Annotated in this window: 440 protein-coding genes, 8 tRNA genes, 1 other RNA gene and 2 pseudogenes (2 of these 451 running past the window's edge); 224 read left to right on the top strand and 227 right to left on the bottom strand. The window is 60.8% G+C overall.

Translation table 11 applies throughout. From position 1 onward, the window contains the following. Positions 1-514, top strand: the 3' portion of a protein-coding gene (locus ACR0NB_RS06980; RefSeq protein WP_480775272.1) for an SDR family oxidoreductase. Its footprint begins 257 nt before the window's first position; only the last 514 of its 771 coding nucleotides appear in the window; its start codon lies off the left edge, out of view; it ends in the stop codon at positions 512-514. 30 nt (positions 515-544) lie between these two features. On the opposite strand, the gene ACR0NB_RS06975 is transcribed toward ACR0NB_RS06980, so the two are convergent. From ACR0NB_RS06975 to ACR0NB_RS06945, 7 genes are all read right to left on the bottom strand, one after another. Beyond that, positions 545-964 carry a secondary thiamine-phosphate synthase enzyme YjbQ gene (locus ACR0NB_RS06975; RefSeq protein ID WP_480775271.1) on the bottom strand — a complete coding sequence of 140 codons (420 nt, stop codon included), beginning with the start codon at positions 962-964 and terminating at the stop codon, positions 545-547. 111 nt (positions 965-1,075) lie between these two features. Continuing rightward, entirely contained in the window at positions 1,076-1,939 is an 864-nt protein-coding gene (locus tag ACR0NB_RS06970) for a sugar phosphate isomerase/epimerase family protein (RefSeq protein WP_480775270.1), read from the bottom strand. Between the two features lie 11 nt (positions 1,940-1,950). Further along, the gene (locus tag ACR0NB_RS06965; RefSeq protein ID WP_480775269.1) at positions 1,951-2,841 is read right to left on the bottom strand and encodes an NAD(P)-dependent oxidoreductase; all 891 of its coding nucleotides are present in this window, start codon (positions 2,839-2,841) and stop codon (positions 1,951-1,953) included. A 224-nt stretch (positions 2,842-3,065) separates the two neighbouring features. Then, positions 3,066-4,247: a mannonate dehydratase gene (uxuA, locus tag ACR0NB_RS06960; protein ID WP_480775268.1), complete on the bottom strand. Its 1,182-nt coding sequence runs from the start codon at positions 4,245-4,247 to the stop codon at positions 3,066-3,068. Beyond that, complete coding sequence (locus ACR0NB_RS06955; RefSeq protein ID WP_480775267.1) at positions 4,244-5,296, bottom strand: Gfo/Idh/MocA family protein; 1,053 nt, start codon at positions 5,294-5,296, stop codon at positions 4,244-4,246. The genes uxuA and ACR0NB_RS06955 overlap by 4 nt, the downstream gene beginning before the upstream one ends. Next, entirely contained in the window at positions 5,293-6,294 is a 1,002-nt protein-coding gene (locus ACR0NB_RS06950; RefSeq protein ID WP_480775266.1) for a Gfo/Idh/MocA family protein, read from the bottom strand. The genes ACR0NB_RS06955 and ACR0NB_RS06950 overlap by 4 nt, the downstream gene beginning before the upstream one ends. Then, on the bottom strand, positions 6,291-7,307 hold the full coding sequence (locus tag ACR0NB_RS06945; protein WP_480775265.1) for a Gfo/Idh/MocA family protein: 1,017 nt from the start codon (positions 7,305-7,307) through the stop codon (positions 6,291-6,293). Before ACR0NB_RS06945 ends, ACR0NB_RS06950 begins: the two co-directional genes overlap by 4 nt. A gap of 123 nt (positions 7,308-7,430) precedes the next feature. Here ACR0NB_RS06945 and uxaC point away from each other — a divergent pair, with 123 nt between their 5' ends. Together uxaC and ACR0NB_RS06935 are read left to right on the top strand one after the other, a co-directional pair. Then, positions 7,431-8,774 carry a glucuronate isomerase gene (uxaC, locus tag ACR0NB_RS06940; RefSeq protein ID WP_480775629.1) on the top strand — a complete coding sequence of 448 codons (1,344 nt, stop codon included), beginning with the start codon at positions 7,431-7,433 and terminating at the stop codon, positions 8,772-8,774. Continuing rightward, positions 8,775-9,971, top strand: coding sequence for a mannitol dehydrogenase family protein (locus ACR0NB_RS06935; protein WP_480775264.1), 1,197 nt, complete (start codon positions 8,775-8,777; stop codon positions 9,969-9,971). On the opposite strand, the gene ACR0NB_RS06930 is transcribed toward ACR0NB_RS06935, so the two are convergent. The 10 genes and pseudogenes from ACR0NB_RS06930 to ACR0NB_RS06885 form a co-directional block, all read right to left on the bottom strand. Further along, positions 9,958-10,821, bottom strand: a complete 864-nt coding sequence (locus tag ACR0NB_RS06930) for a sugar kinase (RefSeq protein WP_170598201.1) — start codon at positions 10,819-10,821, stop codon at positions 9,958-9,960. The two genes, ACR0NB_RS06935 and ACR0NB_RS06930, sit on opposite strands and share 14 nt — an antisense overlap. After that, positions 10,818-11,699: a DMT family transporter gene (locus ACR0NB_RS06925; protein ID WP_480775263.1), complete on the bottom strand. Its 882-nt coding sequence runs from the start codon at positions 11,697-11,699 to the stop codon at positions 10,818-10,820. The genes ACR0NB_RS06930 and ACR0NB_RS06925 overlap by 4 nt, the downstream gene beginning before the upstream one ends. A gap of 3 nt (positions 11,700-11,702) precedes the next feature. Next, positions 11,703-12,611: pseudogene (locus ACR0NB_RS06920) on the bottom strand (NAD(P)-dependent oxidoreductase); the annotation flags it as partial. Between the two features lie 119 nt (positions 12,612-12,730). Further along, positions 12,731-13,735, bottom strand: a complete 1,005-nt coding sequence (locus ACR0NB_RS06915) for a Gfo/Idh/MocA family protein (protein WP_170363746.1) — start codon at positions 13,733-13,735, stop codon at positions 12,731-12,733. Then, positions 13,732-15,234 (bottom strand): UxaA family hydrolase, encoded by a 1,503-nt coding sequence (locus tag ACR0NB_RS06910; protein WP_480775262.1) that lies wholly within the window; start codon positions 15,232-15,234, stop codon positions 13,732-13,734. The genes ACR0NB_RS06915 and ACR0NB_RS06910 overlap by 4 nt, the downstream gene beginning before the upstream one ends. Positions 15,235-15,258: 24 nt before the next feature. Beyond that, entirely contained in the window at positions 15,259-16,209 is a 951-nt protein-coding gene (locus ACR0NB_RS06905; protein ID WP_170363744.1) for a phytanoyl-CoA dioxygenase family protein, read from the bottom strand. A gap of 10 nt (positions 16,210-16,219) precedes the next feature. Then, positions 16,220-17,842, bottom strand: a complete 1,623-nt coding sequence (locus tag ACR0NB_RS06900) for a TRAP transporter large permease (protein ID WP_480693817.1) — start codon at positions 17,840-17,842, stop codon at positions 16,220-16,222. Then, positions 17,842-18,684 (bottom strand): TRAP transporter small permease subunit, encoded by an 843-nt coding sequence (locus ACR0NB_RS06895; RefSeq protein ID WP_174819626.1) that lies wholly within the window; start codon positions 18,682-18,684, stop codon positions 17,842-17,844. Before ACR0NB_RS06895 ends, ACR0NB_RS06900 begins: the two co-directional genes overlap by 1 nt. Before the next feature lie 16 nt (positions 18,685-18,700). Beyond that, complete coding sequence (locus ACR0NB_RS06890) at positions 18,701-19,870, bottom strand: mandelate racemase/muconate lactonizing enzyme family protein (RefSeq protein ID WP_480775261.1); 1,170 nt, start codon at positions 19,868-19,870, stop codon at positions 18,701-18,703. A gap of 78 nt (positions 19,871-19,948) precedes the next feature. Further along, positions 19,949-20,962: a TRAP transporter substrate-binding protein gene (locus tag ACR0NB_RS06885; protein WP_093961716.1), complete on the bottom strand. Its 1,014-nt coding sequence runs from the start codon at positions 20,960-20,962 to the stop codon at positions 19,949-19,951. Between the two features lie 198 nt (positions 20,963-21,160). Here ACR0NB_RS06885 and ACR0NB_RS06880 point away from each other — a divergent pair, with 198 nt between their 5' ends. Beyond that, positions 21,161-21,811, top strand: coding sequence for a GntR family transcriptional regulator (locus ACR0NB_RS06880; protein ID WP_170357473.1), 651 nt, complete (start codon positions 21,161-21,163; stop codon positions 21,809-21,811). Here the strand turns inward: ACR0NB_RS06880 and denD are convergent. Both denD and ACR0NB_RS06870 read right to left on the bottom strand, forming a co-directional pair. Continuing rightward, positions 21,808-22,776: a D-erythronate dehydrogenase gene (gene denD / locus ACR0NB_RS06875; RefSeq protein WP_480775260.1), complete on the bottom strand. Its 969-nt coding sequence runs from the start codon at positions 22,774-22,776 to the stop codon at positions 21,808-21,810. The two genes, ACR0NB_RS06880 and denD, sit on opposite strands and share 4 nt — an antisense overlap. Further along, on the bottom strand, positions 22,773-23,657 hold the full coding sequence (locus ACR0NB_RS06870) for an NAD(P)-dependent oxidoreductase (protein WP_480775259.1): 885 nt from the start codon (positions 23,655-23,657) through the stop codon (positions 22,773-22,775). Before ACR0NB_RS06870 ends, denD begins: the two co-directional genes overlap by 4 nt. A gap of 194 nt (positions 23,658-23,851) precedes the next feature. Here ACR0NB_RS06870 and ACR0NB_RS06865 point away from each other — a divergent pair, with 194 nt between their 5' ends. Genes ACR0NB_RS06865 through ACR0NB_RS06850 form a run of 4 tightly spaced genes read left to right on the top strand, consistent with a single transcriptional unit; the run spans position 23,852 to position 28,179 of the window. Beyond that, entirely contained in the window at positions 23,852-24,610 is a 759-nt protein-coding gene (locus tag ACR0NB_RS06865) for an SDR family oxidoreductase (protein WP_480775258.1), read from the top strand. Beyond that, a complete protein-coding gene (locus tag ACR0NB_RS06860; protein ID WP_480775257.1) occupies positions 24,607-26,403 on the top strand; it encodes an IlvD/Edd family dehydratase in 1,797 nt (598 codons plus the stop codon). The genes ACR0NB_RS06865 and ACR0NB_RS06860 overlap by 4 nt, the downstream gene beginning before the upstream one ends. An 11-nt stretch (positions 26,404-26,414) precedes the next feature. After that, on the top strand, positions 26,415-27,263 hold the full coding sequence (locus ACR0NB_RS06855; RefSeq protein ID WP_480775256.1) for a fumarylacetoacetate hydrolase family protein: 849 nt from the start codon (positions 26,415-26,417) through the stop codon (positions 27,261-27,263). Beyond that, positions 27,256-28,179, top strand: coding sequence for a 2-hydroxyacid dehydrogenase (locus ACR0NB_RS06850; protein ID WP_480775255.1), 924 nt, complete (start codon positions 27,256-27,258; stop codon positions 28,177-28,179). The genes ACR0NB_RS06855 and ACR0NB_RS06850 overlap by 8 nt, the downstream gene beginning before the upstream one ends. 17 nt (positions 28,180-28,196) lie before the next feature. On the opposite strand, the gene ACR0NB_RS06845 is transcribed toward ACR0NB_RS06850, so the two are convergent. From ACR0NB_RS06845 to ACR0NB_RS06830, 4 genes are all read right to left on the bottom strand, one after another. Continuing rightward, entirely contained in the window at positions 28,197-29,198 is a 1,002-nt protein-coding gene (locus tag ACR0NB_RS06845) for a HupE/UreJ family protein (RefSeq protein ID WP_480775254.1), read from the bottom strand. Beyond that, positions 29,195-30,025, bottom strand: a complete 831-nt coding sequence (locus ACR0NB_RS06840) for a peptidyl-prolyl cis-trans isomerase (protein WP_480775253.1) — start codon at positions 30,023-30,025, stop codon at positions 29,195-29,197. Before ACR0NB_RS06840 ends, ACR0NB_RS06845 begins: the two co-directional genes overlap by 4 nt. Before the next feature lie 149 nt (positions 30,026-30,174). Beyond that, positions 30,175-32,100 (bottom strand): DUF3604 domain-containing protein, encoded by a 1,926-nt coding sequence (locus tag ACR0NB_RS06835; RefSeq protein ID WP_244952398.1) that lies wholly within the window; start codon positions 32,098-32,100, stop codon positions 30,175-30,177. 193 nt (positions 32,101-32,293) lie between these two features. Further along, on the bottom strand, positions 32,294-33,955 hold the full coding sequence (locus tag ACR0NB_RS06830) for a Na/Pi cotransporter family protein (protein ID WP_170598176.1): 1,662 nt from the start codon (positions 33,953-33,955) through the stop codon (positions 32,294-32,296). Between the two features lie 169 nt (positions 33,956-34,124). On the opposite strand from ACR0NB_RS06830, the gene ACR0NB_RS06825 reads away from it, so the two are divergent. Beyond that, on the top strand, positions 34,125-34,958 hold the full coding sequence (locus ACR0NB_RS06825) for a DeoR/GlpR family DNA-binding transcription regulator (RefSeq protein WP_480775252.1): 834 nt from the start codon (positions 34,125-34,127) through the stop codon (positions 34,956-34,958). Between the two features lie 137 nt (positions 34,959-35,095). Here the strand turns inward: ACR0NB_RS06825 and ACR0NB_RS06820 are convergent, their stop codons facing one another. The 3 genes from ACR0NB_RS06820 to ACR0NB_RS06810 form a co-directional block, all read right to left on the bottom strand. Next, positions 35,096-36,073, bottom strand: a complete 978-nt coding sequence (locus ACR0NB_RS06820) for an oxidoreductase (protein WP_480775251.1) — start codon at positions 36,071-36,073, stop codon at positions 35,096-35,098. A 139-nt stretch (positions 36,074-36,212) separates the two neighbouring features. Then, positions 36,213-37,094: an AraC family transcriptional regulator gene (locus tag ACR0NB_RS06815; protein WP_480775250.1), complete on the bottom strand. Its 882-nt coding sequence runs from the start codon at positions 37,092-37,094 to the stop codon at positions 36,213-36,215. Between the two features lie 260 nt (positions 37,095-37,354). Continuing rightward, positions 37,355-37,783 carry an RrF2 family transcriptional regulator gene (locus tag ACR0NB_RS06810; protein WP_480753004.1) on the bottom strand — a complete coding sequence of 143 codons (429 nt, stop codon included), beginning with the start codon at positions 37,781-37,783 and terminating at the stop codon, positions 37,355-37,357. A 106-nt stretch (positions 37,784-37,889) separates the two neighbouring features. Between ACR0NB_RS06810 and ACR0NB_RS06805 the strand changes: the two genes are divergently transcribed. From ACR0NB_RS06805 to ACR0NB_RS06780, 6 genes are read left to right on the top strand one after another with little or no spacing between them, the layout of a single operon-like run. Beyond that, positions 37,890-38,369, top strand: coding sequence for a hemerythrin domain-containing protein (locus tag ACR0NB_RS06805; protein WP_480775249.1), 480 nt, complete (start codon positions 37,890-37,892; stop codon positions 38,367-38,369). A gap of 12 nt (positions 38,370-38,381) precedes the next feature. Continuing rightward, positions 38,382-38,915, top strand: a complete 534-nt coding sequence (locus ACR0NB_RS06800; protein WP_480775248.1) for a DUF2478 domain-containing protein — start codon at positions 38,382-38,384, stop codon at positions 38,913-38,915. Positions 38,916-38,954: 39 nt separating this feature from the next. Next, positions 38,955-39,491, top strand: coding sequence for a ubiquinone anaerobic biosynthesis accessory factor UbiT (ubiT, locus tag ACR0NB_RS06795; RefSeq protein ID WP_254435634.1), 537 nt, complete (start codon positions 38,955-38,957; stop codon positions 39,489-39,491). After that, a complete protein-coding gene (ubiU, locus tag ACR0NB_RS06790) occupies positions 39,488-40,486 on the top strand; it encodes a ubiquinone anaerobic biosynthesis protein UbiU (protein WP_170339771.1) in 999 nt (332 codons plus the stop codon). The genes ubiT and ubiU overlap by 4 nt, the downstream gene beginning before the upstream one ends. A gap of 4 nt (positions 40,487-40,490) precedes the next feature. Beyond that, entirely contained in the window at positions 40,491-41,402 is a 912-nt protein-coding gene (gene ubiV, locus ACR0NB_RS06785) for a ubiquinone anaerobic biosynthesis protein UbiV (RefSeq protein ID WP_170339185.1), read from the top strand. Between the two features lie 9 nt (positions 41,403-41,411). Continuing rightward, positions 41,412-42,572 (top strand): NnrS family protein, encoded by a 1,161-nt coding sequence (locus tag ACR0NB_RS06780; protein WP_480775247.1) that lies wholly within the window; start codon positions 41,412-41,414, stop codon positions 42,570-42,572. Here the strand turns inward: ACR0NB_RS06780 and ACR0NB_RS06775 are convergent. The 14 genes from ACR0NB_RS06775 to ACR0NB_RS06710 form a co-directional block, all read right to left on the bottom strand. After that, positions 42,560-43,657 carry a M56 family metallopeptidase gene (locus tag ACR0NB_RS06775; RefSeq protein WP_480775246.1) on the bottom strand — a complete coding sequence of 366 codons (1,098 nt, stop codon included), beginning with the start codon at positions 43,655-43,657 and terminating at the stop codon, positions 42,560-42,562. The two genes, ACR0NB_RS06780 and ACR0NB_RS06775, sit on opposite strands and share 13 nt — an antisense overlap. After that, the gene (locus ACR0NB_RS06770) at positions 43,644-44,039 is read right to left on the bottom strand and encodes a BlaI/MecI/CopY family transcriptional regulator (RefSeq protein WP_170339764.1); all 396 of its coding nucleotides are present in this window, start codon (positions 44,037-44,039) and stop codon (positions 43,644-43,646) included. The genes ACR0NB_RS06775 and ACR0NB_RS06770 overlap by 14 nt, the downstream gene beginning before the upstream one ends. A 68-nt stretch (positions 44,040-44,107) precedes the next feature. Then, positions 44,108-44,377 carry a DUF2160 domain-containing protein gene (locus ACR0NB_RS06765; protein WP_480775628.1) on the bottom strand — a complete coding sequence of 90 codons (270 nt, stop codon included), beginning with the start codon at positions 44,375-44,377 and terminating at the stop codon, positions 44,108-44,110. Positions 44,378-44,523: 146 nt separating this feature from the next. Then, positions 44,524-45,321, bottom strand: a complete 798-nt coding sequence (locus ACR0NB_RS06760; protein WP_170339760.1) for a carbohydrate ABC transporter permease — start codon at positions 45,319-45,321, stop codon at positions 44,524-44,526. Continuing rightward, positions 45,318-46,181 (bottom strand): carbohydrate ABC transporter permease, encoded by an 864-nt coding sequence (locus ACR0NB_RS06755; RefSeq protein WP_480775245.1) that lies wholly within the window; start codon positions 46,179-46,181, stop codon positions 45,318-45,320. Before ACR0NB_RS06755 ends, ACR0NB_RS06760 begins: the two co-directional genes overlap by 4 nt. Continuing rightward, on the bottom strand, positions 46,178-47,254 hold the full coding sequence (locus ACR0NB_RS06750) for an ABC transporter ATP-binding protein (protein ID WP_480775244.1): 1,077 nt from the start codon (positions 47,252-47,254) through the stop codon (positions 46,178-46,180). The genes ACR0NB_RS06755 and ACR0NB_RS06750 overlap by 4 nt, the downstream gene beginning before the upstream one ends. A 1-nt stretch (position 47,255) precedes the next feature. Beyond that, positions 47,256-48,305 (bottom strand): ABC transporter ATP-binding protein, encoded by a 1,050-nt coding sequence (locus ACR0NB_RS06745; protein WP_170528218.1) that lies wholly within the window; start codon positions 48,303-48,305, stop codon positions 47,256-47,258. A gap of 93 nt (positions 48,306-48,398) precedes the next feature. Next, the gene (locus ACR0NB_RS06740; RefSeq protein ID WP_170357493.1) at positions 48,399-50,138 is read right to left on the bottom strand and encodes an ABC transporter substrate-binding protein; all 1,740 of its coding nucleotides are present in this window, start codon (positions 50,136-50,138) and stop codon (positions 48,399-48,401) included. Between the two features lie 319 nt (positions 50,139-50,457). After that, positions 50,458-50,532: transfer RNA gene (locus ACR0NB_RS06735), tRNA-Glu, on the bottom strand. A gap of 24 nt (positions 50,533-50,556) precedes the next feature. Next, a tRNA-Glu gene (locus ACR0NB_RS06730) sits at positions 50,557-50,631 on the bottom strand. 109 nt (positions 50,632-50,740) lie between these two features. Further along, positions 50,741-52,483, bottom strand: a complete 1,743-nt coding sequence (gene recJ, locus ACR0NB_RS06725) for a single-stranded-DNA-specific exonuclease RecJ (RefSeq protein WP_170433258.1) — start codon at positions 52,481-52,483, stop codon at positions 50,741-50,743. Positions 52,484-52,552: 69 nt separating this feature from the next. Then, entirely contained in the window at positions 52,553-53,536 is a 984-nt protein-coding gene (gene glpX / locus ACR0NB_RS06720; protein WP_480775243.1) for a class II fructose-bisphosphatase, read from the bottom strand. A gap of 72 nt (positions 53,537-53,608) precedes the next feature. After that, complete coding sequence (locus tag ACR0NB_RS06715) at positions 53,609-54,895, bottom strand: homoserine dehydrogenase (protein ID WP_480775242.1); 1,287 nt, start codon at positions 54,893-54,895, stop codon at positions 53,609-53,611. A gap of 132 nt (positions 54,896-55,027) precedes the next feature. Beyond that, positions 55,028-55,276, bottom strand: a complete 249-nt coding sequence (locus tag ACR0NB_RS06710) for a hypothetical protein (RefSeq protein ID WP_170339166.1) — start codon at positions 55,274-55,276, stop codon at positions 55,028-55,030. Positions 55,277-55,376: 100 nt separating this feature from the next. On the opposite strand from ACR0NB_RS06710, the gene ACR0NB_RS06705 reads away from it, so the two are divergent. Continuing rightward, complete coding sequence (locus ACR0NB_RS06705) at positions 55,377-55,964, top strand: TetR/AcrR family transcriptional regulator (protein WP_093961742.1); 588 nt, start codon at positions 55,377-55,379, stop codon at positions 55,962-55,964. Between the two features lie 31 nt (positions 55,965-55,995). On the opposite strand, the gene ACR0NB_RS06700 is transcribed toward ACR0NB_RS06705, so the two are convergent. Beyond that, entirely contained in the window at positions 55,996-56,907 is a 912-nt protein-coding gene (locus tag ACR0NB_RS06700) for a pirin family protein (RefSeq protein ID WP_170368282.1), read from the bottom strand. A 158-nt stretch (positions 56,908-57,065) separates the two neighbouring features. On the opposite strand from ACR0NB_RS06700, the gene ACR0NB_RS06695 reads away from it, so the two are divergent. Beyond that, positions 57,066-57,536: a hypothetical protein gene (locus ACR0NB_RS06695; protein ID WP_480775241.1), complete on the top strand. Its 471-nt coding sequence runs from the start codon at positions 57,066-57,068 to the stop codon at positions 57,534-57,536. A 3-nt stretch (positions 57,537-57,539) separates the two neighbouring features. On the opposite strand, the gene ACR0NB_RS06690 is transcribed toward ACR0NB_RS06695, so the two are convergent. From ACR0NB_RS06690 to ACR0NB_RS06680, 3 genes are read right to left on the bottom strand one after another with little or no spacing between them, the layout of a single operon-like run. Then, a complete protein-coding gene (locus ACR0NB_RS06690) occupies positions 57,540-58,124 on the bottom strand; it encodes a TadE/TadG family type IV pilus assembly protein (RefSeq protein ID WP_093961744.1) in 585 nt (194 codons plus the stop codon). After that, positions 58,111-58,617 (bottom strand): TadE/TadG family type IV pilus assembly protein, encoded by a 507-nt coding sequence (locus ACR0NB_RS06685; protein ID WP_254429306.1) that lies wholly within the window; start codon positions 58,615-58,617, stop codon positions 58,111-58,113. The genes ACR0NB_RS06690 and ACR0NB_RS06685 overlap by 14 nt, the downstream gene beginning before the upstream one ends. A 50-nt stretch (positions 58,618-58,667) precedes the next feature. Further along, positions 58,668-60,335: a Tad domain-containing protein gene (locus ACR0NB_RS06680; protein ID WP_480775240.1), complete on the bottom strand. Its 1,668-nt coding sequence runs from the start codon at positions 60,333-60,335 to the stop codon at positions 58,668-58,670. Positions 60,336-60,765: 430 nt separating this feature from the next. Here ACR0NB_RS06680 and ACR0NB_RS06675 point away from each other — a divergent pair, with 430 nt between their 5' ends. The 9 genes from ACR0NB_RS06675 to rpoD all read left to right on the top strand — a co-directional run bounded on the left by ACR0NB_RS06675 (position 60,766) and on the right by rpoD (position 72,833). After that, positions 60,766-62,196: a Glu/Leu/Phe/Val family dehydrogenase gene (locus ACR0NB_RS06675; RefSeq protein ID WP_480775239.1), complete on the top strand. Its 1,431-nt coding sequence runs from the start codon at positions 60,766-60,768 to the stop codon at positions 62,194-62,196. A gap of 198 nt (positions 62,197-62,394) precedes the next feature. Further along, entirely contained in the window at positions 62,395-63,195 is an 801-nt protein-coding gene (locus ACR0NB_RS06670) for a hypothetical protein (protein WP_480753016.1), read from the top strand. A gap of 134 nt (positions 63,196-63,329) precedes the next feature. Next, positions 63,330-64,583, top strand: coding sequence for a sarcosine oxidase subunit beta family protein (locus ACR0NB_RS06665; RefSeq protein WP_480775238.1), 1,254 nt, complete (start codon positions 63,330-63,332; stop codon positions 64,581-64,583). Positions 64,584-64,635: 52 nt separating this feature from the next. Further along, entirely contained in the window at positions 64,636-64,899 is a 264-nt protein-coding gene (locus ACR0NB_RS06660; protein ID WP_170437154.1) for a sarcosine oxidase subunit delta, read from the top strand. Then, a complete protein-coding gene (locus ACR0NB_RS06655) occupies positions 64,896-67,829 on the top strand; it encodes a sarcosine oxidase subunit alpha family protein (protein WP_480775237.1) in 2,934 nt (977 codons plus the stop codon). The genes ACR0NB_RS06660 and ACR0NB_RS06655 overlap by 4 nt, the downstream gene beginning before the upstream one ends. Then, positions 67,822-68,367, top strand: a complete 546-nt coding sequence (locus tag ACR0NB_RS06650) for a sarcosine oxidase subunit gamma (RefSeq protein WP_480775236.1) — start codon at positions 67,822-67,824, stop codon at positions 68,365-68,367. The genes ACR0NB_RS06655 and ACR0NB_RS06650 overlap by 8 nt, the downstream gene beginning before the upstream one ends. 33 nt (positions 68,368-68,400) lie before the next feature. Further along, positions 68,401-68,697: a hypothetical protein gene (locus tag ACR0NB_RS06645; protein WP_170357503.1), complete on the top strand. Its 297-nt coding sequence runs from the start codon at positions 68,401-68,403 to the stop codon at positions 68,695-68,697. Positions 68,698-68,777: 80 nt separating this feature from the next. Further along, complete coding sequence (dnaG, locus tag ACR0NB_RS06640) at positions 68,778-70,730, top strand: DNA primase (RefSeq protein ID WP_480775235.1); 1,953 nt, start codon at positions 68,778-68,780, stop codon at positions 70,728-70,730. 114 nt (positions 70,731-70,844) lie between these two features. Beyond that, on the top strand, positions 70,845-72,833 hold the full coding sequence (rpoD, locus tag ACR0NB_RS06635) for an RNA polymerase sigma factor RpoD (protein WP_170357505.1): 1,989 nt from the start codon (positions 70,845-70,847) through the stop codon (positions 72,831-72,833). A gap of 187 nt (positions 72,834-73,020) precedes the next feature. On the opposite strand, the gene ACR0NB_RS06630 is transcribed toward rpoD, so the two are convergent. Then, a complete protein-coding gene (locus ACR0NB_RS06630) occupies positions 73,021-74,127 on the bottom strand; it encodes a helix-turn-helix domain-containing protein (RefSeq protein WP_480775234.1) in 1,107 nt (368 codons plus the stop codon). A 325-nt stretch (positions 74,128-74,452) separates the two neighbouring features. On the opposite strand from ACR0NB_RS06630, the gene ACR0NB_RS06625 reads away from it, so the two are divergent. The 4 genes from ACR0NB_RS06625 (at position 74,453) to ribD (ending at position 76,978) form a co-directional block, all read left to right on the top strand. Next, the gene (locus ACR0NB_RS06625) at positions 74,453-74,854 is read left to right on the top strand and encodes a hypothetical protein (RefSeq protein WP_480775233.1); all 402 of its coding nucleotides are present in this window, start codon (positions 74,453-74,455) and stop codon (positions 74,852-74,854) included. A 22-nt stretch (positions 74,855-74,876) separates the two neighbouring features. Continuing rightward, positions 74,877-75,290: a secondary thiamine-phosphate synthase enzyme YjbQ gene (locus ACR0NB_RS06620; RefSeq protein ID WP_170357508.1), complete on the top strand. Its 414-nt coding sequence runs from the start codon at positions 74,877-74,879 to the stop codon at positions 75,288-75,290. 120 nt (positions 75,291-75,410) lie between these two features. Continuing rightward, entirely contained in the window at positions 75,411-75,881 is a 471-nt protein-coding gene (gene nrdR / locus ACR0NB_RS06615) for a transcriptional regulator NrdR (protein ID WP_039534475.1), read from the top strand. After that, the gene (gene ribD, locus ACR0NB_RS06610) at positions 75,878-76,978 is read left to right on the top strand and encodes a bifunctional diaminohydroxyphosphoribosylaminopyrimidine deaminase/5-amino-6-(5-phosphoribosylamino)uracil reductase RibD (RefSeq protein WP_170403780.1); all 1,101 of its coding nucleotides are present in this window, start codon (positions 75,878-75,880) and stop codon (positions 76,976-76,978) included. The genes nrdR and ribD overlap by 4 nt, the downstream gene beginning before the upstream one ends. A gap of 9 nt (positions 76,979-76,987) precedes the next feature. Here ribD and ACR0NB_RS06605 read toward each other — a convergent pair whose 3' ends face one another. The 3 genes from ACR0NB_RS06605 to ACR0NB_RS06595 all read right to left on the bottom strand — a co-directional run bounded on the left by ACR0NB_RS06605 (position 76,988) and on the right by ACR0NB_RS06595 (position 81,516). After that, entirely contained in the window at positions 76,988-78,988 is a 2,001-nt protein-coding gene (locus tag ACR0NB_RS06605; RefSeq protein WP_480775232.1) for a capsular polysaccharide biosynthesis protein, read from the bottom strand. A gap of 3 nt (positions 78,989-78,991) precedes the next feature. After that, complete coding sequence (locus ACR0NB_RS06600) at positions 78,992-80,125, bottom strand: polysaccharide biosynthesis/export family protein (protein ID WP_480775231.1); 1,134 nt, start codon at positions 80,123-80,125, stop codon at positions 78,992-78,994. A 92-nt stretch (positions 80,126-80,217) separates the two neighbouring features. Continuing rightward, positions 80,218-81,516 (bottom strand): capsule biosynthesis protein, encoded by a 1,299-nt coding sequence (locus tag ACR0NB_RS06595; RefSeq protein ID WP_480775230.1) that lies wholly within the window; start codon positions 81,514-81,516, stop codon positions 80,218-80,220. Between the two features lie 152 nt (positions 81,517-81,668). On the opposite strand from ACR0NB_RS06595, the gene ACR0NB_RS06590 reads away from it, so the two are divergent. The 6 genes from ACR0NB_RS06590 (at position 81,669) to ACR0NB_RS06565 (ending at position 85,860) form a co-directional block, all read left to right on the top strand. Beyond that, positions 81,669-82,256 (top strand): riboflavin synthase, encoded by a 588-nt coding sequence (locus ACR0NB_RS06590; protein WP_170366908.1) that lies wholly within the window; start codon positions 81,669-81,671, stop codon positions 82,254-82,256. Between the two features lie 116 nt (positions 82,257-82,372). Continuing rightward, a complete protein-coding gene (gene ribB / locus ACR0NB_RS06585) occupies positions 82,373-83,494 on the top strand; it encodes a 3,4-dihydroxy-2-butanone-4-phosphate synthase (protein WP_005983875.1) in 1,122 nt (373 codons plus the stop codon). Positions 83,495-83,496: 2 nt separating this feature from the next. Beyond that, a complete protein-coding gene (locus ACR0NB_RS06580; RefSeq protein ID WP_480726770.1) occupies positions 83,497-84,048 on the top strand; it encodes a 6,7-dimethyl-8-ribityllumazine synthase in 552 nt (183 codons plus the stop codon). After that, positions 84,045-84,527, top strand: a complete 483-nt coding sequence (nusB, locus tag ACR0NB_RS06575) for a transcription antitermination factor NusB (RefSeq protein WP_149776798.1) — start codon at positions 84,045-84,047, stop codon at positions 84,525-84,527. The genes ACR0NB_RS06580 and nusB overlap by 4 nt, the downstream gene beginning before the upstream one ends. A 67-nt stretch (positions 84,528-84,594) precedes the next feature. Continuing rightward, positions 84,595-84,891, top strand: coding sequence for a hypothetical protein (locus ACR0NB_RS06570; RefSeq protein ID WP_170339706.1), 297 nt, complete (start codon positions 84,595-84,597; stop codon positions 84,889-84,891). A gap of 537 nt (positions 84,892-85,428) precedes the next feature. Then, on the top strand, positions 85,429-85,860 hold the full coding sequence (locus ACR0NB_RS06565) for an MmcB family DNA repair protein (protein ID WP_170357518.1): 432 nt from the start codon (positions 85,429-85,431) through the stop codon (positions 85,858-85,860). Between the two features lie 2 nt (positions 85,861-85,862). Here ACR0NB_RS06565 and ACR0NB_RS06560 read toward each other — a convergent pair whose 3' ends face one another. Further along, positions 85,863-86,051 carry a DUF6324 family protein gene (locus ACR0NB_RS06560; RefSeq protein ID WP_093961768.1) on the bottom strand — a complete coding sequence of 63 codons (189 nt, stop codon included), beginning with the start codon at positions 86,049-86,051 and terminating at the stop codon, positions 85,863-85,865. A gap of 70 nt (positions 86,052-86,121) precedes the next feature. On the opposite strand from ACR0NB_RS06560, the gene ACR0NB_RS06555 reads away from it, so the two are divergent. The 7 genes from ACR0NB_RS06555 to ACR0NB_RS06525 all read left to right on the top strand — a co-directional run bounded on the left by ACR0NB_RS06555 (position 86,122) and on the right by ACR0NB_RS06525 (position 93,169). Further along, on the top strand, positions 86,122-86,613 hold the full coding sequence (locus tag ACR0NB_RS06555) for a GNAT family N-acetyltransferase (RefSeq protein ID WP_170445388.1): 492 nt from the start codon (positions 86,122-86,124) through the stop codon (positions 86,611-86,613). A gap of 47 nt (positions 86,614-86,660) precedes the next feature. After that, a tRNA-His gene (locus ACR0NB_RS06550) sits at positions 86,661-86,737 on the top strand. A gap of 364 nt (positions 86,738-87,101) precedes the next feature. Continuing rightward, complete coding sequence (locus tag ACR0NB_RS06545; RefSeq protein WP_480775229.1) at positions 87,102-88,085, top strand: glycosyltransferase family 2 protein; 984 nt, start codon at positions 87,102-87,104, stop codon at positions 88,083-88,085. 5 nt (positions 88,086-88,090) lie between these two features. Beyond that, on the top strand, positions 88,091-89,026 hold the full coding sequence (locus tag ACR0NB_RS06540; protein ID WP_480775228.1) for a hypothetical protein: 936 nt from the start codon (positions 88,091-88,093) through the stop codon (positions 89,024-89,026). After that, positions 89,023-91,017 (top strand): tetratricopeptide repeat protein, encoded by a 1,995-nt coding sequence (locus ACR0NB_RS06535; protein ID WP_480775227.1) that lies wholly within the window; start codon positions 89,023-89,025, stop codon positions 91,015-91,017. The genes ACR0NB_RS06540 and ACR0NB_RS06535 overlap by 4 nt, the downstream gene beginning before the upstream one ends. A 164-nt stretch (positions 91,018-91,181) precedes the next feature. Continuing rightward, the gene (locus ACR0NB_RS06530; protein WP_480775226.1) at positions 91,182-92,186 is read left to right on the top strand and encodes a glycosyltransferase family 2 protein; all 1,005 of its coding nucleotides are present in this window, start codon (positions 91,182-91,184) and stop codon (positions 92,184-92,186) included. After that, positions 92,186-93,169, top strand: coding sequence for a hypothetical protein (locus tag ACR0NB_RS06525; RefSeq protein ID WP_480775225.1), 984 nt, complete (start codon positions 92,186-92,188; stop codon positions 93,167-93,169). Before ACR0NB_RS06530 ends, ACR0NB_RS06525 begins: the two co-directional genes overlap by 1 nt. Before the next feature lie 18 nt (positions 93,170-93,187). On the opposite strand, the gene ACR0NB_RS06520 is transcribed toward ACR0NB_RS06525, so the two are convergent. Further along, positions 93,188-93,490: a DUF6476 family protein gene (locus tag ACR0NB_RS06520; protein ID WP_093961773.1), complete on the bottom strand. Its 303-nt coding sequence runs from the start codon at positions 93,488-93,490 to the stop codon at positions 93,188-93,190. On the opposite strand from ACR0NB_RS06520, the gene ACR0NB_RS06515 reads away from it, so the two are divergent. Together ACR0NB_RS06515 and rpoH are read left to right on the top strand one after the other, a co-directional pair. Beyond that, the gene (locus ACR0NB_RS06515; protein WP_480775224.1) at positions 93,489-94,532 is read left to right on the top strand and encodes an RluA family pseudouridine synthase; all 1,044 of its coding nucleotides are present in this window, start codon (positions 93,489-93,491) and stop codon (positions 94,530-94,532) included. The genes ACR0NB_RS06520 and ACR0NB_RS06515 overlap by 2 nt on opposite strands. Positions 94,533-94,656: 124 nt before the next feature. Beyond that, a complete protein-coding gene (rpoH, locus tag ACR0NB_RS06510; protein WP_170339682.1) occupies positions 94,657-95,553 on the top strand; it encodes an RNA polymerase sigma factor RpoH in 897 nt (298 codons plus the stop codon). A 60-nt stretch (positions 95,554-95,613) separates the two neighbouring features. Here the strand turns inward: rpoH and ACR0NB_RS06505 are convergent, their stop codons facing one another. Then, complete coding sequence (locus ACR0NB_RS06505) at positions 95,614-96,792, bottom strand: dipeptidase (protein ID WP_480775223.1); 1,179 nt, start codon at positions 96,790-96,792, stop codon at positions 95,614-95,616. Positions 96,793-96,939: 147 nt separating this feature from the next. On the opposite strand from ACR0NB_RS06505, the gene ACR0NB_RS06500 reads away from it, so the two are divergent. The 3 genes from ACR0NB_RS06500 to ACR0NB_RS06490 are packed head-to-tail and all read left to right on the top strand — an operon-like array spanning position 96,940 to position 99,125. Next, on the top strand, positions 96,940-97,914 hold the full coding sequence (locus tag ACR0NB_RS06500) for a Gfo/Idh/MocA family protein (protein WP_480775222.1): 975 nt from the start codon (positions 96,940-96,942) through the stop codon (positions 97,912-97,914). Positions 97,915-97,971: 57 nt separating this feature from the next. Further along, positions 97,972-98,241, top strand: coding sequence for a DksA/TraR family C4-type zinc finger protein (locus tag ACR0NB_RS06495; RefSeq protein WP_093961778.1), 270 nt, complete (start codon positions 97,972-97,974; stop codon positions 98,239-98,241). Next, the gene (locus tag ACR0NB_RS06490; protein WP_342355375.1) at positions 98,238-99,125 is read left to right on the top strand and encodes a DMT family transporter; all 888 of its coding nucleotides are present in this window, start codon (positions 98,238-98,240) and stop codon (positions 99,123-99,125) included. The genes ACR0NB_RS06495 and ACR0NB_RS06490 overlap by 4 nt, the downstream gene beginning before the upstream one ends. 18 nt (positions 99,126-99,143) lie before the next feature. On the opposite strand, the gene ACR0NB_RS06485 is transcribed toward ACR0NB_RS06490, so the two are convergent. From ACR0NB_RS06485 to ACR0NB_RS06470, 4 genes are all read right to left on the bottom strand, one after another. After that, positions 99,144-99,380 carry a hypothetical protein gene (locus ACR0NB_RS06485; RefSeq protein WP_170339106.1) on the bottom strand — a complete coding sequence of 79 codons (237 nt, stop codon included), beginning with the start codon at positions 99,378-99,380 and terminating at the stop codon, positions 99,144-99,146. Next, on the bottom strand, positions 99,377-101,197 hold the full coding sequence (locus ACR0NB_RS06480) for a M3 family oligoendopeptidase (RefSeq protein ID WP_480775221.1): 1,821 nt from the start codon (positions 101,195-101,197) through the stop codon (positions 99,377-99,379). Before ACR0NB_RS06480 ends, ACR0NB_RS06485 begins: the two co-directional genes overlap by 4 nt. Before the next feature lie 70 nt (positions 101,198-101,267). Beyond that, positions 101,268-102,245, bottom strand: coding sequence for an alpha/beta hydrolase (locus ACR0NB_RS06475; RefSeq protein WP_170371250.1), 978 nt, complete (start codon positions 102,243-102,245; stop codon positions 101,268-101,270). Next, positions 102,245-102,535: an SCP2 sterol-binding domain-containing protein gene (locus tag ACR0NB_RS06470; RefSeq protein ID WP_093961784.1), complete on the bottom strand. Its 291-nt coding sequence runs from the start codon at positions 102,533-102,535 to the stop codon at positions 102,245-102,247. The genes ACR0NB_RS06475 and ACR0NB_RS06470 overlap by 1 nt, the downstream gene beginning before the upstream one ends. Before the next feature lie 68 nt (positions 102,536-102,603). Between ACR0NB_RS06470 and ACR0NB_RS06465 the strand changes: the two genes are divergently transcribed. The 6 genes from ACR0NB_RS06465 (at position 102,604) to ACR0NB_RS06440 (ending at position 108,458) form a co-directional block, all read left to right on the top strand. Continuing rightward, positions 102,604-103,173, top strand: a complete 570-nt coding sequence (locus ACR0NB_RS06465; RefSeq protein WP_480775220.1) for a tetratricopeptide repeat protein — start codon at positions 102,604-102,606, stop codon at positions 103,171-103,173. A 20-nt stretch (positions 103,174-103,193) separates the two neighbouring features. Continuing rightward, a complete protein-coding gene (locus ACR0NB_RS06460; protein WP_480775219.1) occupies positions 103,194-105,995 on the top strand; it encodes a helicase-related protein in 2,802 nt (933 codons plus the stop codon). Between the two features lie 6 nt (positions 105,996-106,001). After that, positions 106,002-106,373 (top strand): RNA-binding S4 domain-containing protein, encoded by a 372-nt coding sequence (locus tag ACR0NB_RS06455; RefSeq protein WP_170357533.1) that lies wholly within the window; start codon positions 106,002-106,004, stop codon positions 106,371-106,373. 66 nt (positions 106,374-106,439) lie between these two features. Further along, complete coding sequence (fdxA, locus tag ACR0NB_RS06450) at positions 106,440-106,778, top strand: ferredoxin FdxA (RefSeq protein WP_093961788.1); 339 nt, start codon at positions 106,440-106,442, stop codon at positions 106,776-106,778. 282 nt (positions 106,779-107,060) lie between these two features. Further along, entirely contained in the window at positions 107,061-107,570 is a 510-nt protein-coding gene (locus tag ACR0NB_RS06445) for a CarD family transcriptional regulator (RefSeq protein ID WP_093961789.1), read from the top strand. A gap of 126 nt (positions 107,571-107,696) precedes the next feature. After that, the gene (locus ACR0NB_RS06440) at positions 107,697-108,458 is read left to right on the top strand and encodes an ion channel (protein ID WP_170357534.1); all 762 of its coding nucleotides are present in this window, start codon (positions 107,697-107,699) and stop codon (positions 108,456-108,458) included. On the opposite strand, the gene cobS is transcribed toward ACR0NB_RS06440, so the two are convergent. Next, positions 108,455-109,219 carry an adenosylcobinamide-GDP ribazoletransferase gene (cobS, locus tag ACR0NB_RS06435; RefSeq protein ID WP_480775218.1) on the bottom strand — a complete coding sequence of 255 codons (765 nt, stop codon included), beginning with the start codon at positions 109,217-109,219 and terminating at the stop codon, positions 108,455-108,457. The two genes, ACR0NB_RS06440 and cobS, sit on opposite strands and share 4 nt — an antisense overlap. Before the next feature lie 79 nt (positions 109,220-109,298). Here cobS and cobT point away from each other — a divergent pair, with 79 nt between their 5' ends. Beyond that, positions 109,299-110,312, top strand: coding sequence for a nicotinate-nucleotide--dimethylbenzimidazole phosphoribosyltransferase (gene cobT / locus ACR0NB_RS06430; RefSeq protein ID WP_480775217.1), 1,014 nt, complete (start codon positions 109,299-109,301; stop codon positions 110,310-110,312). A gap of 27 nt (positions 110,313-110,339) precedes the next feature. On the opposite strand, the gene ACR0NB_RS06425 is transcribed toward cobT, so the two are convergent. Together ACR0NB_RS06425 and ACR0NB_RS06420 are read right to left on the bottom strand one after the other, a co-directional pair. Next, entirely contained in the window at positions 110,340-112,217 is a 1,878-nt protein-coding gene (locus tag ACR0NB_RS06425; RefSeq protein ID WP_480775216.1) for a monovalent cation:proton antiporter-2 (CPA2) family protein, read from the bottom strand. Positions 112,218-112,236: 19 nt separating this feature from the next. Then, positions 112,237-112,692: an Lrp/AsnC family transcriptional regulator gene (locus tag ACR0NB_RS06420; protein WP_093961793.1), complete on the bottom strand. Its 456-nt coding sequence runs from the start codon at positions 112,690-112,692 to the stop codon at positions 112,237-112,239. Between the two features lie 145 nt (positions 112,693-112,837). On the opposite strand from ACR0NB_RS06420, the gene hppD reads away from it, so the two are divergent. After that, entirely contained in the window at positions 112,838-113,935 is a 1,098-nt protein-coding gene (gene hppD / locus ACR0NB_RS06415) for a 4-hydroxyphenylpyruvate dioxygenase (RefSeq protein WP_480775215.1), read from the top strand. A gap of 61 nt (positions 113,936-113,996) precedes the next feature. On the opposite strand, the gene ACR0NB_RS06410 is transcribed toward hppD, so the two are convergent. Further along, positions 113,997-116,021, bottom strand: coding sequence for a hypothetical protein (locus tag ACR0NB_RS06410; RefSeq protein ID WP_480775214.1), 2,025 nt, complete (start codon positions 116,019-116,021; stop codon positions 113,997-113,999). Between the two features lie 164 nt (positions 116,022-116,185). On the opposite strand from ACR0NB_RS06410, the gene ACR0NB_RS06405 reads away from it, so the two are divergent. Continuing rightward, entirely contained in the window at positions 116,186-116,881 is a 696-nt protein-coding gene (locus ACR0NB_RS06405; protein ID WP_170357540.1) for an SIMPL domain-containing protein, read from the top strand. A 2-nt stretch (positions 116,882-116,883) separates the two neighbouring features. Here the strand turns inward: ACR0NB_RS06405 and ACR0NB_RS06400 are convergent, their stop codons facing one another. The 3 genes from ACR0NB_RS06400 to ACR0NB_RS06390 form a co-directional block, all read right to left on the bottom strand. Beyond that, a complete protein-coding gene (locus tag ACR0NB_RS06400) occupies positions 116,884-117,594 on the bottom strand; it encodes a GNAT family N-acetyltransferase (RefSeq protein ID WP_170419262.1) in 711 nt (236 codons plus the stop codon). A gap of 6 nt (positions 117,595-117,600) precedes the next feature. Beyond that, positions 117,601-118,893, bottom strand: a complete 1,293-nt coding sequence (locus tag ACR0NB_RS06395; protein ID WP_170371240.1) for an O-acetylhomoserine aminocarboxypropyltransferase/cysteine synthase family protein — start codon at positions 118,891-118,893, stop codon at positions 117,601-117,603. 72 nt (positions 118,894-118,965) lie between these two features. Next, on the bottom strand, positions 118,966-119,961 hold the full coding sequence (locus ACR0NB_RS06390; RefSeq protein ID WP_170433140.1) for a hypothetical protein: 996 nt from the start codon (positions 119,959-119,961) through the stop codon (positions 118,966-118,968). A 151-nt stretch (positions 119,962-120,112) separates the two neighbouring features. Between ACR0NB_RS06390 and ACR0NB_RS06385 the strand changes: the two genes are divergently transcribed. The 3 genes from ACR0NB_RS06385 (at position 120,113) to preA (ending at position 123,614) form a co-directional block, all read left to right on the top strand. Further along, entirely contained in the window at positions 120,113-120,745 is a 633-nt protein-coding gene (locus ACR0NB_RS06385; protein WP_480775213.1) for a cupin domain-containing protein, read from the top strand. A gap of 160 nt (positions 120,746-120,905) precedes the next feature. Further along, positions 120,906-122,240: an NAD(P)-dependent oxidoreductase gene (locus ACR0NB_RS06380; RefSeq protein WP_170357545.1), complete on the top strand. Its 1,335-nt coding sequence runs from the start codon at positions 120,906-120,908 to the stop codon at positions 122,238-122,240. 69 nt (positions 122,241-122,309) lie between these two features. After that, the gene (preA, locus tag ACR0NB_RS06375) at positions 122,310-123,614 is read left to right on the top strand and encodes an NAD-dependent dihydropyrimidine dehydrogenase subunit PreA (protein ID WP_480775212.1); all 1,305 of its coding nucleotides are present in this window, start codon (positions 122,310-122,312) and stop codon (positions 123,612-123,614) included. A 43-nt stretch (positions 123,615-123,657) separates the two neighbouring features. On the opposite strand, the gene ACR0NB_RS06370 is transcribed toward preA, so the two are convergent. Then, positions 123,658-124,266 (bottom strand): TetR family transcriptional regulator C-terminal domain-containing protein, encoded by a 609-nt coding sequence (locus tag ACR0NB_RS06370; protein ID WP_093961802.1) that lies wholly within the window; start codon positions 124,264-124,266, stop codon positions 123,658-123,660. Between the two features lie 171 nt (positions 124,267-124,437). Between ACR0NB_RS06370 and ACR0NB_RS06365 the strand changes: the two genes are divergently transcribed. The 10 genes from ACR0NB_RS06365 to ACR0NB_RS06320 all read left to right on the top strand — a co-directional run bounded on the left by ACR0NB_RS06365 (position 124,438) and on the right by ACR0NB_RS06320 (position 133,726). Further along, the gene (locus ACR0NB_RS06365; protein ID WP_170450300.1) at positions 124,438-125,688 is read left to right on the top strand and encodes a Zn-dependent hydrolase; all 1,251 of its coding nucleotides are present in this window, start codon (positions 124,438-124,440) and stop codon (positions 125,686-125,688) included. Positions 125,689-125,760: 72 nt separating this feature from the next. Further along, positions 125,761-127,215: a dihydropyrimidinase gene (gene hydA / locus ACR0NB_RS06360; RefSeq protein WP_480775211.1), complete on the top strand. Its 1,455-nt coding sequence runs from the start codon at positions 125,761-125,763 to the stop codon at positions 127,213-127,215. Positions 127,216-127,266: 51 nt separating this feature from the next. Further along, positions 127,267-128,064 (top strand): ABC transporter ATP-binding protein, encoded by a 798-nt coding sequence (locus tag ACR0NB_RS06355; protein ID WP_480775210.1) that lies wholly within the window; start codon positions 127,267-127,269, stop codon positions 128,062-128,064. Then, entirely contained in the window at positions 128,064-128,495 is a 432-nt protein-coding gene (locus tag ACR0NB_RS06350) for an N-acetyltransferase family protein (protein WP_480775209.1), read from the top strand. The genes ACR0NB_RS06355 and ACR0NB_RS06350 overlap by 1 nt, the downstream gene beginning before the upstream one ends. Next, positions 128,492-129,409, top strand: a complete 918-nt coding sequence (locus ACR0NB_RS06345) for an ABC transporter permease (protein ID WP_480775208.1) — start codon at positions 128,492-128,494, stop codon at positions 129,407-129,409. Before ACR0NB_RS06350 ends, ACR0NB_RS06345 begins: the two co-directional genes overlap by 4 nt. Next, positions 129,406-130,251, top strand: a complete 846-nt coding sequence (locus ACR0NB_RS06340) for an ABC transporter permease (RefSeq protein ID WP_480775207.1) — start codon at positions 129,406-129,408, stop codon at positions 130,249-130,251. Before ACR0NB_RS06345 ends, ACR0NB_RS06340 begins: the two co-directional genes overlap by 4 nt. Before the next feature lie 53 nt (positions 130,252-130,304). Beyond that, entirely contained in the window at positions 130,305-131,294 is a 990-nt protein-coding gene (locus ACR0NB_RS06335; RefSeq protein WP_170371230.1) for an ABC transporter substrate-binding protein, read from the top strand. Positions 131,295-131,447: 153 nt separating this feature from the next. After that, a complete protein-coding gene (locus ACR0NB_RS06330; protein ID WP_170339062.1) occupies positions 131,448-132,161 on the top strand; it encodes an ABC transporter permease in 714 nt (237 codons plus the stop codon). Then, complete coding sequence (locus ACR0NB_RS06325) at positions 132,154-132,888, top strand: ATP-binding cassette domain-containing protein (RefSeq protein ID WP_480775206.1); 735 nt, start codon at positions 132,154-132,156, stop codon at positions 132,886-132,888. Before ACR0NB_RS06330 ends, ACR0NB_RS06325 begins: the two co-directional genes overlap by 8 nt. A gap of 19 nt (positions 132,889-132,907) precedes the next feature. Further along, positions 132,908-133,726 carry an ABC transporter substrate-binding protein gene (locus ACR0NB_RS06320; protein ID WP_170368320.1) on the top strand — a complete coding sequence of 273 codons (819 nt, stop codon included), beginning with the start codon at positions 132,908-132,910 and terminating at the stop codon, positions 133,724-133,726. Between the two features lie 6 nt (positions 133,727-133,732). Here the strand turns inward: ACR0NB_RS06320 and ACR0NB_RS06315 are convergent, their stop codons facing one another. The 9 genes from ACR0NB_RS06315 to ACR0NB_RS06275 form a co-directional block, all read right to left on the bottom strand. Then, positions 133,733-134,605: a substrate-binding domain-containing protein gene (locus ACR0NB_RS06315; protein WP_480775205.1), complete on the bottom strand. Its 873-nt coding sequence runs from the start codon at positions 134,603-134,605 to the stop codon at positions 133,733-133,735. A gap of 139 nt (positions 134,606-134,744) precedes the next feature. After that, a complete protein-coding gene (locus ACR0NB_RS06310; RefSeq protein ID WP_480775204.1) occupies positions 134,745-136,007 on the bottom strand; it encodes a c-type cytochrome in 1,263 nt (420 codons plus the stop codon). After that, complete coding sequence (locus ACR0NB_RS06305) at positions 136,008-137,216, bottom strand: formate dehydrogenase subunit gamma (RefSeq protein WP_480775203.1); 1,209 nt, start codon at positions 137,214-137,216, stop codon at positions 136,008-136,010. It lies immediately after the preceding gene. A gap of 71 nt (positions 137,217-137,287) precedes the next feature. After that, positions 137,288-137,881, bottom strand: a complete 594-nt coding sequence (gene fdh3B, locus ACR0NB_RS06300; protein ID WP_005983764.1) for a formate dehydrogenase FDH3 subunit beta — start codon at positions 137,879-137,881, stop codon at positions 137,288-137,290. A gap of 11 nt (positions 137,882-137,892) precedes the next feature. Next, entirely contained in the window at positions 137,893-140,787 is a 2,895-nt protein-coding gene (locus ACR0NB_RS06295; protein WP_170371225.1) for a formate dehydrogenase subunit alpha, read from the bottom strand. A 129-nt stretch (positions 140,788-140,916) separates the two neighbouring features. Beyond that, positions 140,917-141,105, bottom strand: coding sequence for a twin-arginine translocation signal domain-containing protein (locus tag ACR0NB_RS06290; RefSeq protein WP_005983760.1), 189 nt, complete (start codon positions 141,103-141,105; stop codon positions 140,917-140,919). Positions 141,106-141,166: 61 nt separating this feature from the next. Continuing rightward, a complete protein-coding gene (locus ACR0NB_RS06285) occupies positions 141,167-141,778 on the bottom strand; it encodes a TorD/DmsD family molecular chaperone (RefSeq protein WP_005983758.1) in 612 nt (203 codons plus the stop codon). Between the two features lie 4 nt (positions 141,779-141,782). Next, positions 141,783-142,352, bottom strand: a complete 570-nt coding sequence (locus ACR0NB_RS06280; RefSeq protein WP_170524142.1) for a DUF3306 domain-containing protein — start codon at positions 142,350-142,352, stop codon at positions 141,783-141,785. Then, entirely contained in the window at positions 142,349-142,903 is a 555-nt protein-coding gene (locus ACR0NB_RS06275; RefSeq protein WP_170366945.1) for a DUF3305 domain-containing protein, read from the bottom strand. The genes ACR0NB_RS06280 and ACR0NB_RS06275 overlap by 4 nt, the downstream gene beginning before the upstream one ends. 252 nt (positions 142,904-143,155) lie before the next feature. On the opposite strand from ACR0NB_RS06275, the gene ACR0NB_RS06270 reads away from it, so the two are divergent. Continuing rightward, positions 143,156-145,111 carry a 4Fe-4S binding protein gene (locus ACR0NB_RS06270; protein ID WP_480775202.1) on the top strand — a complete coding sequence of 652 codons (1,956 nt, stop codon included), beginning with the start codon at positions 143,156-143,158 and terminating at the stop codon, positions 145,109-145,111. Here ACR0NB_RS06270 and ACR0NB_RS06265 read toward each other — a convergent pair. Then, positions 145,105-145,833, bottom strand: a complete 729-nt coding sequence (locus tag ACR0NB_RS06265) for a c-type cytochrome (RefSeq protein WP_480775201.1) — start codon at positions 145,831-145,833, stop codon at positions 145,105-145,107. The two genes, ACR0NB_RS06270 and ACR0NB_RS06265, sit on opposite strands and share 7 nt — an antisense overlap. A 64-nt stretch (positions 145,834-145,897) precedes the next feature. On the opposite strand from ACR0NB_RS06265, the gene ACR0NB_RS06260 reads away from it, so the two are divergent. The 4 genes from ACR0NB_RS06260 to ACR0NB_RS06245 are packed head-to-tail and all read left to right on the top strand — an operon-like array spanning position 145,898 to position 148,324. Further along, complete coding sequence (locus ACR0NB_RS06260) at positions 145,898-146,095, top strand: DUF6494 family protein (RefSeq protein WP_170339600.1); 198 nt, start codon at positions 145,898-145,900, stop codon at positions 146,093-146,095. Beyond that, positions 146,092-147,153 carry an Mrp/NBP35 family ATP-binding protein gene (locus ACR0NB_RS06255; protein ID WP_170371220.1) on the top strand — a complete coding sequence of 354 codons (1,062 nt, stop codon included), beginning with the start codon at positions 146,092-146,094 and terminating at the stop codon, positions 147,151-147,153. The genes ACR0NB_RS06260 and ACR0NB_RS06255 overlap by 4 nt, the downstream gene beginning before the upstream one ends. Further along, entirely contained in the window at positions 147,150-147,848 is a 699-nt protein-coding gene (locus tag ACR0NB_RS06250) for a biotin/lipoate--protein ligase family protein (protein ID WP_480775200.1), read from the top strand. The genes ACR0NB_RS06255 and ACR0NB_RS06250 overlap by 4 nt, the downstream gene beginning before the upstream one ends. Further along, positions 147,845-148,324: a DUF6505 family protein gene (locus tag ACR0NB_RS06245; protein WP_170437244.1), complete on the top strand. Its 480-nt coding sequence runs from the start codon at positions 147,845-147,847 to the stop codon at positions 148,322-148,324. The genes ACR0NB_RS06250 and ACR0NB_RS06245 overlap by 4 nt, the downstream gene beginning before the upstream one ends. Here the strand turns inward: ACR0NB_RS06245 and ACR0NB_RS06240 are convergent, their stop codons facing one another. From ACR0NB_RS06240 to acs, 8 genes are all read right to left on the bottom strand, one after another. After that, positions 148,325-148,825, bottom strand: a complete 501-nt coding sequence (locus ACR0NB_RS06240) for a flavin reductase family protein (RefSeq protein ID WP_170371219.1) — start codon at positions 148,823-148,825, stop codon at positions 148,325-148,327. 86 nt (positions 148,826-148,911) lie between these two features. Next, positions 148,912-150,324, bottom strand: a complete 1,413-nt coding sequence (locus ACR0NB_RS06235) for a 3'-5' exonuclease (protein WP_480775199.1) — start codon at positions 150,322-150,324, stop codon at positions 148,912-148,914. Between the two features lie 2 nt (positions 150,325-150,326). After that, entirely contained in the window at positions 150,327-150,845 is a 519-nt protein-coding gene (locus tag ACR0NB_RS06230) for a hypothetical protein (RefSeq protein WP_170445500.1), read from the bottom strand. Between the two features lie 30 nt (positions 150,846-150,875). Then, positions 150,876-152,699 (bottom strand): DUF294 nucleotidyltransferase-like domain-containing protein, encoded by a 1,824-nt coding sequence (locus tag ACR0NB_RS06225; protein ID WP_480775198.1) that lies wholly within the window; start codon positions 152,697-152,699, stop codon positions 150,876-150,878. Between the two features lie 108 nt (positions 152,700-152,807). Continuing rightward, positions 152,808-154,592, bottom strand: coding sequence for a sodium:solute symporter family protein (locus ACR0NB_RS06220; RefSeq protein ID WP_170357571.1), 1,785 nt, complete (start codon positions 154,590-154,592; stop codon positions 152,808-152,810). A 15-nt stretch (positions 154,593-154,607) separates the two neighbouring features. Beyond that, positions 154,608-154,892, bottom strand: a complete 285-nt coding sequence (locus ACR0NB_RS06215; protein ID WP_093962930.1) for a DUF4212 domain-containing protein — start codon at positions 154,890-154,892, stop codon at positions 154,608-154,610. A 182-nt stretch (positions 154,893-155,074) separates the two neighbouring features. Beyond that, positions 155,075-155,758 (bottom strand): adenylate kinase, encoded by a 684-nt coding sequence (locus ACR0NB_RS06210; RefSeq protein WP_170339585.1) that lies wholly within the window; start codon positions 155,756-155,758, stop codon positions 155,075-155,077. Positions 155,759-155,765: 7 nt separating this feature from the next. Then, the gene (acs, locus tag ACR0NB_RS06205; RefSeq protein ID WP_480775197.1) at positions 155,766-157,730 is read right to left on the bottom strand and encodes an acetate--CoA ligase; all 1,965 of its coding nucleotides are present in this window, start codon (positions 157,728-157,730) and stop codon (positions 155,766-155,768) included. A gap of 429 nt (positions 157,731-158,159) precedes the next feature. Here acs and ACR0NB_RS06200 point away from each other — a divergent pair, with 429 nt between their 5' ends. The 3 genes from ACR0NB_RS06200 to ACR0NB_RS06190 are packed head-to-tail and all read left to right on the top strand — an operon-like array spanning position 158,160 to position 161,271. Continuing rightward, complete coding sequence (locus ACR0NB_RS06200; RefSeq protein ID WP_170340073.1) at positions 158,160-159,176, top strand: C4-dicarboxylate TRAP transporter substrate-binding protein; 1,017 nt, start codon at positions 158,160-158,162, stop codon at positions 159,174-159,176. A 58-nt stretch (positions 159,177-159,234) separates the two neighbouring features. Beyond that, complete coding sequence (locus ACR0NB_RS06195) at positions 159,235-159,864, top strand: TRAP transporter small permease subunit (protein ID WP_480775196.1); 630 nt, start codon at positions 159,235-159,237, stop codon at positions 159,862-159,864. A gap of 3 nt (positions 159,865-159,867) precedes the next feature. Further along, complete coding sequence (locus tag ACR0NB_RS06190) at positions 159,868-161,271, top strand: TRAP transporter large permease (protein WP_170437255.1); 1,404 nt, start codon at positions 159,868-159,870, stop codon at positions 161,269-161,271. A gap of 170 nt (positions 161,272-161,441) precedes the next feature. Here ACR0NB_RS06190 and ACR0NB_RS06185 read toward each other — a convergent pair whose 3' ends face one another. The 3 genes from ACR0NB_RS06185 to rocF are packed head-to-tail and all read right to left on the bottom strand — an operon-like array spanning position 161,442 to position 164,333. Further along, complete coding sequence (locus ACR0NB_RS06185; protein ID WP_480775195.1) at positions 161,442-162,482, bottom strand: ornithine cyclodeaminase; 1,041 nt, start codon at positions 162,480-162,482, stop codon at positions 161,442-161,444. Between the two features lie 10 nt (positions 162,483-162,492). Further along, positions 162,493-163,413, bottom strand: coding sequence for a citrulline utilization hydrolase CtlX (gene ctlX, locus ACR0NB_RS06180; RefSeq protein WP_480775194.1), 921 nt, complete (start codon positions 163,411-163,413; stop codon positions 162,493-162,495). Continuing rightward, positions 163,413-164,333: an arginase gene (gene rocF / locus ACR0NB_RS06175; RefSeq protein ID WP_480775193.1), complete on the bottom strand. Its 921-nt coding sequence runs from the start codon at positions 164,331-164,333 to the stop codon at positions 163,413-163,415. The genes ctlX and rocF overlap by 1 nt, the downstream gene beginning before the upstream one ends. Before the next feature lie 86 nt (positions 164,334-164,419). Here rocF and ACR0NB_RS06170 point away from each other — a divergent pair, with 86 nt between their 5' ends. Beyond that, positions 164,420-164,848 (top strand): Lrp/AsnC family transcriptional regulator, encoded by a 429-nt coding sequence (locus ACR0NB_RS06170; RefSeq protein WP_093961837.1) that lies wholly within the window; start codon positions 164,420-164,422, stop codon positions 164,846-164,848. Between the two features lie 101 nt (positions 164,849-164,949). Further along, positions 164,950-167,559 carry a bifunctional lysylphosphatidylglycerol flippase/synthetase MprF gene (gene mprF / locus ACR0NB_RS06165; protein WP_480775192.1) on the top strand — a complete coding sequence of 870 codons (2,610 nt, stop codon included), beginning with the start codon at positions 164,950-164,952 and terminating at the stop codon, positions 167,557-167,559. 3 nt (positions 167,560-167,562) lie between these two features. Here mprF and ACR0NB_RS06160 read toward each other — a convergent pair whose 3' ends face one another. From ACR0NB_RS06160 to ACR0NB_RS06135, 6 genes are all read right to left on the bottom strand, one after another. Next, positions 167,563-169,155 (bottom strand): efflux transporter outer membrane subunit, encoded by a 1,593-nt coding sequence (locus ACR0NB_RS06160; RefSeq protein WP_480775191.1) that lies wholly within the window; start codon positions 169,153-169,155, stop codon positions 167,563-167,565. A 2-nt stretch (positions 169,156-169,157) separates the two neighbouring features. After that, positions 169,158-170,303, bottom strand: coding sequence for an HlyD family secretion protein (locus ACR0NB_RS06155; protein WP_480775190.1), 1,146 nt, complete (start codon positions 170,301-170,303; stop codon positions 169,158-169,160). A gap of 21 nt (positions 170,304-170,324) precedes the next feature. Then, positions 170,325-170,684: a DUF3302 domain-containing protein gene (locus ACR0NB_RS06150; protein WP_093961840.1), complete on the bottom strand. Its 360-nt coding sequence runs from the start codon at positions 170,682-170,684 to the stop codon at positions 170,325-170,327. Positions 170,685-170,718: 34 nt separating this feature from the next. Further along, on the bottom strand, positions 170,719-171,288 hold the full coding sequence (locus tag ACR0NB_RS06145) for a disulfide bond formation protein B (RefSeq protein WP_170339003.1): 570 nt from the start codon (positions 171,286-171,288) through the stop codon (positions 170,719-170,721). Positions 171,289-171,300: 12 nt separating this feature from the next. After that, positions 171,301-171,456: a DUF5993 family protein gene (locus tag ACR0NB_RS06140; RefSeq protein WP_170339565.1), complete on the bottom strand. Its 156-nt coding sequence runs from the start codon at positions 171,454-171,456 to the stop codon at positions 171,301-171,303. A 110-nt stretch (positions 171,457-171,566) separates the two neighbouring features. Further along, on the bottom strand, positions 171,567-172,328 hold the full coding sequence (locus ACR0NB_RS06135) for a DeoR/GlpR family DNA-binding transcription regulator (RefSeq protein ID WP_170419204.1): 762 nt from the start codon (positions 172,326-172,328) through the stop codon (positions 171,567-171,569). A 218-nt stretch (positions 172,329-172,546) separates the two neighbouring features. Here ACR0NB_RS06135 and glpD point away from each other — a divergent pair, with 218 nt between their 5' ends. Next, positions 172,547-174,139: a glycerol-3-phosphate dehydrogenase gene (gene glpD, locus ACR0NB_RS06130; protein ID WP_480775189.1), complete on the top strand. Its 1,593-nt coding sequence runs from the start codon at positions 172,547-172,549 to the stop codon at positions 174,137-174,139. A gap of 58 nt (positions 174,140-174,197) precedes the next feature. Here glpD and ACR0NB_RS06125 read toward each other — a convergent pair whose 3' ends face one another. The 10 genes from ACR0NB_RS06125 to ACR0NB_RS06080 form a co-directional block, all read right to left on the bottom strand. Continuing rightward, on the bottom strand, positions 174,198-177,335 hold the full coding sequence (locus tag ACR0NB_RS06125; protein WP_480775188.1) for an efflux RND transporter permease subunit: 3,138 nt from the start codon (positions 177,333-177,335) through the stop codon (positions 174,198-174,200). Between the two features lie 3 nt (positions 177,336-177,338). Further along, entirely contained in the window at positions 177,339-178,517 is a 1,179-nt protein-coding gene (locus tag ACR0NB_RS06120) for an efflux RND transporter periplasmic adaptor subunit (RefSeq protein ID WP_480775187.1), read from the bottom strand. A 239-nt stretch (positions 178,518-178,756) separates the two neighbouring features. Further along, entirely contained in the window at positions 178,757-180,475 is a 1,719-nt protein-coding gene (gene metG / locus ACR0NB_RS06115; protein WP_480775186.1) for a methionine--tRNA ligase, read from the bottom strand. A gap of 69 nt (positions 180,476-180,544) precedes the next feature. Continuing rightward, complete coding sequence (locus ACR0NB_RS06110) at positions 180,545-181,768, bottom strand: MFS transporter (protein WP_480775185.1); 1,224 nt, start codon at positions 181,766-181,768, stop codon at positions 180,545-180,547. Positions 181,769-181,844: 76 nt separating this feature from the next. Beyond that, positions 181,845-182,444, bottom strand: a complete 600-nt coding sequence (locus tag ACR0NB_RS06105; RefSeq protein ID WP_480775184.1) for a YceI family protein — start codon at positions 182,442-182,444, stop codon at positions 181,845-181,847. After that, the gene (locus ACR0NB_RS06100) at positions 182,441-183,655 is read right to left on the bottom strand and encodes an MFS transporter (RefSeq protein ID WP_480775183.1); all 1,215 of its coding nucleotides are present in this window, start codon (positions 183,653-183,655) and stop codon (positions 182,441-182,443) included. The genes ACR0NB_RS06105 and ACR0NB_RS06100 overlap by 4 nt, the downstream gene beginning before the upstream one ends. Before the next feature lie 66 nt (positions 183,656-183,721). Then, positions 183,722-184,342 carry an ImuA family protein gene (locus tag ACR0NB_RS06095; RefSeq protein WP_170366968.1) on the bottom strand — a complete coding sequence of 207 codons (621 nt, stop codon included), beginning with the start codon at positions 184,340-184,342 and terminating at the stop codon, positions 183,722-183,724. Between the two features lie 51 nt (positions 184,343-184,393). Beyond that, complete coding sequence (locus ACR0NB_RS06090; RefSeq protein ID WP_093961849.1) at positions 184,394-184,975, bottom strand: retropepsin-like aspartic protease family protein; 582 nt, start codon at positions 184,973-184,975, stop codon at positions 184,394-184,396. A gap of 42 nt (positions 184,976-185,017) precedes the next feature. Next, entirely contained in the window at positions 185,018-185,638 is a 621-nt protein-coding gene (locus ACR0NB_RS06085; protein WP_093961850.1) for a MarC family protein, read from the bottom strand. Then, positions 185,635-187,488 carry an ABC-F family ATP-binding cassette domain-containing protein gene (locus ACR0NB_RS06080; protein ID WP_480775182.1) on the bottom strand — a complete coding sequence of 618 codons (1,854 nt, stop codon included), beginning with the start codon at positions 187,486-187,488 and terminating at the stop codon, positions 185,635-185,637. Before ACR0NB_RS06080 ends, ACR0NB_RS06085 begins: the two co-directional genes overlap by 4 nt. Before the next feature lie 106 nt (positions 187,489-187,594). Here ACR0NB_RS06080 and ACR0NB_RS06075 point away from each other — a divergent pair, with 106 nt between their 5' ends. Further along, positions 187,595-188,797 carry a multidrug effflux MFS transporter gene (locus ACR0NB_RS06075; protein WP_480775181.1) on the top strand — a complete coding sequence of 401 codons (1,203 nt, stop codon included), beginning with the start codon at positions 187,595-187,597 and terminating at the stop codon, positions 188,795-188,797. A gap of 119 nt (positions 188,798-188,916) precedes the next feature. Next, complete coding sequence (ndk, locus tag ACR0NB_RS06070; RefSeq protein WP_027237357.1) at positions 188,917-189,339, top strand: nucleoside-diphosphate kinase; 423 nt, start codon at positions 188,917-188,919, stop codon at positions 189,337-189,339. 60 nt (positions 189,340-189,399) lie between these two features. Here ndk and ACR0NB_RS06065 read toward each other — a convergent pair whose 3' ends face one another. After that, the gene (locus ACR0NB_RS06065; RefSeq protein WP_093961853.1) at positions 189,400-189,747 is read right to left on the bottom strand and encodes a TfoX/Sxy family protein; all 348 of its coding nucleotides are present in this window, start codon (positions 189,745-189,747) and stop codon (positions 189,400-189,402) included. A gap of 142 nt (positions 189,748-189,889) precedes the next feature. Here ACR0NB_RS06065 and ACR0NB_RS06060 point away from each other — a divergent pair, with 142 nt between their 5' ends. Beyond that, complete coding sequence (locus tag ACR0NB_RS06060) at positions 189,890-191,068, top strand: cytochrome P450 (RefSeq protein WP_480775627.1); 1,179 nt, start codon at positions 189,890-189,892, stop codon at positions 191,066-191,068. Positions 191,069-191,092: 24 nt separating this feature from the next. Here ACR0NB_RS06060 and ACR0NB_RS06055 read toward each other — a convergent pair whose 3' ends face one another. The 9 genes from ACR0NB_RS06055 to ACR0NB_RS06015 all read right to left on the bottom strand — a co-directional run bounded on the left by ACR0NB_RS06055 (position 191,093) and on the right by ACR0NB_RS06015 (position 202,639). Then, entirely contained in the window at positions 191,093-192,418 is a 1,326-nt protein-coding gene (locus tag ACR0NB_RS06055; RefSeq protein WP_480775180.1) for a sensor histidine kinase, read from the bottom strand. A gap of 37 nt (positions 192,419-192,455) precedes the next feature. Continuing rightward, positions 192,456-193,136 (bottom strand): response regulator transcription factor, encoded by a 681-nt coding sequence (locus ACR0NB_RS06050; RefSeq protein ID WP_480775179.1) that lies wholly within the window; start codon positions 193,134-193,136, stop codon positions 192,456-192,458. Positions 193,137-193,301: 165 nt separating this feature from the next. After that, positions 193,302-194,738, bottom strand: a complete 1,437-nt coding sequence (locus tag ACR0NB_RS06045; protein ID WP_480775178.1) for a DegQ family serine endoprotease — start codon at positions 194,736-194,738, stop codon at positions 193,302-193,304. Between the two features lie 744 nt (positions 194,739-195,482). Continuing rightward, positions 195,483-196,088, bottom strand: a complete 606-nt coding sequence (locus tag ACR0NB_RS06040; protein WP_480775177.1) for a nucleotidyltransferase family protein — start codon at positions 196,086-196,088, stop codon at positions 195,483-195,485. A gap of 32 nt (positions 196,089-196,120) precedes the next feature. Then, positions 196,121-198,538 carry a GcvT family protein gene (locus tag ACR0NB_RS06035; RefSeq protein WP_480775176.1) on the bottom strand — a complete coding sequence of 806 codons (2,418 nt, stop codon included), beginning with the start codon at positions 198,536-198,538 and terminating at the stop codon, positions 196,121-196,123. Between the two features lie 105 nt (positions 198,539-198,643). Continuing rightward, a complete protein-coding gene (locus ACR0NB_RS06030; protein ID WP_480775175.1) occupies positions 198,644-199,951 on the bottom strand; it encodes an HlyC/CorC family transporter in 1,308 nt (435 codons plus the stop codon). A gap of 69 nt (positions 199,952-200,020) precedes the next feature. Further along, positions 200,021-200,971: a tyrosine recombinase gene (locus ACR0NB_RS06025; RefSeq protein WP_480775174.1), complete on the bottom strand. Its 951-nt coding sequence runs from the start codon at positions 200,969-200,971 to the stop codon at positions 200,021-200,023. Positions 200,972-200,973: 2 nt separating this feature from the next. Next, the gene (locus tag ACR0NB_RS06020; RefSeq protein ID WP_480775173.1) at positions 200,974-202,500 is read right to left on the bottom strand and encodes a hypothetical protein; all 1,527 of its coding nucleotides are present in this window, start codon (positions 202,498-202,500) and stop codon (positions 200,974-200,976) included. After that, the gene (locus tag ACR0NB_RS06015) at positions 202,490-202,639 is read right to left on the bottom strand and encodes a hypothetical protein (protein WP_170338962.1); all 150 of its coding nucleotides are present in this window, start codon (positions 202,637-202,639) and stop codon (positions 202,490-202,492) included. The genes ACR0NB_RS06020 and ACR0NB_RS06015 overlap by 11 nt, the downstream gene beginning before the upstream one ends. Positions 202,640-202,718: 79 nt before the next feature. Here ACR0NB_RS06015 and ACR0NB_RS06010 point away from each other — a divergent pair, with 79 nt between their 5' ends. Further along, positions 202,719-203,306, top strand: coding sequence for a shikimate kinase (locus ACR0NB_RS06010; protein WP_170403557.1), 588 nt, complete (start codon positions 202,719-202,721; stop codon positions 203,304-203,306). Further along, complete coding sequence (gene aroB, locus ACR0NB_RS06005; RefSeq protein WP_260065821.1) at positions 203,307-204,419, top strand: 3-dehydroquinate synthase; 1,113 nt, start codon at positions 203,307-203,309, stop codon at positions 204,417-204,419. A gap of 9 nt (positions 204,420-204,428) precedes the next feature. Here aroB and ACR0NB_RS06000 read toward each other — a convergent pair whose 3' ends face one another. Both ACR0NB_RS06000 and ssb read right to left on the bottom strand, forming a co-directional pair. After that, a complete protein-coding gene (locus ACR0NB_RS06000) occupies positions 204,429-205,499 on the bottom strand; it encodes a site-2 protease family protein (protein WP_170363622.1) in 1,071 nt (356 codons plus the stop codon). 18 nt (positions 205,500-205,517) lie between these two features. Then, positions 205,518-206,012, bottom strand: a complete 495-nt coding sequence (ssb, locus tag ACR0NB_RS05995; protein WP_480775172.1) for a single-stranded DNA-binding protein — start codon at positions 206,010-206,012, stop codon at positions 205,518-205,520. A gap of 204 nt (positions 206,013-206,216) precedes the next feature. Here ssb and ACR0NB_RS05990 point away from each other — a divergent pair, with 204 nt between their 5' ends. Continuing rightward, positions 206,217-206,795, top strand: coding sequence for a lytic transglycosylase domain-containing protein (locus ACR0NB_RS05990; protein WP_093961864.1), 579 nt, complete (start codon positions 206,217-206,219; stop codon positions 206,793-206,795). Positions 206,796-206,847: 52 nt separating this feature from the next. Here the strand turns inward: ACR0NB_RS05990 and ACR0NB_RS05985 are convergent, their stop codons facing one another. From ACR0NB_RS05985 to miaA, 5 genes are all read right to left on the bottom strand, one after another. Continuing rightward, positions 206,848-208,935 (bottom strand): dipeptide ABC transporter ATP-binding protein, encoded by a 2,088-nt coding sequence (locus ACR0NB_RS05985; protein WP_170366978.1) that lies wholly within the window; start codon positions 208,933-208,935, stop codon positions 206,848-206,850. A 94-nt stretch (positions 208,936-209,029) separates the two neighbouring features. Continuing rightward, entirely contained in the window at positions 209,030-210,493 is a 1,464-nt protein-coding gene (locus ACR0NB_RS05980; RefSeq protein ID WP_480775171.1) for an ABC transporter permease, read from the bottom strand. A 13-nt stretch (positions 210,494-210,506) separates the two neighbouring features. Further along, entirely contained in the window at positions 210,507-211,553 is a 1,047-nt protein-coding gene (locus tag ACR0NB_RS05975) for an ABC transporter permease (RefSeq protein ID WP_170339518.1), read from the bottom strand. Positions 211,554-211,690: 137 nt separating this feature from the next. Next, complete coding sequence (locus tag ACR0NB_RS05970; protein WP_170338949.1) at positions 211,691-213,361, bottom strand: ABC transporter substrate-binding protein; 1,671 nt, start codon at positions 213,359-213,361, stop codon at positions 211,691-211,693. A 340-nt stretch (positions 213,362-213,701) separates the two neighbouring features. Continuing rightward, positions 213,702-214,598, bottom strand: coding sequence for a tRNA (adenosine(37)-N6)-dimethylallyltransferase MiaA (gene miaA / locus ACR0NB_RS05965; protein ID WP_480775170.1), 897 nt, complete (start codon positions 214,596-214,598; stop codon positions 213,702-213,704). 98 nt (positions 214,599-214,696) lie between these two features. On the opposite strand from miaA, the gene pyrH reads away from it, so the two are divergent. Further along, positions 214,697-215,449: a UMP kinase gene (gene pyrH, locus ACR0NB_RS05960; protein WP_170338945.1), complete on the top strand. Its 753-nt coding sequence runs from the start codon at positions 214,697-214,699 to the stop codon at positions 215,447-215,449. A gap of 206 nt (positions 215,450-215,655) precedes the next feature. Then, positions 215,656-217,242, top strand: coding sequence for a BCCT family transporter (locus tag ACR0NB_RS05955; RefSeq protein WP_170419163.1), 1,587 nt, complete (start codon positions 215,656-215,658; stop codon positions 217,240-217,242). A gap of 50 nt (positions 217,243-217,292) precedes the next feature. On the opposite strand, the gene ACR0NB_RS05950 is transcribed toward ACR0NB_RS05955, so the two are convergent. Then, on the bottom strand, positions 217,293-217,676 hold the full coding sequence (locus tag ACR0NB_RS05950) for a VOC family protein (protein WP_170363618.1): 384 nt from the start codon (positions 217,674-217,676) through the stop codon (positions 217,293-217,295). A 257-nt stretch (positions 217,677-217,933) separates the two neighbouring features. Between ACR0NB_RS05950 and ACR0NB_RS05945 the strand changes: the two genes are divergently transcribed. The 8 genes from ACR0NB_RS05945 to ACR0NB_RS05910 all read left to right on the top strand — a co-directional run bounded on the left by ACR0NB_RS05945 (position 217,934) and on the right by ACR0NB_RS05910 (position 227,300). Beyond that, positions 217,934-219,160, top strand: a complete 1,227-nt coding sequence (locus tag ACR0NB_RS05945) for an aminotransferase class V-fold PLP-dependent enzyme (RefSeq protein ID WP_480775169.1) — start codon at positions 217,934-217,936, stop codon at positions 219,158-219,160. A gap of 45 nt (positions 219,161-219,205) precedes the next feature. Beyond that, complete coding sequence (locus tag ACR0NB_RS05940; protein WP_480775168.1) at positions 219,206-220,630, top strand: cryptochrome/photolyase family protein; 1,425 nt, start codon at positions 219,206-219,208, stop codon at positions 220,628-220,630. Between the two features lie 69 nt (positions 220,631-220,699). Next, positions 220,700-221,908, top strand: a complete 1,209-nt coding sequence (locus ACR0NB_RS05935; protein WP_480775167.1) for a class I SAM-dependent methyltransferase — start codon at positions 220,700-220,702, stop codon at positions 221,906-221,908. Between the two features lie 17 nt (positions 221,909-221,925). Next, a complete protein-coding gene (locus tag ACR0NB_RS05930; protein WP_093961876.1) occupies positions 221,926-222,366 on the top strand; it encodes a TrgA family protein in 441 nt (146 codons plus the stop codon). 21 nt (positions 222,367-222,387) lie between these two features. Further along, positions 222,388-223,503 (top strand): NUDIX domain-containing protein, encoded by a 1,116-nt coding sequence (locus ACR0NB_RS05925; RefSeq protein ID WP_480775166.1) that lies wholly within the window; start codon positions 222,388-222,390, stop codon positions 223,501-223,503. 69 nt (positions 223,504-223,572) lie between these two features. Next, complete coding sequence (locus tag ACR0NB_RS05920) at positions 223,573-224,607, top strand: cysteine synthase A (protein WP_480775165.1); 1,035 nt, start codon at positions 223,573-223,575, stop codon at positions 224,605-224,607. Further along, on the top strand, positions 224,607-227,051 hold the full coding sequence (locus tag ACR0NB_RS05915; protein WP_480775164.1) for a DUF3772 domain-containing protein: 2,445 nt from the start codon (positions 224,607-224,609) through the stop codon (positions 227,049-227,051). The genes ACR0NB_RS05920 and ACR0NB_RS05915 overlap by 1 nt, the downstream gene beginning before the upstream one ends. 159 nt (positions 227,052-227,210) lie before the next feature. Then, positions 227,211-227,300: transfer RNA gene (locus ACR0NB_RS05910), tRNA-Ser, on the top strand. 131 nt (positions 227,301-227,431) lie between these two features. Here the strand turns inward: ACR0NB_RS05910 and ACR0NB_RS05905 are convergent. The 13 genes from ACR0NB_RS05905 to ACR0NB_RS05845 form a co-directional block, all read right to left on the bottom strand. Beyond that, the gene (locus ACR0NB_RS05905) at positions 227,432-228,493 is read right to left on the bottom strand and encodes a 2Fe-2S iron-sulfur cluster-binding protein (RefSeq protein ID WP_480775163.1); all 1,062 of its coding nucleotides are present in this window, start codon (positions 228,491-228,493) and stop codon (positions 227,432-227,434) included. A gap of 38 nt (positions 228,494-228,531) precedes the next feature. Beyond that, positions 228,532-229,008, bottom strand: coding sequence for a hypothetical protein (locus ACR0NB_RS05900; RefSeq protein ID WP_480775162.1), 477 nt, complete (start codon positions 229,006-229,008; stop codon positions 228,532-228,534). Between the two features lie 88 nt (positions 229,009-229,096). Further along, entirely contained in the window at positions 229,097-230,260 is a 1,164-nt protein-coding gene (locus ACR0NB_RS05895) for an aromatic ring-hydroxylating oxygenase subunit alpha (RefSeq protein ID WP_480775161.1), read from the bottom strand. A 9-nt stretch (positions 230,261-230,269) separates the two neighbouring features. Then, complete coding sequence (locus ACR0NB_RS05890) at positions 230,270-230,539, bottom strand: hypothetical protein (protein WP_480775160.1); 270 nt, start codon at positions 230,537-230,539, stop codon at positions 230,270-230,272. After that, positions 230,536-231,126: a TetR/AcrR family transcriptional regulator gene (locus ACR0NB_RS05885; protein ID WP_480775159.1), complete on the bottom strand. Its 591-nt coding sequence runs from the start codon at positions 231,124-231,126 to the stop codon at positions 230,536-230,538. The genes ACR0NB_RS05890 and ACR0NB_RS05885 overlap by 4 nt, the downstream gene beginning before the upstream one ends. A gap of 152 nt (positions 231,127-231,278) precedes the next feature. Next, complete coding sequence (locus ACR0NB_RS05880) at positions 231,279-232,463, bottom strand: glycosyltransferase family 4 protein (protein ID WP_480775158.1); 1,185 nt, start codon at positions 232,461-232,463, stop codon at positions 231,279-231,281. Between the two features lie 63 nt (positions 232,464-232,526). After that, positions 232,527-233,171 (bottom strand): 3-oxo-tetronate 4-phosphate decarboxylase, encoded by a 645-nt coding sequence (gene otnC / locus ACR0NB_RS05875; protein ID WP_170338922.1) that lies wholly within the window; start codon positions 233,169-233,171, stop codon positions 232,527-232,529. Continuing rightward, positions 233,168-234,397, bottom strand: a complete 1,230-nt coding sequence (otnK, locus tag ACR0NB_RS05870) for a 3-oxo-tetronate kinase (protein ID WP_480775157.1) — start codon at positions 234,395-234,397, stop codon at positions 233,168-233,170. Before otnK ends, otnC begins: the two co-directional genes overlap by 4 nt. Then, positions 234,394-235,191: an N-acyl homoserine lactonase family protein gene (locus ACR0NB_RS05865; RefSeq protein ID WP_480775156.1), complete on the bottom strand. Its 798-nt coding sequence runs from the start codon at positions 235,189-235,191 to the stop codon at positions 234,394-234,396. The genes otnK and ACR0NB_RS05865 overlap by 4 nt, the downstream gene beginning before the upstream one ends. Then, positions 235,188-235,475 carry a putative quinol monooxygenase gene (locus ACR0NB_RS05860; protein WP_480775155.1) on the bottom strand — a complete coding sequence of 96 codons (288 nt, stop codon included), beginning with the start codon at positions 235,473-235,475 and terminating at the stop codon, positions 235,188-235,190. Before ACR0NB_RS05860 ends, ACR0NB_RS05865 begins: the two co-directional genes overlap by 4 nt. After that, a complete protein-coding gene (locus tag ACR0NB_RS05855; protein WP_170357619.1) occupies positions 235,475-236,986 on the bottom strand; it encodes a tripartite tricarboxylate transporter permease in 1,512 nt (503 codons plus the stop codon). The genes ACR0NB_RS05860 and ACR0NB_RS05855 overlap by 1 nt, the downstream gene beginning before the upstream one ends. Before the next feature lie 4 nt (positions 236,987-236,990). Beyond that, positions 236,991-237,740 carry a hypothetical protein gene (locus tag ACR0NB_RS05850; protein WP_480775154.1) on the bottom strand — a complete coding sequence of 250 codons (750 nt, stop codon included), beginning with the start codon at positions 237,738-237,740 and terminating at the stop codon, positions 236,991-236,993. 60 nt (positions 237,741-237,800) lie between these two features. Next, positions 237,801-238,808, bottom strand: a complete 1,008-nt coding sequence (locus tag ACR0NB_RS05845) for a tripartite tricarboxylate transporter substrate binding protein (protein WP_170597962.1) — start codon at positions 238,806-238,808, stop codon at positions 237,801-237,803. A 131-nt stretch (positions 238,809-238,939) separates the two neighbouring features. On the opposite strand from ACR0NB_RS05845, the gene ACR0NB_RS05840 reads away from it, so the two are divergent. From ACR0NB_RS05840 to ACR0NB_RS05815, 6 genes are all read left to right on the top strand, one after another. After that, the gene (locus ACR0NB_RS05840) at positions 238,940-240,031 is read left to right on the top strand and encodes an isocitrate/isopropylmalate dehydrogenase family protein (RefSeq protein WP_480775153.1); all 1,092 of its coding nucleotides are present in this window, start codon (positions 238,940-238,942) and stop codon (positions 240,029-240,031) included. Beyond that, the gene (locus tag ACR0NB_RS05835) at positions 240,028-241,059 is read left to right on the top strand and encodes a Gfo/Idh/MocA family protein (protein WP_480775152.1); all 1,032 of its coding nucleotides are present in this window, start codon (positions 240,028-240,030) and stop codon (positions 241,057-241,059) included. The genes ACR0NB_RS05840 and ACR0NB_RS05835 overlap by 4 nt, the downstream gene beginning before the upstream one ends. Beyond that, the gene (locus tag ACR0NB_RS05830; protein WP_480775151.1) at positions 241,056-241,733 is read left to right on the top strand and encodes a GntR family transcriptional regulator; all 678 of its coding nucleotides are present in this window, start codon (positions 241,056-241,058) and stop codon (positions 241,731-241,733) included. The genes ACR0NB_RS05835 and ACR0NB_RS05830 overlap by 4 nt, the downstream gene beginning before the upstream one ends. 114 nt (positions 241,734-241,847) lie before the next feature. Beyond that, complete coding sequence (locus ACR0NB_RS05825) at positions 241,848-242,702, top strand: glycosyltransferase family 25 protein (protein WP_480775150.1); 855 nt, start codon at positions 241,848-241,850, stop codon at positions 242,700-242,702. A gap of 133 nt (positions 242,703-242,835) precedes the next feature. Beyond that, entirely contained in the window at positions 242,836-243,204 is a 369-nt protein-coding gene (locus tag ACR0NB_RS05820) for a group I truncated hemoglobin (protein ID WP_170338900.1), read from the top strand. Further along, the gene (locus ACR0NB_RS05815) at positions 243,201-244,259 is read left to right on the top strand and encodes an adenylate/guanylate cyclase domain-containing protein (RefSeq protein WP_093961896.1); all 1,059 of its coding nucleotides are present in this window, start codon (positions 243,201-243,203) and stop codon (positions 244,257-244,259) included. The genes ACR0NB_RS05820 and ACR0NB_RS05815 overlap by 4 nt, the downstream gene beginning before the upstream one ends. A 3-nt stretch (positions 244,260-244,262) precedes the next feature. Here ACR0NB_RS05815 and ACR0NB_RS05810 read toward each other — a convergent pair whose 3' ends face one another. The 9 genes from ACR0NB_RS05810 to guaA all read right to left on the bottom strand — a co-directional run bounded on the left by ACR0NB_RS05810 (position 244,263) and on the right by guaA (position 253,613). Next, positions 244,263-244,877, bottom strand: coding sequence for a TetR/AcrR family transcriptional regulator (locus ACR0NB_RS05810; RefSeq protein WP_093961897.1), 615 nt, complete (start codon positions 244,875-244,877; stop codon positions 244,263-244,265). A 123-nt stretch (positions 244,878-245,000) separates the two neighbouring features. Further along, positions 245,001-245,870: a polyphosphate kinase 2 gene (gene ppk2 / locus ACR0NB_RS05805; RefSeq protein WP_480775149.1), complete on the bottom strand. Its 870-nt coding sequence runs from the start codon at positions 245,868-245,870 to the stop codon at positions 245,001-245,003. Between the two features lie 49 nt (positions 245,871-245,919). After that, on the bottom strand, positions 245,920-246,873 hold the full coding sequence (locus ACR0NB_RS05800) for an alpha/beta fold hydrolase (protein WP_480775148.1): 954 nt from the start codon (positions 246,871-246,873) through the stop codon (positions 245,920-245,922). Next, on the bottom strand, positions 246,863-247,780 hold the full coding sequence (gene metA / locus ACR0NB_RS05795; RefSeq protein ID WP_480775147.1) for a homoserine O-acetyltransferase MetA: 918 nt from the start codon (positions 247,778-247,780) through the stop codon (positions 246,863-246,865). Before metA ends, ACR0NB_RS05800 begins: the two co-directional genes overlap by 11 nt. 37 nt (positions 247,781-247,817) lie before the next feature. After that, entirely contained in the window at positions 247,818-248,690 is an 873-nt protein-coding gene (locus ACR0NB_RS05790; protein WP_480775146.1) for an ATPase, read from the bottom strand. A 49-nt stretch (positions 248,691-248,739) separates the two neighbouring features. Beyond that, positions 248,740-249,636, bottom strand: a complete 897-nt coding sequence (locus ACR0NB_RS05785; protein ID WP_480721300.1) for a DMT family transporter — start codon at positions 249,634-249,636, stop codon at positions 248,740-248,742. Between the two features lie 134 nt (positions 249,637-249,770). Next, on the bottom strand, positions 249,771-250,907 hold the full coding sequence (locus ACR0NB_RS05780; protein WP_170339445.1) for an OmpP1/FadL family transporter: 1,137 nt from the start codon (positions 250,905-250,907) through the stop codon (positions 249,771-249,773). A gap of 142 nt (positions 250,908-251,049) precedes the next feature. After that, a complete protein-coding gene (locus tag ACR0NB_RS05775) occupies positions 251,050-251,955 on the bottom strand; it encodes a DMT family transporter (RefSeq protein WP_170439411.1) in 906 nt (301 codons plus the stop codon). A gap of 98 nt (positions 251,956-252,053) precedes the next feature. Beyond that, positions 252,054-253,613: a glutamine-hydrolyzing GMP synthase gene (gene guaA / locus ACR0NB_RS05770; protein ID WP_170437349.1), complete on the bottom strand. Its 1,560-nt coding sequence runs from the start codon at positions 253,611-253,613 to the stop codon at positions 252,054-252,056. A gap of 82 nt (positions 253,614-253,695) precedes the next feature. Here guaA and ACR0NB_RS05765 point away from each other — a divergent pair, with 82 nt between their 5' ends. Together ACR0NB_RS05765 and ACR0NB_RS05760 are read left to right on the top strand one after the other, a co-directional pair. Next, positions 253,696-254,133, top strand: coding sequence for an N-acetyltransferase family protein (locus ACR0NB_RS05765; RefSeq protein ID WP_480775145.1), 438 nt, complete (start codon positions 253,696-253,698; stop codon positions 254,131-254,133). A 140-nt stretch (positions 254,134-254,273) separates the two neighbouring features. Next, positions 254,274-255,818: a trimethylamine methyltransferase family protein gene (locus ACR0NB_RS05760; protein ID WP_170357634.1), complete on the top strand. Its 1,545-nt coding sequence runs from the start codon at positions 254,274-254,276 to the stop codon at positions 255,816-255,818. Here ACR0NB_RS05760 and ACR0NB_RS05755 read toward each other — a convergent pair. Continuing rightward, entirely contained in the window at positions 255,811-256,119 is a 309-nt protein-coding gene (locus ACR0NB_RS05755; protein ID WP_093961906.1) for a DUF6477 family protein, read from the bottom strand. The genes ACR0NB_RS05760 and ACR0NB_RS05755 overlap by 8 nt on opposite strands. A gap of 238 nt (positions 256,120-256,357) precedes the next feature. Between ACR0NB_RS05755 and ACR0NB_RS05750 the strand changes: the two genes are divergently transcribed. Both ACR0NB_RS05750 and ACR0NB_RS05745 read left to right on the top strand, forming a co-directional pair. Further along, the gene (locus ACR0NB_RS05750; protein ID WP_480775144.1) at positions 256,358-257,461 is read left to right on the top strand and encodes a DUF6456 domain-containing protein; all 1,104 of its coding nucleotides are present in this window, start codon (positions 256,358-256,360) and stop codon (positions 257,459-257,461) included. A 60-nt stretch (positions 257,462-257,521) separates the two neighbouring features. Further along, entirely contained in the window at positions 257,522-258,445 is a 924-nt protein-coding gene (locus tag ACR0NB_RS05745) for a LysR substrate-binding domain-containing protein (RefSeq protein WP_480775143.1), read from the top strand. A 48-nt stretch (positions 258,446-258,493) separates the two neighbouring features. Here the strand turns inward: ACR0NB_RS05745 and ACR0NB_RS05740 are convergent, their stop codons facing one another. Next, entirely contained in the window at positions 258,494-259,042 is a 549-nt protein-coding gene (locus ACR0NB_RS05740; RefSeq protein ID WP_480775142.1) for a redoxin family protein, read from the bottom strand. Positions 259,043-259,306: 264 nt separating this feature from the next. Here ACR0NB_RS05740 and lipA point away from each other — a divergent pair, with 264 nt between their 5' ends. Both lipA and ACR0NB_RS05730 read left to right on the top strand, forming a co-directional pair. After that, positions 259,307-260,257 carry a lipoyl synthase gene (gene lipA / locus ACR0NB_RS05735; protein ID WP_005983549.1) on the top strand — a complete coding sequence of 317 codons (951 nt, stop codon included), beginning with the start codon at positions 259,307-259,309 and terminating at the stop codon, positions 260,255-260,257. Beyond that, positions 260,254-261,408 (top strand): amidohydrolase, encoded by a 1,155-nt coding sequence (locus ACR0NB_RS05730; protein ID WP_480775141.1) that lies wholly within the window; start codon positions 260,254-260,256, stop codon positions 261,406-261,408. The genes lipA and ACR0NB_RS05730 overlap by 4 nt, the downstream gene beginning before the upstream one ends. Here ACR0NB_RS05730 and ACR0NB_RS05725 read toward each other — a convergent pair. Further along, the gene (locus ACR0NB_RS05725) at positions 261,398-261,571 is read right to left on the bottom strand and encodes a hypothetical protein (RefSeq protein WP_005983545.1); all 174 of its coding nucleotides are present in this window, start codon (positions 261,569-261,571) and stop codon (positions 261,398-261,400) included. The two genes, ACR0NB_RS05730 and ACR0NB_RS05725, sit on opposite strands and share 11 nt — an antisense overlap. 23 nt (positions 261,572-261,594) lie before the next feature. Then, a complete protein-coding gene (gene hpt / locus ACR0NB_RS05720) occupies positions 261,595-262,137 on the bottom strand; it encodes a hypoxanthine phosphoribosyltransferase (RefSeq protein WP_005983543.1) in 543 nt (180 codons plus the stop codon). A gap of 75 nt (positions 262,138-262,212) precedes the next feature. Between hpt and ACR0NB_RS05715 the strand changes: the two genes are divergently transcribed. Beyond that, entirely contained in the window at positions 262,213-262,659 is a 447-nt protein-coding gene (locus ACR0NB_RS05715; protein ID WP_170357640.1) for a type II toxin-antitoxin system RatA family toxin, read from the top strand. A gap of 38 nt (positions 262,660-262,697) precedes the next feature. Next, entirely contained in the window at positions 262,698-263,993 is a 1,296-nt protein-coding gene (locus tag ACR0NB_RS05710; RefSeq protein WP_480775140.1) for an MmgE/PrpD family protein, read from the top strand. On the opposite strand, the gene pyrC is transcribed toward ACR0NB_RS05710, so the two are convergent. After that, positions 263,990-265,027, bottom strand: a complete 1,038-nt coding sequence (gene pyrC, locus ACR0NB_RS05705) for a dihydroorotase (protein WP_222456583.1) — start codon at positions 265,025-265,027, stop codon at positions 263,990-263,992. The genes ACR0NB_RS05710 and pyrC overlap by 4 nt on opposite strands. 144 nt (positions 265,028-265,171) lie before the next feature. Between pyrC and ACR0NB_RS05700 the strand changes: the two genes are divergently transcribed. Both ACR0NB_RS05700 and ACR0NB_RS05695 read left to right on the top strand, forming a co-directional pair. Next, positions 265,172-266,080 (top strand): AAA family ATPase, encoded by a 909-nt coding sequence (locus tag ACR0NB_RS05700; RefSeq protein ID WP_222456584.1) that lies wholly within the window; start codon positions 265,172-265,174, stop codon positions 266,078-266,080. A gap of 37 nt (positions 266,081-266,117) precedes the next feature. Next, a complete protein-coding gene (locus ACR0NB_RS05695) occupies positions 266,118-267,374 on the top strand; it encodes a vWA domain-containing protein (RefSeq protein WP_480775139.1) in 1,257 nt (418 codons plus the stop codon). A gap of 2 nt (positions 267,375-267,376) precedes the next feature. On the opposite strand, the gene ACR0NB_RS05690 is transcribed toward ACR0NB_RS05695, so the two are convergent. Further along, a complete protein-coding gene (locus ACR0NB_RS05690) occupies positions 267,377-267,877 on the bottom strand; it encodes a hypothetical protein (protein ID WP_170403401.1) in 501 nt (166 codons plus the stop codon). 256 nt (positions 267,878-268,133) lie between these two features. Here ACR0NB_RS05690 and ACR0NB_RS05685 point away from each other — a divergent pair, with 256 nt between their 5' ends. From ACR0NB_RS05685 to ACR0NB_RS05665, 5 genes are all read left to right on the top strand, one after another. Beyond that, the gene (locus ACR0NB_RS05685; protein ID WP_480775138.1) at positions 268,134-269,102 is read left to right on the top strand and encodes an XdhC family protein; all 969 of its coding nucleotides are present in this window, start codon (positions 268,134-268,136) and stop codon (positions 269,100-269,102) included. Next, on the top strand, positions 269,099-270,103 hold the full coding sequence (locus ACR0NB_RS05680) for a molybdopterin-binding protein (protein ID WP_480775137.1): 1,005 nt from the start codon (positions 269,099-269,101) through the stop codon (positions 270,101-270,103). Before ACR0NB_RS05685 ends, ACR0NB_RS05680 begins: the two co-directional genes overlap by 4 nt. 148 nt (positions 270,104-270,251) lie before the next feature. Beyond that, positions 270,252-270,737: a (2Fe-2S)-binding protein gene (locus tag ACR0NB_RS05675; protein WP_480775136.1), complete on the top strand. Its 486-nt coding sequence runs from the start codon at positions 270,252-270,254 to the stop codon at positions 270,735-270,737. Positions 270,738-270,818: 81 nt separating this feature from the next. Further along, a complete protein-coding gene (locus ACR0NB_RS05670; RefSeq protein WP_480775135.1) occupies positions 270,819-273,179 on the top strand; it encodes a xanthine dehydrogenase family protein molybdopterin-binding subunit in 2,361 nt (786 codons plus the stop codon). A 100-nt stretch (positions 273,180-273,279) separates the two neighbouring features. Then, complete coding sequence (locus tag ACR0NB_RS05665; RefSeq protein ID WP_480726584.1) at positions 273,280-274,071, top strand: FAD binding domain-containing protein; 792 nt, start codon at positions 273,280-273,282, stop codon at positions 274,069-274,071. Positions 274,072-274,115: 44 nt separating this feature from the next. Here the strand turns inward: ACR0NB_RS05665 and ACR0NB_RS05660 are convergent, their stop codons facing one another. Next, a complete protein-coding gene (locus tag ACR0NB_RS05660; RefSeq protein ID WP_170371152.1) occupies positions 274,116-275,018 on the bottom strand; it encodes a MurR/RpiR family transcriptional regulator in 903 nt (300 codons plus the stop codon). An 88-nt stretch (positions 275,019-275,106) separates the two neighbouring features. Here ACR0NB_RS05660 and ACR0NB_RS05655 point away from each other — a divergent pair, with 88 nt between their 5' ends. Both ACR0NB_RS05655 and ACR0NB_RS05650 read left to right on the top strand, forming a co-directional pair. After that, positions 275,107-275,868, top strand: coding sequence for a beta-keto acid cleavage family enzyme (locus ACR0NB_RS05655; protein WP_170368376.1), 762 nt, complete (start codon positions 275,107-275,109; stop codon positions 275,866-275,868). 1 nt (position 275,869) lies between these two features. Further along, positions 275,870-277,186 (top strand): aspartate aminotransferase family protein, encoded by a 1,317-nt coding sequence (locus tag ACR0NB_RS05650; protein WP_480775134.1) that lies wholly within the window; start codon positions 275,870-275,872, stop codon positions 277,184-277,186. Positions 277,187-277,265: 79 nt separating this feature from the next. On the opposite strand, the gene infC is transcribed toward ACR0NB_RS05650, so the two are convergent. From infC to cobA, 7 genes and pseudogenes are all read right to left on the bottom strand, one after another. Next, a complete protein-coding gene (infC, locus tag ACR0NB_RS05645; protein WP_260066269.1) occupies positions 277,266-277,727 on the bottom strand; it encodes a translation initiation factor IF-3 in 462 nt (153 codons plus the stop codon). A gap of 245 nt (positions 277,728-277,972) precedes the next feature. Beyond that, positions 277,973-278,806 carry a ferredoxin--NADP reductase gene (locus ACR0NB_RS05640; protein ID WP_170339407.1) on the bottom strand — a complete coding sequence of 278 codons (834 nt, stop codon included), beginning with the start codon at positions 278,804-278,806 and terminating at the stop codon, positions 277,973-277,975. A gap of 88 nt (positions 278,807-278,894) precedes the next feature. After that, positions 278,895-279,302, bottom strand: coding sequence for a DUF934 domain-containing protein (locus ACR0NB_RS05635; protein ID WP_170437379.1), 408 nt, complete (start codon positions 279,300-279,302; stop codon positions 278,895-278,897). Beyond that, positions 279,299-280,060: a phosphoadenylyl-sulfate reductase gene (locus ACR0NB_RS05630; RefSeq protein ID WP_480775133.1), complete on the bottom strand. Its 762-nt coding sequence runs from the start codon at positions 280,058-280,060 to the stop codon at positions 279,299-279,301. The genes ACR0NB_RS05635 and ACR0NB_RS05630 overlap by 4 nt, the downstream gene beginning before the upstream one ends. Continuing rightward, positions 280,050-281,714: a nitrite/sulfite reductase gene (locus tag ACR0NB_RS05625; protein WP_480775132.1), complete on the bottom strand. Its 1,665-nt coding sequence runs from the start codon at positions 281,712-281,714 to the stop codon at positions 280,050-280,052. The genes ACR0NB_RS05630 and ACR0NB_RS05625 overlap by 11 nt, the downstream gene beginning before the upstream one ends. A 65-nt stretch (positions 281,715-281,779) precedes the next feature. Continuing rightward, positions 281,780-282,094 (bottom strand): DUF2849 domain-containing protein, encoded by a 315-nt coding sequence (locus tag ACR0NB_RS05620; RefSeq protein WP_093961929.1) that lies wholly within the window; start codon positions 282,092-282,094, stop codon positions 281,780-281,782. Continuing rightward, positions 282,094-282,840 (bottom strand): annotated as a pseudogene (gene cobA, locus ACR0NB_RS05615) (uroporphyrinogen-III C-methyltransferase); the annotation flags it as partial. The pseudogene cobA and the gene ACR0NB_RS05620, both read right to left, overlap by 1 nt. A 174-nt stretch (positions 282,841-283,014) precedes the next feature. Here cobA and ACR0NB_RS05610 point away from each other — a divergent pair. Beyond that, positions 283,015-283,494, top strand: coding sequence for an Lrp/AsnC family transcriptional regulator (locus ACR0NB_RS05610; RefSeq protein ID WP_093961931.1), 480 nt, complete (start codon positions 283,015-283,017; stop codon positions 283,492-283,494). A 7-nt stretch (positions 283,495-283,501) separates the two neighbouring features. Here the strand turns inward: ACR0NB_RS05610 and ACR0NB_RS05605 are convergent, their stop codons facing one another. Further along, on the bottom strand, positions 283,502-284,683 hold the full coding sequence (locus ACR0NB_RS05605) for a cytochrome P450 (protein WP_480775626.1): 1,182 nt from the start codon (positions 284,681-284,683) through the stop codon (positions 283,502-283,504). Positions 284,684-284,730: 47 nt separating this feature from the next. Here ACR0NB_RS05605 and ACR0NB_RS05600 point away from each other — a divergent pair, with 47 nt between their 5' ends. The 7 genes from ACR0NB_RS05600 (at position 284,731) to ACR0NB_RS05570 (ending at position 292,157) form a co-directional block, all read left to right on the top strand. Beyond that, positions 284,731-286,464: a sensor histidine kinase gene (locus ACR0NB_RS05600; protein WP_170389943.1), complete on the top strand. Its 1,734-nt coding sequence runs from the start codon at positions 284,731-284,733 to the stop codon at positions 286,462-286,464. Continuing rightward, complete coding sequence (locus ACR0NB_RS05595) at positions 286,461-287,690, top strand: sigma-54-dependent transcriptional regulator (RefSeq protein WP_170338830.1); 1,230 nt, start codon at positions 286,461-286,463, stop codon at positions 287,688-287,690. The genes ACR0NB_RS05600 and ACR0NB_RS05595 overlap by 4 nt, the downstream gene beginning before the upstream one ends. Before the next feature lie 273 nt (positions 287,691-287,963). Then, positions 287,964-288,965 (top strand): DctP family TRAP transporter solute-binding subunit, encoded by a 1,002-nt coding sequence (locus tag ACR0NB_RS05590; RefSeq protein ID WP_480775131.1) that lies wholly within the window; start codon positions 287,964-287,966, stop codon positions 288,963-288,965. Between the two features lie 108 nt (positions 288,966-289,073). Next, positions 289,074-289,751, top strand: a complete 678-nt coding sequence (locus ACR0NB_RS05585) for a TRAP transporter small permease (RefSeq protein WP_093961935.1) — start codon at positions 289,074-289,076, stop codon at positions 289,749-289,751. Then, positions 289,751-291,127: a TRAP transporter large permease gene (locus ACR0NB_RS05580; protein ID WP_170339394.1), complete on the top strand. Its 1,377-nt coding sequence runs from the start codon at positions 289,751-289,753 to the stop codon at positions 291,125-291,127. Before ACR0NB_RS05585 ends, ACR0NB_RS05580 begins: the two co-directional genes overlap by 1 nt. 192 nt (positions 291,128-291,319) lie before the next feature. Then, positions 291,320-291,631, top strand: coding sequence for a DMT family transporter (locus ACR0NB_RS05575; RefSeq protein ID WP_480775130.1), 312 nt, complete (start codon positions 291,320-291,322; stop codon positions 291,629-291,631). After that, positions 291,624-292,157, top strand: a complete 534-nt coding sequence (locus ACR0NB_RS05570; protein ID WP_480775129.1) for a nucleoside deaminase — start codon at positions 291,624-291,626, stop codon at positions 292,155-292,157. Before ACR0NB_RS05575 ends, ACR0NB_RS05570 begins: the two co-directional genes overlap by 8 nt. A 15-nt stretch (positions 292,158-292,172) precedes the next feature. Here ACR0NB_RS05570 and tpiA read toward each other — a convergent pair whose 3' ends face one another. Together tpiA and ACR0NB_RS05560 are read right to left on the bottom strand one after the other, a co-directional pair. After that, positions 292,173-292,922, bottom strand: a complete 750-nt coding sequence (gene tpiA, locus ACR0NB_RS05565) for a triose-phosphate isomerase (RefSeq protein ID WP_480775128.1) — start codon at positions 292,920-292,922, stop codon at positions 292,173-292,175. Between the two features lie 180 nt (positions 292,923-293,102). Beyond that, entirely contained in the window at positions 293,103-293,468 is a 366-nt protein-coding gene (locus ACR0NB_RS05560) for a HesB/IscA family protein (protein ID WP_170338817.1), read from the bottom strand. A gap of 218 nt (positions 293,469-293,686) precedes the next feature. On the opposite strand from ACR0NB_RS05560, the gene ACR0NB_RS05555 reads away from it, so the two are divergent. Next, a complete protein-coding gene (locus ACR0NB_RS05555) occupies positions 293,687-293,971 on the top strand; it encodes a hypothetical protein (protein WP_254443195.1) in 285 nt (94 codons plus the stop codon). A 263-nt stretch (positions 293,972-294,234) separates the two neighbouring features. Here ACR0NB_RS05555 and ACR0NB_RS05550 read toward each other — a convergent pair whose 3' ends face one another. From ACR0NB_RS05550 to ACR0NB_RS05540, 3 genes are all read right to left on the bottom strand, one after another. Next, positions 294,235-294,597, bottom strand: coding sequence for an SUF system Fe-S cluster assembly protein (locus tag ACR0NB_RS05550; RefSeq protein ID WP_170339389.1), 363 nt, complete (start codon positions 294,595-294,597; stop codon positions 294,235-294,237). A gap of 95 nt (positions 294,598-294,692) precedes the next feature. Then, positions 294,693-294,971 (bottom strand): NfeD family protein, encoded by a 279-nt coding sequence (locus ACR0NB_RS05545; RefSeq protein WP_093962948.1) that lies wholly within the window; start codon positions 294,969-294,971, stop codon positions 294,693-294,695. Further along, positions 294,971-295,861 (bottom strand): SPFH domain-containing protein, encoded by an 891-nt coding sequence (locus ACR0NB_RS05540; RefSeq protein ID WP_480775127.1) that lies wholly within the window; start codon positions 295,859-295,861, stop codon positions 294,971-294,973. Before ACR0NB_RS05540 ends, ACR0NB_RS05545 begins: the two co-directional genes overlap by 1 nt. Positions 295,862-296,036: 175 nt before the next feature. Between ACR0NB_RS05540 and ACR0NB_RS05535 the strand changes: the two genes are divergently transcribed. From ACR0NB_RS05535 to lon, 3 genes are all read left to right on the top strand, one after another. Beyond that, complete coding sequence (locus ACR0NB_RS05535; RefSeq protein WP_480775126.1) at positions 296,037-296,948, top strand: nucleoside hydrolase; 912 nt, start codon at positions 296,037-296,039, stop codon at positions 296,946-296,948. A gap of 63 nt (positions 296,949-297,011) precedes the next feature. Continuing rightward, positions 297,012-298,142: a tRNA guanosine(34) transglycosylase Tgt gene (gene tgt / locus ACR0NB_RS05530; RefSeq protein ID WP_170363557.1), complete on the top strand. Its 1,131-nt coding sequence runs from the start codon at positions 297,012-297,014 to the stop codon at positions 298,140-298,142. Between the two features lie 214 nt (positions 298,143-298,356). Beyond that, positions 298,357-300,765 (top strand): endopeptidase La, encoded by a 2,409-nt coding sequence (gene lon, locus ACR0NB_RS05525; RefSeq protein ID WP_170368385.1) that lies wholly within the window; start codon positions 298,357-298,359, stop codon positions 300,763-300,765. Between the two features lie 47 nt (positions 300,766-300,812). On the opposite strand, the gene ACR0NB_RS05520 is transcribed toward lon, so the two are convergent. Together ACR0NB_RS05520 and ACR0NB_RS05515 are read right to left on the bottom strand one after the other, a co-directional pair. Continuing rightward, positions 300,813-302,396 (bottom strand): APC family permease, encoded by a 1,584-nt coding sequence (locus tag ACR0NB_RS05520; RefSeq protein ID WP_480775125.1) that lies wholly within the window; start codon positions 302,394-302,396, stop codon positions 300,813-300,815. A 95-nt stretch (positions 302,397-302,491) separates the two neighbouring features. After that, a tRNA-Val gene (locus ACR0NB_RS05515) sits at positions 302,492-302,566 on the bottom strand. A gap of 556 nt (positions 302,567-303,122) precedes the next feature. On the opposite strand from ACR0NB_RS05515, the gene ACR0NB_RS05510 reads away from it, so the two are divergent. The 4 genes from ACR0NB_RS05510 (at position 303,123) to uvrA (ending at position 306,951) form a co-directional block, all read left to right on the top strand. Next, positions 303,123-303,199, top strand: a tRNA-Asp gene (locus ACR0NB_RS05510). A gap of 50 nt (positions 303,200-303,249) precedes the next feature. Continuing rightward, a tRNA-Asp gene (locus ACR0NB_RS05505) sits at positions 303,250-303,326 on the top strand. A gap of 92 nt (positions 303,327-303,418) precedes the next feature. Continuing rightward, positions 303,419-303,988, top strand: a complete 570-nt coding sequence (locus ACR0NB_RS05500; RefSeq protein WP_480775124.1) for a methyltransferase domain-containing protein — start codon at positions 303,419-303,421, stop codon at positions 303,986-303,988. Between the two features lie 104 nt (positions 303,989-304,092). Continuing rightward, a complete protein-coding gene (gene uvrA / locus ACR0NB_RS05495; RefSeq protein ID WP_170419039.1) occupies positions 304,093-306,951 on the top strand; it encodes an excinuclease ABC subunit UvrA in 2,859 nt (952 codons plus the stop codon). Positions 306,952-306,963: 12 nt separating this feature from the next. Here uvrA and ACR0NB_RS05490 read toward each other — a convergent pair whose 3' ends face one another. From ACR0NB_RS05490 to ACR0NB_RS05475, 4 genes are all read right to left on the bottom strand, one after another. Further along, on the bottom strand, positions 306,964-307,353 hold the full coding sequence (locus ACR0NB_RS05490) for a hypothetical protein (RefSeq protein ID WP_480775123.1): 390 nt from the start codon (positions 307,351-307,353) through the stop codon (positions 306,964-306,966). 102 nt (positions 307,354-307,455) lie between these two features. Further along, positions 307,456-308,328 carry a 3-hydroxyisobutyrate dehydrogenase gene (mmsB, locus tag ACR0NB_RS05485; RefSeq protein WP_480775122.1) on the bottom strand — a complete coding sequence of 291 codons (873 nt, stop codon included), beginning with the start codon at positions 308,326-308,328 and terminating at the stop codon, positions 307,456-307,458. 3 nt (positions 308,329-308,331) lie between these two features. Further along, the gene (locus tag ACR0NB_RS05480; protein WP_480775121.1) at positions 308,332-309,366 is read right to left on the bottom strand and encodes an enoyl-CoA hydratase/isomerase family protein; all 1,035 of its coding nucleotides are present in this window, start codon (positions 309,364-309,366) and stop codon (positions 308,332-308,334) included. Positions 309,367-309,373: 7 nt separating this feature from the next. Next, the gene (locus ACR0NB_RS05475) at positions 309,374-310,516 is read right to left on the bottom strand and encodes an acyl-CoA dehydrogenase family protein (protein WP_480775120.1); all 1,143 of its coding nucleotides are present in this window, start codon (positions 310,514-310,516) and stop codon (positions 309,374-309,376) included. A 174-nt stretch (positions 310,517-310,690) separates the two neighbouring features. On the opposite strand from ACR0NB_RS05475, the gene ACR0NB_RS05470 reads away from it, so the two are divergent. Beyond that, entirely contained in the window at positions 310,691-311,548 is an 858-nt protein-coding gene (locus ACR0NB_RS05470; RefSeq protein WP_480775119.1) for a hypothetical protein, read from the top strand. Between the two features lie 3 nt (positions 311,549-311,551). Here ACR0NB_RS05470 and ACR0NB_RS05465 read toward each other — a convergent pair whose 3' ends face one another. Beyond that, positions 311,552-312,667: a carboxylate-amine ligase gene (locus ACR0NB_RS05465; RefSeq protein WP_170339368.1), complete on the bottom strand. Its 1,116-nt coding sequence runs from the start codon at positions 312,665-312,667 to the stop codon at positions 311,552-311,554. 143 nt (positions 312,668-312,810) lie between these two features. On the opposite strand from ACR0NB_RS05465, the gene ACR0NB_RS05460 reads away from it, so the two are divergent. Both ACR0NB_RS05460 and ACR0NB_RS05455 read left to right on the top strand, forming a co-directional pair. Then, positions 312,811-313,656 carry a class I SAM-dependent methyltransferase gene (locus ACR0NB_RS05460; protein WP_480775118.1) on the top strand — a complete coding sequence of 282 codons (846 nt, stop codon included), beginning with the start codon at positions 312,811-312,813 and terminating at the stop codon, positions 313,654-313,656. A 75-nt stretch (positions 313,657-313,731) separates the two neighbouring features. Continuing rightward, the gene (locus tag ACR0NB_RS05455) at positions 313,732-314,208 is read left to right on the top strand and encodes a fasciclin domain-containing protein (protein WP_170338788.1); all 477 of its coding nucleotides are present in this window, start codon (positions 313,732-313,734) and stop codon (positions 314,206-314,208) included. Between the two features lie 56 nt (positions 314,209-314,264). Here ACR0NB_RS05455 and ACR0NB_RS05450 read toward each other — a convergent pair whose 3' ends face one another. Beyond that, entirely contained in the window at positions 314,265-314,861 is a 597-nt protein-coding gene (locus tag ACR0NB_RS05450) for a L,D-transpeptidase (RefSeq protein ID WP_437342558.1), read from the bottom strand. Position 314,862: 1 nt separating this feature from the next. Between ACR0NB_RS05450 and ACR0NB_RS05445 the strand changes: the two genes are divergently transcribed. Then, a complete protein-coding gene (locus ACR0NB_RS05445) occupies positions 314,863-315,066 on the top strand; it encodes a hypothetical protein (RefSeq protein WP_170356934.1) in 204 nt (67 codons plus the stop codon). A gap of 16 nt (positions 315,067-315,082) precedes the next feature. Here ACR0NB_RS05445 and ACR0NB_RS05440 read toward each other — a convergent pair whose 3' ends face one another. Then, the gene (locus ACR0NB_RS05440; RefSeq protein WP_480775117.1) at positions 315,083-316,582 is read right to left on the bottom strand and encodes a CoA-acylating methylmalonate-semialdehyde dehydrogenase; all 1,500 of its coding nucleotides are present in this window, start codon (positions 316,580-316,582) and stop codon (positions 315,083-315,085) included. A 101-nt stretch (positions 316,583-316,683) separates the two neighbouring features. Between ACR0NB_RS05440 and ACR0NB_RS05435 the strand changes: the two genes are divergently transcribed. From ACR0NB_RS05435 to coaD, 3 genes are all read left to right on the top strand, one after another. Continuing rightward, on the top strand, positions 316,684-317,586 hold the full coding sequence (locus ACR0NB_RS05435) for a LysR family transcriptional regulator (protein ID WP_170419025.1): 903 nt from the start codon (positions 316,684-316,686) through the stop codon (positions 317,584-317,586). Between the two features lie 61 nt (positions 317,587-317,647). Further along, the gene (locus ACR0NB_RS05430) at positions 317,648-318,085 is read left to right on the top strand and encodes a CBS domain-containing protein (RefSeq protein ID WP_093961953.1); all 438 of its coding nucleotides are present in this window, start codon (positions 317,648-317,650) and stop codon (positions 318,083-318,085) included. An 85-nt stretch (positions 318,086-318,170) separates the two neighbouring features. Beyond that, positions 318,171-318,662, top strand: a complete 492-nt coding sequence (gene coaD, locus ACR0NB_RS05425) for a pantetheine-phosphate adenylyltransferase (protein WP_093961954.1) — start codon at positions 318,171-318,173, stop codon at positions 318,660-318,662. On the opposite strand, the gene gap (ACR0NB_RS05420) is transcribed toward coaD, so the two are convergent. The 3 genes from gap (ACR0NB_RS05420) to gap (ACR0NB_RS05410) all read right to left on the bottom strand — a co-directional run bounded on the left by gap (ACR0NB_RS05420) (position 318,654) and on the right by gap (ACR0NB_RS05410) (position 320,967). Then, positions 318,654-319,658, bottom strand: a complete 1,005-nt coding sequence (gap, locus tag ACR0NB_RS05420; protein WP_170357677.1) for a type I glyceraldehyde-3-phosphate dehydrogenase — start codon at positions 319,656-319,658, stop codon at positions 318,654-318,656. The genes coaD and gap (ACR0NB_RS05420) overlap by 9 nt on opposite strands. A 92-nt stretch (positions 319,659-319,750) precedes the next feature. Next, the gene (locus ACR0NB_RS05415; RefSeq protein ID WP_170338780.1) at positions 319,751-319,894 is read right to left on the bottom strand and encodes a hypothetical protein; all 144 of its coding nucleotides are present in this window, start codon (positions 319,892-319,894) and stop codon (positions 319,751-319,753) included. 71 nt (positions 319,895-319,965) lie between these two features. Further along, positions 319,966-320,967, bottom strand: a complete 1,002-nt coding sequence (gene gap / locus ACR0NB_RS05410; protein WP_170595089.1) for a type I glyceraldehyde-3-phosphate dehydrogenase — start codon at positions 320,965-320,967, stop codon at positions 319,966-319,968. A gap of 182 nt (positions 320,968-321,149) precedes the next feature. Between gap (ACR0NB_RS05410) and ACR0NB_RS05405 the strand changes: the two genes are divergently transcribed. Beyond that, complete coding sequence (locus ACR0NB_RS05405) at positions 321,150-322,121, top strand: DUF808 domain-containing protein (protein WP_170357679.1); 972 nt, start codon at positions 321,150-321,152, stop codon at positions 322,119-322,121. Between the two features lie 57 nt (positions 322,122-322,178). Here the strand turns inward: ACR0NB_RS05405 and tkt are convergent, their stop codons facing one another. After that, complete coding sequence (tkt, locus tag ACR0NB_RS05400) at positions 322,179-324,200, bottom strand: transketolase (RefSeq protein ID WP_170371292.1); 2,022 nt, start codon at positions 324,198-324,200, stop codon at positions 322,179-322,181. Between the two features lie 235 nt (positions 324,201-324,435). Here tkt and ACR0NB_RS05395 point away from each other — a divergent pair, with 235 nt between their 5' ends. Genes ACR0NB_RS05395 through ACR0NB_RS05385 form a run of 3 tightly spaced genes read left to right on the top strand, consistent with a single transcriptional unit; the run spans position 324,436 to position 325,861 of the window. Further along, positions 324,436-325,122, top strand: a complete 687-nt coding sequence (locus ACR0NB_RS05395; protein ID WP_480775116.1) for a hypothetical protein — start codon at positions 324,436-324,438, stop codon at positions 325,120-325,122. After that, positions 325,122-325,517 carry a cell division protein ZapA gene (locus ACR0NB_RS05390; RefSeq protein ID WP_170339348.1) on the top strand — a complete coding sequence of 132 codons (396 nt, stop codon included), beginning with the start codon at positions 325,122-325,124 and terminating at the stop codon, positions 325,515-325,517. The genes ACR0NB_RS05395 and ACR0NB_RS05390 overlap by 1 nt, the downstream gene beginning before the upstream one ends. After that, positions 325,514-325,861 (top strand): MliC family protein, encoded by a 348-nt coding sequence (locus ACR0NB_RS05385; protein ID WP_170586547.1) that lies wholly within the window; start codon positions 325,514-325,516, stop codon positions 325,859-325,861. The genes ACR0NB_RS05390 and ACR0NB_RS05385 overlap by 4 nt, the downstream gene beginning before the upstream one ends. An 8-nt stretch (positions 325,862-325,869) precedes the next feature. Here ACR0NB_RS05385 and grxD read toward each other — a convergent pair whose 3' ends face one another. The 5 genes from grxD to ACR0NB_RS05360 all read right to left on the bottom strand — a co-directional run bounded on the left by grxD (position 325,870) and on the right by ACR0NB_RS05360 (position 332,776). Then, on the bottom strand, positions 325,870-326,232 hold the full coding sequence (gene grxD / locus ACR0NB_RS05380; RefSeq protein WP_170338767.1) for a Grx4 family monothiol glutaredoxin: 363 nt from the start codon (positions 326,230-326,232) through the stop codon (positions 325,870-325,872). A 382-nt stretch (positions 326,233-326,614) separates the two neighbouring features. Then, the gene (locus ACR0NB_RS05375) at positions 326,615-326,851 is read right to left on the bottom strand and encodes a BolA/IbaG family iron-sulfur metabolism protein (RefSeq protein WP_170432828.1); all 237 of its coding nucleotides are present in this window, start codon (positions 326,849-326,851) and stop codon (positions 326,615-326,617) included. A 139-nt stretch (positions 326,852-326,990) separates the two neighbouring features. Further along, a complete protein-coding gene (gene purL / locus ACR0NB_RS05370; RefSeq protein WP_480775115.1) occupies positions 326,991-329,150 on the bottom strand; it encodes a phosphoribosylformylglycinamidine synthase subunit PurL in 2,160 nt (719 codons plus the stop codon). Positions 329,151-329,345: 195 nt separating this feature from the next. Then, entirely contained in the window at positions 329,346-331,598 is a 2,253-nt protein-coding gene (locus ACR0NB_RS05365) for a mechanosensitive ion channel domain-containing protein (RefSeq protein ID WP_480775114.1), read from the bottom strand. A 269-nt stretch (positions 331,599-331,867) separates the two neighbouring features. Beyond that, positions 331,868-332,776, bottom strand: coding sequence for a LysR family transcriptional regulator (locus tag ACR0NB_RS05360; RefSeq protein ID WP_093961966.1), 909 nt, complete (start codon positions 332,774-332,776; stop codon positions 331,868-331,870). 169 nt (positions 332,777-332,945) lie between these two features. Here ACR0NB_RS05360 and ACR0NB_RS05355 point away from each other — a divergent pair, with 169 nt between their 5' ends. From ACR0NB_RS05355 to ACR0NB_RS05310, 10 genes are all read left to right on the top strand, one after another. Next, positions 332,946-336,365, top strand: coding sequence for an indolepyruvate ferredoxin oxidoreductase family protein (locus ACR0NB_RS05355; protein WP_480775113.1), 3,420 nt, complete (start codon positions 332,946-332,948; stop codon positions 336,363-336,365). Between the two features lie 76 nt (positions 336,366-336,441). Further along, positions 336,442-337,320, top strand: a complete 879-nt coding sequence (locus ACR0NB_RS05350) for a lysophospholipid acyltransferase family protein (RefSeq protein WP_480775112.1) — start codon at positions 336,442-336,444, stop codon at positions 337,318-337,320. 8 nt (positions 337,321-337,328) lie between these two features. Further along, complete coding sequence (locus tag ACR0NB_RS05345) at positions 337,329-338,138, top strand: glutamate racemase (protein WP_170600616.1); 810 nt, start codon at positions 337,329-337,331, stop codon at positions 338,136-338,138. Positions 338,139-338,231: 93 nt separating this feature from the next. Then, positions 338,232-339,260 carry an N-acetyl-gamma-glutamyl-phosphate reductase gene (gene argC, locus ACR0NB_RS05340; RefSeq protein ID WP_480775111.1) on the top strand — a complete coding sequence of 343 codons (1,029 nt, stop codon included), beginning with the start codon at positions 338,232-338,234 and terminating at the stop codon, positions 339,258-339,260. Between the two features lie 7 nt (positions 339,261-339,267). Beyond that, a complete protein-coding gene (gene ccmE, locus ACR0NB_RS05335; RefSeq protein WP_170338751.1) occupies positions 339,268-339,714 on the top strand; it encodes a cytochrome c maturation protein CcmE in 447 nt (148 codons plus the stop codon). 138 nt (positions 339,715-339,852) lie between these two features. Then, positions 339,853-340,464, top strand: coding sequence for a holin-associated N-acetylmuramidase (locus tag ACR0NB_RS05330; RefSeq protein WP_170357699.1), 612 nt, complete (start codon positions 339,853-339,855; stop codon positions 340,462-340,464). After that, on the top strand, positions 340,455-341,033 hold the full coding sequence (locus ACR0NB_RS05325) for a holin family protein (RefSeq protein ID WP_170357701.1): 579 nt from the start codon (positions 340,455-340,457) through the stop codon (positions 341,031-341,033). The genes ACR0NB_RS05330 and ACR0NB_RS05325 overlap by 10 nt, the downstream gene beginning before the upstream one ends. Before the next feature lie 75 nt (positions 341,034-341,108). Then, positions 341,109-343,073: a heme lyase CcmF/NrfE family subunit gene (locus ACR0NB_RS05320; protein WP_480775110.1), complete on the top strand. Its 1,965-nt coding sequence runs from the start codon at positions 341,109-341,111 to the stop codon at positions 343,071-343,073. Continuing rightward, entirely contained in the window at positions 343,070-343,525 is a 456-nt protein-coding gene (locus tag ACR0NB_RS05315) for a cytochrome c-type biogenesis protein (RefSeq protein WP_093961975.1), read from the top strand. The genes ACR0NB_RS05320 and ACR0NB_RS05315 overlap by 4 nt, the downstream gene beginning before the upstream one ends. A 71-nt stretch (positions 343,526-343,596) precedes the next feature. Beyond that, positions 343,597-344,373: an enoyl-CoA hydratase-related protein gene (locus ACR0NB_RS05310; RefSeq protein ID WP_093961976.1), complete on the top strand. Its 777-nt coding sequence runs from the start codon at positions 343,597-343,599 to the stop codon at positions 344,371-344,373. 3 nt (positions 344,374-344,376) lie between these two features. On the opposite strand, the gene bmt is transcribed toward ACR0NB_RS05310, so the two are convergent. Both bmt and ACR0NB_RS05300 read right to left on the bottom strand, forming a co-directional pair. Beyond that, positions 344,377-345,390 carry a betaine--homocysteine S-methyltransferase gene (gene bmt / locus ACR0NB_RS05305; protein ID WP_480775109.1) on the bottom strand — a complete coding sequence of 338 codons (1,014 nt, stop codon included), beginning with the start codon at positions 345,388-345,390 and terminating at the stop codon, positions 344,377-344,379. Positions 345,391-345,508: 118 nt separating this feature from the next. Continuing rightward, on the bottom strand, positions 345,509-345,826 hold the full coding sequence (locus tag ACR0NB_RS05300; protein WP_170357709.1) for a DUF1476 domain-containing protein: 318 nt from the start codon (positions 345,824-345,826) through the stop codon (positions 345,509-345,511). A gap of 188 nt (positions 345,827-346,014) precedes the next feature. On the opposite strand from ACR0NB_RS05300, the gene purC reads away from it, so the two are divergent. The 7 genes from purC (at position 346,015) to ACR0NB_RS05265 (ending at position 355,010) form a co-directional block, all read left to right on the top strand. Beyond that, positions 346,015-346,770: a phosphoribosylaminoimidazolesuccinocarboxamide synthase gene (gene purC / locus ACR0NB_RS05295; RefSeq protein ID WP_170357710.1), complete on the top strand. Its 756-nt coding sequence runs from the start codon at positions 346,015-346,017 to the stop codon at positions 346,768-346,770. Positions 346,771-346,918: 148 nt separating this feature from the next. Then, positions 346,919-347,587, top strand: a complete 669-nt coding sequence (locus ACR0NB_RS05290) for a MarC family protein (RefSeq protein ID WP_170371121.1) — start codon at positions 346,919-346,921, stop codon at positions 347,585-347,587. 129 nt (positions 347,588-347,716) lie between these two features. Next, complete coding sequence (gene purS, locus ACR0NB_RS05285; protein ID WP_170339320.1) at positions 347,717-347,947, top strand: phosphoribosylformylglycinamidine synthase subunit PurS; 231 nt, start codon at positions 347,717-347,719, stop codon at positions 347,945-347,947. A gap of 34 nt (positions 347,948-347,981) precedes the next feature. After that, positions 347,982-348,650 (top strand): phosphoribosylformylglycinamidine synthase subunit PurQ, encoded by a 669-nt coding sequence (purQ, locus tag ACR0NB_RS05280; RefSeq protein WP_170339318.1) that lies wholly within the window; start codon positions 347,982-347,984, stop codon positions 348,648-348,650. Between the two features lie 36 nt (positions 348,651-348,686). Continuing rightward, positions 348,687-350,459 (top strand): sensor histidine kinase, encoded by a 1,773-nt coding sequence (locus ACR0NB_RS05275; protein WP_480633039.1) that lies wholly within the window; start codon positions 348,687-348,689, stop codon positions 350,457-350,459. Positions 350,460-350,472: 13 nt separating this feature from the next. Then, a complete protein-coding gene (locus ACR0NB_RS05270) occupies positions 350,473-351,807 on the top strand; it encodes a sigma-54-dependent transcriptional regulator (RefSeq protein WP_093961984.1) in 1,335 nt (444 codons plus the stop codon). Positions 351,808-352,310: 503 nt separating this feature from the next. Next, positions 352,311-355,010 (top strand): Rne/Rng family ribonuclease, encoded by a 2,700-nt coding sequence (locus ACR0NB_RS05265; protein WP_480775108.1) that lies wholly within the window; start codon positions 352,311-352,313, stop codon positions 355,008-355,010. A gap of 39 nt (positions 355,011-355,049) precedes the next feature. Here ACR0NB_RS05265 and ACR0NB_RS05260 read toward each other — a convergent pair whose 3' ends face one another. Continuing rightward, positions 355,050-355,289 (bottom strand): sulfurtransferase TusA family protein, encoded by a 240-nt coding sequence (locus ACR0NB_RS05260; RefSeq protein WP_093961985.1) that lies wholly within the window; start codon positions 355,287-355,289, stop codon positions 355,050-355,052. A 105-nt stretch (positions 355,290-355,394) separates the two neighbouring features. On the opposite strand from ACR0NB_RS05260, the gene ACR0NB_RS05255 reads away from it, so the two are divergent. The 4 genes from ACR0NB_RS05255 to ACR0NB_RS05240 all read left to right on the top strand — a co-directional run bounded on the left by ACR0NB_RS05255 (position 355,395) and on the right by ACR0NB_RS05240 (position 359,800). Continuing rightward, complete coding sequence (locus ACR0NB_RS05255) at positions 355,395-356,147, top strand: cytochrome c biogenesis CcdA family protein (RefSeq protein WP_170338729.1); 753 nt, start codon at positions 355,395-355,397, stop codon at positions 356,145-356,147. A gap of 78 nt (positions 356,148-356,225) precedes the next feature. After that, positions 356,226-357,500, top strand: coding sequence for a hypothetical protein (locus ACR0NB_RS05250; RefSeq protein WP_480775107.1), 1,275 nt, complete (start codon positions 356,226-356,228; stop codon positions 357,498-357,500). Beyond that, complete coding sequence (locus ACR0NB_RS05245; RefSeq protein WP_480775106.1) at positions 357,497-358,846, top strand: cytochrome P450; 1,350 nt, start codon at positions 357,497-357,499, stop codon at positions 358,844-358,846. The genes ACR0NB_RS05250 and ACR0NB_RS05245 overlap by 4 nt, the downstream gene beginning before the upstream one ends. A 72-nt stretch (positions 358,847-358,918) precedes the next feature. Beyond that, the gene (locus ACR0NB_RS05240; protein WP_480775105.1) at positions 358,919-359,800 is read left to right on the top strand and encodes a fructose bisphosphate aldolase; all 882 of its coding nucleotides are present in this window, start codon (positions 358,919-358,921) and stop codon (positions 359,798-359,800) included. A 2-nt stretch (positions 359,801-359,802) separates the two neighbouring features. Here the strand turns inward: ACR0NB_RS05240 and ACR0NB_RS05235 are convergent, their stop codons facing one another. The 4 genes from ACR0NB_RS05235 to fumC are packed head-to-tail and all read right to left on the bottom strand — an operon-like array spanning position 359,803 to position 362,254. Continuing rightward, a complete protein-coding gene (locus tag ACR0NB_RS05235) occupies positions 359,803-360,405 on the bottom strand; it encodes a DNA-3-methyladenine glycosylase I (RefSeq protein WP_480775104.1) in 603 nt (200 codons plus the stop codon). Between the two features lie 51 nt (positions 360,406-360,456). Then, positions 360,457-360,687, bottom strand: a complete 231-nt coding sequence (locus tag ACR0NB_RS05230) for a ribbon-helix-helix domain-containing protein (protein WP_480775103.1) — start codon at positions 360,685-360,687, stop codon at positions 360,457-360,459. After that, positions 360,684-360,860 carry a DUF4169 family protein gene (locus ACR0NB_RS05225; protein WP_170442645.1) on the bottom strand — a complete coding sequence of 59 codons (177 nt, stop codon included), beginning with the start codon at positions 360,858-360,860 and terminating at the stop codon, positions 360,684-360,686. Before ACR0NB_RS05225 ends, ACR0NB_RS05230 begins: the two co-directional genes overlap by 4 nt. Further along, entirely contained in the window at positions 360,860-362,254 is a 1,395-nt protein-coding gene (gene fumC / locus ACR0NB_RS05220) for a class II fumarate hydratase (protein ID WP_170508535.1), read from the bottom strand. Before fumC ends, ACR0NB_RS05225 begins: the two co-directional genes overlap by 1 nt. Before the next feature lie 208 nt (positions 362,255-362,462). Here fumC and ACR0NB_RS05215 point away from each other — a divergent pair, with 208 nt between their 5' ends. Further along, on the top strand, positions 362,463-363,026 hold the full coding sequence (locus ACR0NB_RS05215) for a hypothetical protein (protein WP_170508533.1): 564 nt from the start codon (positions 362,463-362,465) through the stop codon (positions 363,024-363,026). A 40-nt stretch (positions 363,027-363,066) separates the two neighbouring features. Here the strand turns inward: ACR0NB_RS05215 and ACR0NB_RS05210 are convergent, their stop codons facing one another. From ACR0NB_RS05210 to ACR0NB_RS05175, 8 genes are all read right to left on the bottom strand, one after another. Then, positions 363,067-363,531, bottom strand: coding sequence for an SspB family protein (locus ACR0NB_RS05210; protein ID WP_170403236.1), 465 nt, complete (start codon positions 363,529-363,531; stop codon positions 363,067-363,069). Between the two features lie 76 nt (positions 363,532-363,607). Then, positions 363,608-364,882 (bottom strand): chromate efflux transporter, encoded by a 1,275-nt coding sequence (chrA, locus tag ACR0NB_RS05205; protein WP_480775625.1) that lies wholly within the window; start codon positions 364,880-364,882, stop codon positions 363,608-363,610. A gap of 215 nt (positions 364,883-365,097) precedes the next feature. Beyond that, positions 365,098-365,529: an ester cyclase gene (locus ACR0NB_RS05200; protein WP_093961996.1), complete on the bottom strand. Its 432-nt coding sequence runs from the start codon at positions 365,527-365,529 to the stop codon at positions 365,098-365,100. A gap of 101 nt (positions 365,530-365,630) precedes the next feature. Then, positions 365,631-365,978: a transfer-messenger RNA gene (ssrA, locus tag ACR0NB_RS05195) on the bottom strand. A 35-nt stretch (positions 365,979-366,013) separates the two neighbouring features. Further along, positions 366,014-366,376, bottom strand: coding sequence for a DUF4345 family protein (locus ACR0NB_RS05190; protein ID WP_093961997.1), 363 nt, complete (start codon positions 366,374-366,376; stop codon positions 366,014-366,016). A gap of 64 nt (positions 366,377-366,440) precedes the next feature. After that, positions 366,441-367,091 carry a hypothetical protein gene (locus ACR0NB_RS05185; RefSeq protein ID WP_170339290.1) on the bottom strand — a complete coding sequence of 217 codons (651 nt, stop codon included), beginning with the start codon at positions 367,089-367,091 and terminating at the stop codon, positions 366,441-366,443. Between the two features lie 13 nt (positions 367,092-367,104). Then, positions 367,105-368,505 (bottom strand): selenium-binding protein SBP56-related protein, encoded by a 1,401-nt coding sequence (locus tag ACR0NB_RS05180; protein ID WP_170363508.1) that lies wholly within the window; start codon positions 368,503-368,505, stop codon positions 367,105-367,107. Between the two features lie 127 nt (positions 368,506-368,632). After that, the gene (locus ACR0NB_RS05175; protein ID WP_170339285.1) at positions 368,633-369,364 is read right to left on the bottom strand and encodes a FadR/GntR family transcriptional regulator; all 732 of its coding nucleotides are present in this window, start codon (positions 369,362-369,364) and stop codon (positions 368,633-368,635) included. A gap of 85 nt (positions 369,365-369,449) precedes the next feature. Here ACR0NB_RS05175 and ACR0NB_RS05170 point away from each other — a divergent pair, with 85 nt between their 5' ends. The 18 genes from ACR0NB_RS05170 to ACR0NB_RS05085 all read left to right on the top strand — a co-directional run bounded on the left by ACR0NB_RS05170 (position 369,450) and on the right by ACR0NB_RS05085 (position 385,639). Further along, positions 369,450-370,241, top strand: a complete 792-nt coding sequence (locus ACR0NB_RS05170) for a DUF2182 domain-containing protein (RefSeq protein ID WP_170371111.1) — start codon at positions 369,450-369,452, stop codon at positions 370,239-370,241. A gap of 4 nt (positions 370,242-370,245) precedes the next feature. Then, complete coding sequence (locus ACR0NB_RS05165; RefSeq protein WP_093962001.1) at positions 370,246-370,950, top strand: DUF1326 domain-containing protein; 705 nt, start codon at positions 370,246-370,248, stop codon at positions 370,948-370,950. Continuing rightward, on the top strand, positions 370,950-371,477 hold the full coding sequence (locus ACR0NB_RS05160) for a DinB family protein (RefSeq protein ID WP_480775102.1): 528 nt from the start codon (positions 370,950-370,952) through the stop codon (positions 371,475-371,477). The genes ACR0NB_RS05165 and ACR0NB_RS05160 overlap by 1 nt, the downstream gene beginning before the upstream one ends. Further along, entirely contained in the window at positions 371,478-372,581 is a 1,104-nt protein-coding gene (locus ACR0NB_RS05155) for a dimethylsulfoniopropionate demethylase (protein ID WP_170442650.1), read from the top strand. Positions 372,582-372,669: 88 nt separating this feature from the next. Continuing rightward, positions 372,670-373,665, top strand: a complete 996-nt coding sequence (gene acuI, locus ACR0NB_RS05150) for an acryloyl-CoA reductase (protein ID WP_480775101.1) — start codon at positions 372,670-372,672, stop codon at positions 373,663-373,665. Positions 373,666-373,848: 183 nt separating this feature from the next. Continuing rightward, positions 373,849-374,412, top strand: a complete 564-nt coding sequence (gene frr / locus ACR0NB_RS05145; RefSeq protein WP_170338696.1) for a ribosome recycling factor — start codon at positions 373,849-373,851, stop codon at positions 374,410-374,412. Between the two features lie 9 nt (positions 374,413-374,421). Continuing rightward, positions 374,422-375,153 (top strand): polyprenyl diphosphate synthase, encoded by a 732-nt coding sequence (gene uppS / locus ACR0NB_RS05140; protein WP_170450047.1) that lies wholly within the window; start codon positions 374,422-374,424, stop codon positions 375,151-375,153. Then, positions 375,150-375,932 (top strand): phosphatidate cytidylyltransferase, encoded by a 783-nt coding sequence (locus ACR0NB_RS05135; protein ID WP_170338692.1) that lies wholly within the window; start codon positions 375,150-375,152, stop codon positions 375,930-375,932. The genes uppS and ACR0NB_RS05135 overlap by 4 nt, the downstream gene beginning before the upstream one ends. Continuing rightward, entirely contained in the window at positions 375,932-377,104 is a 1,173-nt protein-coding gene (gene dxr / locus ACR0NB_RS05130; protein WP_480775100.1) for a 1-deoxy-D-xylulose-5-phosphate reductoisomerase, read from the top strand. Before ACR0NB_RS05135 ends, dxr begins: the two co-directional genes overlap by 1 nt. Before the next feature lie 4 nt (positions 377,105-377,108). Then, positions 377,109-378,461 carry an RIP metalloprotease RseP gene (rseP, locus tag ACR0NB_RS05125; protein WP_170390040.1) on the top strand — a complete coding sequence of 451 codons (1,353 nt, stop codon included), beginning with the start codon at positions 377,109-377,111 and terminating at the stop codon, positions 378,459-378,461. Positions 378,462-378,564: 103 nt separating this feature from the next. Continuing rightward, complete coding sequence (locus ACR0NB_RS05120; protein ID WP_254920122.1) at positions 378,565-378,693, top strand: hypothetical protein; 129 nt, start codon at positions 378,565-378,567, stop codon at positions 378,691-378,693. 127 nt (positions 378,694-378,820) lie between these two features. Further along, entirely contained in the window at positions 378,821-381,181 is a 2,361-nt protein-coding gene (bamA, locus tag ACR0NB_RS05115; RefSeq protein WP_170371099.1) for an outer membrane protein assembly factor BamA, read from the top strand. Positions 381,182-381,186: 5 nt separating this feature from the next. After that, positions 381,187-381,771, top strand: coding sequence for an OmpH/Skp family outer membrane protein (locus ACR0NB_RS05110; RefSeq protein ID WP_480775099.1), 585 nt, complete (start codon positions 381,187-381,189; stop codon positions 381,769-381,771). Between the two features lie 72 nt (positions 381,772-381,843). Next, entirely contained in the window at positions 381,844-382,317 is a 474-nt protein-coding gene (gene fabZ / locus ACR0NB_RS05105) for a 3-hydroxyacyl-ACP dehydratase FabZ (RefSeq protein WP_170339263.1), read from the top strand. Beyond that, a complete protein-coding gene (lpxA, locus tag ACR0NB_RS05100; RefSeq protein WP_170363500.1) occupies positions 382,314-383,099 on the top strand; it encodes an acyl-ACP--UDP-N-acetylglucosamine O-acyltransferase in 786 nt (261 codons plus the stop codon). The genes fabZ and lpxA overlap by 4 nt, the downstream gene beginning before the upstream one ends. 4 nt (positions 383,100-383,103) lie before the next feature. Further along, positions 383,104-383,898 (top strand): LpxI family protein, encoded by a 795-nt coding sequence (locus tag ACR0NB_RS05095; protein ID WP_170368419.1) that lies wholly within the window; start codon positions 383,104-383,106, stop codon positions 383,896-383,898. Beyond that, positions 383,898-385,055, top strand: a complete 1,158-nt coding sequence (gene lpxB / locus ACR0NB_RS05090; RefSeq protein ID WP_480775098.1) for a lipid-A-disaccharide synthase — start codon at positions 383,898-383,900, stop codon at positions 385,053-385,055. Before ACR0NB_RS05095 ends, lpxB begins: the two co-directional genes overlap by 1 nt. Continuing rightward, entirely contained in the window at positions 385,055-385,639 is a 585-nt protein-coding gene (locus ACR0NB_RS05085) for a hypothetical protein (RefSeq protein WP_480775624.1), read from the top strand. Before lpxB ends, ACR0NB_RS05085 begins: the two co-directional genes overlap by 1 nt. On the opposite strand, the gene mnmA is transcribed toward ACR0NB_RS05085, so the two are convergent. Then, positions 385,633-386,778: a tRNA 2-thiouridine(34) synthase MnmA gene (gene mnmA / locus ACR0NB_RS05080; protein ID WP_170390053.1), complete on the bottom strand. Its 1,146-nt coding sequence runs from the start codon at positions 386,776-386,778 to the stop codon at positions 385,633-385,635. The two genes, ACR0NB_RS05085 and mnmA, sit on opposite strands and share 7 nt — an antisense overlap. A 130-nt stretch (positions 386,779-386,908) precedes the next feature. Between mnmA and sciP the strand changes: the two genes are divergently transcribed. The 5 genes from sciP (at position 386,909) to ACR0NB_RS05055 (ending at position 392,572) form a co-directional block, all read left to right on the top strand. Continuing rightward, entirely contained in the window at positions 386,909-387,202 is a 294-nt protein-coding gene (gene sciP / locus ACR0NB_RS05075) for a CtrA inhibitor SciP (RefSeq protein ID WP_480775097.1), read from the top strand. 84 nt (positions 387,203-387,286) lie between these two features. Continuing rightward, positions 387,287-388,003 carry a response regulator transcription factor CtrA gene (gene ctrA, locus ACR0NB_RS05070; protein WP_480775096.1) on the top strand — a complete coding sequence of 239 codons (717 nt, stop codon included), beginning with the start codon at positions 387,287-387,289 and terminating at the stop codon, positions 388,001-388,003. Between the two features lie 122 nt (positions 388,004-388,125). After that, positions 388,126-390,252 carry an NAD-dependent DNA ligase LigA gene (gene ligA / locus ACR0NB_RS05065; RefSeq protein ID WP_480775095.1) on the top strand — a complete coding sequence of 709 codons (2,127 nt, stop codon included), beginning with the start codon at positions 388,126-388,128 and terminating at the stop codon, positions 390,250-390,252. After that, on the top strand, positions 390,249-392,339 hold the full coding sequence (gene recG / locus ACR0NB_RS05060; RefSeq protein WP_480775094.1) for an ATP-dependent DNA helicase RecG: 2,091 nt from the start codon (positions 390,249-390,251) through the stop codon (positions 392,337-392,339). Before ligA ends, recG begins: the two co-directional genes overlap by 4 nt. A gap of 110 nt (positions 392,340-392,449) precedes the next feature. Further along, entirely contained in the window at positions 392,450-392,572 is a 123-nt protein-coding gene (locus ACR0NB_RS05055; protein ID WP_254920125.1) for a hypothetical protein, read from the top strand. Between the two features lie 187 nt (positions 392,573-392,759). Here the strand turns inward: ACR0NB_RS05055 and ACR0NB_RS05050 are convergent, their stop codons facing one another. Together ACR0NB_RS05050 and ACR0NB_RS05045 are read right to left on the bottom strand one after the other, a co-directional pair. Beyond that, positions 392,760-393,398 (bottom strand): MarC family protein, encoded by a 639-nt coding sequence (locus tag ACR0NB_RS05050; RefSeq protein ID WP_093962021.1) that lies wholly within the window; start codon positions 393,396-393,398, stop codon positions 392,760-392,762. Positions 393,399-393,456: 58 nt separating this feature from the next. Continuing rightward, positions 393,457-393,909, bottom strand: a complete 453-nt coding sequence (locus ACR0NB_RS05045; RefSeq protein WP_480775093.1) for an iron-sulfur cluster assembly scaffold protein — start codon at positions 393,907-393,909, stop codon at positions 393,457-393,459. Positions 393,910-393,957: 48 nt separating this feature from the next. On the opposite strand from ACR0NB_RS05045, the gene hisI reads away from it, so the two are divergent. After that, the gene (hisI, locus tag ACR0NB_RS05040; protein WP_480775092.1) at positions 393,958-394,347 is read left to right on the top strand and encodes a phosphoribosyl-AMP cyclohydrolase; all 390 of its coding nucleotides are present in this window, start codon (positions 393,958-393,960) and stop codon (positions 394,345-394,347) included. A 15-nt stretch (positions 394,348-394,362) separates the two neighbouring features. On the opposite strand, the gene gluQRS is transcribed toward hisI, so the two are convergent. The 4 genes from gluQRS to ACR0NB_RS05020 form a co-directional block, all read right to left on the bottom strand. After that, a complete protein-coding gene (gene gluQRS, locus ACR0NB_RS05035; RefSeq protein ID WP_480775091.1) occupies positions 394,363-395,241 on the bottom strand; it encodes a tRNA glutamyl-Q(34) synthetase GluQRS in 879 nt (292 codons plus the stop codon). Then, complete coding sequence (locus ACR0NB_RS05030; protein ID WP_480775090.1) at positions 395,238-395,852, bottom strand: class I SAM-dependent DNA methyltransferase; 615 nt, start codon at positions 395,850-395,852, stop codon at positions 395,238-395,240. Before ACR0NB_RS05030 ends, gluQRS begins: the two co-directional genes overlap by 4 nt. 37 nt (positions 395,853-395,889) lie before the next feature. After that, on the bottom strand, positions 395,890-397,230 hold the full coding sequence (gene trmFO / locus ACR0NB_RS05025) for a methylenetetrahydrofolate--tRNA-(uracil(54)-C(5))-methyltransferase (FADH(2)-oxidizing) TrmFO (protein ID WP_480775089.1): 1,341 nt from the start codon (positions 397,228-397,230) through the stop codon (positions 395,890-395,892). 274 nt (positions 397,231-397,504) lie between these two features. Further along, positions 397,505-398,290: an enoyl-CoA hydratase gene (locus ACR0NB_RS05020; RefSeq protein ID WP_480775088.1), complete on the bottom strand. Its 786-nt coding sequence runs from the start codon at positions 398,288-398,290 to the stop codon at positions 397,505-397,507. 58 nt (positions 398,291-398,348) lie between these two features. Between ACR0NB_RS05020 and ACR0NB_RS05015 the strand changes: the two genes are divergently transcribed. Next, positions 398,349-398,792 carry a PaaI family thioesterase gene (locus ACR0NB_RS05015; protein WP_480775087.1) on the top strand — a complete coding sequence of 148 codons (444 nt, stop codon included), beginning with the start codon at positions 398,349-398,351 and terminating at the stop codon, positions 398,790-398,792. Positions 398,793-398,852: 60 nt separating this feature from the next. Here the strand turns inward: ACR0NB_RS05015 and ACR0NB_RS05010 are convergent, their stop codons facing one another. Next, positions 398,853-399,080 carry a DUF1127 domain-containing protein gene (locus ACR0NB_RS05010; RefSeq protein WP_480775086.1) on the bottom strand — a complete coding sequence of 76 codons (228 nt, stop codon included), beginning with the start codon at positions 399,078-399,080 and terminating at the stop codon, positions 398,853-398,855. Positions 399,081-399,179: 99 nt separating this feature from the next. Between ACR0NB_RS05010 and ACR0NB_RS05005 the strand changes: the two genes are divergently transcribed. From ACR0NB_RS05005 to rpsI, 3 genes are all read left to right on the top strand, one after another. Continuing rightward, positions 399,180-400,583, top strand: coding sequence for an aminotransferase-like domain-containing protein (locus ACR0NB_RS05005; protein ID WP_260066073.1), 1,404 nt, complete (start codon positions 399,180-399,182; stop codon positions 400,581-400,583). A gap of 164 nt (positions 400,584-400,747) precedes the next feature. Further along, a complete protein-coding gene (gene rplM / locus ACR0NB_RS05000; protein ID WP_170339225.1) occupies positions 400,748-401,206 on the top strand; it encodes a 50S ribosomal protein L13 in 459 nt (152 codons plus the stop codon). Between the two features lie 6 nt (positions 401,207-401,212). Continuing rightward, positions 401,213-401,698: a 30S ribosomal protein S9 gene (gene rpsI, locus ACR0NB_RS04995; RefSeq protein ID WP_005983014.1), complete on the top strand. Its 486-nt coding sequence runs from the start codon at positions 401,213-401,215 to the stop codon at positions 401,696-401,698. Positions 401,699-401,768: 70 nt separating this feature from the next. On the opposite strand, the gene ACR0NB_RS04990 is transcribed toward rpsI, so the two are convergent. The 9 genes from ACR0NB_RS04990 to ACR0NB_RS04950 all read right to left on the bottom strand — a co-directional run bounded on the left by ACR0NB_RS04990 (position 401,769) and on the right by ACR0NB_RS04950 (position 410,514). After that, positions 401,769-402,929, bottom strand: a complete 1,161-nt coding sequence (locus ACR0NB_RS04990; protein ID WP_480775085.1) for an ABC transporter substrate-binding protein — start codon at positions 402,927-402,929, stop codon at positions 401,769-401,771. A 31-nt stretch (positions 402,930-402,960) separates the two neighbouring features. After that, a complete protein-coding gene (locus tag ACR0NB_RS04985) occupies positions 402,961-404,847 on the bottom strand; it encodes an AMP-dependent synthetase/ligase (protein WP_480775084.1) in 1,887 nt (628 codons plus the stop codon). Positions 404,848-404,852: 5 nt separating this feature from the next. Then, entirely contained in the window at positions 404,853-405,626 is a 774-nt protein-coding gene (locus ACR0NB_RS04980; protein ID WP_170339217.1) for an ABC transporter ATP-binding protein, read from the bottom strand. Further along, complete coding sequence (locus ACR0NB_RS04975; protein WP_149775121.1) at positions 405,623-406,387, bottom strand: ABC transporter ATP-binding protein; 765 nt, start codon at positions 406,385-406,387, stop codon at positions 405,623-405,625. Before ACR0NB_RS04975 ends, ACR0NB_RS04980 begins: the two co-directional genes overlap by 4 nt. Continuing rightward, entirely contained in the window at positions 406,384-407,481 is a 1,098-nt protein-coding gene (locus ACR0NB_RS04970; protein ID WP_480775083.1) for a branched-chain amino acid ABC transporter permease, read from the bottom strand. Before ACR0NB_RS04970 ends, ACR0NB_RS04975 begins: the two co-directional genes overlap by 4 nt. Before the next feature lie 4 nt (positions 407,482-407,485). Then, complete coding sequence (locus tag ACR0NB_RS04965) at positions 407,486-408,361, bottom strand: branched-chain amino acid ABC transporter permease (protein WP_005983028.1); 876 nt, start codon at positions 408,359-408,361, stop codon at positions 407,486-407,488. A 75-nt stretch (positions 408,362-408,436) separates the two neighbouring features. Next, positions 408,437-409,465 (bottom strand): zinc-binding dehydrogenase, encoded by a 1,029-nt coding sequence (locus ACR0NB_RS04960; protein ID WP_480775082.1) that lies wholly within the window; start codon positions 409,463-409,465, stop codon positions 408,437-408,439. Positions 409,466-409,697: 232 nt separating this feature from the next. Further along, positions 409,698-410,216: a hypothetical protein gene (locus ACR0NB_RS04955; protein WP_170403158.1), complete on the bottom strand. Its 519-nt coding sequence runs from the start codon at positions 410,214-410,216 to the stop codon at positions 409,698-409,700. A gap of 208 nt (positions 410,217-410,424) precedes the next feature. Further along, positions 410,425-410,514: transfer RNA gene (locus tag ACR0NB_RS04950), tRNA-Ser, on the bottom strand. 123 nt (positions 410,515-410,637) lie between these two features. Here ACR0NB_RS04950 and ACR0NB_RS04945 point away from each other — a divergent pair. The 9 genes from ACR0NB_RS04945 (at position 410,638) to ACR0NB_RS04905 (ending at position 418,108) form a co-directional block, all read left to right on the top strand. Next, on the top strand, positions 410,638-411,480 hold the full coding sequence (locus ACR0NB_RS04945) for a DUF2059 domain-containing protein (RefSeq protein WP_170357817.1): 843 nt from the start codon (positions 410,638-410,640) through the stop codon (positions 411,478-411,480). Beyond that, entirely contained in the window at positions 411,480-412,286 is an 807-nt protein-coding gene (locus ACR0NB_RS04940; RefSeq protein WP_480775081.1) for a DUF2059 domain-containing protein, read from the top strand. The genes ACR0NB_RS04945 and ACR0NB_RS04940 overlap by 1 nt, the downstream gene beginning before the upstream one ends. Positions 412,287-412,494: 208 nt before the next feature. Beyond that, positions 412,495-413,109 (top strand): 50S ribosomal protein L21, encoded by a 615-nt coding sequence (locus ACR0NB_RS04935; protein ID WP_480775080.1) that lies wholly within the window; start codon positions 412,495-412,497, stop codon positions 413,107-413,109. Positions 413,110-413,120: 11 nt separating this feature from the next. Further along, the gene (gene rpmA / locus ACR0NB_RS04930; protein WP_005983052.1) at positions 413,121-413,390 is read left to right on the top strand and encodes a 50S ribosomal protein L27; all 270 of its coding nucleotides are present in this window, start codon (positions 413,121-413,123) and stop codon (positions 413,388-413,390) included. A 96-nt stretch (positions 413,391-413,486) separates the two neighbouring features. Further along, on the top strand, positions 413,487-414,095 hold the full coding sequence (locus tag ACR0NB_RS04925; RefSeq protein WP_480775079.1) for a LysE family translocator: 609 nt from the start codon (positions 413,487-413,489) through the stop codon (positions 414,093-414,095). Continuing rightward, the gene (locus tag ACR0NB_RS04920) at positions 414,092-414,628 is read left to right on the top strand and encodes a GNAT family N-acetyltransferase (RefSeq protein WP_170339204.1); all 537 of its coding nucleotides are present in this window, start codon (positions 414,092-414,094) and stop codon (positions 414,626-414,628) included. The genes ACR0NB_RS04925 and ACR0NB_RS04920 overlap by 4 nt, the downstream gene beginning before the upstream one ends. 37 nt (positions 414,629-414,665) lie before the next feature. Further along, the gene (gene obgE / locus ACR0NB_RS04915; protein ID WP_480775078.1) at positions 414,666-415,700 is read left to right on the top strand and encodes a GTPase ObgE; all 1,035 of its coding nucleotides are present in this window, start codon (positions 414,666-414,668) and stop codon (positions 415,698-415,700) included. After that, positions 415,688-416,794 carry a glutamate 5-kinase gene (proB, locus tag ACR0NB_RS04910; protein ID WP_480775077.1) on the top strand — a complete coding sequence of 369 codons (1,107 nt, stop codon included), beginning with the start codon at positions 415,688-415,690 and terminating at the stop codon, positions 416,792-416,794. Before obgE ends, proB begins: the two co-directional genes overlap by 13 nt. A 51-nt stretch (positions 416,795-416,845) precedes the next feature. Beyond that, positions 416,846-418,108 carry a glutamate-5-semialdehyde dehydrogenase gene (locus ACR0NB_RS04905; protein WP_480775076.1) on the top strand — a complete coding sequence of 421 codons (1,263 nt, stop codon included), beginning with the start codon at positions 416,846-416,848 and terminating at the stop codon, positions 418,106-418,108. 9 nt (positions 418,109-418,117) lie between these two features. Here ACR0NB_RS04905 and ACR0NB_RS04900 read toward each other — a convergent pair whose 3' ends face one another. Further along, positions 418,118-418,714 (bottom strand): histidine phosphotransferase family protein, encoded by a 597-nt coding sequence (locus tag ACR0NB_RS04900; protein WP_170442688.1) that lies wholly within the window; start codon positions 418,712-418,714, stop codon positions 418,118-418,120. Between the two features lie 45 nt (positions 418,715-418,759). On the opposite strand from ACR0NB_RS04900, the gene ACR0NB_RS04895 reads away from it, so the two are divergent. The 5 genes from ACR0NB_RS04895 (at position 418,760) to tsf (ending at position 422,547) form a co-directional block, all read left to right on the top strand. Then, the gene (locus ACR0NB_RS04895; RefSeq protein ID WP_170339192.1) at positions 418,760-418,942 is read left to right on the top strand and encodes a DUF3553 domain-containing protein; all 183 of its coding nucleotides are present in this window, start codon (positions 418,760-418,762) and stop codon (positions 418,940-418,942) included. 108 nt (positions 418,943-419,050) lie between these two features. Then, complete coding sequence (olsB, locus tag ACR0NB_RS04890) at positions 419,051-419,806, top strand: L-ornithine N(alpha)-acyltransferase (RefSeq protein WP_170418905.1); 756 nt, start codon at positions 419,051-419,053, stop codon at positions 419,804-419,806. After that, positions 419,793-420,647: a lyso-ornithine lipid O-acyltransferase gene (gene olsA, locus ACR0NB_RS04885; protein ID WP_170528560.1), complete on the top strand. Its 855-nt coding sequence runs from the start codon at positions 419,793-419,795 to the stop codon at positions 420,645-420,647. Before olsB ends, olsA begins: the two co-directional genes overlap by 14 nt. Before the next feature lie 168 nt (positions 420,648-420,815). After that, on the top strand, positions 420,816-421,595 hold the full coding sequence (gene rpsB, locus ACR0NB_RS04880; protein ID WP_093962056.1) for a 30S ribosomal protein S2: 780 nt from the start codon (positions 420,816-420,818) through the stop codon (positions 421,593-421,595). Between the two features lie 76 nt (positions 421,596-421,671). Then, positions 421,672-422,547, top strand: a complete 876-nt coding sequence (tsf, locus tag ACR0NB_RS04875) for a translation elongation factor Ts (protein ID WP_093962057.1) — start codon at positions 421,672-421,674, stop codon at positions 422,545-422,547. 345 nt (positions 422,548-422,892) lie between these two features. Here tsf and ACR0NB_RS04870 read toward each other — a convergent pair whose 3' ends face one another. The 3 genes from ACR0NB_RS04870 to ACR0NB_RS04860 all read right to left on the bottom strand — a co-directional run bounded on the left by ACR0NB_RS04870 (position 422,893) and on the right by ACR0NB_RS04860 (position 425,220). Then, positions 422,893-423,645 carry a LuxR family transcriptional regulator gene (locus ACR0NB_RS04870; RefSeq protein WP_093962957.1) on the bottom strand — a complete coding sequence of 251 codons (753 nt, stop codon included), beginning with the start codon at positions 423,643-423,645 and terminating at the stop codon, positions 422,893-422,895. Next, on the bottom strand, positions 423,645-424,094 hold the full coding sequence (gene aroQ, locus ACR0NB_RS04865) for a type II 3-dehydroquinate dehydratase (RefSeq protein ID WP_480775075.1): 450 nt from the start codon (positions 424,092-424,094) through the stop codon (positions 423,645-423,647). Before aroQ ends, ACR0NB_RS04870 begins: the two co-directional genes overlap by 1 nt. Positions 424,095-424,224: 130 nt before the next feature. Then, positions 424,225-425,220 carry an NADPH:quinone oxidoreductase family protein gene (locus tag ACR0NB_RS04860; RefSeq protein WP_480775074.1) on the bottom strand — a complete coding sequence of 332 codons (996 nt, stop codon included), beginning with the start codon at positions 425,218-425,220 and terminating at the stop codon, positions 424,225-424,227. 154 nt (positions 425,221-425,374) lie between these two features. Between ACR0NB_RS04860 and ACR0NB_RS04855 the strand changes: the two genes are divergently transcribed. The 3 genes from ACR0NB_RS04855 to ACR0NB_RS04845 are packed head-to-tail and all read left to right on the top strand — an operon-like array spanning position 425,375 to position 428,056. Then, positions 425,375-426,193, top strand: coding sequence for an SDR family NAD(P)-dependent oxidoreductase (locus ACR0NB_RS04855; protein ID WP_480775073.1), 819 nt, complete (start codon positions 425,375-425,377; stop codon positions 426,191-426,193). Positions 426,194-426,225: 32 nt separating this feature from the next. Next, positions 426,226-427,251, top strand: coding sequence for a phosphotransferase (locus ACR0NB_RS04850; protein ID WP_480775072.1), 1,026 nt, complete (start codon positions 426,226-426,228; stop codon positions 427,249-427,251). Positions 427,252-427,261: 10 nt separating this feature from the next. Continuing rightward, entirely contained in the window at positions 427,262-428,056 is a 795-nt protein-coding gene (locus ACR0NB_RS04845; protein WP_367646590.1) for an IclR family transcriptional regulator, read from the top strand. A gap of 4 nt (positions 428,057-428,060) precedes the next feature. On the opposite strand, the gene ACR0NB_RS04840 is transcribed toward ACR0NB_RS04845, so the two are convergent. Beyond that, a complete protein-coding gene (locus ACR0NB_RS04840) occupies positions 428,061-428,666 on the bottom strand; it encodes a DsbA family protein (RefSeq protein ID WP_480775071.1) in 606 nt (201 codons plus the stop codon). Positions 428,667-428,885: 219 nt separating this feature from the next. Between ACR0NB_RS04840 and ACR0NB_RS04835 the strand changes: the two genes are divergently transcribed. Continuing rightward, a complete protein-coding gene (locus ACR0NB_RS04835) occupies positions 428,886-430,103 on the top strand; it encodes a serine hydrolase domain-containing protein (RefSeq protein WP_480775070.1) in 1,218 nt (405 codons plus the stop codon). Positions 430,104-430,152: 49 nt separating this feature from the next. Then, on the top strand, positions 430,153-431,022 hold the full coding sequence (locus ACR0NB_RS04830; RefSeq protein ID WP_480775069.1) for an acyl-CoA thioesterase: 870 nt from the start codon (positions 430,153-430,155) through the stop codon (positions 431,020-431,022). On the opposite strand, the gene ACR0NB_RS04825 is transcribed toward ACR0NB_RS04830, so the two are convergent. Beyond that, a complete protein-coding gene (locus ACR0NB_RS04825; RefSeq protein ID WP_480775068.1) occupies positions 431,019-431,786 on the bottom strand; it encodes an SDR family oxidoreductase in 768 nt (255 codons plus the stop codon). The genes ACR0NB_RS04830 and ACR0NB_RS04825 overlap by 4 nt on opposite strands. 130 nt (positions 431,787-431,916) lie before the next feature. Further along, positions 431,917-433,146, bottom strand: a complete 1,230-nt coding sequence (locus ACR0NB_RS04820; protein WP_480775067.1) for an acyl-CoA dehydrogenase — start codon at positions 433,144-433,146, stop codon at positions 431,917-431,919. 96 nt (positions 433,147-433,242) lie between these two features. Between ACR0NB_RS04820 and ACR0NB_RS04815 the strand changes: the two genes are divergently transcribed. Next, positions 433,243-434,154 carry a LysR family transcriptional regulator gene (locus tag ACR0NB_RS04815; RefSeq protein WP_170528578.1) on the top strand — a complete coding sequence of 304 codons (912 nt, stop codon included), beginning with the start codon at positions 433,243-433,245 and terminating at the stop codon, positions 434,152-434,154. Between the two features lies 1 nt (position 434,155). Here ACR0NB_RS04815 and phoB read toward each other — a convergent pair whose 3' ends face one another. The 7 genes from phoB to ACR0NB_RS04780 all read right to left on the bottom strand — a co-directional run bounded on the left by phoB (position 434,156) and on the right by ACR0NB_RS04780 (position 439,566). Further along, positions 434,156-434,845, bottom strand: coding sequence for a phosphate regulon transcriptional regulator PhoB (gene phoB / locus ACR0NB_RS04810; RefSeq protein WP_480775066.1), 690 nt, complete (start codon positions 434,843-434,845; stop codon positions 434,156-434,158). 12 nt (positions 434,846-434,857) lie between these two features. Beyond that, complete coding sequence (gene phoU, locus ACR0NB_RS04805; protein ID WP_093962068.1) at positions 434,858-435,559, bottom strand: phosphate signaling complex protein PhoU; 702 nt, start codon at positions 435,557-435,559, stop codon at positions 434,858-434,860. Between the two features lie 16 nt (positions 435,560-435,575). Next, complete coding sequence (gene pstB / locus ACR0NB_RS04800) at positions 435,576-436,355, bottom strand: phosphate ABC transporter ATP-binding protein PstB (protein WP_260066122.1); 780 nt, start codon at positions 436,353-436,355, stop codon at positions 435,576-435,578. A 70-nt stretch (positions 436,356-436,425) separates the two neighbouring features. Continuing rightward, the gene (locus ACR0NB_RS04795) at positions 436,426-437,472 is read right to left on the bottom strand and encodes a sensor histidine kinase (RefSeq protein WP_170339160.1); all 1,047 of its coding nucleotides are present in this window, start codon (positions 437,470-437,472) and stop codon (positions 436,426-436,428) included. 16 nt (positions 437,473-437,488) lie between these two features. Further along, complete coding sequence (locus ACR0NB_RS04790; RefSeq protein WP_480775065.1) at positions 437,489-438,022, bottom strand: gamma carbonic anhydrase family protein; 534 nt, start codon at positions 438,020-438,022, stop codon at positions 437,489-437,491. Then, on the bottom strand, positions 438,019-438,660 hold the full coding sequence (gene gmk / locus ACR0NB_RS04785; RefSeq protein WP_170357855.1) for a guanylate kinase: 642 nt from the start codon (positions 438,658-438,660) through the stop codon (positions 438,019-438,021). The genes ACR0NB_RS04790 and gmk overlap by 4 nt, the downstream gene beginning before the upstream one ends. Positions 438,661-438,675: 15 nt before the next feature. Then, complete coding sequence (locus ACR0NB_RS04780) at positions 438,676-439,566, bottom strand: YicC/YloC family endoribonuclease (RefSeq protein WP_480775064.1); 891 nt, start codon at positions 439,564-439,566, stop codon at positions 438,676-438,678. Between the two features lie 237 nt (positions 439,567-439,803). Between ACR0NB_RS04780 and ACR0NB_RS04775 the strand changes: the two genes are divergently transcribed. Further along, entirely contained in the window at positions 439,804-440,478 is a 675-nt protein-coding gene (locus ACR0NB_RS04775; protein ID WP_480775063.1) for a PAS domain-containing protein, read from the top strand. Positions 440,479-440,532: 54 nt separating this feature from the next. On the opposite strand, the gene ACR0NB_RS04770 is transcribed toward ACR0NB_RS04775, so the two are convergent. Beyond that, positions 440,533-441,903 (bottom strand): class II 3-deoxy-7-phosphoheptulonate synthase, encoded by a 1,371-nt coding sequence (locus ACR0NB_RS04770; protein WP_170339151.1) that lies wholly within the window; start codon positions 441,901-441,903, stop codon positions 440,533-440,535. A gap of 169 nt (positions 441,904-442,072) precedes the next feature. On the opposite strand from ACR0NB_RS04770, the gene ACR0NB_RS04765 reads away from it, so the two are divergent. After that, on the top strand, positions 442,073-443,077 hold the full coding sequence (locus ACR0NB_RS04765; protein WP_170338595.1) for a GlxA family transcriptional regulator: 1,005 nt from the start codon (positions 442,073-442,075) through the stop codon (positions 443,075-443,077). 3 nt (positions 443,078-443,080) lie between these two features. Here the strand turns inward: ACR0NB_RS04765 and ACR0NB_RS04760 are convergent, their stop codons facing one another. Then, positions 443,081-443,491, bottom strand: a complete 411-nt coding sequence (locus ACR0NB_RS04760) for a hypothetical protein (RefSeq protein WP_480775062.1) — start codon at positions 443,489-443,491, stop codon at positions 443,081-443,083. Positions 443,492-443,523: 32 nt separating this feature from the next. Then, entirely contained in the window at positions 443,524-444,621 is a 1,098-nt protein-coding gene (locus ACR0NB_RS04755) for a PQQ-dependent sugar dehydrogenase (RefSeq protein WP_170338591.1), read from the bottom strand. A 167-nt stretch (positions 444,622-444,788) separates the two neighbouring features. Between ACR0NB_RS04755 and ACR0NB_RS04750 the strand changes: the two genes are divergently transcribed. The 5 genes from ACR0NB_RS04750 to ACR0NB_RS04730 form a co-directional block, all read left to right on the top strand. Continuing rightward, on the top strand, positions 444,789-445,970 hold the full coding sequence (locus ACR0NB_RS04750; protein ID WP_170338589.1) for an ABC transporter substrate-binding protein: 1,182 nt from the start codon (positions 444,789-444,791) through the stop codon (positions 445,968-445,970). Between the two features lie 131 nt (positions 445,971-446,101). Continuing rightward, a complete protein-coding gene (locus ACR0NB_RS04745) occupies positions 446,102-446,890 on the top strand; it encodes an ABC transporter ATP-binding protein (RefSeq protein WP_093962961.1) in 789 nt (262 codons plus the stop codon). Next, complete coding sequence (locus ACR0NB_RS04740) at positions 446,887-447,717, top strand: ABC transporter ATP-binding protein (RefSeq protein ID WP_480753257.1); 831 nt, start codon at positions 446,887-446,889, stop codon at positions 447,715-447,717. The genes ACR0NB_RS04745 and ACR0NB_RS04740 overlap by 4 nt, the downstream gene beginning before the upstream one ends. A 328-nt stretch (positions 447,718-448,045) precedes the next feature. Then, a complete protein-coding gene (locus ACR0NB_RS04735) occupies positions 448,046-448,375 on the top strand; it encodes a hypothetical protein (protein ID WP_170371021.1) in 330 nt (109 codons plus the stop codon). A 210-nt stretch (positions 448,376-448,585) separates the two neighbouring features. Further along, on the top strand, positions 448,586-448,804 hold the 5' end (the start) of the coding sequence (locus tag ACR0NB_RS04730; protein WP_093962081.1) for a branched-chain amino acid ABC transporter permease. 792 nt of this gene lie beyond the right edge of the window; 219 of the gene's 1,011 nt are visible here — the first part of the coding sequence; its start codon is at positions 448,586-448,588; its stop codon lies beyond the right edge, outside the window.

Raw genomic sequence — 448,804 nt, 5'->3', positions numbered from 1 at the left:
CCGACAAACTCCTGATATCCTTGTCAACAATGCCGGTACGATCAAACGCAAACCTGCTGCCGAACATCCGGATGACTGGTGGGACGAAGTGATTGAGGTCAACCTGTCCTCGCAGTTTGTTCTGTCCCGCGAGATCGGCAAGGACATGCTGGCGCGCGGCTCGGGGAAGATCATCTTCACCGCATCGCTGCTGACGTTTCAGGGCGGCATCACCGTTCCCGGATATGCGGCCTCGAAAGGTGGTATCGGACAGCTGACGAAGGCACTGGCCAATGAGTGGGCCGGGCAGGGTGTGAACGTGAATGCAATCGCCCCCGGCTACATCGCGACCGACAACACCCAAGCCCTGCAGGACGATCCGGTTCGGTCGAAGTCGATCCTGGAACGAACACCCCAGGGCCGTTGGGGTACGCCAGGTGATTTTGCTGGACCTGTAGTCTTTCTGGCTTCTGCAGCGTCGGACTACGTCAACGGTGAAATCCTTGTTGTCGACGGGGGCTGGATGGGGCGGTAGCACCGTCAACGCTCCATGTGACCCAAGGCCTCAAGTCCCGATGTAGTGCACCTTCAATCGTCGTGTCTTGGGTGCCTCGCGATGTTCGAACAGGTACAGGCTTTGTACGCGACCCAGCGGAAGCTGTCCCTGTTCGACCGGGATCGACACCTGCGTTTGCGTCAACAGCGCCCGCAGGTGCGATGGCGCGTTGTCCTCTTCGCTCGGGCGGTGGTGATACTTGCCTGGTGACTTGGGGACCAGTTCTTCGAAGAACCTCTCGATATCCTTAACCACCTCGGGATCGGCATTGGCCTGCACCAACAGCGCGGCACCGGTGTGGACGCACCAAAGGGTAAGCAGGCCCGAGACAAACTCATGTTCGGAAACCGCACGCTGAACCACCCCGCTGATGTCGGTCAGGGATTTGCCGGGCGTTTCAATGGACAATTCAAAAAACTCTTGCTTCATCCATCAGATCCTTTCCTTGATTTTGCGGGAGTGTGTCCAGCTTTCCGCGCCCCATTCGGCATTCAACTTGGAGGCTTAAGTATCTGATTTGTAACACTCTAGAGCTTTCATTCATGCAAACAGGCTTTTGAACTTGTCTATGCACAGACGAAACCCATCTTCGAAATTTCCGTTGCCGGGATGATAAACGCTTTCGAAGGAAATCACGCCTTCATAGCCGTCGGATCGGAGCGCGTCCGCGATGGGTTGGAACAGAGGCGCAAGCTGACCTTCCCCCATGCGGCGCACTTCCAGCGTTGCCCGCGGTGTATCGACCTTTACGTCCTTGATGTGAATGTGGCCCAGATAGCCGCCGCGCAGTTCTTCGTAACCGTCCGGGTATGCCAGTTCATGGCACCAGCAGTTGTTTCCGGGGTCCCAAAGAACTTTCAACGCATCCTTTGCATCCAACTCGTCGATCAGTTTGCGGGCGGTATAGTTCGAATTGACCAGCGTGCCGTTTCCGGTTTCCACGACAAGCGTCACGCCCTCAGCCCTGGCCAGTTCAACCGCCGGCGCGATCAGCGGTGGCATCGAGTCCCATACACCATGCGCGACGTTCCACTTCTCGGCGCCGTTTTTTCCCCAGAGTATCTGCTCTTTTCGTTGGGTCATGATCCGAACCAGCGGAGACCCCACGACATGCGCCATGTCGATCACGCGTTTCAAGGCGTCCATGTGTCGGGTGTGCAGCTCGTCACCGGGCCTGTTGGCAGCTGTCATCCCCGCGAAGATATGGCGCGACAGACAGGACACAGGCTTGCCCCGGTCGCGCAAGAGCGCGTCGATCTCGGCAATTTCCTGCGGGGAATGGTCCCCGACCTCGGTGTCGCCTACGAACTGAAGCTCTGCATAGTCCAGACCGAATTCGTCCATCACGTCCACGGCATGCCGCAGATCGCGGGAAATGCCGTCGCAAATTACACCTATTTTCATGTCCGGCCCCCTCAGCGATGCAATTCTGCGCCAACGATCTCTTCGATGACGCGGGTACACACCCAGTTGTCGCCGTTCGGGTATTTGGTTTTTCCGGCGTGAAAGATCTGCATAGCGGATGATGCTGTGTGCATGGGAACGCCCAACGCACCGGCCAGTGCCAGAGAGATCGTCAGGTCCTTGTGCATCGTTGCGATATGGCTGCCAGTAGCCTCGAACTTGCGATCAATGATGTTTTCAAGGGCGGTATTCACCACACCGCACCCCGCGCTGGAGGATGAGAACACGTCAAGCAATGCCTGACCGTTGACACCGGCTTTGGCCGCCAGGGCCGCAGCCTCGAATGTGGCGGAAAAGATCGATCCGATAAGGGATTGCAGGCAGGCTTTCACGGTTTGCCCGTCGCCGGCGTTTGCTCCGACCCGGTGAATGGTTGCCGACACTGCCTGCATGACTTCGGCATTTCGGTCCAGCACATCCGCAGCACCGGCAGCCATCATCGTCAATGTGCCGTTCTGCGCGCCGGGAAACCCACCCGAGACCGGAGTGTCGATCAGGTTGATGCCCGAACCCTCCATGTCTCGCCCGATGGCGCTTGCTTCGGCCGGGGTAATGGTCGCCGACAGGATCACAGTTCCGCCTTCGGCCATGTTCGCAACCAGTCCGTTTTCTCCCAGAATGACATCGCGGGCCTGATCTCCGTTCATCACCATGACGAACACGCTGGCGGCGTGACGGCCGACCTGTCCCACGCTGTCCCTGGCCAGGCCGCCCATGTCGGTAAATGCCGTCATACGCGTCTCACTCAAGTCGAAACCGGATGTTTCAAAGCCATTCTTGATCAGGTTCTTGGCAAGGCCGCTGCCCATGTCGCCAAGACCGATTACACCTGCTGTTTTCATTTGGACTCCTCCCGTTCTTCCGTCTTTGCCGTCTGGCAGACGTTTCGAAAAATGATGCCTCAAGGCATCGGTTTTCGCGGGAGTTTCACGCGTCTTGAACAGACGTCGGGCGAGTCCGGAAGACACCCCGCTGCCCGTTTACGTACCGTAAGTAAACGAAGATTGCGGCGCTCAGGCAAGCAAAGAAGTGATACGGGCGGAAAGAAACTGCCGCATCAGACGTGTCAGGAAAACGCCGTCATGATGCCGCGCAGCTCCGCCAGCCCGCGCATTCGTCCAATCAGCGGATAGCCGGGAGTGCTGTGTCCGCCCAGATCGCTCAGCAGCTCTTGTCCGTGGTCGGGTCGCATCGGAATTTTCCAGTCACTACGTCCTTGAGATTTGCGGCGGCGTTGTTCGTTCATCAGCTCGCGAATGGTTCCGACCATGTCGGTGTCGCCCTCCAGATGCGGAGCCTCATAGAAATCCGGCTTCCGTCTGTCCGACCCCGCGATGCGTCGGGTATTTCGCAAGTGAACAAAGTGAATCCGGTCGCCATGCCGGCGCACGAAGTCCGGCCCATCGAATTCGGAGGAAACACCAAGCGATCCGGTACACAAGGTTGCGCCGTTCGCGGGCATATCAACCGCATCAAGTACGGCGCCGTAGTCCTCGGTACTGGACATGACCCGCGGCAGACCGAGCAACGAGAAGGGTGGATCATCGGGATGACAGCACAAGCGCAAACCCAATTCTTGGGCGACCGGGGCGACTTCAGACAGGAAGTCGATGAGGTTTGCGCGCAGCCGGTCACGGTCTATCTCGGCATATGTCTGCAGCAAGCCGCGCACGTCCTCTACGCTCCACTGATCGTTGGCGCCGGGCAGCCCCGCGGTGACATTGTGCTGCAACTGGGCCTTGGAGACATCCGACATGCGCATGAAGCGATCCTTGGCCGCTTGGCGGACGTCGCCGGAATAGTCTTCGGACGCGCCCGGACGTTCGAGAATATGTATGTCAAAAACTGCGAAATCGGTCAGGTCGAACAGCATGGCCGTTCCGCCATGCGGCTGTGGGGCACGAAGGGCGGTGCGCGTCCAATCCAGGATCGGCATGAAGTTGTAGCAAACAACTTTGACGCCACGGACGGACAGGGCCCTGAGGCTGGACTTGTACGCCTGCAGATGCTCGGCCATGTCTGCCGACTGCGTCTTGATCGCCTCCGATACGGGCAGGCTTTCGACAACGTCCCAACTGTACCCGGCCGCGGCCAGAACGGCCTGCCGGTCGGCGATGCTCTGTTCATCCCAAGGCTGTCCGGGCGGGATGTGATGCAGCGCGGTGACGATACCCTGAACCCCGACCTGATGGAGATCGGCCAGAGCGATCGGATCCTCGGGTCCGAACCAACGCCAACATTGTTTCATGGCAGCCATCCTTCATACAGCGGGTGATCGGGCCTGATGGGAAGGGGAACGCGCTGTCCGGTGCGCGCCGCGTGATAAATCGCCGTCACAAGGCCGATGGACGCAGCGCCATCCTTCAGCGTAACGGCCGAATTTGCCTCGGACCGCAGCGCCTTGCCGACTTCGGTAAAAAATCCTTCGAAACCAGTTGGCTCGGCGGCGGAGGCCGCAAGAGCCTCGTCGACAGCGGCTTGATCTACGGGGTCCCGCGCGACGAAAGTCCAGGGCGTTTGACCCGGAGCATAAGGTTCGGTGCCAGAAGTGGCAGTCAAATTTTCAAAGACGAACCGCAGGCGGGTTTCGTCCGTGGCTGCGCCTAGTGTGATATTGCTTGTGCACAAAGCGCCGGAACTCATGCCGAAGCAGATCGCGGCGCAGTCTTCGGTCTCGATCGGGTTGACCCGCGTTGTGGTCATTGCAGAAACCCAGGCGATATCACCCGCGATATGAGTCAGCAGATCATGGTTGTGGATGGCATGGCCCAGAACCGCGCCGCCGCGTTCACCGGCCCATGTCCCCCGCCACGGTACCGCGTAATAGTCCGCCCCTCGGGACCAATGGGTTTCAAGCGCGGCAGTTTGGACCGCTCCGGTCAGGCCCGCGCGTTGCAGGTGGCGCAATTGGGCCAGTGACGGGCCCCACCGGTATTGAAAGACCGGAAACACCTGCTTGCCCGCGCTGCTTGCGGCTGCCGTGATCCGATCCACATCCTGCATCGAGGTCGCAAGAGGCTTCTCGCAAACAACGTGTTTTCCAGCAGCCAATGCTGCAAGCGTGGTCGGCACATGCAGATGGGGCGGCAGGCAGAGGTCGATGACATCAATCGTCGGATCATCCAGAGCGTCCTGAATGTTGGTCAATGCTCGAAAACCCGAGTTCTGCCGTATCTGTTCGATCCGGTCGATATTCTGGTCGACCACGGCGGCTACGCAAAAGGTGCGGTCAAGCCGTTCCAGAGCGTCCAGATGTTGCGCACCGATACCTGCGCCGAGGATCGCAACGTTGATCATCTGCGTTCCGCCATTTCCTGCGCGCGCAGAGCCAGTTCCATGACTGTAAAGCAGTGCGTCTGCGTCATTGCGGTTTCAGTCCGGTTGTGAATGTCGTCGGCCAGGCGCGCAAAGTAGGGAAGGCCGGCGTCGGATGCGTCGATCTTTTGGCAGGTTTCACCATTGACGAGGATCAGGTGATCTGTCCCCAGGGCCCCACCCACATCGACGTATTTCCGCAACTCGATATATCCTTCGGTGCCCAGGATCGTCAGACGACCATCCCCCCAGTTTGGCAAGGCATCCGGCGTAAACCAGTCAACCCGGATGTACCCGGTTCCATTCTCGCTGCGCAGATTGATCTCGCCGAAATCCTGCAATCCGGGATCGCTCGGGTTTGCGTAGTTTGCCACATAAGCGTTTGTGATTTCAGCAGCTTCCGAACCTGTGTAATGTAGGAATTGATCAATCTGATGCGAGGCGATGTCGGTCAGAATGCCGCCATAGCGGTCACGCTGAAAAAACCATTCCGGGCGGGTTGCTCGGTTCAACCGGTGCGGGCCAAGCCCAACCGTCTGGATCACGCGCCCGATGGCACCGGCCTCGACCAACTCGGTCGCTCGGGTGCTGACAGGCGTTTCAAATCGTTCGGAAAAATTCACCGACCAGATTCGACCGGTGTCCGCGACCGTTCGCTTGATCTGGTCGAGTTGTTCGAAAGTCGTGCAGCCCGGCTTGTCGCTCATGACGTCCATGCCGTTCTGCATGGCGCCGATCGTTAGCGCGGCCCTATCTGCAGGTACTGCCGAAATAAGCGCTAAATCCGCCCCGCAAGTTAGGGCGTCTTCCAGTCGAGCCAGCCGCGGAATATCGGGAAACCTATTGACGTAGCCCGCCAGCGTTTCTGGATCGCCTTGTGTCCAATAGCCAACGCAGTCCACTCCGATTTTGCGCATGTTTTCCGTCATGCCATAGATATGGCGGTGGTCCAGGCCAAGGGCGACGCAGGTCAGGCTCATGAGATGACTCGTGTTTTCTTGCCGGTTCGATCGGCGATTTGCATCGCGTCGATGACGGCGTGGGTCAAAAGGGCACTGCGTCCGGTGGCCATGGGTCGCGTTCCACTGGCGATGGCGTTGGCGAAATCCTCAATGACCGCCTCGTGCCAGGCATGTGTAAACGCCATGGGATCGGCCCCTCCGCCTGTGGCGGCGGTTTCGCCGACCGTGGATTCCCGGCCGTCGAAAGTGGTCACGGCCAGGACACCTGACTCTAGATGCGCTTTGGCTAGGGTGCCCTGGATCGTGATGGACTCAGCAGACCCGGGATATTCGGCGGTAGTTGCCATCAACGTTCCCACCGCGCCGTTGTCCATTTCAAAGACTGCACCTGCCCAATCCTCGGCCTCGAGATTGTGTAGAGGAGTTTTTCTCATCACGGCCTGAATGTCCGAGATCGGTCCCAGCAGCCACATCGCAAGGTCAAGCGTGTGGATTGCCTGCGAGATCATGACGCCGCCTCCGTCGCGTGCATAAGTGCCGCGACCCGGTTCGTCATAGTAGCTCTGATCGCGCCACCAGGGGACACGGATCTCGACCGTGGCGATCGTACCCAGTTCCCCATGTTCGATGGCCGATTTCAGCGCCTGCGACGCGGCGCGGGCGCGGTGCTGAAAGACGATGCCCAGCGGCACACCGGATACCTCGCACTGCTCGACGATGGCTTTCGCGGCGCCCAGTGTTCTTTCAATGGGCTTTTCCATCAGGATCGGTTTCGAGGCGGTCGAAAGACTCCGTACCAACTCTGTGCGCTGATCGGGTGGGGTTGCGATGATCGCAAAGTCGACCCGTGGGTCGTTTGCGATTTCCTCGACCGAGACGAATGCGCGGGTCTCGTTTCGCCGCGCGAACGCAGCGGTCTTGTCAGGGTTGCGCCCAAGGACTCCGGCAAGACTGAGGCCTTGATCCGATGCCCGAATGGCGGCGACATGCGTGCCGGAAACCATCCCTAAACCAATCAGCGCAATATTCATTCATTCCCCCGGATCACCCGGTCAGTCTGCGGGTTTGAACGGGAAAGATGCAACCATTAAAAACTGTGTTAACAATTGTGGGCAGCAGTATCGGAGGCAGAATTGACTGGCAATTTGAATGGGATGGCAGAAGACCTGTACCTGGGCATCAAGGACCTGCCGATCGTGTCTCCGCATGGTCACTGCGATCCGGGGTGGTTTGCATCCGATGCGCCGTTTCCCAACCCGGCAGAGCTGTTGGTGGTTCCCGACCATTACGTGTTCCGTATGCTCTATTCGCAGGGCGTTCCCTTGTCGGAACTCGGCGTTGGGGAAGATGGGCGAAAGAAGGATCCTCGCGCCGTTTTCCGCACATTTGCCGAACATTGGCATCTGTTTCTGGGAACGCCTTCCCGGATCTGGATGAACTACGTGCTGCATGAAACGCTGGGCGTGTCTGAAGAGTTGTCTTCGCGCACCGCAGATCTGATCTACGACAAGATCGCGGAAAAGCTGGCGCAACCCGATTTTCGCCCGAGGGCTTTGCTCGACAGGTTCGGGATCGAGGTGCTGGCCACCACGGATTCGGCTCTCGACACTCTCACACAGCATCAGGAGATCCGTGCAAGCGGTTGGGGCGGGCGGGTTGTTCCGACGTTCCGCCCGGACGGGGTTTTGGATGGGGCGGACCCGGAGTTCGTGCAGAACCTGAACAAGTTGGCCGAGCTGACAGGCTGCGATCTGGACAGCTATGATGGCTATCTCAACGCACTGCGGATGCGGCGAGCTTATTTCATCCAACTGGGCTGTACCGCCACCGACCACGGTATCGAACGTGTACAGACCGAGTGGCTTGAGGACCCGGATGCGCTGTACCAGCGGCTGAGACGGCGGGAAGGGACCGAACAGGACGCCCGCCGTTTCTACGGACATATGCTGATCGAAATGGCGCAGATGTCTGTCGATGATGGTCTGACCATGCAGATACATGCAGGCAGCAAACGCAACACGAACAACGCGGTAATGCGGGATTTCGGACGGGACAAGGGGGCCGACATTCCAATCGCGATGGATTGGGTCACGGGCCTTGAGGCGCTGTTGAACCGGGTCGGAAACTCGGCGGAACTGCGCATCATTTTGTTCACACTGGACGAAGGCACCTACGCCCGTGAACTGGCCCCTATGGCGGGACATTGGCCGTGCCTTCGGATCGGGCCGCCTTGGTGGTTCCACGACAGTCCAGCCGGGATTGCGCGGTATTTTGATCAGGTCGTAGAAACGGCGGGATATTACAATCTGGCCGGATTCAATGACGACACGCGGGCTTTTCTGTCCATTCCTGCACGACACGACCTTTGGCGGCGGGGCGTGGCGATTCATTTGGCCGAGCAGGTTGCGCGCGGTTACTTCGGTCGGGACAGTGCCGAGCATCTTGCGCGGTTGCTGGCGGTCGATCTGGCGAAACAGGTTTACGGATTGCAAAGCTAGATGGGTACAATTCTTCACTTCGGCCTCGGAAACTTTGCCCGGGCGCATTTGCTGGACTACACCGATCAAGCGGGCGGATGGGACGTTGTCGGCGTCAGCCTGCGTTCATCCTCGGTTCGGGATGGATTGGCCCGGCAGGGTTTCGAGTACGATCTGTGCGTGCAGGGGCAGGGCGTCCGGCGCATTAAAGCTCTTCGCGACGTTCTGGTCGCGCCCGAGGGTCGTGCAGCGATTTTCGATGCGATGACGGATGCCGAGATCATCTCGGCGACCGTGACCGAGAAAGGTTATCATCTTGATGCCGCGGGCAAGCTGAACCTCCAGGACCCGGCGATTGCCGCCGATCTGGCAGGGCAGGGGCCCGCGACTCTGATCGGGTTTTTGGCTTTTGGCCTTGCGGAACGGCGCAAACCTGTGACGGTGCTAAGCTGCGACAATCGTATGGAAAATGGCAAAACGCTCGAGACGGCCGTTTCCGATTTCGCGAAAGCAGCCGGTCTGGACGTCAATTGGGACGCCGTTCGCTTTCCCAACGCGATGGTCGACCGGATCACCCCGGCCACAACGGACGCTGTACGCGCAATCAGCGGCGATCCCATGGCCGTTCCGACCGAGGCGTTCTCTGAGTGGGTGATCGAAGACAATTTTGCCGGACCGCATCCGGATTGGCCGGGCGTGCAATTGGTCGATGACGTGGCCCCGCACGAGATTCGAAAGCTGCGCATGTTGAACGGGGCCCATTCCCTGTTGGCTTATGCCGGGTTGGAGCGGGGCCTGACCTACGTCCACGAAGCGGTCCGAGACCCGGTTCTGCGCCCGCTAGTTTCCGAGTTGATGAAGGATGCGGGCGCAACGCTGCCCGCCGCGGTCCAAGCACAGGTTCCGGACTATGCCGAGGCTCTGTTGCGCCGTTTTGAAAACCCCGAGTTGGCGCACCGTCTGGACCAAATCGCGATGGATGGAAGCCAGAAGCTGCCCTATCGATTTGTTTCCACACTTCGTGAGACCGGCTCTCAGGCGGTGATCGCGGGGATGCGGGCCTGGGTCTCCTATTGCATGTCCGAGACCGCCAAAGGTCGGGCGCTGAACGATCCTTGCGCGTCGGAAATCGCTTTGGCTGCCAAGCAGCCAGATCCGCTAATGCCGCTTTTGCGTCTTGTCGGAGCCGAGGATCTCGCGCCGCTTATCCGGGAATGATCGCGCCGCGGAACTGAACAACGGTGGATGCCAGATTGTGTCCAGCCATCAGGGCCTCGGCCTGTGATTTCCCAGTCAGCAACGCCGCGAGGTACCCACCGTTGAAACTGTCGCCTGCCGCGGTCGTATCCAGCACGTTTTTGGCAGGCTCATAGGTTTGGTCAATGCTCTGACCAATGGACAGGGGGCCATTCTCTCCGCGCTTCAACGCGCCGATTCCGTGATGACCCGCAAAGCGCGCCGCCACCTGTTCGGCGCTTTCCCCGAACAGTGCCATCTCGTCGTCGATGGATGGCAGGGCGATGTCCGCACGCCGCCAAAGGCGTTGGTTGATCTGCCGGGCGTGTTCAACGCTATCCCAAAGACGTGGACGAAAGTTGCTGTCATAGACCAACCGGACTGAAGCGCCGTCGAGCCAGTCCAGAAGCGCAAGCCTTACCGAATGCGGAAGAATGGCCACGGAAATCCCCGACAAGTACAGCACGTCATAGCCGTTCAACGAGCTAAAGTCGTGATTGGCAAAAAGCTGACGGGCGGCCGCTTCGCTGCGCCAATAGGTAAAGCTGCGTTCACCGTCCGCAGAGGTCGTGATCGCGTACAGGCCCGGAGAGGCGTTCGGAATGATGTGGATGCCGGATGTCGCGATACCATGGCTGGCGATGAAGTCCGCTATGCGCCCCGAGAACGGGTCGTCGCCCAAACATGTCACATACTCCACCTGCAGATCAGGCGCTGCGCGGTGCATGTAGATGGCCGTGTTCAACGTATCCCCCGCGACACCCACCTTCGCGCCGGTTTCCAGCATGGACAATTCAATCATTGCTTCGCCGATGCAGGCAATTCGCGTCATTTCTTTTCTCTTTTCCAGATGATGAGACCGGCAACCATGATCAGAGCAGCCCCTGCCAACGTGAATGTGTCCGGTACCGTGTCAAAGAACAGATAACCCCAGATCGCAACATAGATCAGGAACGAATAGGTAAATGGCATCAGCTGGTTCGCCGTTCCGAACCGATGCGCGTTCGTCAGCAGTTGATGCCCGCACCACCCAAAGACGCCAAGACTGATCAGGACGATCAGGCTCCAGGTGTTTTCCGGTTGGATCCAAAACCAGATGGCGAACGGCAGCAGGACCACCGTCCCAGTAAGCCCGAGGTAGAATTGCATGGTGTCCACGGCAACAACCCCCGACAGCCTGCGCGTCATGATCGAGTACAAGGCCAACGCGGTGGCATTGTAGACGATCAGCAGCATGGTCGGATGAAATGCCGAACCAAACGGCCGCACGACAACCAACACCCCTAGAAAACCGAGGATGATGGCCGCCCAACGCCATGGGCCCACGCTTTCTTTCAACACAAAGACGGACAGAAAACACACAATGACCGGGCTGGAAAACATGATTGCCGACACGACGGTCAGCGGCAAAAACCGCAGGGCATAAAAATTGAAAACGGTCGCCGAAATCAGCAGCAAGGCCCGGCTTATCACCTGCCAAGGGTGGTCCGTCTTGAACCGGCCGGCCTCGATCCCGCCCTTGGCGATCACGCCCACTGAGATCACGAAGTGCCCTGCATAACGCATGAACGCCAACTGAAATGCCGGCACGCCGGCCAACGCCAACCATTTGGCCCCAAGGTCCACCAGCGAAAAGAACAGCCACGCCGTCAGCATCAGCACGATGCCGAGGCGCGGCAGATCCGCAGTGGGGTTGGCGGTGACGGCCATCGATCAGGTGTTGAAGCGTCTGACGTAGTAGTCAACCATCTGGCTGACCATGTCATCCGCCTGACCGTGGTCGCGCGCGTCGTTCAGCGCGGAAAGCGCACCCTGCGACATCACGCTGGTTACGCCGGCGTCCCGCGCCATTCGATCATAATACCCAAGGTCTTTTGCCGCGTTCTTGATGGCAAAAGCCAGCTGGTTTGGATCATTCTCGACACCGTAGGCTTTGACGAAATCCATCATTCCGGAATGCAGCGGCCCTGCGGCCATAACGTCATACAGCTGCTTGCGGTCAACGCCGGTGATGTCAGCCATGGCAAAGGCTTCGGCCATCGCGTTCGCGACCGTCATGCCGAAGAAGTTGTTGATCAGCTTGATCGTATGTCCCGATCCGACAGGGCCCAGGTAAAACACGTTTTCGCCCAGATCCTTCAGTGTCGGCTCGGCCTTGTCGAAGGCAGCCTTGTCGCCGGACGTCATGATGTTGAGCTTGCCTTCCAGCGCATGCGACGGCGTCCGGCCAAGTGGCGCGTCAAGGTAGCTTCCGCCGGCTGCGGCAACCTCCTCGGCCAGGGCGCGTGTACTGCCCGGAAGCGAGGTGCCAAAGTCGATGACGATCGCCCCGGGCTTCAGTCCCGCGATCACTCCATCAGCACCGCGCATACGGCCCTCGACCTGCTCAGACGTTCCCATGCACAGCATCACGATGTCGCTGGCCTGAGCCAACTCCCGCGCGTTTTGCGCCTCGCGGGCGCCCCGGTCAATCGCGGCATCCAGATGTGTGCGGTCGCGGTTTCCCAACACCGTGACCGAGTATCCCTGGTCCAACAGCCGGCTCACCATGGCTCCGCCCATGAGTCCCAGGCCGATAAACCCGATTGATGGTTTGCTCATTGGTTTCCCTTTCCGTGAATATGTCTGGTTTTCATTCTTGTGTCTGTCGCGGGCGGATTTGCAGTCTGATTGCTCATATTGCCCGGGGAATAGTCATTGGTCTTTTGAATGGTCCGAAATTTTGCCCTGCCGCGTCTCAGTCAGGCCGGCGCCCGCGCACGAGCGGTTCGCGCCTTCAGCTCCTGTTCGATGCGTGATGTGACTTCGAGCGTCCGGGCTGCATCCTCGACGTCGATCAAAGGTGGGGCGCCATCGATCACGTCAAGGAAGTGATCCAGTTGCGCCTCCAGCGGTGTGCGTGTCTGGCCCGGCCTTGGAAGTTGGTCTTTTTGGGCCGCAGTGCCCCAATCCTGTCCGCGCCACAGGGTCATGGATGGAAAACTGAACGCGCCTCTGGTTCCCGTGATCCACATCATGTCCTGGCGGGTCGTGCCAATGTTCGGATTTTCGCCGGTTCCGGCTTCAAACCCCCAAGGGCTGGGCGCGGTGTCGGCAAAGCTGATGGTACCCGTCGCGCCGTTTTCGAATGCGATCGCGACAGCGCCGCTTTCGATCCGATCCGATCCGCGGATCGACGCGCCGGGCAGGGCGACAACCTCCGAGATTTCTCCGATCACAAAGCGCAGGACATCGATATCATGCACGAGATTGATCATCACCGGGCTGCCGTCGGAAGTCCGCCAGTTCTGTTCAAAATAGCTGTCGGGTTTACGCATGGCCCACAGCAACGAGACGTTGATGACTCGTCCGATCGTACCTTGCGCGATCACCTCCTTCAGGTACTGCAAGTTTGTGTGGTACCGCCTATGATGGCCAACCAGGCTGCGGACATTGGCCTCGCTCACGGCCGTCTTAAGGCGCAGGGCATCATCGACCGATGCGGCAACCGGCTTTTCGATCAGCATATTCCAACCGCGGGATGCGGCCAGAATGCCATGTTCGGCATGCAGGCGGGTCGGCGTCGCGATGATGACACCATCCACTGTGTCCTGCACCTCGTCCATACTGGCAAAACGCGGCGCGTCGATCTGGATCGAGCCATCCGGATCGGCCAACCCGACCAACGTGCAGCCGGGATGCTCAATGACGGCGCGGACGTGGCGGATACCGATCAATCCGCCGCCGGCTACGAGGATCCGTTTCACATCACCGCTCCGATTTGCCAGGGAACGAATTCGTAGTCACCCAAGCCCTGCGCCTCCGACTTGGTTCGCGCGCCCGAGGCGACTTGGAGCAGCCGTCGGTATATCTCCTGTCCTTTTTCTTCGACGCTGACGCCTTTGGTCAGGATGTCGCCCGCGTCCACGTCCATGTCTTCGGGCATGCGCGCCGCCAATTCGGAATTGGTGGCGATTTTCAGCGTCGGCGCCGGTTTGGACCCAAAGGCCGACCCGCGCCCCGTGGTGAAACACACAAGGTTGCACCCGGCCGCGATCTGCCCGGTCACCGAGGCCGGGTCGTATCCGGGGCTGTCCATGAAGGTGAAGCCTTTGGCGGTGATGGGTTCGGCGTATTTGAATACACCGGTCAGAGGGGTGGTTCCGACCTTCGCCGCTGCCCCCAGCGATTTCTCGAGGATGGTCGTCAGACCCCCTTGCTTGTTGCCGGGGCTGGGGTTGTTGTCCATCGAGCCGTGATTGCGGGCGGTATAGTCCTGCCACCAATCGATCAGTCCGATCAGTTTTTCCCCAGTTGCGCGGTCAAGGGCACGACGGGTCAAAAGATGTTCGGCTCCGTAGATTTCGGGCGTCTCCGCAAGGACACCCGTGCCACCTTGAGCGACCAACAGGTCGCAGGCATGTCCGAGCGCAGGGTTCGCCGTTACACCGGACCAAGCGTCCGATCCACCACATTGCAGCGCAACCATCAGTTCAGACGCCGGGGCTTCGCTGCGGCTTGCCTCATTGGCAATCGGCAGCATCTGGTTGATCTTGCTGATCCCCATTTCCACGGTCCGGCGCAATCCGGCCACGTTCTGGATGTTCATCGTCTGAAAAGTGAGGCTTTGCTTCAACCCATAAGCGTCCAACAGCCAGTCGATCTGGTTCATCTCGCATCCCAGACCGACCATCAGAACGGCAGCGTGGTTGGGATGTTTCGCAAACCCCCACATGACCCGTTGAAGAGCTTCGAAACCGTCGCCGGAATCTGCCATTCCGCAGCCCGTTCCGTGGACAAAGGCCACTACGCCGTCGACATTCGGATACGCGGCCAGCTTGTCCGGCGTGAAGTGGTTGGCGATCATGCGGGCCGCCGTAGCAGAACAGTTCACGGTGGTCAGAACCGCAATGTAATTGCGCGTGCCGACGCGACCACTGTCCCGATGGTAGCCCATGAACGTATCGACCGAGGTGGCGGGTCTCATAGGCCTGTGATCAGTCGCAAACTCATAGTCCACGCTGGTGTTTCGGAACTCGACATTGTGCGTGTGCACATGATCGCCGGGGTGGATCGGTTGGGTGGCGTAACCAATGATCTGGGCATATTTTCTGACCGGATCGCCGGGTGCAAGGGTCGCCGTGGCGACCTTGTGGCCCGATGGGATGCGCGCATTGGTCGTAACACCTTCGACCACACTGCCGGCCTCCAGCAGCCGAGTTGCAACCACCACGCTATCCGTTCGATCTAAACGTACAAAAGTCATAATCAGCTTTCCTGGCGGCTGCAGCTAGGCGCAGAACGGCGAGTCCGATGTCCACCGGTGAATATCTATATGCGGCTGTCCAGACAGCCTTGCTCGCGCCGCCTCCCAATTGGATTTGCAGACACGCCAATCCCGCAGCTCGGTTTCGGGGCGCGATCTGGATCTTGCGATGAAGCTGGGGAAATGATCTCGACCGGTGGGTTGGCCTGCCGCACTGAAGCGGATGTCGAACGACCAGCGGAACCGGTCCGTTTCGTTGACCAGCGACGCATGTGGCGTCAGCGGGTGAAACAGGATGACCCCGCCCGCCTTGACGGGCAAGGGCACGGCTCGGTCTTCGTCAATGAACCCGTCGGCAATGCCTGTCTGCGTGCGCGCGCAATGCGGCAGGATGGATTGGTCCTGTGCCTTTGGCAGCACTTGCAGGCAGCCGTTCTCGATCGTTGCATCGTTGACGGCAATCCAAACCGTGACCATGTCGGTCTGGTCCGCATCCTCCAACGCAACTGCCCGGTCTTGATGCCAGTCCGTTGCGGTTATGTGCGCCCGCACCTCGTCCTTGGACAGCTTGAGGGCAGGGGGCTTCAGCCGAACGTGCTGGATCGGATTGCTGACCAACTCCGGCCCGATCAACTGCTCGACGATGTCAAGCATGGGCTGGGCCGTCAGCAAGTCGAACACTGCGGGTCCAATATGGAACGGTGTGTCAGCCATGATCCGGTCGCCGGGCAATGAGATGTCCAGCGGCTGGAAATAGTCGCAACCGGCCTGATAGGCGGACAGAAGTTTGTCCCAGAAAGTCATTCGTGAAGGTTCGTCCTTGACCAGCCCTTTTTCGTACCAACCCTCATAGAGCCGGTGCAGGACATCCGAGTATTCGGCTTGCACCCGATCAAGGACGTCACCGGGAATTACATCCTCGACCACGAGGTATCCGTCCGTCTGGAACTTGCCAATCTGATCTTGTGTCAGCATGGGTTCGACCTCACAACAACAGCGCGATGATGCCCGGCCAGATCAGAAGAACGGAAAGTGCCAGCAGCTGGATCCCGATGAATGGCAGGAAGCCGCGGAAGATATCCGTCAGGCTGATATGCGGCGGGGCGACCGATTTCAGGTAGAACGCCGCCGGGCCGAACGGGGGCGACAGGAAGCTGACCTGCATGTTCATACAGAACACGACGCCAAACCAGATCGCGACATGACTGGGCTGCAACTGGCCGATGAGTCCGATTTCTTCGATGGGAAGGCGCAGGACGATCGGCAGAAAGACCGGGATGATCAAAAGCACGATGCCGACCCAATCCATGAACGCGCCCATGAACAGCAGGATCAGCATCATCACCAGAATGACCAGCATCGTCGGCAGGTCCTGCCCGACGATCAGGTCGGCCACGTATTGAGGTCCGCCGGCAATGGTGTAGGCACCCGCCAGCGCGGCGGCGCCGATGGTGACCCAGATGATGGTGCCTGTGGATTTCAGCGTCCGCATCAAGCTGTCCCAAACCAACTCGAACGATCCTTCGCCCCGCAGGATGGCGATGATCAGAACGGCGAAGGCGCCCATGCCTGCAGCCTCGGTGATGCCTGTGATCCCGCCATAGATCGAGCCGAGTACGACGCCGATGACGACCAGCGGCGCGACGAGGCCTTTGCCCATTTCCCAGCCGATTTTGGCGCGCTCTCTGCCAAAGACGAAGAAGATCAGCAGAAGGGCTATGATCGTAATACCGGCAAACCAGGGCAGGTAGTCAGCTGTCCCCAATCGCGCGGGCTCGCCCTGGCTGGCAGCGTTCGAGCCGGAAAGCTCGAAAAACGCGGCCCGGATAAACAGAACGGTGGAAAATCCGGCGACGACGATGCTCATGAAGGCGGCAAACAGTTTGCGTTTTTCGGCCGGTTCGGGGTCGTTCGGATCCGGTTCCGGCAGCGGCGCGTGATGAGGATTCAACTGCGTGCGAATGATGATGTACAGGATGATCATCGAGGCCAGCATGAAGCCCGGAATAAAAGATGCGGTGAACAGCGACTTGATCGAGGTTTCGGTGATCAGCCCATAGATGATCAGAACGATCGAGGGCGGGATCATGGTCCCCAGCGACCCTGAGGCGCAGATGACGCCGATCGCGAGGTTCTGATCGTAGCCGAGGCGCAGCATCTGGGGCAGGGCGATCAGACCCAGCAGGACAACCTCACCACCGATGATGCCGGACATGGCCGCCATGATCACCGCCATGATCGAGGTCACGATCGCAATGCCGCCGCGCGTTCTGGACAGCCAGACATTCAGCGACGAATACATGTCGCGCGCGATCCCGGATCGCTCCAGCAGTGATGCCATGAAGATGAACAATGGCACGGATATGAGCACGTAGTCCGTTAAGAGCCCATATATCTTCTGCGCCAGAATATAGAGTGGCCCTGTCCCCGGGCGTCCGGTCAGAATGCCGTCACCGAATGAAAACGGGTTCAAAAGAAGTGTCGGCTCGAACTTCAGAACAAGAACCAGAACCGCAAGCGAGGCCGAGGCCAGGCCCAGGGGCATCCCGATCGCCAGAAGCACGATCAGGGCGACCATCAGGATGAGTGAGATCGTTCCAATATCCATCAGTCTTGTCCCACCGCTCGTTTGATCATTTCAATTTCGTCTTCGTCCGGTTCATCCGTGTGGATTTCCGGTTCTTTGTTCCAATCCGCGATCAGGTTCAGAACGGCCTGCATGGCGACCAGGGTGATCACGATCAGGACCATGGGCTGCAACGTCGCCGGGATCGGCGGGTTGAAGGCCGAGCCATAAAGCTCCCATTTGTAGAGTTTGTTGACGAAAACCTGCTGATAGCTGCCGTAGACCAGAAAGAACGCGAACATCACGATCAGGATGGTCGAGATCGTGTCGAACACCCGCTGCAACCAGCGGGGAACCGCATCATACAGCAGAAAGATCCGGATATGGCTGCGTTGCTGCATGGCATAGTAGCCGGACATCAGGAACACGAAGCTGGCGAACCACAGCGTCATCTCGTTGGCCCATTCGGTCGGCTTCTCGAGGATGTAGCGCATGAACACTTCGTACAGCATCACCACCGTCATGATGGCGATCATCATCATCGTGACCCGGCCGATGAACAGGGCGAAGCGGTCCATCGCAGTCGTGCCCTCGTATTCCATCGCGGCCGGCTGGACGGTCTTGGTTCCGATCACCGCAAGGATCGGCAGCAGTATCAGCGCGCCGATATCGACAATATCGACAAATCCGCCGAAAACCCCGGTCATTTCGGGCGTCACGTCGCTGCGCAGATAGATTTCCGTTACCTGGCTTTTCAGAGATTCGGACGTGTAGGGCAGCCAGTCCAACAGGAAGGCCGGCAAATGCCAGACGAGCCAACTGGCCGTTGCGACGAAGGCGAGCGGGATGAGCCACTCCAGTATTCCGCCTGAGTTTTTTTGCATCACGTAGCCCTCGTCCTTATCCGTCGATCCGGTGGTGATCGATAAATTCCAGGTCCGGCTCGACGCCCAATCCGGGGCCGGTCGGGATCGTCACGCGGCCGTTGTTGGCCTTGACTTGTTTCTGTATCTCCAGCGGAACGGTCAGCAGATCGTCGCGGAATTTGTTGTCCGTGGTGTCGAATTCCAACATCGGTTCCCAAGGGTGCAGACCGCCCGGCATTGCCGGCATTGCCGCGAGCAGATGCAGGTTGGTGGCCACAGCAACCGCACTTCCCCAGACGTGATTGACGACCGGGGTGAAGTGTGCGTGGCACAGCGCAAGTACCCGCAGATACTCAGAGATTCCGCCCAACGCGCATACTTCGGGCTGAGCGATATCGACACTGCGGTTTTCGAGAAGCGCGCGCCATGCCCAGCGATTGAACACAGCCTCGCCGCCGGAGATATTGACCTTCAGCCCCGCGCGCAGTTCGCGATAGCCATCAAGATCCTCAGGGGCCACCGGTTCTTCAAACCAATAGGCGTCAAGCTCTTCCAAGGCGCGGCCCACATGAAACGCGTCCGAGGTCGTGTAGGCATGATTTGCGTCGACCATGAAGGGGAAGTCTTCGCCAACCCCGCGACGCACCGCCTCGCAAAGCTGCACGTCCGGTTTGGGTCCGAACCCGGTCTTCATCTTGGTGGCGACAAACCCCATGTCCCTGATCGTTGCGGCTTCGTCCTCGAACCGGGCGGCAAGGTCGGCGATCGGCTCATCCCGCAGCATCATCCCGTAGCCGTAGCAGGAAACGCTTGTCCGATGCGCGCCGCCGATGAGTTTGTGCAGCGGCAAACCGGCCACCTTGCCGACGATGTCCCACAGGGCGATGTCCACGCCGGACAGCGCCTGTATCGGCATTCCGCCTTGCCCATGATCTCGCAGAAGGTTGTACACCTTGTGCCAGATCACGTCCTTGTCCAAAGGGTCCAGCCCCAGAACCATCGGCTGAATGACCTGTTCAACGATGGATTTGTTGGCTCTTGCTACGTTGCCGGGGCCAAAACACTCTCCCCAGCCGGTCACGCCTTCGTCGGTTTGAACCTCGATCAGATGGGTTGTGCGCTTGTCATAATACTGCTGCGAATACCCCAGGACTTCGGGCATCTTGTACTGCAGTACACGGCTGGTGATCTTGGTGATTTTCATGAAATGCAGGGTCCCGGGCACATTCGGAGAGGCCGTCAGCACGGCCTTTCCGATTGTCGTTGAATGGCCGAAGCCCGATTATTGCATTGCGCCCAGATCGCGCAGGAAGTTGATGTGGCTTTCCAACAGCGCCTTGGCCTCTGGGGTCGTGGCGAACTCGGTCCACCCGACCTGAACGGCTGCGCGGTAGGCGGCCAGATCTTCCGGCGACCACTCATACAGCTGAACGCCTTTGGCCTTCAGGTCCTTGGCGGTCTGAGCGTTCTGCACTTCGTTGATCGTCGCATTGTGCAGCGCCAGGCTGTCCATCGCGACTTCCATGATCTTTTTGTGATGTGCAGGCATCGCGTCCCAAACGTCCTTGCGGCAGGCCAGATGGTCTGCGGGCATCGAGTGGAAGCCGGGATAGTTCGTGTGACCGGCGATTTCGTACAGACCCAGACCCACGTTGTTGGTCAGGTTCGCAGCATCCGCGCCGTCGATGATGCCGGTTTCCAGAGCGGTGAAGATTTCGTTGAAGTCCATCACGATCGGCGATGCGCCCAACTCGGCAAAGACCTTGGTGGCCAGGCCCGGGGGCGAACGGAATTTCCAGTCTTTGAAGTCATCGACCTTGGCGATCGGCTTGGTCGAGGCCAGAGATTCCGGCCCCGGGATCCACCAGCCGATGAATTCCATGTCGTAGCCGTTGTACAGGTCATTGACGGCATCTCTGCCGCCACCGTGCAGCAGCCATGCCATTTGCTGATAGGGGTTCTGGTAACCGCCCAGCAGATCGCCCGCGAACTGGAAGGCCGGGTTCTTACCGGTCTGATAGCCGCCGCCGGTCATGTCGCAGTCGAGGATGCCTGTCGCCGCGGCATCGAAGGTTTCGACCGATTTGACCACCGAGGACGAGTAGAACATCTCGACTTCGATCTCGCCGTTCGACATTTCCTGGATGTCTTCGACGTATTTTGCCGCCATCTGCCCGGACAGCGTCTCGGGCGAGAAATGGGTTTGAATTCTCAGCTTGGTCGTTTCAGCCACCGCGAAACCGGCCGCCATCGTCGTTGCTACGGCCGCAACAGCCGCTGTCTTGACTATTTTCATATTGTCCTCCCAGACGTTGAGCAGTGCGCCGGGTAGGAGATCTTGCCGCCTCCCTTGTCGACACGCTGCTAGACGTTAAGCGGTCGAATCGAATGCAACAAGTAAAATATGAAATTTTCAAGAAATTCGAGATTCTTGCAATAAATCGAAAATATGATTAGGACACTAAGTGGCCAGACCTGAAAGGTGCAAACCGGAATGAATGAAGAAGTAGATATTTATCAGCACCTTAAAATGCGTCTGATCTCGAACGGATTCGAGCATGGTGCCAAGGTTCGGGCCGAAGAGTTGCGCAAGGACTATGGGTGCTCGGCCAGCACGGTTCGCGAAGTTCTTTTTCGTTTGTCATCGGTGGGTTTGGTGGACTTTCAGGAGCAGAAGGGCTTTCGCGTCCCGAAGCGTTCGCCGAAAAAACTGATCGAGCTGACCCACATCCGCGTTTTGCTGGAGGGAGAAGGCACCGCAATGTCGATCCGCAACGGCGGGGTGGATTGGGAAGCCAGGCTGACCGCGGCGCATCACAAGCTGAGCCATATCGAAAAGCGCATTCATGCCACCGACGACCCCAGCGAGCTGATCGAGATCTGGTTTGCCTCGGAAAAGGAATTCCATCAAACGCTGATCTCGGCCTGCGGATCGGAAACGTTGAAGCAGATGCACGGCCGAATTTACGCGCAATTCCGGCAGCAGCTGATGGTGGCGGACCGGCGGTTCGAGTTCATCTCAGAGAACATCCGGCATCACGCCGACATCCTCGAGGCCGCATTGTCCGGCGATGAGCAACTGACCAAGCAGAAGATTCATGACCACCTCAAGCGCCATCTGACAGGCAAGACGATGGGCGATTAAACGCGGAAGTCATCCTCAAGATAAGCGCGGATGATGTCTTCAAAGCTCGACTCTGCGCGGAAGCCCAGCTCAAGCGCGCGGTCGGTTTGAAAGTCGCGTGGCCAGCCTTTGACAATGCGCTCTATGTCCGGGTCGGGAACATGCTTTATCAGGTTGACCGCGTCTTGACCGGCGACAGTGCGCAGAGCTTCGATCTGTTCGGCGACCGTACAACTGATGCCGGGCATGTTCAGGGCGCGCCGGTCGTTCAGCAGCTTCGTATCAAGATCGGCCGCGCGGGTCAGAAATCTTGCCGCTGCCCGAGGGCTGGCGTGCCAGTGGCGAACGGTGTCGTCGACCGGCAGAACCGCCTCAAGCCCGTTCAGGGGCTCTCGAATGATACCCGAAAAGAAGGAGGAAGCGGCGGCATTTGCCTTGCCGGGCCGCACGCACAGCGTCGGCAGCCGCAGGGAGATGCCGTCGATGTATCCTTTTCGACTGAAGTCGGAAATCATCAACTCGGACGCAGCCTTCTGCGCCCCGTAGCTGGTCAGAGGGGCGCACAGGAATTCATCGTCGATCCTTGCGGGGAAAGGGGCGCCAAAGACGGCTATGGACGAAGCGAAGACCAGCCGCGGGCGGTAGGCGCCGCTGGTGGCGTCATGCTCGTCCTTCAATGCGTTCAACAGTGCCCAGGTCGTCATCAGGTTGACGTCCCAACCAAGGCCAAAATCAGCTTCTGCCTGACCCGAGACAATCGCGGCCAGATGAAAGATCACGTCAGGGCGCTGAGCGGCCAGAATCTTGGCCGAGTTTGGGACCGCGATGTCGCCAACGGTTTTTTCTCCCGGTGCACCCTCGGCCGGAAATGAAAGGTCGAACAATGATACACGGGCGTCCGGGCCAAAGGTCTGTTCGGCCGAAATGTGATGCGCCAGTTTCTGCCCCAGCATTCCACCGCCGCCGATGATGAGGATATGCGTCACGACATGCCATTCCGTTTTCTGAGTTCGAGGTAGAGCGCAGAATGATCCAGCCCGGCCCCATCCATTTCGTTTATCAGGTATTCGAACCGGTCGCGTACGGCTTGCGTATTGGGCAGTTCCAGGCCCAGACCGCGCGCCTCAGCCAAGGTGTTGTCCAGATCCTTCAGCTGAAACTTCGAGAGTCCGCCGGGAACGAAGTCCCGGTTGGACATGCGTTCCCCGTGCTGCTGCAGGATCACGCTGTCGGCAAACCCACCGCGAAGCGCGGCGCGCAAAGCAGCCGGGTCTGCGCCACCTTGTTCGGCCAGCAGGGTTGCCTCGGCAACGGCGGAAATCGTGACGGCCACGATTGTCTGATTGGCCAGTTTGCACAACTGTCCGGCGCCGCTGGGGCCGACATGCACGGGGCGCCCCATGGCGGAGAGGATTGGCAGGACCTCCCGCATGACCTTCTCATCGCCGCCCACCATGATCGCCAGCGAGCCCGCCTCGGCCCCCTTGGTGCCACCGGAGACTGGGGCATCCAGATGCCGCAGGCCGAGGGTTTCGAGTTGGGCCGACTGCGCGCGGGCATGTTCAGGCTTGGCGCTGGACATGTCGATCCAGACGGCACCAGGTTTCAGCTGGTCGCAGAAAGAAGGGTCTTCAAGCAGCGCGCCGGTTGCGTATCCGTCGGCCAGCATGGTCACGATCACATCGGCTTGGGCAACCGCGTGGGCCGGGGTGTCTGCAACCGCGGCACCTTGGTCCGCCAATGGCCGTGCCTTTTCGGCGCTACGGTTCCAAACGGTCAGGGGAAAGCCTGCCGCAAGCAGGTTTCGTGCCATCGGCGCCCCCATTAGGCCGGTGCCCAAAAGGGTCACTTTGCGCTGTTCACTCATGCTTGCTTGTCCTCCTTCGGGCCGCACCACGCATGGTTATAGCCAAACCAAAATCTCTGTCATACGCTAACGGCATCAAGTTCCTGCGCCAAAGCCTGTCGCGTTTCCGTGCAGAATTTTTTGGTGCTGCCCGGTCGCACTCGGGCCCGGGGTCCTGGTGTTTGATCGCAAGTAGTGAAAGGTAAATTTTACATATGTCAGAAAGACTTGTGGGGAAGCGCGTCCTTGTGACGGCCGCCGGACAGGGTATCGGTCGTGCCAGCGCAATTGCAATGGCGCGCGAAGGGGCGCAGGTGTTTGCGACGGATATCAACCTCGAAAACCTTTCTTCGATTCGGTCCGAGAATCTCGAAAATATCGAAATTTTCGAGATGGACGTCACCGATGACGCCAGCGTCGCTCAGGGGGTTGAGCGGGCAAATCCGGACGTGTTGTTCAACTGTGCGGGCTTCGTGCATCACGGTACCATCCTGGACGCCACCGATGATGAGTGGGATTTTGCGATGGACCTCAACGCGCGGTCCATGATGCGCACAACGAAGGCTGTGCTGCCGGGGATGGTCGAACGGGGCGGCGGCTCGATCATCAACATGTCTTCCGCTTTGGGGTCGATCATCGGCGCGCCCAACCGCTTTGTCTATGGCGTGACCAAAGCTGCGGTTGTGGGGCTGACGAAATCGGTTGCGGTTGATTTCATCACGAAGGGCATCCGTTGCAACTGCATCTGCCCCGGAACGGTCGACAGCCCCAGTTGGCGCGATCGGGTCGAGGCTTTGGCCCAAGAGCTGGGCAGCAGGGAAGAGGCCTTGGCGCAGTTCGTGGCCCGCCAGCCCATGGGCCGCGTCGCCAAGGCGGAAGAAATAGCGGCACTGGTCGTCTACCTGGCAAGCGATGAGAGTGCTTTCACCACAGGACATACACACATAATCGATGGGGGGTGGTCAGGCCAATGACGAAGATAACAAAGGACGATCTGCGGTCGCGGAAATGGTTCATGAATTCGGAGAACCTCGAGATGACCGCGCTGTATCTGGAACGGTATCTCAACTACGGCCTGACCCGCGCCGAGCTTCAATCCGGCAAGCCAATCATCGGCATTGCGCAAACGGGTAGCGATCTCAGCCCGTGCAACCGCCACCACCTGGAATTGTCCAAACGCGTACGCGACGGGATTATCGCGGCCGGCGGCACGTGCATCGAAATTCCGGTGCACCCGATTCAGGAAACGGGTAAGCGGCCCACTGCCTCGCTGGATCGCAATCTGGCCTATCTTTCGCTGGTCGAGAGCTTGTTTGGTTACCCGATCGACGGCGTGGTTCTGAACATCGGTTGCGACAAGACCACGCCGGCGCTGTTGATGGCGGCCGCCACCGTCAATATCCCCGCAATCGCTCTGTCGGTCGGCCCGATGCTGAACGGCTGGTGGAAGGGTGAACGCGCGGGGTCGGGAACCGTGATCTGGAAGGCTCGGGAAGACCTTGCTGCCGGTGAGATCGACACTGATGAGTTCATGGAAATCGCGGCGGCTTCGGCGCCTTCTGTTGGCTATTGCAACACGATGGGAACGGCGACCACGATGAATTCGCTGGCCGAAGCCTTGGGAATGCAACTGCCCGGGTCCGCCGCGATACCGGCTCCGTACCGGGAACGCGGACAGATCAGCTATGAAACCGGAAAGCGCATCGTCGAGATGGTGTGGGAGGATCTGCGCCCAAGCGATGTCATGACGCGGGCGGCATTTGAAAATGCGATCGTCATCAACTCGGCGATAGGTGGATCGACGAACGCGCCGATCCATTTGAATGCGATCGCCCGGCATCTTGGCGTTCCTCTCAACAACGATGACTGGCAAAGCCTGGGTCACGACGTACCGCTGCTGGTCAACATGCAGCCGGCCGGAAAATACCTTGGAGAAGATTACCAGCGCGCCGGCGGTGTCCCTGCCGTGGTCGGTGAGTTGATTGATGCCGGATTGCTGCCCAACCCCGATGCGCTGACGGTCAACGGCCGGTCGATGGGCGAGAACTGCCGGACACGCCGGTCGCTGAACGACGACGTGATCAAGCCGGTGAGAAATCCGGTCAAGCATCAGGCCGGGTTCATCAACCTCTCGGGCAACCTGTTCGAAAGCGCGATCATGAAGACATCGGTGATCTCGTCCGCTTTCCGCGAGGCCTACCTGTCGAACCCGGATGACCCCAATGCATTCGAGGGCCGGGCGGTCGTTTTTGACGGGCCTGAGGACTTTCATCACCGCATCGATGATCCGGCAGAAAACATCGATGCAGACTGTATCCTGATCATGCGCGGGGCCGGACCCAAAGGTTACCCGGGCGCGGCCGAGGTGGTGAACATGCGGCCGCCCTCATACCTGTTGAAACAAGGGGTCGAGGCGCTGCCCTGCATCGGTGATGGGCGCCAGTCCGGCACGTCCGGAAGCCCGTCGATCCTGAACGCCTCGCCCGAGGCGGCCGAAGGCGGCGGGCTGGCGCTGGTGCGAAATGGCGACCGGTTGCGCATCGATCTGGGCAAAGGGACGGCGGATATGCTTGTTCCGCTGGAGGAGTTGCATGAACGCGCCCGCGAACTGGAAGCTGCAGGTGGCTATTCGGTCCCGCCCGACCAGTCACCGTGGCAGGAGATCTTCCGCGAGAAGGTCGATCGTCTGGATCGCGGCATGACGCTGAAGGGCGCCGACAAATTCAGGGACATCGCGCGGCAATTCCTGCCGCGGGACAATCACTAAAAGGAACCGAAATGAAACTTGTTCGCTACGGAGCCGCAGGGTCGGAAAAGCCTGCGTTGGTCGACTCTGCGGGTCAATTGCGGGATTTGTCCGCCCATGTCACCGATATCACCGGTGAAACGCTGGGCGACGCCGTGCTGGACAGGCTGCGCGCAACTGATCCCGAAAGCCTGCCGATTGTTGAAGGGGATCCGCGGATCGGAGCTTGCGTGGGCAAGATCGGCAAGTTTCTGTGCATCGGACTGAACTACTCGGACCATGCTGCCGAAACGGGCGCGGATATTCCCAAGCATCCGATCCTGTTCTTCAAGGCAAATTCCGCCATCGTGGGGCCTTATGATGACGTTGTGATGCCGCGCGGGTCCACCCATACCGATTGGGAATGCGAGTTGGGTGTGGTGATCGGGAAAACGGCGAAATACGTCTCCAAGGCCGATGCTTTGGACTATGTCGCCGGTTATTGCATCGTCAATGACGTGTCCGAGCGGCATTTCCAGACGCAACTGACCGGACAATGGACCAAGGGCAAGTCCTGCGACACGTTCGGTCCGACCGGTCCGTGGCTGGTCACCCGCGATGAGGTTCCCGATCCTCAGGCGCTGGGCATGTCCCTGGACGTGAACGGTCAGCGGATGCAGACCGGAAACACGGCCACCATGATCTTTACCGTTGCCGAGATCATCGAGCATCTGAGCCAGTTGTTCACCCTTCATCCCGGTGACGTGATTTCGACCGGCACACCGCCCGGGGTCGGCATGGGGATCAAGCCCGATCCGGTCTATTTGAAGAAGGGCGACGTGATGGACCTGAGGATCGACGGGCTGGGTTTGCAGCGGCAGAAGGTCAGTCAGGATGACTGAGCTGTTGCAGATCGGCGGGATTACCGACCGGATGAAAGATCGGCTGTCCGCCGCATTTGATATTCGCCGGCTGGACGATTTTGATGCCGCGCGCATCACCCATGTGGTCACGAACGGACATGACGGCGTGCCGCTCGACCTGATGGCCCAACTGACAAACCTGAAGATGATCAGCGTCTATGGGGTTGGATATGATGCGGTCGATGCAACGGCTGCTGCAGCCCGCGGAGTTGTCGTCACACACACACCGAATGTGCTCAACAACGAGGTCGCAACCACCGCCGTTCTGCTGATGCTGGCCTGCTACCGAGAGCTTGTGCGCGACCATGAATACGTCCGGTCGGGACGATGGGAAACAGAAGGCAATGCCCCTTTGACCCGATCAGCCGACAATCAAAAGGTTGGAATTCTGGGGCTTGGCCGTATCGGCCAGGCGATTGCCGACAAACTGGCGCCGTGGTCGCCCGAAATCTCCTATCACACCCGCAGTTCCAAGGATGTGCCATACCGGTATTTCGACAATCTGGTCGACATGGCCGAACACGTGGATGTGCTGATTTGCATAACACCGGGCGGGCCGTCGACCAACAAGCTGGTCAACGCCGAGGTGATGCGGGCGTTGGGGGGCAGGGGCACGCTGATCAATGTCAGCCGCGGGTCCGTCGTTGACGAGGCAGCTTTGATTGAAGCGCTGCAAAGCGGTGCGCTTGGCTGGGCAGGGCTGGATGTTTTCGAGGATGAACCTCGCGTTCCACAAGCGTTGCGTGAATTGCCAAACGTGGTTCTGTTGCCGCATGCGGGCAGTGCTACTGTCGAAACGCGTGCCGCGATGGGTGACCTTACGGTCGACAATCTGTTGCAACATCTCAAAGACGGATCGGTTCTGACCGCAGTGCCGGAATGCAAAGATCTGTGAATTGACCGCTTGGGCGCTCAGAACCCGTTGACACGCTCGATCAGCCAATAGAGCGATATGCACCCGATGGCATAGCCTGTCACCGGGGTGGCCAAGTGGGTCACCCAACCGGCGTTCCGTGGTGCGATAAGGCGCCACATCGCAATCAGAAGCGCGAGTACTGCGATAAAGGCAAGCTGACCGGCCTCGACGCCGATGTTGAAAGCCAGCAGCGCCGCAGGGATCTCTTGCGAAGGCAGGCCGATCTCAGCCAGAGCACCGGCAAAGCCAAGCCCATGCAGCAGGCCGAAACTGAAGCAGACGATCCACGGGTATTGCTCGGATAACCGCAGCTCGCCCTCTTTGTGCCTCAGGATTTCCAGAGCAAGGAATACGATGGACAAGGCAATAACGGCTTCGACGGGGCCGGCGGGCACGTTGAGAAACCCAAGCGTCGCCATCGCCAGCGTCAGCGAATGCGCGACTGTGAACGCGGTTATCGCACCGACCAACCGCCATGGGTTCCGCACCAGAACAAAAAGCGCAAAAACGAACAACAGGTGGTCCCAGCCGCCCAAAATGTGTTCGAACCCAAGCAGAAAGTAGCTGCTGAAAACCGACCAGATCGTAGGCTCCGCCGGAACCGTCAATTCGGCCTCATCAGGCGTAAATCTGAGCGTCACGGGTTCAGCATTCAGCGGTCGAACGCGCAGCAAGACATCGTTCTGCTGGCGCTCCAACCCGTCTATGGCCACAACATGGCCTGCTATTTCGGCGTCACATTCTGCAATCCAAGAAGACACCCACGCCTGGTTTTCCGCTGTTGGCTCCGGGCCATTTGCCGGCGCGCAATGGTCGGGCAGAACCGCATCGATCTCCATGGGTTGTCCGTTCACGTCGGGAATACGCCAAAGGATTCTCCAGGTGCCCGGCGCCAGTTCGTTCAGGTCCAGATAGCCGGGGTCAAGCGCGTGTGCTCGGCCGAATTGCGGAACCATGCCCAGCCAGAAACTCAGCAGAACAAAGAAGACGGTCTTCACGAGCCGCCCTCTGCGGATTCGGGTGCCTCGACACGGTACCGGGCGGCGAGGCTTTCGTATTGAGCCTGCGCCAGGTCCTGAGCCGTCGCCCTGCGCCAATCGTTCAGAACGGAGTCGTAGATCTCGGCGAGCGGCGGAAGATAACCGGGCTTTGCTTCGGTCACGCGGACAAGATGTTGCCCGTATCCCGAGTTGATCGGACCGATCCAAATCATCGGCTCGCTCCCGTCAAGCTGTGACGCAAACCCGCGACCAAAGGTTGTGTCGATTGCACCCGAGGCCGTCAGTGGCATCGACCGCGCCAGCAAGGACGAAACGCCAAGGCTGGACCAATCCGCGCCACCGTTCAGCGCCTGCAGAGTATCGTCGACGACGTCCGGGTCTGGGGCATCACCCAGATAGATCTGATCAAACGCGATCAGGGTAGGGGTCGTGAAGCGGTCTGCGTTCTGGGCCAGATGCTCTTCTAAAACAGCCTCCTCGGGGGCGACCGAGGACGCAATTGCGGTAGTCAGAAACTCCATTTTTCGGGCAAGGCGGGCCCGGATCACCTGATCACCACGGTCCAAGCCCAGCTTTCGGGCCTCGCGCACAAGAATTTCTTCGCGGGTCCAGGAATCGATCAGCGCCTGCAACTCGGCGTCGGTGGGTTGGCGTTTCCAACTGGCCTCGAACCGTGTTCTCAAAAGCGCGATGTCGTCGCTGTCAATTGTGATCGTTTCGGCCTCTTCCGGGGGCTCGGCCTCGTCGGATACAAGATAGAACCAGCCGAAAATGGCCAGCCCGATCAGAATGAAATGGAACAGCGGTTCTTTGTAAAAGCGCATGAAAGATCTGACCTGCTGGCAATTCGATACCCGATCGTTGATCCCAACGGCCCGTCATGTCAAATCGCCGATTTCAACTTGGAAGAAGATGTTGCAGCAACGACCCCGGCCCAAGGGCGCGATCCCGCGCCCCCGGTTTCGGTCTTGGTTCATTCGCTGGCAGGCGTGTACCAGATCGGTGACGAATACGCACGTTCCTGATGGATCAACTGGGCCTCGGCCGGCAGATCGATTCCAAAACGAAGCTTGTCGTACAGCACCCAGCGCGGGGTCGGGATTTCCAGAACCCGCACGTAGTAGAATGCCCGCGCGTTGGGATCGAAGTCGGGATCCGTCCAAACGGTCACCAATTCCGATGCGCCGATCGAGTTGCTCCAGCTGGCGGTATCCAGATCGACGGTATTGCCGACTTCGGGAAGGTTGCCATTGGCATCCAGCGCACGATCGTCGGACCAGGCCACGTTGTAGACCTTTTCCTGAAGCGCGCCGTCTGCATCCAACCAGCCCTTGACGACCTGAACTCGATCAAGGTTCGCACCGACGGGGTCACGCAGCGCGCCGATCAGGAAAGTCGGTGCGCCTTCGCCCTCGGGCGGACGCAGGTCACCGCCCATCGGCACCCCTTTGGTGTATCCCACATCGGCCACCAGACGCGTCAGCAGGTCGGACTCATCGAAATCCCATCCGCCGAAGAAACGAAGCCCGATGCGAGGCCCGGTCGTGGCGTATGTCTCGCGTCGCTTGAACGCGTCGAAAATGGCCGAGCGCGTATTCTCGGACGCCCAGACTGCGGTATAGCCCGATGCGACCAGCGTATGCCCCTCAAAGGCGCCCAGATCGCTTTCGACAAACGGGTGCAGAACGCGCGTAGCCGACGGCTCAGCGCTTACGGATTTGCCGAAATAGTTGTCTTCCTCGGCCGTTGCCAGCGACGTATGGCTGTCCGTCGCGCCGCCCATCCCGAACTTGTAGGGGTTCACGCCAAATTTCTCTTCAAGCATCAGCCCGCGCTTCAGCGCCTCGCGCGCGTATTCGCCGGCCAGCATGTCATCGGTTTTCAGCTCGGAGATATCGAGGTTCCCGACATCCCAATTTTCATAGTCGGCAAATGGGTCGTCGGGGCTGAGATAAGGATGGGCTTCGCCGTCACCCTTGATCTGGGTGACCTCGTAATGCGGTTCCCACTTGGCGCGGTTCTGTACGTATTCCTCATCCACCTTGCCGCCGTGATAGGTGTCTTCGGTCGGGAACATCCAGCCGTTCGACAGATTGCCGTTATGCGCGAAAGCAACGGCACGGCCTCCGGTCTTGGCCTGGTACTCCTCGAGCCACTCGTAAAGTGCCTTCGGATCCGTATTCCCATAGGGCGGCTGCGTGACCGGCGGCACCATCTGCAGCGCACGGATCGGGCCATCGCGCAGCATGACGTTTCGATGCAGGTTGAATCCCTTGGGCACCGAGGTCCATTCGAAACCGATGAACGCTGTGAAATTGCCCGGGTCGTTGTGCCGTTCTGCGGCCATCACGATATGTTCCCAGGTAAACGCAAAGGCGTCCGCTCCGGGGCTGTATGATTCAAGCAGGTCTTCCGGCAGGGTCATCTGCGAGAAATTGGAAATGATGTCGAACGCCGCTTTGGCAGCTTCGTCCCCGCCCGCAGAATATCCTTCGTACCATTCCAGACCCTTGGGATGTGCCAAGACCCCCGGCTTTCCGGCCTGCAGGTCCGGGGCAAACCCCATCAGGTCGGTGTGATCCGTGAGAACCATCCAATCCAGCGGGCGCGCAAGCCGAACCGGCTGTCCGGTCGACGAGATGACCTGTTGGCCTTTCGCAAATCGCCAGGCGTCATCCGGCAGCAGCGTGTTCCCGAACGTTCCGGCGTCCAGTGACAACCCTGTGTGCAGGTGCGTGTCCCCCCAAAGAGGGCGCTCCGGGAATGTCCGGTTGGCATAGGGCGAGAACGGACGCTCGGCAAAGGTACCCTCTGCGGCTTCTTTGGTCGGCACAGCGTCGGCGAGAACGCCTGCCGGGCCGAGTGTTAGCAGCATTGAACAGACGTAGAGTCGCAGCATGAGAACCTCCCAATTCAACAGCTTCGAATTCAAAGAAACGGATTTATGTCATAACATTCTGATATGACGATAGCATGCGAGTGGGGCCGACTGTCAATTCTGCCGGGTTCAGGAAGTCAGAAAGCCTTGTACTCACGGAAGGGCCGGAGCCTTAGCTGCCGGTCTTAAAAGTACGATCCGAAAAATGCTGTGACTAAGGTGCGTCCGAGATTATCCGCGGTTTGGCCAGGCGGCTTTCCAGAAGATCTCCCGTCTCCTCGGCGATCGGGTAGGCCACAAAGGCCAGCGCCGCGTTGATTTGCTTCAATAGGCGCAGCGTCTCCTGGTGGATATTGGTCGTCTCGATACTGGCCGGACCCCGACTTTGCAGGCGCTTCAGGTGTCGCTCCTGCAGGTATTGCTCTTCAATCCGGATCCGATCCTTTTCGGCCACCAATTGGCGGGCCGCCTCAGCGTCGCCGGTGGTGAGAATGCTCAGAGCCAATTGGCCGTTCGTTGTGATCTGATCGTGGAATTGTTCAATGTCGGTCAGACCTTCTTTGGAAAATGTGATGCCCTCGTCAGCCATTTTCTTCGCCAGGGCCACCAGGTTGACCGCGATCCGGTCGGCGGCTTCTTCAAGGTTGTTGGCCATCGACACCAACTCGAGTGTCTTTTTCTCCTGCTGAGGTGTTAGATCGCCTTCCCGCAGGCGCGAGACGTAGATTTTGATGTCAAAATGCATGCGGTCGACATCGTTTTCCCGCAATTCGACGGTGCGGGCTAGTTCGGGGTCCCAGTTCCGGAACAGATGAATGGTTGGCACTAGCATCGCCTGAACCGTTTCAGCCATGCGCAGCAGTTCGCGCTGTGCGCAGGCCAGCGCCAGAGGCACGTGGTCCAGTGCGCTGGGGTCCAATGCGGTCACGTTGTCGGCGGTGATGCTGGAATGGCGGGGAACGAACGCGTCGGCCAACCGGATCAGCAGGTTGGTGAACGGCAGCGCAACGACCAGAAGGGCGACATTCATCGCAATGTGCAGCATCACCACCTGTTGACCGGGCGCTGTGCCGAACACGGATATGTTCAGCACGCCGGTCAGCAGTAGGGCCAGCGCCACCAAAGTGACGCAGGCCCGAGCCACCAGGTTGGCAAGGACGACCAACTTGGCCGGGCGCTCCTGCGACCAGAGCAGGGCGAATGAGATCACGGCGCCACCGAGATTGGCACCGATGACCAGTGCGGCGGCCACCGTGCCGCCAACCAGTGCTGACGCGGCGAATGTTGCAAAGGTCAGCACTGCGGCAAGGCTGGAATGCATGAGCCACGCCAGAATTGCACCGACCACATAGGCGCTGATCAAGTCGCTTTGAAAATATGCGGCAATGCTTTGAACGATTGGGCTGGCCCCGATTGGCACTGTGGCTTCGCGGATCATTCCAAGCGACAACAGCACCAGGGCAAAACCGATGATGATGCGCCCGATCTGTTTCGTCCGCCGTCGTCCGGCTTTCAAAAACACCACGACGCCGACCAGCAATGCGAATGGCATCACGGCCTGGACGGGCAAGGTCAGCACCTTTGCCATTAGGGCGGATCCCACCTCTGCCCCCAACAGCAGCGCAAGGGCCGAGGGTGGGGCGAGCATGCCCGATACCGCAAATCCGGCTCCGATCAATGCAACTGCAGTCGAGCTTTGCATAAGCATCGCTGCCATACCGCCACCCAATGCAGCGGAGATTCGGTTTTCAGACAGGATTTTCAGGCCGCGTTTCAACTCGGGCAGGAACGCTCGTTCCACTCCGGTCCGGATCAACCGGACAGACCACAAAAGCAGGGCGACGCCGGCCGCCAGATGGGTGGCCAGCACGATCATGCGTTCAATACCTTGTTTGCGCTGCGCCGTTGTATGGCCAACATTCTGCCTTCCACAATGGGGTGAGTCCGACGATCTTCATCACCAGTTTGAGGGCAATGCAACAAAATATTTGCAAAAATGAGGTAAACGCCACAAAAGTTGATTATCGTCTAGCCGGGTCAATGAGATGTCAAAGGCCAAAACACGTCAGAAACACAGCAAGAAAGGGCGGGATCGGCTGAAAAAGTCCGATCGTCGCCAACGTATCCTGCTTGAGCTCAAGCTGCGCCCGCACGTGCGCATCAGTGATCTGGCCCGCAGTTTCGACGTATCCACCGAGACCGTCCGCAGAGATTTTGACGCGCTGGCCGAAGACGGCCTGATTGCGCGTGCGCACGGTGGCGCGTCGGCGCCGGTGCAAGGGCATTATCTCAGTCTGGACCAGCGCAATGCGGCCCGGGTTGCCGAACGCGAGCGGATCGGAAACGCCGCCGCTGGCCTTGTGCGTGAAGGTGAGACGGTCATGATCGACTCGGGCTCGACAACCGCTCAACTGGCGCGCTCATTGGCATTTCGCGACATACGTTGCACTGTCATCACGAATTCGATTCCGGTGGCCGTGACACTGGGCGGCAGCGCGGCCGAGGTTATTGTTTGCCCCGGTGCTTATCTTGCCGCCGAGGCTGCCGTCGTTGGTTACGAAACGCTGGAGTTTCTGGGCCGGTTCAATGTCGATCGCTGCATGATCGGCGCGTCGGGATTGTCCGAGGATGGCCCCAGCGAACCGATCGGTGATATCGCAGCCGTCAAACGCGTGATGCTGGGCCGTTCCGCGGAACGCCATCTTCTGCTTGATGCCCAGAAGTTCAATCACAAGCAGTTGCACAAAGTGTGCGAACTGTCGGATTTGGACACGTTGATCGTCGACACGGTCCCGCCAAGCCAGTTGGCCGTGGCGCTGGGCGTGTCAGATGTCGAACTGTTGGTCGCCGATCCAGTGCCCGAGCAGGCTCTGGCCTGAACCGTTTGGGTCCAGCCCGGGCCAAGACCAGCTGCGCAGAGGGCTAGGGGGCGAAATTGTGGTCTGAAACCCTGGCGCTGTCTTATCGCCCAAAAGCGCAGTCCGGCCGGGATCATCCCGACCGCACTGCGTGGGTATCAGGCCTCTTGCAGTAGCCGTTCGCTGATCTCCCACAGCTTTTCAGCCGATGCGTCATCGCAGGCATGTGCGTTGACCCCGAAATATCGGGCCGTCGGGCTGTTGGGGTCGGTTGGGGCTGCAATGTCAGCGTCCTCGCAATAAACTCCGGGTTTGCCAACCAGCTTTGGCGACGTCGCCGCCCAAACCGTTGTTGACGCGCCCTGTTCGGGCGTCTTGAAACCCTCCTTGGCCAATTCGGACGGCTCGCCATCCTCGTTCAGCCAACCCAGTGCGATCATCTCTTCCTCCGGCAGGTGCCGTTGCAGAGGGGTGAAGATCCCACCGGGATGTACCGAAAACGCCAACCCTCCGGTCTCTGCCAAACGGCGGGACAGGGCGTTGGCAAACAACGCATTTGCGGTCTTTGCTTGCCCATAGGCCTGCCATTTGTCGTAGTCCGTCTTTTCGAACTGGATATCATCCCAATGGACGTCACAAATCTTGTGCGCGGTTGAGGAGAGAGCCGCGACCCGCGCGCCCGGCGTTTGCTCCAAAAGCGGCAGCAGCAACTTGGTCAGGGCAAAGTGGCCCATGTGGCAGATACCGAATTGGGATTCCCAACCGGGTCCAACACGGGCCTCGGGGCACGCCATGATCCCGGCGTTGTTGATCAGCAGATCCAGGTTTTGCAAGTCGCTGGATACCGTCTTGGCAAACCGTCGGACTGATCCCAGATCCGCCAGGTCCATCGGTGCGGTCCTGACATGACCTTCCACGCTCGCCAGGCTCTCCTGCGCTTTGGCTTCCGAGCGTACGGGAACAATCACTGCGGCCCCCTTGTCGGCAAGGGCGCGGACGGTTTCGAGGCCAATGCCGCTGTAGCCACCGGTTACGATAGCGGTCTTTCCGGTCAGGTCGATTTCGGCCAGCACTTCGGCCGCCGTGCTTTTTGCGTGAAATCCGGAATTTGTAGGAACTTGGTCGGAGACTGCCATCAGGTATCCTTACGATTTCGGGGGCAACACCGCCCGGTTGCATCATGGATGAACCTAATCTGTCCGCCTCGGGTGGAACACAGAGCTTCCTCCTCAACTCTTGCTCGATTCTCCGAAATCCAAGAGCAAAGCGTGCAGCTCAGGTCACGTGATCCCGGGTCAGTTCTCGGGGCGGAACGCCAAATTTCTTGGCGAACTCACGGCTGAATTGGGCCGGGCTTTCATACCCAACCGCGTGTGCAACACGCGATACAGGCGTTCCCGTCTGCTGAAGCAGTTGGAAGGCCTCGGTCAGGCGCAGGTCTTTCTGGAACTGCAGCGGACTGTTGGCTGTGACCCGTTTGAAAGCGTCATAGAATACCGACGCGCTCATGCCCGAGATCGCGGCCAAGTCCGAGGCTTTGATCGTCGAGCGGTACTCTTTGCGGATATGCGCGATTGCCTTGGCGACCTGGTTGGCCTTGCTGTCCGCGCGGATGATACGGCGCAGCGCGCGCCCTTTGTCGCTGCGCAGAACCCGGAAATAAACCTCGCGAACGGCGGCGGCCCCCAGCGTTTGCTCTGCGATCGGATCTCGGCGCAAACGGAAAAGACGTGCAAATGAATCAATGACTTCCACGTCGGCCTGACCGCTTTCCAAGGCCGGCCCCGCATCGTCCAGCGAGGTGCCGCCCATGTCGGTGTAGACGCCCCGCAATACGCGCATGTCGATGCCGAGATACAGGGCGATGTAGGGGTTTTCGGGCGAGGCATCCACAAGGCCCGAGACCATTGGCAGGGCGCTTCCCACGACAATGACGTCCCCTGCGTCATAATGGACATGCTCGGTTCCGTACTGCACCGACTTGCTGCCCTGAAGCACCAGCCCGATCATGGGCTCAACGACCGAGCATGACGGGCGTTTGGATTGGCGCGTCTGGGCCAATACCATGTCCCGCACACCACAGGGCCAAAAGCCGTCATCCAGCTGGGCCTCGGTAATCAGCGCCTTGGCGTCGTCAAGGAGTCTCTGCAGTTCCAATGGGGTCTCTCCGGCCAGTCTGCCAAGACTACAACCTGCATTTTTCCGCACAAGAGTTTTGGTCTGACATTCGGAGGATCAGGCAAGTCCGCCGGAGAAACAGCTGACTGAATTTACAGAGGCGTGCGGTCGAACACCGTTTCTTATTCTTTGATTGGGGCCAACTGATCTGACCGGTCTAAGCACAAAGGTAACAGTGGTCGCAGCCTGATTGGTTCTGAGAGAACCCAGGCGAATTGTCCGAAGGGGCAGGCCGGCTACTATTCCGCCGCCGAAATCTCCCACGGTGGACGATAGATGCAATCAGCCAGTGTCGCCCGGTTCAGGTCGTCAAAAAACGCCTGCTCGGCTTGCTTCAGTCGGTCTTTCAAAAGGCAGCTTGGGGTCAGAGTGCACGCACTGCCATCGGCCGAGAAACACTCAACGATTGGTTGCCCGGTCTCCAGGGTGCGCACTACGTCGCCCAAGCGGATGTCCGACGCCGGGCGAGACAGGACGGCGCCGCCGCCACCGCCACGCCGCGTTTTGAGGTATCCGGCATTGGCAAGCGCCGAAATGACCTTGGCAAGATGGGCCCGTGACACCTTGAATTCATCCGCAAGTTCGCCGGTTGAAAACGGGCGGTCCGAGCTGCCAGCCAGCCGCATCAGAATGCGGAGACCATAGTCAGTGAATGAGGTGAGGCGCATGGTCGCGTTTTCCAATCGGTATTTTCTATGCGTATTAGCAAAACAGAATGCGCAAATCAAACTCCGATTCGAGATGCTCGGGTCGTGAACCCCGAAAGCACGAACCATGACGAACTTCGATATGCACGAAGCTGATCTTGAGACAGGCGCCCTGATTGATCACATCCTCACACGGTATCACGAAACACACCGGACCGAGCTTGAACAGCTTCAACATCTTGCTGAACGCGTGGCCTTGGTTCACCGAGACGACCCCCAAGCCCCCCGAGGGTTGGTCCGCGCCCTGGCCGAACTGGCGGCCGAAATGGAAACGCACATGGCAAAAGAGGAGATCGTCCTGTTTCCCGCCATGCGCATGGGCGGCATGGAAGGGATCGAAAACCCGATCCGGGTTATGCGCGCCGATCACGATGGCCACTCCGAGAGTATCGCTCTGATCCGGCATATCACCCATGACCTGACACCGCCCGCACATGCCTGCGGGTCTTGGCGACGGCTTTACGATGGGCTGCGGAACCTTTTGGCGGATCTTGACCGGCACATGATGCTTGAAAACCAGGTCCTGTTTCCACGGTTCGAACGGTAGAGGGGATCAATCATGCTTCTTGCAGGTGTCGACGCAAGTGAGGCAGGCGGAACGGATCATTTGCTGGCGACAGTGGCCGCGCGATTGCAGGAGGAAGGTCTGTGCTTGCTCGGAGCGTTGCGTGTGAACACTCCGGATACTGGCGCCCAGTTTTGTGAGACAACGCTTGGACTGCTGCCGCATGGTCCCAATATCCGGATCACGCAGGATCTGGGTTCGGGCTCAGGCGCGTGTCGCATGGACGCCGGTGCGATCGAAGACGTGGTCGGCATCGCGACCGCTCGGTTGCGAGATGACGGTTGCGATATTGTTCTGCTGAACAAGTTCGGCCTCAGCGAGGCCGAGGGCCGCGGATTTCGCACCCTCATAGCGGAGGCCTTGGCGCGAGATACTCCGGTCCTGATCGGCGTGAGCAAAACCCATCGCGCCGCCTTCGATCAGTTTGCCGGTGGAACCGCCAAGCTCCTGCCGCCCCTTGAGGGCGTTGTTGTCGAATGGTGCCGATGCTCCGTCGCGCAAGGCCGAAACACGGCGGCACCGGGTTGAACCCGCACAAATACAACAGCCAAACGGATGAGGCAGTACATGCAGCATATGGTGAGCCCAACACAGACATCGAACAGGCCAAGACCGCCGGGACAGGCAGTCGTCTCGCGTTTGGCCTGCTTGGCGGTTCAGCCCATTCTCGCGCGTGTGGTCCGTAGGGTCGCGCAGGAACATCCTGCACTGTTTGCCCGACTTGGCCCGTATCAAAGCGCCGATTTCCTGATCGACCCGATCGAGCTGCCGTTCGCGCTGCATCTGCGTCCAGATCCTCAGAACCTGAGCTTTCGTGCCGTACCGCGGTCGATGCTGCCTGACGCAACAGCAATTATCCGAGGGCGGTTCCTGCTGCTGTTGGAGCTGGTTGATGCGGAACAGGACGGCGACGCGGCCTTTTTCTCACGCGATCTGGAGATCACTGGAGATACCGAGGCCGTCGTCCGTTTGCGCAATGCATTGGACGACATGGATGGATCCATCGCTCAGGAGGCTGCGGACATGTTCGGCCCGCCTGGCCGCGCGATCCTGTCCCGGTTGCGCCGAAATTACCAAGAAGTAGAAGGAGCGACTGCTTCATGAGCCTCGCCGAATTGATATGCCCCGCCGGAACTCCCGCTGCCCTGCGCACAGCGGTCGATGCCGGGGCCGACGCCGTCTATTGCGGCTTTCAGGACGCCACCAACGCCCGGAATTTTCCGGGGCTGAATTTCACGCCGCAGGAATTGGAGGAGGCGGTCGCTTATGCCCATGCCAAGGGTGCCAAGGTCCTTCTGGCACTCAACACTTATCCCCCGGCGGGCAAGGTCGACCTTTGGCGGCACGCTGCCGACACCGGTGCGCGGATCGGCGTTGATGCCTTCATCGTGGCTGATATGGGCGTGGCCGACTACATCGCCCGAACCCATCCACAGATGCGCTTGCACCTGTCGGTACAGGCTGCAGCGTCGTCACCCGAGGCGATCCGCTACTATTGCGAGAATTTCGGTGTCAAACGCGTGGTCCTGCCCCGTATTTTGACCATCCCCGAAATCCAGCAGATCCGAAAAGAAATCCCCTGTGAGATCGAAACCTTCATCTTCGGAAATCACGGTCTGATGGTCGAAGGGCGCTGCAGCCTGACGAACTATTTGACCGGGCAGTCCACGAACCTCGATGGCGTCTGTTCGCCGGCGTCCGACGTGGAGTACGTGCGCGATGCCGATGGTTCGATGTCATCGAGGTTGGCTGGCTTTACCATCGACCGGTTCGGGCCAGATGAGAAGGCCGGTTATCCGACGATTTGCAAAGGCCGCTATCAGGTCGCACATCGTCCGGACGGGTACTATGCGTTCGAGGAACCGATCAGCCTGAACCTGGCCCGCCTTCTGCCTGAGTTGATCGATGCCGGGGTGCATGCGTTCAAGATCGAAGGGCGGCAAAGGTCCAAGAGTTATGTCCGGTCCGTGGTGTCTGCATTTCGAAACGCTGTCGACGATATCCGGGCGGGTCGCGAAGCGGATATCGGGAACCTCGTCGCACTGACCGAGGGTCAGAAACAGACGCAAGGCGCTTTTGCCACGAAGAAATGGCGGTGAAACGATGACGAAACTTACATTGGGCCCGATCGCCTATCACTGGTCGGCCGACCAACGCCGGGATTTCTATGCGCGTGTCGCCGACGAAGCTCCGGTGGATGAGGTCTATCTGGGCGAGGTCATCTGTTCAAAACGCGCCCCGTTCCAAGAGGCTGACCTGCCGTCCATCATCGAAAGGCTCGAACGGACGGGCAAAAAGGTGATTTTGTCCTCCTTGGCCGAAGTGATGCTGAAGCGAGAGCGCAAGGCCACCGAAGACCTGTCTGAGATGGAGTCGCCCGAGATCGAAATCAACAACGCTGCGGGACTGTATGCACGCGGTACGCGACCGCATCGCATCGGCCCATTCATGAATGCCTATAACGAGGCCACAATCCGCTGGATGGCGTCAAAGGGGGCGACGCATGTCTGCCTGCCCACCGAGTTGCCAGCGCCCTCGATCGCCGTCGCGGCGCGAATGGCGCGCGACTTGGGTCTCGGGGTTGAAGTGCAGGTCTTTGGCCGGGCGTCGCTGGCCGTTTCGGCGCGGTGCTATCACGCGCGCTCGCACGGGCGGACAAAGGACAATTGCCAATTCGTCTGCGAAGAAGACCCCGACGGGATGCCCCTGCGTACGAGGGATGAGCAGCCGATCCTGCGCATCAACGGGATCCAGACCCAATCCGAAGGGTATCTGATCCTGCTGCAGGAACTGCCCCAACTGGTTGCCGATGGTGTGAGCCATCTGCGATTGATGCCGCAGGCCGTCGACATGGTCACCGTCGCTGAGGTTTACCGGGCGCTGTTGGATCAAAGCATGTCGACCGAGGCGGCCGAAGCCCGGTTGCGGCAGGTTTGTGCAGATACGCCGTTCAGCAATGGGTTCTATCACGGTCAAGCCGGCTATCGCAGGATAGCCCAGGCGTCCCTTGCATGATCGGAAACCATGCTGTCCTCGCCTCATCGGATCATGTTTCCTGCGGCGGGGGCAGCTGCCCTTCTGGGGGTGAGCGGCCTGTTTCTGGGGCAGGATTTCATCACCCATTGGTCGCCGTTGCTGGGGCTGTACGCCTGGCATGCGCATGAGATGTTGTTCGGCTTCGTCGGCGCGGCATTTGCGGGCTATTCGCTGACGGCGATGCGCAGCTGGTCGGGGGGCGATTCTGTCTCGCCAACCGGCACATTGTTGCTGTTTGCGGTTTGGGCGATGTCCCGGTTTGCCGCCATCGGTGCGCTTGGGGGCGAACCCATGTTCATCGTCCCAATGGGCACGGCGTTCTTGCTCTTTCTCGCCGGTCGTCTCGCTTGGGCTGCACTGCGCGAGCCCGCGGTTGCCGGAGGGCTTCAGGCGCTTTTCGCCCTTTTGTTGTTCATCTGCCAGATTGCCTTTCTAACTGGGTCTGCGCCGTCCTTCTCCTCAGTTTTGCTTGTGGCACTTTTGGTGTCGGTTGTCGGTGGGCGCATGATCGCTGCTTTCACATGGAATTGGACGCACCAAAGCCCAACCGCCGCGCAAAAGTTTCGGTGCGCGAGGGCATTGGGGGACGCTTCGGCGGCAGCTCTGGCTTTGACTGCGGTGCTTTTCGGACTTGTTTCCGTCGCCGATGGTCCGCTTATCGGCGTCCTTCTTGTGATCTGCACCGGGTGCGAAGGTGGGCGTCTGTGGCTCTGGCATTCAACGGCAGTTCCTCAGGATGGATTGCTGGCGATGCTTCATATTGCCTTTGCGTGGTTGCCCGCTGGTATGTCTCTGTTGGCGGCTTCCCTGTATTTCCCCGACTTGCTGGCGGCGCCTGATGCGTTGCACGTTCTGACGGTCGGAGCGGTCAGCTGCGCGATCTATGCCGTAGCTGCCCGTGCGGTCGCGCGCCGTTGCGGCCGGCTGCGCCCCAGTGCGATCGATAGTATTGGATATGCTTTGCTGTGCCTTGCCGCGGTTTTGCGGGCGTCCTCTGCAGACGTGCCCGCGGCCCTGGCTTGGGGAGCATGTTGGGCAGTGTTCCTCTGGCGGCACGTCCAAGCGTTGGGCCGCCCGCTCGAGCGACCCGTGTTCAGCGGTCGGGCCAGCAACAGGATAGATCCGGGCGTCGCCGATCAGTTGCCCTGATTGCGTGCCTCGAGCCGTTCAAGGTTCACGACGGTCGACAGCATCAGCCGGTCATGGCTCCAGTCCTGAGTCTGGCGGATCGTGGCTGCACCCAAGGCCAGGAGAACAGCGAACAGCAGGGCTGAACCCAGGAACATTGCCGGCAACGGTGCCGAGAACGAGGGCGCATCGGCCAGCGCGATCACGCGCTGTTTCAGAACCCGTTTGGCCTTGCCGCCAGAGACCAGCGCCACGTTCAAAACCCGTGGCCGGCCTTGTGCGACGGTGCGGGCGCAATAGCTCAGCAGGCAATCGGTATAGTCGCGCGCGTCGATCCCGCGCCGGGTGACGACGGACTGGTCGCAGGCCAGTTCGCGCAATCGGCTGAACTGGTATTTTAAAACCCAGTAGGCAGGGTTCCAGAACAGCAGCGGTCGCACGGCCTCAAACGCAATCTCCCATTCGACATCCTGGGCGCGAACGTGCTGCAATTCATGCGCCAGGGCAAATCGCAGTTCACGGGGGGTGTCCAACAGATGGCTGGGCAGAACGACATGGCGACGACGCGCCCCGCGCACGGCAAATGGAACCGTGATCCGATCGGACAAGCGGATGTCCACGTTGGCCGAACGCCGCCACAGGAAGCTGGAAACCACCGTATCGCGGATCGCCAGCGCATCCCGGACGGTGCGGACCAGCATCCGGAGGGCGGCCAGGGTCAGCAGCACCAGCACGGCCGTCACAAGGGCGCTTTGTCCGGACAGAACCGTGTCGACCCAACGTTCGCGCGTGTTCAGCAGAGCTTCGAATTGTGTAGCCGGCATCGCGATTTCACCGCGCAAATACGCCGCTACCGCAATATCACCGATGGAAACGGCCTGACCCGGCCAGAAAAAACCGGCGGCTGCCGTGACCCCAAGGGCCAGAACAGGGCTGAGCATGACGCAGACGCAAAGAACCTTCAGCACGCGCAGCTGTGTCATGTAGTCGTGCCGCAGACGCGTTCGGGCCACGGCCATGCGGGCGCACAGCCAGATGAGTGCTGAAAGAACCAGCACCACGTTCAGGTCGAGAAATACATCGAGAACCGGTTTAACCGCTGTCATTTTGCAGTCTCCTCTCTACCAGTGCTCGAATTTCCTCCAGATCAGCTTCGGTCAGGCCGGCGTCGTCGACAAGTCGTGCCACCAGCGAGGCCGGGGTGTCATCGAACAACGTGCGGGACAGGTTCTGCAGCGACCGCGCCTGATAGGTGTCCTTCTCAAGCAGCGGACGGTAGATCAGGGTTTTGCCATTCTTGCGGCTTTGGACAAATCCCTTTTCATCCAGGATACGCAGGATCGTCGCGCCCGAGGTGTAGGCCAGGTTCCGCTCGGGCGGCAGCCGGTCCAGCACGTCGCGTACCGAGCCTTCGCCAAGTGCCCAGAGCTCGTTCATGAACTCCAGTTCAACCTCGGTCAGCAGATTTCCTGTCTTTCTCTTTCGCATCGGTCTCGGTGTCACCATTTTGCCTGTTATGCTTGCCAGACAAGCATCCTTTCGCGGTTACGCAAAGCCTAAACTTTCCAGAAAACGAAAATGCCCCAGCCGATCGACAGGAAAAGCGGGGTCCAGACCGGTTGGCCGACCAGCCCCAGCCAGGCCAGAAAGATGTAGGCCGAACCTAGCAGGGTGATGAACAGCCGGTCGCCCAACGTGGTCGTCAGGCCCAGCACGCCCCGGCGTTCGATCCCGTCGCGGAACTTGAGCACCTCGAGCACGCCGATCAGGGCGATGGCCGAGAAGATGCCCACGAAAACCGCCAGCGTTGCCGGGGTCCAGGCCATCCAGAAGTCTGGCCACAGCGGGTCGGTCCAAGAAAAGCCCTTGGGTTCTTCCTGACCGACATTGCCCCAGCCGGCCTTGGCTTGCGCCAGCGCCGATGACGGGGCGAGCAGGGAGAGGGAGAGAAGGAGTTTGCGCATGTCGAACCTCATACACGTCCCATCGCGAAGCCGCGCGCGATGTAGTTGCGGACAAACCAGATGACGATGGCGCCGGGGATGATGGTCAGGGTGCCGGCGGCGGCCAGCAGGCCCAGCTCGTAGCCGGCGCTGGACGCGGTGCGGGTCATCACGGCGGCGATGGGTTTCGCCTCGACCGCTGTCAGGGTCTTGGCCAGCAGCATTTCCACCCACGAGAACATGAAGCAGAAGAACGCCGCCACGCCCACGCCCGCCTTGATGTTGGGCAGGAAGATCGTGACAAAGAACCGGGGGAAGGAATAGCCGTCGACATAGGCGGTTTCATCCAGCTCTTTCGGGATGCCGCGCATGAAACCTTCGAGGATCCACACTGCCAGCGGCACGTTGAACAGCGTGTGCGCCAGTGCCACAGCCAAGTAGGTGTCGAACAGATGGATCGACGAATACAGCTGGAAGAAGGGCAGGGCGAACACGGCCGCCGGGGCCATGCGGTTGGTCAGCAGCCAGAAGAACAGCTGTTTGTCGCCCAGGAACCGATAGCGCGAGAACGCGTAGGCCGCAGGCAAGGCCACGCAGACCGAAAGCACCGTGTTGATCGTCACGTAGGTGATCGAGTTGATATAGCCCCAATACCACGTCGGATCGGTGAAGATGGTGATGTAATTCTCCAGCGTAAAGGTCTGGGGAAACAGGGAAAAGCCTGAAAGGATCTCGTTCGTGGTCTTGAAGGACATCGCCACCAGCCAATAGATCGGCAGCATCAGGAACGCGATATACAGGATCGGGATGAGAGACCGCTTCTTCATTGCGCGTCATCCTTTGTCATGAGGGTGTAGAAGACCCAACTGACCAGCAGCGTGATGGCGAAATAGATCAGGCTCATCGCGGCCGCGGGGCCAAGGTCGAACTGTCCCAGCGCGATCTTCACCAGGTCGATCGACAGCAGGGTGGTCGAGTTGCCGGGGCCGCCCCCGGTCAGAACGAAGGGTTCGGTGTAGATGTTGAAACTGTCCATGAACCGCAGCAGTACCGCGATGGTCAGAACCGTCTTCATTTTGGGCAGCTGGATATAGCGGAACACCGACCAGGAGCTTGCGCCATCGATCTTGGCCGCCTGGTAGTAGGCGTCGGGGATCGACACCAGACCGGCATAACACAGCAACACCACCAACGAGGTCCAGTGCCAGACATCCATCACCACGATGGTGATCCAGGCCGACAGCGGCTGTTGGGTCATGTCATAGTTAATGCCCAGCACGTCGTTCAGGAAATACCCCAGCAGGCCGATCTTGGGCAGGGTGAAGATGTTCCACATCGAGCCGACCACGTTCCACGGGATCAGCATCGGCAGGGCCATCAGCACCAGGCAGACCGGCACCCAAAAGCCCTTGCGCGGCATCGACAGGGCCACGATGATGCCCAGCGGCACCTCGATCATCAGGATCAGAGCGGTGAACAGGAACTGCCGCCCCAGCGCCGCCTGGAACCGGTCAGACCGCAGGATCTGTTCGAACCAACCCAGTCCTTCCCAGAAGAACTGGTTGTTGCCAAAGGTTTCCTGCACCGAATAGTTGACTACCGTCATCATCGGCACCAGCGCGTTGAATGCCACCAGCGCCAGCACCGGCAGGACAAAGAACCACGCTTTCTGGTTTTCCGTTCTCATCGGGCGCGCTCCTCGGTTGCGATCCAGCCGTCGCGATAGACGCGCGTCTGTTCAGGTTTGAATTGCAGAAAGACTTGCGATCCGGGCTCGGGGGCCGCGTGTTCGGTCACCGCCTTCAACGCGGTGTTGCCGACCATGGCACTGACCACAAAATGCCGGCCGATATCGGCCACCTTGGTGACATGGGCCGGAATGCCCTCGGGGCCGAAACCCACATATTCGGGCCGGATGCCCAGATCTGTGCGGCCGCCACTGCCGCTGACCGGACCTTCCAGCGCCACCTCGTGCCCTTCGAACAGGGCACGATCGCCGCGGGCTTCGCAGGGCAGAACGTTCATGCCGGGCGAGCCGATGAAATGGCCCACGAACGTGTGCTGCGGGCGTTCGAACAGCTCGACCGGGGTGCCGATCTGGACCACTTCGCCTTCCTGCATCACCACGACCTCGTCGGCGAAGGTCAGCGCTTCGGTCTGGTCGTGGGTGACATAGATCATCGTCGCCTTGACGCGCTGGTGCAGCTCTTTCAGCTTGGACCGCAGCTTCCATTTCAGATGCGGGTCGATCACGGTCAATGGCTCGTCGAACATCACCGCATTCACGTCGTCGCGGACCAGACCGCGCCCCATCGAGATCTTCTGCTTGTTGTCCGGGCTGAGGCCGCTCGCGCGGGTGTTCAGCATGTCGGTGACATCCAGCATCTCGGCGATCTCGTCGACGCGGCGCTTGATCGTCGCGGGATCGACGCCGCGGTTCTTGAGCGGAAAGGCCAGGTTTTCGCCCACGGTCATCGTGTCGTAGATCACCGGGAACTGGAACACCTGCGCGATGTTGCGCTGATCGGGGGGCAGGGCGGTCACGTCGCGGTCGTCGAACAGGATCTGCCCCTCGGATGGGGTCAGCAGCCCCGAGATGATGTTCAGCAGCGTGGACTTGCCGCAACCCGACGGCCCAAGCAGAGCATAGGCCCCGCCATCACGCCAGGTTACGTCGATTTCCTTCAGCGCATAGTCCTGTGGGCCTTGCGGCGATGGCATGTAGCTGTGTTTGAGGTTTGCAAGCTTGATCTGTGCCATGTCAGGCCACCCTTTTGCCGTCTTGGCCGAAATACCGGCAATGGGCCGGGTTCATGTAGAATGTGTGGTCCTCGCCCACCTGATAGGGGTGGACCCCTGCGGCCAGAGACACCCAGGCTTCCTCGCCATGTTGGAAATGCGCGCTGGAGTCGGACCCGGAGAGCTCGGTCACGATCACGCGGCCGGTCAGTTCAACGTCGGCGTCAGAAGCCTTGAGCGGAGTAACACGGTGCGGGCGCACGGCGACCATGTATTCGCCATCGGCAATTCCGGACACAGTCCATCCACCTCCGCCAGCCAGGCGCGCTTGGGCACCGGCGACCGTGACGCGGGCCACGTTGATGGGCGGGTCGGAAAACACCCGCGCGGCGGCGAGGTTTTCGGGGTTGCGATAGATGTCCGCCGTCGGGCCGAACTGGGTCACGCGGCCGTCTTCCATCAAGGCGGTGTAGCCGCCCAGCAGCAGCGCCTCTTCGGGTTCGGACGTGGCATAGACCACCACGGCGCCGCGCCCGGCGAACAGCTCGGGCAGTTGCTCGCGCAGTTCCTCGCGCAGCTTGTAGTCCAGGTTGGCCAGCGGCTCGTCCAGGAACACGGCGCGGCTGTCCTTGGCGATGGCGCGGGCCAGTGCGGTGCGTTGCTGTTGGCCGCCTGACAGTTCATGCGGACGACGGTGCAGCATCGGGCGCAGTTGCAGCAGGTCGGCGGCCTCTTCCACGCGGCCTTCGATCTCGGATTGCGCCATTCCGGCAACGCGCAGCGGCGAGGCGATATTGTCGAATACAGTCATATGCGGGTAGTTCACGAAGAACTGGTGCACGAGGCTGATCTTGCGTTTTTGTGTGCTCAGCCGGGTCACGTCCTGCCCATCCATCAGGACCTTGCCCGAGGCAATCGGATCCAGGCCGGCCATCATCTTGATCAGAGAGGTCTTGCCCGACCCGGTCGCGCCCAGCAGCACGTTGAAATGGCCGGTCTGCAGCGTCAGGGACGTGGGTTTGATATGGGTAACGGTGCCGACCCGCTTGGTTGCGTTTTGTAGTTCGATCATGTCCGTGGGTTCCGATCCCGCAGCGCGTGGCAACGCTGTTTGGTCTTGGTTGGTAAGGGGCGCCGGTACCGGCGCCCCCCGGGGAGTAGTGGCTTACTGGGACTGCCAGCGTGCCACCAGTTCGTCGTAGTTGACGGTCTGGCCTTGCGGCTTCTCGTTCTCCAGCTTGGCTTTCGGCGCGCCCGGCTTCTCCAGCCAGAAGGCCGGATCCTGCGGTTCGTTCAGGCGCGGACCACAGCCGCCGTAGACGCCGGCGCTTTCATCCGCGGCCTGCATGCGGGCCATGGTGATGTCCATCTCTTCAGCCAGACGGTCCATCGCCTCTTGCGGGGTGAAGGCGCCCGAGTTAACGTCACCGATCTGCTGCCACCAGATTTGGGCCAGCTTCGGATAGTCGGGAACGTTGATGCCGGTCGGCGACCACGCCACGCGGTCGGGCGAGCGGTAGAACTCGACCAGGCCACCCAGCTTGGATGCGCGTTCGGTGAACGACTCGTGGTTGACCGAGCTGTCGCGGATGAAGGTCAGACCCACATGGGACTTCTTCACATCGACAGTCTTGGACGTCACGAACTGAGCGTAAAGCCACGCGGCCTGTGCCCGATCCGACGGGGTGGACTTCAGGAAAGTCCACGATCCCACGTCCTGATAGCCAACCTTCTGGCCTTCTTCCCAATAGGGGCCATGCGGGCTGGGCGCCATCCGCCACAGCGGGTTGCCCTCATCATCGACGGTATTGTTGCCTTCGGACTTGGGCTTGACCATGTCGGCGGTAAAGGCCGTGTACCAGAAGATCTGTTGGGCCACGTTGCCTTGCGACAGGGCGGGCAGCGATTGGTAGAAGTCGTAGGACGCCGCACCCGGAGGCGCATAGGCCCGCAACCACTCGTCCCATTTGCGGATCGCATAAACCGCTGCCGGGCCGTTTGCGGCACCACCCCGCGACACCGACGCGCCGACCGGGTTGCAGGTGCCCGCTTCCATGCGGATGCCCCATTCGTCGACGGGCACACCGTTCGGCTCGCCCTTGTCGCCGGCACCGGCCATCGACAGCCAGGCGTCGGTCATCCGCCACCCAAGGTCAGGCGCGCGCTTGCCGTAGTCCATGTGGCCATAGATCGCGACACCGTCGACTTCCTTCACATCATTGGTGAAGAATTCGGCGATATCCTCGTAGGCAGACCAGTTGACCGGAACGCCCAGATCATAGCCGTATTTTTCCTTGAATGCGGCCTTGTTGGCTTCGTCATCGAACCAGTCCTTGCGGAACCAGTACAGGTTGGCGAATTGCTGGTCGGGCAGCTGGTACAGCTTGCCGTCGGGACCGGTGGTGAACTGGATACCCATGAAGTCATCCAGGTCCAGCGTCGGCGAGGTTGTCGCCGCCCAATCACCCGCCATCATGTCCGACAGGGGATAGGCCAGTTGCAGGCGCGAGTGCGTGCCGATCAAGTCACTGTCGTTGACATAGCCGTCATACAGGTTCCGTCCGGTCTGCATCTGCGTCTGGACGGCCTGAACGACCTCACCTTCACCCAGGATCTGGTGGTTGACCTTGATGCCGGTGATTTCCTCGAACGCCTTCGTCAGAACTTCGGATTCATACGAGTGGGTCGGGATACCTTCGGACAGAACGTTGATCTCCATCCCGGCATACGGTTCGGCAGCCTTGATGAACCACTGCATTTCCGCCATCTGCTCGTCTTTCGACAAGGTGGATGGCTGGAATTCGTCGTCGACCCAGCGCTGTGCTGCGGCTTCGTCGGCCCAAACAGGACCGTGCCCCGCAATGACGGCAGCCGCCGCCACTGCGGACAAAAGATGTTTCCGCATCTTTCTCCTCCCAAAATTTATGGTTCTCCGGCGCGAACCGGATGACGAACAGCATCAGCGATTTTTCGCGAGTCTGTCAAACTAAAAAATTAGTAAATGGCGAAATTGGCCTGTTCGACCCAACGAATTCAACGACTATAGAATTGAAAATATATGGTTTTTATCCCACCCGACGTGGCGTCATCGGCTAGGCGAAAAGAGCATACCAATGACGCTTCGTTATGGATTTTTTGGCGTCACCGCTTGGTCGAGCTGCAAATCTGGATGCAGAAAGTCGCCGCAGTGGTAGCGCGCGATTTGCGTTTCTCGGGGGTGAAAATGGCAGCCCGTAGGGGAATCGAACCCCTCTTTCCAGGTTGAAAACCTGGCGTCCTAACCGATAGACGAACGGGCCACGTCAGCATTGCCCAAGCACAAGTGGCAGCCCGTAGGGGAATCGAACCCCTCTTTCCAGGTTGAAAACCTGGCGTCCTAACCGATAGACGAACGGGCCACGCTGGCTTGTGGAGGGCCTTTTACGGATTACGCCCCCCACCCGCAAGACGAAAAACGCACGGCCAGGAAACTTTTTTGCGGGTCAAAAAAGGCAGTGGCGTCAGCGGTCAATTTGCATCGGCCGCGTCTTCCAGGCGCAACTGCACGCTTTGCCTTCCACCCCATGTATTGACCTCGAGCCGACCGGCAAAATGGAACCGCGCGCCACCGTGATTTGACAGCCTTTCGCCCATCGGTCCGTCAAAGGCACCAAATGCAATCGCGTCCAGCCCACCACCCATTCCGTCCGACAGCGACAGCTTCAGATGGGTTTCTCCGACCCGCTTGGCAAAGCGGACCTGCAGGTCGGGCATTGCAAATCGAGGGGCAGGGGCCCCGGCGCCAAATGGGCCGGCCTGCTCGATCTTTTCGATCAGATCAACCGAGGCCGCCCCGGGCATCAGCGCACCGTCCAGCTTGAGGTCGGCAGGACCGGCTTGGCCCGCCCCCTGTTTTGCCAGCAACTCCGAGAGTCTCTCCATCGCCGGTTCCAGCTGGTCGCGCATCACGGTCAGACCTGCGGCCATCTTGTGACCGCCGCCCTTGACCAACAAACCCTCGGCGGCCAACCGGTGGATTGATGCGCCAAGATCGACACCCGAGACCGAACGGCCCGAGCCTTTGCCTTCGTCACCGTCGAAACCAATCACGACGGCGGGACGGTTCGACGCCTCTTTCAGGCGAGCCGCCACGATCCCAACGACGCCGGGATGCCAGCCGTCACCTGCAGCCCACACCAGCGGCGCATCCAATCCACGTTCTTCGGCCTGCGCCAGCGCTGCGGCGCGGACCGCATTCTCGATGTCGCGCCTTTCGGTATTCAGGTCATCAAGGCGCCGGGACAAGGCCTCGGCCTCGGTCACCGAGTCGGTGCTGAGCAGCCGCGCGCCGAGGTCTGCCTGCCCAACCCGGCCGCCGGCATTGATGCGCGGCCCAAGCAGAAAACCCAGGTGGTAGCTGTTGGGCGCCGAATCCATGCGCGCCACTTCGGACAGCGCAACCAGTCCGGGGCGTTGCCGCTGCCCCATCACTTTCAAACCCTGCTGAACCAGCGCCCTGTTGATCCCGATCAGAGGTGCCACGTCTGCCACGGTCGCCAGCGCGACCAAATCCAGCATCGCCATCAGGTCCGGACCTTGGGCGTTGGCCTCGCGCAGTTGGCGCCCGGCCTCAACCAACATCAGAAAGACAACGGTTGCAGCACACAGATGGGCCAGGTCACCGCTTTCATCCTGGCGGTTGGGGTTCACCACGGCCACGCAATCCGGCAGCGTTTCGGCGCCCAGGTGGTGATCGAGAACGATCACATCGGCCCCCTTGGCTGCGGCAATTGCTTCGTGGCTTAGCGTGCCGCAGTCAACGCAGATGATCAGATCATGCGTTTCAGCAAGCTGGCTCATGGCGGGGGCGTTGGGGCCATAGCCCTCGTCGATACGATCGGGCACATATAAGGTCGCCTGACGCCCCATCTGCCTGAGCCAAACCAGCAACAGGGCTGCCGAGCTGCCGCCGTCGACATCATAGTCGGCGAAAACGGCGATGCGCTGGTTGTCCCGCACCGCTTTCAGGAACCGCGTTGCGGCGATCTCCATGTCGCGCAGGCTGCGAGGATCGGGAAGAAGGTCGCGCAGTTTTGGAGACAGAAAGCTCTCGGCCTCCATCGGCGGGACACCTCGCCGTGCCAGCACCTGGCACAGGGGGCGGGGCAGGTCGGTCTGCTGGGCCAGCATCTCGGCGGCCCGGTCCAATTCAGGCGATGGACCAATCCACCGGCGGCCCGTCAAAGACTGTTCAACACCCAGAAAGCTCAATCCACTTCTCCTGAAAAGGGCCGAATCCTGTCGGACCCGGCCCTTGAACGGTTGTGTCTGCGGGCCCCCTCAGCCTTCGACATGCGGCCAAATGGGGGTGCGGTAGGACATGCGCCGCACCGATCCGGTTTTCGAGCGCATCAGTAGGGTCGTCGTCTCGACCCAACCCGGTTCCCGCTTGATCCGCGGCAGCAGCGACCCGCCGGTGACACCGGTCGCCGCAAAGATCACATCTGCGGTGACCATCTCGTCGCGGGCATAGACACGATCCAGATCGGCAATACCGGCTTTGGCCGCCCGACCGCGTTCGTCATCATTGCGGAACATCAGGCGTCCAAAGATCTGGCCACCCATGCATTTCAGCGCGGCGGCCGCCAGAACGCCTTCGGGCGCGCCACCCTGGCCCATGTACATGTCGATGCCGGTCGTCTCGGACTCGGCACAGTGCATGACGCCAGCAACGTCCCCGTCGGTGATCAGTCGGATCGCAGCGCCGGTTTCGCGCACCTCGGCGATCATCGCTTCATGGCGCGGACGTTCCAGTATGCAAACGGTAATGTCCTCGGGGGTGCATCCTTTGGCCTTGGCCAGCGCCTCGACCCTTTCCCGTGGGGACATGTCCAGTGTCACCACGTTCTCGGCGAAGCCGGGGCCGATCGCCAGCTTGTCCATGTAGACGTCCGGTGCGTGCAGCATCGAACCGCGCGGACCCATCGCGATGACGGTCAACGCGTTGGGCATATCCTTTGCGGTCAGCGTCGTACCCTCGAGCGGGTCCAGAGCGATGTCCACACCGGGGCCGTGGCCGGTGCCGACCTCTTCGCCGATATACAGCATCGGCGCTTCGTCGCGTTCGCCTTCACCGATGACCACCACGCCAGCGATATCCAGCAGGTTCAGCTGTTCACGCATCGCATTGACCGCGGCCTGGTCGGCGGCTTTCTCGTCTCCGCGTCCGACCAGCGAGGCCGAGGCCAGGGCGGCCTGCTCAGCCACGCGCGCAAGTCCAAGGGACAGAAGGCGGTCGTTGAAATCGATTTTGGCAGCGCTCATGCGATGTAATCCTTTGGTAAAGCGAAGACGTCCTGACTGGCATAGCCTGCTCGTGGCGCAGGCCGCAAGGGTTCAAACCTGCTCGATACGCAGAGCTACGGGCTCGCCCGCAACCACATCCGTGGTGCGCAAGTCCTCCAACGCAACGTCCAGCGTGGCGCGTGTGGTCTTGTGCGTAACGATCAGTACCGGGGCCGTATCCTCGGCATGTGCGTATTGGCGCATCCGGTCGATCGACACTCCGGCATTGCCCAGAATGGCGGCCACCTTGGCCAGCGCACCTGGTTTGTCCAGCAATGCAAGGCGCAGATAATACGGGGCAGGCAGGCCGGTGATTGCGGGCTTGGAGTCGACCAGCGACGTGGCGGGTTGACCAAAGGTGGAAATCCGCAGGCCCCGCGCCAGGTCGCAAACATCCCCCATCACCGCACTGGCCGTCGGGCCTTCGCCCGCGCCGGGTCCACGCAAAACGATCTGTTCGACGGCGTCGCCCTCGATGACCACCATGTTGGTGCCGCCCTCCAGCTGTCCCAACGGCGAGTCACTGGGTACCAGGCAGGGTTGCATCCGCTGTTCAAGCCCGCGCGGCGTGCGTTGCGCAACGCCCAGCAGCTTGATGCGGTAGCCCATATCGTCGGCCTGATGGATGTCGTCCAGGCTGATATGCTGAATGCCCTCGATCTCGATTCCTTCGAAGTTCGGCTTTGTTCCAAACGCGATAGAGGCCAACAGCGCCAACTTGTGCGCCGCGTCGATGCCGCCGACGTCAAGGTTGGGATCCGCTTCGAGATACCCCAACTGAGCGCATTCCTCGAACAGGGCGTTGTAGCCCAATCCCTGTGACTGCATCCTGGTCAGGATATAGTTGCAGGTGCCATTCATCACGCCCATGACGCGCTTGATGTCATTCCCGGCCAACCCTTCGGTCAGGGATTTTATGACCGGAATTCCCCCGGCCACGGCGGCCTCGAACCGGATCACGCGGCCCGCGGCCTCGGCCTGTTCCGCCAATGCCTGGCCGTGAATGGCAAGCAGCGCCTTGTTTGCGGTGACCACATCCTTGCCGGTGGCCAATGCCGCCTCGACCGAGGCCTTTGCCGGGCCGTTTTCACCACCCATCAGTTCGACGAACACATCGATGTCGTCTCGTTTGGCCAAGGCCACCGGATCGGTTTCCCACGCGAAGCCGGACAGGTTTACTCCACGATCTTTGGCGGCGTCGCGCGCCGAAACGGCAACGATTTCGATCGGTCGACCAGTGCGCGCTTGCAGCAATTCGGCATGACGGCGCACGATCTTGACGACGCCCACTCCCACGGTTCCCAAGCCAGCAATTCCAAGCCGCAGCGCCTGTGTCATTCCGTGGGTTCCTTTCCGCTCGAAGTCTGCCTGTTGGACGCAAGGTCCTTTGTCGGCTGCCATAGCTGGTTCAACGCGGCGGTGCAATCCGTCAGGGACAGAGTTGTTGCGCAGCGGGCGAGCGTACGGGGCTTACTGGGTCTCGGCGTTCTGGAGTGCCTGTGCCTTTTGCGATAGCCGCTCGGCCCGTTGTTCCAATTCTTCTTCCACGGCGGCTGCCTCGTTCACCGGGTCGACGGGCGGCACGTTGACCTGGGTCAACGGGATCAGCTTGGGGTAGGGCGCGGCCTTTACCGAGGCCGCTTCGCTTCCCTCCAACTCGGGAATATCTGCGCACGCGGCCAAGAGGAGCAGCGGCAGGATGACGGAAACAGCTTTCATTTCGCGACCCGAACAGTGAGGAACCTGAACGTGATGCACTTTTTGCATGAACGGTTCAAGCGGGGTTCTATATGAACGTACGTTCATATACGATGGATCCATGGCACGTACTCAAGGCTCTCATTCCGATATCACCGGGCCCCGTATCCGCGAGGCCGCCCTGGGATTGTTTGCACGGCATGGCTATGCCGCTGTTTCCATGCGTCAAATCGCGGGGGAGGTCGGGGTGCAGGCCGGTGCGCTCTACAATTACACTCCGGACAAGCAAAGCCTTCTGTTCCGCCTGATGCAGGACCACATGCAAGAGCTGCTGGCGGCCTATGAAGAGTTGGAACCACAGGCGGATGCATTGGGCGCCCTGCGGCAATTCGTGGGTTTCCACATCCGGTTTCACATGCAGCGACCGGACGAAGTGTTCATCGCGTACATGGAGCTGCGAAACCTGACGCCTGAAAACTTCGCCGAAATCGAAAAGCTGCGCCGGCGGTATGAAGATGCGTTGCAGAGCATCCTGCTGGCCGGCCAGAAGGACGGTCTGTTCTCGGTTCAGGATGCCAAAATCGCGACTCTGGCGGTGATTGCCATGCTGAATGGTGTCATGACGTGGTACCGGGCCGGTGGACGGCTGTCGCTGGACGAGGTCGAGCAGATTTATTGGGATATGGTACGCAAGGCGGTCGCGGCCTGACTGGCCGCGCCCTGTTACCGGCTGTTTGGAGTCAGTGCGCCGGCTTGATGAAAGTACCGTTGCGCAACTCCCGAAACGCCTGCTCGAGTTCGGCGCGCGTGTTCATCACGATCGGGCCATGCCATGCGACCGGTTCATTGATCGGCGCACCCGAGATCAACAGGAATCGTACACCTTCAGGCCCGGCCTGAACGGTTATTTCGTCTCCGGTACCAAACCGCACCAGCGTCCGGTTGCCCGACATGTCGCGAATGTTCAGCTCTTGCCCGGCGACTTCCTTCTCAAGCAGAACGCCGGTCGGTTGCGAGGCGTCGGCGAAAGCGGCCTGCCCATCGAAAACATAGGCGAAAGCACGGCGATAAGTATCTATCTTGAAGGTCTTTTTCACCCCTGCAGGAATCGATACGTCCAGGTATTGCGGGTCCGCGGCGATACCGTCCACCGGCCCGGTCTTACCCCAGAACTTGCCGACGATGACCCGCACCGTGGTGCCATCATCATCGATCACTTCAGGAATGTCCTTGCCCTGAACGTCCTGGTACCGAGGAGCCGTCATCTTTTGAGCCGAGGGCAAGTTGCCCCACAGCTGAAACCCATGCATCTGCCCGGATGCATTTCCCTTGGGCATTTCCTGATGCAGAATTCCGGACCCCGCCGTCATCCACTGGACGTCTCCGGCACCCAGTTGGCCGCTGTTGCCCAGCGAGTCGCTGTGATCGACGGTTCCCGACAGCACGTATGTGATGGTTTCAATGCCGCGGTGGGGATGCCAGGGAAAGCCGGCCTGGTAGTCCTGCGGGTGCTCGTTGCGGAAGTCATCAAACAAAAGGAAAGGATCCAGTTCGGACGGATCCTGAAATCCAAAAGCGCGGTGAAGCTTTACACCAGCGCCTTCCATCGTCGGAACGGCCTTGCGGGTTTCGAGTGTTGGTCTGAGCGACATTTGGATCTCCTGTCTCTGGACCCGTTATCTAATTTTCGCTGAAGTACGGTCAATTCGCGAGAAAGCACTGCCTCTGTGCAAAATTGCGCCGGGTGAGTCTTGGCCTGTTGCTTGACGCTGAAAGCGGGTATGGGGGGCAGGCAAAGGCGGAGTTGGAAATGCAAGAAGACGTACTGGCAACGATTCAGGCTTCATCGGCACGGCGGTGGATGGGCGTGGGAATGCTCGTCACCGTGGGCGCGTTCGTGACATATGTCGCCCTGGCCGCACCGCCCGCGCCGGAATGGCAGCTGTTCCTGTTCGTGGTCGGAGGTGGCGCGCTTTGGCTTGCGCATCGCGTCTGGCATGCGACCGCGGACCGGATCGAGCTGACGCGCACGGAATTGCGGACAGGCAGCGGCAAGCTGATTGCCGAGGTTGGTGAAATCGAAGGGGTGGATCGGGGTGTGTTCGCCTTCAAACCGTCAAACGGCTTTCTGCTGACGACCCGTAGCAAACGGGGCAGGGATTGGGCCCCGGGCCTTTGGTGGCGCGTCGGGCGACGTATTGGCGTCGGCGGCATGACGTCCGCCGCTGAGACCAAGTTCCTGTCAGAAATGCTTTCCGCGATGCTGGCCGAGGCCGAATAGCTCTCAGCACCCGCCCGGTGCGTCGATCTTGTCGTAGACGCGCGGGTGGGTGAATACGAAATTGTCCATGGCAAATTCGTTTTCGCCGTATCCGATGCGGAAGGGACGGCGATAGAAGTCCTTCACTTCGACCAGGATCATCTTGCCGTTGTCCGGCATGATGGGCAGCTTGTCCCGGATTTCGCTGATGGTGCCATCGGTCCACGCCTCAAAGCTTTCGCCGCGAATACAGGACCACTGCACATAGTGCCGGTCATCCGGCAGGTCGAAGCGAAGGAACGAGATGCGCATCGACACGTCGGAGCGGTCCGACATCATCTGCTGCAGCAGGTCATACAGCGTATCCATATAGGTCGCGTTGATGTCATTGCGTTCGCGGGAAATGACGTCGGCGATCGCATAAGACGCCTTGAGATTCCGCGAGCTCTGCTTGTACCCGTCGAAGAACGTATAGGACGCACACATGCCCCAGAAGAGCAAGGGATAGATCATCACGGCCTCGACACTGATCACGCCGGATTCCTTGCGCGAAAACCGTTTCAGATACCGGACAGCCAGCGAGAAGATTGAGCGATCAGGTCGGTTCATAGACAAACACCGTTGTTGCGTGCAGTTCGTACATACCGTTGGGCTTTTTCCGCGCGATGGCGCCCAGAATGGTACCCCACCACAGCGGCTTTACCTCGACGCAGGCGCGGACGATCATCAGTTCGTCCGACGTGCCGGGCTCGAAGATCTGGCTGTTGCGGATCGTTGCCGGGGTATCGATGCAGTAGGGGTTGGGATCCAGCGTGGTCCCAATAAACGGATCGACGCGGGTCATTTCCAGGATCAGGTTTTCCTTGCACTCAGGAATGTAGCCTGCCTTGTCGCAGACGATGTCCTTCAACAGAGTGTGGGTCCAGCCATCCTGAACGTTGGTGGTATACTTGTCGAGGTTGTTCAGGCGAACGTCGCGGATCGTTTCGTCCAGACCACGCTCGAGATTGGCGTGGTTGAAGGCCCCGATTCCGACTTCGACGGCCGAATAGGTCGTCATGATGAAGATGGGGAACCAGAAGACGAACTCGATCGTCGCCATCCCATCTTCTTTCCGCCGGAACGTGCGGAATTGATGAAGCAAACGCTTGATCATTGGGTCAGCCTCAAATTGCGGATGGTCGATCCGATCGATGCAAATACGTCGACGATTTCGTCACCGGTCGCCTCGTAGTAGGCGCCATCATCGCTTTTGCAGTCTTTCAGAAGGGCCTTGCCCTGATCGGGAGCTTCGAAAGCGATAGTGAAGACTACGATGCCATTGGCGCGAGCGGCGGCACACATTGCGCGCGCGCGCGGGTCCTTGGTGCCCGACCCGATCGAAGTGACCGCGTTGTTGTACCAGGTGTTGCCTTTCGTGCTCCCCAGCGCTTCGCGGAACAGGTCGCGGATCGCGCGACGGGTCGTGCGTTCCCAGACCTGAACCCAGGTCAGGTTGACCGATGTCGCGGGGTCGCCATTGTTGTCCAGAACAGTGCGGGTCTCGCTTCTGCTGTAGTCAAAGTTGTAGCAGACGCCGCCGGACCGGTAGGTGCACCGATAGACAGTATACTCGTCGTTGCCATAGGGATCGTCCTGCCAGATCTCGCGACCCCAGTACCAACCCTTGCTGCTGTCCCATTCGGTATAATCGACATCGTGCCAGAAGTACTTCTCGGTCTCGTAGTCATAGGTCGAATAGGTGGACTTTTTGGCATTCCACCACAGAATGGACGCACCCTCACGGTAGGGGTCGTTTACCATGTACTGAGTGGTGTTCGCGCCGTCCGTCATCAACACCAGAACCTTCATCGAGTCGTTGCTGGAGTAGCTGTTGGGACGGGTGGCGAACTCTGCAGGCACTTCATCACCCGCCAGACGTGCGATCACCGGCTGAATGCTTTCGTCAAGCAGGGCAAGACCCCATTTCAGACCGACGTCGATCGACGTGTTTCCGCCGGCAGTAAAGCTTTCGATGTGATCTTTGAGAACCTGCGGATCCTTTTGCAGGACCGAGACCTCACGGTTGGCGAGTTCGTCACAGACTTCGCTGTAGACGTAGCCGTTGCTGGGGCGCCGGTCATAGGTGCTCCACGGCGTGAAATGCAGTGTGCGTTGGCGGATCGTATCGGGGTCCAGCGCGGTGGTGTTGAACTCGCTGCTGGTGAAGTTGATGCAGTTTGCCCGGTTATTGGTGCCGGTCGTGCTGAATTCGTCCATCAGATAGTCGGGCAGCGACACCTGAGTTGCGTAGGGGATGATCGAGATCGACAGCTTCCCGTCCTCGGTCTTGTCCGCCATCTCTTGCACGAAGTTTTTGGCCGCCACTTTTAGGTTGGCCAGGCGATTGTAGCTGTTCATCGAGCCAGAGACGTCGAGAACCAAAGAAATCTCAACGTCATCAATGGCTTCCTCGGCAACGCTGGTTGCCGCGCTCACGATCGAGTCAACATCCCACCACTGCATGAAGTGCATGCCGACATCCATCTGGGCGCTCGCTTCGACCTTGCGGTAGCCTTCGATCGTAACGGCGGTCGCGCCGCAGACATTGGGTTCCACGATCGGGTCACCAACCAGGTACTGGTCCAGGCCTTCCTTCGCGAGGTAGTCGACAACCACGTCCTTGGGGCAAAGGTCCTGATCCAGGTCGGCCGCCGCCAGTACGGCGCGGTCCAGAGCATATTGCAGGCGCGCACGTTCGCGATCGTACCGCATAACGTCCACGGCGAAGCCCGCCGCGGTGAAGATGATCATCAGAAGGAAGAGGGCGAAGATAGTCATCGTCCCGCTTTCCGAGGTCACGAAAGACTCGACGGCGCCCCGGCACCGGTCTGCCTGGCGCGGTTTCTCCGACCGTGTCGATGTCCATTCAAAATTGCGCATAACGAAATCCTTTTGCCGGCCAAAAGCAGCGAAGCCAGTTCTTCGGAACTTAAATAATTTAGATGTGGATCGTGGCGAGAATTGGGCGTGATCGTCACTATGGTGCTCTTTTTGAATGAAAATCGGCGGCAGTCTGGCTGGGAGGGGCATCTTTGTTTCGTTGCTCGGGACAATTTCTGGAAATCGTAAATGTCCGCGACTCGGCTCGGTTGGTCGAAACGCGCTGTTCATAAATTGATGAAAAAAAGTGCAAATCTCGATTGCAGCCGCTTGCCAAGGGTGCGACAAAACGTCATGACGCTCGACGTCAACCGGCATGGAGGATTTTATGACGGCCATCAAGGAACCCAGCTTTCGGGAGAGTGTAGATCTGATGTTCAACAGGGCGGCTGCCCTGATGGATCTTCCACCCGGACTTGAGGAAAAGATCCGGGTCTGCAATGCGACCTACACCGTTCGGTTTGGCGTGCGTCTGCGGGGGCAGATACATACTTTCACCGGCTATCGCTCGGTTCATTCCGAGCATATGGAGCCGGTAAAAGGCGGTATCCGCTATGCGATGGCCGTGAACCAGGACGAGGTCGAGGCGCTTGCTGCGCTGATGACCTACAAGTGCGCTTTGGTCGAGGCTCCGTTTGGCGGGTCCAAGGGCGGCCTGCGTATCGACCCGCGCAAATACGAGGAGCATGAGCTGGAGCAGATCACCCGCCGTTTCGCCTATGAGTTGGCCAAGCGCGACCTGATCAACCCGTCGCAGAACGTCCCGGCCCCTGACATGGGCACCGGCGAGCGTGAAATGGCTTGGATGGCTGACCAGTATGCGCGGATGAACACCACAGACATCAACGCGCGGGCCTGCGTGACCGGCAAGCCGTTGAATGCCGGCGGCATCTCGGGCCGGGTCGAGGCGACGGGGCGTGGCATCCAATACGCGTTGCGCGAGTTCTTCCGCCATCCCGAGGACGTCAAGAAAGCTGGCATGTCAGGCTCGCTGGACGGCAAGCGGGTCATCGTTCAAGGCCTCGGCAACGTGGGTTATCACGCGGCCAAGTTCCTGAGTGAGGAAGACGGCTCTCTGGTTGTGGGCATCATCGAACGTGACGGTGCGATCTATAACCCCGAGGGGATCGACGTCGAAGCGGTTCACCAGTGGATCGTCAAACATGGCGGTGTGAACGGCTACCCGGATGCAACGCACACCGCTGAGGGCACTGCTGTGCTGGAAGAGGAATGTGACATTCTGATCCCGGCCGCGCTGGAGGGCGTGATCAACCTGTCCAATGCCAAGCGCATCAAGGCGCCGTTGATCATCGAGGCCGCGAACGGTCCGGTGACCGCCGGGGCCGACGAAGTGCTGCGCAAGAAAGGCACCGTGATCATTCCAGACATGTATGCGAACGCTGGCGGTGTGACGGTATCGTATTTCGAGTGGGTCAAGAACCTCAGCCACATCCGTTTTGGCCGGATGCAGCGCCGTCAGGAAGAGGCGCGGCACGAGTTGATCGTGAAAGAGCTGGAGCGGTTGGACCGCTATCTTGGCGATGCATGGTCGATGTCTCCGGACTTCAAGGCCAAATACCTCAAAGGCGCGGATGAGCTTGAGCTGGTGCGCTCGGGCCTGGATGACACGATGCGCATCGCCTACCAGGCCATGAGCGAGGTCTGGCACGATCGCGACGACGTCGATGACCTCCGCACCGCGGCTTACATCGTGTCCATTGACCGTGTAGCCAAGAGCTATCGGGCCAAGGGCCTCTAACGTCTCGGAAACCGGGCAATCGGGCTTTGACAAAAAGTCCGGTTGCCGCACATCCTGCGCTGGAGTTCAGGCAGTGAAACCAGCGAGGATCTCATGCAAATTACCCGTTCTGTAGCTTGGGCCGCGGCGATAGGGTCCGCGATCTTGGCGCTTGCGACTGCTGCCATTGCCCAACCCCGGCAGGGATGGACGCCGACTGTGGAAGGGTTGGCTATCTATCAGGGCAGCGCCGATCTTGAGGACGGCGGTGATTTCAGCGCATCGCGTGCATTTCTGCGGGCAGGCGGCATTTACAGCTATGGCGACGGGTCCTTTGTGGGTTTGCTGGCGAGTTTCGGTCAATTCTCATACGATTTCGGGTTGCCCGGAAACCAGCCGTGGGACGACATCCGCGACATTCGCCTGAGCGTTCCATTGCGCTTCACTCTGGACAACGGGGCTGCGGTGATCGTCTCGCCCCAATTGCGATGGGATTACGAGACCGGCGCCAGTGCCTCGGACGGCTTCACCTATGGTGCCTTCGCCGGCATTTCATGGGCGGTGAACCCCAATCTGCGCATCGGCCCGGCATTTGGCGTGTTCTCTGAGGTTGGAACCGATGACCTCGAAGTCTTTCCCGCGCTTCTGGTGGACTGGACCTTTGCCGAGCGCTGGCGTCTGAGCACCGGAAGCGCGCTGGGGGCCACTCAAGGCCCCGGCGTCACGCTGGAATACAAGGCTTCGGAAAGTGTCAGCGTGGGGCTTGCCGTTCGGTCCGAGAGGGTCCGCTTTCAGTTGAACGACAACGGGTTGGCACCGGGCGGCGTGGGCGAGGACAGCAGCATTCCGGTGGTTCTGTCGGTTGAATACGCGCCCAACCCCGGAGTTTCGCTTTCGGCATTTGCGGGTGCCGAGTTTGACGGCGAGTTGCGCCTGGACAACGCAGCAGGGCAAGAGGTCAGCCGGCAGGGCTATGATACCGCTCCGATCGTCGGCTTTGCCTTCCGTCTGCGGTTCTGAGGGCGATTTCGTTTGCGACCGGTTTGGTCGCGCGTTGACAAGTTCTTGTCGAAAACGGATGCGGAGCCCCGAGCTCGGATTGCTACTCCTGTTGGAAGTTGGTTTGATGCCAGCAAACCCGCAGGGAGATCTGAATGCGCTTTTCCGGCTTACGCGTCCTGAAGGAAGGACTGACGGGCAACAAGGGTTGGACGGCGCATTGGCGTGATCCCGAGCCCAAAGCCGAGTACGACATCGTAATCATCGGTGGTGGGGGGCACGGTCTCAGCACCGCGTACTATCTGGCGAAAGAGCACGGGCTGACAAATGTCGCCGTACTGGAAAAAGGTTATATCGGCGGCGGCAATGTGGGGCGCAACACGACGATCGTGCGCGCCAACTATTTTCTGCAAGGAAATTCCGAGTTCTATTCGCATTCCCTCAAGCTGTGGGAGGGGTTGGAAGAGGACCTGAACTACAACGTGATGCACTCGCAGCGGGGCATCATCAACCTGTTCCATTCGGACGGGCAGCGGGACGCAGCCGCGCGGCGGGGCAACATGATGATCAGCCAGGGCGACGATGCCATCCTGCTGGACCGCGATGCGCTGCGCGAGATGCTGCCCTATCTGAACTATGACGATCTGCGCTTTCCCATCTATGGCGGCCTGTATCATCCGCGCGGCGGCACAGCCCGGCATGATGCCGTGGCCTGGGGCTATGCCCGCGGGGCGGACCAGCGCGGGGTGGATCTGATCCAGAATTGCGAGGTCACCGGCATCGACATCGAAAACGGCGCCGTGCGCGGAGTGCAGACGACGCGCGGGGCGATCCGAGCCAATAAGGTGGGGATCGTGGTTGCGGGCCGGTCCAGCCAGGTCGCGGCGATGGCCGGAATGCGGTTGCCGATCGAAAGCCACGTGCTGCAGGCCTTCGTGACCGAGGGGCTGAAGCCTTGCATCGACCACGTCGTGACCTTCGGCATGGGGCATTTCTACATTAGCCAATCCGACAAAGGCGGGCTGGTGTTCGGCGGCGACCTGGATTTCTATGCCTCCTACGCGGCGCGGGGCAATCTGCCCACGGTCGAAAGCGTGATGGAGGCCGGCGTGGCCCTGATGCCGATGATCGGCAAGGCCCGTGTGCTGCGGTCCTGGGGCGGGATCATGGACATGTCGCCGGACGGGTCGCCGATCATCGACCGCACCCATATCGACGGGCTGTACCTGAACTGCGGCTGGAACTACGGCGGGTTCAAGGCGGTTCCGGGCTCGGGCAACGTGTTTGCCCACCTCATGGCCACCGACCGGTACCACGAGAACGCGACAGGGTTCCGGCTGGATCGTTTCCGCACCGGGCGCGGGATCATCGATGAAGAGGGCAAGGGCTCTCAGCACAATCTGCATTAGGGGCGGCCGGGATGTTTCTTTCGAAAATTTGTGAAAGCCAGGAGGCGCGGCCATGAGGATCACCTGCCCGTATTGCGGTGAGCGCGACCGCCGCGAGTTCTACTATCGCGCGGCCGCCGTCGATCTGGACCGGCCCGCCCCGGATGCCGGGCCTGACGCTTGGGACGATTTCGTCTATCTGCGCGACAACCCGGCGGGCGAGACGCGGGATCTGTGGTATCACGAGGGCGGCTGCGGCGCATGGATCGTAGTGACCCGAAACACGCTGACCCACGAAATTTCGGCAATCGAACCTGCGTCCGGGGGCAAGCGATGAGGGTCGCGGGCAGGGGGCTGATCGACCGCGGCACTCCGGTCGAGTTTTCCTTTGACGGAATCCGGTATTCGGGCTTTCAGGGCGATACACTGGCCTCGGCGCTGCTGGCCAATGGCGTGCGCCTGATGGGGCGGTCGTTCAAATATCATCGCCCGCGCGGCGTCCTGACCGCCGGCAGCGAAGAGCCGAACGCGCTGGTCACCATCGGCCGGGGCGCCGCGCAGGACCCGAATGTGCGGGCCACGATGCAAGAGATCTATCCGGGCCTCGAGGCGCGCAGCCAGAACCGCTGGCCCAGCCTGAATTTCGACGTGATGGCGGTGAACGATCTGGCCGCGCCCTTCCTGGGGGCGGGCTTCTACTACAAGACCTTCATGTGGCCCCGCAGCTTTTGGGAGAAGCTGTACGAACCGATGATCCGCCGCGCCGCGGGGTTGGGCGCGCTGTCCGGGCAGGCCAACGCCGACAGGTATGAAAGCGCCTATGCCTTCTGCGACCTGCTGGTGATCGGGGCTGGCCCGGCGGGTTTGATGGCTGCCTTGACGGCCGGCCGGGCCGGGGCGGATGTCATTCTGGCCGATGAAAGCAACCAGATGGGCGGGCGGCTGCTGGCCGAGACGCTCGAGGTGGATGGCAAGCCGGGTCACGTCTGGGCAGACGAGGTTCTGGCCGAGTTGCGTGCGATGGACAATGTGCGGTTGATGACCCGCACGACCGTGGCGGGTGCCTACGACCAGGGCACCTTTGCCGCGCTCGAACGGGTCATGCACCATACGGGCGACTGTGCCGCCGGTGCGCCGCTGGAAGCATATTGGAGGATCGCCGCCCGCCGCTCGGTTCTGGCGGCCGGGGCGCTGGAACGCCCGGTGGCGTTTCGCGACAATGACCGGCCCGGCATCATGACCGCCGGGGCCGTGCGGGCCTATCTGAACCGCTGGGGCGTCGCCGCCGGCCAGAGTGTCACGATCTTCGGCAACACCGATGACATCCACCAGACGGCCCGCGACCTGTTGGCCGCCGGGGTCCACGTTGCCGCCGTGATCGACAGCCGCCATGACGGGCCGGTGTCGACCGACTATCCGGTGCTGCGCGGGGCGCAGGTCTGTGGCAGTTCGGGGCGCAAGGGGCTGGAGTCGATAACCGTGCGCCGCGCCAGCGGAGAAGAGCGCATTCAGACCGACTGCCTGGCGATGACCGGCGGATGGAACCCCTCGGTCCACCTGACCTGCCACATGAACGGGCGACCGTCCTGGCGGCGTGACATTGCCGCTTTCGTGCCCACGCCGGGTGCGGTGCCCGGAATGCGCACGGCCGGGGCCTGCAACGGCGCGTTCTCGACCGCCGCCTGTCTGCGCGAGGGCATTTCGGCTGCGACCCAGGCGCTGGGTGATCTGGGCCTCAAGGCGCCCAAGCCCGAGCCGCCGCAGGCCGAGGATCAGCCCTATGAAATCGCGCAACTGTGGGCGGTGCCGGGCAAGGGCCGCGCGTGGCTGGATTTCCAGAACGACGTGACCGTCAAGGACGTCAAGCAGGCCGCGACCGAGAACTTTCGCTCGGTCGAGCACATGAAGCGTTATACCACGCAAGGCATGGCCACCGATCAGGGCAAGAACTCGAATGTCGCGGCGCTGGCCATTCTTGCAGATGCCACCGGGCGTGCGATTCCCGAGACCGGAACCACCACCTTCCGCCCGCCATACGCGCCGATTGCCATTGCCGCGCTGGGCGCGGGGGCCGAGGGGGCGGGGTTCAAGCCGCAGCGCTTCACCACCTCGCACAAGGCGTCGGTGGCGCGCGGGGCGCCGATGGTCGAGGCGGGGCTGTGGTATCGGCCCAGCTATTTCCCGCAGCCGGGCGAAACCACATGGCGCCAATCCTGCGACCGCGAAGTGCAGATGGTGCGCAAGGCGGTCGGCGTGTGCGATGTCTCGACCCTGGGCAAGATCGACATTCAGGGGCGCGACGCCGCGCAGTTTCTGGATTTCGTCTATACCAACATGTTTTCTACGCTGAAGGTCGGGCGCGTGCGCTATGGGCTGATGCTGCGCGAGGACGGGTTCGTCATGGATGACGGCACCACCGCGCGTCTGGGTGACAGTCATTTCCTGATGACGACCACGACCGCCGCCGCCGGTGACGTGATGAAGCATCTGGAATTCGTGCGTCAGGGTCTGCGGCCCGATTGGGACGTGTCGCTGGTTTCAGTGACGGAACAGTGGGCGCAATTCGCCGTGGCCGGCCCCAAATCGCGCGAGGTGCTGAACGGCGTGCTCGACACCCCGCTGGATGATGCCGCGTGGCCGTTCATGGCCTGCGGTCCTGTTTCGGTTCTGGGGGTGCCAGGGCGTCTCTTCCGGATCTCGTTCTCGGGCGAACACGCCTATGAAATCGCCGTGCCTGCGCGATATGGGGCCAGCCTGTTCGACGTCCTGACCCAACGGGCCGAGACGGTGGGCGGCGGCCTCTATGGGATGGAGGCGCTGAACGTCCTGCGGATCGAGAAGGGGTTCATCACCCATGGCGAAATCCACGGGCGGACCACGGCGTATGACATCGGGATGGGCCGGATGGTGTCGCAGAAAAAGGACTGTATCGGCAAGACCATGTCCGAACGTCCGGGGCTTGAGGAGCCGGGGCGCGAGCGGTTGGTCGGGATCAAACCCATCGGGGAAAGCCGCCAGTTGCTGGCCGGCGCCCATCTGTACAACGAAGAGGCTGCGCCGGTGCGCATCAACGATCAGGGCTATGTGACCTCAGTCTGCTATTCGCCGACGCTGGGCAGCATGCTGGGGCTGGCGTTTCTGGCCGATGGCCCCGACCGTCATGGCGAGATCGTCAAAATGGTCGATCACCTGCGCGGTGTGACCACGCTGTGCGAGGTGACTGACCCGGTGTTCTTTGACCCAGAGGGAGAGCGTGTACGTGGATAAGCTGATTGCCCAGACCCCGTGTGACGGGCTGCTGCCGCTGACCATCGGAACGGTCTCGGTCACCGAGGTCGACCCGGGCGCGATACATGCGGTTTCGGCCTATCAGGGGCAGGCCAAGGTCCTGTCCGAGGCGATGAAGGCGGCGCATGGCATGGCGCTGCCGGCCCCGAACCGCGCCACCGGGAAGTTGGGCGCGCGGGCCATCTGGTTCGGCCCGGGTCAGGTCATGCTGATCGGCCCCTCGCCAGACCCGTCGCTGTCCGCCCACGCCGCGGTCGTCGACCAGTCCGATGCCTGGGCCGTGGTGCGGCTTGAGGGCGACGGGGCCGAGGATGTCCTGGCCCGTCTGGTGCCCGTTGATCTGCGCCCGCAGAACTTCAAACGCGGACATACGGCGCGCACGCTGCTGTTTCACATGACGGCGTCGATCACTCGGGTTGGCGAGAAAGCCTTTCAGATCATGGTATTCCGGTCGATGGCCACATCGTTGGTGCATGATCTGCAGAGGGCAATGGAAGGTGTGGCAGCACGCGGTTAGACTGTTGCAAAGAACTGATTCCAAGGGGACCTTATGCTGCGCATCGCACTTGCCGCCACTCTGCTTGCCACACCGCTGGCTGCCGCTGAAACCAAGGAGCAAAGCTGCCGCTATCAAGCAGACGTTGTGGCGGCGGTACAAAAAGCCCGTCTTGATCGCGTGAAAGAACGGGACGTTCCGGAAGCGGTGGCCGAGGCCGGCCCAACCTGGCCCGAGAACTACAACGCTGCGATCCCGTTGATCACACCATGGGTCTATGAGCAGAAGATGCGCGACATCCGCAAAAAAGACCTTGGCGCCGCCTGGATGGAGCTGTGCCTGCAGCAGTAATCCACAGGGCCGCGAATTGGCTGTGGACAAAGGCCCGCCTCGCCCTTGGCGGGCGGCCCGGTTTCTGCCATGTATGAACCATGTCATTGCCCCCTGGATTTCTGGATGAGCTGCGCACCCGTCTGAGCCTGTCTCAGGTCGTCGGGCGCAAGGTCATGTGGGACAACCGCAAGTCCAATCCGGGCAAGGGCGACATGTGGGCACCATGCCCGTTCCATCACGAAAAAACCGCCTCGTTCCATGTGGATGACCAGAAGGGGTTCTATTACTGCTTCGGATGCCACGCCAAGGGCGACGCGATCAGCTTCGTGAAGGAAACCGAGAACGTCTCGTTCATCGAGGCGGTCGAGATCCTGGCCCGCGAGGCCGGCTTGCCGATGCCCGCGCGCGACCCCAAGGCGCAGGAAAGGCAGGACCATCGGGCGCAATTGGCCGATGTCATGGAGCAGGCGGTGCAGTTCTTCCGCCTGCAACTCAAGACCGGGGCAGGGGCCGAGGCGCGCGCCTATCTGGACCGCCGCGGTCTGGACACTCAGGCGCTGGACCGTTGGGAAATCGGGTTTGCGCCCGATGGCTGGCAGGCGTTGTGGGACCATCTGCGCGGCAAGAACGTGGCCGAGGACCTGATCCTGGGCGCCGGTCTGGCCAAGCCGTCGAACAAGGGCAAAAAGCCCTATGACACCTTCCGCAACCGCATCATGTTCCCGATCCGCGATCCGCGCGGCCGGTGCATCGCGTTCGGCGGGCGGGCGATGGACCTCAATGACAACGCCAAGTATCTGAACTCGCCCGAGACCGCGCTGTTCGACAAGGGACGAAGCCTGTACAACCACGGACCAGCCCGTCAGGCGGCGGGCAAGGGGCAACCGCTGATCGTGGCCGAGGGCTATATGGATGTGATCGCCCTGTCTGAGGCAGGCTTCGGCGCCGCCGTCGCGCCGCTGGGCACCGCGATCACAGAACACCAGTTGCACATGCTGTGGCGTATCGCCGATGAGCCGATCATCGCGCTGGATGGCGACACGGCAGGCCTGCGCGCGGCGATGCGGGCCATCGACCTGGCGCTGCCCCTGCTGGTGGCCGGAAAGTCGCTGCGGTTCGCTCTGATGCCCGAGGGCAAAGACCCCGACGATCTGCTGCGCGCCGAAGGCCCGGAGGCGGTTCAGGCGGTGCTGGACGCGGCCATTCCGATGGTGCGGCTTTTGTGGCGGCGCGAGACCGAGGGCAAGGTGTTCGACAGTCCCGAGCGCAAGGCGGCCCTCGACAAGGCGCTGCGCGAAAAGATCCAACTGATCCGCGATCCCTCGATCCGGTCGCACTACGGGCAGGAAATCAAGGACCTCCGCTGGCAGCTTTTCCGCCCGCAGCGGCAAGGGGCTGGGGCTCGAAACTGGCAGCCGAAAGGCAAATGGCAACCGCCAAAACCGTCGGCAACTCCGGATGCGCGGGCCTCGTTCCTTGCGTCCTCGGAGAATGCGGATATCCAACTGCGTGAAGCGGCAATCCTGGCGATTGCAATCCTGAACCCCGAGGTGGTCGTGCAATTCGAGCACCAACTGGAAGAGATGGAATGCCTGAACCCCGATCACGCGGCCCTGCGCGATGCGATCCTGCGGCACGCGATCGACGATCCCGACAACCTCAAAGAGCACATTGTTCAGTCTTTGGGGCCGGCCCCTCTTGAAAACCTGCTGGCCCTTCGCCATGTCGCTGTAATCCCCTGTGTGCACAAACCGGGCGACGTCGAAAAGGCACAGATGACTCTGGCCGAGGAACTCGCAAAAATCAAAGCGCTCCGGGGGCTGGATGCCGAGATTGCTGAAGCCGAAGAGGAGTTGTCCGAACTGGCGGACGAAGCGTTGACGTTCCGGTTGGCCCAGGCCGCCGAAGAACGCAACCGCGCAAGCCGCAGCCAGAACGAGGACAGGGCCATTTTCGACATTGCGGACAACGGGGCGCGAATCAATCGTGACGAGAAAGACGCGTTTCAGGCGATCATGTCCGGCATCAAGTTCGAGCGGAAACGCCGCTGAAGTGGTGTTTTCATAAAGCACTGGAAAAGAAAAACGGGTAAACGGGTGGCCGAATCACTTCTACGCGCTAATGATTCGGTTCCATCGAATCACCCATCCCTGCAGGAGCACTGAATGGCCGCCAAGGATACCAACGAGGAACGGAAGTCCGACGACCAGGAACAGGAAATCTCGCTGGACATGAGCCAGGCCCAGGTCAAGAAGATGATCGCCGAGGCTCGCGAGAAAGGCTACATCACTTACGATCAGCTCAACCAGGTCCTGCCGCCGGATCAGGTCAGTTCGGAACAGATCGAGGACGTGATGTCGATGCTGTCCGAGATGGGCATCAACATCATCGAAGACGAAGAGGCCGAAGAGGAAGAGCAGAAGGGCTCGACCGATCTGGTCACCACCGACAGCAACCGTGAGGTTGCGCTGGCCGGTGCGCAAACCGAAAAGCTGGACCGGACCGATGACCCGGTGCGCATGTATCTGCGCGAGATGGGGTCGGTCGAACTGCTGAGCCGCGAGGGCGAAATCGCCATCGCGAAACGGATCGAAGCCGGTCGCAACACCATGATCCTCGGGCTTTGCGAAAGCCCGCTGACCTTCCAGGCGATCTCGATCTGGCATGACGAACTGTTGTCCGAGGACATCCTGCTGCGCGATGTCATCGATCTGGAAGCGACGTTCGGCAATCAGATGGACGAGGATGGCGACGTAGAAGAGCCGGTGGTGGATACTTCGGCTGTCACGGCCGCCAAGCCCGCCAAGGACACGGGTCCCGAACTGGATGCTGACGGCAACCCGATTGCCAACGACGATGACGATGATGAAGACGATCAGGCGAACATGTCTTTGGCCGCGATGGAAGCGGCACTGAAAGATCAGGTTCTGACTCAGCTTGAGCGGATCTCGACGGATTTCGCAAAGCTCTCGGAGATGCAGGACAGCCGGATATCGGCAACTCTGAACGAGGATGGGTCGTTCAGCGACAAGGATGAGCAGACCTATCAAAAGCTGCGCGCCGAGATCGTTGAACTGGTGAATGGCCTGCATCTGCATAACAACCGGATCGAAGCCCTGATCGATCAGTTGTACGGCATCAACAAAAGGGTGATGTCGCTGGACAGCGCCATGGTGAAGCTGGCCGACCAGGCCCGCATCAACCGCCGTGAGTTCATTGACGAGTATCGCGGTCGTGAACTTGATCCCAACTGGCTGTCCGACATGGCTCAAAAGCCGGGCCGGGGCTGGCAAATGTTCATCGAACGCTCGTCGGACAAGGTCGAGGAACTTCGCAACGACATGGCGCAGATCGGTCAGTATGTCGGTCTGGACATCAGCGAATTCCGCCGCATCGTGCAGCAGGTCCAGAAGGGCGAGAAAGAGGCGCGTCAGGCCAAGAAGGAAATGGTCGAGGCCAACCTGCGCCTGGTGATTTCGATCGCCAAGAAATACACGAACCGTGGCCTGCAATTCCTTGATCTCATTCAGGAAGGCAACATCGGCCTGATGAAGGCGGTGGACAAGTTCGAATACCGCCGTGGCTACAAGTTCTCGACCTATGCGACCTGGTGGATTCGTCAGGCGATCACGCGCTCGATCGCGGATCAGGCGCGCACCATCCGTATTCCGGTGCACATGATCGAGACGATCAACAAGCTGGTCCGCACCGGCCGCCAGATGCTGCACGAGATCGGTCGCGAGCCGACGCCGGAAGAACTGGCCGAAAAGCTGCAGATGCCGCTGGAAAAGGTCCGCAAGGTGATGAAGATCGCCAAGGAGCCGATTTCTCTGGAAACCCCGATCGGGGACGAGGAAGACAGCCAACTGGGCGATTTCATCGAGGACAAGAATGCCGTGCTGCCGCTGGACAGCGCCATTCAGGAAAACCTCAAGGAAACCACCACGCGTGTACTGGCCTCGCTCACCCCGCGCGAGGAGCGGGTTCTGCGGATGCGTTTCGGCATCGGCATGAACACCGACCACACGCTGGAAGAGGTTGGTCAGCAGTTCAGCGTGACGCGCGAACGTATCCGGCAGATCGAAGCCAAGGCCCTGCGCAAGCTGAAACATCCCAGCCGAAGCCGAAAGCTGCGGTCCTTCCTGGATCAGTGATCAAAAAGGCGCCTCGACCGAGGCGCCTTTTTTCATTTGCACGGCGGTTTGGTTCACGCTGACCAAACGTGAATTCAATTTGGCGGGAATTCGCAAGTGGTCAGAGCCTTCGCGGACCATATCGCTAGCGTCCACTCATGGGACAGGTCGGGGCGAGGCGGCAACGCTGATGACCCCCGGCCGCTTGTCAGGCAAGCTTTCTGCGCCGGGACTGATCCTTGAACGCGCTGGGTGATTGCCCGGTCCAGCGTTTGAAGGCAGTCGAAAATGCCGCCTGGTCTGCGTAGCCAAGGCTGTACGAGATCTCAGATAGCCCCATGTCGTTCTTCAGAAACGTTCTGGCGAGGTCGCAGCGCAGGTCGTCGACTATTTCGCGAAAGCTGGTGCCTTCCTCGGTCAGGCGTCGACCGAATGTCCGCGGGCTCATGCCCAGATCCTTGGCAACCTGTTCGGCGCGGGCGATGGCCCCGGGAAGAGATTGGGTGATCCGCCCTTCGACCCGCGACCGAAGAGTCTGTTTTTCATCACTGTTTTCATGCAGCAGACGGTCACCATATTCCATCAGGTGCTGTCGCAAGCTGGGGTCGTAGGTCGGGACAGGCACGTCGAGCGTTGATTGCGGCAAAATGATCTCGAGCTTTTCCGCGCCAAACACCACCGGGAATTTACCGAGTTTGGAATAGTCTTCCTCTCGCGCGCCTACCTTGTGCTGAAACCGTAGTTCGATCGGTTGGATCGGGATCCCCGTCAGAGCACGCAGGCGGGCAATGCAGGCAAACATGAGGAACTCGGTTCGCCGGTGGTACCGCGAAAAGCTTGGGTCCTTCCACCTGGCCTCGATGGTTGTCGAATTTCCGGACTCATGCAGCCTCACGGCGATGGCCGGATCAATCAGCCGGTGGAAGTGGTTGGCGTTCTCCAGTACCTGCCGGAGATCCCGGGAATACTTGCTGATATAAGCGGTCAGGCTAGAAGTTGCGCTGAACTGCAAGCCCGTTCGCGCGCCGAACAGGATGTCGTTGAGTTCATCGCAAGCGTGGCGGGCAAACAAGGCCTCGCTATGGGCACTGTACAACTTTGCAGGCGGCGCGAGGTCTTGCGCACTCAGCCCGCTTTTGGCGAGGACTCGAACGACCGTATCAGTATTCCCTGCCTGATCCTGCAACGCGGACGCCAGCAGCTGAATTCTGGCGATATCGACTTGCATGCCACGCTCCGGAACCCACTGAATTGGCCGGATTATGTAGCGAATTTTGTCATTTGCATAGTTTTTGTGAGGTGACCGTTTCCACACAGGGTCAGACACGGCGCACTTACGTGCACCGGAAATGGCTTCAGATCACAAAGACGTGGCCGGGCAAAGAAAGACTCGATGGTACGGCCGTCATAGATCAGCCGCGTGCCGGGTCAGTCCCGTGGGGATCGGGCAGAGCCGAAGGATTTGGTCACACCAACCGATCTGTGGCTCCCCGGCACACATTGAATGCATGTCCCAGTTCCCCGGACGCAAGGCACCACTCGCGTGCGCACTGTTCCTGAAATCATCGTGAACGACGCTGTTCTGGGCTTGGTGAAAAACTAGGCTATGATGCGTGTCGAAATCAGGGAAGATATTTGCAATGAAACATATTCTGACATTCGCCGCGTTGGCGGCAATGGTTGCAGCCGCTCCGGTCGAGACTGACGCCGCCCCGAACGGGTACCGGACCGAGCCGATGAACAGCACCGATTTTGAGGTCATCCCCCGCGCCCGGCAGGACGTTGATGGGTATTGGTGCGCGGCGGCGGATTTTGCTCGGCGCAAACTGGGGGCCGGCTGGCAGCAGCGGATTTACGTTTTGCGCGGCTATGGGCCCAGTGTGACAACCGGGCGTCGGACCGCCGTGCAGTTTTCCATCAAACCGCCGACAGGCGGCGTGCCACAGCAACCCAGCGTAGTGGTTTCGGGATTTCAACCGGGCTATAGCATGTCGGTCCAAGGTGCGAATGCCCGGTGCAACGTGCGGCCCTTCTTCAACTGACGCGAAAAGGGCCACCCGGTTGATGCAGGCCGAATTTACCATCGAAACCCGAGGGCAGGGGCTGTACGAGTTCACCTCCGACATCCGTGACTGGCTGTCCTCAATTGGGGCCGACGGATTGCTGACGTTGTTCGTCCGCCACACATCCTGTTCACTCTTGATACAGGAAAACGCGGATCCCGAGGTTCAGACGGACCTGCAGGCATTTTTCTCGCGGCTGGTTCCGCCCACAGATCATCCGTCGATGTCTTATCTGAAACATACGTATGAAGGGCCCGATGACATGCCGGCCCATATCAAGGCGGCTATGATGCCGGTCTCGCTTTCGATCCCGGTCCGACGTGGGCAACCTGCCTTGGGAACATGGCAGGGTATCTACCTGTTCGAACACCGGACCGCGCCCCATGTTCGCCGAGTTGCGGCGCATTTTGGGTGACCCTGTATATAGCGGTTGAAATTTCCGACTACCCAAACTCTAGCGGCTGCCCTATAGTTGTGGATAAGTTGGCCACAGCGCTGACAAAAAGAGGCGGAACAAGGGACGAGGAGACGGCGGATGCGCTGCCCGTTTTGCGGAAATATCGATACTCAGGTCAAGGACTCACGTCCGGCAGAAGATCACGTGGCCATCCGCAGGCGTCGGTTCTGCCCCGCATGCGGGGGCCGTTTCACCACCTATGAGCGGGTCCAGTTGCGCGACCTCGTGGTTATCAAGACAAATGGCAAACGCGAGGATTTCGACCGGGACAAACTGGAACGGTCAATCCGAATTTCGATGCAGAAGCGCCCGATTGATCCGGACCGCATCGACCAGATGATATCCGGCATCGTGCGGCGCTTGGAAAGCATGGGTGAGACCGACATTCCGTCCAACAAGATCGGCGAGATCGTCATGGAAGCTCTGGCGCGGATCGACACCGTCGCCTATGTTCGCTTTGCGAGCGTATACAAGAATTTCCAGGCGGCCGATGATTTCGAGGAGTTCGTCCACGAACTGCGCCCGCCGCAGCCATCGACTGACGAGTGACCGAAACAGACAAGCGAAACATGGCGCTGGCCCTGTCCTTGGGGCGGCGCGGACAAGGATCTTGCTGGCCCAACCCCGCGGTCGGATGCGTTCTGGTGAAAAACGGCCGGATCGTCGGGCGCGGGTGGACGCAGCCCGGCGGTCGCCCTCATGCGGAAACCGAGGCTCTGGCCCAGGCCTGCGAACAGGCGCGTGGCGCGACCGCTTATGTCTCGCTGGAGCCATGTTCGCATCACGGCAAAACGCCACCTTGTGCCCAGGCTTTGATCGACGCCGGAGTGGCCCGTGTGGTTTCGGCGATCGAGGACAGCGATCCGCGCGTCGCGGGGCAGGGTTTTGCCATGTTGCGCGATGCCGGGATTGAGGTCACGACCGGGGTTCTGAGCGATCAGGCGGCAATGGATCACGCGGGCTTTTTCATGAAGACCGAGCAAGGCCGACCCTTCGTGACGCTGAAACTTGCCAGCAGCTTTGATGGACGGATCGCAACCGAGACCGGGCAGAGCAAGTGGATCACCGGCCCCGAGGCCCGCCGGGCGGTGCATGCCATGCGTGCGCGGCACGATGCGGTGATGGTCGGCGCGGGCACCGCGCGGGCCGACGATCCTTCGCTGACGGTTCGTGATCTGGGTATTGACCGGCAACCCGTGCGTGTCGTGGTTTCACGTCACCTTGAATTGCCTTTGCTCAGCCAGTTGGCCCGAACTGCTTCTGATATTCCCGTTTGGCTGTGCCATGGCCCGTCGCCCGACCCCGAGCGTGCCGCGGCGTGGCAGGGACTGGGCGCGCGGCTGATATCCTGCGCGTTGCAGGATCACCGGATCGATGCTGCTGATATGCTCCACCAATTGGGGCAGGCCGGTCTGACCCGGGTGTTCTGCGAGGGGGGCTCAGCATTGGCTGCGTCCCTGCTGGCAAATGATCTGGTCGACGAGTTGGTCGGTTTCAGCGCGGGCTTGGCCATCGGGGCCGAAGGCTTGCCTGCCATTGGCGCCATGGGGCTTGAGGAACTGGGCGACGCGCCTCGCTTTGCGCTGGTCGAAACCCGGGACTTGGGTGGCGATGTTCTGCATGTCTGGCGCAGGCCGGTCCGCTAGCGGCGAGCCCTAGCGCCACAGGTTCGCATGTGTCGCAAAAGCCCCCTGAAGCTTGGCCAGCAGCCGGATTGCCGGCCCAGCAGGTGCAATCGGGCCATGCGTCAAACGGTCTGCGACAACCTCCGCCGGGCAGGTATCGCGAGTGACTGGATCGAAATATCGTGGATAGTCGATGAGCGTGGCGTAGGCCAGGCCCAGCACCGTTGGTCGCGCGCCTCGTCGGGCCGGGACCGATCCGAGGTCGGTCGTCAGACCCCAGCCGGCGTAGAACGGGGCCCCAAGCGTAGTGACCTTTATCCCGCGCAACAAAGCCTCGAACCCAAGCAGTGAGGTCATTGTCCAGACCTCATGGACCTCTGGCAGAACCAGTGCCGGGTCGACCTCGTGGAGGACGACATCGGCCAAACCCTGGGCGTCTATTCGACCGTCCCGAAGCCCGGCCTCAACATCCGGATGCGGTTTGTAGATCAGAACTGCGTCGGGATTGGCCGCGCGAACGGTGCTCAGCAACTCGAGATTTGTGCGGACCGTGCTGGTGCCCAACCGGATCGAGGCGTCGTCCTCTACCTGGCCAGGTACAAGAATCCGGTGCCCGTCCGGCAAAGGGGGGCAACTGCCGCCCGTATTGTATTTGCTTAGTCCCGCCGCGGTGAGTTGGGTCACCAGCCGGCGTATCCGTATCTCCTGATCGGGTCGCAACTCTTCGCGTGCGGTGATCAGTTCTTCCAGACGGCTGGGTCGGGTGGGGTCGTAGTAAATCCCAAGCTCGTCGGTCACCAGCGAAAGCGGCGGCACAAGGTTGGCCCCCAACCCGCGCGAGCGCAGAAAACCGTCTTCGACGCGGACCACATCTTCGGCGTCCAGATCACGATTGCCCCAAACCATATGGGACCGATCGGTCGCCAAGGGTCGTTCCGGCACGAAACGGACTTTTTTCCACTTCCCGAAGGTTTGCTGAATATGCCTGCGTTTCCACAAGCGCATTCCAGACGCTGTCCAGCCGTGCCTGTCCTGTCGCCAAGCGCGGCTCTGGGCTTCAAGCGTATCCAGCACCGTTTCCAGCTCACACAGCTGGTCGCGATAGGGATCGTACCACGTCGGGTACAGTATCATGGCGGCAGCGAATAGTTGGGCGCGAGTCAGATTGCGCTGACGGCGCGGCAGAGGCATCTCGTCCTGTGTCAGACCCCACCCGGCATAGAAGGGTTGCCCAAAAACCCTAGGTTTGTGACCGGCCAGAATGGCCTCAAACCCCAGTTGCGAGGACAGGGTATAGACCCCAATCGCGCCTTCCAGCAACGACCAGGGGCTGATCTGATCCGCCAACAGGGAGACACGGTCAGTTTCGTCATCCTCCGAGAAAAAACCGCGCCGATGGCCCTGCAGCGTTTCTGGGTGGGTCTTAATGATCACGCGCGCGCCGGGGTTTTCCTCTTGGGCCATGATCAGCATTTCGAGAAACCGCGCCGGGTCGCCCCGGCTTGCCGTAACCGCCGCATCGCCCTGTATCTGATCGACAACCAGTACATAGCCCGGATCCGGGGGTGCGATATCCGGGTCGCAGGCCGAATACTTGCTCAGGTGCGACTCCTTCAGCCGTGCGATCGCGCCGCGCGCCCGATCCAGCAGGGCGGTGTCATCCAGCGGATGCGTGGCCAGCAGAGTTTCGAGGTCCGACGGCTGTGACGGATCGAAATGCATCGCACGTCGTTCCAGAAGCAGGCCCAGCGGCGGCTCGTGATCGCGTCCCGGCAGCAAGGATCGCAGGAAGGAATCCTCGACCCGCAACAGCGGGATATTCCGGTCCTTCGCAACTCGAATTCCGCGGTGCGCGGTCGGGCTTTCGCCCCAGATGCCCACCATGTCGCCCGAACGCGGAAGCCCAACGCGAATGTCGAATCCTGCCAGCGACAGGATGCGTCGGACCCTGCGTTGGGTCAGAAACCCGCCATTGTAGACATACAGGCGCGTTCGATCCTCGGCGTCCGCAGTGTCGGCGCCGGGATTCATGCCTCAGTTTCCGGTCAGCGTGGCGACGTTTGCAACGGGTGTCAGACCACCGGCAATCAGCGAAATCGACTTGGTCCACTGTGCATAGGGGGCTTCGGTCACGTAAATCGTGTCGTCGTCGCGGATCACGAAATCACGTGCTACAAACAGACCGTTGGGCGCCGTGAGGTTCAGCAGGTAGATCACGCGTTGTTCGCCCTGAAGGTTCGGCTGGCCCAGCACTTTGCGTGCGATAGCTTCACGTTCGTCCCTCAGAACGAAGATCCCTGTGGGATCTGAGGACAGCGATTGCAAGCCGCCGACCTGCGCCAGTGCTTCCAGCGCGGACAGATCCTGACTGTCGAAGGCGACCCGGGATTGCCCACCCGTGGCCCCCAGCGCGATATACGACCGGGTGTCCTGTTCGACCAGGATGCGATCACCGCCACGCAGTGCGATGTCGGTTTCAGGATTGCGGAACAGATCGTCATACCACACGGTGCCACGCTGATTGCCGCGGATCACCGTGACCAGCGCAATATCCGGGGCGACCGCCACGCCGCCGGCCCTGGCAAGCATCGTCGAAAGCGTGCGGGTCGGGCGCTCGATCGGGTAGATGCCAGAGGCACCGATCGTACCGGTTACCGAGACCGTCGCACCGTCACCCGCCACGCGGCGGATCTGAACCTGCGGATCAGGCGTCTGCTCGCGCAGCTTTTCCGCAATCAGCGAGCGTAGCTGCTCGGGCGTGTTGCCCGAGGCGCGCAAGCGGCCGGCATAGGGCACGAAAATAAAGCCTTCGCTGTCGACCTGAACCTCATCGAGATTGGTCGATGGGCCGGTTTCACCAGCCAGCAGACCGTCGTCGACGTTTTCCCAGATGGTCAGGCCAAGCACGTCGCCGGGACGAATGGTGTCGGATGTTACGCTTTGTGCTGACCGGAAGGCAGGGGGAAAGCCAAACTGTGGAACCGCAGAGGTGACGTGGGCCACCCGGTCATCAACTTCGACCACGTGGGCGTTGCCGCCATTGACTGTCGAGCCCGCCAGAATTTCGGTTTTGTTCGGCCCTGCCTTGGGCAGTTGGCACGCTGTCAGTAGGCCAATGGCTGCAACAAGGGACAACCCTCGTATCCATCGAGTAGGGAAACGCTGCACTGCCGAAATACCTCGAGTTTCGTATGTAGTCTTTTGGTTTGCGGTCAAACTAGCGGTTTCATACTTCAAGTTCCAGCCAGCGAAGCACCGTGTCATTCAACGATTTTCAACTGTGGCGTGATGGTCGCGATTCCGGTCAGCGCGGCCTGATAAGGGTCGCGAGCCTGCAGCATCATGTCAGCAACCCGCCGCAGCAATTGGCGCCGTCCGCCGCGCGAGTAATACCCGCCCGGCACCTGGCTGGTTTCCAACAGGAATTGGCGGTATGCTCGATAGGCTTCCGTGTCCGGTTTTTGCGGGTGCCTGAAAAATTCGTCAATCGGTTGATGCGAGACCAGTTCAGGCTTGTCGTAGACCGACTTGCCGAAGATACGCAGAGGGATGCCGCGCCACAGAGCCTGCTGTCCGGCGGTGGAGTTGATGGTCAGGGCCGAGCTCGCGTGATCCAGAAGGCGCGCCAGCTTTCCCCCTGGCACGTAATGCACGCGATCCGAAATGCCCAGTTCGCGCGCAAGTGCTTGGACGCGTCTTCTTAGCGGCTCGCGCTGGTTCTCAAGGGGATGTTCCTTGATGACCAGGCGGTGGTGGGACGGAGCGCCCTTGGCGAACCCCTCCATCACCGGGGTGATGAAATCGGCCATGCATGAAAAGTCTGAATGCGCCTGGACCGAACTGTCGTGCCCCAGTTGCAGCAGCACCAGATGATAGGGGAACCCGCCGCGCCTTACGCGCCAGGTGGCGAGAACGCGCTGCAGTCGATGGATCGGCATACGCGCCAAACGTTTGAAATACAGTTTGAATTCCTTTGAGACAGGCACTTCTCGGTGCGGGCGGAAATTACGGTACCCACGGTTCGCACACAGAACGAACCAGTGGTACAGTGCGCCGTAGAAAATGTGTTGCCGCATATCCCCCCAATGTGACGGGGGTGGGGGCGTTTTGGCGCCCGAGCTTTGCAACGCTTGCTGCATCTGGGCGATTTCCAGATCCATCAGGCGAGAATGTCCGTTTGACCCATTGCGTTCATAGGTGACCCACCAAGGTCGAAGGTACCCTTCCTCGAACACATGAACACGGATGCCGTGGCTTCGCGCCGTACGGATCGCGTCGGCGTGCACCGGGCGAACATCGCCATAAAGCACGATGTCGGTTACACCGCGCGACAGGATGATGTTCGTCAGGCTTTCCGGCCAGTTTTCTAGCCCGCCGCGATAGGGGATATAGCTGGCGCGATCGAACCAAAAGGCCTGGTCCCCGGCGTTGAACCCGACACGCCACACCTGCGCGCCAGCCGCGCGCAACATGCGACCCAGGCCGCTGAAGAACGGCCCATGCGGCCCCTGCAGAAACAGGAATACGCGACTGTCGGAGTTGTCCTTCGGTTGCCTCATGCCAGATGCTCGAATTCTGGTTGCCCGTGTTTTATTGAACAAACTATGCCTTTTTGCGGCCAGCCGGGCAAGGCAGGGCTTGCTCCGCCCGCCACTTGGCCTTACCTCGGCGTGGATTGCATGGCACAGCTTAGGCGCAGAGGGTTAACGGAATGTTTACTGGGATCGTCACCGATATCGGCACAATTATCGAGTTGGAGCAGCAGGGCGATCTGCGTGCACGCATCCGGACAGGCTATGATACATCCGGCATAGATATTGGTGCGTCGATCGCCAGCGACGGGGTTTGCCTGACAGTCATCGCGCTGGGTGATGACTGGTACGATGTTCAGATCAGCGCCGAGACCGTTTCCAAAACCAATCTGGACGGCTGGAAGTTGGGCTCAAGGGTCAACCTTGAACGGGCCTTGAAGGTGGGTGACGAATTGGGTGGCCATATCGTATCGGGACACGTGGATGGCGTCGCAGAGATCGTCGCGATGGCCGAAGAAGGTGACAGCACCCGCGTGACCCTGCGCGCGCCCAACGATTTGGCGCGCTTCATCGCGCCAAAGGGCTCGGTTGCTCTGAACGGCACTTCGCTTACGGTCAACGATGTCGACGGGTGCGATTTCGGGATCAACTTCATTCCTCATACCAAAGAGGTGACGACCTGGGGCGCGGCCAAGGTCGGAGATCGGGTCAATCTGGAAATCGACACGCTGGCCCGGTATGTGGCCCGATTGGCCGAAGTTTCGTGATCGCCAGCAAAGAAATTGCGTCGCGTTAGGTACGGCCCACTTCGTTTGCGGACTGGCCTTTGCGCGCGCGCTGGTCTATCCCGCGATGCAACACCTGCTCTGTGAAAGGCTGCCCCATGAGCTTTGAAACACCCGGACCGGTCGAGGCCCAGCTGCGCGACGCGATCAGCCCGATCGAAGAGATCATCGAAGAGGCGCGCCAAGGCCGGATGTATATCCTGGTTGATCACGAGGATCGCGAGAACGAAGGTGACCTGGTGATCCCGGCGGAATTCGCCGATGCCGAGGCCATCAATTTCATGGCCACCCATGGCCGCGGGCTGATCTGCCTGCCGATGACGGCCGAGCGGATCGACCGTCTGGGCCTGCCGATGATGGCCGTGAACAACTCGTCGCGGCACGAAACCGCCTTTACCGTTTCGATCGAGGCGCGCGAAGGCGTCAGCACCGGGATCTCGGCCGCCGACCGGGCGCTGACCATCGCCACCGCGATCAACGAGCAGAACACCATGGCGCATCTGGCCACGCCCGGCCATGTCTTTCCGCTGCGCGCCAAGCGGGGCGGGGTGCTTGTGCGTGCCGGCCACACCGAGGCCGCCGTGGACATTTCGCGCCTGGCCGGGCTGAACCCCTCGGGCGTGATCTGCGAGATCATGAAGCCCGACGGCACCATGGCACGACTGCCCGATCTGGTCGAATTCGCCAAGGAGCATGGGCTGAAGATCGGCACCATCAGCGACCTGATCTCGTACCGCGCGCGCCACGACAATCTTGTGGTCGAGACCGCGCGCCGGATGGTCACGTCGGAATATGGCGGCGAGTGGGAGATGCGGATCTTCACCGATCAGACCCACGGGATCGAACATGTGGTGATGATCAAGGGCGACATCAGCACGCCCGAGCCCGTCCTGACCCGCACCCATGCGTTGCACGAGGCCTCGGACATTCTGGGCCTTGGTCCGAAGTCGCCGCAGGAACTGCCGCGCGCGATGGAAAAGATCGCCGCCGAGGGGCGTGGCGTGGTCTGCCTGTTCCGCAACCCGCGCAACTCGCTGTACGCGGCCGAGGACGAAGGCCCGCGCACCATCAAGCAAACCGGTCTGGGCGCGCAGATCCTGTCCAAGATGGGCATCAAGGAACTGGTGCTGCTGACCGACTCGCCGCAGACGAAATACCTGGGTCTGGACGCCTTTGGCCTGTCCATCGTCGGGACCCGCTCGATTCTCAAGGATGACTGAGCATGGCTGAGCAAGACAAACACGGCGTTCTGCCGACCCCGAAATTCGACGACCCGGTCAAGCTGCTGATCGTCGTGGCCCCGTTCTATCGCGCCATCGCCGACGACCTGGTTCGCGGCGCCAAGGCCGAGATCGAGGCCGCCGGCGGCAGTTGCGAGGTGGTCGAGGTGCCCGGCGCGCTCGAGATTCCGACCGCGATTGCCATGGCCGACCGCCAGTGCAACTTTGACGGCTATGTGGCGCTGGGCTGCGTGATCCGGGGCGAGACCACGCATTACGAAACCGTCTGCAACGATTCCAGCCGCGCGATCCAACTGCTGGGTCTGCAGGGGCTGTGCATCGGCAACGGCATCCTGACGGTTGAAAATGACGCGCAGGCCGAAGTGCGCGCAAATCCGGAAGAGATGAACAAAGGTGGCGGCGCGGCGGCTGCGGCCTTGCATCTGATCGCGCTCAGACGTAAGTGGGGCGCTTCGAAAAAGGGCGTCGGATTCAAGCCGCCGTCCGAGTCCATCCTCGTGGCGGGCGACAGCAACGGATCAACGACAGCATGACCCAGACAGACACGCCGAAACCGGCAAACCGGAAACGCCTGATGAAATCCGCCGCGCGGCTGTATGCCGTGCAGGCGCTGTTCCAGATGGAGCAGTCGGGCCAGACGACCGAGCAGGTGGTCAACGAGTTTCTGGATCACCGGTTCGGCGCGGTCTACGAGGGCGACGAGATGTTGGAAGGCGACAGCACGCTGTTTCGCAAGCTGGTGGATGATGCTGTGAACTATCAGGCGCCGATCGACCAGATGACCGACCGTGCGCTGGTGGCCAAGTGGCCGATCTCGCGCATCGACCCGACCCTGCGGGCACTGTTCCGCGCGGCCGGCGCCGAGCTGAGCCAGAGCGACACGCCGCCCAAGGTGGTCATCACCGAATTCGTCGACGTGGCGCGTGCCTTCTTCCCCGAAGGAAAAGAGCCGAAATTCGTCAACGCGGTACTGGATCACATGGCCCGCGAGGCCAAGCCCGAGGCGTTCTGACGCGCCACGGGCGATTTTACCCGGCATGAAATTGCGCTAGACTCCTGTCAAGTGAAGGAGGTGCGTCATGCCGAAACTGATCCGTCTTTACATCACCCAGGTCGCACTCGGCTTTGTGATCTCGGCTGTGTTTGTCGCGGTGCTGCTGCTTTTGAACGTGGCCAACCTGCGTCACCTCATCACCGGGTCCGACATTGGCTTTATCGCGCTGATCATGATCTGGTTCATGAACGGGATCGTCTTTGCAGGCGTCCAATTCGCCTATGCGATCATGAGCATGGCCGAAAAGCCCAAAGGCCCGCGTGGAGGCACGCCGGTCGCGGTCAAGTTGGAACCCGTGCGCGTTGAAGCGCGCCGGTCGTGATGGGCCAGAGCCGCTTTGCGCTTGTTTTGACCAATTTGTCGACAGGCACAGCCCTTTGCGCCTGAACACTTTCGCATCTATAGAGCCGGAACTGTCGCAATCGAGTGCTCAATTGTTCCCGGAAGAAGACTGAGGAAACCTCTCAACGGCGGGACTTCTCGCGCGTCGGGTCTGACGGACATCCCCTAATCGGAAGGCGGCGGGACCACCAGGCAACCGTGCGGTTTTGATTCCCGAGGACCTGTATGTACAGGTGGGCGCCAGGTAAACGGGCCAGGACCCGAACAGAGCCAGCTCCCTCGGAATTGCTTAAGGCCACCGGAATGCTACCAGTCACGAGAAGGGCAGAACCCGCCAAGCGCCTAAGTAGGGCGCAACACTCAGTTGCACAAGGGGCATGCTCAACAGTTTTTGGTCTGGGTCGTGCGGAAGTTGATTGTAGGGGCAAATCTTGGGCATGCGGGCCGGTCAGATCCGGGATGATGATCAAAACCTGCCAACTTGACAATTTGTTCACTAATTGTTCACACTCTGCGCATGACAGTTGAGCTTCAGCCCGGACAAAGACTGGCCAGGGGTGTCTCTAGACACCTAGTGACGCACGGCTTTGTTTCGATTGAGGAATTCGTCCCGACCCGCGGGTTGCGCGTTGACGTCATGGGGTTGGGGCCAAAGGGCGAGCTTTGGGTGATCGAGTGCAAGTCAAGCCGGGCCGACTATATGTCCGATTCGAAGTGGCAGGGTTATCTGGATTGGTGCGACCGCTTCTTCTGGGCGGTGGACACGGACTTTCCCACCGAGCTGCTGCCCGCTGAAACCGGACTTATCATTGCGGATGCTTATGACGCCGAGATCATCCGCATGTCCCCCGAGACCAAGTTGGCCGGGGCAAGACGCAAAAAGATGATCCAGAAATTTGCCATGGACGCCGCGCGACGGTTGCACGGCCTGCGTGATCCGCGGCTTTGATTTCAGCCTTTGACGGCGCGTGCGGCTTGTGCTGCGGCGCGGATCTCGTCGGCGATTTCCTCGGCTTCTTCCGGGTCGAAATCCATGGGGATTTCCAGCTCGCCCGCCTCGATGAACAGGCGTACCATTCCATGGTCGGTCGGACCGATCTGAAGGTTCGCTTCGATGTCACGTTCGGTATTGATGCCCATTCTCGCCTCCGGGGACTGAGCGTTTCTGCTAGCCTGCAACGCAATGGGAATCAAGCGGAGTGTGTGGCCGATGCTGCAAGGGGACAATGCTGAGATCCGGCCGTTTCGCGAAGATGACCGCGATTGGCTGGTCGAGCGCCACGGAACACTTTACGCGCGGGATGAAGGATTTGACGAGAGCTTCGCTCCGCTGGTGGCCCGTATTCTGGACGAATTTGTCGCCGGGCGTGATCCCCAACGCGAGAGGGGATGGATCGTTGAAAGTGACGGAAAGCGCCTTGGTAGTATTTTCTGTGTCGCGCAGGATGAAACTACCGCCAAACTGCGGCTTTTTTTGCTGGAACCCGACGCGCGGGGCAGGGGACTTGGGGCGCGGCTTTTGATGACATGCATGGATTTTGCACGATCCGCGGGCTATGCGTCGATGGTGTTGTGGACCCACGAAAGCCACAGGGCTGCCTGCAAGCTGTACCAAGCGTATGGATGGCGCCTGACCGACAGCAAACCGGTTCATTCCTTCGGCGTCGATCTCATCGAACAAAGCTGGTCAATTCGACTTTAAGGCTCTTGCAATCCCCGAACGCGTTCGTTAAATCGCCCCTCACGAGTGCCGCCTTAGCTCAGTTGGTTAGAGCGCTGGATTGTGGATCCAGAGGTCCCCTGTTCAAGCCAGGGAGGCGGTACCATCTCCCCTCGACAAGACTGCTCGTCCGCCGCTTTTGACGTGCGCTGTTTTTCCGTTAGTAGGGTTGGGATTAACGAGGCCGGTCGCAAGAGATTTGCGGTGCAACTGGCGGAATTAGTTTGGTTTTTACTGGTCCCTTTTACGCCGTAACCCAAAATTCTGGGATTATTTGAGAGGGCAATCGACTCCAGATGGGACCTGTTGTCTGCTTCCGTGGTGCTTAGGGCGCTTGCGTCCGAAGGTCGGTTACACGTGTAGCGGTGCACCAGTGGGCCCAGACATTCCCCCGTACGGAATTCGACCCTCGCAGCATTGGTGCGCTTTGTGTAAGAAGAAGGTCAAAGGCAGTTCGGGAACAGGCGTAAATGTCTCAGACCATTACCGTATTCACGACGATGAAAAACGAAGGCCCCTACATGCTGGAGTGGGTCGCATTTCATCGGACTTTGGGCGTCGATCACTTTGTGATCTTCACCAATGACTGCGAGGACGGTACCGACAGAATTGCACAACGGCTTGAGCAGATGGGTTTGGCCTCACACGTCCCAAATGCTGTGCCTGAGGGTGGAAACCCCCAGCACCAGATGCTCCGGCGGGCACGGCGACATCCCAAGGTCAAAGAAGCCGATTGGCTGATGTGCCTTGATGTCGATGAGTTTTGGAACATCCGATGCGGCGACAACAGCTTCGCGGCGTTGATTGATGCCGTCGAACAGAAGGCAGGACAATCGGTGGACGCCATTTCGTTCGCATGGCGGTTGTTTGGGACGTCGGGCAATATCAGTTTTGACGACACGCCCGTGACACGGTCTTTTTGCATGGCCGATCAGGAGTTTCCCTATCATTCGGGTCGCGCATATGGTCTGAAAACGCTGTTTCGGAACAATGGCAAGTTCACTCGGTTCGGTCCGCATAGACCCAAGGGCATTGAACAGGGCAAAGAGGCCGAGGTCGCATGGTCGGACGCCGGCGGAAATCTGTTTCCGGCCCAGAATGTCGGTTGGCGCGCGTGGAGGAATTTTGACCATTCCTTCGGACGGCTCCATCATTATTCCGTTCGATCTCTGGATGGCTTTCTTATCAAGCGGGACCGGGGACGGACCAACCACGTAAAGGTGGATCAGGGGCAATCCTACTGGTCGGACATGAATGCAAACAAGGTTAAGGACACCTCGATCCAGCCGATCGCTCAGCGTGCAGCACCGTTGCTTGACGAACTCAAATCGGATCCCGAGCTGCGCGAATTGCACGAACGGGCCTGCGACTGGCACCGCGCCAAAATCGCCGAGATCAAGATGCGCCCTGATTGGGTGGAGTTCCGGTCTTGGCTGGTCGACAATCTGGTGTGACGGCAATGGCGGACGATCTGACCAAAGCGCAGCTGCAACCTGACCACCCGGATCGGAAGACCGGCTATGAACGCATTCTGACCGATCCGCCTCCGCCTTGGTTTGTCGAGATTTACCCCGGCGGGGACGGGACGGGGTTTCTGCAAAAGCTCGACCGCCATTCGGTTATCTTCCACCAGCGTGACCCGGCGCGGCTGGTCATCAGTTTCGACAATATTGCAAATGCCAATGACCTGTCCTTTGCCCGCGAGCCGTGGGGCTGGAAATTTTTTCGGGACGAGGGGTGGTCCCATCTGGGCGTGATCGCCCGCACCAAGGCATGGTATCGCGACCTCGAAATCATCGGTTATTTCGAGGACAAGGCGCGCGAGGGGTTTTTTGACAAATTCGATCAGGTCGTGTTTGCCGGGGCGTCCATGGGAGGGTTTGCTGCGTTGACCTTCTCGGCGCTGGTGCCGGGTGCGATCGTCATTGCGTTCAATCCTCAGACCACATTGGACGAGCGGCGGGTCCCTTGGGAAACTCGCTATCGGTTCGGCCGTGTCCAGGACTGGGATCTGCCACTGAGCGACGCTGTCGAAACCGTTCAGGCAGCTGCTCGAGCCTATGTGTTTTACGACCCGTTCTTTGACTTGGACAGGCAACAGGTCACACGGCTGCAGGGCGGCAATGTCGTTCTTCTCAAAACCTGGTTCGCCAACCACTTTGCCGCGCCCATGCTGCGGAAACTCAATCTTTTGAAGCCGGTGATGCAACATGCGATGCGTGGGACCCTGGAGCCGTCCGAGTACTACAAGATGATGCGTGCCCGCCGGAGACTGCCGATCTACATGCGCGGTATTGAAGCTGTGGGCGAAGAGCGTCACCCAAAGCTGGTAATGGCCGCCCGCCAGCGGTTCCGGGCCATGCGCCGGGCTATGGCGGCAGGGGACGCGTCATGACGCCCAAACGGGGCGTGTTCATCGGCCAGCGCAAGGACCGCATGGGTGCCCGACTGCTGATGATGCTGACCTGCATACGCCTGGCCGAGGATTTTGACGCGGATTATCGGGTCAACTGGTTTCCACCGGGGGCCGATGCCCCCGAATTGGACAACCCGGAAGAGCTGTTCGATCCCGAATGGATCAAGTCTCACTTTCTGGATCAGAAAACCCACGATCGGCTGTCGAAGAATGCGCTGCCCGTCTGGAGCTTTTTGGGCGACGCGACGCCCGATCGGCTGACGGCGCATCTGGCCGCTGGCCGTTCGGTCTTGGTCGAAGAGGGGTTTGAGGTTCTTGCCTTTCCTTGGGAGGATACTGAGGCGATCCGCCCGCGCTACCGCGAGTTCATTCACTGTATCGGGTTCACTCCGCAAATCCGGCACATCATGGAGCTTGCCGATGCAAGGCTCTCGGGGCAGGGCGTTTCTGCCTACCATATCCGGCGCGGTGACATCCTGAACGCGCTGCCCTGGAAGCACACCACCTGGCCGGCAAAGGTCGAGCCGGAAGAACTCTACGATATGCATCTTTCCAAGAGGCAGGACCGGCCCGCGATCATGTTCTCGGACCAGCCCGAGCTGATTGCGCGGTTTCAAAAGCGTTATCCGAACCTGATGCAGATGTCCGACATTGCGGACCTGTCGGGAATGACCCGAGCACAGCGCGACTTTCTCGAGCTTTACGCGATGTCCCGGGCCGAGCAGGTGATCGCTCCGTTCATCTCGGCCTTTTCCATGGCGGCCGCACGGATATCGGGGCAGCAAAGACTGGTATTCCGCGATGTCCTGACCGAGGCCGAACTGGACGAGGCGAACGAAAACGTCATCCGACGTGTGGCGCAAGGGCCCGAGACTTTTCTGAACCCGTCAGAGGCCGCCCATGTCTATGCCAAGGCCGCGCAATATCTGTGCGCCCAGGATCGGTGCCAAGAGGCTTATGATCTGGGTCAGCCCATCCTCGATGCCGGGGCGGACAACGCTTTTCTGCCCCTGTTGCAGGCGTTGAATGCGTTCTACCTGGGCAAGTGGAAGGAAAGCGAGCAGCTGGCCCGGGACGGGTTGGAAAACCCGCATCTTTGGCCCGAAGATCACGCGGTTCTGACTGCATTGCGGGGGGCCATCCTTGGCGCCAGAAAGAAACGCTGGGCTGCCGGGCGTCATTTCGCAAAAGCGTTTTGGGCCAAGCCGTTGCGACCCGATGTTGTGGTTTTGGGTTCGCGCATGCTGTACCGCGACCAACTGCCCGTTCGACTGTTTCCGCCGGTGGATTGGTCCCTGCAGCGCAGGCTGCGCCAACGTCGGTTTCCGCCGTTCAACAACCTGTACCTTGTCCAGCACAAGGTGATCGTGAGGGCGCCCTGCAATTTCGACATGATCCTGCTTGATTGGTCCGATCTTTCCCTGGACCAGCGCGCCAAGCGGCTGCAGGACAGCAGTCCGCGCCTGCAAGCTTTGCGGGCCGGGCTGACTACGATCGACGACGTGCCGGAACAGGACCCCGCTGTGGAAAGCCTGTCATCGTTGCTGCAATGGCGCATGGGCGAGGTTGCCGTCGAGGCGGCAATTGATGCCGCCCGGGACGTGGTCTTGCGGTGCCCTGACAACCCTCTGTACCACAAACGTCTTGCCGAGCTTTATGCGGATGCCGGTGACCGACGACAGGCGCGATTGACTATGGCCGAGGCGCTGGCTTGTGACCCTGACAGCGCGTCTCTGGTTTTCGCGATGGGGCAACTCTTGGTGCGCATCGGCGCTGAAGAGCAGGCCGAGGCGCAGATCCTGCACGCGGCCGAGCTGGACGACATCACCGCTGCCATTCAAGGGGCCGCGGGTCAGATTTGCCTGAAGCGTGGTGAAAAACAGCGGGCGCAGGTGTTTCTGCAACGGGCCAAGGCATTGTGTCCAACCTACAAACGGTTTTCCAACCAGCTCAAAAGGGCAGAGGGGTAACATGCGGGCCTTTTACGATATCCAGCACCATTCAGGGTCATCTGTGTGCAAACACGCCCAAGGTTTCGGCTTGGTCACCGCCTGCAATGGAATTACTCTGGCGGGCAAACACTGGTCTTGCGTGCCCGCGTCCGGCCTGCAAGGCAGCAAAAACTGAGGCAAAAATGGTCGATCAGCCCCCCCGCTTTGTCAGCGTTACCCCGATGAAGAACGAAGGCCCGTTCGTTCTGGAATGGGTCGCGCACAATCAGGCTATTGGCATCGACCTGATGGTCGTGATGACGAATGACTGCACGGACGGAACGGATGCGCTGCTCGAGCGGCTCGACCAGCGCGGGGTTCTGATCCATGTGGACAACAATTCCCGCCGCGCAACAAGCCCTCAGAAACGCGCGTACAAACGCTTTTTGCAGATGGACATCGCGGGGCCTGAAGACTGGGTGATCGTGGTCGACGCCGACGAGCAGATCAATGTAAAGACGGGTGACAACACGCTGAAATCATTGGTTGATGCCCTGCCGGATGCCAAGATGATTTCAATGACCTGGCGCTTGTTCGGCAATGCCGGAGTGGTTCAATACGAAGACAGATTCCTGTCCGACCAATTCCGCCGTGCTGCCCCCGAGCGCAAACCCAGACCGGCGCAGGCATGGGGATTGAAAACGATGTTCCAGCGGCACTTGTGGGATGTGATCGGTGTTCACCGCCCCAAACGTCCGACGGTCGACCGCATGGAAGACTGCCACTGGTACAATGGTTCGGGCCAGCCAATGCCCGAGCGGTATTTTACAAGCAGTTGGCGGTCGGCGCGGGACTCGGTCGGATATGACCTTGTGCAACTCAACCACTACGCTCTGAAGTCCTGCGAGAGCTACTTGGTTAAGAAAGTGCGGGGACGGGCTCATCACACGGGTGACAGCCTGGGCTTGGAATACTGGAACATCATGAACCAGAATGCGGTGGTCGAAACATCGATCGATGCGATTGCCGCGCGCAAGCGGGACTGTTTCGACGACCTGATGTCGGACCCCGAAACGGCCCGGCTGCACCGTCAGTCCTGCGAACTGCACCGCAAACAGATATCGGAACTGCTTGGCACTTCCGAGATGCAGGAGTTGATGCATCAGATGACCACGCAGGCCGATACCGTCACAAAAGGCGCGACCTAATGCTGTGGTTGCATTTGGGGATGCCGAAGACCGGGACGACGGCCTTGCAGTCCTATCTGCGCAACAATGCGTCGGCCTTGTCGGATGCCGGGCTCAGATACATGGAGGCCGGACGTCGCAGACCGGAAGGGGGCGATCGCCCCAAGGTCAGCCATAATCTGTTGGCGTTCCACATGAACCAGTCCGCAGAACCGATGGACAAGTACCGTGAGGCCGTTGCGCGCGAGTACGAGGCACATGGCAGCAAGGCCTGCCTGATGTCGTCGGAAATGTTCTATTCGGCCAATCTGGAACGGCTTGCGCAGCTCTTCACCGAAATACCCGCACGCGAAATGCGTGTGGTATTCTATTGCCGCCGCTACTCCGATTTCTTTGAGGCGGATTACAAGCAGCGGGCCAAAAATGGCCGTTTGCCAGCCGACGGTTCAGCCTTGATTCGGGACCAGCTGGCGAAGATCAAGGCCGAGCCTCACTCGGTTTCTTTTTCCGGCGCGGTTTCCCGAATCCGCAACGCGTTCCCGGGTGTCACGGTTGTGCCGGCACTCTATGACCGCGAGGAAATGTTGAATGGCAATATCGTCGATGACTTCCTGAACAAACTGGGCGTGTCGCGACCGGAAGGGGAGGTTGCCAGCGAGCCTGCCAATCCAACACTGTCCCGCGCCGCAAGTGAAGCCTTTGGCGTCGTCACGCGAGCCATCGGGCGCAAGCGCAGCCGCCAACTGCGTCGTCAGGTGCCCAAAGAACCCATCATGTTCCGGCGCCACGACGTTCTGGAACCCGAGGAACGGGCATGGCTTGATACCTATTTGACCGAAGCCGACGAAGGATTTCGGGCTGAGTTCTTTCCCGACCGGGACACTCTGTTCAAACCGGTCTGGCTGAGCCCGGACGAAGTCAGGTTTCGTCGTGATGCGCCGGACGAGATCATTGCGTTCAAGCAGGCTGCAGAAATCGTGTTCAGAATGGCCTTGGGTGAATAGGCTGGCGGCGCCAAAGACTCAATCAAGCGAGATCTGCTGTCGTTGCTTCCCGGTGGTCTTGTCGAAGATCAGGATGCGGTTGTCATCGGTCACCACGGCGAACCAGTTGTTTCCGATGGTCACGGCTTGGGCCTTTGCACCGTCCGGCAGTTCGATCTGATCGGGCAGGGTGGGGGTTCTGTCCGATAGACGGATGACAATCAAAGCGAATGTCACTAGAACCCCGCCAATCATCACCGCGGTCAGCAGCATGACCATGCGGCGCAGAAGGCGCAGTTGAGGCGTTTCCTGCGGTTCTTGGGGATCTGAAGGGACAGTCATGGGCACCCGGCAAATAGACTTCGTTATCGCGGACGCTCCGCCGCCCCGCCTTGATAAGGCGCTTTCGCGGGATGTTCCAGCAGATGAAAACCTGTCGCGTACCCGGCTGGCCCGGCTGATCGAAGAGGGCGCGGTTCTGGTCGACGGCAAGGTCGTGCTTAACGCCAAAGCCAAAGTGCCGGAAGGCGCCGTTGTGTCCATAACCGTCTCCGAAGCGGACGAGAGTCACATCGGGGCCGAGGACATTCCGTTGGACATCGTGCATGAAGACGCTGACCTGATCGTGATCAACAAGCCTGCGGGCATGGTCGTCCACCCGGCACCGGGATCGCCCAACGGCACTTTGGTGAACGCCCTGCTGCACCACTGTGGCGAGGAATTGTCGGGGGTAGGCGGGGTCAAGCGGCCGGGCATCGTGCACCGGATCGACAAGGATACCAGCGGGTTGCTGGTGGTTTCCAAATCGGACGCCGCCCACCAGGGGCTGGCGGCCCAGTTCGAGGCGCACAGCGTCGAGCGCTACTATCGTGCGGTCTGCTATGGCGTTCCGGATGCCAATGACCCGCGGCTGCGCGGTGTCAAAGGCGTGAGTTTTGAGCCCGGCAACGTGATGCGCATCACAACGCAACTGGCCCGGCACAAACATGATCGGCAGAAACAGGCGGTGCTTTTTCATGGCGGGCGCCATGCCGTGACGCGCGCGCGCGTCGTTGACGTGTTCGGACAACCCGGCGCGGTATCATTGATCGAGTGCTGGCTGGAAACCGGACGAACCCACCAGATTCGGGTGCACATGGCACATGCCGGCCACGGCTTGGTGGGCGACCCGGTCTATGGCGGCAAGCGCAAACTGTCGGCCCGGTCGTTTGATGCAGACGCTGCGGAGGCGGTGCGTGCGTTCCCGCGCCAAGCCCTGCACGCGGCGGTCCTGGGCTTTGTTCATCCCGTTTCCGGCGAGGAAATGCGTTTTGAGGCAGCATTGCCGCAAGACATCGAGGCACTCATCTCGGTTCTGAAACAACCTGCAAAGTCTCGTGACTAAGACTTTCTTAGCTTTCCTTTATCGTTCCTTAATCCCAGACTGTTAACACCTGCTCTTGAATGGTCCTGAACGTGGCCCCATATCCATGTTAAGGGCGTAAACATTTGTCCAAGGGACGTGATACATGGCAAATTACAAAAATCTCCCCGTGCCTACGCCAGAAGGTGGGCTGAACCGGTATCTGCAGGAAATCCGCAAATTCCCCCTGCTGGAGCCGGAAGAGGAGTACATGCTGGCCAAACGTTGGGTCGAAGAGCAGGACACCGAAGCGGCGCACAAGATGGTGACATCGCATCTGCGACTGGCCGCCAAGATCGCCATGGGCTATCGCGGCTATGGTTTGCCGCAGGCCGAGGTGATTTCCGAGGCCAATGTGGGCCTGATGCAAGCCGTGAAACGGTTTGACCCGGAAAAAGGCTTCCGTCTGGCGACCTATGCGATGTGGTGGATCCGCGCCTCGATCCAGGAATATATCCTGCGGTCCTGGTCGCTGGTGAAACTGGGCACCACCTCGGCGCAGAAAAAGCTGTTCTTCAATCTGCGCAAGGCGAAAGCACGGATTGGCGCGTTGGAGGAGGGCGACCTGCACCCGGACAATGTCAAGCGGATCGCCAATGACTTGGGCGTGACCGAAGAAGAGGTCATCAGCATGAACCGCCGCATGTCGGGTGGGGATGCGTCGCTGAACGCCACGGTCGGGTCCGAGGGCGAAGGCACCATGCAGTGGCAGGACTGGCTGGAAGACGAAGATGCCGACCAGGCCGGCGACTATGAGGCCCGCGAAGAGCTTGAGGTGCGCCGCGAGTTGCTGACCGAGGCGCTGGACGTCCTGAACGACCGCGAAAAGGACATCCTGACCCAGCGCCGGTTGATGGATCAGCCCGTGACGCTCGAGGAACTGAGTACGCAGTACAATGTCAGCCGCGAACGCATCCGTCAGATCGAGGTGCGCGCCTTTGAAAAGCTGCAGAAAAAGATGCGCGAGTTGGCGCGTGAAAAGGGCATGCTGGCCACCGCCTGATCACGGAAATCCGATGAACAAGCGGCCCGGGGAAACCCGGGCCGTTTTTTTCGTCGTGCCCTACTGCAGTTGCTGGCGGAATACCCGTACCATGTTTTCGCCCATGACCTTGCGGATCTGCGCTTCGGTCAGGCCCTCGTCCAACAAGGCCGAGGTCAGCGCCGCCAGTTCCGACGTGTCGAATGCGGTCTCGACCGAGCCGTCATAGTCAGACCCCAGTGCCACATGGTCTTCCCCGACCGTCTCGATGGCTGCCTTGATCATTTTGGCAATTCCCGCCGGGGCGATGTCGCCGCAGGTGACGTCTGCCCAGTATCCCATCCCGATGACACCGCCGGTCGCGGCGATTTCCTTCATCAGGTCATCGGGATAGTTGCGCTTGACCGGGCAGAACCCGTGAAGACCGCCATGGCTGACGATCAGCGGTTCGTCGGTCATGGCCAGCACGTCGCGCGCCACTTGCGGGCTGGAATGAGCCAGGTCGATCACCACCGGGCGCTTGGCCAATTCGGCCACCACCTGCCGCCCGAATTCGGTCAGGCCCGTGTTCCCGGTGCCGTGCAGCGAGCCGCCCAGTTCGTTGTCAAAGAAATGCTGAAGCCCGAACACCCTGTGGCCCGCCTCGAATATCGGGTCGAGATTGGCCAGATCGCCCTCCAGCGGATGGGCGCCTTCGATCCCCAGAATGCCGCCTACGACCTGTTCGCCGCGCGCGCGGGCGTCGAGCACCGCATCCAGATCCGCGCGGGTCTTGATGACCTTGAGATGTCCGTTTGAGGCGGCCTCGAACCGGTGCAGTTTCTCGGCCTGATAAATCGCGCGTTCCTTCAGGCTGTCCCAGGTGCGCAGCGGCCAAAGCTGACCGATGGCCAGCAGGGTGATGTTGTCGAACGCCTCGGCCGAGTTTACCTCGTAATTCTGCCCGGCCGGTGATTTGGTCACTGCGGTGAACACCTGCAGGGCCACGTTGCCTTCGATCAGCCGGGGAATATCCACCTGGCCGCGGGTTCCGCGCTCGGTCAGGTCGCGGCTCCACAACAGCGGATCGGCATGCAGGTCGCCCACGATCAGGGTTTCGTGCAGAGCCGCGGCAGTGTCGGACACCGGATATGGGTCGTGGTCGATCACGTTGTTGCGCGCGTTTTCGACATACGGCGGCACTACCACGAAAAATATCACGGCCCCGATGACGACCACAGCCGCCGTGAGGCCTGCCAGCCATTTCAGAAATCTTCTCACGTTAGTCCCTCCCGTTTGTCATGCGCAGATTACGGGTGTCCCGCGCACAGAAAAGCCTGACTTGGCGTCGCTTGGCTGATACAGAAGGCGCAACAGATGTTGGCGCAAACATTTCAGCGCGGAACATGGTCAAATACGGAGGAAACCATGCACAAACCGGTTCAATGGGGCATTCTGGGGGCGGCGAAATTCGCACGCCAGTTCATGGGGCCGGCGATCCATGCGGCCTCGGGTGCGCGGCTGGCCGCCCTGGCGACCTCGGATCCGGCCAAGGTCGAGCCTTTTCAGGACTTCTGCCCGGACCTTACGGTCTTTGACGACTATGACGCGCTACTGGCTTCGCCCGAAATCGAGGCGGTCTATATCCCTCTGCCGAACCACCTGCATGTGGAATGGAGTCTGAAAGCGCTGGACGCTGGCAAGCACGTTCTGTGTGAAAAGCCGATGACCATGCGCGCCGAGGAGTTCGACGCTCTGATCCACAAGCGCGACCAGACCGGGCTGCTGGCGGCCGAGGCCTATATGATCGTGCACCACCCGCAGTGGCAGCATGTGCGCGACCTGATCGCCGAAGGCGCCATCGGAGATCTGGTGCATGTCACGGGCGCATTCAGCTTCGACAACCGCGCGGACACAGGCAATATCCGCAACCGCGCCGAAACCGGCGGCGGCGGGCTGCGCGACATCGGTGTCTACGTCATCGGGTCGGCCCGTTTTGCGACGGGGCAGGAACCGGACACCGTGCAATCGGCCATCCGCTGGGAGGATGGCATCGACGCGTTCACCGAAATCCGCGCGCAGTTTCCCGGCTTTACCTATTCGGCCTATGTCTCGATCCGAATGCATCCGCATCAAGAAATGGTCTTTCACGGCGAGCGCGGCCTGATCCGCCTGACCGCGCCGTTCAACGCGCGAGTGTTTGGCGAGGCCCGGGTCGAGCTGCATCGCCCGGGGCTTGAGGTTCTGGTGCGGCGCTTCCCGGCCGACGATCACTACAAGCTGCAGGTCGAGGCGTTTTGCCGGTCCGTTCGCGCGGGCGACGAATACCCGTGTCAGCTCGAATTCTCGCGCGGGACGCAGGCGATGATCGACCGGGTGTTAGACGGCGCAACGCCGCTCTGACTTGCGTGATCAGCCGCCCCACGCCTAAACTGGTGAGCACCTGAACAGGAGGGGGCCATGGCCGGAGGCTGGGCGCGCGACGGCGCTGTAAGTGAACAGATCGAGGCTTCGATTTCAGACGAGCTGGCACGGATGCAGGCAAAAAAGCGTCCGGTCGGTGAAAGCCTGACCCATTGTGCAGAGTGCGAAGAACCGATCCCCGAAAAGCGCCGACTGGCGATCCCCGGGGTCAAGCTGTGCCTGGATTGCCAGCAAGAGCGTGATGGTGCTTTCAAGGCCCGCGGCGGTATCAATCGGCGCGGCTCCAAGGACAGCCAGCTCAAGTGAAGGGGCCCGGCAAAGACGGCGGTTCCCTTTTTCAGAATGGCTTGTTTCTTGGGTTCATGGCCGCATTTCTTTGGGGCACGCACAGCGTCATCGTGCGCTACCTGACCGGAGATCTGGGTGGCATGCAAATTGCCACAACTAGGCTGTTCATAGCTGCTTTGGCCATCTACGGCATGTTGCGTGCGATGAATGCGCCGGTTTCCGTCCAGCTCCGGGATTGGAACTTCCGTCTTGCGGTTTTGGCGACCGTCATCAACTATATTTTGTTTCATATCGGGCTTGAACACACCGGTGCAGGCAGCGCGATGGTGTTGGAAAATACCGCGCCGTTCTTTGTTCTGGTTTTCTTGTATTTCTTCGCCGACACCCCTGTTGGAAAAACCGATGTTCTGGCGACCCTTCTGGCCATCTTGGGGGTCTTTCTTACGGTTTTCCGCGATTTCGAAGGCGGCGGGGACCCGGTTCTGGGGGATATGATGGAAATTGGGGCCGGGGTCAGCTGGGCGGTGTTCCTGATCGCCAGCAGTCGGGCCATGCGCGCGTCGAAATCGACGGCCGAGCGTCTGAATTTCCTGTTTGGTGTGTTCCTGTGCTCGGCCGTAATTCTGCTTCCGCTGTCCGTTTTTGCACTGAGGATGCCATCCGGCAGCGATTTGGTGTTTTTGGTTTTGCTGGGCGTTTTCCCGACTGCGTTGGCCTACTACCTTTGGTACGAGGCCGCCGCGCGTGTATCGACGTTGACCGCGACCCTTTTGTTCGCCGCCTCGGTGGTGTTCACCTTCGTCAATTCGGCAATTTTTCTGGGGGCACCGATCACCCCAATGGCTGCGATTGGGGCGGGATTGATCGTATTCGCGGTGTTCCTCACGACCAGAAAAAACTAGGCGACAGCCGGAACGGGGTTATCGGCGGCGCCACCAGCGCCGCAGCAGGTTGACGTCCATGGCGGCAACCATGATGCCCAAGGGGATCATCCAAAACCCCAGAACAGGAAGGAAGCCGAAAACGCCTGCGACGATCAACAAAAGTCCCACGACAAACCGCAGCCCCCGCGGGACATTGCGGCGGATCCGGGCGAGAACAGGGCGCAGGCGGTCCTTGATGGCCCGCCAACGCCCCTTGTCGGTTGGGTCTGTCACCCCTCCAGGGCCTCCAACTCGTCGATCATGCCCGAGATCATCGACAGGCCCTTGTCCCAGAATTTCGGGTCGCTGGCATCCAGCCCGAACGGGGCCAGCAGCTCTTTGTGGTGTTTGGAGCCGCCCGCGCGGAGCATCTCGAAATACTTTTCCTCGAACCCGTCCGCGCCGCTTTCATAGACCGAGTAGAGCGCGTTCACCAACCCGTCGCCGAAAGCATAGGCGTAGACATAGAAGGGCGAATGAACAAAGTGCGGGATATAGGCCCAGAAGGTCTCGTACCCGTCCATGAATTCAAACGCCGGGCCAAGGCTTTCGGCCTGAACGCTCATCCACAAGGCATTGATGTCGTCCGGCGTCAGTTCGCCCTCGCGGCGGGCGGTGTGCAGCTTGCATTCAAAGTCGTAGAAGGCGATCTGGCGGATCACCGTGTTGATCATGTCCTCGACCTTGCCGGCCAGCAGAACCTTGCGCTGCTCGGGCGTTTCGGCCTGATCCAGCATCTTGCGGAAGGTCAGCATCTCGCCGAAGACGCTGGCAGTTTCGGCCAGCGTCAGGGGGGTCGAGGACAGCATCTCGCCCTGACCGGCGGCCAACACCTGATGCACGCCGTGGCCCAACTCGTGCGCAAGCGTCATCACGTCGCGCGGTTTGCCCAGGTAGTTGAGCATCACGTAAGGATGCACCTCGGTCACGGTAGGGTGCGCGAAGGCGCCCGGAGCCTTGCCCGGTTTCACCGCCGCGTCGATCCAGCCTTTCGAAAAGAACGGTGCTGCAATCTCGGCCATGCGGGGATCGAAAGCGGCATAAGCCTCCATCACGGTCTTCTCGGCGTCCTCCCACGACACGGTGCGGGTGTCTTCCATCGGCAGCGGCGCGTTGCGGTCCCAGACCTGCATCACATCCAGCCCCAGCCATTTGCGCTTGAGCTCGTAATACCGGTGGCTGAGCTTGGGGTAGGCGGCCACGACTGCTTCGCGCAGGGCTTCGACCACTTCGGGTTCGACATCGTTCGCCAGGTGCCGCGCGGTCTGCGGGGTCGGCATCTTGCGCCAGCGGTCGATGATTTCCTTTTCCTTGGCCTGCGTGTTGTGGACGCGGGCAAAGGTTTTGACGTTGTCCTGAAACACGCGGGCCAGTTCGCGGGCCGCAGTCTCGCGCTTGGACCGGTCCTGTTCGGTCAGCAGGTTCAGGGTGCCCTCGATGTTCAGCTCTTCGCCGTTCACCGTGAAGGTCAGCCCTGCAATGGTTTCGTCGAACAGCCGTTCCCACGCGTCGCCGACCACCCCCAGATCATGCAGGAATTTCTCCAGTTCGTCCGACAGTTGATAGGGCTTCATCGCGCGGATGCGGCGGAAGACGGGCTCGTACCGGGCCAGGTCCGCGTTGGCCTTGAAATGAGCGGCCAGCACGTCATCGTCGATGCGGTTGATCTCGAGCGTGAAGAACACCAGCGGCGTGGTGAACAGCGTGACCTTTTCCTGCATGTCCGACAGGAACTTGGCGCGCTCGGCATCCGTGGTCAGCTGGTAATATCGCAGTCCGGCAAAAGACATGATGCGCCCGGCGACGGCGTTGATTTTTTCGTTGCGCTGGACACAGGTCAGCAGGCCCTGCGCATCCAGATCGGCCAGCGTGCCTTCGTAGTCGGCGGCAAAACCCGCGCATTCCTGCTCCAGCCACTCAAGATCGCGGGTCAGTTCCGGCGCGTCCTGCCCCTTGTACAGATCGTCCAGGTTCCATTCCGGCAGGTTGCCAAGGTTGTCGGCGCCGCCACCGGCATTTGCGTCTCGGACGGGGAAGGGAAGCTCGTGCATGGAACACCTCGATTGTCTGCGTTGGATCACATCTAGGCGCAGGGCGCACGGATCACAAGCAGCCGAGGTGTCAGCGCGTCATCGCAAGCTCGGGTGTCTGCCCGTTGGCGGCGGCCGAGAAATGCGCGGCCATCTCTTCGAATACGGGGCCGCGGACCTCGGGGGGTTCCATCATCACCTCGTGTTCGCCGTCGGGGATCTCGACCAGCCGGCCGCTGGGCCAATTCGCCATCCGCGCCCGGATCGCCTTGCGGTCCACGATCTGCTCGTGGCTGCCAAGATAGGTCAGACAGGGAATGTCGGGGGCGGTCTGCGCCATCAGCCAGGAGCATTCGTCCAGTGCCTCGCGTAGCCAGATGGTCGACGGCGCACCCAGGGCCAGTTCGGGATGCGCTTTCAACTGATCCTGCATCATCCGGTACATTCCGGCGTCGCGGGTCAGCGCGTTGCCCTCGAAAGGCTGGATCAGAACATAGCTTTCCAGTGACGTGGTCGGGGGCGTCTTTTCGCCCAGCCCGATCCGAGGCCCCCAATAGGCGGTCAGACGGCTGAGCGGTTTCATCAGTGGGGTGAAGAAAATGCCCCACATCGGACCCGTGAAGGCACAAGAGGCAAACAGGCCGGTTTCCAGAACAGCGCGCATCCCGATCGCGCCGCCCATCGAATGGCCGATCACGTGCCAGGGTTTCGGCAGGCCAAGCTGCTCGGCCAGTTTCAGCGTTTCGCGCACGTCCTGCTGATAGTCGGTAAACTTGTCCACATGGCCAACGCGCGGATCTTCCAGCAATCTGTCAGCCAGACCCTGTCCGCGCCAATCCACGGCCAGTACAGCAAAGCCGCGTTGTACGAACTCACCCGCGGCATTGCCATATTTTTCAATATATTCCGTGCGGCCGGGAAAGATCATCACCGTCCCGGTCGCCTCACCTTCGGGGCGCCAGTGGCCCACGCGAATGCGTGTGCCGTCGCTTGTGGTCAACCAGTGCGCGGCGCCGCCGGCGGGACCGCCGGCCACATCTTCAAAGAACGGGGCCGGCGACAAATCCATCAGGCCAGCACCGAGGCAAGCTTCATGGCAACACCCATGTCGCCGTCGACGCTCAGCTTGCCGGCCATGAACGCACCCGTGGGGTTCAGCTCACCGCTGAGGATCTGCTCGAACGTTTCCGCGTCGGCGCTCAGGGTGACTTCGGCGTCCTCGTCGCTGACCCGCGCACCGTTTTCATCCAACACGATCGAGCCGAGGTCGGCGATGGCGAATTTCGCCGACGAATCGAAATCGCCACCCGACAGTTTTTCGTTCAGCGCGGCTGCCGCTTTTTCAAGAGTGTCGCTCATGGTCTTCCTCATTTGTTAGTGCGCCGTGAATGGACATCCGCGGTCGCAACGCTACACTGATCATTGTTATGAGCATTGCAATCAACAATCTCAAAGGTACCGTTGCGGCATTTGCCGTCCTAGTCATGTATTCCACCACTGGGATTGCGCAACAGGCCGATTTGCGGGACGAAGCCGAGCTACTGCGGCAGCTTTCCGAAGCGTCGCCCGAGCAGGCAGCCGGTCTGGATCGGCAACTGCAGTCGCTGTGGTCGCAATCAGGGTCTGCCTCGGCTGATCTGCTGCTTGAGCGCGGACGCGAAGCACTGGACGATGGCAATGTCGAAGCCGCGTTGGACCATCTGACGGCACTGACAGACCATGCACCCGATTTCGCAGAAGGTTGGCATGTGCGCGCCTCCGTGTTTTTTGGGCTGGAGCGGTTCGGCATGGCGGCCGCCGATCTTGAGCACGCGCTTGCGTTGAACCCGAACAATTACGAAGCCATCTACGGGCTTGGCCTGATCTTTGAGGTGCTGGGTCAGCCCGAACAGGCCTATGACGCCTATTCCCGCGCGCTGGCTATACATCCCCATCACGAAGAAGTAACCAATGCCGTGAATCGGCTGAAACCGCAGATTGCGGGCAAGGCGCTTTAAGGTCCGGGCAGGGGGCAAAGGTGAACGGGGCATCCCGAATCGTGGCCGTACTTGGCCCGACCAACACAGGCAAAACCCACTATGCCATCGAACGCATGCTGGGGCACCGGACCGGTGTCATCGGCCTGCCGCTGCGGCTGCTTGCGCGCGAGGTCTATGACAAGATCGTCGCCATCCGCGGCCCCTCGGTGGTGGCTCTTGTGACGGGCGAGGAACGCATCGTTCCGCCGCGCACGCAATACTGGGTCTGCACGGTCGAGGCGATGCCCGAGGGGATGGGCACCGATTTCGTGGCCATCGACGAAATCCAGCTGTGCGCCGACCCCGAGCGCGGTCATGTGTTTACCGACCGGCTGCTGCGGATGCGCGGCACGCACGAGACACTTTTTCTGGGTGCCGACACGATGCGCGGCCCGATCGCGGCGCTGGTGCCGCAGGCGCAGTTTGCTCGGCGCGAGCGGATGTCGCAACTGGTCTACACCGGATCCAGGAAGATCAGCCGTATGCCGCCGCGCAGCGCGATCGTCGGGTTCTCGGTCGAGAACGTCTATGCCATTGCCGAGCTTCTGCGGCGGCAAAAGGGTGGGGCGGCCGTGGTCATGGGCGCGCTCAGCCCGCGCACGCGGAATGCGCAGGTCGCGCTGTACCAGAATGGCGAGGTCGACTATCTGGTCGCCACCGATGCCATCGGTATGGGTCTGAACCTGGATGTGAACCATGTGGCGTTTTCGTCCCTGTCCAAATTCGATGGCAGGCGTATGCGGCCGCTGGCTCCGAACGAACTGGCCCAGATCGCCGGGCGCGCCGGGCGCGGCATGTCGGATGGCACCTTCGGCGTGACGGGCGAGGCGTCGCCGCTGGACGAAGGCGTGGCGCAGGCCATCATGGACAGCCGGTTCACGCCGATGAAAAAGCTGAACTGGCGGAATGCCGCCTTGCGGTTCGGCTCGGTCGATGCGCTGATCGACTCGCTCGAGGCCAGCCCGGACAACGAGCATTTGGTCAAAGCCCGGCCCGCAGACGACCTGAACGCGCTCAAGTCGCTGGCCCAGGTGCCCGAGGTTGTGGCCCGTGCCAGCGATGGTCCGTCGATCCGCCTGTTGTGGGATGTTTGCCGAATCCCCGATTTTCGAGGCATCAGCCATGCGGAACATGCCAGCCTGCTCGAATCGATCTTCGGACATCTGCACGAACGCGGCACGATCCCCGAGGATTTTCTGGCGCGCCAGATCCGCCGGATCGACAGAACCGACGGCGATATTGATGCACTGTCCAAAAGGTTGGCATATATTCGCACGTGGACATATGTTGCGCAACGAAACGGCTGGGTGCGCGACGAATCCCATTGGCGCGCGGAAACCCGCGCTGTAGAAGACAGGGTGTCAGACGCTTTGCATGAATGTCTGACGCAAAGATTTGTGGACCGGCGTACATCTGTTCTCTTGCGCCGGCTCAAACAGAAGGAGGCCCTTTTGGCCGAAGTGAATGACAAGGGTGAAGTGACCGTCGAAGGCGAATTCGTCGGTCGTTTGGAAGGGTTCCGGTTCATCCCGGACAAAAGCGCGCAGGGAACCGAGGCGAAAGCGCTCAAATCGGCCTCACTGCAAGCACTCGCGCCGCAATTCCATCTGCGTGCCGATCGCTTCTACAATGCGCCCGATACCGAAATTGATTTTACCGATCAGGGTGGCCTGATGTGGGGCGAATATGCCGTGGGCAAACTGGTTGCCGGGGCCGAACCGCTCAAACCGATGGTCGAAGTGTTCGTGGACGAGGCCGCAGGGCCGGAAGTTGAGCAGAAGGTGCAGCGCCGCCTGCAACACTTCATCGACCGCAAGATCGCGGCGCTGTTCGAGCCCCTGCTGAACCTGTCGCGCGACGAAGAACTGACCGGGCTGGCCAAGGGATTTGCCTTCCGCATGGTCGAGGCGTTGGGCATCCTGCCGCGCGCCGGCGTCGCACAAGAGGTCAAGGATCTGGACCAGGACGCGCGTGGCGCGCTGCGCAAGCATGGCATCCGGTTCGGCCAGTTCACCATCTTCATGCCGCTGCTGCTGAAGCCTGCCCCGACGCGCCTGCGTCTGGTGTTGTGGGCCCTGGCAAATGGACTTCAGGAGTTTCCCGAAGCGCCGCCGCCGGGCTTGGTGACGGTGCCCGTCGCCAAGGGCGCGCCCGAGGGCTATGACACCATGTGCGGCTACCGCAATGCGGGCGAGCGTTCGATCCGTATCGACATGTTGGAGCGTCTGGCCGACATGCTGCGCGCCGAAGACAGCCGGGGCGGTTTCGAAGCCAAGGCGGACATGTTGTCGATCACCGGCATGACGCTGGAGCAGTTCGCCGACCTGATGCAAGGGCTGGGCTACAAGGCCGAGCGCGGTGAACGGACCAAGATCAAACCGGCTCAGCCGACCGAGCAACCACCGGCAGCAACCGCCGAAGCTCCGACCGAGACCGCCGAAGCAGAGGCGCAGTCGGATGTGGCCTTCGCCGCCGAGGCGCCAACCGAGGCTACCGACAGCACCGAGGCTGAAGCCGAGGCCACGGCCGCAGACCCTGCATCGGACGAACCCGAAGTCGAGGTGTTCTACACCTTTACCTGGGGCCGTCAGGCCAACCGGGGGCCACGTGGTGACCAACGGCAGGGTCGGGGCAAACCGGGCGGGAAGCCTCGGGATGGTCGCGGCAAGCCGCAGGGCAAGAAGGGTGGCAAGCCGCAAGGGGCCAAGACCTTCTCGTCCCGGCCGCCCAAAAAGGAAAAGGCGATTGATCCCGACAACCCGTTTGCCGCTGCGCTGATGGGTCTGAAGGACGGCAACTGATCGCTGATGGCCGACGCACCGGCCAAGCTGCGGATCGACAAGTGGCTGTGGCATGCGCGGTTTTTCAAGACCCGCAGCCTGGCCGCCAAACAGGTCAACGCCGGGCATGTGCGCATCAACGGTGACCGGGCCCAGAAGCCGGCGCAAACCGTCGGGCCCGGTGACGTTCTGACTTTCGCTCAGGGGCGGGTTATTCGCGTGGTTCAGGTCGAAATCCTGGGCGCGCGACGCGGCCCGGCGACCGAGGCGCGGACGCTGTACACGGATTTGACTGAAGAGAAGGATAATCCGCCACAAAATCCGGGTTTCGAAGGAAAAGGTCGTCCGACCAAGAAGGATCGGCGCGCGCTTGATCTTTCTCGCACCCCCAAGGGCTGATCTTCTCTTGAAGATGGGGGCAGACTGAATTAGCTAGTCGCCCAAACCTCTGACGGGAATTGGACCATGACCTACGTTGTCACCGAGAACTGTATCGCCTGCAAATACACCGACTGCGTCGAGGTATGCCCGGTGGATTGCTTCTATGAAGGTGAAAATACCCTGGTCATCCATCCGGATGAATGCATCGATTGCGGCGTGTGCGAGCCGGAATGCCCGGCGGACGCCATTCGCCCGGATACCGAACCGGGAATGGAGCAGTGGGTCGAATTCAACCGCAAATACGCGGAACAATGGCCGGTTATCGTAACCAAGAAAGACCCGCTTCCGGGCGCCGAGGAGCGCGACGGTGAAGAGGGCAAGATGGAGAAATACTTCTCCGAGGCACCGGGCGAGGGCGGCTGAGCGATTCGGGTCGCAAAGCCCGTAAGACAGCTGTAAGTTTTTGCCTTAATGCGCTGAAAAAAGTCACAAATTCCGAGCCGAAGGCCCCGTCCGCTTTCAGGTGTCTTAATTTTGTGATATACTCATGTGGCAAATGATGATCGAGATGGGGACGACTCCGTAAGTATGCTCACTTTGGAGTTCTGAGTTTTTGACATGTAATCAGCCTGACAGGGGTCGCGGGTGACCCCGGTTAGGTTTTTTGTCGCTTTTTTCCCGCTCTGCAACCAAGGAAACACGTGCATGACAAAGTCGAAGAAGCTTGAGTTCCGTCCGAACGACTATGTTGTCTACCCTGCACATGGGGTCGGGCAAATCATATCGATTGAAGAACAGGAAGTCGCTGGATACTCGCTCGAGCTGTTCGTCATCTCATTCGAGAAAGACAAGATGACCCTGCGGGTGCCGACCAACAAGATCACTGAATCCGGTCTGCGCTCGCTCAGCTCGCCCGATGTGATCAGCCAGGCGATGAAGACTCTGAAGGGCAAAGCCAAGGTAAAACGTGCCATGTGGTCGCGCCGGGCGCAGGAATACGAACAGAAGATCAATTCGGGTGACCTGATCTCGATCGCCGAGGTGGTGCGTGACCTGCACCGCACCGACGACCAGCGTGAGCAGAGCTATTCCGAGCGTCAGCTCTATGAAGCCGCGCTTGAGCGTCTGACGCGCGAAGTTGCGGCCGTGTCCGGTTCGGACGAAATCGCAGCGGCCAAGCAGGTGGACGAAGTCCTGACCTCGCGCGCGGCCTGATCGGGCTTTGAAGCAACACCAAAGGGCCGCTCTGGTTTCAGAGCGGCCTTTTTCATGCCCGATCGCTTGGTTCGCGCCTCCTTTCCCGCTAATTTCCCAGTCATTGGAACCGTGTACGGGTCAGTCATGAAGCAGACGGTCAAGGCACTCTATATCGGCAGAGGGGCGGTTTCGGTCTGGTTCCGGTACTGTCTTATCCTGTTCGACCTTGCCTCGATCGTGTTTTTCGTGGCGACGGCGAACATTCCGCACGGCCCCGGATTGATAGCAGTCAGTTGGGCAGTGGGGCTGATCATTCTGCTGGATTTCTCGGCTCGGATGTGGATCGCGAAAGACCGCAAGAAGCTGCTGTTCAAAATCTACACGCTTGCGGATCTGGTCGTGATCGCCTCACTGATCCTTGACCCTTTCCTGACCGGCAGCCTTGCGTTCCTGCGGATTCTGCGCGCGCTGCGGTTGATCCATTCCTATCACCTGTTGCATGATCTGCGCCGCGACAGTGAGTTTTTCCGAACCCACGAGGATGCGGTCATCGCGGCCGTGAACCTGCTGGTGTTCATTTTCGCAACATCCACCGCCGTACTGGTTTTCTATATCCCCGAGGACAGCCAGACCCCGTATATCGATGCGCTGTACTTCACGATGGCGACACTGACCACGACAGGTTTCGGCGACATCACACTGAACTCTCCGGGCGGCAAGCTGTTTTCGGTCTTCATAATGGTGGTCGGTGTGGCGCTGTTCGTGCGGCTGGCTCAGGCCATTTTCATGCCGCAGAAAGTACGCCACAAATGTCCCAATTGCGGGCTGTTTCGGCACGACCCGGATGCCGTACACTGCAAGCACTGCGGTGAGACATTACGGATCAAGACCGGCGGCGTCGGCTAGAGCAGGGCGGCAACGGCCAGCAGGAAAGCAACCTCGGACAGCTGTTGCGATGCCCCCAGAATATCACCGGTCTGACCGCCAATCTTGGCTTTGGCTATGATTGCCAGACCCACGGTTGCGGCTACCGCACAGGCGACGGGCAGAAGGGCGGTCCAGCCCAGAAGAGCCAGAGAGAAAACGAAAGCCAGCCCGAGACCGGCTGCAACCGACAAAGGCGGAGGAGCGCCAACGCTATGGCTCAGTCCGCTGCCGCGGGCGTTCGGCAGGCTCGCCATCAGTGATGGCATCACCGCACGGGAAAACACAGCCGCCGCCAGTATTCCGGCCGGACTTCCTGCCGCCAGTAGTGTTACAACCGCCGAGATCCTGAGCAGTTGAATGACCAACAAGGCCAACACTCCGTAGGTGCCGATATGGCTGTCCTTCATGATCTCGAGTCTGCGTTCGGGTGTATATCCGCCCCACAGCCCGTCCGCGGTGTCGGCCAGCCCGTCCTCGTGCATGGCGCCGGTCGCAGCGATCAGAACGGCGACAGCAAGGACTGCGCTGACTGTCCCGGAAAGGCCCACGGCCATCGCAGACCAGCCTACGGCACAGCCCAAGCCGCCAACAACCAGCCCGGCCGCAGGAAAGGCCCAAGCGGCTTTGGACTGTCGCTCGAAGAGCGATTTGGGCAGCACGGGCAATGGCAGCCGCGTCAAAAGAACCAGAACCAGCGGCACGTCCCATGGCGAAAAGGTTCGAGTGTCGTTTTTGTGCACTTGCGCGCCTTTCGAGGGGTTGTTGCTTTGCCTGCTTCGGTTAAACACGCAGGACCACTCCGATGCAACGAGGCTTTGAATGCTGCCTGAACTCAATGATCTGAATACCTTCCGCGACGCCCTGCGCAATGCTCCGGGGCCGGATGAGGCTGCAAGGCAAGGGGCTGCCGACCGCAACGGACAGCTGACCAAGCCGCCGGGTGCGTTGGGCCGGCTCGAGGATCTGGCGATCTGGTATGCCGGTTGGCGTGGGGATGCCCGGCCACAGATCGAGGCACCTCAGGTGATTGTATTTGCCGGCAATCACGGCGTGACGGCGCAAGGGGTCTCGGCCTTTCCGCCCGAGGTTACGGTTCAGATGGTCATGAACTTCGAGCACGGAGGCGCGGCCATCAACCAATTGGCCAAAGCGGCTGGGGCCAAGATGACGGTACACGCGCTGGACCTGGATCGGCCGACGGCCGACTTCACAAAGGCCCCGGCAATGTCCGAGGACGAGCTTCTGACCGCTCTGCAGACCGGCTGGAACGCCGTTGACCCCACCGCAGACCTTCTTGTCGTTGGCGAAATGGGTATTGGCAACACCACCCCTGCAGCGGCCATCGCCTGCGCGTTATTCGGCGGAGAAGCCGCTGATTGGACCGGGCGTGGAACCGGTGTGGACGATGCGGGCCTTGCCAACAAGACGCGCGTCGTTGCCGAAGGTGTTGCGCTGCACGGAGCATCTGACGACGGGCTTGAGATCCTGCGGTGTTTGGGAGGGCGCGAGATCGCGGCCATGGCAGGGGCCATTGCAGCCGCCCGAATTCTGCGCATCCCGGTCATTCTGGATGGGTTCATCTGCACCGCGGCTGCGGCTTGCCTCGATCGTCTGGCGTCGGGAGCGCTGGACCATGCCGTTGCTGGCCACCAGAGTGCGGAAGGTGCGCACGCGGCCATGCTGACCAAGCTGGACAAAGCGCCCTTGCTGAGCCTCGGGCTGCGGCTGGGCGAAGGGTCGGGGGCCGCGCTGGCCATCAATATCCTGAAAAGCGCCGTCGCTTGCCATTCGGGTATGGCCACCTTTGCCGAAGCCGGTGTGTCGGACGGTTGAGCTCGGCTGACCCGGGATATCCCCGGGTCAGGCTGACTTCTTTTCGTTCTTTTCGGCCAGTTCCAGCAGGGCGGTCTCGAGGTCCTTCTCCAACTCGCGCGCGCGGTCGATGTACTTTTTGTTCTCGGCCGTCGGCATGCCGGGAACCCAGAGTTCAGCCAATTCGCGAATTGCCTGCCGATCGTGGTGATAGAAGGTCTGCTGTGCTTGCGCGGCCTCGTATTCGCTCAGACCAATGTTCTCCAGCACATAACGCCCGGCCCGCAGAGAGCTGTCGAACAGCTCACGCACGATGTCATCAGCGCCGGCCTGATACAGCTCGTACACATGGGTCCGGTCATGCGCGCGGGCGACGATGTGAAGGTCGGGGCGCTGCCGGCGGGCGTAGCCGACCAATCGGGTCACTTCCTTACGGTTGTCCATCGCGGCCACCAAAACGGAAGCCTTTTCAAGGCCCGCAGCCCGCAGCAATTCGGGACGCGTCGGATCACCCAAGAATCCTTTGACGCCGAACCGACGCATCAGCTGGATCGTTTCGATATTGTGGTCCAGCACCACCGTCTTGAACCCGCTGGCGCGCACCAGCCGGTTGACGATCTGTCCGAACCGCCCAATTCCCGCAATGATGACGGGACCTTTTTCGTCTATTTCCTCGGGTTCAATCTCGGGTGAGTTGTCGCGGATGTGGCGCGAAAGGTAGTCATAGATGATGAACAGAAGCGGTGTGATCAGCATGGTCAGGGCAATGATCATCAACAGCTTCTGCGACAGGGCCGGGGGAATGACATTCTGCTTGGTCGAAAAGGCCAGCAGCACGAAGCCGAACTCACCCGCCTGAGCCAAACCCAGCGTGAACAGCCAATGGTCGCGGCCGCGCAACTTGAATGCACGACCAACGGCATACAGGATCAGGCCCTTGACCAGGATCACCAGCAGGGCCAGTCCGATCAGGTCGAACGGATCGTTGAAAAAGTACCCGACGTCGATCCCGGCCCCGACCGTGATGAAGAACAGGCCCAGCAGCAATCCCTTGAACGGCTCAAGGTCGCTTTCCATTTCGTGCCGGAACTCGGAACTGGCCAGAACGACGCCAGCGAGGAAGGCGCCCAACGCCGGGGACAGGCCCACCAGCGTCATCAGGAACGAGATCCCTACTACGATCATCAGGGCCAATGCCGTGTACATCTCGCGCAGGCGGGTGGTGTGGATGAACCGGAACAAGGGACGGGTCAGGTAGACGCCGACCACGATCACGAATGCGATCGCGCCCAATGTCACCAGCGTCACCGCCCATCCGGGCAGGCCATCGACCAATGACAATGTATGGTGCGCGTCGCCGTGCCCGTCGCCGCCGCGCGTGATTGATCCGTCATCCTCGATAAAGATGCTGGCCGGCATGGCCAACAGCGGCAGAAACGCCAGGATCGGAATCACGGCGATATCCTGAGTCAGAAGGACCGAGAACGTGGATCGCCCGCCATTTGTGCGCATCAAACCTTTTTCCGACAGCGTCTGCAGCACGATGGCGGTTGATGACAGGGACAGTGTCAGACCCACGGCCAAGGCAACTGACCATGGTTGACCTGTATAGAAGGTAACTGCTGCAATCACGACCGTAGAGAGCGAGATCTGCAGTCCACCAAGCCCCAGCAACCGGTGTCGCATATCCCAAAGTGCGCGGGGTTCCAGCTCGAGCCCGATCAGGAACAGCATCATGACGACGCCAAATTCCGCGACATGCTGCAAGTCCTTGGTTTCCGCACCCACGAGCCCAAGGATCGGACCGATGGCGATGCCGGCGGCGAGATATCCGAGGACAGACCCCAGCCCAAGCCGCGCCGACAGGGGGACGGCGATCACGGCGGCTGCCAGATAGATCGAAGCCTGGTACAGGAACTCGTTCATCTTCTTCCTTTCCTTGCCGTCAGGTCGGCAGCGGAGCGTCGCGTTTCAGCTGGTCCATCACGATCTGGCTTTGCACCCGTGCTACCGCAGGATGGGGCAGTATCACCTCGTGAAGCAAGGTGTTGAGCGCGGAAAGATCCTCGCAATAGACATGGAGCAGATAGTCTGCCTCGCCAGTCATCGTCCAGGCGCTGGTGATTTCCGGGCGGGTTTCCACCATGCGCGCAAAACTGGATGATTGTTCGGGGCCGTGGGTGCCGAGGTGAACCTGTACGAAGCCTTGGACCTGCAGGCCAAGTTTGCGCGGGTCGAGCCGCGCCGCGTAGCCAGTGATATAGCCCTCGGCTTCCAGCCGCTGACGGCGGCGCCCGGCCTGGCTGGGGGACAGGTTCAGCATTTCGCCCAACTGATGCGCGGTCAGGTGCGCGTCTTTTTGCAGCGCGGCCAGAAGGCGAGTATCGGTTGCGTCCAGCATGTGCGGAGATTCTCACAATTTTCGGGTTCTGGTGCGGAGACTTCGCAGGCTTCCGTAGTTTACATGAAAAGAATGCGCAAAAACAGCGCTGAAAAAGGCGTATTCTTGAATCAGCAAAGAATTTCCTGTTTCAAGAGGACAAGCCATGGGCCCTTTCCCGCACAACGCCCCGAAATCCGTGATCAGCGCCGAGAACCCCGCCGGCACCGATGGGTTTGAATTTGTCGAATTCGCGCATCCCGAACCGCAGGAGCTGCGCGACCTGTTCGCCAAGATGGGTTTTGAAAAGGTTGCGCACCACAAGAGCAAACCGCTGATCGAGCTGTGGCAGCAGGGCGATGTGACCTACATCCTGAACGCGGACCCCGACAGCTTTGCTGCGAAATTCGTGGAAGAGCATGGCCCCTGTGCCCCGTCGATGGGCTGGCGTGTCGTGGATGCGCAAAAGGCCTATGACCATGCGGTGTCGAAAGGGGCCGAACCCTATGATGGGGCCGACAAGACCATGGATGTGCCCGCGATCAAGGGCATCGGCGGGTCGCTGATCTATTTCATCGACCAGTATTACGAAACTTCGCCGTACAATCAGGAATTCGAGTGGCTGAAGCAGTCCAAACCGCGCGGCGTCGGTTTCTATTACCTCGATCACCTGACGCACAATGTCTTCAAGGGCAACATGGACAAGTGGTTCAAGTTCTACGGCGATCTGTTCAACTTCCGCGAAATCCGTTTCTTTGACATCCAGGGCAAATATACCGGCTTGCTCAGCCGTGCATTGACCTCGCCCTGCGGCCGTATCCGGATCCCGATCAACGAAGACCGTGGCGAGACCGGTCAGATCGTATCCTACTTGAAGAAGTACAAAGGCGAGGGCATCCAGCACATCGCCGTCGGCAGCGAGAACATCTATGACTCGACCGATGCAATCGCTGAACGCGGCCTGAAGTTCATGCCCGGTCCCAACGATGCCTATTATGATATGTCCTTCGACCGCGTGAAGGGCCATGACGAGCCGGTGGACCGCATGAAAAAGCACGGCATCCTGATCGACGGTGAAGGCGTGGTGGACGGCGGTGAGACCAAGATCCTGCTGCAGATCTTCTCGAAAACCGTGATTGGTCCGATCTTCTTCGAGTTCATCCAGCGCAAGGGCGATGACGGCTTTGGCGAGGGCAATTTCAAGGCTCTGTTCGAGTCGATCGAGCGTGAGCAGATTGAATCCGGAGAGATTTCTGCCGCCTGAAGAAGACCCAGAATTTGGAACCCGGCCTACCGGGTTCCAATTTTCTGAAACGCGGCGCGCTTTACCCGCGCGGCATCTTCAATGTGACGTTGCGGCCGCCTTTCTGATAACGAAGCTCGCTGTCGCCAATCGCGACGACTTTGCCGCCGTCAATCCGATCTCCCACTTTCAGCTTCTTGTACCGACCGCTTGGTAGCCGGACCAAGGCACGCCGATTGGCCGGCGTACCGTAAACGCCGATCAGGTTCAGGCGCCGCAGATTCAATGCATTGTCAATCGTGGCTTGGCGCGCCACCGAGGCCCGGCTGGGTATCTTGGGTGCGACGGTTGTGGGTTTGAACGATCCCGCTTCATCGTCATCCGCCTTTGCTACCGCTGCGGTCGACCCCAGAGTGGCTGAGCCGGTTGTTGCTTTTCGGGCCGCCAGAGCGGCCACGGTCGACGGACGAACGCGGGGGCGAGGGACGCGCACCACGGCCAATGCGGTGGGCGTGCGGTCCACAGCCTCGCGCTCTTGGATCGACGCCGGCCTGGATTTCGGGCGGATAACCGCCAGCTCGTCCACCGTCCGGCCGCCCAGCTGCCCACGCTCAAAGTTCTCAACCAGCGTTTCCGGGCGCAGGCGCGGACGCAGACCAGCCAGCCTTGTGTCGTCGTCTGTGGCAGTCGGGTCGGTTTCGAACCTGACCGGCACCTGGGGCGGAACCGACGAAGGGCGGCCGAGGAACACGAGGATGCCGTCAGGGTTCAACGTCCCCTCGGGTGTCGGAGTGACAAGGCCACGGTCATCAAGGTCAAAACGACTGCCCGCGGCATTGGGCAGACCGACCGTAGCCACGGGCTCGTCGGTATCAAAGCTCTCTTCGGCAGGAAGCGCCACGGCATCCTGCGACAGCTCCGCGTGATCGACGGACGACAGGTATACGTCCTCGGGCACCTCGGGGTCTGGCACCGGCAGCGGATCGGGCGCGGTGTTCGTCAGGCCAGAGGCTTCTTCGAAATCCTCGACACTTTCCGGATCGCGTTCGACCTGCTCGACGGGCGAGGGCGCAACATTCAATGCTTCCAGAATTGCCTGATCCGTTGGCGTCAATTCGGGGGGCGTGGGTGTCTCCGGCTCGACCAGGGGCGTGCTGGCTTCAAACGTCAGGTCTTCGTCGGCCAATGCCTCGGGGTCGGGCGTGTCCTTAGGCTCAGGAGCGACTCCTGCCAGCCCTTCGGTCTCGGTCATCGGTGGGGCGGTGATAGAAACTGGCGCAGGTGCCGTTTCGACGACCGGCGCAGTCGCCACCGGGCTGCCAGTTTCGTCTGACCCCGACCAGATCAATGCGACAACGGCCAGCACGACGGCGCCCGCCGCAGCGGCGCCAATGTAGCGAACCGGTATGCCGGAATCTGATGCCCCAGAATTCTGTGAGGCGGTTTCAGTCGCTTCTATCGGCGATACGAATACGTCCGGCTGAGCGGGTTCAGCAATCGGATGCGCCTGAGGCGAGGGGGCCGGATCGGGTTCCGATGCCTGCGAAGCCTGAGGCACGGGTTCTGCGTCCGGGGCCGGCGGGACAACAGCTATCTCCTCGGCCGGTGGCACAGTTGGCAGTGTGGCGGATGTCGCGCGCTCGGCAAACTCGAACTCTCCGGTACCTGTCCAAGGCGCATCGGGGGCCAATGTTGCAGCAAACCGAACAGGCACGAACCCGTAGCGACTGGCAAAGGCTTGGGCCTCTTCTACTGTCTCTTTCGCCACGGCAGCGACCAGAAGATCCGACCCATCCGCACGGAGGTCATACATCAACTCGGCAATCTCACAGCCAGTGGCCTGAGCCAATTCCGCCTCGACCACCTGTGTCACGTCGGAGTCTTCTGGGCTGGCGACCGTGAGGTAGCGCACGTGGTCCGAAGGAATCACGACCGTACAGCTCAGGTCATTGGCCAGCGCGAAACCTCGACCGCGAAGCTCGTTCAGCTGTTCGGAAAAATCCGGCGCATCCAGTGATACGGTGCCGATGCCAAACCATTCGTCATCCGAATAGTGCAGCAGAGTGATCCCGTTATCCGAAAGAGACAGCGCAAAAGCGGGTTTCATTATTCAAGGGTGCCGTAATTGTCTGAACCAAAGCAAACGCCCTTGCGTCCGCGCACCGAGATTAAAGCAGGAACCCGCCGAGGGAAAGGAAAAGGCAAAATCACCCCTTGTCCGGCGAAGGCTTGCCAACCCATCTTTTATCTCAGAAAACAGGAGAGATCACATTGAAGACATTTGCTTTTTTGGCGGCGGTATTGGCGGCGACAGTTGCCGTGGCCGCCCATGCGGAAGAACGTCGCATCCAGGTTTACGGAACCGGAACAGCCGAGGCCGCGCCGGATATGGCAACCATCACGGTGGGGGTGACAAATCAAGACGCGCAGGCTTCCGCAGCAATGCAGGCGACCTCGGACGCGGTTGCCACCGTCCTGAGCCGCCTGAGTGAGATGGGGATCGAATCGCGCGACCTGCAGACCCGCGATCTGTCCCTGTCCCCGGTCTGGTCCGGACGGGGCAACGCGGATGGCGAAGCACCGAGGATCACGGGCTTCGTTGCGTCGAACCGTGTGTTCGTGCGGGTCAGAAATCTGGATGATCTGGGGCAGATCATGGATGCGGTCATTCAGGATGGTGCGAATGATTTTGGTGGTTTGACCTTCACAGTTCAGGATCCCAAGCCGCTTGAAGCGAAGGCGCGCGCCCAAGCCGTCGCCGATGCGACAGCCAAGGCCGAACAATTGGCTCAGGCCGCCGGTGTCACCTTGGGTTCAGTCGTGTCGATCAACGAGCAGGGAGGGGGCATTCGCCCAATGCCCCAGATGCGCGAGATGGCCATGGCCGATTCGGGCGGGGTACCGGTCGCCGGTGGCGAGGTTTCGGTTTCGGTCACCGTGTCGATGGAGTTCGACATTTCCGAGTGACCTCAGCTTTCGCTGCGGGCCGTCAGCGGTTTCCGCTGTTGGCCCGTGGCATCGAAATTCTCAGGTGACAGCCAAGTTTCGAACGCCTGCCGGATGCGTGGCCAGTCCGTATCGATGATCGAAAACCACGCCGTGTCGCGGTTGCGCCCCTTGTAATGGGTGGCCTGCCGAAATTCGCCTTCGAAGACAAAACCCAGCCGTTCGGCGGCCCGGCGCGACGGGGCATTCAGCGCATCGCATTTCCATTCGTAGCGGCGATAGCCCAACTCATCGAACACGCGGCGCATCATCAGAAACATCGTTTCGGTCGCGACCGGAGTGCGCTGCATCAGCGGCGAGAAATGGATGTGCCCCACCTCAATCGCGCCGGCATTGCGGTCGATACGCAAGTAAGACGCCATCCCGACGGGCTGTCCGTCTTGGTCCAGAACCGTGTGGAACAGCGGATCGTCCCCCTTGCAGGTCCGGGCCAGCCAGGCGGCGAACCCAGCTTGCGAGTCGAACGGGCCGTAGGGCAGGTAGGTCCAGTTGCGGCCGTCGGTATCGGCGGCAAACGCCCGGAACAGGCCGGGCGCATCCGCATTCACATCCAAGGGCACCACGCGGCAAAACCGCCCCTTCATGGGCGCGCGCGGTGGGGCCGGGCGCGGGAACTCCCCCGCAATCGGCAGGCCCACCGGCTGGCCCAATGCGTTGATCCTGCGCCCCGGCATTTTGGACTAGGCGCAGGCCTTGGACAGCGCCTGATCGAGATCGGCGATCAGATCGTCGGCATCCTCGATGCCGATCGACACCCGCACCACGTTCGGCCCGGCGCCGGCGGCCTCTTGCTGTTCGGGGGTCAGTTGCCGGTGCGTGGTCGAGGCCGAATGGATGATCAGCGACCGCGCATCGCCCAGGTTGGCGACGTGGCTGAAGATTTCCAGCGCGTTCACCAGCTTGACGCAGGCGTCATAGCCGCCCTTGACCGCAAAGGTGAACAGGGCCCCGGCGCCTTTGCGGTAATGCTTCTTGACCCGGTTGTGATATGGCGACGAGGGCAGGCCCGCATAGGTCACATAGTCCACGCGGTCGTCTTTCTCGAGCCAGGCGGCGATCTTTTCGGCGTTTTCGACATGGCGCTGCATGCGCAGGCTCAGCGTCTCGATCCCCATCAGCGTGTAATGCGCCGCCTGCGGGTTCATCGTCATGCCCAGATCGCGCAGGCCCACGGCGATACCGTGGAAGGTGAAGGCCAGCGGGCCGAAGGTTTCGTGGAACTTGAGGCCGTGATAGGCAGGCTCCGGCGCGCTGAGCGAGGGAAACTTGTCATTGGCGGACCAGTCGAACTTGCCCGAATCCACGATGCAGCCGCCGGTCACCGTGCCATTGCCGGTCAGGTACTTGGTGGTCGAATGCACGACCAGCGTGGCGCCATGCTCGATCGGGCGGCACAGATAGGGGGTGGCCGAGGTGTTGTCGACGATTAGCGGAATACCGGCGGCATCGGCCACATCGGCCAGTGCGCGGATATCGGTGACATAGCCGCCCGGATTGGCGATGGATTCGCAGAACACCGCGCGGGTATCGTCGTCGATGGCGGCCTTCACCGCATCCAGATCATCGGTATCGACGAACTTGGCTGTCCAGCCAAAGCGCTTGATGGTCTGGCTGAACTGCGTGACCGTCCCGCCATACAGCCGGGTCGAGGCGACCACGTTGCAGCCCGGCCCCATCAGCGGGAACAGCGCCATGATCTGCGCCGCGTGCCCCGAAGAGCAGCACACCGCGCCAACGCCACCTTCCAGCGTCGCCACCCGTTCCTGCAGAACTGCCACCGTGGGGTTGGTCAGGCGCGAATAGATATAGCCGACCTCTTGCAGGTTGAACAAAGCGGCCGCGTGATCGGCATCGCGGAACACATAGGCCGTGGTCTGATAGATCGGGGTCTGGCGCGCGCCGGTCGCCGGATCAGGGCGGGCGCCCGCGTGAATTTGCAGCGTGTCAAAACCATAGGTGGGGCCGTCGGACATCCGTCACTCTCCTGTTGGGAATATGCGTCGCAGAATCTCTAGGCGATTGCCGGGCCCGGCACAATGTCCGCGTCAGCGCAGCCACAGCCCCTTGTTCTTGATGACCTTGCGGATGGCCTGTTCGCGCTGGGGCAGGTTGTCCCGGTCGAACATGGCGCGGATCTTGGCGCCCTTGCCCTGATAGACCAGCCGTTTCAGCGGATCATAGTTCTTGAGCACCTTCTTGACCTTGTTGGGCGCGGCAACGGTTTCCAGCACCTCGACCACCCGGTCGCTTTCGCGCGCATAGAGCAGCGGGAACAGGCGATAGTGGCAGCTGACCGAGCCATCCAGCAGGCCCGAGGGCAGAACATCGCGCCCGCCGCCAAGCGCGTGGATGACCAGCGGCAGCGCCGCCTGGTCCAGCCACGGGTCCAGGTTCTGGCCGGTCAGGGCGGGGATCTCTTCATCCCGGATCGTGCGCGCATAGTCCAGAAACCGCGCGCCGAATTGGCGGGGGCATTTGTAGAAGAAATAGCCCGCATTGAAATACAGATACCGCCGCCAGTATTCCGCCGGTTGGGTCGGGTCGATCGAGCTTTGGAAATCCAGCCCGAACCGGTCATAAAGCGCCCGCCAGATGCCGTCGAAGCCAGGCCCGTACAGGGTTGGCTTGGGCCAGGTGCCCTCGACCTTCTGCGATGCGCCGGGCCGGTCGAAATTGAACGGCACCGCGGCCAGGTCGCCGGTGATCAGCGTGTCGGTGTCGAAGAACACGAACGGCTCACCCTCGGGCAGGGCGGCCAGCGCCTCGATCTTGTTGCCGTAGGGATAGCTTTCGCCGAACACCTCGGACGAAAAGGGCAGGATCTCGGCATCGAGCTGTTTCAGCGCCTTCAGAACATCGTCGTTGCGGATGCTCGGGTCCTGGCTCCAGCGCGGGCCGGGTTGCGGAACGCCAACGAACAGGCGGCCCGAAAACCCGGGCGCGGAATGGCGCAGCGAGGCGGCGAACAGGACGGCTTCGTATTGCAGGCGGTTGTTCTGCCCGATGATCAGGATGTTGAATTTCTGCCGGTCTGCCTGCATCTGCGCCTTCCGTTCGGGGCCTTTGCGCGCCCCTTGCCGTTGGTTTCGACCTACAGCATCGCTGAACCTGCGTCAAAACCGTTGACACCGCGTGTTTGAAATCGGGCCCGGCACGCCCATGTTGATGGAGGAGACCAGACAGGAGCGCGACATGCGGATCAATGCGGATTTCACCCAGCGGGTGGCGGTTCACTTCGACCAGACCGAGTGGGTGGCGTCTCCCGCCGCCGGGGTCGAGCGCAAGATGCTGGACCGGATCGGCGACGAGGTGGCGCGCGCCACCACCATCGTGCGCTTTGCCCCCGGCAGCGCGTTTGCCGCACACACCCATGACGGGGGCGAGGAATACCTGGTTCTGGACGGCGTGTTCCAGGACGAGACCGGAGATTTCCCGGTGGGCAGCTATGTCCGCAACCCGCCGACCTCGTCGCATACGCCCTCGGCCAGCCAAGGCGCGACGATCTTGGTCAAACTGCACCAGTTCGACCCGAACGACCGCACCACCGTGCGCCGCTCGATCAACGGTGCGGACCATGTGCCGCTGTTCAAGGACGACCATGAAACGGTCGAAATGCGCAGTTGGCCGCCCGGTCAGGTCGTACCGATTGACGCACCCGGCGGGGCCGAGGTCTTTGTGATCGACGGCGGTTTCGCCGAACAAGGCGAGGAATTCGCGCGATGGGATTGGCTGCGGCTACCGCCCGGAACGCGCACCGAATTGCGGGCAGGACCGGATGGCGCCCGCGTCTGGATGAAGTCAGGCCACCTGTCCGGCATGGTCTGAGGCCGGTTTCGCCTGAAAAACGGGCAAATGCCGCCAAAAAACCGGGTCATTCGGCCCGGTTTTCGCTTTTTTGACCAATTGGCAAATTTTACCAATTGATAAAATTTTTGTTTGTGGCAAGCTGGTCTCAATAACAAACATATCTACAGGGAGTAGAGTGATGGCACAGGGCCAGATGGCACCCGGCATCGTCGCCGGGCGGCTTTCCAGCGATGAGCTGACCTCGAATTTCACCGATCTGCATCCGCCTCTGGCGCCGCACGAGGCCGCCGTGGCCGCCGATCGGTGTTATTTCTGCTATGACGCGCCGTGCGTGACGGCCTGTCCGACCGATATCGATATTCCGCTGTTCATCCGGCAGATTCAGGCCGGACAACCGGAGTCGGCGGCGAAGACGATCCTCGATCAGAACATTCTGGGCGGCATGTGCGCCCGTGTGTGTCCGACCGAAACGCTGTGCGAGGAAGCCTGTGTGCGCGAAACGGCCGAGGGCAAGCCGGTCGAGATCGGGCGCTTGCAGCGGTATGCGACCGACACGCTGATGCAGGCCGGTGTGCACCCGTTCACACGCGCGGCCCCCACCGGCAAGACCGTTGCCGTAATCGGGGCAGGGCCGGCGGGGCTGGCCTGTGCGCATCGTCTGGCGATGCTGGGCCATGACGTGGTGATCCACGAGGCGAAACCCAAGCCCGGCGGGCTGAACGAATACGGGATCGCCGCCTACAAGGCGACCAATGACTTTGCCCAGGCCGAGGTGGACTGGCTGCTGAAGATCGGCGGCATCGCGATTGAAACCGGATCGGTTCTGGGCGACACGATCTCGTTGGACGGATTGTTGGAGGCCTACGACGCGGTCTTCCTGTCAATCGGCCTTGCAGGCGTCAACGCCTTGCGCGCGCAAGGGTCGGACAAGGACGGCGTCAGGAACGCTGTCGACTTCATCGCAGATGTTCGGCAAGCATCCGATTTGGCAAAACTGCCGGTAGGCCGAAACGTGGTGATTATCGGCGGTGGAATGACGGCCGTGGATGCCGCGGTGAAATCCAAGCTGCTGGGGGCCGAACATGTGACCATCGCCTATCGCCGCGGTCGAGACGCAATGGGCGCCAGCCGCTACGAACAGGATCTGGCGGCATCCCACGGTGTCCGAATTCTGTGTAACGTTCAGCCGGTGGCAATTCACGGAAACGGAGCGGCGGCCGAGATCGAATTGGAGTATACTGCCACCGTGGATGGCACGTTGACCGGCACGGGCGAAACCATTCGCCTGCCTGCGGATCAGGTTCTGAAGGCGATCGGTCAGACCTTGGATGGTGCTCCGGAAGGTTTGGAACTCGACGGCAACAAGATCGCCGTTGACGCAACCGGGCGCACCTCGGTTCCCGGGGTCTGGGCCGGCGGAGACTGTGCCGCGGGCGGCGAGGATCTGACCGTGACCGCCGTGGCCGAGGGCCGCGATGCCGCGATGGACATTCACGCCAGCCTGAGTGCCTGAGCAGGGCGTCGGCGCGTGAATATGTGTGACAAGACGAAGATGCATCTTCGCATCAGGGAGGCCGGATAAATGGCTGATTTGAAAACGAACTTTCTGGGTATCGAAAGCCCCAACCCCTATTGGCTGGCCTCGGCGCCGCCGACCGACAAGGAATACAACGTCCGGCGTGCCTTCGAGGCCGGATGGGGTGGCGTCGTGTGGAAAACGCTGGGGTCCGAAGGGCCGCCGGTGGTCAACGTGAATGGCCCCCGGTACGGGGCGATCTACGGGGCCGACCGGCGTCTGCTGGGCCTCAACAACATCGAACTGATCACCGACCGGCCGCTCGAGGTGAACCTCGAGGAGATGGCCCGCGTCAAGGCGGATTACCCGGATCGCGCGCTAATCGCCTCGATCATGGTGCCGTGCGAGGAGGAGGCGTGGAAAGCCATCCTGCCGCGTGTTGCCGAAACCGGCGCCGACGGGATCGAGCTGAACTTCGGCTGCCCGCACGGGATGAGCGAGCGCGGTATGGGCTCGGCCGTGGGGCAGGTGCCCGAATATATCGAAATGGTCACCCGCTGGTGCAAGAAATACTATGACCGCCCGGTGATCGTGAAGCTGACGCCCAACATCACCGACATTCGCAAGCCGGCGGCTGCGGCGCGGAATGGCGGGGCCGATGCGGTGTCGCTGATCAACACGATCAACTCGATCACCAGCGTCAATCTGGACACGTTCAGCCCCGAACCTTCGATCGACGGCAAGGGCAGCCACGGCGGCTATTGCGGCCCGGCGGTCAAGCCGATCGCCTTGTCGATGGTCTCCGAGATCGCCCGCGCCGAGGCGACCCAAGGCCTGCCGATCTCGGGCATCGGCGGGGTGACCACATGGCGCGACGCGGCCGAGTTCATGGCGCTGGGCTGCGGCACGGTGCAGGTGTGTACCGCGGCGATGACCTATGGGTTCAAGATCATCGACGAACTGACGGCGGGCCTGTCGCAGTGGATGGACGAGAAGGGCTACTCCGACGTCTCCGAAATCGTTGGGCGGGCCGTCCCGAACGTGACCGACTGGCAGTATCTGAACCTGAACTACGTCGCCAAGGCCAAGATCGATCAGGATCAGTGCATCAAGTGCGGCCGCTGCTATGCAGCCTGCGAGGATACCAGCCATCAGGCCATTTCGATGTCGCCCGACCGCGTGTTCGAGGTGATCGACGAGGAATGCGTGGCCTGCAACCTGTGCGTCGATGTCTGTCCGGTCGAGGGCTGTATCTCGATGGTGCCGATGGCGGCGGGCGAGGTCGATCCGCGCACCGGCAAGGTGGTGCAGCCGGACTATGCCAACTGGACGACCCACCCGAACAACCCGATGGCCAAGGCCGCCGAGTGAGAGGCGTCAGATCACCAAAAGGGGCCGCGCTGCGGCCCTTTTTTCATGGGGTCAGCAATTTGCGGTACAGGGTGTCGATAAAGGGCGCGGCCCCTTCGAACGGGTCTTCGTCGCCAAGGATCGCGCGCACCTGAACATCGAAATCCGCATAATGCTGGGTCAGCGCCCAGATCGAAAAGATCAGGTGATGCGGGTGCAGGCGTGCGATTTTGCCCTGGTCCATCCAGTGCGTCAGAACGGCCGCCTTCTGATCGACCAGCGCCTTCAGGTCGTTCGACAGGGCGTCATGGATACGGGGCGCGCCCTGCACCAGCTCGTTCGCGAACAGGCGGCTTTCGCGCGGCAACTCGCGGCTCATCTGCAGCTTGCGCTTGATGTACGAGAGGATCTCCTCCATCGGCTCGCCGTTTTCGTCAAGATCGTGCAGCGGCGCCAGCCAGGTATCCAGAAGACCGGACAGAAGCGCGGTGTGGATCGCCTCTTTGGACGGGAAATAATATAAAAGGTTCGGCTTGCTCAGCCCGGCCTCGGCCGCGATCTGATCGACGGTCGCCCCGCGAAAGCCGTGGGCCGAAAACACGTTCAGCGCGGCCTCGAGAATCGCGGCGCGGTTCTTTTTCTGAATTCGGGTCGGGGCGCGGTCTTTGGGCATGTATGCAGGGCGTCTCTTTTTCGAACAAGCAGGTGTTGAATATGCCGATTTTTGCATCGGTGCGATGCAATTTCTTGACTGATGTCGAACCCGTGATAGCGTGAGTTTGACCAGATGGTCAAATCAAGACACCAAAAGCGAGCCAAATCGCAAGCAACAGGGAAGACGAACATGGCAGCTCCGGCGCAGAATCTCAGGATCAATGGCGACAGGTTGTGGGACAGCCTGATGGAGATGGCCAAGATCGGCCCGGGCGTTGCCGGCGGCAACAACCGCCAGACCCTGACCGACGAGGATGCCGAGGGCCGCGCGCTGTTCCAGAAATGGTGCGAAGAGGCGGGCTGTACCATGGGCCTTGACCAGATGGGCAACATGTTCGCCATGCGCCCCGGCACCGACCCCGAGGCGCTGCCGGTCTATGTCGGCTCGCACCTGGATACGCAGCCGACCGGCGGCAAGTATGACGGGGTGCTGGGGGTTCTGGGTGCGCTCGAGATCATTCGCACACTGAACGATCTGGGCATCAAGACCAGACACCCGATCGTGGCCACCAACTGGACCAACGAAGAGGGCACGCGCTTCGCCCCCGCCATGCTGGCGTCGGGCGTGTTCGCAGGGATGCACACGCAGGACTGGGCCTATGACCGCGAAGACGCCGAGGGCAAGAAGTTCGGCGACGAATTGCAGCGAATTGGCTGGCGCGGCGACGAAGAGGTCGGGGCCCGCAAGATGCATGCTTTCTTTGAGCTGCATATCGAACAGGGCCCGATCCTCGAGGCAGAGGGCAAGGATATCGGCGTCGTCACCCATGGGCAGGGCCTCAGCTGGACCCAGGTGACCGTGACCGGCAAGGACGCGCATACCGGCTCGACCCCGATGCCGATGCGCAAGAATGCCGGGCTGGCGATGGCGCGCATTCTTGAAAAGGTGGACGAGATCGCCTGGTCGCACGCGCCCCATGCCGTGGGGGCTGCCGGGCATATCGACGTCTATCCGAACTCGCGCAACGTGATCCCGGGCAAGGTGGTGTTCACGGTCGATTTCCGCTCGCCCGAGTTGGACGTCATCAAGGACATGGAGAACCGGCTGCGCGTCGCGGCCGAGGACATCGTGGATGAATTGGGCCTGCAGGTCGAGTTCGAGAAGGTCGGCGGGTTCGACCCGGTGAAATTCGACGAAACCTGCGTCGCCGCCGTGCGCAACGCGGCCGAGCGGCTGGGCTATTCGCACACCAACATCATCTCGGGCGCGGGGCACGATGCCTGCTGGATCAACCGCGTGGCGCCGACCGCCATGGTGATGTGCCCCTGCGTGGATGGCCTGAGCCACAACGAGGCCGAGGAAATCAGCAAGGAATGGGCAACCGCCGGGGCGGATGTGCTGTTCCACGCGGTCGTCGAAACAGCCGAGATCGTGGAGTAGCCTTGGCCGCGCGCCCCCGAATCCGCCGAAAACCAACAGAGGCGCAACAGACGCGCCCGCAGGGAGTTGAACATGAGCACAGTCATCAAGAACGGAACCGTCGTCACTGCGGATCTGACCTACAAGGCCGACGTCAAGATCGAAGGCGGCGTGATCACCGAGATCGGGCCGGATCTGAAGGGGGACGAGCAACTGGACGCGACCGGCTGTTATGTCATGCCCGGCGGGATCGATCCGCACACCCATCTGGAAATGCCGTTCATGGGAACCTATTCCAGCGATGACTTCGAAAGCGGCACCCGCGCGGCGCTGGCCGGCGGCACGACCATGGTGGTGGATTTTGCGCTGCCGAACCCGGGCGAAAGCCTGCTGGATGCGCTCAAACGCTGGGACAACAAATCGACCCGCGCAAATTGCGACTATTCCTTCCACATGGCCGTGACGTGGTGGGGCGAACAGGTGTTCGACGATCTGAAAACCGTGATCGAACAGCGGGGCATCAACACGTTCAAGCATTTCATGGCCTACAAAGGCGCCCTGATGGTCAATGACGACGAGCTGTTCGCCTCGTTCAAGCGGCTGGCCGAGCTGGGCGGGATCGCGATGGTCCATGCCGAGAATGGCGACGTGGTGGCCGAGTTGCAGGCCAAGCTGTTGGCCGAAGGCAATACCGGCCCCGAGGCCCATGCCTATTCGCGCCCGCCGCAGGTCGAGGGCGAGGCCACCAACCGCGCCATCATGATCGCCGACATGGCCGGTGTGCCGCTCTATGTCGTGCACACCTCGTGCGAAGAGGCGCATGAAGCCATCCGTCGGGCCCGGATGCAGGGCAAGCGCGTCTGGGGCGAGCCGCTGATCCAGCACCTGACGCTGGACGACAGCGAATATGCGCATCCTGATTGGGATCACGCCGCGCGCCGGGTGATGAGCCCGCCGTTCCGCAACAAACAGCACCAGGACAGCCTTTGGGCGGGGCTTCAGTCGGGCTCGCTGAGCGTGGTCGCCACTGATCACTGCGCCTTCACGACCGAGCAGAAACGGTTCGGCGTGGGCGATTTCACCAAGATCCCGAACGGGACGGGCGGCCTTGAGGATCGGATGCCGATGCTGTGGACCCATGGCGTGGCGACCGGGCGGCTGACGCCGAACGAATTCGTGGCCGTAACTTCAACAAATATCGCCAAGATACTGAATTGCTATCCGAAAAAAGGCGCCGTTCTGGTCGGCGCAGATGCCGATCTGGTGGTGTGGGACCCGGACAAGACCAAGACCATCAGCGCGGCGACGCAGCAGTCGGCGATCGACTACAACGTCTTCGAGGGGCACGAGGTCAAGGGCCTGCCGCGCTTTACCCTGACCCGTGGACAGGTCGCGGTGAACGATGGCGAGATTCGCACGCAGGAAGGCCATGGCAAATTCGTCGCGCGCGAGGCCAACACCACCGTGAACAAGGCGCTGAGCACCTGGAAAGAGCTGACCGCCCCGCGCCCGGTAGAGCGGTCGGGCATCCCGGCGACGGGGGTATGATGCACGAAGGTTACCGAACGGGCAAAAAAGCCAAAACTTCAAGGCAGTAGGATGACATCGGAAAGCAATACCCAGCCCGTGATCGAGGCAAAGAACCTCGACCTGACCTTCCAGACCAATGACGGACCCGTGCACGCCCTCAAGGACGTCAACTTGGCGGTCGACAAGGGCGAATTCGTCAGTTTCATCGGCCCTTCGGGCTGCGGAAAAACGACCTTCCTGCGCTGTGTCGCTGCGCTGGAAACGCCTACGGGCGGCACGCTGACCGTCAACGGCATGACTCCGGACGAGGCCCGCCGGAACCGGGCCTATGGCTATGTGTTCCAGGCGGCGGGCCTGTACCCGTGGCGGACCATCGCCAAGAACATCAAACTGCCGCTCGAGATCATGGGATATTCGGCTCAGGAACAGGAAGAACGTGTAAAGAACGTTCTGGAACTTGTTGATCTAGCAGGGTTTGGTGAAAAATTCCCATGGCAGCTTTCGGGTGGAATGCAGCAACGGGCCAGCATCGCCCGGGCACTGACCTTCGACGCCGATATCCTGTTGATGGACGAGCCTTTCGGCGCGTTGGACGAGATCGTGCGCGATCACCTGAACGAACAGCTTCTGGCGCTGTGGGCGCGAACCGGCAAGACGATCGGTTTCGTCACCCACTCGATCCCCGAGGCGGTGTATCTGAGCACCAAGATCGTGGTGATGAGCCCGCGCCCCGGGCGGATTACCGATGTGATCGACAGCCCTCTGCCCAAGGAACGGCCGCTGGACATTCGCGACACGCCCGAATTCATCGAGGTCGCGCATCGCGTGCGCGAAGGGCTGCGCGCCGGGCATGGGGACGATGTGTGATGGGCAGGGATGACATCAGACGCGCGACCGAGGCGGATGTGCCAGCCTGCGCGGCGGTGGTCTCGGCCTGGGTCCGCCAGACCGAGTGGATGACGGATGAACTGCCCCAGCAGGAATTGGAGGCGTTGATCGCGCAGGCCTTCCCGGACCGCGAGATGTGGGTCGTGGGCGAACCCGTCGATTGCTACATGTCGGTCGATCCCGCGGCGCAGAAGGTTGGGGCGCTGTATTGCCTGCGGACCGGGCAGGGCATCGGCAAGCGCCTGCTGGATCGGGCAAAACAGGGGCGCAGCTTTCTGTGGCTGACGGCCCATCAACCGAATGCCGCCGCGCAACGCTTCTATCGCCGCGAGGGGTTTGTCGAAACCGGGACCGAGGCCGCAACGCCGCCCGAGACCGTTCCCGTGGTGCGGATGGAGTGGCACGCATGAAGCAGCTTGTTGCCGTTCTGACCGTTCTGCTGGCCATCGTCGTCATCTGGTACGCGGCCTGCATTCCGATGAACATCAAGGGCGTCCTGACCGAACAGGAACGCGCCGGGGCCGAGGTGGTTCCACCCTCGGCCAAAGACCGTCGCGACATGGGGGAAATCGGCCTGGCGCTGCGCAACAGCTTTGCCGTTCCGGCGACCTGGGCGCAGGATCGGCCGCGTCTGCCCGCGCCGCATCAGGTAGGCATCGAGCTGTGGGAGACCACGGTTCAAAAGAAGATCACCTCGAAACGGTCGCTGGTCTATCACGGCTGGGTGACGCTCAGTGCGACGATTCTGGGCTTTGCCATCGGCACGGGGCTGGGCATCCTGTTGGCGGTGGGGATCGTGCACAGCCGGGTGATGGACCTGTCGGTCATGCCCTGGGCCATCGTCAGCCAGACCATCCCCATCATCGCGTTGGCGCCGATGATCATCGTGGTGCTGTATTCGATCGGCATTCAGGGAATCATCCCCAAGGCGGTGATCTCGGCCTATCTGAGTTTCTTCCCGGTGGTCGTGGGCATGGTCAAGGGCCTGCGCAGCCCTGACGCGATGCAGTTGGACCTGCTGCGCACCTATAACGCCAGCAACGGGCAGGTGTTCTGGAAACTGCGCCTGCCGGCCGCGATGCCCTATCTGTTCGCCTCGCTCAAGATCGGGATCGCTGCGTCGCTGGTGGGGGCCATCGTCGGCGAACTGCCGACCGGCGCCGTGGCGGGGCTGGGCGCGCGCCTGCTGGCCGGCAGCTATTACGGCCAGACGGTGCAGATCTGGTCGGCGCTGTTTGCCGCGGCCATTCTTGCGGCCTGCCTCGTGGGCTTGTTGGGCCTGATCGAGCGGGCGGTGTTGAAACGCATGGGGATGGCGCAATGATGATGGTCGGTCTTGCAATCCTTTTGTGGCTGGCCGGATGGTGGCTGAACACCCGCCTGGCCAGCGGACCTTATGCCGACGCGCGGGCGGTGCGCACTCTTGCGCCGCTGATCTTCGGTATGACCGTCATCGGGGTGTGGGAATTGCTCGTGCGCGGGCTCGAGGTGCCTCTGGTCATCCTGCCCGCGCCTTCGGTGATCTGGGAGCGGTTCTGGGACAGCCTGCCGATCCTGTGGGCCGATTTTGTGCAGACCATCATCAAGGGCGCGCTCAGCGGCTATGTCATCGGATGCGGCGCCGCTTTCCTGATGGCAATCGCCGTGGACCGGTGGGACTTCCTGCGGCTGGGCCTGTTGCCGGTGGGCAATTTCGTGGCCGCGCTTCCGATCGTGGGTACCGCGCCGATCCTTGTAATGTGGTTCGGGTTCGACTGGCACTCGAAGGCGGCCGTTGTGGTGGTGATGGTCTTCTTCCCGATGCTGGTCAACACGGTGGCCGGCCTGCGCGAGGCCACTGCAATGCAGCGTGACCTGATGGAGACCTATGCCGCAACTTATTGGCAAAGCTTTCTGAAGCTGAGGCTGCCCGCAGCGATGCCGTTTATTTTCAACGGGTTGAAAATTTCCACCACGCTGGCCCTGATCGGCGCTATCGTGGCAGAGTTCTTCGGCTCGCCCACTTTGGGCATGGGGTTCCGGATCTCGACCAGTGTCGGGCAATTGTCGCTGGACATGGTCTGGGCGGAAATCGTGGTCGCGGCGCTGGCCGGGACCGCGTTCTACGGTGTGGTCGCCATGATCGAGAAACTGGTGACCTTCTGGCACCCCTCGCAGCGGGGATAAATCATTCAAAAGACCCCGAAAACGGGGCGCAACAACAACTAGGAGAAATGAAGATGAAGAAGTTTATAAGCGGGGCAATCACGGCCCTGGCCCTGACGGCCGGATCGGCCTTTGCCGCAGACGAGGTGACGCTGCAATTGAAATGGGTCACGCAGGCCCAGTTCGCGGGCTACTACGTCGCCAAGGACAAGGGGTTCTACGAAGAAGAGGGGCTGGACGTCACCATCCTGCCCGGCGGTCCCGACATCGCGCCCACGCAGGTGATCGCGGGCGGTGGCGCTGACGTCACCGTGGAATGGATGCCCGCCGCGTTGGCCGCGCGCGAAAAGGGCCTGCCGTTGGTCAACATTGCGCAGCCCTTCAAAAGCTCGGGCATGATGCTGACCTGTTGGAAGGACGCGGGCATTTCCTCGCCCGAGGACCTCAAGAACCGCACGCTGGGCGTCTGGTTCTTCGGCAATGAATTCCCGTTCATGAGCTGGATGAGCCAGCTGGGCATCGACACCGGCGGCAAGAGCGAGAACGGCGTCGAGGTTCTGAAGCAGGGCTTCAACGTCGACCCGCTTTTGCAGCGCCAAGCCGACTGCATCAGCACCATGACCTACAATGAATACTGGCAGGTGATCGACGCCGGCGTCAGCCCCGACGAGCTGGTGACCTTCAAGTACGAAGACCAGGGCGTGGCCACGCTGGAAGATGGCCTGTACGTGCTTGAAGAAAACCTCAGCGACCCGGCCTTCGTCGACAAGATGGAACGCTTCGTGCGCGCTTCGATGAAAGGCTGGAAATACGCCGAGGAGAACCCGGACGAGGCCGCCGAAATCGTGTTGGAAAACGATGCGACCGGTGCCCAGACCGAGGAACACCAGAAGCGCATGATGGGCGAGATCGCCAAGCTGACCGCAGGTTCGAACGGCGCGTTGGATCCGGCTGATTTCGAGCGCACGGTGAACACGCTGCTGGCCGGCGGCTCGGACCCGGTGATCACCAAAAAGCCGGAAGGCGCGTGGACCAGCCAGATCACGGATGCAGCCCTGAACTGATTGGCTGTACCATGACAACAATTCAGCGCGGCCCCCTGTGGGCCGCGTTTGTTTTTGCGGATGTCGGAATTTAACTGTCTTCAGAAGCAGTTTCCTCTATTATTCCTGTAAGATTTTGCGATCCCTACGAAATTCGGTGGATGCGGGAATAAAATGCAGGATTTTGCATCACAATTCAGCCAAGCGGGCCACCTGATCCTGACCGGGGATCCGGACCTTTGGGCGATCGTGATGCTATCGCTGCAAGTTTCGGTGCTGGCTGTGTTGATTTCAGCCGTGATCGGGATGCCGGTTGGCGCGGCCTTGGCGGTGGCCCGCTTTCCCGGACGGCGCGCGTTGATCATTCTGATGAACGCTCTGATGGGCTTTCCCCCGGTTGTCGTCGGCCTTCTGGTCTACCTGATGCTGTCCCGTTCGGGCCCGCTGGGCGTGCTGGAGCTTTTGTATACGCCGACCGCCATGATCATAGCCCAAACAGTGCTGGTGACCCCGATCGTCGCGGCGTTGACGCGGCAGGTGATCGAGATGCTGGCCGAGGAATATTCGGAACAGTTGCGCTCGTTGGGAGTGTCGCGGCTGGCGTCTGTTCCCGTGCTGTTGTGGGATGCGCGTCTGGCGTTGGTGACTGCCTTGCTGGCCGGGTTCGGACGAGCCATCGCCGAAGTCGGCGCGGTGATCATCGTCGGCGGCAACATCAACCACGTGACGCGGGTCATGACGACGACGATTGCGTTGGAGACCTCGAAAGGCAACTTGGCCTTGGCGCTGGCCTTGGGGACGATCCTGATCGGAATTGCCGTGGCCGTGAATGCGGCAGTCAGCGCCCTGACGCTTCGGGCCGAGCAGGAGGGGTTGCGCCATGCGTGATCTGATGTCGGAAATGCCCAATTGTCTGCAGGCCGATGGTCTGCGAGTGGAACGAAATGGCAAGCTGTTGCTGGATGTCCCGCAGCTGATGATGGATGGTCCGGGCCCGACTTTGATCCTTGGGCCGAACGGTGCTGGCAAAAGCCTGCTGCTGCGTTGCCTGCATGGTTTGATCAAGGCCGATGCGGGGCAGGTTCTGCAGGATGGCGGAGTTCTGAATGCAGCCCACATGGCCCGGCAGGCCATGGTGTTTCAGCAACCGGTTCTGCTGCGCCGCTCGGTGTCTGCCAATCTGGACTTTGTTTTGAAACGGTTGGGGCTCGGCAGGACTGCTCGGAAGAACTGGATCCAGGAACTTCTGGCCGAAGGAGGGCTTGAGACAAAGGCCCGGCAGTCGGCGCGCTCGCTGTCGGGTGGCGAGGCACAGCGTCTGGCCATCCTTCGCGCGCTTGCGCTTGGCCCCGAGACCCTGTTCCTGGACGAACCCACCAGCGCCCTCGATCCCGCGGCGACCCAAATGATCGAGGCGATGATCCTGCGCGCCTCGGCCCGGGGGGTGCGGATCGTGATGGTCACCCACGACGTCGGGCAAGCCCGTCGGCTGGCGGCGGATATCGTGATGATGCAGGGCGGGCGCGTGGTCGAGCATGGCACCGCCAAACAGGTGCTGGAAGCGCCACAATGTCAGGCATCGCGCCAGTATCTGGCGGGCTGGCTGGTCACATAACAACAACCGGAGGCAATCCATGTTTCGCGCAGCAATCAAAAGCGCAATGATCCTGTTCGGGCTGTTGGCCGGTCCGGCAGCGGCCGAAGAACCATTCATTGTCGTGCAGTCCACGACATCGACGCAGAATTCCGGCCTTCTGGACTTTATCCTCCCGGGGTTCGAGGCGGAAAGCGGGATCGATGTCCGTGTTGTGGCCGTGGGGACAGGGCAGGCGATCCGAAACGCGATCAACGGAGACGGTGACGTTCTGCTGGTGCATGCCAAGCCAGCGGAAGAGCAATTCGTGGCCGACGGCTGGGGTGTCGAGCGGCGGGACGTGATGTACAACGATTTTGTCTTGGTGGGGCCGAAATCGGACCCGGCCAAGATCAAAGGCGGCGACGACGCAGTGGCCGCGTTGGCAGCGATCGCGCAGGCCAAAGCTCCGTTCGCGTCGCGCGCGGATGACAGCGGGACCCACAAGGCGGAGAAGGCTCTTTGGAGCCTGTCCGGAACGGACCCGACCTTGTCTTCGGGCGAGTGGTACCGCGAGACCGGGTCGGGCATGGGTGCGACGCTCAACCTGGCTGCGGGCATGGATGCCTATGCTCTGACCGATAGGGCCACATGGCTGTCGTTCGGCAACAAGGGAAACCTTGAGGTTCTGGTCGAAGGCGATCCTCGGTTGTTCAATCAATACGGAGTGATCCTCGTGAACCCCGAAAAGCATCCGCGGGTCCGGGCGGCCGCGGGAAGAAGGTTCATCGACTGGCTCACTGGCCCCGACGGTCAGGAAGCGATCGCGGCGTACAAATTGAACGGTGAGCAGCTCTTTTTTCCGAACGCGCAGCAATAGGGCCGGTCAGTCACTTGCGCCGTTGTGATGGATCTGTCCCAAGCCGGACAGATCGTATCCGCCCAATTCATCTGCGCGACGCCTGAATTTGTCCGTTCCCAAAAAAGTCAGCAGTTTCTGCATCGGCGGATCGAAACAGGACCGCCGCCAGATGGCGAGGTCGAGACGTTCGGAATGGGTCGGAACGAAGCCCAACCCGTAGAGGCGCGCCAGGGCTCCGATGCCGAACCCTGCCTCGGCCTTCCGGTCATGCAGGGCGATTGCCAGTTCCTCTTCGGTGCGGGCGCAAGTCGGCAGGGCGTCAAGATCGGCGCGGCTCAGGCCGCAGCTCTCCAACTGGGCATCGAACAAGTGCTGACTGGCGGCACTGTCCTGGCGCAGAACGACTCGGCGGCCTTTCAGATCACCAAAATCGGAAATTCCCTGAACCTCGGGGGCCAGCAACAGGCCGCGCTGGCGGCTTGCGACCTCGTACAGTACCACGGGCGCCTCTCCCAGCGCATCGCGGACGGAATTGACGTTGAACCCGCCCGGTTCATGGATGTGCAGTACCGCGGCTTGTGCGTCACGTCGCGCAAGGCGGTTCAGCCCGTCGAATGAACCATCGTAATACGTGGCCAACCCCGAGCCGCTTTCGCGGAGCGCCCAATCCAAAAGGGGGTCATGGCTACCAGCCACGATGTCGGGCAGGGGCGGTTTGACCGTGTCCGGTCCGGTACGCGACGTATTGAGCCAAGCCAGTACTTCAGCCCGGGGAAAGAGAAGTTTGCCCATCGCTTTCACGCAGGGCACTTCGCCTGAAGACGCCAGATCATAGGCCTTGCGTTCGCCAATGCGCAGCAGGTCCGCCAACTCTCGTGTGGTCAGGAATTCGGACATTCAGTCTAGTCGCACCGAGGAGCCGGTCTGTGTCTCGGCTGCTGAGTGTCCGAGTTGCTTCAATACCATCGGTGCGGCGGCTGTAATGACGACCATTGCGGCGGCAGCTGCAAGAAGGGCTTTCATCTTATCCTCCGGCTTAGTCTGCGGGCGCTGTCGCGCTGCGCAGAAATTCAATCAGGTCAGTGCGGTCCTGCGCCTGCGCGATCCGCTGCATCGGCATCTTCGATCCCGGAATGTAGTGGTCCGGTCCCTGATCGAAAAGAGCGTTTATCGTCTGTTCGTTCCAAATGATATCAGACCCTTGCAGCGTTTCCGAGAAGATATAGCCGGGCAGTGTTCCAGCCCGCCGCCCGAATACGCCATGCAGGGTCGGTCCGGCCCGGCGCTGATCGTCCGGCGTCAGGCTGTGGCAGATCGAGCATTTCCGGGCGAACTGCCGTTCTCCGTTTTGCATTTCGTCGGGGTCTTTCAGAAAACTCGGCTCTTGGCCGGCCATCCGTTCCTGCGACCCCAGCGCGGCCACCGGCCAGCTGTACATGGCCTGATCCAGCCCTCCTGCGTGCAGGTTCTCTCCATCGGGGGAAAAGGCCAGTGCCCAGACCGGGCCGCGCAGCGTTGCCCGGAAATCCTGCGCGATCCTCCAAGTCTGCGTGTCGATGATCATGATGTAGCCCTCGCCATCGCCCACCGCCAGCAGTGACCGATCCGAGCTGAGTGCGAGCGCAAGGATCGGGCGGCGGTCCAGCGTGAAATCACGCTCGGCCCCGGTGGTCAGGTCCAGAATGCGGGTCACGCCATCGACCGCACCATAGGCGATCCAACCGTCTTGCGCGTTCAGGACCAGTTCGTTGATGCCGAAACCATGCTCGACCAGTCGCGCGGTTTCGGCCCCGGTCGTCACGTCCCAGACCCGCAAGCTGCCGTCGACCCCGGCGGAGTACAGCGACCGCCCGTCCGGCGCGAAGGCCACCGCGTTGACGCCGCTGCCTGTAGGGCCCAGCAACTTGCGCGCACCGCCCTCGGTGGGCCAAAGGCCGATGGTCCCGTCCCAGCTGGCAGTCGCGACTAGGGTCTTTGAGGCGGCAATCCCGACAACCTTGCCCTTGTGCTGGCCAACGACCTGTCCACCGGGCCAACGGCGCAGGGTAAAGTCGTCGCCGGCCGAATAGATCGCCGTGCCGTTGAACACCACCGCGTTCACGGCAGCCTCGTGACCTTCCAGCCAGTCCGGCTGCTGCCCGGACCACAGGCCCACGGAATTGTCGAAACTGGCGGTGGCAATGCGTCCGTCCGGGGCTGTGGCGATGTCCATGATCGGTCCGCCATGGCCCTTGAGCGTGTAGAAATCCGCCGCCAGCGGCAGCGGCAGCAGGGCCAGCGCCAAAGCCAGCCCGCGCATCTATTCGGCAGGCGAGGCCGCGCCGTCGCTGGCCTCCTGTGCCTTTACCTCTTCCAGCCACAGCGAATGGTGCTCGCGCGCCCATTGCTCTTCGACCTCGCCGGTACCCATGGCGTCAAACGCGCCCTCCATGCCGACCGAGCCGAGGTAGATATGGGCCAGGATGATGGCGATGAAGGCATAGGCGACCATGACGTGCCAGATCTGGGCATATTGCATCTCTTCCTGCGGAGACATCTGCGTGGGCAAGTCCAACCCCATCAGTTGGGGCAACCCGGTCGCGTTGGCGATCGCAAACGTCTTGGCGAACATCGGAAGTTCGAACGGGAACAGCAGCGACAGGCCCGACAGGCTGATCGAGACGCCAAGCAGGATGCACAGCCAGAAAATGATCTTTTGACCAGCGTTGAATTTCTTGGCCGGGGGGTGGCTGCCCTTGGTGAACAATCCGCCGCCCGCCGCCAGCCATTTCAGGTCGGTCCGGTTGGGGATGTTGTGGGCGATCCAGTTCACGGTGATGATGAGCAATCCCAGCATGAAGGCCCAGGCCAGATTGTTGTGCAACCACTTGCAGCCTTGCGCGATGGTGGCGAACCCTTCCTTGCCGAACAGGGGGATCAGGAAATCCCGGCCGTAGAGCGTCAGCAGACCGGTCAATCCAAGTATCAGGAACGAGCCGGCAAACAGCCAATGCCCGAACCTTTCAAATCCTGAAAACCGGGTGACCGTTCGGCCTGTTTTCTCACCATCGATGCGGATGCGCCCTCTGATGAGGAAAAACAACAGCAGAACGACCAGCATCCCGCCCAGAATGTAGGTGCCGTATTCACGCAGCGGACCGGTGCGGAAAGTCCACCACCACATGCCGCCGTCCTGGATCAGCACGCCGGCAGCCGGCCCTTTGGTCGACACGGTGACATCCGCCGAGCCATAGCGGATGGCCCGATACACGTCGCTGTCCGAGGCGACGCCGCGCGTGCCCAACTGACCCAGCAGCCCTTCGGCATTGCCTTGCCCGGTATTCTGTGCGCGATAGCTGTTGTCGACCTTTTCGCCGCGTTGCCGGGCCAGAATATCCTCAAGCGTCGTGGCGCCACCGGTCTGCGCGCGCGGGGCAGCGGTTGGTTCGTCTGTGCCGGTCGTGTCCTGTGCAAGCGCGCCGTGCGCGATCCCAAGTGTCAACGTCAAAGCCAGAAAAATGCGCAGCATCGGAACCTCGGTATCAATCCAAAATCGGGTGACCCACCGGGGCGGGTCACCCGTGTTGTCAGGCTGAGGTCTCAGCCGTCCTTCTGGTCGTAGGCCGTGCCCCAACCCCAGGCGCCCGAGCCGAACCCGCGCGCCACGACGCGTTCGCGGTAGATGGCCGAGACCACGTCACCGTCACCGGCGAGCAGGGCCTTGGTCGAACACATCTCGGCGCAGATGGGCAGTTTGCCCTCGGCGATCCGGTTGCGGCCGTATTTGGCGAACTCTGCGGTCGAGTGCGTTTCCTCGGGGCCGCCGGCGCAGAAGGTACATTTGTCCATCTTGCCGCGCGATCCAAAGTTGCCGGCCTGCGGGTATTGCGGCGCGCCGAAGGGGCACGCATAGAAGCAATAGCCGCAGCCGATGCACAGGTCCTTGGAGTGCAGGACGACGCCTTCTTCGTTCTGATAGAAGCAGTCGACCGGGCAGACCGCCATGCAGGGCGCATCCGAACAATGCATGCAGGCAACCGAGATCGAGCGTTCACCCGGCTTGCCGTCATTGATCGTCACCACCCGGCGGCGGTTGATGCCCCACGGAACCTCGTGTTCGTTCTTGCACGCAGTCACGCAGGCGTTGCACTCGATGCAGCGTTCAGCGTCGCAGAGAAACTTTGCTCTAGCCATTGTCGTCCTCCTTACGCTGCCCAGATCTTGCAGAGAGTCGCTTTGGTCTCCTGCATCTGGGTCACTGAATCATAGCCATAGGTCTGGGCGGTGTTGGTGCTTTCACCCAGCACGTACGGGTCGGCACCTTTCGGGTATTTCTCCCTCAGGTCCGCGCCCTGGAAATGGCCGCCGAAGTGGAAGGGCATGAAGGCCACGCCGGCACCGACCCTTTCGGTCAGCATCGCCATCACCTTGACCTTGCCGCCCTCGGGACCTTCGACCCAGACCTGCGATCCGTCGCGAATGCCAAGGTTGTTGGCGTCACGCGGATTGATCTCGACGAACATGTCCTGCTGCAGCTCGGCCAGCCACGGGTTCGACCGTGTCTCGTCGCCGCCACCTTCATATTCGACCAGACGACCTGACGTCAGGATTATCGGGTAATCCTTTGAAAAGTCGTTCTTCTGGATCGAAGCATACAAGGTCGGAAGGCGATAGGCCTGGCGGTCCTCGTAGGTGGGATAGTCAGCCACCAGATCGCGCCGCGGCGTGTACAGCGGCTCGCGGTGCAGCGGGATCGGATCCGGGAAGGTCCAGACCACGGTGCGGGCCTTGGCGTTGCCGAAGGGCGCACAGCCATGCTTGATGGCCACCCGCTGGATGCCGCCTGACAGGTCGGTCTTCCAGTTGGTCTTGGGCCCGGCCACTGCGTCGATGGCCGCGCGTTCTTCGGCCGTCAGGTCGCCATCCCAGCCCAGATCCATCAGCATCTGCATCGTGAACTCGGGGTATCCGTCCTGGATTTCCGAGCCGACGCTGTAGACCCCTTCGGCCAGCAGGTTCTGACCGTCACGCTCGACGCCGAAACGTGCACGGAAGGTCAGGCCACCCTCGGCCACCGGTTTGGACATGTCATAGAGGTTTGGCGTCCCCGGATGCCCCATCTCGGCGGTGCCCCAGCAGGGCCACGGCAGACCGTAGTATTCGCCGTCATTCGGACCGCCCACCGCCTGCAGCGTCGTTCTGTCGAACGTGTGCTGGTTGGCCATATGGCTTTTGATCCGCTCTGGCGACTGACCGGTATAGCCGATCGTCCACAGCCCCGCGTTGAACTCACGCGTGATGCTTTCGACATTCGGGGTTTCGGGGTCCTCCATCTCGATATTACGGAAGAACCGATCCGCCCAGCCGAACTTGTTGGCGAACTTGGCCATGATGACCTCGTCCGGCAGGCTTTCGAACAGCGGATCGACCACCTTGTCACGCCACTGCAACGACCGGTTCGAGGCCGTGACCGAGCCACGGGTTTCGAACTGCGTACAGGCCGGCAGTAGATAGACGCCATCGGTCCGGTCATGCAGGACCGCGGAAACGGTGGGATACGGGTCGATCACGACCAGCATGTCCAGCTTTTCCATCGCCGTCTTCATTTCTACCATCCGGGTCTGCGAGTTGGGCGCGTGGCCCCACAGAACCATGGCGCGGACGTTGTTGGGCTGATCCATGTTCTCGGGATCTTCCAGAACACCGTCGATCCAGCGCGAAACCGGGATGCCCCGTTCGTTCTGCAGCGACTTGTCCTTGCCGTCCTTGTCCTTGACCATTGCGAACTGGCCAGCCAGCCACTCCGGTTCCTCGCCCCAGACGCGGGCCCAGTGACCCCATGCGCCTGCGGACAGGCCGTAATAGCCGGGCAGGGTGTGGGACAGAACGCCCAGATCGGTTGCGCCCTGCACGTTGTCATGGCCGCGGAAGATGTTGGTGCCGCCACCAGAAGTGCCCATGTTGCCCAACGCCAGCTGCAGCACGCAATAGGCGCGCGTGTTGTTGTTGCCGTTGGTGTGCTGGGTGCCGCCCATGCACCAGATCACGGTGCCGGGACGGTTGTTGGCCAGCGTCCGCGCCACGCGCTTGAGCTGCGATCCCGGCACGCCGGTGACGCGCTCGGTCTCTTCAGGGGTCCAGTTGGCGACCTCCTCGCGGATCTGGTCCATGCCCCAGACACGGGTGCGGATGAACTCTTTGTCTTCCCAGCTGTTGTCGAAGATGTGCCACAGGATGCCCCAGATCAGCGCCACGTCGGTGCCGGGGCGGAAGCGGACATATTCGTCGGCATGGGCCGCGGTGCGCGTAAAGCGCGGATCGCAAACGATCAGCGGGGCGTTGTTCTGCTCTTTCGCGCGCAGAACATGCAGCAGCGAGACGGGGTGCGCCTCGGCCGGGTTGCCGCCGATGATGAAGATCGCCTTGGAATTGTGGATGTCGTTGTAGCTGTTGGTCATGGCGCCGTAGCCCCATGTATTCGCAACACCCGCAACGGTGGTCGAGTGGCAGATCCGCGCCTGGTGGTCCACGTTGTTGGTGCCCCAGTAGGCCGCGAATTTGCGGAACAGATAGGCCTGTTCGTTGTTGTGCTTGGCCGAACCCAGCCAATAGACGCTGTCAGGTCCGCTTTCCTCGCGGATGCTCATCATGCCGTCGCCGATCTCGTCGATCGCCTGTTCCCAGCTGATGCGCTTCCACTCGCCACCCTCTTTCTTCATCGGGTATTTCAGGCGGCGTTCGCCATGGGCGTGTTCACGGACAGCGGCCCCCTTGGCACAGTGAGCGCCCAGGTTGAACGGGCTGTCCCAACCGGGTTCCTGCCCGATCCAGACGCCGTTCTGCACTTCGGCAACCACGGTACAGCCGACCGAGCAATGCGTGCAGACGGATTTGATGTTCTCGACAGCCGTGTTGGCTGCGGTCTGGGCGCTGGCGGGCGACACGGTTCCACCCGTGGCGCTGATCGCGGCCAGGCCGCCGATCGTCAGGCCCGAGCCACGCAGGAACGCGCGGCGATCGACGCTCTTTTCGCCGATTTGGGACAGGATACTTGTCCGCTGGGGGCGTCTCGCAACCCCGTTGGTCTTTTTCCTAAGCATTTCCTTCCTCCCTTGCTGGCCATGTTGATCATGGCTGGCTTGGTGTTTCGAAATCGACGTCAGGGCCAATCGCAACCGTCAGCCGAGTGTGACCACGTCCGGACTTGCGCCGGGCGTCGCCGGGGCGGCCTAGAAGCGCGCGCTGTCGAAATAGGCGCGGGTATGCGCCGTGTCCTGAATGCGGGTCTCGTCCGAGGGTTGCTCGGCCGCTTCCGCCTCGGTTCCCAGGCTGGCCGCTGCAACGGCTGCCGGGGCCGCGGTGCCCGCCAGTTTCAGGAAGTCGCGGCGGCTGGCGCCGGTCTCCTTGGTCTTGCTCATGGGATCCTCCTTTCCCATTTGCGGTTCAGCGCCCGCCGGGGCGCCAGCGAATGACGGCCGCCTAATGCGTCGTCATGCGGAAGGCCTCGCGTTCGATCTCCATGAAAACCCGGCCGGCGGTGCCGACCGAGGCATAGAGAACCGAATGCTCGGCTGCTTCCAGGTCCGAGAAAAAGTGCTCGGCCCAGGGGCCGATATGCTTGTTCCAGAACGTCTTTTGATCTTCCAACGCGGCCGGGCCGCCGAAACGGCCGACGATCATGCCGCCCATCATCTCCATCAACGAGGCGATGTTGTCTTCGGGTTCGAACACGTTTGCCGCCCGGGTGATGCCCCGCGCCGCCATGTCGTTGCGCAGCTGCGCCAGCGGTTTCTCGTTCAGGAACCCGGTCAGGTAGAAGCTGGCATAGGGCAGCAGTTCTCCGCGCCCCAGCCCGATGAACAATGCGTTGAACTCGCGCTCAGCCGCTTCGGGCTTGGTCACTTTGGCCACGCGGGCCATGGCCTGAATGGCCTGGCCTAGATCGGTCTCGTCCCCCGACAACGCCGCGATCTGGCTCAGCAGGGTCTGGTCGGGTGGTGTTGCCAGAAGCAGGCCCAGAAAGTTGTAGAAATCCGCGCGCAGACGGTCCTCGGGGGAAATCTCGAACGTCTGCGGGTCGCGAATGTTCATCGGGTCATCCTTCGAATTCGAATTTCATGCGCCGCGGGGCCGGGGGGCGTTCGTCCTCATCCGGTTGGATGGCGTCTGCCACTTCGACAGGGGGCGCGGGCTCGGCTTCAGGCTCGGGCGTTTCGGTAGTCGGCTCGGCTTCGGCCTCGACCGGGTGTTCCTCGGCTTCCTTCTGCTCGGCCAACGCCTCGATATGGCGCAACATGCCTTTGCCCACCTGGTAAGCCGTCTGCAGGTTTTCGACCACGCAGGCGGCGTCGGTGTAGTCCTCACCGTAATCGACCAGCCCGTCCACATTCGCCAGTACCGGGTTCAACCGCCACAAGCGCCGCAAGGCGCGGCGGCGCAGACGGTCCGGCACGGCCTTGTCCATGAAGCCCGAAACATCGTCGCCCGCCTGCAGCAGGTCCGGGTCGGGCAGGTCAAGCTCGGCCAAAATCTCGGCGTCGGTCTTTTCTTCCAGTTCGGCTTGCTGCGCGGCGATCTCCTGCGCGGTCAGGGCCTCTTGTTCGGCATGCGCTTCGGCCTGCACGGCGGCCTTGCGGCGAGACCAGAAATCCTGCCGGGTGCTCATTGTACGGCCCTCCGCGGGGCGCGGTAGACATCCGAGGTCTGGCGGATGCGCGCATCGCCCTTGCCATCTTCTACAAGATCCACCCGTTTCTTGTCGCGGCGGCGTTTGACGAACACCTCATCGCGGTGATGGGCCACAGTGAAATCGCGCACCCAGGCGATCAAGCCTTCGGTCATAGGGATCTTTTCCACGATCTCTTCGCCGGTATCGGCATAGTCCTGCCCTTCATAAGGTGACGCTGTGATCAGAAACGCGTTCAGCGGGCGATCACCTTCGGCATCGTCACGCAGGACAAGATACAGCGATGGCTGGCTGTCCGAGAGATTGGCCATATAGGCCTCGGTTTCGTCGGACCAGAGTTTCAAGGGCAGGGTGGCAGCGTGGTATTCGACCGCATCGCCCTCGCGGCGCAGTTCAACCCAGTCAGCCGGCGGGGCGCCAGGCAGCACCGCGACCGCGCGCCAATTCCACCGGGCCCAGCGAGTGACCCCCGGTGTCTTGCGCACGACGACGCCAACCGGCATTTCGATCTGTTTTGCGGCCTCGGCCACTTTGATCCTCCCCGGAAAAGCTCTCCCCTGCTTTCCCTTAGGTTCACTATGGTACACAAATGGGCCACGTGCCAAGTCCGCAGCGGCCTGAAATGGTCGTGATTTGGAAAAAAGTCGTCGCAAATGGGTCGCGGCGACGATCAGCCGACTTTGGCGGGCGAGGCAGAGTTTCTGACCAGAACCGGCCGCCACACGTTGCATGGGCGGCGTTTGGGTCTAAGGTTAGGGGCAAGGAAGAGATGCGGGGGGAACATGGTCACCAAATTGGTCTTGTGCGATTGCGCCGGAAGTCAGGCCCAGGACGGGCAAGGGATATCGGACGCCTGCGGTGCTGAATGCAGCAGGGTCCACACGGCGCTGTGCACCTCCGAACTGACCGCTGCGGCCAAGCTGATGCAGTCGGATGACCAGATCGTAATCGCCTGCGGGCAAGAGGCCCAAGTTTTTCAAGAACTGGCCGAGGAACTGGGCGTGGATCACCCCGGCATTGTCGATCTGCGCGACCGGGCCGGCTGGTCCGAGCAAGGGCGGTCGGCGATGCCCAAGATGGCGGCGCTGGCGGCCGAGGCTCTGTTGCAACAGCCGATCACGCCCAGCGTGGATGTCATCAGCGAAGGCACCGCCTGCATCATCGGGCCGGGTGAGGTTGCGTTTGACCTTGCACAGCAACTGTCGGACACGATGGCGGTGACGGTGGTCGTCACCGATGAGGCGCAGCCTGACAGCCGGGCCTATGACGTGGTGCGCGCGCGGGTCCGGTCGGTCTCGGGGGCGCTGGGCGGGTTCAACCTGCGGTTGGATGCGTTGCAGCAGATTGATCCGGCAGGGCGCGGTGCGTTTGCCTGGACCCCGCCGCGCGACGGTGCGGTGTCGGCCTGCGATGTACTGATCGACCTGGCGGGGGGTAAGCCTTTCGTGACGGCCCCCGACAAGCGCGAAGGCTACCTGCGCGCCGACCCGCGCGATGTTGTGGCGGTTGCCCGGTTGGCCTTTGACGCGGCGCAGCTGGTCGGGACTTTCGAAAAGCCGCTGTATGTCCGACTCGAAGAAACATTGTGCGCCCATTCGCGGGCCGGTCAGGTGGGCTGTTCCAACTGTCTGGACATCTGCCCCACCGGGGCCATCACCCCGGCCGGAGATCACGTGGCCATCGACCCGATGGTCTGCGCGGGCTGCGGTGAATGCGCGGCCCTGTGCCCCTCGACCGCGATCAGCTACGAAGATCCGCCGGTGGCGGCCCTGCTGGCGCGGATGCAGACCTTGGCGGCGATCTACCGTCGGGCCGGGGGGCGTGCCCCGCGCCTGTTGGTACATGATGCCTACGGGGCCGAGATGATCCGGCTGGCCGCGCGGTTCGGACGCGGGCTGCCTGCCGATGTGATTCCGCTGGAACTGGGTGTGGTGTCCGGCTTTGGACATGCCGAGATGCTGGCCGCCTTGGCCCATGGCTTTGCCCGGGTCGACATCCTGCTGGCCCCGACGACCGAGCGGGATGCGTTGGAGCGCGAACTGCCACTGGCGCTGGCCATCGCCGGAGCGGACGTTGTCGGAGTGATCGACGAATCCGATCCCGATGCGCTGGCCGACCTGCTCTATGCGCAGGACGTGCCGCAACCACTGGCCCAGCCGGTTCTGCCGCTGGGCAACCGGCGTCAGATCACGCGGCTGGCGGCGCAGGCGTTGCGCCCCGATGCGTCTCAGCCGCTGCCTCTGCCGGAACACGCACCCTATGGCGCGGTGGCGGTGGACACCGAAGCCTGCACCCTTTGCCTGAGTTGCGTGTCGCTGTGCCCGTCAGGCGCATTGATCGACAACCCCGACATGCCTCAGCTGAATTTTCAGCAGGATGCCTGCCTGCAATGCGGGCTGTGCAAGACCATCTGTCCCGAAAGCGCGATCACCTTGGTGCCCGAGCTGGACCTGAGCGACCGTGCGCTGTCGCCGCGTGTTCTGAACGAGGAAGAGCCCTTTGCCTGCATCGAATGCGGTGCTCTGTTCGGGGTGAAATCGACGGTCGAGCGGATCATGGAGAAGCTGGCCGGCAGCCATCCGATGTTTGCCACGTCCGAGCAGGCGAAGATGATCCAGATGTGTGACGATTGCCGTGTCCAGGCGCAGTTCCACAGCGAGTATAACCCATTTGCCTCAAAGCCCAAGCCCAAGGTCGTTACCACAGATGACTACTTCAGCAAGCGCAAGGATCACTGAAGCTTGAGCGGCGCCCCCAGATCGGCCGCGCGGATGACCGAGACATAGGCCAGAATGGCTTCAACCTCGTCCTGAGTGAGCGTTACCGGATGAATGGGCGGGGGCCGTTCGGGGTTGAAGGGCGCAGTGATCCCTTCGATCTGGGTAAAGGACGGATGCGGGTTCAGGGCAAAGAATGCCTGAAACCGGTTCGACCAGTCCGGCATCGCGCGCAGCACCGCAAAGGACGGCGTGGAGCCCAACCCGTTCATCCGGTTCTGCGGGCCAATCACATGACAGCGCCCGCAATGGGTCAGCGACAGCTTTTCGCCCAGCACGGCGTCGCCTTCGATGGCATCCGACTCGGGTGCGGCGACCGTTTCGAAACTGGCCGAGAACGGGTCGCCCTCGGTCGGTGCAAAGGTTTCGACGGTGCGCTTGCCCACATCGGACAACAGCCAATCCTGAAAACGGGCCTGCCGCGGATCGTCCTGAACGCGCAGGTGATAGATGTCGCCGCCGCGCTGAAACACCGGCTGTCCCGGTGGCCCGACCGCCAGAACCATCGCGCCACCTTCATCCGCGACAACGCGGATTCCGGTCTTGAGCGAGAAGCGCGGAAGAATATGTTTCAAAAGGCCCGAGCGTGCGACATCTTCCGGCGCGGCCAGACCAATCTCCTCCTGCGACCAAGAGGGGCTGGCGAAGAGCGTCAGGCTCAGGCACAAAAGAACAAAGCGCATGGCCCAGCCTAACGGCGACAGGGCGAATGCGTCAAATGAACGAACAAGACGGAGACACACGGCGATGAGCGGCGATTACAACATGTCGATGCGCAAATTCCTCAAACAGGTTGGCGTGACCAGCCAGCAGGCCATCGAAGATGCGCTGCGCAAGGCGGGCGATCCGGCGGGCAAAAGCTTTGAGGCCAAGATGGTCCTGACGATCAACGGGCTGGATGTCGAACACGTGGTGACAGGCCAGATCAAGGACGGCGACGCATGAGCATCCGCGACGCGGTTCTGGCGAACCTGAAAAAGATCACCGACCCGGTTTCGGGGCAGGACATCGTCAGCGCGGGCGTGGTCCGCGCGCTGAATGTCGAGGGCGACACCGTGCGCTTCGTTCTCGAGATCGACCCCAAGAACGCCGAAAAGATGGAGCCGGTGCGCGCCACCGCCGAAAAGGCGGCGCAGATGGTCGACGGGGTGGCCAAGGTCTCGGCCCTGCTGACCGCGCATTCCGACAAGGCGCCGCCGGATTTGAAGCCCAAGCCCAAGCCCTCGCAGACCGGGCCGCAGGCGGTGCCGGGGGTTGACCGGATCATCGCCGTGGCCTCGGGCAAGGGCGGGGTCGGAAAATCGACCGTTTCGGCCAACCTGGCCTGTGCACTGGCGGCCGAAGGGCGGCGCGTTGGATTGCTGGATGCTGATGTCTACGGACCTTCGCAGCCGCGCATGCTGGGCGTGTCCGGACGGCCGGCGAGCCCCGATGGCAAGACCATTCTGCCGCTGCGCAATCACGGGGTCACCATGATGTCGATGGGGTTGATGACCAACGAAGGTCAGGCGGTGGTCTGGCGTGGCCCGATGCTGATGGGCGCGCTGCAGCAGATGATGAGCCAGGTGCAATGGGGCGCGTTGGACGTATTGATCGTCGATCTGCCGCCCGGCACCGGTGACGTGCAGCTGACGCTGAGCCAGAAGTTCAAGGTGGACGGGGCGATCGTCGTCTCGACCCCGCAGGACGTGGCCCTGATCGACGCGCGCAAGGGCATCGACATGTTCCGCCAGCTGAAAACTCCGATCGTCGGCATGATCGAAAACATGTCCACGCATATCTGCTCGAACTGCGGGCACGAGGAACATGTGTTCGGCCATGGGGGCGTCGCCGCCGAAGCCGCCGAACTGGGTGTGCCGTTGCTGGGAGAAATCCCTCTGCATCTGGATATCCGAGTGGCCGCCGATGGCGGGGCGCCGATCGTGGTCAGCAAACCCGACAGCCCGCAGGCCGAGGCCTTCCGCAAGATCGCCCGCGACCTGATCGCCGCGGGCAAGGCATGACGCAGCCGGTCTTTCCCCCGTTGCTGTCCGGACACCCGGTGCAGGGTGGGGAAGACCCGTTCGACCATGCGCAGGCCATGGCGGCGCTGGGCTGCGATGCGGGCAGCGTCGTCTACAACATCCAGGCGGATCGCCTGCGCGCGGCCATCGTCTTTGCGCCCGAGGTGCCCTTGCAGGACGCCATGGCCATGCTGCCGCTGTGCGCCGTCGGGTTCCAGAACGCGCTGGGCGCGTTGGCTCCGCCCGAGGTGGCGGTTCATCTGGGCTGGGATGGTCCGATTTTCGTCAACGGGGCCCGCTGTGGCCGGTTTCGTGTGACAGCGTCGACCTCGGATCCGGAAACCGTGCCCGACTGGTTGGTTGTCGGCTGGGAGTTGGCCTTGCTGCAAACTGGGGACGAGCCCGGCAAGTCGCCCGATGTGACGGCCCTGTATGACGAAGGCTGCGCGGAAGTGTCCCCGGTGCAGCTGGTCGAAAGCTGGTCGCGTCACATGCTGACCTGGCTGAACCGCTGGTCCGAGGATGGCAACGCGCCGTTGCACGGGGAATGGATGGGCTTGCTGCAGGGCGTCGGAGAGCCCTATGGTGATCGCGGCGTGTTTCTCGGGGCCGATGAGCGGTTCGGCATGCTGTTGCGGAACGGTGCGGATACGCAGCTTGTTCCCTTGACCCGTCTGTTGGAGGACGCCCATTGAACCTGGCCCGCGCCATTCATTTCGACGAAAGCGACCTGAACGTCTTTCACTCACCCGCCCGAACGGGCGAGTGGTGCATCTCGGGCGGGTTCGAGTTTTCGAACTGGGGCGAGGCAGACCTGGCCGGCAAGGCGCGTCAAGCCTTTGCCAACGGGTGGCTGGGGCTTGAAACCTTCGGGCGCGTGACCTTCGTGGCGGTGACGCAGATCGAACCGGCCGAGATGGAGCGGCTGGCCACCAACCTGGCCGAGCATTTCGTGCGCCTTTACGGCGCGCCCTCGGTCGAGGCGGCGCTGGACGTGGCCCGGGCCGAGCTGGCCCATATGTCCGAGATGTGTGACGATCATGCCCCCAACACCCTGCTAACCGTTGCCCGCAGCCTGACCGAGTCCGGCGTTCACGAGGCGTTTCGCGTGATCACGCCGCAAGAGGCCGAGTTGGAGGCCTTTGCCGTGCACGGGTCATTGGACGAGTAATTACAAAAGGTCGGCAAAACCGCCGAACTGTCCGCGCTTGAAGATCAAGCCTTTGCCGGTGCGGTACATGACCTGTTCGACCTCTCCCACGAGAATCAGATGATCCCCGGCCTCGTGGCGGGCAGACAATGTGCAGTCAAATCGGGCCAGACACTGGCTCAGCTGCGGCCGACCCTTGTGATCCGGGGACCAGTCTGCATGCGAGAAATCGAGGCCATTGCGGGCAAAACGAAGGGCCAGATCCTGTTGATCCTCGGCCACGACATGGATCGAGTAATGTTGCGCTGCTTGAAAGGCCCCGTAACGGTTCGACTCTTTTGCCAGACACCACAGGACCAATGGTGGATCCAGCGACACTGATGCAAACGAGTTGACGGTGATGGCCGAGGGACCGTCCGGGGTGCTGGTCGTGACGACCGTCACACCAGTGCCAAAGCACCCGAGAGCCTCGCGGAAGGCCATGCTTTGATCGGGTCCGGGTTTGAATGTTCTTTCGGTCATCGCGCGCTCGTTTGGTGGCCGGGCACGGGGTGCCATGCCGCAGCAGAATTGTCCACGAAAAGCTGTATCGCGATCAATAGGCTGATTCAGTTCAGGTCTTCCAGCAGCCGACCGTGCTTGCGGGTTTCTGCGATCACGTCGCCGAATGTCTGCATACCGCGCGCAGCCAGCATCGGCAGCATGCGCACCAATGCTTCAGCCGTCGCAACCGCATCCCCCAAGGCCGTATGACGGAGCGTCTCGGGAATTTCCACGCCCAGTCTTTCGCACAAAGCGTCGAGCGTATGGGTTTCGCTGGCACCGAACAGGACGGCCGACAGCAGAACCGTGTCCAGGATGGGATGATCCCATGTCACTTCCATGCGCTTGGCATGACGGCGCAGAAACGCCATGTCGAAAGGTGCGTTATGGGCCACGATCACGGCATCACGGGCGAAGTGGTGGAACATGCGCCCGGCTTGCGCGATGTGGGGCGCGTCCTGCACCATACGGTCACTGACCTTGTGAACTTTGGTCGAGGCGGGTGGAATCGGAATGCCCGGATTGACCAGCGTGTCCAGCCGCTCGCCCTCGACGATGCGCCCCTTGACGACACGGACGGCGCCGATCTGCACGATCTCGTCCTTGTGCGGCAGCAAACCGGTGGTTTCGGTGTCGAAGACCACAAAGCACAGTTGCGATAGCGGGCGGTTTTCGAACGCCTCGTCGCCTGGGGTGTCCAGAAGATCGAAATCATAGACCAGAGGGCGTGCGGCCTCGGGCGGGATGCGGGCGACGCTGTCTTCGAAGATCAGCATATAGCCCGGCGCATCGCCCAGCGGTTTCATGCGTGCCGTGTAGGTTTGGCGCCCGTCCACGCTGGCTAGGGTGCAATAGACATCCATGCCGGTTTTCGACAGCTTCTCGTAAGCGTCCAGCAGAGGTTTGCGTTCGAGATAGTCGAACAGCGAGGCGTTCAGGCGGGGATGGGCGATCTGCGCCAGAACCTCGGCGGCCTGCGCGTCGTACAGAACGATCTGGTGGTTTGGCCCCGCCAGCAGCATCGCGACCGGGATCTCGGACAGAAGCGCGGTCAGACGTTCTTTCTCTGACGCCAGATGCGCGGTTTCGGCGGCCACGGCTTCGGCGGTGGACAGGGCGGTGGTGGCCAGTCGTTCGGCCAGGCTGGCGGCGGCGGGGGCCAGATCACCCAAATAGCGTGCCGCCTGCAGGTCGAGATCAGTATCCACCCCCGCATGTGCACGCGCACGCAACTGCGCCGACAGGCGTTCGATCGGTTTGGCCACGTTGTCGTCGAACAGCAACCAGACACCGACAACCAGCCCAAGCAAGCCAAACGAGATCAGCAGGCCGCTGAACACGAAGGCGCTGGTCATGTCCGCGGGGTCGGCTCGGCGCAGGCCAAGCCAAAGCGCGATCAGGGTGATGGCGATGCCACCCGCGGCAAGCAAGCAGAAGAACAGAAAAATTCTCAGGCGCAGGCTCAGGCGGGTCAGCATGGTCAGACCTCACAAGTGGCTGAGACCACCGGATCGTCCGAGCCAACCGGCACCCAATCGGCACCGACCAGACGCCCGTCATCCGAGAACTCGGCCCCATCCGCCAGACTTGCACGGCTGTGCTCGGCGCAATTCACCGCGATCGGCATCTTGGACACCGGCGCCCAGCGGCCAAAGAAGTACATGTCGATCAGGCGCTGATCCGGCACCTGCGCATTGGTCCGCAATGAAGCCGTATCGACGGCCGCGAACCGGTCGACATAGGGCACCGCATAGGTCCAGGGGCGATAGAGCGCGCGGCTTTCGACCTCTTGCACGACGGTCAGGCCGTCGGGCAGGGCGTCCCGGGTGCGGTCGTACCAGGAATACTCGCTGATGATCGTGACCGCGATCATGCCCAAACCGGCCGCAACCGGAGCCGACCATTTAGGCAGACGGCCGCCGGTCAGCCGGTTCAGCCCCATCACGAGGCCCGCGATGGCAAAGCCCGCAAAGATCGTGCCGATCAGCTCAAGAAACATCTTCCTCCTCCGTTCTTCCTGCCAGGGTCTTTACCCCAGAATCCCCTTGCCGTGCCCGACCGCGGATTGCATCGTTTTTACCACGACAAACGCGTCCCGAAGATGACTTCGCTCAAAGTCCGACAATTCCGACGGCGCAAGATAGTTGTCGGGCTTGTCGCCATTCCTGATCTGTTTGACCTGATGGTTCAACCGGGTTTCCGCGATCAGGTCATAGGCATCCAGCAGGTCCCGCGCGCCCGACGGACTGAGCACCCCGGCGGCCTCGGCGGCCTTGAGGCGCGCGCGGGTGTTCACCTCGGTCAATTCACCCTGCAGGCTGTAGACGCGGCCCAGATCGACCACCGGGACCACGCCGTTGTGCTTGAGGTCCAGCGTGTTGCGATGCTCGCCCGAGCGGATCGTGGCGATCCCACGCAGCAGGCCCAGCGGCGGTGTGTGCTTCAGCGAATTCGAGATCATGTGCGCCACGAAGATCGAATTCGCCCGCGCCGCGCGCAGGGTTTCGGCCTGCAGGTCGGCAAACAGCTCGTACCGGCCACCGATGGGGCGCAGGTCAAACATGACCGAGGCCAGCATCTGCGCCTCGGGGTTGGGCTTGGCGATCCAGCCGTTGAAATAGTCGCGCCAGACCCGGACCGGCTGCCGCCAGCGCGGATTGGTCGCCATCATGTCGCCGGGGCAATAGAAATACCCGCAGGTATCCAGCCCGTCGGACACGAATTTGGCCAGCGCCTCGAAATAGGGCAGGTCGGCATCGGTGACGCTGTCGTCCAGCATCAGGCAATTGTCCTGATCGGACACGCCCGTCTGCTCCTGCCGCCCCTGCGAGCCGCAGGCCAGCCAAAGATAGGGGACGGGCGCCGGGCCGAGTTTCTGCTCGGCCAGCGCCAGCAGCCGGCGCGTCGCGGCGTCAGCGATGTCGGTGATCAGGCGGGTGACGATTTCGTGCCGGTTGCCCGCCGCCACCAGTTGCACCAGCAGGTTCGGGATCTCGGCCGTGACCGCGGCCATCTCGGTCGCCGACCCGGCCTGCGCGATGCGGCTGACCAGTTCGGCCGAGCTGACCGCCTGGAACCGTGTCAGGTCGGTCTGGGTGACGATTCCGACCAAGCGCCCGCCCTCGGTGATGGGGATATGGCCGATACCGCGTTCCAGCATCGCGTGCAGCACGTCCGAGCCGATGTCGCCGGGCGACAGGGTCAGCGGGTCCGGGGTCATGATCTGTGACACCGGGGTCGTCGGGGGCAGGGCGCCCGCCACGACCTTGCCCGACAGGTCCCGAACCGTGGCAATGCCGCGCAACGCGCCGCGCTCGGTGATGCAGACCGACGAAATGCCCCGGTCGCGCATCAGGCGCGCGGCTTCCTGAACGGTCGTGTCCGGGGTGCAGGTGGCCGGCTTGCGCGCCATCAGGGTCTCGACACGAGTGGTGGCCAGCGATTGTTGTTCAGGCCGTGCAGGGCGGGCCCGGTTGAAGAATTTGGCGACGACGACGTGACGCTTGAGCAGGTCGGAAAACAGGTCGGTGGGGATAATCAGCAGAACCGAGGGCGCGTCAGCTGTTGCCGTGGTCACCGCGCGCCCGTCGCGCATCAGACCACGCTCGCCAAACGAGTTGCGCAGGCCCAGATGGGATACGACCGCGCCGTTTTCGTCGGTGATCTCGACCTGGCCTTCGTAGATGATGAACAGGCCGGGCAACTGCGCGCCACGGCGATAGAGGACGGTGCCCATTGCGATTTCGCGCGCTTCGATCCGGGCGGCGATGTCGGCCAGTTCCTCGACCGGCAGCGCGTCATAGGGGTGTACGGATTTCAGAAACCGGGTGATCTGATCAGGTGAAAGCGCCATGGGGTCGCCTGTCCGCTTGAATGAAAAGCCCCGCCCGGGGTTTAGCCGGGCGGGAAAAGTTGGTCGAGGGAAACGGCCCGTGATGGATCATCGCGGACCGCATCCGGCTCAGTGGTCCTGAGCCGCGCCCGCACCACGGGGAATGCGCACGCTTTCGACCAGATCCTTGATCTCCTGCGGGGTTTCCTTGGTCATGCCGGCCACCACATAGGCGACGCCGAAGTTGACCATGGCGCCGATCGCACCGAACGAGGTCGATTTGATCGGACCCAGCAGCGGGTCTGCATCGGTGAACGAGTTGGTGCCCGGAATGAACAGCCAGCCCTTGTGCAGGAAGATGTAGACCAGGGTGACGGTCAGACCAGCCAGCATGCCCGCGACCGCGCCGGTGTTGTTGATGCGGGTCGAGAAGATCCCCATCATCAGCGCCGGGAAGATCGAGGCTGCCGCCAGACCGAAGGCCAATGCCACGGTTTGCGCCGCAAAGCCCGGAGGGTTGAGGCCCAGATAGGTGGCAACCACGATGGCCACGGCCATTGCGATCCGTGCCGCCAGAAGCTCGCCCTTTTCCGAGATGCTCGGGTTGATCGAGCCCTTGATCAGGTCGTGCGACACTGCCGACGAGATCGCCAGCAGCAGGCCCGCAGCCGTCGACAGCGCAGCCGCAAGACCGCCGGCCGCGACCAGACCGATCACCCAACCCGGCAGGTTGGCGATTTCGGGGTTGGCCAGAACCAGGATGTCGCGGTTGAACTTGGTCAACTCGTTGCCGACCCAGCCCTTTTCTTCGGCAAGCGCCTGCATGTCGGCATTCTTGTCGTTGTAGTACTGGATCTTGCCGTCGCCGTTCTTGTCTTCCCAGTCCAGCAGGCCGGTTTTCTGCCAGGTGGCCATCCAGTCATACCGGGCATCGTTGTCGATCTGCTCAAGCGAAACAGCGCCGCCTTCGATGCCGCCGTTCGGCCACATCATGTCGGTGATATTCAGACGGGCCATGGCACCAACCGCAGGGGCGGTCAGGTACAGCAGCGCGATGAACACCAGCGCCCAACCGGCCGACCAGCGGGCGTCCGACACTTTGGGAACGGTGAAGAAGCGCATGATGACGTGCGGTAGGCCGGCGGTGCCGATCATCAGCGACAGGGTGAACAGAACCATGTTCAGCGTGTTCGAATGATGAGCGGTGTATTCCGCAAAGCCCAGCTCGGCCACGATGGCGTCCAGCTTGGTCAGCAGCGGCTCACCGCCGGCGGTGTCGCCGAACAGGCCCAGGGCCGGGATCGGGTTGCCGGTCAGCTGCAGCGAGATGAAGATCGCCGGGATGGTATAGGCGGTGATCAGCACGCAGTACTGAGCGACCTGGGTATAGGTCACACCCTTCATGCCGCCGAACACCGCATAGGCGAACACGACGCCCGCGCCGATCAGCAGACCGGTGGTGTTCGACACTTCCAGAAAGCGGCCAAAGGCCACGCCCACGCCGGTCATCTGGCCGATCACATAAGTGACCGAGGCCACGATCAGACAGATCACCGCCACGACGCGCGCGGTTTGGCTGTAGAAGCGATCGCCGATGAATTCGGACACGGTGAACTTGCCGAACTTGCGCAGATAGGGCGCAAGCAGAAGCGCCAGCAGCACGTAGCCGCCGGTCCAGCCCATCAGGAACGAGCTGTTGTCATAGCCGGTAAAGGCAATAAGGCCCGCCATCGAGATGAACGAGGCCGCCGACATCCAGTCAGCCGCTGTCGCCATACCGTTGGTGACCGGGTGAATGCCGCGACCGGCGGCGTAGAATTCCGACGTGGACCCCGCGCGGGCCCAGATCGCGATGCCGATGTAGAGCGCAAAGGACGCGCCCACAAACAGCAGGTTGATGGTAAACTGATCCATTGTCCCCTGGCTCCCTTATTCTTCTTCGACGCCGTATTCGGCATCCAGTTTGTTCATGCGCCAGGCGTAGAAGAAGATCAGCGCCAGAAAGACCAGGATTGATCCCTGTTGCGCGAACCAGAAGCCCAGGTCGGTACCGCCGACGGCGATGCCCGACAGCAACGGGCGCAGCAGAATGCCGAACCCGAAAGACACCAGCGCCCAGATGATGAGGCTGATGTAGATGAGACGCAGGTTTGCCTGCCAATAGCCCTTGTCGGACTCGGCAGTCTGCGCGGAGTTTGTTGAATTATCCGCCATTGCGGTTTCCTCCTTGGTTCCTCCAGGGCGGCCCGGTGCATTTGTCCTCCGGCGAAGGGCCGCCATTCGATTGCGCCAAGCGCCGCGATGGCGCCAGGCAAAGCTTCTCCGGTCCGCCAGAGCGGTTCCGTTGAAGAAACTCGTGTCGGGGTCAGTGCCCGCTTTGGGGAGTCCTCTTCCCCTTACCGCATCGCGTCGCCCACGATGCTTTCCAGGCCACGGGCGATCTGATCGATCTGCCCCATGGCATCAAGTTTTCTGAGTACGCCGCGATCCTTGTAGTAGTCGATCAAAGGCGCGGTTTGTTCGTGATAGGCCTCCAGCCGGGACGCCACGGTTTCGGCATTGTCATCGGCGCGGCGGCTGAATTCCGTGCTGCCGCACTTGTCACAAACACCGTCCACCTTCGGCTGCTTGTACTGATCGTGGTAGCCTTCACCGCACATTGCGCAGGTGTAGCGTCCGGCGATCCGGGTGACCATCTCGGCGTCCTCGACCTCGAGGCTGATGGCCGCATTCACCTTCTGCCCGTTTTCGGCCAGCAGCTTGTCCAACGCTTCGGCCTGAACCGTGGTACGGGGAAACCCGTCCAGGATGACACCGCGCGCGCAATCGGGCTCGGCAATGCGATCGCGCAGGATTGCGATGACGATGTCGTCGCTGACCAGGTCGCCGGCTTCCATCACTGCTTTCGCGGCCTTTCCGGCCTCGGTTCCGGCAGCAACCGCGGCGCGCAGCAGGTCGCCCGTGCTGAGTTGCACAAGGCCGAATTTCTGTTCCAGCATTCGCGCCTGTGTGCCCTTCCCGGCGCCCGGAGGGCCGAGAAGGATCAGGACAGCGGGCTTTGTGATTGTTTCAGCCTGCATCACGCCCTCACTTGTTGGCCCGGTTGGCGATCAGATCTTCGACGACGGACGGGTCGGCCAGGGTCGAGGTATCGCCCAGCGAGCCGAAGTCGTTCTCGGCGATCTTGCGCAGAATGCGGCGCATGATCTTGCCCGAACGGGTCTTGGGCAGGCCCGGAGCCCACTGGATCACGTCGGGGCTGGCGATCGGTCCGATTTCTGTCCGGACCCATGTGCGCAGCTCTTTCAGCAATTCATCCGAGGGCTCTCGGTCATTCATCAGGGTGACGTAGCAATAGATGCCTTGGCCCTTGATTTCATGGGGATAACCAACGACGGCCGCTTCGGCGACGGCGGCGTGAGCCACCAGCGCGCTTTCGACTTCGGCGGTGCCCATGCGGTGGCCCGAGACGTTGATGACGTCATCGACGCGGCCGGTGATCCAGTAATCGCCATCTTCGTCGCGGCGGCAGCCGTCACCGGTGAAGTAATACCCCTTGTAGTCTGAGAAATAGGTCTTCTCGAACCGCTCATGGTCGCCCCATACGGTGCGCATCTGGCCCGGCCAGCTGTCCTTGATGCACAGCACGCCTTCGACCCCGTTGCCGGTGATCTCGACGCCCGACTGCGGATCCAGCACGACGGGTTGAACGCCAAAGAAGGGTTTCATCGCCGAACCGGGCTTGGTCGCATGCGCGCCGGGCAGGGGGGTCATCATGTGGCCGCCGGTCTCGGTCTGCCACCAGGTGTCGACGATCGGGCATTTCCCCTTGCCGACCACCTCATTGTACCAGTTCCAGGCCTCGGGGTTGATGGGTTCGCCCACCGTGCCGAGCGTTTTCAGGGAACTCAGGTCGCATTTTTCTACGAACTCGTTGCCCTGACCCATGAGCGCGCGGATCGCGGTGGGGGCGGTGTAGAACTGGTTGACCTTGTGCTTCTCGCAAACCTGCCAGAACCGCGAGGCGTCGGGATAGGTCGGCACGCCTTCGAACATCAGTGTGGTCGCGCCATTGGCCAGCGGGCCATAGACGATATAGCTGTGGCCGGTGACCCAGCCCACGTCCGCCGTACACCAGTAGATGTCGCCGTCATGATAGTCGAAGGTGATTTCGTGGGTCATCGCGGCATAAACCAGGTAGCCGCCGGTGGTGTGCACCACGCCTTTCGGCTGTCCGGTCGAGCCCGAGGTGTAAAGGATGAACAGCGGATCTTCGGCGTTCATCTCGGCCGGCGCACAATAATCGTCGGCCTCCAGCGCCATTTCGTTGTAGTCGAAGTCGCGCCCGTCGATCCAGGTCGTCTGGCCACCGGTGCGCTTGACCACCAGACACTTTACCGTGTCCTTGCAGTGCAGCAGGGCGGCGTCGGCGTTCGATTTCAGCGGAGTCTTGCGGCCGCCGCGCGGGGCCTCGTCGGCGGTGATGATGACCTTGGCGTCACAACCGTTGACCCGAGCGGCCAGCGCGTCGGGCGAGAAGCCGGCAAACACGATCGAGTGGATCGCGCCAATGCGGGCGCAGGCGAGCATGGCATAGGCGGCCTCGGGGATCATCGGCAGATAGATGACGACCCGGTCGCCTTTGCGCACGCCCATCGATTCCAGAATGTTCGCCATGCGGCAGGTGCGACGGTGCAGCTCGGCATAGGTGATGTGCTGGGCTTCGTCGTTCGGATCATCCGGTTCCCAGATGATCGCGGTCTGATCGCCGCGGGTCTTCAGGTGACGGTCCAGGCAGTTGGCCGAGACGTTCAGCGTGCCGTCGGCATACCAGTTGATCTTGACCGAGCCGAAATCGTAGTTGACGTCCTTGACCTGGGCGTAGGGCTTGATCCAGTCGATCCGCTTGCCATGCTCACCCCAGAATTTCACGGGGTCGTTGACAGATGCCTCGTACATCTGGGTGTATTTTTCGGCATCGACATGAGCGCGAGCGACGGTTTCTGCGGATGGCGGAAATACCTTGGCTTCTGCCTGGGCAGCGGTGGTCATTCTGAGGCTCCTCCCTCTGACTGGACTTCAGGTGGACCGAGTTTGCCCAATTGATTGGCATTGTCGATCCGTTTCCTCCCCGGTCGGGATAATACGCCTTCGAGAAAAGAAAGAAATAAATTGCCGTAATCCTTGGATTTGTTTGTAAACAAGTTTCCGTTTCTCGAGCCATTTTGTAAATTCGACCGAGTTGAGTTTGCGATAACATGATAAAAAACAATTATTTACAGATTATGGATTTGTTAACGGCCCAGTGTGACACCTTTTCTCCTGTGGGTCGAACGTGTCGGCGGGGCTTTCTGGGCCGTGCAGAAATCAACGCTTTCACGGGTGCACCATTCGGGCGGCGGGGCTTGGCACGTGTCGATGTTGGCGCTAGCTTTACTCTCAAGCGCCCCGGGAGGGGGTGCACCAATGGGAGAGATCATTATGAACAAGATGTTGAGCGGAGCGGCCATCGCCGCCCTTGGCGTTGCTTTTGTCACCGAGGCGGCTGCGACCGAGTGGAATGCCTCGGTCTGGGGCAAGCGCCGCGCCTTCACCGAACATGTTGAGAAACTGGCCGAACTGGTCAGCGAGAAAACCGATGGCGCGTTCACCATCAACGTCAGCTATGGCGGCCTTTCCAAGCCCAAGGAAAACCTGGACGGCATCGAAATCGGCGCCTTCGAGATGGCCCAGTTCTGCGCTGGTTACCATCGCGACAAGAACCGCGCGATCACCGTCCTGGAACTGCCGTTCCTGGGTGTGAACACACTGGATGAGGAAGTGGCCGTCAGCCACGCGGTCTACGATCACCCTGCGGTCAAGGAAGAGATGGCTCAGTGGAACGCTCGGATCCTCATGACCTCGCCGATGCCGCAGTACAATCTGGTCGGGACAGGCGAGCCGCGTGACGAACTGGCAGAGTTTGAAGGTATGCGCGTTCGTGCGACCGGGGGCCTTGGTCAGGCGTTCGAGGCCGTTGGTGCCGTTCCGACATCGGTTCCGGCGACCGAAGCCTACAATGCGATGCAGTCCGGTGTTGTGGACACCGTCGCATTTGCTCAGCACGCACACCTGTCGTTCGGCACCATCAATGAGGCCGACTGGTGGACCGCGAACCTGAACCCCGGCACGGTGAACTGCCCGGTGGTCGTGAACATCGACGCCTATGAAGCACTGCCGCCCGAGCACCGTGAGGCGCTGGACAGCTCGATCGACGAGGCGATTGACCACTACCTGACCAACTACGGTGAGCTGCTGAAAAAGTGGGATGGCGTGCTCGAAGAAAAGGGCGTTCAGAAAGTCATGATCGATGACTCGGTTCTGGACGAGTTCCGTGCCAAGGCGGCCGACCCGATCCGCGACCAGTGGATTGCCGACATGTCCGCCCAAGGCCTGCCGGCGCAGGATCTTTACGACCTGGTGCAGGCAACGCTGAAGCAGCAGCGCGGCGGCAACTGATAAAAAACAGCCGGGGGCTGAAACGCCCCCGGGATCATCTGGAACAGGGGACAACCGGATGGCAGGACACGCCACGGTATTGGAGGACGGCAGCCTCCTGAGCCGTCTCGACCGGCAATTGCTGCAACTTGAACGATTTCTGGCCCTTCTCAGCGGCATCGCCGTTTTCGGTTTGATGGTGTTGGCTGTTGTGTCCGTCAGCGGACGCAACGCGATCAACGCGCCATTGCCGGGCTATGTCGACTGGATCGAGCAGGCCATGCCTCTGATCGCGTTTCTTGGCATTTCCTATGTGCAGCGAGACGGCGGGCACATCCGCATGGACATCGTGATCGCACGGCTGCACGGGCGCGCAATGTGGTTGTTCGAGCTGATTTCGGTCGTACTGATCCTGGTCCTGATGTTGGCTTTGGTCTGGGGCAGCTGGTCCCATTTCGATCGATCGTTTGATTTCGGCGCACCGATGTGGAGCCGTGACAGCTCGATCGACATTGGTATTCCGATCTGGCCCGCCAAGCTGTTGGCGCCAGTTGCCTTCTCCGTTTTGTGTCTGCGGTTGTGTCTCCAGGTCTGGGGGTATGGTCGGGCGTTCCTGTTGGGGCTGGAAACTCCGGTTGCGGTGCCGCTGATCCAGGACGCCGCCGCGCAGGCCGCGGCCGAAGCCGAGCAGTTTGAGAGGCAGGACTGACAAATGGACACGATTGAAATCGGCCTGTGGGTCACGGGCGGCCTGCTGGTTCTTGTCGTCGGGGGCATGCGCGTTGCGTTTGCCGCAGGCCTTGCAGGGCTGGTAGGGCTGGTCTGGATATTCTGGGCCAAATTCGGATACGACCCGGATCGGTTTGGTAAGGCTTTGACCGTTGCCGTCAAGACGGCGGGGCAGGTGCCGCATTCCAAAGTGGCCTCGCACACGCTCAGCCTGATCCCAACTTTCATCCTGATCGGATACCTGGCCTATTACGCGGGATTGACCCGGGCGTTGTTCGAAGCGGCCAAGCGCTGGGTCGCCTGGGTGCCGGGTGGTTTGGCGGTGTCCACGGTTTTCGCGACGGCCGGCTTTGCAGCCGTGTCAGGCGCGTCAGTGGCTACGTCGGCCGTCTTTGCCCGCATTGCCATCCCCGAGATGCTGGACGTCGGCTACAACAAAAGGTTTGCCGCAGGCGTCGTGGCCGCAGGCGGTACTTTGGCGTCGCTGATCCCACCTTCCGCGATCCTCGTGATCTACGCGATCATCGTCGAGCAGGACGTGGGCAAACTGCTGCTCGCCGGGTTCATCCCAGGTGCGTTTTCGGCGGTGATCTACGGACTGCTGATCATCGGTATCGCGGTTTTCTTCAAAAACGTGGGTCCGCCGGTACGGGGCTTTACCTGGAAACAGCGCTTTGCCGCGTTGCCCGGTGCGCTGCCGATCTTCGCGGTAATCCTGATCATCATCTGTTTTGTCTACAACCCATTTGGTGACAAGGCGTGGGGAACGCCGACCGAGGGCGGCGCAATCGGTGCATTCATCGTGTTCTGCTTTGCGCTGTTTCACGGCATGCGCTGGACCGAGCTGAAGTCGGCGTTGTTGGAAACCGCCAAGCTGACGGCGATGATCTTCTCGATCATCTGGGGTGTCTTGATCTACGTGCGCTTTCTGGGTTTCGCCGACCTGCCCGGAGCGTTCTCGGATTGGATTACTTCCCTCCATATGTCACCCATGCTGATCCTGATCTGTATCCTGTTGGCCTATGCAGTGCTTGGCATGTTCATGGATGCAATCGGGATGCTGCTGCTGACTCTGCCGGTGGTCTATCCTGCCGTCATGGCCCTGAACGGGGGCGAGGCGGTAAGCGCGGCCGACAGCACATTCGGCATGTCGGGCCCCATGTGCGCGATCTGGTTTGGTATTCTGGTGGTCAAGATGGCCGAGTTCTGTCTGATCACGCCGCCAATCGGCCTGAACTGCTTCGTGGTCGCCGGCGTGCGCCCGGACCTGAGCGTTCAGGACGTGTTCAAGGGCGTGGCTCCGTTCTTCGTCGCTGATGCGGTGACGATTGCGCTGCTGGTCGCGTTTCCGGCGATCGTTCTGTATCTGCCATCGCTTGCCGGCTGAGGTTTTGGGCAATCCAGGCACGGGCTGTGATGCATGGCTCTGCCGCGCGCATACAAAATTCGGGCGGCACGAAGTCTCGGTGCCGCAGTGGACCCAATACCTCAGTGTCGCAAAGACTGAACGGGGGCAGCGTCCCCATCCGGCCTAACGTCTAAATCGGGCGAAACGGCTCACTTGGCCCGCATGAGCATGCCAAACAGGTCGCGCGGATCGTCCGGGTCCGCCAGCATGTCCAGGGGCTCGAAAAACTCGGTTCCCTCGATCGAGCGCTTGACGTAGCGCAGAGCCGAGAAGTCCTCGATCGCAAAGCCGACGCTGTCAAACAGAGTGATCTGCCGGTCGTCACGGCGACCTTCGGCCTGGCCGGTGATGACCTGCCACATCTCGGTGACCGGGTGGTCGGGGTCCAGCGCCTGGATTTCACCTTCGATCCGGGTCTGCTCGGGGTATTCCACGAAAATGTCGGACCGCAGAAGTATGTCGCGATGCAATTCGGTCTTGCCGGGGCAGTCGCCTCCGATCGCGTTGATGTGCACACCGGGGCCGACCATGTTGTCGGTCAGGATGGTGGCATATTTCTTGTCGGCGGTGCAGGTGGTGATGATCTGCGCGCCCTCGATCGCCTCTTCGGCCGAGCGACACGAAACCACCTTCAACCCGGTCCCTTGCAGATTGGCCGCGCATTTCGAGGTGGCGGCGGGATCGATGTCGTAAAGGCGAACGGTATCAATTCCGCACATGGCCTTGAAGGCCAGGCACTGGAACTCGGATTGCGCGCCATTGCCGATCATCGCCATCGTCGAGGCGTTTTTTGGGGCCAGATATTTGCCGACAAGCGCCGAAGTGGCCGCGGTGCGCAGCGCCGTCAGCATCGTCATCTCGGTCAGCAGGGTCGGATACCCGGTGTACACGTCCGCAAGCAGGCCGAACGCGGTGACGGTCTGCAGGCCTTCGGAAGTGTTCTTGGGGTGGCCGTTCACATATTTGAACCCATAGGCCTCGCCATCCGAGGTCGGCATCAGTTCGATCACGCCATGCGGGGAATGGGCCGGGATGCGCGGGGTCTTGTCAAAGCTCTCCCACCGTTTGAAGTCGTCCTCGATCTGGGCGGCGATCTCGGTGATCATTCTTTCGACACCGATGTGGTGAATCAGCCGCATCATGTTGTCGACGGATACGAAGGGAACAAGCGCCTTGTCGGAAGGTTGCATGGGGTCTCTCCTAGCGGCGTGACAGGTGGATGCCTGCGATCATGCAGCGCACCGACCCGCCGGCGGTTTCGATGGTGGGAACGGACAGCGGCAGGGGCGTCGCGCTGTCCTGGATGATGTCGATCTGATCCGGGCGCAGCGCGGCCAATGCCCGGCTGGACAGCGCCAGAACCAGCCCGTCGCGGCCTGTCAGTTCGATGACGTTACCGGCAAATTCGGCGATCTGGTCGTGGGTCAGGTCGATCACCGTGCGGCCGGATTCCTCGAGCCGCGCCCGAACGGTCGCGCGCCGCTCGGGGTCGGTGATCATGTCCAGACAGATCAGGGCGTAATGCGTGCCGATCCCCATCAGAACATTGGTGTGATAGACATCGCGGCCTTGCGCGTCGCGGGCCTCGAAGGCGATGGGCTCGTAGTTGAAATGGGTGCAGAACCGTTCCAGCAGCACCGGGTCGGCGCGGTTGGATTTGACGGTATAGGCAATGCGCCCGACGTGATCGAGCACCATCGCACCGGTGCCCTCCAGCGCGAGGTTGTCCTGCTCGAGCCCGGAATAGTCGATCACGTCCTGTACGCGATAGTCGCGTTTCAGCATCTCGATCACATCCATCCGCCGTTCGCGCCGGCGCGAGGGGACGAACATCGGATAGATCGCCACGTGTCCGCCCGGATGGGTCGAGAACCAGTTGTTCGGAAACACGCTGTCGGGCGTGTCGTTGTCACCGAAATCGTCGAACACATGCACGGTCACGCCGGCGTTGCGCAGTTGCTCGACCGCGCGGTCATGCTCGTCGCGGGCGGCGGCCGAGGTCGCCTCGGCCGAGCGGTTGGCCAGCGTCTGGAACGCATTGTCGTCACGGGTCTCGGGGTTCGAGGCAAAGGCGTGTGGCCGGATCATGACCACCGCCGAAGGGGCCTGAAGGGAATGCATCAGAAGCTCCGGGTAATGCGGTCGAAGATGCGGCGCCCAAGCAGCGAGGCGGCCAGGTCGACCATCAGTTTCGCGGTACGGCCGCGCTCATCCAGGAAAGGATTCAGCTCGACCAGGTCCAGCGAGCAGACCAGCCCGCTTTCGTGCAGCAGTTCCATGGCCAGATGCGCTTCGCGTTCGGTCGCGCCGCCGGGAACGGTGGTGCCGACGGCCGGCGCGATGGCGGGGTCAAGGAAATCCACGTCCAGAGAGACATGCAGAATACCGTTCGCGGCACGGACGCGTTCCAGAAAGGCCATCAGCGGGGCCTTGATGCCGTGTTCGTCGATGCTGCGCATGTCGGCCAGCATGGCGCGGTCTTTCTCCAGCGCCGCGCGCTCGGCCGGATCGACCGAGCGCAGGCCGATCATGCCGACGCGGTCCGTGGGTATCGGAGCATCCAAAGCGGGGAAGGCGTCGAACCCGGGCTGGCCCGTGAAGTAGGCCACCGGAGTGCCATGCAGGTTGCCGCTGCCGGTGCTGTTGGGCGTGTGGAAATCGCTGTGCGCGTCCAGCCAAAGCACGAATAGTGGGCGCCCGATCTGCTGCGCATGGGCGGCCATGCCAGAGACCGTGCCCATCGACAGGGCGTGGTCCCCGCCCATGAAGATCGGCAGACCTTGTTGGGCCGCCTGTTGCGCGACCCGGATCAAAGCCCGCGTCCAACCTACGCATTCGGGTAGGGCAAAGAGGTGATCATGTTGCGGCATGTCGACAGTGTCCGGGCGGGTGTCGCCAAAGTCTGTGACCGTGTGCCCGAGGTCGGACAGCGCCTCGGAGATTCCGGCCACCCGGTACGCGTCGGGTCCCATCCGGCAACCCTGTCGCCGCTTGCCGACGTCCATGCCGGCACCAACGAGAATGACTGATTTGGTATCCATACGTTCATTTAGCGATGCAATGCGGGTTGCGTGAAGGAGGCAAAATGCTCAAAATGAAATCTGAAAATCCAAAATGGAAACACGGAATGGACGATCTGGACAGCCGCTTGCTCAGCGCCCTTCACCGAGACGCTCGCGCGTCCCTGTCAGAGCTTGCAGAAGTGCTGGGTGTAACGCGGACGACCGTGCGCAGCCGGCTGCAGCGGCTCAAGCAATCGGGTGAGATTGTGGGCTTTACTGTCCTGACCCGTCGGGACGTCGCGCAAAGCCCGGTGCGCGGGCTGATGATGCTGGAAATCGAAGGGCGCGGGACCGAGCGCATCATGGCCCGGATCGCGGCGATGCGGCAGGTGCGGGCGGTGCATTCCACCAATGGCGGATGGGACCTGATCGCCGAGATCGGGACCGAGACGCTGGCCGAACTGGACGAGGTTCTGTTCCAGATCCGCCGCATCGAAGGCGTGACCCGCTCCGAGACCAATCTGCTTCTGTCCACCCGAAAAGGCCGCTTCTGAACCGCCCGCCATTCACCAGCGCGGCATAGCTTTGAATACCAAACGATTTGTGCAAGAGTTTTCCCGCAGGCTTGATCAAGCCCATGGGCAGGGAAATCAATATGAGCACAGCAGACCCAGGCGAAAACTCGCGGGCGGAAATCCTGATTGCCCGGGGGACCGGTCTGTTGGAGCAGCCGGTCGTCAGGCTTGCGATACCTGTGGTGATAACGCTGATCGCGTTGACGGTGCTGCACGACCTGTCGAGCCATGTGAAATGGTCGGACGTGCAATCTGACATTGCCGGAACGTCTTGGCGGGTGATGTTCCTTGCCGTGTTCTGGACGGCCTTCAGTTTTCTGTCTCTGTCCTTCTATGACGTCTTCGCCGTGCAGAGCGTGGCGGGGGGAACGGTCCCCCTTCGCATCGCGGCCATGGCCGGGGCCAGCGGCTATGCGGTGTCGAATTGCCTCGGATTTTCGTACATCACGGGCACGGCGATCCGCTATCGGATCTATGCGTCGCTGGGGTTGGATCTGGGACGGGTCGCGGGCGTGATCGCCACATCATGGGTGGCTTTCTGGATGGGCCTGATCCTGATCCTCGGCGGAATGATGACGCTTCATCCGGACGGGATCGCCCAAGCGCTGCCGATCAGTGGAACTCTTGAAACGGTCATCGGGGTTGCCCTGCTGGTCGGTCTGCTGGTTCTGTTTGTATGGCTGGCCAAAGGCGGGCGTCGGCTGGCCTTTGGCGGAGTGGGATTTGACCTGCCCGGAGGCAAGTTGGCCAGCCTTTTGACACTGGCCGCAATCGGGGATCTGTTCGGCGCGTCGATGGCTCTTTATGTTCTGATGCCCGACGATCTAGGCGTCGGTTATCCGTATTTCTTCACCATCTATATCTGCGCAATCGCAGTTGGGATTCTCAGCCATGCGCCGGGCGGAATCGGTGTGTTCGAAGCCACTTTGATCGCAGGGCTGGGGGCCTCGGGTCGGTCGGACGTGATTGCCGCCTTGCTGCTCTACCGGGTTGTCTACACGTTTTTGCCATTTGCCATCGCAAGCCTGTCGATCGCCGTCGCTTCGGCGCTGGCACACCGGCATCACATCAGCGGCGCGGCTACTTGGTTCTATCGGGCCGTCCGGCCAATCGTGCCGATGGTGGCTGCCGGTATCGCGGCAGTGGCCGGTGTGGTTCTTCTGGTGTCCGGCACCTTGCCTGCCAGCTCGACGAAGCTGGGGATCCTGCGCGAGTTTCTGCCCCTGTCCTTCGTCGAGGCATCGCATCTGGCCGGAAGCGCCATTGGCGTTCTGCTGCTGCTTGTGGCGCGGGGGCTGTACCGCAAGCTCTACCGGGCATGGATCGTTGCCATGATCCTGATGCTGGCCGGGTTCTTCGCGTCGCTGGCCAAGGGGCTGGATACGCATGAGGCCATCGGAATGCTTGCAGCCATCGGTTTGTTGGCCCTGTTTCGGGGGGCTTTCTACCGGGTAAGCGGCGCCTCTATCTTCCGGCTGAACATTCCTTGGCTGGTCAGTCTGATCGCGTTGCTGGCGGTGATCTTCTGGATCGGGTTGTTCGCCTATTCCCATGTCGAATACGAAAACGCGTTGTGGTGGGAGTTTGCATGGAATGGCGATGCCTCGCGGTTCCTGCGCTCCAGCATGGTGGTGGCGGTCATCGTCGGGGTGGTGGCCGTGAACTCGCTGTTCGGACGCACCATCCCCGCACGTCACCGCACCGAGATTCCTGCGGCGGTCGAACGTTTGGCGCTGGCCAGCGAAGACACCGAGGCGCAGATCAGCCTGACCGGCGACAAGCAGTTCCTGATCGCGCCAGATGAAAGCGCCTTTCTGGCCTATGCCGATTCCGGCAACGCGTTGATCAGCAAGGGCGAGCCTGTCGGTGATGAGGCCGCCGGCCACCAACTGATTTGGCAGTTGCGCGAAATGGCCGATGCCGAAGGCAAGCTCTGCGCATTTTACAGCGTGTCCACCAAGTACCTGCCTACGTTTCTGGACCTCGGGTTGTCGATCCTCAAGATCGGTGAGGTTGCCCGGGTTCCGCTGAAGGACTTCACGCTGGACGGCAAATCCCGCAAGCGGTTCCGTCAGGCCCGGAACCGGGCCGAGCGTGAAGGATATGTCTTCGAGATCATTCCCAAAGAACAGCTTGCACCGGTCCTGCCCGAACTGCGCCAGATCTCGGATCACTGGCTGGAAGGCAAGGCGGGCGCGGAAAAGGGTTTTGCCCTAGGCGGGTTCGACGAGCAGTATTTGTCCTATTTCGATCATGCGGTTCTGAAGAACGGCGAGACAGGCAATATCGTGGCTTTTGCCAACCTGTTTCAGGGTGGCAACAAGTCGGAATTGTCGCTGGATCTGATGCGGTACGAGCCCGACTGCCCCAGCTTTGTCATGGACGCTCTGTTCGCCGAGATGATGAACTGGGGCGCCGGCCAAGGGTTCAATTGGTTCTCATTGGGGGCCGCGCCGTTTTCCGGGATCGAGAACCGGCAACTCGCCTCGCTCTGGAACCGGATCGGCGGCTTCGTCTACGAGCACGGCGAGCAGTTCTATCACTTCGAGGGGCTGCGCGCCTTCAAGCAAAAGTTCGACCCGGAGTGGAGCCCCAACTATCTTGCCAGTCCAGGCGGTCTGGCCGCGCCGCGCATCCTTTACGAGGTGAACATCCTGATCTCTGGCGGCCTGACGGGCCTGACGAAATAGCGCCTAGTTCAGACTTGCGCGTGTTGGGTCCTGCTGCAGCAGGTCCCCCCAATCGGTGCGATAGGACATCTCGGCCAGTACGGTTTCCGGCAGAAACTCCTGATTCTGACGGATCTGCCAGCCCCCGCCCAGACCCTTGTAGACCGCGACCAGATTCGACGACACCTGCTGGCGCGCCTCGATCAGGTTGGCTTGCGAGCGCAGAAGCGCGGTCTGCGTGTTCAGCACGCGGGAATAGTCTGCGATGCCGTCGCGATACTGGCTGACGGCAATGTCGGCGGCCTTGCTCGCTGCGTCGACGCTGCGTTGGTAGAACGTCACCTGCTTGCGCGCCTGGGCATAGGCAACCATGGCGCTTTCGACCTCGGAATAGGCGGTCAGCACGGTGTTCTGATAGTTGGCGATCAGCGCCTGATAGGCGGCGTCCTGCGCGCGCACGTTGTTCTTGATCCGCCCATAGTTCAGAACGTTCCAGACCACGCCGGCGCTGGCCAGACCTGTGGTGCTGTTCGAGCTGAACAGGTCGCGCCCGCCGGACGCTTGCAGGCCGATCGAGCCCGACAGGATGAACTGCGGATACAGGTCCGCCATGGCAATGCCCACTTGCGCCGATTGCGTGGCTGCAGCCAGTTCTGCGGCGCGAACGTCGGGGCGGCGGCGCAGCAGTTCGGCCGGAACACCGACGGCGACGTTCGATCTTGCTGACGGGATCCGCCCGGACGTTCCCAGAAGGCCGGTCATGCGCGACGGTGTCGAGCCCAACAGAACCGCCAGCGCGTTCTTGGCCTGCTGCAGATCGCTTTCCAGCGTCGGCACCAGCGCCTTGGTGTTGTTCAGCAGGGCGGTGGATTCCTGCACATCCAATTCCGTTGTCACACCATTGTTGAACCGCAACTGGGTCAGATCATTGGCTTCCTGCTGCAGCTTGATGTTCTCGCGCGCGACGGCCAGCGACTCCTGCAGGGCGCGGATGTTGATGTACAGCGCGGCCACATCGCCCGTCAGCGTCACCAGCGCATCGTCATAGTTGGCGACCTGTAGCGCCAGGTTCGATCGCGCCGCCTGCACGCCGCGCCGCTGCGCGCCCCAGACGTCCAGTTCCCACTGGGCGTCAAATCCCACCTGCGACGTCGAAAACTCGGTATCCAGCGGAATGATCCGGTTGATATCGGCAATGGGACCGAGGTTGTCGCTGATCCGGCGCCGCTCCAATGATCCGCCCACGGCCTGAGATTGCGGATAGAGCTCGCCGAAGGCGATGCCCAGTTGCGCGCGGGCCTGCAACACGCGCGCGCCTGCGACCTGAAGCGTCAGATTCTGGGCATAGGCCTCGGCCACCAGCTTGTTCAGGGTCGGATCATTGAAGCTCTGCCACCATTTGACCACGGGGGCGCTGCGTGATGTCAGACCGCTGGCCTGGCTGGCGCTGGGGCTGTTGGCCTCCATCCACTGTTTCACGACCGGCGAGTTGGGGCGCACAAAATCCGGCCCGACCGGGGTGCATGCAAACAGCAACGCGGCGCTCAGCGCGGTGCCAACCAACATGTGGCGGCGGTTTCGTGGCCTGCGCGGATGGTCCGGGTTCATGTGTGTCATGCTCAGATATCCAACGGTCGGATGAAGTTGGCGAAGGAATAGAGGCGGATGTTGATGCGGCGCAGAAACTCGAAGCTTGTGCCTTGCCCGGTATAGATGGCCACGGCCGCGTGCCCGCCAGCGGGGAAGGTATGCCCTTCGGGGACGTCGACCGAAATCTGCACCGCGATGCGCCCGGGAATTTTGGGCAGCTCGAACCCCGGCAGGCGGCCAGAAGGCAGGTATTGCCCCTGCCGGGTGGCCCACCAGATGGCCTCGACCCTGCCGGTCAGTATTTCACCCGGGTACAGGTCCAGCGCGACCTCGACAGGCTGACCGGGTTCGACGAATTTCAGGTTCTGCTGGCGGTATGTGGCCAGGATATAGGGCGAATCCTCAGTCACGAAGCTGGCGATGGCCCCAAGTCGGATATCACCGACCACAAGGCCGGGACGGGCCTGTTGCGAGACGATCATACCGTTCTCAGGAGCGTAGATCGTTGTATTATCGAGGAAATACTGTGCTTCGGCCAGCTGCGCCTTGGCTTGAAGGATACCGGTGTTCACTCCGTCGATCTGTGATTCCTGCGCAAGTTGCGCCTTTCTTAGATTGGCCTCAGCCTGTTTGACCGCAGCCTGATCTTCGGTCACTTGTTCGTTCCAGCGATCCAGCTCGTCCTGACGCGCACCCCCGGCAGGCACCAGGTTTTCATAGCGCGCCTTCTGCGTCATCGCATAAGCCAGCTGGGCATTGGCGCGCTCCACCGCCTCGGTCGAGGCGATCACGTCCTGTTCAAGGATTTTGGCGTTCTGCTCGGCAGCCACCAGTTGGGCCTGCGCGTTCTCGACGGCCAGCTTGAACACCGTGTCATCAAACCGGTACAGCGGATCGCCCTTGGTGATGGGCGTGTTGGGTTCGACCAAGACCTCGGTCAGGATGGTCGGTTGGGTCAGTTTCGGGACGATCTGGATGGTGGACCGCACTACGTGGCTGTCGATCGAGAAGGGTTGGTAGAACCGGAGCGCGACCAGGAAGATCAGCAGCAGATGGGCGCCGACCCAGAACGACACGATCCCCCAGACAATGTTGAACTTGAGCCATTGTGCTTTGAAGAAAATGAACCAGACAAAAATGATGTAGAAAAGCGTGATGCCGAGGGCGACGAACATAGTGGTGGATTTCCTTCGGCGTCAGGTTTTCTGTGGGTCGTCTGCAGCAGGGGCCCGGTACTCGTCCTTGACCTGCCCGCCAAGGCGCTCGATCTCCTTGCGGATCGCTTCGCGCTCGCCCTCGGGCAAGCGGCGGATGTCCACGGTCATGCCATCATGGTAGGCCCAGATAAAGGCGTGCACCCAGGGGATGATCGCCAGAAACCCCATCCATCCCATCAGTTTGACGGCTTCGGCATGGGGGTGGTTCCGTTTGATTGCGATGCGGCCGGGCAGGCCCATGATGAACAGAAACAAGGCCATGACCGCCGCAAGCAGTAGGATCAGCGCTACGAATGTCAGGTAGTCATAATAGCCCAGCGGCTGCCCCAGTAGTCCCATCGTCGCGCCTCCTGTCTGGACGGTTGCCCCATCCTCAGTTGTTGGTGTCCAGTTCGTCAATCAATTTGTAGCTGGTCGGCGGGTCGGCGCAGATGCCCGGACCGCATTCCAACAGCGTCGAACCGGCGTTCAGCACCGCTAGACCCAGCATGATGAAGAACGCGACCTTTGCCAATGTGCTGCCGCCAAAGCGTGGTTCCGCGCGCGTGTCCGAGACATACTGTTTCTCGAACATCAGCATGATGGCGGTGCCCAACAGGATCAGGAAAAAGCAGATGGCAGCCCAAGTATAGTAGTGCAGGCCCAACACAGGAGAGCCATAGTGCCCGGTTCCCGGCACGATGTGCAGAAGGATCTGCCGCACCGACACGCTGCCGCCGTAGAGGGCCGCAATCAGCATGATCGCATAGTGTTGGGGCCGCGGGCCATAAAGCAGGTTCAGGCCCAGACCAACACCAACCGCAACGAAGCCAACTCGCTGCAACAGGCAGAGCGGGCAGGGCAGTTCGTACAGCTTGAGCTGGTAGACATAGGCCAGCAGCAGAACAAGGCTGACGGCCAGCATTCCTAGGGCATTCAGAGTACGGGACAGTTCAGGTGTCATGATCGTCCCTTTCTACAACTGAATTGTCAGTTGGCTGGTGGCGTGAAACTTGAGCCAATAGACGCTCAACGCCAGCGTGAGAAAGAAAACCACGTTTCCGGCTTTTGTCCGTCCAAAGTAGTTCAGCGCCATAACGGCTGTAAGTAACGCAAATAAAAGCGCGATCATGGCTCGGTCCTCCCCTCCCGTGCAACGATTGCAATGGTGGTGATACTGTCAGGCCCGCTGCCATCTGGCAAGTTTTGGGATCGTCCGTTCGCCTTAAGTGCGAGCGAACCCTAGCCGCACACCACCAATTGAGTCTGCCATTCGCGGCAGCACGCAGCCAGTTCGGATGTGACGGGTGCGTCTGTATAGAACGTGTCGATTTCGGACAATGACGTGATGCGGGCCGGGGCCGACCGCTGGAATTTCGAGTGATCGGCAACAAGGCTGGTATGCCGCGCCTGCGCGATGATTGTCTGGCTGACGTTCACTTCCTGAAAATCGAAATCCAGCAGATCGCCTTCGCTATCCAACGCAGAACACCCTATGACCGCGTAGTCAAACTTGAACTGACGAATGGTCGAGACTGTCAGATTACCGATCAGGCCCCCATCTGATCGGCGCAGAACACCACCAGCGACCACGATCTCGCATTCAGGGTTTTCGACCAGAATGTTGGCCACGTTCATATTGTTGGTCACGACCATCAGGTTCTTGTGGGTCAGAAGTTGCCGCGCTACGGCCTCGGTCGAGGTGCCGATATTCATGAACACCGATGCTCCGTCGGGTATGTCGGCGGCACACCGTTTGGCAATGCGTGTCTTGGCTTCGTCGTTCAATCCGCGGCGGTCTTCGTAACCGATATTCGAAACGCCCGACCTCAGAACCGCGCCGCCGTGAACGCGGTCCAGCATCCCGGCATCGGACAGTTCCGACAGGTCCCGACGAATGGTCTGGACAGTGACATTGAACCGCTCGGCCAGATCCTCGACCGCGACACGTCCGTTTTGCTTGGCAAGGCTCAGGATGTCGGATTGGCGAAAGGACAGGGACATATTCGGCTCCGCGGGTGTGGCTCTGTTCGTTTTTGTTCTTTTTGGGCATCGAGCGCAAGCCTGATGTTTTCTTGACTGGGTGCCGAAGGAGAAAGAAGTGAACGACGATCAAGTTGCACGAGATGCGACAAAGCGAACAAAAACGAAAATCGAAATTGACTAAACGAGTGTCGGTCGCGTTAATGCGCGCGACCCTTTTGCAAATGGAATCATCAAACATGGAACAGTCGGACACCCAGATCACCGATCTTTTCATCATCGGTGGCGGCATCAATGGCTGCGGCATCGCGCGCGACGCGGCCGGGCGCGGGTTGAGCGTCACGCTTGCCGAGATGAACGATCTGGCCTCGGCCACCTCGTCAGCCTCGACCAAGCTGTTTCACGGAGGGCTGCGCTATCTGGAGTATTTCGAGTTCCGTCTGGTCCGCGAGGCCCTGATCGAACGTGAAACGCTTTTGCGTGCCATGCCGCATATCAGTTGGCCGATGCGGTTCATTCTGCCGTATCACCCGGACATGCGGTTTGACTCTGAAACGCCCACGTCGCGCTTGTTGGGGACGGTCTTGCCGTGGATGAAGGGGCGGCGGCCTGCCTGGCTGATCCGTTTGGGGCTGTTCATGTATGACAACCTAGGCGGCCGGAAGATCCTGCCGGGAACAAGTTCATTGAACCTGCGCACGGCGCCCGAGGGTGCGCCGCTGCAGGACAAGTTCGAAACCGCGTATGAGTATTCCGATTGCTGGGTCGAGGATTCAAGGCTGGTGATCTTGAACGCACGCGATGCAGAGGCACGCGGCGCGCGGATCTTGGTGGGCACCAAGGTTCTGTCGGCCGAACGCAGCGAAGATGTTTGGCAGATCACCGTGCAGGATTGCGAAAGCGGTGAAACCCGTGAACTGCGCGCGCGGATGCTGATCAATGCGGGCGGGCCGTGGGTTGGAGACATCATTCGGACCAAGATCCGTTCGAACTCACGCGAGGGCGTGCGGCTGGTGCGCGGCAGCCATATCGTGACGCCGCGTCTCTACGACCATGACAAATGTTACTTCTTCCAAGGTGAGGACGGGCGCATCATCTTCGCCATTCCCTATGAGCAGGACTTTACACTGATCGGGACCACTGATCAGGACCACCCCGATCCGTCCGTGCCGCCTGTCTGCACCGAGGCCGAGCAGGATTATCTGTGTGCCTTCGCGTCCAAATACTTCAAGAAGCCGGTCTCGCGTGACGACATTGTCTGGACCTACTCCGGCGTGCGCCCGCTGTATGATGATGGCGCCCAAAGCGCCACGGCTGCGACGCGGGACTACACATTGAAAGTGGACGCCGAGGGCGGCGCGCCGGTCCTCAATGTGTTTGGCGGCAAGATCACAACCTATCGCCGCCTTGCCGAAAGCGCGATGGAGAAGGTGGCCGAGCACTTCCCAGACCTCTCTGGCCCTTGGACTGCGGGAGTTGCTCTGCCGGGCGGGGATTTCCCGGTCGACGGGGTCGAGGCACTGGTTGCCGGATTGAAGGCCGACTACGGATTTCTCACCGACAAATGGGCGCACAGACTGGTACATGCGTACGGCACCGAAGCACGCATCACCCTCGGGAACGCGGTCCAGGCCGATGATCTGGGCGTCGATTTTGGCGCGACCCTGACCGAGCGTGAGCTCGAATGGCTGATGGACAAGGAATATGCCCGTACAGCGCAGGATGTGATCTGGCGTCGAAACAAACTGGGACTGCGCCTGAAACCCGAGGAGGTTGAGCAGATCGAGACCTGGATGCAGAAGCGTCGTCAGGAACAACTGAAAACCGCTTAATAACCCACCAAAGAAAAACGCCCCGCAGTTTTCGCGGGGCGTATCTTTTTTCTGTCGGTCAGGCCGCCTTTTCCGAAGGGTCGGGATCCTTGTTCGTGCCCTTGATCCACTCTCGCATGCTCTGCATCACCGCATATAGGACCGGCACCAGGATCACCCCGAACAGGGTCGCGGCGAGCATCCCGCCAAACACGGCCACACCAATTGCCTTCTGGCTGGCGGCACCAGCGCCGCTGGCGGCCAGCAGGGGCACAACGCCCAACAGGAAAGACAGCGCGGTCATCATGACGGCCCGGAAACGCTGATGCGCAGCCTCGGCGGCGGCGTCCTTGACAGACAGACCCTTGGCCCTCTGCTCCATCGCGAATTCCACGATCAGGATACCGTTTTTCGATGCAAGCCCCACCAGCATGATCATCCCGATCTGCGTATAAAGGTTGATGTCACTGCCCACGATCGCCACCGCCGCAACCGCGCCGAACAGGGCCACGATCACCGACAGCAGGATCGAGACCGGCATCGTCCAACTTTCGTATTGTCCGACCAGGAACAAGTACCCGAACAAAATAGCCAGCCCCAGGATCACCACGACCAGCCCGCCGGATGCCAGCTGTTGCTGGGCGGTACCGGTCCATTCAAAGGCATACCCCGGGGGTAGGGCGGTCGCCGACTCTTCGGTCATCACGGTGATCGCATCACCCGTTGACAGACCTTCTGCCGGAACTGCCGTCACCGTCGCGGAACGGAACAGGTTGTGGCGCTTCAGCAGAACCGGGCCAAGCACGTTTTCGACGTCGATCAGCGTTCCCAGCGGGACCATCTCACCAGTGTTCGAGCGGACATACAGGTTCGAGATGTCCTCGACGTTGTCGCGATACGACCCTTCGGCCTGGATCATCACGCGATAGACGCGGCCGAACAGGTTGAAGTCGTTCACATAGTACGAGCCAAGCTGAGCCTGCATCGTCTGGAAGATTTCGGCGACCGATACGTTCAGCGTTTTTGCCTTTTCCCGATCCAGATCCACGAACAGCTGCGGGACGTTGGCCCGGAAAGTCGTGTAGGCTTGGCCGATTTCAGGCCGCTGGTTGGCCGCGTAGACAAAGGATCCCACGGCCGAGGCCAGATCCTGCGGCGAGCCGCCTCCGGTTTGCTGAACCTCCATTTCGACGCCCGCCGACATGCCAAGACCTTGGATCGGCGGCGGGTTGAACGCGACGATCGAGGCGGCGGATTCGCCGTTTGCGATGGCCAGTACTTTCTGCAGGATGGCGTCCGCCGTCAGATCCTCGTCTTGCCGTTCGTCCCAGTTGTCGAGGTTGACGAACACAGCCGCGCCGTTGGTGATGGTTCCGTTCAGCAGTGAGAAACCGTTGATCAGAACGGTATTCGCCACGCCCGGAATATCGCGGATCTGGTCATCAACACGTTTGGAAACCGCCTCGGTTCTCTCCAGTGTCGCCGCGTCGGGCAATTGGATGTCGACGAACAGATAGCCGTTGTCCTCAAGCGGCAAGAACCCGCTGGAGGTGTTCGACATGATCGTCACGCCGCCAAAGGCAAAGCCTGCGATGATCCCAAGCGAGACCACGGGGATGATCAGCAACTTGCGTACGATGGACACATAGCCTGCGCGCATCGACCCGATGAATTTCTCGAACACCGCCAGCAGACCCTTGGGTGGGCCTGAACGCGCCTGAAGGACCAAACCGCACAGCGCCGGCGACAAGGTCAGCGCATTGATGGACGAGATGACGACGGCGGTCGAGATCGTGACCGCGAACTGTGAATACAGTCGCCCCGAGATACCAGGCATGAAGGTCACGGGGACGAACACGGCCAGCAGAACCAAGGTTGTCGCAATGACGGGGCCAGTAATCTGCCCCATGGCCTTGCGGGTCGCCTCGGCCGGCGGCAGGCCTTCCTCGGCGATGATCCGTTCCACGTTCTCGACGACCACAATCGCGTCGTCCACCACGATACCGATGGCCAGCACGAGTGCGAAAAGCGAGATTGTGTTCAGCGACATCCCGAACAGCAGCAGGAACGCAAATGTCCCGATCAATGAGACCGGAATCGCCACGGCCGGAATGATGGTCGCCCGCCAACTGCCCAAGAAGATGAACACGACCGAGATCACCAGAATGAAGGTCAGTATCAGCGTCGACACCACGTCGTTCAGCGACTGTTCGACGAAGTCCGTAGTGTTGAAGGGAACCGCATACTCCACATCGGTCGGGAACGACCGTGAAAGACGCTCCAGTTCGGCTTCGACGCGGTCGGACACGGCCAGCGCGTTGGCGCCCGGCGCTTGGTAGATGCCGATTACCGTCGCCGGAACGGCCTGAAAATAGCCCGATGCGGCATAATATTCCGCCCCCAGTTCGACGCGCGCAATGTCACGGACCCGCACGATCGAGCCGGCGTCGCCGGTCCGAATGACGATATCGCCAAACTCCTTGGCCGATGTCAGGCGGCCTTTGGTCTTGATCGTGTACTGAAAGGTCTGGCCTTCAGGCACCGGCGGGGCGCCGATCGAGCCAGCGGAAACCTCGATGTTCTGTTCGCGAATGGCCGAGATCACGTCACCCGGCGTGATGGAAAGGGCGGCCATCTTGTCGGGATCCATCCAGATCCGCATCGCGTATTCCAGGTTGGTCAGAACGTCGGCCTTGCCCACGCCCTGCACCCGTGCCAGCGCATCCTTGAGGTTGATCGACGCGTAGTTCGACAGAAACACGCTGTCGTAGGTGCCGTTGGGCGAGGTCAAGGTGACCAGCAACAGCATGTTGGTCGACGCTTTCTGCGTCACCACCCCCGACGAGGTAACCTCGGTCGGCAGCGAGGACATGGCCTGCGCCACACGGTTTTGCACGTTGACCGACGCGATGTCGGGGTCGGTGCCCACTTCGAACGTGATGTTCAGCGAATACGAGCCGTTGTCCGAGGATGTGGACGTCATGTAGATCATGTCGTCCACGCCGTTGACCTGCGCTTCGATCGGCGCGGCAACCGTGTTTTCAACGGTTTCGGCGTTGGCGCCGGTGTACGTCGTCGTGACGCTGACCACCGGCGGCGTAATGTCTGGGAACTGGGCAACCGGCAGGACCATGTAGCCGATCGCCCCCATGATTGTAAGCACGAGCGAGATCACAAGTGCCAGCTTGGGCCGGCTGATGAACAGGGCGGAAAACATCAGTTATTCTCCCGGCTGTTCAGAGGCGACAACGGCGTCAACGGCAACACCCGGGCGCACCCTTTGCAGCCCTTCCACGATGACGCTTTCGCCCTCGCGCAGACCTTCCTTGACGATCACGGCAGAACCGACCGTGTCGCCGGTCGTGATGTAGCGCTGTTCGACCATCTGCTTGTCGTTGACGACCAGCACAAACTCTCCGCGTTGATCTCGCTGCAGGGCAGCTTGAGGGATCAGCACTTCAAGCGTGGGTTCAAGCGCTTCGATGTGAACGTTCAGAAAGGCGCCATCCACGATCAGACGTTTGTCGTTTGCAAACTCGGCACGCAGGGTGATCGCGCCGGTCAACGGGTCGATCCGGTTGTCCACGAACACGATCTTGCCGGTTTCCTCCAGCTCAGTACCATTGGGCAGCGTAAGCCGGACAACCGGGCTCTTGTTGCTTTCAGCAAGGGTGGAGGCGGTCTCACCAACGGTCTGAAGAACGGAGGTGAACTGCTTTTCATTCAACGAGAAATTCACGTAGATCGGCGCTTCGCTGATCAGGTTGACCAGCGGTTCCGTGTTGGGGCCGACCACGTCGCCGACGCTGGTGCTGATCCGACCGATCCGGCCGGAAAACGGCGCGTGGATCTGCGTGTAGTCCAGATCAAGCTGCGCCTGTTGAATGGCTGCGTTGGCCGCTTTGACTTCGGCTTCGGCCACCAGCTCGTTCGCGCGGGCAATGTCGCGCTCGGATTCCGGCGTTGCGTCGCGCCTGTACAGTTCTTCCTTGCGGGCCAGGTCGACCTTGGCCAGTTCCAGATTGGCTTCGGCCCGATCAAGATCCGCTTTTCGGGCGTCAAGCGTGGCCTGGTACAGGTCGGGTTCAATGGTAAACAGCAGATCACCCTCGTTGACCAACGAGCCTTCTTCGACATTCCGGCTTTCCAGGAAACCGCTGACCCGTGCGATGATGCCCACGTTGTCTGTGGCTTCGGCCCGCCCGATGAAAACAGCCTCCTCGGTGATTTCCTGAGTATAGGCGGCCGCAATCGAAACCTTGGGCGGCGGTGCTTCCGACTGATCCTGGGCAAATGCGACCGGAGTAAACGCAAGGCTTGCCAGCAAAGTCGCGCAAAGGCCGAGACGCGAGAGCGTTCTATTGCTGGTCGTGTGGGTAAGCGTCTTTTCAACGGTCATTGCGAGTGCCTCATTCGAACCGGGATTTGGGTCGAACCGGACCGTTCCTGAAGCCCGAGTCGACTAAACTCCAAGTCAGGATGGAGGTATTGTTGAAAATTCTCAAGTATTTGAATTTTAAACGCTCGAACCCTGTCCGGGGATGTCTCGGTCATCGAACCAATATCGTCCGACGATTTAATTTGATCGGTCGGGTCAATTGGTTGTGAAAAAGGGGGCCGCCGGCCCCCTTGATGTACTCAGCTTCGCACCCCGGCAAAACGTGTTTGCCAATCTTCGCGCTGTTCGTCGGTGATCTTGGCGAACAGAACGTCCGGCACCGTGAACGCGTGTCCGGCGGGCAGGGCGTTCAGCGCGGCCTCCACGTCCTCGGGCCAGCTGGTATCGAGCGTGTTCATCGCGCTCAGCATTCTGGCCGAAGTTTCAGGGATGAACGGCGCGCTGAGTACTGCATAAAGCCGGATCAGGTTCAGGCCCAGCCGCACCTGCGCGGCGGCCTGTTCCGGGTCTTCTTTGAAGGTGGACCAAGGCGCAGCGGCCTGCAGGTATTCGTTGCCCGCAACCCAGATCGCACGCAGTTCCTGCGCCGATTTGCGGACCTCCATCGCCTCCATGTGCGCCTCGTAGGCGCGAATGCGCTTGGTCAGTTCCTCGATCAGCGCCTGTTCGCGTTCACCGTATTCGCCACCGGACGGAACCTCTTCACCGAATTTCGAGCGGCAGAACTTGGTGATCCGGCTGACGAAATTGCCCAACACGTCCGCCAGGTCCTTGTTGACCGATTGCTGGAAGTTCTCCCAGGTGAATTCGCTGTCGCTGCTTTCGGGCGCATGGCTCAGCAGCCACCAGCGCCAGTAGTCGGCGGGCAGGATGTCCAGCGCCTGGTCCATGAAGACGCCGCGGCCCTGGCTGGTCGAGAACTGTCCGCCGTCATAGTTCAGATAGTTGAACGACTTCAGGTGATCGACCAGCTTCCACGGCTCGCCCGAGCCCAAGATCGTAGCCGGGAAGGAGAGGGTGTGAAACGGCACGTTGTCCTTGCCCATGAATTGCACATAGCGCACGTCGTCGGCGCCCTTGTCCGTGCGCCACCAGCGCTCCCACTCGGCATCCGGTTTGCCATGCCCGTCAGCCCATTCCTTGGCGCAGGCGATGTATTCGATCGGCGCGTCGAACCAGACGTAGAAGACTTTGCCTTCCATGCCGGGCCAGTCTTCGTCGCCCTTCTTGACCGGGATGCCCCAGTCCAGATCGCGGGTGATGCCGCGGTCCTGCAGCCCGTCGCCGTCATGCAGCCATTTCTTGGCGATCGAGGTGGTCAGCACCGGCCAGTCGGTCTTGCTGTCGATCCAGGCGTCCAACTGATCCTTCATCGCCGATTGGCGCAGGTACAGGTGCTTGGTCTCGCGCACCTCAAGGTCGGTCGAGCCGGAAATCGCGCTGCGCGGGTCGATCAGATCGGTCGGGTCCAGCTGCTTGGTGCAGTTCTCGCACTGGTCGCCGCGGGCCTTTTCGTAACCGCAGTTGGGGCAGGTGCCCTCGATATACCGGTCGGGCAGGAACCGGCCGTCAGCGTTGGAATAGACCTGCTTTTCGGTCACTTCGCGGATCAGCCCGGCCTCGGCCAGCTTGCCGGCGAAATGCTGTGTCAGCTTGTGGTTCTGCGGGCTGGACGACCGGCCGAAGTGTTCGAAGCTGAGGCCAAAGCGCTTGGCGATGTCGGCCTGCACCTCGTGCATCTCGGCGCAGTATTCCGCCACCGGCTTGCCCGCCTTGGCGGCGGCCAGTTCGGCCGGGGTGCCGTGTTCGTCGGTGGCACACAAGAACATGACCTCGTTTCCGCGGCCGCGCTGGTAGCGCGCGAACAGATCCGCCGGCAGCTGCGAGCCGATCAGGTTGCCAAGGTGCTTGATCCCGTTGATGTAGGGAATTGCCGAGGTAATGAGAATCCGAGCCATGTTTGGTTTCCGCCTAACTGTCTGCGCGCGCTCTATCAAACCGGATCGGGAAATCCCAGCCCCAGAATGCTATCGCCCTTCGCGCGAGCGTTTCAGCAGGCGGCCGATGGTGAAGGACGTGCGCGGCGCGTAGACGTAGTTGGTGCGTTCCTCGGGCGTCGGGCGCGAGCGCATCCGGGCCAGTCCAAAGATGATCAGGACCGCGTGGCCCAATGCCACGAAGGCAAACAGCGCGCCGGGGCCGAATTGCTCGATCAGCGTCGAGGAAACATAGGGCGAGGCGATAGCCCCCAGCGCATACCAGAACATCAGCGCCGCCGACAGTTCCACCCGCTGCTCGGTGGTGGCGAAGTCGTTGGCATGGGCAGAAGAGATCGAGAAGATCGGAAAGGTCGTTATCCCGAACAATCCGGCGGCCAGCATGACGCCGACGGTGCCCGTGCCGCTGGCGGCCATGGTGATGCTGCAACTGACAACGGCGGCAATCGACATCCAGATCAGCACCCAGCGGCGGTCGTACTTGTCGGCCAGCCACCCGACCGGATACTGCGCCAGCGCGCCGCCCAGTACAAAGGCGGCCAGAAAGAACGCGATCTGATCGACGCCCAGCCCAACCTCTTGTCCGTAGACGGGACCAACCATCCGAAACGAAGCAGAGCTGATGGCCGAGACGATCACTCCAGCCACCGCCAAGGGCGAGCAATGCCAGGCCAGCTTGGGCCGCAAACGCGGTGCGTCCGGGGTTTCGGGCTGGCTGGCGCGCGTCAGGGTCAGCGGCAGCAACGAGGCACAGCACAGGATGGCCAGCAGGTTGTAAGAGACATATGAGGCAGGTGGCAGAACGGCGATGATCAACTGCGCGCTGAGGGAGGCTCCCATATCGGCCAACCGATATGTGCCCATGGCGCGGCCGCGGGTTTCGTTGGTGACTTTGGCGTTCAGCCAGGCCTCGATAACCGTATAACAACCCGCCACGCAGGTGCCCGAGGCAATGCGCAGCGCGGCCCATGCATAGGGGTTTTCGGTCAGCGTGTGGCCAATCAGACCCATCGCGCCCAGAGCCGTGCAGACCGCAAAGGCGCGCGAGTGCCCGATGGATCCCATCAGTCTTGGCGCCCACCAGCATCCCGCGAAAAAGCCCAAAAAGTGAGCCGAGCCCAAAAGGCCGATCTGTTCTGTTGAAAACCTCAGCGTCAGGCCGGATATCGCGTCCAGTGGACCCACGCCGCCCGTGGAAAGCTGCAAAAGAATGACCGAAAGAAAAAGGGCGGCGAATGAGATGATGGTACGCATGGGTCCAGTAGATGTCCGAATGGCGCATGTCGATGCGCGCGGCTATTCGACTTTGTGGTGTCGTTTTCCGCCAGTTTCAGGGTTTTCTGCGAATTTCGGTTCGTATGTTCAATCCCACAGTTTCGTCGACCAGGTCCGCATAGCCAGTGGCGCCAAAATCGTTCCGGTTCAACGCGCCGGTCAAATGGATGAACAGCCGGTCCAGATCGTCCTTTGCGGAACCCGGCGGGCGATAGAGGGCGGCATCAAGAGTGATCGGACGGATCACGTCGCGTACAGTCAAGTCGCCGGTGACGGTCGCCCCGTCGGAAATGCGTCCGCCGAGGCCAAGGCTGACGGTCGTCGAGACGAAGTGGATAGATGGAAACTGCGCGGCATCCAACACGGATCGGCTTAGCATCGGGCCGCGTGCAAACGGCAATTTCGTGCGTGCCTTGGCGACGTTCAGGACGACGTCGACCATGCTGTTGCGCAGGTTCTTCGTGTCCACCAGAACGTCAGCGGTCTGGATCGGCATGGTGCCGGTCTGGGCCGAGCCAGCCAGACCGAATGTGAATTCAATCAATGTCCCTTGTGTTTCAAGTATATACGGAACCGGTGCGGCCATGGCGTGCCGCACCAAGGGCAGCGATGCCAGCCCCGCCAGTACCAGAGTTCGGCGGGTCAGGCGGCTCATGCCGGAACCCGCCCCTGGCGCGGCCGCGAGCGCATCAGCAGTGTCGCAATAATGGCGATGTTCAGCCCGTTCCACAGGATCCCGTTCACGAAGGCCAGTTCATACTGCCCGGTCACGTCATAGATCCAGCCGGACATCCAGCCACCCAGCGCCATGCCCATGATCGTCATCATCATCACGAAACCGACCCGTGCCCCGGCTTCTTGCGGGGGCATGTATTCGCGGACGACCAGCGCATAGCTGGGCACGATGCCGCCCTGCGCCAGTCCGAACAACAGGCTGATGACATAGAGCGACACCATCCCGTCATAAGGCAGGAACAGGAACAGGGCGATGCATTGCAGGATCGACCCGATCAGCAACGTGTGAACGCCGCCCAACTTGTCTGCCACCAGCCCCGAGATGATCCGGCTGACGACACCGCCCATCAGCATGAGCGACAGCATCTCGGCCCCGACCGCCGGGCCATAGCCCAGCCCCACGCAGTACGAGACGATGTGGACCTGCGGCATCGACATCGCGACGCAGCAGCCAATTCCGGCGAGGCCCAGAACATATTGCAGGGTCCGCGGCGACAGGCCGACGCTGCGCGCGTTGATCTGCGCGGCGGCTGCGGCGGTGCCATGCGCCTCGGCCGGGACCTGCCGGCGCAGCAGCAGCGACAGCGGGATGACCACGATCAGGGTGATGACCGCCAATGTCAGATAGACCTGCTGCCACCCTTCGCGGGCAAGGATACCGGACAGGAGCGTGGGCCAGATCGCGCCGGAGAGATAGTTTCCGCTGGCCACCAGCGCCACGGCGATCCCGCGTCGGCGCAGGAACCAGTGCGAGATGTCGGCGATCAGCGGGCCGAACCCTACGGCGGTGCCCAGGCCCAGCAGCAGATGCGCCACCGACAGCATCGTGATCGTCGGCGCCCATGTCGCCAGCAGATAGCTGAGCGCGCTGAGGCCTGCGGCACCGATCAGCGCCTTGGTCACGCCCAGCCGGTCCACCACCTGACCCAGCCACATGTTGCCAAGCGCAAATCCGATCATGGCCAGCGTGTAGGGCATCGAGGCCTCGGCCCGGCTGGCGCCGAACTGGGTCTCGATCGCGGGCATCACCACGATCACCGCCCACATGCCCACATTGGCCACCGCCGCGATGGCCAGCGTGACCAGAAGGCGAAGCCAGGAATAGCGGCTGTCGTGGATCGGGTGGGTCATTCCGGCACGCTAGGGGGCGGGATGCGGTTTGACCAGTCACAACTTGCGTGATCCGGGGCCGGTCGGTCAGGCGCAGGTTTCCTCGGCGCCGATCCGTTGCAGGTGCAACCCGGCGCGCGGCGCGGTCTGGGTGGCGTGCCAGCTGACCGGGGGCAGGGCGCGGGCGCGGCGGCGGGTCAGGGTCCAGCGGCGGGTCTGGCCCGTGTGCGCCGGGGCCATGTGCCAGCGTGTCTCGATGCCCTGCGCGCCGCCGTCGCCCGGGGTCAGCAGCAGCCCCAGCGGGGCCTGACCCATCGTGCCCCCCTGTTCGGCGGCCAGATGCATCCGGCGCACCGGCGTCAGGCCCGGTGCCCCCGGCAGATCGCCGACCACCAGCGGCACCGCCCCGCTGCGCAGCGCCTCTTCGATGCACCACAGCAGGTCCTCGGCCCGGGTGGGGCGGACGAACAGGAACCGGGCGGGATCGGCAAAAGGCATCATGCCGTCGGGGTTCAGCTGATCGGCCTCCCACGCGGGCGAGATCCACAGAACCGGCCCCTGCGCCTGACCGGCCAGCCACATGGCAAAGCTGCGCCGCGCGGGGCCGCAGGCCTCGTGCACGCGGGCCAGTTGCAGTGAAATCTCATCATGCAGGGTCAGCCCCGGCGCCGCGCGCGCCGGTTTGCGGCCAAGAAGATGCGTAGACATGGCCGAAAGTTAGCATGTTCCTATTTTGTTCTCAATCCCGAAAGCCGCCATTCAGCGCGACAGGATCATCCGGCCATCAGAAAACTGGATGTTGGAAAAGCGGTGCAGGTAATCCATGCCCAGCAGGGACTGGTCCAGATCTCCTCCGTTGATCCATGCCGGAACATTTCGGTCTGTGATGGGCCCCAACGCCAGGCTGTCGAGGCGCACAGGCGCAGTCTGGACCACCCCATTTGCGGTCGAGGCACGCCCGTGAAACGTCAGCTGATCGGTATCGAATCCGACGCGCTCCGCGTCCTGCGGGCTCAGCACGATCTGGCTGGCCCCGGTATCCACCAGGAATGTCACCGGTTTGCCATTCACCAGCATAGGCAAGTAGTAATGCCCGTCGAACGAGCGGGGTACTTCGATCACATCTCCGGTCACGGACATCTGCGGAGATACGCCAACGGTCGAGCGGATATCACCCCAAAGGCCGACAACGGCAATGATCCCGATGAAGATGAAGACCCAGGCCATGGCCATCTGCAGGGTCTTCCCCAACGACTGCCGATTGTGAGTGAAGAACCACATCAGCAGTGCGGCTCCCAGCAGAACCAGATAGGCCAAACGTCCAAAATCGTTACCATCCATGCGGGCACCCGAAACCTTCTTTCATAAGGTCAATATGGGGTTTCAGGACGCGAACCCAAAGGCCTTGAGCCCATCAAGGATGAACTGAACCGACAGCGCGGCCAGCAACATGCCCAGAAGGCGGGTCAGCACGGTCAGGCCGGTCTTGCCCAGAATGCGCGCGATCAGGCCGCTGGACAGGAAGAACAGCAATACAACCGCCATCACGGCAAGCATCACGCCGACAGCCGCAGCGATGCCCTGAATGCCGGGGTGCTCACCGGCCAGCAGGATGATCGTTGCGATCGATCCGGGCCCGGCCACCAGCGGAATGGCCAGCGGAAAGACCGAGGGGTCAGGGTGCTCTTCCTCTTCCGCACGGTCCTCGCGCCGTTTGTTGCGCCGCTCGAACAGCATGTCGAGCGCGGTCAGAAACAGCAATGCGCCGCCAGCGACCTTGAAGGCCTCCATCGAGATGCCGACAAAGCCGAGAACCGCCTCGCCGAAAGCGGCGAAGGCGATAAGGATGCCCGAAGCGGTCAGGCACGTGCGGTAGGCGACGCGGCGACGGGTGGCCGGGTCCATTCCTTGTGTCAGCGCGACGAAGATCGGTGCGGTGCCAAAGGGATCGATCACAACGAACAGGGTTGTGAACGCGGTTATGAAGAATGCCATTTCGATCATGCGGCGGCCTCTGCGTTTTCCAGCCGCTCGGCGGCGGCGACCCACAGCGCCTCGGCGCGCTGCATAGCCTCGACCACCTCGGCAAACTTGCGGTTCCAGGTTTCCAGATCACCGACGCGGTCATCCTCGTACAAGGACGGATCGGACAATTTGGCCGAGAGCTTTTCGTGCATCTCGGCCAGCTTCTCCAGCCGTTCCTCGCATTTCCGCAGGTCGGCCCGAAGCGCCAGGATGGTGTCGCGAGAGGCACGTTTGGGTTTGGCGGCTGTTTTTTCCCGCGCTGGTGGCTTGTCGCGCGCCAGCAGCATCTGGCGATAGGCTTCAAGGTCGCCGTCAAAGGGTTTGACCGTACCGTCCGAGACCAGCCACAGCCGGTCTGCCACCAACGCCAGAAGGTGCATGTCGTGGCTGACCAGAACCACCGCGCCGGAATAGGCGGTCAGCGCCTCGACAAGGGCCTCGCGACTTTCGATGTCCAGGTGGTTGGTCGGCTCGTCGAGGATCAGCATGTGCGGCGCGTCGATCGTCGCGATCAGCAGCGACAGGCGCGCTTTCTGGCCGCCCGACAGGCGGCCCACCTCGGTTTCGGCCTGATCTGCGCCCAGCCCGAAACCGGCCAGACGCGCGCGCAGCTGGGCCGGGGTCTCGGTCGGGCGCAGGCGCCGCAGGTGATCCAGCGGTGTTTCGTCCACATGCAGCTCGTCCACCTGATGCTGGGCGAAATACCCGATGCGCAGCTTGCTGCTGCGAGCCATCTTGCCCGCCATCAGGGGCAGCCGGTCCGACAGCAGCTTGGACAGCGTTGACTTGCCCTGACCGTTTTTTCCCAACAGCGCGATCCGGTCGTCCTGATCGATGCGCAGGTTCAGACGGCGCAGCACCTCGGTGTCGCCATAGCCGGTCACGCCGCCCTCGATCTGGATGATCGGGGGCGACAGTTCCTCGGGTTCGGGGAATGAAAAGGCACGCAGGGCGGCCTCTTGCGGGGTCGAGATCAACTGGATGCGTTCGATCATCTTCAGCCGCGATTGTGCCTGAACGGCCTTGGACGCCTTGTAGCGGAACCGGTCAACGAAGCTCTGCAAATGGGCGATGCGGGCCTTGGCCTTGGCGTTTTCGGCCTCGGCCTGGGCCAGACGTTCGGCGCGGCGTTCGGCGAACTTGTCGTAGGGCACCGCGTAATAGGTCAGCTGGCGGTCTTCCAGATGCAGGATCGAGCCGACCGCCCGGTTCAGCAGGCCCCGGTCGTGGCTGATGACGATGACCGTATGCGGATATTTGGCCAGATAGCTTTCCAGCCACAGCGCGCCTTCAAGGTCCAGATAGTTGGTCGGTTCGTCCAGCAGAAGCAGGTCGGGCTGCGAGAAAAGAACCGCCGCCAAGGCGACCCGCATCCGCCAGCCGCCCGAGAAATCGGAACAGGGACGCTGCTGGTCGGCATCGTCAAAGCCCAGCCCCTTGAGGATCGTGGCCGCGCGGGCTTCGGCCGACCAGGCGTCGATATCGGCCAGCCGGGTCTGAATCTCGGCAATCCGGTCGGGGTCTGTGGCCTGCTGCGCCTCGGCCATCAGGGCGCTGCGCTCGGTGTCGGCGGCCAGGACCGTGTCGATCAGCGACACGTTTGACGAGGGCACCTCTTGTGACACACCGCCGATCCGCGCGCGTCGGGGCAGGGTGATGCTGCCCGATTCCAGCGCCAGCTCGCCCCGGATCAGGCGGAACAGAGTGGTCTTGCCGGTACCGTTGCGGCCGACCAGACCCACCTTGTGGCCTTCGGGAATGGTGGCGCTGGCGCCCTCGAACAGAGGGCGGCCTTCGACCGAATAGGTGATGTTCTCGATCCGTAGCATGGGCCGCTCTTAGCAGAGCGATACTGGCACCGCCAGACGCAAGCCATGTGCAAACCACATGTGCTGTGCTAGCGCTTTTGCAGATGAACGAAATTCGGATGTTGAGATGCGGGCGGCACAAACTCCACCCTCTTTGGTGACCCTTGTTCTGGCGACGGGGCTGTCCGTGCTGTCGCTGAACATGTTCCTGCCGTCGCTTGCGAACATGGCGGTCGATTTTCGGGCGGATTATGCGCTGGTGAACCTGTCGATCGCAGCCTATCTGGCCGTGTCCGCCGTACTGCAACTGATCCTTGGGCCAATGTCCGACCGGTTCGGGCGCAGGCCGGTTCTTTTGACCTGCATGGCGGTCTTTGTGGCGGCGTCACTTGGCTGTGTTCTGGCGGAGTCGATCTGGACCTTTCTGGGGTTCCGTCTGATGCAGGCCGCCGTGGTCGGGGGCTCGGTGCTGTCTGCCGCGTCGATCCGCGACCAGTTTCCGCCCAACGAGGCCGCAAGCAAGCTGGGATATGTCGCCATGGCAATGGCTTTGGCGCCGATGCTGGGCCCGATGCTGGGCGGCACTTTGGACATGCTGTTCGGGTGGCGGGCCGGGTTCGTCTTTTACACGGTTGCAGGGGCGGCGCTGCTGACGCTGCTCTGGGCGGATATGGGCGAGACCAACCACAACCGGTCCGCCACTTTTGCCGCGCAGATGCGCGAATACCCGCACCTGTTCCGTGCCCGGCGGTTCTGGGGCTACGCGTTGTGCGCGGCATTCTCGATCGGGGGGTTCTACAGTTTCATCACCGGAGCGCCCCTGGTGGCCGCCGCCTGGTTCGATCTGAGCCCCGCGACACTGGGCCTGGGGATCGGCATCATCACCGGCGGTTTCATGGTCGGCAATTTCGTGACCGGTCGGATCGCCGCGCGTACTCGGCTGACGACGATGATTCTGGCCGGGCGCATCATCGCCTCGGCCGGGCCGTTCTGCGGGCTGTTGCTGTTTTTAGGGGGGATGGGGTCGGTCTGGGTGTTTTTTGGATCAGCGATCTTTGTTGGTTTTGGAAACGGTTTGACGAACGCCAACGCGTCTGCGGGCGTCATGTCGGTTCGACCGCAACTGGCCGGCAGCGCAGCGGGCCTGTCGGGCGCTTTGATCGTCGCGCTCGGTGCGGTCATCACTTCAATCACCGGAGCCACGGTCAGCCCTGAAAACGGCCCGTATCTGGTTCTGTCGATGATGGCAGGCAGCAGCTTTCTGGGCCTTTTGGCCGTTCTGTATGTCCGTTGGGTGGATGCACGGGACCCGCTTCCCGACGCAATCTGACGCCCAAAGGCGCGATCGCGCCATCATTCCACTTTTCACGGGCGAAATACCGTGTTAGGCGGCGCGCGATGAATTTCGCGCGGCCCAGCCCGCGCCGTCAGACCAAGGAGAGGCCCGATATGGCACTGGAACGCACTTTTTCGATCATCAAGCCCGATGCAACCCGCCGCAACCTGACTGGCAAGATCAACGCCAAGTTCGAGGAAGCCGGCCTGCGCATCGTCGCGCAGAAGCGCATCCACATGACCAAGGAACAAGCCGGCAAGTTCTACGAAGTTCATGCCGAGCGTCCGTTCTATGACGAACTGTGCGAGTTCATGTCGTCGGCACCGGTTGTCGTTCAGGTTCTGGAGGGCGAAAACGCCATCGCCAAGAACCGCGAAGTGATGGGTGCAACCAACCCCGCCGATGCGGCACCGGGCACCATCCGCGCCGAGTTCGCTGAGTCGGTCGGTGAGAACTCGGTTCACGGCTCGGATGCGCCGGAAACCGCAGCGGTTGAGATCGCATATTTCTTCTCGGGCATCGAACTGGTCGGCTGAGCCGCACCACGATACCTGTCGAGATTGCCGCGTCCGATTTCGGGCGCGGTTTTTTGTTGGTCAGACGGATTTCAGATCGTCAGGGCCGACGCGTACACCGATGGCATCCAGATCCGCTATGATCCGGGACGCCGGAGCCCGGTTTGTTGACGATTTCAAAGCATCGAACCTTGCGCGCAGGGCTTTCTTTTCTTCGCCCTTGCAATCGTTCCAGGGGCGGCCCTGCAAGCCCATGACCAAAACGTAATAGCCGATGAAATGGGGCCGGGTTCCGGCCTGTATCAGCCGGGCATAAGCCGCATCGGCACCAAGCTCGCGCAGCTCCTCGGCCGAGTGGATGCCCGCACGGGCACAGGCCTGTTCGAATGCAGGTCCAAGGTTGCGGATGGAAGACACAGGTTCGGGCATGTTTCTTTCTTAGCTTTGCCGGGGCGTGCTGTCACTGCCCGCCGGAACGTTGTGCGACGAATTCCGTTGCGCTAGGCATTGAGCGACGGGTCCGTGCAGGAGGGGGAAGGAATTGACAAGCGACATCAGCAATCTGGACCTGATGAACCCGCCTGAGGGCTTCATCGACAATCCCTTCCCGTTTTATGATGCGCTGCTGTCTTCGGCGCCGGTTCTGGCGCAGCCCGATGGCTCGGTTCTATTGTCGCGGCATGCTGATCTGGACCGGATCTATCGGGACACGACCCTGTACTCGTCCGACAAAAAGGCCGTGTTCGCGCCAAAATTTGGTCCGGGATCACCATTGTTCGAGCATCACACCACCTCGCTGGTGTTCTCGGATCCGCCATTGCACACGCGGGTTCGCAAAATCATGACTTCGGCCCTGACCCCGCGCGCCATCGCCCGGATGGAGCCCGGTTTGATCCAGACTGTCGATCTCTTGCTGGATCGCCTGGAAGACAAGCGGCAAGTGGATCTGATCGAAGACTATGCCGCCACCATCCCGATCCAGATCATCGGAAACCTTCTGGACGTACCGGTGGACGAGCGCGAACCGCTGCGCGACTGGTCCCTGGCCATTCTTGGGGCGCTCGAACCGGCATTGACCGCCAAGCAACTCGAAGACGGCCATGCGGCCGTTCGGGACTTCAAGGAGTATCTGGCCGATCTGGTGGCTCGGCGCAGGGCCACGCCCGGCGACCCCGAAACCGACGTATTGACCCGGTTGATCCGCGGTGAAGGGGCCGACGAAAAGCTGAGTGAAATCGAGTTGCTTCAGAATTGCATCTTCATTCTGAATGCGGGTCATGAAACCACGACGAACCTGATCGGAAACGGGTTGGCCCTGCTGCATGACCACCCGGAGCAGCGTCAGCGGCTTATGGGTGATCCAAGCCTGATCAATTCGGCGGTTGAAGAGGTTTTGCGGTTCCGTTCACCCAACCAGTTCGGCAACCGGGAAACGACGGCTGACGTCGTGATTGACGGGCGTCCAATCGCAAAGGGCACCAACCTTCATCTGTGTATCGGCGCTGCAAACAGGGATCCGGCCGTGTTCGCAAACCCGGGCCGGTTCGACATCTCGCGCAAACCGAACCGTCACCTTGCCTTTGCCGGCGGGCCGCACGTCTGCGCAGGCCTTACACTTGCGCGCCTTGAAGGGCGGGTCGCCCTGTCGCGGTTCGTGACAAGGTTCCCAGATTTCCAACTGTCCGATGAACGTGTCAGAGGTGGGCGTATGCGGTTCCGCGGATACGCTTCCTTGCCTGCGTCCCTTTGATCGGCGAAAAGGTGGGGCGTTAACCTAGGGATTTTGCGCCAGCTTCAGAACTGCTTTCAATCCGGGATCCGCATTCTGGGCACTGAAGCCCCCGCCATGCATGCGGGTGATGGCCGCCACCAAAGCCAGTCCGAGGCCTGAGTTTCGGTCCGAACGCGCGGGATCAAGCGTGACGAAGGGCAGTTGAAGCTGCGACAGCATCTCGACCGGCACGCCCGGGCCGCGATCGCGGACACTCAGCAGGGCAAACGGGCCGTCTTCGCGCAGTTCGATGGAAATTGCAGTTCCTTCAGGGGCATAGCGCATGGCGTTTTCCAGAAGGTTCGACAGGGCCTGCGACAGCAAAGGGCGGTGCCCCATGATCGGAGCCGCCCGACCCGTGACCTCGAGGCGCACATCCTTGTCGGCCGCGACCGGTTCGTACAACTCCACGGCATCGTTGACCAAGCGCTCAAGGTCCACAGGTTCAAACTGCTCCCGCCCCAACCCCGCCTCGGCGCGTGAGATCTCGGTCAGCTGTCCGAGAACCCGCAACACGTGATCGATTTCGGCCGTTGCCCGGGCGATGTCGACCTCACGATCCAGGTCGCTTTTGCCTGGCTCGGCCAAGGCGACCACCCGCTGCTTCAACCGGGACAGAGGTGACCGCAGATCATGCGCGATCGAATTTGACGTGGTGCGCAAGTTGCTAACCAACTCTTCGATCCGGTCCAGCATGTTGTTCAATGTGCCTGCCATCTGGTCGAACTCGTCGCCGGTGCCACGCTGTGGCATTCGTTGGGACAGGTCGCCGGACACGATGGTTTCTGCGGTGTCGGCGATATCCTTCAGCCGCGAAAACACCAGACGGGTCAAAAGCCAACCGGTCAGAATGCTCAGCGCAAGGGCCGCGCCCAAGGCCAGCGCCACCGAATGAAACAGCACCCGGTCGAACTGTTGACGGGCGAGGGCGTCGCGGCCAACCAACAGCCTTTCGCCGCCGGGCAGCAGGATCGATGCGGCGGAGATCGGGACCAGCTGATCCGTCTCGGTTCTGCGCAGTTCCAGATCCACCCACCCACTGCCAGCGGCGATGCCTTCGGGCCATCGCTTGAGGTTGCCGGCCAAGGTTTTTCCCGAGCGGTCAGCCAACAGATAAAGCGCATCACGCTCGGACGCGGTCGGAAGCCGGCGTTCGATGGCCACCATCAGGCCGACTAGCCCCAGGCGTTCGTACTCGTCCGCCAGCCCGGTCAGTTCGGCGGACACGACAGATCGGGTTTCGCCTTCGATCGTGCGGTTGGCGGTGATATAGACCAGCAACAATACGGCCGCGGTCAGCAATGTGCTGAGCACCATACTGGCCAGCACCAACCGTGTCCTGGAGTCCTTGAACGACAAGGGCGACTTAACCATCAGAAACCATGTAACCGGCCCCGCGCACGGTTTCGATCAGTGGTGGTTTACCACCTTCATCCAATTGCCGACGCAGTTTGGAGATGTGAACGTCGACGACGTTTGTGTTCGGGTCGAAATGATAGTCCCAGACACCTTCGAGAAGCATCGTCCTCGACACCACCCGGTTTTTCCGCCGAAGGAAGAATTCCAGAATCTGGAACTCTCTGGGCGTCAGAGTGATCTCGCGACCGTTGCGTATGACCTTTCGGGTCAGCAGATCCATTTCAAGGTCGCGGCATTTGAGGGTCGGGGTTTCCTCGGATTCCTGAGGTCGGCGCAACAGGGCTTCGATCCGGGCATGAAGTTCCTGAAATGAGAAGGGCTTGACCAGATAGTCGTCGGCACCCGCATGCAGCCCTTTCACCCGCTCGTCCACGGCGCTCATGGCTGTCAGCATCAGAACCGGCGTCTTGACCCCGGCGGCGCGTATCGACTTGATCAGGGCCAGACCATCCAGCCCGGGCAGCATCCTGTCCAGAACGACCGCGTCAAATCCACCGTCGGTCGCGTGGTACAAACCTTCGCGGCCGTCCTCGGCGCATTCGACGACATAACCTTCCTCGCCAAATCCCTTGGCGATGAAGTCCCGCGTGTCTTCATCATCCTCAACGATCAACAGACGTCTGCTCATGGTCGGATTTCCTTTCACTCAGGATATAATCACGTATGGACAGGTAAAAAAACTGCCGGGTGCGAAATCCGCACCCGGCAATCCCGACAGCACGTGGACAAATCGTGTCCGCCAGGAGATGCGCGCACCGGATATCCCCATCATGCGGTGCGCGCGGGACGCAGGTCAGGCGATCTCGACGGCGACGAAGATCTGATTGCCGCCGCGGTTGATCAGCATCAGCGCCGGATCGGTCTTCTGATCTTCGAGCGCGGATTTGAGCGCCTCGGGTGTTTCCACATCCTGGTTGCCCAGCTTCACGATCACGTCGCCCTGCCGCAGACCGGCCTTGGCCGCCGGGCTGTCCGGCTTGAGCGAAGTGACGACCACGCCGTGCACGTTCTCGGGAACTCCGATCTGCGCACGATTCGCTTCGGACAGCGGTGCTACGGTGACACCCAGCGTCTTGCCCGCCACCGCGTCATCGGTCGGTTCCGCGTTTGCCGCCATCTGGGCCGAATGCTGCCCGATCGTGACGTTCAGGGTTTCTTCCTTGCCATTGCGCAGGACGGTGACCTTGCTGTCGGTTCCGACGGCTGTGGTGCCAACAAGGACCGGCAGTTCACTGCTCGAGTCGACCTGTTCGCCATTGAAGGCGATGATTACGTCGCCCTGTTGCAGCACGCCCTGAGCGGGGCTTTCCGGCAGAACCTCGGACACCAGTGCGCCGACAGTGCCATCGACACCCATCGCTGCGGCCAGTTCGGGGCTGATGTTCTGGATCGAGACACCCAGCCAGCCACGGCTGACCTGGCCATCGTCACGCAGGTCCGCAGCGATATGCTCGACGATGTTCGAAGTCACGGCAAAGCCCAGTCCGACCGAACCGCCACTGGGCGAATAGATTGCCGAGTTCACCCCGACGACTTCGCCGTCCATGTTGAACAGGGGACCCCCCGAGTTGCCTTTGTTGATAGCCGCATCGGTCTGAATGAATTCAGCGTAGGGGCCTTCCGAGATATTGCGTCCCTTGGCGGAAACGATGCCGGTCGTGACGGTCGAACTCAGGCCGAACGGGTTGCCGATGGCGACCACGTCTTCACCCACGCGGATGTCGTCGCTATCCCCCAGCGGGACCGGCTGAAGCGCCTCATCCGCGTCGATCTTGAGTAGCGCGATATCGGTCAGGGGATCGGTCCCCACGACTTCAGCCTCGTACGAGCGATCGTCGTTCAGGCGCACAGTGATCTTGCTAGCTTTGTCGACGACGTGGTGGTTGGTGATGATATAGCCATCTTCATCCAGTACGAACCCGGACCCCAGGCCCTGACTGGGACCACGGCGCGGGGCGTCAAAGCCTTCGGGAATCCCGAAACGCTTGAAGAACTCACCAAAAGGCTGGCCTTCGAAATCGAACTCCTGGCCGCCCGCTGGCGACGGGGCGGCGTCGATCGAGGCAATGACGGTTACCACGGACGGTGAAACGGTCTCGACCAGATCCGCCAGGGCTTCGTCGGCCTGCGACGGAATGGCGGTCGCGGCCAGCAACGCCGCGCTCAGCGCGGTGGCGCCAAACAGCCCTGAGGTGCGAGGAAGAATAAGGGGGGATTTGCGGATGCTCATGTTGACTAGGTCTCCTTGGTTCGGCGCTTGTTGATGTGCGCTTTGCAGGGAACATGAGCCGCCAGTCTTTGCGTTTTCTGACTGATCAATTAATAATTCTTAATTTTGCCACATTGCAGGCGTCTGGTAGCGCTCGCAATCCCGGGAATCGGCCGGGGAAGTTGCCGGTCGAATCGGTGGATTGTTGCCGAAATGAGGGTCAAACTCGCAAAAGCATTGAATTGAATCAAATTTGTTAACAGTCCGGCGGCGGTTTTTGACCGAATTTTTGGGGACACTCACAGGTTGCGCCACCGCCCTTTCAGAAGGTGGTATTTGTCTAATAGGTCTTTGCAAAAATGTCATTTTGATCGTTTAGCGCTAAAAAATTCTTGTCGTGGGTCAGCAATGGTAAAGCGCACGAACAACCTTGGGTAGATTTCCGTGACGCGCGTTGTTGCGGAAATACCATCACGAATCCGGCAAAATTAACCGATTCAACCAATTTTACGTTGTTTGCACTGAACTTATCGGTGACGATGAACGTGCCCAAGTGAAAGGGGGGCCTGACAGCATCAAGGGGGTGCTTGAAGGCAGATCTCAGTCACCGGAAGCGCTGAGCGGCATGTTAACGAGGGGGTCTTGTTTCGGTTCGGCAGCACATTGGTCTGATGTCTTGACGACATCCGGACCGCGTTTTCGGGATTGGTGAAAGTGGTAGTCCTGTTTTGGGCAACCGGCCCGGTCGTTTTCGACCGGGCCGCGTTACTTTTGGGATCTTTGCTTTTTACGCCATTCGGCCCACGCTTGGGGCGTATCCAGATCCAGAATAGCGTTCTGACCCGGTAAAGGCTGTAGGTGCACCTGGTCCAGGTGCGCGCGTACGATGGCTTGTGCGCCGCCATCTCCGATCAATTGCGCCAGATCAGCAAAGAGACTTCGGTCGAAGATTACAGGATGGCCTGGAACTCCGTCCGAGGATGCTCCGCGCCAGATCAGCTTGTCAGGATGTTCGGTGACCGACCGGAGGACCGCGCGTAGATCGTCTGATGTCAGCTCTGGAAGATCGGCCAGCAGGATCATCGCTGCCCGGGCGGATACCGGCAGCTGCGCGACGGCCCTGCGCAAACTGGCATTGATGCCTTCATCCGCATCGGGAACTGAAACGACCTCCAAGTCCATCCCGCTCAGGGCGGTGTATCGCGGGTGAGGCGCCGGCGGCAGGGCGACGATGACCGGCCCGACAGCTCGTGCGGTTTCAGCCGAGCGTCGGATCAGCGGTTGACCGTCGACAATTTGCATCAGTTTGTCCACTCCGCCCATACGGCGAGAGCTTCCGGCGGCCAGCAAAATGACAGGGATATCCTTCATGGCGGCCACCTTGCCGCCAACCGGAACGGCTGTCACCCCCGCATACGCGTACCGTCAGGATCAAATAGTGGACTGGTCAGTACGCGCGCCTTGCGCATCTGGCCCAGGATTTCAATTTCGACCGCCAAGCCGTCGGCCGCCAGTCCCTTTGGCAGGAAGCCCATGGCAACTGATTTCTGTGCGAAATGCGAGTACCCGCCGGATGTACAAAACCCAACCACTGCGCCGTCATGCCAGATGGGTTCGTAGGCGTTCACATCTGCGTCCTCGGCTTCGACCTCAAAAGCCACAAGCTTGCGGGCTGTTCCTTCAGCCCGCTCGGCCTCGGCGACAGCGCGCCCAATGAAATCGACGTTCTTGGAGAACGAGATGAAGCGGTCCAGCCCGGTTTCAGCGGCTGTGTAGTCGGGTGAGAACTCGCGCATCCACGAGCCGAAGAACTTGTCGAGCCGCAGGCTCATCATCGCGCGCATGCCGAAGGGGGTGATGCCGTGCGGTTGCCCGGCCTGCCACAGCGTCCACCACAGCTGGCGTTGCGCCATCGGATCGCAGTAGATCTCGAACCCCAGATCGCCGGTATAGCTGACCCGCTGCACGATGCAGTCGGTCATGCCGACGACCATCCGGCGCACGTCCATGAAGCGCATGTCACTGAAATCGGCGCGGGTGCAAGCGGCCAGAACCTCGCGGGCTTTGGGGCCGGCGATCTGGAACCCGTTGCGTTTGTCGGCGATATTCTCGACGGTTACGCCGTCTTGTTGATTTTGCCGGAACCAGCGCATGTGGACGTTCTGTGCGCCGTAGGAGGCGGTGAGTTGGAATTCCTCCTCGCCCAGGCAGGACACGGTAAAGTCACCGATCAGCTTGCCTTTGGGCGACAGCATCGGGGTCAGCGACAGGCGGCCCGGCTTGGGGATGCGACCGGCCATGATCCGATCCAGCCAGTCGCGGGCGCGTGGACCTGTTACAAGGTATTTGCCGAAATTGTGCACTTCGTTGATGCCGGCGCCTTCGCGCACAGCGCGAACCTCGCGGCCCGTTGCCTCGAAGGCGTCCGAGCGGCGGAAGGACGGGGTTTCATAGCCCGGCTCGCCCTCTTGCGCGAAATAGTTCGGCACTTCCAGCCCGTATTGCTGGCCCCAGACCGCACCCAGATCGCTGAAGATGTCATACATCGGCGTGGTGCGGTTGGGCCGCGCGGCCGGCAGTTCCTCGTTGGGGTAGGCGACGGAGAAACGCTTCTGATAGTTCTCGATCACCTTGGGGCGGGTGTAGCCGGGGGTGATCCAGTCGCCGAAACGGGCCACGTCCATGGCAAAGACGTCGCGCTCGGGTTCGCCCTCGATCATCCATTGCGCCAGCGTCAGGCCGACGCCGCCGCCCTGGCTGAACCCGGCCATCACGCCGCAGGCCGACCAGTAGTTGCGCACACCCGGCACCGGCCCGACCAGCGGGTTGCCGTCGGGGGCAAAGGTGAAGGGGCCGTGGATCACCGATTTCACGCCCGCTTCGGCCAGTACCGGGAAGCGGCGATAGGCGAATTCGATCGAGTCGGTGATCTTGTCGAAATCGTCGGGCAGCAGCTCGTGCCCGAACTCCCACGGTGTGCCGTCCACGGCCCAGGGTTTGCAGGGCTGTTCGTAGAAGCCGATACAGAGCCCGCGCCCTTCTTGCCGCAGATAGCTTTCCCCGGCCGGGTCCATGACGTGCGGATGCTCGCCGCCCGCGTCGATGATCGCCTCGATTTCGGGGATGGTATCGGTGACCAGGTATTGGTGTTCCATCGGGTGCAGAGGGAAGTAGATGCCCGCCATCGCGCCCACCTCGCGCGCCCAGAGGCCGCCGGCGTTGACGATATGCTCGGCATGGATCGTGCCCTTGTCGGTGACCACGTCCCAAGTGCCGTCGGGGCGCTGGTTGGTTTCGCGCACCATGCAGTGGGTCTCGATCGTGGCGCCGCCCATCCGCGCGGCCTTGGCATAGGCGTGGGTCGTGCCCGAGGGGTCGAGGTGCCCGTCCAGAGGGTCATAGAGCGCGCCGATGATGCCGTCGGTGTTGGTGATGGGGGCGATCTTTTTGATCTCGTCGGGGCCGACGATTTCGGTCTCCAGCCCCATGAAGCGATGCTTGGCGCGTTCGGCCAGCAGCATGTCGAACCGGTCCTGGTTGTCGGCTAGCGTGATGCCGCCCACATGGTGCAGCCCGCAGGACATGCCGGTGATCTCTTCCAGTTCCTTGTACAGCCGGATGGTATAGCCTTGCAGTGCGGCCATGTTGGTGTCGCCGTTCAGCGTGTGGAACCCGCCCGCCGCGTGCCAGGTCGATCCGCTGGTCAGTTCCGACCGTTCCAGCAGCATCACATCCGACCAGCCCAGCTTGGTCAGGTGGTACAGCACCGAACACCCGACAACTCCACCGCCGATCACGGCAACCTGACACGTCGTTTTCATCCGCACCTCCTTGCGTTTGGCCCGAAGGTGCAGGGGTGCCGCGCCGGTATCTGTCACGAAAACGACCGAGTTTGTCGTTTCCGCCGGCCGTTCGCCAGACGTTTGTCAGAGCGGCCGCACCTTCAACCAGGTAATCCGGTTGCCCTCTCGCTCGACGACCTCGAACCGGAAGCCGTGGAACGAGAATACCTGACCAACGGTCGGGATCATCTGCGCTTCGTGGATGACCAGCCCGGCAATGGTGTTGGCCTCGTCATCGGGCAGGTTCCAGTCCATCGCACGGTTCAGGTCGCGGATGGTCATCGAGCCTTCGACCAGATACTGACCGTCTTCGGTTCGCGTAACCGTCACATCTTCGTCCACGTCGAATTCGTCGGCAATCTCGCCTACGATTTCTTCGAGGATGTCCTCGAGCGTGATCAACCCGCGCAGCGAGCCGTATTCATCAACCACCAGCGCAAAATGGCTGTGCATGCGCAGGAACTCCCGCATCTGATCATCCAGCGTGGTGGTCTCCGGTACGAAATAGGGGGCGTTGGCCACTTTGAGGATGTCGAACGACTTCAGCCGGTCGGCACTGCCCTCGCCGCCGCCGGCCTGCGCGTACATGGCGCGGAACAGATCCTTGGCGTGCACGACGCCCACGATGTTCTCGGGCTGGCCACGGAACACCGGCAGCCGCGTGTGACGGCTTTCGAGGCATTGTTTCAGGATCGATTCAGGGTCTGCGTCCGCGTCGATCATCTCGATATTCGAGCGATGCAGCATGATTTCCTCTACCGTGCGGTCGCCGAGGTCAAGCGCGCCCAGGATGCGGTCGCGGTCCTCTTTTTCGACGACCCCCTCGGAATGGCCCAGTTGCAGAGCACCGGCGATCTCCTCGCGTACGGCAAGGATGTTGCTGTCGGGGTCGATCTGAACCCCGAACAGGCGCAGTACACCGCGCACCAGCAGGCGAACGGCAGCCACCACCGGCGAAAACACCGTAACGACGACACCGATCACCGGGGCGACCGCCGCGGCGGCCTTTTCGGCATTGGTAATCGCGTAGGTCTTGGGCAGCACCTCAGCAAAGACCAGAACAAGCAGGGTCATGACCAAGGTGGCCAGTGCCACGCCGCTTTCTCCGAAAAGTCGGGTGAACAAAGCCGTGGCCAGAGAGGCTGCAAGGATGTTGACGAGGTTGTTGCCCAGCAGAACCGAGCCGATCAGACGTTCGTTGTCGTCTGTGATCTCCAGCGCCTTTTGCGCGCCGCGCGATCCTTTGTCGGCTTGCGCCCGCAGTTTACCCCGCGAAGACGCCGTCAGCGCTGTTTCAGACCCCGAGAAGAAGCCGGAGAGTACCAGCAGAAGCAGAATTGAGGCCGTAGTCAGCCAGAAGGCGCCATCGAGAAGAGAAGGGTCAGAGTCCATCGGTCCGTTTCAGGTGTTGTTGATGAAATGGTTATGGGGGCGCAGATGCGCGCGATCAAGGGTTTGGCCCTAGTCTCGACCGTCATCCTTGGCAAGCGGGTGATGCTGCAACACCAGTTCCGACAGGCGCTCGTCCAGAACATGCGTATAGATTTCGGTCGTCGCGACGTCGGCGTGCCCAAGCAGGGTCTGGATCGAACGCAAATCGGCCCCATTGGCCAAAAGATGCGTCGCAAAGGCATGGCGCAGCGTGTGTGGCGTGACTTTGTCGGGAGAAACGCCGCCTTGCACGGCCAGTTCCTTTATCAGTGCAAAGAACCGGTGACGGGTCAGGTGCCCTGATTTTCCGCGCGAAGGAAACAGGAACCGGGACCGCTGGCCTCCGTTGGCAACGGCTGCATCTTCGGCTTCGTCCCGGATGGTCAGCCATGCCGCCAAAGCATCACGCGCAGGCGGTGACAGGGGCACCATGCGCTCCTTTTCACCTTTGCCGAGAACCAGCAGCATGCGTGGGTCGCCCCGGGCGGATGATACCAGCAGGGAAACAAGTTCGGTTACACGCATCCCAGTCGCATACAGAATTTCCATCAAGCAGGTGTTGCGCAGCTTGTCTGCCGTACTGCGCCCAGTTTGCCTGGCCGCCTCAAGCAGGCGGTCGACTTCTGCCACGTCCAGCGTCTTGGGCAGTCTTTTCTGGCGTCCCGGGCCCTTGATCTGGATGGCCGGATTGGTCGAGCGCCAGCCTTCTTCAAACGCGAAACGGTACAATTGCTTGATGGCAGAGAGGCGGCGGGCGCGGGTCGCGCGCGACAGGCCTTGTGTGTCACAGTCAATCAGGTAGGCCTCGATCATATCTTGGTCGGCGGCCTCGAACCCGGCATTTCGCCGACCGAGCCACGCGGCAAAGTCCTTCAAGTCTCGCCCATAGGCCAGCAAAGTGTTGGTTGCCGCCCCAAGTTCTGCGGCCTGCGCCTCGAGAAACGCGGAAATCCACAAGTCTTGTGTCGCCGGAGCGGACACTGTCAGGCCCCCTTCAGAACAAGCAACTGCAAGGCCGCGCGGCGCGCCGTGTCTTCCAGGCCGACATGTCGGAACACCGCGATGGCCGCAGTCAAGTCAACCAGATTGCCGCGCGCGCCATGCGCGAACATCTGCATGGCCTCAAGAATTGCCTCACCCAGTCGGTTTGCTTCCAACATCGCGCGGATATCGGACGGGATCGGCGCCGACCATGCAAACCCTTCGGCAATGGCGTCAGCCATCGGTGAGAGCGAGTTCGAACGCTCGGGTTGGCCCGATGCCAAAGCAGCCAGAAAGGCATTGGCCTCAGGCCCGTCGGGGACAGATCGTGCGGCATCCTCGTACAACTCGGACAACAGCAGGATGCGCCAGCGCAGATTCTCGGTGGTCGGGTCGGACAGCTTGATCGGCATCAGGCGCTCGGCGAACAGTTCGGCAAAGGGCACTTCGAGCCCGACCGAACCCATTTCTGCCCAAACTTTCGGCAGGGTCTTGGATATTGCCTCGGGGCTTCCGGTCTCCAGCGCCGTTTCGAAACGCTGAACAGCCGAGACGCGATCCCAGACCGCGCCCGAAGCCGCAGGCGCGCGCTCGGTATAGAGGCCCAGCAGATGGTTCGGCGTAAGCGCGCCGATGCGGGTCAGACGCTCGGCCGCTTCGATCTGGGCCTTCCAACCGGCAACATCGCGCAGGTCGGCATTGGCAAAGGCTCGCGGCAACGAGGCGGTCGGAAGTCGCTCGCCGATCGCTTCGAACAGGCGAAACGTCAGCGGGTCAGGGTCTTCGGGCTGCGGCAAATAGGCGGCGCCTTCGAACATCTCTGGGCTTAGGAAGCGATCCAGCAGATCGAGTTGCTCGGGCGGCAGTAATTCGAGCGCATGCGCCGCTTCGAGTGTCAGTGCGGCCGAAGCCCAGTCACCTCTGCGAGCCTTGCAGAAGACCTGCGCGGAATAATCCCGCGACAAATGCGGTTGCGCGATCAGCGCAGTGCAGCTGCGGTCTTCGTCGCCGGTCAATAGAGTTGCGTCAAACCATCGTTTGAACCGCTCAGGCGTATCGGTGGGGCCGGCTAGCTGCACCAAGGATTGCGTCGGATCGGCGGCACCCAGCTGCATCAGGCGATCCAGTCGCGCCAGAAGGAGCTCGTCTGGCTCATTGGAATTCGCCGGCGCTCGGGCCTCGGTCAGCAAAAGTGTAAACAACAGCCGCTGCATGGCCGGGTTCGATTTGACCGGCACGCGCGCGAAGAGTTCGGCCAGCCGGGCCGGATCGCTGGGCAGCCACAGATCAACCGGCAGACCGGTCGCTGACCCATCCACCAATCCCAACGGCGGCGACAGCGCCTCGAGCGGAGACACCTGGATGTCGGGCTGCAGGCCCGTATCGGTAACCGGCGGCTCGAGCAATACGGTCCCCGGCAACAGGTCAGGGGCCGTCTCCAGCCAGTCGATCGCGGATAGCGGCTGTTCGGTTTGTGCGGCGGCTTGGCCGGTCAGTGCAAGCGCCAGCACGACGGCCCTAGTTGACATCCAGAATTACCGGTTCGCTGATTTCGCTTTGCGGGGCCGAGAAGTCGGCGCCGAAGAATGGGCCAAGATACGCATAGGCCACCAAGCCGATGAAAAGCAGGCAAATTAGGTACAACAGGAATTTGATCAGACGGCCCATGGCTCAACGCTGCCTCAATTTTCGATTTTGGCCAAGTTATAACTGGCATTTTTCCCAAGATCACGTCATTCACAGGGAAATGAGCGAAATTAAGCATAACGTGGCGCCGGCCGGACAACGGCAGGTCTTTGACCTGCACAAAACGGTGGTTTTGGTCGGCATGATGGGCGCTGGCAAGACGGCCGTGGGGCGCGCTCTGGCCGCGCGCCTTGGTGTTCCATTCCTCGACAGTGACAGCGAGATCGAATCGGCTGCCAACATGACCATCCCCGAGATCTTTGAACGGGACGGCGAGCCGTTCTTTCGCACCAAAGAAAGCCAGGTCATCGGCCGTCTGCTGGACGAGAAAAAGGGTATCCTGTCGACCGGCGGTGGCGCTTTTCTGAGCAAAGAAAACCGGACGATGATCTCGGACCGTGGGGTTTCCGTATGGCTGTGCGCGGATCTGGATGTGTTGTGGAACCGGGTGCGCCACAAAGACACGCGACCCTTGCTGCGTACGCCTGATCCGTATGCAACGCTGCGTGACCTGTACGAGGCCCGCGTGCCGTTGTACGCACAGGCTGATCTGGTGGTGAATTCGGACGGCGACACCGCGATCGAGGATATGGTTGACCGGGTTCTGGAAAAGCTGATGACGCGCCCGGATGTATTGGAAGTCAAATAGATGCATCAGACAGTTAATGTTGATCTGGCCGAGCGGTCCTATGACGTGGAAATCGGGCCGGACCTGTTGGCTCAGGCCGGTGCGCGGATCAAACCCATGCTGCACCGTCCGCGCGTCGCGGTTCTGACCGATGAAACCGTGGCCGGTTTGCATCTGGATGCTTTGCGCAGCGGCCTGGCGTCCGCCGGGGTGGAAATGACCGCATTGGCTCTGCCCGCAGGTGAGGCGACCAAAAGCTGGCCGCATTTCGAGCGCGCCGTCGAATGGCTGCTGGCCGAAAAGATCGAACGGCGCGATATCGTCGTAGCCTTCGGCGGTGGAGTGATCGGAGATCTGGGGGGCTTTGCCGCCGCAGTGCTGCGTCGCGGTGTGCACTTTGTGCAGATCCCAACCTCGCTTCTGGCGCAGGTCGACAGTTCCGTGGGGGGAAAAACCGGTATTAATGCTCCGCAAGGCAAAAACCTGATCGGTGCGTTTCATCAACCTTCGTTGGTTCTGGCTGACACCTCAGTGCTTGGCACGCTGACGGCGCGTGATTTTCTGGCGGGATACGGTGAAGTCGTAAAATATGGCCTTCTGGGGGATGCCAATTTCTTCGAATGGTTGGAGCGCAACGGCCCCGCGCTGTCGGCCGGGGACATGGCGACCCGGGTTCAGGCGGTCACCCGTTCGGTTCAGATGAAGGCCGACATCGTGGCCCGCGACGAGACTGAACAAGGCGACCGGGCGCTGTTGAACCTCGGGCATACGTTCTGCCACGCGCTTGAGGCGGCGACGGGCTATTCCGACCGGCTGCTGCATGGCGAGGGTGTTGCCATTGGCTGTGCCCTGGCGTTCGAGCTGTCGGCCCGCATGGGGCTGTGTTCCCAGGAAGACCCAAGCCGCGTCCGCGCTCACCTGAAGGCGATGGGCATGAAGACCGATCTGTCTGATATTCCGGGTGATCTGCCGAGCGCCGAAGATCTGGTCGAGCTTATGGCTCAGGACAAGAAGGTCGTTGACGGCCAGCTGCGTTTCATCCTGGCGCGTGGGATCGGGCAGGCCTTCGTCACGTCGGACGTGCCACGCGATGCAGTTCTGTCCGTTCTGCAGGATGCATTGGCAACGTGCTGATAAGCGGAGTCAGCGGCCCCGTATCACCATCAATTCGCCAATGTTTTCGCGGGTGATGTATCCGACCATCTGACCGGTCTTGGTGCAGACCGCCACGGCCGGTGCGCCACCATGGAGACCATCCAGAACGGCTTCGAGCCCACTGGTCAGGGCCACCCGGGGGATTTGCTCTTCCATGACCGAGGTCGCGGGTTCCGACCGGGGGTGATCGCCAGCTAGCGCGGCAAACAGCCGATTGCGGGTCACAAAGCCCAACAGCTGCCCGTCTGCGCCCAAAACCGGAAACTCGTGCTGCGTTGTCTGGATCACGGCCTGGGCTGCCGTTGCCAACGTGTCTTGGGGGGTAAGTGCGTGGAACTCGGTAATCATCGCGTCGCGAGCCAGCACGCGGCGCGCCACCGAGCGCATTGCTACATCCTGACTTTCGGCATTTGCCGCGATGAAGACGAAAACCGCGATCAGAACCAGGATCGGGTTACCGGTGCTGAGCCCCAGAAACCCGAACCCGACGGCCACGGCCTGGCCCGCAAAGGCCGCGGCCCGTGTGGCCTTGACCCTGTCCATCTTCAGGCAGAGCAGGGCGCGGAACACGCGGCCGCCGTCCATCGGAAACGCGGGGATCAGGTTGAACACCGCGAGGAACAGATTGACGTAGGCCAGCCGGCTCAGCAGGTCGACGCGGGTCGAGTCGATTTGCGCCAGCGTTTCAACCTGCATTCCCGCACCCAGAAGGACAAGTATGCCCCAGATGACGACGTTGACCGCTGGACCAGCCAATGCGACGGCAACTTCTTGCATCGGCTTTTCCGGCATCCTCTCGAGGCGGGCCAAGCCGCCGATGGGCAGCAGAGTGATGTCAGGTGTGCGAATGCCATACCTGCGGGCCATCAGCGCATGACCGAACTCATGGGCAACCACGCAGGCAAACAACGCCAGAACAAAAATGATGTTGTCGATGGCTGCTGGCCACCCACCGTCAGAGTAGGCGGCAAAGCCGACCCAGGCCAGCAGCAGAAAGAAGGTGACATGGACCCTCAGTTCCGATCCGAGCAATCGGCCGACGGCGAAGGACCATGTCATGACGTGCCTCGCTGGAGCTTAGAACGGGATTTCGTCGTCGTCGATGCCACCTGATGCCGGTGCCGGTGCGCCGGACTGTGCGGCGTAGGGCTCGGAGTATCCGCCCGATTGTCCGCCGCCATAACCACTCGACTGGCCGCCGCCATAGCCGCCGCCTTCGCTGCGACCGTCGAGCATAACTAGAGTCGAACCAAAACCTTGCAGAACAACTTCGGTGGAATAGCGGTCCTGTCCGGACTGATCCTGCCACTTGCGGGTCTGGAGCTGACCTTCGACATATACCTTCGACCCTTTGCGCAGATATTGCTCGGCAACACGAACGAGGCCTTCGTTAAAGATCGCAACCGAATGCCACTCGGTCCGTTCGCGGCGTTCACCGGTATTGCGGTCTTTCCAGTTCTCTGAGGTGGCGATCCGTAGGTTGCAGACCTTGCCACCGTTCTGAAACGACCGCACTTCGGGATCGCGCCCGAGATTGCCGACCAGAATGACTTTGTTGACTGAACCTGCCATGGATTTCCCCGTTTTTTGACTAGTTTGATGGCGCCCGAATCTGACGCTGAGTTCACCTGAAACCCTATACGTCCTGCGCCCGGGTTGGAACACGGTTGATGCCCGGAGTGCCACCCGGAAAATCAGTGTTTCCTTAACCAAGCTTTCATTTCTGCCTGAAATACCTATAATCCGAATGATTGCTGAACGAGCGGGATTGCTTGAATGCGTTGTCTGTTAAGTGGTTTTTCAATTGCATGCCTCGTTCTGGCGTCGACGCCGCTGAGCGCAGATGTCCTGTCGACCAAGAATCGCAAAGATATCTTTTTGAAGCAGGCCAAGATATTGGACACGCGGGCCGCCAGCCAGTATCGCGACTCTGAACGGCTGAAACCGAAGACGCCGGACGGCAGTTTCAAAAAGCGCTATTCCGGCAAGTACCGTGGTGAATACCTTGCCATGGCGCGCCAGGCAGCGCGCAAGCACAATGTCCCGGAAGAACTGTTCCTGCGTCTGGTTCAACAGGAAAGCGGTTGGAACCCTCACGCCAAGTCGCACAAGGGCGCTTTGGGCCTCGCGCAACTGATGCCGCAAACCGCCAGGCTGCTGAACGTGAACCCGCATGACCCGAAGCAAAACCTTGAAGGCGGTGCGCGGTATCTTTCGTGGCAATACCGCAAATTCAAGTCCTGGCGCCTCGCGCTGGCAGCCTATAACGCTGGCCCGCAAGCGGTAGAAAAGCATGGGGGCGTGCCGCCCTATGCCGAGACGCAGAATTACGTCAAAGTCATCTGGGGCGGCTGATACAATAGCTGCTCAAAAAAAACCGGCCCAAGGCCGGTTTTTCTTTGGGCGATCACTCAGCCGCTATTTTGATAACCGGCTCCATCTTCGCCAGTGTTTCGGTGGACAGATGACACTTGACCTGGTGTCCGTTAGCCAGCGTCTGGACCGGCGGAACCTCTTTTTCGCACAATCCGCCCGCAACCTCGGACTTCCACCGGCACCGGGTTTGGAACGGACATCCGGGCGGCGGGTTCATCGCCGAAGGAATGTCGCCCTCAAGGACGATGTGTTTCTTTTCGACCGAGGTATCGGCGATGGGAACCGCGCTCAGCAGCGCCTCGGTATAGGGGTGATAGGGCGGCGAGAAGACTTGATCGGTCGTGCCCAGTTCGACCACGTGGCCCAGATACATCACCATGACGCGGTCGCTGAGGTAGCGCACGATCGACAGGTCGTGGCTGATGAACAGCAGTGTCGTCTTGTGTTCGCGCTGGATCTCCATCAACAGATCGGTCACGGCTGCCTGCACCGACACATCCAATGCCGAGACCGGCTCGTCCGCGACGACGATCCGGGCGTCCCCTGCAAAGGCACGGGCTATCCCGACGCGCTGTTTCTGGCCGCCTGACAGTTGGCGCGGCATACGGTCGGCAAACGCGCGCGGCAGCTTCACAAGGTCCAGCAACTCGAGCATCCGTTGCTTGCGTTCGGCCTCCGAGTTTCCGACGCCGAAGATTTCCAGCGCGCGGATGATCTGACGTCCGACCGTCATCGACGGGTTCAGCGTATCGAATGGGTTCTGGAACACCATTTGGACTTCGCCGACGGTTTTGGCATCCCGTTCTTCTATCGGCAGATGCTCGATATTGCGGTTGTCCAGCAGGATCTGCCCGTCGGTCGCCGTCTCCAATCCCATGAGGACCTTGGCAAACGTGGATTTGCCGCAGCCGGACTCGCCAACGATCGCCAGCGTTTCCGATTCATGTGCGTCGAAGCTGAGGGTTTCGTTGGCCTTGACCACTTTCTTTTCGCCCCCACCGAACAGAGCGTTTGCGGCCACCTCATAGTATTTCTTGAGGTTGTCCATCTTCAGAACGGTCTTGCCGATCGGCGCTTTTTCTTTTTGCTCGGCAACCGTGATGGGTGCGTTCCAGTCGATTTCCTGGAACTTCAAGCAGCGCGTATGGTGGCGGTCATTGCCGGGGACCGGGAACATCTGAATGTCCTGCGCGTCACAACGCCCTTCCTCGAAATAGTCGCATCGCGGGCCGAAATTGCAGCCGGGTGGGCGTTCGTGCGGCAACGGGAAGTTGCCGGGGATTGCAACCAGCGGACGTGAATTCTTGTCCGCGCCGGGCAGGGGGATCGAGCGAAACAGCGCCTGGGTGTAGGGGTGCTGCATCTCGTCAAAGACATCGTGGATCGAGCCCCGTTCGACCGCCTCGCCGGAATACATCACGCACAAGCGGTCACAGGTCTCTAGAACCAGGCCCAGATTGTGCGAAATGAACAGCATCGAGGTGCCGTATTTCTTGCCCAGATCCTTGACCAGTTCCACCACGGCGGCCTCGACCGTCACGTCCAGCGCGGTTGTCGGTTCGTCCAGGATCAGAAGGGACGGCTTGGACATTAGCGCCATCGCGATCACGATGCGCTGCTGCTGGCCACCGGACAGCTGATGCGGAAAGCTGTTCAACATCCGCTCGGGGTCCGGCAGGCGCACATCCGTCACCACTTCCAGAGCACGGGCATAGGCCTCTTCTTTGCTGACCCCTTCGTGGATCATCGGCACTTCCATCAGCTGTTTGCCGATCTTCATCGCCGGGTTCAAAGAAGCCATCGGCTCTTGATAGATCATCGCGATCTCATTGCCGCGAATATCCCGAAGTTCTTCCTTGCTCATCTCGCTAAGGTCACGGCCCTTGAATTTGATCGAGCCGCCAACGATCCGACCATTCTTGCCAAGGTCCTGCATGACACCCAAGGCGACCGTCGACTTGCCGCAGCCGGATTCACCGACCAGCCCGACAGCCTCGCCGGGCTGCACACTGACCGAAAAATCCATCACGGCCGGTATTTCCCGCAAGCGGGTAAAGAACGAAATCGAGAGCTTGTCGATTTCGAGGATCGGCCCGTCATAATCCGCCAGTTTGTTCATCTTGCTTGCTCCTCGCCAGCACTCGGGGGATCCCCTTCATCTGGCTAAAAATATCCTGGTGGGGGCCGGGGGCAGTCCCCCGGCCGCTTTCACATCAGTCCTTCAGGCTTTCTTCTCGCAGGCCATCCGCCAGCAGGTTCAATCCCAGAACCAGTGACAACAGCGCCAGTGCCGGCGGCAGTGCAGGGTGCAGGTAGATCGACAGCAGCTTGCGTCCTTCGTTGATCGTGGACCCCCAATCCGGGCTTTCCGGCGGCAGGCCCAGTCCAAAGAACCCCAAGGTTCCCAAGAGGATGGTCGTGTAGCCGATGCGCAGGCAGAAATCGACGATCAGCGGCCCGCGGGCGTTGGGCAGGATTTCCCAAAGCATGATGTACCAGGGGCCTTCGCCGCGTGTCTGCGCCGCGGCCACGTAATCGCGTGTCTTGATGTCCATGGCCAAGCCGCGCACGATGCGGAACACCGTGGGCGAGTTGACGAAGACAACCGAAACGAACACGACCAGGATGCCGCCAGGAATGTCGAACAGATCCAGATAGGTCGGCAGACCCCAGATGCTGTAGTCGTCCGTGCGGATGACGTATCCCCCGGTCGAGATCAGCGACAGGTACAGCCAGATCGCGATACCCAAGACGCCGATCAGCAGCGGCGTACGGAATTTCGGCCGGGTGTAGTAGCGCGAATTCAGAAGAACACCGATGAAGAGGATCGGGAACACGAACAGGACTGCGGCCATATAGTTCGGCACGCCGGTCGCGACGATTTCCGGTGTGACCAACAGGTAGAACAGCAGGATGACCGGGAACGCCAGGATCAGATTGGCGAGGAACGACAGAAACGTGTCCAGCCGCCCGCCATAGTACCCGGCGGGCAAGCCCAGCGTGATCCCGACCATGAAGGCAAACATCGTGGCCAGTGGAGCAATCTGCACGACGATCCACGCACCCTTGACCATGCGGCTGAATACGTCGCGGGCAAGGTTGTCGCCGCCCAGCAGATACCAGGCGAACTCACCCTCCTCGGCATTCGGCAGGGGGGTGCCGGGCACCTTGTTCTTCATGCCGGAAACCTGGACCAACGGATCATGTGTCACGATAAGGTCCAAAGCCCCGAAGATGCCGGTGAAAACCCAGAACATGACCAGTCCAAAACCGATCATGCCGATCGGGCTGTCGAACAGCTTGCCGTACAGGCCAAGGCGCCGTTTGAAGGCAACCGACATCGCGAAAAGAATGATCAGCGACAGCCAGACCGGCAGAAACTGCTGCGAGATCGCGCCGATAATCCCGGCCCCTGTGCCCAGGAATATTCCCAGAAGCAGGTAGGCGACCACCGTCGCGATGCTGGCCAGGAAAGAATACCACAGCGCGGATTGCGTCAGGTTCCTGAGGCCGCCGCCCGAACTGACGGTGCCATCCGCATTCACGCTGACTTGCGTCTCGGGCAGCAGAATGCTCGCCAGGATCCAGACAACGACGGATACGACCAGCGCAGCCAGGGCGATCATCATGATCGGGTTCAGAAAGGCGATAGAGCCAGTCCAGCTCAGAGGTTCCATGGTCTATCCTCCCTTATGAAATGCGGATGCGCGGGTTGAGGTAGACATAGCCGATATCCGAGATCAGCTGCGTCACGAGCACCACGAAGACCGACACGACCGAGATCGCCAGCAGAAGCTGGATGTCGTTGTTCCCCGCGGCCTGCACCAGCGCCCAACCGAAACCCTTGTAGTTGAACAGGGTCTCGACGATCACGACGCCGTTCAGCAACCACGGGAACTGCAGCATGATGACGGTGAAGGGCGCGATCAGCGCGTTGCGCAGGGCGTGCTTCAGAACGATATTCCCGAAGGACACACCCTTCAGTCGCGCGGTCCGGATGTATTGCGCTGTCATCACCTCGGTCATCGAGGCTCGGGTCATCCGCGCAATGTAGCCCATGCCGTACAGGGCAATGGTCAGGACCGGCAGGAAGAAATTCTCGAATGTCGGGTTCTCCATGGCCTGTGTGGCTGTGCCCTTGAACCATTTCAGACCAACGGTGGAAGAGGTGAAGATAGCGATGAAGATCACGCCCGAAACGTATTCCGGCGTGGCCGTCGTGATGATCGAAAACGTGGACAGGGACCGGTCCAACGCAGATCCCTCGCGCATGCCGGCCAGCACACCAACCAATAGGGCGGTCGGGATCATCAGCACCAGCACCCAGAACATCAGGTAGCCGGTGTTGCCCAGCCGCTTGCTGACGATCGTTCCGACCTCGTCCTTGAAGACGGTGGAATAGCCCCAGTCGCCCTGAAGAATGCCGCAATAGCGCGGTGTCGTTTCCGGAGTAGAGCCGGGACGAGTGCAACTTCCCACGAACTGACCATCCGGTAGTGTGTTGGTGAAACCGGGCACCACCCCCAGCCATTGGCCGTATTTGACCAGCGTGGGCTGCATGTATCCGCGGTTCTCAAGCCAGGTGACGACCTGTTCATCGGACATACGCTGGTTGCCCTGCGTCTTGGCCAGTTTTTCCAGGTTTGGATAGAGGTTGGTCAGGAAGAAGACCACGAAGGTCAGGCAGAGTGCCGTCAACAGCATCACGCCCAATCGTCGAAGGATGAAGAGTCCCATGTTGGCCCCTGTTGTTCGGGTTCTCCGCAGATCAGTGGACCATTTTCTGGCCTCGGACGTCCGACCCCGCGTCGGTGTGTCTGCGGCTGGAAAGGGGCGCCCGCATTCGGGCGCCCCTTGTAAGGTTCAGGTCGGGATCAGGCCGCCCAACCCCATTTGTAGTGATGGTGTTCGAACGACACATGCATGTCGGTTCCGACCAGACCGTCCTTCATGTGACGGTACAGCGACCGCCAATAGGGCTGGATGGTGACGCCTTCTTCCTGGATCATTGCTTCGCCCTTGGCCACGATTTCGCGGCGCTTGTCGGCATCGGCAATGGCCAGAGCTTCGGTCAGCAGGGCATCAAACTCGGCATTGGACCAGCCGAACTCGTTCCAGGCCTCGCCGGTGCGGTAGGCCAGTGCCCAGATCTGAACGCCCAACGGACGGTGGTTCCAGTTGGTCGAGCTGTAGGGGTATTTCGCCCAGTCGTTCCAGAACGTGTTGCCCGGCAGAACCGTCCGCTTGACCTTGATGCCCGCGTCGCGCAGCTGGGCTGCCACGGCATCGGTGGTGTTGCGGCGCCAGTCATCGTCGATCGAGATCAGCTCGTGCTCGAAATCGGCCATACCGGCCTCTTCCATCAGCTTGCGCGCGCCTTCCGGGTCAACTTTCTGCGGCGGCAGTTCGTAGTAATCCGGGTGGATCGGACCAACGTGGTGGTTTTCCGCAGGCGAGCCGCGACCACCGTAGCCAAGTTCGAGGCAGACCGAGTTGTCCACGGCCATCTGCAGCGCCTGACGCACACGTTTGTCGGCATAGACCTTCTTGCCGTCCACTTCCGCAAGCTGGTTCGGGCGGACCACGATGGTGTTCATCGTGACAACCTCGGACTTCACGTAGCCCAGGCTGTCCATCACGTCGATGAATTCACCAACCGATTCATACAGCATGTCGACTTCGTCTGATTCCAGAGCCGCCAGCCATGCCGACGGATCGGTGCCGTAGTCGATGTACTCAATGCGATCCAGGGCCGGACGACCGAATACGGCTTCGCCCCACCAGGTGTGGTTTTCGTTGCGTACAAGCGCGGCTTTCACACCCACTTCCAGCTCTTCGATCAGGTAGGGGCCGGTGCCCACGTTGTTTGTCAGGTCCGTTTCGCTGAACGAGCTGTGGATGATCGCGGCCGGATAGTCTGCCATGCCCGGGATCAACGAGATGTCCGAGTTCGGCAGGTTCAGCTTGACGGTGTGCGAGTCCACAACCTCGATCGCGCCTTCTATTGCCTGGCCGGTATCTGCGTCGACCAGCGTGGCAAAACGGCCTGCCATCGAGTTCGTTTCCGAGCTCTTGTCGCACCAGCGCGCGATGTTGCGTGCCACGTCTTCGGCGGTGAAATCGTCACCGTTGTTCCACTTGACGCCTTGACGGACCTTCAGCGTGTAGACGGTCGCATCGTCGTTGACTTCCCAGCCCTCCAGCAGCATGCCGCGGAATGTGCCGTCCGAGTTGTACTCGACCAGGTATTCCAGCGTGCCACGGGTGACGTTGGCGATCTGCGACCAGTCATATGTGCGCGGATCCTTCAGCGCGCGAACTTCCTGCTGAACGCGCAGGGTGCCACCTTCTTTCTTGGCGTCTTCGCCCGCCGCCTTGGCGGGTGCGGTCAGGCCGACCATGCCGTAGGCGGCCGCGGCAGTGACACCAAGGCTGGTCGTGCGCGTCAGAAACTCGCGGCGGCTCAGCTTGCCGTCCCGATATTCCTGGGCGTGCATTTCGGCAGCCCAGTGCATCGGTGCTCCGGTCAATGTCTTGGTTTTCATGGATGTCTCCCTGTGAGATTATTATGGGTATTTGTTGGTCCCCGTCGAAGCCTGACAGCGCCGAGCAAGGTGATTTTGGATGTGGTTTTTTGAATTCTGTGCATCCCCATGGGTTCATTCGGCACCAGATTCCAATTTAGGTCAATGTTCGAAATCGTCATCAAGTGCACAAAAACGACATTTGCAGAGAAACCTGAGCCGTGGTCGCCCGCGCTGCCATCGGCAAGTCTGATTCTGGAACTTGTGATTCCCTTTTCCGAAAGGTTTCGGCCGAAAACCCCTTATGTGACTGAAAATAAAAGACTTCGGACAAAGTCATGGCGCGATGTCAGTGATTCACTCAGCCTTGGCTCGGATCGACGTTTTGCCATTGCTTCATCCGGGCACGACACCACGTGCGCTGGCGTTTGGCGTATTGGCGTGTCGCAATCGTTGCTCTTTCGCGGGCATCGACCAAGGTCATTCGCCCCTCGATATGGGCCATCAATTCAGGTACTCCGATGGCCTTGCACGAAGGTAGGTTCGGGTCGTACCTGTCGCGCATCGCCGCAACTTCGTCCAGGGCACCCGCCTGCAACATCTGGTCAAAGCGCGAATTGATGCGCGTGATCAGCCAGTCTCGCTCGGGAGTCACGACGATCGGAAACGCTTGATTCAGGGGCAGCAGCGGTGGCGGCGTGTCGTCCTGCCAATCCACCAGGGTCCGGCCCGTGGCTTGCTCGACCTCCCAGGCCCGTTGCACACGGGCGCGGTTGCGCGTGTCGATCCGGTCCCGTGTCCTTGGATCAATCTCGGCCAGAAGCTCGGGCAGGGGAATTGCGTCGGCTGTCTTGCGCAACTCGGGCGGCGTTGCCGGGATATCTGCCATACCTTCCGTCAGCGTCGAAAAGTAGAGACCTGTTCCGCCCACGATGATCGGACGCTGCGGCCCCGACAAAAAAGTTCGCACCTCGCGCAGCCAGTGACCGGCCGAATAGTCTTGATCAAAAGCGACATGGCCATAGAGAGCGTGTGGAGCGCGAGCTTCTTCGTCGATCGAGGGTCGGGCGGAAATGATGCGCCAGCAGTCATAAACCTGGCTGGCATCCGCATTGACGATGATCCCGCCCGCGTGTTCGGCAATCTCCAGTGCAAGGGCTGATTTGCCCGATGCGGTCGGCCCCATGATGAGGACCGGCAGATCGTCGGGAATGGGCGGCAGACTGTTCAGCAAATTGCGCGCTGTGTTTTCAGCCATGAGTGTTTGCCCTGTTCCTTGACCATCCGCATTGAACCCGCGGTGGTTTTGCTTCATTTTGCGCCGGAAAACAAACCCGTGCCAGCCCGGAGCGCAAGATGAGCCTTTCTTCCACCAACACAACCGCCGAAACCCCAAAGACAACGTACAAACGCGTCATGTTGAAAATCTCGGGCGAGGCGCTGATGGGGGATCAGGGATTCGGGCTGCATCCGCCGACGGTCCAGCGCATCGCGCAGGAAGTGAAGTCGGTGCATGATCTCGGGGTCGAGATCTGCATGGTCATCGGCGGAGGGAATATCTTTCGTGGCCTGTCCGGTTCGGCCCAGGGGATGGAACGGACCACGGCCGACTACATGGGCATGTTGGCGACCGTGATGAACGCGCTGGCCATGCAATCCGCGCTTGAGGGCCTGGGCGTCTTCACCCGGGTGATCTCGGCCATCCGCATGGACGAGGTGTGCGAGCCCTATATTCGCCGCCGCGCCGTGCGCCACTTGGAAAAGAAACGGGTGTGCATCTTTGCGGCTGGAACCGGCAACCCGTACTTCACCACAGATACCGCAGCGACGTTGCGTGCCAACGAAATGACCTGCGAGGCCATCTTCATGGGCAAGAACGGGGTCGACGGCGTCTACGACAAGGACCCCAAGGCACATTCGGACGCTGTCCGCTATGACTCGGTGACCTATGACGACGTTCTCGCCAAGCGTTTGAAGGTCATGGATGCTTCGGCTATCGCTCTGGCGCGCGACAACAATCTGCCGCTGATCGTATTCGGACTGGACGAGCCCGGCGGGTTCCGCGGAATTCTGGCAGGCGAGGGGACCTATACCAAGGTTCAAGGCTAGCCAAAGGCCCGACCCAACAGCCCACATTAGTTTGCCTGGCGCCCGACTCGGTTCGGACGTTAGGTAACGCAACGCCGTCCGGTCTGCTGAAAATGCTGGGTGTGACCGGTATGCGTGTCGCTTTTGCCCGCCGGAAAGTCTCTGGCGGCTGACCGAAAAAACGATCTTTCCCCGATCAAAAGCGCATTAAAATGAGAGGAGAGAGAATGTCCGACAATTCAGATGCCGACTACGAGGTCGGCCAGGACAATATCCAGATCATGGGGCTGGATATTCATAACCCGGTATTTGCCGTGTCTGGCCTGACCATCATCGCCTTCGTCTTCTTTTCGTTGGTTTTCCGCGAGCAGGCTGCCGACTTCTTCGGCTGGTTGCGCCCCGCGCTGACCAACCAGTTCGACTGGGTATTCATGCTTTCGGCCAATATCTTCGTCGTGTTTTCGTTGCTGTTGATCGTGACGCCGCTGGGCAAGATCAGATTGGGCGGTGACGATGCGAAACCGGACTACAGCTATGCGGGTTGGTTCTCGATGCTGTTCGCCGCTGGCATGGGGATCGGGCTTGTTTTCTGGGGCGTGGCCGAGCCGATCTCGCACTATGGCGCATCACTTGGCGGTGTCGCCGTGGGAGAGGACGGCCTGCGCACCGACTGGGCACCGTTGGGCGCCGGGCTGGAGGATCCCGACGCATCGCGGAAGCTGGCGATGGCAGCCACGATCTTTCATTGGGGCATGCACCCTTGGGCGATCTATGCGGTTGTTGCGCTGGCCTTGGCATTTTTCAGCTTCAATCGCGGGCTGCCCCTGACGATGCGCTCGGTCTTTTACCCGCTGTTCGGCGAGGCCACTTGGGGTCCGCTGGGGCATGTCATCGATGTGCTTGCGGTCTTTGCGACCATCTTCGGTCTGGCGACCTCGCTCGGCCTGGGGGCGACACAGGCGCTGGCGGGTTTGAATTATCTGTTTGATGTTCCGGTGACGGACGGGATGAAAGTGCTGCTGATCGGCTTGATCACGGTCTTCGCCCTGATTTCGGTGATCGCCGGACTGGACAAGGGGGTCAAACGCCTGTCCGAGGCCAACATGGTGCTGGCGGCGCTGCTTTTGTTGCTGGTCCTGATCGTGGGGCCGACCATGGTGATCCTGACCGGGTTCTTCGACAGCATGATCGAATATGTCGTTGCGCTGCCGGGCCTGTCCAATTGGATCGGTCGCGAAGACACGAACTTCATGCAGGGCTGGACCACCTTCTACTGGGCTTGGTGGATCTCCTGGTCACCGTTCGTCGGCATGTTCATCGCACGTATCTCGCGCGGCCGAACGATCCGCGAGTTCGTGACCTGTGTCATCCTTATCCCGACGCTTGTCGGCGCCCTTTGGATGAGCGTTTTCGGCGGAGCTGCTCTGGATCAGGTCATGTCCGGCAATGGGCAGGCTCTGTCCGATGCGGCGCTGGAACTGAAGATGTTCAAGATGTTCGAGGCTTTCCCGATGGCTGGACTGCTGTCGTTCGTCGGTATCGTTCTGGTGGTTGTGTTCTTCGTCACAAGCTCGGATTCGGGTTCGCTGGTGATCGACACCATCACGGCAGGCGGCAAGACCGATGCTCCGACGGCTCAGCGCGTATTTTGGTGCGTGCTGGAAGGGGCCATCGCGGTCGTACTGCTGCTGGGCGGTGGGCTCGGCGCATTGCAGGCCGCGGCCATTGCCACCGGCTTTCCCTTTGCGATCGTGCTGGTCTTGATGTGCGTGTCCATCTTCATCGGTCTGGTGAACGAACGCCGACGCAACTGAGCGTACCGCCACTGACAGTGGGCCCCGGTTACATCACCGGGGCCTTTCATTTATTTCGGACTGCCTTCGAAGAAGCCGACCGAATTGCCATCGGGATCGACCGCATAGAAGAACCGACCGGCCGGGATTTGGATCGGATCCGAGACAACCTGACCTCCGGCAACCTTGACCCTGGCCATGATCTCTTCAGCCGTGCCCTTTGCGGCCAGATGAAGGGTCGGGCCGGTACCATCTTTTGCTGGCTTTCCCGGATACAGATGCAAGGCAACGCCCGTTGCCGGGTCAGCGGGGCGGAACATGGCCATGGGGTTCGGGCCGGATGTGTCGACCGCAAGTTCTGCCCCTGTGGCGTGGGCATAGAATTCTACCGCCTTGTCCAAGTCGGAAACAGGCAGTTCGCCCCACACCAGAAAATCCTTTGGAAGATAACTCATCTGAAACCTCTCTTGTCTTGAGTGCCGTGAGTTTGGCATGTGCTGATGACAGAAGCTGGCATCAGACGCCCGGCTTGACCGCGCGGGGTTGGCCGGGCTAACTGACGGCGTTTGGTCCCGTCATCCTCGTGCGGGCGGCCGAACTGCCGCGGCGATACCCGTGGCTGGCTGGAAGACCTGCCATGTATCGGAGTTGTCCGGTGTCATGCGCGGGCGGAACTTCGGAACATTGGGCATGACAACAGAAGGATTGTGCGATGGGCACTCTGGATATTGATTTCGTTCGGGCGCAGTTTCCGGCTTTTTCCGAACCCAGCCTGAAAGGGCAGGCATTCTTTGAGAACGCGGGCGGCTCCTATACCTGCAAACCCGTTCTGGATCGGCTGACCCGCTTCTATACCCAGCGCAAGGTTCAGCCATATGCGCCCTACGAGGCCAGCCGTCTGGCGGGCGAAGAGATGGACGAAGCACGTGCCCGGATGGCGGCTCTGCTGGGCGTGGACACCGACGAACTGAGCTTTGGCCCTTCGACCACGCAGAACACCTACGTACTGGCGCAGGCATTTCGGCAGTGGATGAAACCGGGTGAAGCGATCGTGGTAACCAACCAGGACCATGAAGCCAACTCGGGGCCCTGGCGGCGCCTTGCCGAGGACGGCATCGAGGTTCGCGAATGGGAAATCGACCCGGAAACCGGTTCGTTGAATCCGTCCGATCTGGAAAATCTGCTGGACGACAAGGTGCGGCTGGTTTGCTTTCCCCACTGTTCCAACGTGATCGCCGAGATCAACCCGGTCACCGAAATCACGGCGATCGCGCATGCGGCCGGGGCATTTGTCTGCGTGGATGGTGTGTCCTACGCACCGCACGGCTTCCCGAACGTGGGGGACCTTGGGCCGGATATCTACCTGTTCTCGTCCTACAAGACCTACGGACCGCATCAGGGCTGCATGGTGATCCGGCGCACGCTGGGCGAGCTGCTGCCCAATCAGGGGCATTTCTTCAACGGAGACGTGCTGTACAAGCGGTTCACACCGGCCGGCCCGGACCACGCTCAGATTGCCGCCAGCGCCGGCATGGCCGACTATGTCGAACAACTCTGCGACCACCACGGCGGCCCATCTTCGGGGGCTTCCGCGCGTGGTGCTTTTGTCCACGACCTGATGCGTGCGCACGAAGTTGAGCTTCTGCAGCCGGTTCTGGACGCGCTCAAGGATCGCAACGCGGTGCGCCTGATCGGCCCGTCCGATGCCGAACGCCGGGCTCCGACCGTGGCCTTGGCCGTCAACCGCGACGCGGAAAGCGTGGCGGCTGATCTGTCCAAACACGGCATCATGGCCGGCGGTGGTGATTTCTATGCGGTTCGCCCGCTGACCGCCATGGGTGTCGATCTGGAGCAAGGTGTTCTACGGGTAAGTTTCACCCACTACACCTCGCGAAACGAGATCGACCAATTGCTCGAAGCATTTGACCGGGTTTTGTGATCCGGTAACAGTTCCGCCCCGTAGACATATGAAAACGGGGCGGAAATGGACAAAGAGCAGTCACCAATCATTTTGTGGTTCCGGCGTGATCTGCGCCTGAGTGACCATCCGGCTTTGGCTGCGGCCGTGCAGACAGGGCGACCTGTGATTCCTGTTTTCCTGCGCGATCAGCTGGTCGATGACTTGGGCGCGGCTCCGAAATGGCGGCTGGGCCTCGGCCTTGCCGCATTGTCTGACGGCCTCGAGCGCAAGGGCAGCAAGCTGATCCTGCGAAGCGGCCCGGCGCTGGCCGCGCTTGAAGACCTGATACGGGAAACGGGGGCAACTGATGTATATTGGTCGCGGGCCTATGATCCCGAATCCATCGGGCGTGACACTCAGATAAAGGCTGCGTTGTCCGCGCAGGACGTATCCGCCAAGTCTTTTGCCGGGCATCTTTTGTTCGAGCCGTGGACGGTCGCCACAAAGGCGGGTCAGCCCTTTCGTGTTTTTACGCCCATGTGGCGGGCTGTGCGAGGGAGAGAGGTCGACGCTCCCAAGCCTGCACCGTCGCGGATCGCGGCACCCCGATCATGGCCGCAGTCGGACGTGCTTGAGGCCTGGAACCTTGGCGCGGATATGCGTCGTGGCACGGTGGTCGTTCGGGCTCATGTCGAACCGGGCGAGGCCGCCGCATTTGCGCAGCTGGACGAATTCACCGAACGGCTCGACGCGTATCCAGCAAAACGCGACGATCTGGGCGATGACGGCACATCGGGACTGTCCGAGTACCTTTCGTTGGGCGAGATCAGCCCGGCAACCATCTGGCACCGGGTCCAGAGCGCAGGGTTTTCCGGTTCATCCGGGGCCGAGGGCTTCTTGCGCCAACTCGTCTGGCGCGAGTTCGCATATCACCTGATGTACCACACACCGCATCTACTGAGCGCGAACTGGAAGCCGGAATGGGATGCGTTTCCGTGGAACACCGACTCCGAGACCCCCGAGGTTCGAGCCTGGACAATGGCGCGAACGGGGATACCGGTGATAGATGCGGGCCTACGGCAGATGTATGTCACCGGGCGGATGCACAACCGCGTCCGAATGATCGTCGCCAGCTACCTGACCAAGCACCTGATGACGCACTGGAAGATCGGCATGGATTGGTTTGCGGACTGTCTGGTCGATTGGGATCCGGCAGCGAATGCCATGGGGTGGCAGTGGGTTGCGGGGTCGGGGCCGGATGCCTCGCCGTTCTTTCGTATCTTCAACCCGCAGACCCAAGCCGAGAAGTTTGACCCCACGGGCGCCTATGTCCGCCGGTGGCTGGCCGAAGGACAAAAGAACCCACCCGAGACGGCGCTTGCCTATTTCGATGCGGTGCCGGTGTCATGGGGACTGTCTCCGACGGATGCTTATCCTGATCCGGTCGTGGATCTGAAGGTTGGGCGACAGCGGGCGCTTGCCGCCTACGAAGGCCGAAAACACCAGTAAGGAATTGAAAACTTGCCAGAAACGGAATCCCGTCCTAGCCTGCTCCGACCACCGCACAGGGGAGAGCGGATGATCCTGACGACGACAGAGGGGCAAAAAAACCTGCCCAGATATTTTTCGCAGGTCTTCAAGATGCTGCAGCGAATGGAGTCCGGACGGCTGGACATCGCGCTGCCGGATGGTCGCGTGTTTCGCAACGAAGGCGCCAAGCCCGGGCCTGTAGCCCGCGTCGACATTCACGACCCGGATGTCTTCGCCCGGTTGGTCCGTGAAGGCGAGCTCGGATTTTCCGACGCCTACCTTGAGGGTGGGTGGAGCACACCTGACCTGCGCGCCTTCATGGATCTTGTCCATCTGGGCACCGAGACGGTCTATGATGATTTCACTGGCAAGTTTTTGGTCCAGGCCTATGAGCGCCTGCGGTTCTGGCTGCACCGGAACAACCGAAAACAGGCCAAAAAGAACATTTCGTACCACTACGATCTGGGCAATGATTTCTACAGCCTGTGGCTGGACGAGACGATGACCTACTCCAGCGCGCTGTTCGAAACCGGTCAGGAAAGTCTGGAAAAGGCTCAGACGGCCAAATATGCCAGCCTGGTGGACGAGATGGGAGCAAAGCCGGGCGACCACATCCTTGAAATTGGCTGCGGTTGGGGTGGCTTTGCTGAATACGCCGCTAAAGAAAGAGACCTGAGGGTCACAGGCCTGACCATCAGTCAAGAACAGTTGAAGTATGCGACGCAACGCATAGAAAAAGCTGGGCTTTCCGACAAGGTAACCTTCAAGCTGCAGGACTATCGCGACGAGCGTGGGCAGTATGACGGCATTGCGTCGATCGAGATGTTCGAGGCCGTTGGGCAAAAGTACTGGCCGGTCTATTTTCAAACGGTCCGCGACCGGCTGAAGCCCGGCGCACGGGCCACGCTTCAGATCATAACAGTGGCCGACCGCCGCTGGGACGTCTACAAGAACGGCGTTGATTTTATTCAGAAATACATCTTTCCGGGCGGCATGTTGCCAGCCCCGACGGTGCTGAGGCAGGAAATCCAGCAGGCCGGTCTGGATGTGGTCAAGTCGAAGGAGTTCGGCCCAAGCTATGACCTGACATTGCGGCGCTGGTACGACACGTTCAACGACAAGTGGGATCAGGTTGCTGCGATGGGCTTTGATGAGCGTTTCCGCCGCATGTGGAATTATTATTTGACCGCCTGCGGCGCAGCCTTTGACACGGGCAATTGCGATGTGACACAGATCACCGTAGCAAAACCCAACTAACACACGGAAATACCGGAATGCCGACAGCCTCACGTCTTGTTGCCGCGCTCAGTCTCATGGTGGTGGCTTTCCTTGTGTCCGGCATGATCATCGACAACGGCGAAGAGGGAAAGGACTACGGCTACTTTACCTATGTGAACCTGGTCCTTGGTTTTCTTTGTGGTTGGGTCATCATGGGCAAACGGGCGGGCCGCGGCTGGACTGCAGCCGTCAACAACGGCCTGACCGGAGTGGTTTCTCTGGTGTTTTGGGGCCTGTTCGTTCAGGGCACCTACGAGATGTTCCGGCTTGCGATGCGTCACCGCTATGACGGGCCATTCGAGGCATTGCTGGCCATTTTCCAGATCGGTGTGGATTTCGGCAAGCAACTGATCTCGCCCGAGATCATCGCGACCTTGGCGATTGGTGCTCTGCTTTCCGGCCTGTTTACCGAAGGCGCCTCGCGGCGCTGGAACTGACGCCCTAGTCACGAGCCTACGATGACCAATCTGTTTTTCTACGGCACATTGCGGTATTTGCCGCTGCTTGAACTTGTTTTGGGCCGCTCGGGACAGGATCTTGCGGCCGAGCCGGCGATGCTGCCGGACCATGCGGTTCACGCGGTGCAAGACCAAGCCTTTCCGATGATCCTTGAGGCGCCCGGCGCAGCGGCACGGGGTATCCTGGTGCAGAACCTATCTGCGCAAGACATCGAACGGTTGGCCTTCTACGAAGGTGGGTTCGACTATGACCTGCATGTCAAAGAGGTCGTCCTTGAGGGTGGGTCGACCGTTTCCGCCCAAGTCTTCTTTCCCGCCCCCGGGTTATGGACGCCGGCCGATCTCTGGTCATTGGAAAAGTGGGTTTCCGAGTGGGGCGCGATGACCCTTTTGGCTGCGGATGAGGTCATGGGGTATTTCGGCAAGGTCGATGCCTCTCGGATCGCGCGCAGCTTTCCTGCCATTCGTACCCGGGCGTGGGCCAAGCTTGCGGCGCAGCAACGAAAAACCGGGGATGGACGCAGCGCCGGCGATGATGTGATCGTGCACCGCCACACGCGCGCATACATCGACTATTTCGGGATGGAAGAAATCGAACTGCAGCATCGCCGATACGATGGGTCGATGGGGCCGGTTCTGAATCGGAATGGTTTGATGCAGGGTGCTGCGGTCGTGGTGCTGCCGTATGATCCCCTGCGCGATACGGTCCTTTTGGTTGAGCAGTTCCGAACCCCGGTATTCTTGATCGATGACCCCGAGCCTTGGATGTGGGAGCCGGTTGCCGGCATGATCGACCCCGGAGAAACCCCTGAACAGGCGGCCCACAGGGAAGCCATGGAGGAGGCACAGGTGTCTTTCTCGCGGCTCGAACATGCAGGTGGCGCCTATTCTTCGAGCGGATCTTCCACCGAATACATCCACCTCTATGTTGGGATTGGAGACCTCACCGCCTCGATCAACAATGGTGGTTTGGCGACCGAGGGGGAGGACATTCGCAGCAGGATTCTGCCATATGCCGAATTCATGGATATGGTTGACCGGCATGTCTTCAAGGACCTCCCTCTATTGTCCCTGGCACATTGGTTGGCGCGCAACCGCGATCGGTTGCGGGGATGACTATCCCGCCTTGTGGTCGGCGCAGGGCACCTGTACATCTGCGAAAACGCCAATTTACAAGAGGGTGCCATGCGCATTGCACGAGACCTTGCTGACGCCGTAGGAAAAACTCCGTTGATCCGGCTGCGCCGTGTCAGCGAAGAAACCGGGTGCGAAATCCTTGGGAAGGCCGAGTTCATGAACCCCGGGCAGTCGGTCAAGGATCGCGCGGCGCTGTTCATCATTCGCGACGCCATTGCGCGCGGCGATCTCAAGCCGGGTGGGACGATTGTCGAGGGGACGGCGGGCAACACGGGCATCGGTCTGGCGCTGGTCGGCGCGTCGATGGGGTTCAAAACCGTGATCGTCATCCCGGAAACCCAATCCGAAGAGAAGAAGGACATGCTGCGCCTCGCCGGGGCTCAACTGGTTCAGGTTCCCGCTGCACCTTACCGGAATCCCAACAATTTTGTGCATTACTCTCGGCGACTGGCCGAGCAGTTGGCCAAGACCGAACCCAATGGTGCGATTTGGGCAAACCAGTTCGACAACGTCGCGAACCGTCAGGCGCATGTCGAGACCACTGGGCCGGAAATCTGGGAGCAGACCGACGGCAAGGTCGATGGATTCATCTGCGCGGTCGGATCGGGCGGAACGCTGACCGGTGTGGCCGAGGCTTTGCAGCCCAAGGGCGTCAAGATCGGTATCGCCGATCCGATGGGCGCGGGTCTCTATTCCTATTACACGACGGGTGAAATCGCGATGGAGGGTGGCTCGATCGCCGAGGGGATCGGCCAGGTCCGCATCACCAAAAACCTTGAAGGGTTCAAGCCCGACCACGCCTACCAGATTACGGACAACGAAGCGTTGCCCTATATCTTCGATCTTCTGCGCGAAGAGGGGTTGGTCATGGGTGGATCCACCGCAATCAACATTGGCGGCGCTGTGAGGCTGGCCAAGGAAATGGGTCCGGGTCACACCATCGTCACCGTGTTGTGCGACTATGGCACGCGCTACCAGTCGAAACTGTTCAACCCCGACTTCCTGCGTGAAAAGGAACTGCCGGTTCCAGAGTGGATGACTGAGGCCCCGCGAAGCATTCCGGGTGTTTTTGAGGACGTATGATGCTGCGGCAGTTTCTCGTTTTACTGGCATTTGCGTTTGTGGTCGCATTTGGCGTCGCAGGCGGAGCCTCGGCGCAGCTGACCGACCGTCAGAGCGAGTACTACCAGGGATGGCTCAGCACCGCCGAGCGTGCCGAGAAGGTGATCGAAGCCAATCGGGCATCGAATGCCTCGATGGAGAAATTGCGCACTGAAATAAGTGGTTATCGGGACGACTTCAATCGCGCACGAAGTGCGAACACGGATCGCATTCAAACGCTGGAAAGCCAGCTCAAGGCATTGGGGCCCAAACCCGATGACGGATCTTCGGAACCCGAAGACATCGCAAGCTTGCGAGAGAACCTCGAGCAGCAACTCAACAGCCTGAAGGTGCCGCGGATCATCTCGGAAGAGGCCTACAGCCGTGCCAACGGCCTGATCAGCGAAATTGACAAGATCATCCGTGAACGGCAGCGGAAAGAGTTTCTTGAGCGCGGGCCATCGCCGCTCAACCCGGCGCATTGGGCGCCTGCCTGGGTGGACGTAACCGAAGCTGGCCGTGCATTGATGAACGAGACGAAGGCCAACATGCGGTCGGCCGTTGTCCGTGAAAAGCTGAAAGAGAGCGGACTTGCCATCGGTATTCTGCTCGCGGTGGCCTCGATCCTGCTGCTGTTCGGGCGATCATGGTCTGAGAAAGCTGGGGACTATCTGCGGCGGTTCGGAGGCTCCGGGCGTGGCGTATGGACATTCGTCGTGTCGCTGTTCCGGATCATCCTGCCATGGTTCGGGGTTGCCATCATCGTTCAGGCGGTGGTCATGACCGGAGTACCGGGGTTGCGCGGCACATTGCTGATCCAGGAAATCCCGTATTGGGCCGCGATCATCCTGTTTTACGACTGGATCGGTCGTCAGGTCTATTTGATGGGCGAAGAACGGGGTTTCAAAGTCCTGTCAGCAAATACGATCAAGGAACTGCGGGTTTATCTGGATCTGCTCGCGCTGATGCTGATCCTGCATGAACTGGGCCAATTGTTCGAACGGATCGAAAACACGTCCGAGGCTACTCGCGCCGTTGTCAGTTTCCCCGTCATACTCGTGACAGCCCTGTTGCTGCTGCGGATCCGCCAAATCCGCCGCCCCGAAGGATCTGAGGACGAGACTGAGCAGAGCCAGTCAGCACGGGCAGCCGGGTTCAGCCAGCTGGTCGAACTGCTCCGTCGGGCGCTGTTTTTCCTGGGCATCGCAAGCGTTGTCCTGGCTGCCATTGGCTATACCAATGCCGCCGAAGCGATCGTGTTCCCATCGGTCAAAACGCTGGTCCTGATAACGGCCATCGTCATCTTCCAGCGGTTCATTAGCTCGATTTATGGCTGGCTGACGGGGCAGGGCGACGCGGCCAGCGACTCGTTGTTCTCGGTGCTGGTCGGGTTCGTTCTGGCCATTCTGTCGTTGCCCATTCTGGCGCTGTATTGGGGCGCGCGCGACTCGGACCTGCGCGAGGCGTGGTCCCGGCTTCTGATGGGTTTTGACATTGGCGGCGTGACGGTCTCGCCCAGCAACTTCCTGACTTTCGTGGCCGTATTTGCGATCGGCTACATGCTGACCCGACTGCTGCAGAGCGGTTTGCGCAACTCATTGCTGCCAAAAACCAGCATCGATCCGGGTGGGCAGAACGCAATCGTCGCAGGCACGGGCTATGTGGGAATTTTCCTTGCGGCGCTGGCCGCGATCATTGTCGCGGGCTTTGATCTGTCGTCACTTGCCATCGTCGCGGGTGCGTTGTCTGTGGGCATCGGTTTCGGATTGCAGACAATCGTGTCGAACTTTGTATCGGGCATCATCCTGTTGGTCGAACGGCCGGTCGCCAAAGGGGACTGGATCGATGTCAACGGGATGATGGGCTATGTGCGCGACATCTCGGTGCGCTCGACACGGGTGGAAACCTTTGACCGGACCGATGTGATCGTTCCGAACTCGGACCTGATCAGCGGTGTGGTGACCAACTATACCCGCGGCAACACCATCGGACGGGTCATCGTTCCGGTTGGCGTCGCCTATGGGACCGACACTCGCAAGGTCGAGAAGATCCTGGGCGAAATCGCGAATGCGCATCCGATGGTTTTGGCCAACCCGGCACCCAACGTCGTGTTCCAGGGGTTTGGCGCGGACTCGCTGGATTTCGAAATCAGAGCGATCCTGCGCGACGTGAACTGGGTCTTGTCCGTAAAGTCGGACATGAACCACGAAATCAACCGGCGCTTCACCGAAGAAGGGATCGAGATCCCATTCGCACAGCGCGATCTCTGGCTGCGGAACCCCGAGGTTCTGGTGCAACCGGCCAACAAGGCAGCGAAGCCCCAACAGCCGGATCAACAGGAACCTGTGAAGACCGAGGACGCAAGCTCGGCGCCGATGGGCCTGACCGAGGCGGACATGGACGGAGACAACGGCGAAGAGCTGTAGTCAGAGGACTACAGCACCATCTCGCCGGCTGGACGAGACCGAAGCGACCCCGCTCAATCGTTTGGCGCGGGGGCGCTTCAGGCAACTTGCGTATCCCTTGGATTTCCGCGCAATCGGCCCTTGCAAATCCCTGTTCGTTGGTCCAAATATCGCCGGCACGGAGAGGTGGCCGAGTGGTCGAAGGCGCACGCCTGGAAAGTGTGTAGGCGGGAAACCGTCTCCAGGGTTCGAATCCCTGTCTCTCCGCCATTCACCTTGAATACCCACAGTTTTTGCGCACCGCGCGGGATCGGCAGTGTTTTGGCCCGGACACCTTGGGCGAACATGTGTTGTGCGCTGGGATCCGTACTGCCGGGCGGTGAGGCGGTGTACCGGGATTGTTACGTATCGGGGAACTGCACGGCCAGTTCTGTGCTTTTAGGGACGGCTTGGCAGGTCAGAACTTCACCGCGTGCGATGTCGTTCTGATCGAGGGCCATGTGCGCCCGCATTTGAACCTGACCCTCTGTCCGAATTGCGCGGCATGCGCCGCAGACGCCTGACTGGCAGCTGAAGGGCGGCGCCAGTCCCGCTGCAATGGCGGCCTCCAGGATCGTTTGCCCAGCCTCAATGGGCACATCGCGGGTTTCCCCATCAAGCGTCACCCTCGCTGTGGCCGCCATGCCCGACTGGATCGTGTCCTGAGCTGGGTTGGCGCCGAAGCTTTCCATGTGGATGCGAGAATCGGGCACATCCAGCGCGTTCAGCGCTGCCCGGACGTCTGAGTTCATGCTGCCAGGGCCACAGACCCAATACTGGACGTCCTGCGCGATGGGGGGTGACTCTTCGATTGTCGCCTTGATCGCATCCGTATCAACGCGGCCGGCTCGCCAGGGGCTGAACCAGCTCAACAGCGATCGGGCAGACAAGACATGGCGCAGGGTGAACCGGTATGGGTTGGCCTCGACGAGGGCGTCCAGCGTTTCCCGAAACAGAATCTCATTCTCGGACCGGTTGCCGTAGATCAGGTGGGCGACGGAATGTGGCTCGTGGTCAAGCACGGCTCGGATCATCGCATAAAGCGGCGTCAACCCGCTGCCCGCGCCAAAAAAGTAGTGGGTGCGTCGTGCAGTTGCGTTGGGTTCCAGCGTGAAGCGGCCAAAGGGTTGCATCGCCTCGACCGTATCTCCGGCGCGCAGGGTGTCGCCGATATGGTTCGACACCAATCCTTTGGAAACGCGTTTCACGGTGATCTGCAGCGCCTCGTTTGGCGGGTTGGAGATGGTGTAGCAGCGTCGCTGCTCTTTCCCGCTCAGGCCGAAGCGCAGTGTCAGATGTTGGCCGGGGGACCAGCGAAACAGCTCGGTCAGGGCGGGTGGTACGTCCAGCACGACGGTGGTTGCTTCGCCACTGATTTCAGGCCGGATTTCAGCCACGGACAAGGGGAAGAATTTACGGGTCACGTGTGGTCCTTTCCTGAGCAAAAGACGGCCATCTTCGGTCAGCGATAATCCATGGTGGTGTGCAGTGCGCGGATCACCCATTTTCGGCCTTTGCGCGTGAGCGAAAAGCGGTCGGTTTGCGCCATCGTACCTGCGTGCCCCTGCCAGTCGTACTTGACCGTGGTGACCGCTGTTGCCGTGGCGCTACTTGGCTCTTCCGTAATCACGATCCGCGGGGGTGAGCGCTCTTTTTCCACATACCCCTGCAGCTCTGGGACAGATTCAAAGCCGGGGTCGCCCTTTCGCTGGGCCCAATCGGCCACCGAATAGCTAAAGTGATCATCCGGCTGGCCCTGACCATATTTTACGGTGATCGTGTGGATCGCTTCGGGATTCCAGTCGCTCCAGGCGATCTGGGAGTCGGGGGCGGAGAGCTTACGTTCGGCAACCGCCTTCGGGTCGCTGCCGGGCGCGGCGAGAGCCAGTCCGCCTGCCAGGGCGATCCCAACCAAGCTGGCAAGAATGCGAAGGCTCACAGGATGACCTTTGGGTTCTGGGCAGTTGGGCGCGGGATGATTGGTGCCGGCCCAGGGATGGCGTTTGGGGAGAGTGTTTTGGGCCTGGTCATGTCTCGGCCTCAGCTTCCGCCATGAAGTCCAGAACAACTTGCTGATGCTGCAAAACCGGGCCTTCTCCGACAGAGGCCGGGCCGACTTCAAACAACGGGCTTGCCAAGGATTTCTGTTGCTGTTCGCAGGCATAGACATCTTCGGTCGTGAAATCGCCCGAGGCCATCGGGTCATCTTTGCCCAACGCATCGTCGCCTTTGTATTTCGGGCCACCGAAGTCACGCCAGAACGCGTAAGATGACCATTGCTGCCGCGAGTACTCCCACGCCGACGCGCTGGCCAATCTGGTGCGGTTCTCCACGCGTGTTCGGTCGGGCGCGAGGGGCGTGATGATGAAGATGTTCCAGCTGTCTTCACTGCCAGCCAAGCCAATGCCCGGAAACAGCATCGGCACCCAGGCGCCAATATGCGGTTTCGGGATTACCCGCGGGGTGGGCAGGTTTTTCTCGAGCGCGCGGGCATAGTCTGACGAGGGCGGCTCCCAAAAATGATAGTGTGGACCTTTCCAGCCATATTCTGCGCGACCGTGGTCATACATGTGAAGCGTGTTCGAATGCAGGTGGCTCAGGTGATAGACGTCGATGTAGTTCTCAACCAAGATCTTCCAGTTGGCGCGGATCTCATAGCATTGGCGGGCTTCGCCGTATTCGACCAATTCTTCGGGCTTGTGCGGGCCCAGCAACGGATCGACTGGCCCGAACCACTCCGCAAGGCTCGGCGCCTGCGGGTCAGGGTGCACGAAGATCATCCCGCGCCAGAGATCGACGCTCGTGGGTTTCAACCCGAGGCAAGACTTGTCGATGCCGTCAGGATATTCGCGATTTTCATCTGGGACCGAGATCAGGTTGCCTTCCAGATCGTAGGTCCAATCGTGATAGGGGCAGGTCAGTGCCTTCTGCGTTTTGCCCACTGCACGGATCAATTGGGTTCCGCGGTGACAGCAGATGTTGTGGAACGCCCGCAGCCGACGGTCGCGCCCCATTACGACGAAGATGTTGTTCAAACCCGCCTGGACCGAGATATAGTGTCCGGGCTCGGGTACATCCTCGGCAAACCCGGCATATCGCCAGGTGCGAGAGAAGATCAGTTCTTGCTCGCGGTCGTACCAGTCCTGCGCTGTATAGGCAGAGGCGGGAAGCCGGTGATACATTCGTGTCATGAAAACCTCTCAGACCAGCCAGGCCGGATAGATGGCCGGTGCGATGTCGGCGGTAACCATCAGGCCGCCTAAGACCATCCAAAGAACAGTAACGGTCCAGAACAGGAGTGGATCGGTGTCGCGGTTGACGGCATCGATCAGGAAAGCTTGGCCGCTGCGGATCGAAGGTATGGCCCACCAGAGGAATACCAGTCTCCAGGGCCACTGGAGCCCCAGCCATGTGGCCACCAAAAGAACGGGTAGGGCTGCGTAGTTGATCAGTCTGGGAAGATTGATCATGCGTCACCCTCCAAGCTTGCAAGCAACGCCAGCGCCGCCGCTCTTAGATCGTCGCGCCACTGAACTGGCGGTGAAATCGGGACAAGCGCGTCGATGTTTTGAGCGCAAGCGGTTACTCCATGGGCGACGGCCCGAATGCGTTCGGGAGGTGCCGATGGATATGCGCGTGCCAGAATACCTTCGATGACGGCCAGAAAGTCTGCGTAGCTGTGAGTCAGTTTGGGGCCCAGGTCAGGAATGCGTTCTGCGGCCGTTGCCAAAGCCTGCCAAGCCAGCATCAGCCGGGGATCATGGCCGTGCCCGTCGTCAAACAGGGCATCAATCAACTCAGATGGCTCACCCTGCGATCCGAATTGAGCCGAGACCGCCTCTGTCACTTCGGCAAAAGCGTTGATCACGTGGTCTGCCAATGCCGCCGTCATGTCATCACGGTTTCCCAAATAGTGGCGCAACAAGGGTCGTTTGACACCAGCCTCCGCCGCGATGCGTTCTTGTGTTGTGCCTTCCAATCCGAAACGGGCCACACAGGTCACGTAGGCATCGAGTATTTCAGCGGATCGTTGGTCTTTGAGCGTGGGTCGGGGCATTGGAGCTCCTTTATTGTCAAATTTGGCAAATAACTACAGCGTGAAAGTTGTCAATAATGAAAATTAACAAAGCAGGGTTGAAGACAGGTCAAAATTAGCCTGTCCCTGCTCAGGATTTGGCATGATGGGATGGTCGTCCGTGTCGGGTCTCGTCAGATCATACGACCGTTTCGCGCAACTGCGTCCGCGACGACGTTCTCCCACGCGGAGTAGACCCTCTCTGGAGAAAGAAGCGTCCTTAACTCATCGGATTCGTTTGCCATTCCCGCGCGGGCCGTCGGGTCATTGATCAGACGAATGGCGGCTTCTGCCAGTCCGGTGACGTCGCCGGTCGGTACCAGATAGCCATTTCGCCCGTGGCGGATGAATTCGGACGGACCATAGTCACAATCGAATGAGACGACTGGGATCCCGCTGACGACAGCCTCGGCGACAACATTGTGAAACCCTTCATATAGCGAAGACCCAACCACGATATCGGCGTCGTTTGCCCATTCTCCGACCCGGGCCGTATTGCCGGGCAAATGAACGCAACCCTCAAGACCGAGAGACTTGCGCAACCGCTCGAGTGGGGGACGCTCGGGGCCTTCACCATAGATCGTCAGGGTGATCCATGGGCACTCGGCATGGATCTTGGCCATGGTCTCCAGAAGAAGGTGAAAACCTTTCTGCGGCACCAGGCGACCAACCGAGACCAGGTGACGCGCTTTTTCGGAGTTCGACACCTGCGCCCGTGTGAAGGGCTCGATCGGGTTCGGTATGACCCGACCGCGACGGCGGAGCGGGCCAGGCAGATCCTCCAGACCTTTTTGTGTCAATGCAACGACAGCCTTCGACCTTCGGCCCAGAACGGATTGCAATCGCGCCCATCCGGGGTGTGCGTCCTGTAGACGTGGGTTGTTCCGTTCCGAAATGATGACCGGCAGCTTGGAGTCCAATGTGGCGATCAGGGTAACTACATTCACTTTGGTCAGAAACGAAATCACGACATCGGGGCGTAGGTCGCGAATGACCGAACGTACGTGCGTGATCCTGTTCAACTGTCCGCGCCTGCCTGATAGCGCACTGGTCCGCACTTTTTCATTCATCGAGAAATAGGGACCGTTTTCCGGCATGCTGAACGCCGTTGCGTGAACCTCGCAACCGCGTTCCACGAAATGGTTCGACAACATGGCGATGACTTTTTCCGCACCACCCGGACCGAACCCTGCCTGCACAAAAAGCAGCTTTAAACCATTCAACGACACAGTCCCCCACCGAAAATGGTAATTTACGCAGGGTAATTGAGCAAGCTTGAGATGATCTTTGCCAGAAATGTGCGCAAAAGCTGGCGGCAATAGCCGAACTCCGGCCGATTGGATCGCAAAGCGTGTTGTCAGAGCAGCAGGTGTTCGAACCGGTTACTTGCTGTGGCCTGTCATGTCGTACAGGGCTGAAATCTGTTCGGCGCTCAGCTGTCGAGGGGTCAGTCCTCGGGTTAACAGGGCGAGTTTTGCGGTTTCCTCCAGTTCTTCCATTGCGAAACTGGCCGCCCAGATGTCTTTGCCGGCAACCACAGGGCCGTGATTGGCCAGCAGCACCGCGCTGCGCTGTCCAGCCAGTCCCCGGACCGCATTGCCCATTTCAGGGTCGCCGGGCAGGAAGAATGGCAGCAATTTCACCCGACCGACCCGCATGATTGAATACGGGGTCAGCGGCGGCAGAACGTCCTCGGGGTCAACTTCGGGAAGCATGGACCAGGCCACCGAATGCGTCGAGTGGAGGTGGACCACAGCCCCGGTCTGCTGCCTTGTGTCGTAGAAGGCCGAGTGCAGCGGGACTTCCTTGGTCGGTAAGTCGCCATCAATGTGCTGAAACCGGGCATCCAGATGGCTGATCCGCGCCGGGTCGAGAAACCCCATCGAACTGCCGGTCGGCGTAACCAGGATCGTTCCGTCGGTCAGCCGGGCCGAGATGTTGCCCGACGCACCGCAGGTCAGCCCCCGGTCGAACATCGACTTTGCAAGCAGACAGATTTCTTCCCGCAGCTTCGCCGCCTCGCTCATTGTTGCCGCTCCATTCTGTTCAAGGCGTCCGCAAAGAAATCGGGGCCGCCGAAATTGCCCGATTTCAGCGCCAGAGCAACGGACGGGGTGCCGGCCAGGAGTACCATGGGAACGCCGGCTGCCAAGCGGGGGCCGATCTGCAACTGCTGTGCGCGCAGTCCCTGGACAACCGCGCCCGAAGTCTCACCCCCTGCAATGACCATCCGGCGGAAGCCCGCGGCCCAAAGGCTGCGGGAGAGATCGGAGAACAGGTTTTCGATGGCTGCAGATGCCTCTTCCTTGCCGAAGCAGTCCTGTGCTTGCCTCACGACTTGTGGATCGGCCGAAGAGTAGATCAGCGGCGGTTGTTTCTGCTCGAGCGCCCAGTTGACCAATTCTTCCACCGAGATCGAGCCGCTGACCGCGTCCCGCGCGGTGACCTCGCGGTGTGGGGCGATGTCCCGGTAGCGCGAGACTTGCTCTCGGGTGGCGCGACTGCAGGATCCTGACAGCACGATGCCGGGTCCGGACACTCCGTCCCACTGTGGGTGTCGCGGTTCGAACCCAAAATTTGCCGGCAACCCAAGCGCGATCCCGGACCCGCCGCAAAGGAGCAGGGTATCGCGGGCAGCCTTGCCGATTTCCAGCAGGTCTGCGTCGCGGATCGCGTCGACAATCGTATGACCTTTGGCAGGCAGGGCAGACCGAATGGCTGCAGCCCCCTGCATGACCACCAAGGCGGCCACATGATGAATCGGACGGGCGGACTGAGCGGCCAGCAGACGCCGGAGATCAGGGTCGGTCATCGGAGTCAGTGGATGGTTCTGCATGCCGCTTTCACTCAGCAACTTGTCCTGCACGAACAGGTGCCCTTGGTAGACGCTGCGCCCATTTTCAGGAAAAGCCGGGCAGACGATTGTGGTCGGAGCGTTCAGCCATTCCGACAGCGCATCCAGAACCGGACCAATATTGCCCTTTGCGGTGCTGTCGAAGGTCGAACAGACCTTGAAGACGATTTGCTGCGCACCCTGGGACAGCAGCCAGTCACAGGCCGCCAGACTGTCGCGCACCGCCTCGTCAACCGGGGCCGTGCGTGACTTGAGCGCAACCACGGCCGCATCAAGATCCTGGTCCGCGTGGCCCTTTGGGATGCCAACAAACTGGCTGACGCGCATGCCGCCCTCAGCGAGGGTCAGGCCAATGTCGGATGCGCCGGTGAAATCATCGGCAATGACTCCGATCTTCATAGTTTGATCTCTCTGATTGGCCCCGTGTCCAAACGGTTGATGTGGTCGGCTGGTCCCGGGGCAAAAACGGACCGGACCAGCGGATCGTGGCCTGGGATGATCAGGCCAGGGGCAGACGCGAGGCTTTGCAGCTTGTCAAAGCCGTCCAGCATGTCCTGCAGGTCGACCACAATGGGAAATGGTTTTCGGGCCATGAAGTTCTCGTAGTAATGCGATGCGTCCGACGCCAAAACCATCCAGCCGCTGGCAGTTCGGACCCGTACGCATTGCAGCCCGCGGGAGTGGCCGCCGATGCAGTGGACCGTGACACCGTCGGCCAACTCGGCGTCGCCGTCGTGGAAAACCACTTTGCCGGAATAGAGCCGCTTGACCGCCTCGCAGATATGACCGGCCGAAAACGGCGCGCGCAGAGTGTCGTGGCACATGCAGGGACCCGTGGCAAAGGCCATCTCGGCCGCCTGCATATGCAACGTGGCATTTGGAAACAGGTGCAGACCCCCTGCATGGTCATAGTGCAGATGCGTGACGATCACTTGCTGAATGGCCTCTGGCGCGATCCCGAATGGTCGCAAGGCATCACGTGGATCCATGGCAATAGGCCGTCCGCGGCTCAGCCCTTCGTCGGTGTCATATCCGGTATCCACCAGAATGACCTGCGTGCCGCGCCTGAGCAGCCACAGGTAGTAGTCCATGGCATGAGGGGCCGCGTGATCGTCATCCATTATGAAGCTGTCGGCGCGGGTGCGGGCATTTCTGTCCGCATATTTGATGGCATAGACTTCCCAGTCGTTCATCGCATGACCTCGGAGAACGTGTTGACCTGCTTTCGGACCACCATATCCGAAACCGCCAGATCGAATGTCTTGAAATGCGGACTGTCCAAGTGGATCCTGAAAGCGTCGACGTTCGAGTAGATCTCATACAGAAAAACGATGGCCGGATCGTCCCCTGCGCAGACGTCAAATTGCAGGCACCCGGGCTCGTCGTTCAACGACGTGCGTGCGTTGTCCAGCATCAGAGGCAGGAAACGCTCGCGTGTCCCGGGCTTCAACTCGAAGGTTACGGTGACGGCATACATCAGGCGGGTGCTCCTTTCAGACGGGCGAACAGACGTTTGACCGGAGGCAATTGGCTGAGGATCAGCGCCAGGTTCAACACCAGCAGAATGGCTGCTCCGGGTCGAGAAACAAATACTGACAGATCACCATCCGACAGGAACAGTGACCGGCGGAATGTCTCGTCGAACAACCCGCCAAGGATGACGCCGATGACCAGTGGCGCAATCGGATATTTCATCAGGTTCATGAAATACGCCACGAAGCCGACCCCCAGCATCAGGTAAAGGTCATTGATGCCGCCACCCACACTGAATGAACCAATCGTGGTCAGAACCATCACGACGGGCAAGAAAACAGTTTGCGGGATTTTGAGAATCTTGATGAAGACCCGCGCGGTGAAAAGGCCCATCAGGAACATCGTCAACGATGCCAGCACCAGGATGGCCACGACCCGCAGGATGATTTCGGGGTCGATCGTTGGGCCGGGGATGACGTTGTTGATTTTGAACGCCCCCAGCAGCGCGGCCGCGGGTGGTGAGCCGGGGATGCCCAGCACCAACAGGGGGATCAGTGCGCCGCCGATACAGGCGTTGTTGGCTGTCTCTGAACACAAAAGCCCGTCCAGTGAACCTTTGCCGAAGTTCTTCCCATCCTTCGAAACGGTTTTGCCGACACCGTAGCTGACCCATCCGGCAACATCCTCGCCGACGCCCGGCAGGGCACCAACGCCGGTGCCGATCACGCCGGACCTGCCGATGGTGGGCAGGTGACGGCGGACCGTCGAGAGATTTGGCAGGATCGAGCCTTTCAGAGCCATGACCTTGCCGGCTTCGACATGGCGCAGGCCTTCGATGATCTGAGGGATCGCGAAGGCCCCCATGAGAACAGGTACCACCTGGAACCCGCTCAGCATGTAGGACCAGCCGAAGGTGTAGCGGGGCTCGGACAGCAAGGGGTCAAGTCCGACCATGGCCATGGCAAGCCCGATCAGACCGGATATCCACCCTTTGAGCACCAGGTCCTCGCTCATGAGCGTGCCAGACAGAAGGATACCGAACAGGGCCAGTAGCGCCTTTTCGGGGCTTGCGATGTTCTTTGAAACAAGCAGCAGCGCCCAGACGAAGATCAGGAGCGTGAGTGTGCCGATGATGGTCCCGATGAAACTGGCCGTCGTCGTCAATCCAAGCGCCTCACCTCCGCGTCCGGCCTTGGCAAGCGGGTGACCGTCCATTGCGGTGGCGGCGCTGGCGGCGGTACCCGGGATGTTCAGCAGGATCGAGGGATAGGACCCGCCGTAAATCGCCCCCACATATGCGCCCAGCAGTGCGATCAAAGAGTAATCCAGCGGGATCTTGTTGCCGAAGAATCCGGTCAGAATGGTCACGGCAAGGGTCGCGGTCAGGCCGGGCAGGGCACCGAATGTTATGCCCAGAAAGACCGAAAAAACCAGATAGAGATAGGTCAGCGGATCGGCGACCAGCGCAGCGAAGGCATGGCCGAAACCCGCCAGCTGTGACAAGACGAACTCCATGGTCTTAGCCTTTCCAGATCGGGCGGAGCGTCACGTAATAGTGGTACTCGATTTGTTGAAACAGCAGGCCACCGCGCGCCGGAACATTCTGGCGAAACCCGAAGGCCATGGCGCAAACAAGAATAAACGGGGCCAGGACGGCAATGTAGGGAACAACCCGCAAAAGCCGCTCGGACCGGGCTTTGATCAAAACCGGGATCGTCAGGGCAACCCAAATGCCCAACGTGATCCAGTCGTCCGCATGTGCGTTCCAGTCGGCTTGAGCAGGGTAGAGCAACCAGGACGTGAACCCAGCCAGGCAAACGGAGCCGCAGGCGATCATCGCGCGCCGCGGGTGCCCACCGTAATACCCAAATATGAGAGCGGTGATCAGAAGGCCGGAACACAGGATGAAATCGACGCGCGGCACCAGCCCGCCCACATAAGCCAGAAGGATCAGGCCAATGGTGGAAAAGCGAAATGCTTCGTCAGGGTTCCAGCCGATGCCAGCCGCACCAAGGGCGTGCCGCGCCCCGCCGGACCGGACCGAGATCACGAACAGCGCGATCGAGAGGCACAACAGGCCCACAAAGATGAACAACGGAACAATGGCTGCCGAGTCGTACCATTGGGTACCGCTGACCCCCGCCTTGTTTTCTCCCCACAGGGGGATGTCCATGGTCTCCCACAGGAAGAACACTGATGTTGCCCCCAAAACCAGCGACGCCCAGAAATCCCGTGCGCGCAGGACCAGAATGTCCTCAGCCTTTTCCAACTTTGCCCTCCCGTGCAAAAAAAAGGGGCGCGGAACCGCGCCCCCAAGATCGTTTGTCGCTCAGGGCTTCTCGATGCCCAGAGAGGCCGGATCGACGGTCGTCGCACCCAAATCTTGCAGGGTGTATGCAAAAGTGGATTCCAGCGTCGAGAACAGCTTCTGCGCCTCGGGTCCGTACTGTCCGCCGATGTCATAATTGTTTGCTGCGGCCCAATCGGCCACGGCTTGCGAGGCCATGGCTTTCTGGAACGCATCCGCCAGTTTTGCCTTTACATCGTCGCTTGCCGAATTGTGGACCGCAAAGCCGATTGCCTGTTTCAGCGGCAAATATTGGTCGAGCCCGTCATAGATGCCAAAGGCCGAAGGAACGGTCATTCCCGCGATTTCCGCGTTTTCAGGTGTCAGCATCGCCAGGGGGCGCAACTGTCCGCCCTCGATCAGCGGGGCCTGTTCCGCCAGCGAGGTCACGACCAGCGCAACTTCACCGGCGATGGCGGCCTCTTGCCCCGGAGCTGAGCCTTTGTAGGGGACGAATTTGAACTCGGCGCCCGAGCCCTTTTCGATGGCCAGCAGGTTCAGGTGGTGTATGGATCCCGCACCCGAGGCTGCCGCCGGGATGGTTCCGGGCGCGGCCTTCGCCGCGTCCACCAGCTCTTCAAGGCTGTTGTAGGGGCTGTCGGCTGGAACCGAGATCAAATCAGGCGAGCCGCCAACGATGAACGGATACCAGTAGTCGAACTTTTTGTCCCAGCCGCCCTGGACGGCGGCGGTCACGTTCGATTCGGAAAGTCCCACCAACGTATAGCCGTCATCAGGCTGGTTCATGACGTAGACCATTCCGTTTGAACCCGCCACGCCTCCGGTCTGGTTGATCACGTTGATCGACACCGGCAGATGTTTCTCCATCTCGGCCATGATCATCCGGTTGATGGTGTCGGTACCGCCTCCGGCGCCCCAGACGACGGCGGTGGTAATGTCCCGGTACGGATATTCCTGTGCGCTGACGAGCCCTGCGGCACCTGCCGACATTAGGGCGGCCGCTGCCAACCTTGCGATTTTCGACTTCATCTTTTCCTCCCAGATGCAGTGATGTGTTTGTTGTTGCATTTAATTGCGTATACGTTACACAATGCGTTGTCAACGACCGGAATTGATATAAGGTCGAACGCAAGAACACAGGAAAAGGACGCAGGGCGCAGATGGCCGAGAGACTAGAGATTGCAGTGTTCCACGGGGACGGGATCGGCCCGGAAATCATGGCTCCGACGCTAAGCATCCTTGCGCAGCTGTCGGAGCAGACCGAGGACTATACACTTGAGTTTCGGGAGGTTCCGGCCGGGGCAGCCCACTATGCGCAAACCGGAGAATCATTTCCGAAAACGTCAATGGATGCGGCGCGGCAGGCAGATGCCATTCTACTGTCCGCGATGGGTTTGCCGGACGTTCGGTACCCGGATGGGACCGAGATTTCACCTCAGATCGACCTCCGCAAGGCGCTGGGGCTGTTTGCCGGCGTGCGCCCTGTGCGGGTGAGAGCTGGGCAAGCAACACCGTTGGCCCTGCCGCCTGGCAAGGAAATTGACTTCGTTCTAATCCGCGAAAGCACTGAGGGGTTGTTTCACACCCAGGGGTGCGGAGAAGTGACCGAGGACGAGGCGCGCGAGACGCTGCTGATCACCCGAGAGGTCTGCGAAAAGCTGTTTCGGTTTACCTTCCAGTTGGCGCATGACCGAAAAACGTCCGGGCGGGGTCGGGGTCGTGTCACCTGTGTGGACAAGGCCAATGTCTTCCGCGCCTTTGCATTCTTCCGGGATCTGTTCGATGCCGAGGCAGAGCGTCACCCGGATTTGGTTGCGAATCATGCCTATGTGGATGCAACGGCCTTGTGGATGGTTCAGAAGCCTTGGGAATTTGATGTTCTTGTCACGGAGAACATGTTTGGAGACATCCTGTCTGACCTTGGGGCCGGTCTGATGGGAGGGCTGGGTCTGGCGCCCTCGGCTGACATTGGTCTGGATCATGCGGTGTTCCAGCCCTGTCACGGATCCGCCCCTGACATTGCCGGGGAAGGCATCGCCAATCCGTTTGCCATGTTCCAGTCGGCGGCGATGATGCTGGAATGGCTTGGGTTGCGGCATCAGAACCCCGCGTTGTCGCGCGATGGGCAACGGTTGCACGCGGCAGTCGACAGCGTCGTGTCCGAGGGCCGAATTCTGACCCGTGATCTGGGCGGAGAAGCCGACACGCTGGCCGCAGCGCGGGCGGTAGCGGACAGGGTGTTTTTGGCGTGAGCAGCCAGCAGTTCATTCGGGTCGCCTGTGTCGGCGCCGGCTATTTCAGCCAGTTCCACTATGGCAGCTGGCGCCGCATACCGCAGGTTCAACTGGTCGCCGCATGTGATCGCGATCTCGAGAAGGCGGCCGCCACTGGGTTGCCTGCCTATGATGATCTGCCGTCGATGCTGACCCAGGAAACGCCCCAGCTGTTGGACATAATCCTACCGCCTGATGGTCATGCCGACGCAATTCGTGCCGCGCTGGACGCAGGTGTGGGTTGGATCCTGTGCCAAAAACCGTTCTGTCGATCTCTGGCAGAAGCGGAGGATGTACTGCAGGACGCCCAGGACGCCGGAGCCACCGTCGTTGTCCACGAAAATTTTCGCTTTCAGCCGTGGTATCGGGTGATGAAGGACGCCCTGACACGCGGGGATATCGGGACACCGCTGCAGGCCACGTTCCGGCTGCGCCCGGGCGACGGGCAGGGGCCTCGCGCTTATCTTGATCGGCAACCCTATTTTCAGAAAATGCCGCGTTTTCTGATCCACGAAACGGCGGTGCATTGGGTCGATACGTTCCGGTTCTTGTTCGGCAATCCGGTCTCGGTTTATGCCGATCTGCGGCGGATAAACCCGGTCATTGCCGGAGAGGACGCAGGCTATGTCATCTTTGAGTTCGAAAACGGGTTGAGGGCCGTGTTCGATGGCAACCGGAACCTGGATCATGCCTCGAACAATCTGCGCCGCACCATGGGGGAGGCCCTGATCGAAGGCACCGGCGGAACGCTGACGATGGATGGCTTTGGCGCCGTTGGGCTGCGGGAATTCGGCAGCCAGAGCAGCGTGCAGTTGCTTGCGCCCGATAAATGGGAGGGCTTTGGTGGCGATTGCGTGCACGCATTGCAGCAGCATGTCATATCCGGTCTTCTAAATGGAACGCATTTGGAAAATACTGGCCCGGACTATCTGGACGTTATCCGCATTGAGCAGGCGATCTACAGATCTGATGCGGAGGGCAGGAAAATCGTTTTGGAGGCCGAATGAAAAACGAGACCGGCAAGGCTCTCTCGAATACCCAGCGCGCGGTGCGGGACTTGCGGCGGATGATCCTGACCGGAGAGTTGGCCGCGGGCACCGACCATCTGGAAACCGAGCTGGCCGAGCAGTTGGGGATGTCGCGCACGCCGGTTCGCGAAGCAGCGCTGATGCTGGAAAGCAAAGGCCTGTTGGAAATGCGGCCGCGCAAAGGGGTGCGGATCCTACCGGTATCGCCGGATGACATGCGCGAGATCTATGACATTCTGACCGAGTTGGAGAGCCTTGCAGCCGAACGCGCGGCCAAGGCCGGATTTTCTGAACAGGACCTTCAGCCGTTGGCGGACTCGATCGCCCAAATGGATCGCGCCATCGGTGAGGAAGACCTGGAGGCGTGGGCCAAGGCCGATGACCTGTTCCACCGCGAGCTTGTCCGGTTGGGTGGCAACCGGCGGGTGGAAAGCATCGTGTCCATGATGAGCGACCAGGTCCGCAGGGCGCGGGCCTCGACCCTGTTCATCCGCCCGTTGCCGGTCAAGTCGAATGAGGATCACCGTGCGGTCTATACGGCAATCCGCGACGGCAAACCTGATGTGGCGCGCGACCGGCATCGCCAGCACCGGCTGCATGCCAAATCCGTCATCATCGACATCTTGGATAAACATCGGCTGAACAAGCTTTAGCCAGTCAGTTCGCTCACCCCGCTGGCCGTAGATCTGCCGGCTGTGCAATCTGGACTTCCGGTCCCAACTGGGGATATGGCCAATAAAGCGGCGCGCGATGCGAAAGGACTTCCGGTGCAGATAACCCAGCAGATGGCAGGCGACAGCGTCTATTACATCAATCTGGACCGTGTGCCCGAGCGCCGGGCGTTCATGGAAGCGCAGTTTCAGAAGGCGGGCCTTGTGGGTGCGCATAGGATTAGCGCCACGGATGCCAGTCAGTCGGGCGCGTTGGAGCAAAACGGATATATCGCGGGAACGGGAACGCGCTGGGGTCTGACGACCAGCGAAATCGCCTGTTTCGAAAGCCATAGATCGGTTTGGCAACGGATCGCCGATCGGAACCTTCCAGCCGCTGTCGTCTTTGAGGATGATGTGGAAATGTCCTCTGAAGCTGGCCGGGTGATCACCGAAGTGCTGAACCACCCGGAAGCCTATGATTGCGTCAAATTGGATTACTCGCCCCGGTCACTGCGTTTTGGGCCGGAGACCGGGATCGGAAATGTCCGCGTGCGCCCAATGTTGGAAATGGCGCCAAGTGCGGCGGCCTATGTTCTGTCACAGGCAGGCTGCCGCAAATTGTTGGCCTGGTCGCAGAGATATTCTGACCATCTCGATGATTTTCTGTCCTTGCCGCGCAGGAATTGGAACATGTTTCAGTGCTTTCCGGCTGTTGGTGTCCAGATGATCTGGTCGGGACGGCAGGAGCAGATCGACGAACCGGTCAAAAGCAGCGAACGAACCCAAAGCGCAGCCACAAACAGCGGATTGGACAAGGGCCCCACGTGGTTTCGGCTGCGGCGCGAGCTTCAGTCGGCCGGCCGAAAACTGAAATGGAAGCTGGGCGGTCAGGCGCGGCTTCTCCAGCGCGGCGGCATGGTGGACTTCATTCCCTGTGCCGACGATCTGATCGTGCGCCCTTGGTCCTGAAGTCTTTGTGCCAGTGGTGAAAAACCAAGCGGTTCCAACCATCGGCGCCAGTCGCAAAGTGCATAAACGTTAACAAAACTCTCGATTTGATATAACCTCGCAGTGTTATTGCGCGATTTGTTGGGGTTTTGGTGTGGGTCAAACGATTTACGAGAAATACGGCGGGTTCAAAACCATCAGCCGGATCGTGATGACATTTTACGAAATGGCATTGGAATCGGATGAGATCGGAGGCTACTTCGAAGATATCGACATGCCACGGTTGATTGATCACCAAACCAAATTCGTTTCGTCTCTGGTGGGTGGTCCCGCGTCTTTCAGTGATGATCGGATCGAGGCCGTGCATCGGCACCTCAACATCAGCCACGATGATTTCGACGAGATGGCTACGCTGTTCGGCGAAGCCCTTTCAATTCATGGAATGACCGAAGATGACGTGCAGGTCGCGCTGGCTGCGATCGAAGGCAAAAGGGCGATCATCGTTGCCCGGGATGCGGCATGAGCATCCTGGCCATCAACGAGCATCTGCTGCGTGCCATCGGGGTCGGTGTAGCGGTATTGCGGGCCTCGGACCTGACCTTCGTGTTCCACAATGGTCCATTTGCCGAATGGTTCGGTAAACCCGAGCCCGGCCAGACACTTTTGGATATATTGCCGGATCTCGACCAGCGCGAACTGGATGACGTCAAACAATCGGGCCTGCGATACTCGGCCGAGCTGCAGATGAAGCCCAAGCGCCGCACGCTGATCTTCGCGGTGACGATTTCCTTGGCCAACGGGATGGATGAGCAGGTTCTGGTTGTCGAATGTCAGAACATAACGAAAATTCGTGAGCTGGAAAGCATGATCGACAGCTATTCGACCATGGTCGAGCGCAACACCCGCGAGTTGGAAAGAGAAAAAGAAAGGGTCGAACGGCTTTTGCTGAACCTGATGCCGCGTGCGGTTTATGAGGAGTTCAAAACCTTCGGCGTAGTGACGCCTCAGCTGTATGATCAGGTTTCCGTGGTCATGCTGGATTTCGTCGGCTTTACGGATTTTGCGGCAAAAACCGACCCTACGGTCACCCTCAGCGAGTTGAATGACATCTTCACCGCCTTCGACCGGATCGTCGAACAGTTCGGGTGTGAACGGATCAAGACGATCGGAGACGCTTATCTTGCGGTCTCAGGCATGCCCGACGCCACGCCCGACCATGCCACGGCGGTTGCGCATTGTGCGGTCCGATTTCTGCGGTATCTGGAACGGCGCAACGAAAGTCATCCGCACAAATGGCAGGCCAGGATCGGGCTTGGAATGGGGCCCGCCGTAGGGTCAGTGGTAGGGATCCAGAAATACGTCTATGACGTTTTCGGACCGGCCGTGAATATAGCATCGCGGTTGCAGGTCTTTGCGAACCCCATGAACATCGTTGCCCCGGAAGAGATGAAATATGCCCTGATCGATGAATTCCAGGTCTCGGACCTGGGTCCGGTCGACATCAAGGGGATGGGCATGATGGATCTGATCAATGTCACCTCACGGCTGAACGCACCGCATGCCAGCCGGATGTTTTGACGATCATTCGTCGGGCGGCACCAGCCCCAACCCTCTGAGGTAAATGCCGATCCCGGATTCCAAAAGGTCTTCGGGCGGGAAAGGCGAGCTGGCCCCTGCATTGCGGGCATAAAGCTCTACGACACCATGGCTCATCGCCCAGATATGCGCACTGAACATAGACGCCGGTGGGCGCTTTTCCGGCGGGATGTGTTCTGAAAGATCGGCCGCAGCCATTTCCAGAACCTCCTTTGCCCGGTTGGCGGCCAGCGCCAGCTCGGGCGTCCGGTTGACCGAGATTCCGCTTTCGAACATCGAGATGTAGTGGCCGGGGTGCTTGCGCGCAAACGCCAGATATGCGCGCCCGGTCGCTTCGAAAGCAGCCAGCGCCGAGGGCTGCCCCTTGTCATAGGCATACTGCATGAGGTCTGCGAACATCTCGAACCCCTGACGGGCCGCCTCGGCGATCAGATCCTCGCGACCCTGATAGTGCCGGTAAACCGCGGCTGGGGTGACGCCGGCCCGTTTTGCGGCCTCAGACAATGTGAAGCCGGTCGGACCTTTTTCTTCGATCAGCGAGAGGGCGGCGTCGATCAGCGCCTGTTTCAGATTTCCATGGTGATAGCCGCGTTTGGTCATTCCGACGGCACCTGCCTGTGGTTGCGTGCTCTTTTACCAACCAGACATAATGCACGCGGCGCAGCAGGTCCAATCCCCGGGGCATGATCGGAGGGGCCACCGCTTGACCAAAGGCGCCCTAGACTACGCATCCCAGATTTCCGGTCCGCCACAAATCATCGGGTCGGGCTCTCCAACGGCTTCGGTGTCCTTTTCGTCATAGTCCAAGATCGACAATACCGCCCGGATTGCCGCAAGCCGGGCGCGCTTCTTGTCGTCCGAGCGGATGATTGTCCAAGGGCACAGATCGGAATGAGAGCGTGTCAGAGTTTCGGAAATCGACTGCGTGTATTCATCCCATTTGCCCAGACCGGCGATGTCTATAGGGCTCAGTTTCCATTGTTTCAGCGGGTCATTCTCGCGCGCGAGAAACCGGCTGAGCTGTTCTGCGCGGCCGACGTTGAGCCAGAATTTGAACAGGTGAATGCCGTCATGCACAAGCCCGTTCTCCAGTGGCATGACCTGCCTGAAGAAGCGTTCCCGCTGGTCTGCGGTGCAAAACCCAAAGACGTTTTCGACGACCCCCCGGTTGTACCAGCTGCGATCGAAGAAAACGATCTCGCCAGCCGATGGCAGGTGCTGGATGTACCGCTGGAAATACCATTGGCTGCGCTCGGCGTCGGAGGGCTTGCTGAGGGCGACATTGCGGGCGCCGCGCGGGTTCAGGTTCTCCCGGAACCGCTTGATCGTGCCACCTTTGCCCGCTGCATCCCGACCCTCGAACACGATCGCGATGCGTTGTCCGGTTTCCTTGACCCATGCCTGCATCTTGACCAGTTCGATCTGCAGGGCCTCCATCTGCTTTTCATAGTCCTTGCGCTTCATCCTCTCCTGATATGGGTAGCTGGGGTTCAGGATGTCACCTTTTTCAGCGTCCTCGATGGCCTTTCGTACGCTCTCGGGAGCGTCGTTCCGAAAGTAGCTGTTGATTGCTCGGTCCGCTGCACGGGTCATGAGTTGCCTCGCCATAAAATCCAGTTTCTACTATGGATTACGGGCGAGGTTAACGCAAACCCGCTCGTTCCGCGGCGCGTTCGACCGCAGCAGCAACTTCCGGAGCGTCCACCACCTGCGGCATGTGCCCCATGCCTGCAAGTTCAATCAGCTCAGCGCCGGGGATTTGTTCGATCAGCCGTTCGGAATGCCAGCCCAGACCAACTGTCGTATCTGCCGTACCATGCACGATTTCGGTGGGCACCGATATCTCAGGGTAGCGCGGTTGCAGTTCGGCAACTTCGTCCAGGAGGTTGGCCCGTTGTTTTGCGTTGGCATGCATCGACGACCGGCGGAGCGTCAGGGCCGGGCCAAAATGCTCGGCATAGCCTTCGGGTGCCGTCTGGGGGGCAAAGACCGTATCCAGGGCCTTGTTGACGTACCAGTCCGGAACGTAGGCGGTGATCAACGGCAGGACGAGAGCATTTCCCCAGGCGGTCGAGGCAATGCGGTTGAAGGAATCGAGCGGAGTTTCCCATGGCACCGCAGCCGGGGCGATCAGGACCAGAGCCGAGATGTTGTCAGGGCGCGTCACAGCCCAAGCCAGTGATACCGACCCGCCATAGCTTTGGCCAGCGACGATGGGTTTGTCGGCCCCCAACATCGCGGCAGCTTTCTGCAGGATTTCTGCCTGCTCAACGATGGTTTCGCCATCCGCCGAGAAGCTCTGAGAATAGCCTAGCCCCGGCCGGTCGAATACAATGACCCGAAAGGACTTTGCCAGCAACGGCGCAAGAGCAAACGTCATGTCCCGGGTATTGCCGCTGGACCCGTGGATCAGGACGACATCCGGGCCTTCGCCCATGACGACGGCATGTACACCAACGCCGTCGACATCCAATACCTGACCCTCTGGCGGAAACGCGGCCTCGGCCCGGGCCTCATGGCGTGCGGCAAGCCAAGCCGTCAAGGCCGCAAAAAGGGCCGCAAACAGGCCCAAGTATATCAACGACTTAATGACCAATTTTCGCCATGTCGAAAGGAGTGGTCTGGTATATCTCGTTGATCCAGTTCCCATACAGCAGATGCGCATGGCTACGCCACCGGTTCTGAGGCGTGCGGGACGGGTCATCGTCGGGATAATAGTTGATCGGCACGTTGATCGGAGTGCCATTGGCCACGTCCCGGTCGTATTCCTGTTTCAGGGTGTCACTGTCGTATTCGAAGTGATTGAAGATATACAGCGCCCGGTTCTGCCGATCTTCAACCAGACACGGACCGACCTCGTCGCTGCCCAGAAGGGTCACAAGCCCTTCGGCAGCGTCGATTTCATCCTGACGGACTTCGGTCCAGCGACTGACCGGGATCACGCAGTCATCCGAGAAACCTCGCAGGAAAGGCGAGGCCGGCGACAGGTTCCGATGCCGGAAACACCCAAACGCCTTGGCGTCCAGCATATACTTTTTTACGCCATGAAAATGATAGATCATCGCCATGCCACCCCAGCACACGCCGAAGGTCGAATGCACATTGGTTCGGGTCCATTCAAACACCTCGGTCAGTTCGTCCCAATAGGTGACGTCCTGAAATTCCAGATGCTCGATGGGGGCGCCGGTGATGATCAGGCCGTCAAATTTCTGGTCCTTCACGTCCTGAAAAGGGCGGTAGAACTCTTCCATGTGTTCGGCCGCGGTGTTTTTCGTCTGATGCTCGGTCATGCGGATCAGAGACAACTCGATCTGCAGCGGCGTCGCGCCGATCAACCGGGCAAACTGGTTTTCGGTCTGGATTTTCTTCGGCATCAGGTTCAGCAACCCGATCTTCAGGGGCCGGATGTCCTGCCGTGCAGCCTGATCCTCGGCCATGACCATGACGCCCTCTTTCGTCAGAACGTCAAAGGCCGGGAGGTCGGACGGAATCTTGATAGGCATGAGGCGGGTTTTTCCAGTTTCTTCTGAAGCGTTCTAGTTAGGACGCCGCGGCGCGGGTCTCAAGTGTGCTCTCGATCAACTCATCGAAATCACGGGCATCCCGCACCTTGCCGATTGCGTCGGCGGTAACGGTGACCCCCCAATTCTCAGCCATGGATTGGTATCTGGGCTGACGGTGGGCCAGGGCGCGGGCATAGGTCCAGCGGATGAAGTCGTCTGGATTGACCTCTGCCTCGGCGCAGCCGTGCTGATCAAGGTATTCCTGCCAGGTGCGCGTCAGGAAATCGGCCTGGTACGACATCGGTTTGGGGGCCTTGTCGAACCGCCGGATCAGTTCGGCCGTGTGATCGTCGTCACCCTTGATCCAGACCATCAGGGTCTGGCGCGAGAGTTCCGACAGGACGTGGTCGGAAGGATTGTCAGGGTCCACCCATTCGCAGATCGACCCGCCGGTGTCACAGATGAAATGCGGGTAACCGTACAGACGCTGAGCGCGATCAATGAAATATTCGGTGTCCAGCAAAGCGTGGATTTCGGCCTGGCGGAACTGCTCTTGCCGACGCCGATATTCCGGCATCGCCAGCCCACCCAGGTCCGGATTTCCGGGCTTGCCCAGATAGGCGGCGACCGGCGTCAGGTTTTCGAACGAAATGTTGGAACCGATATAGATCGAGTCAGAGAGCAGCAGATCCCGCAGAAAGGGAACCTTCATTGCCTCGGCCTTGGCGTTGTCGGTGATGTATTCACCCATGTAACGCGTGCCAATTCGATAATCGATCGAATAGTGGAACCAGTCGCCCGAGTCGCGAAGGATGTTCGATACATAAGTCTTGCCCAAGCCGGACATGCCGAAAAACAGCACCTTTTTGCGCGCCGCTTCGCGCCAGTCCTTTGCCGAACTGTAGATCATGTGCAACCGTCCCTTGTTTTGTCCTAGCTAAATCGGCCCGGCGATGGCGTCAATCTCGGCCGCGGGATCGGCTTAGGATCAATAGCCCCAATGCAAGGATTGCAAAGCCGATGAAGGCATTCGGGGCAAGGGTTTCGTGCCGGACATAGGCGCCCAGCAGAATGGCGACTGGAGGGATGATCAGGGTGACCAGCAGCAGGTTGCCGCTGCCGGCTGCGGCCAGAACCCTGTAGTACAGCAGGTAGGCCCCAGCAGTAGCGACGAGTGCGTAATAGGCTACGGCGATCCACGCTGTCATTGGCAGGTCGAACGATGGCGCACCGTCGACGACCAGCATTACCGGCAGCATGACGATGGTTGACCCGCTCAGCATTCCCGCCGCCGCAACCTGCGGCGCTAGGCCTGACAAGCGCAGACGGGCCCAGACAGCCGCCAGCGCATAGGATACGGTCCCGGCCAGAATGGCCAACTGAGCAGCGCTTTGAAGGCTGAACCCAAGGAAATTGTGCAATCCGATTGCGGTGGAAACTCCGCCAAAGCCAAGCGCAACACCCACGGCTCGGCGTTTGGTCAGTCGCTCGTCGGGAAAGAACGCAGCCGCAACCAGAACGCCGAAGATTGCCGTGGCAGCGTTCAAGATCGAGGTCAGACCGGTGTCGACATACAATTGGCCCCAGGCCATCAGCGAGAAGGGCAATACGTTGTTCAACAGACCCATGACCAGAAAAGCGCCCCAAATACGCGGGTCCCTCGGTATCGTTTCTCGGCGGAAGAGGACGACGGCCCAAAGTACGAGCGCCGCCCAGAAAACGCGATGAAACACGGCCGTCATCACAGGTATCGTGTCCAGTGCGACGCGGATCGCCAGGAAGGACGCTCCCCAGATCAGTCCAAGGAGGATGAGCTCGAACCAGGCAAGGGCGGAGAGGGATTTTTGCTGCGTCATGGCTATTTCTTGCATGTTTATGTTTGCCTCACGCGGAATACTTGCATTCGGCAATTCGGTAAGCGACCCGGATCATGCGAAAAACCCCGCCACAAGGGCGGGGTTTTCCAATTCTGTATGAATGAGCCTATCCGTTAGTTCAGGGCGTAGGTCACCTGAATACCAACGCTCCACGCGCTGTTTCCAGAGAAGTTAGCCCGCGCCCCGGGGCCAGCACCGTCAGCGGTTGCGTCGCCCAGATCGGTATAGCGAACGCCGCCCGAAATCTTGGCACGTTCCATCGAGTAGGTGCCGCCAAGGCCAATGCTCCAGAACCCGTCGGTCGGACCCAGGTTGGAAACGGGCTCATTGGTTGCCGATTCATAGCCAAGAGTCACTGCGCCCGAGAACTGTTCGGAGAACTGGTAGCCAAGACCCAGCGAATAGGTCCAGGTCGGATCGTCATAGTCCACCAGCGCGCTGGTCGGCGGATAGTTCGGGGGATCGTAAACCGTTTGCGGCCAATCGACCCAGCGGATCGATCCGAACAGCAATGTCTTGGGGGCAACGCCGGTCTGGAAGTCCAGGTTCACCGATTGCGGAGAAACGACCTCGCTGGAAGTGTCGAATGTCGCCACGGTTCCAGGCGGGATCGGCGGGATCGGGATTGGGTTCACCGACTCCGTTTGCGACAGGTCATGGGAAATTTTCGAGTTGTAGGTCAGCGCCACGCGCGCTGCGATCTCGGGCTTTTCCCAAGCCACACCTACGACGTAACCCAGCGCGGTATCCTTGTCGGCATTCACCTCGTAACCAGCCGCCGCCGGCACGGCAACGTCAGCGCTGAGCCGCTGAATACGCAGACCACCGATGGCGCTGAAGCCGCCGTCGAACTTGTAGCGCAACAAGGCAGTAATTGCCTCTGTGTCGGCTTTCGCGCGCAGAACGTCAGTGCGACCGCCCGGGATCGGGTTCTGCGAGAGCGGGTAGTTCGAACCGTAGGCGATATCGGCACCGAACGGTTCGTCATAGATCAGCGCAAAGTCGAGTTGGTCGGTGAAGGCGTGCTTGTACGCGAGATGAGGCGAGAAGAAGTCGTTTGCAACGTTGCCCGAGTCAACGCCCAGCATCGTGCCGCTTACGCTTGGGTTGGTGTAGCCCAGGCGAAACTGTACGACGGAACCTTCCTCAAAGATAATGTTGATGCCTTGCCCACTACGGTCGATACCGCCGGCATGAGCGGCGGTCGCCCCTGCACAGAGCACGCACGCCTGTAACAGCGCTTTCTTCATGTATTCCTCCCTTTTCACTATCCGGCGCCACAGTATTGTCTTGTGAGTGTCAGTGGCGGTGATTTCTGTGACCATTATTCACGGGGAGTTTAAAAAAACGTCAACCACTGACCATACGTTAGTTTCTGCCAGTGACCGAACGTCAGTTTTTGTGTGTGGTTTTTGCCAGAGTGCCCGATCCCGCGCGGCCTTCGGACCAGACATTCAGGAATATGCCCGAGAAAATCACGACGGCGCCCAGCATGGTCCACTGATCCAGGGGTTCGTGATACAGCAGCATCCCAACAATGGCGATCGTCGGCAGGCGCGCGAAATCAAAGGGAATAACGACCGTGGCCGGAGCGATGGCAAGCGCGTTTGTAATGCAGAAATGGGCCAGCAGGCCGGCCAGCCCGACCAGCAACAACAGGGGCGCGCTTTGAGCGGTTGGCAGGACGATCTGCCCGTCCGCTCCGGCAACAGCAAGACCCATTACGGCCTGCATCGTAGTCAGCCAGAAAACGATGCATCCGATGCTGGCGAAACCTGTCAGCTTCTTCGTCGAAATCGTTGTAAGCGCAAAGAAAACAGCCGAGGAGGCCGCTGCAAGAACACCGGGCGTGAGCGGTGTGGCTCCGGGTCGGGCGACGATCAATATGCCTGCGAAACCGATGATTGCCGACATGACCCGCGTGGGTGTCAGGCGTTCGCCCAGCAGAAGCGGAGACAGAAGTACGACCCATATCGGTTGCGTAAATTCCAACGCAAAAACCTGCGCCAGCGGGATGACGCTGACAGCGTAGAACCACAGGTTTTGGCCCGCAAAATGCAACGAGTTTCGAACCGCGTGCAGACCCAGACGTTGTGTCGATACCTGGTGCCATTTGCCGGTTGCCGTCAAAACGGCCGAAACGACGATGACGCCGACAATGCTGCGGTACATCATGATTTCAAACGTGTCGTGCGTCAGGCTAAGCTCGCGCCCGGCAACGGCCATTGACGAGAAAGAAGCGATCGCCCCGGTCATCCACAGCGCGGTTTTGGCAATCATCGATTTGCTATCGCGCATGTTTCGATCCTTGGGCTGAGCGTGCGTTTGGCCACCGAACCAAAACCGACGCCGGTTCACAACAACAAAAAAGCCGGGTCAGCGCCCGGCTTTTGGTGTCATTCCCATTCGATCGTGCCCGGAGGCTTGGAGGTGATGTCATAGGTGCAACGGTTGATGCCCTTGACCTCGTTGATGATCCGGGTGGCGGTTTCGCCCAGGAATTCGTGGGTGAACGGGTAGTAATCGGCCGTCATTCCATCAACCGAGGTCACCGCCCGCAAGGCGCAGGCATAGTCATAGGTGCGCCCGTCGCCCATCACGCCGACTGTGCGCACCGGAAGGATCGCGACGAAGGCCTGCCAGATCTCGTCATACAGGCCGTGCTTGCGGATCTGGTCGATATAGATCGCGTCGGCCTCGCGCAGGATTTCCAGCTTTTCGCGGGTGATCTCGCCCGGGCAGCGGATGGCCAGACCCGGTCCGGGGAAGGGGTGGCGGCCGATAAAGCTGGGCGGCAGGCCCAGTTCACGGCCCAGCGCGCGCACTTCGTCCTTGAACAGTTCACGCAGCGGCTCGACCAGTTTCAGGCCCATCTTTTCGGGCAGGCCGCCGACGTTGTGATGCGATTTGATCGTGACTGACGGGCCGCCGGAAAACGACACCGATTCAATGACATCGGGGTACAGCGTGCCCTGGGCCAGGAACTCGGCGCCCTCGATCGTGTCGGCGTGTTTCTGGAATACGTCGATGAACAGCTTGCCGATGATCTTGCGCTTGGTCTCGGGGTCCGAAACGCCTTCGAGCTCGCCCAGAAACAGCTCGCTTTCATCCGCGTGGATCAGTTGGATGTTGTAGTTGTCGCGGAACATCGAGACGACTTCCTGCGCCTCGTTCTTGCGCAGCAGGCCGTGATCGACGAAAACGCAGGTCAGCTGGTCGCCGATCGCCTCGTGGATCAGGATAGCGGCGACCGAGCTGTCGACACCGCCCGACAGACCGCAGATCACCTTCTTGTCGCCGACCTGTTCGCGGATCTTGCGGATCATCTCGTCGCGATAGGCGCCCATGGTCCAGTCGCCCTTGAACCCGGCCAGCTTCACGAAATTCTCGTACAGTTTTGCGCCCTTGGGGGTGTGGTGCACCTCGGGGTGGAACTGAACGGCATAGAAATGGCGGTCGGTATCGGCGGTGATCGCGAAGGGCGCGTTGGGCGAGGTGCCGAACACCTCGAACCCTGGTGCGATTTGGCTGACATGGTCGCCGTGGCTCATCCAGACCTGTTCGTTGCCATCGGTGAACCAGCCCTCGAGCAGGTCGAGCTTGCCGCGCGGCGTCACGAATGCCCGTCCGAACTCGGCGGTTCCATGGCCGCTTTCAACCTTGCCGCCCAGCTGGTGCATCATGACCTGCTGGCCATAGCAGATGCCCAGGATCGGAACGCCATACTCGAATATCTCTTGCGGGACGCGCGGTGATCCCTCGCGGGTCACGCTGTCCGGCCCGCCCGAAAAGATGATGGCGCGCGGGGCCATGTCACGCACGAAATCCGTCGTGACGTTCTGGTAGGGGTGGATTTCGCAATAGACGTTCAACTCGCGCAGGCGGCGGGCGATCAGCTGCGTTACCTGGCTGCCGAAGTCGATGATCAGAAGGCGGTCATGGGATGTCTCGGTCATACCCGGCCTTTAGGTCGGAAGCCTTGCATGTGCAAGCGCCTTGACGTCATTTGGCGGGAAAGAGTGACGCGGAGCGCATTGAATGACCGGAATTTCGCTCAGAAGGGCTGTGGCAACCGATGCGGAGCCCATCCGCCGATGTATCGAAGCGGCCTATGCCGCAGCGCGCCAGTCCATTCCCGACCTGCCGGATGTGACCGAGGGGGTCGAGGAGGACATTCGCGACCGGAACGTCGTTGTGGCCGTGGATGAAACAACCCTGCAGGGTGTCGTGGTTTTTGGTTTCGAAAGAGAAACCGCGATGATCTTCAATCTGGCCGTTTCACCGGATGCGCAAGGGCGGGGCATTGCTCGGCAGCTGCTTGATTTCGTCGCGACGGAGGCTCGCGAAAACGAGGGTTGGAACATGCGCCTGACAACCCACCGCCTGATGGCGGACACCCGCGCGATGTACCGTCATCTTGGGTGGCAGGAGACCGGGCACGAGGGGAACAAGGTCTATTTCAGCAAGCCAACCTGACGCTGAGTAAGGCCTGTTGCTGGTGCTGGACAGCGCGGAATATGTCGCTTTTCCCCCTATTGCGCCGGAATCCACATCTGGTGAAGTCGCGGCATCTTGTAACAAGCAATCCAATCTAAACTTTCACACGGGATCATCTCATGACAGAGGCAAGCACCCGACGCAGAGCGCGTGGTGGCGGAGGCGCCGCCCGCCGGGCCGAGCGTACCGCGGTTCGGATCGAAACGGCGAAGTATATCGAACGCAACATTCCGAACTTCGAGATCCTCAATGACGAAGCGTTGGAGATCATCGAGGCCAATGCGGAAACCGTGCTGGAGGAAGTCGGCGTCAATTTCGTCGACAACCCCGCGGCGCTGGAACGCTGGCGCGATGCCGGGGCCGACATCGACGGTGAGCGCGTTCGCATTCCGCGGGGTCTGGCCCGCGAACTGATCAAGACCGCGCCCAAGGAATTCACGCAGCACGCGCGCAACCCCGAAAAATCGGTGGTAATCGGCGGGCGCAACCTTGTGCTGGCGCCGGTCTACGGACCGCCTTTCGTACGGGACGCACAGGGTGGCCGGCGCTATGCGACGATGGACGATTTCAACAAGTTCGTGAAACTGGCCTACATGTCCAAGTGGCTGCACCACTCGGGCGGCACGGTCTGCGAACCGACGGACGTTCCGGTTAACAAACGTCATCTGGATATGCTGATGGCGCATATGACGCTGTCTGACAAACCCTTCATGGGTTCGGTGACCGATCCCAGCCGGGCGCAGGATTCGGTCGAGATGTGCGAGATCCTGTTCGGCAAGGAGTTCGTGCAGGAAAACACCGTTATGACCTCGCTCACCAACATCAACTCGCCGATGACGTTCGACGACGTGATGATGGGGTCGCTGGAAGTCTATGCGCGCAACAATCAGGCCTGCATCATCTCGCCCTTCATCGTGGGCGGCGCGATGGCCCCGGTTTCGGTTGCCGGTACTCTGACGCAGGTGCTGGCCGAGGTGCTGGCCGGCATCGCCTACAGCCAGATCATCCGCCCGGGCGCACCGGCTATATTCGGCGCATTCGTGTCGTCGATCGACATGAACTCTGGTGCACCGACTTTCGGCACGCCCGAAGCCGCGCACATCACCTATGGCGCCGGTCAGTTGGCGCGTCGTTTGGGTGTTCCCTACCGCTCGGCGGGGTCGTTCTGCGGGTCCAAGCTTCCGGACGCGCAGGCAGCTTACGAGACTGCGAACTCGCTGAACATGGGTCTGCTGTCAGGCGTCAACTTCATGCTGCACGCCTGTGGCTGGCTCGAAGGCGGTCTGGTTGCGGATTTCGAAAAATTCGTCATGGATGCCGATCAATTGGGAGCGCTTCATGCGTTGGCCAAAGGGGTGGCCTATGATGAAAACGCGCAGGCCATGGACGCGATTCGTGAAGTGGGGCCGGGTGGCCACTATCTTGGCTGTGCGCACACCCAGGCCAATTTCCAAAGCGCCTTCTGGAAGACCGACCTGTTGGACTACAAGCCCTTTGAAACATGGGAAGAAGAGGGTGCGCGGGACACGCGCATGCTGGCCTCGGCCCGGGTCGAGCATCTGCTGGCCAACTACCAGCAACCGCAACTCGACCCGGAAAAACTGGCGGCGCTAACCGCCTATGTCGAGGAAAAGAAAGCGTCCATGCCTGACGCCTTCACTTGACGACATGAAGTTCCGGGGCGCGGCTGGCCTGATGCAGTCGCGCCTCACCAATCAGTGCGATCAGTAGGTCCAGGTGGCGAACCAGCGAATACGCGGCGTCGCCCGAGCGTCGTTGGTCGTCGACGCTCCGCTCCATCTCCAACAGTCGCATCAAGGCCGCTCCGGTTCCCGGTAGCGCGCCATAGCCGAACAGGCGCTGCAAGTGGCGGTCACGGTCGTATTCCTGTGCTCCGACCTTGGCTGCCCGAGACAGCAGCCGCGGGCGGCGGAGGGCGGTGATCATAGTCATCAGGTCCTGCATTTCGGCGTTCCTCTGTTCAATTTTGCCTGCAGCAATTTTGCACAACCCAAACGGGTGTTGCCGTGATCAGGCTCGCGCCGAACGATGGTTTCACGACTGTTTATCTTTTTGAATCAATTCTGGTCAGAGCCGTTGGAGGTTAACGAACGAGTAACGAAAGCAACTCTAGGTAGATTTGGTTAACACTTTATCCGACGGCGGACAGTGGCAGTTTGATTGTCGACGAGGGCGAATAACGATGGAAAACAGCACCGCATTCACCGTTCCAGCTTGGGTTCCCGAAGGGGCGCAGCGATACCTGGCCCACACCGAGGCGGGACGGTCGATCCGGGATCTGGCGCGGTCGGCAGGGTGTCACGCGTCAACCATTCTGCGACAGATCCGAAGGATCGAAATGCGGCGCGACGACCCCTTGGTGGATAAAGCACTGCAATCTCTAGCCGAAACACACTTTCCCGGTGCGGGGAATGAAGCGGCCTCTGGTCCCTTCTTCGGCGTCGGCGATGATCCTCATCGCATTCCCAATGCCGAAGACGAGGCGTTCGAGCGCGAGGCTTTGCGGGTGCTGCGGCGCCTTTGCGAAACGGGTGCGGTTCTGGCCGTGGCCGAGGACATGGAAAAGGCGGTCGTTGTCCGCGACAGCGGCGAGGGCGGTACAACTCGAACCGCCGTTCTTGACTGCAAGACCGCTCAGGCTTTGGCTCTGAAGGACTGGATCGTTTGTGACAATCCAGGGCGTGTGTCGCGCTACCGGATCACGCAAACGGGCCGAACCGCACTAAGCCAGTTGATTGCAGATGCCGAAAACCGGGCGCGGACACAGACAGAATATGGGATGGCCGAGGCACCGGCGAAGTTCAAAACGCGCAGTCAAGCCGACGAGAAGCGCCCACGGCGCATCCGCTATTGCGCAGCAGAGAGCCCCTTGATTGCCTTGTCGCGCCGACGCGACCGGGACGGAAAGCCGTTTCTGGACGAAAGCCTGGTGCGCGCCGGAGAGCGACTACGTGAGGATTTCGAGCTGGCCCAGATCGGACCGCGGGTCACGCAAAACTGGGACCGGTTCCTCACCGCTGGCGGTCGTGCGGGTTTCGAAGGCGATGCGCAGGTTGCGCGCGGGTCGTCCGAGGCGCGTGATCGCGTGGCCCGGGCCTTGTCGGATCTGGGTCCGGGTTTGAGCGACGTTGCGCTGCGGTGTTGCTGCTATCTGGAAGGTCTGGAACTGGCCGAGAAACGGATGGGCTGGTCAGCGCGTTCGGGGAAGATCGTGCTGCGCATTGCACTGCAGCGCCTCAAGCGACATTACGAGAAGCAAGCAGAGTGTGACCGGCTGATCGGCTGATTCACGTTGAATCCGATTGGCTGCAGTTGCGGAAAACGCAGCAGGTGATAATCAGGGGTTATGAATTTTACCCTCAGGCAGCTGCAATACTTCCGCGCCGTGGCCGAGCAACGCAACTTTGGCCGGGCCGCTCAGGTGTGTCATGTTTCTCAACCGGCGCTATCGGTGCAGATCCGGGCTTTGGAAGACATCATGGGCGGGCCGCTGTTTGAAAGGCGCGCCCGCGATGTTCTGCTGACACCGCTGGGGCGCGATGCGCTGGAGCACGCACGGCGCATTTTGGGCGCGGCCGAACGGTTGGATCGGTTTGCGCGTGACAACTCCACCGGGCATCGCAGTCTGTCGGTCGGCTTGATCCCGACGGTCGCGCCATATCTGTTGCCGGGTGTATTGGCTGGTCTGCGGTCAGCGGATGTGTCCCTGCGCGTACAGGTGCGCGAGGCGCGCACCGAGCGGTTGCTGTCGATGCTGAAAGCGGGCGAGATTGACGCCGCCGTGCTGGCCCTGCCGGTGGGCGCGCGCGGCCTGGACGAGGTGCCCTTGTTCGAGGATCGTTTTCTGCTGGCCGGCAGCGAGACACGCCTGAACAGCTTGACCGTCAGCCCCGACGCTCTGCGCCCGATCGACCTGAACGCAGCCCAGCTGATGCTGCTGGAAGACGGGCATTGCCTGACGGATCAGGCGCTTGACGTGTGCGGGCAGGACCGGACCAGCGCCCATATCAACATGGGCGCGTCGTCTTTGGCCACGCTGTCGCGTTTGGTGGCCGAGGGGTTCGGCCTGACCTTGATTCCGGAATTGGCGGCGCGTTCCGAGGCCGATGCCGTGCCGAGGCTGAAACTGCTGCGGTTCGGCGCCCCGGAGCCCGCGCGGCAGATCGGCCTCGTGCGGCGCGATTCGTCGGATGGGGCGGTGTGGTTCGATCAACTGGCCCAGGTGATCCGGCAGGTCGGCGAAAACATCGTGTCAGAAACCCGGAACTGAAAAGGGCCCGCACTTGGTGAGCCCTTCGAGTGGAGGCTGGTTGAAGGCTCAGGCCATTTCGGGCCGCTGCGCTTCTTCCAGGTGCTTCATCAGGTTTTCGGGCGACGAAACGCCATAGGGGTCCTCGGGGCAGTTGTCCATAAGGCCGGGCTCTTCGAACCACGCCTCGACCACACCGTCGTTGATGATGGCGGCATAGCGCCACGACCGCATGCCAAAGCCCAGATTTGCCTTGTCGACCAGCATGCCCATCTTGCGGGTGAACTCGCCCGACCCGTCGGGGATGACCTTGACGTTCTTCAGCCCCTGATCCGTCGCCCATTTGTTCATGACAAAACTGTCATTGACCGACATGCAGTAGATCTCGTCGATGCCCTTGGCCTTGAACGCCTCGTAGTTGTTTTCAAACCCCGGCAGTTGGTAGGTCGAGCAGGTGGGCGTGAACGCACCGGGCAGCGAGAACAGGATGACCCGCTTGCCTGCGAAGTAGTCGGCCGTGGTCTTGTCTTCCCAGCGGAACGGGTTGGGCCCGTCGATCGAGTCGTCGCGCACGCGGGTGTGGAACGTCACGTCGGGCAGCTTGGCACCGGTTTTCATGGGCATCTCCTGTGATTCACATTTGTTCGGCCCGTGGGTTAAAACGATTCCAAACCGGCTTCAACACGGGATGTGCTGCGTTTGCGAATATCCTCTTGTCTGCGGAAATCATGTCGAAATTTGCGTTGATCCCCTAAGAAGTCGCGCTCCTATTCTGCATCTGCGAAACGCTGACGCATGGCAGCTATGCATGGCTGGCGTAATACATCCGACCGGTTTATGTTATGCACCAACCAAATTGACCCAAGTCAGGAAACCGGCCCCGTGCGCGATCTGAAAATCCCTGAACAACGTCACCCGGAAAAGGCGCATAAGCCCGACAATGCGCAGCCGAAAAAGCCCAACTGGATCCGGGTGAAAGCGCCCGGCGGCAAGGGCTATGCCGACACGCGCCGGATCATGCGCGACAACAACCTGGTCACCGTCTGCGAAGAGGCCGGCTGCCCGAATGTGGGCGAATGCTGGAGCCAGGGCCACGCGACCATGATGATCATGGGCGAGATCTGCACCCGCGGCTGCACCTTCTGCAACATCGCCACCGGTCGCCCCGATGCGTTGGATGCGTTCGAACCGGGCCGGGTGGCCCATGCGGTGGAAAAGCTGGGCCTGAACCATGTCGTCATCACCTCGGTCGACCGTGACGACCTGGCTGATGGCGGGGCCGAGCATTTCGCTCAGACTATCCGCGCGGTGCGTCACCGCTCGCCCAAGACCACGATCGAGATTCTGACCCCGGATTTCCTGAAATGCGATCCGTCGGTTCTGGAAACCGTGGTCGCGGCCAAGCCGGACGTGTTCAACCACAACCTTGAAACCGTGCCGGGCCTGTACCCCGAGGTGCGCCCGGGCGCGCGCTATTTCCACTCGCTGCGTCTGCTGCAGAGGGTCAAGGAACTGGACCCGTCGATCTTTACCAAGTCGGGTATCATGGTCGGACTGGGCGAGAACGAACAGCAGGTGCGCCAGGTCATGGACGACATGCGCGCCGCCGATATCGATTTCCTGACCATCGGCCAGTATCTGCAGCCCACGCCGAAACACCACCGCGTGGACCGCTTTGTCACGCCCGAAGAGTTCGCAGCCTATGAAAAAGCCGCCTACGGCAAAGGGTTCCTGATGGTTTCGGCCACGCCGCTGACCCGCTCGTCTTACCATGCGGGCGATGATTTCGCGCGCCTGCGAGCAGCGCGACAGAAAAAGCTGGGGCAGGCGTGACGCCGGAAAAGCTCGCGCAACTGACTGCGCTGCGTCACGCTTTGCACCAACGCCCCGAGGTTTCGGGTGAAGAGGCTGAAACAGCGGCATTCATAGCCGAGCAATTGCGCGGAGTGACCGGCCGGGTTCTGACCGGGATCGGTGGGTACGGGGTCGCGGCCGTGTTCGACACGGGCCAGCCGGGGCCCACCGTGGGCATTCGCTGCGAACTGGACGCGCTGCCGATTTTGGAGATGCCGGGCAAACCCTGGTGCTCGCAGGTTCCGGGCAAGGGTCATCTGTGCGGGCATGACGGCCACATGACGATGGTGCTGGGCGTGGCGCAGAACCTGGCGCAAACGCCCGTGTCACGCGGTCGGGTCGTGCTGATCTTTCAGCCCGCCGAAGAGACCGGGCAGGGCGCACGCGACTTTCGGAACGACCTGCAATACACTGAAATACAGCCGGATTTCCTGTTCTCCCTGCACAACCTGCCGGGGCTGGAGTTGGGCGCGGTCGAGCTGTGTTCCGGCCCGGCCAATTGCGCCTCGCGCGGGATGCGGGTGCGGCTGACGGGCAAGACCTCGCACGCGGCGGCTCCGCAGGACGGCCTGTCGCCGGCCTCGGCCATGGCGCAGTTGATGCCGGCCCTGACCGCCTTGGGGCCGGGCGGAGAGCTGACCGAGGATTACGCACTGACCACCGTCACCCACGCCCAACTGGGGGCCCCGACATTCGGGGTGGCGCCCGGCGAGGCCGAGATATGGGTCACGCTGCGCACCGTCTCGGACGCACGTATGGGACAACTGGTCGATCAGGCCCAGGCGCTGGTCCGCAAGGCCGCCGCCGACGAGGGACTGGGTGTCGAGATCACCTATGACGACGTGTTCGACGCTTGTGTCAACCACCCCGAGGCCGTACAGATCCTGGCTCATGCCTGCGCCCAGGCCGGGGTGCAACCGCGCCTGACCACCGTGCCGCAACGGTTCTCGGAGGATTTCGGGCAGTTCGCCAAAGGGTCGAAAACGGCCATGTTCTGGCTGGGGGCCGGGGTCGACCATCCGCAACTTCACAACCCCGACTATGACTTCCCCGATGCGCTGATCCCTGTCGGCGCGGGTATCTTTCTGGCGGCAATCCGTCAGGTTCTGGACGCGCCGGTCACGGCCTGAGCTTGCGCGGCTGGCTGGTTGCCCATTCGGGCCACCAGCCCATGTATTCAACGCCGGCAATCACCAGGCACAGCACGATCAGGCCCAGCACCAGCTTGACCCGCTGGTCCGAGGGCGGATTGCGCGCCCATCGGGACATTCGCAGAAGGTGGCGCAGGATCATGGGGCCTCGAATCCGCGGCGGGATCAGTCTTCGGTAAAGCGGACCTTGCCGATGAAGGGCAGGTTGCGGTTGCGTTGGGCATAGTCGATGCCATAGCCCACGACGAATTCGTCCGGGATTTCAAAGCCGATCCAATCGGCGCGGAAATCAACCTCGCGGCGGCTGGGTTTGTCCAGCAAGGCAATCGACTTGAGCCGTTTCGGCTGGCGGCTGCGCAGCAGGTTGGTGACGTGGTTCAGCGTGTGCCCCGTGTCGACGATATCTTCGACCACCAGTACGTCACGCCCTTCAATTGCGCCGCGCAAGTCCTTGAGAATGCGAACTTCCCGGCTGCTTTCCATTGAATCGCCATACGAGGACGCCTCGAGGAAGTCGACCTCGATCGGAAGGTCCAGTTCGCGCACCAGATCGGCGATGAAGACGAAGCTGCCGCGCAGCAGGCCTACGACCACCAGCTTGTCGGTATCGCCGAATTCGCGGGTGATTTCGCGACACAATTCCTCGATCCGCGCCGCGATGGCCTTGGCCGAGATCATCTCATCTATCACATATGCGCGCTGGCTCATGGCTGCCCCCTTGATCTTTGGCGCGCAACATACGACATGACGCGCCATTGTCACGTTTCAAATGCCCAGGTTGCCATGCCCACTCATTCGGAAACCCGCCACCTCCCATACAGCGCGCAGCAGATGTATGATCTGGTTGCGGATGTGGCGAAATACCCCGAGTTTCTGCCTTGGTGCGCGGCCGCGCGGATCCGGCGGACCTATGCGGCGGGCGAGGCGCAGGTGATGGAGGCCGACTTGGTGATCTCGTTCAAGGTGTTCCGCGAACGGTTCGGCAGTCGGGTGACGCTGTTCCCCGAGCAGAAGAAGATCGACACCGAATACCTGGACGGTCCATTCAAATACATGAAATCCGACTGGCATTTCGAAGACGCCCCCGAGGGCGGCTGCAACGTATCCTTCCACGTGGATTTCGAGTTCAAGAACGCCGTGTTGCAGGGCATCATCGGCGTGGTCTTCAACGAGGCGATGCACCGGATCGTGCGCGCCTTCGAGCAGCGCGCGGTCAGCCTCTACGGCTGAGGGTTTACCCGGCGCGGGTGCACGTTAGACTGCGCCGCATGACTGAATTCACACGCACTCTTTCCGAATTCGCCGCAGGCCCGGTCAAGACAACCGCGCAGGCGCGGATCGTCACGTCTTTGTCCGCGCTCGACTGGCTGGCGGTCGGGCGCGCAGGCGTCAACGAACCGGTCTCTCGCATCCTGCGAGGGATGGTGCTGGACGAAGGCGGGGCCGGACAGGCCACCCTGTTCGGCGGCGGGGCCGCGCCAATGCGCGCGGCGGCTTTGGTCAACGGCACGGTGTCGCACGCGCTGGACTATGACGACACGCATTTCGCCCATATCGGTCACCCGTCGGTTGCGGTGTTTCCGGCCGCGTTGGCCGTGGCCGAGTGGCAGGACCAGCCCATCGTTGATTTGCTCGAGGCGGCATTGGTGGGGATGGAACTGTCCGTCCGTGTCGGCCTGTGGCTGGGGCGGGGACACTATCAGGTGGGGTTTCACCAGACCGCAACGGCTGGCGCGTTCGGAGCGGCCGTGGCGGCCGCCCGCCTGCTGGGATGCGATCCGGCGGCCATGCGCCGGGTTCTGGGGCTGACCGCGACCCGGGCGGCGGGCCTCAAGGTGCAGTTTGGCACCATGGGCAAGCCCTACAATGCGGGGCAGGCGGCTTCGGTCGGGGTCGAGGCCGCGCTGCTGGTGCAGCGGGGGTTCGTTCCCAATCCCGATGCCCTGACCGGGCCGTTCGGGTTTGGCGCGACGCATCACGGTGCCGATGACACAGCCACAGCGCTGTCGGGGCTTGGGGATGAGTGGCTGTTCGAAAGCGTCAGCCACAAGTTCCACGCTTGCTGCCACGGGCTGCACGCCGCGCTCGAGGCGGCGCGGGATCTGGACATCGCCGAACCCGAGGTGGCCGAGATCAAAATCCGCACCCATCCGCGTTGGATGAGCGTCTGCAATCAGACCGCGCCGACAACCGGGCTGGGCGCCAAGTTTTCCTATCGGACGGTGATCGCCATGCAGGCGCTGGGATACGAAACGGCCCTGCCTGAAAGCTACACGGACAAGGTCTGCGCCGATCCGCGCCTGCAATCGCTGCGCGACCGGATCACGGTCGAAGCGGACGAAACGCTGTCCGAGACCGAGGCCCGCCTGGCGCTGCTGCGGCGGGACGGGGCGCGGCGCGAAGCGACTTACGATCTGGCCGCGCCGATCTCGATTTCCGAACGTGAGGACCGGGTCTGTGACAAGGCCGCCAAACTGATCGGCGCGGACGAGGCGGATGCGATCTGGTCGATGCTGCGCACCGGAGGGCGCGCAGCGGATCTGGCAAAACGACTGGTTGACTAGACGACGCGCCAGTGCAGGGGGAAGCCGGGGTCGAACACGGTGACCGGGCCATCGCGCGTTTCGATCTTGTCGGGGTAGCTGACCGGTTCGCCCTTCCGCAGGGTGATGGTCTGATCGTTGACGGGCAGCCGGTAGAACCTTGGCCCGTTGACCGAGGTGAACCCTTCCAATTTGTCCAGCGCACCCGCGCGGTCAAAGACCTCGGCCACCAGTGACATGGTGTTGGTCGCAGTGAAACATCCCGCGCAGCCGCAGGCCATTTCCTTGTTGGCATCCGTATGCGGGGCGCTGTCAGTGCCCAGAAAGAACCGTTCGTCGCCCGAGGTCGCGGCATCGACCAGAGCCTTGCGGTGCTCTTCGCGTTTGGCGACGGGCAGGCAGTAGTAGTGCGGCTTGATCCCGCCAACCAGGATGTGGTTTCGGTTGATGATCAGGTGATGCGCAGTGATCGTTGCGCCCAGGTCGGTTTCGTTCGCGCGCACATACTCCACGCCGTCACGGGTGGTGATATGCTCCATCACCACGCGCAGGCCCGGCGTGGCCTTGCGGATCGGGTCCAGAACGCGGTCGATGAACACCGCCTCGCGGTCGAAGATGTCGATCTCGGCATCGGTGACCTCGCCGTGTACGCAGAGCGGCAGGCCGATCTCGGCCATCCGGTCCAACACGGGGCGCACCTTGTCGAAATCCCGCACGCCCGAGGCCGAGTTGGTCGTGGCCCCTGCCGGGTACAGCTTGACCGCCTTGACCAGACCGCTGGCATGGGCCGCGGCCATGTCGTTGGGGTCGGTATCCTCGGTCAGGTACAGGGTCATCAACGGCTCAAAGCTCATGCCTTCGGGCAGGGCGGCCAGGATACGGTCGCGATAGGACGCGGCCTGCGCGCCGGTGACCACCGGGGGCACAAGATTGGGCATGATGATGGCCCGCGCGAAATGGCGGGCGGTTTCGGGCAGGACGGCCTGCAGCATGGCGCCATCGCGCAGATGCAGGTGCCAGTCATCGGGGCGGCGGAGCGTCAGAGTATCGGTCATGGCGCCGGGCTAGCACAGGCTGGCCGCACGGGAAAGCGACAACAAACCTTGCCAGGCGACCAGATTGCCGCAAGTCCCGGAAAGATCACGGTCTTGACGCGCAGCGGCAGCCATGACCTGTTGTGCCAAGGGAGATTGAGACACATGAGCCAGCCAGATTCCATCGATGCCGTTCAGAAGATGCTGGGCGAACAGGGCTATGTCTGTGGCCGCGCCTTGGCCACCGTCGTGTTCCTGTCGCTGAGACTGGGCCGGCCGCTGTTTCTGGAGGGCGAAGCGGGCGTCGGCAAGACCGAGATCGCCAAGGCCCTGGCCTCTGGACTTGGCCGCCGCCTGATCCGGCTGCAATGCTATGAGGGGCTCGATGCGTCCTCGGCCGTCTATGAATGGAACTTTCCCGCGCAGATGGTGGCCATCCGCACCGCCGAGGCGGTCGGCGGGTCCGACCGGAAAGGCCTGCAGGAGGAACTGTTCAGCGGCGACTTTCTGATCCGCCGCCCGCTGCTCGAGGCGATGGAGCCCGACCCGGCTGGCCCGCCGGTGCTGCTGATCGACGAACTGGACCGCACCGACGAACCGTTCGAGGCCTTCCTGCTGGAGGCGCTGAGCGACTTCCAAGTAACCATCCCCGAGATCGGCACGATCAAGGCGCCCGAACCGCCCATCGTCATCGTCACGTCGAACCGCACGCGCGAGGTGCATGACGCGCTCAAGCGCCGCTGCCTTTACCACTGGGTCGATTACCCCGATTTCGACCGCGAGTTGGAAATCCTGCACTCCCGCGCGCCCGAGGCCGCCGAGGCGCTGAGCCGCGAGGTTGTGGCCTTTGTCCAGCATCTGCGCACCGAGGACCTGTTCAAGAAACCCGGCGTGGCCGAGACCATTGACTGGGCGAAGTGCCTGCTGGCACTGGACGTGATCAACCTCAGCCCCGAGGTGATCGGCGACACGCTGGGCGCGATCCTAAAATACCAGGACGACATCCAGAAATTGCAGGGCTCCGAGGCCAAGCGCATTCTGGATCAGGCCAAAGCCACGCTCGAACCGGTCTGATGTCCTCGCGGCACCAAAACACTCCGGGGGCCTAGCGATGGCCGAACAGCTTCCGTTGGAATTTCCGGCCGATCCGAAACTGGCGCAGAACATCACCCATTTCGCGCGCGCCTTGCGCAAGGCCGGGCTGCCGATCGGCCCCGGCCGCGTGGTTGACGCCATCCGAGCGGTGCAGGCGGCGGGCTTTACCCGCAAGCAGGATTTCTACTGGACTCTGCACGCCTGTTTCGTGAACCGGCCCGAGCATCGCACCGTGTTCGCCCAAATCTTCCGCCTGTACTGGCGCGATCCGCGGTATCTTGAGCACATGATGTCGATGATGCTGCCGGCCATTCGCGGCGTTCAGGAGGAACGCATGGCCGAGGCGGGCGAAAAACGCGCGGCTGAGGCCCTTCTGGACGGGGTCGAGCGGGACGAACCAAAAGGCGCCGAGCAAGAAGGCGAAAGCGAAATCGAGATTGACGCCACGCAGACCGCCTCGTCCGAGGAACGGCTGCGGTCGCTGGATTTCGAACAGATGAGCACCGCGGAAACCGCGCAGGCCAAGCGCATTCTGGCGCGGTTGCAACTGCCTGTGGACCCGATCGCCTCGCGCCGGGGTCAGGCCAGCCATCTGGGCCAGCGGATCGACCGGGCGCGCACCTTGCGCGCGGCCATGCGTCAGGGCGGCGAGATGCACCAGATCGCACTGGTCAAACCGAAACCGCGCTGGCCCAACTTGATCGCGCTGTGTGACATCTCGGGGTCGATGAGCCAGTACAGTCGGATCATCCTGCACTTCCTGCACACGGTCTCGAACGCCAAGGGGGCCGGCTGGGCCAAGGTGCATGCGTTCACCTTCGGCACGCGACTGACGAACATCACGCGACACCTGCATCAGCGCGACGTCGATGCGGCGCTGGCCGCCGCCGGGGCCGAGGCGCAGGATTGGGAGGGCGGCACGCGCATCGGCGAATGCCTGCACCAGTTCAACCGCGACTGGTCGCGCCGGGTGATGGGGCAGGGGGCTGTCGTGCTGCTGATCACCGACGGGTTGGAACGGGGTGACCCTGGTCTGCTGGAAAAAGAGATTGAACGCCTGCATCTGTCGGCTCGGCGGCTGATCTGGCTGAACCCACTGCTGCGCTGGGACGGGTTCGCACCCAAGGCGCAGGGCGTCGCCACCATGCTGCCGCATGTGGACAGCTTTCGCGCCGGTCATTCGGTTGCATCGCTTGAGGATCTGGCCGCCGTGATTTCACGACCCGACGACCAGGGAGAGAAAGCGCGGTTGTTGGCCGCGCTTTCAGGCTGACGTCACTGCAGCTGCTTTTCGTTGCACTCGCGCGCCATTTCCATGGCCTTGTAGGTGCCGGTCAGATCGACGGTGAAGCCAAAGGACTTCTCGGGAAACACCGCCATGACCTTTTGCTTGGCCAGGTCGTCGGCGAATTGCGGGTCGTCCGACAGGACATAGCCGCCCGAATACCCCTTGGTGATGTTGCCTTTCATTCCGGTTGCCTCGCCGACATACAGGTTGTCGCCCAGCAGGATCGCGACGGCCTCCTTGTCTCCGCGCTTGATGTCGGTTTCCGCCTTGGTAAAGACACCGACATATCCAACGCTGCGGTCTTCGGTCAGACCCATCTGCACCACGTTCTCGGCATCATCGACCGCTTCGATCAGGCATGACTTCTTGTCCTTGTCGACAAAGACCTTCCAGCCCTCGACCTCTCCGTAGCGTTCGAAAGTGTCGGCCCAGGCGTTGCCTGCAATCAATGCCGCTGCGCCGATGGTTAGTGTAAATATCTGTTTCAAGACATTGTCTCCTTTACGAAATCTCTTGCGTCAATTCGGCCGCAAGTCGGGCCTGACCGCAGGCTAGTCGGCGTCCGAAAAACAATCAAATGTTTGATTGTCTGTCGCGGACTTCGGCCGAAACCTGCCTTCTGCGTCACATGAAGAACCAAGTTGGCGGGGTCGGTGTCCGAGATAATCCACCAGAGAACGTGCTCCTTGCTTTTCATCGCGTCAATCCTGCTTATGTTGATGCGAACCACCGCGGGAGGGTCCGATGGACAGATTTGACAACAGTCCGGAAACGGCATTGGCGTGGGTTCGCGAAGGTCGCGGCGCGGTTTTGGCGACGGTCGTTGAAACCTGGGGCAGCGCACCTCGGCGGGTGGGGGCCCAGTTGGTCATTGCCGGTGATGGTCGAATCGAAGGCTCGGTCTCGGGCGGCTGTGTCGAAGGCGCGGTGATCGTCGAGGCGCTTGAAGCCATCGAAGAAGGCGAAGCGCGCCTGTTGGAATTCGGGGTCAGCGACGAGAATGCCTTTGCCGTCGGGCTGGCCTGCGGCGGCACGATCCGAGTTCTGGTCGAGCCGGTGGGCTCGGTCCTGCCCGAACCGATGCTGGCCGAACTGGTGGCGGCGCGGGCGCGGCGCGAGCCCGTGGCCTATGAGGTCAATGTCGAAACCGGCCACCGCGCGCTGCGGCGCAACGCCTATGCGGACCGGCTGCGCATGGATCGCTCGGGGTTCGAAGAAGATGGTCGGACCTTCGTGGCCGTGCACAACCCGCCGCTGCGGTTGATCGTGGTGGGCGCGGTCCATATCGCGCAGGCGCTGGTCCCGATGGCGCGGATCGCGGGCTATGACCCGATCATCATCGATCCGCGCGAGGCGTTTGCGTCCAAATCCCGTTTTCCCGGTGAAAAGCTGCTGACCGACTGGCCGGACGAGGCCGTGGCTAGCATCGGTCTGGATTCGCGCACGGCGATGGTTCTGCTGACCCACGACCCCAAGCTGGATGATCCGGCCCTGCAGGCTGCGCTGGACTCGGACGTGTTCTACATCGGCGCGCTTGGGTCGTCGCGCACCCATGCCAAACGGGTGCAGCGGATGACCGAGGCAGGCTTCTCGGCGGAGCAGCTGCAGCGCATCCACGGGCCGATCGGTCTGGATATCGGCGCGGCCGGACCGGCCGAGATTGCCGTTGCGATCATCGCGCAGATGACAGCCGTGCTGCGGGGCAAGGCATGAGGTTCGGCCCTATACCGGTTGCGGACGCGAAGGGCGCGATCCTTGCGCATTCGGTCATGGCTGGCACGAAAAAGCTGCGCAAGGGAATGATGCTGGACGATACGCATGTCGCCCTGTTGGCCGAGGCGGGCGTGTCCGAGGTGGTGGTCGCGCGGCTGGAACCCGGCGACTGTCACGAGGACGAGGCCGCGCGCCATTTGGCTGCGGCACTGACCCCGGATCCGAAGCGGGCCAACTTGCGCGTGACCGAGCCGTTCACGGGGCGTGTCAACCTGATTGCGGATCACGCGGGCGTAGCTTTTCTGGGCGTTGAGGCTCTTCTGGCGTTCAATCAGGTCAACCCGATGATCACGGTGGCCACCGTTCCTCAGCATCAGCAGATGGGTGCGGGTGGCATGGTTGCCACGATCAAGGTCATTTCCTACGCGGTGCCGCTGGCGGACGTTCAGCGTGCGGCCGAGCTGGCCAGGGGGGCCATTCGCCTCGCTACGCCGAAGTTTGGCAGCGCCGGGTTGGTGGTGACCGACATCCCCGGCGGGCCGCCCAACGACAAAGGCATCGCCGCGATGCGCGGCCGGGTCGAGGCCCTGGGTCTGAGCCTGGAAGACGTGCAGATCGTTCCGCACGCGGTCGACGCTCTGGCGCAGGCATTGTCGCGGATGAACACCGAAATCGTCATGATCCTGACCGGCTCGGCCACATCCGATTTCGAGGACGTGGCGCCGCAGGCCGTTCGGCGCGCGGGAGGGCAGGTGGACCGTTTCGGTATGCCGGTTGATCCGGGCAACCTGTTGTTTCTCGGGGCTTTGGGCAAGCGGCCGGTCATCGGTTTACCGGGATGCGCACGCTCGCCCGCGTTGAACGGGGCCGACTGGGTGCTGTCGCGGGTGGCCTGCGGGATCCCGATCACGGGTGCCGATATCGCGGCGATGGGCGTCGGTGGTCTGCTCAAGGAAATCCCGACCCGTCCGCAACCCCGGGCGAAACGCAAAGTGACGTAACGGCAGTTTCGCCCCACTGGCGACCTGCAATACATGTTGGCAGTTGTCTCCCAAGGGACGGGTTGGAAACGGCCAAGTTTTTTGTTCTCAAACGACTTTTCCCATGTTTAACTCGGGCCAAGGATAAATACGAAAATGGGAGGAACTTATGACACAGGTCTCAATGACCGTGAACGGAAAGACCGTGAGCGGTGATGTCGAGGGCCGGACGCTGCTGTCCAGCTTTCTGCGCGATCACCTGTCGCTGACCGGTACCCATGTGGGCTGTGACACGGCCCAATGCGGCGCCTGCGTGGTTCATGTGAACGGCGCGGCGGTCAAGTCCTGCAACATGCTGGCGCTCGAAGCCGACGGGGCAGATGTCGGCACCATCGAGGGGCAGTCCGACCCGGACGGATCGCTGAACGTGATCCAGCAGGCGTTCCAGGATCATCACGGCCTGCAATGCGGTTTCTGCACGCCCGGCATGGTGATGTCGGCGGCGGCCCTGCTGAAGGAAAACCCGCGCCCGACCGAGGCCGAAATCCGCAAATACCTGGAAGGCAACCTGTGCCGCTGCACCGGGTACCACAACATCGTCAAGGCGATCATGGCCGCGTCCGGCCAGGACGTGAGCCACATCGCCGCCGAGTGATGCCGCTGCGGGCGTGACTGAAAGCGCCCGTGGGTTGACAGGGATGCGCCCAAGCATCCGTTTATGGGAGGAGAACAAGCAATGCCCAAAGACAGTGGCATCGGAGCCAGTTCCAAGCGCCGCGAGGACGTGCGCTTTTTGACCGGAGCGGGCAATTACACCGACGACATCAATATCCGCGGTCAGGCCTATGTGTATTTTCTGCGATCCGACATCGCGCATGGCCGGATCAAAAGCATCGACACGTCCGCCGCCGAGTCCATGCCCGGCATAGTCCGGGTGTTTACCGGCAAGGATTTCGAAGGCGTGGGCGGCATGCCCTGCGGTTGGGAGGTCACCGACAAGCACGGCGCGCCCATGCAGGAACCGCCGCACCCGATCCTTGCGCAAGGCAAGGTGCGCCATGTGGGCGACCCGATCGCGGCCGTCGTGGCCGACAGCCTGGAACAGGCCCGCGACGCGGCCGAGGCCATCGACGTCGACATCGAGGAACTGCCCGCCGTTCTGGACATGAAAGCCGCCGCCGAAGAGGGCGCGCCGCTAGTCCATGACGATCTGAAAAACAACATCTGCTATGACTGGCAGCTGGGCGAGGCCGACGATGCCAAGGTGAACGAGGTGTTCGCCAATGCGGCGCATGTCACCACCTTGGAACTGGTGAACAACCGTCTGGTCGCCAACCCGATGGAGCCGCGCGTGGCCGTGGCGGAATACAGCCGGGGCACGGATGAATACACGCTCTATACCACCTCGCAGAACCCGCATGTGATCCGACTGCTGATGTGTGCCTTCGTGCTGGGCTTGCCCGAGCACAAGGTCCGCGTCGTGGCTCCGGATGTGGGTGGCGGTTTTGGCACCAAGATCTTCCACTACGCAGAAGAGGCGTTCTGCACCTTCGCCGCCAAGGCCTGCAACCGCCCGGTCAAGTGGACGGCCAGCAGGTCCGAGGCGTTCATGTCGGATGCACAGGGACGCGACCATGTCAGCAAGATCGAGCTGGCGCTGGATGCCGACAACAATTTTGTCGGGTTGCGGACAAATACTTTTGCCAATCTGGGCGCGTATCTGTCGACGTTTTCCAGCTCGGTGCCGACCTGGCTGCACGGGACGCTGATGGCGGGCAACTACAAGACGCCGGTCATTCAGGTGAATGTGCGGGCGATGTTCACCAACACCGTGCCAGTGGATGCCTATCGCGGTGCAGGCCGCCCCGAGGCGACCTATCAGCTGGAGCGCGTGATCGACAAAGCCGCGCGCGAGCTGGGTGTCGATCCGGTGGCGCTGCGGCGGCAGAACTTCATCACGCAGTTCCCCTATGACACGCCGGTGGCGCTGACCTATGACACCGGCGACTACAACGGCACCATGGACAAGCTGGAACAGGCCGCCGATTTCGCCGGCTTCCCGGCACGTCGCGCCGAAAGCGAGGCGCGGGGCAAGCTGCGCGGCCTGGGCGTGAACTGCTATATCGAGGCCTGCGGCATCGCGCCCTCGAACATCGTGGGGATGCTGGGTGCGCGTGCGGGCCTGTATGACGCCGCAACCGTGCGGGTGAACGCCACCGGCTCTATCAGCGTCATGGTCGGGGCGCACAGCCACGGGCAGGGGCACGAGACGGCCTTTCCGCAGGTCGTGGCCGACATGATCGGCATCGACGAGTCGATGGTTGAAATCGTGCACGGCGATACCTCGAAGATCCCGTTCGGCATGGGCACCTATGGCTCGCGCTCGCTGGCGGTCTGTGGATCGGCGATGGTCAAGGCGACCGAGAAGGTGATCGACAAGGCCAAGAAGATCGCGGCGCACCTGCTGGAGGCGTCCGAGGCCGATATCGAGCTGAAGGATGGCCAGTTCACCGTGGCCGGCACCGACAAGTCGGTGGCCTGGGGCGATGTGACCCTGACGGCCTATGTTCCGCACAACTTCCCGCTGGAGGTCGAGCCGGGCCTGGAAGAGACTGCGTTCTATGATCCGGCCAACTTTACCTTCCCGGCCGGCGCCTATGCCTGCGAGGTCGAAGTTGACCCCGAGACCGGACAGGTGACCATCGAACGGTTCACCGCGGCGGATGATTTCGGCAACATCATCAACCCGATGATCGTTGACGGTCAGGTGCATGGCGGCATCGGACAGGGGATCGGTCAGGCCTTGCTGGAGAACTGCGTCTATGACGAAAACGGCCAGCTGCTGAGCGCGTCCTTCATGGACTATGCCATGCCGCGGGCCGATGACGTGCCGTTCTATACCGTCGATCATTCCAGCCAGACGCCATGCACGCACAACCCGCTGGGCGTGAAGGGCTGCGGCGAGGCCGGGGCGATTGGATCGCCGCCTGCGGTGGTCAATGCCGTGATCGATGCGCTGCAATCGGGCGGCAAGGCGGTGGACCACATCGATATGCCGGTCAGCCCGTCGCGTGTTTGGGCGGCGATGAACAGCTGAGTGGAGAGGTTGGTGTGCGAGGGGCCAGCCCCTCGCGCTTCCTGGTCAATCAAATGCCAGTTGAAGGGCGGTTCCGCGCCTTTCGGAAAGGAAAAGCGAAATGTACAATTTCGAGTTCAAGAACCCCTCGACCATTGCTGATGCGGTTGCCGCGTTGGCGGGAGAGGATGCACAGGCGTTGGGGGGCGGTCAGACCCTGATCCCGACGATGAAGCAAAGACTGGCCTCACCCGCGACGCTGGTGAACCTGGGTGCCATTCCCGAGTTGAAGGGCGTCTGCATCGAAGATGATGGGTCGATTTCGATTGGAGCGGCGACCACGCATGCCACGGTAGCAGCAGAAGTTGCGGGCAAGTATCCCGCGCTGGCTGATCTGGCGGGGCATATCGGTGATCCTGCCGTTCGCAACAGAGGCACGATAGGCGGGTCACTGGCCAACAACGATCCGGCGGCCTGCTACCCCGCAGCTGCATTGGGGTCAGGCGCGACCATTCGTACGAATGCGCGCGAAATCGCCGCGGATGACTTCTTTCAGGGCATGTTCACGACAGCGCTGGACGAGGGCGAGCTGATCACGACGGTCCGGTTCCCGGTACCGCAGGCAGCGAGTTACCAGAAGTTTCTGCAGCCTGCCTCGCGCTTTGCGCTGGTGGGTGTTTTCCTTGCCCGCTTCGCGGACGGGGTGCGCGTTGCCGTGACCGGAGCCAGCGAAGACGGCGTGTTCCGTTGGAGCGAAGCCGAGCAGGCGCTGAGCAAGGAATTCCGGCCCGATGCCCTTATGGATCTTCGGGTCAACCCGATGAACATGATCGGAGATCTGCACGGCAGCAAAGACTACCGCGCGCACTTGGTGGGTGTCATGACCCGGCGGGCGGTTCAAGCCTGCATGTAACGCGGTCGCGGTGACTGCTTTGGGCCCCGGACGTGTTCCGGGGCCTATTTCTTTTTCGCGACACGCGGAAGCCTTTTGGGCTGCCAGTAGGCTCCGGCATCCTCGCGCGCTTTCTGATAGTCCTGAACCCGGTGATAAGCCGCGTCGCCCTTGACTGCGAAAAGGTGGCTTAGAAGAACCTCGAGAACGGCCATCGCTCCGGAGAAGCTGGAGAACTGGTGCTGTGATCGGGTGCTGACGGTCAGCCTCACGTCCGCCTCGACCCCCGGAGCAATGACATCGCTGTCGGCCAGCAGTATAACGCGCATACCCTTTTCCCGGGCAAACCGGATGGCACGTATCGTGTCGGCCGAATAGGGATGAACGGTGATTGCGAACAGGCAGTCGGTTTCGCCCGCGCTCAGAAGGTCGTCGATGGCCGATCCCATATGCCTTGGGATCAATTGCATTCCCGGGTGGGCCATACGTCCGGCGTAGTGGAAGTAATAGGCCAAGGCATAGCTTGCGCGGGTTGCGGTGACCAAGCACTGGGGAGCATCGGACATCAGGGTGACTGCGGATCTGACCTTGACCGGATCCAGCTGGCGCAACGAACGTGACACTACGTTCATTTCGTTGCGGGCATAACTGGCCTGTGCCGACGCAAAGGCATCGCCGGCATTCAACTGGGTCAGCCAATCCCGGCTGAGGCGGTCTTCGCTGTCTGTCACTAGATCCCTGCGGAAAGGGCGGCGAAAGGCTTCGAAGCCATCAAAACCAAGATGCTGCGCCAGCCGAACGATCACGTTTGTGCTGACGCCGATCTTTTCGGCAGACACGCGGATGGAGTCGATTCCGAAATCGCCCGGATGGTCGATGATGTATTTTGTTGCGGCCTGCAATTGGGCCGGCAAATGGTCGATCTCTCGGCGCAGCCGATCCATCAGGTGGTGGGTTGAGGGTGTCATGATGGGAGAAAAACAAATGTTATGATTATTACAAGGGAAAAACATCCTCACACGAGCTAAGCACGCAAGAAACCGATAGGATGATTCAATGTCTGACACACAGGCTTCGTCGCTTCCGTATGTTTTGGTCGCACCGAACGGTGCGCGACGCAGTCATGCGGATCACCCCGCCTTGCCGGTTTCGACCGGTGAGATTGTGGAGACGGCCATTGCCTGCCACGCGGCCGGGGCAAACGGGTTGCACCTGCATGTCAGGGATGGGCAGGGCGCGCATTCTCTGGATGCAGGGCGCTATCGGGAGGCTATGGCCGAGCTTGCCCGAACCGTGCCAACGATGGATGTTCAGATCACGACCGAGGCCACCGGTATCTTTGACGTTTCTGCGCAGTTGGAGTGCCTGCAGCAGGTGGCCCCGAAATGGGCCTCGATCTCGGTTCGCGAAATTGCGCGCGCGCCCGATCTGGCCCCGCGGGTCTATGCGCTGTGTGCGGAACAGGGAACTCGGGTGCAGCATATCCTCTACGATTCGACGGATGCGGATCTGTTGGAGCGATGGCAGTCGGATGGGATCGTCCGGCGCGAGCAGGAAGACCGCTTGCTGGTGCTGGGACGCTATGCCACCGGGCAGGAATCCCAACCGGCGGACCTCGAGGCCTTTCCCGCTGCTCGTACGCCTTGGATGGTTTGTGCGTTCGGGCGTCTGGAACACGCCTGTCTGGCCGCTGCGGCCGCTCGTGGCGGCGATGTCAGGGTCGGTTTTGAGAACAGCCTGACGAACTCGGATGGAACCCGATGGACGGACAACGCGGCCTCGGTTGCGGTTTTGATCGCTTTGCTGAAAGGACAATGATATGAGCCATGTTTTTCCGCGCCACACCAAGGCGGAATTGCCGGTCGCTGTCGGCGGTGATGGGTGTTATTTGATCGACGCGCAGGGCAAACGGTATCTCGACTGTGGGGATGCGGCCGTGTCGTGCCTGGGACATTCAAACCCGGCAGTGATCCACGCGGTACAGGAGCAGGTTCAGAAGATCGCTTTTGCCCATACTGGTTTCATGACCTCGGAACCAGCCGAAGCCCTGGCAGATCTGCTGATCCAGCACGCGCCCGGATCGTTGGACCGGGTCTATTTCGTGTCCGGCGGGTCCGAGGCGACCGAGGCCGCGATCAAGCTGGCGCGCCAGTACTTCCTTGAAATCGGGCAGCCCGAGCGGTCTCGGGTTATCGCACGGCGGCAGAGCTATCATGGCAATACGCTGGGCGCGCTTTCAGCGGGCGGAAATGCATGGCGACGAGTCCAATTCGCACCAATGCTGATCGAGATGAGCCATATCGCGCCCTGCTACGAATACGCCGAAAAGCCCGAAGGCGAGAGCAGCTATGGCTATGGCCAACGCGTGGCGAACGAGCTTGAGGTGGAGATCCAGCGGCTGGGGCCCGAGACCGTGATGGCGTTTATGGCGGAACCGGTGGTCGGGGCCACGTTGGGCGCCGTCCCCGCGGTCGAGGGGTATTTCAAGCGGATCCGCGAAATCTGTGATCAATACGGCGTGTTGTTGATCCTGGACGAGGTCATGTGCGGCATGGGCCGAACCGGCCATCTGTTTGCCTGCGACCACGATGGGGTGACGCCGGATATTCTTTGCGTCGCCAAAGGCTTGGGGGCTGGCTATCAACCCATCGGTGCCACGCTGTGCACGGATCGGATTTATGACGCCATCCGAAATGGCTCGGGCTTCTTCCAGCACGGCCATACCTATGTCGGACACCCGGTGGCCACGGCTGCAGCCCTCGCTGTTGTGACAGAACTTACCTCGCGCGATTTGCCGGCCCGTGCCCGCAACATGGGTGACAAACTGCAAGCCAAACTCGAAGCGGCCTTTGGCCAGCATCCCAATGTCGGGGACATCCGTGGTCGCGGCCTGTTCCGAGGCATCGAACTGGTGGCTGACAGAGATACGCGCGAACCGTTTGACCCGGCCCGGGGGGTGGCGGCCAAGATCAAGAAAGCCGCCGTCGAAGCGGGGTTGATCTGCTATCCGATGTCCGGAACACGCGACGGCAGAAGAGGCGACCATGTGCTTCTAGCCCCGCCATTCATCATCGAAGAGCCGCAGTTGGACGAACTGGTGGACAAGTTGTCGGTTGCGATTTCCAAAGCAATCTGACACGCCGTCCTAACCTTGACCCGCAAATAAAAAAGCTCCCTCGAACGAGGGAGCTTTGGTCACTCGGATCCAAGTGCCGTCACTTCTGGGGAAGCGGTCCGATCATCATGATCATCTGGCGGCCTTCCATCTTCGGCATGTTTTCGATCTTGCCGATTTCCTTGACGTCTTCCGCCACGCGCTCAAGCAGTTCGCGTCCCAGGTTCTGGTGCGCCATTTCCCGGCCGCGGAAGCGCAGGGTCACTTTGACCTTGTCGCCATTCTCGAGAAACTTGAAAACGTTCCGCATCTTGACGTCGTAATCATGCGTATCGGTGTTGGGCCGGAACTTGACCTCTTTCACCTCGATGATCTTCTGTTTCTTGCGGGCTTCGCTTTCGCGTTTCTGCTGCTCGTACTTGAACTTGCCAAAGTCCATGATCTTGCAGACCGGTGGATTCGCGTTGGGCGAGATCTCGACCAGATCAAGACCGGCATCGGCTGCCATCTGCATGGCCTTGGCGGGATGAACCACCCCGACATTCTCACCTTCGGCGCCGATCAGGCGAATTTCGGGGGCACGGATCTTTTCATTGACGCGCGGGCCGGTATCACGTTGTGGCGGCGCGTTGTGAGGTCTGCGGGCTATGGGTTCATTCCTTTGATAATTGCCGATTTCCGAGCCGGGAACTTAAACTGAGACGAAGGTTCTTTCAAGCGCCATATAGGTGCTATGACACGAAATTCGCACGTGTCGACGCGGTGCTCGGGCCGGCGGAACGGGCGTTCGCCGGCCCGGATCTCGGCTCAGCCGACAAAGGCTTTTTCGATCACGAATTCCTTGGGGTCCGAGTTCGCACCCTCGCGCAGGCCGAATTCTTCAAGAATGGCCTTGATGTCGTGGTTGAAGGCCAGGCTGCCGCAGACCATGGCGCGGTCGGTCTCGGGCTTGATGCCGCCCTCGATGCCCAGATCCTTGAAGACAGTTCCGTCCTTCAGCAGGTCGGTGATCCGGCCCATCTTGGGGCTCTGTTCGCGGGTGGTGGTCGGGTAATAGCGGATCTTGTCGGCGAAACCTTCGCCGATCAGTTCGGCCAGCAACTCGTCCTTGCGGATGTTCTCGATCAGCTGGCGGCCATATTCCAGTTCCGCCACTTCGCGGCAGGTGTGGGTGATGATGACCTCGTCGTAATCCTCGTAGGTCTGCGGCTCGCGCAGCAGCGAGGCAAAGGGGGCAAACCCGGTTCCGGTGGCAAAGAACCACAGACGCTTGCCCGGCAGCAGGGCATCATGCACCAGCGTCCCCACCGGTTTGGGCCGCAGAATGATCTGATCGCCGGGCTGGATGTGCTGCAGTTTCGAGGTCAGCGGGCCGTCCTGAACTTTGATCGAATAGAATTCCAGTTCCTCGTCCCACGACGGCGACGCGATCGAATAGGCGCGCAGCAACGGTTTTCCATTGTCGCCCAAAAGGCCGATCATAACGAATTCGCCCGAGCGGAAGCGCAGCGATTGCGGACGCGTGACCTTGAACGAAAACAGGCGGTCGGTCCAGTGTTTCACTTCCAGAACGGTCTGGGCGTCCGGCAGGACGGGGGCCTTCACGGCGGTTGCTTCGGTCACGGGCTTCATCTCTGTCATCGTTTCACTACCGGTCTGTTAAACCGGCATCTCCGTTTAAGCTTTGATCCAGGTCAGGAAAAGGGGGCAGATTGCCCCGATCGTCGCGTCAGCCGCGCAGGCGGGCCTGATAATCGTGGTCCTGCCAGTTGGCGCGGGCCAGCCATTGGTCCTCGGGCTGGCGGGCGGCAAGGTCTGCGTCAATCTCGACTTCATCGAAGCCGCTGCGCCTAGCCATCGCGTATTGGTCGGCCAACACGTGTCCTTTAGCGCGCAGGCGGCCTTCATAGCCCTTCAGGCGCAGCGTACGGGCAATGGTAAAGCCTCGGCCATCGGCAAAGGACGGAAAGTCGACGCGCACCATGCGCGTGTTTCCAAGCCGTTCGAACAATTCGTCGGGGTCCGTATCCGAGGTGACGTCCAGTGCGATCACATCGTTTGCGGCATCCTCAAGGGTGACAAATCCGTCGGTCCAATCATCAGGGGCAAAGCCCCGGTCATTCACGATCACGTTCATGTTTTCTCTCCGCTGCGTACCATTTTGCCGTCGACGAAATGGATGCCGCATTCTTCCTTGTTCTGATCGCGCCAGCGTCCGGCGCGGGGATCTTCGCCATCCTTCACCGGCGAGGTGCAGGGCGCACAGCCGATCGAGGGATAGCCCTTTGCCACCAACGGATGCCGGGGCAGGCGGTTTTCTTCCATGTAGGCGCGCACGTCCTGAGGCGCCCAATGCGCCAGAGGGTTCACCTTGATCCGGCCGGTGCCGTCCTCGACCTCGAAGAACTCGAGCGCGGCGCGGGTACCGGATTGGAACCGCTTGCGCCCGGTAATCCAGCCTTCATAGCCCGCCAAGGCCCGCTGCAAAGGGAAGGTCTTGCGCAGGTTGCAGCAGGCATCCATGTCGCGCAGCCGCAGTGCGCCATAGGGGTCTTCGTGCTGAATATCCTCATCATCCGCGCGGATGATCTGGACGTTCTTCAGACCCAGACGCTCGCTGACCTCATGTTGATATTCCAGCGTCTCGGTAAACAGCATCATCGTGTCGATGAACAGGACCGGCGTGGCCTTGTCGACCACGGCAGCCATGTGCAGCAACACCACCGACTCGGCACCAAAGCTGGAGACCAGCGCCAGGTTGCCCGCCTCCTCAAGCGCACCATGCATGACGTCATGTGCGCTGTGGTGGCGAAACCGGGCGTTTAGCGCCTCGACCTTTTCGGTCAGTTCGCGTCGTTCCCGGCCCAGTTCCGCCTGGATCAGGTCAAGCGGCATTGGCCCGCGCCTCGGGGTAGAGGGCCGCCTTGAACGGCGCCATTCCAACACGGCGGTAGGTTTCCAAAAAGGTCTCCTCGGCGCTTGCGCGCTGTTCCAGATAAGTTTCCACGATCCGTTCGACCGCGGGCACGATCTCGTCATAGGCAAAGCCCGGACCGGTGCGGTCGCCGATGGCGGCCGTTTCGGTGGCGTCTCCGCCCAGCGTGATCTGGTAGTTCTCGACGCCCGCGCGATCCAAGCCCAGGATGCCGATGTGACCCACGTGGTGATGCCCGCAGGCGTTGATGCAGCCCGAGATCTTGATCTTCAGGTGGCCGATGTCGTGCTCCAGCTTCAGCTCGTCGAACCGGGTCGCGATCTGCTGCGCCACCGGGATCGAGCGGGCCGTCGCCAGCGCGCAATAGTCCATGCCGGGGCAGGCGATGATGTCGCTGATCAGACCGATATTCGCGGTGGCCAGGCTGTGCTCTTTCAGCTTGGCATGGATCGCGGGCAGGTCCGATTTGTGGACATGCGGCAGGATCACATTCTGCTCGTGGCTGATGCGCAGTTCGTCATAGGCGTATTGCTCGGCCAGATCGGCCATCACGCGCATCTGCTCGGCGGTTGCATCACCCGGCGTCTGGCCGTGCTTCTTGATCGAGATCGTGACGATCGCGTGATCCGCCTGCTTGTGCGGCGCGATGTTGGTGTCGATCCACGAGCGGAATACCGGGTCGTTCGAATAGGCGCTCTCGAATGCCGCGACTGAGCCTTCGCGGAAGGCGGGCGGGGCGAAATGCGCCTTGATCTGATCCAGCAGCGCCATGTCGGCGCCCTTGAACTGCGGGCGGACCTGCAGGAAGCGTTCGTTGACCTTGGCGCGGATCGCGTCGATGCCGTGTTCATGCACGGTGATCTTGATGCGCGCCTTGTACTTGTTGTCCCGCCGGCCGATCTGGTTCCAGACCGAAACGGTGGCCTCCAGATAGGCCAGAAGGTCGTCAAAGGCGACGAAATCAGACAGCTCCTTGCCGATCATCGGCGTGCGGCCCAGACCGCCGCCGACCAGAACGCGGGCGCCCAGAAAGCCGTCGCGCTCGACCAGTTGCAGACCGATGTCATGGGCCTTGATCACGGCGCGGTCATGCTCGGACCCGGTGATGGCGATCTTGAACTTGCGCGGCATGAACTGAAATTCCGGGTGGTCGGTGGACCACTGGCGCAGCAGCTCGGCATAGGGGCGCGGGTCGGCGACCTCATCCGCGGCAGCACCGGAGAAATGGTCGGCGGTCACGTTGCGGATGGTGTTGCCGCTGGTTTGGATCGCATGCAGGCCGACCTCGGCCAGCGCGTCCAGTATGTCGGGCACGTCGCGCAGCTTGGGCCAGTTGTACTGGATGTTCTGGCGCGTGGTGAAATGGCCGTAGCCCTTGTCCCACTTTTCGGCCAGCAGGGCCAGTTGGCGCATCTGGGCGCTGTTGAGCGTGCCATAGGGGATCGCAACCCGCAGCATGTAGGCGTGCAGTTGCAGATACAGGCCGTTCATCAGGCGCAGGGGCTTGAACTCGTCCTCGGTCAGCGAGCCGTTGATGCGGCGTTCGACCTGGGCGCGGAACTGTGCGTTGCGCTCGGCCAGGAATGCTTTGTCAAACTCGGAGTAGCGGTACATCTTTGGCTGTCCTTTGTTGCAGCCCCGGATCCGGGGCCTTTTTACGGGGAGAGAGGGGCCTGAGGTCAGACCCGGGGCTGCGGGGAAGATTCCTGTTTGCCGTGGGCATAGTTGGACGGACCAGTCCGGCGGAAGTCTTCCCGAAAATGGGTGGGTTCAGGACCGTTTTCGCCTGCAACGACATCGGCGAGATAGGCACCTACGATCTTGTCGACTTGCTTCTGGGCATCCAGAAGACGCAGCTGAGCGTGCGCTTCGTCGGTGATCAGTTCGGCCTCGCGCAGATCGCGCGACCAACGGTCATCGGCGGTCAGATAGATCACGTCGCCTTCCAGCAGGTCATTTGCGGTAACGACTTTGGGGGTAAAAGCGCGGGCCATCAGGCAAGCTCCTTGTTGAATTCGGTGACGGCTTTGGCCGCGTCGCGCGGGGCCAGGCCATAGAATGTGAGTGCAGGGCCGTCGAGGCCGGCAGCGGCGAGGTCTGCAGGCAGTTGATCCAGCGTCGTGGCGACAACGCGCTGATCAGGTCGCGAGGCATTTTCGACCAACGTGACCGGCGTGGCGCGATCGGCGCCGTGCATGATCAGGCGTCCTTGAATGAAGCGGGCGGATTTCTTGCCCATGTAGATGGCTGCAACCGACCCCGGACGGGCCAGCGCAGCCCAGTCGTGATCGGCAAAGCCCTCCATGTCGTGCCCGGTCAGAAACCGGACCGAGGAGTTTCGGCCGCGTCGGGTCAGGCTTTGGCCAATTCCGGCCACCGCCGCCGAGGCAGCCGTAATGCCAGGAACGATCGTCCACGGGATACCGGCGGCGTCCAGCGCATCGATCTCTTCGTCCAGCCGGCCGAAGAGGGTCGCGTCACCGGATTTGAGGCGAACGACCCGCTGTCCCTTGAGTGCGTAGTCAACCAGCAATGCGTTGATGTCACTCTGCTCCCAGGACGGACCAAAGCCGGCCTTGCCCACGTCGACCAGCCGGGCGTTCTGGCCGGCCAATTGCAAAACCTCTGGGCTGATCAGGCGATCATGCAAAACAACGTCGGCCCGCTGGAATGCGGACAGGGCCTTGAGAGTCAGCAATTCAGGATCACCGGGTCCTGCGCCGACAAAGTCGACCTGTCCCGTTTGTCCTTTTGTCTGCGTGGCCTTCATTGGGTAGCCCTGGCTGTTGTTTGACTTGGCCCTCAATATAGGAAATATTCCCGTCCAGATGCCATATTGCCGATCAAATAAGGACAGGCGTTCTGAAATGCGCGGCAGGCGGAACATGGGTTTTCATTCGGAAGGAAAATTGGAATGTCGGTTCGAATAGACGACACGGATCGGAAAATTCTGGCCGAGCTGCAGCGAGACGCCAGTCAATCGCTGGACGAAATCGCGGCCAAAGTGGGCAGTTCAAAGACACCCGTTTGGAATCGGATCCGCAAGATGAAGGGGGCCGGAATCATCGGTCAACAGACCGTTCTGCTGGACGCAGAGGCGCTGGGTTTCGAGGCGACGTTCTTTGTTCTGATACGAACCTCCGAGCATGAGGCGGACTGGCAACGCAAGTTCCTGCAGGCCCTGCGTGATCGTCCCGAAGTTCAAGAGGCGCACCGCCTGGCTGGCGACATCGACTACATTCTGAAAGTTCGGGTCAGGAACGCACGGGCCTACGATGCTTTTTACCAGGCGCTGATCTCGGAGGTGCGCGTGCACAACGTCACCGCGCTGTTGTCGATGGAAGAAATCAAGTCGACCACCATGCTGCCCCTGAACGCCCTGGCCGACACCTGATCGACGCTCAGGCTTGGACCAAAAGTCGTGTCAGCCCGTGGAAATGGTACGTGTTGGCATATTCCGGGGATTCGGCCAGTCGCAGGCCCGGACAGCGGTCAAAAAGAATCGGCAGAGCAATCCGCATTTCCAGCCGGGCCAGCGGGGCGCCGACGCAGAAATGCAAACCACCGCCAAAGCTCGTGTTGGCCTGAATGCTGCGGGTGGGGTCAAAGTTGTCCGGGTCGGTCCAGACGTCCGGGTCACGGTTGGCGGCCCCAAGCATCAACGCCACCTGATCGCCGCGGGCAAACTGATTGCCAAAAACCTCGACGTCCTCATAGGCATAGCGCGTGAACATATGTAGCGGCGGGTCGAAGCGCAGGATCTCCTCGACCGTCATGTCGATTGTGTCCGGGCTCAGGGCATCAGGGGTGGTTCCGGACTCCAAAAGTGTTTTGACGCCGTTGCCCAGCGAATGAACGGTTGCCTCATGGCCGGCGTTCAACAATAGGATGCAGGTAGCGATCAACTCGTCGCGTGACAGTTTCTCGCCGTCTTCTTCTGCCGTGATCAAACGGGTGATCAGATCATCTTTCGGTTCGGATCGGCGGTGAGAGACGTAGTCGTTCAGAAATGCCGAGAACTCGGCGGCGGCCTGTGCTGCCTGATCTTCGGTCTCGCGGGTGCGACTGGCCTGATACATGGCGACCATGGCGTGGGACCACTGCAACAACTGCGGTGCCATGCTTTCGGGTACACCCAGCAACCGGCAGATCGTGATCACAGGAACCTGCGTGCAATAGGCATCCAGAATGTCGAATGGAGCATCGGGGAACGCGTCGATCAGGTTGTGACACAGCCTTTCGATGTCCGGTGCGAGCGCTCCGATTGCCCGCGAGGTAAAGGCGCGCAGAACCAGAGCGCGTAGGCGGGTATGGCGCGGAGGTTCGGCTTCGAGCAGCGAATGCGCTTCGACCGTCAGCCACGGCGCAAGGTGATCGGGGCCTTTTGTGGCCATCTCTGACGGTACTTCGCGTCCGAAACGCCGATCGCGCAAAAGCGCCTGAACCGCCGCGTGAGACATCGCCGCGGGCATGTCGTAGTCCTGCCAGTACACCAGGTCACCCTGATCGCGCGCTGCCCGATAGAAAGGGTAGGGGTTTTGAACAAATTCGGGCTCGGTCGGAGATTGGTGCACGGTCTTCATGCGGCGCAGACTTGCCATGCGGCGCTGTGAATGCAAGACCCTGTTTCATGCAAAGAGTTTGGGTCACGATTGGTTTCCTGTTCGCGGTCGCGCTGTTGTCGGCAGCCGTCTGGTCTTATGGGTACCGGCAGGCGCTCTCTCAGCTTAGCGAGAAGGCCGAGGCCGATCTGGAGTTGGCGTCGGATCGTCTGAGCACTCAGTTGCAGGTCTATCAGGAACTTGCGGTGCTGATGGCCGAGCATCCCGCACTGCGGGCGTTGGACACCAGCGACCGGCGGCGGGCGGCGCAGGCGCTTCTGCTGGAGGTCGCGGACAAGACCTCGGCTGTGGATGTACTTTATGCGGACAAGACCGGGCGCGTTCTGGCCGCTGCGCGGGACGTGGTGAACGGCAACATGGCCGATCAGCCCGCGTTTCAACGCGCGCTACACGGCGCTCTTGGCAGTTCGCACGGGGTTTTGCGCGACACTGGAAACCGGATCTATTCCTATGCGGCGCCTGCGTTTTCCAAAGATGGTCAGGTAACCGGTGCCCTGATGGTCATCGCGGATGTCGAAGACGTTGAAAGCACGTGGCGCGGCAGTACCGAGGCGGTGTTCTTCGTGGATCGTGCTGGCACGGTCTTCATTTCCAACCGGTCCGAACTGCTGTTCTGGCAACGTCCGCCGGGCCAGATCGGCTTGCAGCCTGCTGATGGCAAGCCGGGCGCGTTTTCGTCTACGCGCATGGGCCCGCACGAACTATGGTCGATCGGCTGGAGCCCGTACCTTCCGGATCGTGCCCTGCACCTGACCCGCGATCTGCCGGTAATCGGAATGACCGGCGAAGTCTTGATGGATGTGACGCCGGCACGACGGCTGGCCGGACTGCAGGCTGCCGCGGTCGCGGCGATCTGCCTAGCCTTTGGCGCGTTGCTGTTTTTGGCGACCGAGCGGAGGCGTACGTTGGCCGAAGCCAATTCGGTGCTGGAGAGCCGGGTGGCCCAGCGGACCCGCGCGTTGACGGCCGCCAACGTGGCTCTGCGCCGCGAGGTGGCCGAGCGGCAAGAGGCCGAAGCGGCGTTGAAACGCGCGCAGGACGATCTGGTTCAGGCCGGCAAGCTGAGCGCTCTGGGGAAAATGTCGGCGGGCATCAGCCACGAATTGAATCAGCCGCTGATGGCGATCCGGCAATACGCCGACAATGGCACGGCCCTTCTGGCGCAGGGCAAGCCCGAAAAGGCCCGCGAAAACCTGGGACGAATCTCGGACATGGCTGCCCGTATGGCACGCATTATCAAGAACTTGCGCGCTTTTGCCCGCAATGAGAGCGAGCCGATGGGCAAGGTCGATCTGGTTCAGGTGCTCAATACGGCCGTCGAACTGACTGACGGTCGGTTGCGCTCGGACGGGGTCACGTTGATCTGGCAGCCGCCCAATGCACCTGTCTTTGCCTGGGGTGGAGAGGTGCGGCTGGTGCAGGTCTTCGTCAATCTGATCACCAATGCCGCCGACGCGATGACAGGTCGCGAAACCCGAAGCCTGACGATCACGCTGACCCGTGGCGAGCGGTTGATGGTCGCGGTGCGTGATACCGGCCCGGGCATTCAGGATCCCGATCGCGTTTTTGAGCCGTTCTACACGACCAAAACCGTTGGCTCATCCGAGGGAATGGGCCTTGGCCTTTCGATCTCATACGGTCTGGTCCAGAGTTTCGGAGGAGAGATACGCGGCGCGAACATGCCCGACGGAGCAGAATTCACCGTCGAGTTGGAACCATTTGAGAAGGAAGCCGCGGCATGATCCGAACGGTTCTATTGGTCGATGATGACGCCGCCGTGCGCGAGGCGCTGGCCCAGACTCTGGAACTTGCGGACTATTCCGTAATTCCCGCTGGATCCTTTGTGGCTGCCAAAGACCATATCCGGGACGATTTCCCAGGTGTGATTGTCTCGGATATTCGGATGCCGGGACGGGATGGGTTTCATCTTCTGTCCTATGCCCGCGAGGTCGACTCGGAGTTGCCGGTCGTTCTGCTGACCGGCGAGGGCGACATACCGATGGCGGTGCAGGCTATGGGGCAGGGCGCGTTCGACTTTCTTGAGAAGCCCTGCGCCGCCGCCGATCTGCTTGCGGTTCTCAGCCGTGCATTTGCCGCGCGCAGTCAGGTATTGGACCACCGGGCAGCCAAGCGCGAACTGGAGAAGGGCGATCCTGCGGCCCGCTTGTTGTTCGGTTTGTCACCGCAGGCTGATGCCTTGCGGAACAGGGTGCGCAGCGTTGCCCCAACTCAGGCCGAAGTTCTGGTCACCGGACCGCCCGGCAGCGGCATTTCGAAAGTCGCCGAAGTCATCCATTTGATGTCACCCCGCGCGCAGGGGCCGTTCGTCAAGCGCCCGGCGTCAGGTCTGGGAGCGGATGCCCTGCAGGCGATATGCAAGGATGCGGCAGCCGGATCGTTGTTTCTGGATGAAGTCTCGGCCATGCCCGAGGCGACGCAATATGCGGCCCTGGAGATGATCGAAAACGGGCCCGGGGTCCGCATCATCGCCGGAACAACCGCGGATCTGGCCGAGATGGCGGCCGAGGGTCGGTTCAACGCAGATTTGTTCTATCGGTTGGACGTGATGCGGGTGCGCGTACCGTCTTTGGCTGAACGCCCCGAGGACATCCCGGTGATCTTTCGCCACTACGTCGCCCAGGCGGCCGAGCAGGCCGGGATCGCGGTACCTGATGTCTCGTCCGAACACTTGGCGTCATTGATGGCACGGGACTGGCCCGGCAACGCGCGTTCACTGATGTCAGCTGCGATGCGTTTTGTTCTGGGGATGCCCGAGGATGTTGCCGCCGCGGCCGATCTTGGGCTGAACGAACAGATGGCGCGCGTTGAACGCTCGTTGCTGATTGCGGCCTTGGGTCGTCACAACGGAAGGGCGTCGGATGCGGCCAAGTCCCTGAAACTGCCGCGTAAGACGTTCTACGACAAATTGGCCCGCTACGGCATACGCCCTGAAGACTATCGGCGCTGACGCGGAACGATTCGCCCGATGATTCGATGTATGTGCGGTTTTTCGCACACTCGGGCATTTGGGTGTGCGGTTTCCCGCACAAATGTCTGCGATAACAAAATACTCATTGCGGATGTTCTATTTAAGCCAATGAAAAGTAATTAGAAAATCTGTCTTCTACCAGCCGTTCTCGAATTGTTGAACGGTGACTGACGATTCGTTTCACTCTTGCGCATCCGGCATCCCCATGGATGTCAAAGGAAGTTTCTTTGGAAGTCTGGGAGGAAAAGACAGATGAAATTCCTGGCAACAGCCGCCACCGCGCTTGCGCTTTCCGTTACCGCAACAGCGGGCTTCGCTGCCTGTGACGATGGCGAGATCGTCGTCAAGTTCGCACATGTGACGAACACCGACAAACACCCCAAGGGCATCGCCGCATCGCTGCTCGAGCAGCGCGTGAATGACGAGATGAACGGCGTCATGTGCATGGAGGTCTATCCGAACTCGACCTTGTACAACGACGACAAGGTGCTCGAGGCGATGCTGCAGGGCGACGTGCAACTGGCTGCCCCATCGCTGTCGAAGTTCGAGAAATTCACCAAGCAGTTCCGCCTGTTCGACCTGCCGTTCATGTTCAAGAACATCGACGCGGTTGATGCGTTCCAGGCCTCGGCGGATGGCCAGGCAATGAAAGACAGCATGCAGCGCCGCGGCCTGCAGGGTCTTGCGTTCTGGCACAACGGCATGAAGCAGATGTCGGCCAACAAGCCGCTGATCGATCCTTCGGACGCCAATGGCTTGAAATTCCGCGTTCAGTCTTCGGACGTGCTGGTTGCGCAGATGGAAGCCATCGGCGGTAGCCCGCAGAAAATGGCTTTCTCGGAGGTCTATGGTGCTCTGCAGCAGGGCGTTGTGGACGGTCAGGAGAACACGTGGTCGAACATCTACGGCAAGAAGTTCTTCGAAGTGCAGGATGGCATCACCGAAACCAACCACGGCATCATCGACTATCTGGTCGTGACTTCGGTCGACTGGCTGGACAGCCTGGATCCGGAAGTGCGCGAGCAGTTCCTGACGATCCTGGCCGAGGTGACCGAAGAGCGCAACAAAGAGGCGTTTGCCGTCAACGAAACGGCCAAGCAGGCCATCATCGACGCGGGCGGAACGATCCGCGAGCTGACACCCGAGCAGCGTCAGGCCTGGGTTGATGCGATGAAGCCGGTTTGGGACAAGTTCTCCGGTGACGTCGGTCAGGACAAGATCGACGCCGCTCAGGCGATCAACGCCGGGTTCTGATCCGACACGCAGGTGTGCTCCGACGGTCGCAAGCCCGCCGGAGCACATACCAGGCGGGCCTGACCGCGCCCGCCACTTCGATAAATCAACAAAAATGGGGACAGAAAGATGTCTGGTGCGAAAACCGGCCCCGGTGGGCTGGTCGACCGAATCGAAGAAACCCTGATCGCGTTGCTTCTTGGCCTGATGACGGCCGTGACCTTTGCCAACGTGATTGCGCGTTTCGTCTTCAACTCCAACATCCTTTGGGCGCTAGAGCTGACCGTATTCACGTTCGGATGGCTGGTATTGCTGGGGGCGTCCTACGCCGTCAAGAAACACGCGCATCTGGGTGTGGATGCCATCCTGAATATGCTGCCTCCGGCACCGCGCAGGGTATTGGCACTGATCGCGGTGGGGTGCTGCCTCGTATTCTCGCTGCTGCTGCTGAAGGGGTCCTACGACTACTGGGCGGTTTTTGCCGACCTGCCTCCGACCTCTGGACGCTGGTTCCCCACGGGCTTTGATTTCGACGCTCGTAGTCAGAGCTTCTACGAGGTGGACGACATCCCCATGGTCGCGCCGCTACGGTTCCTCGAAGACCTCATTAACTATGGCGAGTACTACGAGAAGCTGCCCAAGGTCGTGCCGTATTTCGTTCTGCCGCTGTCGATGCTGCTGCTGGTGATCCGCTTTGCCCAGGCAGGGCTGCAGATCCTGCGCGGTGAGGCCGACCGTATTGTCGCAAGCCACGAGGTTGAGGACGAGATCGAAGAAGTCCGGGCCCTTAAGGGAGAACACGACTGATGGATGTAGTACTACTTTTTGCCATGGTCGTGGGCCTGCTGCTGATCGGCGTTCCGATCGCAGTTGCCCTTGGGCTGAGCTCGACCCTGTTTCTGCTGATCTACTCGGACAGCTCGCTGGCTTCGGTTGCCGGGACCCTGTTCGAGGCGTTCGAGGGCCACTTTACCCTGCTGGCCATCCCGTTCTTCATCCTTGCCTCGTCCTTCATGACGACCGGAGGGGTGGCACGGCGGATCATTCGGTTCTCGATCGCCTGCGTTGGTCACCTGCCTGGCGGTCTGGCAATCGCGGGCGTGTTCGCATGTATGCTGTTCGCCGCGCTGTCAGGATCGTCCCCTGCCACCGTTGTTGCGATCGGTTCGATCGTGATCGCCGGTATGCGGCAGGTCGGCTATTCCAAGGAATTCGCAGCGGGCGTGATCTGTAACGCCGGTACGCTGGGTATCCTGATCCCGCCGTCGATCGTCATGGTTGTCTACGCGGCAGCGGTCGAAGTCTCGGTCGGCAGGATGTTCTTGGCCGGTGTCATTCCGGGTCTCATGGCCGGGTTCATGCTGATGGTCACAATCTATGTGATGGCCAAGGTCAAGAACCTGCCGAAAGGTGATTGGAAAGGCTGGGGCGAGATATTCGCGTCGGCACGCGAGGCCGGTTGGGGTCTGTTCCTGATCGTCATCATCCTGGGCGGCATCTACGGCGGTATCTTCACACCGACCGAAGCGGCGGCGGTCGCGGCTGTATACGCCTTCTTTATCGCCAGCTTCGTCTACAAAGACATGGGGCCACTCAGCACCCAGGACGGTGAGCAAAACCTCTCGCTTGCGAAAAAGCCGCTGGCGCTGATCACGGCCTTTTTCCACCCCGACACCAAGCATACGCTGTTTGAGGCTGGCAAGCTGACGGTCACCCTGCTTTTCGTCATCGCCAACGCGCTGATCCTCAAGCATGTTCTGACCGATGAGCAGGTGCCGCAACACATTGCCGGCGCAATGCTGTCGGCAGGTCTGGGGCCGATCACTTTCCTGATCGTGGTCAACGTGATCCTTCTGATCGGCGGTCAGTTCATGGAGCCTTCGGGCCTGCTGGTCATCGTGGCGCCGCTGGTGTTTCCGATTGCCATCGAACTGGGCATCGACCCGATCCATCTGGGCATCATCATGGTGGTGAACATGGAAATCGGGATGATCACGCCTCCGGTCGGTCTGAACCTGTTCGTTACGTCGGGCGTCGCGGGAATGCCGATGATGGCCGTCGTGCGCGCAGCACTGCCGTTCCTGGCCGTTCTGTTCGTTTTCCTGATCATGATCACGTATATCCCGTGGCTGTCGACGGTGTTGCCAAACACCTTCATGGGCCCCGAGATCATTACGAACTAGACGATTGCGTTCGATCCGAACCGGGCAACCGGTTCGGATCACTTTTGCGCGGCCGGCCGGCATCTGACGGGCCGTCTCGCTGAGTGGCCGGGCTTGAACTCACCACCGGTTCTTCCCACATAGTGACCGAGGACGACCTCCCCACCATGGGTGATCATTCGGGACGACCCGAAGTTGATAGAGGTGTACCCGATGTCCTGGATCTTTCTACTTTTTGCCGGTTTGCTGGAAATCGTCTGGGCAGTTGCCATGAAGCAGTCTGCTGGATTCACGCGGCTCTGGCCGACCGTTGTCATGGGGGGCGCGATGGTCGGTTCGTTCGGTTTGCTGGCCCTGGCCATACGTTCCTTGCCGCTGGGAACCGCCTACGTGCTGTGGACGGGTATTGGCGCGGTCGGTGCGTTCTTGGTTGGTGTGATGTTTTTGGGCGAGGCACTGACCCCGCTTCGCGTCATCGCAGCGACGCTGATCGTGTCCGGCATGGTCGCAATGAAACTTGCGTGACTGGCACGTTATTGACGCAGTCACCCGCGGTGGGCAGGCTGGAACCACCCTGATCACCGCAACCAACGAGTGCCGAAACATGCTGACCGATGATGACAAGCGCCTGATGCGCGTTGCCTACCAAGAAGCCAAAGCCGGTTTCGATGAGGGCGGTTGCCCGATCGGATCTGTACTGGCTCGAAACGGCACGATCATCTCGCAGGGCCGAAACCAAAGGGTTCAGCAGGGTGATCCGATCGCCCATGGCGAGATGGATGCGCTGCGCAAGGCCGGGCGGCAGAAGACGTACCGAGATACCGTTCTGTATACCACCCTGTCTCCGTGCATGATGTGCGCCGGAACGATTGTTCAGTTCGGCATCCCGCGCGTGGTCATCGGTGACACGAAAAACTTCGGCGGCAACGAAGATTTCCTGCGCGATCGCGGGGTCGAGGTTGTTTTGGCCGAAGACCCGGACTGCATCGCCCTGATGCGCAGGTTCGTGACCGAACAGCCCGAGCTTTGGGCCGAGGACATCGCGGACTGAGCGTACGTGAACCGGTCAGGCCTGTTCCAGCGCGGAAATGATGCCCGAAAAATCGCGTGCCTTCAGGCTTGCACCGCCGACCAGCGCGCCGTCCACGTTGGACACTCCGAAAATCTCCGACGCGTTGTCCGGCTTGACCGAACCGCCATAGAGCAAACGAACCGACCGGCCGACACCTTCGCCAAATCGCCGTTCAAGTCTGGCGCGAATGAAATCGTGGACTTCGCCGATTTCTTCCAAAGTAGGAACCTTGCCGGTGCCGATGGCCCAGATCGGTTCATAAGCCACGACGAGGTTCTCTCCGGTGGCAAGGTCCGGGATCGATCCGGACAACTGTCCGCCAATGATGTCGAGCGTATTGGCCGCTTCGCGCTGTTCAAGACTTTCTCCGACGCAGATGATTGCTGTCAGGCCCGCGTTCATGGCCGCCCGGGCCTTGGCGCGGATGTCGTCGTCTTTCTCGCCGTGGTCTTCGCGCCGTTCCGAATGCCCAACGATTACGCTGGTCGCGCCGGCGTCTTTGAGCATCTCGGCGCTCAGATCACCCGTATGGGCGCCCGAAACCTCGGCGTGGCAATCCTGTCCGCCGATGGCGACGCCCGAGCCTTGCACGGCTTGTGCGGCACGGTGGATCAGAGTTGCCGGTGGGCAGATCAGAATATCGACCGTCGGAGAAGGGTGCGTTGCAGTCAGCGTCTCCAACTCGGACAGAGCAGTCCCGGTTCCGTTCATTTTCCAGTTTCCGGCTGCCAGTCTGCGTCGCATAGCGGGGTCTCCGTGATCTTTCGTGCGTTTCTATCCAGTTAGCACCCGGATCAAGGTCTGACAATTGCGCTTGGGCGGCCGCACGCGGGCGAGTCGCGTCACGGATCGATCTGGGTGGACTCAACCAGACGGCGCCGGCGGCAGTTCACTTGCCCACAAACGGTGCAGGCTTGGCGTGACTCAGCGCTGTTCGGCCAGGTTTTCGTCGAACTTGATCGACTCGCCGCAGCCACAGGCATCGACGACATTGGGATTTTTGAACTTGAACCCAGATTCCAGCAGCGAGACCTCGTAGTCGATCTCGGTTCCGAACAGAAACATCTGAGCCATCGGAGCGATCATGACCCGCGCCCCATCCTGTTCGACCACTTCGTCATGCGGATCCGGTTGATCGACATACTCCATGGTATATTCCATACCGGCGCAGCCACCTTTCTTGACGCCAATCCGCAGACCGGCATGGCCGCCCGACGTCATCAGGCGGAGGATTTGCTCTGCAGCTTTGGGCGTCATCGTCACGGCCTGTTTGCCGGGAATGCCGAACATCGTCGTCTCCATTTTCGCGCGTTATCCCTAATCTAAGGCCGCAAGGGCCCGGGCTCAAGAGAGTGCGGTGCCACAAGTTTGCTCCTCGCGGGTTTTGACCGTACCGTACGGGTAAAGGCAGGGTTTGCCGATGAGATCGAATTGACAGCAGAACAAGGTGGGTTTCGATGATTTTGCGGATTTCAAATAAGGTTGGCTTTTGCCGGCAGGTTGCGTTTTTGGCTCTTCTGTTGGCCGGCAGTGCCGTTCATGCCGAGGGCGATCACAAGCGGCACCCGGTGAATTGCTCGACCGCCGAAGGTGACCTGCGTGCAATTGCGGCGGAAAAGAAACATGCCGAGGATCAGCAGGCGGAAAGTGTGGTCGCGATCACGCCAGCCGGGGCGCTGCTTGGATTGATCTCTGGAACAGAACAGAAGCGGTTGCAGATGCTGTCGGGTGACTATGTCAAGAAACTGGACGACCGCGCCGCCGAGATCAAAGCGCAGTGCAACGTGAAGTAAGTGCACCTCAGCGAGTAAAATAGGGCCGCTCTCGGGCAAGAACGGCCCAGTATTGCAGAGCCTCGGCAGGGGGGCGGTAGACGCTCCAACGTGGTCGCCATTGACTGCTGGAGCGATATTTGAGTTGCCGAGTTCCTGTGACGGGTCCGACTGCGAAGCCCGCGTTGTAGTTGTTGCGCATCAACGTAACGGTTCGACGACCGATCCGTGACAACTGGGTTTCAGGTTTGTGACGTTTCCCGCGCGTTCAGCGCGGCAGGCCCTTACATGAAGCCAAGTTCCAGCCGGGCTTCGTCGGACATCATCTCCATGCCCCAGGGTGGTTCCCAGGTCAGTTCGACATCCACCTCCTTGACCCCGGCAACGGGCTCGATGGCCTCGACGATCCAGCCCGGCATGTCACCGGCCACCGGGCAGCCCGGAGCGGTCAGGGTCATGATGACTTTGACTGCGTTGTCGCTGCTGATGTCGATCGTGTAGATCAGTCCAAGGTCATAGATATTGACCGGAATTTCAGGGTCATAGACGGTCCTGCAGGCCTCGACCACGGATTCGTACAGAGGGTGCTCAACGGTCGAAGGCGCAATCAGGGGCGTACCTTCAAGCTGTTCGCTGGGGTGGGTCATGAATGCCTCGGGTTGTTACCTGAGCAATTATATAGGGAAAGCTGAAGGCAGCGTCCAGAGGGGGTAGGGCGCCCCGCTACAGGGCGCCGCACCGCTCAGTCGTTGATGTCATGGTCAAACGTCCTGACTTGCCCATGTGGCAGCGCGAACATGCGCCGCAGAACGAGCCATGCGATCAACGACAAGGTGGCGAAGATCAAAAGCAGGACAGGCAGGTTCGGGGCCAAGCCGGGGATAACCAGAAGGATGCCGGTGATAGCCGCGCCGATAGCGAAGCCAAGGAAGATGAAACCCGGCAAGGCCACTTCCAGAATGCCCAGCGCCAGTGCGGCTGCCAGCCATACCCACCACGTCAGCCAGAACGGATCTGCCATCATTTGCCTCCCTTGAGCATTTTGAAGGCGTCGCCAAACGCTTCGAGCGCATTTGCAGGCACGACGATCGTCTGGCTGCCTCCGCCTTTGCCCATCGCATTCAATGCCTCAACTTGTTTCAGCGCAACCTGATACTGGGCGGCTTCGATCCCGTTGTCCTGGATGGCCTTTGCGACGACGCCGGTTGCATAGGCTTCCGCGTCCGCCTGAACGCGACGCGCCTTGGCGGCTTGTTCCGCCGCATACAGCTCGGCGTCGGCCTGCAGTTCGACCGCGCGTTTCTGGCCCTCGGCTTCGGTCACCTGAGCGCGACGAGCGCGTTCGGCATTCAACTGCTGAAGCATGGCGTCGCGGGTCGCCTGATCCAGGTTAACGTCCAGAATTTCGGCGCGGGTTACCTCGATCCCCCAGTCGTCAACCGCGGTTTCGACGCTTTCTTGAATGCGTTCAATCAGTTGCGCGCGATTAGACTGAACCTCGTCCAGGTCCATCTTGCCGATTTCGGCCCGCACGATACCAGCGACGGTCGTTGCGATGGCGCCGTCGACGTCCCGAATGCGGTAGACGGTCTTTTCAGGCTCGAGGATACGGTAGAAGACCGAAGTATCGATCTGCACCAACACGTTGTCCTTGGTGATTGCATCCTGCGTCGCATTGGGCAGCTGACGTTCCAAGATGGATATCTTGTGGCGTGCAACGTCTAGAAAAGGAACGATAAAGTTGATCCCGGGGCCCAGCACAGAGTGGAGGCGTCCGAACCGTTCGACCACGTATTTCTCGGATTGTGGAACGATCTTGATACCCTTGAGGATGATGACGACGACCAAAGCCGCCCCAAGCAGGTAGATGATGTTCGATGATAGCAGTCCGATGATCTGGTCTTCGGTCATTTCTGTCCTCATTTTTTGTGTACGATGGTATACATTTGGGGATTGAAGGGCTAAATTTCAACTCAGCTATGAAATGAACCGAACAGGATATCCATGCAAGGTAATTGGGGCAAAGCACGGAGATTTCGGGTTGTGGCTGCTTTGCATCCGCCGTTGATTGCGCTATCGGGGCGAAATGAAACTGATTATCGACACTGACCCCGGCATCGACGATGCCATGGCGATCGCCTACGCCGCCGCCGCTCCGGAAATTGACCTGATCGGCCTGACTACGGTCTTTGGCAATACGCATGTCCAGCAGTCCAGCCGGAACGCGCGGTTTCTGGCTCACAAGCTGGGGTTGGACATACCTGTGGCGCAGGGCGCAGCGTTTCCATGGGAAGCTGACGCACACACGCCCTCTAAGCACGTGCATGGGGATGAGGGTTTTGGCGATGTGGTCGATGTGCCCGAGATCGGCGCGAACCACGACCTGATCGCAGCCGAGTTCCTGGTCGAGATGGCCCGGCGTCACAAGAGGGACCTGACGGTGTGTGCGGTTGGGCCGCTGACCAACATTGCCGATGCAATGCGTCTGGATCCGGATTTCGCTCAGAACATCGGCCAATTGGTCATCATGGGCGGAGCAGTCTTTTGTCCTGGCAACATCACCGAACACGCCGAGGCGAATATCTATCACGATGTCAAAGCTGCAGACGAGGTGTTTGCCCAGCCCGCTCCGACGGTTCTGGTGGGTCTGGATGTGACCCTGAAAACGCTCTATCGCGCGGCTGATTTCGAGGAACTGGCGCGACGTGCGCCTCAAGTCGGTGGATTTCTGAACGATATTTCTCAGTTCTATCTGGATTTCTACCGCGATGTTGCCGGGTTGGACGGCTGCGGTCTTCATGACTCGACGGCCGTCATCGCCTGTTCGCACCGTGCGATGTTCGAAATTCAAGAAACAGGTTTGAAGGTGGTAACCGATGGGCCCGAAATTGGGGCAACCCGGCCGGACCCGTCTCGCCCACCGTTGCAGGTGTGCTGTGACGTCGTTGGTCAGCAGGTGGTGGACCTGTTCACGCAAAGGGTTGCCAGCTTGCCTTGACGGGTTGCAATGGCCGGGCAGATCGGGCAAAGCCTGCCCGGTTCAGCGACCCGAGGCGATGACATGACCCAGCGTTTCTCATTCGAATTGAAGGCCACCGACGGCAAGGCCCGCACCGGCGTGATCCACACGCCGCGGGGCGAGGTGCGCACGCCGGCCTTCATGCCCGTGGGCACGGCCGCGACGGTCAAGGCGATGATGCCCGAAAGCGTGCGGGCCACCGGCGCCGACATCCTGCTGGGAAACACCTATCACCTGATGCTGCGGCCCACGGCCGAACGGATCGACCGCTTGGGCGGGCTGCACAAATTCATGAACTGGGAGCGCCCGATCCTGACCGACTCGGGCGGGTTTCAGGTGATGTCCCTGGCGGGCCTGCGCAAGCTGACCGAGAAGGGCGTGACCTTCAAATCGCATATCGACGGTTCCAAACACGAGCTGACACCCGAGCGGTCGATGGAGATCCAGCGCCTGTTGGGGTCGGACATCGTGATGTGTTTCGACGAATGCCCCGCATTGCCTGCCGACCGCGACCGGATCGCCGAGTCGATGCGCCTGTCGATGCGATGGGCCGAACGGTCGCGCGAGGCGTTCGGCGACCGGCCCGGCCATGCGCTGTTCGGGATCATGCAGGGCGGGTTGGAGCGCGACCTGCGCGAGGAAAGCGCCGAGGCGCTGAAGGCCATCGGGTTCGAGGGATATGCCGTTGGTGGCCTCGCGGTGGGCGAGGGGCAGGAGGCCATGTTCGACTGTCTGGACTATGCGCCTGATTTCCTGCCGACCGATAAGCCGCGCTATCTGATGGGCGTGGGCAAGCCCGACGACATCGTGGGCGCCGTGGCGCGCGGGATCGACATGATGGATTGCGTGCTGCCGTCGCGCTCGGGACGGACGGGGCAGGTGTTCACCCGCCGCGGGGTCGTGAACATCAAGAACGCCCGCCACGCCGACGATCCGCGTCCGCTGGACGAACAGTGCACGTGCCCAGCCTGCTCGAATTACTCGCGCGCCTACCTGCACCATGTATTCCGGGCCAACGAAATGATTTCGGGCATGCTGCTGACCTGGCACAATCTGCATTATTTCCAAGAGATCATGCAGGGTATGCGGGACGCCATCGCCGCCGGTGCATTCGAGGTCTGGCAGGCCGAGTTCCATGCGCAGCGGGCGCTGGGTGATATCGAGCCGCTCTAACGGGCGTGTTGGGCGACCCAAGTCAAAATCAGTGGATATGTTGCCGCGATGCCTTGCAGTCGGGGAAACCTCGGGCCATTCTGATTTGTACAGGTAAGGCGACGAGGTTGAAATGGGGCGGTCCGCGCCCCACCTTTATCGTCCGAGAAAGGAGATGGCCGACGGCTGCCTGAAACAGGGGTCAGTGCCATCTTGCCAATGATAAGGATAGAGCATGCAAGAGCCTCTTAATTCCTCATACCCCGTTCTGCCGCTGCGCGACATTGTCGTGTTTCCGCACATGATCGTCCCGCTGTTCGTGGGGCGTGAAAAGTCGGTGCGCGCGCTGGAAGAGGTGATGCAGGATGACAAGCAAATTCTGCTGTCCAGTCAAGTTGATCCTTCCGTCGACGACCCGACCCAGGACGGTATCTACCGCAGCGGCGTTCTGGCAAATGTCCTGCAGCTGCTCAAGCTGCCCGATGGCACGGTCAAAGTGCTGGTCGAAGGGCAGGCACGCGTCAAGATTTCGGAGTTCATTGAGAATGAAGAATTCTTTGAGGCCCGCGCCGAATACCTGACCGAGATCCCCGGCGACGTTACGACGACGCAGGCGCTTTTGCGCACTGTCGCCGATGAGTTCGAGCGGTACGCCAAAGTTCGCAAGAACATCCCGGAAGAAGCCCTGACTGCCGTCAGCGAGACAACCGATCCGGCGAAACTGGCCGATTTGGTTTCGGGTCACCTTGGCATCGAGGTCGAACAGAAGCAGGACCTTCTGGAAACGCTCAGCATCAGCGAGCGTCTGGAAAAGGTCTATGGCCTGATGCAGGGCGAGATGTCGGTTCTTCAGGTCGAGAAGAAGATCAAGACCCGCGTCAAGTCGCAGATGGAGAAGACCCAGCGCGAATACTATCTGAATGAGCAGATGAAGGCCATTCAGAAGGAGCTGGGCGATGGCGAGGACGGCGCGAACGAGATCGCCGAGCTGGAAGCCAAGATCGCCGAGACCAAGCTTTCGAAAGAAGCCCGCGAAAAGGCGGAAGGCGAGCTGAAAAAGCTCAAGAACATGTCGCCGATGTCGGCCGAAGCGACCGTGGTGCGCAACTATCTGGATTGGATCCTGTCGCTGCCTTGGGGCACCAAGTCTCGGGTCAAGAAAGACCTTGGCCGCGCGCAGCAGATCCTCGATGCCGATCACTATGGCCTCGAAAAGGTCAAGGAGCGGATCGTCGAGTATCTGGCGGTTCAGCAGCGCTCGAAGAAGCTGAAAGGCCCGATCATGTGCCTTGTCGGCCCTCCGGGCGTGGGCAAGACCTCGCTTGGGAAGTCGGTCGCCAAGGCCACGGGGCGCGAGTTCATCCGCATCTCGTTGGGTGGGGTGCGCGATGAATCCGAGATCCGCGGTCACCGCCGGACCTATATCGGCTCGATGCCCGGCAAGATCATTCAGGCGCTGAAAAAGGCGAAAACCACGAACCCGCTGATCTTGCTCGATGAAATCGACAAGATGGGGCAGGATTTCCGTGGTGATCCAGCTTCGGCCATGCTCGAGGTGCTGGACCCGGAACAGAACAGCACGTTCATGGACCACTACCTTGAGGTCGAATACGACCTGTCGAACGTGATGTTCCTGACCACGTCGAACAGCTACAACATGCCAGGGCCGCTTCTGGACCGGATGGAGATCATTCCTCTGGCCGGCTACACCGAGGACGAAAAGCGCGAAATCGCGAAGCAGCACCTGATCTCGAAGCAGGTGAAGAACCACGGGCTGAAGGCTAAAGAGTTCGAGCTGACCGATGAGGCGCTGACCGCGATCATTCGCACCTATACCCGCGAGGCCGGTGTGCGGAATCTTGAGCGCGAGATTGCCAAGGTGGCGCGCAAATCGTTGACCCGGATCATCAAGAACGAGACCGACCGGGTTGTCGTGACGGCTGAGAACCTGCACGAGTTCCTGGGTGTACCCAAGTTCCGTTACGGTTTGGCTGAACAGGATGATCAGGTCGGCGTTGTGACCGGTCTGGCCTGGACCTCGGTCGGTGGCGACCTGCTGCATATCGAGGCGTTGAAGCTGCCAGGCAAGGGTCGGATGAAGACCACAGGCAAGCTGGGCGATGTGATGAAGGAATCCATCGACGCGGCTTCGTCCTATGTGCGGTCGATTTCGCCTCAGATCGGGGTCAAACCGCCGCAGTTCGACAAGATCGACATCCATGTGCACGTGCCTGACGGCGCGACTCCCAAGGATGGACCCAGCGCCGGCCTGGCGATGGTGACTTCGATCGTGTCGGTTCTGACCGGTATCCCGGTCCGCAAGGACATCGCCATGACGGGCGAAGTTTCGCTGCGTGGCAACGCCATGCCGATCGGCGGGTTGAAGGAGAAACTGCTCGCAGCTTTGCGGGGTGGCATCAAGACGGTGCTTATTCCGGAAGAGAACGAAAAGGATCTGGCCGACATCCCCGACAACGTGAAGGAAGGGCTGGAGATCATCCCGGTCAAGCACGTGTCCGAGGTTCTGGAGCGCGCGCTGGTGCGCAAACCCGAGCCGATCGAATGGGACGAGGCCGCCGAAGAAGCCGCGGCCGCAGCGGCCAAGGCTTCGGATAACAGTGGACCATCAGCCACGGCGCACTGATCTGAAAACAACGAGAAGGGCGGGGAATAATCCCCGCCCTTTCTGATTCAAAGCCCGATTACAGGTTTTGATGGATCCAGAACTTCTTCCTCGTCTATGTAGCGCTGGAATTTCTCAGGGGGCAGGGCGGACCGGACTGCGATCCAGAAAATGGTCGATGACAGCAGGGTGCAAAACAAGATGTCCCACCCGAACGGGATCAGGTGCAGCGCGCCGTCTCCGAATTGACCAAGAAACGAGATCAACCCCAGTCCAGCCAGATAGGGCGCGAGCCACAAGGCCTGTTTGAGATCCATCTGTTCCAGGCGTCCCCGAAACCGCGCCAAAAGCAGGAGCAGTCCGATCAGAAGGGTGATGCCCAGGCGCCAGACCGTATCCCAGCCGCTCCAGTAGACGATCAGAGTTGCAATCGCAAAGGCCAGCATTCCGACAAAACCAACCGCTGGAACGCGGATCGAGCGGGGCCTGTCTGGCAATAGGCTGCGCAGGCACACAACGGCGATGGGGCCGACGGCGAAGGACAGGACGATAGCTGCCCCGTTCAGGGCGATCACCGTCTCAAAGGGAATGGTCAAAAGGAAAAGAGTGCCAATCACGAAGTTGAGCACCAGCGCCCAGATGGGCACGCCAAATGCCGACAGGTGTTGGATACGCGCGGGCAGAAACCCGTTCTGCGACAGGGCCATCGCAATACGAGCGTTCGAACCGGTGGCCACGAGGGCGTTTCCGAACGGTCCGATCACCGAGCCGACGTTTAGGATGCTGATGAACCACAATATCCCAACGGACATTATGACCCCGTCCAAAGGGCCTTCTCCGGCAAAACTCAGCTTGGCCCAGCCCTGCGCCAGCATCTGAGGGTCGAGCGAGCCGATGAAAGCGATCTGCAGGCCCAGATAGATCGCCGCACACATGATGATCGACAATACAAGCGCCGCCGGAATGTCGAATTTCGGGTTTCGCACCTCGCCTGCCATGTCGACCACATGCCTGAACCCGATGAACGAGAAGATTACACCACCGGTCGAAACGGCGGCCATTATTCCCTTGAGCCCATACGGTGCGAACCCCTCGGGCTGCGTGAAGTTCTCGGCATTGAAACGTGAAAGGATCAGCACCACGGACAACAGGATTGGAATGGCCACTTTTGCGCTTGTTATCATTGTGTTGACCCGCGCAAAGAACTTTACGCCAAGCATGTTGATCAGGACGAAGAACACCATGAATGCCAAGGCCACAGCCTGTCCGGGCGCGGTCAGGTCACCAGATGGCGCATGCAGCCAGCGTGCATAGGGTGCGAGGTAGGACAGCATCGCCTCGACCTCGATCGGAGCGGTCGTGTTGTACCCGATCCAGGCAGTCCAACCCATCGTCATGGCGACGATATTGCCGTGTGAAAACTGCGGAACCCGAGCGATCCCTCCGGGGATCGGCAACATGGCAGAGATTTCGGCGAATGTGATGGCCAGAATGAACATTGCGACGGCCCCGATGACCCAGGACAAAACGGCCGCGGGGCCTGCGTGCTGAACGGCCAGAAGCGGCCCGAACAGCCAGCCTGAGCCAATGATTCCTCCGACAGATATGAATGTCAGACCCACCAGGCCGATGTCGCGCTTTAGTTCGGCCATGCATGTCCCTGATTGCCATGCCGGTGCTTCACCGGCCCGAACTCAAGGATAGACGCCGAGTCTCATCCGTTTCAAGCATTGAAAAAGTGAGGGAATGGTGGGTGATAAGAGATTTGAACTCCTGACATCTTCGATGTGAACGAAGCGCTCTACCACTGAGCTAATCACCCGTAGGGCGGCGTATTACAGTGCTTTTTACCCGGCTGCAAGAGGGGAGATACGCGGTATTTTCGCCATATCCGGACAAGACCGATTGGGTCCTGTGATTGGGCTTTTTCCCTGTCCGATAACTTTGAGCGTCTAACACATAGCGCAGCCCAAATGCGGTCAATGCGGCGAGCCAGCTGCGCCAGAAATAAACCGAAAAAAGTTAAGGCTTGGTACAAACCAGAAGCTGTTCACTCAACTCGTTTTGGAACTAGGAAACGACTGCATTGTAGACGACTACAAAAGCCAAGCGAATTGTGTCGAGGGGGATTTTGCAGGGCAATTGGTAGCAGTAGAATCTACCGTCTGACTTTTCGTTAGCGAGTTCGCAGTTTTTCACGGCTCGGCGATGGCAACCAAGGGTTAGGGTGTCTTCGCGCCGGCACTATCCCAAAGGAGCAAGCCAAAGGCACTCGGGAACAAATTTTCCGGTTCGTGCAAAAAACTTGAAAACGCCGCTTGACGATGCCCGGGCGTGGCCATAATACACCCCAACGTTCAGCAATGAACGGGCAGCGGGCGGTTGTAGCTCAGTTGGTTAGAGTACCGGCCTGTCACGCCGGGGGTCGCGGGTTCGAGCCCCGTCAACCGCGCCATCGCTGCCAGCCTTTGATCCGGGCAAACGGATCGACATAGACCCTAATGCGCGGTTGTAGCTCAGTTGGTTAGAGTACCGGCCTGTCACGCCGGGGGTCGCGGGTTCGAGCCCCGTCAACCGCGCCACTTCTCCTTGAAAGTCGTTGCGTTCCCTGTGGACACAGGGTTGCTTTTCTGGACAATCGGTCCTGGCAGGTAGCACGCAGTCGGGGTTTTCGATGGTCAGCTTGAACCGCGTCGTCATGGTTCGGGAAAGCAAGAAATGGGTACGGAGTCTGGGGCCGGAGGCGCTGGACTGCGCCGAAATTTCGGGAAAATGGGGAACGCAATTCGGATTTCGCAGCCATACCCAGATCTGGCATCGTCAGCACGATATCTGCAAAGGCCCGCTGATGGATGAGCGCGCGGAGGTTCGGCAATTCGATCTGATACTGGCCAACCAGGTCTGGGAACATCTGGACCGGCCCTATGAAGCCACTCTCAACGTGCTGGAAATGCTGCGGCCGGGAGGGTGGTTCTGGTTGGCCGTGCCGTTCTTCATCCCGTTCCATGCGGCTCCGAACGACTGTTCGCGTTGGTCGGCGCGGGGATTGCGCAACTTGCTGACCGAATGCGGCTTTGATCCGGAAGGTATACAGGCCGCGCAATGGGGCAACCGTCAGGCGGCTTTGCGGAACCTCGAACCGGTCTGGCCGCCCGTCTACGACCCCGAAACCGACAGTCTGGAAAACGACCCGGATTTTCCGATCTGTGCCTGGGCCATGGCACAAAAGAGCGAAGACGGGTGAGCCAAGCGGAGAAAATCTGCTCGTTCACACTTTGTTCTAACTTTTCGGTTGGAGACTCAGCGTCGCTCGCCTATCTCTAGGACACTTGTGTGTTGGGGGCCTGAATGGCTGAGCTGAAGAATATCGAGGTGCGCGGCGCGCGCGAGCACAACCTGAAAAACATCGACGTGGACATTCCGCGTGATCAGCTGGTTGTCATCACGGGTCTGTCCGGGTCAGGAAAGTCGTCCTTGGCCTTCGATACGATCTATGCCGAGGGCCAGCGCCGCTATGTCGAAAGCCTGTCGGCCTATGCGCGCCAGTTTCTGGACATGATGGAAAAGCCCGATGTGGATCACATCAGCGGCCTGTCGCCGGCGATCTCGATCGAGCAGAAGACCACGTCGAAGAACCCGCGTTCGACCGTGGGAACGGTGACCGAGATCTATGACTATCTGCGCCTGCTTTTCGCACGCGCAGGCACGCCCTACAGCCCTGCCACCGGTTTGCCGATCGAGGCCCAGCAGGTGCAGGACATGGTCGATCGGATCATGGCGATGGAGGAGGGCACCCGAGGCTATCTGCTGGCGCCCATCGTTCGTGACCGCAAGGGTGAGTACAAGAAAGAGTTTTTGGAACTGCGCAAGCAGGGGTTCCAGCGCGTCAAGGTCGATGGCCAGTTCTACGAACTGGACGAGCCGCCGACGCTGGACAAGAAGTTCCGCCATGACATCGACGTGGTCGTTGACCGGATCGTCGTGCGCGAGGGGATGGAGACCCGCCTGGCCGACAGCCTACGCACCGCGCTGGACCTGGCCGATGGCATCGCGATTCTGGAGACCGCCCCGCGCGAGGGAGAGCCCGAGCGCATCACGTTTTCCGAGAATTTTGCCTGCCCGGTCAGTGGGTTCACCATCCCCGAGATCGAACCGCGCCTGTTTTCCTTCAACGCGCCCTTTGGGGCTTGTCCGGATTGCGACGGGCTGGGGGTCGAGCTGTTTTTCGACGAACGGCTTGTGGTGCCCGATCAGACATTGAAACTGTATGACGGTGCGTTGGCCCCGTGGCGCAAGGGCAAGTCGCCCTATTTCCTGCAGACGATCGAGGCGATCGCGCGCCACTACGAGTTCGACAAGAACACGCCGTGGAAAGATCTTCCGGCGCATGTGCAGCAGGTGTTTCTGCATGGCTCGGGCGATGATGAAATCCAGTTCCGCTATGACGAGGGCGGGCGGGTCTATCAGGTGACCCGCAGCTTTGAGGGCGTGATCCCGAACATGGAGCGCCGCTATCGCGAAACCGACAGCGCGTGGATCCGCGAGGAATTCGAGCGGTATCAGAACAACCGTCCCTGCCACACCTGCGAGGGCTATCGCCTGCGCCCCGAGGCGTTGGCCGTCAAGATTGCCGGGCTGCATGTCGGCCAGGTGGTCGAAATGTCGATCAAGGAGGCTCTGGCTTGGGTCGAGGACGCGCCGAACCATCTGAGCGCCCAGAAAAACGAGATTGCCCGCGCGATTCTGAAAGAGATTCGTGAACGGCTGGGTTTTCTGAATAACGTGGGTTTGGAATACCTTACGCTGTCACGTTCAAGTGGAACCCTGTCAGGTGGCGAAAGCCAGCGGATCCGGCTGGCCAGCCAGATCGGCTCGGGCCTGACCGGCGTGCTTTACGTGCTGGACGAACCCTCGATCGGGTTGCATCAGCGCGACAATGACCGCCTTTTGGGCACGCTGAAGAACCTGCGCGATCAGGGCAACACCGTGATCGTCGTCGAACATGACGAGGAAGCCATCCGCGAAGCCGACTATGTGTTCGACATCGGCCCTGGCGCCGGCGTGCATGGCGGGCAGGTGGTCAGCCACGGCACGCCCGAGCAGATCGCAGCCGATGCGGCCTCAATCACAGGGCAGTATCTGTCGGGGGTGCGGGAAATTCCGGTGCCGGCCGAGCGGCGTAAAGGGAACAAGAAAAAGGTAACGGTTGTAAAGGCTTCGGGCAACAACCTCAAAGACGTGACGGCCGAGTTTCCGCTGGGCAAGTTCGTCTGCGTGACGGGGGTGTCGGGCGGCGGCAAGTCGACGCTGACGATCGAGACGCTGTTCAAGACCGCCTCAATGCGTCTGAACGGCGCGCGTCAGACGCCTGCGCCCTGCGAAACGATCAAAGGGCTCGAACATCTGGACAAGGTGATCGACATCGACCAGCGGCCCATCGGGCGCACGCCGCGGTCGAACCCGGCCACATATACCGGCGCCTTCACCCCGATCCGCGACTGGTTCGCCGGGTTGCCCGAGGCTAAGGCGCGGGGCTACAAGCCCGGGCGGTTCAGCTTCAACGTCAAGGGCGGGCGCTGCGAGGCCTGCCAGGGCGACGGGGTGATCAAGATCGAGATGCATTTCCTGCCCGACGTCTATGTCACCTGCGAGACCTGCAAGGGCGCGCGCTACAACCGCGAGACGCTCGAGATCAAGTTCAAGGGCAAGTCCATCGCCGACGTGCTGGACATGACGGTCGAGGACGCGCAGGAGTTCTTCAAGGCCGTGCCCTCGATCCGCGACAAGATGGATGCGCTGGCCCGGGTCGGGCTGGGCTATATCAAGGTCGGCCAGCAGGCCACAACCCTGTCGGGCGGCGAGGCACAGCGGGTCAAGCTGTCGAAAGAATTGGCAAAACGTTCGACGGGCCGGACCTTGTACATCCTGGACGAACCCACAACCGGCCTGCATTTCGAAGACGTGCGCAAGCTGTTGGAAGTGCTTCATGAACTGGTCGATCAGGGCAACACGGTCGTCGTGATCGAACACAATCTGGACGTGGTGAAAACCGCCGACTGGATCATCGACATCGGCCCCGAGGGTGGCGATGGCGGCGGTGAGATCGTGGCCGTTGGCACCCCTGAAGAGGTCGCCGAATGCGAACGCAGCCACACCGGGCGATACCTCAAGCCGATGCTGAACCCCGAACGCGTGGCGGCCGAATAGGCTGCCTGCGCGTCAGTACAGAATATCCGCCACAGCGCCGATCAGGTTCAGCACTTTGCGCGTATCGGGGTCGATGCTGTAGACGTAGTCGCCCGCGCGAACGTAGTTGCCGCCGCGTTTCAGGCCATAGCGGTACGGATCGTCGATCCAGACATAGTCGCGGTCGATCCGGTCGCCAACCTTGTACCAGTTCTTGACTTGCCCGGGCGGGACGCAAGGCACGGCCTTCTTGGCCAACCCGGGCGGGCAATTGGCAACGGATTTTGCGCCCTTCTGCGGGGCCGCGCGCTCGACCGAGAATGTGTTCTTGGTCTTTCCCTTGCCTTTGCCGTTGTCAGCCAGCGTCGCGACCGGGGTCAGTGACAGGCCGGCAAGCAGTGCAATATGCAAAAGTGTCTTCATGGGCGGTTCCCCTCGGTTCGTCGCGCCGTCATGCCGCGTTTCCCGATATTTTGGAATGACCGCCCGAAGTGCAAGCCCTGGGCGGCGAAATGCCGCCCAAGCTCAACTGCGACCGCGCTTTTCGAACCGGGGCAGCATGGCCGAGAAGTCCATTCCCTTGCCGTCTTCGGCTTCGACGAACTGTTCGTACAGCGCAGTGGCGATCTGGCCCATCGGCGTGTCGGCGTCGGCGCTTTCGGCGGCCTGCTGGCTGAGCCGCAGGTCTTTGAGCATAAGCTCGGCAGCGAAACCGGGCTTGTAGTCGTTGTCGGCAGGCGACTGCGGCCCGACACCGGGGGCCGGGCAATAGGCGTTCATGCTCCAGCTGTAGCCCGACGAGGTGCTGACCACGTCGAACATCTTCTGCCTGTCCAGGCCAAGCTTGTCGGCCAGGGCAAAAGCCTCGCAGGTGGCGATCATGGTGACGCCCAGGATCATGTTGTTGCAGATCTTGGCGGCCTGACCGGCGCCCGCCGCGCCGCAATGCACCGCCTTCTGGCCCATGATGTCGAACAGCGGGGCCGCCTTGGCAAAGGCCGCGTCCGAGCCGCCGGCCATGAAGGTCAGCGTGCCGGCGGCCGCGCCACCAATTCCGCCCGAAACCGGCGCGTCCACGGCCAGAAGCCCGGCCTGTTCGGCCTGATCCGCCACGGCGCGGGCGCTGTCCACATCGACGGTCGAGCAGTCGATGAACACCGCGCCTTTCTCCATGTGCGGAATGATCTGATCGGCCACCGCGCGCAGGATGTCGCCATTGGGCAGCATGGTGATGACCGCCTCGGCCCCGCGGACCGCATCAATGGCCGTTTCGGCCTTGGTCACGCCCTCGACCGACACGCCCGCGGTGTCGAACCCGGTCACGTCGTGACCGGCCTTGGCCAGATTGGCCGCCATCGGCGCGCCCATGTTGCCCAGGCCAATGAATCCGATCTTCATGTTTCACTCCTCCTCGAATGTCAGCGTGTCCGCGCCCAGCGGCATCAGCATCCGTGATACCGCCGTGGCCGGCACGTTCATGTCCGCAAACTGCCATTTCGGGTTGCGGTCCTTGTCGATGATCTGCGCCCGGATACCTTCGAGAAAATCGCCGTGCTCCATCGACCGGAAGGTAAAGCGGTATTCCAGCTCCAGCGCCTTGCGCATGGTCAGGGCGGGGCCGCGCAGGCGGTGCAGCATCTCAATCGCGCAGGCCATGGACAGCGGCGAATTGCGGCCCATCGCCCCGATCGCGCCGCGGGTGAATTCGGTGTCGCCATTGCGCAGGTCGGTCAGCACGTCGCCCAGAGTTTCACCACCGAAGAAACGGTCGATGTCGTCCTGCGGCAAGGTGCGGTCCGGGGCAGGGGTGGCGTGTTCGGCCAGCAACTCGGCCTGGCCCGAGGCCTCGAGCATCTCGATAATGTCGGGCCATTGGTCCTGCGGGATGAAGTGGTCGGCGAACCCGGCATAGATCGCGTCGCCCGGACCCATGCGCGCGCCGGTGACGCCCAGATATTCGCCCAACCGCCCCGGCGCCAGCGCCAGCAGCAGCGACCCACCCACATCCGGCACCAGCCCGATCGAGCATTCGGGCATCGCGATCTTCGAGCTTTCGCCGACGATCCGGTGCGTGCCGTGGCAGCCGATGCCTACGCCGCCGCCCATCGTAAAGCCCTGCAGGAAGCTGACCACGGGCTTGGGATATTCGAAGATCATCGCGTTCAGGTGGTATTCATCGCGCCAGAACTTCTGCCCATAGGCATAGTCGCCCTTGGTGCCCGTTGCGTACAACTCGGCGATGTCTCCGCCCGCGCAAAAGGCCTTGTCGCCCTCGGCGTCCAGGATGACCAGGTCGACCTCGTCATCCTCGCGCCAATTGCGCAGGGCGGTGTCGATGGCCATGCACATCTCGTAGCTCAGCGCATTCAGGGCCTTGGGCCGGGTCAGGGTGATCCGGCCGGCGCGGCCCGTGGTGCGGATGTCGATATCGGACATGGAAACCTCAGCGATGGGCGAGCAATTGGCGGGCGACGATCACGCGCATGATCTCGTTCGTGCCTTCCAGAATTTGATGCACCCGCAGATCGCGCACAAGCTTTTCGATGCCGTAATCGGCCAGATAGCCGTAGCCGCCGTGCAGCTGCAGGCACTGATCGACCACTTTCGATCCGGTCTCGGTCACGAATTTCTTGGCCATCGCGCAGAATTTGGTGGCGTCGGGCGCGCCCTGATCCAGCTTCCATGCCGCCTGACGCAGGAAGGTGCGGGCCGCTTGCAGTTCAATCTCCATGTCCGCAAGCCGGAACTGCAGGGCCTGAAACTGGTCGATGGTCTGACCGAAGGCCTTGCGTTCGGACATGTATTGCAGCGTCATGTCCAGCCCCGCCTGCGCCGCGCCCAGCGAGCATGAGGCGATGTTCAGGCGCCCGCCGTCCAGGCCCATCATCGCGTATTTGAACCCGTCGCCCTCGGTCCCGACAAGGTTCTCGGCCGGGATCTTGCAGTCGTCGAACTGGACCTGCGCGGTGGGCTGGCTTTTCCAGCCCATCTTCTGTTCCAGCGCGCCAAAGCTGAGGCCCGGTGTGCCGTCCTCGACATAGACCGTCGAGATCCCCTTGGGCCCGTCGCCGCCGGTGCGGACCATGCAGACATAGGCATCGGAATAGCCGCCGCCCGAGATGAAAGCCTTGGTGCCGTTCAGCGTATAGCCCTCGTTTGTGCGCTCGGCCCGCGTCTTGAGCGCCGCCGCGTCCGACCCCGAGCCCGGTTCGGTCAGGCAATAGCTGAGCACCGTGTTCAAGCTGAGAACGTCGGGCATGATGCGCGATTTCAGTTCATCGCTGGCAAAGCTGTCCAGCATCTTGGCGCACATGTTGTGGATCGACAGAAAGGCCGCGACCGAGGGGCAGGCCATCGACAGCGCCTCGAACACCAGCGTGGCGTCGAGGCGGGTCAAGCCCGATCCGCCGCTTTCTTCGGACACATAGAGCCCGCCGAAGCCCAGTTCGCCGACCTTGGGCCACAGATCCTTGGGGATGGTGCCCTCGGCCTCCCACTGGCGGGTGAAAGGTGCGATCTGTTCTTGCCCGAACGCGTAGGCCATATCGAAAATGGCCGTCTGTTCTTCGGTCAGCGCGAAATCCATAGCCGGTCTCCCCCTTGTGGCGACGTGAATTGAACGACTGTTTATTTATTGCGCAATCCTTACAGAAATTTTTCACGCGGAGCAAACCCCGTGATGCACATGCGCCGGATTTGGGTGATTGCCAAAAGGCGGTTATGCTGAGCCATTCGTTTTATTGATTGATCGGAGTTGTGGATGTCGAATTACAAGATGGCCGTGGTTGCGATACACGGAATGGGCAGCCAGTCGGTCGGACCGAACCAGCCGTCCTCGGTGCCGACGTTTTCGAGCGACTTGCACGATCGGGTGGGGCGGCAGTTGGGGCAGGACATGAGCAAAGTTGCCTGGCACGAGGTGATCTGGGCGCAAATCCTGCAGGGCCGGCAGATGGACTATCTGAACAGCATAAGCCCCTATACGGGCTATGACCGAACGCGCCGTTTCGTTGTGTGCAACCTGTCTGACGCGGCATCCTATCGCCCGACCCCCGACGGCAGCGACAAGACCTATTCCGCGATCCATGAACGAGTTGCGCAGGTGATACGCATCGTCCGGTTTCAGATCGGCGAGCGTGCCCCCATCCTGATCGTCGCCCATTCCCTGGGTGGGCACATTATGTCGAACTACATCTATGACCTTCAGCGCCATCTGCGCCACGGTGGATTGCCGCAGCACGGCGTTCCGGTGGAGGACATGCAGACAGTGGCCGGGCTGGTCACGTTTGGCTGCAACATCCCGATCTTTCTGTTCGCCTATCCCGAACAGGACATCACGCCGATCCAACGCCCCAACCAGGAATTGCCACTGACCCTGCAATTCCATAACTGGTGGCAGAACTATTATGACAAGCACGACGTTCTTGGCTTTCCCCTCGGACCGATCGCGCCCAGCTATGGGCAGCTTGTCGGGACGGGTGAGATCACCGATCAGGCTATTCGGGTCGGGAATGTCCTCACCGGATGGAATCCGTTTTCGCACAATGGGTATTGGAAAGCCCGCAGCCTGTACGAGCCCGTGGCCGACCGGATCAGACAGATCCTGAATGCGGTATGAGCGTCACAGATCAGCGTGGAATTCGTCGATCAGGTGCCGGACCACGGCCTGACCCGGATCGTCGCCATTGGCCAGTGCTTCGGCGTGAACGCGACGCTGTCGCGTGGCCGAGGTGCCGCTCTCGGCAATCTGACGCAAACGGGCCAACTCGGCCATGGTGCCCAATGCTTCGGCATCTTCGGCCAACATGCCCATCAACTCGCCCATCAGGTCGGGCATCGGTTTGATCGAGCGGTCTCCGAAGTCGATCAGACCTTCGCCCACGCCGTAGCGCTGCGCGCGCCAACGGTTTTCGCCGATCAGGAACCGATCATATTGCCTCCAGCGCAGGTTGCGGTCTTTCAGACGGCAGAGCATTCGGGTCAGTGCCTGCACCATGGCCGCCAGCGACAGCGCGTGTTCCATGCGAGGCTGCACATCCATGATCCGCGTCTCGAGCGTCGGATAGCTGTGCGACGGTCGAAGATCCCACCAGATCTTCGAGGTATCCTCGATTACGCCCAATTCGACCAGGACACCGGTGGTGCGCTCGTATTCGGACCAACTGCCAAAAACAGGGGGCAGCCCGGTGCGGGGCAGGTTGTCGAACACCGTCAGGCGATACGAGGACAACCCGGTATCCTGTCCGTTCCAGAAGGGTGATGAGGTTGAAAGCGCGAGGAGGTGGGGCAGAAAATAACACAGTTGCGGCAGGATATCGGCGCGCTGAGCGGGGTCGTCTACACCGACATGCACATGCATCCCGCAGATTAGCATGCGCCGGGCGACACCCCCCAGCGCGTGTTGCAGGTTGTCATACCGCTCTTTTCGCGTGTGGTGCTGGTCTTTCCAATCCGCAAACGGGTGGCAGGATACAGCGATGGGCGACAGGTTGTGCTCGGCAGCGCGCTTGGCGACACAGGACCTCAGCCGCCTGAGGTCCTCACGTGCGGACTTGACCGTCGTATGCGGGCGGGTCCCAACCTCGATCTGGCATTGCAGGAATTCCGGGCTGACCTGGCCTTCAAAATCCGCCTGGCAGGCCTGCATCAATGCCTCGGGCGCCTGAGCCAGCTGCAAGCTGTCGCGATCGACAAGCAGGTATTCCTCTTCGATGCCGATCGTGAAATCCTGCTGCATGTGCGGGCCTCCCGTTTCCTTTTGGGATCAGTGAATACGGAATCCGCTCTTTTGCCAAGGCTTTGGCGCCATCGACCTTGCGCTGACCCGTGTGCCAAAGGTAAGCACCGCAGAAGCCAGACAGACAATCGGAGCCGTGTGTCGTGAAACCCAGGAAATTCCCGAAGCTCAATGCATTCTTGGACAGGTTCGGCACACAGTTGATCGACAAGGCCCCCGAGCGGGATGAGCGGGCACGGCTTGAAGCATTCGAGCGGGCAGGCGGCCTGACCCGACCGGCCTATGCCCTGTCACCCGGGATGGAAGGGTTCGATATTGCTGAATTGGTCTCCGAATATACGGTCCATGCCGAAGCACTGGCTGCTTTGAAGGATCCTGAGCGGAACCAGACCGGCTACCGGATCGGCAACGGGTACTACGACAGTCCGGACGCCGACGCTCTGTACTTGATGATCCGACGGTTCAAGCCGAAACGCGTCGTCGAGGTCGGATGTGGAAACTCCACCCGAGTGACTCGGCAAGCCGTTCTAGACGGCGGCTTGGAAACGCGGATCACGGCGATCGACCCGTATCCGCGCGCAGACATCGCGCATGTTGTTGATCAATTCGAACAGAAACGACTGGAAGAGGTGGACGCATCCGTGTTCGATCAGCTCGAGGCCGGAGACGTTCTGTTCATCGATTCGAGCCATGTCGTGCGCATGAGCAATGACGTAGCGCATCTGTTCTGCCGCATCATCCCGAATCTGAAACCCGGCGTCGTGATCCATGTCCACGATGTTTTTTTGCCCTATGAATACCCCAAGCGTTTTTTCTATGACTGCCCGGGTTGGGGCGAGCAGTACATGCTGCACGTGTTGTTGCAATCTGGTTCGTTTTCAATCCTTTGGCCCGGTTATTACCTTCAGCAGGCGCGTCCCGATGCCGTCGAAGCCTTGCCCTTTCTGACAGAAGGCCGAGCGCAGAGTATCTGGGTTCAGAAGCGGTAAAGCAGATTTTTTCGTGATCCGCTTTTTGAAAGCGCGCGTACCCCTTTCCATATCACGCTGGAGAGGAGACTAAACATGTTCCGTCGTACATTCATGGGTGCCGCAGCCGCCGTCGCACTCGCACTGCCGATGAAAGCCCAAGCTGCAGACATCGTGGACACCGCCGTTTCGGCCGGGTCGTTCAACACGCTGGTTGCCGCTGTGCAGGCTGCCGGTCTGGTGGACACGCTAAAGGGCAAAGGCCCTTACACGGTGTTCGCGCCCACCGATGAAGCGTTCGCCGCCCTGCCTGAGGGCACCGTCGAGACGCTGCTGATGCCCGAAAACAAGGATCAGTTGGTTGCCATCCTGACCTATCACGTTGTGCCGGCCAAAGTTATGTCGGGTGACATTGCAGGCAAGCGGGCGAAGGTCCTGACCGTTCAGGGCGAACGTCTGAGCGTCAATGCCAAGAACGGCGTCAAGGTCGACGGAGCGAATGTCGTTCAGGCCGACATCGAGGCAAGCAACGGCGTCATCCACGTCGTCGACACCGTTCTGATCCCCGAGTAATCAAGACACTCGCCACATAATCAAAGCCCCGGTCGATCGGCCGGGGCTTTGTCGTTTCAAAGCAGTCTGACTTTTGTTCCGATCTGGACCAGAGGATACAGTTCCTCGACATGCTGGTTGTACAACCCGATGCACCCGGATGAACTTTGGCGTCCGATCTTGCGGGTGTCATGTGTGCCATGCACCAGGTAAGCCGGCCAGGACAGGTACATGGCGCGGGTGCCAAGTGGGTTGCCCGGATCTCCACCTTCCATGCGGACCGGCAGGTTGGGATCGCGCTCGCGCATCGATGCGGTCGGCGTCCAGCTGGGATTTTCCGCTTTGCGCACGACTTCGGTGTAGCCGCGTTTGGTCAGCTCTTCGCTCATGGGAACCGAGCTGGGGTACAGTTTGTAGGTACCGTCAGGACCCCAGTAATGCACCGCCCGGCTGGTTATGTCAGCCAGCAAGCAGCCCACGCCCAGTTCATCGAAGTGATCCTGCCAGTCCTGCTTGGAAAAGGACGATACGTTGCGGCGAACGGGAAGCTGAGTGCTGATCGCCTCCTCGCTTTGAGGGAAGGCGTCCTGGCTCTGCGCCCGCAACAAAGTCGGCGACGCCAATACGGATGCTACCCCCAAAAGGGCCGAGCGGCGGGAAATTCTGGTTGTCACGATGGCCTCCTGGCGACTGACTGCTCGAATTTTCGGCCAATTTATGCCGGGCAGAGAGGTGAAGCCAGAGGTCGGTGCTGAAATTCTCGTGAACGCAGTCCGGCTTGCGCAGTTTTTTGCCAAGCAGAAGCTGCACAAGGTGACGGTTGGCGGACTGGGTTTGCCTGCGGGCAAAAAGGCCGCCCCAATTTTGGGCGGCCTTTGATCTTTAAGTCAGGGTGTTAGTCCATCGCTTTGAAGTTGAACTCGCCACCTTCCTTGATGCCCGATGGCCAGCGCGACGTCACGGTCTTGGTGCGAGTGTAGAACTTGAAGCTGTCGGGGCCGTGCTGGTTCAGGTCTCCGAACATGGATTTCTTCCAGCCGCCGAAGGTGTGATAGGCCAGCGGCACCGGGATCGGGACGTTGATGCCAACCATGCCAATATTGACCCGGCTGGCGAAATCGCGGGCGGTGTCGCCGTCGCGGGTGAAGATCGCGGTGCCGTTGCCGTATTCATGGTCCATCGCCAGCTTAAGCGCCTCTTCGTAGGATCCGGCGCGGACGGTGGACAGAACGGGGCCGAAGATCTCCTGCTTGTAGATGTCCATGTCGGGGGTGACATGGTCGAACAGGTGGGGGCCAACAAAGAAACCGTCTTCATAGCCCTGCAGTTTGAAATCGCGGTTGTCGACCACCAGCTTCGCGCCCTGTTCCACGCCCGAGTTGATCAGGCCCAGGATGCGTTCCTTGGCGGCGGCGGTCACGACCGGCCCCATGTCGACGTCGTCGCCGGCGGTATAGGGACCGACCTTCAGCTTCTCGATGCGCGGCACCAGCTTCTCGATCAGCGCGTCAGCGGTTTCCTCGCCCACCGGAACGGCCACCGAAACGGCCATGCAGCGTTCGCCGGCAGCGCCGAAACCGGCGCCCACCAGCGCGTCGGCGGCCTGATCCAGGTCGGCGTCGGGCATGACGATCATGTGGTTCTTGGCCCCGCCAAAACACTGGGCGCGTTTGCCGTTCGCCGTGGCGCGCGAATAGATGTATTGTGCGATGGGGGTCGAGCCGACGAAGGACACACCCTGAATGATCTCGCTGTCCAGCAGGGTGTCCACGGCTTCCTTGTCGCCGTTGACGACTTGGAACACACCTTTGGGCAGACCGGCCTCGACGAACAGTTCGGCCAGCATCAGCGGTACCGATGGGTCACGTTCCGAGGGCTTCAGCACCACCGCGTTGCCGCAGGCCAGAGCAGGGCCGACATGCCACAGGGGCATCATGGCCGGGAAGTTGAACGGCATGATGGCGGCGACAACGCCCAGCGGCTGGCGCATGGAATACATGTCGATGCCGGGGCCGGCGCTGTCGGTGAACTCACCCTTCAGCATCTGCGGGGCGCCGATGCAGTATTCGATCACCTCGAGCCCGCGCTGCAGGTCGCCTTTGGCGTCGGGCAGGGTCTTGCCGTGCTCGCGGCTCAGCGCTTCGGCCAGCTTGTCCATGTCGCGGTTCATCAGATGAACCATCTGCATCATCACGCGGGCGCGCTTTTGCGGGTTGGTCGCGCCCCATGCGGGCTGGGCTGCAGCGGCGTGTTCGATAGCTGCCGTGGTCTCGGCAGCGCTGGCCATCGGGCATTTGTACTGAACCTCGCCCGTGGCGGGGTTGTAGACGTCGTCAAATCGACCGGATGTGCCGGGTGTGTATTCGCCGTTGATGAAATGGGTCAGGTCTTGCATCGCAAACTCCTCCGCTGAATTTGCGCGCAGCATAGGCTTGCATAAATCTCATGAACAGAGGCAATATCCCAAAAGAGTTTTGCAAAAATGCAGGGGTAAAGATGGATCCGAACTGGGATGACATGCGCGTATTCCTAGCGGTTGCGCGCGAGGAAAGCCTTTCTTCGGCCGGGCGGTTATTAAAGATCGACCCGGCGACAGTGGGGCGGCGGGTTTCCCGGTTGGAAGCGGCGCTGAAAGCGCCCTTGTTCACGAAGTCACCCCAGGGCTACGTACTGACCTCGGCCGGAGAGCGACTGTTCGAGCACGCTCAAGGCGCTGAGGAGGCGATGCGCGCAGCGGCGGGCGCGATGGAAGGCGCGACCAAGTCGCTGAGTGGTCAAATCCGGATCGGTGCTCCGGACGGAAGCGCCAACTATCTGCTGCCACAAGTCTGCGCCAAAATCAGCGACTCGAATCCCGACCTGGACATACAGATCCTGGCCTTGCCGCGGATCATCAACCTGTCGCGCCGCGAGGCGGATATGGCCATCACCGTCAGCGCCCCGACGGCCGGCAAGCTGCTGGTGCAAAAGATCAGCGACTACAAGCTGCATATGGTGGCAACAGCCGGCTATCTTTCGCGGCATGGACCCATTCGCTCGGTCGGTGAGCTGAAGGGTCACCGCATGATCGGTTATATCCCGGACATGATCTTCGACCGCGAGCTCGATTATCTCAACGATCTGGGTATTGATCGTGTCCCACTTGCATCGAACTCGGTCTCGGTGCAGTTGCGGCAAGCCTCGCTGGGTACCGGGGTGTGTATCGCGCATGACTTCACGTTGCCATTCCATCCTCAGCTGAAAAAAATTCTGACGGATCAAGTCAGTCTGACGCGCAGCTTTCACCTGGTTCGCCATCAGGGTGATCAACGCAACGAACGGTTGAACCGATTTGCAGAAGCGCTCAGCCGGGGAATTCGCGACGAAGTTGCGCGGCTGGAAGCCGAAGCCCAAGCTTGACAGGGTGATCTAATCGGGCAACGCTTTGGAAAACGGGAAAATTATTTCGGAGGTATTGCCCATGCTTGTACAGGCCATTCTGAAGTCCAAGTCGACGGACGGGGTTGTGACGGTGGCGCCTTCGATGACCGTGTCCGACGCGGCAAAGATTCTGGCCGATAAGCGCATTGGTACGGTGATCGTATCGGAGGACGATGGCGAAACCGCAGCCGGCATCCTCTCGGAACGCGATATCGTGCGGGAATTGGCCGCCAGTGGCAGCGGGTGCCTGACACAGCCGGTCAGCGCCTACATGACCAAGAAACTGGTGACCGCCACCCAACAGGACAAGGTGCAGGACGTTCTCGCTCGTATGACCGAAGGTCGGTTCCGCCACATGCCGATTGTCGAAGATGGCAAACTGATTGGGATCGTCACTCTGGGCGACGTCGTAAAAGCGCAACTGTCCGAACTGGCCATGGAAAAAGATGCCCTGCAGGGCATGATCATGGGGCACTAGCCCCATCTGACGACATTGCGGCCTCTTGCAGCTGCGGAAAACTTGTGTTTGCTTGCGCAGAAATTTTATTGCTCAGGAGGGCGCGATGCGGGTTGGATTATATCCGGGAACCTTTGACCCCATCACCATGGGTCATATCGATATCATCCGCCGGGCAGCCATGCTGGTCGACAAGCTGGTGATTGGCGTCGCGATCAACCGCGATAAGGGTCCGTTGTTCTCGCTCGAAGAGCGGGTGGCCATGATTGAGGCGGAATGCGCCTACCTGACCGAACAGACCGGCACTGAAATTGTTGCGCATCCGTTCGAAAACCTGCTGATAGACTGCGCTCGGGACGTAGGGGCGCAGATCATCGTACGCGGCCTGCGTGCTGTTGCCGATTTCGAATATGAATTTCAGATGGTTGGGATGAACCGGGCGCTCGACGATTCGATCGAGACCGTGTTCCTGATGGCCGAAGCTCGACACCAGGCGATCGCCTCGAAGCTGGTCAAGGAAATCGCCCGGCTGGGTGGGGACGTGTCGAAATTCGTCACGCCCCAGGTCAATATCGCGCTGAAAGAGCGGTTAGGCTAGGGCGCCCATCGCGGCAGCGGTGTCCAGCATCCGGTTCGAGAAACCCCACTCATTGTCGTACCAAGCCAGAACGCGAACCAGCGTGCCGTCGGTCACTTTGGTTTCGGCCAGCGACACGGTCGAGCTGTGGGAATCGTGGTTGAAATCGATCGAGATCAACGGGCGGGTTTCCGCGGCCAGAACGGTCGGGATCTTGGCCGCTGCCTCGGTGAACAGGGCGTTGACCTCGTCTTCGGTGGTGGGGCGCGATACCTCGACCACCAGATCGACGACCGAGACGTTGGGGGTGGGAACCCGGATCGCTTGACCGGTCAGCTTGCCCTGCAGTTGCGGCAGAACCAGCCCCACAGCCGAGGCGGCGCCAGTGGTGGTCGGGATCATTGACAGGGCAGCCGCGCGCGACAGGTACGGGTCCTTGCCGGCGGTGTCATGCACCGGCTGGCTGGCGGTATAGGCGTGCACCGTGGTCATGTTGCCGTGCACGATACCCAGGCCAGCATCCAGCGCGGCAGCGACCGGCGACAGGCAGTTGGTGGTGCAGGATGCGTTGGAAACCACGGTGTCGGCGGCGGTCAGCTCGTGGTCGTTCACGCCGAACACCACGGTTTTAACCTCGCCATCCCCGCGCGCCGGCGCCGAGATCAGAACCTTTTTCGCGCCGTTCTTGAAATGGCGAGAGGCAGCTTCGCGCGTGCGGAACACGCCGGTGCATTCCAGAACCACGTCGACGTCCGACCAATCAAGCGCCTCGGGGTCGCGCTCGCTGGTCAACCGGATCGGGCCGGCGCCTACGTCCAGCCCGGCCTCGGTCAGGGTGACCGGCTTGGTGTAGCGGCCATGCACGCTGTCGAACTCAAACAAATGCGCATTCATTTCAGGCTTGGCGAGGTCGTTGATCGCGACGATCTGCACATCCGTACGACCGCTTTCCATCAGGCCGCGAAGGACACCGCGCCCGATCCGTCCAAATCCGTTGATTGCAAGTTTGAGTGTCATGTCGCGCTCCGTCTGAATGGCCGCTAAGCCGCGATTGAAATCAGTTAGCGCTAACAAAGGCAGTCAGGCGAAAATGTCAAGCAAAACCTCTGTCAGCGCCAGAACGCGACCCAGTCGAGAAAGTCGTAGAACTTCTTGCCGAGGAACAGGAGGTGCTCGGTTCCAAACAGCGCGAAATCCAGCATCAGACCACCAAGGATGAGGACTCCCAGCCAGATCGCGATTTGGTTTGTCATTGCTGCTCCGAACAAAAAAGCCCGCCCAGATAACCTGAGCGGGCGACGCGGTTCAAGCGGTCTTGATGAGATCAGTTAAGCCGTCCCATGGCGACGGCCACATCGGCCATGCGTACTGAGAAGCCCCATTCGTTGTCGTACCACGCCAGCACGCGAACCATACGGCCGTCCACGACGCGGGTCTGGTCGGGCGCGAAGATCGAGCTTTCCTCGGTGTGGTTGAAATCGGTCGACACCAGGGGGGCGGGTTCATAGCCCAGGACGCGCTGCATCGGCCCCTTGGCGGCCTCGGCGACGATGGCGTTGACTTCTTCGACGGTCACTTCGCGCGCGGCGCGGAAGGTCAGGTCGACGGCGGACACGTTCGGCGTGGGCACGCGAATGGCCGAACCGTCCAGGCGCCCCTTGAGGTTCGGCAGAACCTCGCCCAGCGCCTTGGCGGCACCGGTGCTGGTGGGGATCATCGACATGGCGGCGGCGCGGGCGCGGTACAGGTCGCTGTGGCGGCGATCCAGCGTGGGCTGGTCGCCGGTATAGGCGTGGATCGTGGTCATGATGCCGTTTTCGATGCCGATGCCTTCGTCCAGAACCTTGGCAAGCGGGGCAAGGCAATTCGTGGTGCACGAGCCATTCGACACCATCCTGTCGTTGGCGGTCAGGCTGTTGTGGTTGACGCCGAACACGATCGTTTTGTCCACGTTCTTGCCCGGAGCCGACAGAAGAACCTTTTGAGCGCCACGTTCAAGGTGTGTTTTCGCCTTCAGCCCGTCGTTGAACTTGCCGGTGCATTCCAGAACGACGTCACAGCCTTCCCAGTCCAGCTCGTTCATGTCGTAGGTCGAAAACATCTGCATAGGCCCGCGACCCAGGTCCATCGTGTTGCCGCTGATCGAGACGTCGCGCGGAAAGCGGCCGTGGATGCTGTCGTATTTCAGCAGATGCGCCGAGGTTTCAAGCGGTCCCGTGGCGTTGACCTTGATCACTTCGATATCGTTGCGGCCTGACGCGGCGATGTGCGAAAGGGTACAGCGGCCGATGCGGCCAAAACCATTGATGCCGACCTTGATGGTCATGTGACGTCTCCAAATCCGCTTGTGTTCCGGGCGATATAGCGATGATCGGTCCATCTAAAAAGATGGAAAATACCATATTTGCAATGTGTTAGCGCAAACTTGGTGTGGTTGCGCTAACGCTTGCGCTAGCTGTCGGATCGGTTAGGGTCCAAAGTGCGACGGATGAACGGAAAGGATGCGGCATGAGCGGTTTGCTGGCCCTGTTGGACGATGTGGCGGGAATCGCCAAGGTGGCGGCGGCCTCGGTCGACGATGTTGCGGCGGCTGCCGGCAAGGCGGGGGCCAAGACCGCCGGTGTGATCATCGATGACGCGGCCGTTACGCCGAAATACGTCCAAGGGTTTGCTCCAGCGCGCGAGTTGCCGATCATCTGGCGCATCGCGCGCGGGTCGATGTTCAACAAGGTCATTCTGCTGCTGCCTGTGGCGCTGTTGCTGGCGAACTTCGCGCCGTGGCTGATAACGCCCTTGCTGATGATCGGCGGGTCATACCTGTGTTTCGAGGGCGCCGAGAAGATTTTTCACGTGCTGTTCCCGCATGGCAGCCACGTGATCGAAGAGGACATGAACGTCCGTGATCCGGGTCATCTGGAGGAGCAGAAGATCAAAGGGGCGATCAAGACCGATTTCATCCTGTCGGCCGAGATCATGACCATCGCTCTTTCTGCCATCGAGGCGCCGAATGTCTGGATGCAGGCGGCGACGCTGGCGGTTGTGGGGATCGGTGTCACGGTTGCCGTCTATGGCTCGGTCGCGTTGATCGTAAAAATGGACGATGTCGGTCTTTATCTGGCAAAGAACGCGCCGACACCGATTGGCCGCGGGCTGGGTCGCGGGCTGGTCAAGGCGATGCCAAAGGTCATGAAGACACTGTCGGTCGTGGGCACGGCGGCGATGCTGTGGGTTGGCGGCTCGATCATGATCCATGGGCTCGAGGTGCTGGGCTTTGGCTGGCTCGGCCACCACATCCACGATTGGGCTTATGCGGCCGGTCATGCCGTGTCCGATCAATGGGTCGGCGCGGTGGAGTGGATCAGCAAGGCTGCGATGGACGGCGTGTTCGGGCTGGCCTGGGGGTTCGTTCTGATCCCGTTGGCGACCAAGGTCATCGCACCGCTGTGGCCCAAAAAGGCAGAGCAGACAGCCGACCATTGAGGTCCAAAAGAAAAGGGCGGCACGATGGCCGCCCTTTGATTGCTCGGATCGGCTGGATCAGCCCAGCAATTCCTTGACCTTGGCAACCGTCGCCTCGGCGGTGATGCCGAAATGCTTGTACAGTTCGCCTGCGGGAGCGGACGCGCCAAAGCTCGACATGCCGATGAAACCGGCCTTGGCCTCGCGGCCACGCTCGCCCAGCAGCCAGCGGTCCCAGCCGCCGGCACGGACGGCGGCCTCGATACCGACGCGGACGGGGCCGGCGGGCAGGACCTTCTTGCGATAGGCTTCGTCCTGCTCGGCGAACAGCTCCATGCAGGGCATCGAAACGACGCGGGTGCCGATCCCTTCGGCCTCGAGCATCGCCTTGGCCTCCATGGCCAGCGACACCTCGGACCCGGTGGCGATCAGGATCGCCTGACGCTTGCCCTCGGCCTCGGCCAGAACATAGGCGCCCTGGGCGGTCAGGTTCTTGGCCTTGTGCTGAGTGCGCAAGGTCGGAACGCCCTGACGGGTCAGCGACAGGACCGAGGGGCTGTCCTTGAAGGTCAGCGCCAGTTCCCAAGCCTCGGCGGTTTCGACGGTGTCGGCAGGGCGGAACACATAGGTATTCGGCGTTGCGCGCGAGATCGCCAGATGCTCGACCGGCTGGTGCGTCGGGCCGTCTTCGCCCAGACCGATCGAGTCATGGGTCATCACGAAAACGCTGGGGATCTTCATCAGCGCGGCCAGACGCATCGACGGACGCGCATAGTCGGTGAAGGCCATGAAGGTGCCGCCATAGGGGCGGATGCCGCCATGCAGCGCCATGCCGTTCATCGCAGCGGCCATGCCGTGTTCACGGATGCCGTAGTGGATATAGCGGCCCTTGCGGTTCTCCGGCAGGAACACGCCCATATCGGCTGATTTGGTGTTGTTCGACCCGGTTAGGTCCGCCGATCCGCCAACCGTCTCGGTCATGATCGGGTTCACGACGTTCAGCACCTTTTCCGACGAGGCGCGGGTGGCCAGCTTGGGTTGATCTTCGGAGACCTGCTTTTTGAAGGCACGGATCGCGCCGGCCAGCTTTTTTGGCGCCTCGAAAGCATAAGCGCGGTTGAATTCGGCCTGCTTGCGCTCGGACAGTTGGGCAAAACGTTCTTCCCACGCCTTCCGTTCCATTGCGCCACGCGCGCCGATTGCTTCCCACGCGGATTTCACCTCGGTCGGAATTTCGAACGGCCCGTGCGGCCAGCCATATGCATCCTTGGCGGCCTGCAGCTGTTCGGCATCGGTCAATGCGCCGTGACCTTTCGAGGTATCCTGCGCGGCATGACCCAGCGCGATATGGCTTTCGCAAGCGATCATGGTCGGTTTCTTCGACGCCTTTGCCTGCACAATCGCCGCATCGATGGCCTTGGGGTCGTGGCCGTCAATCTCGATCACATGCCAGCCCGAAGCGGCGAACCGGCGCACCTGATCAGTGCGGTCGGCGATGTCCACGGTGCCGTCGATGGTGATGTTGTTGTTGTCCCAGAACACGATCAGCTTGCTGAGCTCGTGCCGACCGGCCAGGGTGATGGCCTCCTGGCTGACACCTTCCATCAGGCAGCCGTCACCGGCGATCACATAGGTGTAGTGGTCGACAACCTTTTTGCCGTAATGAGCCCGCTGGATTTCTTCGGCCATCGCAAAACCGACGGCATTGGCAATTCCTTGCCCAAGAGGACCAGTGGTGGTTTCGACACCATCAATCAGGAAGTTTTCCGGGTGGCCGGCGGTTTTCGCGCCCAGTTGGCGGAAGTTCTTGATCTCGTCCAGAGTAACTGCGCTGTAGCCCGTCAGGTAGAGCAGGGAATAGATCAGCATCGAGCCATGGCCAGCCGACAGGATGAACCGGTCGCGGTCAGGCCAGTTTGGGGCCGAGGCGTCGAATTTCAGGTGTTTTTCAAACAACACGGTCGCGACGTCGGCCATGCCCATCGGCATTCCGGAATGGCCGGAATTGGCGGCGGCGACAGCATCAAGGGTCAGGGTGCGAATGGCCGCAGCCTTCGCCCAGTGTTCAGGGTTGGCATTGCGCAGCGCAGTCAGGTCCACGGGTGTTGTTCCTTTGGATTACGGCAGATTGCGGGCTGAATACCATCCACCCCCCAAAGTGCAAGCGGAACCCGGCGCGGCGCATTGCCATCGCTTCAAGAGTGTTGCTCAAGCCTTTGAAAGCAAAGAGTGGGTATTTTGGCGAACATTCCGTTAGACTAAGTACCGGTACGAGCCGTATTGATTCGGCCATCGGAAAAATAGAACGAACCTTGGTAAAGAGGTGACAGGGGCAATGAGCCAGATCGAAGACTTACAGCGACGCATCATGGCCGCGATGGATCGGATTGGCACCGGGATCGAGGCGTTGCAATCGGCGGGTCCGGTCTCGGGCAGCGAAGATGGACAATTGAGCGCCGCTCTGGACGAGGAAAAGCTGGCTAATGCGCAATTGGAAGAGCGCCTGAAGTCTCTGAGGGAGCGGCATGATCAGGAAATCGACGCATTGCGCGCCCAGTTGGGCGAGTCCAATGCGAAATTGGCCACCGTCGAGGCCGCGCGTGCCGAACTGTCCGAAGCCAAGGCTGCGCTGGAAAATCAGGACGAAGTTGCAGCGCTGAAGGCCGAGATCTCCGAATTGCGGCGGCAACTGGAGGATTCAGAGCGTATCCCCGAATTGAATGCCGAACTGGAAATGTTGCGGGCCGAACGCGCCAGCCACGGCGCCGCCATGTCGCGGCTGGATGACGACCTTCAGCGCTTGCGCAAGGCAAATGACCAATTGCGCGAAGCGGTCGACGAGTTGCGCAAGGCTGCTGAGGACGGCGTTCCCGATGCCGAGCTTCTGAACAAGGCAACCGTGGCCGAGCTGGAGGCCACCCGGGCCGCCCGCGCCACCGACGCGGCCGAGGCTCACGCGGTTCTGGCGCGGCTCGAGCCATTGCTGACCCATGCCAACCTGGCCGAAGGAGAGGTAGAGTAATGCCCGAGGTTACCATTCATATTGGCGGGCGCGGATTTGAGGTTTCCTGCCAGGACGGCGAGGAACCGTTTCTGCACGCAGCCGCGAAGATGCTGGATGATGAGGCCCAGGTGATGGCCGACCAGATTGGCCGTATGCCCGAGTCGCGGATGCTGTTGATGGCGGGGCTTATGCTGGCCGACAAAGCGGCGGCCACCGAGGATCGCATCAAGACACTCGAGGCGAAGCTGGCCGAAGTTGAAGGCGAATTGGAGCGTATGCGCAGTGCGCCCGCGCCCGAGCCGGAACGGATCGAAGTGGCCGTTGTTCCGCCGTCGGTTACCGACACACTTGCAGAGATGGCGGCACGCGCCGAGGCGTTGGCCTCGGTGATCGAAGAGAAGAACGCGAGATGACACATTTGCGGACTTTGTGCCTGGCGGCGTTGGTCGGGGCGGTCTCGGGTCCGGCATTGGCACAGATTGACATCCTATCTGTGACCTTCACCTGCGAAAATGGCGTTGAGCTGCCCGTGACATACTTCAACCCCTCCGACGGTGAAGGGGCTGCGGCGATGATCGTCGATGGTCAGTTGATTGCGTTGCGCCAAGTCCAGAGCGGCTCGGGTATCCGTTACGAGTCGGTGAACGGGCAGGGGACGTATACCCTGCGGTCGAAAGGCTGGAACGCGATGGTCAGTTTCGCGGCGGCCGGAGCCACCGACGAAACCGATATTTTGAAAGACTGTGTCAGCCGCTGAGCGGCTGATCAGGCGTTTGCCTCGCGGATTTTGTCGGCGGCTTCCTTGTTGTAGGCGACACCGTTTTCATCGAACAGCGTGTCCAGCTCTCCTGACAGGGTCATTTCTGTGATGATATCACAACCACCCACAAATTCGCCTTTGACGTAGAGTTGGGGCACAGTCGGCCAGTCCGAATAGTCCTTGATGCCCTGGCGGATTTCCTCGTCCGCCAGAACGTTCACGTCGGTGTATTCGACACCCATATAGTTCAGAACACCGGCCACCCGAGATGAAAATCCGCACTGCGGCATTTCTTTGGTGCCCTTCATGTACAGCACCACATCGTTGCTTTTGACGGTTTCGTCGATCTGGGTCTTAACGTCGGTCATTTCGCGTTTCCTTGTTTACGTTCGTCCGTCTGTCGGGCGGTCATTTCGATCGGCGGCTGCGCCACCAGTTTTTTGGTTCAGTACGCTGGTTCATCGCATGAACCTCGTCGATTACATTGACTTTTGTCACGCCGTCGGCTTCCCACGGTCTGCGTTTCAAAGCGTTTGGGTCGGGGCGCATATCCGACAATCATCTTGTTCTGTTCCGTTTCAGATAGGCTTCGAACAGAGCCTCGGCAACTACCAGCCCGCCGACACATATCCCGATCCAAACAACCCAACCGATCATGTCACGTGACCGAATTGTCGGATGCCATCGGAATGCACAAGGCAGCGCGTGCCATCACCAGAGTGAGCATGGCACTGGCCGCCGTCAGCTTCATCACACGGGTACTTTCGTGGTCAACGCCAGCGCGTGCAGCTCGCCATCCGGGCCGTCCATCTTGCCCTTCAGCGCCGCATAGACCGCGCGCTGCTGCTGTACCCTGTTCTTCCCGCGAAAGCTTTCGTCCACGACCATAGCGGACATGTGTACGCCATCGGTGCCGCCGACCTGGATTTCCGCATTCGGAAAGGCTTCGCGCAGCAGATGTTCGATTTCGTGGGCGCTCATTGGCATTTAAGATACTCCTGAAGGTCTTTTCAAAGATGTAGAGCGATGCCGAAGCCCGCGCAAGGGTGCGCAGCGCCCTTGGAAAAGTCAGATCCCGCGCTGATCGAACAGCGCAGGATCCGAGTATGGTTCAGCGTCGTCGTGCTCAGGCGACAGCTTCGGCAAAACTGCTGCGATACATCGCTGAGAGTTCACTCAGAGGAGCTTCGGACGCTCCGATCCGCACGGTTTCTCCGGTAAAGCGCCCGACCGAAACCAGCGGCACGCCCGCCTGGCCCGCCGCAATCATCAGCGCTTCGGCCTGATCGAAGTTGCAGGCCACCAGGTAACGGCCCTGATCCTCACCGAACAGGAACTCGGTCGGGGCGTCATCAAGATGCACACCCACGCCCGCGGCTTCGGCCAGTTCGAAGGCAGCCAGTGCAAGGCCGCCATCGCTCAGGTCAGTACAGGCCTTGATCATCTCGCGATTGGCCCGGATGAAGTCGCCGTTGCGCTTTTCCGCATCCAGATCCACTTGCGGGGCGTCGCCGTCTTCGCGGTTGAAGACCTCGGCCAGCAGGGCGGATTGGCCCAGATGTCCTTTGGTTTCACCGATCACCAGCGCAACATGCCCTTCGCGAACCTCGGTGCCGATGATGTCGTCGGCGTGATCCAAAAGGCCGACGGCACCGATGGTCGGTGTGGGCAGGATCGCCTGACCGTCGGTTTCGTTGTAGAGCGAAACGTTGCCCGATACGATCGGCATATCCAGCGCGGCCACGGCGGCTCCGATGCCTTGGATGGCACCGACGAACTGGCCCATGATCTCGGGCTTTTCGGGGTTGCCGAAATTCAGGTTGTCAGTGGTGGCCAGCGGTTTGGCACCAACGGCGGTCAGGTTGCGATAGGCTTCGGCCACGGCCTGCTTGCCGCCTTCCTCGGGGTTGGCGCGCACGTATCGCGGGGTCACGTCCGAGGTGAAGGCCAGCACCTTGTCGGTGCCGTGGACACGCACCATACCTGCGCCTAGGCCCGGCGTGCGCACCGTATCGGCCATCACCATGGTGTCGTATTGCTCGTAAACCCAATGCTTGCTGGCATAGTTGGGCGACGAGATCAGCGCTCGCAGCCCGTCGATCGGGTCGATCTGCGGCACCTCGCCCAGATCTTCGGCCGCTGGGGTGGGGACCCAGGGGCGGTCGTATTCCGGTGCCGTTGAGGCCAGTTTCGACAGCGGCAGGTCGGCCTTGATTTCGCCGTTGTGCATGATCAGGAACCGGTCTTCGGCGATGGTTTCACCGACGATTGCGAAATCCAGATCCCATTTTTCGAACACGGCGCGGGCTTCGGCCTCAAGCTCGGGCTTCAGCACCATCAGCATGCGTTCTTGGGACTCGGACAGCATCATCTCGTAGGCGGTCATGTTCTCTTCGCGCTGGGGCACGTTTTCCAGGTCCAGCCGGACACCCAGCCTGCCCTTGTCGCCCATCTCAACGGCCGAGCAGGTCAGGCCCGCCGCGCCCATGTCCTGAATCGAAATCACGGCGCCGGTCTGCATCAGTTCCAGCGTCGCCTCCATCAGGCGTTTTTCGGTGAAGGGGTCACCGACCTGCACCGTGGGGCGCTTTTCCTCGATCGTGTCGTCGAATTCGGCCGAGGCCATCGTGGCGCCGCCCACGCCGTCGCGGCCGGTCTTGGCGCCCAGATAGACGACGGGCATGCCCACGCCCGACGCGGCCGAGTAGAAGATCTTGTCGGCATCGGCCAGCCCGGCGGCAAAGGCGTTCACGAGGCAGTTGCCGTTGTAGGCCGGGTGGAATCGAACTTCACCGCCCACGGTCGGGACGCCGAAACAGTTGCCGTAGCCTCCGATGCCTTCGACCACGCCATTGACCAACTGGCGGGTCTTGGGGTGGTCGGGTTCGCCGAAGGACAGCGCGTTCATTGCCGCGATGGGCCGTGCGCCCATGGTGAACACGTCGCGCAGAATGCCGCCCACGCCGGTTGCCGCGCCTTGATAGGGTTCGATGTACGAGGGGTGGTTGTGGCTTTCCATCTTGAAGACCACGGCCTGCCCGTCGCCGATATCCACTACACCGGCGTTTTCACCCGGGCCGCAGATCACCTGAGGGCCCGAGGTGGGCAGCGTACGCAGCCATTTCTTCGAGGATTTGTAGGAACAGTGCTCGTTCCACATGGCCGAGAAAATCCCCAGCTCGGCAAAGGTCGGCTCGCGCCCGATAATCTCGAGGATCATGTCGTATTCTTCGGGTTTCAACCCGTGTGCGGCAATCAGATCCGGTGTGATGGCGGGCTCTTGCATCGTGTGTCCTGTTTCCAAGGTGGCCGGGATTGCGGGCCTTTTAGGGCAACCGGGCGATTTGGGAAAGGGTCAAGAGCGCGCAGCGAACAGGAACCCGCTATTTGCTGGCAGAATGCAGCGGTCTGCGACCGGGAAATGCAGGTCGCACCACCGGAATGAGGGGACAGCAGCGCGTGCGCCGCTGTCCCGCCGCCGTTATTGAGGCGGCTCTTCCTTCTTGTTCACTGCGTCGGCCGCGGCCGCGCCGATCGCCGCTTTCTGCTGTTCGGTCAGGTTTTCGGCCTCTTCCAAACCGGGGATGGCGACGCGCACCTCGCGGCGGGCAAAGTCGATCCCGTTCTCCTTGAAGGCGGCCTTGACCCGGTTGAAGATCTCCTTGCGCAGGGTGAACTGCTTGCCGGGCTTGGCCATGAACTTGCCGCGGATGATCATGCCGACATCGTCAAAGTCGAACACGCCCTGCGATTTGAAGGGCTGCAGGAAGCCATCCTTGTGGAGCGGGTCCTCCATCATCTCGGCGCCGATCTTCTTGAAGATCTTCTTGACCTTGTTCGGATCAGTGTCGAAGGGCACGGTGAATTTCAGCTTCATGATGACCCAGTCGCGGCTGTAGTTGGTCAGCTTCTGGATCTCGCCATAGGGAATGGTGTGCACCGGGCCGCGATGGTGGCGCAGCTGCATGGAGCGGATCGAGATCTTCTCGACCGTGCCGGTGGTGCCACCCACATCGACATATTCACCCACGCGGAAAGCATCGTCGATCAGGAAGAAAATCCCGCCCACGATGTCCGAGACCAGTTTCTGCGCACCAAAGCCGATGGCCAGACCCAGGATACCGGCACCAGCCAGAAGTGGTGTGATGTCCAGACCCAGTGCGCCCAGCGCCAGTAGGGCAAAGATGACCGCGATGGCCACCTGAGCCGTCACGCGCAGCAACGGCAGAACCGTGGCAAGGCGCGAGCCGCCGGCACCGCCGCCTTCGCCGGCTTCCTCATCGGGGCTCTGCTCCGAAGCCGTCTGCTCTTTGGCCAGGCGGCGGTTGATCCAGAGCGAGACCACCTCGTTCAGGATGTAGCCGATTGCGATGATGATGAAGAACTGAACCAGTTTGCTGCCGGTTTCCGAGTCCCCGCCCGCGATGTCCTGCAGGTCCAGGTTCCAGGCATCCGCAATCATCAGAATGACCAGAATGCCGGCCAGAACGCGTCCGATGCGGATGTAGCTGCGTTTGGTCGATTTGTAGGCACGTTCCGCGATCGGACCATCGCCCATCATCGGCGGCAGCAGGTGCCGGGTCAGCCCTCGGATCAGCGTGTCGAGTGCCGGTGCGATCAGCAGCCAGAACATCGTGACGAAATGCGCGCCTTCGGCCAGAAGGGCAAACACGGCCGGATTACGCTGAGCGGCGAGGAACTCGACCAAAAGCCAGGTACCCGCCGACACGGCGATCGCAAAATATGGATAGTAGCGGGCGACTTCTTCGTCGAAATGGGTGCGATCCGGATCGGAACCACGCATCATGTCGGTCAGACCGTTGCGGGCCGTCCATGCAATGACACCGACATAGATGTGGATGGCGGTGTTCAGCCAGAAACCAAGGCGCGATTCACCCGGCATCACGCCATTCATCGCATTGAAATCCAGGATGAACAGGGTGAACCCGATCAGCAGGAACAGGCCGATCAGGTTCCGATGCAGGTATTTAGCCCATTTGTCATTCACGTTGACCAGTCGCAGATTGCTCTGCTTCGGGGCCAGAATGAAACGGGAAATCGCGGCTCCCAGCCGGGGGAACCAGATCAGGAAGAACACGAAGGGTGCCGCCTGAGCAATTTGCTGTTCGTCCAGCAATCGACGCCCGACGAAAACCAGCGTGTAATAAAAGACAAGCAGCCCCAGAAACTCGACGCAGAAGCGCTTGAACAGAAAGACTACGGCGCCTTTTAGGTTGGTCGAGGCATCCCCATCGACGACTTTGATCCAACGGCGGGTCCAAAGGCCAACCGCCGTTTCTGCGGCATACCCGATTGCAAGCGCCAAGAAGGTGAACCCGAACAGGGTTGCCAGACCGCTTGCGCCAAACTTGTTTCCGAAATTGCTGAAGGCTTCGACCTGCGCCGAAACCAGCAGCGGAACCTTGCGGATGACATCCAGCCAAGACGCAGCCATGTCGCCCGCCGAGGATGAAATCGTTTGCAGCAGCCCCTTACGGGATGTCTGCGTTTCGGCCTGTTTCGCCGCGACCGCATCAAGCCGTTCCAGCAGAATGGCCCGGACCTGATCGTCAGACATTCTCGCCACCAGATCGTCGACCTGTTCGGGGGTCAGATCTTCGGGGATGGTCACATGGCTGGTGGTGGGTTCGCTGGTGCTCTGGGCCATGCTTGGCCGGGCCAGGAACGTGACGGATACCAACGCCATCAAAAACAGGCGGAGTAGGCTGATCATAAACTTTGTCCTCGAACACGAAATATTATGGTTTTTCGCGATCATAGGCCCGTTGGCAAAATAATTCCAAACGATTTGGCACCGCACGCGCGGGTGCAGGCCAAAAAAAAGGCCGAGCACTAAGCTCGGCCGTAGTCCAACAGGGAGGTATGAAGATGATGAGCGTTTCAGCATCACCGCCTTCGAGTGCTCATTTAGGGATCACTCTGTGAACGATCAAGGTTTTTTGGACGCATTGAGGGCATGTCCGCTATGCTGCGAGTGCATAGCTATAGTTTTCCCAGATGTTTCAGCTGCTTGCGATGCGCAATGATTTCATCCTGAACGAAATCTCGGAACGCTGCGACCCGTTTTGAGTGCCTCAGTTCTTCAGGATAGGCCAAATATACAGGCACATTCGCCGTCTCGATGTCGGACAGGATCGGGACCAGGTCGGGGAAATCCTCGGTCACGTAGTCGGGCAGGACGCCAATTCCGAGGTCATTCAGAACACCCTGCAGAACACCAAAGTAGTTGTTCACCGTCAGCAGTGAGCTGGGTTCGTAGGTCATCAAGTGACTGACCATCGACGCGCCAACGCCAACCTGGGGTGCGGCGGGGGTCTGACAGATCAGGCGGTGTTTCGAAATGTCCTCCAACGTCTGGGGCGCACCGCCGTGCGAATCCAAGTAGGTCTTGGTCGCATACAACATCATTCGAACGGTCATCAGACGCTTGCGGACAAGATCGGCCTGACTGGGTTCTTTCATCCGGATAGCGACATCCGCTTCGCGCATCGGAAGATCCAGCACGCGTTCTTCGAGCATCAGGTCAATGTTCAGGTCCGGATACTGCTCATACAGCTTGGGCAGGCGCGGCGCCAGCCACAGGGTCCCGAAGCCAAAAGTCGTGGTGACCCGCAGGACTCCAAAGACCTCATCCTCGCTGTCTCGGATTCGCGCCGCGGCTGCGTCCAGACGTTTGGACATGGCCGTTGTTGCATCGAACAGAAGCTCGCCCTGTTCCGTCAGAATCAGGCCGCGGGCGTGGCGGTGGAACAGCGTGGCGCCCAGCGATTCCTCAAGCGCGCGGACCTGACGGCTGACGGCGGATTGGGACAGATTCAGCTTGTCTCCGGCGTGCGTCAGGCTGCCGGCGTCAGCTACCGCGTGAAATATTCTGAGCTTGTCCCAATTCATCGTCGCAACTTTCGTTATCCTTTGGCAGCCCTATATGAAAGAGGTAACAAATTCCATATTCAAACGGGGAAATCGTTACAGAACAGGGGGAATTTTGTATACAGGTCAGAAATTATGACCTAAAATGACGTCAAATGCAGCACACTATTCCGACGTGGGGAGGCGTCTGATGAGTCAGCCAAAGATTTCGCTCAATGACCGTTTCGATCTGACCAAAAGCCCGGTGCTTTTGAATGGCACGCAGGCGCTTGTTCGTCTGATGATGATGCAGAAGGCGCGCGATACCGCCGCGGGTCTCAACACTGCCGGTCTGGTCACCGGATACCGGGGGTCTCCGCTGGGTGCGGTCGATCTTCAAATGTCGCGCGCCGAAAAGCAATTGGCCGAGTGCGATGTGACCTTTCAATACGGTCTGAACGAGGACCTGGCCGCCACAGCCCTGTGGGGCAGCCAGCAGGCCGGTCTGCGCGGCGACGGCAAATATGATGGCGTGTTCGGCCTGTGGTACGGCAAGGGGCCGGGTGTGGACCGGTCCGGCGATGTGATGCGTCACGCCAACATGGCCGGAACCGCCAAGCATGGTGGCGTTCTGATGGCGATGGGCGACGACCACACGGGCGAAAGCTCGACCGTGCTGCACCAGTCGGAATGGTCGATGGTTGATATGTACATGCCCGTCGTCAGTCCGGCCGGAGTGCAGGAAATCCTCGACTATGGGATCTACGGCTTTGCGCTCAGCCGGTTTGCCGGGGTCTGGGTCGGGCTCAAGACGATGAAGGACACGATCGAGGTGACCTCGGTCGTGGATGGCCGGCCCGACCGGATGCAACTGGTGACGCCGGAATTCGACATGCCCGAAGGTGGGCTGAACATCCGGCTGGGCGACACGCCGCACCTGCAGGAGGCGCGGATCATCGACTACAAGCGGTTCGCGGCCGAAGTGTTTTCACACGCCAACCGGATGGACCGGCGGGTCTGGGGCAAGCCGGGCGCCAAGATCGGCATTGCCGCGGCGGGCAAGAACTGGCTGGACCTGGTCCACGCCATGTCGCTACTGAACATCGACGAGGCCGAGGCCGAACGGCTCGGAATCACCACCTACAAGATCGGCCAGACCTTCCCGTTGGACATGAAGGGGTTCCATGATTGGGCCGAGGGGCTGGACCTGATCATCATCGTCGAAGAAAAGCGCAAGCTGATCGAAGTGCAGGTCAAAGAGGCGATCTTTGACGACCGTCGCGGACGTCGCGTGTACGGCTGGTACAAGGGCGGGGCAGGCACGCTGCACCGCGAAGAGCTGTTCCCGACCCGTGGCGCGCTTGATCCGATCATGATCGCCGAAAAGCTGGGCGAGATCTTCATCGAGGAAGGTCGCGAAACCGACGGTATTCGCGCAGGGCTGGCCAGCCTGCAAGAGGCGCGCCGCAACGACAACGCACAGGAGATCGCGACGCGGCTGCCGTATTTCTGCTCGGGCTGTCCGCACAATAGCTCTACCAAAGTGCCGGAGGGCAGCCGGGCCTATGCCGGGATCGGCTGTCACTACATGGTGCAGTGGATGGATCGCGAGACTACCGGCTTTACCCAGATGGGCGGCGAGGGCGCCAACTGGATCGGTGAGGCGCCGTTTTCGACCACGAAACACGTGTTCCAGAACCTGGGCGACGGCACCTACAACCACTCGGGCGTTCAAGCGATCCGGGCTGCGCTGGCGGCTGGAACCAACATCACCTTCAAGATCCTGTTCAACGACGCGGTCGCCATGACCGGAGGGCAGGAGAACGAGGGCCATCTGACCGCCGAGCGCATCGTGCGCGAGGTCAAATCCATGGGCGTGCAGCATGTGGCCGTCGTCTATGACGAAAAGGAAGATGTGAATTTCAAGGCACTGCCCGGCGACGTGGAAACCCACGAACGGGCCGAGCTGATGGCGGTTCAGAACAAGTACCGCGAGATCGAAGGCGTGTCGGTCATCGTCTACGTCCAGACCTGCGCCGCCGAGAAACGCCGCCGCCGCAAGCGCGGTACCTTCCCGGACCCGGACAAGCGCGTGTTCATCAACTCGGATGTCTGTGAAGGCTGTGGCGATTGCGGGGTGCAGTCGAACTGTGTCTCGATCGTGCCCAAGGAAACCGAACTGGGCCGCAAGCGGGCGATCGACCAGTCCAGCTGCAACAAGGATTTCTCGTGCCTCAACGGGTTCTGCCCGTCCTTCGTCACGCTGGAGGGCGCCAAGATCCGCAAGGAAGCCACCACCGAGATCGACATCCCCCATCTGCCGCAGCCGGTTCTGCCGCAGATCGAGGGCACGCATAACGTGGTCATCACCGGCGTCGGCGGCACCGGCGTCGTGACCATCGGGGCGGTTCTGGCGCAGGCCGCGCAGATCGACGGCAAGGGCGCGGGCATGATGGAAATGGCCGGGCTGGCGCAGAAGGGGGGCGCGGTGCATATCCACTGTCGCCTGGCCAACAAGCCAGAAGACATCAGCGCCATCCGCGTGGCTACGGGTGAGGCGCATGCGCTGATCGGCGGTGATCTCGTGGTGTCCGCCGGGGCCAAGACGCTGGGCCTGACGCGCACTGGTCAGACCGGCGCGGTGGTCAACAGCCACGAGATCATAACCGGCGATTTCACCCGCAACACCGAATTCCACATTCCGGTGGACCGGCTGGAACTGGCGCTGGAAGCGCGACTGAAGGACGGTCTTGCCCTGTTCGACGCGACCGAGTTGGCACGCGCGGTGATGGGCGATTCGATCTATTCCAACATGATGGTGTTCGGGGCGGCCTGGCAGCGGAGTCTGCTGCCTGTCAGCCACGACGCGATCATGACCGCGATCGAGCTGAACGGCGCCGCGGTTGAGCGCAACAAGCGCGCCTTCGAGGTCGGCCGCTGGGCGGTTCTTCATCCCGAGGAAGTGGCGCGCATCGTGACCCCCACGGTGACCGAATTGCCCAAGACACCCGAGCAGGCCATCGCCTTCCGGGCCGTTCATCTGGTGGCCTATCAGGGCAAACGGTTGTCCAGGCGCTATCTCAAGCTGGTCGAGTCGATCGAAGACCCGAAGGTCCGGGATGCAGTCGCGCGTGGGTATCACAAGCTGTTGTCCTACAAGGACGAATACGAGGTGGCCCGCCTGCTGCTGGACAGCCGCGACAAGGCCGCCGCCGAATTCGACGGCGACATCAAGATGACCTTCCACCTTGCTCCGCCGATCCTGGGGGGCAAAGGGCCGGACGGGCGTCCGCGCAAACGGCAATTCGGCGAATGGCTGCTGGGGCCGATGAAGGTTCTGGCCAAGCTGAAGGGCCTACGTGGCACGCCGCTGGACATCTTCGGCTATACCGCCGAGCGCCGAATGGAACGGGCCTTGATCCGTCAGTATGAGTCGGACATGAAAGAGGTCCTGCCCAAGCTGGATAACAACACCCGTGATGCGATTGTCGCGCTGGCGCGGTTGCCGCTGGACATCCGCGGTTTCGGTCCGGTATTGGCCGCCAACGAAGCCAAGGCCGCCAAGCGGCGCGAGGAACTTCTGGCCGTGATCCGGCAGGGAGGAACCGAGACGCGGGCCGCGGCCGAGTAACGTCATATCGGTGTCATGGAGGCGCGGTAGGGTTCCCGTCCGCGCCGTCCGATGACGGCCACACCGGAGACCCGTGATGAAATCACGTCGCCAAGTCGCTCGGGACATTTCCTACGCCCATTCTGCTGAAACGCGGGGTGGGCGCATGGTCATCAAACTGATGGAGAACACGACCGGTCGGCTGCGTCTGATCCGGCGCGCGGATGGTTACGAGCGCGAGGTCGCCAATGGCCGTGATTTCTGGTCGGTCATGGTCGAACGCTACGGGCTGAGCCTGAACGTGGTGGGCGGGGCGTTGTCAAACATCCCCAAGGGCGGCCCGCTGATCCTGATCGCCAACCACCCCTACGGGATTCTTGATGGGCTGATGATGGGGCATGTGCTGTCCCAGACCCGCGGAGATTTCCGGATTCTGGCCAATCATGTGTTCCACAAGGCTGAGGATCTGAACCGGATCATCCTGCCGATCTCTTTCGATCAGACGAAAGAGGCGATGCGGCTGAACCTGCAGACCCGAAAAACCGCCCTGGATTATCTAGGTCAGGGTGGGGCAATCGGGATTTTTCCCGGTGGCACGGTCAGCACGGCGGCCCGGCCATTCGCGCACCCGATGGACCCGGGCTGGCGCGGTTTCACCGCGCGGATGGTAGCCAAGTCAAATGCCACCGTGGTGCCATTGTTCTTTGATGGTCACACCTCGCGGCTGTTTCAGATCGCCAGCCATCTGCATGTGACGCTGCGCATGGGTTTGCTGATCAAAGAGTTCAAAAAGCGCGTCGATACCCCGGTTGATGTGGTCGTGGGGCAGCCCATCGGCCGCGACGTTCTGGACCCATTGGCCGGCGATACGCGCAAGATGATGGATTTCTTGCGCAAAGCCACGTATGAGCTGTCTCCGAAGCCGCTGAAGTCGTATGACTATGGCTATGAATTCGAGGAACGGCATCGCGCCTGAAGGGGCAAATGGCAGTAGGCATCTTTGATTCCGGATTGGGCGGGCTGACCGTCCTGAACGCCGCGCAGACACGTCTGCCGGAGGTGGATTTCCTGTATTACGCGGACAGCGCGCACGCGCCGTATGGCGTGCGCAACGCCGAGGATATCTACAACCTGACCCGAAACGCGGTGCAGGACCTGTGGTCGCGCGGCTGCGATCTGGTGATTCTGGCCTGCAACACAGCCAGCGCCGCGGCGCTGCGCCGGATGCAGGAAGAGGGCGTGCCGCAGGGCAAGCGCGTGCTGGGTGTGTTCGTGCCGCTGATCGAGGCGCTGACCGAGCGCCAGTGGGGCGACAACAGCCCCCCGCGCGAAGTGGCGGTCAAGCATGTGGCCCTGTTTGCCACGCCGGCAACCGTGGCCAGCCGTGCGTTCCAGCGTGAACTGGCGTTCCGCGCCATCGGCGTCGATGTTGAGGCGCAGGCCTGCGGTGGCGTGGTCGATGCCATCGAGGACGGTGACATGATCCTGGCCGAAGCCCTTGTGCGGAGCCATGTGGACGCGTTGAAGCGCAAGATGCCGCAACCGCAGGCTGCGATCTTGGGCTGCACCCATTACCCCTTGATGGCCGAAGCCTTTCAGGCAGCGTTGGGACCGGACGTGCAAGTGTTCAGCCAAGGCGACCTGGTGGCCGAAAGCCTTGCGGATTATCTCCAGCGGCATCCGGATATGCTGGGCGGGGGTGAGGCGGGTTACCTGACCACAGGCAATCCGCAGAAGGTCAGTGACCGGGCAACGCAATTTCTCCGACGACAGATCACCTTCAAGGCCGCCTGACTTAGGTCAAGGACCGGCCCCTGTCATGAATTTATTCGGTACCTGTCATGTCGGCGGGTGCCAGACGTGTCACATGAATCTACGAGGTCTGACATGACCCACAAAATCGCAATCCTGGGCGCTTCGGGCTATACCGGTGCCGAACTGGTACGGCTGATCGCCGAGCACCCGAACATGGAAATCACCGCCCTGGCGGCCGAGCGCAAGGCCGGGCAGACCATGGCCGAGGTGTTTCCGCATCTGCGCCATCTGGATTTGCCGCGTCTGTGCAAGATTGAGCAGATTGACTTTGGCCAGATCGACCTGTGCTTTTGCGCGCTGCCGCACAAGACCAGTCAGGAGGTCATCCGGGATTTGCCCTCCGACCTAAAAATCGTTGATTTGTCAGCGGATTACCGGCTGGCCGACCCCGACGAGTACGAGAAATGGTACGGCAATCCGCATGCCGCACTCACGCATCAGGATGAGGCCGTCTACGGACTGACCGAGTTCTATCGTGAGGACATCCGCGCTGCGCGGCTGGTGGCTGGCACCGGGTGCAATGCTGCCACGGGGCAGTATGTGCTGCGGCCGTTGATCGCGGCTGGTGTTATCGACCTGGATGACATCATTCTTGATCTGAAATGCGCTGTCTCCGGGGCGGGGCGCGCGCTGAAAGAGAACCTTCTGCACGCCGAACTGAGCGAGGGCACCAACGCCTATGCCGTCGGCGGCACCCACCGGCATCTGGGCGAGTTCGATCAGGAGTTCTCGAAACTGGCGGGCCGCGCGGTTCACATCCAGTTTACGCCGCACCTGATCCCCGCGAACCGGGGCATTCTGGCGACCTCGTATGTGAAGGGTGATCCGCAGAGCGTTTATGAAACGCTGTGTGCAGCCTATGCAGACGAGCCTTTCATTCAGATGCTGCCCTTTGGCGAAACGCCTTCGACTCACCATGTACGCGGGTCGAACTTCTGCAATATCGGCGTCGTTGCTGACAGGATCGAACGCCGTGCCATCGTGATTGCGGCGCTGGATAACCTGACAAAAGGTAGCAGTGGGCAGGCCTTGCAGAACGCAAACCTGATGTTAGGTGAACCCGAAACGACGGGGCTTATGATGGCCCCACTGTTCCCATGAGGGCGAGATGAAGACGCTGAAGAAACGTCGTCGTGTACAGATCATTCTGTTGGCTTTTGTGGCTTTGGCCCTGGCGACGGGCTTGATCGGCTATGCCATGCGAGACGGGATCAACTATTTCCGTTCGCCCAGCCAGGTAATCGCCGAACCGCCGGCGCCGAACGAGGTGTTCCGCATCGGAGGGTTGGTCGAAGAAGGCTCGATCGTACGCGGGCAGGGTGAAACCGTACGGTTCACCGTTACCGACGGGGGTGAGAGCGTGAAGGTGGCCTTCACCGGTGTCTTGCCTGATCTGTTCTCCGAGGGTCAGGGGATGGTCGGCACCGGAAGCTACGTTGATGGTGTGTTCCAAGCCACTGAAATTCTGGCAAAACACGACGAGACCTATATGCCGAAAGAGGTTATCGATGCCTTGAAGGAGCAGGGCGTCTACGAAGAGCCGGCAGACAGCTGAAACAGGAAAGCCTTCGGTAGGTTGTCTGAATGAGTGTTCAAGGGCGTTGCGCGATCTGGTCGTGCAGCGCCCTTCTTCGTTTCATGGATTTAAGGATTTCACCGGACCGTGGGCCGCATAGGAACACAGAGGTGCAGCATGCAGTCGGTTCAACAGATTGCCAACGAGATCGTAACCCGCGAGGGCGGCTTCGTCGATGATCCGGACGACCCCGGAGGGGCCACGAAATACGGTGTCACAATCCACACGATGCGACGGTTGGGCCTTGACCTGACGCGTGACGGCACTGTCGATCGCCGCGACGTGATGGCGCTTGGCCGGGATCAGGCCGTCGCGATTTTCATCACGCATTACTTTCAAAAGCCCGGTCTGGCACGGGTGCCCCACGTGCTCCAGCCGACGCTGTTCGATATGTACGTGAATGCGGGCGGACAGGCGGTGCGCATCCTGCAGCGTCTTTTGGTGCAGATGGGATTTTCGCTCGCCGTGGATGGCGTTTTGGGGCCGCGAACGGCTGGGGCGTGCGATCAGGCCGCAAAACCCGATCCGGTGGTGTTGCGCGACGCGTATGGGGTGGCACGAAGGAACTACTATTTCCGGCTTGCTGACCGACGTCCAGCCTTGCGCAAATACGTGCGCAGCCGCAACGGTGTGAAAGGGGGGTGGATCCGCCGGGCCGAGGAGTTTCTATCTCCGCCCTATCACCTGAGCATGGCCGAGTTTCAGCAAAGGATAGCCGCATGGGACTGATCGCAGGTGTTTTTGATCTTCTGTTCGGGGGTGGGCGCAACGTGGTGCGCGAAACTGCCGAGGTTTTCCGCGAGAACTCGGAGGCCGGTGCGGAACGCGCTGTTGCGCTGCGCGGACAGGCGATGAACCAGTTCGGCGCGGAATTCGAAGCTCCCCGCAAAGGCGGGTTTGACCGTTTCATGGACGGTTTGAATCGGTTGCCAAGGCCTGCATTGGCGCTGGGGACATTGGGTCTGTTCGTGGCCGCGATGGTCGATCCATTGTGGTTTGCGGCGCGGATGCAGGGAATTGCGCTGGTGCCCGAGCCGCTGTGGTGGCTACTGGGCGTCATCGTGTCGTTCTATTTCGGAGCGCGGCACCAAGCGAAGGTTCAGGACCTTCAGCGTGATATCTCAGTTACGATGATGCGGGCGCCACAGGTCATGGCCAACTTGCAAGCTCTTCACGAGATGCGAGCGGAAAGTCCGGGGGCTGCCGATCCGGGGCCGGATGCCGAACTGACGGCCCAGGTGATCATCCCCGATCACAACCCGGCGCTTGAGGACTGGCGGCGTCTGCAGCGCGCCTGACCCGCGACACTATGTGCGCCTGATTGCGGCGAAAGTGATTGGCGCTTGCCCGGGCGCGGGATTATACCCGAGCCCATGATTACCGAGCTTGGACATTTCGCCCTTATCCTGGCCTTCATGGTGGCCATAGTTCAGACAGTCGTGCCATTGATCGGCGCCGCAAAACGCTGGCCGTCATGGATGCTGTTCTCGGAGCCCGCGGCTATTGCTCAATGCCTTCTGACAGGATTTGCCTTCGCTGCGCTGGTGTGGGCCTTTGCGACCTCGGATTTCTCGCTGCGGATCGTGGTGGAAAACAGCCACTCCCTGAAGCCGATGCTGTATAAGATCAGCGGAACCTGGGGAAACCACGAAGGCTCGATGCTGTTGTGGGTGCTGATCGTGGCGCTTTTTGGCGCAACGGCCGCGCTTTTCGGCCAGGGTTTGCCACCCACGCTCAAGGCCCGTGTCTTGGCGATGCAGGCCGCAATCGGGGTGGCGTTCTACGCCTTCATCCTGTTTACGTCGAACCCGTTTGACAGGCTTCCCGTGGCGCCGTTTGACGGCCGCGATCTAAACCCCTTGCTGCAGGATCCCGGTTTGGCTTTCCATCCGCCGTTTCTGTACCTTGGATATGTGGGCCTGAGCATGGCATTCAGCTTTGCCGTCGCTGCCCTGATCGAGGGGCGGGTGGACGCGGCGTGGGGTCGTTGGGTTCGACCGTGGACCCTGGCAGCGTGGATATTCCTGACCATCGGCATCGCGTTGGGATCCTGGTGGGCCTATTACGAACTGGGTTGGGGCGGGTTCTGGTTCTGGGATCCTGTGGAAAACGCGTCTTTCATGCCGTGGCTCCTGGCCGCCGCCCTGTTGCACTCGGCCATCGTGGTCGAAAAGCGCGAAGCCTTGAAAAGCTGGACCATTCTGTTGGCGATCATTGCGTTTGGCTTTTCTCTGATCGGCACCTTCATCGTGCGCTCGGGCCTTCTGACGTCGGTTCACGCCTTCGCAAACGATCCTGAGCGTGGTGTGTTCATCCTGTTCATTCTGGTGGCGTTCATCGGCGGAGCGCTGATCCTGTTCGCCGCCAGGGCGCAGGCGATGGAGGCCAAGGGGCTGTTCGGAATGGTCAGCCGTGAAAGCGCATTGGTGCTGAACAATATCCTGCTGGCTGTCAGCAGTTTTGTCGTGTTCTTCGGGACCCTGTGGCCGATGGTTGCCGAGATGATGTTCGACCGAAAGCTCTCGGTCGGGGCACCGTTCTTCAATGCGGCCTTTACGCCGTTCATGGTGGTGCTGGGCATTGCATTGCCGCTGGGTTCGATGCTGCCGTGGAAGCGCGGCAGGCTGGGCCGCGTCGCATGGCAGCTACGCTATGCGTTTGTTCTGGCCGTTTCGCTGGCCATACTGGTTTGGGTGCTGCAGACGGGCCGCAGCGCGCTTGGCCCGGTTGGTTTGTTCCTTGGCGCATGGATCACCTTCGGCGCCGCGGTCGATCTGTGGAGCCGTACAGGCCGCACCGGCGGCGTCCGGCGTCTGATGCGTCTGCCGGGTGCGGATTGGGGCAAGGCGATCGCCCATACCGGTCTGGGGGTCACGATCTTTGCGATTGCCGGCCTGACCGCCTGGGAGGTCGAGGACATCCGTGTTGCACGTATCGGGGAAACCTTCGACGTGGGCGGTTTCTCGTTCACTTTGGACGGCGTGCGCGAAGTTGAGGGACCGAACTATTTCTCCACCATGGCCGATGTGCAGGTTCAAAAAGATGATCGAGAGATTGCTACGCTGAACCCGGAAAAACGGACCTATCCGGTGGCCGCCATGCCCACGACCGAGGCTGCGATTGACTACCGTTTTCTGCGTGATGTCTACGTGGTCATCGGGGATCAGCAGGACGATGGCGGCTGGGTCATGCGTACTTACATCAAACCTCTTGCGAATTGGATTTGGGGAGGCTGCATTCTGATGGCTCTTGGCGGATTGTTCAGCTTGTCCGACCGCCGCTTCCGGGTGGCCGCAGGCGCGCGCAAGGCTCCGGCAGGCGGAGTGCCAGCAGAATGAAACGTCTGATCGTTTTGCTGTTGTTGCTGGCATCGCCGCTGATGGCGGTCCAGCCGGATGAAGTCCTGGACGATCCGGCGCTGGAAGCCCGAGCGCGGGACATCAGTACGGGCCTGCGTTGTCTGGTCTGTCGAAACGAAAGCATCGACGAAAGCAACGCGGAACTGGCCCGTGACCTGCGAATTTTGCTGCGCGAGCGGCTGGTCGCGGGCGACACCGATGAAGAAGCGGTTGCCTATATCGTCGACCGCTACGGGGAATACGTGCTGCTCAAACCCACGACCACGGGGGCGAACCTTCTGTTGTGGCTGGCAGGGCCGGCCATGCTGTTGATTGCCGCGGGTCTGGGGTGGAACTTCTTGCGCGGTCGTGCGCGGGTTGAGGAGACCTCCGCCGTGGACGGATTGAGTGACGACGAGAAAGAGCGCCTGCGCCGGATTCTTGAAGACTGACGTGCGGTTTGCCTTTCCCTTGCGCGGCATTTGGGTCAGGGTTCGGGAAATTCTGCGCATGTGAGGACTTCATGGAATACGAAACGGTGCTTTTGGACATCACGGACGGTCTGGCTGTGGTCACGCTGAACCGGCCGGACAAGATGAACGCGCTTACGACGAAAATGCGCGCCGAGATTACCCATGCGATGAAAAAAGCCGCTCATGACGCGCGCGCAATCGTCCTGACGGGCGCGGGTCCGGCGTTTTGCTCCGGCCAGGATCTGGGCGATGCGTCCAGCACCGGCAAGATCGATCTGGAACGCGCGCTGCGCGATGAATATGAACCGATGCTGGAAGCTGTTCATGATTGTCCGGTGCCGACGATCGCGGCCGTGAACGGTCCCGCGGCGGGGGCAGGGGCCAACCTAGCCCTGTGTGCCGATGTGGTTATTGCGACCGAAAGCGCCTATTTCCTGCAAGCCTTTGCCCGGATCGGTCTTTTGCCGGACGCCGGCGGGACGTGGTTCATGCCGCGCCAGATGGGTCTGGCCAAAGCCATGGGTGCGGCCCTGTTCGCCGACAAGATTTCTGCGCGTCAGGCCGACCAATGGGGCATGATCTACGAGGCGGTTGCCGACGATGAATTCGCCGCGCATTGGCGCAAGCGCGCCGAGTACCTGGCCAAAGGACCGACTGCGGGCTTTGCCGCGATCAAAAAGGCGATGAGAGGCACCTACGAAAACACCTTGCCGCAACAACTGGCGACCGAGGCGCACCTGCAGGGAGAATGTGGGCGCACCCGCGACTTCGCCGAAGGCGTAGTGGCATTTCTCGAAAAACGCGCCCCCCGGTTCGAGGGGCGCTGACCATCAGGCCCGGCGGCGGCGACGCGCGCGCCGTTCGGGCAACGCCTCGTCCCCGGTTCCGTCACTGGCCGAGGAGAAAGGCCCCAATATCGCGGTGATTTGCTCGAGCGACGGACGAGCGCCACGGGGTTCAGTGTCCAGTGCCTTGCGCATCTCACGCAGGTGCGCTGGCATCGTTCCGCAGCAACCGCCGATGATGGTCGCACCTGAATCGCGCGCCATGGCGGCGTAACGGCCCATCAGTTCAGGCGTGCCGTCATAGTGGATGTGGCCATCGACATATTTCGGAATGCCCGCATTGCCCTTGGAGATCAGGGGGCGTTCGGTTCCCTGAGCCACAAAACCCAGAACCGTGCGCAGGATGTCAGACGCGCCGGTGCCGCAGTTGGCGCCAAAGGCGATCGGCGGGTTGGGCAGGGTTTCGACCAGTTGCGCCAGATCTGCCGAGGTCACGCCCATCATGGTGCGCCCGGCGGTGTCAAAACTCATGGTACCGCACCAAGGCATGTCGGCCAGGGCAAAAGCCTCGGCCGCGGCGCGGAATTCCTCCGGCGCGCTGATCGTTTCTACCCACAGCACGTCGACGCCGCCGGCTTTCAGCGCCTCGGCCTGTTCGTGGAACATCTCGACCGCCTCGGCATGGGTCAGGCTGCCCACAGGTTCCAGGATTTCACCGGTCGGACCGACCGAGCCCGCAACCACCACCGGGCGTCCGGCGGCATCCGCGACCTCGCGCGCCAGTTCGGCGCCGATGCGGTTCAACTCGGCCACGCGGGTGTGGGCGTCGTGCAGCTTCAGACGTGCAGCCGTTCCGCCGAATGTATTGGTCAGGAACAGGTCACTGCCCGCATTCACCGACCCCTGATAGAGAGCGCGGATCTTGTCGGGTTGCTCGGTGTTCCACAGCTCGGGCGCATCACCCGATTGTAGCCCCATGTTGAACAGGTTCGTTCCGGTGGCGCCATCGGCAAGAATGGCGTCCTTCGTTTCCAGCAATCTGGTCAGCGCGTTGGTCATTGGAGATGTCCGGAGTTGTGGCCCCAAAGGCCAGAAATTTAGACGCCCCGTGTCGCATGACCGGGACGTCAAATCAAATTCATAATACTCATGAAGATCATGAGGTGGGCGGCACGCCTCAGTTGGCTTCGCTCATCACCTGAGCTTTGGCCTCGGGCAGCAGTTCCGCCATCTTGGCGCGGATTTCCTCGGGGCTGGAAAGATCGCCCAGATCGGCGGCAACCTTGCGCACAACGTCCTCGTGGCCGGCCTCTTCGAAATCGGCGATCACGACGGATTTTGCATACTCGGCGGCCTCGTCGCCGCTTTTGCCCATTTTTTCCGCAGCCCACAGGCCCAGCAGCTTGTTGCAACGGGCTTGCGCCTTGAACTGCATTTCTTCGTCATGGGCGAATTTTGCTTCAAAGGCGTTTTCGCGTTCGTCGAACGTGGTCATGGGTGTTGGGCCTCTTCAAGTAAAAGTGTGTTTCCTGATGATATGACCATACGCGCTGCCGGGTGCAAGGTATTTGCGCTGCGTCAAAGCCTCTCGGATGCATGAACTTGCGGGAAAGGGGGGCTTGCACTATGAGAGCGCCAACGCGATGGGACTCATTCCCTCGCCCCAGCCTGGAAAGGTCGCACATGGCGCGTCGCAAGAAGATTTACGAAGGCAAGGCCAAGATCCTGTACGAAGGCCCGGAACCGGGCACGATCGTTCAGTATTTCAAAGATGACGCCACCGCGTTCAACGCGGAAAAGAAAGACGTGATCGACGGCAAGGGTGTTCTGAACAACCGCCTGAGCGAATTCTTCATGACCGGTCTGAACCAGATCGGCGTGCCGACCCATTTCATCCGCCGCCTGAACATGCGCGAACAGCTGGTTCGCAGCTGCGAGATCATCCCGCTTGAGGTGATCGTCCGCAACTATGCCGCCGGGTCGCTGTCGAAACGGCTGGGCATTGCCGAGGGCACGCAACTGCCGCGCCCGATCGTGGAATACTGCTACAAGGACGACTCGCTGGGTGATCCACTGGTGACCGAAGAGCACATCGCCGCGTTCGGCTGGGCCAGCCAGCAGGACATGGACGACATCCTGAGCCTGGCGCTGCGGGTGAACGACTTCATGAGCGGCGTGATGCTGGCTGTGGGTATCCGTCTGGTCGACTTCAAGATCGAAATCGGTCGTGTCTACGAGGGTGACTTCCAGCGCCTGATCGTCGCTGATGAGATCAGCCCAGACAGCTGCCGCCTTTGGGATATCGAGACAGGACAAAAGCTGGACAAGGACGTGTTCCGCCGCGATCTGGGCAGCCTGACCGACGCCTATTCCGAGGTCGCCCGTCGCCTGGGCGTTCTGCCGAAAAGCAACGTGAGCAAGCCCACCCTGATCAACTGATCGCGCCGACTGGCAGGGCCTAACAAGGATGCGCTGCTCCTGTTCGGGGGCGGCGCATTTTTCATTGCGGGTTTGACAGGTCAGGCCCCTGTCACGCATCTTCGGGTTGACCGACCAACCCGGTCCGCTAACCAAGGTGGCACACTGAATGAGCGCGTTGTTCGATCAAGCGGTTTTCCTGAAGTTTCTGGCGGCCGTGCTGGCCATATTCAACCCGCTCTACAACATCCCGATCTTCCTGAGCATGACGCGCGACTGCACACCTGCCGAACGGCGCAGGGTAGCGATGATCGTGATGGCCTCGGTGACGGTGATCGCACTGATCTCGGTCGCTATAGGTGAAGAGGTGTTGGCTGTCTTCGGGATCGACGTTCCTTCGTTTCGCGTGGCCGGCGGGCTGATTATCTTCGGGATCGGCATGTCGATGCTGAACGCGCAAGACCGTGCGCCGGGCGATCAGGCGGCCGTGGTCGATGGCCACGCGCGCAAGTTGAACTTTGCCGTTGTTCCGCTGGCGATCCCATTGACGATTGGCCCGGGCACGATTGCCGTGACGATCGTGTTCTCGCATCAACTGTCGGATGGGGCCGAACTTGTGACCCTTGGCTCGGCGATCCTGATCGCCTGTTTCATCGTTGGACTCGGCCTGTTGTTTGCCGACAGCATCTCGCGTCTTGTGGGTGAGACGATGATCAACGTGCTGACCCGGATCATGGCGATCCTGCTGGTTGCCGTGGCCGTCGAAATGGTTCTGACCGGCATCTTCAACGCGGTTGATGCACATTATCCCGGGTTGACTCGCAGCGCGGGCAATTGATTTCCTCAAGATGAACCGCCTGCGGTCATTCGACCGCATCACAAAGGCTTGTTCTGCGCGGTCAGTCGCGCTATCCCCCGCGCAACGGAACAGGCCCCGGCGCGGCGGGCCACAGGTGGAGTTGCGACGATGAAGGCACGGGTGCACGTAATGCTCAAGAACGGGGTTCTGGACCCTCAAGGCGAGGCTGTGCGCCACGCATTGGGCGCACTGGGGTTCGACAAGGTGCAGGGCGTCCGGCAGGGCAAGGTGATTGACCTGGAACTGGCCGATGGCGCGACCAAGGCCGATGTGGCCGAAATGTGCGAGAAGCTGTTGGCCAACACGGTCATCGAGCGTTACGAGATCGAACTGGTCTGAATTCTCTGACCGCCATCCCCAAGGAGGGTTTCCCATGCGCGCAGCGGTTGTCGTTTTTCCGGGGTCCAATTGTGACCGGGATCTTGCCGTCGCCTTTGAGCAGGCTGGATTTCAGGTCGACATGGTCTGGCACAAGGATGCCCAACTGCCGCAGGGCGTGGACATCGTGGGCGTGCCGGGCGGGTTTTCTTACGGCGATTACCTGCGCTGCGGTGCGATCGCCGCGCAGTCTCCGATCTGCAAGGCGGTGGTCGAGCACACCGAACGGGGCGGCTATGCCATCGGCATCTGCAACGGGTTCCAGATCCTGACCGAGACCGGCATCCTGCCGGGCGCGCTGCTCCGCAATGCCGGCTTGAAATACATCTGTCGAACAGTTGGGCTGAAGGTTGCGACCAGCGACAGCGCCTTTACTCAGGGCTACAACGCAGGAGACGTGATTCAGATTCCGATCGCGCATCACGATGGCAACTACTTCGCTGATGACGAAACCATTGCCCGCCTGCGGGATGAGGATCGGATCGCCTTCAGCTATACCGACAACCCCAATGGCTCGCGCGGGGATATTGCCGGGATCCTGTCGCACAACCGGCGCGTGCTGGGCATGATGCCCCACCCCGAGCGGGCGGCGGACGAGGCCCATGGCGGTACCGACGGAGTGGCGCTCTTCCGCGCATTGTCGGGTGTGCTGACACCTGCGTGACTTGAGGTCGTGGGCGCGGAAGCGTAGCTTCGGTGCATGAGTTCCGACGCGCAATCAGGCTGGACAAATCTATTTGGCCGCGGTGCCCCTTTGGGGTGGCGCTTGCGGCTGGCCGTGTTCGTGTTGCTGGTTGCTGCTGCGGCGACGGTCTGGGTCACCAACAGCCTGCTGACCAATCGGTTCACGGAATCGACCCGAAACAGGGCTGAACTGCGCCTGGCGCTCTATTCCGGAAACCTGCTGAGCGAATTGCGTCGAAACGCCATCGTTCCACAATTGCTGGCCCGGGACCCGACTTTGATTTCGGCCTTGCAGTCAGCCGATTTTTCCTTGTCGACGCAGCGGCTTCTGTCCTTTGTTGAGGAAATCGGGGCTGCGTCGCTGATGCTGCTGGATCGGGATGGTCGGGTCGTTGCCGCAACAGACCGCAATCGACTGGGTGAGTCCCATCGAAGTGACCCGTATTTCGTGAATGCCGTCAGGTCGAACGCGACGATCTTTTCCGAGATTGCGCGCGAGACCGGCAGTTATGGCTTTCTCTATTCCCGCAGGATCGAGTTCGGGTCCGAAATTCTGGGCGTGATTGTGGTCGAAGTTGATCTGCGCAAGTTTGAAAACGCCTGGGCCGGGATCTCGGACGCGGTCATGGTGACCGACAGCACCGGAACGATCATTCTGTCGACCGAACCCCAGTGGCGCGGCCTGAACGAGACTGAGGCGTTGTTGCGGCAGCATCCGCAGGGTGCCATCCAGCGCGCAATTCGGGCGACTACCGATTGGACGGCCTTGCCGCCGGACGCCTATGTTGCGGGCGAGGCCGTGATGCGGATGGAGACCCGCATCCCGTTTCGCGGTTGGAAGATGACCTCGTTCACGACATATTCCTCGATCCGCGAAAAGGTGAACAGCGTGCTGGCGCTCGAGATCATGGGGTTTGCGATTCTCCTGGCGCTGACCTTCTATGCACTGAGCCGCAGGGCCACGTTCCGCATGGCGCTGTTCCAACGCGAGTCGGCGGAGCTTCGCGCATTGAACGCAAGGCTGCAGCGCGAAATCGCCGAACGCGAACGGGTTGAAAAGACGCTGGAAGTGGCGGAACAGACGCTGGCGCAAAGCTCGAAGCTGGCAGCCCTGGGCGAGATGTCGGCGGCCGTCAGTCACGAGTTGAACCAGCCGTTGGCGGCGATGAAGACCTATCTGGCGGGCGCGCGGCTGCTGCTGCGCCGAAACCGCCCCGAAGAGGCGCTGGCCAGCTTTGGTCGGATCGACGGTCTGATCGAGCGGATGGGCGCGATCACGCGGCAGCTCAAGTCTTATGCCCGCAAGGGTGCGGACGCGTTTTCACCCGTAAATCTTGGGGAGGCGTTGGCCTCATCCCTGTCGATGATGGAACCGCAGCTGCGCCAGAGGCAGGTCAAGATCACCCAGATCCTTCCCGAAGAGCCGGTGATCGTGATGGGAGATCGGATGAGGATTGAACAGGTTATGGTCAACCTGTTGCGAAACGCGCTCGACGCCACCAAATCTGTTGCAGAGCCAGAGGTCGAGATCATTCTGGCCGCAGGCGAGACCGCCGTACTGGCGGTGCGCGACAATGGCCACGGGATCGAGGATATCGAGAACCTGTTCGAGCCGTTCTACACCACCAAGCGGCCCGGAGATGGGGTCGGCTTGGGTCTTGCCATCTCGTCCGGGATCGTGAACGACCATGGCGGACGGCTGACTGCGCGCAACGGCCAGAACGGCGGCGCGGTATTCGAGATGCAACTGCCCATTTTGGGACATGACGGCCTTGAGGCCGCAGAATAACGAGGACGTACCTATGGCACAGGCCATGAAAATTGCCATCGTGGATGATGAACAGGACATGCGCCAGTCGATCAGCCAATGGTTGGCGCTGTCCGGCTATGACACCGAAACCTTTGCCAGCGCCGAGGATGCGCTCAAGGTTCTGGGGCCGGATTACCCGGGGATCGTGATCTCGGACATCAAGATGCCCGGCATGGATGGCATTCAGCTGTTGAAAAAGCTGATGGGCGCCGACAGTACCTTGCCGGTGATCATGATTACCGGTCACGGCGACGTGCCGATGGCCGTCGAGGCGATGCGGGTGGGGGCGTTCGACTTTCTGGAGAAGCCGTTCAACCCGGATCGGATGTCGGAACTGGCCAAACGCGCCAGCAACGCGCGGCGGCTGACGCTGGACAACCGCGCCCTGCGGCGCGAGCTGTCGGGTGGCACGCAGATCATGAACAAGCTGATCGGCGCCAGCCCGGTGATGGAGCGCCTGCGTGAGGATATTCTGGACCTGGGCCAGGCCGACGGGCATGTGCTGATCGACGGCGAAACCGGCACCGGCAAGACTTTGGTGGCGCACGCGCTGCATGCAGTCGGCAGCCGGGCGGGCAAGAAATTCGTTCTGGTCTCGTGTGCCGCGCTGGAAGAAGAGGCGCTGGCCAAGCGGCTGTTTGGCCCGATGATGCCCGAGGACACGCAACTGCCCGCCATCGAGGAAGCCCGCGGCGGCACTCTGGTGCTGGAGGATATCGAGGCGCTGAGCGACACGCTGCAGGCTCGTTTGCTGAGCGTGATGAACGAGCAGGGAACGCCGGCCGAGACCCGGATCGTTGCGATCTCAAACCTGCAGGAAGCCGGCAAGACCAGCGAGGACGTGCTGCGGCCGGATCTGTTCTATCGTCTGGCGGCACTGCGGATCACCATGCCGCCGCTGCGGCAGCGGGGCGAGGATATCCTGACCCTGTTCACCCGGCTGAGCGAGCAGTTTGCCGAAGAATACGGCTGTGAGGCGCCGCAAGTCAGCGCCCAGGAAGCCGCGCAGCTGCTGCAGGCGCCGTGGCCGGGCAATGTGCGCCAGTTGATCAACATCGCCGAACGCGCAGTTCTGCAATCGCGGCGCGGATCGGGCACCATCGCGTCGTTGTTGATGTCCGATCACGAAGAGATGCAGCCAGTGATGACCACCGAGGGCAAGCCGCTGAAGGAATACGTTGAGGCGTTCGAACGGATGCTGATCGACAACACAATGCGGCGCCACAAGGGGTCCATCGCCTCGGTGATGGAGGAACTTTGCCTGCCGCGCCGGACTTTGAATGAAAAAATGGCCAAGTACGGGTTGCAACGGGCGGACTATCTGTAGGCGAGGGGGCCAATCCCTGTTGGCCTTTTGGCCAAAGTACGCCCGGGAAATTTGAGGCCGGAGGAACCCCGACCTGTCCGTAGATCGGGCTCCTTTGCAGTTTGCCCATTGTGTTTTCCACAGGACTGCTTTTATTGTACCGGGACGGGTCGGGCGCATTTTTGTGCCTGAATGTCCCGAATCATTGAGTTTCGCTGCTTTGCTGCAGGTGGTGACCTTTCCCGCCCGGCCAAGCAGACCGATTGTGCCCCGTTCCGGGGCAGTAGAGTACCTGAGCCCGAACTTCGGGCGAAAGGAATAATGGGCAGGCAGCGGCGTGTTCGCGCCTGTCGGAGAAGAACCGCGATGACGCGCGCGCTACGATTGAGTATACGGGCAGGGGGCCACAGCGCCGATCCCTGCCGCGCGCCGTCCGTAATCGCCCAGACAAGACACCACCCCAGATGCGCCTGTCCGCCTGGACAGGTCAGGACAACGCGTTTGGCGCGGTGCACCAAGGACACATGGCAAAGAAAATGCTTATCGATGCCACCCACGCGGAGGAGACCCGCGTCGTGGTGGTGGACGGAAACAAGGTCGAGGAGTTCGATTTTGAATCCGAAAACAAACGCCAGCTTGCTGGCAACATTTACCTAGCAAAAGTAACGCGCGTCGAACCTTCGCTGCAGGCGGCCTTTGTTGACTACGGCGGAAACCGGCATGGCTTCCTTGCGTTCTCGGAAATCCATCCGGACTACTACCAGATTCCGGTCGCGGACCGCGAAGCCCTGATGGAGGAAGAGCGCGCCTATGCCGAAGCAATGAAGGCGCGGGACGAGGCCGAAGAATCCAAGCCCAAGAAGCGCCGCTCGCGGTCGCGTTCGAAGGCGGCAGAGGTCAAGACGGACGATCCGGTCGAAACGCTGGACGTATCCGCCGAGCCGACAGGTATGGAAACCATCGACCTGGTCGAGGAAGACGCCGCTGATCAGGATGTGCCCGAAGGCACGTCTCCGATGGAGACGGTCGCTGAAACTCCGGTCGAAGAGCCGAGTGAAGACGCGAGTGACGAACCGGCGGACGAAAAGGCCGAAGCCGAAGCCGAAGTCGACGCCGCACCCGCGGAAGCCATCGAAGCAGACGAGCCCGAAGCGGATCTAGCCGACGAAACCGACGTCGAAGCTGATGAGGCCAAGCCGGATGCGGCGGCCAAGGATGACACGATCGAGTCGGTTGCGGATGATGATGACAGCGAGGACATCCGTCCTCCGCGCAAACCACGCCCGCGCCGCTACAAGATTCAGGAAGTCATCAAGGTGCGCCAGGTTCTGTTGGTGCAGGTCGTCAAGGAAGAACGTGGCAACAAGGGTGCCGCGCTGACCACTTACCTGTCGCTGGCCGGCCGGTATTGTGTGTTGATGCCGAACACCGCGCGCGGGGGCGGCATCAGCCGCAAGATCACAAACGCCGCGGACCGCAAGAAGCTCAAGGAAATCGCATCCGAGATCGACGTGCCTACCGGCGCCGGTCTGATCATCCGTACAGCCGGCGCCAAGCGTACCAAGTCCGAGATCAAGCGCGACTACGAGTACCTGCAGCGCTTGTGGGAGCAGATCCGCGAACTGACGCTCAAATCGATCGCTCCTGCAAAGATCTACGAGGAAGGCGACCTGATCAAACGGTCGATCCGTGATCTTTACAATCGGGACATCGACGAGGTTCTGGTCGAAGGCGAAGGTGGCTACCGCATCGCCAAAGACTTTATGAAGATGATCATGCCGTCGCACGCCAAGAACGTGAAGCGGTACGAGGATCAGTTGCCGCTGTTCGCGCGCTATCAGGTGGAAAGCTATCTGGCGGGGATGTTCAACCCGACGGTCCAGCTGAAATCGGGCGGGTATATCGTGATCGGCGTGACCGAGGCGTTGGTTGCCATCGACGTGAACTCTGGCCGCGCCACCAAGGAAGGCTCGATCGAGGAAACTGCGCTGAAGACCAACCTTGAAGCCGCCGAGGAAGTTGCACGCCAGCTGCGCCTGCGCGACCTGGCTGGTTTGATCGTCATCGACTTCATCGACATGGACGAGCGCAAGAACAACCTGGCGGTTGAAAAGCGCCTGAAGGACAAGCTGAAGACCGATCGGGCCCGTATTCAGGTCGGACGGATCTCAGGCTTTGGCCTGCTGGAAATGAGCCGCCAGCGCCTGCGCCCAGGAATGCTTGAGGCAACCACACAGCCGTGCCCGTCCTGTCATGGCACCGGTCTGATCCGCTCGGACGACAACATGGCTCTGTCGATCCTGCGTCAGATTGAAGAGGAAGGGACGCGCCGCCGCTCGCGCGAGGTGCTGGTGCGGTGCCCGGTCAGCATTGCGAACTTCCTGATGAACCAGAAGCGCGAGCATATCGCGCAGATCGAGGCCCGCTATGGCCTGTCGGTTCGGATCGAAGGCGACATTCATCTGGTCAGCCCTGATTTCTCGATGGAGAAGTTCAAGACGGCCAGCCGGATCGTTCCCGAAGCGTCTGCGCCGGTGGTGTCCGCGACGGCATCGCTGATGGATCTGGTGGATTCCGAGGACGAGGTTGAGGACAGCGCCATCGAGCCGGAACAGGCAGAAGAGGAAGCCAAGCCGAAGCGCAAGCGCCGCCGGCGTCGCCGCAAGAAGCACGGCGGTAACGGCGAGCAGGCCGAGGCAACCACTTCCGACGAAGCTGCGGAAGACAAGGCGAGCACTGAGGCGCAACCTGAGGAATCGGGGACGGAAAAGACCGCTGAGTCTGAATCCGCTCCGGCTGAGGCCGCAGAAGCTGGCGCCGAAAACGTGACCGAGGGTGAAGCGGAGCAGGCCGAGGAAAAGCCGGCCAAGCCCAAAAAACGTCGGGCACCGCGTCGCAAGAAGACGGCCGAAGTCGAAGAGGCGTCCGCGCCGGAACCCGAGGCGGCCGAGGAAACGGTTCAGGCGGCTGCAGAAACACCTGCCGATGCGGCGTCCCCTGCTGAGGACACTGCCCCCGACGCGCAAGCTGAGGAGCCGGTCAAAGCGAGTGAGCCCGAGGTGGCGGCAGAAGTCGAAACGCCAGATGCCGAGCCCGTGGCGGAAGCGGCAACAGAAGAAAAAGCCGAGGACACCGCAGAGCCTGTGCTTGAGACGGTGGCGGAAGAACCCGAGCCGTCCCCGGCCAAGCCAAAGCGGCGCGGTTGGTGGTCACTGGGCCAATAAGACAAAAAAAGGCGGACAGTATTGTCCGCCTTTTTTCTTTCAGGTCCCGCCGTTTTTCCGAATGAGATAGACGTGGTGGTCCGCAGCTTCTTCCATCCCGATCAGCTCGTGCCCGGACTCCGAGCAGAAATGAGGCACATCGACGATTGCGGCCGGATCGTCGGCAAGGACCCTGAGAAGGGAGCCCGCAGGCATGGCCTTGAGCCGTTTGCGGGCTTTCAGGACGGGCAGGGGGCACAGCAGGCCCAATGCATCCAGTGTTTCGGCTTCTTGTGTCATGGCTCTCAGATATTTGCATGGCGCACAGCTGTCCAGCCGGCAACCACGAGGATGTGACCGAATGGCCCCGTGACGCGCCCCATTGGATATCCTATGTGCAGTGGCATGTTCGGAATCGATATCATCGACGCGGGGCTGCTGCCCGCCATGTTCATCGCGCTGGTCGGCGGGTTGATCAGTTTTCTGTCGCCCTGCGTGTTGCCGATCGTGCCGCCTTATCTGGCCTACATGAGCGGCGTGACCATTCACGAGATGCAGGATCAGGCGCAGGCTAGACGCAAGGCGACTCTGTCAGCGCTGTTCTTCGTTCTTGGACTGTCGACGGTATTCCTGCTGCTGGGCTTCACGGCCTCGGCCTTCGGCGCATTCGTGCTGCAGAACCAGGAACTGTTCGCCAAGGCCTCGGGTCTGGTGGTGATCGTGTTCGGCCTGCATTTCCTGAACGTGTTCCGAATTCCGATCCTGGACCGCGAAGCGCGGCTCGAAACCGGGGACTCCGGCGGCTCGGTCTTCGGGGCTTACATCCTGGGGTTGGCTTTCGCATTCGGCTGGACCCCTTGCATCGGCCCCCAGCTTGGCGCGATTCTGTCGCTGGCCGCGTCCGAGGCCTCGGTGGCGCGGGGCACGCTGTTGCTGGGCGTCTACGCGGCGGGTCTGGGCATACCGTTCCTGCTGGCTGCGATGTTCCTGAACCGTTCAATGGCGGTGATGAACAAGCTGAAACCGCATATGGGAACGATCGAAAAAGTCATGGGTGGCTTGTTGCTGGTCGTCGGCATCATGCTGGTGACGGGTCTGTTCACCGAGTTCAGCTGGTGGCTGCTTGAGACGTTCCCGGCATTGGCCACTCTGGGCTGACGCGGCGCCCGGTCGCGATGATCGGGCCTTACCTTGGCCACATCGCTGCGCTAACCTGCCCGCAACAAGGGCAAAGGCATGAGCAGTCAGGTTCCGCAATCTGGGGTACAACGACGCCGGGTGTTCTATATCCCCGGCTATGATCCGATCCATCCCCGCCGCTATCGCGAGCTCTACCGGAAAGAGGGGCGCGCGCAGTCAGCGATTTCCGGGTATCGGTTGGAGGTCTCGGCCAAGACGGGCGATGGCCCCTATGGCTGGCACGTCCGGTCGGAGCAGGACGGGGCCGAAGTAGATACGGATGTCGAGGTTCTAGTCTGGTCCGACATCGTGCGCGACAGCATGGACAGCTCGATCCCGGCGACCTACTGGCAACTGCTGTGCACGGCCTCGATCTACATCTCGACTGGCACGCTGTGGCGGCTGATGCGGCTGCGCAAAGGACCGGTGATTGCCGCACTCTATCCGGTGGCGATGTTGCTGGGGCAGTTGGCGCTGGCGGGATTGGTCTTCTACGGTGTGGCAATGTTGTCCGAGTCCGCGATGCATTGGTTGGTTGAAGCTGTGGAAGGACCCGCGCTGTTCGGTCCCGATTTTGCGGCGCGGATGTATCTCAGCCTGGCTATTGGCGTGTTGGCGGGCTGGTGGGTCTTGCGCTGGTTCCGAAAGATCGACAACCGCCTGTTCGCCTATTACCTGATGCACGACTATGCCTATTCTGCGCGGCTGCGGGGAGAAACGCCGCCCGAGTTGCAGGCTCGGCTGGACGAATTCCGTGCCACTATTGCGGCAGCGCTACGGTCGCCCGTCGATGAGGTTCTGGTGGTGGGCCACAGTTCCGGCGCCCATCTGGGGGTTTCGGTTCTGGCCGAACTGCTGCGGCGGGGCGAGGTGCCACCGGATGGCCCGGTCCTGTCGTTCCTGACATTGGGGCAGGTGGTGCCGATGGTGTCATTCCTGCCGCGGGCCGGCCGGTTGCGGTCCGACCTGCAATTGCTGTCGCAGACCGAGCAGTTGACATGGGTCGATGTCTCGGCACCCGGGGATGGCTGCGCCTTTGCCCTATGTGATCCGGTTGCGGTCAGCGGGGTTGCCGGGCCGGGCAAGCGGTGGCCGCTGGTTCTGTCAGCCGCTTTTACGCAAACCCTGTCGCCCGAACGTTGGGCCGCGTTGCGCTGGCGGTTCTTCCGTTTGCATTTCCAGTATCTTTGCGCGTTCGACCGGCCTAGCGACTATGACTATTTCCGCATCACGGCCGGCCCGCTGACACTGGGCGCTCGGTTCGCCGGCCGGGCGCCGTCGAAATCGCGGATCGAGCGGGCGGTGTCCAAGTACCGGACGGTGCGCGCATGACCCCGCCCAAGCCGCCCGCCAGACCCGACAAGGTATCGCTGTGGCAATACCTGCGCATGTTCCGGCGTGACATCCTGTCGGCCCAGCCGCAACGCCTGTACCGCGCCTGGATGGCCGAGTTCCGCACCCCGTTCTTCCGGTCCTACCTGATCAACCAGCCCGAGCTGATCGACCGGGTTCTGAAACACCGTCCTCAGGATTTCCCGAAATCCGGCCGGATCAGCGAAGGCCTGCGGCCCCTGCTAGGCCAATCGGTATTCCTGACCAACGGCGCGACCTGGGAGCGCCAACGCCGCATCATCGATCCGGCCTTCGAGGGCGGGCGGCTGAAACAGACCTTTCCCGCAATGCTGGCCTCGGCCGAGGCTTGCGCCGATCGCCTGCGCGACAGGACGGGCGTGCCGGTCGAGATCGAAGAGGTCACCAGCCATGCCGCCGCCGACGTGATCTTTCGCACCTTGTTCTCGGTGCCTATCGAGCACGAAATCGCCGCACAGGTGTTCGAGAAATTCCGCGCCTATCAGCGGCAGCAACCTCTGCTGAACCTTGCGGCTTTCGTGCCGCTGCCCGGCTGGGTGCCTCGGTTCCACCCGCGCAAGACCCGCCGTGCGGCGGCTGAAATCCGCGCCTTGATCGCCCGCCTGACCCGCGAGCGGGCCGCGCAGATCGCCGCCGGCACCGCGCCCGACGATCTGGCCACCAAGATCATGACCACGCCCGACCCCCTGACCGGGCAATGTTTCAACACCGATGAGATGATCGACCAGGTCGCCATCTTCTTTCTGGCCGGGCACGAGACCAGCGCCTCGGCCCTGGCGTGGACTCTGTACCTGATGGCCGCCTATCCCGACTGGCAGGACCGCGTGGCCGAGGAAGCCCGCGCGCAAGATGAAATCAGTTTTGCCAGCATGTCCCGCCTCAAGCTCAGCCGGGATGTGTTCCGCGAGGCGCTGCGCCTCTATCCCCCGGTGCCGATGATGGTGCGCGAGGCCACATGCCCCGAACGTTTCCGCGACCGCGACGTGCCCAAGGGCGCTCAGATCGTGCTCAGCCCGTGGCACCTGCACCGGCATGAACGGCTGTGGGAGGACCCCGACAGCTTTGACCCGGCCCGCTGGGCGACTGAAAACGGCCAAGCCTGTCAGCGCGCGGCCTTCATCCCGTTTTCGGCCGGGCCGCGCGTCTGCACCGGGGCGGGGTTTGCGATGGTCGAGGGACCGTTGATCCTGTCGACCCTGCTGCGTCGGTACCGGTTCGAACCTGTCGAAGGCCGCGCCCCGGTCCCGGTGGCACATCTGACGGTCCGCTCGCGCGATGGAATCTGGCTGCGCGTGGTTGAGCGCTAACAAACTATCATCGCCCCGCGCCATGCTGTATGCGGTTGGAAAAGCGGAATCATTACTGAACGGGAAAGTGTTATGTCCAAGGCTGAACAGCGCGAACAGATGATCAACGGTGCGGGCTTCATCGCGGCTCTCGATCAGAGCGGTGGCTCGACGCCCAAGGCGCTGGCGCTGTATGGCGTGCAGCCGTCCGACTATGGGTCGGACGAGGAGATGTTTGCCGAGATCCAGAAGATGCGCGCCCGGATCATCTTGGCCAACGACTTTACCCGCGACAAGGTGATCGGCGCGATCCTGTTCGAACGCACGCTGAGCGAGGAAATCGACGGTCGCAAGGTGGCCGATTACCTGTGGTCGGTCAAAGGCATCGTGCCGTTCCTCAAGATCGACAAGGGGCTGGAGGACACCGCCAACGGCGTGCAGCTGATGAAGCCCATCCCGGGCCTGGCCGAGACGCTGGCCAAGGCCGAAGGTGTGTTCGGCACCAAGGAACGCTCGGTCATCCACGAGGCCAATGCCGAGGGCATTGCCGCCGTGGTGAAACAGCAATTCGACGTGGCCCGCGAGGTGATCGCGGCCGGCATGGTTCCGATCATTGAACCCGAGGTGAACATCAAGTCGGACACCAAGGACGAAGCGGAAGAGATCCTGAAAGCCGAAATCCTCAAGAACCTCGACGAGTTGGACGAGGGGCAGGACGTCATGCTGAAGCTGACCCTGCCCAGCAAGGCCAACCTGTATGACGAGGCCGCCGATCATCCGCGTGTTCTGCGGGTGGTGGCGCTGTCGGGCGGCTATTCGACCGACGAGGCCTGTGACTTGCTGGCGCAGAACGGCAAGATGATCGCCTCTTTCTCGCGCGCGCTGACCGAGGGGCTGTCGAAACAGCAGTCGGATGCCGAGTTCAACGCGGCCCTTGGCAGCAATATCGACAAGATCTACCGCGCCTCGGTCTGAGGTCAGACCGGTTTGATGAACAAGCGGCGCATCTGCGCCGCTTTTTCGCGCATGGCGCAGCCTGTGGCGTGGTCATTCACCAGCCCCATCGCCTGCATGAAGGCAAACACCGTGGTGGGGCCGACAAATTTCCACCCGCGCTTTTTCAGATCCTTGGACATGGCGACCGACTCGGGCGAAGTCGAGGCCGTCTGCGGCGCAGGAGGGGTCTCGGGCTCGAACCGCCAGACATAGGCCGCCAGCGAGCCGGCTTCGTCCACCAGCTCCTGTGCGCGGCGGGCGTTGTTGATCACCGCCTCGATCTTGCCGCGATGGCGGATGATACCGGAATCTTGCAGCAGGCGCTCGACGTCCGATTCAGAAAAGACGGCCATCACGTTGAAATCAAAACCGGAAAAGGCTTTGCGGAAATTCTCGCGCTTGGCCAGAATGGTGCGCCAGCTGAGGCCGGATTGGAAGCTTTCAAGGCAGAGCTTCTCAAACAGGCGCTGGTCGTCACCTACTGGATAACCCCATTCATTGTCGTGATAGTCGAAGAATTCCGGCGCGGCCTGACACCAACAGCAGCGCGGCCGGCCATCCGGTCCGGTAGCGAGTTCGCGCATCGAATGTACCCCTTTTGTTCGCCATCACCCTAGGCGCAGACGGATATCAGATCAAGGGTTGCGATCGGGTGACCGGTACCAGTTCAGAACAAAGACGCGAATGGTCGACGCCAATCCAGTCTCGGGGTCGCGCGCGACATCAATTTCCGAGGCCAGCACATTGATCGGCAAGCCTTTTGCCTTGGCGATATCTCGGAACGCCTGCCAGAACTCATCCTCGAGTGAAACCGAAGTGCGGTGCCCCTTGAGGGTCAGCGAGCGTTTGACGGGCGGGCCGCTCATTCATCCAGCTCGTGATTGTCCAGATCGCGGCGGGCCTTATCGGCACGGGCCTCGTCCAGCTGCTTTTCCGCCTTGCTGCGCCCGAACGCCGCCGCGTTCCGGTCGGCGCGGGCCTTTTTCTCGGCCCGCGCCTTTTCCTTGCGATACCGGCTCAGATTGACCGGCTTGCCCATCAGTCCTTGGGCCCGATCATCTGCTCGGGGCGCACGACGGCGTCAAAGGTCGCCTCGTCGACGAAGCCCAGCTTGATGGCCTCTTCCTTCAGCGTGGTCCCGTTCTTGTGCGCAGTCTTCGCGACCGTGGTTGCGTTGTCATAGCCGATGGTGGGGGCCAGGGCGGTGACCAGCATCAGCGATTCCTTCATCAGCTTGTCGATGCGCGCCTCGTTGGCCTTGGTGCCCAGAAGCATGCGTTCGGTGAAGCTGTCCGTCGCGTCGCCCAGCAGCTGGATCGACTGCAGCAGATTGTAGGCCATCATCGGGTTGTAGACGTTCAGCTCGAAATGGCCTTGGCTGCCGGCGAACTTGATCGCAGCGTCGTTGCCCATGACGTGGGCGGCGACCTGGGTCAGCGCCTCGGCCTGGGTCGGGTTGACCTTGCCCGGCATGATCGACGATCCGGGCTCGTTCTCCGGCAGGATCAGTTCACCCAGACCCGAACGCGGCCCCGAGCCGAGGAAGCGGATGTCGTTGGCGATCTTGTAGCAGCTGCCCGCGACTGTGGCCAAGGCGCCCGACAGGAACACCATCGCATCGTGGGCGGCCAGCGACTCGAATTTGTTGGGCGCGGTTACGAAGGGCAGGCCGGTGATTTCGGCCATGTTAGCGGCGACGGCCTCGGCCCAGCCTTTCTGGGTGTTCAGCCCGGTACCGACGGCGGTGCCGCCCTGTGCCAGCTCGTAGATGCCGGGCATGGCGGCGCTCACGCGGGCGATGCCCTGGCGGATCTGGTGGGCATAGCCGCTGAATTCCTGGCCCAGGGTCAGCGGGGTCGCGTCCTGCGTGTGGGTGCGGCCGATCTTGATGATGTCCTTGAATTCCTCGGACTTCTGCTCGAGCCCGGCGGCCAGCTTCTCCAGCCCCGGCAGCAGCACGTCACGCACGCTCATCGCGGTGGCGATATGCATGGCGGTGGGGAAGGTGTCGTTCGACGATTGGCCCATGTTGCAGTGATCGTTCGGGTGTACCGGATCCTTCGAGCCGATCACGCCGCCCAGGATCTCGATCGCGCGGTTCGCGATGACCTCGTTGGCGTTCATGTTCGACTGGGTGCCCGATCCGGTCTGCCAGACGACCAGAGGGAAATTGTCGTCGAACTTGCCCTCGATCACCTCGCCTGCGGCCTGGATGATCGCGTCGGCGATACGTGCGTCCAGTTTGCCGGTGGCCTTGTTCTGCATGGCGCAGGCCTTCTTGACCACGCCCAGCGCGCGCACGATGGCGACGGGCTGCTTCTCCCATCCGATGGGGAAGTTCATGATCGAGCGCTGCGTCTGCGCCCCCCAATACTTGTCAGCGGGAACCTCGAGCGGGCCAAAACTGTCGGATTCGGTGCGGGTCTGAGACATCTGTCACTCCGTCTGGTATGCAGTCGCATGCCGTTTAACCGCAGCTAAGCCATGGTTCAATCGGCCAGTTGCGCGCACCTTAGTCCGAAGGGCAAAAAAGGTATAGCCATGCGGTGTGCGTCACTTTTCTTGGTCGGTCACGGGGCCGTACCATTGTGCCCGTTCCCGGCTGAGCTAAGATAAAGAAGGCAACCGCGGAGAAAGAACCATGAATCGCTCAGACCGGACCTCATCTTTCGCGCAAATGGCCCGATGGCTGTCGGTACTGGCGTTTGGGCTTTTGTTGACGTCTCCGGGATGGGCGCAGGACATCGGTCCCTTTGTCGGCGACTATGTCGGATCTGCCGACGTGGTGGATGCGGACGGATCGTCGACTCCGCGCGACATGAGCGTCTCCATCGCAGAGACCGGCGAGGGGTTCGTGGTCAAGTGGAAGACTACCACGTACAAAGCCGACGGCAGGGTGAAAGAACAAAGCTTTTCGGTCGAGTTCCGACCTTCTGATCGGAACAACATCTATTCCGCAGCCATGAAGCGGAATGTCTTCGGTCATGAGGTTCCGCTGGACCCAATGAAGGGTGAGCCTTTTGTCTGGGGACGGATCGAAGAGGAAACGCTGACCGTCTTTTCGCTGTTCATAGATGAGGACGGCGGGTACGAATTGCAGCAGTATGATCGGACGCTGGCCGAGGGCGGGCTGAACCTGTCCTTTTCCCGGTTCAGAGATGGACAGAAGTCGCGTTCGGTCGAAACATTCCTGGAAAAACAATAGGCTCCGCCAAAAAAGCGAAGCCTCGTCCAATGGCCGCGAATTACTTGCGGAAGCTGTCCAGCGATACGATATCCGCGTCATGATGCGGCTCGTCGTCGGGTTCGACCTCGATCGACTCGGCCTCGATTTCCACCGGGTCCTCATCTTCTTCGTCCGAGCTTTCGAAGCGCAGCCCGAATTCGACCGACGGATCGACAAAGGTCTGGATGGCCGAATAGGGGATATACAACGGCTCCGGAGCGTCACCGAAATTGAGCGTGATGGCAAATCCGTCCTCGCCAACCTCGAGATTTTCGAACCAGTGCTGCACCACGATCGTCATCTCATCAGGGTAGCGTTCGCGCAGCCAGTCAGCGATTTCGACGCCGGGCTCACGGGTATCGAACGTGATGAAGAAATGGTGCGCGCCGGGCAGTCCGGTTTCAGAAACGCGCTTCAGAACAGTCTTGATCAACCCGCGCATAGCGGTGTGCATCAAGTTGCCGTAGTCAATGCCTTGCGACATGTGTCATCCTCGAAAGTGGTTATCCCAAGCATAAGGGATTTGATCGGAAACGAAAGAGCGGGTTGCGTCTGATTGTTCAAACCAGATGCAGGATTGCGCCTGCACCTATCATGATGCCCAGCGTCGTTGCCAGACCGGTTTTTCTTATGAAAATCAAGACTCCGGCAAGGCATGTCAATCCAACGGCTGCGATGTCCAAGGTCGAAAAAACCGGAATGGGCAGTGAGATCGGACCAAACTCGACTTTTCCGATGGTTCCAAACAGGACGTGCAGTCCGAACCACACCGACAGGTTGAGAATCACACCGACGACCGCCGCGGTAATTGCGCGCAATGTTCCCGACAGTCTCGGTCTTTGCGCTATGACGTCCAGGTAAGGTGCGGCAACGAATATCCACAGGAAGCACGGAACGAAGGTCGCCCACAGCGCAACGACCCCGGCTGCCAGCGCAAGGGACATCCCGCCGGCCAACTGCCCGGCGAGCATGGCGACGAATTGCGTGACCAGTATCAATGGGCCGGGGGTGGTTTCTGCCAGTCCCAGCGCGTCGATCATCTGATCGGTAGAGATCCATTGATAGTTCTCGACGACCGTCTGGGTCATGTAGGCCAGCACCGCATAGGCCCCGCCGAAAGTGACTACGGCCAATCGTGCAAAGAACCAGCCCAGATCGCTTAGCAACGTTTGGCCGGAAAGGGTCAACAATACCAGCGGGACCAACCAAAGAAACAGCCAGAGCGCTGCAGTCCGCGCGGGCCGAGCCAATGCGGTATCGACATTCTGCGAAACTGAAGGCTGCTCTGAAGGCTTACGTGAAAAGCCCCAGACAGCCGCGGCCAGAATGATCAGGGGGAAAGGTAGATTCAGAGCGAAGATCGCCAAGAACGCCAGTATCGCAAGAATCCCGGGCTCTGCCCCAGATAGAGTTTTGCGAGAAAGATTGAGCACCGCCTGGAGAACGATCACGATAACCGTGGCCTTGATCCCGAGAAATGCAGCCTGGACCAGGGGAAGGTCTCCGTAGGCAGCATACAAGCCGACCAGCACAGCTATCACCAGCGCTCCGGGCATAACGAACAGGCCGCCGGCAATCAGCCCGCCCGGCACGCCCCGCAGCCGCCAACCGGCATAGGTGGCCAGTTGCATGGCTTCGGGGCCGGGCAGCAACATGCACAACGACAGCGCGCGCAGAAAGCTCTGCTCATCCAACCATGGCCGCCGTTCGACCAATTCCTGGTGCATCAATGAGATCTGTGCCGCTGGGCCACCAAATGAGAGGAGTCCGATGCGGCCGAACACCCGGACCAGTTCTGACAGTGAGGGGTTCACTACAGGGGATCCGCCCTGCATGCGCCGGTTTCGGCGGTCCTCGGGCGGCTCCATCCGATATTCAGAGCATAGGTGCTGATCCGACCACCAGCGATCATTGGAAATTGCGCAGCCATGGCATGTGCCCCTTTGGATTTGGAGACATGCGAACCCGGGCTGCCGCCGGGCAGGGCGTTCACATGCTGACCCCGTGTGCTCTTGCTACTCGGGGTCAGCACGCGCGGTCAAGAACCGGTTCAGGCCCAGTCCAGCCGTTGCCCTGTCATGCAAACGGGCAAGGTATCCTGCGGGAACTGGCCGAGCTGTTCGAACAGGGAAACGAAGTCGAACTGGTTGTAGGCTTCGACCATCTTGTCACCTTTGAAGCGCGCCATCACTTGGCCTGTGACCTCCAAGGGCGCGCCGTTGTCCGCCCGCGAGGTCCGCACATGCAGAACGGCCGACGCCCAATCGCCGTTTTCGATAATTTTGGGCAAATCCACCTGAATTTCGCCCAGAACGTGCCGAAAGGCCATGACAAGGTCGCGAAAGTCGTCCGCGCCGACCTGCATTTCGGGTATCAGCCCCTCGGCCATCGTTTCCGGGGCAAAATACTGGTCGATCGCGTCAATATTGCCTTTTTCCCAAACCTCGGAATACCAGGCCCTGAGTATCTCTGAATGAGTCATCCCAACTCTCCTGTCTGTCTTCCGCTACTTTGAATGACAGGAGTGAACAGTTTCTGAATAGCGGCCGATTTCGGCGTAAAAACTCAGACAAAATCTAGGGAAATGCAGGTTTCTGTTGCCAGGTACCTGCGAACCCCGCCTTACGCGGCTAGGCGCAAGGACTTAAGTTTCGGTCTGGTTACTGCTTACGCAGCAACGGCAACCGGAGCACGATTGTCATTTGCAATTGTACTGTTTTCGCCGGTAACGGTGGCAGACAGCCGAGACAAAGCTAACCCCTTTAGACGTTCGTCGATCCTATTTCGGCCCCATGATCCCCAAATGAAGGATGTATGGTGGAGCCGCCGGGTACCGCCCCCGGGTCCGATCCGCTTATTACGAGCGCGTTTATGTCCATAGTCCCGAAGGACAGGATTTATATAGGTGAGGATATTTGCGGATGCAAACCCCCAAAGCGCGGGACCACCACGATTTTTCCAACCTTTCACGCAGGCTTGGAGAGGTTGGCGGCGATCAGCCAAATTGCCAGCACCAGCTCGATTCCGCCGAAGGTCAACGCCTTGGCCAAGGGGGGATTGTCCAGCAAAACGGACACGAACCGACCCAGCGCCGCGCCCGCATAGACAACGCCCAACATCGCGTAGGCCATCGGGTGGTTCAGCCACAATACAGCGATGCCGGTCACGACGAACAACCCGCCGACCGAGGCCCGCATTTCACTGAGGCCCATCGTGCTGTTGGTGGGCGCAAGGTCCAGCGAGGCCGCGGTCCAGGCCGGAGCCAGAAAGCCGAACAGGCCAAAGCCGATGGTCAGAAGGGCTGCGATGATGTTGAGTGTTCCGGTCATGGGGGCCTCGCTTTTCAAATGCCTGCCCGTCGAACCTAATCTGTTTCGGGGCAGGGGGAAGACCTCAGATTGCGGCCCAGAGGCCGAGTACACCCACAAGGATCAGGCTGAGCGCCCAGACCATTTCCAGGTTGAACCAGCTGCGCGACAGAAACTGCAGGCCCAGCCAGCGATAGACCGCGAAGGCCAGCGCACCGCCGCCCAGCATCATAGCGCCCGTATGGACCGCGGCCACAGCCAGGACCAGCAGGCCATTGGTGCCCATGATCTCTGACACGGCTCTGTGGCCGGTATCCAGCTCGTCCAGCCCGCACAGGCCCAGATAGATCGGGACCAGCATCAGCGCCGCACCATGCGCCAACGCCACCAGAAACGACCACAGCGCCAGCCGACTGGGCGGTACGCGCGCCAGAAACCGTGGGTGGCGCCGGGTGATCGCGATGTAGAGGCCCATAGCGATCACGATCAGCGCCGCTCCGATCCGGATTTCGCGCTGATAGTCTACAAGGATGGTCATCAGCGCAAAGGGCAGCAAAACACCCAGCATCGCCACAAAATGCCCGCCCGCCAGCGCTGCCAACGCGCGCCAGAGAGCGGATTGGCGTTGCTCCATCAATGCCGCCGACACGGCCAACGGCCAGCCCATACCGGGGTTCAACCCGTGATAGGCGCCGCTCAGCACAACGGCCAGCCAGAGGCCGGCCGTCGATGTCATCAAGACGTCCAATTCAGACCGAAGGGTAGCAGAAACTGTCGGTGGAGCAGTCTCCTCCCTCAAGCCGGATCTGGTGGCTGCGATACCCTTTCGGGAAGTCCACCCAGAAATCCTTGTCCAGTGTCAGGCCGCCTTTTTCGCCTACATCTGCCTTGACCATCGCAGCGCCGCGATCGCCGGGATAGAATTGGTCATCCCATGTGGAATAGAGCGAATTGGTCCAATAGACGCGTTTGCCGTCACGGCTGATCTCGACCATCTGCGGGCCATAACCAAAGTCCTTGCCGTTGGGATGCTTGGTTTTCTTGACGATTCCGCCGATCTCGACCTTGCCGGCCAGCTTGGGCTTCATCGGGTCCGAGACATCGTATTGGTGCATTTCACCGGTGCCCCAGCACGCGACATACAGGTATTTGTCGTCCAAGCTCAGGTCGATGTCGGTCACCAGAGGCGGCACCGCCGAGAACCCTTTGAGCAGATCGGGAAGATCATCCGGATCAGCGGGTTGCGGGTCGATCGTGATGGTCTTCTTGGCCTCGAAACTGCCATCCTTGTTGCGCCACCAGGTAAAGATTGCGCCCTGAAGATTGGTGGTGTCGACCACCACACCGCAGAACCCGTATTGCTTGACCGGGTCATGCGCCGGCCGGATTTCCAGCGCCATCTGGTGGTTCTCGCCCAGATCGATGGTCTGGATGTTGGTGCGGTCGCGCAGGTTCCAGAAATGGATCCGGTGGCCATATTTGTTCGACAGAAGATCTTCGGCCACGATCCCGTTTTCGAATTGCGGGGGCAGACCCCATTCGGAACTGACCATGTAGTCACGCGGCAGGTTCCACCAGAAATCATAGTGCTTGTCCTGCACGCCGCGCTCGATCTCGTAACGCCCGATGATGTCGAAGGTCTCGCAATCCATGATGAAGATGCCCGGAGGTCCATCGGTGCCATCCGGCCCGCCACCGCCCAAGGTGCTGACATAGATGCCTTCGGGTCCGCAATGGATCGTGTGGGGGCGGGAATATCCCGTCTTTGCAAAGACTTCTTCGGGTTCGATGATCTTGTGAATTTTGGCCTTCAGCGGCTCTTTCACGTCAATCACGTAGATCCGGCTGGAACGGATACCGGGGATGATCAGGTACCGGCGCTCAAGAAAAGCGTGGCCGGTCAGCGGAGACAGGGCCGAAGAACAGGCGTTCCATCCGAAATGGTGAAACTCGTCGCCCTTGTTGGGCATCATCACCTTGTGAACGATCTTTCCGTAATCGCCCGAAGTTGGGTCGACATTCACAACCGCCAAGCCATCGGGCTGCGAAAAATCGGGGCTGAGCATCAGCGTGAAGGCCAAGGTTTCGGGCGGGGCCTCCATGGCCATCTTGGCGGATGGATAGAATGTTGGATCCGGTCTTTTGTTCATAACGTCCTCCCGTAAGTCATTGAAAATCAATTTTATTGAGAGTGCCGGTCTTCCCGCCGGATGATGGTCTGCCTGCTCGAGTGTCCTTTCCGTTGATGTGATGCGTCAAGAAGAATTCAGAGTGTCTTCAGGCCGGTTTCCGCCGACGTTCGGCCACATCATGGGCCAGGCGGCGGGTGTAGGTTTCCAGTTCGACCAGCGCGGCGTCGACGGTCTCGGCGTCCTGCGCCTCCAGCGCGTCGGCGATCTTGCTGTGCAGGCGGATGATCTCCTCGCGCGAGCGGGCGGTGAAGGTGATCATGTTCATCAGGGGCTGCATCGCCTCGACGGCTCCGGCCAGTTGATAGGACAGGACAGGGTTGCCCGCGCCATCGACCAGTGCCCGGTGAAAAGCCACGTCCGAGGCGCAGAAGGCCTCATCCGTCAGACCGGGCTGCGCCTGACGGAAGATTTCCGCGCGCATGGTGGCCAATTGATCGGCGGTGCGCCGCTGGGCCGACAGGCGCGCGCAGGCACGTTCCAACGCATAGCGGGCCTCGCAAGCGGTGTCGAAGCTGACCTCGTTCATCGACAGCAACAGCGTCGAAGTCGTGATCTGCTGAGAATAAGCGTCCTGGAAACTCAGCCGGTTGACGAAGGCACCCCCCGTCGCGCCGCGCTGGGTACGGATCAGCGATTGCGCCGCCAGCCGTTTCAGCGCCTCGCGCACGGTGGGGCGCGACACCTGGAACTGGTCCGCAAGCTCGGATTCCGAGGGCAGGCGCTCGTCCACGATCAGCTCTCCTGATACGATGGCATCGCGGATGGCCTGGGCGATCTGCGCGGACAGGTCGGTGCTTTTCTGGGGATCGATTTTCATCTTCTGCAGGCCGCCGTGAAAAATTTATTTGTCTGACATTTAAAAGTCTGACATTTGAAAAGCAAGCACCGAGTCGGGAGGGAACATGAGTCGGGCACTTCTACGCAGTGGTTTGTGGCTGGGCTTTTTCGTCCTGATCCTGTGGGCCTGGTGGGTGATGTACACCATGAGCCGCGACATGGGCGTCGATTGGATTGGCCGACCCGGGCCAATGGCCGAGGCGATGCGTGCGATGGATCCCCGCATGGACATGTACATGCCGATGGCCGAGTTCGGCCCGCTGTTCGTGATGTGGGCGATCATGATGGCCGCGATGATGCTTCCAACGCTGGTTCCGACACTGAGAAGCTATGAGGATTTGATCCAGAGCGCCAATGGAACAAGGCTTGGGTGGGTCGGCGTTCTGTTGGGTTACTTCGTGGTTTGGGCCGGGTTCGCCGCGTTGATCACAGGTGTTCAGCTGGCTTTGTTGTTCGGGGGCGTGATCGACATGCTGGGCATTGCCAAGTCTCCGCTTTTTGCCGCCGGTCTTCTGATTGCCGTCGGTGCCTTTCAATTCACGCGCGCCAAGGAGGTGTGCCACGGGGTGTGTCATGCACCCATGACCTATTTCCTTGGACACTGGCGCACCGGCTTCTCTGGCGGTCTGCGCATGGGGCTGGGGCTGGGCGCCTTTTGTGTCGGCTGCTGCTGGGGGTTCATGGCGCTTGGCTTTGTCGGAGGCGTGATGAGCCTGCTGTGGATGGGTTTGGCGACCCTGTTCATGGTGTTGGAGAAATTGCCCCAGATCGGTCATGTTCTGACACGGCCGCTGGGTTTCGCTTTGATTGCAGGTGGCCTTGGGCTACTGATCTACCCAATTGCATACGGAGGATAAGCCGATGGCAAAAAACAGAAAACCCGATGCCGACAAGCTGCCGGTCAGTCAGCGAATTGACAGCCGGATGCCAAATCCCAAGCGCCGCGAGATGAGCCCGACGGACTGGGCCATCAAGGGTGAGCTTATCCTGAACTGCTCCTGCGACGTGTTCTGCCCCTGCGTGGTTTCGCTGGGGGCGCACCCTCCGACCGAAGGGCATTGTCATGCGTGGATGGGCGTGATCATCGACGAGGGACACTATGAAGGCGAAGACCTGTCAGGTCTGAACGTCGGTCTGTTGGTCGATATTCCTGGCCGGATGGGCGAAGGCCAGTGGAAGGTTGCCGCTTACGTGGATGAGCGCGCAAGTGGCAAGGCGTACAACGGCCTGTTGCAGATTTTCAGCGGGCAGGCGGGTGGCACCACCGGGCTGTTCACGATGCTGGTGAGTGAAATCATCGGCGCCGAGCGTGCTCCAGTGCAGATCGAGCGCGACGGCAACAAACGCCGCATCGTCATCGGCCGCAAGATCCAGGGTGAGATCGAGATGCTGGCAGGCAAAGACCCCGAGCATCCGGTCATGGTTTCGAACTCCAAGTATTGGATGGGCCCGGACATCATCGTGGCGCGTGGTACCAAGTCGAAGGTGCGCGATTATGGTCGTGTCTGGGATTTCGGCGGCAAATCTGCCGAAATCTGCCCGATCGACTGGCACGGACCCAAGTGATGATCACCGGCGCCTATGCTCGGCAGATGGCCCGCTATAACCGCTGGCAGAACAGCCAGTTGGCGGGTTTTCTTCAAGAGCTTTCTCCCGAGGAGTTGACCCGGGAACGCGGCGCGTTTTTCGGGTCGATCCTGGGGACTGCCAACCATCTGCTGTGGGGCGACTGGATCTGGATGTCCCGGTTCGACAAAGGTCCGGGGCCTGAAAGCAATCCGCACCGCAAGGGCGGCGGTATTCACGAAAGCGTCCACCTGTGCCCGGATCTGGCGCACTGGCTTCCACTGCGCGAGACCATCGATGCCCGGATCGATGCTTGGGTTGATACTCTGGGCGACGAGCCAATCTCGGGCCCGTTCACATGGTATTCCGCAGCAAAAGAAGAAAACATTACATTACCTTACGCCGTGTGTGTGATGCATTTTTTCAATCATCAAACGCATCACCGGGGACAAATCCACAAAATGCTGACCGAGGCCGGGTCTGAGGCTCCGGTCAGTGATCTCGTTTTCTTGCCCGAGGAGGTCTAAGTGCCACAGATTTCTTTGTCGCGCCGGCTGCGGCGCACGCCGTTCTCCGACGGGGTCGAGGCGGCCGGTGTCAAAGGCTATACCGTGTACAACCGGATGTTGCTGCCGACGGTTTTTGAAAGCGTCGAGGCCGACTATCGGCATCTCAAGACCCATGTTCAGGTCTGGGACGTGTCTTGTGAGCGGCAGGTCGAACTGCGAGGCCCCGATGCCGCGCGGCTGATGCAGATGCTGACCCCGCGCGACCTGCGCGGCATGTTGCCGGGCCAGTGCTACTATGTGCCGATCGTGGACGAAACCGGGGGGATGCTGAACGATCCCGTGGCGGTGAAACTGGCGGATGACCGCTGGTGGATTTCGATCGCAGACAGCGATTTGCTGTTGTGGGTCAAAGGCTTGGCCAACGGATATCGACTGGATGTTCTGGTGGATGAGCCGGACGTTTCGCCTTTGGCGGTGCAGGGACCCAAGTCGGATGACCTGATGGCGCGGGTCTTTGGCGACCGGGTGCGTGATATCCGCTTCTTCAAGTTCGACATGTTCCAGTTCGAGGGGCGTGATCTGGCGATTGCGCGGTCGGGCTATTCCAAACAGGGCGGGTTCGAGATCTATGTCGAAGGCGGCGACGTCGGCATGCCCTTGTGGAATGCGCTTTTCGCCGCCGGAGAGGACCTGCAGGTTCGGGCGGGCTGCCCCAACCTGATCGAGCGGATCGAGGGCGGGTTGCTGTCTTACGGCAATGACATGACCGATGACAACACGCCCCATGAATGCGGGTTGGGCAAGTTCTGCAACACGCATACGGCCATTGGCTGCATCGGGCGGGATGCGCTGTTGCGGGTGGCCAAAGAGGGGCCGGTTCAGCAAATCCGTCCGATCGCGATCGAGGGCGACGCGGTGCCCCCCTGCGATCGGCCGTGGCCGGTCTATGGCGGCGGCAAGCGTGTGGGCCAGGTGACCTCGGCCACCTGGTCGCCGGATTTTCAAACCAACGTGTCGATCGGTATGCTGCGGCTGAGCCATTGGGATCCGGGAACGCAGGTTGAAGTCGAAACGCCGTCTGGAATGCGGACTGCAATCGTGCAGGACAAGTTCTGGATTTGAGCCGGGAAGGGCGCGCGGGACGCGCCCGGGAAGCATTTGGGCCAGATGAGAGATCGATCGGGCCACGGTCAATGAAAGGAATTGGAATATGTTCAACGCTTTGGTGATGGAAAAGGACGAGGAAAGCGGACTGGCCAGCCCGGTGATCAAGCAAATCTCGGAAGATGACTTGCCGCATGGTGAAGTACGTGTGGCCGTCGAGTTCTCGACCGTCAACTACAAGGATGGTTTGTGCATGTCGCCCAAGGGCGGCGGTCTGGTCCGAAGTTATCCGCATGTGCCCGGGATCGACTATGCTGGAACTGTCGAAGAATCCTCGGACGACCGGTACAAACCCGGCGACAAGGTCGTGCTGACCGGTTGGCGCGTGGGTGAGGCGCATTGGGGCGGATACGCCCAGAAGGCCAGCGCGCTGGCCGACTGGCTCGTCCCTCTGCCCGAGGGGTTGAGCACGCGCCGGGCCATGGCCGTGGGAACTGCCGGTTTTACCGCGATGCTGGCGGTGATGGCGCTGGAAGATCACGGTCTGACGCCCGACCGCGGGCCGGTTCTGGTAACCGGTGCAGCTGGGGGCGTCGGCTCGGTTGCCACGGCGATTTTGGCCAATCTGGGATACGAAGTTGCGGCAGTGACCGGGCGGCCTGAAACCGAAGGCTATCTGAAGGCGCTTGGTGCGACGTCGATCGTGCCGCGTGACGAGTTGAACGAAACCACCAAACGTCCGCTGGAAAGCGAAACCTGGGCTGGCTGCGTTGATGCCGTCGGGGGCGCAATGCTGGCGCGCGTTCTGGGTCAGATGAAGTATGGCGCCTCAGTGGCAGCGGTCGGTCTGGCCGGTGGCGCGGGCTTGCCGGCGACCGTCATTCCGTTCCTGCTGCGCGGAGTCAACCTGTTGGGTATCGACAGCGTGATGCAGCCGTTCGACAACCGACTGCGGGCCTGGCAGCGGGTGGCTTCGGATCTGCCGATGGACAAGCTGGAAGCGATGGTTCAGCCGGCCACTCTGAATGATCTTCCGAAGCTGGGTGCCGACATCCTCAACGGTCAGGTCAAGGGACGCGTGGTCGTTGACCTGAACGCCTGAGCCTTGGTTTTTTCTGTGCCAGACCGGCTCGCCACAGGGCCGGTCTTTTTCGTCCGGGGGATCGGTTTTTTCGCGGAAACAACTCTGGTCATTGCCACATTTCCCGATCATGATTGCTATACATCCCAGGTGCGATGGCGTAAGAGCCATTCCAACATCACCTGAAGACGGGGAGTGAGCAGCATGTCTGACGATTTTGAACTGGACACCGATGATCTGAAACGCCGCATGGATGGCGCGATGGCCAACCTCAGAACCGAATTCGCGTCGCTGCGCACCGGGCGTGCGTCGGCTTCGATGCTCGAGCCGGTTATGGTGGATGCGTATGGGTCGATGACACCGATCAACCAGGTCGGCACCGTGAACGTTCCCGAGCCGCGCATGGTCACCGTGAATGTTTGGGACAAGTCTTTGGTCGGCAAAGTGGAAAAGGCAATCCGGGAAAGCGGACTGGGCATCAATCCGCAGCTGAACGGAACGATCATCATGCTGCCGATCCCCGAGCTGAACGAAGAGCGCCGCCGCGAGCTGGGCAAAGTGGCCGGGCAATACGCCGAACACGCCCGCGTTGCCATTCGCAACGTGCGCCGCGATGGCATGGATCAAATCAAGAAAGCCAAGGCCGACGGCCTGTCGGAAGACGATCAGAAGTTCTGGGAAACCGAGGTTCAGGAACTGACCGACCAGATGATCAAGGCCGTAGATGCGGCCCTCGAGGCCAAGCAGGCCGAAATCATGCAGGTTTGAGCGCAAGCCATGCCCGCTGATCCCCAAAACGAGCCCCCCTGTGGTCCGCGTCACGTGGCCATCATCATGGATGGCAACGGTAGGTGGGCCCAGGCGCGCGGCCGGCCACGCCTGTACGGACATCACGCCGGTGCCCGTCGGGTGCGCGAAGTGGTCGAAGCCTGTCCGGGGCTGGGGATCAAGTACCTGACGATTTTTGCCTTTTCGACGGAAAACTGGAAACGGACCCAGGTCGAGGTTGCCGGTCTGATGAGCCTGTTCAAGCGCTACATCATCAAGGAAACCCGTACCTTGGCCCAAAACGGTATCCGCGTTCGATTCATTGGCGACAGGGTGCGGCTGGATGCCAAACTGATCGAGTTGATGGACACGCTGGAGCGCGAGACGGCCGAAAATGACCTTGTCCACCTGACCGTCGCTCTCAACTATGGTGGTCGGGACGAAGTGGCCCGGGCAACCAAGCGGCTGGCGCGGGACGTTGCCGCAGGCAACCTGCGACCCGAAGATGTCGACGAGGAAACGCTGCCCAGATATCTGGACACGCGCGTCCTGCCTGACCCCGATCTGGTCATTCGCACCAGTGGCGAGGCGCGGATATCGAATTTCCTTCTCTGGCAATCCGCTTACTCGGAATACGAATTCATCGACACGCTCTGGCCCGACTTCACCGCGGCCGAGCTGGAACGGCTGTGCAAGAGCTTCGGGTCTCGCGAACGCCGGTTCGGAGCAGTTCCGGCATGACGGACGGCCGATGGTCCGACCTCACCACCCGGGTGTTGTCTGCCCTGGTACTGGTCGCTATTGGAGCGGTCGAGGTTTGGCTGGGCGGACTATGGTTCGAGACATTTGTTGCCGCAGCGTGCGGTCTGATGACCTGGGAACTGGTTCGCATGATCGATTCCGATCGGATGGGCGTCGCGGTTCAGTTGGGAATCCTGACCGGCGTTGCCGTCATGCTCAGCTATCATGTTCCGCCGCTCTACAAACTGCCCTTTCTGATCGCGCCCGCACTGGTCGGGGCAGGGCAGGTCTCGCACTCACGCGGGATCTACGTGCTGTTTGCCATGTGGATTGCCTGTGCGGGTTACGGGTTTATCCAGATCCGCGAGACGATGGGGTTTGGCTGGATGGTCTGGTTGATCCTGGTCGTCGTTGCCACGGACGTAGCTGGGTACTTCGTGGGAAAGACGTTCGGTGGCCCGAAGTTCTGGCCGCGGGTCAGCCCCAAGAAAACCTGGTCGGGCACGGCGGGCGGCTGGGTGGCAGCCGCGCTGGTGGGCGCAGCCGTTGCCGCGTATGCCGGGTTTGGCTATCGGTTTGTTTTGGTTTCGGTCCTGGCCTCGATGGCCAGCCAGGCCGGTGATATCGTGGAAAGCGCCGTCAAGCGGCGGTTCGGGGTCAAAGACAGCTCGAACCTGGTGCCAGGACATGGCGGTTTTCTGGATCGATTTGACGGCATGATGGGTGCATCGCTGATGGTTCTGATCGCGTCGCTGGTCTATTCGCCCGGGGAAATCTGATGCGAAAGGTTTCGATATTCGGCGCGACCGGATCGATTGGCCAGAATACGATCGATCTGATTGCTCGGGCCCCGGAGGATTACAAGGTGGTCGCCGTCACCGGCGGGGCGAATGTCCGGCAGTTGGCGCAGGACGCCCGCCGGCTGGGCGCTGAAGTGGCAGTAACCGCCTTTGACCAGCATCTGGATGATCTTCGCGATGCATTGTCCGGCACAGGGATCGAGGCCGCCGCGGGCACAACCGCGCTGATCGAAGCGGCCGCTCGCCCAGCAGACTGGGTCATGTCCGCCATTGTTGGCTCGGCCGGTTTGGCGCCGGGGCTTGAGGCTTTGAAGCAAGGCGCGACCCTGGCCTTGGCAAACAAGGAAACGCTGGTGTGTGCCGGCCCGCTTGTTCTGGAAACCGCGGAACGCCATGGCGCGCGTCTGCTGCCTGTCGACAGCGAACATTCGGCGGTCTTTCAGGCGCTTGTGGGTGAAGACATGGATGCGGTCGAGCGCATCATCATCACTGCCAGCGGCGGCGCCTTTCGCGACTGGCCGGTCGAGAAGCTGGCCGGCGCTACGGTCGAGCAAGCTTCGAGCCACCCCAATTGGGACATGGGTCAGCGGATAACGATCGACAGCGCCTCGATGTTCAACAAGGCGCTGGAAGTAATCGAGACCAAAGAGTTTTTCGGGATCAACGCTGAACGGATCGAGGTTGTGGTTCACCCGGAATCCATCGTGCATGCTCTCGTCGGATTTCGCGATGGCGCAGTGATGGCGCATTTGGGCGCGCCTGATATGCGGCATGCGATCGGCTATGCACTGCATTGGCCCGAAAGGCGCGACCTGCCGGTGCCGCGCCTGGACCTGGCCAAGTTGGGCCAGCTGCGTTTTCGTGATCCGGACCCGGCGCGTTACCCGGCCCTGCGGCTGGCCCGCGAGGTCATGCAGCGCGGTGGCCTGTCAGGCGCGATCTTCAACGCCGCCAAGGAGCGTGCGTTGGATCATTTCATCGGTCAACGCATCGGCTTTCTGGACATGACCGACGCCGTGGCCGCCGTTCTGGGCCGTTTCGACGATGCAGGCGGCCTTATTGATGCCCCTTTGACCCTTGATAACGTCCTGAAAACGGACCATCTGGCACGTCAATGGGTGGATGACGCCGTACTACGAAGAGCAGGATAGAATTTTGGACATACTCTCGCTGATCCCGCAATTTGGTGGGCTGGTCTATACGATTGCCGCATTCGTCGTGGCGCTGTCCGTCATCGTGGCGGTGCATGAATACGGGCATTACATCGTTGGCCGCTGGTCGGGGATCCATGCCGAGGTGTTCTCGTTGGGTTTTGGTCCGGTGCTTTGGAGCCGAATGGACAAACGCGGCACCAAATGGCAGATCGCTCTGCTGCCTTTTGGCGGTTACGTGAAATTCCTGGGCGATGCCAATGCGGCCTCGGGCAAGGACGCCGAGACGATGGCCGAAATCACCACGCAAAGCCCCGAGGAATTGCGTCGGACGATGCATGGCGCACCGCTTTGGGCGCGGACTGCCACGGTTGCAGCCGGGCCGGTCTTCAATTTCGTTCTGTCGATCCTTGTCTTCGGTTTGATCTTCTGGTCGCAAGGCGTGACCCGCGAGCCACTGACAGTCGGATCGCTGAAACCTCTGCCGGGCACCGTGCAGGAGCTTCAGGAGGGGGACGAAATCGTTGCGATCGCTGGCATCCCCACGCCTGATTTCGATCAGGAGGGGGCCTGGACCGAGTTTACCGAAGCGCTGCCGGTGCAGCCGGTTCTCGAATACACTGTCATCCGCGACGGCCAGACCCTCGACGTGTCGGCTCCATGGCTGTTCCCGCCCTTGATCCAGCAGGTCGCCCCGCGCAGTGCTGCGATGGATATCCAGTTGCAGGCGGGCGACGTCATCACCTCGGTTGATGGCGAACCGATTTTTGCCTTCGAACAGCTCAAGGAAAAGGTCGAAAGCTCGGACGGAAAGGTGCTTCTGCTGGACGTCTGGCGCGACGGCGCCGAGTTGGAATTTGCACTGGCGCCGCGTCGCACGGATGAACCGCAGGCGGACGGCGGCTTCAAAACCGAATGGCGGATTGGAATCGTCGGCGGCATGATGCTGGTGCCGGCGACCGAACCTGCGGGTCTAGTCGACTCGCTGCATGGCGGTGTCATCCAGACCGGCCGCATCATCGAGGGGTCGCTGTCCGGCATATGGCACATGGTCACCGGTGCGATCAGCACCTGCAACATGTCCGGACCCATTGGTATCGCGGAAACCTCGGGCGCGATGGCGAGCCAAGGGGCGCAGAGCTTCATCTTCTTCATCGCGGTTCTGTCCACTGCTGTAGGCTTGCTGAACCTGTTCCCAATCCCGGCATTGGACGGGGGGCACCTTGTTTTCTACGCCTACGAAGCAGTCGCGGGGAAACCGCCCAGCGACCGAGCTTTGCAACTGTTGATGGCGGTGGGCATCACGTTAATTCTCAGCCTCATGATCTTCTCGGTAAGCAACGACCTGTTCTGCTGATTGTGGCGGCATTGACGCGTTGCGGTCGCAAAATTGCCTCAATTCAAACCTAGTTTGTTTGGGGTAATTCTGCCGAGACATGCAATTAAGCGGGCTGTAACCAATGACCAAGGCATTGCGAAATTCCTATCGGGGCTTCAGCTTCCTGTTTGTATTGAACTGGGACGCGTTGCTGAGCTTTGGGCTGACCGCTTTGGCACTGGCAGGCGCCGCATATCTGGCCGGTATGTGATTCCCCATACCCAGCTGAACGACCCGAGCGCGACCGATCCGGTCGCGTTTTTCGTTTGTGCTTTTGACAAGGCCCATCAGAGCGGCTACTCAACTTCTAAAGTCCGAAATTCTAGGTAGAGACAAAAATGGCTTACAGGAGAGGCGCGGGCACATCCTGCGGTACTGCGCAACCGCACGACAATATTTTGTGGCGGGCACTAACGATTTTTTTCCTCTTTGCGGCAATGAGTTTTACGGCGGTACCGCAAGCCGCCCAGGCCCAGACCTACACGATTTCGTCGTTCGATGTTCAGGGCAACCGTCGCATTGAGACGTCCACCATCATCGCCCGGACAGGAATCACACCCGGTCAGACAGTCACTGCGGGCCAGTTGAATGACGCCTACCAGCGTTTGCTTGACAGTGGTGTTTTTGAGACAGTCGAATTGACCCCGCGCGGGAACACTCTGGTGATCGAGGTCGCCGAGTATCCGACGATCAACAAGATCAGCATCGAGGGCAATCGCCGCGTCAAGGACGACGTGTTGATCCAGGCAATCTCGTCGCAGCCTCGCCGGGTGTTCACCCCGCAGGTCGCGGAGTCCGACGCTGACAAGATCGCCGAAATCTACTCGGCGCAAGGGCGTGTGTCGGCCACTGTCATTCCGCGGATCATCCGCCGCAGCGACAACCGGGTGGATCTGGTTTTTGAAGTCGCCGAAGGCACCACGATTGAGATCGAGCGCGTCAGCTTTGTTGGAAACCGTGCATATTCCGACCGTCGTCTGCGCCGTGTCCTTGAATCCAAGCAGGCCAACATCCTGCGTACCTTCCTGCGCGGTGACACGTTCATTGCCGACCGCATCGAATTCGACAAACAGGTTCTGCGTGATTTCTACCTGTCGCGCGGCTATGTCGATTTTCGGATCAACAGCGCCAATGTCGAGTTCACGCGTGAGCGCGACGCCTTCTATCTGGTGATGAACATCACCGAAGGTCAGAAATTCTCGTTCGGCAACATCTCGACGGTCAGCGAAATCCCGGGCGTTGATGCGGCCGAGTATCAGAAAGCCCTCAAGATCAAACCTGGTGTCACGTATTCACCAACTCTGATTGAGAATTCGATCGCTCGGCAGGAACGTCTTGGCCTGAAGCAGGGCGTCGACTTCCTGCGCGTTGAGCCGCGCGTGACCCGCAACGACCGTGACCTGACGCTGGATGTTCAGTTCGTGCTGACCAGAGGCCCGCGCATTTTCGTCGAACGGATCGACATCGAGGGCAACACGACCACTCTGGACCGGGTCATCCGGCGCCAGTTCGACACGGTCGAGGGTGACCCCTTCAACCCGCGCGAAATCCGGCAGAGTGCCGAACGTATCCGGGCCTTGGGTTTCTTCTCGGTCGCGGATGTGGAAACCCGCGAAGGGTCCAGCCCCAGCCAGGTGATCGTGGACGTGGATGTCCAGGAGCAGCCGACCGGTTCACTGGCGTTGGGCGGCAGCTACTCGGTTTCCGACGGTTTCGGGATCGCCATCCGGCTTGAGGAACGGAACTTCCTCGGGCGCGGACAGGAATTTGGCCTGACGTTGTCGACTGCGCAGGACTCTGAGCAGTACGTCATCAACTTTGCCGAACCGTACCTGTTGGGCCGGAAACTGCGTTTCGATCTGGGCTTTGGCCTTTCAAGGACCAATTCCAGCTTTGCCAGCTATGACACCAAGAGCGTGTTCATCAATCCGCAGCTCAGCTATGCGATTGGCGAACTGTCCTCGTTGCGGCTGCGTTACAACTGGAACAAGTCCGAGATGTCGCAGCAGGATGACGAGGTCAACGGGGCAGTCATCGCGTCGGAAATCGCGCAAGGCAAGCGTTCGACAAGCTCGCTGGGGCTGGCCTATGTCTATGACAGCCGGCTGGGCGGCCTGAACCCGAATGCAGGTGTTCTGTTCGAGGTCGGCGTGGACGCGGCTGGCCTTGGTGGCGACAACAAGTACTTCAAGACCTCGACCCGGGCGATTGCCCAGACAAAGGTTCTGAACGAGGAAATGACGCTGCGTGCGTCCTTCGAGGCCGGCGCGCTCCATTGGCAAGGTGACGACTTCAGTCGGGCAATTGACCGTTATGTTCTGGGTCCGACAACGTTCCGCGGCTTCGAGCCGGCCGGTATCGGCCCTCGTGACCTGTCGAACGGGCAGGATGATGCGATCGGCGGCAACTACTACTGGGTCGCCCGGTTCGAGTCGGACTTCCCGTTGGGTCTGCCAGAGGAACTGGGGCTGCGCGGCGGTGTCTTCTATGACATCGGCAACCTGTACAACATCAACAATGTTGATACGACAGGTGCCAATATCGTCGGCGCAGACGGCTCGATCCGTCAGGTCATCGGCGTCTCGCTGCTATGGGATACGCCGTTCGGTCCGCTGCGGTTCAACTTCTCGCAGGCCGTGAAGAAGGAAGACTTCGACAAAGAGCAGAACTTCGACTTTACCATTCAGGCACGGTTCTGACGTCCATGGTCAAAGCGATATCGAAGTTTGTACAGGGCCCGTCACGGGCCCTGTGTGTTTTGATCTTCCTGGTGGTGTCGCTCCCACTGGCCGCCCAGCAGTTGGGTGTACCGCAATCCGGCGTGCTGACCATCTCAAGCGACCGGATCTTTACCGAGTCCGCATTCGGGCGACGGGTTTTTGATGAGATCGAAGCAGAAAGTGCTGCGCTGGCCGCTGAAAATGAACGCATCGTTGCCGAGCTGAGCCGCGAGGAAAAAGAGCTGACGGAAAAGCGGGAAGTGTTGAGCCCTGAGGAGTTCCGCCCGCTTGCGGAAGCCTTCGACCGAAAGGTTCAGTCTCACCGCGAGGGGCAACGCGCGAAACTGGATGCTCTGGCCCGCCGCAGTGACGAGGCGCGCAATCAGTTCTTTGAGCTGGCCCAGCCCGTGCTCATCGACCTGCTGCGTGAAACTGGCGCGTCGCTGATCATCGAACGATCCAACGTATTTCTCAGCTCGGACGCCTCGGATGTTACGGCCATCGCCATCCGCAAGATCGACGCGGCCATCGGCGACGGATCGCAGCTGGAAGAGGGCGACAAGCCATAGCGTGGCTTGCCCTTGGGTACGGGTATTGCTAACCACGCGTGAACGAGACCTCGAGAACAGGACATCCTGAAAATGACCACGGAAACCAAGAGCGCCGACATTCAGCTGATCCAGCGGATCCTGCCGCATCGCTATCCGTTCCTGCTGGTTGACAAGGTGGAAGAGATTGACGGCTATCAGTCGGCGGTTGGTATCAAGAACGTCACCATGAACGAGCCACATTTCCAGGGCCATTTCCCCGGAACGCCGATCATGCCCGGCGTGACCATCGTCGAGGCGATGGCGCAAACCGCAGGTGTTATGCTGGGCGTCGGCATGGATGTCATCGACAGCGAGCTGCTTATCTATTTCATGAATATCGACAAGTGCAAATTCCGCCGCAAAGTGGTGCCGGGTGACGTGCTGAAAATGCATGTCGAAACCGTGCGCGGCAAGAAGGGCGGCAAGATCTTCAAGTTCAGCGGCCGTGCGACCGTGGACGGTGAAGTGGCGGCCGAGGCCGAGTTCTCGGCCTATGTCGATTGGGATATGGAAAAAACAGCATGAGCCGAATTCATCCCAGCGCGATCATCGAAGACGGCGCTCAGATCGGCCAGGACTGCGTAATCGGCCCGTTCTGCCATGTGGGGCCACAGGTGCGTTTGGGCGACCGAGTCGAGCTGAAGTCGCATGTGGTTGTCACCGGAGATACCTCGATCGGTGACGACTGCGTCATCTTCAACTTTTCGGTGATTGGTGAAATCCCGCAGGACCTCAAGTTCGGGGGCGAAAACACGCGGCTGGAAATTGGCAAGCGAAACCGCATCCGGGAACACGTTACGGTCAATACCGGCACCGAGGGTGGCGGCGGCGTGACCCGCATCGGCGATGATTGCCTGCTTATGGCCGGTGTCCATGTGGCCCATGACGTGCAGATCGGCAACCGGGTGATCATGGTGAACCATTCCGGCGCCGCCGGCCACTGCATCATCGAGGATGACGTGATCATCGGCGGCATTTCCGGATTGCATCAATGGGTGCGCGTGGGCCGCGGCGCCATCATCGGTGCGCTGACCATGGTGCCCAACGATGTCATCCCTTACGGCCTGGTTCAGGCCTCGCGCGGCGAATTGGAGGGGCTGAACCTTGTTGGCCTGAAACGCCGCGGCGTTTCCCGCGCGGACATTTCGGCGCTGCGTGCGGCCTTTCGCGAGCTGTCCGAAGGCGAGGGCACCTTTATGGACCGCGCCAAGCGTCTGGGCGACAGCACAGACAGCGACTATGTGCGTCAGATCGTGGAATTCGTGACGGGCGAAAGCGATCGTTCGTTCCTGACACCAAGGAAATAGGATCATGCTGGCTCTGATCGCGGGAACAGGGGTTTTGCCGGACGAACTGGTTGCACACCTGCCGGAACGCCCCTTGGTTTGCGCGATGGAGGGATTTCAGCCCGACACTCTGACGCCAGACGTGACCTTCCCGCTGGAGCAGTTGGGCAGTTTTGTCGCCGAGCTCAAAGCGCGCGGCGTCACAGATGTATGCCTCGCAGGTGCGGTCCGCAGGCCAGACATAAACCCCGCCCGGATTGACGCGCAGACCATGCCCTTGGTTCCGATCATCCAGCAGGCGCTGGTGTCGGGTGACGACGGAGCCTTGCGGGCGGTGATCGGCATTTTGGAGGGCGCCGGACTGCGCGTGCGGGCCGCACACGAGATCGCTCCGGACCTGTTGCCTCCTCTCGGGTGTCTGACCCAGGCACAGCCGACCGAGGCGGAACTGGGCGATGCGAACCGGGCCGTGGGTGTCCTGCGTGCCATGGGGGCAGCGGATATCGGACAGGCTTGCGTTGTTCACAAAGGCCAAGTTCTGGTTGTCGAAGGGGCCTTCGGCACGACCTGGATGCTGCAATCTCTGGCCGCTCGCCCTGATGCGGGCGGTGGTATTCTGTTCAAGGGCCCCAAGCCGGGCCAAGACCGACGTGCCGATCTGCCTGCCATCGGCCCCGACACCGTATCCAGCGCCGTTGCGGCCGGTTTGTCCGGCATCGTCATCGAAAAGGGTGGGGTGATCGTGTTGGACCGGCCCCAAGTGATCGCGGAATGCGACCGCCTGGGCCTGTTCCTGCACGTACATGAGCGGGCCGTCTGATGCGCGTTTTTCTGGTCGCCGGTGAACCGTCGGGCGACCGTCTGGGCGGTGCGCTGATGGAGGGGTTGAAGTCCCTTGTTCCGGATATCGAATTCGACGGGGTTGGCGGGCCGCTGATGCAGGCTCAGGGTCTGGTCAGCCGCTTTCCGATGTCCGAGCTCAGCGTGATGGGCCTGGTCGAGGTTCTGCCCAAGTTCTTTCACCTCAAGCGCCGCATCGCCGAAACCGCTCAGGCCGTTCTGGATACCCAGCCCGACGTTCTGATCACAATCGACAGTCCCGACTTTTCGCTGCGCGTGGCCAAGCAGGTCAAGACGCGCAGCAAAATACGGACCGTACATTATGTTGCGCCTAGCGTCTGGGCCTGGCGCCCCAAGAGGGCGGACAAAATGGCCAAAGTCATCGACCATGTTCTGGCCCTGCTGCCGTTCGAGCCACCCTATATGGAAAACGCCGGAATGGAGTGCGATTTCGTGGGCCACCCGGTGGCCAGCGAGCCGGTTGCAAACGACGCGCAGATTGCACAGTTCCGCGCCGATCACGGGCTGGGGGATGCGCCGATCCTGCTGGCCTTGCCCGGCTCGCGCCGGGGTGAGGTCGATCGGCTGGCGCCCGTATTCGGCGCGGCGCTTGACCTGTACCTGAAAGACCGCCCCGACATGCGAGTGGTGGTTCCGGCGGTCGCGCATGTGGCCGATACCGTGGCCGCCCATGTCCGGTCCTGGCCGGGGCAGCCGGTCGTGGTGGACCCGCGCAACATCGCCACGGATCAGGCGGTGGCCAGCAAACGTGCGGCCTTTGCCGCCGCCGAGATCGCGCTGGCCGCATCCGGCACGGTCTCATTGGAGCTGGCGGCCCAGTCCACGCCGATGGTGATTGCCTATAAACTGACCTGGCTGACCCAGAAGATCGCCGAACGCATGGTCAAGCTGGATACGGTCACGCTGGTCAACCTGGTGTCCGAAACCCGGACAGTGCCGGAATGCCTGCTGGATGACTGCACGCCTGAAGCCATTTCCGCCGCGCTTGACTCCGTGTCGGCCGCGCCGGACGCGCAGGAACAGGCCATGGCCGTCACGATGGAGCGTCTCGGCCGCGGTGGCGAAGCGCCCGGTCTTCGGGCCGCGCGCGCGGTGTTGGAGCGGATGACGCCGTGATGCTGGACTATGTGGTCTTTGCGGCCTCGGCCTTCATGGCGCAGGTGCTGACCAATCTCGACAACCTCATGGCGCTGGTCGCCCTAATGATCGTAACCGGCCCGCAACGCGCGGTTCTGGGGTTCCTGCTGGCACAGGGGCTTGTGATCGGCGCGGCTTTCCTGCTGGCGCTGGGGGTCGAAGATGTTGTGCCGCACTGGGCGGGCTACCTCGGCGCCATCCCTCTGGCCTTGGGGCTTTTTGGGGCCGCTCGACAGCTTCGCGGAACAAATGCGCAGGACGCGCCCGCAGTGCCGGGCAGCGCCTCGGCGCTTGTGACAATGTTGTTGTTCATAAGCCTTTCGATGGACACGTTTGCGGTCCTCGCCCCCTTGCTGGCGGACTCGACCCCCGATTTCCGGCTGGCAGGTGTGCTCGGGGCAGGTCTGGCCGCGCTCTCCCTTGCGGTTGTGGGGCTGATCGGTGGGCGCGCCCAGATCATGACGGGGCGCCTGGCGCAACGGCTGGAGTACCTCGTGCCTTACGTCATGATCTGCGCCGGGCTTTATATTCTCAGCAATTCGTGGACCGACGCGGTTCAGTAACCGCGCCAGATCCAGCCGCCGCCAAAGATCCGGCTGCCACCGGTTTCATAGAACACGCAGGCCTGACCGGGCGAGACACCTTCCTCGGGCGTCAGCAATTCGACCTCGGCGGTGGTGTCGGTCAGCGGGCGGATGATTGCCTCGCGCGGGGGGCGGGTCGAGCGGACCTTGACCGAAACATGCCATTCTTTCTGCGAGGTGAAGGGCTCATCGCCCAGCCAGTTGATCTCGCGCACGGGAATGGTGCGGGTGGCCAGCAGTTCCTTTGGGCCGACGACGACCTGTTTGCGATCCACGTCCAGCTTGACGACATAGAGCGGCTCACTGAGCCCGCCGATGCCAAGACCGCGTCGCTGGCCGATCGTGTAGTGGATTACGCCGTCGTGCTGGCCCAGAACGCGACCGTCGGCGTGAACGATCTCGCCCGGTTCGGCCGCGCCGGGGCGCAGTTTCTCGATCACGCTGGCATAGTTGCCGTTGGGCACGAAGCAGATGTCCTGGCTGTCGGGCTTATCGGCTACGCTCAGCCCGTATTGCGCGGCCATCTCGCGGGTCGCGTCCTTGGACGGCAGATGCCCCAGCGGGAAGCGCAGGAACTCCAACTGCTCGGGCGTGGTCGAGAACAGGAAATAGGACTGGTCGCGGTTGGCATCCTCGGCGCAGTGCAATTCGGGGCCATTGGGACCCATTTTGCGCTGGATGTAATGGCCGGTCGCCATGCAGTCGGCCTCGAGATCCTTGGCGGTTTCCAACAGGTCCTTGAACTTGACGCGCTCGTTGCAGCGGATGCAGGGCACCGGAGTCGCGCCGGCCAGATAGCTGTCGGCGAACTCGTCAATCACGGCGTCCTTGAAGATGTTTTCATAATCCAGAACGTAGTGCGGGAAGCCGCGTTCCTCGGCCACACGGCGGGCGTCGTGGATGTCGATCCCGGCACAGCACGCACCCTTCTTGGCCAGCGCCGCCCCGTGGTCATAGAGCTGCAGCGTAACCCCAACAACGTCATAGCCCTGATCCGCCAGATACGCCGCCACGACCGAGCTGTCGACACCGCCCGACATGGCGACGACCACCCGCGTTTCCGACGGGGGTTTGGCAAAGCCAAGCGAGTTGAGCGGAGTCTCGGTATCGAGGGCCATGGGCTGTTCCAGTCCGGGTTAAGAAAGACCGGCAGAATATAGGAAAATTCTACGCACTCTCAAGGGGCGGTTTCACCGCGCATTAAGTAGACTGCCGTCAGCTTTGTGGCACCAGAAAAAGGGTCGAAAGATGTATTTGCACAAAGTTGAGGGACCAAGGTCAGTTACCCTGCCGGATGGGTCTGTTTTGTCCCGAGTGGATTTGCCGCCTGCGGATACGAAACGCTGGGTCGCATCAAGAAAGGCCATTGTCGTTCGAGGCGTGCTTTATGGATTGATCTCCTTGTCGGACGCCAAGAAACGATACGGCCTGAGTGACGAAGAGTTCAACACATGGGTGTCCGCGGTCGCCGAACACGGAATCGAGGCTTTGAAAGTGACGGCGCTAAAAAAATATAGACAACCTAAAGGCGAAAACGAATAGTTGATTCAACGGTAACGTCAGATTAACCATTTGTGATCAGGGTTAACCCGAACTGGAATAGTTGACCTGAATTGGAGCAGTGCAATGCGAATTCTTCTTGTCGAGGATGATCCGACCACGTCCAAAAGCATCGAGCTGATGCTGACGCATGCCAACCTGAACGTGTATGCGACGGACCTGGGCGAAGAAGGCATAGATCTGGCCAAGCTGTATGACTACGATCTGATCCTGCTTGATCTGAACCTGCCGGATATGAACGGACATGAAGTCCTGCGTCAGTTGCGCATTGCAAGGGTTGAAACGCCGATCCTGATCCTGTCCGGAGCCGACGACACCGAAAGCAAGATCAAGGGCTTCGGTTTCGGGGCCGACGACTACCTGACCAAACCGTTCCACCGCGAGGAGTTGGTGGCGCGGATCCATGCGATCATCCGCCGGTCCAAAGGCCATTCGCAATCGATTATCCGAACCGGACGAATCGCGGTCAATCTGGATGCCAAGACGGTCGAAGCCGACAGTCAGGCGGTGCATCTGACCGGCAAGGAATACCAGATGCTGGAGCTTCTGAGCCTGCGCAAGGGCACGACCCTGACCAAGGAGATGTTCCTCAACCACCTTTACGGCGGCATGGACGAGCCGGAACTCAAAATCATCGACGTTTTCATCTGCAAGCTTCGCAAAAAGCTCAGCAATGCCACGGGCGGCGAGAACTACATCGAAACGGTATGGGGCCGAGGATATGTATTGCGCGATCCCCAGACGGACACGGTGGAAAACACTCGCTTGGCCGTCGGCGCCTGAAAACCTGACCCATCTGCCACCGCGGTCCGGGGTGGCACTCGCACTCACGGCTCAGCACATCTGGACCTGACCATGACCTCGCCCTATCACTGGGGTCCAAGACGATGTGACAGGGCGAGGCCATGAGCAATTCGATTGCAGTAGAAGATCTGACCGAGGACCAGGCTCGAGAGGAGTTGGCACGTCTTGCGGAACTCTTGCAGCGGGCCAACGACCTGTATCACGGTCAGGACGCGCCCGAGATCTCGGATGCCGAATACGATGCCCTGAAACTACGGAATCTCGAAATCGAGTCGCGGTTTCCGCAGCTAAAGCGCACCGACAGCCCCAGCGATCAGGTTGGTGCGCGGCCGGTGGACGGTTTCGGCAAAGTGACCCATGCGGTCCGTATGATGTCGCTTGGCAACGCATTCGACGATGAGGATGTAGCAGACTTCGTTCGGTCCGTTCGAAACTATCTTGGGCTGAGCGAGGAGGCGGCCCTCGAATTCACGGCCGAACCAAAGATCGACGGTTTGTCGCTGTCTCTGCGTTACGTGGACGGCGAACTGGTGCAGGCGGCAACACGGGGCGATGGGGAAGTTGGCGAAAACGTCACGGCCAATGCGTTGACCGTTTCAGATATCCCTCAACAGATCGCCGACGCGCCCGGGATCCTGGAGGTTCGCGGCGAAGTCTATATGTCTCATGACGATTTCGAGAAGCTGAATGCCAAGCAGGCAGAGGCGGGCGCGAAGTTGTTTGCGAATCCGAGAAACGCGGCTGCCGGTTCGCTACGCCAGCTTAACCCAGAAGTTACGCGCGCAAGGCCCCTGCGGTTCTTCGCCTATGCATGGGGCGAAGTGTCCGAGCCGTTGGGAACCACTCAGTCATCTGCGTTGGATCGATTGAAGTCCTTTGGCTTTTCAACCAACGACCTGACTGCCGTTTGCAGCTCGACCGCGCAAATGCTGGAGCACTACCGCGCAATCGAAGAGCAGCGCTCTACGTTTGGCTATGACATCGACGGCGTCGTCTACAAAGTGAACGATTTGTCGTTGCAGGCCCGTCTTGGGTTTCGCTCGACCACACCAAGATGGGCGATCGCTCATAAATTTCCTGCCGAACTCGCCTGGACCCGGCTTGAGGCGATTGACATTCAAGTTGGCCGCACCGGCGCGCTTAGCCCGGTTGCGCGGCTGCACCCGGTGACGGTTGGCGGTGTGGTCGTGTCCAATGCAACCTTGCACAACGAAGACTACATCGCCGGTCGGGATTCGAAAGGCGAACAGATCCGCGACGGCAAAGATATACGTGTTGGCGATTGGGTGCAGGTGTACCGCGCCGGCGATGTGATCCCAAAAATAGCCGACGTCGACCTGAGCAAACGGCCGGAACAAGCTGTCCCGTTTGAATTTCCGACGAAATGTCCGGAATGCGGCAGTGACGCGATCCGCGAGGAAGGCGACTCGGTGCGGCGCTGCACCGGAGGGGTGATCTGCCCGGCGCAAGCGGTCGAGAAACTGAAGCACTTCGTTTCCCGCAAGGCGTTTGACATCGATGGGTTGGGGGCCAAGCAGATCGAAATGTTCTACAACGACCCGGATCTGCCGATCCGTACGCCGGCAGACATTTTCACATTGCAAAAGCGGGACGCTGCAAATCTGAACAAGCTGGCCAACCGAAAAGGCTGGGGCAGTCAGAGCGCCGCAAAACTCTTTGCCGCGATCGAGGAAAAGCGGACAATTCCGCTGGGCCGCCTTCTGTTTGCCCTGGGTATTCGACACCTTGGTGAAGCCGCCTCGAACCTGATCGCCAATCACTACGGCACGTGGGACGCGTTCGAGCAGGCTGTCACGGCCGCCAGCCAATTCAGCGGACCCGAATGGGATGAGCTGCTAAATATCGACGGCGTTGGTGAAGTCATGGCCCGGACCCTGGTTTCGACATTTGCTCAGGAGGCAGAGCGCCAAAGCATCGATGCGCTGGTCGCCCAACTGAACGTGCAAGAGGCCAAACGGCCGGATACATCGGGCAGCCCCGTCGCGGGAAAAACGGTTGTCTTTACGGGTACGCTCGAAAAAATGACCCGGGCCGAAGCAAAGGCCCGCGCGGAAGCCCTGGGGGCCAAAGTGGCTGGCTCAGTCAGCGCAAAAACGGACTACCTGGTCGCCGGCCCCGGCGCAGGTTCCAAGGCCAAGAAAGCGGCAGAGTTGGGGATCGAAACCTTGGATGAAGACAGCTGGCTGCAGTTGATCGGGGACGCATGAGCGGCCGTCCAGAGCAACTGTTCCCGCTTTTTGCAGGGCTCGAGACGCTGGATGGCATCGGTCCCAAGACCGCCCGCCTGCTGGCGCAGATCGGGCTGGAAGCGCCGCGTGATCTGCTGTTTGCATTGCCATATGCAGTGGTTGACCGGCGGCGGCGTGATACGATCCGGGGCGTTGATCTGCCCAAAACACTCACGGTGGAAGTCACCGTCGGCGCCCACCGCCCGGCGCACAACAGGGGCGGTGCCTATCGGATTTTCGTGCAGGACAGTCAGACCGATTTCCAGCTGGTCTTCTTTCACGCCCGGGCCGACTACCTGAAAAAGGTCCTGCCTGAGGGGGCGAGACGGGTGGTGTCCGGCAAGCTCGAACTGTTTGACGGTACAGCGCAAATGGTTCACCCGGACCACATTCTGCCGGTCGAACAGGCGAACAGCATCCCCGAGTTTGAACCGGTCTATCACCTTACCCAAGGTGTCACCCAAAAGACGGCCTACAAGGCGGCGCAAAGCGTGCTGGCACGCCTGCCAGATTTGGCGGAATGGGCGGATCCTGCACAGGTTGCCCGCCAGAGCTGGCCGACCTGGGCCGATGCAGTCCGGGCGGCTCACACACCGCAAGGTGCCGATGACGTGGCAGCGTTTGCTCCCGCGCGCGAACGTCTGGCCTATGACGAACTGTTCGCCCATCAACTGACTCTGGCTCTGGCCCGACTGCGAGAACGCAAAACTCGTGGAACCGTAAGTGTCGCGACCGGGGCGTTGCAGACCCGTGTACTGGATGCGCTTCCGTACAAACCCACTGGGGCGCAGTTGCGTGCCATACGCGAGATAACCGAGGACATGGGTGCTCCGACCCGAATGAACCGCCTGCTGCAGGGGGACGTCGGATCCGGCAAGACACTGGTTGCGTTCATGGCGCTTCTGGTTGCGGTAGAGGCCGGTGCTCAGGGTGTCATGATGGCTCCGACCGAGATCCTCGCGCGCCAGCATCTGGAGGGCCTTCGCCCCCTGGCCGAGGACGCCGGCGTGGTTCTCGAAATCCTGACGGGACGGGACAAGGGGTCCGAGCGCAAGGCGAAGCTGGCCGCGCTCAAGGCGGGTGACATCCAAATTCTGGTGGGCACTCACGCGGTTTTCCAGAACGATGTGGCCTTTCATGACTTGCGTCTGGCCATTGTCGACGAACAGCACAGGTTCGGTGTCCGCCAGCGGATGGAGCTCTCTGAGAAGGGGCAGGGGGCCGATGTTCTGGTCATGACAGCCACACCGATCCCACGCAGCCTTGCGCTTGCACAATATGGGGATATGGACGTCTCGGTCCTGGATGAGAAACCGCCGGGACGCAAACCGGTCAAAACTGCGATTGTCAGCACTTCGCGCATGGAGGAGGTGGTCGATCATCTGCGCCGCGCGATCGACGACGGCAAGCAATGTTATTGGGTTTGTCCGCTGGTCGACGAATCGGAGGTCTCCGACCTGACCGCAGCCGAGGAACGGTTCAAACACTTGCGGGCCCAGCTGGGTGACGGAATCGTCGGCCTTGTGCACGGACAGATGCCCCCGGCCGAAAAAGACGCGGCTATGGCCGCTTTTCAGGACGGGCGGACCAAGGTTTTGGTTGCAACGACGGTCATTGAGGTTGGGGTCAACGTCCCCAACGCCACGATTATGGTCATTGAGCGGGCGGAAATCTTCGGGCTGGCGCAGTTGCACCAGCTACGCGGTCGGGTTGGACGCGGCCATGACGCGTCAACCTGTCTGTTGATGTATCAAGCGCCGCTCAGCGAAGCGGGCCGAAGACGGCTGGAAGTTTTGCGGGAAACCGAAGATGGATTCAAAATTGCCGAAACGGACCTCGAGATGCGTGGGGCAGGGGACCTGATCGGAACCGCGCAATCCGGTCTACCCCGGTTCCAGATTGCCGACCTGGAACGACAGGCTGGACTTATGGCTGTTGCCCAATCTGACGCGCGTGCGCTGCTTGCTTCGGATCCGAAATTGACCTCGGAACGAGGTCAGGCCGCGCGTGTCCTTCTTTGGCTGATGAAACAGGATCAGGCCATACGTTTGATTTCAGTGGGTTAGCGGGTTGCGCGCAAAAAGTTCACAAATGTTCTCATAAAGTTCTTTACTGACCTCCGAAAATATGAGAACAAAAGGTCAACAAAGGATTAATTCCCGACCGGAGGTGAAACATGCTGACCCAGATCAAAAGCGCTTTCAGCCGTTCGCAAGCCACGCTTTTGCAGGATGCAGCCGGCGTAGCTTCGCTGGTTGTCATACTGATGGTGGCGCTTCACTTGCCCGTCGGGTTCTAAGCCTTTCTGCCTGCGATCTCGTGCCGATCAACCCGCGTATGTCATCCCCATTTCAGTCAAGGGTGACCTGCCTGTCCCAAACCCCTTGAAGGGGCCGTGCCTCGGCCCCACGCGGCAATCCGGACCCCACGCGAGAAACGCATTGACTGCCGCCGCCCTTTCCGCCCGGAAGGAGCGGCGGTTTTTTTTACAGTTGACCGGTTTTGAAGATCTCAAGCAGGGCTGACAGGACCGAGTTGACGGCCACCGAGGCCAGAATCATTCCCATGACCCGGCTGATGATTGCCGCACCCGAATGACCGATCAGTCGGATGATCGGCTCAGCCAGCAGCATCAGCACAAAGGCGCAGGCCAATACGGACAGCATGACCAGAGCGGTAATGCCCTGGTCTGCCACGCTATAGCGGTGGTTGTCGGTCAGAATGACGATGGCCAGCATCGCACCGGGTGAAGCCAGTGACGGGACCGCCAAGGGGAAGATCGCCGGGTTGTGCCTATGCAGCTTGTCTTCCATGTCTTCTTCGGCCTGCCGCTGTTCGATTTCCTGTTTGCTTTCGCCAAAAATCATCGTCAGCGCGAACAGGAACAGGATGATCCCGCCGGCGACCTGAAACGAGTTGAGGCCGATATCCAGCGCCTCGATCAGCAATTGACCAAAGACCAGAAAGAACAGAAGGATACCGGCGCTGATCAGTGCGGCCAGCAGGGCAGTGCGCCGCCGCGCGGCGGCTTCGATACCCGCGGTGACGGCAATGAAAACCGGGATGGTTCCGATCGGGTCGATGACGACCCACAAGGTTACAAAATGTTCCAGAAGGTTGTTCAATTGGCTTCTCCGTCAAATTGGTCAGGAGGTTAGCCGCCTTCGATTCAAAAGACCATGTTCAGGCGCAGTTGGCTTGTTCGGCCTTCTCGAAAGCCTCGGCGATCGCGTCCAGCGCAAGCATGATCGACGCGTGCCGGTTCTTGTAATCGCGGGCGGGCCGCAGAACTTCCAGTTCGTCAAACGGCGCATCCGGGGTGGGGCCGTCACTCTTGAGCATGGCCGCCAACTGGTCGCGCGCGGTTTCGATTTGGGGGCGGGTTGCCCCGATGACCGATACACCGACCACTGCCGCTGCGGCCTGACCCAGTGCGCAGGCTTTCACGTCCTGACCAAACTCGGCAATCTGGCCGTCCCGCACTTTGATGTCCACGGCAACCGTCGAGCCGCACAAGGGCGACCGTTTCTTGACGGTCGCATCCGGATCGTCCAACCGCTGCAGGTGCGGAATGTCGGCCGCCAGCGCCAGAATGCGCCCGGAGTAGAGCTTGATCAGGTCGGTTTCGCCGGACATGGGTTTCCCTCGGTGGCTGTTCCCCATACATAGTGGCCATGTTCTGGGATGCAAAAGGTTTTTGCGATGTCGCGCTCTGCTACGTTCGACCCGTCGACACTCAAATTCAATGAGGCTGGGTTGGTCCCGGCCATCGCGCAAGAGGAGAGCACCGGCGAGGTTCTCATGATGGCCTGGATGAACGCCGAGGCGATCCTAAAGACGCTGGAAACCCGGCGCGTCACCTATTGGTCGCGCTCGCGCCAGTCCTTCTGGGTCAAGGGAGAAAGCTCGGGCCACGTACAAGAGTTGGTGGATTTTCGCGTCGATTGCGATCGGGATTGCCTGTTGGTTCTGGTACGACAAAGCGGCCCCGCTTGCCACACAAACCGCCGAAGCTGCTTCTACACAGCCGTCCGGGACGAGGAAGAGGTCGAATTGATGTCGCCGATGGTCTAAGGGCGCCTAGCGGGCCTAAAGACCGACCATTGCGCGGACGTCTTCGGGCGTCGCTCCTTCGGCCCGGTATTTCGCAATCGCCCTGGCGTCGTCTCGCTTGGCCAGCCGTTTTCCCGCTTCGTCCCGGACAAGTCGGTGGTGGTGATAGGTGGGCGTGTCCAACCCCAACAAGCGCTGCAGCACCACGTGAATCCCGGTTGCGTCAAACAGATCCTGACCGCGAACCACATGTGAGATGTTCTGGGCCGCATCATCCAGGACGACTGACAGGTGATAAGACGTGCCCATACCCCGTCTGGCGAGGACGACATCGCCGACGCCGTGCAGCATCTGTTCGTCCGACAATTCTATCCAGCCAGTCGCGCCATCCGGAGCGGACCCGGTCTCGCGAAACCTCAACCCGGTGGCGTCCCTCGCGATCCGGCGCAGCGCTTCGGACATATTGAGACGCAGGGCCACATCCTCCGGGATCGCGGACTGCACCTGATATGTCCATTTTTCACGGCATGTTCCCGGATATATGACGCCGTCAGGTCCGTGCAGCTGATACCCTTCCTGCGGCGCATTTGCGGCGGCCGCGATATCCTTGCGATTGCAGGTGCACGGATATAGCAGCCCTTGGGACCACAGCCGGTTCAAGGCCTGCCGGTAGAGCAGCATGCGATCCGATTGCCGCAACACAGGGCCAGGCCACGTCAAACCCAACCACGTCAGATCGTCATAGATCTGATCCTCCCAATGCTGACGCGCACGGGACTGATCGATATCCTCGATCCGCAGCAGGAACGTGCCGGAGTTTCGATCAGCAAGATCATACGCCAGCAATGCAGAATACGCATGACCAAGATGCAATGGCCCGGTTGGAGATGGGGCAAATCTTGTAGTGAATTTCACGTCTTTTCAACGATATATACGTCGGATTTCAAGTCCAACCCTGGCAAGTGCGGTCCGTGTTCGCGAAACAGAAGGCGCGCCGCTCCCATGTCCAGCCATTCGTTCAGGCGCCCGGTATAGCCGGGGTCGTCCAATGTATGGTCGTTGAACGAAAACGCCAGCAGGCCACCTTTGGGCAAGACTTTCATCAGCATGTCGAATGTCTGGGGCGGCGCAGCGCCGGCGCCGATCACTCCGATCGCGGCGATTGCCTTGTATGCCCCCGTCTCCAAAGGGTTCGGATCGGTGATGTCGATGGCAGCCAGGTTGCGGTAGACTCCCTTGGCAGCAGCACCTTTCAGCATCTCGGGTGTCGGATCGACTCCGTCGATTGCCCGGTATCCGACCTTGTGCAAGGCGACACCGGACAACCCGGTCCCGCAGCCATAGTCAAGGATTGGTGTGTCCGGTTGCGGCAACGTGGACCACAACGCCTCGGCCACGCGGCCCGGCGTGGCATACCCGTGCTCGGCCACCTCATCTTCGTAAGAGGCCGCCCATTTCTGGTAATGCGCCTGGGTTTCCTGCGGCGTATTTAGATCATATGTGTTTTTGAGGAACTTCTCGCTCATGCCGTCAGTTTAGGCGCGTGGCCCGGTCCGCGTCCAGTCAGCTTTGCGTCAGCCACTGCTGCCATGCCTCTTTGGCGCGGTCGGTATAGGCTTTGTAGCGATCCTTGCGACCACGGCGCCCGCCTTTCAACCCGTCGACCGGTCGGAACAGACCAAAATTCACATTCATGGGCTGAAACGTCTTGGCCTCTGCGCCGCCGGTGATGTGATGAATCAGCGCGCCCATGGCGCTGTCCTGTGGAACCGGGGGCAGGGAGTGGCCAAGGATCTCTGCCGCTGCGAGACGACCTGCCAGCAGGCCCATCGCGGCGCTCTCGACATATCCTTCAACCCCGGTGATCTGCCCGGCAAATCGGATGTTTGGCTTGGATTTCAGGCGCATCTGCGCATCCAGCAAGGTGGGCGAGTTGATGAACGTGTTGCGGTGGATGCCGCCCAGCCGGGCAAAGCTGGCATTCTCTAGCCCCGGGATCATCCGGAACACCTCGGTCTGTGCGCCATATTTCATCTTGGTCTGGAACCCAACGATGTTGAACAGCGTGCCCAAAGCGTTGTCGCGGCGCAGTTGAACCACAGCATGGGGCTTTACGTCCGGCTGATGCGGATTGGTCAGGCCCACCGGTTTCATGGGTCCGTGGCGGAGGGTCTCGCGGCCCCGTTCGGCCATGACCTCGATCGGCAGGCAGCCATCGAAATAGCCGGCCGTTTCACCTTCGTGGAACTCGGTCTTGTCCGCGGCCAGCAAAGCGTCGATGAAGGCCTCGTACTGGTCACGGTCCATCGGGCAATTCAGATAGGCGGTACGCTCTTCCTCGGTTTCGCCCTTGTCATAGCGCGACTGCATCCACGCCTTGCTCATGTCGATCGTGTCAGCGTAGACGATCGGGGCAATCGCGTCGAAAAAGGCCAGCGCCTCGGCCCCGGTCTCGCGCTGGATCGCTGCGCCCAACGCTGGCGAGGTCAGCGGACCGGTGGCAAAAATCCAATGTCCATCGTCCGGAAGCGTGGTGACTTCCTCACCGGTGACGGTGACGCGTGGGTGCGCCTTCAGCTTGGCGGTCACCGTTTCGGCAAAGGGCTCACGGTCTACGGCAAGAGCGCCGCCCGCAGGAAGTCGGTGGGCGTCAGCGGTGGTCATAATCAACCCATTGGCCGCGCGCATTTCCCAATGCAGCAAACCAACGGCATTCTGCTCGTCATCATCAGACCGGAACGAGTTGGAACAGACCATCTCGCCCAGGTTGCCGGTTTGATGCGCAAAAGTGCCCACTTTGGGCCGCATTTCGTGAATCACGACGTACACGCCCATTTCGGCGGCCTGCCAGGCGGCCTCGGATCCGGCCATGCCGCCGCCAACGATATGCAATTTCTGTGTCATGTGCGTCCAAATAGGGCAGGTGGCACGCGCGTGCAACGGCCAAGGAAAACTGCCGCCAACAATGCAGCAACGCTATGATTTTATTGGGAAGTCTTGGGGTCGCCGCTGCGGGAATGTCTGCGCCGGTGAGAGAAACCAGCTTGGAGGGACCTTCCGCCCACGGCGACCCAAAAGATAGTGAGGGCCTCAGCCCTGTCCCAGCTTTGCCACAGAGATGCCCTTTTGAAAAGTGCAAAAATGCGAACAGTCGATAATTTTAGCCATAACAATTGCGTCATTGGGTCCAATTTGGTGAGCGTTTTTCGATAAATGCGGAAATACCTTCCTCGGTATCCCGGTGCAGCATATTTTCGGCCATTACGCCGCCGGTATAGGCATATGCCTGATCCAAAGGCATCTGAAGTTGCTGATAAAACGCCTGTTTCCCGATCTTTACCGCCGCGCCCAGTTTGGACGCCAACTGCTCGGCCAACGACAGGGTTTCATGTTCCACCAGCGTTTCCGGAACGACACGATTGACTAGGCCCAGCTCGGCGGCCCGCTCCGCCGGTATGAAATCACCGGTGGTCAGCATCTCAAACGCTAGTTTGCGCGGAATGTTGCGGCTCAGCGCCACCATCGGCGTCGAGCAGAAGAGACCGATGTTCACGCCATTGACGCCGAATCGCGTTCCTCCGGCCGCCACGGCCAGATCGCAGGTCGCCACCAGTTGGCAGCCGGCGGCCGTTGCAATGCCATGGACCTGCGCGATCACCGGTTGGGGCAGGGATTGGATCGACATCATCATTCGGGCGCAGCGATTGAACAGATCGGTGAAGTATGCCTTGCCGCCATCTTCAGCCTGCCGGCCCGCGGTCATCTGCTTGAGGTCATGACCGGCACAAAACGCCTTGCCTGCCCCTGACAGTATCACAGCGCGGATCGTGCGATCATCGCGCAGCGTATCCAATTCAGATTGCAGTGCCTCCAGCATTTCGTCGCTCAGCGCATTCAGCCGCTCGGGCGTATTCATTTTCAGATGAGCGATCGCGCCCGTGTCGTTACGTTCCAAAATTGCCATCTTGCCCTCCTGCCGGCTGTGGGGCCAACTTTAGGTCGGCAAATCGAGGAGGGGAAGCATGTCATTGGCAATGAACAAGGAAGAGCTGACGGAATATCTGGCGCAGGTCTTCCCGCAGGTGCACAAGGATTTCGTCGTCCTGGATCTGACCGACGACTCGATCCGCATGCGCCTCGTTGTCGAAGATCGGCATCTGCGTCCGGGCGGAACCGTGTCCGGGCCTTCGATGTTCGCCCTGGCCGATGTCTGTGTCTATTCAATGGTTCTGGCGCGAAAGGGTCGTCAATCCCTGGCCGTGACCACCAGCAGTTCCATGGATTTTCTGCGCAAACCTGCCGGTGGGGCCGACATGATTGCCGAGTGCAGGTTGCTGAAACTGGGGCGTACGCTGGCTGTTGGTGACGTCCTGATGTACTCGGAAGGGCAGGAGGCGCCGGTGGCACGCGCCAGCATGACCTACTCGCTGCCACCTGCCGGCTCCGCCGCAGCTGCGTTCGGATAAAAAATGCCGGGGACAAGCCCCGGCACAGGAAGAGGTCCCGTAATTGGGACTGGGGATATTCTAGCCAAGCCAGAATTGGCGGCGTGCTTCGCGGTCAGCCTCAAAGCACGTCAGCCCGACATCCTTCAGCAGACGGTCATCCAGCCTGCTCAGGTTGACGCGGCTGCGGCGCCGGCGTTCCCATTGGGTGACAGTCGCCGCAAAACGCACGGCCAACGCAGCGATCAGAGGCAGCCGGGGGCTGTCGTTCAGCAGCAAGAGGGCGGGGGTGTGCATTGCGCGTGTCATGGTAAGTATCCTTTCAAATTGTATTGACACAAAGCATAAATGTTCGGTACATTGTTGTGATACATTCAAGATTGTACTGAACGCAAAGGAAGAATTGTAATGGATACAATTTGGCCGACAGACCTGCCAAAATCCAAGGGACCAAAGTACACACTGGTCGCAGATACAATTCGAAAAGCCATCGAAAACAAGCAGCTGGAAGTCGGGGTGAAACTTCCTCCGGTGCGGGAACTGGCGTATCGATTGCAAATCACACCGGGAACGGTCGCTCGGGCTTATTCCATTCTGACCGAGGAGGGGTTGCTGCAAGCCGAGGTCGGGCGTGGTACATTCGTGGCGCCACCGAAAATGCCATTGCTGGACGATGTCTGGTCACGGCAGCTTCATCTTCGGGACGACAAGTATGACGCCAATGTCAGCCTGTTCAGCCCGCGACTGCCAGATGTCGGACAGGTGTCCCTGATACGGTCATGCCTTGCCAAGGTGGCCCAGGGGGATCCGAAGATGTTTATGAACTATCCCACCCGCGACGCTTACCTGCCTGTGCGCCAGGCGGTTGTTGATTGGCTCTCCGACTTGCCGCTGGGCGCTTTGAACGCCGATGACATCGTTCTTACGCATGGCGGACAAAGCGGACTTTGCGTCGTGTTTCAGACCGTTCTGCGCGATCCGAAACCCGTTGTTCTGGTCGAGGACCTCTCATATGCGGGATTCCGTCGCGCCGGTGAGCTGATGCGCGCCGAAGTTGTCGGTGTGAAAATGGACAAATGGGGTATCAGCCCGGACGCACTGGACCACATCCTTCGTCAAACTCGGGCGCAAGCGATTTGCGTGTCGCCCGAAGTTCAGAATCCGACCGGTGGGCATTCTCCTCTTGAACGCCGCAACGAGGTGATCGAGATCGCCCGCCGCCACGATCTGCAAATCATCGAAGACGATTGCTATCGTATGGGCGAGGCGCGCGCACCCAGCTACAGGGCTCTTGCACCTGAACGGGGCTGGCACGTGTCGTCGATTTCCAAGACCCTCACGCCCGCGTTGCGCGTGGGGTTCGCCATCGCTCCGCGGGAACGCAGCGGAGACCTGCGCCGATCGGCGGAATACGGGTATTTCGGGTTGGCGCAGCCATTGGCCGAACTGACCCGCTTGCTCCTCAGTCACCCTCAGTCCCGGCAAATGGCGCGGGATGTTCGCGCGAAGATGGGTGAATATGTACGGGTGGCCGTCAATGCACTGGGTGGCTTCAATCTGAACTGGGACCCCGACATTCCCTTTGTCTGGCTGAGCCTGCCGTCCGGCTGGCGTGCCGCAGCTTTCAGCAGGGCTGCCGAGCGTGAGGGCATTCAACTCCGATCGGCAGATGAATTCGCGCTGAGGGATGGAAGGGCGCCAAATGCCGTGCGCATTGCGATGAACGGGCATGTCTCGCTGAAGCAGTTCGAATCCGCCATGTTGCGTCTGCGCGCCTTGCTGGACAATCCGCCCGAACAAATCAGTGTTTGAGTTGGGGTAAATAGATACCTATTTTTTAAGCTGCTGTTTTTTAAACTTAAATTGGACGTTACCGTTCTTGACGTGCACTTTCGAGCCATCTAAATACCCATTCATCGAATTCGGGCCGCTCCGCCTTGGGGGCGGTCTTTCACATCAAACAGGATTGTCCTGACATGAAAACCTTCTCTGCAACACCTGCAGACATCGACAAGAAGTGGATCCTGATCGACGCCGAGGGCGTTGTTCTGGGCCGTCTTGCCTCGATCGTCGCCATGCGCCTGCGTGGCAAGCACAAGCCGTCGTTCACCCCAAACATGGACATGGGCGACAACGTCATCGTCATCAACGCCGACAAGATCCAGATGACCGGCAAGAAGCGCGACGAGCACTTCTACTGGCACACTGGCCACCCGGGCGGCATCAAGTCGCGCACCAAGCAACAGATCCTGGAAGGCGCGCACCCCGAGCGTGTGGTCTTTCAGGCCGTCAAGCGCATGCTGCCGGGCAACCGTCTGTCGCGTCAGCAGATGACCAATCTGCGCATCTATGCCGGTGCCGAGCACCCGCACGAAGCCCAGGCCCCCGAAGTTCTGGATGTCAAATCCATGAACAAGAAAAACACCCGGAGCTAATGACCGATGGCTGATCAGATCAATACTCTCGAAGAGCTGAGCGCCGTCGCAGGCGTTGAAACCGTGGCCGAAGAAGTTGTTGTGCGCGAGCCCGTGCGTGACGAGCTGGGTCGCTCCTATGCAACCGGCAAGCGTAAAGACGCTGTTGCCCGCGTCTGGATCAAGCCGGGTTCCGGCAAGGTCACCGTGAACGGCAAAGACCAGGACGTGTATTTCGCTCGCCCCGTTCTGCAGCTGATCCTGCGCCAGCCGTTCCAGGTTGCCGGTGTCGAAGGTGAATTCGACGTGGTCGCAACCGTCAAGGGCGGCGGCCTGACCGGTCAGGCCGGTGCGGTCAAGCACGGCATCTCGAAAGCGCTGCAGCTGTACGATCCCAGCCTGCGCGGCGCGCTGAAGGCAGCCGGCTTCCTGACCCGCGACAGCCGCGTTGTGGAACGGAAGAAATACGGCAAGCGCAAAGCCCGCCGTTCGTTCCAGTTCTCGAAGCGTTAATCGCTACCGAGTTTTTCAAATGCAAAGGGCTCGCAACCGCGAGCCCTTTTTTCGTTGATTTTCTCTGGCCTTACTCTTCGTAGACCATTTTCCACGCGCCGTTTTCCACCACGTTGACGTAGACCGTATCGGCGCCCTGATGGTCATCGGGGCCAAATGTCATGTGGTTGCCGACCAGTTCATCCTGATAGTCCAGCGTCTCCATTGCCGCGATAAAGCTTTCCTGGGTCAGGTCGGGGCCTGCCGCCTCCAGCGCCTTGACCATCATTTCGGCCGCGGCATAGCCCAGCATCGAAAAGCCCACCGGGTCTTCGCCGGTGGCGGCCTTGTATTCCTCGATGAAGGCCTTGGGGGCCGGTTCATCCGCGCGGGCCCACAAGTCCTGCCACGAGGCGGCGGCGTAGAAGCCGTCGGTCACGCCACCCGGCACCTGTGCCACCACGGTCAGGAAGCTGGCCGAGGTGCCCAGGAACTTCATGTCCGTCAGGCCCATCTTCTTGGCGGTACCGACCACGGTGATGGCCTGCCGCACGCCCAAGGCGATGGTGACGATGTCGCAGCCTTCTTCCTTCAGCTTGCTCAGCGAGCCCACGAAATCGGTTTCGTCAGGTTTATGAGTGGTTTCCGCGGCAAAGGTAATGCCGGCTTCCTTGGCGCCTTCCTGGCCGCCTTCCAGGATTTCCTTGCCGAAATCGGTGGGCAGATACATCGTGCAGACCTTGTCGCCGCCGAATTCCTGCGCCAGATATTTCACGCCCACGCGCGCCTGGTCGTAATAGCTGGAAAACGAGGTGAACTTGTTCTTCATCGGCTCCTGCAGCATCTGCCGCGCGGCCGACAGGGGGGCGACGTTGGGGATGCCTTTGGGATCCAGCAGTTTGAACCCGGCCAGGTTCATCGGCGTGCCCAGCGATTGCAGCATCGCAAATACCTTGTCGCGGTTCAGCAGCTTGTTGTAGCCCTGCATCGCACGCGGCATCTGGTATCCGTTGTCCTCGACCACATAGCGGATCTTGCGGCCATGCACGCCGCCATTGGCGTTGACCCGGTCGAACACCACGTTCGCGCCCTTGGTGGCCGGAACCCCCACGGCGGCGAAAATGCCGCTGAGGTCATTGACCGACCCGATGACGATTTCGTCGTCGGTCACGCCTTGCGTTTCGGCCCAGCCCACCGAGGCCAGGGCGGAGAGGGCGGTTGCCGCCGCCAGCCGTCTGATTGCTTTGGTCATGTGTCTTCCTCCCTTGGGATTGATCCCTGTTCTATTTGTACATGTCTTCAATGAGATGCGCGTGTTTCTTTTCCACCAGGCTGCGTTTCAGTTTCATGGTCGCGGTCAGTTCGTCGTCTTCGGCGGTCAAAAGAACGTCGATCAGACGGAAATCCTTGATCTGCTCGACCCGCGCGAATTCCTTGTTCACCGCCGCCACTTCGGCACCGATCAGTTCGCGCACCTCGGCTGCAGCGCAGAGCGAGGCGAAGTTCGAAAACGGCACCTTGCGGTCCTGCGCGAACTTCTCGACGTTTTCCTGATCGATCATCACCAGCGCCGTCAGGTACTTGCGGCGGTCGCCGATGATCACCGCGTCCGAGATGTAATGCGAGAACTTCAACCGGCTTTCGATCTCGGCCGGGGTGATGTTCTTGCCGCCGGCGGTGATGATGATGTCTTTGAGGCGGCCGGTGATGGTGACATAGCCGTCCGCGTCCACGTGCCCCATATCGCCGGTGCGCAGCCAGCCATCGGCGGTGAAGGTCTCGGCGGTTTTGGCATTGTTGCGCCAATAGCCCTGGAACACGTTCAGGCCGCGGATCTGGATTTCGCCCTCGTCCGAGATACGCAGGTCGATCCCCGGTGCGGGCTTGCCGATGGTACCGATGTGGTTGGCCTCGGGCGTGTTCAGCGTGGCGATGCCCGAGGTCTCGGTCATGCCGAAGCCCTCGACCAGCGGCACGCCGATGGCCCAGTACCATTTCAGCAGCTCGGGCGAGATCGGGGCCGCGCCCGACCCGCCGCGCCGCAGCCGGTCCATGCCCAGCATCCGGCGCAGGTTGCGCAGCACCAGCCGGTCCCACAGCCAGAAATTCGCGGCCACCGCCGGCGGCACCGGTCTGCCCTGCAGGATGTATTCGGCACGCTTCATCCCGGCCTTCAGCGCCATGCCAAAGGCGGCGCGCCCGGCCGGGGTGGCCTCTTGCGCCATGATCAGCACCTGCGAATAGATTTTCTCCCACACGCGCGGGACGGCGGTGAAGGTCGAGGGCGACACTTCCTGCAGGTTGGCAAAGACCGTTTCGGGGCTTTCGGCGAAGTTCACCGTGCATTTCGAAGCCAGCGGGAAATAAATCGACACGTCGCGTTCAAGGATATGACACAGCGGCAAAAAGCAAAGCTGTTCGTCCGTTTCCAGAGCGGGCAGGCAGCGAGCGCCGCATTCGATCGCGGCCATGATGTTTTCGTTGCTCAGCATCGCGCCCTTGGGCATGCCGGTGGTGCCCGAGGTATAGATCAGCAGCGCCGTATCCTGCGGCGTGGCCAGCGCGATTTCAGCGTCGAAGCGGCCCGGTTCTTCGCGCTCGGCCGCGCGGCCGAGCGCGTAAAGATCCTCGATCATCATGCAGCGGGGATGGGCCAGGTCGTGCAAGCCTTCGTCTTCAAGGATGATGACCTTCAACAGGCCGGGCACCTCGTCTTCGATGTCCAGGAATTTGTCCAGCTGCTCTTCGTCTTCGACGATCAGAAAGCGGCTGTCGCTGTCATTGACCAGGTATTTCAGCTGGCTGGCGGAATCGGTGGTGTAGACGCCCGACGCGATGCCGCCGACGCATTGGATGCCCAGATCGAACCACGCCCATTCCTTGCGGTCCTCGGACAGGATCGAGACGACCTCGCCGCGTTGCAGCCCCAGCTTGCGCAGCGCCAGCCCGATCAACTTGGCGTGCTGCCAGTAGTCGGCCCAGGAATAGGATTTCCAGATGCCCAGATCCTTTTCCCGATGCGCGGTGCGGTCGCCCAGGGCGGCGCAGCGTTTCTGGAACAGCTCGGGGATGGTTACGCAGCCATCGACCCGCACGGGGCGCTGGCCGGGGGTGGCGTTGAACTGGACGCCGTTGATGGTGGTCTGCGGGGGCAGGGTGGTCATGTTCATCCGGCTCACCTCCACGTCTTCTTGCGTTTCCAGCGGCGGTTTTCCCGCGCGCCTTCCTCCTGCACGCCCAGATAGAAGTTCTGGATGTCCTCGGATCGCATCAGCACGTCGGCGGGGCCGTCCATCACGATGCGCCCGACCTCCATGACATAGCCATGATCGGCCAGTTCCAGCGCGGCGTTGGCGTTCTGCTCGACCAGCATCATGGTCATGTTCTGCTCGTCATTCAGGCGTTTGAGGATGCCGAAGATCTCTTGGACCAGCAGCGGCGACAGGCCCAGCGAGGGTTCATCCAGCAGCATGATGCGCGGGTTGGCCATCAGGCCGCGGCCGATGGCCAGCATCTGCTGCTGCCCGCCCGACAGGGTGCCGGCCTCTTGATTTCGGCGTTCCTTCAGAACCGGGAAGTAGGAAAACACCAACTCGCGGTCGCGCTCGATCTGGGCCTTGTCATGCAGGGTATAGGCCCCCAGGCTGAGGTTCTCGTTCACCGTCAACAACGGGAACACCTCGCGCCCCTCGGGCACATGCACGATGCCCTTTTGGACGATCTTGTGCGGCTCCAGCCCCTGGATTTCCTCGCCGTCGAAGGTGATCGTGCCCTTTTCCGGGTCCATCACACCCGAAACGGTCTTCATCAGCGTCGTCTTGCCCGCCCCGTTGGCGCCCAGGATCGAGACGATCTGGCCCGGGCGCACGTCCAGCGACACACCGCGGATCGCCATGATCGGGCCATAGAAGCTTTCGATGTTGCGGATGCTCAGGATCGGTGCGCTCATGAGGCTTTCCCCAGATAGGCTTCGACGACGGCGGGGTGCGATTGCACCTGCGCCGGTGTCCCAAGGGCCAGTTTCGCCCCATCGGCCATAGCCAGCACCCGGTCAGACACGCCCGAGACCAGCCCCATGTCATGTTCGACCATCAGCACCGTGATCCCCATCTGCCGCCGGATGTCGTCGATCCACCAGCGCATGTCGGTTGTTTCCTCGACCGACAGCCCCGAAGCCGGTTCATCCAGCAGCAGCAGCTTGGGGTCGGTGGCCAGCGCGCGCGCGACCTCGACAACCTTGCGCACGCCGTAGGGAAGCCCGGCGATCATCTTGTCGCGATAGGCCTGCAGATCGAGGAAATCGATGATCTCTTCGACCTTCTCGCGGTTCTCCAGCTCTTGCCGGCGGGCCGAGGGGGTAAAGAACACCTCGGACAGCAGATTGGTACGCCGGTGGCGGTGCCGCCCGACCAGCAGGTTCTGCAACACGGTTGCATGTTCGAACAGCTCGATGTTCTGGAAGGTCCGCGCAACTCCATAGGCGGCCACACCCGAGGGCTTGACCTGAAGCAGATCGTGCCCGTCGAACCGGATCTGGCCCGCGTATGGGTCGTAGAAACGCGAGATCAGGTTGAACACCGTGGATTTGCCCGCCCCGTTCGGGCCGACGATGGCAAAGACCTCGCCTTCTTCGACCGAAAAGGACAGATCGTTCACCGCCGTCAGGCCACCGAATTTCAGGGTGACGTTCTCGAATTCCAGCAGGCTCATCTCAGGCGCTCCGTCTTGAGATAGGATTTCTGCCGCTTGAACATGTCCTTACGGTAGAAGGGGAACAGCTCGAACCAGGTGCGGATTTTCAGCCAGCGGCCATAGATGCCCATCGGCTCGAACAGGATGAACCCGATCAGGATCATGCCGAAGATGCCGAATTCCAGCCCCGGAATGGCGACGGTTCCGCCACCGAAAAGGGCGCCTGCGTATTCCTTGGCGATCGACAGGAACTGCGGCAGAAACCCGATGACGATGGCGCCCAGAAACGCGCCGTGGATCGAGCCCAGCCCGCCGATCACGATCATCATCAGCAGCTGGATCGAGATCACAACGCTGAAGGTTTCGTTGTTGAAGGCCCCGGCATACAGGCCCATCAGCGCCCCCGCCCATCCAGTCACGGCGCAGGACAATGCGAAAGACACGGTCTTGGTGCGCGCGATGTCGATGCCCATCGCCTGCGCGGACACTTCCGAGTCGCGCACCGCGATGAAGCTGCGCCCCAGCGGCGTACGCAGAAGGTTGATGTAGCCCAGCGTGACCAGAACCGTGACGGCCAGAACCAGCCAGTAGAACTGCTCGGGCGTGCCCCAGCGATCGACCAGATGGCCGAATATCTCGACCCCGCCCATGTATTTGCCCGCCACGCCGCCGGTGATCGGTTCGGCCAGAACGATGAGGTCGTCCATCAGGATCGACAGGGCCAGGGTGAAGATCGCCAGATAGATGCCGTGCAGCCGTAGGGCAGGGATGGCGACCGTGACCCCGGCGATACCGGTCAGGATGCCGGCCAGCGGAAAGGCCACCAGAAACGGCACGCCGGACTCGATCAGGATCACGTTTGCATAACAGCCAAAGGCCAGAAACGCCGCGTGGCCCAGGCTGGCCTGGCCGGTATGCCCTGTTAGGATCATCAGACCCAGCCCGGCGATGGCCCAGATCAGAACGTTGGTCAACTCTCCCAGATAGAACGCGTCCAGCCACCACGGCGCGGCAATGACCACCACCAGCAGGATCAGGTAGAGCGACAGTTGGTATCCGTCCTTCCACGGGCGGATGTCCTGCATGTAGTCGGTTTTGAAAACGATCCTCATGCGCTCAGACCTTCTTGACCCGGACCTGGCTGAACAGGCCGTGCGGACGGAAGATCAGCACCGCCAGCAACAGCGCATAGGGCGCGATCTGGCTGTAGCCCGCAGCGATGTAGCGGCTGGCGAAGGGTTCGATCACGCCGACGATCAGACCGCCCGCCAAGGCTCCGGGCAGGCTGCCAAACCCGCCGATGACCGCGGCCGCAAACGCCTTGATTCCCAGCAGCCCGGTGGTCGGATCGACCGAACCCTTGGCGGCGAACAGGATGCCCGCGATCCCGGCCACGACGCCGGCCAGACCCCAGATGAAACCCTGAACACGCTTGACCGGCACCCCCATGTAATAGGCCGCCAACTGGTTCTGCGAGGCGCCCTGCATTGCCAGCCCCAGCTTGGTCTTGCTGAAAAACACATACAGCCCCCAGGTCAGCAACACGGTCACGACGATGACCGCCACGTCCTCCATCCCCAGAACTAGGCCGCCAAAGCGGACCTCCTTGCCGGCAAGCGGGTTTTCCAGCGTCTGCGGCTCGTGACCCCAGATCAGCCCGGCGACAAAGCGGATCACGAAGCCCAGGGCGATGGTCAGGATGACCACGGCGGTCTGGCTTTCCCCGAACAGGCGGCGGATGATCAGCCGGTCCAGCAGATACCCCAGCGCGCCCATGATCCCCAGCGAGATGGGCAGGGCCAGCCAGAAGGGCAGGCCCATGTATTCGGTGTTGGTCAGCCCGATGGTGACGAAGGCGCCCAGCATCATGAAATCGCCCTGGGCGAAGTTCACGGCCTCGGTCGCCTTGTAGATCAACACGAAGCCAAGCGCGATCAGGCCGTAGACACAGCCATTCGCCAGCCCGCTGATCAGCAGCTGTGCGTTGTCCAAATTCTCCTCCCCATGCCGGTTTGCCCGGCGTCCTGACGCCCCGGATCTCCTCCAATCACCGGGGCGCCTGTTCTACTATGGCGTGATTATTACCTTACCGTCACTCTTTTTCAGTGCAACTGCCAGATCGGAAACGATTTTGTTCAGCGGGACATGCGCCGAGACATCCGTTTTCCACCGTCCGTCCGCAAAGCGGGCCTGCACCTCGGCAACCGCGCGCATCTGCTCTTCGGGCGGAGTGGACATCATCCATTTGGTCAGCCAGAAGCCCTCGATCCGTTTGCTCATAAAGATCAGCTGGCCCATCTGGGTCAGCTTCGGAGGCTCGCTGCTGAGTTTGCCATAAGACACCCAGCGCGCGCCGTTGGGCATGGCGCAGAAGACCTGCTCGGACAGCTGATCCGAGACCGCATCCAAAAACACCCGCGGCTTGAGCTGTGCGCTGATGGCAGCAAACTTGGAGACGGCATCGTCTTCGGTGGTTACGATGACCTCGGCCGCTCCGTGGCTTTTGAGCAGTTCGACCGTTTCAGGGCGCCGCACCATCGCAATCGGCTTCAGGCCAAGGTCTCGGCCCAGCCCGCACATCAGCTTGCCCAACTGGCTGGTGGCCGCGGAAACGACAAAGGCCTCTCCTTCGGAACGCGCGATCTCAACCATTGCCATCGCGGTCAGCGGATTGACGATCTGTGCGGCACCGTCATCGTCCGATATCTCGGGCCGTAAAGGAATGCACATCTGCGCCTGTGTCAGGGCATACTCGGCCCATGCGCCGGACCCGGAGGCGACGAAGGCGACCCTTTGCCCCTTCAGCGCTTCAGCGCCCGCGCCGGTGGCGACGACGTCCCCGCACCCTTCGAAACCGGCCGGTGCACCTTTGACCCGCGGCTGACCGTACTCACCTTTGATGAAATGGAGGTCTGAGGGGTTCACCGATGCGGTGCGCAATTTGATCAGCACCTGGCCAGGGCCAGGCGTGGGCACCGGGATCTCGGCATTCTCAACCCAGTCGGCGGCGTCCTCGATCGCCGGGCCCGTGGCGGTACCCGAGTATCCGTCAAATTTCTGGATCACGGCAAACATGGATTTGGGGAGGTCAGTCATTCTTTTTCCTTTGTTTCCGACATTTTCAAGCAAACGGGTCGATCCGAGTGCGCGCCCCGGGGCAGGGCGCACCGATGCCGACAATAGGTCGTCCCGACTTGATGCGACTGGTTGAGCCAAGCCAAACAAATGGCACCGGGCACGTCAATCGACCACAGGGTTAACGTTGGGGAATTGGGAAGCCGGTGCAGGTGTGACAAGGCCGGACAATTGCCGGCCTTGTCGAATGATCTTATTGCGTCAACAGGTTGCGCAGTTCCTGGATCTTGAGCGCAGCCGTTTCCGGCGCTTCCTTGATGCCATCGAGGATCTTGATCACCTGGTCCTGGATTTCCTGGCTCAGCTGGCTGTTTTTCACGGATTCAACCATCGCGTCATAGTCGAACTGCTCGGCCGACAGCATGCCTTCGTCAACCCAGGTATTCAGCAACTCCTGCCCTTGGGCAGTGAGGGCTGCAACCTGATCGCCTGCCTGGTTGGCCAGATCCGTGGCTGTCTGACCGGCTTGCTCGGCTGCTTCACCGGCCTGTTCGACGGCGGCCGAGGCTGCGTCACCCGCTTGCTGCGTGGCCGTCGACAAAGCCTCGCTGGCAGCTTCCTGGGCTGCGGTTGCGGCCTCGCCAACGGCCTCGCCGGCTTCTTTGGCGGCAGATTGCAGTTTCTCGGCCGGGGTGGGCTCGGGCTGATTCAGGTAGAAATACGCGCCGGCACCCAATCCGGCGATGATAATCAGGATGATAATGCGGGACATTGGGGTCTCCTTTTCGGATGTGTGCCGCTGATGTGGGGAGAAACTACCTGAGATCAAAGGGGAAATCCCAAAGATTCGGCGCATGTTCGGGGTTTGGGCCACTCGGCGCTGATCAGTCAGACGATCGGCGGCAACAACACGCCACCGGCGAAAATGCACGCTTGCAACCATCAGGCGAACAAGAAAGGGGGGAATCATTGGGAAGTAGTGGCGGAGAGACAGGGATTCGAACCCTGGGTGGGCTTGCACCCACAACGGTTTTCGAGACCGCCCCGTTCGACCACTCCGGCACCTCTCCGCGGGGGTCTGTGAGGGGGGGATTTAGTTGTGATCGCCGAGGGGTGCAAGCAGAAAATTCCCGAATTCGCCAAACCGCGGATTTTCCATTGCCAGTCCGACGAAATCTCCTAGGCTGACATGTATGAGACATCTTCTGCACCGCATTTCGCTTCTGCTCATCCTGCCCGTGTTCGCGTTCGCTCTGACGGCTCAAAACGCCTTGTCCGCCAGCCGGGATCGGATTGAGGCTTTTCTGACGACGACGGGTTTTGACGTGGCGCTGGAAAGCATCGCATTGGCCTCGGCTTCGGCGCCTCAGATGCTGGGGATCGACCCCGAGGGTTTTGGCTCGCAATGGACGCGTCTGACGGAGGAGGTGTTCGACACCGACGACATGCATGAAACAGCGGTTGCGATTCTCGAACAGACGCTGAGCGACGAGGCCCTGAACCACGCGGTCGAGTTTTATGCCTCGGATCTGGGACAACGGCTTGTCGAGGCGGAAAATGCCTCGCACCTTGTCGAGGATGACGAAGCCAAGCAACTTGAGGGGCAGGAGATCATATCCGATCTGGTCAAGTCCGGTTCGAGCCGCATCGAAAGCCTGAAGCGGATGAACAGCGCCATCGATGCCAGCGAAACCTCGTTGCGGGCGCTGCAGGAGATCCAGCTGCGGTTCCTGCTGGCCGCCAGCGCCGCCGGAGTGATCGACCTGCAGTTGGACGCGGACGGGCTGCGCCAGATGATGAAGCTGAACGAACCCGAGATGCGGCAGTCATTGCAACTGTCCGCCTTGGCCAACGCGGCCTACACCTATCAGGATTTCTCTGACGCGGATGTCGACGCCTATACCAAAGCGCTGGAACAGCCGCTGATGCAGGAAGTCTACGAGCTGTTGAACGCAATCCAGTACGAGATCATGGCCATGCGGTTTGAAGTGCTGGCGGCGCGCATGGCCGAACTGCGTCCGGCTCAGGACATCTGATGCGGCTGTTTCTGGCTCTGTGGCTGGTTTTGGCCGGTTGGGCCAGTGCGGTCACGGCGGACCAGGTCGACCGTCTGACCAAGGCAATGCATTTGTCCGACGTGATGCAGATTCTGCGTGATGAGGGTGTCGCGCAGGGGCGCGAACTGGACAAAAGCCTGCTGGACGGTGAGGGCGGATCGTTTTTCGAGGCCCAGGTTGAAGATTTGTACGACAAGGCGTGGATGCAGGCCAAGATTTATGACGCGCTGGCTGGCGGTATGTCCGAAGGGCAACTGGAGCAGGCTGCGCTGTTTTTCGAAAGCGATCTGGGCCGCGCCGTCGTGTCTCTGGAAAACTCGGCCCGTCGAACTTTTTCCGACGAAGCCTTCGAAGAGATGGCCATGGCCGCCTATCGGGAGGCCGATCGTGATGCGGCCTATTTTCGTCTGATCGATGAGTATGTCGAGATCAACGACCTTGTTGATCGGAACGTGCGCGGAGCGTTGCAGGCCGATTACAATTTCTTCCGTGGGTTGGCGGACGGGCAGGGCATCACGGGCGACGACGGCGAAATGTTGGCCCAATTGCTGGCGCAGGGAGCGCAGTCCGAGCAACAAACCCGCGAGTGGCTGTACTCGTTCCTTCTATTTGCGTACCAACCCCTCAGCGAGGCCCAGCTACGCGAGAATATCGCCTTTTCACGTACCGAGGCTGGGCAGGCCTTGAACAACGCCTTGTTCGCTGGTCTGGACACCATGTTCAACGAGTTGTCATACCAGCTGGGCGTAACGGTGGCGCAGGTTCTGCAAGCGTCGGATCTTTAGGCCGGTTTGCTGTTGACTTTGCCGTGTGATCCGTGGATAAGCGCGCATCCCGGCCGGAACCTCCGCGCCGGGTATCGTTATTGTTGGCCTGACGGGTGCGCCCTGACGGTCGTTCATCCGCCCGAAAAGGGCGCGCTGTTCGAGGTGGCCTTGGCCGAAACACCCGTCTGACGGGGACCACAGAACGCGGTAGAAAAAGGAAAGACGCATGTTTGCAGTCCTCAAGACTGGCGGCAAGCAGTACAAGGTTCAGGCGGGCGACGTGCTCCGCGTTGAAAAACTGGCTGCCGACGCAGGTGAAAAAGTCCAATTCAACGACGTTCTGATGCTGGGTGGCGATGCCCCCGTTGTCGGCGCGCCGTTCATCGATGGCGCGGCCGTTCAGGCGGAAGTGATCGAACAGATCAAAGGTGACAAGGTCATCAAATTCGTCAAGCGCCGCCGCAAGCACAGCTCGAAGCGCACCGTTGGCCACCGTCAGAAGCTGACCCTGGTCAAGATCACCGACATCCTGCCCTCGGGCGCGGACAAGTCGGGCGTCAAGGCCGCAACCGGTTCGGCTCCGGCAGGTGAAGTTGCGAAAGCAGCGAAACCCGCCAAGAAAGCCGCTGCCAAGGCAGAAGCCCCGGCCGCTGCTGCTGCCGCTGACGATCTGACCAAGATCACCGGTGTTGGTCCCGCAGCTGCCAAGAAACTGGCCGAAGCCGGTATCGAAAACTTTGCCGCTCTGGCCGCCTTGTCGGAGGAGCAGATTGCTGCTATCGAGACGGTCAAAGTGAAACCCGAATGGGTTGAGCAGGCCAAAGATCTGGCCAAAGGCTAAGGAGAGAGAGAATGGCACATAAAAAAGCTGGCGGTTCCTCCCGTAACGGCCGCGACTCAGCGGGTCGTCGCCTTGGCGTGAAACTGTATGGTGGCCAAGCCGCCGTTGCAGGCAACATCATCGTGCGTCAGCGCGGCACCAAGTTCTGGCCGGGCGAAGGCGTGGGCATGGGCAAGGATCACACCATCTTTGCAACTGTCGATGGCGCCGTGAAGTTCCACAAAGGACTGAAAAACCGCACCTTCATTTCGGTCCTGCCAGTGGCGGAGGCCGCAGAGTAAGCCGAAACCCAGAAGGTTTAAGAAAAATTCATGGGGGACCGGCACAAAGTGCCGGTCCCCTTTCTCGTTTTGACGCAGATTTGATCGAAAGCCCCGATGCCCGTTGCAACCACCAGTTTCCTGATCTTTGCCGCCAGCCAGGTCGGCACGCCGGGACCGGCCAACATGGTCCTGTTGGGAACGGGTGCGCGCTATGGGTTCCGCGCGGCGCTGCCTTTCGTGACTGGCGTGATTCTGGGCAAGCAGCTGATCATCTGGCCGCTGGGCTTTGGCCTTCTGCAACTGGCAGAACAGGCTCCGACAGCGTTCGCGGTTCTGAAATATGCTTCGGCGGCCTATATTTGCTGGCTTGCGTGGAAAATCGCCAACCTGCGCCTGTCGCATCAGGACGCGGGCGAGGCGGTTCCCGGATTCTGGGCCGGGTTGGTGGTCCATCCGCTGAACCCCAAGGCCTGGGCGATGATCATCGCGGGATTCACCGGGTTCGTCGCGGCGGGAACATCGGTGCTGAGTGCGACGCTCACGATCGCGCTCGTTTTGTTGACCTGCCAGGTGGTCCTGCACCCGATCTGGACTTTTGCGGGCGATAGAATTGCCCGCGTGGTTGCGGGACGGCCGGCGGAAAAATATCTGATGTGGACTCTCGCGGGTCTGACTGTTGCATCCGTACTTTTCGTGTTGTTCGGAGGAGGAACACACCAATGAAACTTGAGGCAATCATAAATCAGCCGGTCATTGAAACCGAGCGGTTCGACCTGCGCCCGCTGCGCCGGTCGGACATGGGCCTGATCGAGCACTACGCCGGGGACGAGCGCGTGGCGCGCATGACCACGTCGATCCCGCACCCCTTGCCGCCCGGTTCGATCGAGGCTTTCGTGACCCGCGCCATGGCCGAGGACCGGGACGAGGACGTCTGGGCGATGGACGCCACCAAAGATGGCGGGCCCGAGTTGATCGGGGTGATCTCGCTCAAGCGGCTGGATCGCAACCAGTCCGAAGTGGGCTATTGGGTCGCGCCCTTGTATTGGAACACGGGCATCGCCTCGCTGGCGGTGGAAACGCTGGTTCAGGCGAACCCGCTGGAAAACGCCACGATGTTTGCCAGCGTGTTTCAGGACAATCCCGCCTCGGCGCGGGTCCTGACCCATTGCGGGTTCCAGTATCTTGGCGATGCCGAAAGCTTCTCGGTGGCGCGCGACGCAAATGTGCCCACCTGGACGTACAGCAAAAAACTCTGACTTGTGGCCGATGGGGCCTTTGCAGTAGGGGACTGACATGAAATTTCTCGATCTTGCAAAGGTCTACATCCGGTCCGGGGCCGGCGGTAGCGGGTGCGTCAGCTTCCGACGCGAAAAGTACATCGAATACGGCGGCCCTGATGGCGGGGACGGCGGCAAGGGCGGGTCCGTCTGGGCCGAGGTCGTGGACGGGCTGAACACCCTGATCGACTTCCGCTATCAACAGCATTTCTTTGCCAAGAACGGACAGCCCGGCCGGGGCCAGCAGCGCACCGGCAAGGATGGTGACGACATCATTCTGCGCGTGCCCGTCGGAACCGAGATCTTGGACGAAGATCAGGAGACGGTAATCGCCGACCTGACCGAAGTGGGGCAACGAGTCCTGCTGGCGCGGGGCGGCAATGGCGGTTTCGGCAACCTGCATTTCAAATCGGCCACCAACCAGGCGCCGCGGCGGGCCAACCCTGGGCAGCCGGGTGTGGACCGTACGATATGGCTGCGTCTGAAGCTGATTGCCGATGTGGGTCTGCTGGGCATGCCGAACGCGGGCAAATCGACCTTTCTGGCCGCCACCTCGAACGCGCGGCCCAAGATCGCCGATTATCCGTTCACCACGCTGCATCCCAATCTGGGCGTCGTTGGCGTGGACAACGTGGAATTCGTTGTGGCCGACATTCCCGGCCTGATCGAAGGCGCGCATGAAGGCCGCGGCATCGGCGACCGTTTTCTGGGCCATGTCGAACGCTGCGCGGTGTTGCTGCATCTGGTCGACGGCACGTCGGAGACCATCGCGCAGGATTATCACACCATCATCCACGAGCTTGAGGCCTATGGCGGCGCGCTGGCTGACAAGCCCCGGATCACCGTGTTGAACAAGATTGACGCGCTGGACGAAGAACAGCTCGAACTGGCCAAGGCCGAGTTGGAAGAGGCCGTCGGCGGCCCTGTGATGACCATGTCGGGCGTCGCCCGGCAGGGCGTCACCGAGGTTCTGCGAGCCCTGCGCGCCCAGATCGACGAAAACCGCCTGCGCCAGAAACCCACCGAGGAGCGCGAGACGTGGCAGCCCTGACCGACGCAAAGCGCCTGGTGGTCAAGATCGGCTCGGCGTTGCTGGTCGATCGTGCGACCGGCAAGCTGCGTTCGGAGTGGTTGCATTCGCTGGCGCAGGACGTGGCGTGGCTCAAGGGGCAGGGGGCCGATGTGGTTCTGGTCTCGTCCGGTTCGATCGCGCTGGGGCGCGGTGTTCTGGGCCTGCCCGCAACCGCGCTGTCGCTGGAGCAGTCCCAGGCCGCGGCCGCCGTCGGGCAGATCCGGCTGGCGCGGGCCTATGAAGAGGCGTTGGCCCCCCACGACATCACCACGGCACAGGTTCTGGTAACGCTTGAAGACAGCGAGAACCGCCGCCGGTACCTGAACTCGCGCGCGACGTTGGAAACTCTGCTGGGGCTGGGTGTCGTGCCCATCGTGAACGAAAATGACACGGTGGCCACGGATGAAATCCGTTACGGCGACAATGATCGCCTGGCCGCGCAGATCGCCGTGACCGTCGGTGCGGATCAATTGATTCTGCTGTCCGATGTCGATGGGTTCTACACCGGCAACCCCGCCGAGGACCCGTCCGCCACCCGGTTTGCCGTGATCGACGCGATCACGCCCGAGATCGAGGCGATGGCCGGTGATGCCGGTTCGGGGCTGTCCAAGGGCGGCATGAAGACCAAGCTGATGGCCGCGCAGATGGCGACGGCGGCGGGCTGTGACATGGCGATTACGGAAGGATCGCCGTTGAACCCTCTGAAACTGCTGAACAATGGCGCGAACAGCACTTGGTTCAAAGCCAAGTTGGACCCGCATGCGGCGCGCAAACGCTGGATCTCGGCGATGAAGCCGCGGGGCGAGATCACGGTCGATGCAGGGGCTGCGCGGGCGCTGGAGAATGGCAAGAGCCTGTTGCCGGCCGGCATCGTCGAAGTGACGGGCGATTTCGGACGGGGCGACCCGGTGGCCATCAAGGACCACGAGGGCCGGCGTTTGGGATTGGGCCTCAGCCGCTATACCGCGCACGAGGCCGACACCATCAAGGGGCGCAAATCCTCCGAGATCGAGGACGCACTCGGCTATCCCGGCCGTGCGGTGATGATCCACCGTGACGATCTGGCTTTGTAGCCGCGAAAACTGATAGATTTGGCTGGTCCGACGACCGGAAAGGCAGATGACATGAAGGACTTTGATAGCATTCCCGCCCTGATGGCCGATCTTGGCAAGCGCGCCAAGGATGCGTCTCGGGATCTGGCCTTTGCTTCGGCCGAGCGCAAACTCGCCGCGTTGATTGCCGCCGCCGACGCTGTGTGGAAGAACCGTGCGCAGATCATCGAGGCCAACAAGAAAGACCTGGACTACGGCCGCGAAAAGGGTCTGAGCCCGGCTATGATGGACCGTCTGATGCTGGACGAGACGCGCATTCAGGGCATGGTCGACGGGTTGCGCACCGTGGCTGAACAGACCGATCCAGTGGGTGAGGTTCTGGCCGAATGGGATATGCCTTCGGGGCTGAACATCCGCCGCGTACGCACCCCGCTGGGCGTGATCGGCGTGATCTATGAAAGCCGCCCGAACGTGACCGCTGATGCCGGGGCGCTTTGCCTCAAGTCGGGGAACGCCGTGATCCTGCGCGGCGGATCCGAGAGCTTTCATTCTTCAACCGCGATCCACGCTTGCCTGGTCGAGGGTCTGAAGGCCGCAAACCTGCCCGAGGATGCGATCCAGCTGGTCCCGACCCGTGATCGGGCGGCGGTGCAGGAATTGCTGACCATGACCGACTATGTCGACGTCATCGTGCCGCGTGGTGGCAAGGGGCTGGTCGGGTTGGTCCAGCGCGAGGCGCGGGTGCCGGTCTTTGCCCATCTTGAAGGGATCGTGCACATCTACATCGACAAGGAGGCGGATCCGCAGAAAACGCTGGACGTGGTGCTGAACGCAAAGACGCGCCGCACTGGCATCTGCGGGGCGGCCGAATGCCTGCTGGTGCATCAGGATATCGCGGAAACGCTGGGGCGCGACGTGATCGCGGCGCTGCTGGCCGCTGGCGTCGAGGTCCATGCCGCGGGTGCGCTGGCCATCGACGGCACCGTGCCGGCCACCGATGCCGACTGGGGCAAGGAGTTTCTGGACAGCATCATCGCCGCAAAACCGGTGACCGATATCGATGAAGCAATCGCGCATATCCGGCAATACGGATCGAACCATACCGATTGCATCATGACCGAGGATCAGTCCGCCGCCGACCGCTTCTTTGAACGGCTCGACAGTGCGATCCTGATGCACAACGCCTCGACCCAATTTGCCGACGGGGGTGAGTTCGGAATGGGCGCCGAGATCGGAATCGCCACGGGCAAGATGCACGCGCGCGGCCCGGTGGGGGCGGCGCAGTTGACCAGTTTCAAATACCTGGTGCGCGGCAACGGCACGACGCGCGCCTGAGGCGCTGCGTCAGAACCGTAGCACCACGCGGGTTGCGCCCGTCTCGGCCGAAACCCGGCGGCCCTGAGCGGCCGCCGTCTGCGGCAGCAGGGCGAACTGCACCTGCGCCGGCGTGACCTTGTTGGCGAATGTGCCGGTTGGGAAGCCTTTCCACAGGTCGGGATCGACATTCATGCGGTCGGCCGTACCGGTGACCGTCCATTTATCGCCCACGCTGTCAATCTTGACCTCGCCGCCCATGGGCATGGCGCTTTCGCAGCACATGATGGCCAGAAAGGCCAGTTTGATCTGATTGCGCGGCATCGCCTCGGTGACGTTCCAATGCACCCGGACACGGCCCGCGTGGTTGACATCGCGCAGCAGGTCCGTCACTTCGCTGCGGCCCAGCGGCTGATCGCTGGCCGCGCCAAAGGCCACGCGAAAGAACCGAATCCGCGCCCCGGCGCTGCCGACGCTGCCGGTGATCAGTTCCATCTCGGGGCCCTGGGTGCCGCCAACCATCTCCAACAGTTCCAGCCCATTGGTGATCGCGCCGATCGGGCTGATCAAATCGTGGCAGATCCGAGAGCCGATCAACTCGGCCAGGTTGACGTTGGTGTCGCCCATGCGTACCTCCTGTGGTATCCCCCATGCCCGACCCGGAGCCGCCGCATGACAGATCTGAATGCCATTCTTGCACCGGGCATGTTTGTCCGCCACCCAGATTTCCCTGACTGGGGCGTTGGACAGGTCCAGTCCAACATCGGGGGCAAGATCACCGTGAACTTTCGCGACCAGGGCAAAGTGGTGATTGACGGAACACGCATCGCCTTGATGCCGGTTCTTGATCCATGAAACTGGTTTAGGAAAGGTTAACGGGGCTCGCCACCCGGTTCGTGTTGCCATTCGCCGCGCAGCTGCGGTATCAGCGCTGGGATCGCAACAAGACGACGACCATTCCACATGCCGGATACGGGCCCTTCATTCACTGTCAAACTTGCCGAAACCGACGAGGAACTGCGCGCGGCGCAGCGGCTGCGTTATGACGTCTTCGTGCGTGAATTGGGCGGTGGCGGAGAGATGGTCGATCATGCAGAGGGCCTGGAACGCGACCAGTTCGACCCGTATTTTGATCATATGCTGGCCTATGACGACGTCACCGGAGAAGTGGTCGGAGTCTACCGCCTGTTGCCCGGTGACCGCGTAGCTGAAGTCGGACGGTTCTACTCTGAGGATGAATACGACCTTACCGTTCTGAAAAACAGCGGCCGCAAGTTGCTGGAACTCGGCCGGTCCTGCCTGCATCCGGACTATCGCGGCGGAACCGCAATGTATCATTTGTGGAATGGCCTCGCAAAATATGTGTCCGAACGGGAGATCGAAGTTCTGTTCGGCGTTGCCAGTTTTCACGGCACAGACGTCAAGCACCTTGCCCAGCCTCTGTCGATGCTGCATCACAACCACCTGGCTCCACCCGAACTGCGGGTGCGGGCGCAGCCGGATGTTTTTCAGAACATGAACCTGGTTCCGAAAGATGCGCTGGATCGACGGGGTGCGATGTTGCAGGTTCCGGCCTTGATCAAGGCCTATCTTCGATTGGGCGGGTTTGTGGGCGAGGGGGCATTCATCGACCATGCCTTCAACACCACCGACGTTTGCCTGATCCTCGACACCACTCGGATGAACGAAAGACAGAGACGCATCTATGGCGGAGCGTGACGTGCCAAACGGTGCTGTCTGGCACAGCTCGGACGACCCGGACCCGGTTGAGTTGGGCGTGTGGGGTTGGATTTTGGTGATCCTGCGGGGGCTTCCTCTGGCTGTGCTGGTGTTCGGTGGTCTGATCGTTCTGTTGCTTGTGCGCCTGGTCGAAAGACCCATCTTTGGCCTGCGTCGGCCGGTAACGCCGTTCATTGCCCAATTCGTGTGTCGCAATGCGTTTCGAATTCTTGGGATCGGATTTTCAAGCTCGGGCGAGCTGATGCAGCAGCGCGGGGCCGTTGTCGCCAACCACACGTCCTGGCTGGACATCTTCGCGCTCAACGCCCGCAAGCGTGTATACTTCGTGTCCAAGGCCGAGGTGGCGAGTTGGCCCGGCATCGGTTGGTTGGCCCGGGCCACCGGAACCGTGTTCATCGAACGCAATCCCAAGAAAGCGCGCGAGCAGACCAGACTGTTCGAGGACCGTCTGAAGGTCGGGCACAAGCTGTTGTTTTTTCCAGAGGGCACATCGACGGACGGACTGCGGGTTTTGCCATTCAAAACAACGCTTTTTGCGGCATTCTTTGCAGATGAACTGCGTGACTTCATGTATGTTCAGCCGGTTTCGGTTGTCTATCACGCGCCCGATGGGCAGCCGGATCGGTTTTATGGCTGGTGGGGGGACATGGATTTTGCCCCGCATCTTCTGAAGACGCTGGGCGCGCGGCGGCAGGGGCGGGTCGAATTGATCTATCATTCTCCGGCCCGGGTCAGCGATTTCGACAACCGCAAGGCTTTGGCCGCGCATTGCGAGCAGGCCGTTCGCCACGGGCATGCCTTGGCGCGGCCAGAAAAATAGGGGCAAAAGCCTCTTGCACCGTCAGTCAACCTGCCGTATACGCGCGGCATTCAAATCCGCAGGCGGGGTTTGGTCGTTTTGAGGGAGACATCCTCATCAAGGCCGCCGGTTGGAGCAAACGCTTCTTTCACCCCCGCCAAGGCGAAAACCGGAAAAGGAAAACATAGCATGGCTCTTCCCGAGTTCACCATGCGTCAGCTGCTGGAAGCTGGCGTTCACTTTGGTCACCAAACACAGCGTTGGAACCCCCGCATGGCGCCTTTCATCTATGGCGCACGCAACGGCATCCACATCATGGACCTGACCCAGACCGTTCCGATGCTGGACCAGGCGCTGCAGGCGGTACGTGACACCGTCGCCAAAGGTGGCCGCGTTCTGTTTGTCGGTACCAAGCGTCAGGCTGCACAGCCGATCGCCGAAGCCGCTGAAAAATCGGCTCAGTATTACATGAACCACCGCTGGCTGGGCGGCACGCTGACCAACTGGAAAACCGTTTCCCAGTCGATCAACCGTCTGAACCAGATCGACGAAGCCATGGAATCGGGCGCTGAAGGCCTGACCAAGAAAGAGCGTCTGGGAATGGAGCGTGACCAGGCCAAGCTTCAGGCTTCGCTGGGCGGCATCCGCGAGATGGGCGGCGTTCCTGACCTGCTGTTCGTCATCGACGTCAAGAAAGAAGCACTGGCCATCGCAGAAGCCAACAAACTGGGTATCCCGGTTGTGGCCGTCGTCGACACCAACTGCTCGCCGGATGGTGTGGACTACATCATCCCCGGCAACGACGATGCTGCCCGTGCAATCGCACTGTATTGCGACCTGGCCGCACGCGCTGCACTGGACGGCATGACGGCTCAGCTGGGCGCCGCCGGCGTCGACCTGGGCGAGTTCGAAGAAGCACCGGTTGAAGAAGCCGTTGCAGAAGAAGCCGAAGCGTCGGCCGAAGCGTAAGCTGCCCGTCACGTAAATGACATATGGGGCAGGGTAGACCTGCCCCAATTCCGTTTGAATTGAGGAGAGCCAAGAGATGGCAATCACTGCAGCAATGGTGAAAGAACTGCGCGACTCGACCGGCGCAGGCATGATGGACGCTAAAAAAGCGCTGACCGAAACCGGCGGCAACATGGACGAGGCCGTTGACTGGCTGCGCACCAAAGGTCTGGCGAAGGCCGCAAAGAAATCCGGCCGTACCGCAGCAGAAGGCCTGGTTGCCGTTCACGTCGAAGGTGGCAACGGTGTTGCTGTCGAAGTGAACTCGGAAACCGACTTTGTCGCGAAGAACGCCGAGTTCCAGGAAATGGTCGGCAAGATCACCTACGCAGCCCAGGGCGTTGACTCGGTTGAGGAACTGCTGGCCGCTGATCTGGGCGGCAAGTCGGTTGCCGACACGCTGACCGACAAGATCGCCACCATCGGCGAAAACATGTCGGTCCGCCGCATGGCCAAACTGTCGGGCGACACCGTGGTCTCGTATGTCCACAACGCCGCAACCAACGGCATGGGCAAGATCGGTGTTCTGGTTGCTCTGTCGGGCGGCGATGAAGCCATCGGCAAGCAGGTCGCGATGCACATCGCAGCCGTGAACCCGGCCGCTCTGTCCGAAGCCGACCTGGATCCGGCCGTTGTCGAAAAAGAAAAGCAGGTCCAGATGGACATCGCGCGCGAGTCCGGCAAGCCCGAGCAGGTCATCGAAAAGATGATCGAGGGCCGCATGAAGAAATTCGTCGCGGAATCGACCCTGCTGAGCCAGCAGTTCGTTGTGAACCCCGACCTGACCGTGGAAGCAGCGGCCAAGGAAGCCGGCGCAACCATCACCGGTTTTGTTCGCCTGGAAGTTGGCGAAGGCATCGTGGTCGAAAAAGAAGACTTTGCTGCCGAAGTCGCCAAAGCGGCTCAGGGCTGACGCCTGTTCAGCCCGGGTTTTCCGGGCTGCTCCAAAAACATCCGAAACCGGTTGCGCGACGCGCGACCGGTTTTTTATTGGCGAATTTCCGATTGATCAGAGTAGTAATTGGAGGGCCCCGCAAGATGGGGATGGTCGAGGCCCCCCAAAATTTCCGACATCGGCACGCGGACGAATAAGCGCCCTTTGTCAGAGCGAACGGAGAGCCTTGGCAATACAAAGATCCGTCCAAATGTTCCTTGGCTAAAGCCACCACTCACGGAACAGGGTCAATGTGCAATTTCTGCGCAGTTTTAGGAAGTCATGTATTCCTTACCTAAGGTCAACCGCCGCGCGACAGCGGCTTCAGACCTCCATGACGAACATCTGATTCTGCAGCGAAGCCTTTAAAACCGCCTGTGCAGTCGTCTCGACAGAGAGAGCCTCGCGCGCCAGTCTGAGGTGTTTTTCAACAGTTGCCGAAGTCAATCCCATCAGCAGGGCAATGTCCTGGGTCGTTTTACCGTCACCCACCCATTCCAAAGCCTCACGCTGCCGCTTGGTCAAGGCGCGGTTCGGGGGATTGTAGGGCAGGGTCAGAATTTTGAGGTGGGCGATGTTGTTCATCAGCAGGATATCATCGCCGTGCTCGGCCCACATCTCGTCCATCTCGTCCTGGCTGCGGTTCAGAGCGGCCAGCGAAATTGCCCCCTTCGACCGCATGGACACCGAAGTGAAACTGATCGTGTAGCCGACGGTGATCCCTTTCGAGCGGTTGAACTCGTACACCTTGCGTTCTTCGTTGGTCATCGTGCCGCTGGACATCATCTCGCGGATCATGCTCCAGCTTGCGGCCCCTTCGTGATCCAGCGCCCATTTCAGCATGGGCGCATGGAAATAGAGACCATCCCGAAGGAAACCGTCCATGTATTCCTTGCAGTGATTGGTCAGGATCACGAAGTCTTCGGGGTCGCCCAAAGACGTTTGGGTGCGGTATTGTGTGTGTCCGTACAACAGGCGGTCAAAACCATACTTGGCCATCTGTTCGGTGTGCGCGGCCCAAAGCTCTTCGAGGGTTTTTACATAGCTCAGAAAGTTGAGGTATTCCTTGAGCGTCATCATGCGCCGCCACCCTCCTGAAGATGCGCGGCCAGCGCTTCCAGCGCTAGAACATAGCTTTGAGCGCCAAAGCCGCATATCTGCCCGATGGCGACGGCCGAGATGTAGGACTTGTGCCGAAATGCCTCGCGGGCGTGGATATTGGACAGGTGAACCTCGACCACCGGCAGTTGAGCCGACGAAATGGCATCCATCAACGCTATTGACGTGTGGGTATACGCGCCGGCATTCAGGACGATCCCGTCATGGGTTCCGCGCGCGGCGTGGATGGCATCGATCAACACACCTTCATGGTTTGATTGGGCGCACTCGACACGCAACCCGATCGATGCGCCATGCGAAACGCACAAGCCTTCGATCATCTTCAAGGTGGTATGACCGTAAACCTCGGGCTGCCGTGTGCCCAAAAGGTTCAGGTTCGGTCCGTTCAATACAAGAATACTACGCATTATTTTTCTGTCCCCATACCTGTTTCATAGCCGCGAATTGAAAACGCGTCTACCGGCTTTGCTCTCATGAGGCGAGCAGGCGCAGGTCAGGTCTTGGGGACAGGCGGTGAAACGACCGTGAATGTCGTTCCTAGTCGATGGACACGACAACTTTGCCGAGAACCGACCGGGCGCCCAACATCTCCAAAGCTTCGGCGGCGCGGGGCAAGGAGAAGCGGGCGCTGATACGCGGCTTGATCTTGCCGCCATGATACATGGCAAACAGTTCCCGCAAGTTTTCGGCATGTCCGGCCGGATCGCGGAATACGGACGCGCCCCAGAACACGCCGACGATCTCACAGCCTTTGAGCAAAGGCAGATTCAACGGGATGTTGGGGATACCGGCCGCAAAACCAACGACCAGAAACCGCCCCTTCCAGGCCATCGCGCGCAATGCTGGCTCGGCGTAGTCGCCGCCAACCGCATCATAGACCACGTCAACGCCATCACCGCCCGCCAGCTTCTTGACTTCTGCCGAGAACGCTTTTTGCGCCTCTCGCGTCATCTCCTTGGAGTAGACGATCGTTTCATCAGCGCCCAAATCCTTGCAGAACTGAGCTTTGTCTTCCGTGGACACCGCAGCAATCACACGCGCGCCCATGGCTTTGCCCAATTCAACCGCGGCCGAGCCGACACCGCCAGCGGCCCCAAGCACCAACAGAGTTTCACCGCCTTTGAGCCCGGCGCGATCCTTCAGTGCATGGTAGGACGTTCCGTAGGTGAAAATGAAACAAGCCGCATCCTCGTACGGCATGGACTCCGGGATGGTAACGGCGCTGGCGGCCGGAATGCAAAGCTGTTCGGCGAAACCTCCGTGACCTGTCAGGGCCAGAACGCGGTCACCGACCTTCAGATCGGAAACACCATCTCCAACGGCGATCACATCGCCCGACACCTCCCCTCCGGGCGCGAAGGGGCGCGGTGGTTTCATCTGGTACAAATCGCGGATGATCAGCGTGTCCGGAAAATTCACGCCTGCCGCACGTACCCGGATCAGCACCTGACCCTTTTTGGGCGTTGGATCGGGCAGGGTGGTCAGTTCAAGTGTTTCCGGACCACCCGGGGCGACGCTGAGTAATGCTTGCATTTCGTTTTCCGATCCTCGCCATTTGTTGGCCCGAAGGTCGGGTCCTCACACCATGTTGTCAAGGCAGATGTGAAATGCAATTCTGCATAGTGAAACTGACCCGACCTGAAATAGAACTCAGGACGCAATAAAAACGAATTATGGGGAGAGGCTGATGACACCGGAGAACTTATTTTCGCTAGCGGGCAAGACTGCTTTGGTCACGGGCGGCGCGACCGGCATTGGTCGGATGGCAGCCGAGGCTCTGCTGCACGCGGGAGCGCGGGTGCTGATCGCCTCGCGCAAGGGCGAAGCCTGCGAAGCTGTGGCCGCCGAACTGAACGCGCTGGATGCGCCCGGAACCGCTGAAGGATTTGCCGGTGACGTCAGCAGCGAGGCCGGTATTGATGCGCTGGTCGAAGAGGTGAACAACCGCACCCAAAAGCTTGATATCCTTATGAACAATGCCGGCGTTTCATGGGGCGCGCCAATGGGACAGTTTCCCTATGACGCCTGGGACAAAGTCATGTCCGTGAATGTCGCCGGCATCTTTCATCTGACCCAGAAGCTGCTTCCTCTCCTGATGCAATCGGGCTCGGACGATGATCCTGCACGGGTAATCAACGTCGCCTCGGTGATGGGAGAAGTTCCGATGGGCGATGGCGCCTACAGCTATTCCGCGTCCAAGGCGGCCGTCATCCATCTGACCAAGATCATGGCAAAGGAGCTGTCGCCCTACCGCGTGACAGTGAATGCTCTGGCACCGGGACCGTTCGTTTCGCGCATGACCGCCTTTGCCACGGCTGACGAGGAAAAACGCGAGAAAGTGGGCAAGTCGGTCCCGCTGGGCCGTGTCGGGCGCGACGAGGACATCGCGGGCTGTATGCTGTTCCTCAGCGGACGCGGCGGCAGTTACGTGACCGGCGCCGTGATCCCGGTCTCGGGTGGTATCAACGTTCTGACCGGAGGAAACATCTTTGCTGATGCCCTGTGAAACCCGGTCCAGTATCAAGCGAGGTCGATCGCATGAGCGATGACCCGAACACCCTCGACCTTGTCGCCGTTGATGCCTATCTGCGCGCCAACCTGCAAGGCTATGCCGGTCCGCTTGAGGCGACGAAGTTCACGGTGGGTCAGTCCAACCCGACCTACGAACTGCGCACGCCTGGAAAATCCTATGTTCTGCGGCGCAAACCGCCAGGAGTTCTGCTGAAATCTGCCCACGCGGTCGACCGCGAATTCCGTGTTCAGACCGCGTTGGCGCACAGCAAAGTACCGGTGCCTCGCATGTACGTGCTGTGCGAGGATGACAGCATCATCGGCTCTGCCTTCTATGTCATGGAGCGTCTCGTCGGCCGGAATTTTCTGGAACCGACCATGAAGGGCGAAACCAACGAAACCCGCAGCGCCGTTCTGGATGAGATGAACCGGGTTCTGGCCGAATTGCACATGGTCGACATCGACGCCGTGGGCCTGTCCGACTACGGACCGACCGGAAACTACTTTGAACGCCAGATCGCGCGCTGGACCAAACAGTATCGCGCCTCGGAAACCGAAATGGTTGCCGACATGGATGCGCTGATCGACGCGCTGGAAAGCTCGATCCCGGCGGATGATGGTCAACGAACGCTGGTTCATGGCGACTATCGCATCGACAATCTGATGTTCGAGCGGGACGGCACCCGCTGCATCGGGGTCCTGGATTGGGAACTGTCCACCATCGGCCATCCCTATGCCGATCTGGCGGCCGTAATCATGCAATGGCAGATGCCGCCGGGCAAGGAGGGTCGGGGGCTGGCCGGTGTTGACCGAGACAGCCTCGGGCTGCCCAGCGATCAGCATTTCATCGCCTCATACTGTCAGCGGCGCGGACTACCGGGCATCGACAATTTCGGCTTCTATCTCGCGTTCAACTTTTTCCGCATGGCCGGAATTCTCCAGGGTGTCTACAAACGCGCCCTGGACGGGAACGCCTCCGATCCGGCCCGGGCGCGTGCATTCGGAGCCTATGTGCCGATGTTCGCCAAACATGGTCTGGCAGCGCTGGGATAGAGGGGCAGGCGTGGTATCCGAGACATCATCAAGCGCCGACATTGGCAAGGATCGGAACTTCGTCACTGCACTGGCGCGGGGGCTTGAACTGCTGCGGTGCTTTCGCCACGGCGAAACGGCCCTGACCAACACGGATTTTGCTGAACGCACGGGTCTGCCCAAGCCAACGATCTCGCGGTTGACCCATACGCTGTGCCAACTGGGTTACCTTGTTCAGGATCACGCAGGCGGTTCGTATCGGCTTGGCGTCGGAGTGCTGCGGCTGGGATTCGGAGTTCTGGGTGCGGCTGACATATGCGAGCGTGCCGTCGAGGTGCTGAGGGAACTGCGCGATGGAGCCAATCCGTACCTGACGGCCGCCCTGGGCGAAGCACATCGGGCCGAGGTCGTATACGTCGCGGTCAGCAGGTCGACGCAGAACGTGGCGCTTACCATGCATGTCGGATCCCGGCTGCCGTTGTTCTCCTCGGCCATGGGGCGGGCCATTCTGGTTGGCATGACCGAGGATCAAAGGGAAACGGCGATTTACGCTGCTCGACGCGATCTGAACCTGCCCGAAAATCACCTGCGCGACTCGATAAAAACCGCGTTGGATGAATACGATACACAAGGTTATTGTACCGGATATTCTCTGTGGCGGGACGACGTCCATGCCATTTCCGTTCCGGTGTCCACCGCCAGCGACGGGCGGGTATTTGGATTGAATATCGGCGGACCCAGCTTTTACGTGACCCCGGAAGAGCTTGAAGGAGACCACGCGCACAAGCTGATAGATGCCGCCCGGCAATTGGGACTGCGTCCATGAAACCTCAGTGCAACGCCTCGAGTTCAAGTTCTACGTTGGCCAGGCTGTTCTTACCAAAAAACATCTCAGACCCGACAAACAGGCAGGGCACCCCGAAAACTCCGCGGCGGACGGCCGATTTTGTCTGATCCTTCAGAGTCTGCTTGGCCAAATCGCCGGTGATCGCCTCGCGGATTTTTCGTACGGGCAGGTCACGTTCTTGAACGATGTCGGTCAACACATTCAGGTCGTCAATCTTTTGCCCGTGCACCCATATTGCGTCAAAAACGGCATCTATGTATCTGCCTTCCCAAGGTTTTCCCATCGCCGCGACTGCCCCACGCATGGCGAACTTCGTGTTCAGCGGAAAATAGGGGCTCATATGAAAGATCAGGCCGCGCCGCCGCGCAAAGCGGTGCAGGTCATGGGTCAGATACGCCGATTTCTTCCGATTTTCTGAGAACGCCTGAAATGGGCTCTGGTTGTTGGTGGCCTTGAAAACTGTGCTCAGCAGAACCGGCACATAACGGATCCTGGCCGCGTGCCGCGCGGCGAGATCTGGCAAAACCTTATGAGCGAGGTAAGCGTTTGGGCTGCAAAAGTCGTATACGAATTCCACGTTCTGCGTCATCTGGCACCTCCGGCCGGTGGCGAAATCAGGGGGTAACGGCTGCAAATCACGAATCCAGAACGCCGTCAGTCTAACAGCGTCGTGGGTTGTGGCCGAGAGCGGACTTGCTGATCGCCCTCCCGGCAATTTTTGCCGGCTTTGTTTTTTGGGCTGTTTTTCTCTGCCACGGGGCGGCAGGATTGCGCGTAGGTGATAGAAAAAACGGGGAAATTTTGGCCAATGCAGTTTGATCGGACGAGGCTGAACCGCATTCAGACATGGATGCAAAGGTATGTGGACGAACGAAAATATCCCGGGTGCGCCTTTCTGTTGAAGCAGCACGGGCGCGAAGTTTTCTTTCACGATTGCGGATTGCGCAGTCTCGAGAGTGATTTGCCGTTCGACCGCGAGACCTTGGTTCGCATCTACTCGATGACCAAGCCGGTGACCACGACAGCGCTGATGATGCTGGTAGAACAAGGTCTGATGCACCTTGAGGCGCCGGTATCCGAGTTTCTGCCGGAATTCGCCGAAATGAAGGCGTTGCGGAAAGACGCGCAATCCATTGATCAAACAGAAGACTCGACGCCGCCGACCCTGCATCAACTGCTGACTCACACCAGCGGGCTAAGCTATCCGTTCAATCCGGGCCTTCTGCCTGCTGCGATGGATGCTCAGGACCTGATGTTCAAACCGGACCAGGGTCTGCTGGCCGATCAGGTTCGGGCCGTGGCTGCATTGCCGCTGGCATTTCAACCCGGCAGCCGCTGGGAGTACTCGGTCGGCATCGACGTTATCGGACGGGTGGTCGAAGTCGTGTCCGGCAGAAGTCTGGACCAATTCTTTGCCGATGAGATCTTTGGGCCGCTTGGGATGGACGAAACCGGGTTTTCGGTTCCCAAAGGGGCAGGGGACCGGTTCGCCTCGCTCTACACACCGCTCGATGGGGACGCGATGGCCCTGAACGCGGCCAGGTCCGGCGGCGAAACGTTGCGATTGGTGGATCAGGCCGGAAACTCGCCATTCGAAGCGGCCACGCTGTTTTCCGGCGGTGGTGGGCTGGTCAGCACGATCGACGATTTTGCCTGTTTTGCCGAGATGCTGCGCGCCAAAGGGAACGCGGGTGATCAACGACTGCTGGGCCCGAGCACGGTGGACTTCATGATGCGCAACCACTTGCCGGGCGACATCGCGTCCATGGGTCCTCAAAGCTTTGCGGAACAGCCGATGGAAGGCATGGGGTTCGGGCTTGGCGGCGCTGTGGTTTTGGACCCGGGCCGTGCTCGTACCCCTGGATCGGTTGGAGATTTCAGTTGGGGCGGAATGGCGTCGACCTTTTTCTGGGTCGACCAAAAGAACGACCTGTCGGCTGTTTTCTTTACTCAGTTGTCGCCCTCCAGCTCTTACCCGTCACGCTCAGAACTCAAAGCCCTGGTTCACGCCGCCCTCATTGAATGACCCGCGCCGGCCTGCTAGGCCGATCACGAACAGAACCAGAGAGAGTCGAATGACCGAAGCCGAACGCATCCTGTTGGATTTGCTGGACATTGAACGCCTTGAGGTAGACTTGTTCCGAGGCACCGGGTCCGGCGGTGAAACGCCCACGCGGATCTTCGGTGGTCAGGTCATTGCGCAGGCTCTGGCGGCCGCGTACCGAACGGTCGAAGACCGCCTTTGCCATTCGCTGCATGCCTATTTCATCCGTCCGGGAGATCCGGAAATTCCGGTTATCTATCAGGTAGATCGCGCGCGGGATGGCGGGTCGTTCACCACACGGCGCGTGGTGGCAATCCAGCACGGCAAGCAGATCCTCAACATGTCGGCCTCGTTCCACATTCAGGATGAAGGCTGGGACCATCAGCACGCGATGCCTGATGTCCCATTGCCCGAAACGCAACCGTCCCGCGATGAATTGCGGCAGAAGTACCTGAACCGCGTTCCCGAAAGGCTGCGCGCCGAATTGCTGCGCGAACGTCCGATCGAGGTGCGCGAGATTGATCCCCTGGACATATTTCAGCCCGAGAAAAGCGATGACCGAAACCATCTGTGGTTCCGCATGGGAGCAGCGGAACAGGCTGATCACGTGACCCAACACCTGTTGCTGGCCTATGCCTCGGACATGGCACTGCTGAGTTCCGGCATGCGGCCGCACGGGTTGAGCTGGTTCACGGGCGAAATCAATGGCGCGAGCCTGGATCACGCGATCTGGTTTCATGCGCCGGTTCAATTCCAGAATTGGCATCTCTATTCCATGGAGTCGCCATGGACGGGGCAGGGACGCAGCTTCAACCGCGGGTCAATCTATGCGCAGGATGGTACCTTGGTTGCATCTGTCGCGCAGGAGGGCCTTCTGCGCCGCGCCCGAAAGAAAGACTAGGTATCGCCTGCAAACTGCTGATTCAACTTGTTCATTCCTGAAATCCAACGGTCGTAATCGGCGGTTTTCAAGCGCATGTAGTCTAGAACCTGCGGGTGTGGCAGAACCAGAAAGGTCTCGGTGCCAATGGCCTCGACACAAGCCTGTGCCACGTCCTCGGGTTCAAGCATGCCATCAATCGCGGCAACTGAGTCTTCAAACCCTTTGGTCATTTCCGATCGGACGGCCTGAGGACACAAGACCGAGACCCGGATGCCTTTGTCGGCATAGGTCAAAGCCAGCCATTCCGCGAAACCAACCGCCGCATGTTTGGTGACTCCGTATGGCGCGGCTCCGGGCTGGTTGAGCAGCCCCGCAGCGGAAGCCGTGATCAATATGTAGCCGCCGTCGCGCGCAATCATCCGCGGCATCAGATGGCGGGCCGTCCACACATGAGACATGACGTTGATCTTCCAGATCCTATCCCAATGCGCATCGGGAACATCGAGACCGCCAAGCGTCAGAATGCCGGCGTTGGCACAGAACAGATCAATGGGGCCGATGCTGGATTCAACGCTTTCGATCATTGCCTGGATTTCGTGTTCGTCGGCCACATCGCATTTGACCGAATGCCCGCCAATGTCCTGCGCGACGGCTTCGGCACCGGCTTCATCGATATCCGCACAGATCACACGCGCGCCGTCCGCCGCGAAGCGCGTCGCCATACCTTTGCCGATGCCGTGGGCTGCACCAGTAACAACTACGATTTTTCCTTGAAGGTCCATCAGCGCATCCTGTCTTGGGTTCACACAGGACCGTAACAGGTTGAAATAGCACCGCCAATGCGAACGTGGCGGTGCCAGACTTCACATATTTATTTACATAATACCGATTACGCGAACTTTGGACTGCGGATCAGTAGAATGCCTGCAACCCGGTCTGCGCCCGTCCCAAGATCAACGCATGAACATCATGCGTGCCCTCGTAGGTATTGACGGTCTCAAGGTTGACCATGTGGCGAATGACTTGGAACTCCAACGAGATCCCGTTGCCACCATGCATGTCCCGCGCCATCCGCGCGATATCCAACGCCTTGCCGCAGTTGTTCCGCTTGATGATCGAGATCATCTCTGGTGCGGCTTCGGCTTTGTCCATCAACCGTCCGACCGTGAGGCTGGCCTGCAAACCCAAGGCGATTTCAGTCTGCATGTCCGCCAGTTTCTTTTGGAACAGCTGTGTCTGCGCCAAAGGACGATTGAACTGCTTGCGATCCAATCCATACTGGCGCGCCGCGTGCCAGCAGCATTCTGCGGCCCCCATGACACCCCAACTGATGCCATAGCGCGCTCGGTTCAGGCATCCAAACGGCCCTTTCAGGCCCTCGACGTGCGGCAACAAGGCACTTTCGTCGACCTCCACGCCATCCATCACGATTTCGCCGGTGATTGACGCGCGCAGGCTAAGCTTGTTTTGGATCTTGGGCGCGCTCAGACCTTTGGCGCCGTTTTCCAGTACGAAGCCGCGGATCTTTCCGTCATGCGCATCGGACTTGGCCCAGACGACAAACACATCGGCAATTGGCGCGTTGGAAATCCACATCTTGCTGCCGGTCAGACGGTAGCCGCCGTCGATCTTTTCCGCCCGGGTTTTCATGCCTGCCGGATCAGACCCCGCATCCGGTTCGGTCAGACCAAAGCAACCGATCCATTCTCCACTGGCCAGTTTCGGCAGGTACTTACGGCGCTGCTCTTCACTGCCATAGGCATAGATCGGATACATCACCAGCGAGCTTTGCACCGACATCATCGAGCGATAGCCGGAATCCACACGTTCGACCTCGCGCGCGACAAGACCGTAGGCTACGTAACCGGCTCCAATACCGCCATATTCCTCGGGAATGGTGGTGCCCAGCAGGCCCATTTCGCCCATCTCACGGAAGATTTCAGGATCGGTTTCCTCGTTCTGAAACGCCTGAGTCACCCGAGGCTGCAGCTTTTCCTGCGCATACGCACGCGCGCTGTCGGCGATCAGGCGTTCATCCTCGGTCAGCTGATCAGTCAGGCGGAACGGATCGTCCCAGGTAAAGCGGCCAAGATCGGGCGCATCCTTTGCGCGCAATGCAGGTTTGGTGTCGGGGGCGTTCATCTTCTGGCTCCAAACTGAAGTTCATACGCACCCTACCCTGCAATTTACGCAAAAAACAGCGAGACATTTGCAAGTTTTCATGAGTAAAACGCATGGATGGATACGCCTCGTCGACTTTTTCCGTCAATTTCTTCGCTTCGCGCGCTCGAAGCATTGGACAGGCTGGGGTCCGCCTCGGCCGCCGCGGAAGAGCTTGCGCTGACCCAGAGCGCCGTCAGCCGGCAACTGCAGACGCTCGAGACCCAGCTGGGCGTGCAGCTCATTCTGCGTGACAAAAAGCGATTGGCGTTGACGCCGGTGGCGCAGGAGTATGTCGCGGAAATACGACAAGGTCTGAACCAAATTGCGCAGGCCTCCCTGAAACTGCACGTCGCGCCAGTGGGTGGAACGCTGAATCTGGCAATCCTGCCGACATTCGGAATGCGATGGCTGGTGCCACGGCTGCCGGATTTCGCCCGTTTGCATCCTGACATCACGATCAACATGTCCACGCGTCTGAGGCCGTTCAACTTCTCATCAGAACCCTTTGATGCCGCGTTACATTTCGGGGAACCAGATTGGCCCGGAACCGAGCGTCTGCTGCTGAAGGTGGAAAGGGTTCTGCCGGTATGTGCCCCCTCGCTGCTGCCAGGAGGCGCGCCGGACGATCCGCGCGAATTGCTGAAACTGCCCCTGCTTCACATCCAGACCCGCCCGCGCGCCTGGCAAGACTGGTTCAAGCAAATGGGCGTTCCGCATACGGGCGCCCTGCCCGGCACGGTGCACGATCAGTTCACGACCATCAATCAAGCCGCCCTGCATGGGCTGGGCGTCGCCCTGCTGCCCAACTATCTGATCGAGCAAGACCTGGCGACCGGCAGGCTTGTTGCAGCCTGCAAGGATCCGGTTGAAACCATGGGGGCCTATTACCTGGTCTGGCCAAGCTCAAAGTCCGAAGATCCGACACTTCGGCACTTCCGTCACTGGTTGGCGTCTCAGGCCCAAAACGACGAAACACTGCCCAGATAGGCTAATCCAGCGCGTATCCAGCACCTCGAACCGTTCTAAGGGGGTCGGCTCCGCCAAACGCCGTCAACGCCTTGCGCAGTCGACCAATATGGACATCCACGGTGCGGGAATCGACATAGACGTCGCGCCCCCAGGCACGGTCCAATAGCTGATCGCGACTGAACACGCGCCCCGGCTTTTCCATGAAGGTGCACAGCAGCCGGAATTCGGTTGGCCCCATCCGGAGCGGCTTGCCCGCCCGACTGGCCTTGTGGCTTTCGAGGTCCACGACGATGTCGTGATATTCCAGGGTTTCCGCAGCCGCCGCCGGGCGTACCCGACGCAGTTGAGTTCGGATCCGCGCCATCAATTCCGCCATCGAATACGGTTTGGCCACATAGTCATCGGCCCCGGTCTCCAAACCGCGCACCTTGTCCGCCTCATCGGACCGCGCCGACAGCATGATGATCGGAATCGCGCGGGTCTGCGGGCGTGCCTTTAGCTGACGACACAGCTCAATCCCGCTGAGATTGGGCATCATCCAGTCAAGAACAATCAGATCAGGCGCCACCTCTTGAACCAGCACCAAGGCTTCTTCGCCGCTTGCCGCCTGAACCACTTCGTACCCGGCGGCCTGCATGTTGTAGGCCAGCACCTCGCGCAGCGCGGGCTCATCATCGACAATCAGGATAGTCGGCTGGCCCATTGGCATGCCGGTCACCTCTTACAGAGATTGCGAGGTGTTGTCTGCTTTCGGGCGGGCTTCGGTCGGCCGTTCGCCGGTCACCAGATAGATAACCTGTTCGGCAATGGCAGTGACGTGGTCGCCCATCCGCTCGATGTTCTTGGCGATGAAATGGAGATGCATGCAGGCCGTGATGTTGCGCGGGTCTTCTGCCATGAAGGTCAGCAACTCGCGGAACAGGCCGTTGTACATCTGGTCCACTTCCTGGTCCCGATCGATAACGTCACGGGCCAGTTCAGCATCCCGTTGAATATAGGCATCCAATGCGTCACGCAGCATCCGCTCGACTTCGCGCGCCATGCGGCGCAGTGCGGCGGTGCTGCCGCCGATCTGGTTGGCCTCGACCAGAATGGTGGTGCGCTTGGCGATGTTCTTTGCGTAATCGCCGATGCGTTCCAGGTTGGCCGAAACCTTGAGAACGGACAGCACCAACCGCAAATCGCCGGCGGTGGGCGCCCGCAGAGCGATTACCCGGGCGGTTTCTTCGTTGATCAGGTCCTCAAGCGCATCAATCGCCTTGTCGCCCTGCCGCACCTGCTGCGCCAGTTCCTCGTCCCGCGTTTCCAGCGAACGGGCCGCACCTGTGATCGCGGCCTCGACCAGACCACCCATTTTCATGATGTGGGCTTGAACCGCCTCAAGATCGCGGTCGAAGGCAGATGCAATATGTTGTTCGCTCATGGTCTTTTACCTGTTCTCAGCCGATGCGGCCGGTGATGTAGCTTTCGGTACGCGGGTCTTCGGGGTTGGTGAAGATTTGGGCGGTATCACCGAACTCGACAAGATTGCCCAAGTGAAAAAACGCCGTTTTCTGGCTGACGCGCGCCGCCTGTTGCATCGAATGGGTGACGATCACGACCGAAAACCTCTCACGCAGTTCATCAATCAGCTCTTCGACCTGGGCGGTGGCAATCGGGTCCAGTGCCGAACAGGGCTCGTCCATCAACAGAACTTCGGGTGCCGTGGCGATGGCGCGTGCGATACACAGGCGCTGTTGTTGCCCTCCTGACAGACCAGTGCCAGGGGCGTCCAGGCGATCCTTCACCTCGTCCCAGATGGCGCCGCGACGCAGGGATTTCTCGACGATCTCGTCAAGCTCGGCCTTGGTCTTCGCCAGACCGTGAATGCGCGGGCCGTATGCGATGTTGTCATAGATCGACTTTGGAAACGGGTTGGGTTTCTGAAACACCATGCCGACTTTGGCGCGCAGTTGCACGGGGTCGATCCGCTTGTCATAGATGTCTTCCCCATCCAGGCGGATTTCACCCTCGACCCGACAGATGTCGATGGTGTCGTTCATCCGGTTCAGACACCGCAAAAAGGTAGACTTGCCGCACCCCGAGGGCCCGATGAACGCCGTGACGGTCTTGTCCTGGATTTCTACATTCACGTCCTTGATGGCGTGCGTGTCACCATAGAACACGTTCACGTTCCTGGCTGAGACCTTGAGGGTTTCGGTTTCCAATGCGCTATCCACGGGTGGCGGGTCCTTCGTTTTTTGGTCCGAGTACTCGGCTTGACCGTTCCTAGCCTATCACGCGCCAGTCTTACATGGGCAAAATGACGGTGAACACCGCGCCCTTTCCCAAATCACTTTCCACCCGCAACCGACCGCGGTGGCGGTTGATGATGTGCTTGACGATAGCCAGGCCCAGCCCCGTCCCCCCCAACTCGCGCGAGCGGTGGCTGTCGGCGCGGTAAAACCGTTCGGTAAGTCGAGGCAGATGAACCGGATCGATGCCAGGGCCCTTGTCGATGACCCTCACCCGGGCGGCCGGTCCCCGGATCGCGGTATCCTGATCTGAAACCGTCACTTGCACATCGACACCGCCACCGCTGCCGCCATATTTGATCGCGTTTTCAATCAGGTTGGTGAAGACCTGCCGCAGCTGGTCATTGTCGCCCGGAAGGCGAACGGGGTTATCCGGGGCGCTCAGAGACAGGCAAACGCCCGCGTCATCCGCCAAGGGGCGCAACGTCTCGAGCGTCACGCGCAGCAGCTCGATCAGTTCAATCTGCTGCCTTGGCCGAACGCGCTCTTCGCTCTCGACCCGATTCAACGACAGCAGGTCACCGACCAGACGGTTCATCCGGTTGGCCTCGGCTGTCATGATCTTCAGGAATCTGTCCCGGGCCGCCGCGTCATCCTTCGCTGGTCCTTGCAAAGTCTCGATGAAGCCCATCAGAGCGGTCAGTGGGGTACGAAGTTCGTGGCTGACATTGGCAACGAAGTCACGGCGCATCTGGCTGGCCTGTTCAAGGTGGGTCACATCCATGAACGTTGCCAGAACCGCGCCACCGGAAACCGCGCCAACGCCCTGCATGTACCGACAGTGGACCTGAAACGCAGTGTCCTGTGCGCCGTCGTTCGCCAGATGCCGGCTGTTGGCCGGCCCCTTGCTCCGCAAGCTTTTCTCCATCGCTTCGATGACCTGCGGCTGTCGCAGGATCGTCGCAAAATGGCGACCGTCGATGTTTCGGCCCAACAGCGCACGCGCATCCGCGTTCGAGGCGATGATCCGCTCGGTCTGATCGACCATCAATGCGGGCATCGGCAAAGCAGAGACGACTTCGGCAAGCAGTTCGTTGCTCATGACCGGTTCACAGGACCTATGCGACGGGCGAAACGGGCGTCAGCGTTTCCCGGAACTTGCGCATGTTCTCTTGATAGTGGAGCGCGCTGAACGTGATCCGCCGGGCCGCCGCTTCGTCCAGTTGCCGGACCACCTTGCCAGGGGCTCCCATCACCAGAGAGTTGTCGGGGATCTCCTTGCCTTCCGTGATCAGGGCCCCTGCCCCGATCAGGCAGTTCCGGCCGATCTTCGCGCCGTTCAGGACGATGGCTCCCATACCAATCAGGCTGTTGTCACCGATAGTGCAGCCATGCAGCATCACTTTGTGGCCGATGGTGCAATTCTTTCCGATCGTCAGAGGAAAACCGGCGTCGATATGCATCACGCAGTTCTCCTGCACGTTGCTGCCCTCGCCCACGCGGATTTCTTCGTGATCGGCTCGGATCGTGCACCCGAACCAGACGGATGCACCTCGCTCCAGGACGACTTTGCCGATCAGGTTCGCGTCCGGTGCAACCCAGCTGTCTTCGTGGATCTGCGGGACGTCCCGTCCCAATGCGTAAATGGTCATGACATGCTCTCGAATTCGTATTGCAAGGCGCGGACGTGATCCTGCAACCGGGGCTGCTGAATACGGCGCATCCGCTCGGCGCTGACGATCGTCTTCAGCTTTTCCTCGGTTGCGGCCAGATCGTCATTGATCAACACATAGTCGTAGTAGCCCCAATGACTGATTTCGTCCCAGCTTTTCATCATGCGCTTGGAAATGACGTCGGCGCTGTCCTGACCACGGGTTTCAAGCCGGCGGCGCAGCTCTTTGATCGATGGCGGTAGAATGAAAATAGACAAAGCATGTTTGCCCAGCTCGGAATTCCGGATCTGCACTTCACCCTGCCAGTCCACGTCAAACAGCACGTCACGCCCGCTCTGGATCGCTTCGCGCACTGGTCCAGCTGGTGAGCCGTAGAAATTGCCGAACACATGGGCATGTTCCAGCATCTGCCCATTTGATACCTGCTGGCGGAAATCATCTTCGCTGAGAAAATAGTACTCGCGTCCATGTTCCTCACCTGGGCGCGGGGCGCGGGTAGTGGCCGAGATCGAAAACTCGAGATCGGTGTCCCACTCCATCAGGCGACGGGCCAAAGTGGATTTTCCGGCACCCGAGGGCGACGAAAGGATGATGAGTAGACCGCGGCGATCCGCCATTACACTTTTCCTTGTTTATTCAACATTTTGCACCTGTTCTCTCAACTGATCGATCACCGCCTTCAACTCCAGGCCGATCGTTGTCAGGTCCGAATTCTGGGATTTTGAGCACAGCGTGTTGGCCTCGCGGTTGAACTCCTGCATAAGGAAATCCAGCTTGCGGCCCACCGGGGCCTCTTGTTCCAGCAGAGCGCGCGCGGCTACGACATGGGCGGCCAGGCGGTCCAGTTCTTCGGTGATGTCCGCCTTGACCGCGATCAGGGCCAACTCCTGCGCCACCCGGTCGGGATCGGCGCCCTGGCTGTTTTCCATTACCCGCGCAAGGTTCTGGCGCAGAGTGTCGGCCATGGCTTCCTTGCGCCGCTCGGCCAGCTCGCTGGCCTGCTCGGTCAGGGTCTGGATCTGATCCAACTGGGCCGACAGGACGGAAGCCAAGGCTTGCCCCTCATCCTGGCGCATTGTCACAAACTCGGCCAGCAGACTGCCAAATTCGGATTTCAACGCCTCGAACAGCGGCGCGGGATCGTCGTCTTCGGCTGCTGCGTCCAGCATCCCCTTGAGCATCAGCAGATCACTGGCTTTTGACGGTGCAAGCGCGACGCCCTTGTTGACCGCCAATTCCTCGGCCCGCGCCAACGCATCCAGCGCGGCGCTCATTGCGCCTTCGTTCAGCTTCAGTTCCGCGGCGGTTTCTTCGCGGGCGACGCGCAGGTTCAGCGTCACGTTGCCCCGGCTGATCTGTTTGGACATATCCGCGCGCAGCGCAGCCTCAAGTCCTGTCAGCCAGTCCGGCACCCGCAACCGCATGTCCAGTCCCTTGCCGTTGACACTGCGCAGCTCCCAGCTCCAGCTGTGCGGCCCCAATGCGCCCTTTCCGGATGCAAAACTGGTCATGGATTTGATCATGCCTGCCCTTTCCCACCGCTGCGCAGCCTTGTTCTGCTGCACCTAAAGCTATCGTACCCCATAGGGCAAGACCTTGCCGGATGTGCAATTCATCGCAAGAAGTTAACCATTCCTTAAAGATTTGGTCCAAAATTGAATAAACCCGTGTCAATCTGTCAGTCGAAGGATGGGTCGGCCGCTATCGCTTTGCATGGCGCACGGACCGGATGGCCGCCAATCGACACGAGGTGCATGGTAATGAAAACCTTCTTCTGGAATGGTTCCGGGTCGAAAGCTGGAAAGATCATCGCAATGGATCGCTTTGACAGTGGGCGCAGTCTGTCCCCCATCCGTCAGGCTGAGGCGTATTGGACCGCGCTGCTGAGTGGCGACGGCGTTCCCAAGCGTTCCCAGATCGACCCACGCGGCCTCGAAAACATTCTGGAATACACGTTCATTCTGGAACGCATCGCGCCCGGCCTCGCCCGGTTTCGACTGGCGGGAAGTCATCTGAACAAGATCGCGGGGATGGAGGTGCGCGGAATGCCTCTGACCGCCTTCTTTGATCCCAGCGCCCGTGATCAGGTGTCAGAGGCACTGGAAGAGGTGTTCGCCGCTCCGGCGATCGGTGAGTTCAGCCTTGTTTCAAAAGGCAAGCTCGGCCGGACGCGGCTGCAGGCCCGCATGATCCTGTTGCCCCTCAGAAGCGATCTGGGGGATGTCAGCCGGGTGCTGGGTGTGATGGTCAGCGATGGCGCGATCGGCGCTACGCCGCGACGGTTCGGAATCGAGGACACTCGGATCCGCACACTGGTGAACATTCAGGATCAGGCCCACAACAGCCGGCCTTTCGAGGCGGGCTTTGCCGAGGATCAGGCCGATTTCCAGAGACCGGCGAAACACCTGCGGCTGGTCTTCTCTCGCGACGAGTGAAAAGCAGAACGGCGGACCCGAGGGCCCGCCGTTTGCGTTTCAATCCGACATGCCTCAGCTTGCCGCGCGGTCCTTTCGGTCACGGCGCAGGTTGGTCAGCTCTTCAGCCACCAGGAACGCCAGCTCCAGCGACTGCGATGCGTTCAGGCGCGGGTCGCAGGCGGTGTGGTAGCGGTCCGACAGGTCCTCTTCGCTGACGGCGCGGACGCCGCCGGTGCATTCGGTCACGTCCAGACCGGTCATCTCGAAATGCACGCCGCCGGGGATCGTGCCCTCGGCCTGATGCACGCCGAAGAAATCCCGCACCTCGCGCAGGACCGATTCGAACGGACGGGTCTTGTAGCCGGTGGCCGACTTGATCGTGTTGCCGTGCATCGGGTCGCAGACCCAGGTCACCTTGGCGCCCTCTTCCTTGACGGCCTTGATCAGGCGCGGCAGGTGCTCGCCCGCCTTGCCCGCGCCGAAGCGCGCGATCAGGGTCAGGCGGCCTTCTTCGTTGTCCGGGTTCAGCTTGGACATCAGAACCTTGAGGTCTTCGGCCGTTGTCGTCGGGCCGCATTTCAGACCGATCGGGTTCAGCACGCCGCGACAGAATTCGACATGCGCGCCGTCGGGCTGACGGGTGCGGTCGCCGATCCAGATCATATGGCCCGAGCCGGCCAGCCATTTGCCCGAAGTCGAATCCAGTCGCGTCAGCGCTTCTTCATACTCCAACAGCAGTCCTTCGTGGCTGGTGTAGAACTCGACGGTCGAGAATTCATGCGTGGTATCCGCGGTGATGCCGGCGGCCTCCATGAAGTCGATCGTGTCCTGAATGCGGTCGGCGATCTCGGAATACTTCTGCACGTCCTGTTCGTTGGTGAAGCCCAAGGTCCAGGAATGCACACGGCTCATGTCCGCGAAACCGCCGGTCGAGAACGCGCGCAGCAGGTTCAGAGTGGCTGCAGCCTGGGTATAGGCCTGCAGCATCTTTTCCGGGTTCGGGATACGTGCTTCGGGCGTGAAGGCCAGTTCGTTGATGATGTCACCACGGTAGCTGGGCAGTTCCACACCATCGATCACTTCGGTCGGCGCGCTGCGCGGCTTGGCGAACTGGCCAGCCATACGGCCCACCTTGACCACCGGAACCTTGGCACCATAAGTCAGAACCATCGCCATCTGCAGCATCACCTTGAAGGTGTCGCGGATCGCATCGGCGCTGAACTGGTCGAAGCTTTCGGCGCAGTCCCCACCCTGCAGCAGGAAGGCCTCGCCACGGCCGGCCGCGCCCAAGTGCTGTTTCAGACGCCGGGCCTCGCCCGCAAAAACCAGCGGGGGATACTGCGAAAGCTTGGCCTCGACTTTGGCCAGCGCGGCCGCGTCGGTATAGTCTGGCATCTGAACCCGCGGCTTGCTGCGCCAGTTCGTTTTTTGCCACTCGGTCATAGCTTTGATCTCCGCTGAGGTAATTCAGGTGGTCTCTATACAAAATCCATAGACCAGAGACCATATCCGATTTGCGCCTCTTGACGTCGGAAACAAGCTTTGAGCATGGTGTCGGTCAAATTCGCCGCAGGCCTCGGGCCTCGGCCCGCCGAATCAAGGACAGTTCGCCATGCAAGAGCAACGCCAAGTTGTCACTGTGGACAAGCGCGCGGCCAAGCCGCTCAATTTCGTATTCGTGTTGCTCGACAAGTTTTCGTTGCTGTCTTTTGCCTCGGCACTGGACAGCCTTCGGATTGCCAATCGGATGGCGGATCAGCAGATCTATACCTGGTCGCTGGCCGGTGAAGGCGGAGAGGTGGTCAGCTGCTCGGCCGGGACGACGTTCGAGCTTGACCGCGACCTGGACGAACTGCAGCGGGACGAGGTGATCCTTGTATGTGGCGGCGTCGATGTTCAGGCGGCGACCACCAAAAAGGTTCTGAACTGGCTGCGCCGCGAGGCCCGCAAAGGTCTGAAGATCGGTGGCTTGTGCACAGCCGCCTATACCCTTGCCAAAGCCGGCCTGCTGGACGGCAAACGCGCCACCATCCACTGGGAAAACGCCGACAGCTTTGCGGAAGAGTTCGAAAACGTCGAACTGACGAAATCCGTCTTTCTGATCGACGGCAACCGGATGACAACGGCTGGTGGCACCTCGTCAATCGACCTGATGCTGAAGCTGATTGCCGATGACTACGGTGAAGAGTTGGCTAACGCCGTAGCTGACCAGATGATCTATTCCTCTATCCGCACCGATCAGGACACCCAGCGCCTTTCGACGCCCACGCGGATCGGTGTGCGCCACCCCAAGCTGAGCCAGGTCATCCTGATGATGGAGAAGAACATCGAGGAGCCGATTTCGCCCTCGATCCTGGCCAAGGATGTTGGCATGTCGACCCGCCAGCTCGAGCGGCTGTTCCGCCGGTATCTGAGCCGTTCGCCCAAGCGCTATTACATGGAATTGCGGCTGCACAAGGCGCGCAACCTGCTGATGCAGACCGACATGAGCGTGATCAACGTGGCCTTGGCCTGCGGTTTTGCCAGCCCCAGCCATTTCTCGAAATGCTACCGCGCGCATTACAACACCACGCCCTATCGCGAGCGTGGAACGCAGAGTGGACGGCTGTCGGTCTGACACCTAGAACTTCGCCAGAATGGACTCGGCGCTGGTGTTGATGCTGAACTGCAGAACCATCACGCCGTCGTCGCGTTGGTGCAGAAGAGCGTAAAAGTAGAGATAGCTGTTCTTGTCGTTCCAGTAGATCCGCATTTCCTGCGCGAACCCGTTCTCAAGCTCGACCCGTTTGGCAACGTCGGCATTGGTCAGGTAGTACGGAACAAGGTCACGTAGCTGCCCTTGCAGGACTTGCATCTGCTGCGGCGTGTATTCGTCGGCGCCGCCCAACCGGTTGATGACGTTCGAGAACTCGCGGTTCTTGATCTTGGTGTCGACGAAGGCTTCGTAATCGGCATAGGTCGCAAAGACCTCGTCGGCCGCGGCGGGAAGTGTCGAAAGGGACAAAAATATTGCTGCGAGAATGCGGAACATCTCAATCCTCTTAGAAGTGTATCGCTGCACTCCTAGGACGAACGGGAAATCCTGTAAACCGCACCCTGCCCGACCGAGATGAACCAGATCGCCCCATCCGGGGCCTGCACGATGTCACGGACCCGTTCGGTCTCGGGGCCTTTGATCTGCTCGACCTCGCGCAACGGGTTGCCGGACAGCCGTGCGATATAGTCGAATTTCAGCGAACCCACGAAGATGTCACCCTGCCATTCGGGAAACATCCCGCCGGAATAGACCATCAAGCCCGACGGCGCGATGGACGGATCCCAATACAAGCGCGGCTGTTCCATTCCGGCCTTGCTGGTGCCTTCGCCGATCTTCTCTCCGGAATAATGCGTCCCGTAGGAAATGACCGGCCAACCGTAGTTGGCGCCGGGTTTCACAAGGTTCACTTCGTCCCCGCCCTTGGCGCCATGTTCCGAGACCCACAACCGGCCACTCGTATCAATATCAGCGCCTTGCGGATTGCGATGACCAAAGGACCAGATCTCGGGGCGGATGCCTTCTTGCGCGACAAACGGATTATCCGCCGGGATCGAGCCATCGCGGTTGATCCGAATAACCGTCCCCATGTGGTTCGAGCGGTCCTGTGCGGTCGGCCTGTCGCCACGATCCCCCAAAGTGATGAACAGCGTCCCGTCCTGCGCCTCGACCACGCGCGATCCGAAATGCCGGCCACCCGAGCCGCCGGGAACCGCTTCGAATATCACCTTCAGGTTGGTCAGCCGCTTGCCGTTCTCGGACAGGCGCGCCACGGCAACCGCCGTACCGGCCCCGCCGCTCTGTGGCTTCGAGAATGTGAGAAACACCTCTCTGGTGCGGTCAAAATCGCGGGCGATGGTTACGTCCAGCAGACCGCCCTGCCCTTGCGCCGCGACTTTCGGAACGCCCCGTACCTTGGTGGCCTTGCCGTCACGCGCCAAAAGCAACTGGCCGTCGCGCTCGGTAACCAAAAAACTGCCATCAGGCAGCAGGCCGATCGCCCAGGGCGTATCGAGGCCGGCAAGCATGGTCGTCACCGAGACCTCGCCTGCGGATGTCTTCAATGACTCGCCCGACGCGACGCTGCCGCAAATCATCAGAATGAGAATCGTGAAAACCCTGATCATATCTATCGCTCCAATCCCGGTCAGAATGAGCCGCCCGGGAACCAAACCCTAGAAAACAAATAGAGTTGTTCAGCCAAAAGACACATTCCTGTTTGGACTTTTCTTTTCTGAACAGCTTGCCTAGGGTCTTGCTCAGAACGAATACGTTCCAACAAGGGAGTAACCTAATGAAAAAGCTGCTTACTGCGACTGCAGCAACCGCATTGCTGGCCGGTGCCGCAATGGCCGAAGACGTCAAACTGGGCGTTCTGTTCGGATTTACCGGGCCGATTGAATCACTGGCCCCGGCAATGGGTTCGGGCGCTGAACTGGCGATGGCCGAAGTGACCGAATCCGGCAAGCTGCTGGGCGGCGCCACCGTCACCCCGTCGCGCGCCGATACCGGCTGCATCGACAACGGCCTGGCCACCTCGAACGGCGAACGCATGATCGCCGATGGCGTCGCCGGCATCATCGGCGGCGACTGCTCGGGTGTAACTGGCGCAATCCTGCAGAACGTCGCTATTCCGAATGGCATGGTCATGATCTCGCCGTCAGCGACCTCACCCGGTCTGTCGACGATGGAAGACAACGGGCTGTTCTTCCGCACCGCCCCGTCGGATGCGCGTGAAGGTCAGGTTATGGCTGACATTCTGAAAGACCGCGGCATCAACTCGATCGCTCTGACCTATACCAACAACGACTACGGCAAAGGTCTGGCCGACGCGATCCAGTCGTCGTTCGAGGCCGTGGGCGGTGAAGTGACCATCGTTGCAGCACATGAAGACGGCAAAGCGGACTATTCGGCCGAAGTCGGCGCACTGGCCTCGGCGGGTGGGGACATCCTCGTGGTTGCCGGTTACCTGGATCAGGGTGGTCTGGGCATCATCCAGTCCGCTCTGGACAGCGGCGCGTTCGACACGTTCGGTCTGCCGGGCGGCATGATCGGTGACTCGCTGCCTGCGAATGTCGGCCCCGATCTGGACGGCTCGTTTGGTCAGATCGCCGGTTCCGGCGGTGAAGGCGCCGAGAAATATTTCGCGATGGCCGAAGCCGCGGGCTTTGACGGCTCGTCGCCCTACTCGCCTGAAAGCTATGACGCAGCCGCGCTGTTCATGCTGGCCATGCAGGCCGCAGGGTCGGCCGATCCGGCCCAATACGGTGGCAAGATCCTGGATGTGGCCAACGCCCCCGGCGAGAAGATCTATCCGGGTGAACTGGCCAAGGGTCTGGAACTGTTGGCCGCTGGTCAGGACATCGACTATGTCGGCGCTTCGGGTGTCGAACTGATCGGTCCGGGCGAAAGCGCTGGGTCCTACCGCGAGATCGAAGTGAAAGACGGCAAGAACGAGACCGTCAAGTTCCGTTGATCCGTCAGCTGACCGCATGATACCAAGCAGCCCGGGCCTTGTGCCCGGGCTGTTTCAATGACAAAAGGCGCCACCTTATCTTGGGGATGGGGCAACACGAAGAACCGCGAAAGCCGCGGACAGGGGAGCACATGATCGTCGTCGAGGACGTGCACAAGCATTTCGGCGGTTTCCACGCGGTGGACGGGGCATCGCTGGAGATCGAAAAGGGCTCGATTACCGGCCTGATCGGCCCGAACGGAGCCGGAAAAACCACTCTTTTCAATGTGATCGCGGGTGTTCTGCCTCCGACCAGCGGCAAGGTCTGGATGGATGGCGAAGACATCACCGGCCTGCCGCCCCATGATCTGTTTCACAAGGGGCTGTTGCGCACCTTCCAGATAGCGCACGAGTTCTCGTCGATGACATGCCGCGAAAACCTGATGATGGTCCCCGGTGGCCAATCCGGTGAATCGCTGTGGAACACATGGTTCGGCCGCAAGCGGATTGCGGATGAGGAACGCGCCCTGCGCGCCAAGGCCGACGAGGTGCTGGAGTTCCTTACCATCGAACATTTGGCCGACCACAAGGCGGGTCAGGTCTCGGGCGGCCAGAAAAAGCTGCTGGAACTGGGCCGCACGATGATGGTGGACGCCAAGATCGTGTTCCTGGATGAGGTTGGCGCAGGCGTGAACCGTACCCTGCTGATGACCATCGCCGACACGATCCTTCGGCTGAACAAGGAACGCGGCTATACCTTCGTCGTGATCGAACACGACATGGATTTCATCGGCAAGATCTGCGATCCGGTGATCTGCATGGCCGAGGGCAAGGTTCTGGCGCAAGGCACGCTGGACGAGATCAAGGCCAACGAGCACGTCATCGAGGCCTATCTGGGCACTGGGCTCAAGAACAAAGACCAGTTGGAGGCCGGGGCATGAGCGACAATCCCTATCAGGACGACAAGGGCAACAAGGACGCCTCGATTACCAACACGCATGGCATCGGCACAATGACGCCGGCCCATCGGGTCAGCGGCAAGACCCACCGGGTAGAAGGCGGTCCATTCCTGATCGGTGACACCATGACCGGCGGGTACGGCAAAGGCCCCGACATTCTGCACGATTGCACGATCGCCGTGGACAAGGGCGAAATCGCCGTGATCGTCGGCCCCAACGGTGCTGGCAAATCCACCGCGATGAAGGCCGTCTTCGGCATGCTGGACGTGCGCGCCGGATCGGTGCGGCTGGATGGCGAGGACATCACCAGCCTCAGCCCGCAGGACCGGGTGATCAAAGGCATGGGCTTTGTGCCCCAAACGCAGAACATTTTCACCTCGATGACGGTTCAGGAAAATCTGGAAATGGGCGCGTTCATCCGCACGGATGATTTCTCGGACACGATGGAACAGGTGTTCGAGCTGTTCCCGATCCTGCGAGACAAACGCAACCAGGCGGCGGGTGAGCTCTCGGGCGGACAGCGCCAACAAGTGGCCGTCGGCCGCGCGCTTATGACCAAGCCCAAAGTGCTGATGCTGGACGAACCGACTGCGGGCGTTTCGCCGATCGTGATGGATGAGCTGTTCGACCGCATCATCGAAGTGTCGCGCACCGGCCTTCCGATCCTGATGGTGGAACAGAATGCCCGCCAGGCACTTGAGATCGCCGACAAGGGCTATGTGCTGGTCCAAGGCCGCAATGCATACACGGGAACCGGTAAGGAACTGCTGGCGGACGAGGAAGTGCGCAAGTCGTTTTTGGGCGGCTAACCGACGGTTTTCAGAATTCGGTTTTTTCATGGGGCCGGTCGGGATTCTCGGCTGGCCCTTTTGCTTGATCGCTTTGCGCAAAATTGAAGGCCAGAAGATGGCAATCGGTGTTTCCGGCCACACCCTTCTTCCTGAGAACCCTTATTAGGCATCTGAAAAATATAAATTATTTCCTGGCAGCGCACCGGTTCAAAAAGCCTGTGGAATTTCTCGGAATGCCAATCTGCTGCTTTAATCAGGTCAAATTTCAAAAATATCGCTGCGCCCGAACCACTACACCAATCCCCGAAACGCGCCCCGGTTGGGGGCACAGAAATTGGAAGTCAAAATGAAGAAATGGATGATCGCCGCACTGGTCGCACACGTGGCAACTGGCGCTGTGGCTCAGCAACGCGAGTTTGTGTGCATATCGGATATTGATGGAACCGAGTACCGGCTGACACGGCTTGAAGGCGAGCAAAAGGGATCGGTCAAATTCGGTGACACGACCGGGGATGCTCAGGTATTTCCTGGCCTGAACAACATGACGTTCATCCTGGCGACCGAACAGCATGTCATGACCTTCTTCGTCAAAAGCCCTGATCTGTCCTACAACCTGTCCATTCGCCGTCCGGTCCTTCAGAATGACCGTGGTCAATGCACGGAAACCGGAGCCTAGTCCCGCAATCATCTGCGATTTCAGGCCGCGTCCCACATGGTGGCGCGGTCTTTTTCTTTCGGGGATCGGCAGACGGTTGGAGCGCGTGTGATGAATGTCCGCCAAACCGCATAAAAACATGCACAAAGCCGCAAAAATCATGCTCCAAATTGTTGTGTCTTTTGTCGGCGTCATGCCATAAAGCCGCACCCGGACAGTGAGAAGAACATAATGGACCTACTGAATGCGCTTGTTGCGCTTGCGAACTTTGTGATCGTGCCTGCGGTTGCCTATGGCAGCCAGTTGGCACTTGGGGCGCTGGGGGTCACCCTGATCTACGGCATCCTGCGGTTTTCCAACTTTGCCCACGGGGATACGATGGCCTTCGGCGCAATGATTGCCGTGCTGGTCACCTGGGGTCTTCAGGCCGCAGGGATCGGGTTCGGGCCC

It is taken from the genome of Ruegeria sp. CG3, from assembly GCF_056537205.1.
Note: the sequence above shows the minus strand (reverse complement) of the source record. Positions and strands in the feature narration are given on the sequence as shown.

Coding starts and splice junctions, on each gene's coding strand:
- fdxA (WP_093961788.1), top strand. CDS start 106,440: ATGACCTACGTTGTCACCGAGAACTGTATCGCCTGCAAATACACCGAC.
- ACR0NB_RS06155 (WP_480775190.1), bottom strand. CDS start 170,303: ATGTTCGTCGCCCTCGGCATCACGCTTTTCTACATCATTTTTGTCTGG.
- ACR0NB_RS04970 (WP_480775083.1), bottom strand. CDS start 407,481: ATGAGGATCGTTTTCAAAACCGACTACATGCAGGACATCCGCCCGTGG.
- ACR0NB_RS06240 (WP_170371219.1), bottom strand. CDS start 148,825: ATGACCGAAAGAACATTCAAACCCGGACCCGATCAAAGCATGGCCTTC.
- ACR0NB_RS05045 (WP_480775093.1), bottom strand. CDS start 393,909: ATGTCCGGCGAAACCGACCTGATCAAGCTCTACTCCGGGCGCATTCTG.
- ACR0NB_RS06860 (WP_480775257.1), top strand. CDS start 24,607: ATGACGAAGATAACAAAGGACGATCTGCGGTCGCGGAAATGGTTCATG.
- ACR0NB_RS04850 (WP_480775072.1), top strand. CDS start 426,226: ATGAGCGATGACCCGAACACCCTCGACCTTGTCGCCGTTGATGCCTAT.
- ACR0NB_RS06780 (WP_480775247.1), top strand. CDS start 41,412: ATGCTGTCCTCGCCTCATCGGATCATGTTTCCTGCGGCGGGGGCAGCT.
- aroQ (WP_480775075.1), bottom strand. CDS start 424,094: ATGCGTAGTATTCTTGTATTGAACGGACCGAACCTGAACCTTTTGGGC.
- ACR0NB_RS05695 (WP_480775139.1), top strand. CDS start 266,118: ATGGCCGAACAGCTTCCGTTGGAATTTCCGGCCGATCCGAAACTGGCG.
- lon (WP_170368385.1), top strand. CDS start 298,357: ATGCAAGAGCCTCTTAATTCCTCATACCCCGTTCTGCCGCTGCGCGAC.
- ACR0NB_RS06390 (WP_170433140.1), bottom strand. CDS start 119,961: ATGCAGGCAGACCGGCAGAAATTCAACATCCTGATCATCGGGCAGAAC.
- gap (WP_170595089.1), bottom strand. CDS start 320,967: ATGACCATCAAGGTCGGCATCAATGGTTTTGGCCGCATCGGCCGCTGT.
- ACR0NB_RS05560 (WP_170338817.1), bottom strand. CDS start 293,468: ATGTTCGGCATTCCCGGCAAACAGGCCGTGACGATGACGCCCAAAGCT.
- ACR0NB_RS06125 (WP_480775188.1), bottom strand. CDS start 177,335: ATGTTTTCCGCCCTGTTCATCAGCCGGCCCAAGCTGGCACTTGTGATC.
- fdh3B (WP_005983764.1), bottom strand. CDS start 137,881: ATGGCTAGAGCAAAGTTTCTCTGCGACGCTGAACGCTGCATCGAGTGC.
- ACR0NB_RS05660 (WP_170371152.1), bottom strand. CDS start 275,018: ATGACACCCTCAACCCACCACCTGATGGATCGGCTGCGCCGAGAGATC.
- ACR0NB_RS05055 (WP_254920125.1), top strand. CDS start 392,450: ATGCTGACCCAGATCAAAAGCGCTTTCAGCCGTTCGCAAGCCACGCTT.
- ACR0NB_RS04935 (WP_480775080.1), top strand. CDS start 412,495: ATGTTTGCAGTCCTCAAGACTGGCGGCAAGCAGTACAAGGTTCAGGCG.
- ACR0NB_RS05885 (WP_480775159.1), bottom strand. CDS start 231,126: ATGCCCCGACCCACGCTCAAAGACCAACGATCCGCTGAAATACTCGAT.
- ACR0NB_RS06110 (WP_480775185.1), bottom strand. CDS start 181,768: ATGCGTACCATCATCTCATTCGCCGCCCTTTTTCTTTCGGTCATTCTT.
- ACR0NB_RS06935 (WP_480775264.1), top strand. CDS start 8,775: ATGGGTACAATTCTTCACTTCGGCCTCGGAAACTTTGCCCGGGCGCAT.
- ACR0NB_RS06655 (WP_480775237.1), top strand. CDS start 64,896: ATGAGGGTCGCGGGCAGGGGGCTGATCGACCGCGGCACTCCGGTCGAG.
- ACR0NB_RS04820 (WP_480775067.1), bottom strand. CDS start 433,146: ATGAACGCCCCCGACACCAAACCTGCATTGCGCGCAAAGGATGCGCCC.
- ACR0NB_RS04975 (WP_149775121.1), bottom strand. CDS start 406,387: ATGAGCCTGCTGGAATTCGAGAACGTCACCCTGAAATTCGGTGGCCTG.
- ACR0NB_RS06075 (WP_480775181.1), top strand. CDS start 187,595: ATGCGGGCGGCACAAACTCCACCCTCTTTGGTGACCCTTGTTCTGGCG.
- ACR0NB_RS06525 (WP_480775225.1), top strand. CDS start 92,186: ATGCTGTGGTTGCATTTGGGGATGCCGAAGACCGGGACGACGGCCTTG.
- hisI (WP_480775092.1), top strand. CDS start 393,958: ATGCAAAAGGTTTTTGCGATGTCGCGCTCTGCTACGTTCGACCCGTCG.
- ACR0NB_RS04955 (WP_170403158.1), bottom strand. CDS start 410,216: ATGTCCCGCATTATCATCCTGATTATCATCGCCGGATTGGGTGCCGGC.
- miaA (WP_480775170.1), bottom strand. CDS start 214,598: ATGGCTGAAAACACAGCGCGCAATTTGCTGAACAGTCTGCCGCCCATT.
- ACR0NB_RS05445 (WP_170356934.1), top strand. CDS start 314,863: ATGGCCTCCTGGCGACTGACTGCTCGAATTTTCGGCCAATTTATGCCG.
- ACR0NB_RS05585 (WP_093961935.1), top strand. CDS start 289,074: ATGTCTGGTGCGAAAACCGGCCCCGGTGGGCTGGTCGACCGAATCGAA.
- hydA (WP_480775211.1), top strand. CDS start 125,761: ATGAGCACAGTCATCAAGAACGGAACCGTCGTCACTGCGGATCTGACC.
- ACR0NB_RS05120 (WP_254920122.1), top strand. CDS start 378,565: ATGACCAAGGCATTGCGAAATTCCTATCGGGGCTTCAGCTTCCTGTTT.
- ACR0NB_RS06595 (WP_480775230.1), bottom strand. CDS start 81,516: ATGAGGCAACCGAAGGACAACTCCGACAGTCGCGTATTCCTGTTTCTG.
- ACR0NB_RS04780 (WP_480775064.1), bottom strand. CDS start 439,566: ATGATCAAATCCATGACCAGTTTTGCATCCGGAAAGGGCGCATTGGGG.
- ACR0NB_RS05190 (WP_093961997.1), bottom strand. CDS start 366,376: ATGACCGGAACACTCAACATCATCGCAGCCCTTCTGACCATCGGCTTT.
- ACR0NB_RS05200 (WP_093961996.1), bottom strand. CDS start 365,529: ATGACTCATTCAGAGATACTCAGGGCCTGGTATTCCGAGGTTTGGGAA.
- ACR0NB_RS06095 (WP_170366968.1), bottom strand. CDS start 184,342: ATGTCTACGCATCTTCTTGGCCGCAAACCGGCGCGCGCGGCGCCGGGG.
- ACR0NB_RS06230 (WP_170445500.1), bottom strand. CDS start 150,845: ATGTTTCTTGAGCTGATCGGCACGATCTTTGCGGGCTTTGCCATCGCG.
- ACR0NB_RS06590 (WP_170366908.1), top strand. CDS start 81,669: ATGTTTACTGGGATCGTCACCGATATCGGCACAATTATCGAGTTGGAG.
- glpD (WP_480775189.1), top strand. CDS start 172,547: ATGGAACAGTCGGACACCCAGATCACCGATCTTTTCATCATCGGTGGC.
- ACR0NB_RS06330 (WP_170339062.1), top strand. CDS start 131,448: ATGCAGGATTTTGCATCACAATTCAGCCAAGCGGGCCACCTGATCCTG.
- ACR0NB_RS05235 (WP_480775104.1), bottom strand. CDS start 360,405: ATGCGCGAACTCGCTACCGGACCGGATGGCCGGCCGCGCTGCTGTTGG.
- phoU (WP_093962068.1), bottom strand. CDS start 435,559: ATGAGCGAACAACATATTGCATCTGCCTTCGACCGCGATCTTGAGGCG.
- ACR0NB_RS06480 (WP_480775221.1), bottom strand. CDS start 101,197: ATGCACGAGCTTCCCTTCCCCGTCCGAGACGCAAATGCCGGTGGCGGC.
- uxuA (WP_480775268.1), bottom strand. CDS start 4,247: ATGAAACAATGTTGGCGTTGGTTCGGACCCGAGGATCCGATCGCTCTG.
- ACR0NB_RS05440 (WP_480775117.1), bottom strand. CDS start 316,582: ATGCAAGACCTGACCCATTTCATCAACGGCGAATACACACCCGGCACA.
- ACR0NB_RS04815 (WP_170528578.1), top strand. CDS start 433,243: ATGGATACGCCTCGTCGACTTTTTCCGTCAATTTCTTCGCTTCGCGCG.
- ACR0NB_RS06280 (WP_170524142.1), bottom strand. CDS start 142,352: ATGAGCACCCGGCAGGATTTCTGGTCTCGCCGCAAGGCCGCCGTGCAG.
- ACR0NB_RS06380 (WP_170357545.1), top strand. CDS start 120,906: ATGGCACAGGGCCAGATGGCACCCGGCATCGTCGCCGGGCGGCTTTCC.
- ACR0NB_RS06700 (WP_170368282.1), bottom strand. CDS start 56,907: ATGTCGCTCAGACCAACACTCGAAACCCGCAAGGCCGTTCCGACGATG.
- ACR0NB_RS05290 (WP_170371121.1), top strand. CDS start 346,919: ATGAGCGCGTTGTTCGATCAAGCGGTTTTCCTGAAGTTTCTGGCGGCC.
- ACR0NB_RS06035 (WP_480775176.1), bottom strand. CDS start 198,538: ATGAAAACGACGTGTCAGGTTGCCGTGATCGGCGGTGGAGTTGTCGGG.
- fabZ (WP_170339263.1), top strand. CDS start 381,844: ATGACCACGGAAACCAAGAGCGCCGACATTCAGCTGATCCAGCGGATC.
- ACR0NB_RS06455 (WP_170357533.1), top strand. CDS start 106,002: ATGGCCGACGCACCGGCCAAGCTGCGGATCGACAAGTGGCTGTGGCAT.
- ACR0NB_RS06870 (WP_480775259.1), bottom strand. CDS start 23,657: ATGAGTGAACAGCGCAAAGTGACCCTTTTGGGCACCGGCCTAATGGGG.
- ACR0NB_RS04960 (WP_480775082.1), bottom strand. CDS start 409,465: ATGACTGACCTCCCCAAATCCATGTTTGCCGTGATCCAGAAATTTGAC.
- ACR0NB_RS06850 (WP_480775255.1), top strand. CDS start 27,256: ATGACTGAGCTGTTGCAGATCGGCGGGATTACCGACCGGATGAAAGAT.
- ACR0NB_RS06235 (WP_480775199.1), bottom strand. CDS start 150,324: ATGCTGACCCGCCTGAGCCTGCGCCTGAGAATTTTTCTGTTCTTCTGC.
- ACR0NB_RS06910 (WP_480775262.1), bottom strand. CDS start 15,234: ATGACTTTTGTACGTTTAGATCGAACGGATAGCGTGGTGGTTGCAACT.
- ACR0NB_RS06385 (WP_480775213.1), top strand. CDS start 120,113: ATGCGGATCAATGCGGATTTCACCCAGCGGGTGGCGGTTCACTTCGAC.
- ACR0NB_RS06810 (WP_480753004.1), bottom strand. CDS start 37,783: ATGCGCCTCACCTCATTCACTGACTATGGTCTCCGCATTCTGATGCGG.
- ACR0NB_RS05755 (WP_093961906.1), bottom strand. CDS start 256,119: ATGCAGGACCTGATGACTATGATCACCGCCCTCCGCCGCCCGCGGCTG.
- ACR0NB_RS05980 (WP_480775171.1), bottom strand. CDS start 210,493: ATGGAACCTCTGAGCTGGACTGGCTCTATCGCCTTTCTGAACCCGATC.
- ppk2 (WP_480775149.1), bottom strand. CDS start 245,870: ATGACCCGTGCAGCGGACCGAGCAATCAACAGCTACTTTCGGAACGAC.
- ACR0NB_RS06840 (WP_480775253.1), bottom strand. CDS start 30,025: ATGCGCTTTTACAAAGAACCGCTGTTCCATTTCATTCTGATCGGGCTG.
- ACR0NB_RS06315 (WP_480775205.1), bottom strand. CDS start 134,605: ATGTCCGAATTCCTGACCACACGAGAGTTGGCGGACCTGCTGCGCATT.
- ACR0NB_RS05605 (WP_480775626.1), bottom strand. CDS start 284,683: ATGAAGACCGTGCACCAATCTCCGACCGAGCCCGAATTTGTTCAAAAC.
- ACR0NB_RS05785 (WP_480721300.1), bottom strand. CDS start 249,636: ATGACGCAGCAAAAATCCCTCTCCGCCCTTGCCTGGTTCGAGCTCATC.
- ACR0NB_RS06515 (WP_480775224.1), top strand. CDS start 93,489: ATGGGCACCCGGCAAATAGACTTCGTTATCGCGGACGCTCCGCCGCCC.
- uppS (WP_170450047.1), top strand. CDS start 374,422: ATGCCCGCTGATCCCCAAAACGAGCCCCCCTGTGGTCCGCGTCACGTG.
- ACR0NB_RS06675 (WP_480775239.1), top strand. CDS start 60,766: ATGACGGCCATCAAGGAACCCAGCTTTCGGGAGAGTGTAGATCTGATG.
- ACR0NB_RS05740 (WP_480775142.1), bottom strand. CDS start 259,042: ATGAAAACCGGTGCCAAGCTGCCCGACGTGACGTTCCACACCCGCGTG.
- ACR0NB_RS06710 (WP_170339166.1), bottom strand. CDS start 55,276: ATGAAAGCTGTTTCCGTCATCCTGCCGCTGCTCCTCTTGGCCGCGTGC.
- ACR0NB_RS04945 (WP_170357817.1), top strand. CDS start 410,638: ATGAGACATCTTCTGCACCGCATTTCGCTTCTGCTCATCCTGCCCGTG.
- ACR0NB_RS05350 (WP_480775112.1), top strand. CDS start 336,442: ATGAAATCACGTCGCCAAGTCGCTCGGGACATTTCCTACGCCCATTCT.
- ACR0NB_RS06765 (WP_480775628.1), bottom strand. CDS start 44,377: ATGGCCTGGACCCCGGCAACGCTGGCGGTTTTCGTGGGCATCTTCTCG.
- ACR0NB_RS06140 (WP_170339565.1), bottom strand. CDS start 171,456: ATGATCGCGCTTTTATTTGCGTTACTTACAGCCGTTATGGCGCTGAAC.
- ACR0NB_RS04750 (WP_170338589.1), top strand. CDS start 444,789: ATGAAAAAGCTGCTTACTGCGACTGCAGCAACCGCATTGCTGGCCGGT.
- ACR0NB_RS05780 (WP_170339445.1), bottom strand. CDS start 250,907: ATGAAGAAAGCGCTGTTACAGGCGTGCGTGCTCTGTGCAGGGGCGACC.
- purC (WP_170357710.1), top strand. CDS start 346,015: ATGGCGCGTCGCAAGAAGATTTACGAAGGCAAGGCCAAGATCCTGTAC.
- uxaC (WP_480775629.1), top strand. CDS start 7,431: ATGGCAGAAGACCTGTACCTGGGCATCAAGGACCTGCCGATCGTGTCT.
- ACR0NB_RS06150 (WP_093961840.1), bottom strand. CDS start 170,684: ATGGGACTACTGGGGCAGCCGCTGGGCTATTATGACTACCTGACATTC.
- ACR0NB_RS06250 (WP_480775200.1), top strand. CDS start 147,150: ATGACGCAGCCGGTCTTTCCCCCGTTGCTGTCCGGACACCCGGTGCAG.
- ACR0NB_RS05710 (WP_480775140.1), top strand. CDS start 262,698: ATGACTGAATTCACACGCACTCTTTCCGAATTCGCCGCAGGCCCGGTC.
- preA (WP_480775212.1), top strand. CDS start 122,310: ATGGCTGATTTGAAAACGAACTTTCTGGGTATCGAAAGCCCCAACCCC.
- ACR0NB_RS05390 (WP_170339348.1), top strand. CDS start 325,122: ATGCCCGAGGTTACCATTCATATTGGCGGGCGCGGATTTGAGGTTTCC.
- rocF (WP_480775193.1), bottom strand. CDS start 164,333: ATGGATACCAAATCAGTCATTCTCGTTGGTGCCGGCATGGACGTCGGC.
- ACR0NB_RS05975 (WP_170339518.1), bottom strand. CDS start 211,553: ATGGGACTCTTCATCCTTCGACGATTGGGCGTGATGCTGTTGACGGCA.
- ACR0NB_RS06770 (WP_170339764.1), bottom strand. CDS start 44,039: ATGCGAAAGAGAAAGACAGGAAATCTGCTGACCGAGGTTGAACTGGAG.
- ACR0NB_RS06440 (WP_170357534.1), top strand. CDS start 107,697: ATGAAGCAGACGGTCAAGGCACTCTATATCGGCAGAGGGGCGGTTTCG.
- ACR0NB_RS05625 (WP_480775132.1), bottom strand. CDS start 281,714: ATGTACCGCTACTCCGAGTTTGACAAAGCATTCCTGGCCGAGCGCAAC.
- ACR0NB_RS06015 (WP_170338962.1), bottom strand. CDS start 202,639: ATGGGCCGTCTGATCAAATTCCTGTTGTACCTAATTTGCCTGCTTTTC.
- ACR0NB_RS05915 (WP_480775164.1), top strand. CDS start 224,607: ATGCTGCGGCAGTTTCTCGTTTTACTGGCATTTGCGTTTGTGGTCGCA.
- ACR0NB_RS05260 (WP_093961985.1), bottom strand. CDS start 355,289: ATGACACAAGAAGCCGAAACACTGGATGCATTGGGCCTGCTGTGCCCC.
- cobT (WP_480775217.1), top strand. CDS start 109,299: ATGCTGCCTGAACTCAATGATCTGAATACCTTCCGCGACGCCCTGCGC.
- ACR0NB_RS06365 (WP_170450300.1), top strand. CDS start 124,438: ATGGCAGCTCCGGCGCAGAATCTCAGGATCAATGGCGACAGGTTGTGG.
- ACR0NB_RS06750 (WP_480775244.1), bottom strand. CDS start 47,254: ATGGCACAGATCAAGCTTGCAAACCTCAAACACAGCTACATGCCATCG.
- ACR0NB_RS06120 (WP_480775187.1), bottom strand. CDS start 178,517: ATGACCGTTGAAAAGACGCTTACCCACACGACCAGCAATAGAACGCTC.
- ACR0NB_RS06705 (WP_093961742.1), top strand. CDS start 55,377: ATGGCACGTACTCAAGGCTCTCATTCCGATATCACCGGGCCCCGTATC.
- ACR0NB_RS05955 (WP_170419163.1), top strand. CDS start 215,656: ATGTCCGACAATTCAGATGCCGACTACGAGGTCGGCCAGGACAATATC.
- rpoD (WP_170357505.1), top strand. CDS start 70,845: ATGGCCGCCAAGGATACCAACGAGGAACGGAAGTCCGACGACCAGGAA.
- ACR0NB_RS06010 (WP_170403557.1), top strand. CDS start 202,719: ATGAGCGAAATTAAGCATAACGTGGCGCCGGCCGGACAACGGCAGGTC.
- ACR0NB_RS05180 (WP_170363508.1), bottom strand. CDS start 368,505: ATGAACAAAAGACCGGATCCAACATTCTATCCATCCGCCAAGATGGCC.
- ACR0NB_RS06100 (WP_480775183.1), bottom strand. CDS start 183,655: ATGACCCACCCGATCCACGACAGCCGCTATTCCTGGCTTCGCCTTCTG.
- ACR0NB_RS05760 (WP_170357634.1), top strand. CDS start 254,274: ATGACAGAGGCAAGCACCCGACGCAGAGCGCGTGGTGGCGGAGGCGCC.
- ACR0NB_RS05745 (WP_480775143.1), top strand. CDS start 257,522: ATGAATTTTACCCTCAGGCAGCTGCAATACTTCCGCGCCGTGGCCGAG.
- ACR0NB_RS04855 (WP_480775073.1), top strand. CDS start 425,375: ATGACACCGGAGAACTTATTTTCGCTAGCGGGCAAGACTGCTTTGGTC.
- ACR0NB_RS06620 (WP_170357508.1), top strand. CDS start 74,877: ATGCAGGCCGAATTTACCATCGAAACCCGAGGGCAGGGGCTGTACGAG.
- ACR0NB_RS06895 (WP_174819626.1), bottom strand. CDS start 18,684: ATGCAAAAAAACTCAGGCGGAATACTGGAGTGGCTCATCCCGCTCGCC.
- ACR0NB_RS05860 (WP_480775155.1), bottom strand. CDS start 235,475: ATGTATGCCGTCACCGTAACCTTCGAGTTGAAGCCCGGGACACGCGAG.
- rpsB (WP_093962056.1), top strand. CDS start 420,816: ATGGCTCTTCCCGAGTTCACCATGCGTCAGCTGCTGGAAGCTGGCGTT.
- ACR0NB_RS06340 (WP_480775207.1), top strand. CDS start 129,406: ATGATGATGGTCGGTCTTGCAATCCTTTTGTGGCTGGCCGGATGGTGG.
- ACR0NB_RS05135 (WP_170338692.1), top strand. CDS start 375,150: ATGACGGACGGCCGATGGTCCGACCTCACCACCCGGGTGTTGTCTGCC.
- ACR0NB_RS05005 (WP_260066073.1), top strand. CDS start 399,180: ATGGATACAATTTGGCCGACAGACCTGCCAAAATCCAAGGGACCAAAG.
- ACR0NB_RS04860 (WP_480775074.1), bottom strand. CDS start 425,220: ATGCAAGCATTACTCAGCGTCGCCCCGGGTGGTCCGGAAACACTTGAA.
- ACR0NB_RS04825 (WP_480775068.1), bottom strand. CDS start 431,786: ATGGACCTTCAAGGAAAAATCGTAGTTGTTACTGGTGCAGCCCACGGC.
- ctlX (WP_480775194.1), bottom strand. CDS start 163,413: ATGCATTCCCTTCAGGCCCCTTCGGCGGTGGTCATGATCCGGCCACAC.
- rpoH (WP_170339682.1), top strand. CDS start 94,657: ATGGCAAATTACAAAAATCTCCCCGTGCCTACGCCAGAAGGTGGGCTG.
- ACR0NB_RS05765 (WP_480775145.1), top strand. CDS start 253,696: ATGACCGGAATTTCGCTCAGAAGGGCTGTGGCAACCGATGCGGAGCCC.
- ACR0NB_RS05215 (WP_170508533.1), top strand. CDS start 362,463: ATGAATCGCTCAGACCGGACCTCATCTTTCGCGCAAATGGCCCGATGG.
- ACR0NB_RS06540 (WP_480775228.1), top strand. CDS start 88,091: ATGGCGGACGATCTGACCAAAGCGCAGCTGCAACCTGACCACCCGGAT.
- ACR0NB_RS04830 (WP_480775069.1), top strand. CDS start 430,153: ATGACCGAAGCCGAACGCATCCTGTTGGATTTGCTGGACATTGAACGC.
- ACR0NB_RS06835 (WP_244952398.1), bottom strand. CDS start 32,100: ATGCTGCGACTCTACGTCTGTTCAATGCTGCTAACACTCGGCCCGGCA.
- ACR0NB_RS05315 (WP_093961975.1), top strand. CDS start 343,070: ATGAAACGTCTGATCGTTTTGCTGTTGTTGCTGGCATCGCCGCTGATG.
- ACR0NB_RS06190 (WP_170437255.1), top strand. CDS start 159,868: ATGGACACGATTGAAATCGGCCTGTGGGTCACGGGCGGCCTGCTGGTT.
- ACR0NB_RS05385 (WP_170586547.1), top strand. CDS start 325,514: ATGACACATTTGCGGACTTTGTGCCTGGCGGCGTTGGTCGGGGCGGTC.
- ACR0NB_RS05635 (WP_170437379.1), bottom strand. CDS start 279,302: ATGAACGTGATCGTGAATGACCGGGGCTTTGCCCCTGATGATTGGACC.
- ACR0NB_RS04925 (WP_480775079.1), top strand. CDS start 413,487: ATGCCCGTTGCAACCACCAGTTTCCTGATCTTTGCCGCCAGCCAGGTC.
- ACR0NB_RS05360 (WP_093961966.1), bottom strand. CDS start 332,776: ATGAATTGGGACAAGCTCAGAATATTTCACGCGGTAGCTGACGCCGGC.
- ACR0NB_RS06065 (WP_093961853.1), bottom strand. CDS start 189,747: ATGCCCGAACCTGTGTCTTCCATCCGCAACCTTGGACCTGCATTCGAA.
- ACR0NB_RS06805 (WP_480775249.1), top strand. CDS start 37,890: ATGACGAACTTCGATATGCACGAAGCTGATCTTGAGACAGGCGCCCTG.
- fumC (WP_170508535.1), bottom strand. CDS start 362,254: ATGTCTCAGACCCGCACCGAATCCGACAGTTTTGGCCCGCTCGAGGTT.
- ACR0NB_RS05930 (WP_093961876.1), top strand. CDS start 221,926: ATGCCGACAGCCTCACGTCTTGTTGCCGCGCTCAGTCTCATGGTGGTG.
- ACR0NB_RS06090 (WP_093961849.1), bottom strand. CDS start 184,975: ATGGATGGTAACGATTTTGGACGTTTGGCCTATCTGGTTCTGCTGGGA.
- ACR0NB_RS06570 (WP_170339706.1), top strand. CDS start 84,595: ATGCCGAAACTGATCCGTCTTTACATCACCCAGGTCGCACTCGGCTTT.
- ACR0NB_RS05500 (WP_480775124.1), top strand. CDS start 303,419: ATGGTCAGCTTGAACCGCGTCGTCATGGTTCGGGAAAGCAAGAAATGG.
- ACR0NB_RS04920 (WP_170339204.1), top strand. CDS start 414,092: ATGAAACTTGAGGCAATCATAAATCAGCCGGTCATTGAAACCGAGCGG.
- argC (WP_480775111.1), top strand. CDS start 338,232: ATGACCCACAAAATCGCAATCCTGGGCGCTTCGGGCTATACCGGTGCC.
- ACR0NB_RS05550 (WP_170339389.1), bottom strand. CDS start 294,597: ATGACCCACCCCAGCGAACAGCTTGAAGGTACGCCCCTGATTGCGCCT.
- ACR0NB_RS06760 (WP_170339760.1), bottom strand. CDS start 45,321: ATGAAGAAGCGGTCTCTCATCCCGATCCTGTATATCGCGTTCCTGATG.
- ACR0NB_RS05925 (WP_480775166.1), top strand. CDS start 222,388: ATGACCAATCTGTTTTTCTACGGCACATTGCGGTATTTGCCGCTGCTT.
- ACR0NB_RS05985 (WP_170366978.1), bottom strand. CDS start 208,935: ATGAACAAACTGGCGGATTATGACGGGCCGATCCTCGAAATCGACAAG.
- guaA (WP_170437349.1), bottom strand. CDS start 253,613: ATGACCGAGACATCCCATGACCGCCTTCTGATCATCGACTTCGGCAGC.
- gmk (WP_170357855.1), bottom strand. CDS start 438,660: ATGGCGGATCGCCGCGGTCTACTCATCATCCTTTCGTCGCCCTCGGGT.
- ACR0NB_RS06745 (WP_170528218.1), bottom strand. CDS start 48,305: ATGATCGAACTACAAAACGCAACCAAGCGGGTCGGCACCGTTACCCAT.
- ACR0NB_RS04775 (WP_480775063.1), top strand. CDS start 439,804: ATGAAAACCTTCTTCTGGAATGGTTCCGGGTCGAAAGCTGGAAAGATC.
- metG (WP_480775186.1), bottom strand. CDS start 180,475: ATGGCTCGGATTCTCATTACCTCGGCAATTCCCTACATCAACGGGATC.
- ACR0NB_RS05810 (WP_093961897.1), bottom strand. CDS start 244,877: ATGACCAAACGCGGCTATCACCATGGAAATCTGAAACAGGCGCTGATC.
- ACR0NB_RS05675 (WP_480775136.1), top strand. CDS start 270,252: ATGACACAGGTCTCAATGACCGTGAACGGAAAGACCGTGAGCGGTGAT.
- ACR0NB_RS05815 (WP_093961896.1), top strand. CDS start 243,201: ATGAGCATCCTGGCCATCAACGAGCATCTGCTGCGTGCCATCGGGGTC.
- ACR0NB_RS06665 (WP_480775238.1), top strand. CDS start 63,330: ATGCGCTTTTCCGGCTTACGCGTCCTGAAGGAAGGACTGACGGGCAAC.
- ACR0NB_RS05945 (WP_480775169.1), top strand. CDS start 217,934: ATGGGCACTCTGGATATTGATTTCGTTCGGGCGCAGTTTCCGGCTTTT.
- ACR0NB_RS05620 (WP_093961929.1), bottom strand. CDS start 282,094: ATGGCCCGCGCTTTTACCCCCAAAGTCGTTACCGCAAATGACCTGCTG.
- ACR0NB_RS06060 (WP_480775627.1), top strand. CDS start 189,890: ATGAACCCGCCTGAGGGCTTCATCGACAATCCCTTCCCGTTTTATGAT.
- ACR0NB_RS06970 (WP_480775270.1), bottom strand. CDS start 1,939: ATGAAAATAGGTGTAATTTGCGACGGCATTTCCCGCGATCTGCGGCAT.
- ACR0NB_RS06040 (WP_480775177.1), bottom strand. CDS start 196,088: ATGAAGGATATCCCTGTCATTTTGCTGGCCGCCGGAAGCTCTCGCCGT.
- ACR0NB_RS06495 (WP_093961778.1), top strand. CDS start 97,972: ATGGCCGGAGGCTGGGCGCGCGACGGCGCTGTAAGTGAACAGATCGAG.
- ACR0NB_RS06325 (WP_480775206.1), top strand. CDS start 132,154: ATGCGTGATCTGATGTCGGAAATGCCCAATTGTCTGCAGGCCGATGGT.
- ACR0NB_RS05750 (WP_480775144.1), top strand. CDS start 256,358: ATGGAAAACAGCACCGCATTCACCGTTCCAGCTTGGGTTCCCGAAGGG.
- ACR0NB_RS06825 (WP_480775252.1), top strand. CDS start 34,125: ATGTCAAAGGCCAAAACACGTCAGAAACACAGCAAGAAAGGGCGGGAT.
- ACR0NB_RS05465 (WP_170339368.1), bottom strand. CDS start 312,667: ATGCAGCAGGATTTCACGATCGGCATCGAAGAGGAATACCTGCTTGTC.
- ACR0NB_RS06580 (WP_480726770.1), top strand. CDS start 83,497: ATGGCTGAGCAAGACAAACACGGCGTTCTGCCGACCCCGAAATTCGAC.
- ACR0NB_RS05365 (WP_480775114.1), bottom strand. CDS start 331,598: ATGATCAGCCTACTCCGCCTGTTTTTGATGGCGTTGGTATCCGTCACG.
- ACR0NB_RS05725 (WP_005983545.1), bottom strand. CDS start 261,571: ATGATCCTGCGCCACCTTCTGCGAATGTCCCGATGGGCGCGCAATCCG.
- ACR0NB_RS06855 (WP_480775256.1), top strand. CDS start 26,415: ATGAAACTTGTTCGCTACGGAGCCGCAGGGTCGGAAAAGCCTGCGTTG.
- phoB (WP_480775066.1), bottom strand. CDS start 434,845: ATGCCAATGGGCCAGCCGACTATCCTGATTGTCGATGATGAGCCCGCG.
- rpmA (WP_005983052.1), top strand. CDS start 413,121: ATGGCACATAAAAAAGCTGGCGGTTCCTCCCGTAACGGCCGCGACTCA.
- ACR0NB_RS05590 (WP_480775131.1), top strand. CDS start 287,964: ATGAAATTCCTGGCAACAGCCGCCACCGCGCTTGCGCTTTCCGTTACC.
- grxD (WP_170338767.1), bottom strand. CDS start 326,232: ATGACCGACGTTAAGACCCAGATCGACGAAACCGTCAAAAGCAACGAT.
- uvrA (WP_170419039.1), top strand. CDS start 304,093: ATGGCTGAGCTGAAGAATATCGAGGTGCGCGGCGCGCGCGAGCACAAC.
- ACR0NB_RS06555 (WP_170445388.1), top strand. CDS start 86,122: ATGCTGCAAGGGGACAATGCTGAGATCCGGCCGTTTCGCGAAGATGAC.
- ACR0NB_RS06395 (WP_170371240.1), bottom strand. CDS start 118,893: ATGTCCGACGGCCCCACCTATGGTTTTGACACGCTGCAAATTCACGCG.
- ndk (WP_027237357.1), top strand. CDS start 188,917: ATGGCACTGGAACGCACTTTTTCGATCATCAAGCCCGATGCAACCCGC.
- ACR0NB_RS05405 (WP_170357679.1), top strand. CDS start 321,150: ATGAGCGGTTTGCTGGCCCTGTTGGACGATGTGGCGGGAATCGCCAAG.
- tgt (WP_170363557.1), top strand. CDS start 297,012: ATGACCCAGCGTTTCTCATTCGAATTGAAGGCCACCGACGGCAAGGCC.
- ACR0NB_RS06560 (WP_093961768.1), bottom strand. CDS start 86,051: ATGGGCATCAATACCGAACGTGACATCGAAGCGAACCTTCAGATCGGT.
- ACR0NB_RS04770 (WP_170339151.1), bottom strand. CDS start 441,903: ATGACCGAGTGGCAAAAAACGAACTGGCGCAGCAAGCCGCGGGTTCAG.
- ACR0NB_RS06345 (WP_480775208.1), top strand. CDS start 128,492: ATGAAGCAGCTTGTTGCCGTTCTGACCGTTCTGCTGGCCATCGTCGTC.
- dxr (WP_480775100.1), top strand. CDS start 375,932: ATGCGAAAGGTTTCGATATTCGGCGCGACCGGATCGATTGGCCAGAAT.
- ACR0NB_RS05920 (WP_480775165.1), top strand. CDS start 223,573: ATGCGCATTGCACGAGACCTTGCTGACGCCGTAGGAAAAACTCCGTTG.
- frr (WP_170338696.1), top strand. CDS start 373,849: ATGTCTGACGATTTTGAACTGGACACCGATGATCTGAAACGCCGCATG.
- nusB (WP_149776798.1), top strand. CDS start 84,045: ATGACCCAGACAGACACGCCGAAACCGGCAAACCGGAAACGCCTGATG.
- ACR0NB_RS06285 (WP_005983758.1), bottom strand. CDS start 141,778: ATGAACATTCGCGACCCGCAGACGTTCGAGATTTCCCCCGAGGACCGT.
- ACR0NB_RS06290 (WP_005983760.1), bottom strand. CDS start 141,105: ATGAGCAAGACCAAGGAGACCGGCGCCAGCCGCCGCGACTTCCTGAAA.
- ACR0NB_RS06565 (WP_170357518.1), top strand. CDS start 85,429: ATGACAGTTGAGCTTCAGCCCGGACAAAGACTGGCCAGGGGTGTCTCT.
- acs (WP_480775197.1), bottom strand. CDS start 157,730: ATGACCACCGCTGCCCAGGCAGAAGCCAAGGTATTTCCGCCATCCGCA.
- ACR0NB_RS05415 (WP_170338780.1), bottom strand. CDS start 319,894: ATGACAAACCAAATCGCGATCTGGCTGGGAGTCCTCATCCTTGGTGGT.
- ACR0NB_RS06475 (WP_170371250.1), bottom strand. CDS start 102,245: ATGGATTTGTCGCCGGCCCCGTTCTTTGAAGATGTGGCCGGCGGTCCC.
- pyrH (WP_170338945.1), top strand. CDS start 214,697: ATGAGCCTTTCTTCCACCAACACAACCGCCGAAACCCCAAAGACAACG.
- ccmE (WP_170338751.1), top strand. CDS start 339,268: ATGAAGACGCTGAAGAAACGTCGTCGTGTACAGATCATTCTGTTGGCT.
- ACR0NB_RS05685 (WP_480775138.1), top strand. CDS start 268,134: ATGGACAGATTTGACAACAGTCCGGAAACGGCATTGGCGTGGGTTCGC.
- ACR0NB_RS06305 (WP_480775203.1), bottom strand. CDS start 137,216: ATGCTGCGCATTTTTCTGGCTTTGACGTTGACACTTGGGATCGCGCAC.
- ACR0NB_RS06135 (WP_170419204.1), bottom strand. CDS start 172,328: ATGTCCCTGTCCTTTCGCCAATCCGACATCCTGAGCCTTGCCAAGCAA.
- ACR0NB_RS06465 (WP_480775220.1), top strand. CDS start 102,604: ATGAGCATTGCAATCAACAATCTCAAAGGTACCGTTGCGGCATTTGCC.
- ACR0NB_RS05540 (WP_480775127.1), bottom strand. CDS start 295,861: ATGACCGAAGACCAGATCATCGGACTGCTATCATCGAACATCATCTAC.
- ACR0NB_RS04840 (WP_480775071.1), bottom strand. CDS start 428,666: ATGACGCAGAACGTGGAATTCGTATACGACTTTTGCAGCCCAAACGCT.
- ACR0NB_RS06105 (WP_480775184.1), bottom strand. CDS start 182,444: ATGAGCCGCCTGACCCGCCGAACTCTGGTACTGGCGGGGCTGGCATCG.
- ACR0NB_RS06400 (WP_170419262.1), bottom strand. CDS start 117,594: ATGCCGGGGCGCAGGATCAACGCATTGGGCCAGCCGGTGGGCCTGCCG.
- purS (WP_170339320.1), top strand. CDS start 347,717: ATGAAGGCACGGGTGCACGTAATGCTCAAGAACGGGGTTCTGGACCCT.
- ACR0NB_RS06370 (WP_093961802.1), bottom strand. CDS start 124,266: ATGCCCAAAGACCGCGCCCCGACCCGAATTCAGAAAAAGAACCGCGCC.
- ACR0NB_RS05355 (WP_480775113.1), top strand. CDS start 332,946: ATGAGTCAGCCAAAGATTTCGCTCAATGACCGTTTCGATCTGACCAAA.
- ACR0NB_RS06145 (WP_170339003.1), bottom strand. CDS start 171,288: ATGACACCTGAACTGTCCCGTACTCTGAATGCCCTAGGAATGCTGGCC.
- ACR0NB_RS05665 (WP_480726584.1), top strand. CDS start 273,280: ATGTACAATTTCGAGTTCAAGAACCCCTCGACCATTGCTGATGCGGTT.
- ACR0NB_RS06690 (WP_093961744.1), bottom strand. CDS start 58,124: ATGAACCGACCTGATCGCTCAATCTTCTCGCTGGCTGTCCGGTATCTG.
- ACR0NB_RS05270 (WP_093961984.1), top strand. CDS start 350,473: ATGGCACAGGCCATGAAAATTGCCATCGTGGATGATGAACAGGACATG.
- obgE (WP_480775078.1), top strand. CDS start 414,666: ATGAAATTTCTCGATCTTGCAAAGGTCTACATCCGGTCCGGGGCCGGC.
- ACR0NB_RS06625 (WP_480775233.1), top strand. CDS start 74,453: ATGAAACATATTCTGACATTCGCCGCGTTGGCGGCAATGGTTGCAGCC.
- ubiU (WP_170339771.1), top strand. CDS start 39,488: ATGAGCCTCGCCGAATTGATATGCCCCGCCGGAACTCCCGCTGCCCTG.
- ACR0NB_RS06605 (WP_480775232.1), bottom strand. CDS start 78,988: ATGAATCCCGGCGCCGACACTGCGGACGCCGAGGATCGAACGCGCCTG.
- ACR0NB_RS04895 (WP_170339192.1), top strand. CDS start 418,760: ATGACAGATCTGAATGCCATTCTTGCACCGGGCATGTTTGTCCGCCAC.
- mnmA (WP_170390053.1), bottom strand. CDS start 386,778: ATGGCCCTCGATACCGAGACTCCGCTCAACTCGCTTGGCTTTGCCAAA.
- ACR0NB_RS05830 (WP_480775151.1), top strand. CDS start 241,056: ATGAAAAACGAGACCGGCAAGGCTCTCTCGAATACCCAGCGCGCGGTG.
- ACR0NB_RS06530 (WP_480775226.1), top strand. CDS start 91,182: ATGGTCGATCAGCCCCCCCGCTTTGTCAGCGTTACCCCGATGAAGAAC.
- rplM (WP_170339225.1), top strand. CDS start 400,748: ATGAAAACCTTCTCTGCAACACCTGCAGACATCGACAAGAAGTGGATC.
- ACR0NB_RS05395 (WP_480775116.1), top strand. CDS start 324,436: ATGAGCCAGATCGAAGACTTACAGCGACGCATCATGGCCGCGATGGAT.
- ACR0NB_RS06225 (WP_480775198.1), bottom strand. CDS start 152,699: ATGGCGCTTTCACCTGATCAGATCACCCGGTTTCTGAAATCCGTACAC.
- ACR0NB_RS06535 (WP_480775227.1), top strand. CDS start 89,023: ATGACGCCCAAACGGGGCGTGTTCATCGGCCAGCGCAAGGACCGCATG.
- ACR0NB_RS06030 (WP_480775175.1), bottom strand. CDS start 199,951: ATGGACTCTGACCCTTCTCTTCTCGATGGCGCCTTCTGGCTGACTACG.
- ACR0NB_RS05265 (WP_480775108.1), top strand. CDS start 352,311: ATGGCAAAGAAAATGCTTATCGATGCCACCCACGCGGAGGAGACCCGC.
- ACR0NB_RS06965 (WP_480775269.1), bottom strand. CDS start 2,841: ATGAAAACAGCAGGTGTAATCGGTCTTGGCGACATGGGCAGCGGCCTT.
- dnaG (WP_480775235.1), top strand. CDS start 68,778: ATGTCATTGCCCCCTGGATTTCTGGATGAGCTGCGCACCCGTCTGAGC.
- ACR0NB_RS05030 (WP_480775090.1), bottom strand. CDS start 395,852: ATGAGCGAGAAGTTCCTCAAAAACACATATGATCTAAATACGCCGCAG.
- ACR0NB_RS06645 (WP_170357503.1), top strand. CDS start 68,401: ATGCTGCGCATCGCACTTGCCGCCACTCTGCTTGCCACACCGCTGGCT.
- ACR0NB_RS06445 (WP_093961789.1), top strand. CDS start 107,061: ATGACAAAGTCGAAGAAGCTTGAGTTCCGTCCGAACGACTATGTTGTC.
- ACR0NB_RS06925 (WP_480775263.1), bottom strand. CDS start 11,699: ATGGCCGTCACCGCCAACCCCACTGCGGATCTGCCGCGCCTCGGCATC.
- ACR0NB_RS05680 (WP_480775137.1), top strand. CDS start 269,099: ATGAGGTTCGGCCCTATACCGGTTGCGGACGCGAAGGGCGCGATCCTT.
- ACR0NB_RS05600 (WP_170389943.1), top strand. CDS start 284,731: ATGCAAAGAGTTTGGGTCACGATTGGTTTCCTGTTCGCGGTCGCGCTG.
- aroB (WP_260065821.1), top strand. CDS start 203,307: ATGCATCAGACAGTTAATGTTGATCTGGCCGAGCGGTCCTATGACGTG.
- ACR0NB_RS05210 (WP_170403236.1), bottom strand. CDS start 363,531: ATGTCGCAAGGCATTGACTACGGCAACTTGATGCACACCGCTATGCGC.
- ACR0NB_RS05020 (WP_480775088.1), bottom strand. CDS start 398,290: ATGGCAATTTTGGAACGTAACGACACGGGCGCGATCGCTCATCTGAAA.
- purL (WP_480775115.1), bottom strand. CDS start 329,150: ATGCAAGAGCCCGCCATCACACCGGATCTGATTGCCGCACACGGGTTG.
- ACR0NB_RS06270 (WP_480775202.1), top strand. CDS start 143,156: ATGGTCACCAAATTGGTCTTGTGCGATTGCGCCGGAAGTCAGGCCCAG.
- recG (WP_480775094.1), top strand. CDS start 390,249: ATGAGCGGCCGTCCAGAGCAACTGTTCCCGCTTTTTGCAGGGCTCGAG.
- ACR0NB_RS05480 (WP_480775121.1), bottom strand. CDS start 309,366: ATGTCCGATATCGACATCCGCACCACGGGCCGCGCCGGCCGGATCACC.
- ACR0NB_RS05840 (WP_480775153.1), top strand. CDS start 238,940: ATGGCCGAGAGACTAGAGATTGCAGTGTTCCACGGGGACGGGATCGGC.
- ACR0NB_RS06500 (WP_480775222.1), top strand. CDS start 96,940: ATGCACAAACCGGTTCAATGGGGCATTCTGGGGGCGGCGAAATTCGCA.
- ACR0NB_RS06310 (WP_480775204.1), bottom strand. CDS start 136,007: ATGCGCGGGCTGGCTTTGGCGCTGGCCCTGCTGCCGCTGCCGCTGGCG.
- ctrA (WP_480775096.1), top strand. CDS start 387,287: ATGCGAATTCTTCTTGTCGAGGATGATCCGACCACGTCCAAAAGCATC.
- mmsB (WP_480775122.1), bottom strand. CDS start 308,328: ATGAAGATCGGATTCATTGGCCTGGGCAACATGGGCGCGCCGATGGCG.
- ACR0NB_RS06320 (WP_170368320.1), top strand. CDS start 132,908: ATGTTTCGCGCAGCAATCAAAAGCGCAATGATCCTGTTCGGGCTGTTG.
- mprF (WP_480775192.1), top strand. CDS start 164,950: ATGAGCACAGCAGACCCAGGCGAAAACTCGCGGGCGGAAATCCTGATT.
- ACR0NB_RS05170 (WP_170371111.1), top strand. CDS start 369,450: ATGAGTCGGGCACTTCTACGCAGTGGTTTGTGGCTGGGCTTTTTCGTC.
- ACR0NB_RS05300 (WP_170357709.1), bottom strand. CDS start 345,826: ATGACCACGTTCGACGAACGCGAAAACGCCTTTGAAGCAAAATTCGCC.
- ACR0NB_RS06680 (WP_480775240.1), bottom strand. CDS start 60,335: ATGACTATCTTCGCCCTCTTCCTTCTGATGATCATCTTCACCGCGGCG.
- ACR0NB_RS04905 (WP_480775076.1), top strand. CDS start 416,846: ATGAAGGACTTTGATAGCATTCCCGCCCTGATGGCCGATCTTGGCAAG.
- ACR0NB_RS06660 (WP_170437154.1), top strand. CDS start 64,636: ATGAGGATCACCTGCCCGTATTGCGGTGAGCGCGACCGCCGCGAGTTC.
- ACR0NB_RS05455 (WP_170338788.1), top strand. CDS start 313,732: ATGTTCCGTCGTACATTCATGGGTGCCGCAGCCGCCGTCGCACTCGCA.
- ACR0NB_RS05185 (WP_170339290.1), bottom strand. CDS start 367,091: ATGACATCGACGGCCGGCCTCTGGCTGGCCGTTGTGCTGAGCGGCGCC.
- ACR0NB_RS06350 (WP_480775209.1), top strand. CDS start 128,064: ATGGGCAGGGATGACATCAGACGCGCGACCGAGGCGGATGTGCCAGCC.
- purQ (WP_170339318.1), top strand. CDS start 347,982: ATGCGCGCAGCGGTTGTCGTTTTTCCGGGGTCCAATTGTGACCGGGAT.
- ACR0NB_RS06215 (WP_093962930.1), bottom strand. CDS start 154,892: ATGGCGGATAATTCAACAAACTCCGCGCAGACTGCCGAGTCCGACAAG.
- ACR0NB_RS06160 (WP_480775191.1), bottom strand. CDS start 169,155: ATGACACACATGAACCCGGACCATCCGCGCAGGCCACGAAACCGCCGC.
- ACR0NB_RS06755 (WP_480775245.1), bottom strand. CDS start 46,181: ATGAGAACGGAAAACCAGAAAGCGTGGTTCTTTGTCCTGCCGGTGCTG.
- ACR0NB_RS06775 (WP_480775246.1), bottom strand. CDS start 43,657: ATGACAGCGGTTAAACCGGTTCTCGATGTATTTCTCGACCTGAACGTG.
- gap (WP_170357677.1), bottom strand. CDS start 319,658: ATGACACTCAAACTTGCAATCAACGGATTTGGACGGATCGGGCGCGGT.
- ACR0NB_RS04990 (WP_480775085.1), bottom strand. CDS start 402,929: ATGACCAAAGCAATCAGACGGCTGGCGGCGGCAACCGCCCTCTCCGCC.
- ACR0NB_RS04985 (WP_480775084.1), bottom strand. CDS start 404,847: ATGAACATGACCACCCTGCCCCCGCAGACCACCATCAACGGCGTCCAG.
- ACR0NB_RS05990 (WP_093961864.1), top strand. CDS start 206,217: ATGCGTTGTCTGTTAAGTGGTTTTTCAATTGCATGCCTCGTTCTGGCG.
- ACR0NB_RS04740 (WP_480753257.1), top strand. CDS start 446,887: ATGAGCGACAATCCCTATCAGGACGACAAGGGCAACAAGGACGCCTCG.
- ACR0NB_RS06080 (WP_480775182.1), bottom strand. CDS start 187,488: ATGCTACGGATCGAGAACATCACCTATTCGGTCGAAGGCCGCCCTCTG.
- pyrC (WP_222456583.1), bottom strand. CDS start 265,027: ATGACCGATACTCTGACGCTCCGCCGCCCCGATGACTGGCACCTGCAT.
- ACR0NB_RS05580 (WP_170339394.1), top strand. CDS start 289,751: ATGGATGTAGTACTACTTTTTGCCATGGTCGTGGGCCTGCTGCTGATC.
- ACR0NB_RS04835 (WP_480775070.1), top strand. CDS start 428,886: ATGCAGTTTGATCGGACGAGGCTGAACCGCATTCAGACATGGATGCAA.
- acuI (WP_480775101.1), top strand. CDS start 372,670: ATGTTCAACGCTTTGGTGATGGAAAAGGACGAGGAAAGCGGACTGGCC.
- hpt (WP_005983543.1), bottom strand. CDS start 262,137: ATGAGCCAGCGCGCATATGTGATAGATGAGATGATCTCGGCCAAGGCC.
- ACR0NB_RS06520 (WP_093961773.1), bottom strand. CDS start 93,490: ATGACTGTCCCTTCAGATCCCCAAGAACCGCAGGAAACGCCTCAACTG.
- ACR0NB_RS06170 (WP_093961837.1), top strand. CDS start 164,420: ATGGACGATCTGGACAGCCGCTTGCTCAGCGCCCTTCACCGAGACGCT.
- ACR0NB_RS05345 (WP_170600616.1), top strand. CDS start 337,329: ATGGCAGTAGGCATCTTTGATTCCGGATTGGGCGGGCTGACCGTCCTG.
- ACR0NB_RS05475 (WP_480775120.1), bottom strand. CDS start 310,516: ATGGATTTCGCGCTGACCGAAGAACAGACGGCCATTTTCGATATGGCC.
- ACR0NB_RS05275 (WP_480633039.1), top strand. CDS start 348,687: ATGAGTTCCGACGCGCAATCAGGCTGGACAAATCTATTTGGCCGCGGT.
- ACR0NB_RS05895 (WP_480775161.1), bottom strand. CDS start 230,260: ATGACACGAATGTATCACCGGCTTCCCGCCTCTGCCTATACAGCGCAG.
- ACR0NB_RS05940 (WP_480775168.1), top strand. CDS start 219,206: ATGGACAAAGAGCAGTCACCAATCATTTTGTGGTTCCGGCGTGATCTG.
- ACR0NB_RS06200 (WP_170340073.1), top strand. CDS start 158,160: ATGAACAAGATGTTGAGCGGAGCGGCCATCGCCGCCCTTGGCGTTGCT.
- ACR0NB_RS06420 (WP_093961793.1), bottom strand. CDS start 112,692: ATGCTGGACGCAACCGATACTCGCCTTCTGGCCGCGCTGCAAAAAGAC.
- ACR0NB_RS06545 (WP_480775229.1), top strand. CDS start 87,102: ATGTCTCAGACCATTACCGTATTCACGACGATGAAAAACGAAGGCCCC.
- ACR0NB_RS06295 (WP_170371225.1), bottom strand. CDS start 140,787: ATGCTTAGGAAAAAGACCAACGGGGTTGCGAGACGCCCCCAGCGGACA.
- ACR0NB_RS05165 (WP_093962001.1), top strand. CDS start 370,246: ATGGCAAAAAACAGAAAACCCGATGCCGACAAGCTGCCGGTCAGTCAG.
- ACR0NB_RS05545 (WP_093962948.1), bottom strand. CDS start 294,971: ATGGCAGATCCGTTCTGGCTGACGTGGTGGGTATGGCTGGCAGCCGCA.
- ACR0NB_RS06335 (WP_170371230.1), top strand. CDS start 130,305: ATGAAGAAGTTTATAAGCGGGGCAATCACGGCCCTGGCCCTGACGGCC.
- ACR0NB_RS05245 (WP_480775106.1), top strand. CDS start 357,497: ATGACCCCGCCCAAGCCGCCCGCCAGACCCGACAAGGTATCGCTGTGG.
- ACR0NB_RS06880 (WP_170357473.1), top strand. CDS start 21,161: ATGAATGAAGAAGTAGATATTTATCAGCACCTTAAAATGCGTCTGATC.
- ACR0NB_RS05775 (WP_170439411.1), bottom strand. CDS start 251,955: ATGCGCGATAGCAAATCGATGATTGCCAAAACCGCGCTGTGGATGACC.
- ACR0NB_RS05845 (WP_170597962.1), bottom strand. CDS start 238,808: ATGAAGTCGAAAATCGCAAGGTTGGCAGCGGCCGCCCTAATGTCGGCA.
- nrdR (WP_039534475.1), top strand. CDS start 75,411: ATGCGCTGCCCGTTTTGCGGAAATATCGATACTCAGGTCAAGGACTCA.
- ACR0NB_RS06685 (WP_254429306.1), bottom strand. CDS start 58,617: ATGGCGACGATCGAGTTCGTCTTCTGGTTCCCCATCTTCATCATGACG.
- otnK (WP_480775157.1), bottom strand. CDS start 234,397: ATGAAGATCGGAGTCATTGCCGATGATTTCACCGGCGCATCCGACATT.
- ACR0NB_RS04980 (WP_170339217.1), bottom strand. CDS start 405,626: ATGAGCGCACCGATCCTGAGCATCCGCAACATCGAAAGCTTCTATGGC.
- ACR0NB_RS04940 (WP_480775081.1), top strand. CDS start 411,480: ATGCGGCTGTTTCTGGCTCTGTGGCTGGTTTTGGCCGGTTGGGCCAGT.
- ACR0NB_RS05630 (WP_480775133.1), bottom strand. CDS start 280,060: ATGCCGCTTGACCTGATCCAGGCGGAACTGGGCCGGGAACGACGCGAA.
- ACR0NB_RS05970 (WP_170338949.1), bottom strand. CDS start 213,361: ATGAAAACCAAGACATTGACCGGAGCACCGATGCACTGGGCTGCCGAA.
- ACR0NB_RS05010 (WP_480775086.1), bottom strand. CDS start 399,080: ATGACACGCGCAATGCACACCCCCGCCCTCTTGCTGCTGAACGACAGC.
- ACR0NB_RS06425 (WP_480775216.1), bottom strand. CDS start 112,217: ATGAACGAGTTCCTGTACCAGGCTTCGATCTATCTGGCAGCCGCCGTG.
- ACR0NB_RS05255 (WP_170338729.1), top strand. CDS start 355,395: ATGTTCGGAATCGATATCATCGACGCGGGGCTGCTGCCCGCCATGTTC.
- ACR0NB_RS06265 (WP_480775201.1), bottom strand. CDS start 145,833: ATGCGCTTTGTTCTTTTGTGCCTGAGCCTGACGCTCTTCGCCAGCCCC.
- ACR0NB_RS06975 (WP_480775271.1), bottom strand. CDS start 964: ATGAAGCAAGAGTTTTTTGAATTGTCCATTGAAACGCCCGGCAAATCC.
- ACR0NB_RS06260 (WP_170339600.1), top strand. CDS start 145,898: ATGAGCGGCGATTACAACATGTCGATGCGCAAATTCCTCAAACAGGTT.
- ACR0NB_RS06800 (WP_480775248.1), top strand. CDS start 38,382: ATGCTTCTTGCAGGTGTCGACGCAAGTGAGGCAGGCGGAACGGATCAT.
- ACR0NB_RS05950 (WP_170363618.1), bottom strand. CDS start 217,676: ATGAGTTATCTTCCAAAGGATTTTCTGGTGTGGGGCGAACTGCCTGTT.
- ACR0NB_RS05330 (WP_170357699.1), top strand. CDS start 339,853: ATGCAGTCGGTTCAACAGATTGCCAACGAGATCGTAACCCGCGAGGGC.
- ACR0NB_RS06830 (WP_170598176.1), bottom strand. CDS start 33,955: ATGATCGTGCTGGCCACCCATCTGGCGGCCGGCGTCGCCCTGCTTTTG.
- ACR0NB_RS05175 (WP_170339285.1), bottom strand. CDS start 369,364: ATGAAAATCGATCCCCAGAAAAGCACCGACCTGTCCGCGCAGATCGCC.
- ACR0NB_RS04795 (WP_170339160.1), bottom strand. CDS start 437,472: ATGAGCAACGAACTGCTTGCCGAAGTCGTCTCTGCTTTGCCGATGCCC.
- ACR0NB_RS06020 (WP_480775173.1), bottom strand. CDS start 202,500: ATGTCAACTAGGGCCGTCGTGCTGGCGCTTGCACTGACCGGCCAAGCC.
- ACR0NB_RS04755 (WP_170338591.1), bottom strand. CDS start 444,621: ATGATCAGGGTTTTCACGATTCTCATTCTGATGATTTGCGGCAGCGTC.
- ACR0NB_RS06695 (WP_480775241.1), top strand. CDS start 57,066: ATGCAAGAAGACGTACTGGCAACGATTCAGGCTTCATCGGCACGGCGG.
- tsf (WP_093962057.1), top strand. CDS start 421,672: ATGGCAATCACTGCAGCAATGGTGAAAGAACTGCGCGACTCGACCGGC.
- ACR0NB_RS04900 (WP_170442688.1), bottom strand. CDS start 418,714: ATGGGCGACACCAACGTCAACCTGGCCGAGTTGATCGGCTCTCGGATC.
- ACR0NB_RS05435 (WP_170419025.1), top strand. CDS start 316,684: ATGGATCCGAACTGGGATGACATGCGCGTATTCCTAGCGGTTGCGCGC.
- ACR0NB_RS05935 (WP_480775167.1), top strand. CDS start 220,700: ATGATCCTGACGACGACAGAGGGGCAAAAAAACCTGCCCAGATATTTT.
- ACR0NB_RS05890 (WP_480775160.1), bottom strand. CDS start 230,539: ATGATCAATCTTCCCAGACTGATCAACTACGCAGCCCTACCCGTTCTT.
- ACR0NB_RS05670 (WP_480775135.1), top strand. CDS start 270,819: ATGCCCAAAGACAGTGGCATCGGAGCCAGTTCCAAGCGCCGCGAGGAC.
- ligA (WP_480775095.1), top strand. CDS start 388,126: ATGAGCAATTCGATTGCAGTAGAAGATCTGACCGAGGACCAGGCTCGA.
- ACR0NB_RS06945 (WP_480775265.1), bottom strand. CDS start 7,307: ATGAATATTGCGCTGATTGGTTTAGGGATGGTTTCCGGCACGCATGTC.
- ACR0NB_RS06885 (WP_093961716.1), bottom strand. CDS start 20,962: ATGAAAATAGTCAAGACAGCGGCTGTTGCGGCCGTAGCAACGACGATG.
- ubiV (WP_170339185.1), top strand. CDS start 40,491: ATGACGAAACTTACATTGGGCCCGATCGCCTATCACTGGTCGGCCGAC.
- ACR0NB_RS05855 (WP_170357619.1), bottom strand. CDS start 236,986: ATGGAGTTCGTCTTGTCACAGCTGGCGGGTTTCGGCCATGCCTTCGCT.
- chrA (WP_480775625.1), bottom strand. CDS start 364,882: ATGCAGGGCGGATCCCCTGTAGTGAACCCCTCACTGTCAGAACTGGTC.
- ubiT (WP_254435634.1), top strand. CDS start 38,955: ATGCAGCATATGGTGAGCCCAACACAGACATCGAACAGGCCAAGACCG.
- ACR0NB_RS06890 (WP_480775261.1), bottom strand. CDS start 19,870: ATGAAAATCACCAAGATCACCAGCCGTGTACTGCAGTACAAGATGCCC.
- ACR0NB_RS06185 (WP_480775195.1), bottom strand. CDS start 162,482: ATGCAACCTTCCGACAAGGCGCTTGTTCCCTTCGTATCCGTCGACAAC.
- bmt (WP_480775109.1), bottom strand. CDS start 345,390: ATGACCAACGCGCTGACCAGATTGCTGGAAACGAAGGACGCCATTCTT.
- ribB (WP_005983875.1), top strand. CDS start 82,373: ATGAGCTTTGAAACACCCGGACCGGTCGAGGCCCAGCTGCGCGACGCG.
- ACR0NB_RS05520 (WP_480775125.1), bottom strand. CDS start 302,396: ATGGCCGAACTAAAGCGCGACATCGGCCTGGTGGGTCTGACATTCATA.
- otnC (WP_170338922.1), bottom strand. CDS start 233,171: ATGAGCGAGGCGGCGAAGCTGCGGGAAGAAATCTGTCTGCTTGCAAAG.
- ACR0NB_RS05250 (WP_480775107.1), top strand. CDS start 356,226: ATGAGCAGTCAGGTTCCGCAATCTGGGGTACAACGACGCCGGGTGTTC.
- ACR0NB_RS05325 (WP_170357701.1), top strand. CDS start 340,455: ATGGGACTGATCGCAGGTGTTTTTGATCTTCTGTTCGGGGGTGGGCGC.
- ACR0NB_RS05375 (WP_170432828.1), bottom strand. CDS start 326,851: ATGCCAATGAGCGCCCACGAAATCGAACATCTGCTGCGCGAAGCCTTT.
- ACR0NB_RS06820 (WP_480775251.1), bottom strand. CDS start 36,073: ATGGCAGTCTCCGACCAAGTTCCTACAAATTCCGGATTTCACGCAAAA.
- ACR0NB_RS05085 (WP_480775624.1), top strand. CDS start 385,055: ATGCTGGACTATGTGGTCTTTGCGGCCTCGGCCTTCATGGCGCAGGTG.
- ACR0NB_RS04745 (WP_093962961.1), top strand. CDS start 446,102: ATGATCGTCGTCGAGGACGTGCACAAGCATTTCGGCGGTTTCCACGCG.
- ACR0NB_RS04760 (WP_480775062.1), bottom strand. CDS start 443,491: ATGTTCCGCATTCTCGCAGCAATATTTTTGTCCCTTTCGACACTTCCC.
- ACR0NB_RS06255 (WP_170371220.1), top strand. CDS start 146,092: ATGAGCATCCGCGACGCGGTTCTGGCGAACCTGAAAAAGATCACCGAC.
- ACR0NB_RS06085 (WP_093961850.1), bottom strand. CDS start 185,638: ATGATCGAAATGGCATTCTTCATAACCGCGTTCACAACCCTGTTCGTT.
- ACR0NB_RS05240 (WP_480775105.1), top strand. CDS start 358,919: ATGTCCAAGGCTGAACAGCGCGAACAGATGATCAACGGTGCGGGCTTC.
- ACR0NB_RS05790 (WP_480775146.1), bottom strand. CDS start 248,690: ATGATCTACAGTTCGGCAAAGGACTGGCGCGAAGCGGCGCGCAAAAAG.
- ACR0NB_RS06000 (WP_170363622.1), bottom strand. CDS start 205,499: ATGACATGGTCCTTCGCCGTCGGCCGATTGCTCGGATCGGAACTGAGG.
- ACR0NB_RS04870 (WP_093962957.1), bottom strand. CDS start 423,645: ATGACGCTCAAGGAATACCTCAACTTTCTGAGCTATGTAAAAACCCTC.
- metA (WP_480775147.1), bottom strand. CDS start 247,780: ATGCCTATCAAGATTCCGTCCGACCTCCCGGCCTTTGACGTTCTGACG.
- ACR0NB_RS04790 (WP_480775065.1), bottom strand. CDS start 438,022: ATGACCATTTACGCATTGGGACGGGACGTCCCGCAGATCCACGAAGAC.
- ACR0NB_RS04765 (WP_170338595.1), top strand. CDS start 442,073: ATGCAAGAGCAACGCCAAGTTGTCACTGTGGACAAGCGCGCGGCCAAG.
- ACR0NB_RS05610 (WP_093961931.1), top strand. CDS start 283,015: ATGTCGGTTCGAATAGACGACACGGATCGGAAAATTCTGGCCGAGCTG.
- ACR0NB_RS06740 (WP_170357493.1), bottom strand. CDS start 50,138: ATGCGGAAACATCTTTTGTCCGCAGTGGCGGCGGCTGCCGTCATTGCG.
- rpsI (WP_005983014.1), top strand. CDS start 401,213: ATGGCTGATCAGATCAATACTCTCGAAGAGCTGAGCGCCGTCGCAGGC.
- ACR0NB_RS06355 (WP_480775210.1), top strand. CDS start 127,267: ATGACATCGGAAAGCAATACCCAGCCCGTGATCGAGGCAAAGAACCTC.
- ACR0NB_RS05470 (WP_480775119.1), top strand. CDS start 310,691: ATGTCGAATTACAAGATGGCCGTGGTTGCGATACACGGAATGGGCAGC.
- ACR0NB_RS06905 (WP_170363744.1), bottom strand. CDS start 16,209: ATGCTGACACAAGATCAGATTGGCAAGTTCCAGACGGACGGATACCTC.
- ACR0NB_RS05595 (WP_170338830.1), top strand. CDS start 286,461: ATGATCCGAACGGTTCTATTGGTCGATGATGACGCCGCCGTGCGCGAG.
- ACR0NB_RS06955 (WP_480775267.1), bottom strand. CDS start 5,296: ATGATCAACGTTGCGATCCTCGGCGCAGGTATCGGTGCGCAACATCTG.
- ACR0NB_RS06220 (WP_170357571.1), bottom strand. CDS start 154,592: ATGGATCAGTTTACCATCAACCTGCTGTTTGTGGGCGCGTCCTTTGCG.
- ACR0NB_RS04735 (WP_170371021.1), top strand. CDS start 448,046: ATGAAGAAATGGATGATCGCCGCACTGGTCGCACACGTGGCAACTGGC.
- ACR0NB_RS05225 (WP_170442645.1), bottom strand. CDS start 360,860: ATGGGCAAGCCGGTCAATCTGAGCCGGTATCGCAAGGAAAAGGCGCGG.
- ACR0NB_RS05310 (WP_093961976.1), top strand. CDS start 343,597: ATGGAATACGAAACGGTGCTTTTGGACATCACGGACGGTCTGGCTGTG.
- bamA (WP_170371099.1), top strand. CDS start 378,821: ATGGCTTACAGGAGAGGCGCGGGCACATCCTGCGGTACTGCGCAACCG.
- ACR0NB_RS05715 (WP_170357640.1), top strand. CDS start 262,213: ATGCCCACTCATTCGGAAACCCGCCACCTCCCATACAGCGCGCAGCAG.
- ACR0NB_RS06210 (WP_170339585.1), bottom strand. CDS start 155,758: ATGCAGGCTGAAACAATCACAAAGCCCGCTGTCCTGATCCTTCTCGGC.
- ACR0NB_RS06050 (WP_480775179.1), bottom strand. CDS start 193,136: ATGAGCAGACGTCTGTTGATCGTTGAGGATGATGAAGACACGCGGGAC.
- olsB (WP_170418905.1), top strand. CDS start 419,051: ATGCCGGATACGGGCCCTTCATTCACTGTCAAACTTGCCGAAACCGAC.
- tpiA (WP_480775128.1), bottom strand. CDS start 292,922: ATGCGACGCAGACTGGCAGCCGGAAACTGGAAAATGAACGGAACCGGG.
- ACR0NB_RS05865 (WP_480775156.1), bottom strand. CDS start 235,191: ATGAACGACTGGGAAGTCTATGCCATCAAATATGCGGACAGAAATGCC.
- trmFO (WP_480775089.1), bottom strand. CDS start 397,230: ATGACACAGAAATTGCATATCGTTGGCGGCGGCATGGCCGGATCCGAG.
- ACR0NB_RS06900 (WP_480693817.1), bottom strand. CDS start 17,842: ATGGATATTGGAACGATCTCACTCATCCTGATGGTCGCCCTGATCGTG.
- ACR0NB_RS06470 (WP_093961784.1), bottom strand. CDS start 102,535: ATGAGCGACACTCTTGAAAAAGCGGCAGCCGCGCTGAACGAAAAACTG.
- ACR0NB_RS05640 (WP_170339407.1), bottom strand. CDS start 278,806: ATGACAGAGATGAAGCCCGTGACCGAAGCAACCGCCGTGAAGGCCCCC.
- ACR0NB_RS06865 (WP_480775258.1), top strand. CDS start 23,852: ATGTCAGAAAGACTTGTGGGGAAGCGCGTCCTTGTGACGGCCGCCGGA.
- ssb (WP_480775172.1), bottom strand. CDS start 206,012: ATGGCAGGTTCAGTCAACAAAGTCATTCTGGTCGGCAATCTCGGGCGC.
- lpxA (WP_170363500.1), top strand. CDS start 382,314: ATGAGCCGAATTCATCCCAGCGCGATCATCGAAGACGGCGCTCAGATC.
- ACR0NB_RS05015 (WP_480775087.1), top strand. CDS start 398,349: ATGTCATTGGCAATGAACAAGGAAGAGCTGACGGAATATCTGGCGCAG.
- ACR0NB_RS06715 (WP_480775242.1), bottom strand. CDS start 54,895: ATGACACAGGCGCTGCGGCTTGGAATTGCTGGCTTGGGAACCGTGGGA.
- ACR0NB_RS05535 (WP_480775126.1), top strand. CDS start 296,037: ATGAAACTGATTATCGACACTGACCCCGGCATCGACGATGCCATGGCG.
- ACR0NB_RS06045 (WP_480775178.1), bottom strand. CDS start 194,738: ATGAGCATCCGCAAATCCCCCCTTATTCTTCCTCGCACCTCAGGGCTG.
- ACR0NB_RS05650 (WP_480775134.1), top strand. CDS start 275,870: ATGAGCCATGTTTTTCCGCGCCACACCAAGGCGGAATTGCCGGTCGCT.
- ACR0NB_RS05230 (WP_480775103.1), bottom strand. CDS start 360,687: ATGAGCGGCCCGCCCGTCAAACGCTCGCTGACCCTCAAGGGGCACCGC.
- ACR0NB_RS05110 (WP_480775099.1), top strand. CDS start 381,187: ATGGTCAAAGCGATATCGAAGTTTGTACAGGGCCCGTCACGGGCCCTG.
- ACR0NB_RS05320 (WP_480775110.1), top strand. CDS start 341,109: ATGATTACCGAGCTTGGACATTTCGCCCTTATCCTGGCCTTCATGGTG.
- ACR0NB_RS05160 (WP_480775102.1), top strand. CDS start 370,950: ATGATCACCGGCGCCTATGCTCGGCAGATGGCCCGCTATAACCGCTGG.
- ACR0NB_RS06950 (WP_480775266.1), bottom strand. CDS start 6,294: ATGAGCCTGACCTGCGTCGCCCTTGGCCTGGACCACCGCCATATCTAT.
- olsA (WP_170528560.1), top strand. CDS start 419,793: ATGGCGGAGCGTGACGTGCCAAACGGTGCTGTCTGGCACAGCTCGGAC.
- lpxB (WP_480775098.1), top strand. CDS start 383,898: ATGCGCGTTTTTCTGGTCGCCGGTGAACCGTCGGGCGACCGTCTGGGC.
- ACR0NB_RS05095 (WP_170368419.1), top strand. CDS start 383,104: ATGCTGGCTCTGATCGCGGGAACAGGGGTTTTGCCGGACGAACTGGTT.
- glpX (WP_480775243.1), bottom strand. CDS start 53,536: ATGAGCGCTGCCAAAATCGATTTCAACGACCGCCTTCTGTCCCTTGGA.
- ACR0NB_RS05700 (WP_222456584.1), top strand. CDS start 265,172: ATGAGCCAGCCAGATTCCATCGATGCCGTTCAGAAGATGCTGGGCGAA.
- ACR0NB_RS06410 (WP_480775214.1), bottom strand. CDS start 116,021: ATGAAACCCGCTTTTGCGCTGTCTCTTTCGGATAACGGGATCACTCTG.
- ACR0NB_RS05655 (WP_170368376.1), top strand. CDS start 275,107: ATGTCTGACACACAGGCTTCGTCGCTTCCGTATGTTTTGGTCGCACCG.
- ACR0NB_RS06930 (WP_170598201.1), bottom strand. CDS start 10,821: ATGACGCGAATTGCCTGCATCGGCGAAGCAATGATTGAATTGTCCATG.
- hppD (WP_480775215.1), top strand. CDS start 112,838: ATGGGCCCTTTCCCGCACAACGCCCCGAAATCCGTGATCAGCGCCGAG.
- ACR0NB_RS05490 (WP_480775123.1), bottom strand. CDS start 307,353: ATGAAGACACTTTTGCATATTGCACTGCTTGCCGGCCTGTCACTGACC.
- ACR0NB_RS06195 (WP_480775196.1), top strand. CDS start 159,235: ATGGCAGGACACGCCACGGTATTGGAGGACGGCAGCCTCCTGAGCCGT.
- coaD (WP_093961954.1), top strand. CDS start 318,171: ATGCGGGTTGGATTATATCCGGGAACCTTTGACCCCATCACCATGGGT.
- ACR0NB_RS05575 (WP_480775130.1), top strand. CDS start 291,320: ATGTCCTGGATCTTTCTACTTTTTGCCGGTTTGCTGGAAATCGTCTGG.
- sciP (WP_480775097.1), top strand. CDS start 386,909: ATGTATTTGCACAAAGTTGAGGGACCAAGGTCAGTTACCCTGCCGGAT.
- ACR0NB_RS05430 (WP_093961953.1), top strand. CDS start 317,648: ATGCTTGTACAGGCCATTCTGAAGTCCAAGTCGACGGACGGGGTTGTG.